Here is a 359,956-nt window from a genome sequence, read left to right on the forward strand (position 1 = left end):
TCTGGGACACTCTATCTATAGAGCTTGGGCATATCGTATATTTCCTATTAAGGGTGAAACAAAATATCGTTTCTTTAATTCTACATCTCGTTTCCGTCGTCCTTTTAATGAAGATGGCAGTGTCAATGTACAGAATGAACCCAATGCAGCCGCTCACTGGCTCATTACTCCAGAGTTTGAGGTTACCAAAGAAAAACCATTTTTTGTATGGAAAGCCGGTTCTGAAAACGAAGTTTTAAAGGAGGGTTATAAGGTGTATATTGGAGATGCTTCTGCTACTTCTCCAGAGCTCTTCAAGGATGCTCCACTTTTGTTTGAGACACAAGGAGAGGATGTGATGGTTGAAGTTCCAGAGAGTGCCTATGAAGAAGCTCACTATAAGTTCCATCATAGAGCGGTAGATCTTAAAGCCTATATTGGTAAAAAGGTGCGTCTCGCTTTTGTAGATGATACAAAATATGGTTTCTCTTTGATGTTGGGTCAATTTAATGTTGCAGAGACAGAAAAAGAGATTGCTATTGAAGAAATTTTACCTTCCGATCTTTATACCTTACGTATGGAAGGTACTACCTTGTTGGCAGAAACTCAAGGAGAAAATCTTTACTTTGAGTTGTATGATATGACTGGGCAACGAGTAGCTATTGCAGAGAATAATCTTGTTTATACAGCTACAAAGGGAGTATATGTACTCAAAATCCAAGACTCCTTGAAGAGAACTCAAGTACGTAAGATTATAATCTAAGGTTGAGATTGGATAGAGAGAAAGCTCTTTAGAGCTTTGTTCGATTTATTACTATGGATAAGGCTATCCGCCGAAACGGATAGCCTTATCTTTTGTCTTTGCTTGTCTCTTTTACTATTCGATACTGGTGTCTCTTTCTACCCAGAAACTTCTGTGCTGGTAGAAGGATCTTTCAAAGGGTTAGCGCTTTCTTTCCGAACCTTCTGTGCAAACTCCTGAAACCTTTAATCTTTTTGGGGACAACCATTATACCTTTTGAGAAGAGGGAGGGCTACAGATAGTCAAGACAAATAAAAAAATGGAGTTTAAGGTTCGGACTCTCCTTATTTTTATCTTGGTATATAGATTTTCGTAAAGATTGCTTTCAGTTGTTAGGTTTGACCTTTTAGTTAATAATTATTACCTTTGGCTCTTAAGAGTAGGATAGTTATTCATATTCAGGAGATTTATAAAATGAAAATAAAAAGCCTTCTTTCGAACTTCTATAAAGGAGTTGTGGGTGGACTAAAGGTCTTCGTAGCTTTCTCTTCGGCGTGTCTTATTGTTGCTTGTGGCGTTAAGAAGAGAACTGGAAGAGAACCCGTAGAGCCTCAATTGCCTATGGAGAGCGAAGAGAAGGAGATGGAGAAGTCTCGACCTCCCAAAGAGAGGGAGGAGATAAGACCCGTCTTGATGTATGGCACTCCCTATGATACCTATCAATTACGCGAAAAGAAGCAACAAAATCGTCCCAACAAAGACCTTCAAAAAGAGAGTAAGAAGGAGGGACGGTAATCTTATTTCTATATAGAGTAGTACACACAATTAAACATACCAACACTATGAAAAAAGTTTATCGTAAGGTTTCTATTTTAGTCGCTTCTCTATTAGGTTCGCTCTTTGCTTGGTGGGGTACTTCTTCTTGTATCTCTATTGGTCCCAGAGTAGAGTATGGTACCCCTGAGGCTGAATTTGAGGTAAAAGCTACCGTTCTCTCGGATGATAATAGCCCCATCAAAGGTCTCCAAGTACAATTGTTGGACGAGAAAGGCAAGGTTGTAAAAGACACAGAATATACCAATCGTAGGGGAGAGGTAGAGTTGGAAGAGGAAATACACTTCTTGAACAATCAAGAGCGCAAGGTACGTGTAGTTGATGTCGATGGTGCTCAAAATGGTCTTTGGGAAAATAAAGAGATTACCGTGCGCGTGAAGGATAGTTACGTGAGTCAAGAAGGGCGTTGGCGAAAAAAAGCAGAACAGAAGGTAACTATTCGTATGACTCGCAAGAGATAGTTCTAAAAGCGTATAGCAAAATAGATTATGAGTGGTTCTAAGCTAACTTTTTCTCAGCGTATCGGTTTAGAACGGCATCGTATACTTCGTAAAAAACTTGCAGTAGAGCATCCGTTACGTACTCTCTTTTGGGAGTGTACGTTGCGGTGTAATTTGGCGTGTAAGCACTGTGGTAGCGATTGTCATGTATCTTCCGATTCTAAAGAACTTTCGAAGGAGGAATTTCTTTCGATTATAGATTCAATTACCCCCCACGTAGACCCTCATAAGGTTTTAATCATCTTTACGGGTGGTGAAGCTCTACTCCGTCCCGATTTGCCTGAGATAGGTAGGGAACTGTATCAAAGAGAGTACCCTTGGGGGATAGTAACCAACGGTATGCTACTCGATGAGGAGCGCTTGGCAATGCTTTTGAAAAGTGGATTACATACTCTAACTATAAGCTTAGATGGTTTTGAAGAGGCACATAATTACCTGAGGGGACACCCACAGAGTTATACTCGTGCCGAGCGTGCCGTACACCTTATGGCACAAACTTCAACGGTCAATTGGGATGTTGTAACTTGTGTTAATCCTATGAACTTTTCCACTCTCTCTACTTTTCGAGATCATCTTATCAATATTGGGCTCAAACAGTGGCGTCTTTTTACTATATTTCCTGTGGGGCGTGCGGCGCAAGACCCTAATTTGCAACTTTCTGACGAAGACTTTTATCGCCTGATGGAGTTTATCAGAGATACCAATAAAGAGGGAAGAATAGAGGTGTCGTACGGTTGTGAAGGCTTCTTAGGAGGCTTTGAAAAAGAGGTGCGAGACAACTATTATATATGTAGTGCAGGGCTTCAGGTAGCCTCCATCTTGTGCGATGGTACAATTAGCTCTTGCCCCAGCATACGTTTCGATTATAAGCAGGGCAATGCTTTACAAGAGGACTTTTGGAATGTGTGGCAAAAGAGGTTTTTGCCTTACCGAGATCGCTCTTGGGCTAAGAGGGGCGAATGTGTCCGATGTGAGCATTGGAGATACTGTGAGGGGAACGGAATGCACCTACACGATGATGATGGCAAACTTCTTGTATGTCATTATAAACGATTAGAGCAAGCTGAAAGGAAGCTCTTTACCTAAGAGGGGGCTTGCCATAATGGCTCTATAAACTCTTTGTCGTATGAATAAAAAATCGATTAATGCCTATATCATTTCGGGACGTATAGCGCAAGCTATAGAGTTACTACAGGCTGCGGTGATACGTCCCTCGCAATATGCCGTACAGACTCGTTTAGAACAGTTAAGAGATAATTATCTCTCAATGCTTACCTATCTGCGTCAGGGAGTCGAAGATAAAGAGCAGGAACGCATCATTCTTTATATGAAGCGAGAGTTGCTTGTAATTTCTGAAAAACTGTATAGAGAGGAGCAGAAGTATGTTTCCAGCCATAAATACTATCATACATTGAAAGTGCGCGAGGCGCAGAGTGCTATGTCTTTGGAGGCTCTCTTAGAGGAATTGCTCCAACCAGCTTTGAAAGAGCAGAATAGAAGTTCTTTCGATCATTTGGTTAATTTCCTTTTCGAGACTCTCTGGACTTCAGAGACTATTACGAACCAACAGATGGGGCTTTTGGCTCAATGCGATGAGTATGTACGTCTGACAGCAGTCTCGGCTCTTACGCTCGGATTGATGCAGTATTGGGACCTCTCGAAATTTTCTTTCCTCTGCCATGAGCTGGAGCGAGAAGATTGTAGTGTAGACTATCGTGTTCGACTGGTTTTTGCTCTATTTCTCTTCCTCAATCATTACAGAGAACGTTTATCCTTATATCGAGAAGAGTTATCTCCTTTGATAGATGGGGTAGTACAAACTCCTTACTTTAAGGAGACTTTTCTCTCTATATGGATGCGTTATATCTATGCAATGGATACGGCTCGGGTGGCAGATATAATTCAAAATAATCTTCCAGGACTACTCAAGAAAGTAGGACCTAAATTGCGAGATGTTATGGGAGATAAGGAAGAAATAGATTTAGCAGATTTGAGTGAGAGTGACGACCCTGAACTCCTCTCTTTGGAGGCTAAATTGAGAGACTTTGGTATGCTCGAAGAAGAGGGGGCGGATACAATGCATGTTTCCTTTAAGGATTTGAAGGGAGACTACTTTTTTAGTGATCTCTCTGCTTGGTTTCTGCCTTTTGATACAGAACATGGAAGGGTGCTTAGGGTATTGGAGCGTAATGAAGCTATGCGTACCATGTTACCTATCTTTTCACAGAAGTTGTGCGACTCAGATCTCTACTCTTTCATTACTACTATTGATAAAATGCCCATGGGAGGCAATTTAGTGGTGGGAGGAATGCCTATGGATGTCGCTAACGAAGCTCTGAAAGACCAGATCGAAGAGGCCAAGGGACGAGAGTTGGATTACGAGCGTTCTATCCTCTACGCCACGAAAAAGTATGTGGAGAATTACTATAGATTTTGCAAAATTCACCCTGATCGAGAGCAGTTTACAGACCCATTTGAGCGACATTATACCCCCGATATTTCCTTTCTTTATCCCCATATAAATATCAATCTACTCCTTTCAGAGGGGGCTCTTTTCTTGTACAAAAAGAGGCATTATAGAGATGCTTTATCTCTCTTTCAGGCTCTTTCTAAGCGAGAGACCGTAGATAGTACCCTCTTTGTACGTATGGCTTATTGCTATTATTTTGAAGGGGAGTATGCCAAAGCTATAATGGCTTTTGAACATGCTGATTTAATTCAAGATGTTTCTCTTACAGCTCGAAAAAAATGGGCGCGTTGCTATCGTCATTTAGGACAGACTGCTACAGCTGTAACTTTATATAGAGACCTTTTGGAGCGTTATCCAGAGCAAGAGGAACTTTTGCTCGAACTCTCTGCTCTTCTTATCGAAGAGGGAGCCTATGCAGATGCCTTGCCTCATTTGTATAAGTATGAATTTACCTCTTCAGAGCCTATTAAGGCGCAGCGTCCCATAGCTTGGTGTTTATTACTTAGTGGAGACTTGGAGCGAGCTTATAGGTATTATGAGGACATTGTACATCGAGAGGCTCCTTTGGCGAGTGATTTCTTAAATGCGGGCTATGTGGCTTGCGCTTTGAAAAAGAACTCTGAGGCACTTGTCTTATTTCAAAAAGCAGCACAGCAGTATCTTTCTCAAGAAAAACTCTTTGACGAAGTTACTGCAGACTTACCCCTGTTAGAAAGTCTTTTAGATAGGGAAAACCTCTTTGTCCTCCTCGATGGGGCTGTTGCGCTTACTAAGAAAGAGTAGTTGGGCAATGAGGCATCCCAACAAGTATTTATGATACATATTTAGTTAATGGCTATGAATATACAAGATTTCAATTTCTCTGGTAAGAGAACCTTTGTGCGTGTCGATTTTAATGTTCCGCTGAACGATGCAATGACTATTACCGATGATACTCGTATGCGTGCTGCTTTGCCCACGCTCCAAAAGGTAATTAAAGACGGAGGTCGCTTGGTTATTGCCTCTCATTTGGGACGGCCTAAAGGGGTAAGCGAGGCTTTGTCGATGCGTCATTTAGTTCCTCATTTGTCAGAATTGTTGGGAAAAGAGGTCGCTTTTGTTGCGGACTCTGTGGGAGAGGAGGTAGAGAGAGCAATTCATGCTCTCAAGAATGGAGATGTACTCCTTTTAGAAAATCTTCGTTTTTACGAAGAAGAAGAGGGTAAGCCACGAGGTTTGGCAGATGATATTTCCGAGGAAGAGAAGAAAGTAGCTAAGAAAGCTGTGAAGGAGCGTCAGAAGGTCTTTGCTCAACGCTTGGCATCAATGGTAGATTGTTATGTAAATGATGCTTTTGGTACTGCACATCGAGCACATGCCTCTACGGCACTAATTGCCGATTCTTTCGATAAAGAGCATAAGATGTTTGGTTTCTTAATGGAGCAAGAAGTAAAGGCTGTAGAACGAGTACTTAATAATATTCAACGTCCTTTTGTGGCTATAATGGGTGGCTCTAAGGTCTCTTCGAAGATTGATATTATAGAAAATCTTTTGGACAAAGTAGATACACTTATAATTACTGGAGGGATGAGCTTCACTTTTGCTAAGGCTTTTGGTGGCAAGATTGGCAATTCGCTCTGTGAAGACGATAAGTTGGAAGTAGCCCGTTCTGTAGTAGAGAGGGCAAAGTCTAAGGGGGTACGCCTTATTCTCCCAGTTGACTGTAAAATAGCCGATGCTTTTAGCAACGATGCACACACCCAATTTGCTTCTGTAGACCAAATACCCGACGGTTGGATGGGGTTAGATGTAGGCCCAGAAACGGCTAAACTTTATGAAGAGGCTATTCTTTCGGCTAAGACTATCCTATGGAATGGCCCTGCTGGGGTGTTTGAAATGAGCAATTTTAGAGAAGGATCTAAAGCTTTGGCGGAGTCTATTGCTAAGGCTACAGAGAAGGGAGCTTACTCTCTTGTAGGAGGTGGCGACAGCGTTGCTTGTGCTCATCTTTTTGAGGTAACGGACAGAGTTTCTTATGTCTCTACGGGAGGAGGAGCTTTGTTGGAAGCTATTGAGGGAAAAGTATTACCCGGTATAGCAGCCGTTAATCAATAAACACTTTTCTGTAATGGACTTTTCTTTTCGTCCTTATCGCACTACAGAGAAACATGTTTTATCTCAAGTTCGAACTCTGATGGAGGAAGCTTTTCCTCCATCGGAGCGAAGAGCTTGGAAAGATTTTGAGCAATTGCTTTCTTCGGAGCCTCGTTTTACCCTTTTTCTTTTATACAGGAAGGACTCTTTGTTGGGCTTTTTTACTCTTTGGGATTTAGATTCCTTTTTTTATGGGGAGCATTTTGCTCTTTTTCCGAGTCGTCGTGGAAGTGGAATGGGACAAGTTTTTTTAGAGAAGATTTGTGCTTATGCTCGAGAGCGACAAAAGCCTTTGGTTTTAGAGGTAGAGCGTCCCGAAGATGAGCTTACACGGAGGCGACTTGAGTTCTATTTGCGTAATTCTTTTTCTCTCTTATCAAGGGAGTATATTCAGCCATCGTATGCTTTGAACTCTCCTGAAGTACCTATGTATCTCTTGGGGACTTTGCCTGCTGATGAGGCTTCAATATCGACCTATGTTTTATGTATCAAGCAAGCCGTTTATACTCGTTTTTGAGGCTTTGGCTACTCATTTCATTTGGTTGTCTTACTCTTTTTTCTTCTTTTTCTGCAGAGGTAGAGGAGAGAAAATATATGCAGGCTGATTCGGTAACGTTTTCTAAACCTTATATCAATATCCCTCTTGCTGTTTTACCTTTTGGAGTGGGTACGCTTATTACACAGGAAATAGATCAAAAGGTATATGATATCCGCCACAACCATTTGCCCAAATTTCGTTACCATTATGATGATTACCTCCAGTTTGCACCCCTTGCCATACAATTCTCTATGGGACTTGCAGGTGTACAGGGAAGGAGTGAGAGCCAATTACAGCTCCTAACTGCCGATGCGCTGGCTGGAGCTTTTGCTGCGGCTTTGGTCAATGGAGTTAAGTACTCCGTAGGACGTTTGCGTCCCGATAATTCTGCGTACAATTCTTTCCCTTCAGGACACACGGCAACAGCCTTCTTAGGGGCAGAACTTTTTGATTTAGAGTACGGGGAGCGTTATCCCTATTTTTCTGCTCTAAACTATTCTATGGCTATTGCTACAGGTTTTAGCCGTGTGTTGAATAATAGACATTGGATATCAGATGTCTTTGCAGGAGCTGGAGTAGGCATCCTTTCGGCTCAGTTGGGCTATTGGGTTCGTGATTTAATATATCGAGACCCTTACTCCTCACTGAAAAATTATACGCCAGATTGGGAAGAGATAAAGCCTTTTTTACTTACCTATCGAGGAAGTTCTGGCACTCTTTTTACTCGCAAGAATAATCTCTTTAGTACACTTCGTTTGGGGCTTAACCTCTCCTATCTTTATGAAAGAGAATCTACCGTCTTAGGTTCTTTCGGTTTTACTACTGGGGTATTTTCCCACTCTATGAAACGAGCGACTCCTACTTGGTTTTGGGGGGTAGAAATGGAACGGGTTTATCCTATCAAGGGGCGATGGACTTGTGGTTTTTCTACCTATTGGAATTGGATTGACCACTGGGAGGATTTGCCCGAAGCTGATTTCTTTTCTGAATTGGGAGGGAGGATGTTTGTAGATTTCTATTTTCTTTCGCATCGTAGTATGCGATTATTTGGAGGTATAAGTGGTGGCTGGGGTATGCTATCCGATTGGCGAGATGGTGAAAAGAGCTATCGAGCCACACCTCATTATCTTATGTTAGAGTTGGGTGTAGCACTTCAACTACATCTTTTCTAATCTTGGAACATCTTTTTTCTTAGGGGAGTAGAAACTCTAACATCTTTCAAAGAAGTGCAAGAACATCGGGAGATGACAGTTGCCCTATATGGGCAAAGTGTAGAGAATAGTAGGTGAGTAGGTAGTTAAGAATACGCCTTCTCTCTGTTACCGAGAAGCGGTAGGCCTTCATATTGTCGTATGAAATGCGCATGAAGATGGATAGAAAACGCACTTCGTCAGGTGGAATACAGGGACTTAATGGGGCTTTTTCTACAAAACGTGCCTCTGCGAGGTCGAACCATACCTTAGATTGTCGAGAATAGCTGTAATCCGAAGGGGCTATGCCTACAAAGTGTAAGAGTTGGTAGAGGAACGCAAGATGAAAATTGGCTATACCCGAAGAGCTTTCTTCCAATACATCTAAAGAGCGAGTTATATAGGTAAAGAGCGGTTCTTCGCTTGGAATATCGCGCAAAATATGAGTTAGTACTTCGGAGAGGAATTGAACTATTGAGAGCTTAGTCGGATGACTAAGAAGATTAAGACGAATGGTGGCATACTCAGCTCCTTGATTTCCTGCAAACCTCTCCCCTCTCTATGATCTACGATGAGTTGTAATTCGCTCAAAGGGGCTATCAGTCGGCGTAGATGTTGTGCCTTTCCTTTTCTCCCTGCTGAGGCTAAAGGAATGCGATAAGATACCATACCCATTGTCTCTGTAAAGAGATGAGCAATGCAGAAACGATCGTTGTAGGCATGCTTGGAGAGCACTATGGCACGAGTAGAGAATAACATACGGAGTTAATAGCACCGCAAAGGTAAGCATCCCATATAGACTATCGCATAATGAGAAGTTTCTGCATGGATTTTTTTGAGAACCTTTCTAAAGATTTTGGTAACATAGAAAAGGCAGAAGATACTTTGTGAAGAGGTATCTTCTGCCATTACTTTTCTTTGAAGGGTTAGCTCCTATGCTTAGGAAGCTATAAATTTATTCAGCTTCGATAGTTACCTTGCTGTTATTTTTGAAGAGATTGCGCACGTGAGTCTCTTCGGCTCCTGCATCTACCATTACCTTTTCGAGTGCATTGTTGTTCTCTACGATAAAGTATTCTGCCTCTTCATTGTACCCTTTGTTTCGTAGATTGATGGTCTTCAACTTAGACATATTAATAGCTTCGAGAGAGGCTATTGCAGGATTCTTACTTAAATCTAATTGCTCCAAAGAACTATTAGAGATGAATAGTTGGAAGAGTTCTTGTTGATTCGAGAGATCCAAAGATTCCAAAGGATTATTGAATAGGAAAAGGAACATAATCTTATGTAATTCCGACAGGTCTATCTGTTTCAATTTGTTCCCATAGAGGTTGAGGCGCTCTAACTTGGGTAAATTTTTTAGCTCTACGTTGTCAATTTCATTGCTGTTGGCATGTAATTCTTTAAGTACAGGTAGGTTTTTTGCCTTTACTGTGGTAAGGTTGTTTTCTACCATATCGATACGCTCCAAAAGAGGTAAGTCCGAAAATATAATCTCTTTTAATCGTCCTTTATTAAGGAGTGCTTTCGTGAGTTTTTTTAGAGGTGTCAAATCAAGACGAGGTATAGAAACATTTTGTAGATAGAGCTGCTCTAACTCTACATTGTGAGATAGGTCTAACTGCTTGAGGTTTATATTACCATAGGCACGTAGGTCTTTCAACTGTTTCATCGAAGAGACATTAAGCTCGGCTATATCATTGTTTCCCAAGTGTAGGTAGACAAGATGCGTTAATCCGAACACGGGCGAAGCATTGGTCACAAACTGATTTTTGAGCCCTAAAGAGTCGAGATTGACGAAATACTCTAAGCCTTTTAGGCTTTTAATCTTATCTTTTTCGGCAATTTCCTCCTTGGTGGCAAATTCAAACATTAACGCTTTTACACCTTCGACCTCTTCTGGTGTTAACTCTCCATCTTTGTTTTTATCAATATCGTATCGCTCTAAGATGAGACGCTTCAGGTTAGCATCTTCAAAAGGTATGTAGCGAAGATTTCCTTTATTGACAATCACTTGGCAATTCAACTCTTGCACCTTACCACAGGGGCAGTCTACCCGTACTGTAACAACGGCATCTCCGACAGCTTTGGCGGTTACTTTTCCATTTTCTACACTGGCAATAGTAGGTTTGTTTACGGACCAAGAGAGTTTGTAGTCTTTACCAATGCCACGTACAGTAAGAGTTTTACTTTCGCCAACTGAGAGAGTAATGGTAGTTTCTGAAAGTTGAAGGTTAAGGGGTTCTTCTTTCTTAGGACCACAAGAAGAGATGAGTCCCATAACGAAAAGGATAGCTGGAAGCAGTATCCGTAGGCTAATCTGTTTCATGTTTTCTGAAATTAATTGGTTTGAAAATAATAGTTCTATTCACAAGGTATTGGCCTCCTCCAAGAGAAGTACTTCACCATCCCAAGTGATGTATTCCCCCATCTTATACCAATCTCCCATTACAACGAGCCTTTGCCCCGAGGGTAGTAGATAGTCGAATGGGAGATGGCGATGTCCGAAGAGAAAGAAATCTATTTGCGGGTGTTGTGAAGCCTCTCTTTTGGTCCACCCTACGAGCCACTCATCCTCCAATGAGAAGTAGGGGTTGTGGGTAGTATGTGCCACTTCTTTTGCTTTTTTCTTGAATCCTTTCCGACGGCTTTGTTGCGAGCAAGTGAGGGCAAAACCTACAGTCCATCGAGGGTGGATGGCCGAGAATATACTCCTGGCTACACGGTTTCTAAAGAGTCGGTACATTAGATTGTTGGTTTTGTTTTGATAGCGATACTCTTCATCGCCATGAGCCAAGCGAAAACGCTTGCCTTTAAGAGTAACTTCAAGGGCTTTATGATGGATGTGTACACCCAATTCCTCTTGGAAATATGTCTTCATCCATACATCATGATTGCCTGTAAGAAAATGTATTTCAATGCCTTTATCCGTTAGCTCTGCAATTTTACCTTGAAAGCGTACAAAGCCTTTAGGCACTACATAACGATACTCATACCAGAAGTCGAATATATCTCCTAAAAAGTAAATAGCCTCTGCGTTGGGGGCTATTTGGTCTAACCATGCCACCAGACGTTTCTCTGTGGCGCGAGGGTCTTCGTGATAGGGAGAACCTAAGTGAGCATCGCTGGTAAAGTAGATCATACAACTCCGTAGCTTTTTGTTTCGATTTTGGTTCTTGTTAGACAAAGATACGCTTTTATTCGGCTAATACATAGCTTTAGATATGTTTTATTCACTATAATGAGGTATGAGGTAAAGGGGAATACCCTAAAAATAGCGATTGCTCTGTTTAGGGGGCAACTCTACCTTTGCGATTGGAAAGTTAAGTACAGAAACAAATAAAACACAATGAAAAAAATCGGAATTTACTTCGGTTCGTCCACAGGGACAACCGCTGATGTTGCAAAAACTATTGCCAAACGTCTCAACGTTGCAGATGCAGATATTTTGGATGTAGCAAGCGCAGACGCTGCATCTATGGCTAACTATGAAGTATTACTTTTGGGTTCTTCTACTTGGGGTATGGGCGACCTCCAAGATGATTGGGAGGGATTTTTACCTAAAGCAAAGGGGCAAAATCTTGCTGGTAAGTGCGTAGGTCTTTTCGGTTGCGGAGACTCTTCTGCTTATAGCGATACATTCTGTGATGCTTTGGCAACTATCAAGGAAGAACTCGATGGTACAGGATGCTCTTTTATTGGTGAGTATGCTCCTACTGACTATGGTTATGATGCTACTCGCTGTGAGCAAGGAGGCAAACTTATCGGTCTTCTTATTGATGATATCAATGAGTCTGACAAAACTGCTGACCGCATTGATACTTGGGTGGCAGCCCTCCAACCTAACCTTTGATTAGATTATAATAGTTATCTCTTCAGATAGAGTATATGGAAACATTGTCGCTACATCACTTGGCACAAGATGCCGATATAAAAGTTTTCTCGCATCTTATTTACGAATTCGAGAAGGGTGTGCGTAATTTAGTTCTATATACTCTTGCTGAAGAATATATTTCTTTCGCCACACAGAAACTCTCCAATAGAGGAATTGATTATTTCTTACAACCAGTTCCAGATCGTACAAGTGTGAATATATTCTTTGGAAAAGAGGAGTGTCTTCGTACACTCAAAAAATTTCTTAGGCAACGTCCTTTGAATAATCTCTCGCCCGAAGAGGACTTTATCTTGGGAGCTTTATTGGGGTATGATTTGTGTAGACAGTGCGAGCGTTACTGTAAGAGGGTAGACCTCTCTGTTCAGAACGTGGAGCAGGGACAAGCTATTGCTGTGGATTTATTACAGTAGTAGCATTGTTTTTAGCAACTATACGCATCGTTCGAATATTTCAGAAGCCCCCAATTCCATAGGAGTTGGGGTGTTTTTATGTTTTGATAAAATTTCTTGACCAGCTCCTTCTCATCTTCTTGGAGATTGTTAGGTGCCAATGTATTTACTGTCTTATTATCTGCACTCCCCTTGGATTACACTTAAATCTACGCTCTTTTTATTCCCAATCTCAATGCCTTCTAAGGTAGAGTCCTGTAGCCTTGTATTGTTTTCTTAAGATCGCTAATAGAGCTCTTTTTGAGATAGCAAGTATTTCTCTGTTTTGAAAGCTCTCTAACCATCTGTATAAACGTTCAAAAGGTATGTAGGTTAGAGGCGAAAGGGTTAATGGTTTTGCCTCTAAAGATTATACCTATTGGTAGGCTTGTTGATTACTTTTTTCTTTCAAGGGGGAAAGAATTGCTCTATACCCTTTGCGGAGAGTCTCTATGACTCAAAAAGAGAGCATTATATAGCTGTACCAAAAGTCAACAAAGTCTCAAAATAAGATGTACCTTTGTCTGCGCTAACAAATCTGCAAGTTTCTAATGATGCAATTCGATTATATCGTCGTGGGAGGGGGGCTTGCAGGGCTTTATACCTCCTATAAATTATCTCGTTTGGGTCGCGTTGCTTTGGTGGCCAGAGCTTCTCTTGAAGATAGTAATTCCTTTTATGCCCAAGGGGGAGTAGCTGCCGTAACGGAAGAACAAGATACACCTACTGACCATCTCAAAGATACATTGATTGCTGGTCGAGGTCTCTGTATAGAGCATGCTGTAAAAGTTTTGACCGAAGAGGCTCCTCAACGCATAGAAGAACTCATCTCTTTGGGGATGAACTTCGATACGCAAGATGGTCATCTCGCCTTGGGACTTGAGGGTGGGCATCATCATAAACGTATCCTTCATGCAGGTGGGGATGCTACGGGGCGTATGCTCTCTACGTTTATGATTGCTAAGGTACAAGAGAACCCTTCGATAACTATTTTAGATCATCATCAAGCCATAAAACTTTCGTTAGAAGAGGGTGCTTGCCGAGGAGTTTGGGTCTACAACGAGTCTTCTCATCGTATTGAATTTTTAGGAGCAAGAGCTGTGATCCTTGCCATGGGAGGAGCGGCAGCTCTTTACCGTCCAACTACTAATCCTCCCACTGCTTTGGGTGATGGGTTGGCTATGGCATTAGAGGCAGGGGCAGAGCTTAGAGATATGGAGTTTATCCAGTTTCATCCTACGGCACTCTATGCGCCAGCGCATGGTTCTTTTTTGATAAGCGAGGCAGTGCGAGGCGAGGGAGCTTACCTTCTCAATGCCAGAGGAGAACGCTTTATGCTCGACAAACATCCCTTGGCAGAGTTAGCTCCGCGAGATACGGTAGCTTATGAGATATTTCATCAGATGCAACTGGAGGGTTCTAAGTATGTAACTCTATCGCTTAAGCATTTAGATGCCGAGCATATTCGTCGGCGCTTTCCGACTATTAGTCGTCACTGTGCCGAGATAGGGTTGGATTTTTCGAAAGAGATACCTGTGGCACCTGCCGCTCACTATACGGTAGGAGGCATTGTTACAGATCTTTATGGGCGCACCAGTATACCTAACCTCTTTGCCGTTGGAGAGATTGCTTCTACAGGAGTGATGGGAGCTAACCGTTTGGCTTCTAACTCTCTTATAGAGTGTTTGGTGTTTGGTAAGCGCATAGTTGATTTTATTGCCAGAGAAACTCCACCTTACGGGAGATTTAGCAGAGCCCTCTATGTCTGGAATAAAACTTTATGATAGCGAGAAAGAACGGATGTGGCAGAGTCTTAAGGGAACTAAGATTATGACTGCTTTAGGAGAGCTATTGATGCAGGAGGTGGGCATCATCCGCTCTCAATCTTCTTTGCAAAAGGCTTTGGTGCAAATAGAGGAGCTTTTACAGCAGATAGAGACCTCCGAAGAGTCCGATTCTTTACAGGCTTATATCCATCGCTTGCGTCTTCGCTTATCGTATAGAATAGTCCTTTCGGCGCAAACCAGAGAGGAGAGTAGGGGTGGGCATTATCGTTCTGATTATCCCGACACGCTCCGAGCCGAAGAGACGTACCACACTGTAATGTCAAAAGATTCAATAAAAAAAATATACATCAATCGATGAAAGATCTGTTTTTCTCCCGTCCCGAGGAGGTAGCCCGAGTGGCTCATCTTATAGACCTTGCTTTCGAAGAAGATATTGCCCAAGGAGATATTTCTACCCAATCTATATTCCCTGCTCAGGAGAGGGTTACGGCTCTTATTACCGCTAAGGAAGAAGGAGTCGTTTCCGGCATTGCTATAGCTCGAATGATTTTAGATAAAATGGGAGACTACTCTATGGAGACTTATGTGCAAGATGGAGACCTCCTGAAGAAAGGCGATAAAGTACTATCTATAACCGCTCCCTATACCACGCTTCTCTCTTGCGAACGTACTCTCCTCAACTTTATGCAAAGGATGTCGGGTATTGCCACTCAAACGCATAGGTATGTACTTGCCACAGAGGGTACAAAAACTCGTATTTTGGATACACGTAAAACAGTGCCAGGGCTTCGTCTGTTAGACAAAATGGCTGTGCGCCATGGTGGAGGGCACAATCATCGTATGGGGTTGTACGATATGGTAATGCTCAAAGACAACCATATAAAGGCGGTAGGCAGTATTACCGAGGCTGTAAAGATGGTACGCCAAACGTTGCCCCTCTCCATTAAAGTAGAGGTAGAGACTACCAACCTCCAAGAGGTAGAAGAGGCTTTACGAGCAGGAGCAGATATTATTATGTTGGATAATATGTCTAACGACCTTATGACACAGGCTATCTCTTTGATAGATGGGCGTGCTGCGGTGGAGGCTTCGGGCAATATGACCTTGGAGCGCATCCCCTCGGTAGCTTCTCTCGGGGTAGATTATATTAGTGTAGGAGCTTTGACCCACTCTGTAAAGGCATTGGATTTAAGCATGAATTTTGTGAAATAAGAAAGAGAACTCGTCAATAAGGATAAAGAGAGAAAATGATACCGACAATGATGAAAGAGGATTTCTCCGCTCTGTACGAAGAGATTGATGCCCTCAAAAAAGAGCATAACGCCATTGTTTTGGCACACTACTATGCTCGTCCCGAAGTACAGGCTGCTGCCGATTTCCTGGGAGATTCATTGGCTTTGTCTCAAAAAGCAGGAACCACAGATGCCGATATTATAGTCTTCTGCGGTGTGCACTTTATGGCAGAGACAGCTTCGATTATATCTCCTCAGAAGAAGGTCTTGATTCCTGCTCAAAATGCAGGGTGTACTTTAGCAGAGAGTGCCACTGCTGCAGGTTTAGCCACGTGGAAGAAGTATCATCCCGATGGCTTGGTTGTGAGCTATGTTAATACCTCTGCCGAAGTAAAGGCGGAGACTGATTACTGTGTAACCTCTTCCAATGCGCTCAAAGTGATAGAATCTTTGCCTAAAGATTGTCCGATACTTTTCGGTCCTGACCGCAATTTGGGAGCCTATATTATGCAGAAAACAGGGCGCACTATGGAGCTTTGGCAAGGCGATTGTTATGTTCATCGCCATATAACAACCGAGTTAATTCAATCTTTTCTGGAGCAATATCCCGATGCCGATGTGTTGATTCATCCCGAATCGGTGGCTTGCAACGATGATGCGATCTTGGCTCATCCTCGCTGTTTCGTAGGCTCTACGTCGGGTATCTTGGAGCATCCTCAAAGGAGTAACAAGAGCTTATTTGTCATTGCTACCGAAGCAGAGGCTATTGTGGAGTTGGCTCGTCGTTATCCTGACAGAACTTTTATCCCGATAGCCCCCGAGCATCGTTGCGAGTATATGAAGCTCACTACGCTGGAAGACCTTCGTGATGCTTTGAAGTATATGCGCTATGAGGTAACAGTACCCGAGGAAATACGTGCCAAGGCCTTACTCTCCATCCAACGTATGCTATCTATCCATTGATACAGAGAGAATTTTCAAATCTTATAATCGAAAGAGCTAACTCGTAAAGGGGGTTAGCTCTTTTTGTTTGTCGATGTACAACCATCTCTGTTTATAGAGCTTAATCTATGAGCAGTAATAACTAACTTTGTGCAAGTGCATAGAAAGGCAAAGTGATAATGGAAAGGGGAGCGTATAAACCTTTGGCAGAGCGGATGCGTCCTAAGCATTTGGACGAGTATGTGGGGCAACAACATCTAATCAATCCAGAGACACCTTTGGGGCGTATGATTCGTTCTGGTTCTATTCCTTCCCTTATCCTTTGGGGACCTCCTGGGGTGGGCAAGACTACCTTGGCGGAGTTATTGGCCCTTTCGATAGAGGCTCCTTTCTATAAACTAAGTGCCGTAGGGGCGGGAGTAGCTGAGGTTCGCAAGATATTGGAAGAGGCTACTCAAGCTACTTCTGGGCTTTTTGCCTCTAAGAGTAGACCTTTGCTTTTTATAGATGAGATACATCGTTTCTCGAAGAGTCAGCAAGACTCGTTACTCTCTGCCGTGGAGCGTGGTTTAGTTACTCTTGTCGGTGCCACTACGGAGAATCCCTCTTTTGAGGTAATACGTCCGTTGCTCTCTCGCTGTCAGGTTTTTGTGCTTAATCCTTTGGGTGAAGAAGAGCTTCGACTGCTGTTACAAAGAGCAATTACGACCGATGGAGTACTCAAAGCCCGTCGTATAGAGTTCCGAGAAGATAAGCGTCTTATAGCCTACTCAGGTGGAGATGCTCGTAAATTGCTCAATCTTTTGGAGATGCTGGTAACCTCCTCGGCCCAAACCCCTCTCATTATAGATAACGAGTTGGTAGAGGCTACAGTAATGCGACAGCCTGCCGCGTTTGACAAAGATGGAGAGCTCCATTACGATATAGCCTCTGCTTTTATTAAAAGTATTCGAGGAAGTAATCCTGATGCTGCACTCTATTGGATGGCGCGCTTGATAGAGGGTGGAGAAAACCCTCGTTTTGTAGCTCGGCGTATAGTTATATCTGCTGCCGAAGATATTGGCTTAGCTAATCCGAACGCTTTGGTCATAGCCAACGCGGCTGCTCAAGCGGTGGATTTTATTGGTTGGCCCGAGGGACGCATTCCCTTGGCAGAGGCTGTGATTTATTTGGCTGCGTCTCCTAAAAGTAATTCAGCTTACATGGCCATCAATAGTACATTGAAATATGTGCGAGAGACAGGTAATCTACCTGTACCGATGCATCTTAGAAATGCCCCAACCGAACTGATGGAAAAGTTGGGCTATGGTGCCGAGTATAAGTATCCGCACGACTATGACCGACACTACGTGGAGCAGGAGTATATGCCCGAGCAGGCCCGAGAGGCGAGGTTTTACTATCCGCAGACAACGGGCGCTTCGGAGCGACATCTGAAGGAGTATCTTGACTTCATAGAGCGAGACCCCTCTGCCGAAAAATAAGAACTAAAAAAGAGAAAGTTAGTATGAAAGGAATAGATTTATACAAGCCACTGATCTACTGTTTACTGGGAGTTTTGTTATCCAGTACTTTGTTGTATGCGTGTCGCACTGTCCCTATTTCGGGTCGTAGATCGCTGAGTTTGGTCAATGAGACAGAAATTATCGAGAGTAGCAAGGCGCAGTATGTGAGTTATGTAGCCCAAATGCCTCATAGTAATGACCCTATCAAGGTGAAGCGCGTAGAGAAGGTGTGTAGAGATATAGCTCAAGTGGCTACGCAATATCTTAATAATAATGGTATGGAGACTCTGGCGCGACAGATGGATTGGCAATTTACCGTTATTGCCGATCGACGAATCAATGCTTTTTGTATGCCTGGGGGGAAGATTGTTATCTATACAGGTATTCTCCCTCTGTGTGCTACCGATGCAGAGTTGGCTACTGTTGTTTCTCACGAAGTGAGTCATGCCATTGCTCAGCATAGTAATGAACGACTGAGCACGGAGATACTTCGTCGCATGGGAGGCCAGTTATTGGGGCAAGCAGTCGGCTCTTCTTCTGCACTGACGAAGACTGTTATTCAGCAGGCCTATGGCTTGGGGTCGCAGGTTTTGATTTCTCTGCCTTATAGTCGCACACAGGAGCATGAGGCCGATCAGATAGGGCTCGTATTCATGGCTATGGCAGGTTATAATCCCGAAGAGGCTGTTTCTTTTTGGAGGAAGATGTCTCAGCAGGGAGGCTCTTCTACACCTGAGTTGCTTAGTACGCATCCCAGCGATGAGAAGCGCATTCAGAAGATTCAGGAGTATATGCCCAAGGCATTGACCTATTACGAAACTTATAAAAAGAATAATCCCCCCAAGCGCACGCATGTAGAGGATAAGAAGAAAGAGTCTCAAAAAGGCTCGAAACCCATTGCCTCGAAGACTAAGAAAAAAGGCAAGAAGAGATAAATTGTTGCTAAGAAAGAGAGAACCGAATGAGACCCTACGAACTGTTAGAAAAACTTTTACCAGAGATTAATGCCTTTGAAGAGCTTTATGCCGAGAGAGAAAGTTGCTCGATGGAAGATTTTGCTGCCTTCCTTTCCGAGCGTGCCAAGACAGAGCGACATACTGAAGATTTACCCTTTACTGTCAATGCAAGAGGCTCTTCTATCGAAGCTATTATAGCGCAAGATTTGAGTTTCTTGTTTCGTTATATGAGAGGCTATTTCAAAAAGGCTCTAAGGGGGAGTGCTTTGCTCACAATGGAGGAGTACACCTACTTGGTATGCTTGTTATACTATCCGATGATGACTAAGACGGAGTTGAATAACATCAATGTAATGGAGAAAACCTCTGGAACGGAGGTCATCAACCGTTTGCTAAAAAATGGCTTAATCTCTCAGCGTGTCAACGAGACCGATAGACGGAGTTTTTATGTCTCCATTACCGACAAGGGGAGAGAAGAGCTTACGCACCTTTTCCCTCAGCTGCAACTTGCTGTAAAAGTACTCTTCCATCCACTCACAGAGGCACAAAAAAGTGTTTTGCACAGTATACACCATACCTTGGAGAAGCATAATAGGATGCTCTTTATGGAGTATCATGATGAGCCGCTGCCAGAGTTGTATGCACTCTTACCCAAGCAATAAGCCTCACCGATGGTTATATCTATAAGTTAAACGATTAATAATAAAGAACGATGCTAACAATCAATCAAAAGAAGAGTTTTGAAGTAACTGTTGCCGAGCAACACTCTGCCATAACTGTAGGTTCTGGAGATTTGCCCGTATTGGGTACTCCTGCTATGATAGCTCTTATGGAGCAAGCCTCTGTACAACTTGTAACCCCTCATTTGGAGGAGGGTACTTCAACGGTAGGTATTCATTTGGCTGTAGAACACCTCAAAGCAACGCCTATGGGGGGTAAAATTACCGTCTCTGCCGAACTTACTGCTATCGACGGGCGTAAGCTCTCCTTTGCTCTCAAAGCTGTAAACGAGGCGGGAGAAACTATTGGAGAGGGTACTTTAGACCGATTTATTATTGATAAAGAACGTTTTATGGCAAAGCTCTCCTAAGCGAGAGATCTCTATATGCCAGAGCCTTCTTCACGTTCTCAAAGACGAGGTACTGGCTTCTTTCCAGCAAAGGGCATTGGGAGGCATATTCGACCTCTCGATGCCTTTTTTCGTATCTCTTTCGTTGTTGCTGTCGAGGTTTCCCCATTCCCCCGGAGACAGTGGGTCCTTGTAACAGGAGCGATTAGTTTCCAATCTTTTTGAGCAGGTGATCTATGAGCGAGCGGTCGTTTTTTAGTCGAGGCACTTTGTGCTGTCCGCCCAGTTTCCCCTCCGAAGCGAGGTAGGCGTTGAATGTCCCTGCTGGGGCAACGTAGATTTTGAGCGGTAGGAGCGTCATATTGTTGTAGCTTTTGGCGTCGTAATCGGAGTTCTCCAATCGCAGTTGCTTATGCAGGCGCAGGGCAAACGCCTCTATATCTTCGGGCTCTTGCTCGAACTCTATTACCCAGTCGTGTCTGCCCTTGCCCTCTTCGTTAAGGAAGAGTGGAGCAGCGGTATAGTCTCGTACGGTAACTCCAAACTCGTGTGCTACCTTGGTAAGTGCCGCATCGGCATTGAATACCATTAACTCTTCGCCAAAGGCATTGATGTAAGAGGCGGTACGCCCTACAATCTTTATCTTGTAAGGGTGTGTGCTGGTAAATGTAACGGTGTCGCCAATCATGTAGCGGTAGAGTCCTCCAAGTGTACTGATAACAAGGGCATAGGTTATCCCTTTCTTGACCCCCTCCAAAGGAACGGCAGTAGGGTGCTCCTTGTCTAACTCTGCCAGTGGGATAAATTCATAGTAGATACCATAGTCTAGCATGAGTAGCATACTTGAATCGGAGGGGTCGTTCTGTATACCAAAGAAGCCTTCGGAGGCGTTGTATGTTTCACGATATTGCATACGTGGAGAGGAGATAAGTCGGCGATACTCCTCTCGATAGGGGAGGAAGCTGATACCTCCGTGGAAGAATACTTCTAATTGTGGCCATACTTCCGAGAGATCTTCTCTGCCCGTATGCTGCAAGACTCCTTTTATTAAGTGTAACATCCACGAAGGAACACCCGAAAGGCTTCCTACATTGGCATACGCTACTTCTCGGATTATTTGCTCCATTTTGGTGTTCCACTCATCCATGAGTAGCGTTTTTTTAGAAGGAACTCTTATCATATTGCCCAATGAGGGCATCTTCTCTATCAAGATGGAACTAAGGTCGCCTTGAGAAATCGTGTTGGTCAGCGATACAGGCTTTTGACTTCCCCCCAAGGTTAAACCCTTGGTGGCAAAAAAGCGACTATCAGGCGTGTGGAGAGGTAGAGCCATAGTGTATCGGAGGCACCTTTGAAGTGGCATGCTTGGAGGTGTAATCCATTGACAGGGAGTCGTTTGCTTCGTCCTGCCGAAGTACCGCTCGAAACGGCAAAACGGTCACAAAATCCTCTTACCAATATGTTGCGCTCCCCTGTGAGCATTCGATCGGTGTAGGGAGCGATGTGGTCATACGATACTATCGGAAGTGTACGTGCATAGTCTTTTTGGCTCTTTATGGTATGAGTGTTGTGCTGGCGTCCATAGTCAGTGGCTTGCAGACAGCGGAGTACACGTTTCAACTGTCGCTCTTGTAGTTGTAGGGCTTGTGTGTTGTAACTCTCGATGGCTCTTAGGCGCAAAGACATAGCCGTATAGATAAGGCGAGTAAAAGCATCCATAGTAAAAAGTCCGTTATTTAGTTGTGGGTGTGTATTAGGTCTACTCCGACTAAGCGGTCGTAGCGCCCTCCTTGAGGTCGGAAGTAAACGAAACAAGTGTATCGGTTCGTGGTAGGATAAAAGTTGCCCTCCGTATGTTCTCCTGAGAAAGAGACACCGTCGGAAGAGGAGAGATAGGTGTAGGAGACATACCCCCCCTTTAGAAGTACTTTGCCCATATAGACTCCTTCTTCTCTATTATAGGTTAGCTTTCTTTCTTCTAAGGGTAAAGCATCGAACGCCTCTCCAAAGAGGTAGAGATTCTCCCCTTCGGGCAGAGGAGGCATATAGTAAGAGAAAAGGGCTTCGTAGTAATTGGTATTTACCTTACTGGCTCCACCCGTTTCGATAGAGCGTATTACATACTCTCCATCGGCATCTGGATTGAGAAGGTAGGAAGTATTTTTGCGTTGACTCTGTGGGTGTAGGAGTAGTTGAGTCGTATTAGGTTCTGTGATAAGGCGATTAATTCCCATTCCAGGGATATTGTCATTGAGTATTTCGTAGGCGTAGTATTCATTACCTGCTTCGAACACAGCTCCTTGGCTATAATCGTATTGATAGAGAGAGCCACTCATACTGGAAGGTTGAGAGAGAATAACAGCATTGTCATGACGACAGTTCTGAGCCACTACTATGGCAAGTTCTTGAGAGGGATGGATTACTCGAAGTTGTTCCGCCTTTACAGAAAGGTTGACCTGTTGCGTGGTGGCATAGCTATCTTTTTGTGTAATAGGAGTAACCTCTGCATCCACCTGAACCAATGGCTCTAAGAGTGCAAAAGCTACCTCTATATAGGGCGTATCGGCACTTTCATCGGCACGATAGATGCGTAAGAGATAGTTCCCCGAAAGAAGCGGTTGCAATGGGGAAGAGCTGTCTAAGCGTAGTGTGTAATGTCGATAGGGTACTTTGGTGGCCTCGGAAAGTTGACTTTCTGTAATCTCTCCACTAAAGAAGCCTTTGATATATTCGGAGGGAGCTAAGTCACTCTCCTTCCACTCGGCTGTGTAGTGCTTTAGGGTGTACTGCATAGGGAGTAGTTCTCCTCCCAATATGTCGAATTCTATAATAAGAGCCTCTCCCTCTGAGGGGGTATAGTAGGGGAACGGACGCCATGATGCAACCCCTGAAATGGAAACAGTAAGCCCTGCTACCGAACCATTGAGAAATCGAGTCGGGAAAATTGGACTTGCCTCACTTTTTCCAAAGAGGGTAAAGAGAGCTATCCAGAGTGTTACTAACCAATGGTAATGCTGTTTCATTCGGCAAATATACTTAATTTCGACATGCAAAAGGACTCTAAATCTCTTGATAAACAGAGATTATTGGCTATAAACTTTGGTATTTTATGAACCATTCTTCTGAGATGACATACGAAAAGATACAGACCGTAATGGAGTTGGTTACAAGGTATGAGCATCTCTCTCCCGATAGAATTCTCTTAGGTAGTTCTTCTATTCCTCAGGAACTGCGTCCCGATGTGGTGCGACAGCTCTCGTATCGCTCCAAAATGCTTATTAAATATCCCTCATTTATGGAGAGGGGTATATATCTTCCCGCAGGTATTACTTACGAACAAGCTTCGAGCGAGGCAACAGCTCTCTACAAGCAGACTTATGTGAAAGAGGCAGAGAGGCTGACCGATGGAACGGGAGGGCTGGGGATAGACTTCGTAGCTATGGCGAGTAAGGCATTGTCTGCTACCTATATAGAGAGAGAGGAACTCTTTGTCGAGGCAGCTCGTTATAATTTACCCCATCTATTGCAGAAATATAAAGGGTTAACATTTTCAATACTTCGGGCTGATATGACCGATTGTTTAGAAATGATTATTGAAAGGGGAACGACACTCCTTTATTTTGACCCTGCCCGACGCTCTGAAGAGGGGCAGCGAACTTATGCCTTGGAAGATATAATTCCTAATCCTATGGAAATCTGCGCTCGCCTCAAAGAGTTGGATTATAAAGGACGAATATTAATAAAACTCTCGCCGATGATTGATATTACCAATACGCTACGCCAAATGCCAATGCTTTCGCATATAGAGATTGTTATGAGCCAAGGAGAGGTAAAAGAGTTATTGGGTATATAGAAGATCTCGAGGAGGAGAAGTCTGAAGAAAAGATACCCATAAAAGTAACTTCCTTGAGCATAGAGGGTAAATTACAACATACCTTTGCTGGCTCTCTTCGAGAGGAGAGAGCTTCTAAGCCCTCGCTCGCAGAAAAAGTAGGTCAGTATCTATACGTTCCTCATGCAGGAGCTTTTAAGAGTGGGCTTTATAATACTATTGCAGAGAGATGGAATGTGCAGGTTTTGCATCCGAATTCCCATCTTTACACGTCGGATAACTTGTGTCAAAATTTCCCTGGTAAGGTCTATCAAATCGCAGAGGTGTTACCTTTTAGTGCGGGAATGCTGAAACGATTACGAAAAAGTATCCCCAAAGCCAATTTCTCGGCACGTAATTTTCCGCTGAACCCAGAGCAGTTTTATGCCAAGAGTAGAATAAAATCGGGTGATGAGGTGAGGCTTTTTGGTACTACGATTTACGATGAGACGCTCATTATACTACGCGTCCTGCTCGTAGAACATTAGCCTCGGGTGCCTCGAACGTAAGGGAATGATGAAAGTGTCGGATGGCTTTCGTAAGTACTTGGTAAACAGAGTGTTTAGAACCTGTTTGAAGAAGCCAAAAATTCCGTATATACGCAACCAAAATTTCGTATATACAGAAATTTTTTTTCGTATATACAGAAAAAATTTTTCGTATATACAAAAATATTTTTCCGTACGTACGAAAATTTTCTTGTGTATATGTGGTGTTTTTTCGTCCCTTAAAAAAGGGAGAGAAAGTTTTTTAATTGAGCCGTTGCAGATGTTTCTATCTCTCGGTAGCTTCCCTCCCAATTTTTTACCCCTTTATGTAAGAAAAGGATATGCTCTCCAATGTTTTGTACGGAATTCATATCGTGGGTGTTGATAACAGTGGTAATTTCAAACTCTACAGTTAGGTCGTGGATGAGTTGGTCTATGGAACCTCCTGTTTTGGGATCCAATCCAGAGTTAGGTTCATCGCAGAAAAGATATTTGGGGTGATTAACAATAGCACGTGCCAGTGCCGCTCGCTTCATCATTCCTCCACTTACTTCGGAGGGAAATTTATTCGCCGCTTGCGCCAATCCAACCTTTTTAAGGTATTCCATTGCTTGACTCTTACGATAACTTAGAGGTTTGCGCACAAAAGCGTCTAACGGGAAACGCACATTCTCCAAAATAGTCATACTGTCAAATAGCGCAGAGCCTTGAAACATTACCCCCATACTTTGTCGAAGGATTTTGGCTTGCTCTTTGCTAAATTGGCAGATGTCTACATCGTCAAAAAGAATCCTTCCAGATGTGGGTTCGATGAGTCCGATTAGACTTTTGAGGAGGACTGTTTTACCTGCTCCACTTCTCCCTATGATGAGGTTGGTTGTAGAGGGTTTGAATACAGCGTCTACTCCGTTGAGTACGACCTTATCGTCGAAACTTTTGGTCAATTGTTCTACTACGATCATAAGTACAAATCAGATAAGTAATAAGTTGGTCAAAAGTACATCGGCGAGTAGTATCAATACACTACTTGTTACCACGGCATTGGTACTTGCGTGTCCTACAGCAAGTGCACCTCCTTTGACTGTATAGCCGAAATAGCTGGCTCCTGAGGTTATTATAAAGGCATATACCAAAGACTTGATAATTGAATAAACAATGTTATAAGCATTGAAGTAAAGTTGCATCCCATATTCAAAATCGCTTGCCGTCATACTGGGAGTAACGAATGTCGCCAAAAATCCTCCTCCGATAGCCGTAGCCATACTAATAATAGAGAGGATGGGAATGAAGAGTAAAAGTCCTACAATTTTGGGTAAGATAAGAAAGTTCGCAGAGTTAATACCCATAACTTCGAGGGCATCAATCTGTTCGGTAACTCGCATAGTGCCGAGTTCTGAGGCGATACTGGAGCCGATTTTGCCTGCTAAGATAAGACACATAATGGAGGAGGAAAACTCCAATAAGACAATCTCTCGGGTGGCGTAGCCTATCGTGAAGCGAGGAATGAAAGGAGAACTCATATTGATGGCCAACTGAATAGTAATTACCGAGCCAATAAAGAAGGAGATAATTACTACAATCCATATAGAGCCTAACCCCATTTCTAACATCTCTCGAATCAACTGTTTGAAGAATATACTCCATCGCACAGGGCGAGTAAACACCTGTTTCATGAGCATAGAATACTCTCCTACATCGGAAAAAGCTCTATAGAAAGGTTTGAGGATTTTTTTTGATTCCATTATTTCTCTATTTCTGTGTTTGTTTGGTGTGTCGAGAAACCTTTAGACATGGTCCAACCTTGTGCAACGAGAGGGATTGCAGTGCCATCTCTTGCAATGATATGACATCCTTCACTCGCTTCGGTTACATATCCGATGAGCGAAACTCCAGGGAAGTCTTGAATGTAATCGCTTGCTGCAATGGGGAGTGTGAACAGAAGTTCGTAGTCTTCTCCTCCATTCAAAGCTGCTGTAATAGGCGCAATGTGCATATCTTCGGCTGCAGCCATAGTTTCGTGATCTATGGGGATGCGCTCTTCATAGATTCGTATGCCTACTTTGCTTCTATGGGCAATATGAAGTAGTTCGCTGGAAAGCCCATCCGAAATATCCATCATAGCAGTGGGTAGGAGGTTGCGTTCGGTCAAAAGGCTAATAATATCTCCTCTTGCTTCGGGCTTTAGTTGCCGCTCTATAAGATACTCTCGACCCGAAAAGTCGGGTGTAAAAAATGGGGTAGGGTCAGCTTGGAAAACTTTTTTCTCTCGCTCTAAAAGTAGAAGCCCCATATAGGCTGCTCCTAAATTACCTGTAACACAAATTAAGTCTGTAGGCTGTGCGCCATGTCGATACACTACTTTTTCTGGCTGTGCATAGCCAATACAGGTTATGCTAATTACTAACCCATTGAGAGACGATGAAGTATCTCCCCCCACTACATCTACACCATAGCGTGAAGCTGCGAGGTAAATACCTTCATAAAGTTCGTCAATTTGCTCCACAGAAAACTTGGCAGATACTCCTATTGATACCGTAATCTGTTCAGGCTTTCCATTCATAGCAAAGATATCCGATAGATTTACCATTACAGCCTTATATCCCAAATGCTTAAGGGGTACATACATCAAATCGAAGTGTATGCCCTCTAATAATAGGTCTGTTGTTATTAGTTGTCGAGACCCATCGGGAGCAGATAGTACTGCAGCATCGTCTCCAACACCAAATAGGGTACTCTCGTTCTTTAACTTTTGTTGCTCAGTAAGGCGTTGGATGAGTGCAAACTCTCCAAGATCTGCTATTTTCGTTGCCATAAGGTTTATTAATGTGAGGAGGAGTTTCGGTTAACTTGTCGGATTGTTTTCTCTACAATCTTTTCGAGCTTCATAGCATCCTCTTGCGAGAAAACTGTTTCTATAGGGATATAGTATAACCTGTTTTTTAACGGATAAGGTAACTTCTCTCTACGGTCTATGAGGCGGACCGCATCTTTTTGCGTTACTACCAAGATTGCATTGGGATGTTCATGCAGTGCAGCAGAGAAGATGTCTATATCTCTCTCCGTAAAGTGATGGTGGTCGGGATAGTGTAATGTTTGAGCTATTGTAAAGCGTTTGTTTACTTCATCAAAAAAGTGCTGAGGATGTGCTATACCAGCGATGGCGATTGCTTCCTTGGGGAAATTTTCTTGCTTTAGGGGAATAGCTTCTTCAGTAAAGAGAGGCGTTAGCTCTCCACTGGAGGTTCGACTGAAGAGAAGTTCTTGATGAGGATAGAGAGAAAGAGTACGTTCCATAATACGTATCTCTATGGGAGAGGCTTCTTCGGGGCAGCGAGTTAGAATAATACAATCGGCTCTCAAGGCTCCATCGGCACTCTCCCGTAACTCTCCAACAGGAAGAAGTTTGTCTTTGATAAAGGGACGACTCCACTCCGTTAGCAGTATGCAGAGCGAGGGCAATACACGTCGGTGCTGAAAACCATCGTCTAAGAGAATTACTTCTGGTTGTTCCTCTTTGGGGAGCGAAAGTATATATTCGATAGCTCTACGTCTATTGCCGTCAAGTACCATCATAACTTCTGGAAAGTTGTAAAGTATTTGACGAGGTTCGTCTCCTATTTGATTGGCAGAATCGTCTTGATGGGCTACTACAAGTCCTTTACTACGCCTTTTGTAGCCTCTACTGACTACGGCAAGTCGATATTTAGCCTGCATTTGTCGTATTAAGTACTCTACCATAGGAGTTTTACCAGTACCTCCTACAGATAGATTGCCTATACAAATGATAGGAATAGGATAACTTTTGCTTTTCAGTATCTGCTTATTGTACAAATAATTTCGCAGGCGAATCCCCATTCCATATAAAAATGAAATAGGATACATACATCTGTATATACTGCGATTTTTCATAGAAAGGCAAAAGCATCGAAGAGGAGTGCTCTCGGCTAAGAGCGTTCCTCTTCGTGATAAGTTTTACATTTTTATGTTGTACATCAGGCGGGCCTGTATACCAGTATTCTCTCTATACAGGCGAGTCTCTTGCAGAGCCTCTATCTCTTCTTTTGTCAATATCCTGTTCAAGAAACTTTGAGATATAGTGTTAGATAGAGACGAGAAGATCTCTTCGAAACGATCTCTATATGTTTTTTCATAATCGACGGTGTAGGAAGTTACTTCTGCCAACTCTGCCGCTTTGGCGATAGCTTCGTCCAAACCTCCCAACTCGTCTACTAAGCCGTGAGTAAGGGCTTGTGACCCTGTCCATACACGACCCTGTCCTACGCTATCTACCTGTGTTTTTGTCAGCTTGCGACCATCTGCTACACGTGTAATGAATGTGTCGTAACCAGTTTCTATATAGCGTTGCATGATAGCTCTTTCATCCTCTCTCATAGGTCTGAACGTATTGCCAAAGTCGGCATATTTAGCGGTTTTAACTCCATCTTCTGTAATGGAAAGTTTTTTTGCTGTACCTGCAAAGTTGGGGAAGATGCCATAGATACCGATAGAGCCTGTAATGGTAGTAGGCTCGGCGAAGATGTAGCTGGATGCGCAAGAGATGTAGTATCCACCTGAAGCTGCATAGTCGCCCATAGAAATGACGATAGGTTTTTTGCTTTTTACAAAGCGTACAGCATCCCAAATCTGTTCTGATACGAAGCTACTTCCTCCAGGAGAGTTTACACGGAGTACTACGGCATCAATTTCATCCTCTTTGGCTATTTCAATCAATCTTCCAGCCAATTCTTCGGTAATAGTACCATGTTCTTTGCCTGCAGTAATAGTTCCCTCCGCAAAGATTACACCAATTTTATCGCTTCCCTTAGGAGTATATCCTTTGGTCTTGTTCATATTGGAGAGAGAGACAAGCTCCATATTGTCATCTATTTCTTCTCTTTCTTTTAAGAGTTCCATAACCTCACGTTTGAAGAGGAGTCCATCTACGAGTTTGTTATCTACATATTCCTGAGGAGGTAAGAAGATAGGTCCTCTGTCAGCTATAGCTTGGAGGGTAGCTATATCTAACTTGCGCTCTTGGGCAATGCCTTGCAACATATTTTCCCACAGTACGGAGCTAAAAGAGGCTATTTGCTCACGATTGGGTTCGCTTAAACGATCCAACATAAAGGGTTCTACAGCTCCCTTGTAAGTTCCCACCTTGAAAACTTGCATTTCTACTCCAAAGTTTTCAAGAGCTTGTTTGAAGAAAACGTTTGAGATATAAATACCGTTCATCTCAATCATCCCTTGGGGGTTGAGATATATTTGATCGGCTATCGAAGCCAAGTAATATCCCTTCTGGTTATAGATGTCACCATAGGCTACTATGAATTTGCCTGATGATTTGAACTCTTCCAATGCCCTGCGTACTTCTGTAATAGATGCCATTCCGCCAGAAGGAGTATTGGCTGTAAGAAGTATTCCCTCGATATTAGGATTGTCTTTTGCCTTGCGAATGGTGGCAATAATGTCGGTTAGAGACAAAGCCCCCTTTTCGGAAGGACCGAAAAGTTCGTCAAAAGGAGTTGTGGCAACCTTTTCTTGTAAGTCCTCAAAGTTTACCTCAAGTACAGAGCCACTCTTGATTTTTACGGCTGAACTTTGATTGGAGACCGAAGCAGAAGCAATGAAGCCAATCATCAAGATAACACTTAGGCAGGATACTATTATGGATCCTACAAAGAAGGCCAAGATAGCGGCCAAGAACATCTTAAGAAAATCTTTCATATTTTTTTATTTGCAAATACACCACAAAAATAAGAAAACCAACGTAATAATACTACTCTATATGCCGAAACAGCTTCTCAATTCATCCTTTTAGCCCCGTCTAATCCCCCAATCGCTTCTCCTCATACCATTAACCCCTGAGCGCAAAACCATTAATGTAAACTCTCGAAACGATTAGTCCTTTTGCTCCGAACCTTTATACCTTTGGAAGTATGCCTATCGCTTTATTGTTTTTGTCAGAGGATTAAAAAGAGTATCTTTACGTAAGTTGTATAATTAAAGAATTAGTAATGTATGAAAAGTAGTAGAGCATCTGGCATCGGAAAGATTGCCATTTTGGGTATTGTAGTATTGGGCTTATAATAGCTATAGGAGCCTATTTCGCCAAGTCGTATAACAAAATGGTGGCATTAGATGAAAAGGTACAAAATGCTTGGGGACAGGTAGAAAACGTTTATCAAAGACGTGCCGACCTAATACCTAATTTGGTAGCAACAGTAAAGGGGTATGCTACACATGAACAAGAGACACTAACACAAGTGATGGAGGCTCGTGCCAAGGCAACACAAACTACACTAAATGCAGACAACCTTACCCCCGAAGCATTGGAACGCTTTTCAAAAGTGCAAGGGGAGTTAAGTGGGGCTCTTACTCGTCTTATGGCTGTGTCAGAAAACTATCCTACGTTAAAGGCCAATGAGAATTTTATCATGCTGCAAACTCAGTTAGAGGGTACAGAAAATCGTATCTCTGTAGAGCGTAAACGATTTAATGATGTTGCCAAAGAGTATAATGGATTTATTCGTAGCTTTCCTACCAATATTGTAGCAGGCTTCTTCGATTTTGAGAAAAGAGCTTATTTCGAAGCCTCTGAAGAGGCTAAAACGGCTCCTAAAATAGAGTTCTAAAGCACATTTGCAATTCATGAAAAGAGCATGTTTGCTTCTTTTGCTCCTTTTTTCTCTCTTTGCATTCTCTGCTACAGGGACACCTCAGAAAAAGTATAGAGTGAAGGAGGTCCCCAATGTGCAGTTGAGAGATAGGGCCCAATTTGTAAGTGATCCTGATGAGTATTTGTCTCCCTTAGACAGAGAGCGTATTAATAAACGGCTTTACCATTTGCGTGCTACTTATGGGGCAGAGGTAGCTGTGGTTGTACTGCCCTATATTGATGATGCTGTTTATGCCTCGGCACGAGAGTTTGCTGTAGAGCTTTTTAATGATTGGAAGTTAGGGCGCAGAAGCGAAGATAATGGCTTACTAATTTTAGAAATCGTAGAGGGAAGAGAAATCATCTTTGAAACGGGCTATGGCTTAGAGGGTGTCTTGCCCGATGCTCTGACCAAAAGGATACAGCTACACTATATGGTACCCCTTCTCAAAGAGGGGCAGATTGGCGAGGCTCTCTACGCAGGGGTAGTAGAGGTAGAGAAAGTGCTTACGGGAGAGTCGACTCTCTCTCCGTTTCATATAGAGGGCTTGCCGAGAGAGCAGGTTATTCAGCAAGTCAATATACCTTGGCGAGAAATACTTTCTTTATGGGTTTTCTTGGGCTTAGGCTATTTTACCTATGTATTCTTTACCCTTCTCTCTCTTCGTCGTAAATCCGATTGGTACTCACATATGAAGGCTAAAGAGTTGTTTGTGCAGGCTTTTTGGGTCAATCTTATCTTCTTTATCTGGTTCCTTCCTATTTGGGGGCTTTTTTATCTCTTGGGCTACAGAGCTTTAATGCCTAAAGTACTTTGTTCCAGTTGTCACACTAAGGGGCAATTTATTCGTGTTTCTGCGCCTATTCGAGTGCGTTCTGTGTCGTACGATGATAAGGAAATGTTTCAAGCCTCCTATCGTTGTAAACAGTGTGGTAATGTGGAACGGGTAAAATACAACTATCAACTTTTCTTTTCTGCTCCTCCTTCTTCTCGTTTTGAGAGCTTTGGCAAGCACTTCTTTCCGAGGAGGAATGGGCGGGGGGCATGGAGGCTCTTCGGGAGGTTCCTGGGGTGGAGGCTCCAGCGGTGGTGGAGGTTCTAGTACACGCTATTAAAATCAGTGATAGATATTTTACGAAAAGGTTGCTTCCGAGGGTGAGGCAACCTTTTTAGAATCCCTCCCAATGATACAGCGGATGAGGCTCAGTGCGATGATTTTACATAGGTAAACAAAAGAAGTCTGTTGTTCAAGTTTCGCTTCTTTGCACTAATTTTGTCGGATATAACAAGTCTATATAACAAAGTACATTTATGGCTAAAGAGATTAAAGAGCTAACCCCTCGTAGTGAGAATTACTCGCAGTGGTACCAAGATTTGGTAACAAAAGCGGACTTGGCAGAGAGTTCTGCCGTGCGTGGTTGTATGGTAATCAAGCCTTACGGCTATGCGATTTGGGAAAAGATGCAACAAGAATTAGACCGCAGATTTAAGGAAACGGGTCATGTAAATGCCTATTTCCCGCTTTTTATACCAAAGAGTTATCTTAGTCGCGAGGCCGATCATGTGGAAGGCTTTGCCAAAGAGTGTGCTGTGGTTACACATTATAGGCTAAAGAATGCCCCCGATGGGAGCGGAGTTATTGTAGATCCTGAGGCTAAACTGGAGGAAGAACTCATCGTACGTCCTACCTCCGAAACGATCATCTGGAGCACTTATAAAGATTGGATACAGAGCTATAGAGACTTGCCTATCCTTTGTAATCAGTGGGCAAATGTAGTACGTTGGGAGATGCGCACACGTCTCTTCCTTCGTACCGCAGAATTTTTGTGGCAAGAGGGACACACCGCTCACGCTACCGAAGAGGAAGCCGTAGAAGAGGCTCGTAAGATGCTGGGGGTATATGCCGATTTTGCCGAAAATGTATTGGCTGTGCCTGTAGTTTGTGGCGTTAAGAGTGAGACAGAACGCTTTGCTGGAGCTATTGATACCTACACAATAGAGGCTTTGATGCAAGATGGTAAAGCGTTACAGTCGGGTACTTCCCACTTTTTGGGGCAAAACTTTGCCAAGGCCTTCGATGTACAATTCTTGAACAAAGAGGGCAAAAGAGAGTATGTATGGGCTACTTCATGGGGAGTTTCTACCCGACTTATGGGGGCGCTTATCATGTCTCATTCAGATGATAACGGATTGGTTCTTCCTCCCTCATTAGCTCCCTTACAAGTGGTGGTAGTACCCATTTATAAGACAGACGAAAACCTCAAAGAGATAACAGAGAAGGTAGTTCCTATTCTCGAAGAGTGTCGCAAGAGAGGTATCAGCATCAAATTTGATGATAATAATAACAAAAAGCCTGGTTGGAAGTTTGCCGAGTATGAACTCAAAGGTGTTCCCGTTCGCTTAGCTTTAGGAGCGAGAGATTTAGAGCAAGGTACGGTAGAGGTGGCACGCCGAGATACGCTGACCAAAGAAACAGTTTCTATAGAAGGTATCTGTGACCATATTGAACAGTTACTCAAAGATATTCAAAAGAACATCTACCAAAAAGCACTTGATTATCGTAAGGCTAATACGCGTACCGTAGAGACCTATGAAGAGTTCAAAACGGAAATTGAAAAGGGTGGATTTATCTTGGCACACTGATGGTACAGCAGAGACGGAAGCTCGTATCAAGGAAGAAACCAAGGCTACCATACGTTGCGTTCCTCTTGACGGAGATCTCACACCTGGAGTTTGTATGGTTACAGGCAAACCCTCTAAATGTAGAGTTCTTTTTGCTCGTGCCTACTAATCTGTAGAATGAATTGAAAAAACTCAGAGAGAAGAGGGGGGCTTCTATTGGAGAGAGTGTCTACCTATTTTTCTCTGAGTTGGTTTTTATCCATTTATATAAAAGAATGCAAGAAAATCTGCACAAGGGTCATAAAGATGGCTTAATCGTGCTATCGGGAGGACTCGATAGTACCACACTACTGTACGACTATAAGGAGGAAATTGCTCTTGCCCTTACTTTTGATTACGGTTCTAAGCATAATGCCTCTGAAATACCTTGTGCAGAGAAGCATTGCGAGCTACTCGCCATTCCTCACATTGTAGTTCCTTTAGATTTTATGGCTCGCTACTTCCAAAGTAACCTGCTTTTAAGTGGAGGAGCTATTCCGAAAGGGGCTTACAACGAGGAGAATATGAAGTCTACTATTGTACCTTTTCGCAATGGGATTATGCTAAGTATTGCGGCAGGTCTTGCCGAGAGTAGAGGACTCAGTCGTATATTCATAGCAAATCATTTTGGAGATCACGCTATCTATCCCGATTGTCGATTTGCTTTTATTGAGCCTATGATGCAAAGCATTCGAGAGGGGACGAGCAATCGTGTGGAACTCTGCGCCCCTTATACACATATCAACAAGGAACAGATTGTGGCTATCGGAAGTAGGCTAAGCATTGATTATGCTCTTACATGGAGTTGTTATGAGGGAGGTGCTATTCAGTGTGGTCGTTGTGCTACATGCTGTGAGCGTAAAGAGGCTTTCATCAAGGCTGGAGTAGAAGACCCTACTAAGTACCAACAATAAACCTTAAAACTGTTTCTTATGTCCGTTCCTAAAGTTATCACCATCCCAGACCCCGAAAACTTGGAGATGGTTTACTTGCTCCGTTTAATCCGAGAGACAGAGCGGAGTATTTTTTTGACAGGAAAAGCTGGAACTGGAAAAAGTACACTTCTAAAGCATGTAAGCCAGACGATTAAGAAGAAGCATGTCGTGTTGGCACCTACGGGAATATCTGCTCTTAACGCAGGAGGACAGACGTTGCATTCCTTTTTTAAATTACCTTTTGGCCCTCTCCCCCCAGGCGATAAGATTGTCAAGGAGACGCTCAAGAAGATTCGCAAAGAACAACGGACCCTGATACGCAACTTGGAGCTTATTATCATTGATGAGGTTTCTATGGTACGCTCCGATATTGTCGATGCCATAGACCTGATCCTACGTACTATCAGAGGGCGTATGTTTCTTCCGTTCGGGGGCGTGCAGATGCTTTTTGTGGGCGATCTTTTCCAATTAGAACCCGTTGTTACTGCCCAAGATGCTGAAATCTTACGTAATTTCTATCATACTTACTTTTTTTACGGTGCAAATGCCTTTATCGCTAACAAACCTATCATTGTGGAGCTTACCAAGGTGTATCGCCAAAAAGATCGGGCTTTTGTCGATATTTTAGACCAAATTCGTACAGGAAAGGCTTCTGACCAAGAGGTAAAAGCATTGAATGAACATACCTCTGCTCTGGATAAAAAAGATGCTCTGATACTTCCTGAAGATGATTTTAATATCACTCTTACGACCCGAAGAGACCGAGCTAAGAAGATTAACGAAGAGCATTTGGAACGATTGTCAGGAGACGAGTATAGCTTCAGAGGTGTTATTCAAGATGAATTTCCCGAAGGCTCTCTTCCGACCGAAGAGGTACTTGTTCTGAAAGAAGGGGCGCAAGTGATGTTTGTTGCCAATGATCCGCAACATCAGTGGGTTAATGGTTCGTTGGGACAATTTTTAGAGTTTGATTCAGAGACAGGTGCCATCGCTGTGCAACTTGAAAATGGAGCTATATGTCTCGTACAACAGTTTACTTGGGAAAATAAACGCTATATCCTGAACCCTGAGACTAACTCTATTGAGGAGGAGATTATTGGTAAGTTCACACAGATACCTCTCAAATTAGCTTGGGCTATAACAATACATAAGAGTCAGGGGCTTACGTTTGAACATGTGACAATAGATTTCTGTAATGGCACTTTTGCGGCAGGTCAGGCGTATGTGGCACTGAGTCGCTGTCGCTCTTTGGAGGGCATGACTCTTACACGACCATTTCGCAAGTACGATATTATCACGCGTCCCGAAATCGTAGATTACTACCAGCAGGCTGCTAATGAAGAAGTTTTTCAAGAAACGTTGGAAGAGAGTAGAGCAGTATCGTTGTACTTGCAATCTATTAGTGCGCTCAATGAGGGGGCTTTAAGGGAGGCTATTACAATGCTTTCCGAAGCCCTCCAAACTAAAAATATGCTTGATACACCTCGTTTTAGGCGTCTTTTTATCAGTAAACTCTATCAGATAGAGCGTATTATCGGTATGATAAAGCAGCAATCTTCTGAAGACAAGAAGTTGGAATCTACTCTCAATACTTTCGCCGAAGAGTACATTGAGATGGGAGACCAGTGTTTGGAAGAAATTGGAGGCACACAAGCAGCTTTACGCTCTTATGAAAAAGCTCTTTCTTTACTTCCAAAACATCCAAAAGCCTTGGCTCGTAAAGGGAAAATGCTCCGCTTATTAGGTAGCTATGAAGAGGCTTTGAGGCTACTATCCGAAGCCTACAAAGATTTTTTTCGTCACTTAGATGTCTCCATGGAGTTAGGGCTTACCTACATTGATATAAACAAACAGGAAAAAGCTTACGACATACTAAGTCGTTTGCAGACAGAACACCCTCATAACCTTCCCCTATTGGCGCAGTTGATAGAGCTGGCAGGAGTCTTAGGATATGAAAAAGAAAAAAAGAGGTACAAGACTTTGCTTACTAAAGAGCAGCGCAAACAACAATCTTAGTAGATTTTTTGCCGATTCCTTGAAGGGTTTATACTCCACTTTTGTATTATTTCCTGTTTTTACACCATATTACAAATACTCGTGCGGAAGGGTTTCTTTATTGGAGGTTACGATACAATTTAATTTATTGAGTTGTAGAGGATAAAAAAACTTAATAAACAGTTTGTTTAATCACTATGTAGGGGGAAAAGCCTATTTTTGTCCCTCAGAAAAAATCTGCAGTGAGGAGACCGAGAAATGTAATGGCTAAGAGAGAACGGAACTTTGGAAGATAAGAAGAAAAGCATCAAGAAACTCTACGGAGATTTTAAGACATATAGTCGCCGTCATCCCTCTAAAGTAATTATAGGGATTGGTTTTTTATTGGTTTTCTATTCTTTTCTTTTGGGAGATAATAATATGTTTGTGCGCCAAAAGTATGCACGACGTGTTAGAAATCTTGAAAGACAACTTTCGCAGGCAGAGTTGAAGTTCCGTAAAGATAGCACTCAGTTGAATTGGAACTTGGTGGACAAAACTGAGCTGGAGCATGTGGCTCGAACCAAATTCAACTTCAAAAAGCCTGAAGAGGTTGTCTTTTTCCTTGTAGACAGTACTTCCGTAACAGCTACAGAATGAAATGATATTTGACTATGTCTCCTAAGATGCACAACCTGCTTTATATGGCAAGTACGCTTTTGCTCCTTTTGGCTCTCCTTCTCATTATAATTTTTGAGATTACTTGGGGGCGCTATGTGTTGCTCGTGGGAGCTTTGGGATATTTGCTGGCGATGCTTTCATATGCTCCTTCACAGGGTTCTTTGCGTTTTAGAAGATTGGTTCGTATGGGACATTTCTCTGCAATGCTATGGATGGCAAGTGGAATTGCTCTTTTGTTAAACAGTTCCCTCTGGGCTATTTTTGCAGGTGTTGCGTGCCTGTTTATGATATATAGTAACATAATGATCACCTTCTCTAAGGAGAAAAGAAAAGAGTAGATGAAGAATAAATCTTTGGTGCGAAAAAGACGTCTGTTAATTGCTAAGTGGCAGTGCAATCAGCCGATAACTATTCTGGAAGCTATGGCTAAGTTGCTCCCAGAGAGTAGTCGTACGTCTCAAAAGCAATACCTCCGAGATCGTTGTGTTCGATTGAATGGAGAGGTTTGTACTTCTCCTCTTCAGAACGTGAGTGTTGGAGATTTTCTTGAGGTCTTTAATGTGGGTTTTTTACCTCCTATTTCTACGCCCGAAGTAAAGCTCCTTTGGGAAGATGATTACTTTGTATTAGTACAAAAAGAGGCTGGTTTACACACTATTTCTACCCGAGAAGGAGAGAAAAAGACCGTTTTTCGTATCGTTGCAGATTACTACAAATCGACCAATAGTTTGGAGAAAATCTTTCTTTTGAACCGTTTGGATAGAGAAACCCCGGGGTTAGTACTTTTTGCACGTAATAGAGAAGTACAACAAGAGGTTATAGAAAATTGGAGTAAATATATTTTGTCTCAAACTTTTACTGCTTTGGTGGAGGGTATTATCGCCGAAGAAGAAGGAGAAATGCTCCATATTTCGGACTCTTCAGTTAAGTCTCCTCGAGCCAATACATCAGGGAAGGAGAGAAATAAAGCTCAGTCAGAAGCTCCACGTCGTTCGCGTGTTTCTTACGAAGTGATGGAGAGAGGACAGTGGCGCACGTTGCTCAAGCTTACTTTGCACGGACGATATAATGGAATTAGAAGTCAGTTGAGCGAGAGAGGTAATCCAGTGATGGGCGAGAAGAACAAAGGATGTCTATTAAGAGGGGCTAAAGCACTCGCTATCACCCAAAACGAAATGCTGTTTTTGCATCCGATAACAGGAAAGAGGCATCATTTTGCTATGGAGATACCCGAAGCTATTTACAAACTTTTGAAAGGACGTCTTACCAGTAGTGAACGTGTAGCCATACGGGAAAAAGAAGAACCGATGCCAGAAAAAGCATTTAATTTAAGCTCTATAAAACCAATAAAAAGACCGTAATGAACAAGAGAATTATCTACCGATTAGGTTTCTTTTCTCTTCTTTTCACCCTGCTTTTGAGCCAAGGGGTCGAAATGAAGGCGCAGATGCACCTTGATGTACTTTCGTGGAAAGCAACTCTCGAAGACAAGGGAACAGCTGAAAAGAAAATCATTGTAACTGCCAAAATTAAGGATGGTTGGCACCTTTACGATCAAAACATGCCAGAAGATGGTCCTAACTCTACAGAGTTTACTTTCTATAAGTTAGAGGGTGCTCGCAGAGTGGGCGGTTTCGTTGCTAATCGTAAAGCCATCGAAGAGTATGACAAGCAATTCGAAATGACGCTTCGCTTCTTTGACAAGCAGGTCTCTTTTGTACAGAATATCGTTGTTACCGATCCTGAGAAGTTCTATATCGAGTTAGGGGTTACAGCACAGGCATGCGATGATCAGGCTTGCTTGCCTCCTGCCACCGAAGAGTTTACATTCAAACGTAGCGACCTTAAGTCTACCGCTGCCGATACCTCAGTACAAGAAGAGTCAACACAAACAGAAGCCGATTCAGCCATGTCTGCTATAACAGAAGGTGTTGGAGATGCTGCCGAAGGAGTTGCTACTCAAACTGCTCTGAATGAAGTTTCTTCAGATAAACTTTGGACTCCAGTAGTTGATACATTGAAAGCCTATGGGGATGAAACTTTGAACCAAACAGACTCTTCCTTGCTTGAATTACTCCTTTTCGGATTTCTTGGAGGTCTTGTAGCTCTTATCACGCCTTGTGTATGGCCTATGATTCCGATGACAGTAAGCTTCTTCTTGAAGAGAACTAAAGATCGCAAGAAAGCTATTAAGGATGCTGTCATTTATGGATTGGGGATTGTGGTTATTTATCTTGTATTGGGATTGTCGGTAACGTTGATTTTCGGTGCAAGTATGCTTAATAACTTAGCAACCAATGCCGTATTTAACTTAATCTTTTTTGCTGTTTTGGTTCTTTTTGCTATCTCGTTCTTTGGAGCATTTGAATTGGTACTCCCAGCTAAATGGACCAATAAGTTGGATAGCAAGTCCGACTCTACTACAGGTGTTTTGAGTCTCTTCTTTATGGCCTTTACACTTGTACTAGTCTCCTTTTCTTGTACAGGTCCTATTATCGGTACTTTGCTCGTGCAGGCTGCTTCTATGGGTGATATACTTGGTCCCGCAGTAGGTATGTTTGGCTTTGCTGTGGCTTTGGCCCTTCCTTTCTCTCTCTTTGCCATTTTCCCAAATATGTTGCAAAATATGCCAAAGAGTGGTGGCTGGTTGAACTCTGTAAAGGTTGTTATGGCTTTCTTGGAGTTGGCTCTTGCGCTCAAATTCCTTTCTATTGCCGACTTGGCATATGGGTGGGGTATCTTGGATAGAGAGACTTTCTTGGCACTCTGGATTGTGATCTTCACTTGCTTGGGATTATATCTTTTGGGCAAAATCACTTTCCCTCACGACACTCCATTAGAAAAGGTTGGGGTAGGACGTTTCTTTTTAGCTCTCATTTCTCTTTCATTTGCTGTTTATATGGTACCAGGGCTTTGGGGTGCTCCTCTCAAGGCGGTGAGTGCTTTTTCTCCTCCTTTGTCTACACAAGATTTCAATCTTTACGATGGACAGGTACATGCCAAGTTTGACAATTATGAAGAGGGTATGCGCTATGCAAAGGCTAATAACAAGCCTGTATTGGTGGATTTTTCAGGATTTGGTTGTGTTAATTGCCGTGAGATGGAGAACTCTGTGTGGATTAACCCACAAATCAAAACACTTTTGGAAGAAGACTATGTACTTATTACCTTGATGGTAGACGACAAAACACCTCTACCTGAAGTTATTGAAGTAGAAGAACTACTTGGTAACACTGTTAAGCGTACTAAGCTACGCACCATAGGTGATAAGTGGAGTTATTTGCAAAGAAGTAAGTTTGGTGCTAATGCCCAGCCCTTCTATATCCCTCTTGACCATGATGGAGTACCTGTGGGACCTTCTTATCAACATGATCTTGATGTGGATAAGTACCGCACTTATCTAAGTGATGGTATTAAGGAATTTAAGGCTCGTCAGGCAGGAAAACCTGCTCCTGTGGTACATACTCCTACTCAAAAAGAGGAAGTAGAAGTAACAGAATAATATAGACAACTAATGAGAGGCTGTTTTTTGTTGCTAACAACGAAAACAGCCTCTTTTTTTATTCTATCGAATGGAGGAACTGATCCCTCTATTGTATTATCTAAAAGAAATGAATGCAAAAACAGATAAAGTAGAGGCTTTTGCGCGCCTATTAGATGTTTTGGATACACTTCGTGTACAATGTCCGTGGGATAGAGAACAGACCAATGAAACATTGCGAGCCAACACGATAGAAGAGGTTTACGAGCTTTCAGAGGCTTTAATACAGAAGGATGTTTTCAACACCAAAAAAGAATTGGGTGATGTGTTATTACATATCCTGTTTTATGCTCGTATTGCTCAAGAGGGAGGGGCGTACGACATAGCTGATGTTTGTAATACGCTTTGCAATAAATTGATATTCCGTCATCCTCATGTATATGGAGAGAGTAATGTAAAGTCCGCTGATGCTGTAACACAACAGTGGGAGCAAATCAAACAAAAAGAGAAGGATGGCAATAAAACTGTTCTTTCGGGAGTTCCTAAAGCCTTACCTTCCATTGTAAAAGCCTATCGTATACAAGACAAAGCCCGGGCGGTAGGTTTCGATTGGGAAGAACCTTCGCAGGTATGGGATAAAGTTTGTGAAGAAATTCAAGAGGTACAAGAAGCAATACGTTCCGACAATCCCGTGGCTGTTGAAGAGGAGTTTGGCGATTTGCTCTTTGCTGTAATCAATGCTGCTCGTTTGTACAATGTCAATCCCGATAATGCTTTGGAGCAAACTAATCGGAAGTTTATCAATCGATTTGGGTACATCGAAAAGGTAGCCCGAGAGCGAGGCAAAGATATTAAGCAACTTACTCTTGAAGAGATGGAGATCCTTTGGTGTGAGGCCAAAAAGGAATAGTTCTAATCGTACCCTAACACATAGGAAGGTGCTATCTATGTATTGCCCGATATGTCAAAAAGAAGGTTCTCAACCGATAGGTGTTGCCAAAGATTATTTGGTAACCCACGAGAGATTTACCTTGGACCAATGCCCACACTGTGGCTTCATACGTACAGCTGATGCTCCGAAAGGAGAGTGTTTAGGCTTGTACTATAAAAGTGTGGACTATATCTCTCACAGCGACACGCAGAGAACTTTTTTTGATCGCCTCTATCACTGGATGCGCAGATGGATGCTTTCGATCAAAAGAAGACTCATTGGAAAGTATCTTCCTTCACAGACCTCTAAGGCCCATCCCCTCTCTTTGTTAGATATTGGCTGTGGTACAGGATATTTTGCTCGCTATATGCAGGAGCATGGTTACCATATTACAGCTATCGAGCAAGATAGTGATGCCCGTGCCTTTGTTCAGAAGCATCACGGCTTCACCCCACATAGCTCTCTTTTGGGAGCTCCCTTGCAGGAGCATCAGTTTGATGTGATTACTTTATGGCATGTATTGGAGCATATAGATACATTGGAGGAGCATTTTGATATTATCCGTCATAGTATCGCCAAAGAGGGACTTTTGGTAGTGGCTCTTCCTAACCCTTGTAGCTGGGATGCCGGTTACTATAAAACGGCGTGGGCTGCGTGGGATGTACCTCGCCACCTGTGGCATTTCTCGCCCGAAAATATAGCGCAATTGGCATCTCGATACGGCTTTCGTTTGAAAAAGGTCAAGCCGATGTTTTTAGATGTCTTCTATATAGCGTTGCTCACCGAACGTCAAAAAGGAAGGATGCCTATTGCTTCTGCTCTTAAGGCTTTTGCTGTGGGGGTGGTGGGCACGCTTCAAACTCTTTTTGCCCCTCGTAAAGCAAGTTCTCTTATTTATTTCTTCACACGAAAATGAAACAGGCTATAAGTTGGTTTCTCCTGCTCGTTTTGTCCCTTCCGCTTGGTGCGCAAACCGAAAAAAAAGGATGGAGTATAGCAATGGAGGCGGAGACCTTTTTTAGAAACAATGAATACTCTGCCCCCTATGGTACAGGGTACACGCTCCCTGGGTATAAACTTGCTGCCAAAGGGGCCTATGAGAAGAGATTTTCTTTTGGTATGGCTCGCTTGGAAGGAGGAGTGTATGCTATGGGGTACTTTGGTGCAAAGACTTATCCTAAGGGAACTTGGTTCGCAGAACTGCCTCACTGGACAGACCAATCGGAGGTGCAGAGAGGCACCCGATTACTGCCCCTTGTGGGCATTACTTATGTTCCGAATGAGCATTTAACGCTCCGTATGGGCTTGCTTGATAGAACATTGCATCACGGACTTATAGCCCCTCTGTACAATCCCGAACTTCGTTACACAGCAGACCCAGAACAGGGGGTGCAATTCGTTTGGAACTATCCCGCTTTTCGAGGCGATGTGTGGATTGATTGGCAGAGCTTTATTTTCCGTGCCGATAGACACCAAGAGGCTTTTACCGCAGGGCTTACTACCTCCTTTCCCCTCTGTACAACTGATGCGTATCGGATGGAAGGAAGTGTGCAGGCTATAGCTACCCATCGAGGGGGGGAGATTAATTGGCTTCGGTCAGATACAGTACATACCTATGCTGCTACTTCTTTGGGGGTAAAACAGACACTCTCACCCTTTGCCTCTTCGCCCGATAAAACCCTTTCTTTAGAAACCTATTTTTTACTCTCTTCGATGCGAACGGCAGAGCCTAACAATCCTATCGGCAAGGGGGTATATGCAGGTTTAGAGTTTGCGTCTCGTCGTTTGTCGGTAGCCACTTCTTATTGGCGTGGATGGCACTTTGTGACTCCTATGGGAGGTCCTTTTGTCAATAGTCGAGCTTTGTGGGAGGGGCCCTATGTGGCAGATGCTTCGCAGACATCGTACCTCTCCCTCAAGGGACACTATGCCTTTATCAAAGGGCGTTCTCTCTCTTTAGGACTTCAGGCACAGGCTTGGTATCATCTATTGCCTACCACATCAAAGAGCCGTTTGAGCCATGCCTTGGAGCTTTACCTCTCCTTTATGCCACAGTGGAAGTGGTAGTATCGTTCCCCCGATAACTATACCTTTTGGAGCTGTTGAGCCCCTCTTTTAGAGAGCCCTTGTAGGGCTCTTTTTTTATAAAAAATTGGAGATAAGCGAGAAATACATAGACCTCTAAAAGGAAGCACAAAAGCTCCCTCTTAAAAGGGGCTATGGTTTCAACAGTTTGCACGGAAGGTTTTGAGCCAAACCATCGTACCTTTTTGAGGCAACCCTTATACCTTTCGAAAACTTTGTATCGTCTCTTTTGGGAACTCCTTGATAACCTGTTTTTGAAAGTAGTGCAAGTCTCTCTAAAAAGTGACGTAAGATTTTGAAAAAGTGAGGACAGGTGTATATGAAAAGACCCTTTATACTAAAAAGTAAAAGGGTCTCCTTGTCTTGAGTTTAAAGATTAGGCTTGTATCTCGTCAATATTTACCAACTTGTTGACGATAGCATAGATGGTAAGACCGCTTGGACTATGGATTTTTAGCTTCTTTGCAATGTTGCGCCTATGGGTAATTACGGTGTGAATAGAAATAGAGAGCTTGGAAGCAATCTCTTTGTTTGTAAGTCCCTTGGCAACAAAGGCAACAACATCTTTCTCGCGAGGTGAAAGGAGACGTTCGTCTTCACTGTCCAATTCTTCCTCTTCTGGAAGGGCTATGGTAGAGAGTATCTGCTGTACAAAGGCCTCGGGTTGCTCTTCGATGCTTAATACAGCATCGTAGCCTGTCAGGTAGCCAGAGTACATACCATTTACGCATAAGGCTACCAGTTTGCTTCTATGGGTAGACTTCCACTGACCTTCCGCATGAAACCCAAAGATGATGGGATTAGCAAGAATAATATCTGGAGAGAAAAAGTTAATTGTGGTACTCAAACTCTCTACATCCATAGTATTGGTTAGCTGTACACGAAATCTATTATTCCGCTTTAGTATAGCCTCAATGCCTAATCTTATAAAAGGATTAGGTTCTACAATTAATAGCTTGTATACACTCTGTAGCATAGATTTATCTATTCGTCAAAATCTGTTTCTTTTCGGTCTGCCCAGCAAAAATATAAAGAGCTTGGCACTTAGGCATTATTTATCTCCATCTTTCTAATAAGCGGGACAAAGAGGTTATCTTCGATAAAGTTATGGGTTGCCAAATCTTCTTCGGTAGAAAAAATCTCATGCAATACTGCCGTTAGCCCATAGCCACTATCTCCAGGATAGTATTTAATGAGGATATTTTTGAGTTCGCTAATTTTAGCCTCTATTTTATCGTGTCTTTTACTAAAGATATCAATGTGGTAATTACTTAAATCCTCTGACTGATTGACCAATTTGGTTACGTAGGGGAATACAGTTTTGTCTTCATAGCCCATATGCTTGTGTACCTCATCAACATATTCGTCAAAGAAACGGTTGATGAGAAGCACGATATCTCGAGGTCCACCTTCGATAGCTTTGTGCAACTGCTCTCTGATGAGCGGAAGTCTATAATCTAAGAAATAGTGGTGAGAACGCTTCAAATAATCAATCAATGCCAGAGGGGAGAGTTGCTCTAAGTCGCTCTTCTCTACAGAAGTAACATGATTTGCTACGGCATTGATTACAGCCAACAGGGTAGGTGTGTGTACATTATGTTTGTCGCAAACCTCACGGATAGATTGCTCGCCACAACCTAAAGCTATGCCAAAACGAGTGATTACAAGTAGAAGGTCGTAGTGGTCACAAATGAGATCACTCATAAGTGTATCTGCTGTATATCGATAGACTTTATTCTTGTTCATAGGGTTATTGTTTTATCATTTTCGTGCAAAGGTACATAAGCATTAGCACTTTAACAATAAGAAACTATACCTATAACTAATGACCTTTTTCTCTTGCTTTTCTATGCTCTCTACTTCTTTTTCTTGTTCGTATCCCTTTTGGTATTACCTTTGTAAGCCAACGAGATTACAGACTATCGTAAGTAAGATTAAGGTGTACACCTTTTGAATTGATATAGATGTCGATCTTGTAGAGAGTAAAAAGTAAAGAGGGTGTTTCTGTACAAAGGGTAATTTTTTCATATCGGGCAAAAGAAATACCTTTACACGAAAGAGAGTTTTTATGAGGGGGCTTACCCCTCAATCTCACCTAATAGCATGTTGAAACAGTAAATTGTATGTGTGGCATAGTAGGATATATCGGTCATCAAGAAGCCTATCCGATACTCATTGGAGGATTAAAGCGTTTGGAGTATAGAGGATACGATAGCGCAGGTATTGCTCTACTCAGTAGTAGTGGAGCTTTGAATGTTTATAAAGAGAAGGGTAAGGTTGTTAATTTAGAGCAACGAGCGTCATCTTCTGACTTGACGGGGTCTTTAGGTATAGCCCATACTCGTTGGGCCACTCATGGGGAACCTTGTGAGCGCAATGCTCATCCTCATTACTCTTTTACAGAGGAACTGGCTATTGTGCATAATGGTATCATTGAGAATTATAGAGAGATAAAAAGTGACTTGGCAGAGAAAGGATACAAGTTTATCAGCGATACAGATACTGAAGTGCTGGTACAGTTAATCGAGTACACAAAGAAAACTTTCGATTTACCTCTCTTTGAGGCCATTCAAAAGGCATTGCAAAACGTTATTGGAGCTTATGCCATAGCTGTTATAGACAAGACTGTCCCTGAACGTCTTATAGCAGCACGAAAAAGTAGTCCTCTTGTGATAGGGGTTGGGGAGAATCAGAAGGAGTATTTTATAGCTTCAGACGCTTCTCCAATAGTTTCCTATACGCGTAACGTTATCTTTATAGAAGAGGAGGAAGTGGTCGAGTTGATGCCAGGGCGAGTTCCTCGTATAGAAACTATTGATAAGCAGGTTGTAGAGCATAACCCTCAAGAGGTAGGTTTCGATATTGGTATGATAGAGAAGGATGGCTATCCTCATTTCATGCTTAAAGAGATATTCGACCAGCCCCGATGTTTACAAGACTGTATGAAAGGGCGTGTCAACAGTGAGCTACAACAGATACTGCTCTCTTCAATGCTCGACCATAGAGCTAAACTTGTACAAGCTCGAAGAGTAATTATCTTAGGTTGTGGTACTTCGTGGCATGCAGGGCTTATTGGCAAACAGCTTATCGAAGGGCTTGCTCGTATCCCAGTGGAGGTTGAATATTCTTCAGAGTTTCGTTACAGAAACCCTGTAATAGAGAAAGATGATCTTGTTATAGCGATTTCTCAATCAGGAGAAACTGCCGATACTCTCGCTGCTATAAAGTTGGCAAAAGAGCAAGGAGCTTGTATTTACGGAGTGTGTAATGCTATCGGCTCCTCTATAGCAAGAGCTACAGACACGGGTACCTATATCCATGTTGGTCCAGAGATTGGTGTTGCTTCTACTAAGGCTTTTACGGGACAACTAACAGTCTTGGTAATGCTTGCTCTCTGTTTAGCAAAGGAGAGGGGAAGTATATCGGACGAAAAGTATAGGGCGTTGGTGCAAGAACTCACCATGATACCCGATAAAATTAGAAAGATATTCAATCAGAATGACCGCATCAAAGAGGTGTCTAAGATATTTACCTATGCTCATAACTTTATCTATTTGGGGCGAGGTCTTAACTATCCCGTTGCATTGGAAGGGGCTCTCAAGTTAAAGGAGATATCCTATATTCATGCAGAGGGTTATCCTGCTGCAGAGATGAAGCATGGTCCTATCGCCCTAATTGATGAGGAGATGCCCGTTGTTGTTATTGCCACAAAAGATGAAATTTATGATAAAGTGGTGAGTAATATACAAGAGATAAAGGCTCGCAAGGGACGCGTTTTGGCGATTGTATCTGAGGGGGATGAAGAAATTGCAAAGATTACCGACTATACGATAGAGGTGCCACGTACTTTACCCGAACTTGATCCTTTACTTTCAGTGATACCTTTACAGCTTCTCTCTTATTATATTGCAATCAACAAGGGTAAAGATGTAGATCAACCTCGTAACTTGGCAAAATCTGTTACTGTAGAGTAGTGAACTTTCTTTGTATTGTATAAAAAGGCATAGAAGTTGTATATGACTCTACGAGAGGATGACCTCTAACGCTATATAAATAGAAAGATTAAAACAAAAACAATATTTATCTATGAACAATTATTGGAACCAAAACAAGCAGACTCCACCCGCTTATGGAGCTTATGAGGTAGATGCTACAAGACCTCAGTATGTGGTTTCTACCGAAGATGTAAACAAACTTTTTCGCAATGTTTTTGTGTGGATGACGGCAGCTTTAGGGCTAACAGGAGTAACCAGCTACTTGGTAGCTTTTACACCTCTGTTCTACACTTTGATAACAACACCTTTCCTCTTTTGGGGGGTAGTTATAGCGGAGCTAGGATTGGTATTTTTTCTCTCTGCTCGTTTGCATAAAATCTCCTTTATTACTGCCAGCTTATGTATGACCATTTATTCTGTTCTTAATGGTCTTACGTTAAGTTTTATATTCGCAGCTTATACGGCATCTTCTATTATTTCGACTTTCTTTATCACTGCAGGTACTTTTGGGGCAATGGCTCTTATAGGTACTTTCACTAAGAAGGATCTCTCTTCTTGGAGTCGTTACCTCATAATGGGTGTTGTAGGATTGATTATTGCTTCGGTAGTGAATATGTTCCTTAAGTCATCGGGTTTCGAATGGGTTATCTCTATCGTTGGAGTGCTTATTTTTACTGTGCTAACAGCTGTTGACACCAATAAGATTAAGAATATGCTACGAGAGTATGATGGTGTATTGGATGGTGAAAGTTTGAGGAAAATAGCTCTTATGGGTTCTTTACAGCTTTATCTTGACTTTATAAATCTGTTCTTGTATCTCCTTCGCTTCTTGGGTAGAAGAAATTAATAGTCCTATATAATTTATCCTCCTCACAGAAGAGAGAGGTACAAGTCTGTGGCTATTACGCTTACTTGTGTAGACATATTTGCAAAAACAGAAAAGGGAGTTGTCCGTATGGCAACTCCCTTTTTGGAAAAAGAAACTAACTAAAAATGATGAATGAAAAAAGAAACGTTTGTTATGTCTGCAAGGGAGCAATAACGACTCAATACTTAGAACTTTTTTAGAGGAAGGCTCTAGGTATTTTTGCTCTCTCTGGGGAGTTTGTTAGTTGGCACGCTTTCCCTTTTTACCCTGTCCGCGATTAGGGGTTTCGGTAGCTTGCATGGCAGCTTCAATTTGTTTACGGGTAAAGTGTCCTATGAAGGATATAGCCACATACTCTTCGGGTTCATCAACCAGAAGGTATAGGTCGTGTGCTTCATTACCTTTCATCTTCGCTACAAAACGCATAGTACGTTGTCCTTCTTTGACGAAGAAGAGCTGTTCGTACTGCTTTTGTGAAGGTTTGAGTATCGGAGCAAACATAGAGCGAATTAAGGATATGTTTTGAGTATCCGAAGCTGTAAAAATATAGACAGAGCTAATGGATTGGATTAGACCCTGCAAAGAAGGAGAACCTCCATCTTTGCTCCCAATACGGAGAGTTGATTGCGATAGCATTGAAGGAGATAGATAAACCACTGTGATGCCATCCGTTTGCATTAAACGGTCAAAGTCTATATCCTTATTATCCTGTGCCAATAATTGATTGGAGGCAAACAGAGTTAGTAGTGTAGCCAATATAGAGGCTATGATTAAGCGCGGACTATTCATAATATCTATTTATCTCAATTTAATTCGTCGTTTGATATAGTTCTAATGTTTCCCATCCGTAGTTCATGTTCCATTAGAGGTTCTAATTGTTGATAAGAAGCCTCGATGGCTTCTGATGCGTCGTTTATGGCAGACTGGGCCTTAGTGTAGTTGGTATAACCAGACTCTAAACAATCATTGAGCAGAGAGAAAGCTCGTTCTGCATGTATATCTACTTCCTCTTGGGCGATATAGGTATTGTTTCTGAAGGAAAGCTCTTCCGAAGGGTTGCGTAGCAATCCAATTAATCCGAGAGTCAAGGCAAGAGGTAAAGCAGCCGCAATGGCATATTTCTTTATGGTAGAGCTACTGTACCATTTATTCTTTCTTTTTACAAGTAGCGTCTCTCTCTGTATCTGTTGTGCTCCGATGAAAAGCATTTCGACCACCTTTAGATCTGCTTGATAGATACTATTGGATGGTTCATCTAATAGATGAAGATATAACATAAGCTCCTCTTCGGGCGAGGTTTCTCCAGAGTAAAATTTCTCTAATAGCCGAGGGAGTTGTTCTTTTGTATTCATTATATTGAATCGATACGCTGTTTTCTAATTCTCTTTCTCGAATAGATTTCGAGCTTCTTTTCTCAATCGAGAGAGCGCACTACGCACGGTAGACTCTTGTAGTCCTAATTGCTCTGCTGTCTCTCCGTTGGAAAGCATCTCATAATGCCTAAGGCGAAAGATGCTTTTCTGTGGTTCTTTCAGTGAATTAACCCAATCTTTTAATCTCTCTTCGGAGCTTTTGCCTACCAGTTCTTCATAGGGGTTGGCAGAGGGGTCTATGCTGTTTTGGAGTGTCCACTCGGCTACTTCACGATTTTCTCGAAGCCTTTCGGATGCACTTTTGAGCTTGTCTAAACAGCGATTGCGTGCTAAGCGTATTACGTAGGCTTGAGGCGATACAATCTCGTCCAAAGAAGCTCTTTGCTCCCAGAGTTTGAGGTATATATCCTGTGTAGTGTCAGCAGCCATTTCTTGGTCAGAGAGTAGTGCTACACACACCGAAAGGATCACCTTTCGTAGAGGCAAATATGTGCTGTTAAATGTGGTAGCATCCATTGAAAGAAGGTGTTATTTTTGCTGTTCGGGTGTTACTTGAACATGACTTTTTATGCCAAAGAGTCCCTTTAGGCAAATAGCATTGTATTCATTATCTGCTGTGGATATGATGTAGAAAGCTCGATTTTTGTCTTCTTCGCTTCCGTGCGCATAGACACGTACTGTCTCTCCATCTTCCTTAACGAACGTTATTAACTCGCTTCCAACAAAAGAAGTTGTTTCAAAAAGCTTTTTAAGCAACTTTTGTTTTTTGGGCGGTAGTTGCTCCATAGATTCTACGGAAATGACAGACAGACTGCCCGATAGTTGAGCCGAAGGGTCTAAGGACTTCTGATCTCCTAATAGAGAGATGCCACTTAGAATCGAACTTTTCTCTTGTAAAAAACCTGTTTTGAAGAGTGTGTTGAAATCTTCTGGTGTTAGGTGTACCACATCTATCCCCTCTATCTGCGCACACTTTGCAAAAAGAGAGGGGAGGGAGAGCTCTTTTGTTCCTTGTGCATTGACTTGTACCAAGCCCACTACACTAATTAGGGTAAGTAGTAAAAGACGAATCATACATCAATTGTGCTAATTTGTATTTGTCGGTAATTGCTTAAGCTATATATCGTATAGCGGAGCAATTGGTCCTACACCTAATTAGACGATTGATTTTTTCTTTTGTTGCAAAGAAGAAATAATTTTCTCCGAAAGAGTGAAATATATTAGTTGGGAGCGAGGTCAGAGATGACGTTATAGATGGAAACCTTTGCATAATAAATCGTCTCTCCTCTCTTTTGATGCTTGAACTTGTTCATATACATGGGTATATTTTATTGTGTTTACGCTACCATTTTCTTTTTTTATCGTGTTCAATTCTTTATACTAAGATTGAGTATAAACACACCAAGGTTGAGTATGTATATATTCAATCTAAGTATATGTATATATAGATTGCGTATAGAGAATAGGAGGTGTGTAGAATGAAAACTGTGCACGTCTACCAATGAATCTGAACACGTCCGAATAGAAAAAGAAGTGCGGGAAACGAGCTATTATGCAAGGGTTTCAGATGGATGTTTGGTGTGAGACTCTGTCCTTTAATAGCGACTGTTACATAATGCTGTATTCGTTGGGTTATTATCGATATTCGGGCTCAGTCTCGTTCATTTTTACGTTCCCTTCGACTTTATCCCAAAGTCTTGCAGGATGTTCCTTAAAAATAGGTGTCTTGGAGTGCGTGCAATAACCTCTAATAATACAGGAGTGTGAGAAGCTGTTCGGGAACGAAAAGTTTGCGAGCCGTCTCTTGTATCATAGAGGCGGTTATAGTGTTAAGGCGCTCTTCTATGGTAGAGAGGCTGTCATACTTTCGGTAGAAGAGAAGGCTTTTACCCATAGAGAGGAAAGCTGTTTCTCGAATGTCGGCAGCAATGGCGAGTTGCCCCATTATTTGACGTTTGGCGGCTGCTAATTCTTTGTCTGATATAGGCTCTGCACAGAGACGATCCAACTCTTGAAAAACAAGAGCTTTGGCTGATTCTCTATCTTTATGAGCACAGCCAAAATAGATGGTGAAGACACCTGCATTGGAGTAGGGGGTATAGTTACTATCGACGGAATAGACGTAGCCTTTCTCTTCACGCAGACTCATGTTGAGACGAGAGTTCATACCCGGTCCTCCTAATATGTTGTTGAGAAGTGTGGTAACAAGTCGCTCCTCCTGATGCATAGAGTAAGCGTACCCTCCTATTATGCAGTGCGTTTGATAGGTGTTGAATTTGTGTGAAAGATAGGTCGTTTTTGGCAGATCTCCAACAGTGTGTAGCAGAGATGTGGTGCGTAAAGGCAAGGCTTTTTCTATGGAGTACGAAGAGAAGTAATCATCACAAAAGTCCAATATATACTCTATATCTACTTGTCCTCGGAGGCAGAGTACCATATTTTCAGGACGGTAATGTTGATGTATAAACTTTCGAGCCGATAGAGAACTTATACGCTTTACCGAAGCAACAGTACCCAAAATGTTGTGCCCCAGAGAGGAACCTCTGAAAAGAAGATCTTCAAATTCGTCGAATATTTGCTCGGAAGGAGAGTCTTTATAGCTGTTTATTTCTTCGATGATTACAGACTTTTCCCGTTCGAGTTCTTCCTCGGGGATACGGCTATGTAGTACTACATCTGTAAGTAAATGGAGCATACGATGCAAGTATTGCTCTTTGAAAGCAGCGTAAACGAAAGTCTCCTCTTTGGTAGTATAGGCGTTGATATCTGCTCCTACCTCTTCGGCTCTTTGTATAATATGCTTCGAGGAGCGGAGGCGAGTGCCTTTGAACATCATGTGTTCTACCAAATGCGCCATCCCAAAGTAGCGTTGTGGATCATTTTGAGCTCCAACGCGTACTATGTATCCTGCGTAGGTGATAGCACTTTTGTCAGGATAGTGGGCGATAGTGAGCCCCGAAGAGTGTTGATATAATTCGTAATGCTCTTGCATAGCAGTGAGGATGAATGAAATCTTTGTCAGAAAAGTTTTTTATCCTTATTTGAAAGAATTGAGGAGTACTCTCTTTAAGTTTCTTGTGGATATTTTTGACCATTCTCTAAGTGGCTACGGTTGGATCTTGTGGACGAACAGTGTCTTGTTTCAGATTCAAGTTCTGTTGCCTAATTGCGTAGGCATTCTATAATGCTCTTAAGGAGAAAGCAAAGTTCTATTTAATAGAAAAATCGCTACCCCTTCTGAAAAAGAAAAGGTAGCGACTTTTATTATTGGCATTTTAGCAGTTAGACATTCAGCTTTTCTTCGTAAAGAAAGTATGTCTATGCTACACTTTGTAGAGTGTTACTCTGCTTGTGGAGCTTCTGCTTCTGCTGTTTCTTGCGCTTCTTCTGCAGGAGTTTCGGTAGCTTCTTCTGCATTCAAAGCTGCTTCTTCTTCAGCTTTAGCCTTGGCTTCTGCAGCACGCTTTTCAGCTAATTCTGTTGCTTTAGCCTTGTTAATTTCTTGTTCTGCTGCAAGACGCGCCTTAGCCTCTTCACGTTTCTTCGCATCGCGAGATGCAACTACTTCGTTGATTTTGTCCATTTTGCTCTTGCGCCACTCTTCGAAACGACGATCTGCAGTTGCTTGATCGAAAGCACCCTTCTTAACACCTTCGTTGAGGTGCTTTTTGAGGAGTACTCCTTCGCGAGAGAGGAGGCTACGAACCGTGTCGGTAGGTATAGCACCTACGCCCAACCAATAAAGAGCTCTTTCGAAATTCAAATCTACTGAAGCAGGATTTGTGTTCGGATTATAAGAACCTATCCTTTCAATAAATCGTCCATCTCGTGGAGCCCTGCTGTCTGCGATAACGATCTTGTAGAAGGCGTAGCCTTTGTGACCGTGACGCTGCAATCTAATCTTAGTTGCCATTTGTTACGTTTGAATTAATAAAACTCTTTTCTTGTTTCTGCGTGCCCTTGCACACATTGGTTGCAAAGGTATATATTTTTTCTCGGATACCATTATACCTATTGACAAAAAGGTATAACCCTTTTGAGCAAAACCATCCGTGCAAACTCTTAGAAAGGGTTAATCCTTTTGGAAGAGCTGGATAATAGGGTTAAGATAGGAGGCTTCTTCTTACTCTTGTACTATTGGGCGAGAGAGGGGTTGTGGATTAGGTTTAGCGTGTATTCTAATACTGTATCCTTGCCTTCGTAATAGTTGCTCAAAGTCTGTTGTACGTAGTGATGAGGCGGAATGCCTTTTCCTTCAAGAGGGAAGCCTTTGGCTGAGTATTTCAAGGAACGGGTTGGAACTCTGAAAAACGTCTCCCTCTTTGTGGCGAAACTTGCAAAGAGGCAAAGTATTCTTCCAATACATCGTAGTAGTCATAGATGGAATTGATGTTTTGCACTCTCTTGGAGAACTTGTGGTAAAGCGCCTTTGGGTCTATCCCTTTTTCCTCAAAAAAAGGAAAAACATCGACTACTATTTCGTCGAAGTCTTTTATACATTTTTCCTTGTTGAAGATATGATCTGCGAGATAGCTCGGAGTGACTTCTGCATCTTTCTGGAGGATAGGTTCAACATAGCCCCAAAGAAGTACATATCTTCAGAGAAGGATCGCAAGTAGAATACCTGCGATTTTTAAGAATTTCTTCATTGTGTGAGAAAGTTGTTAATTGAGTGAAAGATTGTTGCTGGAGTTGGAATAGGGAGTTTATTTGCTGTTTTTGTACCCCCACTTTTGGAGTAATGGGAGGAGGGTATTGCGTTTGTCTCCTTGCAGAATGATAAGTCCCTCTTTGGCACTTCCGCCACATCCGAGAGATTGTTTAAGTCGAGTAGCCAATTCTTTAAGGTCTTCTTCTGTACCAACAAATCCTGAAATAACGGTTGCCTCCTTGCCTCCCCGTCCTGCTCGTTCGTAGCGGATGCGTAGGACTTGTTGCTCGGGGGCAAGAGTTTCTACCTCTTCCTCTTCTGGAATAGGTGTAAAATGGGGATCGGTGCTGTACACCAATCCCCCAAAGTCGTTGAATTGCTTCTTTTTGCTCATCAGTATCTGAAGCTGCTACCACCCAAAAATTCTCTTAGTAGAGAGGTCCCGGGCAATTTGTTTATCTGAATGTGGTTTATCATACGAAGAAAACGCAGTAGGCGTTGTGCCTCGCTGTACTCTGGTACCATAGGGGGGACTTCTAAGAGCAAGGGTTCGGCAAAACTTCTCAGAGCAGCCAATTCGTACACCATGGCACTATTGAACATAGCATCGGCATTTTCTTGGAAGGGGAACACCCACTTATCCTCTCCCTTGCGTACAGAACTCCAGCGTCGGAGCGTCTCTATGGCAGAGTAGCCTCTGTAGCGATAGTCTCGTACCATACGGCGTAAGAGTCGATTGTCCGTAGTAGGTACTCGGTTATGGGCATCGAGTCCGATGGTGGTTAGAGCACTTACGTAGACACGAAACAGTGCCTTTTGAGGGAATGAAGGGAGTAGATCAGGATTCAGAGCATGGATGCCCTCAATGAGAAGAACATCGCCCTCCTTCAACATGAGATGATTGCCCGAAAAAACACGTTGCCCCGTTTTGAAGTCGAAAGTAGGTGTTTCCACTTTCTTCCCCTCCAAGAGAGAAAGAAGGTCTTTATTGAAAAGCTCAAGATCTAAAGCATACAGAGACTCAAAATCATACTCTCCATTTTCATCCAATGGAGTTTTATCTCTGTCGACAAAGTAGTCGTCCATAGAGAGCATATGAGGTTTTAGATAACAGGTGCGTAGCTGGGTGCAGAGACGTTTTGTAAAGGTGGTCTTGCCTGAAGAGGAGGGCCCCGATATCATTATGACACGTACCCCGCTTGAGTATCGGTTAGCAATCTCTTGGGCTATTTTGGCAATCCCCTTTTCCTGCATTGCTTCGGACACGTGTATTATGTCTGCTATTTCGTTGCGTCTGATAGCTTTGTTCAAACTTCCGATGTGTTCGATGTTTAACATAGCTAAAAGTTGTTCCTGCTCTTTTATTACTTCACGCATTTTAGACTGTGTGGTAATGGGGGATAACTCTGAAGGATTTTTAGAGTTGGGAACTCGTAAGAGGAACCCTTCTAAGTGTCTTTCCAAACCATACAGATAAATGTAGCTTGTGGAAGGGGCGAGAGATCCGTAGTAGGTATCGGGATAGCCCTCTAATTCTAAGTAGGTGGTGTAGGGCAGACGCACTGTTTCGATTAAATCGGCTTTATCGTACTCCCCAATGGAGCGGAATAATTCAATGGCTCTTTCTGAGGGGATGGTTTGGGGAACGAAGGGGATGTCAGCCTTGATAATTTCGTCAATGCGATTTCGAAGAAGTGCTAACTCCTTATCCGTTACGGGGTCTTTTCTTTTTATAGAACAGTAGTAGCCGTTTGCTAAAGAGTGTTCGACGAAAAACTTACTCCCAGGTAGAGTGTCGGCAATGGCTTTACTTACAATGAAACTGAGGGTGCGTACGTAGGTGCGCATACCGCTCGCATCGGTAATGTCTACAAAGTGTAGCGTAGAGGGTTCGTAGATGCGATCCGTGAGGCTGAGGGTATTGTTGTTTACTCGGCAGTTTATGGGTCTAAAGCCGAGCTCTTTTTCGAGTCGTTCTGCTAATTCTAAGAGAGATATCCCCTGTGGTACCAGCTCTTCTCTGCCAAGGTTTGTATAGGTAACTAATATTGTATTCATAGGTTGTCTGAGCATTTTCAACTATATTTGTTCCCAAAAATAAGGAAAGAACAAAAGATAAACAAGACGTATGGAGTATGGTGTCTGGGATTTAATTAGGCTGATTGGATCGCTCGGTCTTTTCCTTTATGGGATGAAAGTTATGAGTGAAGGGCTGCAGAAAGTTGCTGGAGATAGGATGCGAAGCATACTTTCGGCGATGACCTCCAACCGATTCTTAGGAGTTTTTACGGGGATTCTCGTTACAGCTCTGGTTCAGTCTTCTTCTGCCACTACGTTGATGACCGTTAGCTTTGTGAATGCTGGATTGTTGAATTTAGCCCAGTCTATAAGCGTGATTATGGGAGCCAACATTGGTACTACAGTGACAGCTTGGATTATCTCTTTACTCGGTTTTAAGGTTGATATTAGTGCCTTTGCTATTCCCCTTTTTGCTGCAGCTATACCTCTTATTTTCTCCAAACGGACCAAGTGGAATTCTTGGGGAGAGTTCGTAATAGGCTTCTCTCTGCTCTTCTTGGGATTGCAGTTCTTAAAGAGTTCTATGCCCGATTTGCAGAGTAACCCAGATGCACTCGCCTTCCTTCAGAAATATACTAACATGGGCTTTATGTCTGTGTTGATATTCCTTTTTATCGGAGCTGTGATGACAGTTGTCGTACAGTCTTCCAGTGCAACAGTGGCTATAACCCTAATTATGTGTTCCAAGGGATGGATACCTTTCGAGATGGCTACTGCAATGATTTTAGGAGAGAATATAGGTACTACTATTACTGCCAATTTAGCAGCACTCAATGCCAACGTGGTAGCTAAACGTACAGCTTTCTCTCATTTTCTGTTTAATATCTTGGGGGTAACTTGGATACTTTGTATCTTTTTCCCTTTTACCAATTTTGTAGCCGACATTGTTGCCAAAAGTGGTACAGACCCTCGTTTGCTTTTTAGTTATATAGGAGAACTTTCCAACACTTACTCCCCATCTGATTTAGCCCTTATTACATCACATTCCTCTCTTGCTAATGCTAACCTACAGATGGCTCAAGAGCAACTTCTGAGCATGGCAGGGTCGATATCAGTTGGATTGGCCCTCTTCCATACCTTCTTCAACGTAGCAAACGTTTTGATCATGGTTTGGTTTGTAAATGTCTATGTGTATATTTGTGAGCGAGTTATACGTCCTCGTAAGTCTCAAACAGAAGAGAGACCTGAGACACATTTACAGTTCCTTTCTTCTCGTATGCTCTCTACTAGTGAGCTTTCTCTCTTGCAGGTGCATAAAGAGATTGCTTCTTATGGCCGTAGAACGTTAGACATGTTAGAGATGGATAAGACACTCATCGTAACGAAAGATAAAGAAGAGTTTGAGCAAGTCTTCAATCGTATAGAAAAGTTTGAGAATATATGTGACCGTGTGGAGGTAGAGATTGTTAACTATCTCAATAAGCTCTCGGATGGCGATTTGAGTAGTGAAACGAAAGAAGAGGTCCGTATTATGATGCGTGTGGCTACTGAGATAGAGAGTTTGGGTGATACGAGTTTTAATATAGCAAGGACTCTTAAAAAACAAGGTCTTAATGGATGTACTTTTAGCCCTCAGTTGGAGGAACAACTGCTCCAATTGCATGATATAGTGATGCGTTCGGCGAAACATATGGTAGAGGTGTTGGAAATATCTAATCCTACTGCCGATGCCGTACACAAAGCTATAATATAGAAAATGAAATAGACCACAAGAGAGATTTCTTGAAAGCAAAAAATATGCAAGATTTAGACAATCATGTGTATCCCTATCAAGAGTCTGTTTACTACCTTGATGTTATTGACGAATATGAGCATTTTGGAGATTATGCTCTCAATGTAGTGCAAGCGGTTGTGGAGAAAAAAGTGTGAATAAAAACTCATCTAACATATTATGTCTGTAGAAATACGAATGGTACAAAGCAGAGCAGACCTTAGAAAGTTTGTTCAGTTTGGAAATGATTTGTACAAGAAAAATCCTTATCAAATACCACTGTTGATAGAGGATGAGTTGAATACATTGGATAAGGCAAAAAATCCTGCATTTGAATTTTGTGAAGCAGTTTACTTCTTAGCATATAGGGATAAACAGATTGTGGGGCGTATAGCTGGTATTATAAACCATAAAGCCAATGAAACGTGGAACCAAAATCATGCTCGTTTTAGTTTCGTTGATTTTATCAATGATAATGCGGTGGTAGATGCCCTTTTTTCTGCCGTGGAAGCGTGGGCTCGTAGTCATAATATGGACATGCTACATGGACCAATGGGATTTACGGATTTGGATCGACAAGGTATGTTGGTGGAAGGGTTCGATCAGCTGGGGACACTTGCCACGAACTATAATTATGCTTACTATCCCAAACAATTGGAGCGATTGGGATTTATTAAAGATCAAGATTGGAAAGAATTCAAAATTCAGATTCCAGAATCTATCCCTGAAAAACATCTTCGCATTGCAGAGATTGTTAGAGAAAAGTATGGTTTAAGGGTAGTTAAGTTCAAGTCAAGAAAAGAGATTCCTCCCTACATAGCTCCAATCTTCGAAACACTCAATAAGGCTTATGCCAATCTTTATGGTTTTTCGGAGCTTAGTCCTGCTCAGATTGAGTATTATGCCAAGACATATATCCCATTGCTTCGCTTGGATTTCGTAACTGTTATTGAACGGATAGAAGATAGTAAAGTAATAGGGTTTGCCATAGCCTTGCCTAGTTTGAGTCATGCTCTGCAACGTGCCGATGGGAAGCTGTTCCCTCTTGGCTTTATGCACTTATTGAAGGCTTTGAAGGGCAGGGTGAAAGTTGTAGACTTGTACTTGGTAGGTGTCTTGCCTGAATATACTAATAAGGGAGTTAATGCTCTTCTGTTTAATGATTTAATTCCAATTTTCAAGAAGAATGGAGTAGTTTACGCTGAAAGCAATCCTGAATTAGAAACCAATATGGCAGTACAGTTGCAATGGAACTATTTTGAAAGAACTCATCATAAAACTCGTAGAGCTTATATAAAGCAATTATAATTCAGCTGCATGGAGTTAGAAGCCCCTAAAATAGGATACAACGAAGCCGATTTTACCACTCTTTCTTGGGATGAACATATTCGCCGTCGTCCTGGCATGTACATCGGTAAGCTGGGAGATGGTAGTCTCTCTGACGATGGTATCTATGTACTTCTTAAGGAAGTTATAGATAACTCGGTTGATGAGTTTGTCATGGGGCAAGGCAAAACCATAGAAATAACAATCGAAGAGGGGCGAGTAACTGTTCGAGACTATGGTCGAGGGATACCTCTGGGAAAGTTGGATGATGCTGTTGCTCGTATGAATACGGGAGCGAAAATAGATTCTCAAGCCTTTAAGAAGTCTGTTGGACTTAATGGAGTGGGATTAAAAGCTGTAAATGCTCTTTCTCAAGAGTTTACTGTACAAGCTTTTAGGGAGGGTTTTACCAAGAAAATATCCTATTCCTTAGCCAAGTTGCGAGAGGAGACACCAACGCTTGCTTCTGAAGAGCCTACGGGGACTCTCATTTCTTTTATTCCAGACTCGAAGTTATTCCGAAATTATGTCTATAGGAACGAAATAGTGCTTTCTATGGTGCGTAATTATACTTTCTTGAATGCAGGACTTACCATCATTTATAATGGGAAAAAGTACCAAAGCAAGAATGGGCTAAAGGATCTGCTCACGGAAGATTTGGCTGGAGATCCTCTGTATCCCATAATACATCTTCAAGGGGAAGACATAGAGGTGGCTATTACCCATGTAAATCAGTATGGAGAGGAGTTTTACAGTTTCGTAAATGGTCAGAATACAACGCAGGGAGGAACACATTTAAGTGCTTTTAGAGAGTCGGTGGCTCGTGTTATAAAAGAGTTTTTTTCTAAGAACTTTGACTATACAGACATTCGTTCAGGGATGGCTGCTGCTATTAGTTTGAAAGTTGTAGAGCCCACTTTTGAGAGTCAGACTAAGACGAAACTTGGCTCCAAGGATATGGTGCCAGATGAACCCCAGTATAAGAATGAGCCTCTAAGGGGGGTCAGTATCTTGAAATATGTGGGTGATTTCTTAAAAGAAAGGCTGGACGATTATTTACATATACATAGTGCTACCTCTGAAGTCTTGTTGAAGAAAGTACAAGATAGTGAGCGTGAGCGCAAGGCTATGAGTGGAGTTGCTAAATTGGCAAGAGAAAGGGCTAAGAAAGCAAATCTACATAACAAGAAACTTCGAGATTGTAGCGTGCATTTTAATGATGCTAAGGGCAAAGAACTTGACCGAACATCGATATTCATAACGGAGGGTAATTCAGCCAGTGGTTCTATTACAACAAGTAGAGATCCTAAATACCAAGCTGTGTTTAGTCTTAGAGGTAAACCGTTAAACTGTTTTGGTTTAACAAAGAAGATAGTTTACGAAAACGAGGAGTTTAATCTCTTACAAGCAGCTCTTAACATAGAAGACGGATTGGATGGATTGCGTTATAATCGCATCATTATAGCAACAGATGCCGATGATGATGGAATGCACATTCGTTTATTGATGCTTACTTTTTTCTTGCAGTTCTTTCCCGACTTGGTACGCAAGGGTCATGTTTTTGTATTGGAGACCCCTCTCTATAGGGTAACTCTCCCTTTGTCCGAGATTCAAGCTCGCAAGAAAAAGAAAAACTCTGCTTGGGAAGAATACACCTATTATTGCTACAGTGATCAAGAGCGAGATGAGGCTTTGGATAAACTCGGAAAAAAGGCTGAATTGACTCGCTTCAAAGGGTTGGGAGAGATATCTGCTGAAGAGTTTAAGAATCTTATTGTGGAGGAAAATATTAGACTCAAACAGGTAACTCTCCGTCGAGAAGACACTTACAAGCATTTGTTGGACTTCTATATGGGTAAGAATACACCTGAACGACAGGATTTTATTATAGGAAACTTACTTGTAGAGGAAGAGTAGGTTCAGAGTTACACTATGACAGAGAGAATTGCTGTTTTCGCTGGAACATTTGACCCTTTTACTATTGGGCATGCCGATATTGTTAGTAGGGGGTTGCTCTTATTCGATCGTATTATTATTGCCATTGGAATTAATCCCCAGAAAAAGACTTTTTTCTCTGTGAAAGAGCGATTTAGTCAGATAGAACGCTTCTATCTATCTAACGATAGGGTACAGGTTATAACCTATGAGGGGTTGACTGTCAACTTGGTAAAAGAAACACATGCAGTAGCACTTCTTAGAGGGATACGTTCCTCTATTGATTATGAATATGAGAAAGGATTAGCGGACTTGAATAGCCATTTAATGGGGGTTAATACTGTTTTTCTCCTTACAGCACAAGAGTTTTCTCATATTACCAGTAGTGCTGTTCGAGAGTTGCTTTCCTATGGACAAGATGTCTCTTCTTTCCTCCCAGAAGGCTTTGTTCTTTAATCTTTTTATTTACTGACAAGTCCTTGTTAATTAGTTAATTGTTCCTTCTTTCTTCTCTTTTTCTTGTAGAAAAGAAGGCCTTTTTATAGACATTTTTTTTGCTGTAAGACAACTTGTAAAAAAGTCTTTTTGACAGTTTAAAAGGCCTTTTTCTTGCTGTTTTTTATATTTAGTTGCTTATTCTAAAGAAAATGTTATCTTTGTGTAGTGATTGTAGTGTGAATTGATGTTTAAGAATTTTATAAGTAAACGCTAACAATGAATAGTAAAATGATGAAGGTAAAGTACTTATTGCTCTCTGTTATGGGAGCTACAGCACTCACAGTTAGTGCTCAGCAACCTACTACACCTGAGACTCAGACATTGCCTGCTCATAAGACGGCTTTTGACCGTTCTGCAGGACATTGGTTCTTGACTCTCCAAGGTGGAGTTAGTGCTCAATTTTTAGAAGAAAATGAAAGTCAAGAAATCTTGAATCGTCTTCATGTTATGCCTACAATCTCTTTAGGCAAGTGGCACAATCCTTATTTTGCAACTCGTTTGCAAGTGTTCGGAGGTCCTACTCCTACTTTCTATAAGAATGCTGCTGGTAAGGTGATGAAGGAAAATGCGGCTATGGCTGGGGCTCACTTTGACTTTATGTTTGATGTTGTGAACTACTTTGGTAAGTATAATCCAAAGAGAGTCTTTCATCTTGTGCCTTGGTTCGGTGTTGGATATGGCTTTAAATACCATAATGATTTCGCCGAAATGAGTGATATCATTAAGTTTAATGAGCCTTATCGCCATTCAGCAACAGCGAACGCAGGGTTGATGATGAGTTTCCGCTTAGCAAAACGTCTTGATTTAGTGCTTGAAGGACAGGCTATATATTCTAATTTGAATATTGTTAAGCAAGAAATTGATTATAAAGCTCCTTCTACTCCTTATTCTCCAAATTATAATGGGCTTTTGGGAGTTGTTACAGCAGGTCTTAACTTTAATCTTGGTCGTGTTGCTTGGGAGACTGTTACTCCTATGGATATGGATTTGATTAATGATCTTAATGGTCAAATCAATCGTTTGCGTTCTGAGAATACTGAGTTGAGAAAACGTCCTGTTTCTTGTCCTGAATGCCCCGAAGTTTCTAAAGAAACAACTGTAGTTACAGAGAATGTGTTGGGAGACAAAGCTATTGTTTTCAAATTTAATAGTGCAACTATCAGCAAAGATCAACATGTTGTTTTGCAAGACATTGCGGACTTTGTTAAGAATGGAAATAAGGGTGTTGCTGTGATAGGTTTCGCAGATGTAACAGGAGACTCCAATTACAATATGCAACTTTCTGAACGTCGTGCTAAGGCTGTTGCAGAAGCTCTTGTGAATCAATTCGGAGTTCCTTCTGATATGATTTCTGTTGAGTGGCAGGGTGAAACAGAGCTTTTTGAGGCTCGCGCATGGAATCGCGTTGTTATCGTTCGCTCTAAGTAATTATAGTACTAACTTTGAAAATAAGAAAAATCAATATGAAAGCAAAAGTATTAATGCTTGCTCTTATGGGTGCTTGTACTCTCTCTATGGGTGTACAGGCTCAGGAGACTGCCAAGAAGTCTGCTCATAAGACTATTTTTAATCGTGATAAAGGTTCAGACCATTGGTTTATAGATATACAAGGTGGTGTGGGTATGCTTCCTTTTGGAGAGGCTAATAATGCTGCTCAATTAATGGATCGTATATATCCAGTACCTACGCTTGCAGTTGGTAAGTGGCATGAGCCTTGGTTTGGAACGCGTGCTCAAGTAACAGCTTGGAATATGAGAGGCTTCCAATTGGAAGCAGGTTCGCCTGTAGCTTATGATAACTTGTTTGGAGTATTGCACTATGAGTTTTTGTTCGATGTTGTGAACTACTTCGCAAAGTACAACCCTAAACGAGTATTTCATCTTGTTCCTTTTGTAGGGGTTGGGGGAGCTTATAAGTATCATACTACTGATGCTAAGGGTGCTGTAGATAACAGTTTCTCTAAGCATGATCCTTCTTTCTCTGCAAACGCAGGTTTAATCTTTAAGTTCCGTCTTGGACGTCGTGTAGATCTTAATATCGAAGCTCAAATGCTAGCTTCTAAGATAAATCTTGCGGGTTCTCGAATTGTTAACAATGGAGCAGATTTGATGGCCTTTGCGACAGCAGGTTTAGGATTCAATCTTGGAAAACCAGAATGGACAGAAATCGTTCCTATGGATTGGGGATTGGTTAACGATCTTAATGGACAAATTAATAATCTTCGTGCAGAAAATGCAGAGTTGAGCAAGCGTCCTGTATCTTGTCCAGAATGTCCAGAACCAGTAGTTGAGACTGTTACTAAGACAGTTCTGCGTAATGTTGTTTACTTCCGTATTGGTAGTGCAAAGATTGACCAAAATCAGTATATCAACATCTACAATACTGCTCAGTATGCTAAGAACAACAATACTAAGATTTATCTTGTAGGTTACGCAGATGAAAAGACAGGAACCAGCGAGTTCAATATGTCTCTCTCTGAAAAGAGAGCTAATGCAGTAGCTAAGTTGCTTGTAGAAAAATACGGAGTTTCTGAAGATATGATCGTTGTAGACTATAAGGGTTCTTCTGAACAATTGTATGACGTTAACGAGTGGAATCGTATCGTTGTAATGACTGCAGCGGAGTAATTTTTAGATAACTCAATATAAAAAGAGGGGATGGTTTTCGCCATCCCCTTTTTTGTTTCTCGTATGTAGATACATGGATGAAGTGTTTAATTGAATTGCTTCTTGATTCGTTTCCCTTATTATCATAAAGTTAAAACCTCTAGGACTTATATACTTTTTCGGACACTACTGAATAGTATCACAGGATCTTGTTTTTTGAGAACCATATCATAGAATCTTTTCTTGCTTCTTGTGATCCTAAAAGAGCGTGAGATGCCTTCATACAAAGTATTTTTATAGACTGGAAGTTTAGCTCTCTGCCTAAAGAGAGGAAAATAGAAAACAAAAAAGTTTAAATCGTTTTGGAAAACAAATAGTGGTCTATCATCGGCAATAATAGAGATAAAATGATACTAATAAATCTCGACAAAACTTTTATAGGACATCAATAATTCTAAGTATATTTGCGATTGAGATGACTCTTCGAGGTCTCTGTCACTCTCTTCTTTTTGAAAGAAAGAAGTGCGAGTTGTTGGTAGAATACGGAGCTATCTGCTTACGTTCTTTCCCTCTTCCTGAAAAGAGAAGTTAAATAACTAAGGGGAAAAGAGTACTCTCCCATTAGAGGCGTTACTTAGAAAATAGAGAAGAGTCGTGAGAATAAGTACAAAAAATGCTAGTTGTGGTATGAATTTATTTTTGCATAGCCTTTGTGGACTCTTTTTTCTTTTGGGAACTTTTTTTATCTCCTATGGGCAGCAACATACCGAGGTTGATTTAGTCATTTCTCCTGACAACTATGAATTGAGCACTTCTGGGCGTACTCTTGTCCTTTGGAAAGGAAGGCAAGCCAAGATTAATATGGCGGCAGACCCTGTTTTGAGTAAATTGGATACTATTGGTCGATATGCTTTCCACTATTTGGATAGTTTAGGAAAGATGACACCAGATTATATGGTCGAGGAATTGGTATTGCTCCTACTCTTCGAGTGATAGAGGAGGGGGCTTTTTACTGTATATCGCTCCAGAAAATTTATCTGAATAGCCGTTTAGAACGTATTGAGCGCGCCGCCTTTATTGATTGTGCTTTGACAGAAATTTACCTTCCTGCCTCATTGCGATGGATAGAGATGCCGTTTGTTCGTTGCATGCGTTTAGATCGAATAGAGGTGTCTGATAAGTCTCCCTTTTTTGCTGTTGAGAAAGGTGCTTTGATAGATCTTACGACGAAAGAGTTGGTTTATTATCCCACTGGGCTAACCTATTCCCATCCTCTATTACCCGATGAGATTATTGCTGTAGCTCCTTTGGCTTTTGCTATAATCCCTACATTCAAAAACTCTCGCTCCCTAAAGGAGTACGTTATATAGCAGAGGAGGCTTTTGCAGATTGTCCCTCACTGACTACTATTGAGTTACCCTCTACTGTAGAACGTGTGGAGCAGAATGCTTGGAGATGTAGTCCTGTAGATACATTAGTCGTAAAAAGTGAATTCCCTCCTCAATTTGTGGGCGATACAAGGTTTTTAGTGGCCCGTCGTCCTGCTCATCTTTATGTTGTCACAACAGCTCTTTCCTTATATGCAGGTAATGATTTTTGGAAAAAGCACTTTGCAACTATTGAGACAATGGATGTCTTGGAGAGCTATTTTGCAATGGAAGAGGAAGAGGAGATTCCTTTTTACTTAATTGATAGAATGCTTTACTTAACCCTTCCCGAGGGAGCGCGAGAGGCACGACTATATGATAAAGAAGGGGTTTTGGTTAAGGTGCTAACTCATAGTGGTGCCCATCCTCTCTTACCAGGGACCTATCTACTTCGTATTGGACAGAAAACCTACAAGGTGATTTGTTCGAACAAGAGTTGAAGAAACCTAAGAGACTCCTATACAAAGGAGTTCCCTTTGTAGTTCCTCAACATACCTATAATGTAAAGCCATAAAAGTATTAATTCTTACAAGTGAAAGCATTATACCTTTCTGAAAGGTGATTGTAGGAAATACTTCACCAGTTTTCTGTATGTAGAGAGAGGTTTCTCTACGCCGTAGAATCCCATTCGAAAGAGTAAAAAAAGACCATGCTTCTTTACTGAAGCCATGGTCTTATAATTTACCAATAGTTTAAAAGATAATTAGCGAATACGTTTATAGCCATATACGGCACGCTCACCCAACTCTTCTTCGATACGAAGCAATTGGTTGTACTTGGCAATACGATCGGTACGACTCAAAGAACCTGTCTTAATCTGCCCAGAGTTCGTAGCTACTGCGATGTCTGCAATAGTGGTGTCTTCTGTCTCTCCTGAGCGGTGCGAAGTTACTGACGTATATCCATGACGGTGTGCCATATCAATAGCATCTAAAGTTTCGCTCAAAGTACCGATTTGATTTACCTTAATGAGGATAGAGTTGGCACAACCTTCTGCGATACCGCGTTGGAGGAATTCTACATTGGTTACGAAGAGGTCATCTCCCACCAATTGGCACTTAGAGCCGATAGCTTCGGTTAATTTCTTCCATCCGTCCCAATCGTTTTCTGACATGCCATCTTCAATAGAGTCTATAGGATATTTCTCAGTTAGTTCTTTGAGGTAAGCTACTTGCTCATCGATAGTACGCTTAGCTCCATGAGGACCTTCAAACTTAGAGTAGTCGTAGATTCCATCCTTAAAGAATTCACTGGATGCACAGTCCAAAGCTATGGTAACATCCTTTCCAGGCTCATAACCAGCAGTACGAATGGCTTCGATAATACTGTTAAGAGCATCTTCTGTTCCCTCGAGAGCGGGAGCAAAACCACCTTCATCACCTACGGCAGTGCTTAAACCACGGTTATGAAGTACTTTCTTCAATGCATGGAACACTTCAGCTCCCATTCGAAGACCTTCACGGAAACAACAAGCTCCTACAGGACGAATCATAAATTCTTGGAAGGCAATTGGTGCATCACTGTGCGAACCTCCATTAATGATGTTCATCATAGGAATAGGAAGTACATATGCATTGGTACCTCCGATGTAGCGATAGAGAGGTATATCTAATTCTGCCGCTGCTGCTTTAGCAACAGCCAAAGAAACGCCCAGCATAGCATTAGCCCCAAGGTTAGACTTGGTCTTAGTACCATCCAACTCAATAAGTTTTTGGTCAATGGCTCTTTGGTTTAAAGCAGACATCCCAAAAAGAGCTGGGGCAATGATTTCATTTACATTCTCAACGGCTTTAAGCACGCCCTTTCCAAGGTAACGTTTCTTATCACCGTCGCGCAATTCTATCGCTTCGTTTTCTCCTGTAGAAGCACCGCTGGGCACAGCTGCACGACCGATAAAACCGCTATCCAATACAACCTCTACCTCCACGGTAGGATTTCCACGTGAGTCCAGTATCTCACGACCTGTAATTTTCACAATCTCCATAATGATTGATGTTATTTATTCTCTTTACTTTTTGTTACCCACAAAGTTAGTCCTTATTTGTGAATAGAAGATATGATTATTCAAAAGAGAGGTTTACGACAACTCGAAAAAATGCCTCCTACTTACATTGCAGCAAGTAGGAGGAAAGAAGGTTTTAGTTAGTTTTCAAATGTAATTCTATTATCATCCGTCTTTTTTACCGTAATGAGTCGTCCCTGTTCGATAGTTCCGCTCAAGAGAGCTTTAGAGAGCTCGTTGAGCACTTCTCGTTGTAGCACTCGTTTTAAAGCTCTTGCTCCGAACTCTGGGCTATACCCCATTGTGGCAAGAAGGGCCAAAGCCTCTTCGGTATAGCGCAGCTCTATACCATTGGACTTGAGTTGGCGAGCAATACCCTCTAATTGGAGTTGTACAATAGTACGTATCTCCTCTCTGTTGAGGGGGTTGAATACAACTATTTCGTCAATACGATTAAGAAATTCGGGGCGCATGCTTTGTTTCAACAAAGAAAGTACCTCTCTGTGCATCTGCTCTACTACGTTGGAGTGGTTGGTATCGTTTATATCCCCCATATGTTCTCTGATGATATGGCTCCCCAAATTGGAGGTCATAATGATGATAGTGTTTTTAAAGTTTATCACATGACCTTTATTGTCGGTAAGCCTACCATCGTCCAAAACTTGGAGTAAGAGGTTGAAAACATCGGGATGAGCCTTCTCTACCTCGTCAAAAAGAACCACCGAATAGGGTTTACGACGGATGGCTTCTGTGAGTTGTCCTCCCTCATCGTAGCCAACATATCCAGGAGGAGCACCGATTAAGCGTGTAGCAGAAAACTTCTCTTGATACTCGCTCATATCAATACGGGTCATCATATTTTCGTCGTCGAAGAGGCACTCTGCCAAGGCTTTGGCAAGTTCTGTTTTACCTACCCCCGTAGTACCCAAGAATATAAAACTCCCAATTGGACGCTTAGGGTCTTGCAATCCAGCACGAGAACGGCGTATAGCATCCGAAATGGCACGTATAGCATTGTCCTGACCGACCACGCGTTTGTGTAACTCGTCTTCCAAAGTTAAGAGCTTCTCCCTTTCACTTCGGAGCATACGACTAATAGGTATACCTGTCCACTTTGCTACAATATCCGCAATATCATCTGCCGAAACAACTTCTTTGATCATCCCCTCCCCGTTGCGAAGAGCCTCTAAGCGAGTGTTTTCTTCCTCAATAGATCGGGTCAAGGCTTGGAGCTTACCATATCTAATCTCCGCTACCTTTCCATAATCGCCATCACGCTCGGCACGCTCAGCCTCCTGAGAGAGTTGCTCTATCTCTATTTTTTTTTGCTGAATAGTGTTAATGATCTCCTTCTCTGCCTTCCAGCGTTGCGAGAGCGACTCTTCCTGCTCTTTTAAAGTGGTTATATCGACAGAGAGTTGTTCCATCTTAGGTTGGTCATTTTCCTTCTTAATGGCTTCGCGTTCAATTTCTAATTGTTTTATGCGTCGGCTTATCTCGTCTAACTCTTCAGGCATTGAGTCAATTTGAATGCGTAAACGAGCAGCTGCTTCGTCTACTAAATCAATTGCCTTGTCGGGAAGGAAGCGATCGGTAATGTAGCGATGCGAGAGGTGTACGGCAGAGAGTATTGCCTCGTCCAAAATACGCACTTTATGATGGTTTTCGTAGCGCTCTTTAAGCCCTCGGAGTATGGAGACGGTAGCTAATTCGTCTGGCTCTTCTACCATAACCATCTGGAAACGACGTTCTAACGCTTTGTCTACCTCGAAGTACCTTCTATACTCATCTAACGTTGTCGCTCCGATAGCTCTCAGTTCTCCCCGAGCCAGAGCGGGCTTTAAGATATTGGCGGCATCGAGAGAGCTGGCTCCTCCGCCTGCACCAACAAGAGTATGAATTTCATCGATAAAGAGGATAATTTCACCTTGGCTATCGATAACTTCCTTGATAACACCTTTTAGACGCTCTTCGAACTCCCCTTGATACTTTGCTCCTGCTATTAGAGCCCCCATATCGAGAGAGAAGATTTTCTTTCCTTTTAAGTTCTCGGGTACATCTCCTCGTACTATACGATGCGCTAAGCCCTCCACGATAGCGGTTTTTCCCACTCCTGGTTCTCCAATTAGAATGGGATTATTCTTAGTTCTTCTCGAAAGGATTTGTAGCATTCTTCGGATTTCGTCGTCTCGTCCTATTACTGGGTCAAGCTTACTTTCTGAGGCTGCTTGACACAAATCACGTGCGTACTTGGTCAAAGCCTCTTGCTGATTGTTGGGTTGGTTGTTGTTCATAGTCATTATTGTTATTTGTTTACAAGTAGATATACAAGAGCAATACCCAACGTAACTTTTGTGTCAAAAATGCGTTAATTCGTGTCGTTTTTGGACTTTTTGTCAGATGATACATACAGGGAAGTCCCATATAAGCTCCTTGGAGAAATGTTTTTTGCTAAGAGAGAAAGAAAAACATCTCTCTTCGCCTAAGGCAAAAGAAGAGATGTAGAATAGGGGGTTAAGTGGATTTTCTAATGGGGAATTCTCTTAACGAAGATTTTTGCCCCACATAAGTTTGGTGCGCAAGGTCTCATAAAAAGAGTGTGTACCTAAACGAATCATAGGTACTCTGTGAGCAGCTTGACGAATTACAATCGGTACTCCCGAGGCAAAAACAGAGAAACGTCCATCAATAGCGATAGTAAAAGAGGAGCTTCTAGAGTAGACTTTTAGGTTTATGGTTGCATCATCGGGGATAACTACGGGGCGCATACTCAAACTATGTGGAGCTACTGGGGTAAGTAAGATAACAGGACACAGCGGAGCTATAATAGGACCATTGACACTCAACGAGTAGGCCGTAGAACCCGAAGGAGGGGCTACAATAAGCCCATCTGCGGCATAGTCTGCCAAATAATCTTCATTTATATGTGTCTCTACGGTAATCATCGAACCCGTTTCTCTTCTTTGAATAGCAACTTCATTAAAGGCATATCCTAAGAATTTTCCCTCTACTTCTACTGATAGGATACGTCGCTCTTCGATACTGTAATCATTCGTCAGCAATCTATCTATACAATTAAGTGCTTCCGAAGCATCAAACTCGGTCAAGAACCCCAAATGTCCCCCATTGATAGCCAATATAGGTGTAGTTAGATGCTCCACCTTATGCACCGTGCGCAAAAAGGTGCCATCTCCTCCAAACGATATGATATGTGTAGCTTCGGCAAGAGATTTTTCATCTAAGCGATATAATGTAAGATCCTGCAACATCTTTCTCTCTTCTAAAGAGACGAGAAATTCTTCTTCGACAGCGATATGTGCCCCTGATTCTAATAGCCGTGATAGAAAAAATAGAAAATCGGGCAAAGCCTCTGCTTTTGCAATGGTTCCAAAAAGAGCAATCCGTATCATTTTTCTTGCCTATGTTAACTCTCTACAAAGCTATACATACTATGTGATATATCTTCCATATCTTGGACATGAATAGATATTTGCTGAAGTTGGGAGAGAAAAGCGACAAAGAGAAGCTTCCTTCATCAGAATATATTCCACTCGGTTATTGATACAACCAAAAAACTTTGTACTTTTGTGTTGCTATGTTAGCTATTTAAAATACATTCAAGTATGGAAGTAAAGAAATCACCCAAAGCAAATTTGGAACGTGGAAAAACGCTCTCGCTTCTAATGGGGTTGGTACTCTCTCTCTCCATTGTGTTTGTCGCCCTTGAGTGGCACTCTTCAAACGCAACTGATGGAGGGGTAGTAGACAGACTTGATGTGGCAGACATGGAAGATGCACTCTTCATCCCTGACACACAAGAGCCTCCTCCACCAGAACCCGAGACGCCGGTACAACAAACAGTAGAAGTACAGCTCCCAGAGGAGTTTAAGGTCGTAGAAAACGAGAAAGAGGTTGTCAAAATTGCCCTCGTTTCGGCAGACGAAAAAAGACCTCTTCCTCCTCCTGCACCCGTAGTAACTGCACCTGCCCCTGTGGTGGAAGAAGAGGAGCAGATTTTTGAAATCGTAGAGGAAGAACCTGTACCTCCTGGTGGTAGTCAAGAAGCTCTTCTTAAATGGGTGGCTCGCTCTATCGTTTACCCAGAGATTGCAGCAGACAACGGTATTCAAGGACGTGTTATAGTACAGTTTGTTGTAGAGCGCGATGGTTCTATCAGCAAAGCAACCGTTGTGAGAGGAGTAGACCCCTCTCTTGACAAAGAGGCACTCCGAGTTGTGAATAAAATGGATAAATGGAAACCTGGTAAGCAAAGAGGAAAAGCCGTACGTGTGAAGTACACTCTGCCCATTCAGTTCAAACTCCAGTAATCCTAAGGACAACAACGGTGACGAATAAGACTGTTAAGAGGAGAAACATTTAATTGTAGTCTTATTCAGAAGTAATAAAGTAGAGGGAAAGTTCATTGTAAAAGAGCTTTCCCTCTACTTTTTACTTTCCATTTCTCTCTTTATCACCTTTTATTCTTCAAAAGATATTCCCTCCAAAGTTCGACACTTATGCATTCAGATATTACCACATTGACTCAGGTCACAGAGAAGTACTTGTTTGACTTTTTGTCCTCTTACAATGATCCTGATAAACTCTATGAGCCTATACGCTACACTTTAGAAGGAGGTGGTAAACGCCTTCGCCCCGTGCTTGCCCTACTGGGTAATAAAATGGTAGGAGGAACTATGGAAGAGGCTTTGCCTGCTGCCATTGCTTTAGAAATATTCCATAACTTTACTCTTTTGCATGATGATGTTATGGATCACTCCTCCTTACGTAGGGGTCGCCCTTCTATACCAGCGCAATACGGTGTTTCTTCTGCCATCCTTTCGGGCGATGCTATGTTTGCCTTAGCCTACAAAGCTCTAATGCAAACGCCTGAAAAATTTATTCCTCAGGTGGTCCGCTATTTTACCAATATATCCATTGGTATTATGGAAGGTCAGCAGTGGGATATGGAGTTTGAAGGTAGAGACCGAGTGGCAATGGAAGAATACATGCAGATGATACAAAACAAAACAGCTGTTCTTTTAGGTGGAGCATTACAAATAGGGAGCTACATTGGTGGAGCCTCTGTTAGCACTGTGGAAGCTCTGTATCAAGTGGGAATTGATATGGGTATTGCATTCCAATTAAAGGATGACTTCTTGGATGTGTATGGCGATGAAAAAGTATTCGGAAAACCTATTGGAGGGGATATCGAAGAGAATAAGAAGACTTGGCTACTCATAAAAGCCCAAGAAGAAGCTGTTGCACGCAACGAGGAGCATGCGCTACAAGAAGCCCTTGCTTGTATAGCATCAAGAGAGGAAAAGTACAAAGAAGTCCGAGCTATTTATGACCGCTATCAAATTGGTCAATTAGCTCAAAAAGAGATACTTTTTTATTCTGAAAGGGCGGAGAAAAGACTTTTATCTATCAATAACTTGGATCTAAAAGCAATGAAAATCCTTCAAGATTTTATTCGTAAAATGGCGGAACGCTCTCTTTAGTTTAGTTAAGAAAATAATGCTACGTATAGCTGACTCTCATACCCATATATTTGAAGAAGCCTTCAACGAAGATAGAGAAGAAATGATGCTTCGAGCATCGCTCTGTGGAGTTTGTAAGATGCTCCTACCTAACATTGACTTGACGTCGCTCTCTGCTCTGTTTGATACGCGTAGCCGTTTCCCCTCATTAACTGACATTGCTATCGGTATACATCCTACTTCTATTTCGCCCTCCTATCGGGAAGATATTGAATCCATCGTCCAGCTCGTGGCACAAAAGCCGGAGGGACTAGTCGCCATCGGAGAGATTGGACTCGACTATTATTGGAATAAAACCTATTATATAGAACAACAAGAAGCTTTACACGGCCAAATTGATTTAGCCTTATATTATCACCTCCCTATTGTTGTACACACAAGAGAGGCACACAGAGAGATGACGCAAATAATTGGTTCTTACAGAGAGACTGCTTTGAAAGGAGTCTTTCATAGTTTCACTGGAAGCGAAGAGGAACTACAAGAACTACTTACTTTTGACTCGTTCTATATCGGAATAAATGGGGTTATCACTTTCAAGAAATCTCCTTTGCGTAATTTTATTACTCAAATTCCCTTAGAAAGATTGCTGGTCGAAACAGATGCTCCCTATTTAGCTCCTACTCCTCATCGTGGAAAGAGAAATGAACCTTCCTACATCATTAATACATTGCACGAAATTGCTCAAGCCTATAACAAACCTATCGAAGAGATAGCTGAGGTAACTTACAGTAATTACTTCGACCTATTTGGAAGTGTATAATAATTTCAGATGAACTCTCAAACAATCTTCTGAAATCTACCTTTAGGCCCCGAGGAGAGTTGTGGAACTTCAAGCAAGAAAGAGTAAGCTACTTTTCTATGATGGGTTAATCCTAAAAGAGTTATGTGGAGAAATACTTCCTGTTAAGAACTTGCATCTAAGGTGATTTGCGAGAAAGAGTGTACATTTGCGTTACTTATGAAAGAGCAAAATAACTCCTTACTGTACCGTGTCTCCCAAGAGTTAGAGTATTTGGATAGTATCCAAGCTTCTCGATCTCTGGAACGACATTATGAGAGTTATGGAAAGTATTGTTCAGTCAAGGGACAATTACGCCTCAATTTATCGGGTAATGACTACTTAGGACTTGTAGAGAGAGAGGATTTACGCAGAGAGTTTCTATCGTTGTATCCTGTCTATGCTGTTCCTCACGGAAGTACCTCTTCTCGTTTATTGTTGGGAAATTACTCTTTGGCATCTCTTTTTGAGGAAGAGATCGCTCGTGCTTTACGAAAGGAATCTGCTCTTCTTTTTAATAGTGGGTACCATGCCAATACGGCTATTTTATCAGCCCTCTCTTCTTTAGGAGGAGTGCATATATTGGCCGATAAGTTGGTACACGCTAGTATAATAGATGGTATTAGGTTGTCGGAAGCCTCCTTTGAGCGTTTCCGTCATAACGATTGGGTGCATTTGGAGAGACTATTATCTCGTGTAGATGGGACTAAAACTCCTATTGTCGTGGTAGAAAGTCTTTACAGTATGGATGGAGATAAGACAGATCTCCGAACTCTGGTAGCTCTGAAAGAGAAATATCCACAGATGTTACTCTATGTAGATGAGGCGCACGCTATAGGAGCAGTGGGCAAGCACGGATATGGGGTGGCAGAGGAGCAAGATGTTTTGGAGGATATAGATATACTTATAGGTACTTTTGGAAAGGCTTTGAATAGCATGGGAGCTTATGTGGCTACTTGTACAGCGTTGAAACGCTGGCTTATCAATAAAGCTCGCTCCTTGATATTCTCTACCATGCTTCCCGAAGCTACAATAGCCTGGAGTCGTTTTCTTTTCAATCGTCTTCCTACATTTGTAGAAGAGCGGAAGAAACTCAATAGCATTGCTCAATCTGTACACACTTGGCTAAAAGAAATAGATTGCGCAACGATTGGGAATAGTTATATAGTGCCTCTTCTGATAGGAGGTAATGAGGAGTGTTGTCGTGTGGCTACTATTTTGCAAGAGGGTGGTTTTGAGGTGCGCCCTATTCGCTATCCAACAGTTCCTCAAGGCACAGCACGTATTCGTTTGTCGCTAACAGCTACTATGCGAGAGGAAGATTTACTTCCTTTGATAGATTTATTACGCCGTAGATAATTTCCTTTGTATGCGTGCCACATTATTTTCTCCTACTTCGGTAGCTTCGACTTCTCGATTGCTTCTTTTTTTCAATGGCTGGGCTATGACTCCTGCTTCGATAGAGCATATTGCTATACCCGAGGGATTTGACCTTTTGGTGATTGGGGATTATCGTAATGACGATTTTTCTTTTGATTTTTCTCCTTATCAAGAGGTCGTTCTCTTAGCTTGGTCTATGGGTGTATGGGCGGCACAACGCCTTGCTTTGCAACAAAAATTACCACCTTTAGTGAAGGCTATTGCGATTGCAGGCACACCATTGCAGAGAAGTGATGAGTATGGTATTCCTAATGCTATTTTTGATGCTACTCTTGCCAGCTTGAACGAGGAGAATAGAGAGCGTTTCAATCGCAGGATGTGCGGAGGAAAAAGGTTAGTTCATCTTTTTAATTCTCTTGCTCAACGTCCGACTGAAGAGATACGAGAAGAGTTGGAACGTGTACAACACGTGGGACAGACGGAAGATACTTCAGTCGTGGAGGTAACTTCTTTTTGGACTCGTGCTCATGTGCCTCTTAAAGATAGGATAGTGCCACCAGAACATCAGATAGCTTATTGGAATAGAGTTGGAGTAGAGGTAGAAATTCATCCTGAAGAGGATCATTATCTCTTCCATAAGATTAATTCATGGTCTGAATTGTCCTAACCGATAGAGAAAATGCAACCAAGAGATCGTGTTAATAGAGCTTTTAGTAGGGCAGCTTCGAGTTATGAGCAGTCCGCTGTCGTGCAAAAGGAGGTAGCCTCCCGATTAGTTTCTCTACTTCCTGACAGACTTGTTTTGGAGCAAGTGTATGAGTTTGGCTGTGGTACGGGTCTTTTGACTCGAGCTTTGGAGGAGCGTTGTCATATTACCCATTGGCATATCAATGATTTGAGCAGTGTTATGCTAGAGCAATTATCCCCTCTTGGAGATAAGAAGCCCTCTTTGTGGGTGGGCGATGCGGTAGAGGTAACGCCCTATCACTTGTTAAACTCTTTCGATCTCATAGCTTCTGCTTCTACTTTACAATGGTTTTCAGATCCTTTGGGGTACTTGTCTAAAATATTTCCCATGTTAAAGGATGTTGGAATGCTACTTTTTTCTACCTTTGGAGAAAGAAATCTTTACGAATTAAGAATGTTGACAGGTCGAGGATTGGATTATATTTCGATGGAGGAGATTGGAGATTTTATGCATAGGCATTTTTATGAAGTTACTCTTTTTGAGGAGCAGATTCCTCTTGCTTTTCCTAACTTATTGACCCTTTTTCGCCATTTGAAAGAAACTGGCGTAACGCAGCTTTTGAAAAACAATACTCCCTCTCTTCTTACTTCTCGTGAAGCGTTAGAACAGTTAGAAAGTCGTTACAGAGAGCTTTATTGGCATTCAGATGGGGGATTGTCGCTCACGTACCATCCGATATATGTAAAGGCTTCTCTACCGAAAAGATAAAGTAATCGTCATAACACATATACATAGCAAAATGAGAAAAATATCTATTCCTGCATTGCTACTTTTTGTAGTAGCCCTCTTTATAACTTCGTGCGGTAAAAAAAACATTATTAAAGCTACACTTCCGCAAGAACTTGTTGGCTCGGTAGCTTACATTTATGATGTACAGGACGACCAGAAAATAGATAGTCTTACCATCAAGAGTACCAATTTTGAGATGCCTTTTATTCCTCAAGAAAAGGCACGTTTACTACAATTTTTAGTAGGTAACCAGCAAACTTATTTTGTACCTGAAAAGGGAGAGTTACTCTATAATCATGATTTAGGTGTGATAACTGGAACAATTACCAATGAGGAGATAACCTCTTTTATACAAGGTATTCTCTCTTCATTGAAAAGTGGAGTAGAGCATAGAAAACTCTTCGAACAGTCCAAGGAGTTTTTCTTAGCTCATAAGGATACGCAAGTGGGAGGGATTGGCTTGGAATTTGCTCTCTCTTTTACCGAGGAAATGTCTCCTTTTCATGCCTTGTTGCAGGAGGCTTCGCCCGATATTTTGGCTTTGCCTCGTATGGCTCGTATTAAAAAGACATTAGATAATTTAGAAAATACACAGCCTGGAAAGAAGTTTATTAACTTTGAAGGTACCGATAAGGAGGGCAATAAAGTTATGATCGGAGACTATTTGGGGCAAGGACAGTATGTTTTGGTGGATTTTTGGGCCTCTTGGTGTGGCCCTTGTAGACGCGAGATGCCTTTCTTGAAAAAGGTGTACGATAAGTATCGAAATAAAGGGCTTGCTGTTTTGGGGATTAGCGTTTGGGAACGTAATCAAGAAGACCACTTCAAAGCTGTCGAAGAGTTGGGAATATCTTGGCCACAGCTTATAGATAGTCAAAATGTAGCTACTGAACTTTATGGTATAGCAGGTATCCCTCAAATTATGTTGGTTGCTCCTGATGGTACTATTGTGGCACGAGACCTTACCCATGAGGCTATTGAGGCTACCGTGGCTCCCCTTTATGAGAGGAAATAAAAACTCTCTTTTGGAAGAATGAATGTAGTGGAGTATGTAAAAACAGATTAGACTATAAACAGATTAGATAATAAATAGATTAAACGATGAAAGAAAAAAGCACGGCAACTCTTTTTGCCATCTTCTTGGGTTCTTTGGGAATACATAGGTTTTATTTGAATGATGTGGGTATGGGGGTATTGTACCTACTAACGGCAGGCTTATGCGGTATTGGTACCATAATTGATATTGTCCGTTTGGTGACGATGACAGAGGCAGAGTTTAATCAACGCTATAATAAGCCTATTCAGTATTAAAACAGGAGGAAGAAGTAAATAACTTTTTCATAGAGGTTGAAAAAGCTTTTTACGTATTAAGGGGCAGGCTTCGTGAGAGAAGTTGCCCCTCTATTTTTTTGAAACATTGCTCTAGGAGTTCTTAGTTATTGATTATATCTTTTGATAAATTAATGAGACGAAAATCGACCAAAAGCGAGAAGTTTTACTTGCTTTTTTATTATGAGATACAAAGTTTGTCCCTAAAAGCAGTCCTTTAGACCTCTCGCAGAAGTTGCTCTCAGAGCTACTTGTAAAGTACCTTTTGTTGAGGAGAGCTTTTTAGATGTGCTGACAACCTTTTTTAGATGTGTCCAAAAAGGACTTTCGAAACGTGTAGAATTCCTTCTTGACATGTATAGTCTATTCCCTGTCTAACTCTTACCCTTCAGCATATCTTGACCTGTAAGGAAATGAACATAGATGACGCTCTTTATATTATAGCTAAAGTGTTATCTTTGTGAAGGATGGAAAATTTTGACCTGCATATATTAGGTTGTGGCTCAGCCCTTCCTACCACAAGACATAATCCTACATCGCAAGCATTGCATCTTAGAGGTAAGATTTATCTTATAGATTGTGGTGAGGGGGCACAACTCTCGATCCGTCGAGCCCAACTCCAGTTTTCTAAAATCCATAGTATTTATATCTCTCATCTTCATGGCGATCATTGTTTTGGTTTGCCAGGTCTCCTCTCTACGATGGCTTTGTTGGGGCGTTTGGCTGCTCTACCCATATATGGTCCGTGGGGGATAAAAGATTATGTGCGTGAGATAGAACAGAGATTTTTGACCGATTGTCCGTTTACAATAGAGGTGCGAGAGTGTGACTGTCGTACGCATTCCTTAGTACACGAAGATGCTTCGGTTAAGGTCTATTCTATTCCTTTGAGTCATCGTATTCCTACGATAGGCTACCTTTTTGAAGAGAAATGTGCTGAGCGTCATTTGGATAAACCCTCTGCTGATTTCTATAAAGTTCCTATTGCTTACTATCAACATCTTTTGGCAGGCAAAGATTATATTACGGATCAGGGAGAGGTGATTTCTAATGCTTATTTAACTAAAATAGGTCCTCCCCCACGGCGCTATGCTTTCTGTTCCGATACCAAGTACTATCCCCCTATTATAGAGTTGGTACGAGGTGTCGATCTCTTGTATCATGAAACTACCTTTGGAGACGATTTGCTCCATAGAGCCGAAGCCACAGCACATAGTACGGCTCGTCAAGCCGCTACTATAGCTCGAGAAGCAGGGGTTAAAAAGTTGCTTATAGGACACTATTCAAGTAGATATGAATCATCGGATGCTCTTTTGCAAGAAGCAAGGGAAGAGTTTCCAAACACAGATGCTGCCTTTGAAGGACTCTGTATAAATCTGTAAATGGCTATGAATTCAGGTTGTCGAATTACTAAAGGTCGATACTCCCACTTATTGATGGTACTTCTTTTGGGAGCTATCTTTTCTCTTTCGAGCTGTCGTGTACAGCAGGCAAGAGCTACTCGTTCTACGTTGTCTTCCTACGATGATGCGGTGTACTCTTCTTCGGGACTCTATCTTCCCTCTCCTGACTGCAAAGCATATGCTTATCATAGTATTCCTCCCACGGGTTCTATTATAGATGATGCTATTGCTTTGGGTAAAAAGTTTTTGGGTAAACCTTATCGGTATAGAGGTCCTTCTTCATGGCCTATGGACTGTTCGGGATATGTGCGTTATATCTTCTCTTGCTTTGATATTCATATGTCAGGCTCGTCGAGTGATTTAGCACAAATAACTGAGAAAGTAAAGTCGCCTCGTCCTGGAGATTTACTTTTTTTTAAAGGGCGTAATAGGAAAAGTAATCGCGTGGGGCATGTGGCCCTCGTTATAGAGGTCGAAGGAGAGAGTATTACTATGATGCACAGTACCAATAGTAGAGGAGTGATTATTGAAAAGTTGGAGACCAGTCCTTATTTCTCCTCTCGCTTTCTCTTCGCAGGTCGTATTCCTCAACTGAGAAGTACCATAGAGGCTTTGGAAAGATTGAATGGGCGCTCTCCTTTTGATTTAATAGCCATAGCACCTATTTTTTCAGCGGAACACGAACTTCCCCGAGTTTTGAAAACTCCATTATTACCACCCACAGGACAAAAAGCTTCGAAAGAAAGTTGATTTGAGGGGTTTAGCAATGCGTTAAATAGGGTGCTTTTTCTCCGAGAGGTTTCTTGGTTTCGATAGGAAAAGTTACTTTTGCACTAGTAAATAGATAACTCACATTCTTAGTAGGGAATATAACAAGAGATTTACTTTTTAATACTCATAAATAATGGAGAACGAAAAATCTTATTCCGTTTTTGCAGGGACGCAGTCCAAGTATCTTGCAGAGAAAATATGTAAAAGCCTCGGATGTCCTTTGGGACGTATGACCACTCAGCACTTTGCTGACGGAGAGTTTGCCGTTTCTTATGAAGAGACTATTAGAGGTAAGGATATATTTTTGGTACAGTCTACTTTCCCTTCAGCGGATAATATAATGGAGCTTCTCCTTATGATAGATGCGGCCAAAAGAGCTTCTGCTCACTATATTACTGCTGTTATCCCTTATTTTGGTTGGGCGCGTCAAGATAGAAAAGATAAGCTCGTGTATCTATCGCAGCTAAACTTATGGCAGATTTGTTGAGTACAGCAGGCGTTACTCGTTTGATTACTATGGATCTCCATGCCGATCAGATACAGGGATTTTTTGATGTGCCTGTAGACCACCTCTACGCTTCTTCTGTCTTTATGGATCATATTAAATCTAATTTTGACCTTCAAAACTTGATAATTGCTACTCCAGACGTTGGAGGAACAAAGAGAGCCAGCAGTTATGCTCGCCATTTGGGGGTACCTATGGTTATTTGTCACAAGACTCGCTTAAAGGCTAATGAAGTGGCAGAGATGAGACTCATCGGTAAGGTAGATGGAAAGGATGTACTTCTAATTGATGATATAGTAGATACTGCTGGTACTATAACTAAGGCCGCAGACCTGATGATTAAGGAGGGGGCTCGTAGTGTACGTGCTTGGCGAGTCATGCAGTGATGAGTGACCCCGCTACTGAGAATATTGAGAAGTCTTCTCTCACAGAAATGATCTTCACAGATTCTATTCCTTATAATAAGAAGTCTTCTAAAGTGAAAGTACTCTCCGTAGCAGATCTTTTTGCTCTGGCCATTAAGAGAGTTTCCAGTCATGAGTCTATAAGCTCTCTCTATACTCTTTAATGAGGCTATCTTCTCGAAAGAGAAGGTCATGTCTTTATTGAATATTAGAATTCCCTCGATTGGGAAGAACAACACAAAGGAATTGTAGAGAGTTTTGTCCTCTGCAATTCCTTTTCTTTTTGGACTGAAAGTTTGTTCCCTGATACTTCTTTGCTTCTTTATCTTTTTGTAGAGTACTCTAAAATATTGAATTATGCGTTTGATCGGTATAAATATAAGACACTACTGGGGGACTCTTTTGTACACACTGATAGTACTGGTTCTTTGTTTGATACCTGCTTCAGAGATGAAAGTTGGTGTAACTATTTCTGATAAAGTAGCACACGTTTTGATGTTTTTAGGGCTTTCTTTGTTGCTTTGGGTTGAATATATTTTTCATTACACATATAGGCGAAGAGAGCATCCTATACGCTGGCAAGGACAACTTTTATACCCTCTTTTCATAGGAGCTGTGACCGAACTTTTGCAGCATTATGTAATTCCCTCACGAACGGGAGATATTTACGATTTTTTGGCAGATACTCTAGGAATCTTATTAGGCATGTTAGTGGGGTTTGTAGTCTGCCTTTACATTAAAAAGAACATACAAAATAAAGTGAATTGAGACATGAAAACTTTTCTACCTTTTCTTCAGAAACGCTATACAACTAAAGCCTATGACCCAACTATGCGGTTAGAAAAGGCTACCATAGACGAATTGTTGGAAATCTTACGTCTTTCTCCATCTTCGATTAATTCGCAACCTTGGCATTTTACAGTCGTGGAGTCTGCTTCGTTGAAACAACAGTTATCTGAAGTTTCTATGCATAATACCGAAAAAGTGCTTAATTGTAGCCATTTGATCGTTTTTTCTATTTATGATAAAGTAGCCGATTTTGAGTCGGAACGGGTAAATGGTCTTACCGTTGAGTCCTATTATAGAGAGCGATTAGCTCCCTTGGGTGATGAGGTCGTAAAGAACTGGATGGCTCGTCAGGCCTATATTGCCTTGGGGGTTTTATTGAGTGCTTGTGCCTATATGGAAATAGACTCTACTTCGATGGAAGGTATAGATAGAGAAGCCTACACTAAAATTTTGGGTGATGATAAGTTTAGTGTACTCTTTGCCGTAGCATTGGGAAGAAGAGATAAAAGCGACCAAAATCAATTAGAGTTCTCTCCTAAGAAGCGAAAAGAACTCTCTGAACTCTCCAATTTGCTATAAAGGATAGAATCTCATTGGCGAGAAAGAGGAATACACTCTAAAGGTTACAAATTATTATGATACGGATTTATGTAGCTCTCAATAAGCGTGATGTATTTATTATTTTAGGCTTTTTGCTACTCATGTTCGTTGGATACCTTTTTCTTAGGGGAGTAAATAATTCGAGTGACTTTGAAATCACGGACGAACTCGGAGGCAATCTTTTTCCCTCTTCGATTATATCACTTGCAACCTCGAACGAACTTATTATAGAGCCTTCTCATACGCCTTATTTGGGTAATCCGAAGTCTGGTATCGGGATTAGGATGGAGGCACGTAAACACAATTCGCATGTGCGTATCGAAATAGCCGAAACTCCTTTTTCCTATCATTCTGTTTCAGAATTTGTCCTCCCTCAAAAAGGACAAAGTTACACCGTTTACCCTGAAATTGTTTGGAAGTACGATGTCTTACGAGAGTCTCAACAGCCTACTCCTATGAGTATTGTGGCAACAGTTATCTCAGATAATTTAGCATCAACATTAAAGGTGCGCACCTTCTCGATGCGAAGTATTAACGAGTGTATGTACGGCTACTATAGGATAGATGAGAAGCAACGAAGACAGTTTGTCAATACACCTATCTTTTTTGCTGCTTATGTCAATGAAGATAGTCCGTTGATTGACAAAGTACTCAGAGAGGCTTTGAATACTCGTATTGTAAATCGTTTCTTAGGTTATCAGAGTGATTCAACGGCTGTTGTACGGCAGGTATATGCCTTTGGAATGTGCTTCAGAGACGTCAGTTTAAATATAGTTCAATCTCGAATAGTAGCTTGGGGAGTAATGTGGTTTATGCTCAAAGAGTTAGATCTTTGGAAGATGCTCTCTCTACTTCCCAAATTAATTGTGTAGATGGTTCTGTCCTATTTGCTTCTCTTTTGCGTGCTATCAATATTGACCCTATATTAGTACTGAAACCTGGGCATATGTTTGTAGGTTTCTACACGGATAAGCGTCATGAAAATAAACTCTTTTTGGAGACTTCTATGATTGGAAATATTGATTTTGATGATTACTTTCCCGATGAGGCAATAGACTCTCTTTTTACGGGTAAGTCGCAAAATGAGATGTCTCGTATCACTTTTCAAAAGTCCATAGAATATGCTTCTGATAAATATGTTGCAGATAGTTTGATGATAAGAGAAGAGCAACCAGGGTATATGTTCTTGGAACTTTCGGATAAGGTACGCAGCAAAATACAGTCTATAGGAAAGTAAAAAGAAGTTTGTTATAATCCACTTTTCTCTATAGTGTAGTCCTCAATCTATGCTCTTATATTCTTTGATGCACTTACTGCTTTATAAGAGGTATACGAGAAGCAATGAATGTTCCAGTTGACGTATCTACCACCCACTTTGTCTTCCTATCTTTTGGAGCAGATATTCCCAGATTGAGGTAACTTATTATCTATCCTAATAGTCCAATTATAGGGATGCACATAAAAAAGAGACGCCTCGACATTCATCGAGGCGTCTCTTTTTGTTAGAAAAAGTATTTCTCTTGCGAGAAATAGGGGTAGAATATTAGTCTAACGACAACTCAGTTCCTGGTTTGAACTTAACGCTTTTACGTGCAGGGATTGTAATAGGCTTCTTTGTTTGAGGATTGATACCTGTACGAGCTTGACGTTCTGTTACCGAAAATGTTCCGAAACCAAGGATTGCAACTTTCTCTCCCTTGAGCATTTGCTCTTTGATTACTTCAGTATAAGCTGCAACAACCTTCTGAGACTCTACCTTTGTGATACCTGCTTTTTCAGCAATAGCTGCAATAAATTCTGTCTTATTCATATTCCAAGTTTTTATATTTAAATAATTCTTCTTCGATGGGTTACATTCACCGCTACTCCTATCAAAATCACGTTTATGTATAGGAATAGGAAGGAGCACTACTCCTTACCCCAAAAGTAGTCATATTTCTAAAAATACCAACAATTATTTTGATATAAAACGTAAAAAGGTCAATAATTCTTAGATAAGTCTCCGCTTTAGTCGCTTTGAGAGTACTTATTCGATACTTTTAGTCCATTGGAGGGCGTTGCTTGGAGTTTAGATATGCTCTTTTTAATCTCTTTATATGAGGGGGAGCTTCGGGTATTGAATCTTTTTTTTGTGCAACTAAAAAGAAGAGAGTCTCAGAGGAACAGTAGGAAAGATTAATAGAAGAAACTCTCTGTAAAGATCCATCTCTCTTCTTACAATAAACATTATAGTCAATATATTTTTACAAGGTATCAACCTTATACTATTGCAGACGCGATAGTCTCTTGTACTTTTTGCACTGTGGCAAGCATACCTTTTGGAAAAGGTTCTTCTCGGTTGATTTCAACAGGGGGGTGGATGGTTAATTTTAGTCGTGTGGGGCGAACAAAAAAACTTCCTCGAGGGAGTGCTCGAAAAGCTCCGTTTATCGTTACAGGGATAATGGGGACATCTAATTCGTAAGCCATAACAAAGCCCCCTTTTTTGAAACGATGTATTTTGCCATCTTTGGTTCTGCTCCCTTCTGGGAATATAAATATTGAAGTGCCTTCAGATAAAACCTTCCGAGCAGAGTTCATTGTTTCCTTAATAGAGGAGGGGGTTTTCTCATCTACAAATATAAACCCAGCTACAGCGCAGGCCTTACCCATAAATGGAACGGAGCGAAGTTCCTGTTTCATAACCCATCGGAAGGGGATAGATAGGTAGCCATACATCATTAGAATGTCGAATGCTCCTTGATGATTAGCCATAACAACAAAAGGTCCTTCATTTTTAGGTACATTCTCCTTGCCCTCTACTTTGATGGGACAAAGGAATAGAGATAACCCAATGCGAGACCATAGAGTACCAGGCCAATAACCTGCCCATTTTTGAAAGCCTAAATAACAGGCTATAACGATAACTGAAGAAAGAATAATAGTACAGATAACAAAGAGAGGAACAGCTATTAGCCAATAATATATACCGTAGAGAAAACGAATCATAATCTCCTTTTCTTGAACTGAATGTATCTTTTCTTATCTGTAAATGTAGGTTTGTTGGGAGCTTTGGCTCTCTCTGTAAAAAGAAAGATAAGCAGTTGTTTTGCGAAACAACCTTGCCACTTGTTATATTTTAGTGATGCGTCCCTCTTTTTGTAGCTGCTTCAGGGCAGAGTCTAATACGCCATTTACAAACTTGCCACTATCGGAGGTAGAGTAGATTTTTGCTAACTCGATATATTCGTTTAGTGTTACTGTCGCGGGAATATTGGAGAATGTGAGTAGCTCTGCTAAAGCCATTTGTAGGATAATCATATCGACATCGGTAACACGGTCCATTTCCCAATTGTGGAGGTTCGTATCAATAATTTTTTTCAACTCATCTCCGTGTAACACTGTGGCTCTCATCAGGGAGAGAGGTAGAGTAGCATCTTCTTGATCTTTGTATAGAGGAAAAAGAGTCGCATCCATGGGCTTCTCTTCCGAAGCCTTACGCAAGGTTTTTACGGCAAACTCCTTTTCAATCTCTACTGGAGAGGTTGTGAGCCGGTTGGCTTTGTACATTTCACTGCCGAGCAACGAGTCTACCAAATTGTCTACCGTCTCTATATCGGGGCGCTCTTCGACTTCTATCTTTTCTACTGTTGCATAGGGGCTATCCCAGTAGATAGACATGGACTCTAAAAATTCGTCCAAGAGAGCATTTTTGAACGTATAGGTGTTCAGAGCCGATATCCAAAATCGAGCATCTGTTTGGAATGTGTCTTCTTCGTTTTTGCAATAGGTACGATAAAGCTCACTACCCTCTATTTCGTCTAAAAGAAGACCTAATAGGCGAGTATCTGTATTCCACAAATTGCCATTTTCTTGAATGTGTTTGCTCATCTCTTCACTCGCTGCAATATGAGAAGCCAGTCGGTTGTTTACCAGACGCATATTGGGAGTAGCTTCTTCCTTGCTTTTGAAAAACTTGTTTTTACGTCGCTCTACACGTTCTGCGTGAAGTCGCGTAAGTGCTGGAACTAAGTCTATGAGATAGAGATATAAGTCGTGAGTTTTGCGAATAGATAGGGTAAGTTGTACTTCGGCTTGTTGTAGCTTCTTTCCCTCTGTATGGTAGTAGGAAAAAAGCTCTTGTAGCACACGGATGCGAATGAGCGTACGATTGATCATCTTGGATATACTATAATCTTTACAAGGCTTCCCACCGGAGAACCTCGGGAATGCAAAGTTAATAGTTTTATTGTGATAAACTATTCTTTTTGCAGAGCTTATTATGCGTATAATAGAGGGTTTACTTTGAGAGAGGAGTTGTGTGTTGGGCAGAGGTTATACAACCTTTTTGATGAACATATATCTGACCTCTTCAACCATATAGGCTAATGTTCAAAAGGTATAATGCTTGGCAGAGTAACCTTTATACCTTTCCCTAAAAACCATTATAGCTTCAGAGTGAGGGGACAAAATCTTTTTTGAGGTCATTCTCTACTGCTATACTCGTTGCGTTATTGTGCAGTAGTCTTCTTCTATTGTATTATAGTCTTATAAAGGTTGGAACGATTTTTTGTATTGTCTATGAGAATAAAAATACCCTCAGAGACAATGTTAAGATCTCTGAGGGTGAGGGATATAGATTTTTGATTAATCGGTTAAACAGCTCTTACTACCACTTGTTGAAGTGTAGTAGCTGGCTTTTAGGTTTCCGCTTTTTGGAGCGGACAGGATCTAATGAATAGCCCAATACGATGTCTAAAAAGACTTTTTTATTTTTGGGGATACCAAGTACTTCAGACACTGCTCCTCCATTTAACCACCCGATGATACAACTACCAATACCCTCTGCAGCTGCTGCAAGGGTAAGATAAGCGGTAAATATGCCTAAATCATTTTGTACATAATCTACTCCTCGCACTTTACCACCAAACTTCGCTAATAGCGAGGGAGGGTCGGCTACAAGGAGGATATGTACAGGCGCCTGTTCGATGAATTTATTTTGCCCCAGCGAACCTTTACGTGCGGCTTGAGCTACCCTCTTTACAAGTTCGGGCTCTGTAACCACAACGGTTTGCCAAGGCTGTTCGTTGCATGCCGAGGGCGCCAGTAGAGAGTTGTCTAAAATACGTGTGAGAATCTCCTCGGGAATGGGGCGATTAGGATCGAAACGACGATCACTTTGTCGCTGGGAAAATAGTTGGTAAAGCTCCTGAGGCTGCATACTTTTAGTCGAAGTTCTTGAGTTTAGCTAAGTATTTACCGATGATATCAAACTCAAGGTTTACGACAGACCCCTCTTCTATACGGCAAAAGTTGGTATGCTCTAAGGTGTAAGGGATAATGGCAACTTCGAAGCTATTGTTGGTAGAGTTACACACGGTGAGACTTACCCCATTTACGCAGACAGAGCCTTTCTCTACTGTTGTGTAGCCCATGCGAGCCATGGAAGACTCAACATTATATTCAAACTTGAAATAACGGCTACCATCGGCATCTCTAAGAGCAACACATTGGGCGGTGCAGTCTACATGCCCCTGTACGATGTGTCCGTCCAAACGACCATCCATTTTCATGCTACGCTCTACATTGACTAAGTCTCCCACCTTTAAAACGCCGAGATTGGAACGGTCAAGCGTTTCCTGAATAGCTGTAACGACATATTCGTCTCCTTCTAATTCTACTACCGTTAGGCAAACTCCATTGTGAGCTACGCTTTGGTCAATTTTAAGTTCGTGAGTGAAAGGAGAGGTTAGTCTGATGTGGAGGTTACCTCCATCTTTTACGAGCCCAACTACACGGGCTGCAGCCTCTACAATACCTGAAAACATAGACTATATTATTTAATGTATTAGTTCTTTACCCCACAAAAATAGTAATTACCTTGTGGAATTAAAATTTTGAAGAGAGAGTGTACAAAGCAAGAGGAGTAAATAGGTTCTGAAGAAAGGGAAGATAACTTACAGGTAAATATCGTCAGGATAATGCACGTGGGCTAAAAATAGAGCCTCTCCACGAACGGATGCCCCCGCTTTACAGCGGTCTTTTTGTTCTAAGATCTCTAAGATGCTTTCGGGATGAAGATTGCTTTTGCCTATTTCTAAAAGTGTACCTACTATGGCACGTACCATATTGCGTAAAAAACGGTTGGCTTTAATAGAAAATTGCCATGTGCCAGGATAAGCAGATGGTTCCCAAAAAGCCTCTGTTACGGTGCATATATTGGTGTGAGTATCGGTATGCAGGCGACTAAAACTTGTGAAGTCGTGCGTTCCCAGAAGGTATCGTCCAGCCTCGTTCATCTTATCTATGTTGGGAAAAGGGCGTACGGGGATAATATATTCGCGATTAAATGGGTCTCGCTCCTCTGCAATGAAATAGAGGTAGTGTCGTTCTGTAGCAGAAAATCGAGCGTGGGCATCCCCCCTAACAGGTTTTATAGAGCGGATGAAAATATCGTGGGGGAGTATTCCATTGAGACTTTTTATCCATCGATAAGGATTGGCTTCGCAACCTTTAGGAAGGTCGAAATGAGCAGGTAGTGAGAAGGCATTTACCCCCGCATCAGTACGACCTGCTCCCACAATAGAGACTTCTTGTTTGAACAGTATTTGCAGTGCCTCTTCAATCTTTTGTTGCACAGATACCCCATTGGGTTGTCTTTGCCATCCACAATAGGAGGCTCCTTGGAAGGCGATATCCAAAAAAAAACGTTGAGGTTCCATCAATCAGTGCTCACGATTATGCTCTTTTGGCTGAAAATTACTTCTTAGATGTCGTTTTCTTCTTGGAGGTACTTTTCTTTGTTCCCTTTTTTGTAGTGTTGGAGCCTTGACTCTTGATAATTTCTAAACACTCTTCGTAGGTCAAGTTACCAGCTCGCTCTTTCTGCTCTTTGGTCAGTTTGTAGTTATTGCTCCCCTGTTTAATATAGGGCCCAAAGCGTCCATCTCGAACGGAGAGCGTGCTATCTTCAGCAAACTGTTTAAGTAGAGACTTTTGTTCATTTTCTCTTTTATTGATAATGATTTGGATAGCCTCTTCTAAAGTTATTTCCAGAGGATTAGACTCTTTGGGGATAGTGAAAAAAGCCCCTGCATGTTGGGCGTAAGGTCCGAACCGTCCTATTGCAACTTTGATAGGGTTGCCTTCAAACTCTCCTAATACTCGAGGTAGTTTGAAAAGGTCTAAGGCTTGATCTAATGTAATGGTAGAGAGCGATAAATTAGGAGATAGCGAGGCATATTGAGGTTTCTCTTCTCCTTCGTCTCCCTTGCCGATTTGTACGAGTGCCCCAAAGCGTCCGATGCGAACAAACACAGGCTTCCCTGTTGTGGGGTCATCGCCTAGATAGCGTTCCCCTCTGTCGCTGTTAGAGTGGGAGTCAAGGGCTTGCTCCACTAAGGGGTGAAAGAGCGAGTAGAAGTGTGCGAGAGCTTCTGTCCAGACCACCTTTCCCTCAGCAATAAGGTCGAACTGTTCCTCAATAAGAGCTGTGAAATTATAGTCGATGACCTTGGGAAAGTATTCTACCAAGTAGTCATTGACTACCTCTCCTATATCGGTGGGGATAAGTTTGCCCTTATTGCCTCCTGTCCTTTCTTGGCGTTTTTGAAGTCGAGGTTCTTCTGAAGGGCTTTCGTCTGCTATCCATATATAATCCTTATGGGTACGCTTCTCGCCTGTTTCGGTGCCCTTGATAACGTATTCTCTATTTTGAATGGTTTGTATAGTGGGGGCATAGGTAGAGGGGCGACCGATACCTAATTCCTCCATTTTGCGCACCAAAGCTGCTTCTGAATAGCGAGGAGGTGCATAGGAATAGTGTTCACTTGCTGTAAGAGAGACTAAGTCAAGTTGCTCCCCCTCCTTGAGTTGGGGAAGCTGATGACTCTTTTCTGTTTCATCTTCCTCAGTGTCGGAGACATAGTTATACAGGCGGAGAAAGCCATCGAAGGTAAGTACTTCGCCTTCTGCCGTGAAAGAGTCGCGTGTTTTATCAGCCTCAAGAGAGATTAGGGTGCGTTCGATAGAGGCATCTGCCATTTGAGAGGCTAAGGTGCGTTTACGAATAAGGGCGTATAGTTTCTCTTCCTGCGCTGTCCCTTGTATCGTCTCTCTCTCTAAATAGGTAGGGCGTATTGCTTCGTGCGCCTCCTGTGCCCCTTTGCTTTTTGTCTTATAGGTGCGGTATTGATGGTAGTTTTCGCCCCACTGCTCTTTTATGATTTTGGCGGCACTATTGAGTGCCAGAGAGGAGAGATTGACAGAGTCCGTTCTCATGTAAGTAATATGTCCCTCTTCGTAGAGTTTTTGAGCTACTCGCATCGTTACCGCTACCGAAAAACCCAATTTCCTCGCAGCTTCTTGTTGTAGAGTTGAGGTGGTAAAGGGTGCAGAGGGGGTGCGTTTGGCAGGCTTGCTCTCAATGCGTTGTACTACTATTTTGCTACCAGCATTCCGTTTGATAAAATCAATAGCCTCTATGCTATTCGCAAAGGTTTGCTTAGCATTTATGTCGAAGGTTTGCTGTGTGTTGCTTTGAACTACGTCAGCAGAGATTTTGTAAGAGGAAACACTCTGAAAAGAACGTATTTCTCGCTCTCTGTCTACGATTAGACGCACGGCTACAGACTGTACTCTACCTGCCGAAAGAGAAGGTTTAATACGTTTCCAAAGCAGAGGAGATAGCTCAAAACCCACCACACGGTCCAAAACACGCCGAGCCTGCTGAGCATCAACAAGATTAATATCTATATCTCTGGGGTTTTGAATGGCTTTTTTAATAGCTTGAGGGGTTATTTCGTGAAAAACGATGCGTTTAGTCGGCTTACCCGCTCTTTGCAACACTTCGTACAAGTGCCAAGCGATGGCCTCTCCCTCTCGGTCTTCATCGGATGCTAACCATACCATATCGGCACTGTCGGCTACTTTTTTGAGTTCTCGAACCACATCCTCCTTTCTTCCGAAACTTCGTAATCGGGGCGAAAATTGTTTTCAATATCCACACCGAAAGACTTCTTTTTTAGGTCTCGTATGTGTCCATAACTGGAGAGAACTTTGTACTCTTTACCGAGAAATTTTTCAATTGTTTTTGCCTTAGCAGGTGACTCTACGATCACCAAATTGGGAGTTTTCTGCATCGTTTTTGCATCTTTTTGTAGGTGCAAAGTTAAGAGAATAGTTTCCAAAAAAGAGCTTTTTCAATCATTAGCACCAATAGTATAGACTATTAGGACCTTAATTTAAGAGCTAACATTCGCCCTTTTAATAGACTCTGGAGTACTCTCTAAGCAGAGAGAAAAGCAAAGGAATAATAAAACTAAAAATAGGCATACTCATTAAACATTGCTCCAAAAGAGCTGTCCAACGTTTTGAATAATGGAAAATAAGTTGGAAATGAATAGAACAGAAATAACTCGAGTAGTTATTGTGGCAAGGTATTTTTTCATATCCTTGCTTCTTGTGCTTTTTTATAATTCAGGAGTGGGGTATGCTCAAAACTCTTTTGTCCTGCGAGGAAAGGTGCTTGATGAACACACAGGAGAGGCTTTGATAGGGGCAAACGTGCGCTTAACGAATGCTTCGGGAAGAGAGTTGGCAGGTAGCTCAACCGATATATATGGAGCTTTTACCTTGCTTCACCTCCCTGCTGGGAGTCATAGTCTACGCATTAGCTACATTGGCTATAAGGAGTATATAGGCTCTGTAAGCATACCTTCGGACCAAAAAGAAGTAGATATCCGTCTCTCGGAAGATAGTAAACAGCTCTCTACTGTAGTGATAGAATCTCGTAGTGCAGATATGACTATGAAAGGAGATACGCTCGTTTTCAATGCTAATGCCTATCGTATGGGTAGTGGAGCCTCGCTGGAAGACCTTATAAAGCGACTGCCAGGAGCCCAAATAGATGAGTCGGGAAGTATTGTAATCAATGGCAAAACGATTCAGAAAATAATGGTAGATGGTAAAGAGTTCCTTTTGGGAGATACCAAGGCTGCTACTAAAAATCTTCCAGCAGAGGTTATTGATAAGATTGAGATGCTTGACAGAAGCACAGATGCGGCTCGTATGTCGGGGTTTGATGATGGAGAGGAGGAAACTTTGCTAAACTTATCTTTCAAACCACAATATAAACAAGGACTTTTTGGCAATGCCTTTGTTGGCTATGGTACTCGTAATCGATTTGAGGCAAATGCTACACTAAATAACTTTTCAGGAGCCAATAGATTAACCCTAATAGCTGGAGGAAACAATACCAATAGTAAGGGAATGAGTGATATTGTCGCTGAAAGAGGGCGGAGTGGGCGCCCCAGAGGACGGACTCCACAAGGGGTTGCTACCTCCGCCACTACAGCTATAGATATAGCACGTGCATTGCATAAAAATGTAGAAGTGGAGGGTAATGCTCGCTATGGCTATTCGGACAAGGTGATTCAAGCTGAGAACGCGATAGAATACATCCGTCCTCGTGGAAACAACACTTTTGCTAAAGAAGGGGCAGATCATCGTACACAAGAGCATGGCATAGGAACTAATTTGCGTTTTACCTACAAGCCTGATAGCAAGACAGAGGTTCTTTTTCAACCGAATTTCTTCTGGGGTAATTCTGCAGAACAGGGTAATGAGGAAACGAAAACCTTCGATGCCCTTCATAAAGAGCTGAGTCAAGCTGAAGTAAATAGTTATGCAAAGGGTAATAGTCTTGAGGCAGGAGGTACTTTAGATGTAAGTCGTAAACTCTCAGAAGAGGGAAGGGTAGTGAGTTTGCAACTCCATACTAACTATACTCATACTGGTAGGGAAGGGACCTATACTTCTTCTTTTATCAATAATTTGGATGCTTCTCTTAATCGAATGTTACGGCTTCAGCAAAATGACTTGACACATCGTACAAACTATTCGATGCGCTTCTCTTATGTGGAGCCTTTGGGACGCAGTTTTTTCTTGAAAGGGGATGTGGCATGGAAGAATGACAGGCGTCAGGGTGTTCGAGAGGTGTACACACCAGACTCTGACGGTCAGTTTACACATTTTGAAGAGCAGTATGCTACCTCTTTCGTCAATACTTTATCGGGTTATAATGCTGGTCTGCATTTGCAAAAGCGAGCGAAGCTCTATGATATTACCATAGGGTTGGGGATAGAGCCTATAAAAATGAAAACAGACTTCCCTATGGGGAGACTTGCTTCGATTGAGAAGAAAGAGTTTAACCTCTCGCCTAAAGTTGCTTTAACCCTACGTCCTAATAAGCAGACAACATGGCGATTGAATTATCAAGCAGATACCGATATGCCCGATGTCTATAAGATGATGCCTGTTACAGATCCGACCAATCTTTTACAAATAACAGAGGGAAATAGCAATTTAGCTCCCTCTCTTACGCATAGAGTACGCTCTTCTTTTCGTACTTATAACCCTCAAACTAAAGTTGCTTTCAACCTCTTTACTCGAGCCTCTTATACTTTGAACGATGTAGCTTCCTCTGTGTCCTTTGATGCGACTTCGGGACAGCAGACAATACGCTTCCGTAACGTAGATGGTAATGCCTCGTGGCGGATGTTTATAATTAGTTCAATGCCTTTTTTCACTCCCCTTGTTACGCTTAATCTCGGAGGACGTGTTTCTTTTGCGCATCAAAAAGGATTTATTGAGGAGCGAGAAAATGTGGCTAATACCTGGACCTTTGCCCCTCTTATGCAGTTGTCTTATGCTCGTGGGGCTTTTTATGCTCGTTTCAACGCCTCCTCCGAATATATGGGTACTACGAACACTATCGATCAAAAGAAACGAAACACTTGGCGTTACCAAATGGGGGCAGATGCTTCTGTAGACTTAATTTGGGGAGCAAAATTGGAGTCGGACATCACTTTCCGTACACGTTCGGGCTATGAGGCTCTGTACAATCAGAATGAATGGCTTTGGAATACAGCACTTTCCTATACATTTCTCAATAAAAAAGCTACCCTTCGTCTCAAGGCTTACGACCTTTTGGGTAGTGAAACAGGTATTGCAAGATCTGCCACCGCTCTCAATGTCGTGGATAGTCGAACCAATGTATTAGGACGCTATGTAATGCTCCATTTCATATATAGGTTTAGCAACTTTAGCAAGGGTAGTTCGCAGAGTGATTTTCAATCTTTTGAAACAAGAGGTAGAGGACATTAATCTACAATCATAGGACTCTATGAAGGGCTTTTTCAAAGTAAATGTTTATTAGATGAGTATCTTGTCGTACCTTTGCGAAGAAAGATTTTAGTTAGAAAAATAAATCTACCTACTATGGCAAGAGTAATAATAATAGGTGCTGGAGGTGTGGGCACAGTAGTAGCCAAGAAAGTGGCTATGAATAACGACATCTTTACAGACATAATGTTGGCAAGTCGCACGAAATCTAAGTGCGATAAAATTGCAAAAGAGATAGAAGAGACCCTTGGGGTGAAGATTCAGACTGCCTCGGTAGATGCCGACAAAGTGCCAGAACTTGTAGCTCTTTTCAAAGAGTTCAAACCAGAGTTGGTAATAAACGTGGCACTTCCCTACCAAGACTTAACTATCATGGATGCCTGCTTGGAAACGGGGGTAAACTACCTTGACACTGCTAACTATGAGCCTATTGATGAGGCTAAATATCAGTATAGTTGGCAATGGGCATATCAGGAGCGTTTTAAGAAGGCTGGTTTAACTGCAATATTGGGGTGTGGATTTGACCCTGGAGTAACCAGTGTCTTTACAGCCTACGCTGCTAAGCATCACTTTGATGAGATTCATTATTTAGATATTGTGGATTGTAACGGAGGCGACCATCACAAGGCTTTTGCTACGAACTTTAACCCTGAAATCAATATTCGTGAGATAACCCAAAAGGGTAAATACTACGAAAATGGTGAATGGATCGAAACAGAGCCTCAAGAAATCCATCGCCCTCTCCACTACCCAGGTATCGGAGTTAGAGAGAGCTATCTACTGTACCATGAAGAACTCGAATCGTTGGTGAAGAATTTCCCTACTCTTAAGAGAGCTCGCTTCTGGATGACCTTCGGAGAGGAGTATCTGACCCACTTGAGAGTTATCCAAAACATCGGTATGGACAGTATAGAGCCTATCAATTACAATGGTATGCAAATTGTGCCCATCCAGTTCCTTAAAGCTGTATTGCCTAACCCTCAAGACTTGGGCAACGATTATACGGGAGAAACCTCAATAGGCTGTCGCATCCGAGGAATAAAAAATGGCGAGGAGCATACCTATTATATATGGAATAATTGTAGCCACCAAGCCGCTTTCCGTGAGACGGGTACACAGGGCGTGAGCTATACAACTGGAGTACCTGCTACCGTAGGAGCGATGATGTTTTTCAAAGGCTTGTGGCGCAAACCGGGAGTCTTTAACGTAGAGGAGTTCGATCCAGATCCATTCTTGGAAGAGTTGGGCAAGCAAGGTCTTCCATGGCATGAACATTTAGATGTAGATATTGAGTTTGAAAAATAACTCATAACACACCGATTTAATATGATTTCAATATCCCTCTGTCCGATTGAATGTTCAATGAAGGGCAGAGGGATGCCTTTTTATCCTTAATAGAATAGTATGAGTTATATTCGTTTAGACAATCTGAGAAAGCATTACTCACCACAGATACCCAAGGTGTTGGAGACTCTTCCCGCAGTAGAGATTGCTACCAATTATGCTCCTATAGAGGAGTCTGTTTCTGCCTTTTTTCCTGCTACGTTCGGATTGCCTCTTTTGGAGCTAAAGGAGCCTACCTCTTCTGAAGAGACACAAGAGCGTATACCTCTAACGGTCGGAGTGCTATTGTCGGGTGGACAAGCACCGGGAGGGCATAACGTAATAGCGGGTATTTTCGATGCTCTTAAAAGTTATCACCCTGCTTCGTCGCTTTATGGCTTCCTTATGGGTCCTGGAGGGTTACTCAAAAAACAGGTGCGAGAACTTACAGCCGATGTAATCAATGCTTATCGCAACTCAGGAGGATTCGATATGATAGGCTCTGACCGCACTAAGTTAGAGAAGAAAGAGGATTTTGCCACCGCCCTGAAAGTAGCACATAGCTTGGGTTTGGATGCCTTAGTTATCATCGGAGGAGATGACTCTAACACCAATGCCGCATTGCTGGCAGAGTATTGTCAAGCAGTGGGAGACCCTTTGGTCGTGGTGGGATGCCCCAAAACGATTGATGGCGACCTCAAAAATGCTTGGATAGAGACCTCTTTTGGGTTCGACACTTGCGCCAAGGTTTATGCAGAGTTGATTGGCAATATTCAGCGAGACTGTTATTCCTCTAAGAAGTATTGGCACTTTATCAAGCTGATGGGGCGCTCTGCTTCTCATCTTACTCTCGAATGTGCTTTGCTAACACAACCCAATGTGGCGATTATCAGTGAGGAGATTGCAGCACATAACCGTACTTTGAATGATATTGTTACGCAGTTGGCAGATGTTATTGTGATGCGTTCCGAGCGAGGAATGGACTTTGGTTCTGTACTGATACCTGAGGGGCTGGTTGAGTTTGTACCCCGAATGAAAGCTTTAATAGTCGAACTGAATAAAGTATTGGCGGAGAATGCCCATAAGTTGCATTTGGTAAAACGCTCTCAAATACTCAACTATTTGGCTGGTAAGCTCACCGAAGAGAGTGCCTCTTTCTTCCTATCACTGCCCAAAGAGATGGCGTACCAACTCTCTATGGAGCGAGACCCACACGGCAACGTACAAGTGTCTCGCATCGAAACAGAAGAACTTATCGTAACTATGCTCAAAAAGGAGTTGGACAAGCGTAAGGCTAAAGGCGAGTATAAGGGGAAATTTTCGGCATTGACCCACTTTTTTGGCTATGAGGGGCGCTGCTCGATGCCTTCTAATTTCGATGCTTCGTACTGCTATGCTTTAGGGCGCACGGCTACTTATTTAGCTGTGCACCGCCGTTCGGGCTACATGGCTTCGGTGCGCAATTTGGTCAATCACCCCTCCGAGTGGCAGCCTGCAGGTATCCCTCTCACTTTGATGATGCACTTAGAGGAGCGTAAGGGGATGCTCAAAGCTGTTATTAAGAAGTCGCTCGTGGATATCGAGGGAGCGCCTTTCCGTTACTTTCGCAAACATCGTCACGAATGGGCAGAGGGCATTGCTTACCACTATCCGGGACCTATACAGTATTTTGGACCATCGGCAGTGTGCGACAATACGACCCTAACCCTGCGATTGGAAAATCATCTTGAACCCGAAGATGAAACTTACGACGCCTCCTCTCTCTTCTAAAAGCTCCTACGCATAACCTCAGTAGGGATTTTTATCTCTTTCTTACAACAAAAAAGCTCCGATGCATAGAGATTTTCTCTGTTGCATCGGAGTTTCTATCTACCATCGGCTTATATACCTTCGCCCGTATCTTCGCCACTTGGGGGCGTGGGGGTTGATGGGCTGGGAGTATTGTCTTTCTTTGCAGAGGCATAGGGTACATCGAGTACACGCTCAGAACGCTCTAAGCGAACGCCTTTCAATGCTGTTTTTATCTTGATGCGAGGCGTATAGATGACCTTGGTTTTAGCTACTAAACTGACATCTACTTTATCGGCACTCTCTACCCCCGAACCGCTTTTGGTAACAATGCTGGGGCGAAATATCCCCAAATCTCCACAGTCAACACTTTTCCCATCTTGAAGCAAGCGGACAAGTACCTTAGCCGAACGGTCAAAAACCGCTTTAATATCAGCGGAAGAGACGGTCGTTTCGTCTGAAACTAACTCGATGAAATCTTCAAATTTTACATCTGAATGCAAGTGAATAGCAGGGTACCAAAGGGTTTTTGAGCTCTTCCCGAAGCCTGCTTTGCGTTCTACAGCTTTAATCTTAATCATAATCTTAGAGATAATTTATTGTAAAATATTGTTTGTTTGACTGCAAATGTATGAAAAGATTTGTATATATAAAAATATATGTTTCTTTATGCGCAGATAGATTTATATATATAAGTGGATAGATTTTTCTATATAAGTATAAAAATAGCTATATATACATAGCAAAATATATATATATACTTATGATTTTATTGCTATATACGTAAAAAAATACTTGTATGTAAGTAGAGCAAAATTCGTATATACGCAATAAAAATTTCATATATACAAAAAAATATTTCTGTATATACGCAATAAAAATTTCGTATATACAAAAATCTTCTTTTCTATATAGAAAAACCCCGCTATACATTTACGTACAGCGGGGTTTGTTTGGATTTAGCTAAAAGTTTCTAACCTATTCTTAGAAAGAAAGAGGGTTGAATCTAAATCCCTTTTCGAGAGTGTGAACTCAGATTGTTTGTAGGGATTGTGATTGAGGAGTTGTCCTCTTGAAAGTAAGGGTAATTTTATTTTAGTTGCCCTCCCTATAACTATGAGCTTATAAGCCAATAAGGCGATAGGAATATAACTCTAATGCAGTAATGGTTGTTTTTGAAGCATTATTGAATGTTTTTCTCAGACCATAGGTGTCGAGAATATAGTCGTCACAAATGACATAAGCCAGTCTTTCTCTTTTATCTAGTAATAATTCAAATCCTTCGTAACTTGGGTGAGAGGCTTTTTGGAAACGACCTTCATTGAGACCATAAAACTCTATTTCAATATTAGCAGGAAAAGAATCTTCTGTCCAGAGATCATCGGGAAGCCCCACGCTTACGGTAGATTTTTTTTGATTGGTCTTATTAAAGTTAAAAATAGATTTGTAGGAGCCAACTCGAATAATATCTACATCGTAGAATTTTTTTAGATATTGGGTGAGTATGCCTGTTTTTTTGATAAAATCTTCTTTGCTATGAGCATACCAGAATTTCGGATCTTTTTTATTGATAGGACGCAATCGAATTAAGTCTCTATAACGGGTAAGTAAGGTTACATATATAGGTCCAGGTTTTTTAAAATCTTCCGATGTAATATGAGTAGTTACCTGCCAAGGTAGTACGTACTTACCAATAGAAATATAAATTTTAGGTTCATAAAACTTAGTGCCAAAAGCCCTTTTTTCAATTCTCTTACGTAAGTTCTCTTCTCTAATGTATTGATGTATAGGATATAATCGGTTAAAACTCGTGAAGACATGAGTTGTTGGGTCCGAAAAAGAGGATAACCATGGGGAAAAATCGATTCTCTGTTCCAAGGCATTTTTAGCAGTGCTGAAACCTACAGATGCGTTTCTCCCTCCATAATAGCAATGGGACATCTCGATTGCACTAAAATGTTGTGACAATTTTTCGGTTCCACTTGTATTGAATTGTATACTTTTATCACCGCTGATTGTATTATCACCGCTGGTGAAACCAAAAGAAGCACTACAAAAATTTTCTAGAAAATATTGTCCATCCTCGGTTTCCTCTTTTTCTTGTGCCCGAAATAAAATGCTTGCTTTTCCTCCTGTGTAATAATCTGCAATAAAGTATTCACTATAATTTCGGAATAATTCTCTCATAGGTACATTGTATAGATTCGACAAAAAGAATGGATCTAAAAATCGAGTTCCAATATATTTTTGTGTTAAAGAAGATTCCTGTAGAGTGTGCCGTTTTTCCAAATGTTCTATTTCAGCAATTGCAAAAACTTCTTTAGATGAGTACATACTTGTTCTTTTGAAAACTTGTTTGAACCTATTTGTAGCTCCGATAGAGAAGATTTTAAAATTAAAATTCATCCCAACTTTATTCTCATTTTCCAATTTTATTTGTTTTTCATATGATTCCTCAGAATTAAAAGCCTTGGCATTAAACAGAGTGTGAGAACATAAAGTAGTGTAAATAGGACTAGGCGATGCTTTTTTTAGTGCTTCGGCATTAAGCATAGGAGCTCCCAAAAAACTATTTTCTCCTATTAATCCTTTGTCTGGACATATAGAACGTCCAATAAGATTGTATTGGGCTTCTGCATTTCTTAAAGTCTTAGAGTTGGGGCGATAGCCTTCTATAGGTTGGGAGAGAATTATGTTCGAATTCTCTGATCGATGGTGTAGATACTCGAGAGATGGTTCTTCTTGAATCTCAGGTTCATTTTGATTGATACATCCAACTATAAGAGGAAAGATGAAAAGGAATAAGAATTTTTTCATAACAAAATCTATCTAGACATAATGATACACTAATGTTGTATATCAACCTATTAGATTGATTAGAACTGTTTGGGCAGTAAAGATTATTTTGAATAGGGGGATAAAACCTAATAAAAAAGAAATTCCAGCAAAAAATATTTACTGGGATTTCTTTTTTATTAGAAATGTTCTTCGAGAGAACTTTTCAGTTTAGAACTTAGAACGTGCGGTTCAAAGGATTTAAGATGTTTATGTTTTTGCTTAAGTCTACAAGCTCACCTCTTTGTGTATTTTGTTTCCCAGCAATCTGCATCGTGTAGACATCTTTCATCATTTCGTTGCCATTTTGATCTCTAACTTTTTCTCTTTTTGCGTAAAGAAGAACCATATAGTCATCTTTGGAAGCAGATAGGGCTGGAGTGTTTTCCGCATCGTTAAGCGTCGTTTCCTCTATTTCGCTTTCAGCAAAACCATATTCCTTTAAAATCTCTTTTCCTGCACCTTGTGCCCAAGTTCCGTCGTCCATCATAATACGTTGGGCTATCATGAATTGCGGTCCCTTTGAAGGAGTATGGATGTAATTAACTTCAGTGAAAATCTTTCTAGCTCCTTGTTTCCCACGGAAAGAAAATAGAACTTTTTGATAATCACTGGGGAGTTGTGTTGTTACATCATCCCACTCACGAGTAAGCATAGCAGTCTCAATCTCCGCTTTTTTAGCCTTCATATTTCCATCGAAAACAGGAATATAAATATCCTTGCCTCCTAAGAAACGAGACTCGTCGATAGCGGGCTTACCTTTCACAGTCAAAGCAACCGTAGCAGTTTTATCGCCTGCTTTAACAGTAATGGTAGCATTACCTTCGTTCATAGCAGTTACAGTCTTACCTTCTACTTTAGCAACGTTTGCATCGCTTGACTCGAGAGTGTAAGATACAGAGTTGGGTACCAAAGTAACATTTACATCTGCACCTGTGAGGGCGAACTTAATCTTATCACCCTTGTAAAGTTCAAGAGAAGTAGGATTAACGGATAATTCTTTTACTTCTTCTTTTTTAGGTTCTTGGTTAGGACCAGGTTTTTCACAGCTTGGGGCAACCATAGCGAGAGTTGCCAAGCACCGAGTGCCAATAATAACTTTTTCATGCTTGATTAATTTATTAGTTTATAATAGTGTTGCTTTTTTATATGAGTTGATATGTTCACTCTCTCGTGGCAAAGATACGATAAAGAGTTGATTACACAATAGTTCTTTACACAGATGGAAAACAAGCTTGAACAAAAGCTCTAAGCCATCAATTCGACCAAAGCGAGGCAAGGTGTATCATCGTTTGCAGAGCTTTGTTCATTGTTGTTAGTGAGCAATATTCATACTTGCCATGAAAATTCATCCCTCCCGTGAAAAGATTAGGCAGGGAAGTCCCATATACGAAAGTCTTGAGCCATCCGTTCCCCCACGTATGGGCTTGATGATGGGTGTAACTCCTGCCATCTTCATAGCCTCTTGTGCTCGCGTTATGAGTTCGGGGTAGGGGATTACCTGCTCTTTCATATTGTAGTACTGGTCTTTGAGAGTGAGTGTAATGCACTCCTGACCCATTTTTTTGTTCATATACGAAATGGCAGAGGCGATAATCCCTTTTTTCTCTTCGAAGAGGGCTTTATCGTGATCTCTTATAATGTATGCCATCTCGGCTTGCTCTACACTGCCCGAAAGGTGCATGAGGTGAAAAAATCCTTCATAGTGTTCGGTCAGTTCGGGACGCATACCGACGGGAAGCATCTCGTGCAGGTCGCAGGCTACTTGGAGAGCATTTGTCATTTTCCCTTTGGCGGCTCCAGGATGTATATTACGTCCTTGTATCGAGAGCTTGGCAGAAGCAGCGTTAAAGTTTTCATACTCCAACTCACCTTCAAAGCCCCCATCCATCGTATAGGCAAACTGTGCCCCGAAAGCCTTTACATCAAAATGATCTACTCCACGACCAATCTCTTCGTCGGGCGTAAAGCCTATGCGGATTTTGCCATGGGCTATTTGAGGGTTGTTCATAAAGTACTCTGCCATGGTCATAATCTCTGCCACACCAGCCTTATCGTCTGCCCCCAAGAGGGTAGTACCATCTGTGGTAATCAACGTATGCCCTTTGTAGAACGAGAGTTCAGGAAAATCTTTGACATACATTGTAAGATCCTTATTGAGGGGTATATCTCTCCCATCGTAGTTTTCGATGATTTGAGGCTTTACATTGGCTCCGCTCATATCTGGGCTTGTATCTACGTGAGCGATAAATCCGATAACGGGCTTTTCTTCCATACCTGGAGTGGCGGGGATAGTACCCATTACATAACCGAAAGAGTCCATAGTAACCTCGGTAAGTCCTAAAGAAATCATCTCTTCTTTGAGAGCTTTCAGAAGCACGAGTTGCTTCTCTGTAGAGGGGTATGTGGTAGAGTTTTCGTCGCTCTGGGTATCAAAACTTACGTAGTGAAGAAATCTATCTTTGAGTTCCATATTTTTTACTGAGAGATAAAGTTATTTTTTGAGAGAGGAGCTTTTCATAGCATCCCAAATAAAGTAGAGTATAATGAGAAGATACATAGCCAACGATAGCCAGTGCGAAGCTATGGAGGCATACCACTCGGAGGCAAAGAAATTGATATTGTAGAATTTTAAGATGGCACTAACGACTCCCATAAGTGCTCCACCTGCGATGAAGCCTGATGCTATCAGTGTGCCTCGATCTCTACGTTGTTTATTGATTGTTTCATCTTTGCTTCTAGAGCCTACAAAGTGGCTGATAAGCCCCCAACCAACAGAGGTGTATTAAGTTGTAGAGGGATAAACATACCCAATGCAAAGGGGAGGGCAGGCACTTTGATAAAGTTGAGAATCAGTGCCAAGATAGCTCCAATAGCGTAGAGAATCCAAGGAGTTTCACCTCCCTCCATAAGAGGTTTGATAACGGCTGCCATCGCATTAGCTTGTGGAGCTACGAGCGAACCCTCGCCTTCAAAACCGTAGGTCTTGCTGAGTACAATCATCACTCCTGCTACGGTTAGTGCCGATACAAAAGTCCCTAAGAACTTCCAACGCTCTTGTACTTTCGGAGTTGTCCCCAACCAGTAACCAATTTTTAAGTCTGTAATAAATCCGCCAGCCATTGATAGAGCAGTACACACTACTCCTCCTATAATCATCGCTGCCATCATACCACGCTCTCCATCAATTCCTACACTGACAAGAACTACGGATGTAAGAATAAGTGTCATAAGTGTCATTCCCGATACGGGGTTGCTACCAACGATAGCGATAGCGTTAGCGGCAACTGTAGTGAAGAGAAAGGCGATAACGAAGACTATGAGCAGGGCTATCGTTGTTTGTCCCCAATGGTGGATAACACCGAATTGGAAGAAAACAAGCGTTGTAATAAGAGCTGCAATGATACCAACAAGGATGAACTTCATCGAAAGGTCTTGTTCGGTACGTACAGTCTCTCCTATTAAGCTGCGTTTATTGCCCAACTCTTGCGTTGCCAACTTAACAGCTCTGCCTATAATGCCCGATGATTTTATGATACCGATAATACCCGCCATTGCAATGCCTCCGATGCCTAAGGGGCGAGCATAGTGCGAGAAGATTTCTTCGGGAGACATTTGTCCGATTAGGGTCGTAACCCCTTCGCCTACACCTATTGTCATACCGGGCGCAAAGTATCCCACAAGAGGGATGATAACAAACCATACCAAGAAAGAACCTGCACAGATAATTGATACATAGGGTAATCCTATTATATATCCCAACCCTAAGACAGCAGCCCCTGTATTAATCTTAAAGAGCATTTTATATTTGTCTGAAAGGGCTACCCCCCAGTCTAACATACGAGTGGAGACTTCGTCGCGCCACCACCCAAAGGTACTTATGATGAAGTCGTATAGCCCTCCTATCAAACCACTCATCGCTAATAGTTTGGTTTGCTTTCCAGCACTCTCTCCTGTTACTAAAACTTCGGTTGTGGCAGTAGCTTCAGGAAAAGGATATTTACCATGCATCTCTTGTACAAAGTAGCGACGAAAAGGTATTAAAAGAAGTATCCCAAGGCATCCTCCCACGAAAGAAGAGAGGAATATTTGCCAAAAACCGGCTTCGAGATGTAGGATGTAAAGAGCGGGTAGAGTAAAGATTGCTCCTGCTACAATGACTCCAGAGGATGCCCCAATCGATTGGATAATTACGTTCTGACCGAGCATATTCTTTTTGCCTGCCAAAGAACCTATGCCGACAGCCAAGATGGCGATAGGGATAGCCGCCTCGAATACCTGTCCTACTTTAAGTCCGAGGTAGGCGGTGGCAGCAGAAAAAAGTATAGCCATAACAACCCCCATGATAATAGAGTAGGGAGTTATCTCTTTGGGCTTAGCACTCGCAGGCATAAGGGCTGATAGGTTTCCCCTGATTTGAGTTCCCGATAGGCATTTTCGGGTAGTTGAGGAGTCGTCTTTGAGTTGTTCATAACCTTTTATTTTGAAGATGTTGTTATCTCTTTTCAAGTGGGTAGTGTAGGAGTTATAGAAGCCCTTTCTCTATCCAATATTTCAAATTCGGAGTTGTTGCTTACATACTCGGGTATTAACCCTTTTAGATACTGTACACATGCTATCTTATTTACTTGCAGGGCACTCTCTCGTAATTGCTCTATAATAGGAAGGACTTCACTATATTCATACTCACGTACCTGTGCAATCTTTATTTTCTCTATCGGAGTGGGAAGATTATTTTCATCCTTCGAAAGTACTTCTTCGTAGATTTTTTCTCCAGGAAGCAATCCTGTGAAAGTGATTTTGATGTCTTTGTTAGGAATTAAGCCTGCCAAACGAATCATACGTTCCGCCAAATCGACAATAAGATGTTCCTCTCCCATATCGAATACGTAGATAAAGGTCCCATTACCCATAGCACTTGCTTGTAATACTAACGAACTTGCTTCTGGAATACTCATAAAAAAGCGACGGATATTGGGGTCTGTTACAGTTACAGGTCCCCCTTGGGCAATTTGGTCTCTAAAGGTATGGAAAACAGATCCTTGAGACCCCAATACGTTGCCAAATCGTGTGGTAATAAAGGTGGTTTTCCCCTTAACAAGCCCTTTTTCAATAGCTTTACCTAAGCTCTGGACATAGATTTCTGCTGTACGTTTACAGGCTCCCATCACATTGGTAGGATTGACAGCTTTGTCGGTAGAGACCATGACCATCTTTTCGATGTCGTACTTTAGACAGTGGTCTGCTATATTTTTTGTGCCTAAGATGTTGACTAATACGGATTCACAGGGATTAGCCTCCATAAGATGCACATGTTTGTAGGCAGCTGCGTGTAAGACGATTTGAGGATGATACTGTGCAAATATCATATTTACTCGTTGAGGTGATCGTACATCTCCAATAACAGATTTGAAAGAAAGTTGAGGAAACTTCTTTTTGAGTTCTAATTGTATGTTGTGCAGATTGGTCTCAGCGTTGTCGAAAAGGATTAATTCTCGTACTCCTAGTTGAGCTATTTGGCGTACTATCTCGCTCCCGATACTTCCTGCCGCTCCTGTCACGAGTACGATTTTGCCCTCGTACAGCTTTTTTACGGGACCGTTGTCCAGTTCGATGGGTTCTCTCATTAAGAGGTCTTCAATGCGTATATTACGTACACTCCTATCAGGGTGAGGAAGATGAGATGTTTTCTCTAAGGCAGGAGTTGTCCAAGTTTCTACCCCTATGGAGCGACACATTTCGATAAACTCTTGTAGACCACGTAATGAATCGTTTTTGTAGGGGAAGATGATGGCATCAACTTTATATTTAATAGCATATCTCTTAAGAGCTTCAAAGTTGGCAATGTAGGATATCTGCTTTCCCTGTATCATGTGGTTGGCATTTGGCCTGTCTGTAGTACAGAATCCTATTACGATGTAGTTGGGATTTTGCTCCAAAAGACTTACCAAAGAAGCCTCCTCTCCACGTACTCCGAATATGCTGACTCTTTTCCGTATTTTTCTCTCGTTATTATGGATAAGCGCCCACTGAGCAATATGATACAACGCTTTTCTATAGCCAATTTCGATGAGGATAAAAGGAAGAAAGAAAAAGAGAAAGAAAAGTATAGGTCTTGTTGTATCCAATGTTCCCAACACTTCTCGAACTACTAAGGCATAGAAAAATGAGATTAACAGGGCGTTGACAAAAACAAAGAGGAAAACTCTTAAGGTTAAACTTGTATAAGCAAAACGAAAAGACTCTCGGTAGGCTTTGAAGAAAGAATTGGTGATAAAAATAGATACAATCGAAATAATGACAATTAACACATACCCCTCGGGTAACATGGAGGTTAAGCCATACTTGGTACAAATAGCCTCACTGCCCCAAACGGCAAAGAGACAAGATATTGTTCCTACGAGAATATCAATCAGAAGAATGATCCAACGAGGTAGAAAGTTCTTTTTAAGAAGACCCTGTAGTAGTTCCTTTAGAGTATTAGACAATGAGTGTCTCTGTTGTAATTCCATTGTTGTTTTTGGTATTAAATGTGTGGAATAACCCTGATCATATTCCTAATTTATTGGCCTCCTACGGAAAAGTAGCGGAGTCCTTCTTGTGTAATGGACTCTTTATTGAAGATATTGCGGCCATCATATATTTCATTGCCTCGCATAAGTTCTTTTACAAGAGACCAGTTGGGGAGACGAAACTGTTTCCACTCTGTAAGTAGGAAGAGAGCATCTGCTTGATGTAGAGCTTCGTATTGGTCAGTGGCGTATGTGATGCGTGTTCCGAAGTTACATCGAGCCTCTTCTATTGCAATAGGGTCAAATACCGTTACTTGGCACCCCAACTGTAAGAGCTTTTCGATGGTTTTGATTGAAGGGGCATCTCGCATATCGTCCGTTTCAGGCTTAAAGGAGGTTCCCCAAATGGCAATCTTCTTACCTTCGAGAGATTCTTGTGGGTGGTTTCTCTGATATTTTTCTACCAAAATTATCTTTTGTCTCTCGTTGACTCTCTGAACGGCCTCAAGTATTTCCAATGTATATCCATGTTCTTGAGCGGTAGCAAGTAGGGCTTTTATGTCCTTAGGGAAGCAACTCCCTCCATAACCACAGCCGGGATACAGAAATTTAGAGCCGATGCGACTATCTGCTCCTATTCCTTTACGTACAGCAGTTACATCTGCCTGTACTTTTTCGCATAGGTTGGCGATGTCGTTCATAAAGCTTATGCGAGTGGCAAGCATAGCATTAGATGCATACTTAATCATTTCGGCAGAGTTTGGATCGGTAAAGAGAAAACGCTCATTAGAGACCATAAAGGGTTTGTATAGGGTAGTCATGAGTGCTTGTGCTCGCTCGCTATCGCATCCGATAACAATTCGATCGGGGTGCATAAAGTCATTCACAGCGTTACCTTCCTTTAGAAATTCGGGGTTAGAGACTACATCGAAAGGAATTGTAACTCCCCTTTTGCCAAGACGTTCCTCAATAATCTTTTTGACCGATAGAGTAGTGCCTACTGGAACCGTGCTTTTAGTAACAAAAACGATATATTGGTTGATGTTGTCTCCCACGATACGAGCTGTCTCAAGTACGGCAGAGGTGTCGGCACTGCCATCTGTTCTTGGAGGAGTACCCACGGCACTAAAAACAATGTCTGCTTGGGCAAGATAAGGCTTTATATCAGTTCCAAAGAGCAGGCGTCCTGCTTTCTTGTTACGAGCAACAATCTCTTGTAGTCCTGGTTCGTATATGGGTATTTTCCCAGCATTGAGGGCATCTATTTTAGTTTGATTTATATCTATGCAAGCCACTTGGACACCCATCTCGGCAAAGCAAGCTCCACTGACAAGACCCACATACCCGACACCAACAACTACTACATTCATAATATTTTAGACTTTTGTACTTTAATCTCTTAGACATAAGCACCCTGCAAAATTATAAAAATCTTCTGATGAAAAATGCTTATTAGCAGAGGATTTTCTTGCTTTTTCTATCTTCTTCTGATAACCTTTAAGAGGGTATTCTTTTTCCTCTGTTTGAGAACTCTTTAGAGAAGATTATACCTCTTCGGAAAAAGGATTAATGGTTCTCAAAGTTTACACGGAGGGTTAGGGGCAAAAGGATTAATGCTTTTGGTCAAAGGATTAATCCTTGGAAGGAATAATTCGGATAGTTGCTCCAAGTAGAGGCAAAAGGTTTGAGGCCGAAGCTTAATAGTCTTGTTTTTAGTTATTTATCTTTTAACTCAGAGGAATAAGGCATTTTTTCTTTCTTCTCTACCATAATTAACGAAAGTGTCTCAGTATTTTTTCGAAACCATTTTTGTCAAGACCTCTTGCGTATTACAAATAAAGTTGTACCTTTGCATCGCATTTGAGAAAAGACAAGGTTAAATCAGTAGTTTCTCTTTGTTTTAGTGCGACTCCGTAGCTCAGTTGGTAGAGCAACTGACTCTTAATCAGTGGGTCGAGAGTTCGAGCCTCTCCGGGGTCACAATAGAGATTAGAAATCCGTCCAAACATTCTTGGACGGATTTTTTGTGTCAGGAATATTTGAAAAGTTTTGTACTGTCATATAAACACCATATATCGGAGGCATTTGTATAATCTCATTTCTTTTTCTCTTTTAGTAGTAGTATAAAACGTTTGCTTCTGTTTAACTTTGCAAGGACTTTCAGCAGTAAGAAAAGTTATGATACAGATAGACGACAAGATTATAAGCCGAGACCTCTTTGAGCGTTGCTTCGTTTGTGATTACGAAGCTTGTCGAGGGGCTTGTTGCGTCGAGGGAGACAGTGGAGCTCCTTTATCGGGGCAGGAGCCTATGATTATGCGTCGTCTGTTGCCCCTTGTAACTCCGCTGTTGAGTGCAGAGGCACTTGCCATTATTCAGGAAAAGGGGATTAGTTATATCGATCAGTCGGGAGAGGAAGTAACTCAACTGGTCAATGGCAAAGATTGCATTTTTACTACCTATGACGAAGAGGGGCGCTGTCTGTGTGCCTACGAGAAGATATACAGAGAGGGCAATAGTTCCTTTCCCAAGCCCATTAGTTGCCATCTCTACCGATAAGGGTACATCGTTATAAGTATTCAATTGCATTGAACTATGATCAGTGGGATATTTGCCGACCTGCCCTCGCTTTAGGGAAAAAGTTAGGCACACCTCTTTATAAAGCATTAAAAGAACCCATTGTAAGAGCTTTTGGAGCTGAATTCTTTGCTGAGATGGAAGAAGCTGCGCGACTTTTAGAAGAGGCTCATAAAGAGCAAGGAGAGAGAAGATAGTTCGAGAGGAGATGACTCGGAGTGAAAGTATAAAATGAGGAGTATAGAGCAAGTTTTTTTTATCTTCCTTTTCTATGCTGTGGGCGAGCTTTTGAGCCTTTTGATAGGTCGTTTTCTCCCTGGTAGTGTACTGGGTATGCTTTTGCTTTTCATGGGATTGAAGTTTCGAGTTGTTCAGCCCTTTCAGGTTGATAAAATCTCCTCTTTTTTAACGACCAATATGGGAGTTTTTTTTGTTCCTGCAGGGGTGGGTCTTATCACTCAATTAGACCTCTTACGTCAGTATTGGTTGGCAATTACTATCTCCATGGTGCTAAGTACAATTTTGGTACTGGGAGTAGTAGCATGGTCGCAGCAGAAGATGAATCGCTATTCCGACAGACGTAAAAAAGTTTATGAAGATAATCGCTGAGGTTTTAACCAATCCCTATTTTGCTCTTCCCTTTACTTTGGGCATCTATATACTTGCCCAAAAGCTCTATCATAGGGTACATTTCCCTCTGTTTCAACCTCTGGTTGTTACAATTATTATTTTGATTTTTCTACTAAAATGGGCAGATATTCCGTACGAAGAGTATCGTGATGGGAGCAATCTGCTTGATTTCCTATTAGGTCCTTCGGTTGTGGCTGTGGGTTTTCTACTATTTGAGAAAAGCGAATATCTGAAGGGGCGTCTACTGACCATCTTAACTTCTGTTTTTATTGGGGCAGTAGTGGGGGTAATCAGTGTAATGGCTATTGCGGCACTTTTAGGAGCAGATAAGGCAATAGTATCCTCTATGGCTCCTAAATCGGTAACTACTCCAATTGCGATAGCCCTTTCAGAAGGCTCTGGGGGTATTCCTGCATTAACCGCTGTAGTAGTGGTTATAGCGGGTATCTTCGGAGGTTTGATAAGTCCTATTGTATTTCGTGTTTTGAAGATTGAGGACAAAGTTGCTAAAGGTTTAGCCTTAGGAGCTTCGGCACATGGTATGGGAACTCTTACGGCTATTCAGTTGGGGGCTGTAGAGGGTGCTTTAGGGGGGCTTGCTATAGGGATTATGGGGCTTTTCACTTCTATACTCATTCCTCTTGCAAAATATGTTTTAGATCTTCTATAGAAGATTTTGCTACTTTTATACACCTCAAGGAGAAAGAGAAAGGAAGAAAAATTTCATATTTAAAAGAGGGAGAACTTAAGCTCTGCACAACGAAACAATCAAGATCTCTCGAACGATGTTGAAAAAGAACAATAAGAATAATAGTAAATAAATATATGAGTATCAAAAAAACACGTGTACGCTTTGCTCCCAGTCCTACGGGACCTCTTCATATAGGAGGCGTACGTACAGCTCTTTATAACTACTTTTTTGCACGCCACTTTGGGGGACAAATGATTCTTCGCATAGAAGATACCGATAGTAAACGCTTCGTACCCGGAGCCGAGGAGTACATTATAGAATCTCTCAAATGGTTGGGTATAGAGATAGACGAGGGGGTAGGCTACGGTGGAGCGTATGGTCCCTATCGTCAGAGTGAGCGTAGGGATATTTATCGACGCTATGTGGAACAGTTGTTGGTAGAAGGTAAGGCTTACAAAGCGTATGATACGGCTGAGGAGTTAGAAGCTGTACGAGCTTCTGTACCTAACTTTCAGTACGATGCCTCTACACGTGGGAAGATGAAAAACACATTGTCGCTTTCTTCTGAGCAGGTCGCTGAGTTAGAAACACAAGGGGTACCTTTCGTTGTTCGTATCAAGATAGAACCGGGCGAAGAAATTGTTGTAAATGATTTGATTAGAGGAGAGATAACTATCAACTCTTCGATTATAGACGACAAAGTACTCTATAAAAGTAGCGATGACCTTCCTACCTATCACTTAGCTAATATTGTAGACGACCATTTGATGGAGATAACCCATGTTATCCGTGGCGAAGAATGGTTGCCCAGTGCGCCCTTACACAAATTGTTATACCGAGCGTTGGGTTGGGAAGATACGATGCCACAGTTTGCCCATTTGGCGTTACTCCTAAAACCCGAAGGTAACGGTAAGTTGAGTAAGCGAGATGGAGACCGATTGGGTTTTCCCGTCTTTCCTTTGGAGTGGAAAGACCCTGAGTCTGGCATGATCTCAATGGGTTATAGAGAGGAGGGATATTTGCCTATGGCAGTGGTAAACTTCCTTGCTTTGCTCGGCTGGAATCCTGGAGACAATAGAGAGGTAATGAGTAGAGAAGAGTTGATAGAGGCTTTTTCCTTAGAGAGATGTAGTAAGTCGGGGGCTAAGTTCGACTTTGAAAAGGGAAAATGGTTCAATCATCATTATCTACAAGAGGAGCCTTTGGAGACTTTGGCAGAGCAGTTCCGCCAAGACCTTAACCGTAGGGGAGTTTATCCTACCGATAAGTTGGCAGATATTATCGCTGTGGTGCGAGATAGAATACAACTCGTTTCGGAGCTTTGGGATGAGACTTTTTTCTTCTTTGTTGCTCCAGAAGAGTATGATGAAAAAACGGTAAAGAAACGTTGGAGGGAGTCTACCCCTCAGGAACTGAGAGAGGTTGCTATAATGTTAAAGGGGCTTGCCTCTTCTTTCGATAGTGCTACTATTGCTGAACAACTGAGTGCTTTTATCCAACAGAATGGTTACAATATGGGAGGAGTAATGAATGCCTTGCGTTTGGCTCTCGTAGGAGCACCTAAAGGTCCTCATATCAACGATATTATTTATCTGTTGGGATTGGAAGAAACCTTGCGACGTATCGAAAAAGCTATCGAACGATTGTCGTAGAGGATTCAGATAGAGATTTTTACAAGACCTCGTCAATAGCCTCTGTTAGATATAAAAAGAGCGGAGAATATGTATCCCATTCTCCGCTCTTTTTCTGTATGTGATGAGGCTTTGGTTTACAGCAACGCTCTTTAATAATTGATGCGAATACCCGAATTAAGAGAAAATCTTAGAGGATGTTCTTTATAGAAAGTGTGTAGACGGCTATTGTCATCGAAGTAGTAACCCAATCCCCCTTCAGCAAAGAGACTGAAGTGACGGGTAATTTGATAGGAAATACCTGCTCTTCCCTGTAGAGAAAATTGCCAAGCTTTTGTATCCAACTTCTCTTTTTCTATTTTGGCAAGTAGCATTTTATCTATTTGGACATTTGCAGCCGTATAGAATCGGAAGTTATTGACTTCTGCCAGTTTCAACTGTACTCCAATAGGTACTCCTAAATAATGTATGTGTTGGCGTACCTGTGGAATAGCCCCAAGATTGAGGACGTTAGAGCGGAGGTAGGTATAGGATATACCAGACTCTAAAGCGAGTACGGAGTTTAGAGCATAAGAGAAGCGAAAGCCTATGTTGAAAGGCTGTGCGTGGTGAAAAGTAGCTCTGTCGTAATTGTATTCACTGCTTTGAGCCGAAGCCAGTCTTCTCGCTTGGGAAGCTCGTAGTTGGGGCTGATTAGGAACGTAGTTTTTGCCCTTTTGAGAGGAAGGAGTTGTATTGGCATAGGCTTGAATAGACAAATCATTATCATAAGCCAATATATCCCTTGCTGAGGGGAAGTTGTCTTTTGGAGAGTTATTGCCTACGCTGGAAGGAGGTGGAGGGGTTACTCCTATTTCTCTACCTGTCTTTTCGTTTTTAAGCGAATACTCTTCAGTACTCTTGCTTTCTTCCTCGGTAGTTTTTATTGATACACTTGGGGAAGAGCGGTTAAACTTAGGTTCTGTAAACTCTTTTTCCTCTTCTGTAATAGATTCTATCGTTTGAGAGGTCAATTCTTGTACTGGACTCTTTGAAGCGGATATAGAGGAGTTACTATTCTTAATAATCGTTGGGTTGGATAATTCTCTATGTGGTGTCGAGGGGATTGAGGTGTGGCTATTGTCTGCTATCATCATAGGTTCTTTTTGTCCTTCCAATGGAGTTGCTTCGTTTTGATGCTTCCAAATAGTTATTCCTACACCAAGGGCTAAGAAGAAAACAGCTGCAATACTCCCCACCTTTCTAAGGAAAGGTTTAGAGAAAATGAACCTTGGACGTACAGGTATTTCTTGAGCAAGTCGGTCCCACCCCTCCTGAAGGTTCAAATCAGAGGAGGAAGGAGTTGCCTCTACCTTTTTCTTGACAGCTTTGAGCCAAGGCTCCAAATTGTTGGGTGTGCGTGTATCTAACTCATGTTATTTCGTTGAGGTGTGTTGTGTATGCCATTCTTTGATACTACGAGCAAGCATTTTTTTTGCTCTGGATAATTGAGAGGAGGAACTTTTTTCGTTAATACCTAAAAGTTCGGCAATCTCCCGATGAGATTTCTCTTCAAAAACGTAGAGATTGAATACTGTTCTGTAACCATCGGGGAGAGCTCGAATCATTTGGAGTAATACCTCTTCACTTATTGGTTGAATATCCTCTTCTTCGGGTATCGTATAGATATCCTCAATAGGATTGCCTTCGTGAAGACTATCCCTATTATCATCGATAGAGAAAGTTTGTATTCTATTGCTCTTACGTAGCCACATTAAACTTTCATTGATACATATACGAGTAAGCCAGGCCTTTAGAGAGCCCTCTTCTTGATAGGTGAAGAAATCAAACTTTTTGAATATGATTAGAAAGCAATCGTGTAGAAGGTCTTTAGAGCGCTCTACCTCTCCCAAGTAGCGTTGGATAGTAGTAAGTAAATAGGGAGCATACCGTTCATACAGAGTTTGAAAAGCGAGTTTACTCCCTTTCTTACAAGCTCTATACAACTCCCATTCGCTCATCTTTTGAAAAGTAGCCTAATCATAGGACCATTGTGAAAGAAAGAACTTTCAAATCTATGATTCTGCATTTCCGTCCATGCCTTATAGAAAGTGGTACCCGATGGATCTAAGAAGCTAACTAAATAAATAGAATAAGTTTCCCCCTTATATCTGAGTTGGAGTTCCTCTCCAACGAGTTTCTCATCGGTCGATATAGGACCGAATATCAGTACTGGTTTGAATTTTCCTAACTCTACTTCATCTAAAATTTGTAGGGTTGCTGCTCGGAAGGCAAGTGGCGGACGATCTTCTTCCCAAGTTTCTTTCAAAAGCGGGTAAGTCTCCCCTCTGAATGTCAAAGAACACTCTTTGTAAAAAGATTCTTCCAAGACCTCTCTTTTATCAACAATCGTTGTAGGAATATTTTGAGGCAGGATATAAAGAGTTACAGGTCTTGCCGTTTTTGATGCAAGCATCTTATTCCAAATAGGATTAGCTGTGGTTAAGGTTATGTTGAAAGGGGTGTTGGAAGAATTTTGGATATCATTTACCCAAACTTTAGTGTAAAATCTGCCATCTTCGGCAGTATGGGTAAATTTGATTTCATATTTTTCTCCTCCAGGAAGGTGTAGAGTAAAGGCTTCTAAGCGAGGATAATGGGGTTGAAACTCTCCGAATACAAGTCGGTACTCACCTTTTCTCGCCTCCACATAGAGAGCTTTGTAAAACTCTGGCATTGCTCTAAGCTCTCTTGCAGGTCTGTCTTGGCATTGATAAGTTTCGCCGTTGTAAGAGATTTTGATGCCTTGTAATAACTCGTACCCTTCTTGGGTTGTTGGGTTGATTAGTGATTGTCCCTTTGGAGATTTAATACTAATCTCAAAAGAAGTACTCCTATAATCCCAAATCCAACTTGGGTCGTTGGGTTCAGAGGGTCTTGACGAACAACCACTAATCACAATCACAAACAGAAGTAAGAACAAAGAATTAAAAAGTTTCATGTGTTGGTGTGTTGGGCTACTCATTGTATCTGCTTCCTAATTTTGTGCTGTTTATTAGGTAAATGCAGTAGTGGGTAAAATACTGCACGGGGTAAAGAAAAAAATCTTTACCCCTTTGCTCTTTTCTTTTTATTATTACTCGTAACTCGCTATTAGTATTATACTTACCTCTCCCATATGAGCAATAAAAGAAAGATGACAATCTTCTTATTCGTTATCTTGCTTCAAGGTTTTGAGTAATTCGTCGAAGTATTCTCCTCGGGTGATCACTCCATTTTTTACCATAACAGACTCCACACGCCCTATGGCTGCAGGTGAACCGTCGGGGAATAGAATGTATTGGTCAAAGATAAGTTTAACTCCCTCTTTGTGGCAGTTGAGAGCCGCAACGAATTTGTCCCCACTACGAAGAGGTTTTTTGTAGGTGATTTCTATTTTGCGTACGAAAGCATCCAACCCTTCTTCGTGCATTTTTCCGAAGTTGTCGCCCAAAGATTCTAAAAATTCGTGGCGTGTATGCTCCATATAGTGTTGATAATTCGCATTGTTTACCACACCTTGTAGGTCGCATTCGTAGTCTCTTACTTTGTCTTCTAAGGTGAATAAGTACTTCTTCTTCTCCATACAATCTCTGTTTATTTTAGAATGTTTCTTGAATATCTTTTCTTGTTTCGAACACGTAGACTTTGTCACCATTACGCACACGAGAGGGTACAGCAACGGAGACGCGCCATCCTTTTTCGCCCACCTCTACGGGGTTGAGGTCGTAACGTATTTCTTGTACTATGGTGCGCACTAATCCTGTTGTTGGTCCTGTTATAAGTAGTTCATCGCCCACTTTTATACTTCCCGCTTCTAACTCTAATTCTGCCACGCCCAACTTGCTGAAGTAGTTGGTTACCTTGGCTTTGTATACTTTCTGTTGGGTAGCGGCAGAGCCGTAGATAGGTGTCCACTCTCCCAAGCGTTTGCCCAAATAGTAGCCATCCCAGAAACCACGATTAAAGACTGTTGCTAAGCGTTCGTCCCACGTTTTGATGCGCTCTTCGTTGAAAGTCCCATCAAGTACCGCTTCGAGAGCCTCTCGATAGCAGCGCACCACGGTATCTACATACTCAGGACCTCGTGCGCGTCCTTCTATTTTGAAGACTCGTACTCCCGCATCGACCATTTTATTAAGGAAGTGAATTGTTTTCAAATCTTTGGGCGACATGATATTGGCGTTCTCGACCTCCAATTCGATGTTGCTCGTTGTGTCGAACACTTTGTAGGAGCGTCGGCATATCTGACTGCAAGAACCTCGATTGGCAGATTTGTTCAATTCATGCAGAGAGAGGTAGCATTTGCCCGATACCGCCATACAGAGAGCTCCGTGTACGAACATTTCGATGCGAATAGGAGAGCCTGCAGGACCTACGATGGGTTTCTCCTCAATGGCTCGATGTATGGCGTTGACTTGGTCCAAGTTGAGTTCTCGAGCGAGTACTACTACATCAGCAAACTGTGCGTAAAACTCCAAGGCTGCTGTGTTGGATATGTTGAGTTGCGTTGAGAGATGCACCTCTACACCCAAGGAGCGGGCATAGCTCATTGCTGCCACATCTGCTGCGATGATGGCAGATACTTTGGCTTCGGCAGCGGCTCTGATGAGCTGTTGCATGTACTCGATGTCGCCATCATAGATAATGGTATTGATGGTTAGATAGCTTTTTACGCCTCTTTCTCGGCATATTTCCGCTATTTGGAATAGGTCTTTTTCGGTGAAGTTGTAGGAAGATTTCGAGCGCATATTGAGCCCTTCTACCCCGAAATATATACTGTTAGCCCCTGCATTTATGCTGCCATGAGCGATTCGTACGAACCCGCAGGCGCCATTATCTCAAAGTCTTGAAGAGAGAGGTCTCTATTTCTTTTTATTTCCATACCGCAAAGGTAAGCTCTATTTACTAATCTTCTCTCGCTTTGTTGGTTATAGAATGTTACAGTAGCTTAGTATCTATAAAAAGAGAGCCGAGAAGGCTCTCTGATATTTTGTGTAATGGTTTCTTGCCGAAGGGATATACCTTTTGAAAGTTTGCACGGAGGGTTTCTAAAGTTTACACGGAGGGTTTTGAGCATTTGCACAGACCCTTTTGAACGTTCAGAATGCCATTCAAAAAAGCACCTAAGGTTTTTGGCAAAAGCTAAGGTGCTTCTCTCGAGAGCTTAGCTGCTTTTTAATGAATGGTTATATGTACCTATAGAGAGGAGCGGGGCGATGGGTTTTATTGTTCGGCAAGGAAGGCGCGGATGGCTCCTTTGACCTCCTCGACACATACATCGAGATGGTCATTCACGAAGGTGCGGTCAAACTTATCGGCAAAAGAGAGTTCATAGGCGGCACGCTCCAAACGACTGGCGATTAGTTCGGCTGTTTCGGTGCCCCGCTTCTCTAACCGCTCTTTCAAAGTCTCTATTGAGGGCGGTTGCAAGAAGATGGTGAGCACTTGTCCCTTATAAAGCTCTTTGACCTGTATGGCACCCTCTACATCAATGTCGAGCAGGAGGTTGCGCCCCAAGGCACCGACTCTGTTGAGTTCGCTCTTTAGCGTGCCGTAATATCTGCCTGGGTAGACCTCTACGTACTCGATGAAGAGACCTTGGGCAATGTTGTCGGTAAACTCTTGGTCGGAAAGAAAGTAGTACTCCACACCGTGCTTCTCTTGCCCCCTTGGAGCTCGGTTGGTGGCAGAGATGGAGAAGGAGAGATGCAGGCTATCGTCTTTCATAAGATGCTCTATGACGGTGCCTTTTCCCGTGCCCGAGGGGCCTGATATGATGATTATACGAGACATATAGTAAGCAAAGATTATTGGGTTAAAGCACGTTGAGTACCTGCTCTTTGATCTGTTCTAATTCATCTTTCATCTGTACCACCAACTTTTGCATATCGGCATTGTTGCTCTTAGAGCCGAGGGTGTTTATCTCTCGCCCTATTTCTTGAGCAATGAATCCGAGTTTCTTACCTACGCCTGTTTCGTTGCCTTCGTTCATAGTTTTTACAAAGTATTGTAGGTGGTTGGCAAGACGCGTTTTCTCTTCGTTGATGTCCAACTTCTCGATGTAGTAGATAATCTCCTGCTCAAGTCGGTTTTGGTCGATGGTTACGTTCTCTAATTTCGACAACTCTTCGGTTAATTTTTGACGGATGTTTTTGATACGCTCCTCTTCAAAGGGGGTGATTTGAGAGAGAAAATGAGAGATGTTATTGAGCTTTTCATTGAAAATCTGCTCTATCATGGCTCCTTCTTGGGTGCGGAATGCGTGTAGGCCTTCAATAGCTTTGAGCAGAGTGCTTTCTATTTGAACCCACTCAAACACTTCCTCAATTGAAGTAGCCTCTTGTGTGGGGGCGATAGAGCCTGGCAGAGAGAGCAGTCGATTTAGAATATCGTCGGGACAGGCTATTCCTAATTGATTGGCAATGTTCTTAACTTCTTCATAGTAGAGTGCTATGCGCTTATGGTCAAAAATGTTGTTCTCTGAAGCGAGAGCCATATCTCCACCTATCGGAGTAACAGTAATGGAAACTTCGGCTTTGCCTCGAACCAAGTGATTGGTAATTAACGTGCGCATGAGAGGTTCTACCTCCTTAAAAAGGGAAGGAAGACGGAGAGAGAGTTCGAGTTGCTTACTATTGAGTGTACGTATCGAAACGCTTACTTGATGCGATTGTATAATGGCTTCGCTTTTCCCGAAGCCTGTCATCGAGAGTAACATATACTATACTTTATATGAAAAGAATGTAGTGAAAAAAATAGCCCTCGTACTCCTTTGTAATTGTTGTGTGGGAGTACGAGGGAGTATTGTAGATTTAACCCTTAGAAGGCCTCTTTACCATGGCAATTCTTGTATTTTTTGCCACTCCCACAGGGGCAAGGGTCGTTGCGCCCTATCTTAGGATCTGCTCTAACAGGTTCTGGTTTTGACTCTTTTTGGTTTACAGAAGAGGCTACTTGACGTTGTACAGCTTGTTGCTCTTGTATATCGTCTTTCTGAGTTCTATAGCGACTCATATCTGTTTTTCGTTCGGGCATAGCTTGCTTCACTTCGACTCTCTTTTCCGAAGTGCCTTGATTTTCTTCTGGAGCTACGGGAATATGAGCACGCATTAGCACTGCTGCAGTCTTGCGATTCATATTGTCTACCATATTTTTGAATAGCTCAAAGCTCTCTAATTTATAGATAAGAAGAGGGTCTTTATTTTCATAACTGGCATTTTGAACCGAGTTGCGGAGCTCATCCATTTCACGAAGATGCTCTTTCCAAGCCTCGTCAATGGTGTAGAGGGTAATGCTTTTTTCAAATTCTTTCACGACGCTCTTTCCTTCGGTCGTGTCTGCTTCTGCAAGTTGCGTTACCACATTGTAGGTGCGACGACCATCTGTGATGGGTACTACAATACGTTCGAATTGTTCGCCATGCTGTTCGCGTACGTTGCGAATAACGGGATAAGCGATGTTGGCAATAGCTTCCGCTTTGCGTTTGAAGGTTTTGTAGACTTCGTCAAAGGTATCATCAATTAATGTTTGTAGTTTCTCCTTGCGGAAGGTTTCTCCATCCATAGGAGGCTCTACCGCCAAAGTGGAGATTAACTCATTCTTAAACTCTGCATAGTCTTCAATTTCCTTATTCTTACTTACGATAGAAGTTGTTACGTCGTACAGCGTGTTGAGTACATCCATTCCAATACGCTCGCCCATAAGAGCGTGTTTACGACGAGTATAAATAACTTCTCGTTGCGAATTCATCACATCATCGTACTCTAAGAGACGCTTGCGGATACCGAAATTATTCTCTTCAACTTTCTTTTGTGCCTTTTCTACCGAGTTGGAGAGCAGTTTATTTTCCAAAACTTCTCCTTCCTTAAAGCCCATACGATCCATCATAGCGGCAATACGATCGCTGGCAAAGAGGCGCATTAAGTGGTCTTCCAAAGAGATGAAGAAAACGGAAGAACCGGGGTCTCCCTGACGTCCCGAACGTCCTCTTAGCTGGCGGTCTACACGACGAGACTCATGACGTTCAGTACCAATAATGGCAAGTCCACCAGCCTCTTTAACTTCTGGCGTTAGCTTAATGTCGGTACCACGCCCCGCCATATTGGTAGCGATGGTTACAGTTCCTTTACGTCCTGCTTGGGCTACGATATCAGCTTCACGTTGGTGGAGTTTGGCGTTCAAAACGTTGTGCTCAATCTTACGCAAAGAGAGCATCCGACTCAAAAGTTCACTGATTTCAACAGAAGTTGTACCCACCAGAACGGGACGCCCTTGTGCCACCAAAGATTCGATTTCTTCGATTACGGCATTGTATTTTTCACGAGCTGTTTTGTAGATACGGTCGTTGAGGTCTTTGCGTTGGATAGGTTTATTTGTGGGGATAACTACCACGTCCAGTTTGTAGATGTCCCACAATTCGCCTGCTTCCGTCTCTGCTGTACCCGTCATTCCAGAGAGCTTATGGTACATACGGAAGTAGTTCTGTAAGGTAATGGTAGCAAACGTTTGGGTCGCCGCCTCTACCTTGACACGCTCTTTGGCTTCGATAGCTTGGTGCAATCCGTCCGAGTAGCGACGACCATCCATAATACGCCCCGTCTGCTCATCTACAATCATCACCTTGTTATCCATCACGACGTACTGATCATCTTTTTCAAAGAGAGTGAAGGCTTTCAATAGCTGATTGACAGTGTGTACTCGCTCACTTTTGATAGAGTAGTTGGTTACCATTTCGTCTCGCTTGGAAGTTCTTTCTTCGGCAGAGAGTCCCATAGCATCCAACTGAGCCAGCTCGCTTGCAATATCGGGCAATACAAAGAAAGAGGGGTCTCCCGTGCCTGTGTAAGCAGGTCGATACCTTTATCCGTTAGCTCTATACTGTGCATCTTTTCGTCAATAACGAAGTAGAGTGGGTCGGTGATTATATGCATCTGGCGCATATTCTCTTGCATATAAACCTCTTCAGTTTTAAGCATAGAAGCCTTTACTCCTGGTTCGCTGAGGAACTTGATCAGCGCCTTAGACTTAGGTAGTCCCTTGAATGTACGGAAGAGGATTACGTATCCTTCTTCCTGTTCCTTTTTATCTTCGCTTTTAATCTTTTGTTTTGCATCCAATAGGAGTTGTTGCAGAGCTTACGCTGAGCCTCTACTACCTTCTGTACATTGGGCAAATACTCTTCGAAGAGTTGGTCTTCTCCCTTGGGGGTAGGACCTGATATGATAAGAGGCGTACGAGCATCGTCAATAAGTACCGAGTCTACCTCATCGACAATAGCATAGTTATGCTTACGTTGTACGAGGTCGGAGGGCGACGTTGCCATGTTATCTCTCAAATAGTCAAAGCCGAATTCGTTATTCGTACCGAAGGTAATATCGGCATTGTAGGCATCTCTACGACCAATAGAGTTAGGTTTATGTTTGTCGATACAGTCTACCGTGAGACCGTGAAATTGGTACATGGGACCCATCCATTCGGAGTCACGTTTGGAGAGATAATCGTTTACGGTTACAACGTGTACACCATTGCCTGTAAGGGCATTGAGGAAAACGGGCAGAGTAGCCACGAGTGTTTTACCCTCTCCCGTTGCCATCTCGGCAATCTTTCCTTTGTGAAGCACAACACCTCCGATGAGTTGGACATCGTAGTGCACCATGTCCCAAGTAATCTCATTTCCTCCAGCTATCCAGTGATTTTGATAGATAGCTTTGTCATCCTCTATGCGTACAAAGTCTACCTTTGTCGCAAGGGTCTTATCCATTTCAGTAGCAGTTACTACAATCTCGCTATTCTCACGGAAGCGACGAGCCGTGTCCTTTATAATAGAGAAGGCTTCGGGTAGTATCTCATCCAATACCTCTTCGATTTTTTCGAGGATAACCTTCTCTAACTTGTCTACTTTGCCCCAAAGTTCCTCTCTCTGGTCCAAATCTAAACTCTCAATAGAGCTTTTCAAAGACTCTATTTCGGCTCTTTCCCCTTGAGTAGAGTCTTGTATCTTTTCTCTTAGTTTTTGAGTGCGAAGTCTTAATTCGTCATTAGACAATGCTTCGATAGAGGGATAAATCTCCTTAATCTTGGCGATGTAAGGCTGTACTTCCTTTAGATCTCGTTGAGATTTATTCCCAAACAATTTTGATAATATGTCGTTCAATCCCATATGACTGATTATTTATTTTAGATATTGCTTCTTTTATTTAGTCTCTCGGTGTCTCATTATTTGTAGCATCTCTTGTATAGGAGTTGCTACCGCATGAGTCGGAGGTCGTATGCGCAGTATATAAGAGAGGGTAGGTGCTACAGCTACCATGCGCACGGGGGAGAATATTTCTTGTCCTTTGCCTCCCAAACGAGTAGCTATGAGCCAAGCATTAGCTGGAGAGGTAGAGATAGAGTAGGGCGATAGTCGTTGCCCTCTTGAGTCTACAATCTCAGTTGCATAGTGCAATCCGATGAGTACATCAACGTTGGTCGAACGAGGCAATAGATGGTGTAAACGATGGGCAATCTCTTCGTCAATCTCTTCCTTAGTTACAAAAGTGGCATAGGTATAGTCGACCCCCTCAAACTCTTTTATGAAGAAAGCTACTTTGCGTTGCACCTCCTTTAGAGACAACCCTTTTTGCTCTATTAATGCTCGGTCTAAAAAGAGAGCATCGGAAGTACAGCGTTGTACCCACTCCGCCTTACCATAGAGGGCAGATAGGTAAAGATTGGTCAGAGCCAGGCAACGTTGAGAAGAGAAAGTATAAAGTTTTTTCTTAGGAGTATGGACCTCTGTACGCGGATATGTATTGGGTATGGTGGAGAGAATTACGTAGCATTGCTCCCTACCAAAAAGTTTTTCGAGAGAGCGAAGTAACTCTTCGATGGAGTGATTGGTGCGTACATAAGTATCAATACCTTCAGGCGAGTAGGGTGAGAAGGAAGAGTGTCCTCTGAAAGCATTGAGGTCATAGACTACGTTTACAATTGAGGGATAACCTTCTTTCTGATGTGATAAGTCGTGTAGAACTTTTTGAGTAAATCGGGTTATCTCTTCATTGACCAGTGGAGTCTTTTTGAAAGATTTGTAAAGATCTCTACCCGTAAAAGTGTAATTAAAGGAGTGCTCCTTGAGATCTCTTGAATAAGGCAGATAAAATCGAGTAGGAGCTTGTCCAGACCACTTCAATGCGTGGATACGTTCACGAAGAGACTCCTTGCCCGTATTGATTTGGGCGAAACTTTTTGGAAAATAAGTGTACCATGAAGAGGAGGCCCACAAGCCCTTTAGGTCGTCTATCCAGAAAGCCCCCGAAGCTCCAGTACCCGAAGAAATAAGGGCTTCTTGGGCATTTGCAGCGATTGTATACACTGCACTTTTGTTGTTGCTGAGCTCTAAAAGAACATTGCCTACTGTTTCGTAGGGCAAAAGTTCGGGCGACAATCTTTCGGAGGTATTTACCCCTCGTTGGTTTTTGCTGGAGAGAAGGGCCTTGCAGTCTGTTCCTAAGCCGATTTGGTGCTGAGACGGATAAGCTCCCGTCATAAGTGTCGCTAAGGCTTGGGTTGGATGGGTGATGGGAAACTCATAGTCTGCATTGCGAAAGAGAGTGCCCTCTTTGATAAGTCTATTGATGCCTTGCTCTCCGAAGTAGGTTGATAGCTCTCAAGTATATCAGTGTCGACTCCTGTTAAGTGGATATATAGCAGAAGTTTGGGTACCTCTTGAGCTTTTATCGGATGTGAAGAAAGTGCCGATAAAACGATGAGCGAGGAGAGTAACTGTGTAAGTCTATTCTTCTTATTCATGGCTCTTTACTTTGCGCTTACACAGTATGATATTAATGGATAGTAGTAGGGAAGTGAGTGCCACCACAATGAGTGCAGGATGAGAGGTTTGCAGCCCCACGATGCCTACAAGGATAAGGTAAAGAACTTGTCCTAATATATTGAACCATAGGATATAATCTGTAATTCTTTTTTGAGAAAAGAACAGCACAAAAGGCATTCCTATGAGAAGTTGTAAGGGATGTAACGACAGGAGATTCCAATTAGGAGATACTAATGGATGAAGGGATATGAAAGTGAGGAAGAATAGAATACAGCCAGTTACACCCTGTGCTAAAAAGAGCAGTGCCAATAGGTAGCGACTACTATGCCAATAAAGCTTTTGCTTCTTACGTATAAGGAGGAGGAAAAGAAGCATAATAACTGCCACAGCTGTAAACACAAAAGAGGGCGTCAGTACCATAGGTGTTGGCTCTAATGGATCGGGAGCTTGTAGATAACCTCCAAAGAGCGATTCGCCTTGGGGGTAGAAATTCTCTCCGCGTACTAAGGGCCTTTCCTTGCCGTCGGGCGATACAATTTGTGCACTGCGTAGCATTTCCATTAGGTAAAGAGGAAGAAATGCTTGCTCTTCTACCCCTATCTTTTGATCGGCTTGGCTCCCTAAAGTGAGGTCTGTACCCAATTTATACCAACCTCTCTTGCTATTGCATAAGTCCAACATCTCTCGTCGAGTGAGGGCGTTAGAGCATTCCTTTACCTTTAGATGTCCATCGATCACTTTTTTTAGTACTTCGAATGGACGAGTAGAGCAGTTGTCAAAAATGAAATTGTATCTATAATAGGCATTCTCGGGTTGGATGTTATGCTCCAAGAAGTCTTTCATCTTTTGTGCTTCATCTGCACTTAGATTGAGCTTTAGCTCGTACATACTCGCCTCAGAAAGATAGCTTTCTATGTAACTCATAGCATCAATTCTGTCGAGGCGATAATCGTCCATTTTACCCGTTACAAAGTTTAGGATAAAGTTGGGGGCATCAAAATCGAATACTCCATAGTTGTACACATAATCCTCTTTGCCAGCAAGCGTAACACGCACTCCAATATGCCCGTAAATCGAATACACCTCTCCTTCTATGGGAGTGTTGAACAAGAAACTAATATCTGGAGTTTCAGATACTTTAGGAATATCTGAATAAGCCTCTTTAAGTAGTTCTTGGGCACTGCCTTTGATAGAAAAAAGCAAAGAAAGAAACACTCCAATCCATAAAAAGTGGAGGGTCTCTTTCTTTGACAATAGTGTATTGATTTTCATCTATTATAAAGTAACAGAAAAACTATCTTGATAGCATCTCTCTGTATTTTCTATCAATCGTTTGACGATCTTCTTCTTTGGGGATAAACCCAGTTTTATCACTCATTTTGGAGACAAGGTCAAGTTCTTCTTTGGAGAGGTTTGTCGGGATGAAGACATTTACGTTAATGAGTAAGTCTCCATTGCCAAATCCTCGCACATTGGGTAGTCCCTTGTCTTTGAGGCGAAGTATTTTCCCTGGTTGTGTACCCGGTTCGATGGTTACTCGGGCTACTCCCTCGACGGTAGGTATCTCTACCTTACCTCCTTCGATAGCTGTTTTTATCGGGATGAGTAGGTTATAAATCAAATCATTTCCGTTACGGATGAGGTTAGGGTCTTCCACCTCGGTGAATTGGACATACAGATCTCCATTTTCCCCTCCGAAGGGAGCGGCATTTCCTTTGCCTCTTAGAGGGAGTTGTACGCCCTCGCTTACGCCAGCAGGGATGTTAAAGGATACAACCTCTTCGCCTCGCTCTATGCCTTTGCCGTGACATTGGTCGCAAGGTTTAGAGATGACACTACCTGTACCATTACAATTATGGCAAGTGGTTTGTGATCTCATTTGACCGAAAGGTGTACGCATAAGCTGAGTCACAACCCCACTACCGTGGCACACAGAGCAAGTAGACTTGCCATCCGAGGCTGTCGTTCCTTCACCATGGCACTTGGAGCAGTGTACCATCTTCTTAACTTTGATTTTCTTCTCTGTGCCCTTGGCTATTTCTTTGAGAGTAAGTTTAATATTAACTCTCATATCGGCTCCGCGAGGTGTAGTATCTTCCGTACCAAAGCCTCCGAACCCGCCAAAACCACCAAAGCCAGAGCCTCCAAATATGTCTCCAAAACGGCTGAATATGTCTTCCATACTCATGCCTCCAGCAGCATATCCTCCGCTACCCATATTGTCTACTCCAGCGTGTCCAAAGCGATCATAGCGAGCACGCTTGTCAGTATCGCTTAGTACATCATAGGCTTCGGCTACCTCCTTAAACTTTTCTTCAGCTTCTTTATCGCCCGGATTTTTGTCTGGGTGATATTTGATGGCCATTTTACGATAGGCCTTTTTTAATTCGTCTTCGGAAGCTCCTTTAGAAACTCCCAGTATTTCGTAGTAATCTCTCTTTGTTGCCATATATTATTCGCCCACCACGACGTCGGCAAAGCGCAATACCTTGCCGTTGAGTGTATAACCTGTTTTTACACAATCGATAACTTGTCCTTTCTGCTCTGGAGTGGGAGCTGGAATCATAGCTATAGCTTGTTGCTCTTCTTCATTGAATGGCGCTCCTATAGCCTCGATAGGTTTTACTCCGTGTCTTTGAAGGTAGTCTATAAACTTATTATAGATGAGTTCTACACCTTCTCGTAAAGAGTCTACATCACTTGCTGATTGGATGTTTTTAAGAGCAAGTTCCATATCATCAATTACAGGAAGAAGGTCTCCCAATGCTCTTTCTCCTCCATTGAGCAGGAGATCTGCTTTTTCTTTCATCGTACGCTTACGATAGTTGTCATACTCGGCAACCAAGCGGAGGTGCTTATCTTGTAGAATGGCTAATTCCTGTTCTGGAGTATTTTGGGCAATAGGTTCTTGGGTCTTAGAAGATTCGTTGGCAGAAGATTCCTTGCTCTCTTGAGCATTCATCGTAGTGTTTTCTTGCTCTACTTTAGCTTCCTCCTTGGAAGAACTCTCTTTGCTGTTGTTGTTTTTATTCGTTTTCATCGAATCTTGATATTGTTATATCTCTTTCTGTTTCCAATGGTTTGGGAAAAACCCTACATTGCTATGTACAAAAAACGTACCAGTTTAATGGGTGATTGCATAATAACACAGAGGCTACTGCACAGCAGAATTCATACAGAGTCTTTTGTCTCCCTGTAGTCTTCCCTCTCTTGTAAATCCAACATCTTTTATATTTTGATGTTACAAAAGGCTATACAAGAGGTCTTTTACACTTATTGGAGAACTTGCACAGTAGTCTCAAAATCTTCACAAAGATAGCCAAAATGGCTAAGTAGTTGTATAGATAACTAAGTGATTAGTATAGGAAACGTTAGGAAGCCGAGTCGAGACTCTGGAACAATACTACACCCATTGCGTTTTTGGCGACATTCAGATTGCGTTACCAACCATTATACGTTAATGCAAAAAGGTATAATGGTTTTACCCGAAAGGTTTAATGCTTTGAGATAAAACCATTATAGATTACTGGAAGTAAGTAACAAGTATCGAAAAAAATGAACGATTGTAGCTTGCAGAAACTTTTTTGTACGAGAATGAAAAGTTTATCGTTTCCAGAAAACAGGGTGCAGAAGACTTATTACAGTGAATACCTCCAATCTACCAGCCAGCATAATGACACTTAAGATACCCTTTTCAAAACCCGTTGCTTCGGCAAAATGAAGAGAGTATTTTCCAAAAGATGGACCTACGTTACTGATACAGGTAAATGTGGCAGAAGCGGCAGTAATGAAAGTATTGTCCGTTAGAGTAAGTGCTATAATACCCACTAAGATAACGACTAAGTAAAGAGAGATGAATGCCATAACTTGGACTACAAGGTCGCTCCCCAGGGCATGGCCATTGATACGCACAAGGGCTACCATATTTGGGTGTACTCTTTTCTTGAATTCATTATTTAAGTTTTTAACCAATACCATAAAGCGACTCATCTTAAGCCCCCCTGTGGTAGAGCCTGCACATCCACAGACAGCCATCATCATAATACCCAAGCAGAAGAAGAAAGGATGCCACTCGTTCATGTCGGCAGTGATGTATCCCGTACTGCTGGTTAAAGATACAACTTGGAAAATAGCATGGCGAAAATTACTCTCAACGGTATCATAGATACCCTGGCTATAAATCCATACTGAGGTTACAACCACAAAAACGGATACAAAGATTGCAAACCACTTGAATTCCTCATCTTTGAAAAGCTTCGTGGGCTTACCCGAAAAAGCGAAGTAAATAAGTGGCATATTAAGACTTCCGACAAACATAAAAAAGGTGATAACGTACTCTATGTAGGGAGAGTTGTAGGCTAATATCCCTTCATTACGAGTGGAATAACCGCCCGTAGAGACGCAAGTCAAGGAGTGACAGAGGGCTTCGAAGAAATTCATCTTGCCCAAGAGAAGAAGGATTGTAAGAGAAAAAGTTAGAATGATATAAACGAGGAATAGACGCTTGGCGACCTGTCCGATACGAGGGAGAAACCTTTCATGTTTAATGCCTGTGGTTTCTGCATTGTAAAGCAAACCACCACCTTTTCCCATTATAGGTAATAGAGCCAAACTAAATACTACAATACCAATCCCTCCCTGCCATTGAATGAGCTACGCCATAGTAAAATACCGTGAGGGAGTTGCTCGACGGAAGAGAATATCGTTGCTCCCGTTGTCGTATAGCCCGATACCGTCTCGAAGAAAGCATCGATAACGCTTTCTGTGTATCCTCCAAAGATAAAGGGCAGCATACCAATTACAGAGAGAGTTACCCATGTTGCCGTAACGGCAAGCATCCCTTCTCTCAGATTACCTCCCAATTTAGAACGTTGCTCTCGTCCATAATAAAGAAGACCTAAGCCACAGCAGAGCATAATGGCAGTTGTGTAGGCAAAGGGAAGTGTATCGCTCTCTTGGTAGAATAGGGAGAGAATGCAACAAATTAAAAGGAAAAATGTCTCTAATAGACACATATTCCCCACTACAAGAGCCACGAAAGGGAAGTTAATTAGAGGGCGTCTGTGAATATGTTGTAGGTGACTCAAAGACATATCTAAGGAGCTTTTTTTACTCTTCAAAAAGAGCTTTAATACGACTCATCGGGATGTTGTTACAGAAAACAACAACTAAATCGTAGGGTTCTATTACTGTATTTCCATCAATCATTTTGGGGACACCATTTCTCACCATACCCCCAAGGGTTATACCTTTCGGTAAATTGAGGTCTTTTACAGCTTTTCCTATGATGGGAGAGCACTTCGGGCAACAATTTCTGCCACATCGGCATTTGCTATTGTAAGGCATTTGAGAGTACTGGTATCCTTGCCCAACAACGCACGATAGATGTGTCCTGCTGCAATGAGCTTTTTGTTGATAATAGTACCGATATCCAAACGTTCGGCAAGAGGAATGTAATCTATATTTTCCTCCTTAGCAATGGTCTTGAAGACATTGTATCGCTTGGCAGCCAAGCAGGCTAAAACATTAGTTTCCGAGTTTTCCGTGAGAGCCACAAATACTTGAGCATTGTCCAACCCTGCCTCTACTAAAAGCGATGGGTCTCTACCATCTCCATGGAATATCTTTACATTTGAAGGCAGGTGGTCGCTTATTTCTGAAATACGTTTCTTCTCTCGTTCTATTATGGTAAACTTAATTTGTGGGGAGGATTTCTCCACAGTGCGCATAGCGATACTACTAGCTCCCATAATGACTACATTTTTGACCTCGACGTTCTCTTTGCCAGCTAACTGACGTATTTCATCAACATCGTTCCCCAAGGCTGTGAAAAATACGATATCACCGTGTTCAATGATGGTTTGTCCTGAGGGAATTAGCGTTTCCTCTCCTCTTTTTATGGCTACGATATGGAATCGTTTGTCTGTTTTCTGTGGTAATTCGACCAACTTTTTCCCTAAAATCGGTGCTCCATGACGTACCTTGACACCTACAAGAACAATGTTGCCATTGAAAAGCTCAATGTAAAGTCTTGCCCAAGGATTGTTAAGCGTCGTATTTATCTCTTCAGCAGCCAGCTCTTCAGGGTAAATGAGTGATTTTACTCCAAGAGTTTCCAAAAATCGAGCATACTCATTGCTGAAATAACGATGATTGTTAATGCGAGCAATGGTCTCTTTAGCGCCCAAAGAGGAGGCTAAAGAGCAGGCAAATATATTGGCGAGTTCGTCAGGCATAACGCTGATAAACAGGTCTGTTTCTGCGATTGATATAGACTTTAGATGTTGGGCATCTAATGGGTCTCCGGGTACGGTAAGTAGTTCGGCATGTGCAAATCGCTCCAGAAGTTTAGCATCTGGGTCGATAAGCGTTATGTCTTGCATATCTTCTCGGGAAAGTTTGAGGGCAAGATGAGTACCCACTTCCCCAGCTCCAGCGATGACAATCTTCATATTTATTCAATCATTTGAGCAAAGACCTTATAAATACTCTCTGCGTCCATCTGACAATATTTGTATTGCTCTTCAGGGGTTCCGTGAGGAATGAATTGATCGGGGATGCCAATGCGTTTGGTTCTGATAGCAAAAGCCTCTTCAGACATAAATTCTAATACTGCAGACCCCAATCCTCCATGAATACAACCATCCTCAACTGTGATGATGGCATCGTATTCTTTGCCAATACTTCTTAGTAGTTCAGTATCCAAAGGTTTGAGGAATACCATGTCGTAATGCGATGGAGTGGGTTTACCTTCCTCTTTCAAACGTTTGATTACAGCCTCGACTTCTTTAGCAATAGGACCAATACTGAGGATAGCAACTTTAGAGCCTTTGTGTAACAACTCTCCTTTACCAATGGGGAGCAGTTCGGGAGTATTTTGCCAGTCAGACAAAACCCCTTTACCTCTTGGGTAGCGAATGGTCATAGGTCCTTCTTGTCCTTTATAGGCTGTTAGCATAAGGTTGCGTAGTTGATGCTCATTACGAGGAGAGGCTACAATCATATTAGGGATACTACTTAGGTAAGCTAAGTCATACGCTCCCTGATGGGTAGCTCCATCTTCGCCCACCAAACCTGCACGGTCAAAGCAGAAGACTACATGGTAGCGAGGTAGGCACACGTCATGGATAATCTGATCATAAGCCCTTTGAGCAAAAGAGGAGTAGATGTTACAAAAAGGGATTAAACCCTCTCTCGCTAAACCTGCTGCAAAGGTAACAGCGTGCCCCTCTGCGATGCCTACATCGAAGCTACGTGTGGGGTGTGATGCCATCATATAAGTCATAGAACAGCCTGAAGGCATGGCGGGTGTGATTCCAACTATGCGTTCATCTTGATCGGCAAACTCTACCAAAGTCTTCCCGAAAACGTCTTGATACTTAGGAGGGTCGTTTTCTTTTCTTTTATCTAAGCGTTCACCTGTAACGATGTTGAAACGCCCTGGAGCATGCCAAACGGTTGGATCCTTTTCTGCCCAAGGATAGCCTTTACCTTTGGTAGTCCGTATATGAAGTAGTTTAGGTCCTCGTAAATTCTTTATCTTTTGGAGTATTTCGATGAGTCGAGGTAGATTATTACCATCAATAGGTCCGAAATAACGAAGACTAAGTCCGTCAAAAAAGTTACTCTGATTGTTTGAAACGAAGCTCTTAATACTATTGTTTATCCTTACTATGTTGCGCTTATTCGCTTCGTCTATGAGATGGAATTTCTTTAAACCCTTATAGACATTGTAGCGCACAGAGTTGTATGAAGGGCTTGTTGAGAGGTCTACAAAGTATTTGTTCAATCCACCTACGTTAGCATCAATAGACATATTATTGTCATTGAGTATTATAAGCAGATTATTGGGAAAGGAGGAGGCATTGTTTAACCCTTCAAATGCCAAACCTCCTGTCATAGAGCCATCTCCGATAACAGCCACCACATGACGAGGTTCTTTGTTAAGATGTGCAGCCACTGATATTCCCAAAGCAGCCGATATAGAGTTGGAGGCATGCCCTGCGGGGAAAGTGTCGTACTCGCTTTCGTCTGGAGAGGGAAACCCTGCCAATCCTCCCCATCGTCTTAAAGTATCGAAGCTATCTCTTCTGCCTGTCAGTATTTTGTGTGCATAGGCTTGGTGTCCTACGTCCCACACTATACGGTCATAGGGAGTACAAAAAACGTAATGAAGAGCCACAGAAAGTTCCACAGCCCCTAAGCTGGAGCCCAAATGTCCAGGATTTTGCGAGAGTATGTCTAGCTCGTAAGAGCGTAACTCTCGGCATACTTCGACTAATTGATCGGCAGAAAGAGCACGAAGATCACTTGGCTCATTGATACTATTTAGTAAAGGATAGGGTGTGGCCATTACGATTTCTACAGTAAATGTTACTAAAAGAAATTAGATAAAGCGGGCAAAAAGTTCTTCTTGAGAAGGAGAGATTGCTCACCTGTAAGCATATTTTTTAGAGTATAAGTTCCGCTTTTAATCTCTTCACTACCAGCCAAAACGACATAGGGTATTGAAAGATTGTCTGCATACGTCATTTGCTTTTTTATCTTAGCGTTGTCGGGGTAGAGTTCTACCGCAATGTTGTTTTTGCGCATTTGACGGATGAGAGGTTGTAGGAGAGATACCTCTTCCTCTCCAAAATTGATAAAGAGTATCTGGGTAGAAGAGGCAGTTTCTTCGGGAAAACGCTCTAATTGTTGTAGTACATCGTATATTCTGTCTGCTCCGAAAGAGATACCTACACCTGATGTGCCTTGTAACCCAAAAATGCCTGTCAAGTTGTCGTAACGTCCACCTCCGGTGATACTCCCTATCTCTACCTCTTTGGCTTTGACTTCCATAATGGCGCCTGTATAGTAGCTAATCCTCTCGCCAAAGAGGGGTCAAAGAGTATTTCACAGGAAAGTTGTTTAGTGTCGATATGACTCAATATGAAGCGCAATTCCTCTAATCCTTTCTTACCTACATCAGATGTCTCCAGAAGAGAGGCAAGGCTCGTGAGACGTTCTTCATTGCTACCCTCTAAGAGAATGAAAGGCTTAATTCGTTCAATAGAAGCCTCAGAAATACCTTTTTCTTCTAACTCTTTAAGGACACCATCCATACCGATTTTGTCGAATTTATCCATCGCTACGGTCAAGTCGGTAAGTTGATCTGAAACCCCCACTACTTCAGCGATACCTGCCAGGATTTTTCTATTGTTAATGTGGAGAGAGCAAGCTATGTTGAGGCGTTCAAAAACCTCATTGATGATCTCTATTAACTCTACCTCACAGAGCAAGGAATCTGTCCCAACTACGTCTGCATCGCACTGATAGAACTCTCTATATCGTCCCTTTTGAGGTCTGTCGGCTCGCCATACAGGTTGTATCTGAAACCTTTTGAATGGAAAGGTTATGTCGTTACGGTGTTGCACTACATAGCGAGCAAAGGGAACTGTTAGGTCATAACGCAGTCCTTTTTCGCACAACTTACTGGCAATGCGAGGTAAATTCTTCTCTTCAATATCTTGGTGAGAGATGTTAGATAGGAAATCTCCTGAGTCGAGTATCTTAAACAGGAGTCTATCTCCCTCCTCTCCATATTTACCCATAAGGTACTGAGAAGTTCCATGGATGGAGTTTCTATCTGCCTATACCCGTGTAGGCGGTAAACAGAGCGGATAGTGTCGAATATATAGTTGCGGCGTTGCATTTCTACAGCGCCAAAGTCTCGAGTTCCTTTAGGAATAGAAGGCTTGCTCATCGTTTATTTGTATTAAAAAAGTAGGGTATTCTATCGTAAATAGTCAATGTCGTGGCATAAATATTCTTTTCGTCTGCTTCAAAATGCTGACTTCTTATAGGACGCCACTCCGTAAAGTTGACGTCAGGAAAAAAGGTATCTGCCTCTCCGAAAGATGCCGACACGCGAGTGAAATAAAGTCTATCTGCAAAAGGTAGGGTAGCACGATAAAGTTGAGCACCTCCTATAACAAAAACCTCCTTTTCTTGAGCTACAGCTTCAAGAGCTTTTTCGACAGAAGGAAAGCACTCTGCCCCTGAAACCTCTTTGAGAGTAGTCGATATGATGATATTGCGCCGATTGGGCAAGGCTCCCTTGGGTAGGGAGTAAAATGTATTACGCCCCATAATCACCGTATGCCCCATGGTAGTCTCCTTAAAACGCTTCAAATCTGCTGGAAGATGCCAGAGTAAATCATTATTCTTGCCAATAGCATTATCGGCTGCAACGGCAACTATTATGGATAGTTTCATAAGGAAAAGAGTTTTTTATACAGAAACTTCTGCTTTAATATGTGGATGAGGATTATAATCCTCTAATTGAAAGTCTTCGTATTCAAAAGCGAAGAGGTCTTTTACTTTTTTGTTGAGTTGCATATGGGGAAGGGTTCTTGCTTCTCGGGTAAGTTGTAAACGAGCTTGCTCCAAATGGTTTTTATACAGGTGAGCATCTCCCAATGTGTGTATGAAATCTCCTGCTTTAAGTCCTGTTGCTTGGGCTACCATCTGTAATAATAGAGCGTAAGAAGCAATGTTAAATGGAACTCCTAAGAATACATCGGCAGAACGCTGATAAAGTTGGAGACTCAGGCAATCGTTAGCTACGTAGAATTGCATCAAACAGTGACAAGGGGGTAGTTTCATATTGTCTACTTGAGCCACATTCCAAGCACTTACCATTAAGCGGCGACTCGTTGGGTTTTCGATGATGTCTCGAACCACATTCTTTATTTGGTCAATATGCCCTCCATTATAGTCGGGCCACGAACGCCATTGAGCTCCATACACAGGTCCTAAATCTCCGTTTTCATCTGCCCACTCGTCCCAAATAGAGACACCATTATCTTGCAGATATTTTATATTCGTAGAACCCTTTAAGAACCAAAGCAATTCATAAATTATGCTGCGTAAATGTAGTTTTTTGGTTGTTAGTAAGGGAAACCCTTCTTCTAAATTAAAGCGCATTTGATGCCCGAAAACGCTGAGCGTGCCTGTTCCCGTGCGGTCAGAACGCTCTACCCCCTCGTCTAATATACGTTGTAAAAGGTCTAAGTACTGTTTCATTACGACTACCGACTTTGTCAGGACTATTTGTACACCAACTGTGCAACTGCTTGTACAAAGGTAATACTAAATACCAACAAAAAGATATATCAAACAGCTCCATTCTTACGATTGGAAAATAGATTTTTATCGCATGATGGACGCAAAAAAGTATAATGCTTTTGTGGGAAAGGGTTACACCTTTTGAGTCTAACCATTATAGATTTCAAGCCAAAGGATTAATCCTTTTGAAAAATGCTTATACTCCCTTAGTGGGGTGTTCTGCGAAAGGATGGAAAATTAGTCTCAGTTAAGCGAGGTAGCTACATCTGAGAAACTCGATTTTTTGAGGAGAAGCTAATTTTTCTACATTTTGAATCAAAGCCCTATATCTTGAGTTAGAAAGATGCGTAACACGTAAGTCAAAGTATAGCATGGAGCTTGTCTTTTTTTATCTATCTTATTGGAAAAGAGAGGAAAATAAAAGAGATAGTTTTTCTAAGAGTGAAGAATAGGTTGTTAAAGAAAGGTCTTTTCTACTGTGTCGATTAGACTTTCTCCACATGGGGACAGGGCGAATTTTTCGAGAGCCTTTGAGATTTGATGGTAGAGGATACGATTTAGGTATTAAATAAATGTGTATATTTGCAATCCGAAAACAAAAGAAAATCAACTAATTAAAGAATAGATAGGTAATGACAAAGGCGGATTTAGTAGTCGAGATTGCCAAGAAAACGGGTCTTGATAGGGACGAGGTTCTCCGTGTGATAGAATCTTTTATGGAAACAGTTAAAGAGGAAATGGCAAAAGGAGAGGGAAGCAACATATACCTAAGGGGCTTTGGCAGTTTTGTTGTGCGTGAGCGTGCTCAGAAAGTGGCTCGTAACATTTCAAAGAAAGAATCGATTATAATTCCGAAGCGTAGAGTGCCCAGCTTCAAACCCTCTAAGGTGTTTGTGGGTATGTTTGAGGAGAAATAATCTACCTTATTATATATAAATCTTTTCCCGATTAGTGATAGAAGTAAATATAGTTTAGACTTAAGTTTAACCCTTTAATTTGAGAGAATATGCCAAGCGGTAAAAAAAGAAAGAGACACAAGATGGCTACCCACAAGCGTAAAAAACGTTTAAAGAAGAATCGTCATAAGAAGAAATAATTTAGACGATACGTTTTTGGGTCGGAGATACAGACAAAAGATTTATATCTTGCGAGAAGACCACTTGTTACAATCTTCTTTTTCTCCGATAGTTTACCATTGGGAGGAGATGTTCGTCTTTAAGACCGAAAAGCTCCTCCCTGTGTTTAATAGAATTACTAATAATCTTCTTTTAAGATTGGATTGATAATGGAAAGCCAACTGGTTATAGATGTGCGTGCCGAAGAGGTGGCAATGTGTCTTTTAGAAGACCGTAAACTTGTTGAATTTCAAAGAGAAAAGCAGACTTTATCTTTCCTTGTAGGTGATATATACTTGGGGAAAGTCAAGAAGGTTATGCCTGGATTGAATGCCGCCTTTGTAGATGTCGGCTCTAAGAAAGATGCTTTTTTACATTATCATGATTTAGGTAAGGTTTTTGGTCCTACTCAAACACTCTTGGAGCGCATCTCTGCCAATAGGATGATTCCTCCTTTGACGGAGTTGCCTGCTGGAACAAAATTGCTTCGAGAGGGAAAGATTGAGGATGTGCTCAAGGCTGGTCAGAAGCTGCTCGTACAAGTTGTTAAGGAACCCATCTCTACCAAGGGGCCTCGACTGTCAGCGGAGCTTTCTGTGGCGGGACGTTCTATGGTTTTAGTCCCTTTTGGGAAAGGCGTTTCTGTGTCGCAAAAGATTAGTTCCAAAGAGGAGCGTAAACGTCTCAAGGAGATTGTTTCGCCAATGGTACCTGCAGGGTTTGGAGTTGTTATCCGTACTTCTGCACAGGGTAAAGGGGCTATAGAGCTTGATGAAGAGCTGGTAGACTTACAAAAGCGCTGGAATGATAGTCTTATAAAAATAGCCGATGCACCCCGTGTCCCTACACTATTGTACGCAGAGAGTAATAGAACTCTTAGTTTGCTTAGAGACTCGTTCAATGCCTCCTTCTCTGCCATAACCGTAAACGATAGGGATATGTATGAGGATATTCATCGTTATATCTCTGTTATAGCACCCGAATGTGTTGATATAGTTCAGTTTTACGATAAGGATAAACCTATATTTGACCATTTTGATATTACAAGGCAGCTCAAATCTCTTTTTGGAAAAACCGTAACCTATAAGGGAGGAGCCTATTTGGTAATAGAGCAAACGGAAGCGATGCACGTTATTGATGTTAATAGTGGCAATCGCTCGCGCAGATCGAATGCGCAGGAAGAAACGGCTCTAGATGTCAATCTCTCGGCAGCCGAAGAGATTGCCCGACAGATGCGCCTTAGAGATTTGGGGGGGATAATTGTGGTAGACTTTATTGATATGAACGATACGGAACATCGCCAGCAGTTGTACGAACATATGAGAAAGGTGATGCGAAACGATAGAGCTCGTCACAACATATTACCTCTGAGTAAATTTGGTTTGATGCAGATAACCCGTCAGCGTGTTCGTCAGGCTATTTCGGAAAAGACGGAGGAGGTATGTCCCACATGTAGAGGTAAGGGCAAAATGCAACCCTCTATTCTTTTCTCCGAACAGATAGAGCGTAGTGTAGCAGATGTGGTAGATAATCATAACATAAAAAAGTGTACTCTTAGGGTGCATCCCTACGTGGCTTCTTATTTGCAGAGAAGAACGTTGTTTACCTCTTCGATATTTGCAAAGTGGCGGAAGACTTATTCTAAAGGCCTTAAACTACAAGAGGACCAGAGTATGGCTTTCTTGGAGTACAAGTTTTTTGATGAAGAAAACGAGGAGCTGGATCTTACCGATTTTTGATAATGGAGACGAAGTACTCTTCAAGATGGCTTGAAAAAGCGGTAGATCAGTTATCTCTTTTGCCAGGCATAGGTAGGAAGACTGCACTTCGTCTTGCGCTGTATATTTTGCGCAAACCAGATTCTTTTGCTCAACAGTTAGGGAACTCTATCAAGGAGTTGAAAGAGAATATAATTTATTGTCGTAAGTGTCATAACATAAGTGACACGGAGTTGTGCCCGATATGTAGTAGCCCTCAGAGAGATTCGTCCATAGTTTGCGTGGTAGAGTCCATAAGAGATGTGATGGCCATTGAGCGCACAGCACAGTATAAGGGATTGTACCATGTATTGGGGGGGATAATCTCTCCAATAGATGGTATTAGCCCTAACGATTTAGAAATCAATTCTCTTGTGGAGCGCATTTCTGAAGAAAACATACAAGAGGTCATTTTGGCTATAAGCCTACTATGGAGGGAGATACAACTAACTTCTATATTTATCGTCGCTTAGCTCCTTTCAGTATTAAAATATCTCTACTCTCTCGTGGTGTAGCTATGGGCGATGAGTTGGAGTACACAGATGATGTTACCTTGCACGAGCCATCAGAGATAGGAGTGATTTTGCCCAAAGTTTTCAATCTTAGTGCCATTCCCAATGAGTTTGGATATTTTCTACGATGGAGAATTAGAGCTTAGACCCGTAGAGCCTGCGGATGCTTCGCTTCTTCATGTGTGGGAAAACAATCCAGATCTTGCTTCAAGCAATACTTTGATAGAGCCGATGGCTCGCTATCAAGCTCAGCAGTTGGCAGATTTGGGACAGTCTCATCTCGCTTCTAACGGATGTGTTCTTTTTATAGCCTCTATACGGCAGGGCGCAGAGCTCATCCCGATAGGTTATATAGAGCTTTACAATTACGATTTTTATCATCGCCGAGCGGCTGTTGGGCTTATGCTTTTACCTTCTTTTAGAGGTAGGGGCTATGCCCAAAGAATACTTCAAATGATTATTTCCTATGCCCAAGATCTTCGCTTAAACCAACTGTATGGAGAGGTGATGGCTGATAATCTTTTGGGTAGGTCTTTCTTTGACCGCTCATCCTTCGTTGCGGTAGCTACTCTCCCTCGATGGTTTTGGCATGGGGGTGATTATCAAGATTTAATTGTCTATCAACTATGTCTACTATAGAACAGACCATAAAAAAGCTCCGCCAAGAAATCGAGGAGCATAACTATCGCTATTACGTTCTTAATAAGCCCGATATTGAAGACATAGATTTCGATGCTTTAATGCATAAGTTGGAGCTTTTGGAGCAGGAGTATCCCGAGTTTCAAGACCCTTCTTCTCCCACACAACGAGTGGGGAGCGACCGCTCCGAGCGTTTTGTCTCCGTAGCGCACGTTTATCCTATGCTTTCATTGAGCAATAGTTATAATTACGATGATGTGCGTGTCTTTTGGAATCGTTTGACAGAGGCTTTCCCCGAAAAAGCACCCTCCGTACATTGTGAGCTAAAGTTTGACGGACTTTCTATATCTGTGATATATATAGGTGGCGTTTTGCATCAGGCTGTAACGAGAGGCGATGGCTTGGTCGGTGATGATGTAACCCAAAATATACGTACTATTCGCTCTATCCCCTTGCGTTTGAAAGCCTCAAATCCTCCCCATCGAGTAGAGGTGAGAGGCGAGGTTATTTTGCCTTTTGCCGAATTTGAACGATTGAATGGCAGACGAATAGAAACAGGTGAGGAGCCTTTTGCTAATCCTCGCAATGCCGCTTCGGGTACGTTGAAACTCTTAGATCCTAACATTGTATCGCAGAGAAAATTAGATTGTTACTTCTATCATCTGTATAGTGATGCCTCTTTGCCTGAAGGACACTATGAACGCCTAGAACTTTGTAAATCTTGGGGATTAAAAGTATCGACTCATAATCGTTTAGTTTCCTCTTTAGAGGAGGTGTATAGCTACTTAGAGTATTGGGATACCGCTCGAAAGGAGTTGCTCTGTGCAACGGATGGTATTGTCCTGAAATTGAACTCCGTTCGAGAGCAGGAGTTTTTGGGTACGACTAACAAGAGTCCTCGATGGGCTATTGCTTATAAATATCAGCCTGAGCGGGCTCGTACACTTTTGAAGGGAGTCTCTTTTCAAGTGGGGCGTACAGGGGTTATTGTCCCTGTTGCCGAGTTGGAGCCAATACTCCTTTCGGGTACTGTGGTACGTAGGGCTACGCTACATAATGCAGACTTTATTACCTCCTTGGATTTAAGAGAGGGAGACTATGTGTTTGTCGAAAAAGGAGGAGAGATTATTCCGAAAATCGTTTCGGTAGATAGGGATACTCGTGTGGAGTTAGCCCCTCGCATCGCTTTCCCTGACCGATGCCCCGATTGCGGGGCTCCTTTGGAAAACAAAGAGGGAGAGGTTGCTTTTTATTGTACTAATTCGCTCGAATGTCCTATGCAGATTAAAGGGCGTTTGGAGCACTTCTGTACGCGTAAAGCGGCAGATATAAATATCGGTTCTGAGACAATAGCCGTGCTTTATGACAAGGGATGGGTGCGAAGGGTGGAAGACTTCTATATGCTTACCGACCTTCAATTAATGCAGTTGGATGGTTTCAAAGAGCGGGCTACTCAAAAGCTTCTGCTTAGTATCGAGCAGTCTAAGCGACGACCCTATGCAGCGATGCTTTTCGCTTTAGGTATTCGATTAGTAGGCGAGACGGTGGCGAAGACCCTGACCAAACATTTCCCTTCTATCGATTTGTTGCAAGCAGCCTCTCAAGAGGAACTTACGGCAATTGGAGATATAGGTACGAAGATAGCGCAGAGCATCGTTTCTTTTTTTGCCGATTCTCGTAATATTGAAACCGTCAAGGCATTGCGCTCTTTTGGTATCTCTCTTGCCGAAGAAGAGCAGGGGCAGGAGACATCCTCCTTGCTTTTAGGGGGAAATTCGATTGTTATAAGTGGTACTTTTCAGTACCATTCGAGGGAGGAATATGCTTCTATAATAGAGCGTTTAGGAGGAAAGAGGCTTTCTTCGATTTCTTCAAAAACTACTTTTATTTTGGCTGGAACTGAAATGGGACCGAGTAAGAGAGAGAAAGCACTATCATTGGGTATTCCACTACTTTCGGAGGAAGAGTTTCTCGCAAAGATTGGCAAACTTGATGATTAGTGCAGAAGCGTTTTCTTTCTCTTTATGTAGCCATACTTTCAAAAGGTATAATGGTTGTCAATAAAAGGTATAATGGTTTTGGGGAGAAGGTATAATCCTTTTGAGTGATTTCACAGAGGGTTTCTAAGCGAGTTAGTTGTGAATGTCTTTTGCTGTTTGTGAAGAATGTACTATCTTTGCACAGATTTTCCTATATAAGGCTTGGTAAGAACTCTTTTAGTGTGGATAGAGGACGCCTTATGGGACTAAAAAATTTTAGTAATAAGAGACGTAGAAAATGTACGTAATTGTAGAAATTCAAGGACAACAATTTAAAGTTGAAAAAGGACGTAAATTGTTTGTTCACCACATTAAAGGTGCAGAGCTTGGTTCAGAAGTATCTTTCGATCGAGTAATGCTCGTAGACAATGATGGTGCTGTTAAGGTTGGAACTCCTTTTGTAGAAGGGGCTAAGGTGGTTTGTGAGGTAGTTTCTCCTCTTGTAAAGGGAGATAAGATTCTTATTTTCCACAAAAAGCGCAGAAAAGGCTATAGAAAGCTAAACGGTCATCGTCAGCAATTCTCTGAAGTGCTTGTAAAAGAAGTATTGGCATAACACTAACATAGCAAGAAAGAAAAATGGCACATAAAAAAGGTGTAGGTAGTTCGAAGAACGGACGCGAATCAGAAAGCAAACGCCTCGGAGTGAAAATCTATGGAGGTGAAATGGCTAAGGCAGGTAATATATTGGTGCGTCAACGTGGTACGCAACATCACCCTGGCACAAATGTAGGTATGGGCAAGGATCATACCCTTTATGCATTAGTAGATGGTAAAGTTGTTTTTACACGCAAAGGAGAAAATCGCTCTTTTGTTTCTATTGAAGCTGAAGCATAAAAGACTACTTGGGTTTGCCCTATTTTGTTAGAGTAGGGTAGATGCAAAAATTATCATATCCTTATTCCTATTCAATATTATAGGACGGATTGGTATTGATATCAAGAGATACAGTTTCTTGCCTTGGGGATGCTCCTCATTGTAGAAATTGTATCTCTTTGTTTTTTATTCTAACGAAATAAAGCTCCTCCTGCAAAACAAGAATCACTTTAGATGTAATTTAGAGAATATATGCTCACCATAAAGAATATAGTAGAAGCTCCCGAAGAGATTATAAAAAAGTTGGCGGTAAAGCATTTTGATGCCCAAGAGGTTATAAGTCAAGTTATGGCCTTAGATTTAGAGCGAAAGCGAGCCCAACAAGCTAAAGACACCTTGCTTAGTGAGCAGAAGCTCCGTGCCAAACAAATTGGAGACCTGATGAAAAAAGGTGAGAAAGAGCAAGCTGAAGCTCTACGCCTCGAAGTGGCTCAGTTGAAGGAACGTAGCAAAGAGGAGGAGGAAAAAGAGAAAGAGGTCGAATTCTCTTTGAGAGAATTATTATTGACAATACCGAATACGCCTCACGAGTCGGTTCCTGAGGGCAATGGTGCTGAGGATAATTTGTGTGTCAAAACAGGAGGAGGACTTCCCAACCTTAAGGAGGGCAATAAGTTGCCTCATTGGGATTTGGCACAGAAATATAACTTGATAGACTTCGAGTTGGGCGTGAAAATTACAGGAGCAGGTTTTCCTGTCTACAAGGGAAAAGGAGCTCGTTTGCAAAGAGCTCTCATCAACTTTTTCTTAGATAAAGCTATTGAAGCTGGTTTTGTAGAAGTAGAACCTCCTTATGTTGTAAATGAAGATTCTGGATGCGGTACAGGACAATTGCCTGATAAAGAGGGACAAATGTATTTTGCTCCAGCGGACAATCTTTATCTTATCCCCACGGCGGAAGTACCTGTAACCAATATGTATCGTGATGTAATTTTGGATGAGGCAGAGCTCCCCATCAAAAACGTGGCTTACTCGGCTTGTTTTCGTAGAGAGGCAGGTTCTTATGGTAAGGATGTTAGAGGACTCAACCGTCTGCATCAGTTCAATAAGGTAGAAATTGTTTGTATTGATACGCCAGAGCATTCCTATGAGATGCTACAAACGATGGTAGACTATGTAGAGAGCTTGGTTACAGCTTTAGGCTTACCATGGCGCATACTACGTTTGTGTGGGGGCGATATAAGCTTCACTTCGGCATTGACTTTCGATTTCGAAGTCTTTTCTGCGGCTCAAGAGCGTTGGTTAGAGGTAAGTTCGGTTTCTAATTTTGAGAGTTTCCAAGCTAACCGCCTTAAGTGTCGTTATAGAAAAGACAAAGGTACACAGCTATGCCACACGCTCAATGGTAGTGCTTTAGCATTACCTCGTATTGTGGCTACAATTTTAGAAAACTACCAAACTCCAGAGGGTATTGTGGTGCCAGAGGTGCTCCGTCCTTATACTGGGTTTGATATAATCTGTTGATACAATGGCTACAAAGAAGCAGAAATTAGAACGTAACGTTTCGATAAAAAACAGGAGGGCAACGTTCGATTACGAAATAATCGAGCGCTACACTTCGGGCTTAGTACTCGTTGGTTCGGAGATAAAATCTATCCGTTTGGGCAAGGCAGGCTTGGTAGATAGTTACTGCTTCTTTATAAATGATGAGCTTTGGATCAAAGGGATGTATATAGCAGAGTATTTTTATGCCACTTATAATAATCATAAGGAGCGTAGAGATCGCAAACTATTGCTTTCCAAGCGAGAACTCGGCAAACTAAAAAACGCTGTAAAAACTCCTGGGATAACCATCATTCCGATAAAGCTATTCATAAACGAAAGAGGCTATGCCAAATTAGAAATTGGTGTTGCCAGAGGGAAGAAGTTATTCGACAAACGGGCTTCTATCAAGGAGCGGGAAGACAAGCGTGCGATGGATAGAGCTTTCAAACGTTAGATTTCCATTCTACCCCAAGACCCTATACAAAGGTTTCTCGACAGAGATCCTTGTTTGCATTCAAATAGAAGGAGCCTTCGCTTAAGGATGAGGCTCCTTTCTTTTTTGCATCTCTTCTTTGAGTTGTAGAGACCTCCCCTTTATCTTCTTTCCGATGGAGGAGTATTCTCTTTTATATGAATGATGAAAAACTCTTTCGATGCTTCTTTGAAATCTTACGTAAGTTTTCAAAGATTCTTACGTGAGTTTTTCAAAATCTTACGTCACTTTTGAGAGAGGATTGTACTACTTTCCAAGGTAGCTATTAAGCGATGTCCCCAAAGAAACTCTACAAGCCTCTGTTACATTCGCTTATTTGATGTTTTTAGAGAGAGCAGAAGAGAGTTTACGATACCACTGAATCCCCTTTTTCTTACTCCTCAAAAGAGCAATAAAAAAGAGAGTCCCAGCATTATGTTGGAACTCTCTTTCAAAAGTACTTATAGTCTCTTTATGAAACTATGATGGTTATTGTTGCTCTTCTTCTTCCGTCCAAGCTGTACGCACTAAGCGTTGGTACGATTTGTAACGATATTGAGCTGCATCAAGAGAGGCATTAGCCACCTCTTCTGCCTCTTCGGGGAACTGCTTGTAAAGAGATGAGTAGCGTACCTCGTTCTTCAAGAAGTCTTTGAACTTATCCCATTCAGGAGCCTTGCTATCGAATACGAAAGGATTTTTACCTTGCTCTGCCAGTGTGGGATCATAATGCCACAAGTGCCAGTAACCACATTCAACAGCACGCTTTTCTTCCATCTGAGAGTTGCCCATACCGCCCTTAAGTCCGTGAGAGATACATGGAGAGTAGGCGATTACGAGCGAAGGGCCATCGTAGGCTTCTGCTTCTCGCAACACTTTGAGCGTTTGTGCTTGGTTAGCACCCATAGCTATTTGAGCTACGTACACATAACCATAAGTGGTTGCGATAAGTCCGAGGTCTTTTTTGCGTACACGCTTACCACCAGCCGCAAATTTGGCAATAGCTCCTACAGGTGTACTCTTAGAAGATTGACCTCCAGTGTTAGAGTAAACTTCTGTATCAAGTACGAGGATGTTTACATTCTTTCCTGATGCTAATACATGGTCGAGGCCTCCGAAGCCGATGTCGTATGCCCATCCATCACCACCAATAATCCATTGAGAGTGCTTGAGGAAGTAATCTTTTAGTTCGCGGAGAGGAGCTAAAAGATCTGATGAGTCAGCCTCAAGAATAGGGATTATAGCATCGGTTAGACGGCGAGTTTCTACTCCGTCTTGGTATTTTTCAATCCATTCGGTGAGTAGAGGACGTAGTTCTGCATTGAGATTGTTAGCTTCAAGTACTCGCTCTACTTCGTGCAATAAGCGTTCGCGAAGGGTGGAAGCTGCAATCTGCATACCGAGTCCGAACTCAGCATTGTCTTCGAAGAGAGAGTTTGCCCAAGCAGGACCATGTCCCTTAGCGTTTGTTGTGTAGGGTGTAGAGGGAGCCGAACCAGAATAGATAGAAGAACATCCCGTTGCATTGGCTACCATCTGGCGGTCTCCGAAGAGTTGAGTAATCAACTTCACATAAGGAGTTTCTCCACAACCTGCACACGCTCCAGAGAACTCGAATAGAGGTTGAGCGAACTGGGAGTTACGCACGTTGGCTAAAACATCTACGAGATGAGCCTTATTGGTTACCTGTTTAACCATTTTGTCCCAATTCTTTTGTTCATCGTATTGGGTTTCCAGAGGCAACATCTCAAGAGCTTTTCCATCCTTGTTGCCAGGACATACGTTGGCACAGTTCCCACAACCTAAACAGTCTAAAACATCTACTTGGATGCGGAATGTGATGCCAGCCTCTTTCATGCCTTTTCCTGTTGCAGGGAGTGTGTGTACGCCTGTTGTTTCACGTTCTTTTTCGTCAAGAAGGAAAGGACGGATAGTAGCGTGAGGGCATACATAGGCACATTGATTACACTGGATACAGTTTTCAGCTTTCCACTTGGGAACGAAGGTTGCTACACCGCGCTTTTCACTTGCAGCTGTACTGTTGTCCCAAGTACCATCTTCTCTACCGATAAATGCAGATACGGGGAGGTCGTCTCCAGCTTGCGCATTAATCTTACGTACTACATTGTGGATGAAGTCCGTATCATCTTCATGGCGAACAGCAGGTTCATCTTCGAGAGAGGCCCACTCAGGCTTAACGGGTATTTCGATAACATCAGCACCACGATCCACTGCTGCATAGTTCATATTTACGATGCTGTCGCCTTTCTTGGCATAGCTCTTAACGATGAATTTCTTCATTTGCTCTACGGCAAGTTCGTAGGGAATGACGTTGGCAATCTTGAAGAATGCAGATTGTAAGATTGTATTGGTACGGTTACCTAATCCTATTTCTTGCGCAATGCTTGTAGCATTGATTGTATAGAAGCGGATGTTATTCTTGGCAAGATAACGCTTAATCTTATTGGGAAGGTGACGTTCAATGTCTGAGGGATCCCAAATAGAGTTCAAAAGGAAAGTTCCATTCTTCTTGAGTCCCTTTAGTACATCGTACATGTGTAGATAGGCTGGAACGTGACAAGCTACGAAGTCTGGAGTTACTACAAGATAGGTAGAACGGATAGGTTTGTCTCCAAAACGAAGGTGAGAGGCGGTAAAGCCACCAGACTTTTTAGAGTCGTAGGCAAAGTAGGCTTGGCAATACTTATCTGTATTATCGCCGATAATCTTAACGGAGTTTTTATTTGCTCCGACAGTTCCATCTGCCCCCAATCCGTAGAATTTAGCTTCAAACGTTCCGTCATCGAAAATCAAATCTTCGTGTTGAGGTAGAGAGGTAAACGTAACATCGTCTACGATGCCGATAGTGAAGTGATTCTTGGGTAAAGCCTGCTTAAGATTGTCATATACAGAGGCAATTTGTGCGGGTGTAGTATCTTTTGAGGAAAGTCCGTAACGACCTCCTACGATGAGAGGTGCATTCTCTACCCCAAAGAATGCTGTGCGAACATCCATATATAGAGGCTCTCCTGCCGCACCCGGTTCTTTAGTACGATCCAAGACAGCAATCCTTTTAACTGTTTTAGGAAGAGCTCCGAGGAAGTGTTTGATGCTAAATGGGCGGTAGAGGTGGACGGAAAGAAGTCCAACCTTTTCTCCTTGTGCCTGTTTGTAATCAATAACTTCGCGAATAGCTTCTGTCACAGAACCCATTGCTATAATTACGTGCTCTGCATCTGGAGCTCCATAATAGTCAAACAAGTGATATTGACGTCCTGTAAGCTCAGCCATTTTGTCCATATATTCTTGTACCATATCGGGCACAGCCAAGTAGAATGGATTAGAGGCTTCACGACTTTGGAAGTAAATATCGCCATTTTGTGCTGTCCCTCGAGTTACAGGAGAGTTGGGGGTAAGAGCTCTTTTGCGGAATTCCAAGAGAGACTGCTGGTCAATGAGGGGACGAAGATCTTCTGTGTCTAATGCTTCAATCTTTTGGATTTCGTGAGAAGTACGGAATCCGTCGAAGAAGTGAATGAATGGAACACGAGATTTTAGTGAGGTCAAGTGAGCCACCGCTGCCAAGTCCATAACCTCCTGTACAGAACCTGTGCAGAGTTGAGCCAAACCTGTCATGCGTGCTGCCATTACGTCTTGGTGGTCTCCAAAGATTGAGAGTGCCTGAGCAGCAATAGCACGAGCCGATACATGGAAAACTCCAGGGAGAAGTTCTCCAGCTATCTTATACATATTGGGAAGCATCAAAAGAAGTCCTTGAGAAGCCGTAAAGGTAGTTGCCAAGGCCCCAGCTTGGAGCGCTCCGTGCATAGCAGCTACTGCTCCTCCTTCACTTTGCATCTCTTCTACTTTGACAATCTCTCCAAATATGTTTTTGCGTTTCTGAGCTGCCCATTCATCAACGAACTCAGCCATAGTTGAAGATGGGGTGATGGGTAGATAGCAGCTACTTCGCTAAACATATAAGCGATGTGAGCGGCGGCTTGGTTACCATCACACGTCATCATTTTCTTCTGTTTTGCCATAATGATATATTCTTTAATCTTTCAATTGTTGTAATCTTATTTGTTTGTCTTTTTGACTTTAGTAGAGGAAGCCAAAGAGCCATAAGGGGATGATATTCTTTGCACCTGTATTGATGTTATTAACAGCATACAATCTATCTAAACGATAGCGCGCATTAGTCTCTTTGTCGATTCGGAATTGGTACTTAGAGTCCACTATAAAGTTTACATGAGCCCGCACGGTAGCCTCTACTTTCAGGCATTTGCTTACTTGATTTAGGAAGAAAGTACGACAAATCTCAGTCTCAGATAGAGAGTCGGGAGCCAAAACGTAGCCTAAGTTCGTATTGTCTAAGTAGCTGATGAGGGAAGATTTTGCCTCTGTGGCTTCTGAACGATGTACCAATGAGATGAGTTCTGCTTCTTTGAGGAAGTTTACGTAATTAGTAACCGTTGCTCTGGAGGTCGATATACCTTTTGCTAACTGAGATACGTTCAATAAAGTAGGGGAGGAAAGGGAAATTAGGTACAAAAGAGTACGCAGTTTGGGCAATAAGCGCTGGTCTATGTTTCTAATATACATAACATCTACCTCGAGGGTCATATTGATGTTTTTCAAAAGACTTTCGGAGTAGGTGTTTTCTGCTAAAAAGAAAGGGTAATATCCATGATGTATATAATCATTGAACCAGCTATTAGGATTGGCTTGCTCTAAAATAGTTTTGCTGATTTCTACATGATTATTGATGATTTCTTCCCATTGAAATACAGGCAAGCCAAGCCCCGTTTGAGAGTTGATATACTCACGAAGAGAAAATCCAGGAAGTTTGTAAATTTTTCCTTTATAGGTTTGTTTGTCCAAGGTTTCCTCTATTAGAGGAGAGCCTGTGTACATAATCTTAAGAGTAGGATATTTTGTGTAGCACTCATTAAGCTCTGACTGCCAGTTGGGATACTTGAATATTTGATCCAGGAGGAGCATCTCTCCCCCTTGTATTACAAAAGCTCCAGCAAAGTCTACTAGCCTTGTCGTCGAGAAAAGGAAATGATTGAGGTTAACATACAAACATTTTCTGTTGAGGATGCCATATTTTTCGATGGCCCAATCCAGTAAAAATGTAGTTTTTCCAATGCCGCGAGAGCCAATGATACCCACCAAACGCTCGTTGGGGTCAATTTCGTCCATCAAAAATCTCCTAACAGAGTTGGGACGATGTCTAAGTAAGTGGTCGTGTGTCCTAAAAAGACTTTCCATCATATTACCAACTGTTTGCGAGCAAAGGTAATATTTCTTTTTGTTTTTGCAAACAGCTTGTGGCAAAAACGATGTCTATATGTAGAAATATCCAAATGAATTCATTATTTCTTGTTATTTTGCATCCCTTTTGGAGTAGTATTCTTTTTTAGTTTTGGGGGATGAGTTTTCTCTCTAAAAAATGGACTGGATTAAACTTTTCTTTGGATTTATTTAGTTTCAAGCTCCATAATGCTTTTGTAAACCTATAAAAATACTATCTTTGCGAGTTAGTGTGTGACGACGCTCTGCGCTTGGAAGATAGAAGCCTAAAGAGGAACTGGATGCCCTAATCTCTCTTTAACAACTTCTTTACAAAAGAGACTGTTCGGAGAAGTCGCAAGAAAAGGACAAGGTTTATACCTCTCCTTTTGTTACATACGAGGGAGAATAGTGAGGCTTTTTAAGGACTCGCTCTTAAAGATTTAGTGGGTCAAAGAGATTGTGATGAAAAAGAAAAGGTTATATAACGTTCTTATAGTTGTGGCTTCGGTAGCGTTGCTGGCAACTCTTCTTTTGCAGATAAAGTATATGCTTGAGATGAGAGATAGCTACAACGATCAGTTTTTCAAGTTGGCACAATCTGCTGCATCTAAGGCAAAAGATATTGTCGAAAAGGAGGCCATTTCTACTTTCATTATTGAAAATCTTCAGGAGCATTCCCCTCTCTTAGAAAAGAGTCAGTACACCTCTCCCTATTTGAACGATCCAAAACTCAATGAGATTGAAAAGTTAGCTAAGTGGGGGGCTTTAATTAGCTCTTCTCCTTTTTCCTCTTGTCCTCCTTGGATGCAGAACTACAACTCGGATACTTATTCGCATACATCGATTTCTTTGGATGCCCAGAAGAGGCTTACTGAGGCTTATTTTTTTCAGCATGAAGCTATTAGTGACATTATCTTGTCTTCGATTATCAATTTGGACAATGATATGCGCCCTATGTGTGAAAAGATTTCGCATATAACTCTTTTGAAGTCTTTGAAGCATAATCTTTTTTTGGTGGGCATCGAAGAGCCTTTTGTTTACAAAATACATGATCGTAAAGAGAAAGTTATATATGAAATGGGCCCTCCCTATGGGATTGTTGGTTCTGAGAAAAACTCTATTCGATTGCCCCTTTTTGATAAAATAGCGTTGGGAAATGCTTCTTCTGGATTCATTGAGGTGATTTTTTACGAGCACAACGACTATCAAAACGTCTTTTCTTATGCTATACCTTCTTTTATTTCCATAATAACGGTCTTTCTCCTTTTTGTTATTGCTGTGGTGCTTTACTCTCGACAACAGATATTCGAGAAAGATAGGCACAACTTTGTACACAATATGACACACGAGTTAAAGACGCCTGTAACGTCTATTAAGTTGGCCTCGAGCATGTTGAGTCAAGACTCTATAATAACTAATAAGGAGAGAAGTAAAAAGATACTCGAAGCTATGCAGAGCGAGGCAGAGCGTCTTTTTTTTCTTGCAGATAAGATTTTGCAGTTTACCTTAATCAATGAGGGCAAGGTGTGTTACCATTTTTCGTGGTTTGATTGTACCAATTTAGTTGAGCACGCACTTACTCTGTATCGCTTGCAATGCGAACGTTTAGGAGGCTCTATGGAGGGTTATTTTGAGGCTACGGATACTTATGTGAATGCCGATAAGATACATCTGCAGAACGTTATATTTAACCTCTTGGAGAATGCCATTAAATATAGGAAGCCCGATGAAGCTCCCATTCTCTCTATATCTATGACCAATCCCATGCCCAATGTTCTACGCATTGCTATAAAAGATAATGGTATAGGGATAGCCAAAGTAGATCAAAAAAATATTTTCCGTCAATATTTTAGAGTGGATACAGGTAACGTACATGATACAAAAGGCTTTGGATTGGGGCTTGCCTATGTGGCGAAAACAGTAAAAGATATGGGCGGAAAAGTGGGTGTTGAGAGTAAGTTGAACGTGGGTACAACTATGATTGTGGACTTACCCGCGGAAGAACTTATACAAAGATAGGAGAATAAAATAAACCTTTTACACGTTTATTTGTTATAATATATATATCTGTGGGGAGATATAGTGATAAAAAGAACGAGATGAAATATAATAATAGATGGCTATGGACGAAAAATTGAAAATCTTTTTCTGTGAAGACGACGAAAATTTGGGTATGTTGCTCAAAGAATTCTTAGATACAAAGGGGTTCGACACAGATCTTTTCCGTGATGGAGAAGAGGGGATACGTAATTTTGAAAAAACGCAATATGATCTTTGTATCTTAGATGTGATGATGCCTCTCAAGGATGGTTTTTCTGTTGCTCAAGAGATACGCTCTGTAAATAGCACAGTGCCTATCATCTTCTTGACGGCGAAAACTATGAAAGAGGATGTTCTTCATGGGTTTACTGTAGGGGGGGACGACTATGTTACCAAGCCTTTCAGTTTGGATGAATTATTAGCTCGTATTGAGGCTATTATGCGTCGTGTGAGAGGTGTAGATTCTCGCATTAGACCTTACTACCAATTGGGTAAGTTTGTTTTTGATACACAGAAGCAAACCTTGACTTTGGGTTCGCAGGTTACAAAATTAACTACCAAGGAGAGTCAGCTTTTAGCTCTGTTGTGTAGTTTTGCTAATGAAACCTTGGAACGTAATTATGCCCTCAAAACTATTTGGGAGAATGATAATTACTTTAATGCTCGTAGCATGGACGTTTACATTACCAAATTGCGTAAGATTTTGAAGGCAGATCCTTCTCTCGAAATCAAGAATGTGCATGGGCGTGGCTATCGTTTGAATACAACGGGTGTAAACATCCCCGAAGATAAGATAACGAAACTCTAAGACGTCGGCTGTACAAACCAAAATTGTAGAGATACCTAAGATTTCCTTTTGCAAAGGATTATCTTGGGTATCTTTTTTATGGAGGGTGTTTTAATTGCATTTTAGACACATTTCTCGTAAATGCGTTTCAAAGTACGTAAATTACAATGCGCTAAGAATGAAACTAAAAGGAAGTGTTTGGGAGTACGTAACTAAAGTCAGGGTTTACAAGTAAGGTAGTAATCTGTGTATTATGAACTCCGTCAAGCTATAGTGGTAAGTCATAAAACCTATATAAGTTTCGGGAGTTTGTATGGAGGGTTTCTTGAGTTAGGAATATACCTTTTGATAATGTCGTATGCCATCGCACTCGCTACGTTATTATTGATATTTAGGATTGATAATACCTATCTTTTTCTTGTCCTTTATCCAAGTCTTAGGTTCTTGTCTTGGCAGAGTACTACTTTTACTCTACTCTTATCTTTCGCAACCATTGTGATTACCGCATCCTATAGAGTCTTGAAAAATCTATACAAACTCTCTTTTGAGTGATTTGTGCAGTCCCCTTTGTTGATGCCGCTCTATACATCTTATCGTTTAGTATAGTATAAACGATTGATTTATAGTGATAAAGAAGATAGTTGGAAATGTTGAGGCAAGGGATTGATAAGATAGTAAAACAAAAAACTTGCCCATAGCATCGTTTCAAACCCTATTTATATATAGCTTTGTAGCTACTTATATTGGAAATCAAAAGAGTTGTATCTTTTTGCTTCTTGAAATTGTAGAAATTGAGAGTACCCGATAGATACGACTGAAAAAAAGAGAAGTATGAAGTTCGGATTGTGTTGTGACCATGCTGGTTACTTATTGAAAGAGCAAGTGAAAAAGTTATTAACCGAAAAGGGATATGAGTGTGTCGATTTCGGAACCTATTCAGAAGAAAGAGCGGACTATCCCGATTTTGCGCACCTGTTGGGAAAGGCAATTGATGCGCAAGAGCTCCCTATGGGCATTGCTATATGTGGTTCGGGCAATGGTATTTCTATGGCTTTGAATAAACATAGAGGAGTGCGTGCAGCACTCTGTTGGCAAGAAGAGTTAGCTGCTTTGGCAAGAGCGCATAATGATGCTAATGTACTCTCTCTTCCTGCGCGCTTTATTTCGTTCGAAGAGGCAGAGAAGATAGTAAACGCCTTTTTATCTACTGATTTCGAAGGAGGACGCCACGAAGCGAGAATAGCCAAGATACCCTTGTGTTAAATTGCGAAAGAGAGGGCGAAATCCTTTTTACTCCTTCTTTTATTAAGGTGTTTCAGAGTGCATAAAGTACAACACGCTAATAACTGAGACTATAAGGTGCATGCTGAATTGTGACTAAGACTAAAGTGCGTAAGTGACACCATATTAACGCATTGTGCCGCATCGTCCTTGTGGATAGCGCCACTGTTCAGCGTCATAAGCAGGCACAAATGGATACCACAACCTATACGATAAAATGTCAAAAGCGATAAACGAAAAAGATGTCGGGAATATAGAGATTCGAGGCAATCGGGTGAATAACCTGAAGAATATAAACGTGTCTATCCCTCGAGGCAAACTTACCGTAATCACGGGAGTTAGTGGCTCGGGAAAGAGTTCCTTGGCATTTGATACTCTTTATGCAGAGGGGCAACGTCGTTATGTGGAGAGTTTGTCAAGTTATGCGCGTCAGTTTTTGAATCGTATGCCCAAGCCTGATTGCGACTTTATTCGGTATATTCCTCCAGCTGTGGCTATCCAACAGCGGGTTATTAGTCGCAATCCTCGTAGTACTGTCGGTACCATTACAGAGATTTATGATTTTCTGAAGATGCTCTATGCCCGCTTTGGACATACTTACTCGCCCATATCGGGAGAGGAGGTAAAGAAGCATACTGTGCATGATGTAGTTGCTTTTACCAAAACTATGGAAGAGGGTACTCGATTTTACCTCTTGGCTCCTATACATTTATCCGGAGGGAATACGTTACGAACCCAACTTCAGCTCTATCAAAGTTCGGGCTTTGGTCGTGTAGCTATTAATCATACTGTTTATTATATCGATGAAGTTCAGGATACTCTATTGGAGCAAGGCGATTGTTTTTTGGTCATAGACAGACTGAGCGTGCGCCGAGAGGAAGCAGCCTATGAAACTCGATTGGCAGACTCTGCCGAAATAGCTTTTTATGAGGGGCATGGTTCTTGCTATATTGCGGAGGCATCTAAAGAGGGGTATCGTCAAATGTATGCTTTTAGCAATAGGTTTGAGGCGGATGGTCGACTTTTTGTAGAACCAGCTCCAGAGCTCTTTGATTTTAATAGTCCCACGGGGGCTTGTCCGAAGTGTGAGGGGTATGGGAAAACTATTGGTATCTCTACCCACTTAGTTATTCCACAAGAGGGGCTTTCGGTCTACGAAGGAGCTGTGGCTTGTTGGCATGGTCCCAAAAGTAGTGAGTGGAAAGAGATGTTTATGCGTGCTGCTTGTGCTTATGATTTCCCCATTCACAAACCCTATAATCAACTCTCCCAAGAAGAAAAAGATTTGTTATGGAAGGGAGTTGCTCAGCCTAAACAGGGGATGCCTGCGGTCTATGGTATTGATGCTTTCTTTGAAATGCTCCATAAAGATCGTTACAAAGTTCAAAATAGAGTACGGATTGCTCACTTTAGTGGAAAAACAGTTTGCCCTTTGTGTTATGGAAGACGCCTCAAAGAGGATGCTTTTTATGTGCTTTTTGAGGGGAAAAAGATTTATGAAATAACTTCTATGTCCATTGCAGATGCGAAGGATTTTTTCAATGGAGTCGTATTACCAGAACCTATGGCAGAGGCTGCTCAGCGACTGCTTTTTGAAATTCGTTCTCGCCTTTCTGTTCTTTGCGATGTAGGGTTGCAGTATCTTACGTTGGACCGCCCTTCTAATACGCTGTCAGGTGGAGAGAGCCAGCGTGTTACCTTGGCTACTCGTTTGGGGAGTAATTTGTATGGTGCAATGTATGTATTGGACGAACCAAGTATCGGATTGCATGAGCGAGATACGGAGCGTTTAATCTCTGTAATTGAGCGCTTGAGAGATGCTGGCAATACATTAGTTGTTGTAGAGCATGATGAGAATATGATGCGAGCGGCAGACTATCTCATAGACATAGGGCCTGATGCTGGTAGTTGGGGTGGAGAGATTGTTTTTGCTGGAACTCCTTCCCAAATCAATGACCAAACTCCAGGATACACAGCGGCTTTTCTTTCGCATAAGGCTTCAATACCTCTCCCTCTACAGAGACGCCGGTGGCACAAATACATTGAGGTGCATAATGCAGCGAAAAACAATCTTAAGAACTTAACGGTACGCATCCCTTTGGAAGTAATGACGGTTGTTACAGGGGTTAGCGGTTCGGGCAAAAGTACATTGGTGCGAGATGTTCTTTTTGAAGAATTGTCTCGTATATTGGATGAACCCTATCCTACACAATCGAAAAGTCAAATTATTTCGGGAGATATTGGCTGTCTTAAAGATGTTGAGTATGTCGACCAAAATAGCACGGGGCGTAATGCTCGTTCCAATCCTGTTACCTATATAGGAGCTTACGATGATATTCGTGCATTGTATGCCCAGCTACCCCTCTCCAAACAGATGGGATATACCCCTTCTATGTTTAGTTTTAACCGAGAGGGAGGTCGCTGTGAAGAGTGTAAAGGAGAGGGGACCATTACGGTAGAGATGCAGTTTATGGCAGACCTTACCCTTACCTGTGAGGTATGTGAGGGTAAACGATTTCGCCGTGAGATTTTAGATGTTCTTTATCATGATAAGAATATCTACGACTTGCTTAATATGACCATTAACCAAGCGGTAACTTTCTTTGAAGAATACCCCACTAAGGGATATACAGAGTCGATTATATCTCGTCTCTCTGTACTCCAAAAGGTTGGATTAGGGTATTTGAAAATGGGGCAAAATAGCTCTACACTGTCTGGTGGAGAGAGCCAGCGACTAAAGTTGGCTTTTCACTTAAGTAATCCTTCTTCCGAACCTTCCCTCTTTATCTTTGATGAACCTACTACGGGGCTACACTTTCAAGATATATCCGTTTTGATGAAAGCCTTTGATGCGCTTATTGATCAGGGGCATACGGTTTTGATTATAGAGCATAATCTTGATGTAGTGAAGTGTGCCGATTATGTAATTGATATGGGGCCCGAAGGAGGAATGAATGGGGGAAATGTGGTGGCGGTAGGTACTCCTGAAGATATCGTCTCCGTGGCAACCTCCTACACAGGAGCTTTTTTGAAGAAGAAGCTAAAAGTATAAATAGTAGCACTTATGTCAATGAAGAAGTATTATTCCTCATCGGAGGTAGCCACACTTTTGGGAATAGATGTGAGTACTTTGTACTACTGGGAGAAGACTTTTAATATACTTCCCGAGCGCACTGCTACACAAAGAAGGCGCTATACTCCCACTCAAGTAGAGCAGTTACGTACAGTATATTACTTGATTAAGGTAAAAGGTCTCAAAGGGGAAGGGGTTAAAAGAGTTTTGGAAGATGGTAAAGCTCTCTCGGTAGAGGAGCGAAAGGCAAAGGCGGTAGCAGGTCTCAAAAGGGCAGACAAAACGGTACGAGAGTTGCTAACACAGTTGAGGGCTTTTTATAAGGCTTCTCTGAAATAAGAGGCAAGCAGGATAGTTTATTTTTACTTTTGGCCTAACTCTTGATTAAATTGGTTAAGAATGGCTTTCCCGAGGGTTACAACCATCTCTCTTTTGAACCCTTTGTTTACGAAATTGTCAAATAGTTTCCATACCTCCTCGTCAAAGTTTTTTCCCTGGTCTTCGGATTCTTGGAGTTTTAGGAATAGTCTTTTTTCTAAAAGAGGTTTGAGTATTTCTTCCTCTCCTTCTTCCTCCATAACTTGTTGAGTTATTTGCTCCACTGGGTATTCAGGTAAGTTACGCATCAAAAGTTCTCTTCGGATTTTATAGTACCCCCAATGAGAAAAGCGGAGCTTATCGGAGGCAAAGGCACGGATAAAACGGTTTTCATCAATTAATCCTTCCTCTTGTAATTGCTCGATGAATGGCTTGCAATCGCTTCCTTCGATTTCTTTTTTTCGTAACCATACCTCTATATCCATGGGGCATCTTTCGGCACGATTACAGTAGCTACGCAATTGTTTGTATATCTTTTCCTTTTCCATCCTTTAGGCTATTATTGTTGCTGTAACAAAACGATTATGTCCGCTCAAATCTTGGCGTAGTTGTACATCTTGAAATAGGGAGTCAGCTTCGAAAAGTTGCTTGGTCTCTTCTCCCAGTAGAGCATTGATTTCTACATAAAGTCGAGCTTTAGGGGCAAGAGGTAGTACGTGACAGAGTCTTATGATGCCTTCGTAGAAGTATAAAGCATTTTCTTCGGGGGCAAAGAGTGCCATAGAGGGTTCACTGTTGAGTACATGCTGTGCCATATCTTTACTCTCTATGGGTTGTATATAGGGAGGGTTGCTCACTACTATATCTATGTTTGCAGTAACAGAGGTTAACCAATCAGAGGGAGAAAAAAGGTCTCCTTCGATGAGTTGTAGGGGAGAAATAGCCTTTTTTTCTTGGTAGTATTGAATGTTGCTATGGGCTATGGTTATTGCTTCGTCTGATTTTTCCAAAGCAAAACCTGTACTTTCGGGTAATCCATAGGCTAAAGAGAGGGCTATACATCCACTTCCTGTACCTATGTCTATATAGCCTAAGCCTTTTTTACCTCTCATTTCTTCAAGAATAAGGGCTACCATCTCTTCTGTTTCGGGGCGAGGAATTAGGACTCCCTTACCAACAGATAATTGGAGAGAACCAAATTCAACAGAACCTTGTATGTATTGAATAGGCTCTCCCGATTGTAGGCGAAAGATGGCTTGTTTTAGTTGTTCTTCTTTTTCGAGAGAGAGGAGACATTTGTCGTCTGCCAATAGCACTTGACTTCTTGATAAGGAGAGTAATGTACCCAATAGATCTAAGGCGATGAAACGACACTCCTGTGGAGAATAAAGATGCGCTATTGATCGTTGTATATGACTTCGAGCCTGTTCGATACTTAACATACCCACAAAGGTAAATCTTTTGTTTTCAAGAAGTGGAGGCATAAGAATGAGGCGATGACCTAAGAGGTAAGCATTCTATACTTCTTGAAGTCATTTCCTCATTCTATTCGATTTTATGTGAAGGATACTAAGACATTGATTCCAATAGAGACCATTCTCCAATATTATATGGTAAATCGAAAACACTCGTTACCTATCTTTATGAAATATATGCCATTTACAAGATAGCTTACATCTACTATGAGGATCTCTTTGGCTTTGCTTTGTGTTCTATATAGGAGCTGTCCATTGCTGGAATAAAGTAAGATGGGGGTTAATTCGTTTACCCCTTCTATTTGTAGTTGCTTCGTTGTAGAAGAAAGAACGATACGTATATGAGAGTCCTCTACATAATCTACAGCTGTGTCTTCACTACCTTCGTAAGGCTTGTCATTGGTATCAAATATACCCCAGTTTTTTTGGGTAGCTATGGCAACCTGCTTTTTAGTACATATGTTCTTTTCGCCAGCTCCTTCGTCTGGGTTTATGAGGTACATATACCCAGGAGCTTTTCCTGTTCGGTCGGCTAAGCTGGTTAGTAATTTGGTCATCTCCTCATCTTTTAATTGATTTACATCACACCTAAACCAAGAGATGAGTTTATTATTTGTTACATTCAGTGCTGTGAGTTTATTGTTGCCACAGTCAAACTCTTTTAATTCCGTATTGTTCGACAAGTCTATTGCTCTAAGTTGATTGGCATAACAAGATAGATCGGTAAGTTTTGGATTATGTGTAATGTCTAATATGGAGAGTTGATTGTCGCCACACCAAAGTTTTGTAAGGTCGGGCAGTTGGGTAACATCTAAGATTTTTATCTTGTTACCATAACACTCCAGACGAGTCAATTTGTTATTTTGGGTAACATCTAAAGCACTCAATTCATTCTTGTAGCAGAACAGTCCTGTTAAGAGTACATTCTTCGATACGTTGAGAGTTTGTAGGCTGTTAGAGAAACAGTTTAGTTCTGTAAGCTCTTTGTTCTTCGTGATGTCGAGAGTCGAAAGATTATTTTTATGACACCAAATTTCCTGTAATGAAGGGCATTTGGAGACATCAAGGTTAGTAAGTTTATTCTTTTCACACCAGAATATCGTTAAATCTCCATATAGGGTTAGGGTAGTAGCTTCTTTTAGAGTCAGCTTGTTGCTCTCATTGTACTTCGTAATTTCCTCTCCTACATCATAGCTTCCATTGGCATTCATATCAATCCAAACATTTTTGGGAGTGTCGGGAGCTACGTTTAATCTAAGGGAGATGCTCTCTCCTTTTTTCTTACTTGTTGTAAATGTAATGGAAGGGCCATCAGTGGGGGCTGCTACGAAGTCCTGTGCCGAGAGAGAATCGGGTTGAGCAATTAACAGGGTTAGCCCTGATAGTAGGAGTAATACTGGCTTTTTCATAGGCTTGTCTTATAATATTAAAGTGAAACTTATTCTTTTAGGAAATCCATAGAAGTGCTTTGCTCTTCTACGAAACGAAACTAAAGCAAAAGAGTTGTAATGTTTTTGTAAATGTAGTTATATCTAACTTATTTCGAAATAATTGGAGAGAAGATAGTTGAGATGATCTTCATTCCTATTAGTTTGTGAGTAGTTCCTTTCTTCCATTAGTTAAGTTATTCTTTGAATACTTTGTGCATATCTCCATCTTCCTTGAGATAGCATGGCTCTTCTTTGGAATATTTACCTTTGTGGGTGAGTTATGGGCAATATGCAAGATAATTAGCGTTGTTATAAGTAACTATTACTATCATTATGATTGCTTACCTTGAGGGAAAAATTGACCGACTAACCCCTACCAATGCTCTGATAGATTGTTCTGGAGTAGGATATGATGTGCAGATTACACTTACAGATTACACCTTTCTACAGGGCAAAGAGAAAGCACGTCTTTGGATAACGGAGATTATTCGAGAAGATGCTCATCTTCTTTTCGGTTTTGTTCGTGAGGAGGCTCGTTCTTTCTTTGATAAACTCTGCTCTGTATCAGGAGTTGGCCCCTCTACAGCTCGCTTGATTTTATCGTCTTATACTCCCATTGACTTGGCTACAATTATTCAAAATGGTTCTGTAGACCTTTTGAAAAATGTGAAAGGCATAGGGCTAAAAACGGCTCAGCGTATAGTAGTCGATTTGAAGGGAAAAATAGACCTCTCTTCTTTGGATGAAGGAGGAACTGTTACAGCTCTGCAAAAAGAAACCTCAGTAAATGTCCAAATCGTTGATGAGGCACAACGAGCATTGAAGATGTTGGGTTTTCAAGATGCACCTGTCCGTAGGGCGGTCAGATCGTTGATAGATGCAGAACCTACTCTTTCGGTAGAGGAGATTGTAAAACGAGCATTGAAGATGCTGTAAAAATCATCAATGCGTAGATAGAGAGACCTCCTAATTCGTATGTCGTACCGTTCTCATTTTCGCTTCTTCTACTCGCTGTTGTTTTTGCTGGTCTTTTCTATGGGAGCAGCTATGGGCAATCATCTCTTTTTTGAATCGACCGAAAGAGTTACCCCTGCTCGACCAAAAGTACAATCGACTACTCATAGGGTAGTAGGAGATTCGTTGCGCTATCCTGTACGTAAAACGACTCCTGAGAGCTATCTCGACTTGGAGCAGAAGCATCCTGCCGATTTGCGAAATCCGTCTCTTTTGAAAGAGGAATTTATCTATGATATAGATACGGGCAATTATCTTTACATAACCACCTTTAATGGACAGCGTATAGGGACTCCCATTGCTTATACTCCCAAACAGTATTGGGAGTACATAAAACGTAAAAAGGGAAATAGCTATTTCATTCAAAAGGACGAAGAGGAAGCTAAGGAGAGTGGAAAGAAACAATTCAACCCTTTTGATTTTGGCTTTGAGTTGGGGCCTGCTGAGAAAATTTTTGGTCCGGGAGGAGTCAAGTTGCGCACCCAAGGTTCTGCCGAAGTGCTTATGGGAGTTAAGAGTAGTGCAACGGAAAATCCTTCTCTTCCTCAGAATGCTCGCCGACATACGTTTTTTGATTTTGATCAAAAGATACAAGCCAATGTACAGGCTTCTGTGGGTACGAAACTCAATTTTAGCCTAAATTACAATACCGAGAGTACGTTCGACTTTGATTCCAAGAAGCTAAAACTCTCTTACGAGGGCGAAGAGGACGATATAATAAAGCTGATTGAAGCAGGCAATGTGTCGTTACAACCCAAAAATTCGCTGATACAAGGTGGAGCTTCTCTTTTTGGGTTACATACAAAGATGCAATTTGGGAAGCTCGATTTGAGTTTGGTGGTGAGCCAGCAGGAGGCGGAGACCAAGCGAATTAGTTCGGAGGGTGGGGCTCAAACCACTCCGTTCGAGTTCTCTGCTAATAACTACGACGAAAATCGCCACTTCTTTTTAGGGCACTATTTTCGAGACCATTACGATCAAGCCCTTTCGACCTTGCCCTTCATCTCTTCGGGCATTGTTATCAATCGTGTAGAACTCTGGGTAACCAACAAGCGTACTCGTTTTGAAGATGCACGTAACATTGTTGCCTTTACCGATTTGGGAGAGCCTAAACGTCTCTCTGCTAAGGGAGTATCTCCTTTAGGCCTTGAGATACCTGACAATAAAGCCAACACTCTTTATTCTTCTCTTTTAGCTCTTCCTGATTTAAGAAAAATAGATCGCGTGTCGCAGGTTCTGCAAGGACTCTATGAAGGGGGAAAGGATTATGAGAAGTTAGAGAGTGCCCGTCGACTTACCGAAAACGAATACACCTCAATAATAATTTGGGGTATATCTCTCTCAACGTGCGTTTGACTACAGATGAGGTGCTCGCTATTGCCTATGAATATACTTATAAGGGGCAGGTATATCAGGTCGGAGAGTTTAGTACAGACCGTAGTGATAGTAGTACAGACAATCTTTATGTCAAGCTTTTGAAAGGTTCGGCAATGACTACTTCTTCTCCCTACTGGTATTTTATGATGCGTAACGTGTACGCTTTGGGGACTAATGTTTCGGACTTGCAGGAGGAACGTTTTCGATTAGATATTCTTTACAAAGACGATAAACTCGGCACAGCTATTCCCTATTTGAATGAGGGTCCTACTAAGGGGCAACTTTTGATACGCACTTTAGACATGGATCGCTTGGATAGACGTAATGAAGCACATCCTGATGGTGTTTTTGACTTTGTACGTGGCTATACGGTCAATCCACAGAGAGGGCTTATTATCTTCTCTACAGTCGAACCCTTTGGTGCCACATTGCGCAGAAAAATAGGAGATCCAATTATAGCCGATAAATATGTTTATCAAGAGATATACGATACTACCTCTGTAGCTGCACGTCAGGTAACCGAGCGGGATAAATTTATATTGCGAGAGAGTATAAAGCCTCTTCGAGTGGTCAGATAAGTCTTGGAGCAGGAATTGCCAATGTTACTCCAGGTTCGGTACGAGTAACTGCTGGGGGAGTTATTCTTACGGAAAATGTAGATTATACCGTTAATTATGCCATGGGTACGGTAACTATTCTGAATGAATCTATTCTGAATAGTGGAACACGTGTAGATGTGTCGCTTGAGAATAGAGGACTCATGAATATGCAACGGAAAACTATGGTAGGGGTGGATATGAACTATCATTTTACCAAAGATTTAGTTTTAGGAGGTACTTTTATGCACCTCAGTGAAATGCCTCTGACCACCAAAACCCCTATTGGAAGCGAATCTATGCGAAATACCCTTTGGGGGCTTAATTTGAGTTATCGAACAGATTGGCAGGGTTTGACTAATTGGATTGATAAGCTCCCATTTCTCAACCTTACCCAACCGAGTGAGCTTCGCTTTAATGCTGAGTTTGCCCACTTAATACCTGGACATTATGAGGGTCGCTATGCTAAAGGCTACAGCTATATAGATGATTTTGAGACTTCTCAAAACTCTATTGATTTGATGAATCCTTACTCTTGGATGCTTTCCTCTACACCTTATCACGATGGCGGTAAGCCGCTTTTCCCCGAAGCAACGCTCTCCAACGATGTACGTTACGGAGAGCACCGAGCTCGGTTGGCATGGTTCTACATAGACCCTATGTTCAATAGAGCCAATTCTTCTCTGACTCCCTCCTATATCCGCAATAATTTGGATCTGCAGAGCAATCACTTTGTGCGAGAAATCAATATACAGGAGCTTTTCCCATATAGAGATTTTTCTCAGTCTCACTATAGCTATTTGCAAACTTTTAATCTTTCTTATTACCCTAAAGAGAGAGGCCCTTATAACTTGAACTATCAGGCTTTACTACCCGATGGCACCTTGGCCAATCCTGAAAAAAATTGGGGTGGGATTATGAGAAAGATAGATCAAAGCGACTTCGAGGCTGCCAATATTGAGTACTTGGAGTTTTGGTTAATGGATCCGTTCGTCTATAATAAGACGACTTCTGTAGGGGGTGATTTTTACATTAATCTTGGTGAAATTAACGAAGAGGTCTTGAGGGACGAGAAAAAGTTTTTTGAAAATGGAATGCCCCTCAATAACGATCCACAGGCTACGGTAGAAACTGTTTGGGGGAAAGTTCCTATCCGCCAAGGTACAGGATATGCCTTTGATAACTCGCCTGGGGCGAGAGCTAAGCAAGATGTCGGATTTAATGGGCTTACTGACCAAGAGGAACAAGTCTGGGCTTCGTATGTAAGTTATTTGAACGAAGTCAAAAACAAGGTTACTCCCGAAGTTCTTCAACGCTGGGCTTCCGATGCGGTAAGTCCTCTGAATGACCCCGCTGGAGATAACTTTCTGCACTATAGAAATGCTCGTTTTGACGAAATACAAGCTCCTATCTTAGACCGCTACAAATACTACAATGGGGTGCAGGGCAATAGTGCCGAGGCTACTGATAATAACGATATATATAGTATTGCCAGTCGTATAGTACCCGATGTAGAAGACATCAATCAAGATAATACCCTTAATGAGAATGAAAAATACTTCCAGTACAAGATAGCCTTGCGTCCTGATCAGATGGTAGTGGGTAAAAACTATATTGTCGATGTACGTCCTGCTGCAGTTACACTGCCCAATGGGAAACAAGAGACAGTAAGTTGGTATCAATTTAAGGTACCCGTTCGAGACTTTAGCCAAAAGGTGGGGGGCATAGCAGATTTCAAGAGTATACGTTTCATTCGTCTCTTCCTTACGGATTTTAAAGAGGAACTCTTCTTGCGCTTCGGTACATTCAAATTAGTACGAGGCGATTGGAGACAGTATGAAAGAGAACTACACGACCCCTCTTTACAGCCTATTTCTAAGGCAACTTTGGAGGTTAGTGCCGTCAATATAGAGGAGAACGGCGACCGTCAGCCTATCAACTATGTATTGCCTCCTGGTGTATTGCGAAGCTTAGACCCCTCTGCCTCTCAAACTACACAGCAGAACGAGCAATCTTTGAGTCTTAAAATCTCCAAGTTGGCCCCTGGAGATGCTCGTGCAGTTTATCGTAATACAGGCTTAGACCTCCGTCGTTATAAGCGTTTAGAGCTGTTTACTCATGCTGAACGTTTAGTGAGCGATGAGACCAATACTTCCAATGGCGATTTATCTGTTTTCATTCGTTTGGGTAGTGACTATCGAAATAACTACTACGAATACTCTGTACCGTTAAACATGACACCTTTTGGAGTGTATAGTACCGATATTGCCCAAGATCGCCGTACGGTTTGGCCAGAGGAGAATAAGTTAGATATTATGCTTGCAGCCCTTACAGAACTCAAAAGAGAACGTAATAGAGCTAAGAGCGAGGGTAGAGAAGAGGCTGATTTCTTCAAGCGTTATACCAAAGCAGACCCTAGTAATCCGAGGAATACAATATCGGTTATGGGTAACCCTTCGTTGTCTAATGTTAAGACTATAATGATAGGGGTACGCAATAATGCTCATGATGTAAAGAGTGCAGAGATCTGGGTCAATGAGATGCGATTGAGCGACTACTTGGAGCAAGGTGGCTGGGCTGCCAATGCCGATATGCAACTCAAAGTCAGTGATTGGGGAACTTTGGCTGTACGTGGTCAGATGCAGACAGCTGGTTTTGGTGCTCTGGACCAAACACTCTCACAACGTAGGCTTGAGGACTTGAGGCAAGTTAACCTTTCTGCAAACTTTGAAATGGGACGCTTCTTTCCTGAAAAAGCGAAGGTTACTATTCCTCTTTATTACACATTTACAGATGAACTTATTACACCACGTTATAATCCGTTAGACCAAGATGTACTTCTCTCGGATGCCATTAAATCTGTCGTAACTAAAGAGGAGCGAGACTCTATTGTCAGCCATGCAGTTACTCAGACACGTTCGCACGCTTTCTCTTTGAGCAATATGAGAGTTGGTATAAAGAGTAAAACCCCAATGCCGTATGACCCGATTAACTTCTCGGCTACTTACTCATATAGCCAAACAGATCATAATACGCCAGACTATGTATATGATCGCAAGAGAGATTGGCAAGCTGGATTAACTTATGACTACTCTCCCGTACTACCTCCGCTCAAACCTTTTTCTCGTATTAAGAGTAAGAATGCTGCCGTGCAAGTGCTGAAGTCTTACCAAATAAATTATTTGCCCTCTAAAGTAAGTTTCTCTACCTCTATGCTCCGTAACTATTCAGAGCAACAGGTACGCAACTTTATCCCTGGGGTGGGCGATGCTGCTCCCCTTCCCGCTACTTTCTTGCAAAACTTCCTTTGGGATAGAGCTGTGGCCCTTAATTGGAGCTTGACAACCAATTTGCAGTTTTCTTTCAAGTCGGGTACTAATGCACGTATCGAGGAGCCTTATGTTCAGGTAAATAGACAGTTAGAACCCGACAAATATAAGATTTGGAGAGACTCTGTTAATCGAAGTATTGCCGAGTTGGGTACTCCTATGAAGTATGATCAAACAGCCAATTTGACTTGGAAGTTACCCTTCTCTATAATCCCCTATATGAATTGGATTAACGGCTCTGTTACCTATACGGGAACTTATAATTGGGATTTAGGAGCACGTATGCCTAATGGCGATTTTATAGGTAACATAATCCGTAATGAGAGACGCATAGAGGGGGCTTTCTCGATGAATTTTACTCAACTTTATAAGCTCATCCCTTTCTTTGCCAGTATAGAAAAGTCGATCGGAAAGAGCTCTTTCGACACCCCCTCTCGGCAACGAATGTCCGAGAGACGAACAGAGAAGAAGCCCCTCCAACCCAAGAAATATACGCAAGATATAAAGCTACGAACCGATAGTACCACTATTATAAAACATAATTTAGGTTCTAAAAAATTAGATCTCAAAGCCACAACGAAAGAGGGGAGAAGCTATAAATTAAAAACCCGTATTGTTGATGCTAATTCGATAGAGATACGTAACCAAGATACCCTTTCGCTTAAAATTACGATAGCCGCTAAGGAGGAACGTTTTTTGGGCGATGATAGAGAGAGGACATCTTTTGTCAATCACATGCTCTACTCGCTCATGATGCTTAAGGATATTAATATAACATACAACCGCACCAATAACCTCAACTTGCCTGGGTTTATGCCTACTATACAGGCGGCAGGGGGGCAAAGTCGTACTCCTGTAGGATTGGCCCCGGGATTAGATTTTGCTTTTGGTTTTACAGACAATAGTTATGTAGAGAAAGCTGCAAACTATGGCTGGCTGACCCACGCTCAGGAAAATGTGAATCCTTCTGCTTACTCTCAAACAGATAATTTAGCAATACGTGTAACCTTGGAACCTATTAAGGACTTCCGCATCACGCTTACAGCCAATAGAGTTAATACAAAGAGAGAGGAAACTCAGTTCGTTTTTGCAGAGATGCCTCGAACTTATGGAGGTAACTTTACGATGACTACGATAGGTTTAAAGGGCTTTTTCTTTACTCCAATGGGGCAGATGGCTACTCATCTCCAGCTTTTAGTGACTTCTTAGCAGCTCGTTCCATCATTGCAGGTCGCTTTAGGGAGTTGTATGGAGCCTATTCTTCTTCGCAAAATGTCGTAGTTCGAGAAAATAGTACCGATGTGCTTATCCCTGCTTTTGTGGCAGCTTATAGCCAGAGAGATGCCCGCTCGGTCGATTTGAATCCTTTCCCTGCTCCAATGGCTCTTTTGCCTAACTGGAACATTACTTACACAGGGCTTTCCAAACTTCCGCTTTTTAAGAATTTATTCCGTAATATCGCACTTTCTCATGGCTATACTTCTACCTATTCGGTAGGGGCATATCAATCTTTATTGGGATGGAAACAGCTCTCTAATGATCCTTCTCTTCCTCTTGGATTTTTGAGAAATGCGCCTGCCAGTAATTTGTCTTCTCCTACAGGAGTGGTAGAGTCTTCGGGACAACAAATAGCATCACTACCTTTCAATATACCGTCGGTTACTTTGCAGGAAGGATTCAATCCCCTTGTCGGATTGGAGATTACTATGAAGAATGGTATGTCTCTCTCTTCTCGATGGAACAAACGTCGTACACTAAACTTGAATATTACCGCTTTTCAGTTGGTAGAGGCAGCTTCTGATGAACTTACAGCAGGGATAAGTTATAAAGTAGATAATTTCTTGACAATGATTGGGCTGAAAAAGAAGAAACGTTCTTCGGCAAAGGCTAAAGATGCTCTATTCTCTTCGGGAGGGGCCATGACACTGCGATTGGATTATTCGTACAATAGGTCTTCGATGCTTATCCGAAAAATTCAAGAAAACTTTACGCAGGCTACAAATGGTAATATTGCCCACAGCCTTAAATTTAGTGCAGACTATGCTTTGAGTAGAATGCTAACGCTTAGAGTCTACTATGATTGGAACATGAATCACCCTCTCGTAAGTACAGCCTCTTTCCCCACTCGTAATAGTAACTTTGGTGTCAGTTTGCGCATCAATCTAACCCAATAGTTTCTATACATTTAATTCCTTTCGATTATATACCTCGCAATACTTTTGTTGCGGGGTTTTGTTTTTGGTAGTTACTGATTGTATTATGTTATCCTCTTGGGCAAAAAGGGTCAATACTTTCTCTCCAAAGGATTAATGCTTCCGTCTAAAAGGGTCGAAGGTTTCGCTACAAAGGGTTAATGCTTTCATCTGGAGGAGTCTTTATGCCAACTCTCAAATAGGATGGAAACTTGTTTCTTTTAGGTAGACTTTGCAAGTCGAAGGTCGAAAAAGAGAAGTTACCTATGCCCAAAAGAAATCCCTTACCCTCTTCTCCTTTTACGAATCTTTGCCTTAGATTGCAAAAATGCACTATTTTTGTGCATATGGAGGAAATGGAGGTTCAGAAAAGAAAAAGTACAACCACTCGTACTAAAGATTTGCTCATAGAGGTTGCTCGACAGCTCTTTGCTCGCTTTGGAGTCGAAAAGACTACTATGAACGATATTGCAGAGGCCTCCAAGCGTGGTCGTCGTACAGTGTATATGTACTTTAAGAACAAAATGGATGTGTTTTATGCGGTGGTTAGTAAGGAACTTGATCTTCTTTATGACCGATTAGAAGCTGTTTCCCTCTCTGATTTACCTCCTCAGGAAAAGCTCTTGAAACTCATCTCCACTCATATGAAGAGTATTTACCAAGTAGTGATGCGTAATGGCTCACTCAAGGCAGATTTCTTCAACGATATCCGTAGGGTAGAGCGGGTGCGTTATAAGTTCGATACAGAGGAGCGCAAGATTATAGCTCGTGTTTTACAAGAAGGATGCGATAAGAGATGCTTCTCTATAGAAGATGTTAATTCTATGGCTCTTTTGATACAAGCTTCTATTAAAGGTTTAGAAGTACCTTACATCAATCGACAGACGCATCGCATAGAAGAAGAGGAGTTTGAAAAGCTCTACACCGCTATACAACAACTACTCTTTTCAGGATTGCAGGGGAAAACCTCTTGACAACAGGAAAGAGAGAATATAGTAGATAAATAAACTGAATAGGATTATGAAATTATTGACAGGAAAAACAGCTCTAATCACAGGTGCTGGACGTGGTATTGGTCGTGCAATTGCAGAAAAATTTGCCCAAGAGGGGGCTGATGTAGCAATAACCGATATAAAAATAGGGGCTGATGTAGAGGCTTTTATTGAAGAACTTACTGCTAAAGGAGTAAGGGCCAAGGCTTATGTCTCTAACGCTGCCGATTTCTCAGATGCCCACAAAGTAGTAGAAGAGGTAGTTGCCGACTTCGGTTCGATAGATGTATTAGTAAACAATGCAGGTATAACTCGAGATGGATTGCTACTTCGTATGACAGAAGAGCAGTGGGATATGGTTATCAATGTCAATTTGAAATCAGCCTTTAACTTGACCCACGCCGTAGCTCCTATTATGATGAAGCAACGTGCAGGAAGTATTATCAATATGGCTTCGGTAGTAGGAGTGAGTGGCAATGCGGGTCAGGCTAACTACGCTGCCTCTAAAGCGGGTATGATTGGTTTGGCTAAGAGTACTGCCAAGGAGTTAGGCTCCAGAGGTATTCGTGCCAATGCCATTGCCCCAGGTTTTATCATCACAGATATGACGGGTGCACTCTCCGAAGAGGTTAAGAAGCAGTGGGCGGCACAAATCCCTCTTCGCCGAGGTGGATTACCCGAAGATGTAGCAGGAGTAGCCGTTTTCTTGGCGAGTGATTTGTCTGCATACGTTTCGGGTCAAGTAATCCACTGTTGCGGTGGTATGAATTGTTGATGAAGATTCTTTACGAAGACAATCATCTCATCATTGTAAGTAAGTTGCCGGGCGAAATCGTTCATAGCGATAAGACCGGCGACACTTCTTTGGACGAGATGGTAGCTCAATACATAAAGGAAACCTATCAAAAACCAGGCAATGTATTCGTCGGGGTGGTGCATCGTTTAGATCGCCCCGTGGGTGGTTTGGTGATTTTTGCCAAAACGAGCAAGGCTTTGGCTCGTATGAATAAACTCTTTGCCGAGGGTAAGGTGCACAAAACTTACCGAGCCATCGTGCCACAGACTGCCTCACAAGAGCAGCAAGGGGAGTGTATAGATTGGCTTTTACGGAATCCCAAACAGAACAAAACCTATCGAGTGACTCCCAACACCCCGGGGGCAAAACAAGCTCACCTTCGTTGGCGTTTGATAGCTACGGCAGAGCGTTATCAGCTCTTGGAGATAGAGTTACTTACGGGTAGGCATCACCAAATAAGGGCGCAGCTGTCGGGTATGAATAGACCCATAAAGGGCGATTTGAAGTATGGTGCTCCTCGGAGCAATCCCGATGGTAGTATCTCTTTGCTCAGCTATTCGGTACGCTTTGAGCATCCCGTGAGTCATCAAGAGATTTATCTCGAAGCTCCTGTGCCGAAAGATAAGCTCTGGCAATTACTTATGGCACGAGCAGAAGAGAAGAAGTAGCAGGTCCGTTGCTCGCTCTTTCGAAAGAGCCATTGATAACTTCTTTTGATTTATGCAGGAACTATTAGTCACAACCGTAGATATAGCCCGACCCTATACCATTATAGGGCAAGTTTCTTGTTATGCTACATCTACTCTTTTTTCGCCCTATTCACTCAAGAAACTATTCAAGAAATATAAGAGTGAGTTGCAACCCATTTATGAGCAGCAACGGCATCTATTACCCGAGGCGACAGAAGAGGCTCTCTTTGCTGAGCAGATATGTACGCACAAAGGAGAGATGGCAGGTGTAGCCTATCCGCTCTTGCTTATGGAACTGCGTCAAAAGGCTCGTCGGATGGGTGCAGATGCTGTGGTTGGAGTTCGTTTTTCCCCTCAGCCAGAATCTCTAAGTTCCTATTCTCACTATTGTATATATGGTACAGCCGTCCTCTTTATAAAGGAATAAGTCCTACCTCTCTTTGCTTAACGAAATCGTCATAATGAGCGTAGAAAGCCTTTTTTGAGATATTGCACTCTCTTGCTCGTAAGTAAAAGGGAAGAGTCTGCTTAGGGAATAAAAAATCCGATAACCTTTTTATGGAAATAGACTTCCATAGGGTTATCGGATTATTTTTGTTAAAGTATTTTCCTTATTTGAGTAGCTCCTTTAGAAGCATACTTTGCCACACTTGTTGCAGTGCACTGAGTCTTTTCCGTCAAATCGTGCCGTGATAACATCTACAATAGATGCTCTCAGCGAGGGGAGCTCTACGAGTTGTACCACATCATCCGTAAAGGCTATACTTAGCATAGTACGAGCCTCTTTTTCAGAAATACCTCTTTGACGGAGGTAGAAGAGAGCTTCTTCACTAAGCTGTCCTGTAGTCATACCATGGCTACATTTGACATCATCGGCATAAATCTCTAATTGAGGTTTTGAGAATACACGCGCTTTGGGTGAGAGCAAAAGGTTGCGATTGCTTTGTTGAGCATCGGTCTTCTGTGCATGAGCAGCCACATAAATACGCCCTGCGAATGCTCCGACCGCTTCATCGTTCATAATGTATTTGAAGAGCTCTTGACTTTCACATTCTGGACGAAGGTGTCCAATGTGTGAGAAGTTATCAACGTGTTGTTGTTCGGTTCCTATTGCCAATCCTCCTAAGGTTAGTTTGGCTTTAGTTCCCAAGAAGCGAGTCCAAAAGTTGTTCCGTGTAACACCATTGTTGAGGGTTAGAGCATTGATTAGTACATTGCTCTCTTCTTTTTGACGAAGAACAGTGGTAGTCATCGAATAGGTCTTTTTGCTTGACTCTTCTAAGTCGTACAGTTTGAGTTCTCCTCTTTCGGCAACATCGATTTCGGTTACTTGGTTGATTAGAAAGCGATGTTTATCTAATGTGTGGTTACAAATTAAAACTTCCAAAGAGGCTTCTTCTTCTACGACAATCATAATACGTCGGAAGAGTAACATTGGAACATCTGAACGCACTAACTGTATTACTCGTACAGGGTCGGCTACCTTTACCCCTTTAGGCACATAGAATATAAGAGCTTCTTGCACAAACATTGTATTGAGAGAGACAAGAGCATCTATATCGACTTCGGCGTATCGTCCGTAGATTTTAGCAAGTTGTTCTTTCTTATCAGGATATTGCTCCAGAAAAGTACTTAAGTTACCAATAAAAACTTCTTTGGGTAGAAGTTCTAATCCTTTTGAAAGAGAGGCCTCGAAGTGTTCGTTGAGTACAGTTATTTGAGTGTGAGGCATATTCTCTAACCCACAGGAAAAACCTTTAGCATCTTTGATGGGGAAATGCACATTCTGTACGTTAATTCCGTAATCAAAATCAAAAGCTCCTTTTATATCTGTACGTGTGTAGTATTCCGAGGAAGTGGTCGGAAAACCGTGCTGTACAAACTCTTCACGAGCCAAAGAGCGCATCTCGTTGAGAAGTGCAGGAGAGTTGTTGTCGATAACCTCCTTGTTTGCGTCGTAAAGGTCTAAATATATTTTTTCTACAGGCTGCATAGTATGTTACTTATTGGCTTCTTTAATCCAATCGTATCCACGCTCTTCCAAATCGAGAGCCAATTCGGGACCTCCGCTTTTCACAATGCGTCCCTGGTAAAGTACGTGGACAAAGTGAGGTTTGATATACTCTAATAGCCTTTGATAGTGGGTAATAACAATAGAACTTGTAGTGGGAGATTGTAGCTGATTAACACCTTCGGCAACAATACGTAGAGCATCGATATCCAACCCGCTATCTGTTTCGTCAAGGATAGAGAGACGAGGCTCTAACATAGCCATCTGGAAGATTTCGTTACGCTTCTTTTCTCCCCCAGAAAAGCCTTCGTTAACGGAGCGACTGGCCAATTTGGAGTCCAATTGTACCACGTTGCGCTTCTCGGTCATTAGTTTGAGAAATTCCGCTGCGGGCATAGGAGGGAGTCCCTCAAACTTACGTCGCTCGTTGATGGCAGCGCGCATAAAGTTGGCCATACTTACCCCGGGTATCTCTACTGGGTATTGGAAACTTAAGAATAACCCTCTGTGAGCACGCTCTTCGGGAGAGAGCTCTAAGATGTTTTCTCCTCTGAAAATAGCTTCACCTGCTGTTACCTCAAAAGCAGGATGACCCACCAAAACAGAAGATAAGGTACTTTTCCCGCTTCCATTAGGTCCCATTATGGCATGGATTTCCCCTTCATTTACAGAGAGGTTTATCCCTCTTAAAATCTCTTTCCCATTGATAGAGGCATGGAGATTGTTTATTTCTAAAAGCTTTTTGCTCATATAATCTTTTGGGTGTAGTAGTTATATTTATAGTAATTCTTATCCAACAGAGCCTTCTAAGGTTACTGTTAGTAATTTTTGTGCTTCTACGGCAAACTCCATAGGGAGTTTGTTCATTACCTCTCGGGCATAGCCGTTGACAATAAGTCCCACTGCTTCTTCTGTGCTGATGCCACGTTGCTGACAGTAGAAGAGTTGGTCTTCATTGATTTTTGAAGTCGTAGCTTCGTGTTCAATTATGGCACTATCATTCATCACTTCTGCATAGGGAAATGTGTGAGCTCCACAGTGATCACTCAGCAAAAGACTATCGCATTGTGAGTGGTTACGGCTATTTTCTGCCGTTGGAGATATTTTCACTAAACCTCTATAACTATTGTGACTTGAACCTGCTGATATACCTTTTGAGACGATGGTACTGCGCGTATTTTTCCCCACATGAACCATTTTTGTACCCGTGTCGGCTTGTTGATAGTTGTTGGTTACAGCTACCGAATAAAATTCTCCTACAGAATTGTCGCCTACCAACAAACAACTGGGATATTTCCACGTAATAGCAGAGCCCGTCTCTACTTGGGTCCAAGAGATTTTAGAGAAGTCCCCACGGCATAGACCACGTTTGGTAACGAAATTGTATATACCTCCTTTACCATTCTTGTCGCCTGGGTACCAGTTTTGCACAGTAGAGTATTTTACCTCGCTCTTGTCTCTGCAATAATTTCTACTATGGCAGCATGAAGTTGGTTTTCGTCTCGCATCGGAGCGGTACAGCCCTCAAGATAACTTACATAGGCATCTTCATCCGCAACGATAAGTGTACGCTCAAACTGTCCCGTATTACGAGCATTGATTCTGAAATAGGTAGATAGCTCCATAGGACAACGTACTCCCTTGGGGATATAGGCAAAAGAGCCATCACTAAAGACTGCCGAGTTGAGGGCTGCGAAGTAATTATCTCGATAACTAACTACTTTTCCCAAATACTTTTTGACCAAATCTGGGTGTTCTTTAACTGCTTCGCTAAAAGAGCAGAAGACGATTCCCAAATCGGCAAGTTTCTCTCGGAAAGTTGTCTTTACAGATACGCTGTCCATAACGGCATCTACTGCCATATTGCCTGCTAAGGCTTGGCGTTCGTGCAGAGGGATACCCAATTTGTTGAAGGTCTCCAGCAGTTCTGGATCAATCTCTTCAGGAGTTTGTGGAGAGACCTTTTGCTTGGGAGCAGCATAGTAGATTATATCTTGGTAATCTATGGGAGGGATATGCAAATGCGCCCATTTAGGCTGTTCGAGAGTTAGCCAATGGCGGTAAGCTTTCAAACGGAAGTCTAAGAGCCACTCAGGTTCTCCTTTTTTCTCGGAGATTAGACGGACAGTCGCTTCGCTCAGACCTCTACCTATAGTATCAGTGTGGATGTCTGTTACAAAACCATATTTATAGTCTCCCTTGGTTACCTCTTGCAAGATATCATCTTGTTCAGTGGGGGAGGGAGGGACATTATTTGTTTTCATTTATAGTGTTGTCATTATTCTTTTCTATTATCTCTCTTTCTTTGTCTAACAAATAAGGAGCTATAAAGGTTGGCACGATGTTTTTAACTGGGTAATAAAAACGAGATTCTTGTCGTATGTCTATTGTGCTTTGCTCCTCTTTATCTCTTTCGAATAGGGAAAAGGTCGGGAAAACAATGCTATCAATAAATAAAAATAGGTAGCTTAAAATAGTAAGAGGAATAATTAATCCGAAGAAGAAACCTCCTAAGCGATTGAAAATGGCCAATGGAGTTCGAGAGATAGCCTTACCTACTAAGCGTCCTACCCAACTAACAAAAAGTAAGATGACAATAAAAGAGATAGCCATCCCTACAGAGTGAGCCGTTTTTAAGGATATATCTAAAAGAGAGATGAGCTTGCCCTCTAAAAAGGTGGTTAAGTAACTCGAGGCGAATATACCAACGTATATTCCTAAAAAGAAGGCCATTTGCTTGACTAATCCCTCTCGCAGTCCTTTTATGGCAGAGAGCCCAACTATGACTAATATGCTTATATCTATCCAACTCATAATCAAATAAGGCTACTGAATAGAGCCTAAATCTCAATTAGGTACTATCCAATAGCCTATATCTTAATCATTTTATCGTCAAGTTCTCTACAAACGTAAAGAACGGATTAGAGTTTCTTTTTGATTTCTATTTCTTGGTAAGCCTCAATCAAATCTCCCTCCTTAAGGTCGTTGAAGCCCTTGATATTAAGACCACAGTCGAGCCCCATAGCCACTTCTTTGACATCGTCTTTGAAGCGTTTGAGAGATTCTAATGCTCCTGTGTGAATAACAATACCATCTCGTATAATACGGACTTTATCCGTGCGATGTATTTTGCCCTCTTTTACCATACAACCTGCAATAGTTCCCACCTTGCCAATAGTAAAGGTTTGTTGTATCTCTAACAAAGCGGTAACCTGTTCCTTGATTTCTGGAGAGAGCATACCTTCCATTGCACTACGCACATCTTCGATAGCATCATAGATGATAGAGTAGGTGCGAATTTCGACCCCTGCTTGCTCGGCACTCTTACGCGCTCCTGCACTTGGACGTACTTGGAAGCCAATGATTATGGCCTGAGAGGCTTCGGCTAATACAACATCGGACTCGGATATTTGTCCTACACCTTTGTGGATTACTCTTACTACAATCTCTTCGGCAGAGAGTCTAATTAAAGAGTCTGAAAGAGCTTCAACAGAGCCATCCACGTCTCCCTTTATAATTAAGTTAAGCTCCTGGAAGTTGCCGATGGCTATACGACGACCAATATCATCGAGAGTAAGCATCTTTTGGGTACGTAATCCCTGTTCACGCTCCAACTGGGTGCGCTTGTTAGCAATATCTCGAGCTTCGTGTTCGGTTTCTAATACGTTGAAAGTATCACCTGCAGATGGAGGTCCATTGAACCCTAAGATAGTAGCTGGAATGGAAGGACCTGTCTCCTTGAGGGCTTGATTACGTTCGTTGGTCATTGCTTTGACACGACCATAATATTTTCCTGCCAAAATGACATCTCCTACTCTCAAAGTACCATTTTGCACCAGAATGTTAGATACATAACCACGTCCCTTATCCAAAGAAGACTCGATGATAAGTCCAGAAGCTCTTCTTTTTGGATTGGCTTTGAGTTCCAAAATATCAGCCTCTAAAAGGACTTTTTCTAACAGTTCGTTGACACCGATACCTTTCTTTGCAGAGATTTCTTGGCATTGGTATTTACCTCCCCAATCCTCCACTAAGTAGTTCATAGAGGCAAGTTGTTCTCTGATTTTGTTGGGGTCTGCCCCCGCCACATCAATCTTATTAAAGGCAAATACCATGGGGACTCCTGCGGCAGTAGCGTGGTTGATAGCCTCCACGGTCTGAGGCATTACTTTATCATCGCTTGCAATAATAATAATAGCAATATCGGTAGCTTTGGCACCTCGAGCACGCATGGCAGTAAACGCTTCGTGACCAGGAGTGTCTAAGAAGGTTATGTGGCGTCCAGAAGGCAATTTGACACTATAAGAACCAATGTGTTGCGTAATACCTCCCGCTTCTCCTGCGATAACATTTGTTTTTCGAATATTATCGAGAAGAGAGGTCTTACCATGGTCTACGTGTCCCATTACGGTGACAATAGGGGCACGATCAAGCAAATCTTCTTCACTATCTTCCTCCGTGCTTTCTTGGATAGCCGCTACCACATCGGAACTTACAAACTCTGTTTCAAACCCGAACTCTTCAGCCACCAACTTAATCGTTTCGGCATCTAAGCGCATATTGATGGATACCATCATGTCAATGCTCATACAGGTTGCAATAACCTCATTAACAGGTATATTCATCATATTCGCTAAATCGCTAACGGTTACATATTCCGTTAGTTTCAAAATGCGGCTTTCGCGTTCGTCTGCTTCGAAGGCATCTTCAGCTGCCTGTCTTGCAGCGTCACGTCTGTCTTTTCTAAAGCGAGCTTTTTTCTCAAAGACAGTTTTTTTACCTTGTAGGCGAGCAAGGTTTCTTTTACCTGCTTTTGTACATCTTCTTCTGTAATTTCAGGCTTGGGAGGTGTTACAGGACGATTGTTCTTCTTCTTATTTTTTCCTTCAGAAGAGGAGTTTTGTCCCTTGCCTCCATTAGGTTTAGATGCACCATGGTTTTGGTTTCGCTTTCCAGCTACGGGATCAATGCCCTTGGCTGCTTCTGTTTTAATGTCGACTGCCTGTGAGCCGATGCGTTTGCGTCGCTTATTTTTATTGCTACTATCGTTCTTTTTGGGAGGATTGATACTATCTAAGTCAATCTTTCTAACGACAGTAACTTGTATGGCCTTTGGGGTAGAGGGGCGATAAATCTCTTGCTGTTGGTCCGTAGACTCTGTTTCTGCAGCTGGCAAAACTTCTGCAGGGGTTTTCTCTTTGGCTATAGGCTCTTGTTCTTTTGCAATAGGTTTAGACTCTATTTGTACAGCTGGTGTAGGTACTTTCTCTACAACCTTTGCTGAAGTGTTTGGCTCTTCTTGTTGCTTTGAATTTACATTTACAGGGGTGGAAGTAGATGCTTTTTTTATTTTTTTGTCAGACGTTTTTCCCCCTTTTTGCGGTTGTGTTTGAGATAAGTCTATACGACCACGTACTTCTACCTTAGAGACAGTTTTAACCTCTTCCTTAACTTCCTTTTTTTCTTCAGGAGAGGCTGGTTGAGGAGCTTCTTTCTCTTTGACTTCTACCACTTTAGCTACTACCTCTTCTTTTTTTCTTTCGGATATGGGTGCTACCGGAGGTGGAGTAGCTGTTTCCATTTTCTTTTTGAAATCCTCTATGTTTTCGTTAGGGGAATATTCCTTTAGCACAATTGCTAGAGCCTTATCGTCTACAGGAGCATTGGGCGAGGGAACTTCGATATCCTTCTCCTTTAGATAATCCTTCAGGGTGTTGACCCCGACGTTTAGTGTTTTTGCCAATTCAATGTATTTTATCGCCTTTGCCGCCATACTTAGTTATTTATAATCCTTCTGTTGTAGCCTATTTCGTTCTCGTGTGAGGTATTCTTATCGCCTTGGTAGGTTATTCATATGAAGAATACATCTTAGTTTTCAGGTTCTTGGATGGAGGAGTTTTCTTCTTCTGTAGTTTCTTTTACTGAAATGGTATTGGAGGGGTTGTAACCTATTTCAGCCAGTTCGTCCTGTTCGAATTCCTCTGCAAGTATAGAGAGTACAGTATCGACCGTGCTTTCTTCCAAGTCAGTTTTGCTAATGAGCTCTGCTCTAGGAGTAGACAAAACGGTTTTTGCCGTAATCCACCCTGCATTTTTAAAGGTTTCGAGTATCCATTCTTCGATTTCGTCGTTGAATTCATCCAAGTATATATCTTCCTCACTAGCTTCTTCGATGTCTCTAAACACCTCGATTTGATAGCCTGTAAGTACGGATGCTAATTTGATATTTGAAGCATTTTTCCCGATAGCCATAGGTACCTCTTCGGGACGTAAATATACTTCTGCTTTCGAACCCTCTGGGATGATGTCTATTGAAGTTACTTTCGCTGGACTGAGTGCGCGTTGGATAAAGAGTACGGTATTTGTCGTATAGGTTGTTACGTCAATATTTTCGCCTCTTAGTTCACGTACAATACTGCGTATGCGACTACCATTCATACCCACACAAGCACCTACAGGATCTATGCGATCATCGTAAGACTCAACCGCCATTTTGGCACGCTCGCCAGGAATACGGGCTACTCTCTTTATAGTGATTAAACCATCTGCTATTTCGGGTACGTTGAGTTCAAATAGACGTTTGAGGAAATTGTCACTGGTGCGAGATACATATATCTTAACCTGATTGTTAAGCATCTCTACTCGGTCTATAACAGCCTGCACGGTATCTCCCTTGTGGAAGTAGTCTCCTGGGATTTGTTCCGATTTAGGAAGTAACAACTCGTTACCCTCATCGTCTACGAGAAGGGTCTCACGCTTCCACACTTGATATACCTCTGCCGAAATAAGATGACCTGTCTTTTCGAGGAACTTGTTATAGAGGGTTTCTTTTTCAAGCTCTTTGAGTTTACTCGAAACGATTTGTCCCAAGTTCAAAATCGCTCTGCGCCCGAAAGACAGAAAGTCTACTTCCTCATTGATTTCATCTCCCAAATCGGCATACTGATCTAATTCTTTCGCCTTGGAAAGACCTATTTCCAACGCAGGATTAGAAACCATACCATCTTCGACAATGTGGAGTGCTCTCCATATTTCCAAATCTCCAGTGTCTTCGTTGACAATCACCGTAAAGTTTTCAGAGGTGCCAAACATCTTTGCTAAGACACTCATAAAAGAATCTGTTAAAACGCTTACAAGAGTCGCTTTATCGATGTTTTTAAGCTCTTTGAACTCGGCAAGCGTTTCTGCCATTCGGAGGGGCGACTTTGATTGTTTCTGGGCCATAATATTTTTATGTATAGCGATATATGTTTTTGTTTACGACTATTTAATCAAACCTATAAGTAGTAGACTTTATCTCTTCGTACCGAAAGATGTGCTCTACATCTTGATAATGACGTTTGCGGTGTCTGCCATCTGGAGATTTCACCAATTCAGAACATACCACACAAAAAGAGTTTTCGTTGTATGACTTTAGTACACCATCGAAACGGACTCCCTCTTTCGTGATTACTCGCACAGGTTTACCAATGTGTTTTTGATACTGTCTTGGGTGCGAGAAAGGAGAGGTTAGGCATGCAGAACCTATTTGTAAAGAGAAATCCGTTTCGTCTCTGTTGAACGATTTCTCGAATTCTTTGCTTAGGGTTACGCAACGCTCTATTGTTATCCCTTTTTCACTATCGATTATGACATCAATGTCATTGGAAGGAGAGAGTGTAATCTTTACGATAAACTCTTCAGGAGAAAGAAGCTCCTGAATATACTTCTCTATTATTGCTGTATCTAAACTCATTTTTTCTTAGGAGTAGATAGCCGAGCTATCTGCTTTGAAATATCTTTCCGATATTCCATATAATAAAAAAGAGGAACCCGCTCTACGCATGGTTGCCTCTACCTACATACCGTATGTGATTAGGAATTAGAGACTGTTGCCTAACAGAGAAAACTCGCAATACGCTGTTCAGGGTGTTGGGTCTTCTCTTATGTTAAGAAACTTCTCCCTCCTCCGTTTCAACGTGCTGTGCTAACCCTATTCTTCAAAGTCACACAAAAAGGCTTTCTAAACTGCCTCTTCGAGAGCCCGTGCAACGGTCTCTGTCTAGTGTAAATTCCACCGGCGCAACGCAAAGATACAACAAAAAATAATATAAGAGAGCTTTTTATAAGATGAGGTTAAACAATAGTTGTCTACAACAAACCAATCTCCTTTGCACAGATGGTGTTGGTTGCATAACATCGCATTCGCAATAGTTAGCATTAGGGGCAGTGCTTGATAAAAGTTTTAGGAGTATAATTTAAGAGGGCTGCGACAAAATTCATCTTTTTGTGACAGCCCTCTTTTTGTTAGTAGTTTGAATTGTACAAGGTAGTTCAAGAAAAGGATAACGAGAGATTGCGCATAACACACTCACTTATCTTATTTTCTTCTTACAGAACTATGCGATTGTAACACTCTATGAAGTTTTTCTTACAAGAGTAGGTCGCAAGAGCGCTTCATAAAGAGGCTAAGGCGTTCGCCAGCAAGTAAACCACGGCTTAATAGAGCCAAGTCCCAGAGTTGGTCGAGTTGAGGCACAGATCCAATGAAGGCATTCATTTTTTCGGAAAGTTTTTTCTCTTCGCTCTCTATGGAAGCTGTAGTTTCGGCTCTTTTGGTCTTTAGCTCGTCGCTTAAATTATCTTCCGAGGTATCGCCAATCTCCTTCACAATAGAGGCTTGTTGTTCTTTCAGAGTTTTGATAGCTTCTTGAGTCTCTCTGAGTTCTTTGCCCTCTTTTTCGATTAATTGGTCAAAAATATTCTTGATAATTGGATGCTGGGTATTGACTACTAAATTAAAACTATCGGGCAGAGTGTCATAAAATGCCATACCTGATTGGAAGCGACTCATATCTTTCATTCGACGCATCCATTCGCCTTGTATCAGTTCGATAGGAGTGGAGGACTCTGTGTGTTCAATCTGTACGTGAAACATCTTACCCTCTTCTTGTGGTGCGGAGAGAGAAAAGAGCTGACGTAACAATTCCTCGTCCATAACATTCATTGAGGAGGTATTTTTTTGCTCCTTTTCGATGAGGCGCTCTATAGTGTCACTATCAACACGAGCGAAGTGCAGTTTCTCCTGTTTTTGCTCCAACATATTCATCAAAGGCAGACCTAAAGGTCCATCCATCAAAAGTACATTGTAGCCCTTATCGGTAGCTTGCTTGAGAGAGACATATTGTTCTTTCTTGTCTGTAGCATACAAAACAATTGTATTGCCATCTTTATTGGTTTGCTCGCTATCGATAAGTTGGCGATACTCTTCCATGGTGAAATATTTACCCTCCGTGTCTTTAAGAAGCATTGCGGGTAGAAGACGTTCGTAGGTTTTTTCGTCCGTCAGCATCCCATAATGCACAAATAGACCTATCGACTCCCATTTGGCCTCGTAATTAGGACGATCAGACTGGAAAAGCTCGGTTAATTTATCCGAAACTTTTTTACTAATGTGTCGAGCTATTTTCTGAGCATTGGTGTCGTTCTGTAGGTAAGAACGGCTTACATTGAGGGGAATGTCGGGTGAGTCGATAACTCCCTCTAAAAGAGTGAGCCACTCGGGTACAATGTCTTCCACATGATCTGTTACAAAGACCTGATTACAGAAGAGTTTTATGCGATTTTTTTGAAGCTCAACATTGGGCTTAATTTTAGGGAAGAAGAGTACTCCTTTTAGAGTAAAAGGATAGTCCACGTTAAGATGGATCCAGAAAAGAGGTTCATCCGAGTTGGGGTAGAGTTGTCTGTGAAACTCCTTGTAGTCTTCTTCTTTAAGGTCGCTGGGAGTTTTGACCCATAGAGGATGTGTTTCGTTGATTTGGTTTTCTTCTTCTGTATCGACCATTTTTCCATCTTTCCATTCCTGCTTCTTTCCGAAGATTACAGGTGTGGGCAGGAAGCGACAGTATTTGTCTAAGAGGGCTCCCAAACGTTCTCGTGAGAGGAACTCAGTACTCTCTTCGTCTATGTGGAGAGTTATCGTTGTGCCTCGCTCTTTTCGTTCCGAGGGGGTTAAGGTATATTCGGGTGAGCCATCACAAGACCAGTGAACAGCCTTTGCTCCCTCCTTGTAGGAGAGGGTGTCTATTTCCACCATCTTAGAAACCATAAATGCCGAGTAGAAGCCCAACCCAAAGTGTCCTATGATGGGGGTATTGCTTCCCTCATATTTTTTGAGGAAATCTTCTGCACCGCTGAAAGCAATTTGGTTGATGTAAGACTCTACCTCTTCTTGGGTCATTCCCACACCTTGGTCGGAGATAGTGATGGTTTTGGCTTCAGCATCGACTTCTACACGTACTACAGGAGTGCCTAACTCCCCAACACTTTGATCATTACGTGCTATGGTCTGTAGTTTGGTAGTGGCATCTACTGCATTGGAAACCAATTCACGAAGAAAGATATCGTGATCGCTGTAAAGAAACTTTTTGATTATGGGGAATATGTTCTCGCTTGTAACCCCAATCTTTCCTGTTATTGCCATAAATAAAGGATATTATTAAGAGTAACTAACTGTTCTTACTGTAATTGTTTTTCTTCTTTGGGTAATATTACGGGGACTTGCACCGATGCTTTTAGATGTTCTTCTTCGAGAGAGAAGTGTACTAAGCTACCTGATTTAACTTCTCCATCAAGAATAAGGTCGGCAAAACGATCTTCTATTTCTGTTTGGAGTAGACGTTTGAGAGGACGTACCCCGAATTTTGGGTCGAACCCTTTTCTTGCTAACCATTTACGCGCCTCTTCGGTGATAGAGAAAGAGTAGTGCTGACGGGCAAATCTTTTTTGTAACGTATCCAATTCGTTTGAAACGATGCGTAGCAAGTCTTCCTCACGAAGATGAGCAAAGTGAATCACAGCATCCAAACGGTTCAAGAACTCAGGGCTGAAAGTCCTTTGTAACTCCTTATCTATTATAGAGCGAGCCAAAGAATCCGCCTCTTGCACGGTATCTCTATCAGAGCGAAAACCTAATCCTGAGCCATACTCGCTTACACGACGGCTACCTACGTTGCCCGTCATAATAATGACCGTGTTCTTGAAATCGATTTTGCGACCGAAGCTATCGGTCAAAGCACCCTCGTCTAAGACAGTCAAGAGCATATTGAAGACTTCGGGGTGTGCTTTTTCTATTTCGTCCAAGAGAATTACCGAGTAGGGTTGGCGACGTACTTTTTCGGTGAGCTGTCCACCCTCTTCATAGCCTACATAGCCTGGAGGCGCTCCTATCAAGCGAGATACGGTAAACTTCTCTGAAAACTCGCTCATATCTACACGAATTAAGCATCTTCATCGCCAAAAAGTTGTTCTGCTAGCTTCTTAGCTAAGAAAGTCTTCCCAACTCCCGTAGAGCCTAAAAAGAGAAAACTGCCGATAGGTTTCTTCTCATTGCGCAACCCTAAACGGTTGCGTTGGATAGCCTTGCTAACCTTTTCAATGGCCTCATCTTGCCCAATGACAATTTCTTTTAGGGTTGGGCTCAAAGCCTTTAGACGGGCTGTTTCTGCCTTGGCGATACGCTCAACAGGTACGCCCGTCATTAAGGCGACTACTCGTGCTATATGTCCTTCGTTTACTTCTGCGTACGCTTCTTCTTGATTGAGGCGTTCTTCTGCCTCCTCAATCTCTTTGGTGATGCTACGTTCTTTGTCTCGCCATGCTGCTGCCAGTTCATAATTGGTAGAGAGTACAGCCGCCTTACGCTTTTCTCTATAATCTTCACGAAGAGCCTCCAGACGCTGCAGTTCTGCATTCTGCGCCTTTTCACCGATGTGCATCCGTGCCCCTGCCTCGTCCAGAGCATCTATTGCTTTGTCAGGGAAGAAGCGATCTGACACATATCTATCGGTCAAATCAACTGCCGCTTTAAGGGCTTCATCCGTATAGTTTACTTTATGGAAGTGTTCGTAGAAACTTTTTATGTTTTGTAAGATGTCCAAAGTCTCTTCGGTAGAGGTGGGGGGAACAATTACCTTTTGAAAACGACGCTCCAAAGCTCCGTCCTTTTCGATACTCTTGCTGTACTCTGAGAGTGTGGTAGCTCCGATACAACGGATCTCTCCTCGAGAGAGGGCTGGTTTGAGCATGTTAGCCATATCCATAGAACCTTCAGTCCCCCCTGTACCGATAATTGTATGTATTTCGTCGATAAATAGGAGGATGTTGGGATTCTTTTTCAACTCCTGTGTAACGGACTTTAGGCGTTCTTCAAATTGTCCACGATACTTAGTTCCTGCAACAAGAAGCCCCGTGTCGAGGCTCACAATACGTTTGCCAAAAAGGAAGCGAGGCGTTTTACGCTCTACAATACGCTGAGCTAACCCCTCTACAATAGCACTCTTTCCGACTCCTGGGTCTCCAATCAGTACAGGATTGTTTTTCTTGCGTCGACAGAGTATTTGTATCAGTCTCTCCAACTCTTTTTCTCTGCCTATCATAGGGTCTAATTTCCCCAATGAGGCCAACTGTGTGAGGTCTGTTCCAAAAGAGTCCAGAGCAGGATCTTCGCCATTTTTTCCTTTTCTCCTTCTCGTGAAACATTATCCTTAGAGGCTTCTTCTCTATCCTTGCCTTCAAGGTCTTCCTGCTCACCATCAGAGTCAAAGTCCTGATTGAGACCATTTGAAGTTTCCAAGGGAGATGAAGAGAAAATCACCTCTTCGTCTACCCAATCATATTCTTTGGGGAGAAAACTCCCTATTTTTTGTTTTTCCATATATGTTAATGCCTGTTGCGCTTTAGCGTACACCTTTTTATATTAAGGATTTACGAGATGCAACACGCTACGATGTTTTATACAATAAATGTGCCAATGTAGTTGCTCTGATCTCATACTAAAACCCTGTGATAGGTATAATGGTTTCTCTTAAACTCATTGATGGTTTTGAGGCAAAGGGTTAATCGTTTCAAGTATTTCCTATATACCTTTTTGAGATTACTCTTCCTTTAGTTTTTTGATCCCGTTTTTGTGGCACTCCCGATTAGGTATAGTCAAGGATTATCTGTAAGTTTGTTACCATACTAAAAGAGTTCGGCTATGAGAAGATATATTGTTATAATCGCCTTATTGTGCTACTCTGGAGTGTTTCTCTATGGACAAGGACATTTTGACAAAGAGGCCGCTAAGCGAGTTAAAATAGAACGTGTAGAGGGAAGTGAAGATTCTCTTTATTTTGCCATTTTGCCCGATATTACAGTAGAGCACCGCTTTCGATCTCGTTATGTGCCCTTGAGTTCGGAAGAAAAGACAGCTTATTGGAGACGTATACGTGATGTGAGAAAGGTGTACCCTTATGCCAATATGATTGCCCAAACCTTGATAGAAACCTATGAGTATATGGAGACCCTCCCGAATGACCGCGCTCGCAGTAGGCATCTTGATAGAGTGGAAGAAGATCTGATGAAGCAGTACAAGCCAATTATGAAAACACTTACCTTGCGCCAAGGAGAGCTACTTATGAAGCTGGTACATAGGCAAACTAAAAGTTCGAGCTATGAATTGATTAAGGCTTTTTATGGCGGTTTTAAGGCAGGGTGGTATAGTCTTTTTGCGAGCTTCTTTGGGGGTAATCTTAAGGTAAAGTATGACCCTCGCTACAATGCAGACGATGCTTTTACTGAGCGCGTTGTCTACCTTCACGAACATGATTTGTTGTAATGATCCAAAGTCATCAGATAGATTTTTAGTGGGGTAATATTTTGGCTACTCTGCCCAAATAGAGTAATTTCGCGAGAGTACGAACAAGCGGAGCTTCGCCTCCTCTTGGTAGTGTCAAGAAAGAATATAAGAATGACTAAAAAAGAATTATTCCCCGAGAGTGAAGGAACCATCCTATCACAGTTGAATGCCCATATAAAAGGTACATTGATGGGGAGTTTAGGAATAGAATATACAGCTGTTTCGGAAGAAAGGGTAGAGGCGTTAATGCCTGTGAATGAACACACTTGCCAGCCATTTGGCATACTACATGGTGGAGCTACTTTAGCTCTGGCAGAGACTGTGGCAGGGGTCGGTTCTAATGTACTTTGTCAAGATACTGAATGGTCAGTGGGTATCCAAGTTAGTGGTAATCATATAGCTTCGGCACGTTTGGGCGATAAAGTAAGAGCTGAGGGAGTGCTAATTCATAAGGGACGTCGAACGCATATTTGGCGAGTAGAGGTGATGAGTGTCTCTACGGGGCGATTGATTTCTTCTGTGCAAGTAACCAATGGTATTATTCCCAAGGAAGCATGATACAGGCATTGGAGAGTGTCAAAAGTCTTTGGAAGAGGGCTATCCCTTTTGCTCTTTATAGACTACCTAAAGAATCAAGAGCCGTACTTCTTGTTGGAGCAGAGTCTACGCTACGCTCTTATGATTCCGTTTCGGAGATAACCTTTGAAGAGAGTTTTGTTATAGCCCCTTTCAATGTAGATGAGAAGACACCAGTAGTAGCTTTTACTCCTTTGGAAGAATATCAAATACCTCTCAATAATGCAGAAACTACTGTAAATAACCTCTTTTCTGAACCCTCTTTTTCTGCTGTGGAAGCAAGTTATACGAATTTATTTAATGCTTATCATAGTGCCATACGAAGAGGAGAGGCGGAAAAGTTGGTTTTAGCTCGGCAACGCACACAGAAACTACCTGATTCATTTCCTCCTGTGGAGGCTTGGAAGAAGGCTACCGAGGCTTATCCTCATGCTTTTGTTTATCTCGCTTATACTGAACCTACGGGACTTTGGTTGGGGGCTTCTCCCGAAGTATTACTCTCAGGAGAGGGAGGTACATGGAGTACGACTGCCCTTGCGGGAACACAGCCTTTAGAAGAGGGTGCGCTCCCCACTTGCTGGACCGAAAAGAATAGGGCAGAGCAGGCATATGTGTCGACCTATATACGAGCTGTTTTAGCCCCTTTGGCTTCGCATCTGGAAGAGTCTACACCTTACACTATTCAAGCTGGGGCTATGGCGCATCTCAAGACCGATTTCTCCTTTCAACTTCACTCTTCTACAATTGTGCCTTTTCTCCTCAATGCATTGCACCCCACGCCTGCCGTGTGCGGATTACCCAAGCGAGAGGCATTGGAGTTCATCCTCCAGCATGAGCATGATAAGCGTAGCTATTACGCGGGCTTTTTAGGACGGATCTATCCAGAAGGAGCTACCCATATTTATGTAAATATCCGCTGTTTGCATTGGCAGAGAGGGCAAGTAACGTTTTATGCAGGAGGGGGGATTGTCTCCTCTTCGGAGCTTGAGGAGGAGTGGCTCGAGACGGAGCGCAAGATGGATACGATGGCGCGTTTAATAGCCGTAGACCCATCATGTTAATAGTATCCTGATAGGTTTGAGATAGGGCAGTAGAAAGATTCGGAAAAAGATTTGTATGTACACCAACAAAAAAAGTGTTCTTCAGTTAGTTGCTTTGCTCAAAGGACATGGTATTACGAAAGTGGTACTTTGCTCGGGTAGCCGCAATATACCTCTAATTCAAACCTTGGCATCGGTACCCTCTTTTAGTTGCTATCCGATGACCGATGAGCGCAGTGCTGGTTATTTTGCTTTGGGGCTCTCATTGAGTACAGCTCAGCCTGTTGTAGTATGTTGTACATCGGGTACAGCACTATTGAATTTGCATCCTGCCATTGCTGAAGCCTATTATCAGCAGGTGCCTTTGATTGTAATCTCTGCCGATAGACCCTCTGCGTGGATTGGGCAGATGGATGGACAAACCCTTCCTCAAGAGAATTTATTCGGAGGGTTGGTCAAGAAATCAGTGTCATTACCACAAGTTCACACAGAGGAAGATGAGTGGTATTGCAATCGTTTGATCAACGAGGCGTTGCTCGCTACCCACCATCATGGCAAGGGACCCGTCCATATCAATGTCCCCCTCTCGCTTCCTATATTTGACTTTTCAGAAACGCTACTGCCCGAGGAGCGAGTTATAGTGCGTTATGAAGGGCTAAATGTGTATGATAGAGATTATACAAGCCTCGTTGAACGCCTCAATGCGTATTCTAAGAAAATGGCGATAGCGGGGCAGATGAGCCTCATTTACCTATTTGATAAGCGAGCTTCGAAGCAGCTTTATAAGCACTTTGTTTGGTTTTCCGAGCATATAGCCAATCAAACCGTACCGGGCACACCGATAAAGAATTTCGACTTGGTTCTCCACTTCTTTACTGAACAGCAGAGGGCAGATTTAGCTCCTGACTTACTCATTACTTATGGGGGACATATCATTTCGAAAAATCTGAAGAACTATTTAAGAAACCACCCCCCGAAAGAGCATTGGCATATAGCAAGGATGGAGAGATTATAGATTTGTTTGGCTCTTTGACAACGGTTATAGAGATGGATCCTTTTGAGTTTTGGGAGAAGATTGCCGACCTTCTTACAACGCCTCCCTCGGACTATCCTCGTCGTTGGGAAGTTTATTGTAGGAGAGAGGAAGCTCCCCAATTTTCTTATTCATCTATGTCTGCCGTGGGAGCATTACTCTCTGCTTTGCCTCCAGCTTCGGCACTTCATTTGGCGAATAGCTCTGCCGTTCGCTATGCACAGCTCTATCCATTGCCTCCGACCGTAGAGGTTTGTTCCAATCGAGGAACGAATGGTATCGAGGGGTCGCTCTCTACCGCTTTGGGATACGCTTTCTATTCCGATAAGATAAACTATCTCATCATTGGAGATTTGAGTTTCTTTTACGATATGAATGCGCTGTGGTCTCAGCACGTGCGCTCGAATCTGCGTATCCTTTTACTCAACAACGGCGGAGGAGAGATATTCCATACATTGTCGGGACTTCAGATGTCTACCCAAGCTAAGCCCTACATTACTGCTCCGCACACAGCGTCTGCCCGAGCATGGGCAGAAGATTGCGGATTTACCTATATCCGAGTGGAGAACGATGAACAATTGTCGCAGGCAATAAATGTACTAACCGATAGTAACGAACAACGCTCTCCTCTTCTTGTCGAGGTCTTTACGAACCGAGAAGAAGATGCCGCACTACTCACTTCTTATTACAAACAATTATCTAAACAAAAATAAAGCTATGGCTATCAGAGAATGGACTATGATACGAGAGTATGAGGAGATACTCTTCGATTTCTATAATGGTATTGCTCGCATCACGATAAATAGAGAGCGTTACCGTAACGCCTTTACTCCCACTACAACGGCAGAGATGAGCGATGCCCTCCGTATATGTCGAGAGGAATCAGATATAAATGTAGTGGTAATAACAGGGGCAGGTGACAAGGCTTTTTGTGCTGGAGGCGACCAGAATGTAAAGGGGAGAGGTGGTTACATTGATAAAGAGGGGGTGCCTCGTCTGAGTGTACTTGATGTGCAAAAGCAGATACGCTCGTTACCCAAGCCCGTTATTGCAGCGGTGAATGGGTTCGCCATTGGGGGTGGACATGTATTGCACGTAGTTTGCGACCTTACCATTGCTTCTGAGAACGCTCGTTTCGGACAGACGGGACCTCGTGTAGGTAGCTTCGATGCTGGGTTCGGGTCTTCTTATTTAGCTCGTGTCGTGGGACAGAAGAAGGCTCGAGAGATTTGGTTTCTCTGTCGTCAATACGATGCACAAGAGGCTCTTGATATGGGCTTGGTTAATAAGGTGGTATCTCTTGAACAATTGGAAGACGAGTATGTGCAGTGGGCTGAGGAGATGATGCTTCTTAGTCCTTTGGCACTGCGCATGATTAAGGCAGGACTTAATGCAGAGTTGGATGGTCAGGCAGGTATACAAGAACTGGCGGGCGATGCCACAATGCTTTACTATATGACCGATGAAGCGCAAGAGGGCAAGAATGCTTTTTTGGAAAAGAGAAAACCTAATTTTAAGCAATACCCCAAGTTCCCTTAACGAGATTTCGTATAGATTCTTGAGACAATCATCTTGTCAAGGAGCGTTGCATAATGGCGTAGGTGTATGCTGTTATGCAACAATTCTTTTTTGGAAGGAGACTATTCAAAGGCTATAACATAAGTTTTCGCTCTGTTTAATGCTGTTGGGCAAAGGTTGTAATGTCGAAAAAGGCTATATCCAATTTCCCTTGTATGCTCTTTCTTTGTAGAGAAAGTATTGTTCTAGTGCCTCTAAAAATTAGAAAATATAATACCGCTCAGAAGTCGCTCTGGGAGCATTCTTTCGGATATCTCCGCATCGAGTGTTCAAATTGGACGTGTCGAGAGAGTGGCTTAGACATACGTAAAATTTTATTGGGAACTTGTGTAACCAATTTTTGTACGTGTGTAATTTGTTTGTTGAATGTGGTGATGAGGAAAATCTTTCACAGGGATTGCCTTTTACTGTTCACTCTCTTGATCCCATTACACTGTTGTTTTTCCTCTTTTTCATGATTTTGAAAAGCTATCGTTATGAGGTATATAAAGTAATATAGGGGTTAACGATATTTGCCCGATTGGATGAGAAGTTCTGTTTTCTGACGCACTTCATCGTTCGTGGTAATGAGAGCTTCTAACTCAAAAGGACGATTAGAAGCGAGCATTGTTGAGAGTATCTCTTCCAATACATAGCTCATTCCCCTAAAAGAGAGTCTTTTTTCAAGGAAGGCAGCAACGACTACCTCGTTGGCAGCATTAAGTATGCAAGGAGCTAAGCCCCCCATATCAAGTGTTTGATAGGCATAGGAGAGATTGGGAAATCGGGTCGTGTCGGGTCGTTCGAACGAAAGAGGAGTTTGTGTAAAGTCGTACCGAGGGTAAGTATTCGGTATTCGTTCTCCCAGTCCAAGTGCTAGGCTGATCGGAAGTCGCATATCAGGTTGTCCCATTTGTGCCTTTACACTACCATCAGAAAACTGTACCATAGAGTGTACTACACTTTGCGGGTGTACCAAAACTTCAATACTTCGTGCCGGCATATCAAACAACCAGTGAGCCTCAATCATTTCAAATCCCTTGTTCATGAGAGTTGCAGAGTCTATGCTCACCTTGGCTCCCATATCCCAAGTAGGATGTTTTAACGCTTGTTCGGGGGTTATAGTTTCTAATTGGTGTACAGAGTGTTTCAGAAAAGGTCCGCCCGAAGCAGTCAAAATTAATTTCTCAGGACGTGCTATCTCTCCCATTAGACATTGGTAAATAGCTGAATGTTCCGAATCTACAGGGTAGATAGTTACACCTTTTTGTTGCGCCTCCGCCATAATTAATTCTCCCGCAACAACCAAGGTTTCCTTATTTGCCAAGGCAATAGTTTTCTTTGCTCGAATGGCAGACAAAGTAGGTAGCACACCAGCATAGCCCACTAGGGCAGAGAGAACTATATCTATATCGGAGTGGGTAACGCTCTCTTCCAAAGCTTTCGCTCCAGCCGATACATTTATGGGGTAATTAGAGAGGCGCTCGCAGAGCAGAGTATAGAGTTTTTCGTTGGCTATTACCACCTCTCGAGGTTGGAATTCTTGCGCAAGCGTAGATAGTTGTTCTACGTGATTGTTGGCAGTTATAAGAACCACTTCGAAAAGGTCAGAATTACTCCTAATAATATCTAAGGCTTGCATCCCAATGGACCCCGTAGCACCGAGGATAGCTATTTTCTTTTTCATTGTTGGGTTAAATATTAGTCAAGAAGACCTTCGGGGATTTGTAGCGAGATAACTTGTTGCTCAATGTCTATATACTGAACTAATTCGTCTGCAATGGGTATCCATACTTCTTCTGTATTTTCTCGAAGTACCACAAATAGTGTATTCAGAGTGGAGTCATCCACCTCAACAATAGTTCCTATCTTACGCTCCTCTTGGTCTAATAGAGTGAATCCAACGAAGTGCGTGGCAGAAAATTCTGTCTCCTCATTCAAAAACTTGCTCTCAATAAGCAGTGGCGCATTGGTATATAGTTCAGCTTCCTCCTTACTATCTATGCCCTCGAATTTGAGCAGATACACATCCTCTCCCTTGGTGCGCCAACTCTCCAGCAAGAAAGGTACAGGAAGTGCATCAATCTCAATAAAAAGAAATAATTTCTGGCTCTCGGTATACTCCAAAATAGAGGGGAGATCAATAGTCAAGCGGGTATTTATCTCTCCGTGAATGCCATGAGCTCGCCCCAGTGTACCGATGGTAACTAAATTTAGCTCCTTGTTCATTTACTTATACGTGTAATATGTGCCCCCAAAGCATTGAGTCGAGTATCTATGTTTTGGTAACCTCGGTCTATTTGATCAATGCTACCGATTGTACTAGTTCCTTCTGCACTCATTGCCGCAATGAGTAGGGCAATTCCCGCTCTAATATCGGGGGAAACCATCGAGGCAGGCCGCAAGGGGACTCGACCACCTAACCCAATAACGGTGGCGCGGTGTGGGTCGCACAGTATTATCTGAGCTCCCATATCAATGAGCTTATCTACGAAGAATAATCGGCTCTCGAACATCTTTTGATGGATGAGTACACTCCCTCTTGCTTGGGTTGCTACCACCAAAAAGACACTCAATAGGTCTGGAGTTAGCCCAGGCCAAGGCGCATCGGCGATAGTTAGGATAGAACCATCCATAAATGTGTCTATTTCATATCCCTCCTGCTCTGGTATGTGGAGGTCGTCTCCTTGCTCCTCCACAGTAATACCCAAGCGACGGAACGCAGAGGGTATGATGCCCAAATCTGGAATACTGACGTCCTTGATTGTTAGTGAAGAATGGGTCATGGCTGCCATGCCGATAAAACTACCCACTTCAATCATATCAGGGAGTAATCTGTGCGTTGTTCCCTTTAGAGAGCTTACACCTTCTATACGAAGGAGATTCGAACCTACTCCAGAAATCTTTGCCCCCATTGAGTTGAGCATCTTGCACAGCTGTTGTAAGTAGGGTTCACAAGCAGCATTGAATATGGTCGTTTCTCCCGGAGTTAATACTGCTGTCATGATAACGTTAGCTGTTCCCGTAACAGAGGGCTCGTCTAAGAGCATATAGCTACCTTGGAGTTTGTCGGCAACAATTTCATAGAAAAACTTTTCACTGTTGTAAGAACACTTCGCTCCTAAAGCGGAAATTCCTACTAAGTGAGTATCAATGCGTCGTCTCCCAATCTTATCTCCACCGGGTTTAGGGAATATAGCGTAGCCAAAGCGTCCTACAAGAGGTCCAACTAACAGCACAGATCCTCTTAAAGCTCGGCTTTTAACGAGAAATTCCTCGCTACGAACATAATCTAAGTTGATGTTTGCGGCACAAAAAGAATATTCACCAGGAGCAATCATAGAGACTTTCACCCCCATACAGCGGATGAGGTCTATGAGATTGTTTACATCCAATATATTAGGAATATTGGTTATATGTACTTCTTGGTCTGTAAGAAGCGTTGCAGAGATAATTTGCAAGGCTTCGTTTTTAGCGCCTTGAGGGATTATACTTCCTGAAAGTTTGTGCCCTCCTTCAATAACAAATGATGCCATAGAGATAGTATTTTGAGGTGGAACTTCTGAAATAATCGCTATTTGTGTTTTTTGTTTTTAGGTCGAGAGGATTTATTGTGAGCTCCTTCTGTGATGTGTAGCTTGTGGTCTTGCTCATTCAAAATCAAAACACCCTCAGAGAGGTGGAAAAGATCCTTAAATATCTGATAGTCATCTACAAAGTCTTTATTCCAAGTGAGGTAAAGCGTCTTCATGTGATTGGCTATTTGCAAAGCCACGGCTTCTCGCTCTGGGGTATCGGGCATTTCGCAAGCTAAGTTGATACAAGACTGGATATTGTGTCCGTAGTGTCTATAGATAGCCTCTTTTTCTGCATAAGAAATAGGAAGAGGAGGGGTAGCTAAATGTTCCTTCTTAATAACCTCTATAGGATAATCTATGTCTAACTTGAAATCGGACATAATGGCTAAGTGATCCCATAGTATATGCTCTCCATCTGGAGTATTGCTTCTTTCGGGAAAAAGATTACGCATAATAGAAATAATTGTTTCTGCGCAAGCCTGTCGCTCATTACGGTCTTCAAGAGTTAGACAGAGGTTCACCATATTTTGAACATTACGCCCGTACTCTCTCATTACTATATCGGATCTCTTTTGATAGATTAGATTATCGTTGCCTTCCATTATTGTCTATGTTTGCTGTGTTTCTCTATTACAACTAATAGTGTTATTCTCTATATTCTGGCTTCCCTAAAAGAGTAAACATATTCTTTTTGTACTCTTCAACTCCAGGTTGGTCAAATGGATTGACCTCCAAAAGGTAACAGCTGAATGTAACTGCTATCTGAAAGAAATAAATCAAGGCTCCCAAAGAACGCTCGTTTATTTGGAGTATATTTATTCTTAGAACAGGAACTCCTCTATGTGCATGCGCCATAATGGTGCCTTCGATGGCTTGCTGATTAACCCAAGACACAGATTTATCAGAGAGATAGTTAAGCTGATCTATATCTTCTCTTTCGGAGGGGATAGAGAGTGTTTTAACCGATTCTTGAATATGAATTATTGTCTCAAAGAGGAGGGGATCTCCTTCTTGTATCCACTGTCCTAACGAGTGAAGATCAGTTGTGAAAAGGGCTGAATGGGGCAGAAGCCCTTGATTATTTTTGCCTTCGCTCTCTCCAAAAAGCTGTTTCCACCACTCCAACAAAGAGTGTAGGCGAGGTGTTTGTGCTACTAATAATTCAACCTTTTTCCCTCCTCTGTAGAGAGCATTTCGTAGGCATGCGTAATGTATAGCTATATTTTTCTCGATATCCACCTCCAGACCACTTGTTCCTCCATTAGCCGAGCTCCTGCAAGCAAATCTTCTATATCGTAGCCTGCAATCGCTATCGGCAGTAATCCTACGGGAGATAAAACAGAAAAACGACCTCCTACATCTTTCGGAATATGAAAGGTTGTGTATCCCTCTTTTTGGGCAAGTTTGAGAAGAGAGCCTTGTTTACTGTCTGTTACAGCTACAATTAGCTCGGAAGCCTTCTCTTTGCCTACATTTTTCTCTAAAAGTTGTTTAAGAAAGCGGAAAGCTATAGCCGGTTCTGTGGTGTTACCACTCTTAGATATATATACGATGCCGAAAGTAGTACCTTCGAGTAAATTAAGTAGTTGATAAAGATACTCTTCGTCTAAGTTGTGCCCTGCGTAAAGTAAAATAGGTGCTTTTCCTCCCTCTATGTTAGAGAATGGTGCATCCGAAAGGGCTTCTATGATAGCACGAGCTCCAATATAACTCCCCCCAATACCAACACACACGATATGCGAACAAGATGTCCGCAACTGCTGCGCAACTGCTTTTATTTGTTCAATAGTTTCTTTTGATTGATGGGGTAGATGTAACCATCCTAATAAATCTGCCCCTTCTATCTCTCTCTTTCTTATCTGAGTAAGGATTTGTTTCGCATGCTGGGTAGGAAGCTCTAATGTTCCTGCATAACTTGTATCCAAACTTATAATTTTTGACATATGCTATGGAGAGGGTTTCTATTTGAAGTGGTGGGAGAGTTTTAAAATAGTTTTTGCGGGATCCTTTTTCTCATAGAGTATATCGTACACAGCTTCGCAAATGGGTAAGTTCACTTGGTAGTACTTATTAATCTCACGAATACACTTAGTCCCAAAATAGCCTTCAGCAATCATTTCCATCTCTGATTGAGCTGCACGTACACTGTATCCACGCCCAATCATATTTCCAAATGTGCGATTACGACTAAACTGAGAATAGGCCGTCACAAGCAAATCTCCTAAATAGACAGAGTCTGTGATATCTCTTTTGATGAGATGCACTGCATTTATAAAGGTGTTCATCTCAGCAATAGCATTAGAGATAAGTACAGATTGGAAGTTATCTCCATACTGTAAACCATTGCATATACCTGCAGCAATAGCATATATGTTTTTTAGGACAGAGGCATATTGCACCCCTTCTATATCGTTAGAGGTTACACAACTTACGAAGTCGTTGCGCAATGTCTGGGCAAAAATTTCTGCTTTTTTGAGGTCGCTACAAGCCACAGTGAGATAGGAACGACGATGTCGAGCTACTTCTTCTGCATGGCAAGGACCGCCAATAACTCCTATATGGTCTCTGGGAACGTCAAATTCCTCTATCAGATATTGAGATACTAACACATTCTCTTCTGGTACAATGCCTTTTATTGCATTTACGATAAACTTATCTCGCATGCTTGACTTACGTACCTTCTTTAAGTATCCCTTTATATAAGGGGAAGGTGTGATTAAAACAACGGCATCACTACTTCGGAAAAATTTATTGATATCTGACTCGGAAAAGAAGGTTATCTTACTGGTGTCAAATTCGATAGCTTGAAGGTAAGTGGGGTTGTGCCAAGAGCCTTGAATGCCTCGATCTGTTCCGAACGACGTATGAACCAATTAATATGGGGTTGAGTGGTCAATATTATTTTGGCAATAGCAGTTGCCCAACTACCTCCTCCCAAAATTCCTATAACACCATTCTGTTGCATAGTATTTACTCTTTAGTCTCTTTTGGCAAACAAAGAGATATGTACTAATCTTTTTTAAGCCTCTGTCCAAGAGGTAACTTCGTCCAGTGAGGGCATTGAAAGCCTAATTTATATTTCTTGTTTATTTCGCTAATAGCTTGTACTATCTTGCCAGGTTTCTCTCCTTTGATGCTTTCAACTGTTAAATAACCAGCTTTATAAAGTATAGGTACAAACTCTTCATTAATTCCTAATGTGGTGAAGGCTTCTGCTTTGTCTCTCTTGGCTACTATCTCTGGTTTCATTTGAGGGAAGAGCAAAACCTCTTGGATACTTTCTTGACCTGTGAGCAACATCACTAAGCGATCCATGCCGATACCCATACCAGAAGTGGGAGGCATACCATACTCCAAAGCACGTATGAAATCTTGATCGATGAACATAGCTTCGTCATCTCCCTTTTCGGAGAGTTTGAGTTGCTCCTCGAAACGCTTCTTTTGGTCGATAGGGTCGTTTAGCTCACTATAGGCATTTGCCAGTTCTTTACCATTGACCATCAGTTCGAAACGCTCAGTAAGCTCAGGGTTATTCCGATGCTCTTTGGTTAGAGGAGACATCTCTTTCGGATAATCCATTATGAAAGTGGGTTGAATGTAGTGCTTTTCACACTTCTCACCAAAGATTTCATCGATGAGCTTCCCTTTGCCCATGCTTTCAGTAGTTTCTATGTCCAGTTGCTGGCATACGGCACGCAACTCACTTTCTCCCATACCGCTGATGTCTATACCTGTATGCTCCTTGATGGCATCAATCATCGTCACGCGGCGGAAAGGAGGCTTGAAGCTAATGGTTTTGTCTCCCACCTGCATTTCTGTAGTGCCTAATACATCTAAAGCGATGCGTTCGAGCATTTGTTCAGTAAAAGACATCATCCAATTGTAGTCCTTATATGCCACATATATTTCCATGGCTGTAAACTCTGGATTGTGCGTGCGATCCATACCTTCGTTGCGGAAGTTACGGCTGAACTCGTACACCCCATCAAATCCTCCCACGATAAGACGTTTTAGGTAAAGCTCGTTGGCAATACGCAGGTAGAGAGGAATATCTAAAGTATTGTGATGGGTAACAAAAGGACGAGCAGCAGCCCCCCCAGGAATAGATTGTAGTACGGGAGTGTCTACCTCTAAATAGCCGTGTTCATCAAAGTAGCGACGCATGGAGGAGAAAACTTTAGTCCTCTTAACGAATATATCTCGTACATGGTCGTTTACAATCAAATCGACATAGCGACGGCGGTAGCGCTGTTCGGGGTCGGTAAAGCCATCGAATACTTGTCCATCTTTCGATTTTACAATGGGTAGAGGACGAAGAGACTTGCTGAGTACCGTAAGGCTCTGAGCATGAATAGATACCTCCCCCGTTTGAGTTTCGAATACAAAGCCTTTAATGCCGATAAAATCACCAATGTCAAGGCATTTTTTGAATACCGTGGCATACAATTCTTTGTCCTCTCCTGGACATAAATCATCTCTTGTTATGTAGATTTGAATACGTCCCGTACAATCTGCTAACTCGACAAAAGAGGCTTTCCCCATAATGCGTCGGCTCATAATACGCCCAGCAACGCACACTTGACGAGGAGGAGTTAGCTCTTTGTTAAAGTTTTTGATAATCTCTTCTGCCCAAGCGTTTACAGGATATTCGTCTGCAGGATAGGGGTTTATACCTAATTCCTTTAGTTGTATGAGGCTATTGCGACGAGCCATTTCTTGGTCGCTAAGCTCTAATATATTCAAATCTATCATTCTCTCTATCTTATTTCGTGGCACTTGTTAGAGACAACAAGTGCTTATGTAAGCTCATGTATGTTGCTACAAAGATAACTCTTTATTGTGGCAATTCATAAATACTTAACAAAGAGTTTCATGCTATTTTGTAGACTGTTGCACGGACTTTATGAAGCTTGCGAAAAAGAATGGAGTAGGAAAACTTTAGAGAACCATGTGCAAGACATGCCATTATGGTAGAGATAAAGGGACTGAGTAATGGTAGGTAGTGTGCGTGCGCTGCGAATTTTTACAGAATTTGAATAGAGAGTATGGAAAGTGATAAGGCGATGAGTTTAAGATACCATCGTTCCTATCTTCAAAAAGGTATATACCTAACGTTCAAAACCTTCTGTGTGAAGGCGCGAAACCATTATACCTAACTCAATGCTTCGGTAAGGAGACTTTATACCAATATATAAGGGGCAAACCTCCCCCTTATAAGCCTTTATAATGGGTTCTTTACTTTGGTTTGTAATTTCTTTAGTTACTCTCAAGAGACATAGAAATAGGGATTGAAGAGTGTTACTTTTCCTTCTTTTCAATAGATGGGCGCATCCAAGACTCTTCACACAAACGAATACCATTAATGCCCTGCACGATGGTAATATTCTCTTCATTGATGAAATTTGTAACACTCATACGATTTCTTTTAATGGTTTGATTTTAATTTAGTTAGGGAATGGGTTTGGTGCATCGGAATGTAAGAATAGGACCATGATGCCTTATCTCTACGGCGTCTCCAAAAAGAGTATGTAACTTCTCCTGCGCCTCGTGCAGTGAGTAGTGAGGGGGTATAAAGAGTCCCTTTTTGTTCAAGATGGTACAGACTAACCCATCCGCAATGGCTCGTTGTCCTTTTATGTAGAAGCTCCCACAAAAGAGTCCTTTAGGTTTTAGTACTCGAAAAACTTCGGAAAAGGCTTTTTCTTTGTCGGGAAAGGTGTGGAAGCCATTCATCGAGAGTATACAATCGAAGCTATTATCCTCAAAAGGCAAATGCCCCACATCGCCCTGTATAAGCGTTAGATGGGACAATTTGTGTGCCTCCTTTCGTTGCTGGGCAAGGTTGAGCATCTCTTGAGAGTAGTCAACTCCAACAATGGAGGCTTGGCTAAGAAGAGCGTATTTCTCGCTTGTAAATACCGCAGTGCCCACTGGTACATCCAATATCTTGCCTTGTAGATTATTGGGTATCATGTTGAGTACTTCATCGGCTATTTTGTTGTCGTTCGTTCTCCAAATAAGGCGCATATATACCCAAGACCACCACTTGCGAGCGGTTAAAACATCGTCGTAGCGCTGGGTAATACGGGTGTATGCGTTTTTCTGCTGAGTCATGTTTTTACGGAACGGAGGTTAGAAGAAAAAGTATCTTGGAGTATTGTTCTTATAGCGAAGGTACTCCTCTCCATAAGTCTCTGTACAGTAACGCTCTTCTCCTAAAATGACGAAGTGAGTTAGTACGAAGAAGGGGATTATGATAAGTAATAACCATAGAGAGGCAGAACCGATACAAACGCCCAGCATACCTGTGTGGAAAGCAAGGTATATAGGATTGCGAGAGAAGCGATAGATGCCGTTCTTAATAGTCTTGTCGGGATGCGCTATCGCATAAGAATGGATAGCAGCGATGAAAACAAATAGGGAAATAGAGTATACAACAGTTCCTACTACGAACCACCATGTACCTATCTTTAGTGGAATAAAGAGGGAAATTATCAGTAAAATTATTTGTAGGAGTGTACTCCCATAGGAGTTTCGTCGGTCTGTCTCATTGTACCAAGAAGTGTCAACGGCCCGCTTTCCACCCTCTTTGTAGATAAACAAGTATAGAAGCTGTATTGCTATCATGCCGAAAGAGGGTATCCATGCGTTGAACCACCCAAATTCAAAGGTGGTAAAGAAAGCAAGAGTATCCATAAATCGAAATTTCTTTTTTACAAATCTGCTAATCTCTTTGAAAGATTAGGTTTCGATAGTTTCTGCAATGTTACTGCCTTTTACGTTTTTATACAATACCCAGAAGTAGGGGCTATTGAGGCGAAGGTGTACTGAGGTGAATAGACGGAAAGACTCTTTTATGCTTTCTCTGTAGAATTGATGCAATAGACACCTATTGATTGGTAAAGCAACATATTCTATTCGTAGTACTCATCTCAAAATAGTTTCATCTAAAAAGTGTTCTTTTTTTGCCTCATAGGTTGTATATTTGCTGTTGTTTTTACACAGTTCAGTTTTGGATCAAAATATTCTAATTAATGGATAAGCCTACTTGCTCAAAAACCTTTTTCTCGGGATTGGGAGTAGCTCTTGTTACCCCATTCCTTCAAGATGGTTCTTTAGACTTTCAAAGTTTGGAGACTTTGGTACGTCATACCATAAGAGGAGGGGTAGACTTCTTGGTGCTTTTTGGCACTACGGGAGAGTCTCCTACGGTCTCAATCGAAGAGCGTAAAGAGGCTCTGTATAGGGTGCACAAAGTTACAGAGGGGAGTGTGCCTATTGTTTTGGGCGTAGGAGGTAATGACACCAGACTGCTTGTGGAGCGATTGCACAACCTCCCCAACGAGCTTTTAGCAGGGATACTAAGTGTAACCCCTTACTACAATAAACCTTCTCAAGAGGGGCTTTACAGACACTTTGCTCTTGTGGCAGAAAATACTCCTTTGCCCGTGATACTTTACAATATTAAAGGTCGTACAGGAGTCGATTTGTGTCCCGAAACAGTACAGCGTTTGCGTCAGGATTATCCTCAAAAAATTGTAGCTATAAAAGAGGCTTCTGGAAGTTTAGAACGTGTTGTCGAGTTGATTCAAAGCAACGACGAAGATTTTACCATTCTCTCGGGAGACGATGGCCTTACTCACGAGTTTATGCGTGCTGGAGCAAAAGGAGCAATTTCAGTAGTGGCCAACATATATCCCCAGTGGCTAAGTCTATCATCGCCGATTATACCTCTCCTGAGGCACAATATAGAGATTTGGCTTTGGCTCAGTGCTACCAACAGTTATTTGCTGAGGGCAACCCGAGTGGTATTAAATCTTGGCTTCATTTGATGGGCTATATTTCAACTCCAACACTACGCTTACCTCTCGTAAATGTGTCAGATGCATTGTGTGAAGAGATGAAGAGTTCTATACAGCGTTTGCAGACGTTGGGAGCTTGTTAAGTTTTAGGCAGAACAGGCTAATGATACTTCGCCATATAGATCTTATTGCTTTTAAGAGCATCTCTGTTGCTTCTTGTGACTTAGCTCCCAAACTCAACTGTCTTTTAGGAGGTAATGGTATGGGTAAAACCAATTTTTTGGATGCTATTCATTACCTATCGATGAGTCGTAGTCATTTGAATACTATAGACAGAATGGCTGTACAACACGGAGCATCGGAGTCGATAATATCGGGTTGCTACTTTAATCCTCAGGATAATGCAGAAGATACTATAACATTACGTATCCGTCCTGATAGCCCCAAGGTTTTGAGTCGTAATGGTCGGCTTTATAAGCGACTTAGTGAACATATTGGACGCTATCCTTTGGTTACTATATCTCCACAAGATTATCGATTGATAAGAGGAGGGAGTGAGGAGCGAAGACATTTTCTGGATCGAATGATTGCTCAGCAAAATGCTACCTATCTAAATAACCTAATCCGATACGACCATCTTGTTTCCCAAAGAAACAATTTGTTGCGTGGTGAGCACACTGACGATATGCTTTTCTCTGTCGTGGAAGAGCAGATGGCTCTCATTGGACAGAGCATTGCAGAGGAGAGAAGGGCTTTTATAGCTTCTTTTACCCCGATATTCAATAAGTTTTATCAAGCCATAAGTAAAGAGGGAGAGCAGGTTTCTTTGCACTATAAAACCAAAACAGCACCCTCGGTGGAGGGTTATCTATTCGCTTTACAACAAAATCGCCCGATAGAACGTATGGCTGGTCATTCTATGTATGGGGTGCATAGGGATGATTTAGATATGTTTATCGACCAATATCTCATTCGCAAAATTGGCTCAGAGGGGCAAAATAAAACCTATTTGACAGCTCTGAAACTCTCGGAATATCAAATTGTAGCAGACAAATTAAGATGTCAGCCAATTCTTCTTTTGGATGATTTATTCGATAAGTTAGATGCCGATCGAGTGGAGCGTATCATAGAGATTGTTTCAGGAGAACTTTTTGGACAGATATTCATAACTGACACCAATCGAAAGTATTTGGATGCAATTATTCATGCCCAGGGAGAAAAGTATCATCTTTTTAAAGTAGATAGAGGTGTTATTACTCAACTGCCTAACTAAGCAATATGCAAAAGAGATACCCCGAGAAAATAGGAACTGTGCTAAAGGAATGGCTTGAAAAAGAAGCTGACTTTGCAGAGGGTGTTTATCAAGACAAGGCTTTGCAACTATTTCGAAAAAAGATGGCTCCCATTGCAGGACATATAAAAGAAAGTTCTTGCCGTCATAACACATTATACGTCCGTATGCGTTCTTCGGCTATGGCGCAGATGTTACGTGAAAATAAAGAGCAGATTATGCAGAGTATCAACGAAGACTTGAATTACATAGCCATCGAAGATATACGAATCTTTAATTGAGTTTTGGGAGATAGTATGAAAATTCCTAACTTTGTAGAGAATACGTCTGTAAGAAATTTTGGATGGGTAGACTCTCTAACAACATAGACACATTATTGGCTCTTCATGATTGTGTGATAATACCTTCTTTTGGAGCTATCATAAAAGAGCAGCAACCACCTTTTTATGATCGGGAGGTTGGGGTTTTGTACCCAGGAAAGACAACTTTGCATTTCAACAAGGAGTTGAGAGAGAGTGATGGTTTATTAGAAGATGTGTATGCTCAGAGTTATGGCTTAAGCAAACGAAGAGCTCGTTTATTGTTAGAACAAGATGTTGAAGAACTGATGACAGTACTGCATCGTACTGGTCGAGTTTCTCTTTCCTCTATTGGTAATTTCCTTTTAGTTGAAAATGGAGCCTTGGATTTCTTTCCAGAAACTCCAAAAACTCTTTTTTCTTCAGGGTATTCTTATGGACTTATTCCCTATCATCTTCCTGCATTGCAAAAAGTAGCTTCTTCTGCGAGCGTTTTTTCGCACAAGAACGAAAAAGAAACTGTAAAATCTGACTATATTTATTTTCGCTTGCACAAAAAAGCTACTGCTTGGATTGCAGCAGCCGTTGTATTGATTGTTTGTTTACTTCCTGTAACCTATCAACCTGTAGGCAACTACTTTAGTGCAGGTATTATGCCTTTGTCTCAGAGTTCTCTTGTAGAGAGGGAGAGAGTTTCAAAGCAGATTGTATCAGAAAAAGTTGTGGAGATAAAGGAGAATTCTTCAGTTAAATCAGAACAGGTTACTCTGCAGAAGAATCTGGAGGAAGGTGTCGGAGATTCGTGTGTTCTTCCGAAGAATTCAAAAGAGGGTTATTATGTAGTAATTGGTGCATTCCGAACTGAAGCAAAAGTTTTATCCTTTATGGAAAGCTGTCAAGAGGCATCCTTTGCCAACACTATGGGATACCTTCAGAAGGGTTCTCGAAAAGTTATTTATGCAGTGTGTAAAGAGACAGCTCAAGAAGCTCAAGAGTTCATTCGTTCTTTGGCAGAAACAGATCCTGCCTATAAGGAGGCTTGGGTGCTACACTATTCGGAGTAGTAACTACTGTTTATAGAGTTTTTTCTACAACAGATTTATCTCCCTCCTTTTAAAAGAGGTCATTTTTCATTTTTTACAGAGTGTCTTTCTCGTTCTTCGGCTCTTTTTCTCAGCAAAGCTGTAAACGCGTAATTTTTTAGTTTCCATTGAGGAGCAATAAGCAACTCGGGAGGTGTTTGAGAGACAAATCTATCTATTGTGATGAGGGGTGATAGAAGTTCGAGAAAGTCTAAACACAAATTGGCATACTCTTCGGGAGTAAAGAATTCAAAATGTTCAGGATGGTTGGCATACTCCATTGCCATAGGGGTATGAGCCACTATTTGTAGTTGATGCACTTTTAGAAGAGATAGAGGAAGCCTCGAAAGCTCCCGGGCGTGATTGAGCATCTGTTCGTAAGTTTCTCCTGGGAGTCCCAGTATAAGGTGCGCTCCTACCAAGATGCCTCTTCTTGCAGTTTCTTGAATTATATTCCTACTTTCTTCCCAAGTGTGTCCTCTTTTTACTCTTTCTAAAGAGGCATTACTGGTGCTTTCTACACCATATTCTACTAAAACAAAAACTTTTTTGCTTAATTCGGATAGGTAGTTCAAAAGTTCTTCGGGCATACAGTCGGGGCGAGTGCCTATTATAATGCCTACAATGAGTGGATGCTGTAAAGCTTCTTCATAGAGGGCAATTAGTTCTTCGACCGAGCGACCATAAGTAGATGTATAGGTTTGAAAGTAGGCTAAATAGCGCATGGAAGGGTATTTGTACCGAAAAAAATCAATCCCCTTCTTTATTTGTTCCGAAATAGAGGCTTGTGCATTGGCAAAAGCTGGGCTAAAAGCCTTGTTATTGCAATAAGTACATCCTCCTCTTCCCTTACTGCCATCTCTGTTAGGACATGTGCTGGCAATGTTAAGAGTTATTTTTTGGATTTTTTCTTCAGGAAAGAATTTTCGGATAAAGTGTCCGAAGTCAGAACTTTCCACTCTATCAACAAGCGATGCGAAACTCATTATGCTAAAATAAAGGTTACAAGATCGGTAAGTATCCCTTGTGATGTATAATCTCCCTCTTCCGCTCCTTTGAAGCGTGCCTCCGCCATGCGTAGTTCATGAATTATATCGAAAGTTTGTTTGGCAGTAAAGTAATTTTTGGCAGTAAGATAGTTTTGGGCAGCAAATTTGTTGCGAAGAGAAAGGAGGGCAGCAATACCTTCTGGAGATATGGAGGCTGGCTGATACAGTACCGCTAATAGATTGACGAAGAAAGGGTAGAGAACGGATAGTATCATAGGCAAAGGGTACTTCTTTTCATTTTCGCCCATATACAAAGCTATCTCATAGGCTCTTATACGCTTCTTATTGACGAGAGCATCTAATAATTCGTACACAGAATACTCTCGAGACTTGACAATGTAGTGAGATAGTAGCTGCTTAGGAATGGTCCTATTAGGTAGAGTGGAAGCTATAACTGATAGTTTTCTAAGTTCACTATTGAGCACAGTGCCATTGTATCCGACTAATTCTATTAGAGCATCTACTGCATCAGGTAAAAGAGACATTTCCTCTCGTTGACAGATATAGGAAATCAGTGTAGAAGCGTCTCTTTTATTTCTAAGTTTAGGTGATAGGAGAATGAAAGCTTGGGCTTTGGTAAACTTTTCTAAGAGGCTTTTATGTTGTTCAATATCTCCTGCATAGCACAGAACAAGGGTTGTTTCTTTGGGGATAAGGGCTGCATTTTCGGCAATTAATTCTAACTTCTTCATGCTTTGAGCTTCTCGTACTAAAAAGAGTCGCTCTCCACCCACTATTGAAATGGATTGTACAGCCAACAAAAGTTGTTCTACCGAAATGTCAGAGCCGTACAATATGTTTCTATTGAGATCCCACTCCTCTTTTTCGATAAAAGAGGAGGTAAATAGTTGATCAACCGCATTGATGTAGAATCTTTCTTCTCCTGCAATAAAGAGTAGGGAGGGGAGAGGTGTTTTTTTTGCTACGCTCTTCTCCAATTTTATAAGCAACTCTTTGGGAGATAGATGCTTTTCTTTTTGATTTTCTTTGCCCTTTTTACCGTACTCTTGAGTAGCCATATCTTTATATGTAGCGATATTACCAAGAAAAGCGGATACCTAAAAGAGAGGGGCGATCTTCTTGTAGTATTTTGAGTGTATCTATACCCAAGTCGAGATGCGTTAGGGCATAATTGGCTGTAACTTCTTTGTCGTTAGCTTCTGTTTTTATACCCTCTGGTGTCATTGGTCGGTCAGAAACCATAAGAATACCGCCAATAGGGATTCTGTTAACGTACCCTGTGGTAAAAAGAGTAGCTGTCTCCATGTCAATACCATCTGCATGAGTGGTGTTCAAGTACTCTCTAAATTTAGCATCGTGTTCCCAAACTCTTCTGTTGGTAGTATATATGGTGCCTGCTACGTATGATAGACCTCTGTCCTGAATGGCAGAAGAAGAGGCTCGAAGCATCTTGAAAGAGGGTAGAGATGGTACCTCTTGTGGAAGATAGTCATTGCTTGTTCCCTCTCCTCGAATAGCGGCAATGGGAAGAATAAAGTCTCCCAATGAGTAACGCTCTTTGAGAGCCCCGCACTTTCCCAAAAATATAACGGCTTTAGGCTCTATAGCAGAGAGAAGATCCATAATGGTAGCGGCATTGGGACTACCCATACCGAAATTGATGAGGGTTATTCCTTCGGCTTGGGTGTTGGGCATAGCAGAGTCTTTACCTACTATGGGCACATTATAACGCTCCGCAAATATATGTAGATAGTGATCGAAGTTGGTCAGTAGGATGTAGGGAGAAAACTCCTCACAAGGCCTCATTGTATAACGAGGTAACCAATTGGTTACAATTTCTTGCTTCGTTTCCATATCGTATTGCTATCTATTGTTTATCTTTGTCTATGCGTATGAAAGCCCATTTGCCTCCTGACTATCAGCCCTACAAAGGTAAAATTAATCTCCTTAATTTACCCTCTTATCCTGCACAAATAGAAGATATAGATGGCAAACTTTATATTTTCGATGATATTAGAGGAAAGATGGTACATCTAACTCCCGAGGAATGGGTTCGACAGCATTTTGTACACTATTTAATAGATTGTTTAGGTTATCCTCGCATGAGCATCAATAGTGAAAGGCAGTTGATGGATATGCCACGAGCCAGTCGTACCGACACCGTTGTCTTTGGCCGTGGGGGAGAACCTTGGGTGCTGATTGAATATAAGGCACCTTCGCTTATACTTACCAAAGAGATGTGGCAGCAGTTGAGTAATTACAATCTTGTCTATCGCTCTCCTTATCTCGTGCTAACGAATGGGCTTAAGCACATCGTTTGTAAAATAGATTATCAAGAAAAGAGATATCAATTTCTCTCGGAACTTCCTTCCTATAAACAACTTTGTGAGGAGCAACGAGAGTAGTAGGTGTCTTTTTTTTGTGTTTATAGAATTGCACTGTAAAAATAAATCAGATAAAAAATAAGAAGATGAATTTTCTCGAAGCACAGCATATCGTAAAACGATATTCTCGGCACTTAGCTTTAGATGATGTTTCCATAAGTGTACCCAAAGGATCTGTTTTTGGACTCCTTGGCCCCAATGGAGCTGGAAAGACCACATTAATACGTATTATCAATCGTATTACAGCTCCAGATCAAGGAGAAGTATTTTTTGATGGGAAACCTTTCTCCGAAGCAGATATTGCTCGTATAGGTTACTTGCCAGAAGAGAGAGGGCTTTACCGTAAAATGAAAGTTGGGGAACAGGCCATTTATTTAGCACGTTTGAAAGGAGTAGACAAAAGGACTGCCCACAAGAGGTTAACCCAATGGTTTGAAAAGTTTGAAATTATGCCTTGGTGGGATCGCAAGGTAGAGGAGCTAAGTAAGGGAATGCAGCAGAAGATACAGTTTGTGTGTACTGTAATTCACGAGCCCGAACTCTTGATTTTTGATGAGCCGTTTAGTGGATTTGACCCTGTTAATGCAGAGCTTTTGAAGAAGGAGATTTTAGCTTTGAGAGATAAAGGTTGTACGGTAATTTTTTCTACCCATAATATGCAGTCGGTAGAAGAGGTCTGTGATGAGTGTGCGCTTTTTAAATCTTCTCGTGTAGTACTTGCTGGCAATGTGCAAGAGGTGCGTCAGCGCTTTAGTCAAGGGGTGGTAGAGATTGAGTTAGATATACCGACTCCTTTGACAGAGAAAAGTCTCTCTTCATTTTCTATCTTAGAAAAATCTTTTTCTTCAGGACGTCAGATGTTGAGGGTTTTACGCCAGCAAGGACAATCTAATAGGGACTTACTACTCTCGCTCCCAGAGGAAGCTAATCTTGTTAGCTTTAGGAGGAAGTCCCCTCTATGCACGATATTTTTATCCAAACCATAACAGAAAACAAGCAATAAGAAATATGAGCAACAGTAAGATTGGCATCATCATAGGACGCGAATATGCTATGCGTGTCCGTAAGAAGTCTTTTTTTATCCTTACCATCTTAATGCCTTTTATTTTTATAGGAGCAATGTTTCTTCCTATGCTCATAGGGCGGTATAGTGTGGGCAAAGAAAAGGTGATGATTATAGACCATACGGGACAGTATGCAACTTTGTTGGAAAATACAGAAAATTACACCTTCCTCTCTGGCAATAAATCGACAGAGGAGTATAAACTTTTAGGAGAAGACAATGAAGAAGGGATAACTGCTGTATTAGAGATTAAGGAAGATTTACTTGAAAATCCCAAGGGTGTCGAGCTATATGGTTATAGGCAGATACCTTCAGGCTTACAGGCTTATATCGAAACAATCTTCTCGTCGTACCTGACAGAAAGAAATTTAGAGAAAAACTCCAGTGTTCCGAATATTAAGGAGATTGTTCGAGATAGTCAAGTCTCCCTATCGCTCTCTACGTATAAGTGGGATAAAGAGGGTAAAGAGGAGCGCTCCAGTGGAAATATTGCAGGCTTAATGGGATTGATACTATCTATTATTAGTTTCTTCTTCATTAGTACTTATGGTGCTTCAGTTATGGGACTGGTGCTTGAAGAGAAGAAAAACCGCATTATGGAAGTTATGGTATCGAGCGTACGTCCGTTCGATATGATGATGGGCAAAATTGTAGCTATGGGATTGGTAGGGATTACCCAAATCGTTCTTTGGGTAGTACTGACAGGTATTCTTTTCGCAGGCGGTTCTTTGGTAATGTTAGGTAATGTTTTAGACCTCTCCTCTATAAGTACTATGCAACAAGCCGATATTACGGGTATGGCTGCCAATGTATCGGTAGAGGAGTTTGCCTTTTTCCAAGAGGGGATTTCTGCGTTTATGAGTCTTAACTTTGTTCATATCGGATTGATGTTTCTCTTCTACTTTATTGGAGGTTTTCTACTTTATGCCTCTATTTTTGCTGCAGTAGGTTCTGCTATTTCGAGCGAAGAGGATAGTAATCAGTTTATTATGCCTGTTATGCTCCTGCTTATGGTAGCATTCTATACAGGCATTGGTAGTATGAACAATCCCGATGGCCCGTTGGCTTTTTGGTGTTCTCTTATTCCTTTTACATCTCCTATCGTTATGATGGTACGTTTACCCTATGGAGTGCCTGTATGGCAACAGATTGTGAGCGTAATACTTCTTTTCTTCACATTTGGAGGGTTTACTTGGCTTAGTGCTAAGATATACAGAGTTGGCATTCTTATGTATGGTAAAAAACCTTCTTTTAGGGAATTAGCACGTTGGATTACTTTCAAATAATAGTAACTAAATTAACATATTAATAGCATTAAAACAATGAAAAAGACACTCTTATTCCTTCTCTTTTGTGTCACTTCTGTTACTATGCTCTTGGCACAGAAGTTCAAGACAATTCAAAAGACAGATGGTAGAGGTTATCGCTACGAAGAGGTAACCAATGACCCAACTAAGGCCAGAGTTTACACGCTTTCTAATGGACTTACCGTCTATTTGAGCAAGAATGTAACCGCTCCTCGCATACAGACTTATATTCCTGTGCGAGCTGGTTCTAACAATGACCCTGCTGATAATACGGGGTTAGCGCACTATTTGGAACATATGCTCTTTAAGGGTACATCTCGTATGGGCTCTCTTAATTGGGAGAAAGAAAAGGTGGAGTTGCAAAAGATTTCGGATCTCTATGAGCGTCATAAGCTCTCGAAAGATAGCTTAGAGCGTCGTCGTCTGTATCATCAGATTGACTCGATCTCTCAAGTAGCTTCTAAGTATGTTTCTGCCAATGAGTATGATCGCCTAACCTCCTCTATAGGGGCAACTCGAGTAAATGCTCACACTTGGGTAGAAGAGACGGTTTATACCAACAATATCCCCTCGAATGAATTGGAGCGTTGGTTGAAGATTGAGAGCGAACGCTTTGATGAGCTCACCCTACGCCTTTTCCACACAGAGATAGAGGCTGTGTATGAAGAGTTCAATATGGGGCAGGATAATACATACCGCCGAGTAATGAAAGTGCAAAACGAATTGCTCTTCCCTACACATCCCTATGGACAGCAAACTACAATCGGTACTTCGGAGCACTTGAAGTCTCCCTCTCTCGAAGCTCTTCACCATTATTTCAACAAGTATTACATCCCCAATAACTATGCAATCGTTTTGGTGGGAGATTTGGACTATGACCAGACAATAGCTTGGGTGGATAAATACTTTGGTAAGAAGAAGGCGAAGAAGTTAGTTCATCCTACTTTCCCTCGTGAAGCTCCTATAACCTCTCCCCGAGTGGCTGATGTGTATAGTAAAGATGCCGAGTTTGTAGGTATCTCTTACCGTTTCGATGGTGGTACAGGTAGCGAAGATGAAGTTTATCTAACTCTCATCGACAGGATTTTCTCTAACGGTAAGGCTGGTTTGATAGACCTCAACCTCAACTTGGCACAAAAGGTATTGCAAGCCTCCTCTTATCCTATGGTGTATAAGGAGTATTCTGTACACAATTTCTATGCCAACCCTAACCCTGGGCAAACATTGGAGCAAGCCAGAGACCTCCTCTTCTCTCAAATAGAAAAGGTTAAGGCTGGCGATTTTCCTGACTGGTTGTTAACGGCAGTTATTAACGAGATTGAGCTGGACCATACCAAGGGTTCTATCAATGCCAATCAGGTGGCTACCTATATGTACAATGCTTTCATTCATCAGCAAAAGTGGGCAGACCGTCTTTCTTTTACCGAGAAGTTGCGTAAGGTAAAGAAAGCAGATATTGTAGCATTTGCTAAAAAGCATTACAACAATAACTACGTACTTATCAATAAGCGTCAAGGCGACAATCCTAACCTAATACGTGTAGAAAACCCTGGCATCACACCTATCAACATTGATCGCAATGCTATGTCAGAGTTTGGTAAAAACTTACTTGCCGAAGAGGCTCCTCGTTTGAAACCTCTCTTTGTAGATTTCAAGAAGGACATAAAGAAGACTAAGGCTGGAGCTTTGGATGTCGAATATATCCTCAATACCGAAAATGACCTCTTCGAACTTACCTACCATTTCGACTTCGGTAGTTTTGGTATGAAGGGCATCCAAAATGCCGCAGATTACTTCTCTTATCTTGGTACAGACAAATTGACTGCTACACAGGTACAGCAGGAGTTTTATAAGTTGGGGATTAGCTTCAATATATCGGTTCAAAACAAGAATACGTATATAACCCTCTCGGGCTTGAAACAGAACTTCGAGGCAGGAGTACGCCTTTTTGAAGAGGTGCTTAAGAATATAAAGCCCGATGACGAAGCTCTTAAGAACTATGTAGAGCAGGTTATAAAGGGTCGTATGAACGAACGTAGCAATAAGGAGCAGATTTTCGATGCTGCTGTTATGTATGGTAAATATGGTAAAAACTCTCCTCTATTGGATATTACTTCTGTCGAGTACCTCAAAGGTCTCAAAGGAAAAGACCTTACCGATATGCTCAAAAGCCTAATGACCTACAAGCATAAAATCTTCTATTATGGTAATGATATAGAAAATGCTCGCAAGGTATTGGCTAAGTATCATAAGGCGGGTACACGTCCTGTTCCTGCCAACAAGGAGTACAAGCAGCTACCCACAGGTGGTAAAGTGTACTATACCAACTACGATATGGTGCAGACACAGATGATGATATTCCGCCGTGTGGATAAGTTTAACGCTAAAGATTTGGCTTGCGAACGTCTCTTTAATAGCTACTTCGGTGGAGGTATGGGATCTATCGTATTCCAAGAAATCCGTGAGTCTAAGAGCTTGGCATACTCTGCCTATGCTTACTATGGCGGAGCTAACAACTTGCAAGACTACAATTACCTCACTGCCTTTATCGGCACACAGGCGAACAAATTGCCCGAAGCTTTGAAGGCTATGGAAGAGCTTATTACCAATATGCCAGAGTCTGAAAAGAGTTTCGAAACAGCCAAAGAATTGGTATTGCGCACTATCGAGGCAGAGCGTATCGTTCGCTCCAGTATTTATTGGAGGGCAGAGGGATTGCGCAAAGTAGGTATCTATCACGATCATCGTCGTGAAATCTACGAAGAGGTCAAAAAACTCTCGTTGCAAGACTTGGTTCGCTTCTTCAACGAAAAGATAAAGGGTGGAGACTATACTTTCGTACTCATTGGTAGAGAGAGCGATCTCCCCTTAGATATGATGAAGAATTACGGCGAGGTACAAAAATTGGAGTTGGATGATATCTTCTCTCCTATAGAGTAATCTCTTGAACTCTCTACGGAGAGGTTCTCTTAAAACTTGTGGGGCTGTGGCAAAATTTTTTGTCGCAGCCCCTTGTCATAGGAGGAATAAAAAATGAGACTGAACCAAAATTCAATTTTGGCTCAGCCTCATTCTCTGTTAGGGTTTGTTATAGAAAGAGAGGATTTGTGATGGGAGTAAAAGGAAACTCACAGCCTTTATCTCCAAAGGTTGTGAGTTTTGCTGTTTTTGTCCGTTGCAAAGCAAGCGCGAAACACTTCCGAACGAAGTGTATAAAGAGGGCTATGCTGGTTTAGATAGCGTGCATCTTTCGGTATGATGCTATATCCTCAATGGTGAGGATAGGCATATTGTGCTTGGCACTGAACACTTCGATCTGGGGCATACGAGCCATAGTGCCATCTTCATTGGTCAATTCACAGAGTACGGCAGTATCTCCCAAGCCTGCAATAGAGACGATGTCGATGCTCCCCTCGGTGTGTCCGCGACGCTCAAGTACACCACCATTTCTGGCTCTTAGGGGAAAGACGTGCCCAGGGTGCACCAAATCTTCTGCTTTGGCTCCTTGTTTGGCAGCAGTTTGTATGGTACAGAGACGGTCTGCAGCCGATACTCCCGTTGTAACTCCTTCTTTTGCTTCGATAGATATTGTAAAGGCGGTTTGATTCTTACAGGTGTTATTCTGTACCATAGGGGGGAGGTTCAGCTCTTCACACTTATAGTCCTTTAGACAAAGGCATATAATACCGCTACACTCTCTAATCATCAAAGCGATATTTTGAGTAGTTAGGTTGGAGGTAGGATATATAATATCTCCCTCATTTTCTCGATTTTCATCGTCCACCAAAAGAATACCTCTGCCTTCTCTTAGGGCAGTAATTGCTTTTTGAATACGCTCTTCCAATTGTGTTGTTGGAGTTTGTGTTGCCATTATTCTATCCAATTGATTATTATATATCTCTACAAACAAGACGTTTACAGAAAAGCACACACGAATAAGATAGACGGCAGTACGCAAAATTCCCCAAGAAAAAAGGGGATAGAAAACGAAAAGCCGATTCATATCTCATCCGGACTATACCGTCGGTTAAGGAATTACACCTTATCAATCTCTGTACTATAGAGAGTTGTGGACTATAACCACCGGTAGGGACTTACACCCTGCCTCTATAAATCGCTACACAAAAGTAACCATATCTTTCATATAATCACTAAAGAAGATATGAAAAGATACTTAAAAGAATCAGTGCAAGGAGGTTTAACGCATCTTTATGTCAGGTGTATTTAAGAGAGGAAACGCTAAGAGAGTGTAAGTGATGAGAAAGCAAGAGCTTAGGAAATAAAGCAACGTGCCACTACAATGGCTGTTGCTACAGCTACATTGAGCGACTCGGCATGATGACCATCTGGTGTTTGCGCAGGTATGGTTACCGAGTGGGTAATGTACTTTGCGATCTGATTGCTTATTCCATTACCCTCATTGCCCATAACCCAAAGAGAGGGAGTGGTGGGTAGGGGGAGGGGAGCATGGGATTTCAAAAGATTTATCCCCTTCAAAAAAGTACCCCATACGGGTACTTTTTCTCTCTCAAGCTTCTGCATAAAAGTGTCAATGTCGACCACGTAAGAGACCTTAACACGAGCCAAACCTCCCATTGTAGCTTGTACACCTTTGGGGAAAATATGTCTGCCGTACCCATCGTTACGAAGATTTGGCGGATGCCGAACCAGTCGCATGTACGTAGGATAGAGCCTACATTGCCGGGGTCTTGTACATTGTCGAGCAAAAGCGACATTCTTTCGATGGGAGGCTCCTCTTCTTGGGGGGCGGGAAGTTCGAAAAGGGCAATCATCGAACGAGGATTTTGTAGAGAGCTAATAGCTGAAAAATCATACGACTCGGGGAGCAAAATCACCTTAGCAATAGTAGGAGATTGAGAAAAAGACTGCCACATCGAAGGAGTCGTAATGAGGAGTCGACAGCGAAAGGCTTCCGAAAGTTCTTCTATCAGTTTGGGTCCCTCTGCCACGAACAATTGATGCTCCCGCCTCCCTTTAGCTCGGTGTAGGCTAAGGATCAACTTCCGTTCTTGATGTGATAAAGAGGTCTGTTCCTGTATCATAAAAAGGTAATTTTCTCTCCGACTAAGCTGTTCTTTTTCTTACCGCAAAGGTAGGCGAAAAAAACATCTGTGTAAACGGCGAAAACCCTCCGTGCAAACTCTTGAAACCATCCGTGTAAACTCTCAAAAGGGTTAACCCTTTTTTATATTCAGATGAGTGATGCGATAAGAGGGTATATTTTGAGGACAGATAGTAGAGTGTATTACCATAAATTTTTCTTCTATGGTTATAGCTCTTTTTATACTACCTTTGTGCCATGGAGGTGTGTCATAATGCGCAGGTTACTGCGTTGCATGCGGCTTGTGGCTTTGGTTATATACTTCGGTACGCTCCTTTTAGCCTCGGTCTTAGTGCCTTGTTTTTATACACTTTGACACACCTCAACGAGGGATGTGTCTAAAATGAATTTTGAACACCCCATACTTTAACCGTATTCACTACAAGGTAAATAACGAATGGGACGAATACTAAAAACAAGAGGACTGCTCTTACTACTCTATATTCTTTTGATTTTTTCTTCGAAAGCAGAGGCCTCTTTTTTGCATCAAAATCCTCCTTATAAAGTACATGTCGTAGAAGCACAAGAGACTGTTTACTCGATAGCTCGTAGAAATGGTGTTTCGGAAGAGGATATATATCAACTAAATCCTGGCTCAGAGTTGGGCATTCGCATTGGGCAGGAGTTACGTATCCCCACAAAGAAGAGTGCGCCTAAAGCTCAATTTCCACACTCCAATAAAGAGGGGTTTCATACCGTACAATCAGGAGAAACACTCTATTCTATAGCTAAACAATATGGTATTACTGTAGCTATACTTTTGCAATACAACCCCGATATTGTTCCCGAACATTTACAAGCTGGTACGGAGTTGCGTGTTGCTCTCACAAGTGGTGATAGTGAGTCTTCTTCTAACAAAATACTTGTGGTCTCGCCAGATGGAACAAATAAAGTGAATGTAGCTCTTTTGCTTCCCGTAGGGGCTAATGGTCCCTCTCGATATATTCAGTTCTATGAGGGGTTTCTTCTTGGGCTTTATCAACTTAAAAAGAATGGTATATCTGTAGTCCTAAATGTACATCAGGCTCAAAATGAGAGTGAATTGAAAAACCTTATAGCCGATAGAAAGTTGTACTCGTCTAACCTTATTGTTGGGGGGCACACGGAAAAAACGGTAAATATGCTCTCTCAATACTCTGCCCAAGAAGGTATTCCTTATGTATCTCCTTTCATTGCACAGAATAGAGTGAGTGTATCTTCGCGTTCCATCTTTCGCATTAATACTCCACAGCAGGAGTTATATCCTTATGTAGCTCAAAACTTTGCTCATCGCTATTCAAATTCTGATGTGCTTTTTATAGAGGATGAGCAGGGCAATCATAAAACATTGGTCTCAATACTTAAGAAACAACTGAAATCAATAAGGCATAGATACCGAACCTGTAGCTATCAAGAGTTTATTGCAGGAACGGCAACGTATCTGCTTTCACACAACACTGTATTAGTGCCGAATCATAGTACTCAAAACTATTTACAAGGCATCTTGTCTGCACTCAAAGAGCATTATGCTATGGCTCGCGGGATTACTCTTTTTGGTTATCCCGAGTGGCAGTCGTATAGTAGAGAGACTCTTTCGGCTCTGGGAGGGTATCATGGTACTATTTACTCCTCTTTCTTTTTTGACCGCACTATGAAGGAGAGTACCAGCTTTTTGAAGAATTATAATCTATGGTTTAGTCGCAAGAATACAGAAAACTTCCCTAAATACAATGTGTTGGGGTACGATATAGCTCGCTACTTTGTACGAGCATTGGCCATATATGGAGCTTCTTTTTCCGACTCTTTTTCACAACTCCCCTCCGATGGTTTGCAGATGAATTTTGTATTCAAACGCCTTGAAGGCGATGAGCATTATACAAGCATAGGGCTTTTCTTTATTACTTACGATGCCACAGGTAAGGCTACTCGACAGGAAGTAACTTTTTAAGAGAGTGTAAGATGTAAAATAAAACTCTATACACTATGCTGTACAAGAAAGTCATCCTGTGTTTACTTCTATGTTTGCCCTCTCTTCTTTGGGGGCAACGTAGTGAGCGTACCCCCACATTGACACATCCAACGCTTTATGTAGGAGCTTCCGCTGGAGCTTCCGCCTCTCAACTTCTCTTTATGCCGTCAGTATCACAAACGTTGCTACAAGGTATTCGTGTGGGTTTTATGGCTACTCTTGCCAATAGTGAGTACACTGATTTTACTTTTGAGGTAGCGTACAATCAAAGAGGCTGGCAAGAGTCAAGGGCGCAGGGAACGGATAAAGAACGTTTCTATCTAAGAAAGATGAACTTTATAGATTTTCCCATTCTGTGCCACTTGTATTATCCTATAAGGAGAGCAAAAGTGGGGATAAAGATGGGACCTCAGATAGGTCTTTTTTTAGGAGAAACTATAACCTCAAAAGGCACTTCTTTTACTCCTCAAGAGCGTGTTAGGCAATCATTAAAGGTAGTCAATACATTTGCTTGGGGGTTGATGGGAGGACCCTCCATTAGCTATAGTTGGGGAAGGCATCGTATAGAAATGGATATTCTCGTTTATTACGGGTTTAACGATATATTCTCTACTACAATACGAGACCCTTATAGTAAGTCCAGCGAGTTATTTGGAATGCTCAAATTGAATTACCTCTTCCGTCTTCTTTAAGACAAACTCTACATACTTGCAATGTTCAACATTAAAAGTGTCTACAACAACTATCATTATGCAAATTCGTCACACATCCGATATCATAAATCTACTGCAAACAAAGTATCAGAATAATAAGATTATCAAACAGCTCAACCCTGAAACAAGGCAATGGGAAAATCTTACAGGTGAAGCCGTAGCAGCCAACTGTATTGCAGCAGCTAAAGGTTTGGCACAGTTGGGTATTGCTCCAGGAGAGCGCATTGGGGTTTATTCTCCTAACAAAAGCGAATTTTTATATATCGAGATGGGTATGTTTGCTATGAGGGCTGTATCTGTGCCCTTGTATGCGACCTCTTCGCCAGACCAAGTATTCCAAATAGCAAAGAATGCTTCTGTTTCGATAATATTTGTGGGAGAGCAGTATCAATATAACAATGCTTTTCAGGTGCAAAAAGAGTTGGGGCAGATAAAGCAGATTATCATTTTCGATAGAGCAGTAGTACGTCAGTTTGATGATCACACCTCTATATATTATGATGAATTTGTACGGATGGGAGACTCTATGTCTTGCGAAACCACTGTAAAGGTACGTATGGGTGAGACTCAACCAGAAGATTTGGCTACTCTTATATATACGAGTGGTACTACAGGGCAACCTAAAGGGGTACAAGTATTACATAAAGCTATCGCGATACAAATAGATAAGCATAGCAAGGTCTATGCCTCCATTGGTACGAGCGATACATCGGTTAATTTCTTGCCCCTGAGCCATATTTTTGAAAAGGTGTGGTCTTACTTCTGTTTGTCTCGAGGAGTACGCATTGCTATAGTAACCAATCCGAAGAGGATTCAAGAGCTAATGCCCCAGATAAAACCTACCTTGATGTGCAATGTGCCACGCTATTGGGAGAAGGTATATCAGGGGGTAGAGATGCACATTAGCCAATCTCCTAAATTTTTGGCTAAAATCTATCGCCATGCTATTAAGGTGGGGCATCGCTACCGTTTGGACTATTGGAATAAGTTCAAGAAGCCTCCACTATTTCTTTCTTTGGGTTATTGGTTTTATTCCAATACAATCTTCTTTATGTTGCGTAGGGCTATCGGTTTGCAGTATGGGCGTTTCTTTCCTACGGCAGGCTCTCTTTTAAGTGATGAAATCAATGTATTTTTGCAGTCTGTTGGTATCCCTATTATTGTAGGGTATGGACTCTCGGAGAGTTGTGCTACGGTATCAGCCTATATGGAAAGAGGTTTTACCATATCTTCCATAGGGGAGGTATTTCCCGGGGTAGAGGTACGCATAGATCCAGAGACTAATGAAATCCAGCTCAGAGGTGAGACTATTACCCTTGGGTATTACCAAAACGAAGAGGCTAATAGAGAGGCTTTTACAGCAGACGGATGGTTTAGAACGGGAGATGCGGGTAGATTGGAGGGTAATACACTTTATTTTAAAGAGAGGATAAAGGATTTATTCAAAACTGCCAATGGAAAATACATTGCTCCTCAGCAGATAGAAAATCTTCTCAGCTCTAATCCTCTTTTTGAGCAAGTAGCCGTAATAGCGGACGAACGCAAGTTCGTTTCGGCTCTCATTTATCCTAACTGGGAGCTTTTAACTCATCTGTGCAGGGAGAGAGGAGTACTAAAGAGTTCTTCTTCCAAAGAGGATATGAAGAATGACTCTACTGTACAAAACATCGTAATGGCAACGATAGAGCAATTACAGTCGAGCCTTGCGACCTTTGAAAAGATAAAACGTATTACACTCATAACAGAACCCTTCTCTGCCGATAAGAAAGAGCTAACGCCTACTCTTAAGTTGAGGCGCAAAGTAATCCAAGCCAACTATGCAGAGGAGATTGAGAAAATGTATGTTTGATAGGTATTGATCGCAATATCTATTGCCCATATAATAGAGAGATAATAAACAGGAAATAAAATGATTACAACAGACCAACTTAACAACTTGTTGGAGCGCACCGAAGCGCTGAGGGGGTATCTTTGACGTCGATAACAGACGTATTCAATTAGAAGAAGAGGAGCTAAAGACTCAAGCTCCAGACTTTTGGGAGGATAATAAAAGAGCGGAAGCTCAAATGCGCAAGGTCAAAGAGATACGCCGGTGGATAGAAGCCTACGAGGCAGTCTCTTCTGCCGTGGAAGAACTCCGCCTCTCATTTGAGTTTTTCAAAGAGGGGGTTGCCGAAGAGAGCGAAGTAGAGCAGGCATACACTACTGCCCTTGCACTGATAGAAGACACGGAGCTACGCAATATGCTTAGAGCCGAAGAGGACCATTTAGGAGCTGTACTCAAAGTCAATGCTGGAGCTGGAGGTACAGAGAGCCAAGATTGGGCTTCTATGCTGGTACGCCTCTACCAACGTTGGGGAGAGAAGCATGATTATAAGGTAACAATTACCAACTGGCAAGATGGAGACGAAGCAGGTATCAAAACTGTAACTATGCAGCTAGAGGGAGACCTCGCCTACGGTTTTCTCAAGAGTGAAAATGGCGTTCACCGTTTGGTGCGTGTCTCTCCCTACAATGCTCAAGGTAAGCGTATGACCTCTTTTGCTTCTGTCTTTGTAGTACCCCTTGTAGATGACTCTATCGAAATAGAAGTGAACCCTGCTAATTTGAGCTGGGATACTTTTCGTTCGAGTGGAGCTGGAGGGCAGAATGTGAATAAGGTAGAGACAGGGGTACGACTCCATTACCTATTTAAAGATCCTGATACAGGAGAAGAGCGAGAAATTGTTATCGAGAATACTGAAAGCCGTTCACAGTTGGATAACCGAGAGAATGCCTTACGCCTATTACGCTCACAGCTCTATGATATAGAGTTAGAGAAGCGTAGAGCAGCACAAGCCAAAGTAGAGGCAGGTAAGAAAAAGATAGAGTGGGGGTCTCAAATACGCAGTTATGTATTTGATGACCGGCGTGTCAAAGACCACCGAACTAACTACCAGACTTCTAATGTAAACGCTGTTATGGATGGCGATATAGATGAGTTCATCAAGGCTTATCTGATGGAGTTTGGTGGAGAAACTGTGTGATAGCGTTAATCTTCTATGATTGTTTGTATTGCAGAAAAACCCTCTGTCGCGCGTGAGATAGCACGTGTATTAGGGGCTACTACACAGCGACAGGGGTATATAGAGGGCAATGGATATTGTGTAACATGGACTTTGGGACATCTCTGTACCCTAAAAGAGCCTGACGACTACACCCCTCTTTGGAAAAGGTGGAGCTTGGGAGAGCTTCCCCTTATTCCTCCTCGTTTTGGCATCAAACTCATAGATGATCCCGGTTATCAGCGTCAATTCGAAACTATTAAACAACTTGTAGAGAAGGCTTCTATGGTTATCAATTGTGGTGATGCTGGGCAGGAGGGAGAACTTATACAGCAGTGGGTTCTCTCCAAGGCTTTATGCAAGTGTCCCATAAAGCGATTGTGGGTCTCTTCTCTAACAGATGAAGCTCTGAAAGAGGGATTTGAATCTCTCAAAAGTAATGATGATATGCGTCCGCTTTATGAAGCAGGATTGGCTCGAGCTATTGGAGATTGGCTCTTAGGAATCAATGGTACACGGCTCTATACCTTACGTTATGGGCAGCGTGGACAGGTACTTTCTATTGGACGAGTACAGACTCCCACGTTGGCTCTTTTGGTCGAACGGCAAGAGCAGATAGAGAATTTTGAGTCGACTACCAGCTTTGAAATACAAGCCCTCTATCGAGGGCTTACTTTTCGACAAGTAGATGATAGTTTTCCTGACCGAGAGAAAGCTGAGCGAGTCCTTGCCCAGATCCAAAGTGTTCCATTGACAATTATCGATATTAGCAAAGTAGCAGGTAAGGAATTACCCCCTCGACTCTTTGACTTGACCAGTTTACAGGTAGAGGCCAATAAGAGATTTGGTATGACAGCAGAGGCTACTTTGCAAGTTATACAGTCTCTGTATGAAAAGAAAGTAACCTCCTATCCACGTGTAGATACGACTTATCTACCCGATGATATTTACCCTAAGGTGCCCAAAATCTTGTCCAATTTGAAAGACTATGCTCATTTGACAGCTCCTCTTTTAGTGGGGACACCATTGAAAAAAAGTAAGAAGGTCTTTGATAATAAGAAGATAACAGACCACCATGCTATAATCCCCACGGGAGCCCCTTGCCCACAGCTCACCGAGTCAGAGAAGAGGATTTTTGATCTCATCGTGCGTCGTTTTATTGCAGCCTTCTATCCTGATGCCAAGACTTCTACTACTACGGTGCTTGCACAGATAAAGGATATGGAGTTTAAGACCTCTGAAAAGAGTCTCGTCGAGGCTGGTTGGCGTATTGTTGTGCATCCGCCTAAAGAGGAAGCTTCTGAGAGCGAGACTAAAAAAAACGAATTTGGAGAGCCCTCTCCCTCCGAAGAGGAGAAAAAAGCTATTCTACTCAGCTTGAAAAAAGGCGAACAGGGCTCTCATGAACCTTCTATACGAGAGAAAACGACAGAACCTCCCAAGTATTTTACCGAGGCTACTCTTCTTCGAGCTATGGAAACGGCGGGTAAGTTTGTCGAAGATGAAAATTTACGTGAAGCTTTAAAGCAGAATGGTATAGGACGCCCCTCAACGAGGGCTGCCATTATAGAAACTCTTTTCAAGCGCAACTATATTCGCCGAGAGAAAAATTCACTTAGAGCTACAGAGACGGGAGTACAGCTCATACGAACCATAGAAAATCCTTTGCTAAAGAGTGCTGAATTGACAGGTATTTGGGAGAACAAATTGAGGCAAATAGAGCGAAAAGAATACGAAGCAGCTACTTTTTTGGAGGAATTGAAAGAGCAGGTCAAGGAGTTGGTCGTTTCGGTACGTTCTTATCGTCCTGCCTCCTCTCCTCCTGCTCATAATTAGTTATCCCTTGAAGACAACTATTATTATAGAGTACGCCTCTTGCTTTTTTACATCGGTTCAAAAGGAGGCTCGCACAAGAGAGAGACGAGGTAACCTAAGCTCTACACACTGGAAATAGGTGTTGCAGTAATGTAAAGAGTATTCAACTTGTCAAATGTCTACAAAATATGCCTCTAGTCCTCTCGGAAACGATTTTATATAGGACTGAGGTGTTAGAGTCGCTACAAAAAGTGCTATCTTTGCGAGAGTTTCAATCAAATTATTCGAATTAACAAGAACAATGGTGGATGATTCTTTACCTCCGAGTAGGTACCAGAGTGTGTTGATGAGAGAGCGCAAGACTTTTTCTCTCGGCGTCAATACTTGGGGGTGTGGTTTCCCTTTGTATTGTAGTGCGTAGAGGCTCTTATTGCCTTGTGGCTTCTCTCCCTTTATGAACTAAAGAGACAGCCCTGTCTGTCGGAAAGAAGCAAGTTATGCGCAGATTTATTTATCCCGAAAAGGTTTTATAGAGAGTGATAGAGTGGAGGCTGGGTGTTGGATAAAGGTAGTTTGTCCCACCACGGAAGACTTGGACTTCCTTGTAGACGATATTGCCATTCCTGACTCCTTTTTGGCCGATATTGCCGATACGGACGAACGCCCTCGTATTGAGGAGGAAGATGGATGGGAATTGACCATTATACGTATCCCCGTAGCTGTTTCGGATTCTCCTACGCCTTACACGACCATTCCCGTAGGGGTGATTTATTCTCCAGAGCGTCATATAACCGTAACGGTTTGTTACAGAAGAACGCAGTTGATGCCTGACTTCATAGATCATTGTAAAAGAAAGAAGGTGTCTGTAACCAATGAGGTAGACTTTATCTTTCGTTTGGTACATAGTTCGGCTGTGTGGTTTCTTAAATACCTCAAACAGATTAGCTCTTTGATAATGGAAGCAGAGGAGGCTCTTGAGAGTAGCATCCGTAACGAAGACCTTTTGCAGCTCATGAAATTGCAGAAGTGTTTTGTTTATTTTAGTACCTCTATTCGAGGCAACGAGGCGGTTATCAATAAATTGCAAGCTATCCGACGCTCTATACCCTATGATGAAGACCTTGCTGAAGACGTAAGAATTGAGTTAAGTCAGGCTTACAATACGGTAACAATTCACAGTGAAATCCTTACAGGTACAATGGATGCTTTTGCGAGCGTTATTTCTAACAATGTGAACACCATTATGAAACGTATGACGAGTATATCCATTATTTTGATGTTGCCCACATTAATAGCAAGTATGTATGGAATGAATGTACCCAATGGTTGGGAGACAAAGGCTTGGGCGTTTTGGCTCATCTTTGTGGTTGCCATAGGTCTCTCGGCAGGCGCCTTTGTTTTGTTGAAACGGATTAAATGGTTTTAGAGAGATACTTTATTTGAAAATAGATATATGATAGCAATCAATGACCTTTGCATTCAGTTTGGCAAGCGGGTACTTTTTCAGGATGTAAACCTCAAGTTTACTCCAGGCAACTGTTATGGTATTATTGGAGCTAATGGAGCGGGTAAGTCTACTCTGCTGCGTGCCATTAGTGGCGAGATAGACCCTACAAGAGGAACAATCTCTTTAGGACCCGGAGAACGCCTTTCGGTACTTAGTCAGGATCACTTTGCTTTTGATGAGTTCACGGTGCTCAATACTGTGCTTATGGGGCATACTACTCTTTGGAGTATAATGGAAGAGAAAAATGCCATTTATGCCAAAGAGGATTTTTCTGATGAAGATGGTAATCGTGTGGCAGAATTGGAAGAGCAGTTTGCCAACTTGGATGGCTGGAATGCAGAGAGCGATGCTGCAACACTCCTCAGTGGATTAGGTATTAAAGAAGACCTCCACTATCAGCTTATGAAGGATATTAGCGGTAAACAAAAGGTGCGTGTGCTTTTAGCAAGGGCTCTCTTTGGTAAGCCCGATAACCTCCTGCTCGATGAACCTACCAACGACCTTGACTTGGACACTGTTTCTTGGCTCGAAGATTATTTGGCAGAAACCGAAAGTACCGTTTTGGTGGTAAGTCACGACCGACACTTTCTTGATGCTGTTTCTACCCATACTATAGATATTGACTTTGGTAAAGTACGTCAGTTTGCAGGTAACTATTCTTTCTGGTACGAATCAAGTCAATTGGCTCTTCGTCAGCAACAACAGCAGAACAAGAAGAATGAAGAGAAACGTAAAGAGTTGGAAGAGTTCATCCGTCGTTTTAGTGCCAACGTGGCTAAGAGTAAGCAGACCACCAGTCGCAAGAAGATGCTTGAAAAACTCAATATTGATGAAATCGTAGCTTCGTCTCGTCGTTATCCTGGCATTATCTTCCAACCGAACGTGAGCCTGGAAATCGCATTCTCGAAGTAAAAGGACTTACAGCTTCAGTTGAGGGGCAAGTACTTTTCCAAGATTTGAACTTCAATGTAGAGCAGGGAGATAAGATTGTCTTCATCAGTCGCGACCCAAGAGCCATGACGGCCCTATTCGAAATTATAAACGAAAAGCGTAAAGCAGATGCTGGTACTTTTGAGTGGGGACAGACTATCACCAAAGCTTATCTTCCATTGGACAATACAGAGTATTTCAATACAGATATGACTCTAATAGAGTGGTTAAGTCAGTTTGCCCAAGACACCAATGATGTCTATATCAAAGGATTTTTGGGGCGTATGCTCTTTAGTGGAGAGGAGGTAAATAAAAGTGCCTCTGTACTCTCGGGAGGAGAGAAGATGCGCTGTATGATATCTAAGATGATGCTACCTCCTGGCGCCAATCTTTTGGTTTTGGACACTCCTACTAACCACCTTGATTTGGAGTCTATTCAGGCATTCAACAATACGCTCATAGGTTTTAAGGGCAATGTGTTGTTCAGTAGCCATGACCATGAGTTTATCCGTACGGTAGCCAATCGAGTTATTGAGTTGGGGCCTAAGGGAGTTGTTGACAAGATTATAAATTACGATGACTATATCAGCGATGCTTCGCTCATTGACCGTCGCAATGCTATTTATGAATAAAGTGTATGAAGAAGACTTTTTTATCTCTATTATTGGCAGTTCCCTATCTTTTGGGGATGCCTCATTTAGCAACTGCACAGAAGAATAGTTCGGCTATGTTACAGCAAGAAAAACAACAACTGACACCAGAGCTACTTCTTACTATGGCTCGGGTAGGGGATTTCTCTCTCTCTCCTGATGGCAAACGGGTCGTGTATGCTGTTAGTTTTCCTGATATAAAAGAAAACAAGGCTAAAAGTAAAATTTTTACTGTTGGTAGTGATGGTAAAGATCGTAGGGAGATTGGAGAGGGATATGCTCCTAAGTGGCTCGAAAAAAGTGGGCGCATTGCTTTATGAGTGCCAAAGAGGGCGAGATGCAGCTCTATACGATGACTTCAGAAGGAAAAGATGTAAAGACCATAACTTCTATCCCAGGTGGAATTACAGGATATCTTTACTCGCCCGATGAACAGCAACTGCTCTACACAGCAGATATTGCTATTCAATCAGAGAGAGCTAAACGTCATCCTGATTTAGATAAGGCTACAGGGGTAATTATAACTGATTTAATGTATAAGCACTGGGATGAGTGGGTAACTACTATGCCACATCCTTTTATTGCTTCAATAGAAAGTACTCCTATTACTCAGGGGAAAGATTTACTTGAAGGGGAACCCTTTGAAGCCCCTATGAAGCCTCACAGCGATGTCTCTGATATTGCTTTTACGCCCGATGGTAAGGGTATCGCCTATGCTTGTCGTAAAAAAACAGGTTTGGAGTATAGTATTTCTACTAACTCCGATATCTACTACTACGATATTGCCTCTGGGGCTACTCGTAACTTGACAGAGGGCATGATGGGGTATGATACGCATCCTACTTTTTCTCCCGATGGAAATTACGTAGCTTGGGTAAGTATGGAGCGTGATGGATATGAGTCCGACCTGAAGCGTCTTTTTGTTATGGAAATGAAAACAGGCAAGAAGATCTATTTGACAGATGGATTTGAGTGCGATGTTGAGACTCCTACTTGGGCATCAGATAGCCGTTCTCTTTACTTCGTTTCTTGCGTAAAAGCAGAGACTCATCTGTTTGAGATTCCTCTCAAAAGCAAGAAGATTCGTCGCATAACCGAAGGGCAGGTAGACTACAAGGCTTTTGATATAAAGAAGGGTACGCTTGTTGCTGCCCGTCAGTCGATGCTTGTACCTACGGATTTGTATAATGTAGACCTTAAAAAAGGAAAAGTAGTAGCCATTACATCGGAAAATAAGTCTCTCTTGGATAAGTTAGGGGATATTCGTTGTGAGAAGCGTTGGATGACAACTACTTCTAATGAACAGATGTTGGTTTGGGTTCTTTATCCTGCTAATTTTGACCCTGCTAAGCAGTATCCTTCTATTCTTTATTGTCAGGGAGGTCCTCAAAGTACCATTAGTCAATTTTGGTCATATCGATGGAATCCTCGTATTATGGCAGAGCATGGTTATGTTGTAATACTGCCCAACCGACATGGTGTGCCTAGCTTTGGTAAGGCATGGAACGAGCAAATAAGCAAAGATTATGGTGGTCAAAATATGAGAGACTATTTGACTGCTGCAGATGAGATGAAGAAAGAGCCTTTTATAGATCCAGATGGTATGGGATGCGTGGGGGCAAGTTATGGTGGTTTTTCTGTGTATTGGTTAGCTGGTCACCATGAAAAGCGATTCAACTGTTTCATAGCTCACGCAGGTATATTTAACATGGAATCTCAGTATTTCGAAACTGAAGAAAAATGGTTTGCCAATTGGGATATGGGAGGAGCACCATGGGAAAAAGACAATGTCATAGCACAACGTACATTCGCTAACTCTCCTCATAAGTTTGTTGATAAGTGGGATACTCCTATTTTGGTTATCCATGGGGAGTACGACTTTAGAATTCTTGCTTCACAAGGTATGATGGCATTCGATGCTGCTCGTATGAGAGGTGTTCCAACAGAGATGTTGCTCTATCCTGATGAGACACATTGGGTGGTAAAGCCACAAAATGCTGTTCTTTGGCAGAGAACTTTCTTTTCTTGGTTAGACCGATGGTTGAAGAAATAAAACTTATGCTAGTGTGTTAGGGGATTTCTCTGACACACTATTTTTTGTTCAATTTTTTAGATCATTATTATTGGGAATGATAAAGGATATAGTATTTGATTTTGGAGGTGTTCTCGTAGATCTTGCCCCCGACGAGGCTATTCGTCGGTTGATTTCCTTAGGAATAAGGGATGCTAATACATTGTTGGATCCCTATTTACAACGTGGAGTCTTTAAATTGCTGGAAGATGGTACGCTAACAACAGAGGAGTTTGAACAAGAGCTTCGAGATACCTATAAAAAGGAGTTTACACACGAACAACTTCTGTGGGCTATAGGAGGCTTTATAAAAGGAATTCCCTTGTATAAGTTTGAGACTCTTCGAAAACTCCAAAAAGAGTTTCGGGTAAGTGTGCTTAGTAATACGAATCCTTATATTTTGGAGATGGTAGATACTCCTTCTTTTCTGAATAATACTCCTCTCTCTCAATGGGTTGATAAAATCTATGCCTCATGTCAGATGCGCTTGCTTAAGCCAGACCCAGAGATTTATAGAGAGATGTTAAAGCAAGGCGATATGGAGCCGAGTACAACTCTTTTTTTAGATGATGGATGGGCGAATGTTGAGGCTGCAAAAAGTGTAGGAATACGAGCCTTACATGTGCTGAATGGGGAAGATTGGAGAGAGAAGGTAAATAAAATTATTTTGGGTTAGCTCTCTTGTTTTTTTGTAAGTTGTTGAATTTTATGTTGTTGTGATGTTTTTGATGTTACTTGGAAAAGAAAGAGAAGAGAGATGTATTTTCAGATATAGAATTTTATACTAACTTTGTCAGCGTTTTTGAAAGAGAGGACTTTCTCTTTTGTCCTTAGCATTAGCTGGTATAGATAGTAAGAACAAGATATTAACTATAAAAGTATTTTTATTATGATGAAAAAGTTTTTTGGAATCGCCGTTCTTTCAGTGGCGCTTTTCTCTTGTAATGCAGAGAAGTCTAACGAAACAACAACAGAAGAGGCTGCAGTAGAGGCTACAGTTGCTGCTGAAGAAGCTACAGTTGCTGCTGAAGAGGCTGCCGTTGCCGCTGAAGAAGCTGCTACTTCTGCTGAAGAGGCTGCTGTTGCTACTGAAGAAGCTACAGTTGCTGCTGAAGAAGCTCCTGCAAACTAATAAGGTTTTTCCTTAGCAGGTAATACACTACAAATCACAAGGAAGGGAAAATGTCGTAAGACAATTTTCCCTTCTTTCGTTTTTGGAAGAGAAAACTTTTGAAGAATGATTGAACAAGTTGAACTATGAATCAAAAGAAATACTTGGGAGGACTGCAAAAATTGTTGTAACGAATATCTTACGAGACTTTGAAGCATGTTTGTAATCGCAACGCTTCCACAAGTTGAAAGTGGAATAGTGTTGTAGTGTTTGATGGATGCTTCTTTTGATTCTTATTTTCTCCAGAAGAGTTTTTTACTTGGTTATTCTTTGTAGGATTCTGCTAAAAATACTTTGTCGCGTATTTATCATAAAATAATTATCTTTGAGCAAGTATTGAATAGAGTTTAGTTCAATTAGTTGTATTAACAGATTAAAAAAAAGATTAGATTGTTATGAAAAAGTATTTTGGAATATTGTTGTTGAGCTCTTTCTTCGTAGCTTGTACTTCTTCTTCTAATGAAGGAACAACAGAAGGTACTGAAAATCTTCCAGTAGTGGAAATGCAGGCCGAGAATGTAGCTCCTGCTACTCCAGCCTTGGGTGAGTGGAAAGGTTTAGTACCTTTGGCTAGTTCCGATGAAAAGGGACAAACAGAATCTGAATTTTCTCTCATCTTGAAAGAAAACAATCAATGTGATTTGATTGGTTTGGGCGAAGATCGTAAGGATGTGCCTTATACCTTTGAAAATGGAAAGCTTATGGTGGGCGAATCTGTTTTTGAATATGCTGATGGCAAGCTATATTTGCTCAATGCAGAGGGTAAGCGTTATGAAATGGAAAATTGCTACATCTTAGAATTGGCTCCTGTAGCTAATCTTGAGAAGTAAAATACTTAGAGCTATAAATGTAAAAAGAGGTTCTTTTTCGAGAACCTCTTTTTTTGTATTAGCTTTTGTTCTAAAAAGGGTAATTCCTTTTGAGATTGTTACATGTCATCACACTTATCGTGCTATTTTTAATTTTTAAGTTCGGTTACGTAGTTATATTTGTTTCTGACTTAGTAGATTGAATAACTCTTTTCGCTCATAGATTCGGCATCTGCATAAAGGTACATCCAAGGGCATAGGGCTGATAGATAATTTGCTGGATATGCCTTAGCCTCAGGCATAAGGTTTACAATGTTGCCTATAATGAAGCGACTCTTACCTCCAAAAGCGTAGAAAGCAACTGTTTTTGATACTTCCAGCATGGAAAAAGTGGTTGTTACAACGCTGTCTTCACTATTGGGAATCGTATTGGCGATATAAAATTCTTCTGACCAAAATAGTTCTTCTTGTCCAGGATGTATACCTACGGTGTGTCCGTTTTCTCCCATTTCGATAAGAGCAAAATCGAACCGAGGTTTTCCGTCTACTTTTGGCAAAAGCACTAATTCTTCATTCAAATAACGTCTTACTTCCTTTTCGGAATCGGTATTAGGCATTATTCGATGAATGTTTTTTTCAGGGATATTGATTTTATTGAAGAGGTGTCCTTGTGCCAATGTGTAATTGAACCCAGCCTTTCCTCCCTGTACAAATTCATAGGTAAAGTAGATGTGTACTTTTTCCCATTCTATTGGGGCAATAGTTAGAGCTTTGTAGATAGGCACTGCATCTATACCTCCAGAGAGAGCCAAATGGTATACTTCTGATTTTTGTACTTCTTGTGTAATTCTTTCTGCCAGTTTTAGGGCTGTTTCTTCGGTTGTACTATAGCTTATATTGTTCATGTTGATTTTTATTTAGTTCTAACATTCTTATGAGAGAACAGCTACTGATGGGGGTTTTGTTCGTTTGTAGAGAGTTTTTCTAACTCTCTTGTAACGCCTTGTTCAAAAAAATATCTGTCGCATTGTCTAGTATAATCTCGTTAAATAATTTGCATGGTAGGTTTTGAAAGTTTGCACAGATGTCTTTTATGATTTACACAGATGGTTTTGTGGATAACCATTATAGCTTTTGAAATTCTATCCTTATCTCCAGTCTCGATGTCTTGCTATTACTTCTTCCGAAGTTTTGGAAAAGGTCCGTTGAAAATAAACTTTTGGAAGGATATGACAAAGTGTGTAAACTGTAAGACCCTAAGATTGAGTATGAAAAGAGCTTTTCGTAATGTCTGGGTAAATCTGAAGTTTGCAAGTAACTCTCTAAATTGCACATTATGACATGCTGTCTTATTGAGGATTTATGTGGAAGCCTTTAATTGCAAATGCCCTATATATTCACTAATTTTGGAATGGTTTTTGGCATATATGCCCTTTATCAATAAGATTTTAGAAGAGAATGAACTACGATATAAATGCCACAAGAGCAGACTTTCCGATACTGACTCATAAGGAGTCTAATCGTCCTTGGATTTATTTGGACAACGCTGCCACCACTCAAAAACCTCAATGTGTTATAGATCGTATCAATGAGGTTTATAAGACTTGCAATGCCAATGTACATCGAGGTGTCTACAGAATGAGCCGAGAGGCAACTGAACATCATGAGTCGGCTCGCCGTCGGATAGCCCAATTTATTGGGGCTTCCCCCGAAGAGTTAATTTTTACAAGAGGTACAACCGAGAGTATTAATTTGGTAGCAAGTACCTATGGAGCCTCTTTCGTACAAGAGGACGATGAGATTGTCATTTCTGCTATGGAGCATCACTCTAATTTAGTTCCTTGGCAACAGTTGGCACTACGCAATAAGGCTAAACTTCGGATTGTTCCACTTAAAGAGGATGGCTCTTTGGATGTAGAGGCTTATAAAACTCTTCTCAATGAGCGAACTCGCTTGGTTGCCATCGCCCATATTAGTAATGTGTTGGGTACTATAAACCCGATAAAGTTGCTTATCGAAGAGGCGCATCGAGTCGGAGCAAAGGTGCTTATTGATGGAGCCCAAGCCATAGCTCATAGTCGAGTTAATGTGCAGGAGATAGATGCCGATTTTTATGTTTTTTCGGGGCATAAAATGTATGCTCCTACGGGAATTGGTGTTCTTTATGGCAAAAAGTCTCTTTTGGATGCTATGCCTCCCTATCATTTTGGAGGAGAGATGATTGAGAAGGTTACTTTTGAGTCTACTACATTCAATACATTACCCCATAAATTCGAAGCAGGAACTCCCGATTATGTAGGCTCTGTTGCTTTAGCTACAGCAGTAGATTATATAGACAGAATTGGCGTGGAAAACATTGCCAATTACGAAAATCACTTGCTCACACATGCTGTTGAGCAACTCTCTTTCATAGAGGGTGTGCGCTTTATTGGTACAGCTAAGGAGAAAAGTGCCGTGATTTCATTCGTAGTAGAGCAGGCACACCCATACGATGTTTGCTTGCTGTTGGATGAGTTGGGATTTGCGCTACGTTCGGGGCATCATTGCGCCGAACCTCTATTAGATTTGTTAGGACTTACCTCCACTCTTCGTGCCTCGTTTGCGCTCTACAACACGATTGAAGAGATAGACCTCTTTGCCGAGGCCTTACGTAAAGTATTGCGCTTCTTTTAGAAAAACTTGTTATGGAAGTTACTACTTCTTTGGCTCTTCGTTTTGGGGCAGACTCGTTGTTAGAGTGCGGTTGTGACGAAGCAGGACGAGGTCCTCTTGCTGGAGATGTTTTTGCTGCTGCAGTGATTTTACCAGAAGATTTCTATTTGGAGGGACTCAACGATTCAAAAAAGATTTCTGAGCGTAAGCGTCTACACTTGCGCCCTTTTATTGAGCAGAAAGCTTTAGCGTGGGGTATAGGTCGTGTGTCGGTGCAGGAGATTGATGAGCTTAACATCCTTCATGCCTCTTTTTTGGCTATGCATCGTGCCATAGAGGCTATGTCTATGAGACCTGAACGATTACTTATAGATGGTAATCGCTTTGATCCTTACGAAGATATTCCGCATCATTGTATCGTAGGGGGAGATGCTAAAATGGCCTCCATTGCAGCTGCTTCTATTTTGGCAAAAACTTACAGAGATGATTATATGCTGGCAGCAGCACGCCGTTACCCTGGATATGGTTGGGAGCAAAACAAAGGTTATCCTACATCTCAGCACCGCAATGCTATAAAACAGTTGGGTTTGACGCCTTTACACCGCTTGTCTTTTACGATAAAATAATCTTGATTTCGTTATGCTAACACAGGACGAACTTTATATGCAGAGGTGCCTCGATATAGCTCGATGGGCAGAGGGAGATACCTCTCCTAATCCTATGGTAGGAGCTATTTTGGTACACAATCAGCGCATAATAGGAGAGGGATGGCATCAAAGGCTGGAGCGCCTCATGCCGAGGTGAATTGTTTTGCTTCGGTACGACAGGAGGACGAACCGCTCCTATCTCAGAGTACCCTCTACGTGAGTTTGGAGCCTTGCTCGCATTTTGGCAAAACACCTCCCTGTGTAGACCTCATTTTGGAGAAAGGGGTTCGTAGGGTAGTAGTGGCAATGAAAGACCCTTTCCCCAAGGTAGCAGGTAGGGGCATAAGGAAATTACGAGAGGCAGGGATTGAAGTGCTTTGTGGTGTTTTGGAGAGAGAGGCAGAGCATATGAATCGCTTTTTCCTTACTTCGATACGGCAGGGGCGTCCCTATGTTACGCTCAAATGGGCAGAAAGTCAGGATGGATATATAGATGCTGTGCGTACATCGCCCAAGGACTCTCCTGTTGTCTTTAGCAATGCTATCCGTCAGAGAGAGGTACATCGTCTAAGAGCCATACACGATGCTATATTGGTAGGGCGTAATACGGTCGTTTGGGATAATCCCCGTCTTACCAATCGTTTGTGGAGGGGTAAGTCTCCTATACGCATTGTTTTGGATAGACATCTCTCTCTCCTCCAAGAGGGGCGTTATCATCTTTTTGAAGATACAGGTGTACCCACTTGGGTGGTTGTTTCGCCCCAAACGGATACAACTCTACTACCTACGCATATAAAGTTGATTTATTGGGACACGGAGCGAGGCGATCTTTCAGAACTTCTGTCTGAGTTGCATACCTTGGGTATACAATCTCTCTTGGTGGAGGGTGGAGCACATACGTTGCAGGCTTTTATAGATCAAAAGATGTACAACGCTGTCGATAGAGAAGTTGCACAGATAGTCTTACACAAGGGAGTAAAAGCTCCTATTTGGTAGAGAGGTATATACTCCGAAAAGAGAACCTATAAATGAAAGAGGATTGCGAAAGTGTTTTATAGTAATACACTTAAGGCTTATCTTAATTATAGGAGGAATAAATTGTATCTTTGTTCCAAACAATATAAACAATGAATGTAGGAGATAAAGTACCAGAGATTTTGGGCTTGGATCAAGAGGGAAATTTGCTAAAGAGTAGCGACTTTTTAGGTGCCCCTTGGATTCTATATTTTTATCCCAAAGACAATACATCTGGCTGTACAGCAGAGGCTTGCTCTCTGAGAGATAATATAGAGTTGCTTGCAGAAAGAGGGTATAGGGTAGTGGGCGTGAGCAGAGATTCTGCTCGCTCTCATCAGAAATTTATTTATGAGCACCAACTTCCCTTTCCGCTGATTGCAGATGTAGAACATACATTACAAGAGCAGATGGGTGTATGGATTAAAAAATCAATGTACGGCAGAGAGTATATGGGTACCGAGCGTACTACCTTTATTATAGATAGTAAGGGTGTGATTGTTTTTATCTTCCGAGGTAAAGAGATAAAAACGAAAGAACATGCCCTACAAATACTAAAAGCATTATAAATTATGAGTGTTGACAATATCAATTCTGAGGTTAAACCTGTGGAAAAAACAAAACCAGAAATAGATAAAAATAAATTGGAAGCCCTTAAAGCTACTATGGAGCGCATAGAAAAGAGCTTTGGTAAGGGCGCTATTATGAATCTTGCCAATGGTCAGGCGGAGAATATTAGTGTAATACCTTCGGGTAGTCTTTCTGTCGATTTGGCTTTAGGAGTAGGAGGGTATCCACGGGGGCGTATCATAGAGATATTTGGTCCAGAGTCTTCTGGTAAAACAACATTGGCTATACATGCTATTGCCGAGGCGCAGAAGTTGGGCGGTTTGGCGGCTATTGTCGATGCCGAGCATGCTTTTGACCCTGCTTATGCTGCCAATTTGGGGGTGGATGTAGAACGTTTGTGGATATCTCAACCAGATAATGGCGAACAGGCTTTGGAAATTGCCGAGCAGTTGATTCGTTCCTCTGCCGTAGATATTGTTGTGATAGACTCTGTGGCAGCCTTAACTCCTAAGGCTGAAATAGAGGGCGATATGGGCGATAAAAATGTTGGACTTCAGGCCCGCTTGATGTCTCAGGCTTTGCGCAAGATGACAGGTGCTGTGAGTAAATCTAATGCTGTATGTATCTTTATCAATCAGTTACGCGATAAAATAGGGGTTACCTATGGCAATCCAGAGACGACTACAGGGGGTAATGCTTTGAAGTTTTACTCTTCCATTCGCATTGATATTCGAAAAAAAGGGTCTGGAGCTTTGAAAAATGGAGAAGATATCTATGGGTATGAGACCAGAGTTAAAGTTGTTAAAAACAAGGTAGCTCCACCTTTCAGAACTGCAGACTTCGAAATTATATTCGGAGAAGGGATATCTTTAGAGAGCGAAATTATTAATATTGCTACTGAACTTGATATTCTCAAAAAGAGTGGCTCTTGGTATAGTTACGAGGGCACTAAATTGGGACAAGGTAAAGAGGCTATACGTACACTCTTGAAGGATAACCCCGAGTTGAAAGAAGAATTGAGAGAAAAAGTGCTTCAAGCCATAAAAGAATCTCATAAATAATGAGGTCATATAGACTTTAGAAGTAGATAATTTTAGAGAGCAAGCGGTAACTTTTGCTTGCTGGGGATGTTTTGAATGCCCGACATAGAGGTCATTTTAGATAGGAAACGTTACGAAGAGTTTGTCTTGGAGAATATCGAGACAACCTCTTTGTACTATACGCCATGGTGGTTAGATGCTATGGTGGGGCAAGCGAATTGGAGTCCTTATGTAATAACTTCCTCTACGAAAGAAGCTATAATACCTCTTTTTGAGCCTGTGCCAAATTGGATTATAGCACCTCCTTTCTGTCAGTCTGGAGGAATTGTTTACTGCTCTTCTTTGTGTGGTGATAATCGTAATAATCGCAAGGCACTGGTCAGAAGAAGACAGCTTTTGGAGTCTTTTTTAGAGTCTTATTCCGATAAGCGATTTTTCAAACTTCCTTTTTCTACTGATTTCTCCGATTGGTTGCCCTTTTATTGGAGGGGGTATAGCTCCTCTGTGCGTTATACGTATCAATTATCTCTATGTGGAGAGAAAGAGTTATTGAGTCGAGAAAGCAGTCATATTCGACAGAAAGTAGCGATAGCCATTAAGAGAGGGTGGAGCTATTCGGAAGAGGTTGCTCCGCAGGACTTTTTTGAACTCTTAAAGGTGCTCTATGAGAAGCGAAAAATTGCTACTAATTTAATCCCTTCTTTAGAGAGAGGGGTGTCGCAAGCACTATTGCTTCAAAAAGGGTTTGTGGCTGGAGTAACATCGGCAGAAGGACAGCTTTTAGCTACTGCTTTTATAGTTTACTCAGGAGGAGTAGGCTATTTGATTGCCACGGCCACTCATACCTGTGTTGTAGATAGTGCCCCTACGGCCTATCTTTTGCATCGTGTTTTGCTCTCATTGTATGCACAGGGATTTACTACATTTGATTTCGAGGGTTCTATGCTAAAAGGGGTAGAGTTTCTTTTCCGATCTTTTTCTCCCCAACAAGTGCCCTTGATAGAGATTTCCAAGGGTAAGATGAGTATTGCTCAAAGAATCAGGTTGCGATGTTACTATTCAAAAGCTAACTCTTGAAATGAATACCGAAAAAATAGTCCGATATATTCTATCTTTTCTATTGCGAGAGTCCTCTTTAGAAGGTACTCTTTCCAAATGGGTGGGCTATACATCAAAGAAGAGAGAATGGGGAGATTATAAGATTGTTATAGTTCCCTCTCGATTTTTTGAGATTGGTTTTTACGGTACGCAAGAGGCTTATCCTCAACTCCCTTTACAAGAATGGGAGGGGACTCCGCTTCTTTACGGCTTACCTCGAGTAGAACGTTGTAGCGAAACGGGGGCGGTTGTTGTTTATGCTGATATAGTTGCTTCGACTTATTTTCTCATTTCTCGCTATGAGGAGATGTATAGACGTTCTGAGAGAGACGACTATGGTCGCTTTTTAGGCAAGTGGTCGCTACCAGCCAAAGCTGGTTTTATTCATCGTCCTATTGTGGAGGAGTATGGAGAGCATCTTCGCACCTTACTCCAGAGAGAGGGAGTAGAGCTACCCTCTTATGATAAGAAGTTTAGCTACATACATCTCACGCATGATATTGATACCCCTTATGAGTATCATGGTGTTAGAAGTTTCTTTCGAGCTTTTCTCAAGGAACAGAAGTCGCTCAAAGAAGCTTATCGACTGGCTTTCCAACCTCTTCTGAAAGACCGTTTCTTTACTTTCGATCGTTTCTTGGAGTGGAATAGAGAGGTAGAGCGACGTATCCCAAATAAATGCTCTTCTATATTCTTTTATAAAACGCCAGGTAGTGAGCTTGAAGACCGACCCAATTACTCTCCTTTGAGAGGTGTTGCTCACAAAGTACATTGCTATGCAAAGAAATACGGGGTAGAGGAGGAGATTCATCTTCCTCTCGAGTGTTCTAAACACCCTGGGCGCATTGCCGCGCACACCAATCGTTTAAGGCATGACTTGAAGAAGAGTATAACCAAGTCTCGCTATCACTACTTGGCTTGTAGAGAACCTGAGGATTTCTTATTTCTATCAGATGCAGGTATTTGGGAGGACTTTTCTATGGGGTATCCAGATATGGCTGGTTTTCGATTAGGAACTTGCCGTCCAGTACACTTTATTCTTCCCTCTACGGGCAGTATTACTAACCTGCTCCTTCATCCACTCACAGTCATGGATTGCTCTTTAGACAGGTCCCAATATATGGGACTTAATGCGATAGACTCCCTTCGGTATGCTCATGGCTTGCTACTCCAGACTGCCAAATTTGGAGGCGAACTTAATCTATTGTTCCATAATAATCTTTTGGCAAAAGAGGTACACCCATTTCATTCAAGGCTTTATCGAGAGCTTTTGCGTACAATACTCCGCATCGAAGAGAACGCTCTCACCAATGTTGCTTTAGAAACGATTGCTCCATGTCTCGAAGAGTTTTAATCTTGGCAGATTTATATCCTCCTCATTTTGCCCCTCGTGTCTATTTTATGGCGAAGCGATGGCATGAAATGGGGTGGTATGTAGAGTTGGCCACCGAGCATATTACTGAGTGGAGTCAGGCTTCTCATGGTCTTGTTTTTCAGGAGGTTGTTGATTGTTTTGCAGTACATAGGATACCACTTAGAGAGAAGTACAATTTGTTAGAATCTTTGCAGGAGCTATTCTTTTTCTCTAAGAGTAGAAAGTTTGAATACGAGGTCGAGAAGAGAGTTGATATAGCCTCTTTTGATGTGTTGGTGGGATTTTCTTATCGTACTTTTCCGCTTCCTTCGGTCGCTCGACTGGCACAGAAGTATAAAAAGCCCTGTATTATGGATTGTCGAGATATTGTAGAGCAATATCCTCGCTACAAGTTTTTGCCTGTTTCTAAGGATAATCCTTCTTTTGTGTATAGAAGGTTGTTAGATGTTTTGCGGAGACTATTTATTGTTCAGAGAAATCGGGCTCTATCGAAAGCAACAGCTATAACTACCGTTTCTACATGGCATTGCGATAGGTTGAGAGGGTATTTCACAAATCACCCTATACAGCTCTTTTACAATGGATTCGATGGCTCGCTTTTCTCCCCTCGACATCCTAAGACTAACCTCTTTAGAATTGTCTTTACAGGGCGGATATTGTCAGTGGAGCATGGAGACCCTTTAGCGTTCTTCAAGATATTGAATTTGCCAGAACTTTTTCCTCTTCTAAAGTCGGGAAATTTGGAGGTAAGTTGGTATGTAGATGCCCATTCGGAAAAGATATTGCGAAGTCTTTTGAGGCATCTCCCAGAAAGTGTGCGTCAAGTACAACGTTTTTACACAATGATACCCTTTCGACAAGTACCCGATGTGTTAGCTAATGCTTCGATTGTGCTACTTTTAGCACAACCCAAAGGGGCAAAAGGAATTGTCTCTACAAAGATATTTGAAGCTATGGCTATGGAAAAACCTATCTTAATGGTACAGAGTGATAGAGCTATCCGAAGTGCAATTCTTAAGAAAGCGCAGGCGGGTTGTGCCGTAGAGGAGCAACGGGATGCCATTGAGTTTATCCATAAATATTATGCTTATTGGAAAGAAAATGGGTATACTTGTGCCAGAAATCAGAATAAAAGCTATGTAGCAGAGTTTTCTCGCTCAAATATTGGCACGAAATATGCAATGTTTGTAGAGCAGATTATATTTGCAGATAGATACAGAGTTATAAAGAATAATGAGGCAACAAAATAATTTGAACTCATCTACTATAAAGTTGATAGCAGGTCCTTGTAGTGCCGAGAGCTATGAGCAGGTATATGCTACGGCTCAGGGCTTAAAGCCCCTGGCTATTTCCCTATTTCGAGCTGGGCTTTGGAAACCTCGGACACAACCAGGATGCTTTGAAGGAGTGGGAAAAAAGGGCTTACCTTGGTTGCAAAGTATACAGAAAGATTTTGGATATAAGGTGGCTACAGAAGTGTGCTTGCCCGAACATGCTCGTTTGGCCCTAGAGGCAGGGATAGATGTTTTGTGGTTAGGAGCTCGTACAGTTTCCAATCCTTACGCTGTACAGAGCATTGCAGAAGTGTTGCGTGCCTCTCAAATACCCGTATTGGTAAAGAATCCTATTAGTCCCGACCTTTCTCTTTGGGTAGGAGCTATAGAGCGATTACAAGCTGTAGGTATTTCCAATATCAGTGCTGTCTTTAGAGGTTTTTCTTCGTATCCAACAGAGAGGTCTTTGTATAGAAATGTTCCCTATTGGAGCATTGTTTTTGAACTTAAACGTATTTTCCCTGATATTCCTATAATCTGTGATCCCAGTCACATTACTGGTCAGCGTACAGCTGTTGGAGCTATGTGTCAGCGGGCGATAGATTTGGGCTTCGATACCTTAATGGTGGAATGTCATGTAGAGCCAGAGAAAGCTCTGAGTGATGCAAGACAACAAATAACTCCCCTTGAGTTGTGCGATATAATGACTCATATTACCCCTCGAAATATATCAGTTTCGGAAGATGAGTACTTGAACCGTTTTCGTATACTTCTTTCAGAGGTAGACGAGCATCTTTTTTCAGTATTGGCTCGTAGGATGGCTATCTCTCGAGAGATTGGTCTCTACAAACAGTCGGCTCAAATCCCTATCTTGCAAGCAGAGCAATTTGCCTCTATCTTACAAGAACGGGCTTCTTGGGGAGAAAACTTAGGCCTTCAAAGGCAGTTTGTGGAGCATATTATGTCTATCGTACATGAAGAGTCTGTACGTATACAATCAGAAGAAAACAATAAAAATTCATTTAAGATATAAATGACAAATAAAGCGATTATAAGCATTGGGAGCAATTATGAGCGTACGCAAAATATACAAGCGGCCATTCAACGCTTACAGGCAGATTATCCCGATACGAGATTTTCGACACCCGAGATTACAGATCCTATAGATTTGCCCGAGGGTGCTAAACCCTTTCTTAATCTTGTTGCTGTTATTAAAACAGAGTATTCTCAAGAGATGTTTATCCAATATCTGAAAATGGTAGAGGAGGAAATGGGTAGAGAAGAACAAGATGAAGAAGAGGGTATTGTGGTCATAGACATTGATTTGATTGAGTGGAATGACGAAGTAATTAAACCTCACGATTTGGTACGCCCTTATGTAGTAGCAGGTCTTGAAGAACTTGATGAGTTTTAAGAGTTAGAGGCGAATATACAATGGCAGACCTTTTCCTAAAAGAACAACCAGAAGCAGCGGTAGATTACTTTTCTGAAGAGGAGAAGAAGCGTCTTTTAGAAGTGTACCGACGCCTCAAATTTTGTGGGCATTTGGAGTACAACTATAAAGCCTATCGTTCTCTTCTTACCGAGTTACTGCTTAAAGGGTGTTGGAGTAGGGATGAATTTGGCTATAATGGGTTACTACGTCATTTAGAGACAGCTCTAATAGCTGTCGAAGAGTTAGGGTTGAGTTCTATATCTGTTTCTGCCATTCTTTTTTATAGAGCCGTTCTTAAAGAGTTCTATTCTTTACAAGAGGTAGAATGCTTTACCTCGAAAAGTACAGCTGACTTGATTGGTAAGATGCTCCAAACGGAGAAGATTTATATGAGGCGCGCTTTTTTAGAGGGCGAACTATTTAGAGAACTTCTCCTGTCTGTAGCTGAAGATGCACGGGTTCTGCTTTTGATTATTGCCGATAGACTCTACCGAATGCGTACGGCAAAAGACTATCTCCCCCCTGAAAAGAGAAAAGAACAGGCTTTAGAGGTGGGAACTTATTTTCTCCCTCTTATCCACAAACTTGGTCTCTATGCTATTAAAGGAGAGTTGGAAGATTTATACCTTAAATACACCGATCCAGATGTATTTTACTGGATTAAAAATAAGTTGGGAGAGACCAAAAAGAACCGGGAAAAGTATCTTAATAACTTTTTATCTCTGCTGAAAAAACGTCTTGATGCTGGAAGAGCTTCTCGATGGAAATACACTATAAAAGCTCGTACTAAATCAATTTATTCCATACACAATAAAATAAAAACCAAAGGGGTAGACTTCGATGGTATTTTTGATTTGACGGCTATTCGTATTATTCTGAACGTGCCATTGAAGCATGAGTTAGAAGCCTGTTGGTATATTTATTCCTTAGTTACTGATGCTTTTGAACCTGATATCAAACGTTTGAGAGATTGGATAACTCACCCTAAAGATAATGGGTACGAGTCACTACAAATAACGGTTAAGGGACCAGAAGAGCGTTTCGTAGAGGTTCAGATTCGTACTGCCCGTATGGATGAAATAGCGGAGCGAGGTGTAGCTGCTCATTGGCGTTATAAAGGATTGAAAAGTGAGGGGCAGTTCGATAGCTCTCTAACCTCGGTACGTAAGTTCTTGGAAAAGTCTCCTAATGAATCTCGTATATCGGATGAAAAATATCGTATCAAAGCAACTGAATGGATCTTTGTTTTTACTCCTCTTGGGGAGTTGAAAAAACTTCCTGCCCAAGCCACAGTACTTGACTTTGCGTTCTCAATTCATGGGAATGTTGGTAGTAGGGCCGTTTCTGCTATTGTAAATGGTCGCAATGTTTCGTTACGAACCCAGTTACATAATGGAGACACGGTCAATATCATTACGAGTAAGAATCAATATCCTCGAGAAGACTGGTTGCAGTTTGTAGTTTCCTCTTCTGCTAAAGCTCACATTAGACGTAAGATAAGGGAACAAAAAGAAAAAGGTCTTGCAACGGCAAGAGAGATGTTAGATAGACGCTTTCGAAATAGAAAGTTGATTTACAATGAACGTATCTTCTTGCAATTAATCTACAGATGGAAGTACGCTTCTTCGAAGGAGTTTTTTATAGATCTCGGTGAAGGTAAGATAGATATAGCTACCTTTTTGAGCGAGTATGAAAAAGAGTATGAATTGCAACATAGTGCTTTAGAGAGCCAAGAGGAACAGAGACTTGACGCACCTCTAACTTATGAAGAGGTCAAAACTGGCGATGATGTAAACAAGGATAATACCATTACAGGGAAGGGAGATGGATCTGTGGTTATTGTCGATACTAACATTAAAGGTTTAGATTACATCTTGGCCAAATGCTGTAACCCTCAGTATGGAGACTCCATCGTAGCCTACCCAACTCGTAATGGGATACGCATCCATCGATGCTCTTGTCCCAATATGCCCAATCTTATTGAAAACAATCCCGAAAAAATATTACCAGCACAGTGGAATGGGTTAGGAGGCAATCCTACTAAAGCCCATATTCATATAGAGGGTATCAATAGTATGGAGTTGGTCTCTCGTATTATCTCTCTTTTCAATCATTCCATAGGAATACGCTTACTCTCTTATAATATAAAACCTAACGAAGCTCTGATGTATGGGGAGTTACTGTACAAGCCTTGCGACCTCATTTGAATGCTTTGCGCAATCGACTTAATGCCTTGTCAGGAATTCATAGTACCCGTATTGCTTAGTAAAAAACAATATGATGCCATTGTACAGATTTCAAAAGTCTGTTATAATGAATATTCTATAAGTCAAAAAAAGGGACTTCTCATAAAACAATCTATGGAGCTCGTTAGTGAGGCTCTTAGACTTGTATGTTGATCCTTATAGATTACGTCCAATCCACCAAATAATAATAAATAGTGTCATTAGAGCGATGCTTATTTTTGAGTTTATGAAAAGATAGCATTGCTCTGCCCATTTTTGTTTTTTTCGTATTCGGCCTATATAGAAAAGAAAGAATAGAAAGGGAAGAGAAACAAAGAGTACTGGATTGTAGTGCCATGCCAAGGTAAAGTTTCCCTGTAGTAAAGAGTGGGTAAATCGAAGAGAACCGCACCCCGGACATTTATAGCCTGTGACTAAAAGGAATGGGCATCGGGGATAAATGGGATACTGCTCTGGATTAAAAAAGAAGAGCAGTAGGAGGGCTATGATACCTACTCCGACTGCTCCATATTGTAACAATGTTTTTCTCATACTGAGTGAATTACCCTTTGGTAATGATACCCACAACAAGAGAGAAAACAGTTTATTTTTTTTCTCTTCTCATAGTGTCAAACCCTTCTCCATACACTCCGTGTACGATACCTTCGGAAACAAAGGCTTTGGGGTCAATTTCACGAACGATTTCCATAAGTTGTTTACGCATACTCTTACGAGCTACCACCATAAGTATTTTGGCGGGGTTTTTGCTGTATCCTCCTTGTGCTTCGATGATGGTACACCCTCTGTTCAACTTATTGATAATAGCATCGTTGATTTGTTCGTACTTAAGACTATTGATAAAGAATTGGATACTCTGCTTGTTGCTATTTAGGAAGAAGTCCATAGTTTGCGCCACAATGATGATTTCGACGAAAGAATAAGCCAACTTACCTAAAGCCATACCCCAGGGCATCCCTTTTGCGTAGTGGCTCACAAGGCATCCACTGACAACAATCACAGCATCTACCATTATCATAGCACGACCTAAAGAGATGTTTTTATACTTGTTGATGATGGCTACAATGACATCGGTACCTCCTGTAGAACCATTGACAGAGAAGACGAGACCCAAACCTAAACCGCAGAGCATAGAGCCTAATACGAGAGCTAAGAAAGGCTCTTCGGCGCTTAATAAAGGGCCTACGTTGGGAACTAATTCTTTGAGCCAGGGCCATATTTTGGCATAAACTTCAGAATCAGCAGGGGTAAAAAGTGCTTGACCTATGGGGAAGGTTACAAAAATCATTCCTACTCCGATAGCGGTGTGTACGGTAAATTTCCACCCCAAGAATACAAGAGCTAAGACCAAAAGCCCCACATTGATAATGTTGTAAGGGATAGTAGCTGGAATGTCTGTTGCAATCTGAATAATGGTAGTAATACCAGCTAAGCCTCCTGAGGTAATTTCTTGAGAAAGAATGAAGCGGTCCAGCCAAGGGTATAACAAAGAACGCCTAAAAACATTGTAAGAAGCTCTTTGGCTAATTCCAAAGATTTATTCTTACGAGGGGTAAGTTGCATAGTTGCTGCGTGTGACATACAATAAAATGCTTGTTATTAAAGTATTAAAGGATATTTCAAAAAACGATATTTACAATACGCCCTGGTACGACGATAATCTTCTTAGGAGTTTTATCTTCTAACCACTTTTCCGTATCAGGAGCTTCCAAAGCTATCTTTTCGACCTCTTCTTTGGAAGTGTCGGCTGGGAGAGTAAGGGTAAATCGTACTTTACCATTAAAGCTAACGGGGTATTTAACTGTGTTTTCTACAAGATATTTCTCTTCGAATTTGGGCCATTCTGCCGTAACGATAGAGCACTCTGCTTCGTGCATTTTTTGATATAAAAATTCGGTAAGATGCGGAGCAAAGGGAGAGAGCACAATCAAAAGTGGTTCTAAAATTTGCTTTGATGTGGTTTTTTGCTGTTGAAGCTCTCCTACACAGATCATAAAAGCCGACACAGAAGTATTGAAAGAGAATTGTTCTATATCTTGACCTACTTTGCGGATGAGTTTGTGCAGAGAGCGTAACTCTTCATTAGTAGGAGCAATGTCAGTAACTTTCCAAGTTTCATCTTGATAGAATAGACCGATTAACTTTTTTAGGAAGCGGTGTACGCCATCAATTCCCTTGGTATCCCATGGCTTGCTTTGCTCCAAGGGACCAAGGAACATTTCATATAGACGTAACGTATCTGCTCCATAGTTGCGCACGATGTCGTCTGGGTTTACCACGTTGAACATTGATTTGCTCATCTTTTCTACCGCCCAACCGCAAACGTAGGTACCATCCTCTTCCAGAACAAACTCTGCGGTGGCAAACTCAGGACGCCACTTTCGGAAGGCTTCTAAATCCAAAACATCGTTGTGTACGATGTTTACATCTACGTGAATTTCTGTTGTTTCGTATGCCTCCTTTTTCCCTAAAGTAACGAAGGTGTTGGTGTCTTTGATGCGATACACAAAGTTCGAACGTCCTTGTATCATACCCTGATTGACCAGCTTACGGAAAGGTTCGTCCTCACAGACAACCCCTAAGTCAAAGAGAAATTTGTTCCAAAAACGGCTGTATATCAAGTGCCCTGTAGCATGTTCTGTTCCTCCGATGTAGAGGTCTACCTGTCGCCAATACTCATTTTTCTCTTTACCCACTAAAGCATGCTCGTTGTGTGGGTCCATATAGCGGAGGTAGTAAGCACTACTACCCGCAAAGCCTGGCATAGTACTTAACTCATATGGGTAGCCCTCTTTAGTGTGCCAGTTGTTGGCTCTTCCTAAAGGAGGTTCACCACTTTCGGTAGGCAAGAAAGAGTCTATAGCAGGCAGTTGTAAAGGTAACTGCTCATCTGAAAGTAGGGTAGGAATTCCTTCTTTATAGTATATGGGGAAGGGTTCGCCCCAATAGCGTTGACGGCTAAAAGTAGCATCTCGGAGACGGAAGTTTACTTTGACGTCTCCTAAGCTCTGCTCCTTAATGTAATTGTTCATTTTGGCAATTGCTCCTTAACAGAAAGGTTGTTAATAAGAGGAGAGTTGATTAACTTACCTGCTTTGCTGGGTTTAGCCTCTTGCCAAGTAATTGGATTACTCGCCTCTTCTCCTTCGGGTACTACTACTTGTACAATGGGGAGGTTAAAGTGACGTGCAAAAGAAAAATCTCGTGTGTCATGTGCGGGAACAGCCATAATAGCACCCGTACCATACCCTGCCAAAACATAATCGCTGGTCCAGATAGGTATGAGCTCTTTCGTGATAGGGTGCTCTGCATAGGCACCTGTGAATACTCCTGTAACCTTACGCTCTGCCATACGCTCTCTTTCTGTTTTGCGTTTGGTAGCCATAAGATATTCGGCAACAGCTTCTTGCTGTTCAGACGTAACTACGCGTTCTAATAATTCACTCTCAGGAGCTAAAACAATGAAAGAGACCCCATAAATTGTATCAGGACGAGTGGTGAAGACGGTCAAATGCTCTTCGATAGAGGGGAGGAAAAAGTTAATCTCTGCTCCTTCTGACCGACCAATCCAATTGCGTTGAGTCTCTTTGAGAGACTCCGTCCATTCCAAAGTTTCTAAACTTTTCAATAGACGCTCGGCATAGGCAGAGATGCGCAAGCACCATTGTTTCATTTTGCGTTGCTCTACTGGGTGTCCGCCACGCAGGCTTAAACCTTCGCTCACCTCATCATTGGCAAGCACTGTACCTAAAGCAGGACACCAGTTTACAATAGATTCACCCAAGTAAGCCAAGCGATAGTGCATTAAAATATCACTCTTTTCATGCTCGGAGTAGCTTTTCCATTCTTGTGCTGTAAAAGAACATTCTTCTCCGCAAAAAGCAGATATACCTTTGCTACCATGCTCTTCGAAATGTGCCACAAGGGCTTCTATAGGACGTGCCTTTTGTAAAGAGATGTCGTAGAAACTTTCAAAAAGTCGGGCAAATACCCATTGCGTCCATTTATAGTAACTGGGGTCGCTGGTGCGGAACTCTCTGCTCCAATCGTAGCTAAAGCCAATTTTTTCAAGCTGTTCGCGATAACGCTTTATGTTGATATCGGTGGTAACCTCAGGGTGTTGTCCTGTTTGTATAGCATACTGCTCGGCAGGCAGTCCAAAGGCATCATACCCCATAGGGTGGAGCACTTCAAAACCTTTCAACCTTTTGTAGCGAGAGAAAATATCGGAGGCGATGTACCCTAAAGGATGTCCCACATGAAGTCCCGCCCCAGAGGGGTAGGGAAACATATCTAAAACGTAGAAGGGTGGACGTCCGCTTTGTTCAGAAACTTTGTAAATCTCTTTTTCGCGCCAGAAAGATTGTATTTGGGCTTCTATATCAGAAAATTTATATTCCATAGGGGTGAACTCGTTAGCTTAGCTACAATGTTTTTTACTGTAATTTTTATTTACCCAATAGAAAAGGGTTGTCTCGACTTCTTGAGAAAGCTACGAGAGATCTCTTTTTTGGTGGCTTTGGATAATAGGGGATATCGAGATGTCGAGGTTGAGAATCGAAGAAATAACGGACAATATGTTGGTAACTTCAACTTTCAATAACGACAGAGCAAATAGCCTATTATGCAACAACCTAAATATAGGGTAGGTACGATTTTATACCAAAGAGGTGGAGTGAAAGTAAGCATTATAATTCCCTTATTTACAGAGGAGAGTGCTACCGCCCTCTCCTTACTTTCCTTGTCTCTTTGACTAAAATCTAAAATCCGACTGCAAAGGTACTCAAAAGAGAGCATTATTCAAGCTATATAGCTCTATATCTATCGGAAAGCATTCTATAGTATAGAGCTTTTTGTGGTATTAGGAATATTAAAGTTATGGCATCTACTCGGAGACCTTTACGTTAGTTTCTGCTTTTCTTCTTACTAATACACAGAGTTATTTTCTCTACCATAGTAGTTAAATTACTCTCTTTCGCAGTGCCCGAAAGGTATAATGGCTACTAGCAAAACCCTCTGTCATTTATGTTTCAACCATTAATCCTTAGCAGAGAAACCTATGTACCTTTTGAAATTGCTGCATATACCTACCTCCACTGGTCTATCTTACATTGTATGAAGTTCAAAAAGCAATATCCACCCTCTTACAGATAAAATAAAAAGAGAGCAACCCTATATCCTCCAAAGGAAATGGATTGCTCTCTATTGCTTTTGACTTTCGTTATAGTCTATCTAATAGCTTTATACTGGAATTTTTTAACGGCTTACAACCAATCGATGGCTTGTAACCTTGTTATTGCTATCCCTTACTCCCAGCAAGTAGTTGCCTTCAGGTAAGTCATTGACATTAACAGTAACTTCCTGCGCTTCTCCTCCTCTTTGGGAAAGAACGAGCTCTCCATTCATAGAGAAAATGTCTATCGAAGAGATAGGAGTTGCATTGCTTATATGGAGAGTTGTTGATGCAGGATTAGGATAAACAGCAAGTTGGACACTCTCGGTGGCTTCAATCGAATTTGTACTAACAATTTTTGTCGTCATCTGAGTTGTTCCAAAGAGGGGGAGCAGTTCGTCCGCAAATTGATTGTTCAATATACTCTTTAGGAAAATTGTAACCCTTTTTCCCTTCATCGATTCTAACTGATTGTTGCTTGTAAATTCGGGAGTATAAGAGATTTCCTTGCCCTTCTCTATGCTGCTGAGAGGATTATTGCAGACAGCAAGTACACGAGGATATCCTTGTATTTCTCCAACAATAAAAGCCATAACTCTGGGAGAATTAGCATTGGAAGAGAAGGTTGCTCCTCTATTTTCTACCTTGAAAGTAGGACCATCAAAGACACCATTGTATATGTTGATACTTGATGTGTTTTTTGTTGGAGTAAAAACAAGCGTTGTTTTTGTATAGTCTGCAGGTCTGACAATGCGTATCTTTTCTGCACATAAATGGGCATAAGAGGCATTAAAACGGCGGGTATGGTGCGCAAACTCATCATCGGCTTTGTTTTTATCTAACTGTGAATATTGAACAAAAAGATTGACCTCTTTCCCATCATACTCATTTAGAATAAACTCATCAAATGTGTGCATCACCGTTTGCTTAGCAGGGATACATACAACAGCCTCTGCTATCACAAGTTCTCTACCTGTAGGTATGAGGATAGAAGAAGTATTGACAGGAGTAGCAAGTACTTTAATAGGACCATAGTACTCGCGTTCCGACAGATTTTGTATACTAATGGTCAATTGGCTTGAAGAGAAGGCTTGAAAATTGGCAACAGCTTTGGTTTTGTCAAAAACAAGATTGTCCATGGCTACATTGTAGTTCCACTCTGCCAATTTTTTATCCTTTACAGTAAAGAACACTCTATCAGGTTCGTCAATATACATCGTCAATGGCTCATACTCGGATCTTGTTGTTTCTTTCCACTCCAAGAAGAGTTCGTAGGCTCCATCGTTGTAATCTTTCAACATAATAGGTTCTTCAAAGCTGGCTGACTCTCTGAAGTTCACAATCATTTTTTTCTCTGCAGAAAACTGGGTCGTTGCATTATCTTTATTTTTGACAGAAATACGAAGAGTCCCAATCATAGCATCCTCTGAGCGTTGGAGTAGGTTCCCACTTAGAAGGATAGCTGATTTATCTTGTGGTTCTTTTATACGTATAGAAGCTGCGGGAGCAAGTTTAGGTTCTGGTTGAGAATTCCCATTTTTGTCGGGAGTAAAGTTTACAATAATAGCTTGAGCCAAGCTATAGTCTCCCAACCCAGCACCAATACCTAAAGCAGAAGGTTTTAGAGCAGTTAGACGGAAGTAACCGTCTGCCATACCTCCCCAACCCCAGTTGAAGTGGTAAAGACCGTCTTGACTGTATCCATCGCAAACAAAGGCATGTCCTCCACCTTTTCCGTATCCAGTGTAAAAAACAGGACGTTGGGCTTGGAGTTCTTTTTGAATGAGTTCTTCCCATCCCTTTGCATGATAGTTATGACGAATTCTGAGTGATAGAGATTTGTCGTATTTGAAGTTCCTACGAAGCGTTTTTACCAAATCGTGTTCCCAAGCACCACTTGCTTGAGAAGAGTAGTTCATTTGTGCAGCGAACCCTATGTCTCTTAATAACGAACCTATTTCTCTTACATTCTCTTGGGTGTAAGTGCCATCTTTGGGATCATAATAATCACGCATTTTGTCCCAATTATACTTTTTCCCAAAAGATGCTGTCCTTTCAACCCTGGCGAATTCGTCTCTGTAAGTGTAAGATGCTCCTACACTCTGATCGGGCCATTTGTGGTAACGCATAACTTGAGCAGCTGCAGTTGCTACACATCCTGTAGGCATATTTTGTCCCGTATAATCAGTAGGGGTGGAAAAATTGTAAGGATAGTCTTGATTCCACTTTATACCACCTAATAGGGGTTGTATGGAGGGATAGTCTTTTTGCGATTTGAGGGAGGAGTTTTTTCCTAAAGAAAGGTCTGGCATCTTCAATAACTGCTCGATAGTACTATCATATTGACTCATCCAAGCCTTGATATGTTCGGGGGCATTTTGCATATCGAAATATCCTTGGTCGGCATAAGCCAATACCGAGTACATACGATCGTCTCCAGAGATAATTGCAAAGCCCTCTTTCTTACCACGATTGAAAATGTAGTAGTAGGCTTGTGCATCTCCTTCGCCTTGACGTAGTGTGTGCGGAGTATGGGTGTACGTTAACTCAATGGCTCCTCCTGATCTTAAGGAAGAACTACCGAGTGTCTGCTCGGCTATGACCTTCGCTTGCTGGGGCGAGACAGGACCAGCCGTAAGCAATAGATGAGTCCCAATGAGGGACGCAATAGTGGTTACGATTTTTTTCATAGATGGTCTTGATTGTTTGTATAGATAGTTTTTATTATGTATTTCTTTTTAGAGAAAGGATTTTGGTTGTTCTCGTTATGACAAAGATAAAAACTTTAGCCTCACAGGCAATAGCTCCTTTGTCTCAAAGGGGGCTTATTTTGTTTTTATAGGATTTACTGCTACCAATGTTAAGAAAAAACACTATTCACTATGGTGAGGGGTGAAATAAGGAATACCCCAATGATATTTAGCAGCCAATATACGGAGTATTACGATAGAAACAGCCGATACTCCTTGCGCCCAAAAGGCAGAAAAGTGCAAGTATAACATAGCGAGATAGATAAAACTACCTATGAGGCATGCAACAGCGTAAAAGTCTCTTCTAAAAATAAGGGGTACCTCATTGATGAGAATGTCTCGTATCATTCCTCCAAAAGATCCTGTTATTGTTCCCATAATAGGGGCTATCCACCAAGGAAAACCACTACCTAAAGATTTAGCAACTCCTACAGCAGTAAATAATCCCAACCCGACGGCATCGAAGAAGTAGACAGTGTTGTTAAGACGTACTAACCATTTCCGGAATAGAATGGTAACGACCAAAGCTAACGAGGTGATAAGTAAATAAGAGGGTTCTATTAGCCAAAAGACAGGTAAATCAAGCATTATATCGCGAAGAGTACCCCCTCCGACAGCGGTTACCAAGCCTACTACAAAAGCTCCAAACCAGTCAAAGCGATGCGCCGCTGCAAGCCTTATACCGCTTATAGCAAAGGCAAAAGTACCTAAATAATCGCACCAACGTATGAAATCGGCTATATTGCCTTCAGAAAAAAGGGTTCGCATGGGCTTAAAGATTATATTTTGATGACTCTCTTTACTATTTCTTCTTTTGGGAGAGGTAGGCCGAACTCATTCGGGAAGACTTTTTATAGGGAGCAATCTTTCTATGTGATTATGACGAGCTAATTCATAGCCAAGTTCCATAATGTCCTTGGCAGAACTAACATCAAACATTTTATATTGCATTATGGCATGGGTCTCTAAAGTCAGATCACATACAGCTTTATCTGCTCGGGTATTTTGGCGGAAAACCAAAGACCAGGAGCGTTCGGCCACGCCTCGTAAAGTCTTTTTACATTCCTTGGTTTGTTCGGGTCCCAAATTAACACCCAATACCTTAGCACACTCCTGACGTATCACAGTGACGGGATAATTTCTAAATAACCCCCCATCTACATATGAAATACCTTTAATAACCTTGGGTTGGAAGAGTACGGGAATACTGCATGAGGCTGTTATGATTTGAGATAGAGGGCCTGAAGTAAAAACATGCTCACAACCATTATCCAAATCTGTGGCTACAATGCGTACAGGAATAGGCAAATCTTCCAGCCGACGATGTCTGAGGTTGTCCTTCAAAAATTTAGTGAAATTACGAGTAGAAAACATCCCCCCCTTGTTTGGATAAAGTGATGTCATACCTTTGAACCCTATTGAAGAGAGGCGTTCGAATATTTCATCTGGAGAGTATCCGTCCGAATAAAAAGCCCCAACAATAGAACCAGAACTAGTCCCAGCAATAATATTGGGACGCAACCCGACTTCATCCATATACTTTAGTACGCCAATATGGGCAAAACCTTTAATACTCCCTCCACTAAGAGCTAAGCCTAATGGGTATTTAATCTTAGAGGTATCCATATCTATAAATCATTGATTTACTGTAGTCATGAGGGGCTGGAGTAGATTGGCTTAATGGCTGTTATATGAAAGCATGCTTGCTTTTTTTCATGCTTGATATAGCAACGATGTGCCTTTTGATACTGCTGTAGTATAGAGGCTAATACCTTTTTAAGAATGGCATCGGAGATATGTTCACTCTGTTTGTGTACTTTATCAAATCGAGACCAAGAAATGTCGAAAGTCGTACCATAACTATGAGAAGACTCTGATGCCGCATTTACATTTCTTTTAGAGAGTCTTTGTTGCTGTTGCTGAGTACGAGTCAGACTTGTAACAATAATACGGTAGGGGGGAATACCTCGTTCTTGAAGAGCTATAGTGAAGTCCTCTCCGATTTGGTCTAATAAGGTCTTTGCTTCGGGTATGAGATAGGGTATGGAGTGAGTAAGACGATCTACTCGATAGAAAGGATTGCTCTCAATTAGAGCAAGAGTCGAGAGTTCTTTTTCATTAAGCTCTCCCTTAAAAGGTGTGCTTTGTAAGGCTCTTGCAGCTGCCAAGTGTAGCAAATTATCATCTGCAAAAGCTCTTGAGTAAGAATCTCTAAAAACACATTGATAGTCGATGCAAAGTCGCTCTGCACCTACCTTTTCTTCTACCGATGTGGGTTTACAACGCCGTACAATAGATACTATAAGAAGAATGCAGATAAAGACAACAGAAGCTAAGACAATACGCCAATAGGGTAGTATAAGGAGCTTCACTTGACGAAAAAGCGTACTAAGATTAACCTGTTTGCGAACCATCGGAAACAATCTTTTGCTTCCTCTTTACCTACTATAGCTCAGATTAATAGTAAGCAAAGAGGAAGATTTTTGTACGAATTATATACCTAATTGATGAAATATTTGTTGAAGTCGCTCTTTAGCCTTAGCTTCGGCTTGCGATAGCTTTTCTGCTTTCTCAAGCATCTCTCTTACCCCCACATAATACTTAATCTTGGGTTCTGTTCCCGAAGGGCGGATAGAGAGTTTCGAGCCATCTTCTGCAATGTATTGGAGTACGTTACTTTGGGCTGGCATATCAATGTTGAAAGTTTCGCCTGTTTTAAGAGAACGTCCCTTGAGAGAAGCGTAGTCGATTATGGTAACTATTGGAGAGCCTCCAAGATCTTTAAGAGGAGTTTCGCGGTAAGCGGTCATCATCTGAGCAATTTCTTCAGCTCCCGTTCGCCCTGGTCGCACAATATAATGCCCCTTATCTAAGAAATATCCATAGGTAACATATATGTGGGTTAGTAACTCATCGATAGTAAGTCCCTTTTCTAAAGCCCAAACAGTCATTTCTGAAAAAAGGGCACACGCCGAAACAGAGCTCTTATCTCGGATAAAGTCTTCCCATAAATAGCCATAACTTTCTTCGCCTCCTCCGATGTAGTTCAATACTCCTTCATTGCGACGAATAATATCAGCAATCCATTTGAAGCCTGTATAGCAGTCATATAGCTTAACTCCTTCTTTTTCCGTGATAAACTTGATTAAGTCTGTTGTAACAATCGTTTTAATAACGTAATCTTTATTGGTCAATATACCCAATTCCTGACGACGTTTAATAGAGTAGTAAGTGAGTAAAGCACAAATTTGATTACCATTGATGAGTTGCATCTTACCCTCTTTGTTGCGAATAGCTACCCCTATACGGTCAGCGTCAGGATCTGAAGCTAAAACAAGTTGAGCTTGTGTCTTTTCTGCTTGCTCCAAAGCCATACTAAGGGCTGCAGGCTCCTCAGGATTAGGCGAAACTACTGTGGGAAAATCTCCGCTCACGACATCTTGCTCGGGTACATTTATGATGTTGGTAAAGCCGAAGGCTCTCAGAGCTTCGGGCACTATTCTTACCCCCGTACCATGTATAGGAGTGTAAACAATGGCAAGATTATGGTGCTTTTGAATAGCTTCAGGAGAGAGGGATAGAGATTTTACTCTTTCGATAAAAATACGATCAATCTCCAGACCTATTTCTTTTATAAGAGACGGATTGCCTTCCTGTACCACTGACTCCATAGAAGTAATTTTTGCAACTTCTTTTATCGTATTTACATCGTGAGGAGAAACCATTTGCGCTCCATCTGCCCAGTAGGCTTTGTAACCATTGTATATAGGAGGGTTGTGAGATGCTGTAACCATAACACCACTCTTACAGTTGAGATGTCGTATGGCAAACGATATCTCTGGAGTAGGGCGTAGAGATTCGAAAAGATAAACCTTAATGCCATTCCCTGAAAATACATTGGCTGTAATCTCTGAGAAGTAGCGGCTATTATGTCTACAATCATAACCTATTACAACAGCTATTTCTTCATCGGGATAAGTTCTTTTAAGATAATTCGCCAATCCCTGTGTAGCCATAGAAACGGTGTAACGATTCATTCTGTTAGTCCCGACTCCCATAATACCTCTCAGACCTCCTGTACCAAACTCGAGATTTTTGTAGAAAGCGTCTATTAGTTCTGCTTTATCGGGATTGTCCAATAGAGTTTGTACTTCATTTCTGGTTTCTTCATCGAAAGAGGGTGCTAACCATTTTTTTGCTGCCTCGGTTACTTTATGTAAGATGTCTTCGTTTGCACTCATACTAAAATTCTGTTTCCTTGTTTGACGATAGAGAGCTTTTTTCCATATTAAGGATAGAACTCCAAATCGTACTATCTGCAAAGTTACACTTTGTTAGAGGATTATTGGAGGTGTATTAAAATCCATTTTAAGCTCGTCCTTCGTTAATGTGTTTCAGAGGATATAAAGTATAATACATTAATAATGAGGCTAAAGGAAGTGTCGTCGAAATACGAGACCAAACCCAAATGTCGCAAGTAATATCTAATAAGTGTACTACAAACACTCTCGCCAAAAAGGTTGTAATAGCTAAACTTGAAGAGAAGATTCTTCGAGGGGTGTTTCTTTTGACTTTTCTTCGAGTTCCTGCTGACGAATTTTATACTTACGACAAAGTTCATGAATATCATTTTCAGAAATAGGGCGCTCGTTCGTCAAAAGGAGTTCTTTCATATCCAAAAAGTTGCCAAACTCGTTACAGAAAGAGGCGAAGTCTGTATAAAATCGTCGAGGTTCTATTCCGATGGGGAGGAGAAACTGAAACCTAAAATAATTTTCTCCTACGAGAATCTCCTCGACTTCTCCCTGTAGTTTTTTGACTGCTATAGGGAACTCTTCTTGCACCATATCTATTTGATACTTTTCAAGAGGAGTCCATTGAGGAGTATGAGCCAGTGCCATAATGCGTAGCAGTCCCTTTCTTCCTCCTAAACCAGTGGTGAATATAAAAGCCCTCTCTTGCTCTGCCAAACTACTATGTAGATGGATGCGAGCTTGAAACTCTGACAATAGAGTCCAATAATACATAGAGGGAGGAGCTATTTGGAGAAAATCTTGAATAATTCGATAGGCAGTAATTTTATTGGATATAGCCAACTTTACAAGCTGTATCTTATGTACTCTTCGGGGATGGATTTTAGATAAAGAGTTTGTTCAATGTCCGAAACCTCCTCCTCACTCAGCTTTGAGTTAGGGGCGGCTATCATAGTTCGAGAGAGGTTAAAGTATTCCTGCTGGATACCCAGTGGAACATAAGCATCTATTTGGAAGATAGCTGCATCTTGAATACCTTCTAAAAGTTCTTCTAAGAAATTTTCTTGCATGCCATTATTCGCCATTCAATGCCTCCTTTCTTTCTTTTATATGAGGTTGTATAAAGAAATCTGCCATCACGGGCAAGTGGTCACTTACACCGCCTATATACTGTGTACCTCCATACGTACGACGAGGAAAGTAGCGTCCGTCAGCACCTCTTCTCATCCAACGTTTTATCATTACAGAGCGAGCACTTCTCCATTTGTAGACCAGAGAACCTTGTTTGCTTTTATGATTGACCAAATTGCCACTCACTATGATACGGTCTATCTGTTCCCAAACACCACGAAACATATAACTCCCTGGGATAGCTCCTGGAGCTAAACGAGAGGTTACATCATACATTAGGTCTTTTCTGTAATTGTATTTCTTTGAAGTTAGAGGGTGGGCCCATCCTCGTGATATAGGATCCCGAGGCTCACTGTTAAAGTCGCCCATTACTATGATATTAGCTTCTGGGTCTGTATTGAAAATACTATCACATTTACTTTGTAAAAGTGAGATTACATTTTTTCGAAAAGGGTCTGTTCTTTTCTTTCCCTCTCTCCTTGAGGGGAGATGTACCATCATAAGGTGTAGATGTTGTTTATTAAAAAGCGTACCCGAAAGGTGTAGAATATTTCTCGATTTCTTATGAGGATGGTTAGGAAACAATACACTCCACTCATTCGTCTCTTTGAGATGGAATAAGTCGGGAAGGTAGAGCAGGGCTACATCAATACCTCTAATATCATCGCTCTCAGAGATAACATACTTATATCCCATACGCCCCAAAACGGTCCTCTGTAAGAGTGCATCCATGACATTTTTGTTTTCTACCTCTACTAAGCCAATAAAGAGAGGCCACTCCTTTTCGCCGACATCACTGATGATTTCTGCTAAGTTGTGTAGTTTCTTATTGAAGCGATGGTCGGTCCACTCCAAAGCACCCTCAGGAAGGAAGTCATAGTCCTCCTTGCCTTCGTCATGGAGAGTGTCGAAAAGGTTTTCGACGTTAAAAGTCATCAGCCTAATGTGCTTTTTCTGCGCCTTCATTGTAGAGGGAAAGAGTATGCTAAAAAGAAAAACAATTATGAAAAATAGAGTAGTAGGTCTTAAGTTCGATGAATAACACTCTGAGTATTGCATATTCTTTTGTCATGGAGACACTCTTTTTCTAAAGACTTGTTTATAACTATTGGGAGAGTTTTTAGAGAATCTCCCTGCACACAAAGATACCTCTATTTTAGTAATTTTTCTGTGGGCAGGGAGGCATCGTAAAAAAGAGAAAGAGGCTATTACACCTCTTCCTCTCTACAAGGTTGTCCTTTCGAGACTATGTAAGAGTCTTGAAGGGAGAGCTAATAGACGTAATGTCTACTTGCTCATGTAATATTTTCAAATAGCTTTAACGCTCCAAGGGAATAAGCGTATTTATCAGATCATCGTCTGCCAAGTAGGGCATAGTGATATGATAACCATCGGCATGCGTTTGGTTGAACTCAGCACTGGTCTCAATAGCATGCTCATTGCAAGCCCAAGCACGTCGAGCCACTCCCCCATAACGTCCCAAGTCATAGCAGAGCGCAATATATGGTCCACGCGTTCGCTACCATCCAACACCATACCGAAGCCTCCATTGATAGACTTACCAATGCCTACACCACCTCCGTTGTGAAGTGCTATAAGGCTCATACCACGGGCTGCATTCCCAGCGAAGCATTGTACTGCCATATCTGCCATTACATTACTTCCGTCACGTATATTAGCAGTCTCTCTGAATGGAGAGTCGGTACCACTTACATCGTGGTGATCACGCCCCAACATAATAGGACCTACCTCTCCGTTACGAACCATTTCGTTGAATCGGAGTGCAATAGCCAAACGACCAGCTGCATCTTGGTAGAGGATGCGAGCCTGTGTACCTACTACAAGTTGGTTCTTTTTGGCATCTCTAATCCATATATAGTTGTCTCTATCTTGCTCTCTGCGATCGGGGTTGATACATTCCATTGCCGCTTTATCGGTCTTTTCCAAGTCTTCGGGCTTATTGGATAGACACACCCAACGGAAAGGACCATATCCGTAGTCAAAGAGTTCGGGTCCCATAATGTCTTCTACATAACTGGGCCATATAAATCCATCCTTGTCATCAACACCATTGCGGAGAATCTCTTTGATGCCAGAGTCGTACACAGCTTTCATAAAAGAGTTGCCATAGTCGAAGAAATAGGTGCCTCTTGCGACCAATGTACGGATAGCCTCGAAGTGAAGTTTAAGTCCCTTATTTACCTCTTCTTCAAACTTGTTGCGATCTTCTTTGAGTAGTCGTGTGCGTTCTTCAAAAGAGAGTGTAACAGGGCAATAACCACCTTCATAAACAGCATGACAGCTGGTTTGGTCTGAAAGAAGGTCTATGTGAATATTGTGCTCAATACAGTAGGTAAGCAAGTCTACCACGTTGCCTTCATAGGCAATAGAGCAGGTCTCTCCTGTTTTGAGAGCATTAGATGCCAATATAAAGGTCTCTTCGAGAGAGCGACACACATGCTTTACCCAACCTTGGTCGTGGCGTGTTTTGATACGAGAGGGGTCTACTTCCGCTGTTATACTTACTGCTCCTGCAATATCTGCAGCTTTGGGTTGAGCTCCACTCATACCTCCCAATCCAGAAGAGATGAAGAGCTTCCCTGATAGATTCTTCCCTGTGGGGATATTCAATTGCTTACGACCTGCATTGAGAAGGGTGTTGAAAGTACCATGTACAATACCCTGAGGTCCGATATACATCCATCCTCCAGCTGTCATTTGTCCGTAGTTGGCAACTCCCATTTGGGCTGCAATCTCCCAATCTTTGATGTTGTCGTATATACCCACCATCATAGAGTTAGTAATGATAACACGAGGAGCATCGGGACGAGAAGCAAATAACCCTAAAGGATGTCCACTCTCAATAACCAAAGTTTGCTCTTCGGTCATCTCTTCGAGGTATTTCATAATAAGGCGGTACTGTAACCAGTTTTGGCATACTTGTCCCGTCTCTCCATAGGTAACCAACTCATAAGGATAGAGGGCTACATCAAAGCAGAGATTGTTTTGAATCATTACTTGAAAAGCCTTGCCTTCTAAGCAACGCCCCTTGTACTCATCAATAGATTTTGCTTTGAGGTCTCCCTGTGGTCTGTAACGATAGGCATATATTTTGCCACGAGTGTAGAGCTCTTCCAGAAACTCTGGTGCTAACTGTGCATGTAGTTCTTTAGGAACGTAGCGCAATGCATTGCGAAGTGCAGTGCGTGTCTGTGATGGGGTTAAGCGATAACCTCGGTCTGGAGCACGACGTATTCCCTCAATAAAAGAGGGGTACTCAGGTAGAGTGGCGTCCAATGTAAAAGATATATTCTGTTTTTCCATAATCCTTGTAAGATGTATATGGTGTTATAATCAATCTGTAATAACGTGATGCATGAGAAAATCCCATGTGTCATGAGGCAAGTGAGGCAAAAGTCGATAGCGGAAAGTTACTCCGATAAGAGTAGCCTGAGTTTGAGGTAAAAAGCGGTCATAGTAGCCTTTACCTCTGCCCATACGCACCCCGTTAGGAGTAAAAGCTACTCCAGGTATGATGATTAAATCTAACGTTTCGGGCAAAACCGCTAACTCTTTTTGAAAAGAGGGCTCGGCAATACCATAGGAGCCTATACTCAAACTCTTCTCCTCAAAATAGGGATAGAAAGCAATGTCTTCTGCATCCTCTACTTTGGGTAAGAAAAGTTGCTTACTGGTTGCATATTCCGAAAGCAGAGGGGTTAAGTCTGGCTCATCGGGTAGGGCGTGGTAGAGTGCTATCTTCTCAGCTTGCTCCCAGATGGGAAGTGTCTTTAGAGTGTGGCATATAGCCAAAGAAGCCTCTGCATAGTACGAAGAGGTTAAGCACTGCTTGTTGATTTGCCGTATGGCATTGCGAAGATTTTTCTTGTCTATGCTCATAGCTCTTCTTCGTTTTCTTGATGCGCTTTGTTCCCTCTATTTCTATCTAAAGTATAAGAAGATAGCGACTGTAGAGGAGGTCTCTCTTGAGGATAGAAATGTCGAATAGCTGCCAATATGGCCTCATCGCTCTCATTGAAAATCTGGTAAGCAGCCTCCATTCCTAAGGTATAGTTTACAATCTTCCCATAGAGAGCTTTTCGTAATAAATTACGTGATTCGTAGAGCATTCCCGAGCGCATCTGTATCCCTTTAGAGGAGGCAAAGTAAGCATAGTCGTAAATTAAGCCTTCTTGATAAGAGAGGTAACTGCCTAATTGCTTAGCATCGCTAAAAGAAGAGAGCTTCTTCCTATTTTTATCTACATAGCGGAAGGCATATTCGTCCATAGTGCCTGACTCCAACAAGCGGAGGTAGTAGGAGTTTACGCCAGCACTATCTACAGGGATAAATACTGAGGGTAAGATGCCAAATCCTCCGTAAACGATGTGCCCTGCATCTGTTTTGAATTGCTGAGCCCCCTTTAGTAGAAGGGAGTCGGTATGATACATCTCTCCAGACTCATAGCGCTTTACTAAGTCCATTTGGTAAGATTCTGTATCGCCCATAGTGTATTGTTTCTGTATGCAACGCCCCGATGGGGAGTAGTAGCGGGCTATAGTGAGTCGTAGCTGAGCACTGTCTTGTAGGTAAAAGGGACGTTGAATAAGCCCTTTACCAAAAGTTCTACGGCCAATGATGGTTGCTCTGTCGTGGTCTTGCATAGCTCCAGCGAATACCTCACTTGAACTGGCAGAAAATTCATTGACCAAAACGACCAAAGGAATATCTTGCATCAGTCCATTGCCCGTTGCTCTAAAGTCTTCTCTTTCGCAAGCTTTACCTTGAGTGTAGACGATAAGCTGTCCTTTTTTTAGAAATTCGTTGGCTAAACGTATGGCAGGCTCCAAGTATCCTCCTGAGTTATCTCGCAAATCTATAATCAAAGATTTAAGACCTTGGTTCTTTAGACGAGCATAAGCAGCTCTAAACTCTTCGGGAGTGTTGCGCCCCCACTGCACAATACGTATAAGTCCTGTCTCCTTATAAGGTATAAATGCTACATCTACACTGGGTACAGGCACATCGCTTCTTACTACTTGTACAGAGATAGGTTCATTGTTTCTTAGTAAATCTAATCGAACCACAGAGGCACATTCGCCCAAAAGTATTTGACGAACAGAATCTGCCAAGAATTTTTCTCCTGTTAGAGATTTTTGGTTGGCACGCAAGATGCGATCTCCTGCTCGCAACCCCGCATACTCAGCAGGACCACCAGGTATAATATCCACAACAACGGGAGTGTCAATAATCGTGTTGAACGTGATACCTATACCACAGAAAGAGCCATCGAGACGTTGATTTTCCCATTTACTCTCCTCTTGAGAAATGTAGGCAGAGTGAGGGTCCAATTTGGTAACGAGTAGAGGGAGTATCTTTTGTTGCAAATCGGACATATCTACAGAGTCTACATAGTAGTGTTCTATAAGCTCCAGAACCTGTTCTAACTCCGTTTTTGATCTCCTTGAGAGTTGAGTTGCCAAAAGCCAACTGATGATAGAGCCGACTAACAGCGTGATGGCAGATACAATGATTAGTGTTAGCGTAGAGTGGCGTTTCATGAAAGGGTGGTGTCTACTGTAAAGTAAGATGCTAATTAATCAATAGGTAAGTATATAACCTCTATGCCTGCTCTTCTAAGCAAATCGACACCATCAGTTAGGCGATACTCTTCACTATATACAACGCGGGCTATGTTACACTGGATAATGAGTTTAGAGCACTCTATACAAGGAGCGGCAGTAATGTATATGGTTGCTCCAGAGCTGTTGTTGGTAGAGGCAGCCACCTTGGTAATAGCATTCGCCTCGGCATGTAAAACGTAGGGTTTGGTAAGCCCTGTATCATCTTCGCACACATTTTCAAACCCAGAGGGGGTGCCATTGAACCCGTCTGAAATAATCATTTTGTCTTTTACAATCAAAGCCCCGACTTTACGTCGTACGCAGTAAGAGTTTTCCGCCCATATGCGTGCCATCCTGAGGTAGCGACGGTCAAGCTCTAATTGTTTCTCGTTGTTGAGTTCCATATATCAACAGATGCTACAAAAAAGTATAGCTATAATTCTTCACAAAAGTAGTAGTAATAAAGCAATTAGGCAAACGATTTTTTTGCGATGACAGAGTCGTTTACAAAAAAAACTTATAACACTGTAGACAATGTTTCTATGGTCTTGGTGCTTCGGTCTTTTTGCACTGATTTTGATTAGGTATAATCTTTGTTCAACAAAGCATTAAACCTTCTGGAGAAAAGTATCTGTGCAAACTCTCAAAACCATTAACCCTTTTGATTACAACCATTAACCCTTTGTATAAGACCGTCATTATGTACATACTCCCCCTTTGCTTCTTGTCTCCTTTTTCAATATACCTTGAGTGCATTACTTGAGGTCATAAAATTGGCTGTGACGAGCTTTTTGTAAGAACTTGTACTATGTTGTAGTTATAAGTCTTTGGCAACTAATCTAAAAGAGACGTACACAAGGGGCTTTTCTAAACTTGGGTATTGGTAATTACGCAATGAGTTCAGTAGTATGCAACAGTTATATCTTATTCTGAATAATCCAACCATTAAGCAACAAGCTTTTTATACCTTTGCAAAAATAATATCTTAAATTAGCGTACAATATAGCGTACAGAAAAGAATGGATAACGAAACAGTTTACAATCCCTCCTCGATAGAGAAAAAATGGTATCAATACTGGTTGGACCATAATCTCTTCTCTTCAACCCCCGACAATCGTCCTCCTTATACTATTGTAATACCTCCTCCTAACGTTACAGGGGTATTGCATATGGGGCATATGCTCAACAATACGATTCAAGATATTCTTGTACGTCGAGCTCGTCTATTGGGCTACAATGCTTGTTGGGTGCCTGGCACCGACCATGCTTCGATAGCTACGGAGGCAAAAGTGGTAGCCCGTTTGGCAGAGCAGGGTATCTCTAAAAATTCGCTTTCTCGCGAGGAATTTCTCGAACACGCTTGGCAGTGGACTCGCGAGCATGGAGGTATTATCTTAGAGCAGTTGAAACGTTTGGGAGCCTCTTGCGACTGGAAACGAACTGCTTTTACGTTGGACGAAGAGCGCTCTAAGGAAGTTGTCAAAGTATTCTGTGAGTTGTTCAATAGTGGTCTCATCTATCGTGGCATACGTATTGTCAATTGGGATCCCAAGGCCAAAACCGCTCTCTCGGACGAAGAGGTTATACATCAGGAAGCACAGAGCCATCTGTACTATTTGAAGTACAATATAGAGGGGAGCGAGCAATTTTTGACCATTGCTACCACTCGTCCAGAGACGATTATGGGAGACACGGCTATCTGTGTACATCCAGAGGATGAGCGTTACCAAGCGTTCATCGGCAAGAAAGCTATTATTCCTATTGTTGGCAGGGCTATCCCCATTATAGCCGACACGTATATAGATAAGGAGTTCGGAACGGGCTGTCTTAAAGTAACACCTGCGCATGATGTAAACGACTATTTATTGGGGCAGACACACCAATTAGAAACAATTGATATCCTTAACGACGATGGTACACTCAATGAGCTGGGAGGTATTTATGCAGGTATGGATCGCTTCGAGGTTCGCGAAAAGATAACCCAAGACTTGAAGGAAAAAGGTTTGTTGATTAAGGTTGAAGACTATGTCAATAAAGTAGGATACAGTGAACGTACCCACGTTCCCATCGAACCCAAACTCTCTATGCAATGGTTCCTTAAGATGGAAGACATTGCTCGTCCAGCCTTAGAAGCGGTAGAGAAAGATGAGATAGCCTTATCCCCTCCAAGTTTAAGAATACCTATCGTCATTGGATGGAGAATGTCAAAGATTGGTGCATCAGTAGACAACTTTGGTGGGGACATAGAATACCTGCCTACTATTTGCCCGATGGCTCTTTCGTCGTAGCACCCTCCGAAGAGGAAGCTCTCGAAAAAGCTCGCTCTTTGAGTGGCAATAGTCAGCTTCAAAAAGAAGATCTTAGGGCAGAAGAGGATTGTTTGGATACGTGGTTCTCCTCTTGGTTGTGGCCAATGAGTGTGTTTGGTGATATTACTGACTCCGACAATAAGGATTTGAACTACTATTACCCAACCAATACCTTGGTAACAGCACCCGATATTCTTTTCTTTTGGGTAGCTCGTATGATTATAGCGGGTTATCGCTATAGAGGAGAGCGTCCTTTCAAAGATGTATATCTAACAGGTATCGTGCGTGATGCCTTAGGGCGCAAGATGTCTAAAACGTTGGGTAACTCTCCCAATCCATTGGATTTAATAGACAATTATGGAGCTGATGGAGTGCGTGTCGGGCTTATGATGGCAACATCGGCAGGTAATGACCTGCTCTATGAAGAGGCACTTTTGGAGCAGGGACGTAATTTCTGTAACAAGATATGGAACTCTTTCCGTCTAATCAAAACTTGGCAAGTAGATGCTCAACACTCCTCTCCCGAAGAGAGTCGCATAGCTATAGATTGGTTTGCTCATCGCTTGAGTGAAGCTGTTGCCGAGATAGACGACCTGATGGAGAAATACCGCATCAGTGAGGCTGTAACAGTGGCTTACAAGTTATTCAGAGACGACTTCTCTGCTTTCTACTTAGAGGCTATCAAACCTGCTTATGGTGCTCCGATAGATGGTGTTACTTTGGAGAAGACGATTCTCTTCTTTGAAGACCTTTTGCGCATCCTTCATCCTTTCATGCCATTTATTACTGAAGAACTTTGGCATGAATTAAGAGAGCGTCCAGAGGGTAGTAGTATCATGTATTCTTCTTATCCTCAAAAGATAGAGCTTAATGCAAGTTTGTTGAAGACCGTGGCAATAGCAAGAGAGGTCATCACACAGGTGCGTAATATACGTACTATGCACAATATCCCTCGTCAAGAGCTATTGGACATCTACGTACAAGAGATAGAGCATAGTGAGGCAGACTCTCTCATTATGAAGTTGGCAAGAGCTTCGGTACAGAGAGCTAAGAGTGCGCCCGAAGGAGTATCTTCTGCCTCATTTATCGTGGGGACAGTTTCCTATGCCGTACCTATCGAAGCCTTTATAGACAAAGATGCCGTACGTCAGAAACTCGAAGCCGATTTGAAACATCAAGAGGGATTTTTGATGGGAGTACGCAAGAAACTTTCTAACGAGAAGTTTGTCAACAACGCCCCTCAAGATGTTGTCGCCATAGAGCGAAAGAAAGAGGCAGATGCCCTCTCTCGTATAGAGACCATTAAGAAGCAACTTAGCACTCTATAAGGAGTATAAAAGATATGGATAAGGATAAGATTCAGCACCTTCTGCGTAAGTTTTTTGTTCATGTAATTGATGCATGCTCAAAGAGTACGAAGACCTATTACGATTTGATGGTCTCTATCAACTTTGCAGAAGGGCGTATTGTTGTCTCTGACGATGACGACAAGGTCATAGGAGAGGAAGTAATTTTCGGATTCATAAGCAATGAAAATAATAAAGGTATAACCTCCGAAGAGGTTATACCCTTGCTTCGCAATCAATTGCATCTGCTTTATACAGACGGCCTCTTCAATGAAGACTTTATTGGAGAGCCTTTCTCCGTAACTTACGTGACGGACGAGGAGCCAGTAGAACTGCTTTTCGTTTACGAAGATCAATTGCTATTAGAAAGACCTCTTCTTGAGAATATGGGAGAAGAGTTGGATACTTTCTTCAACAATCTCTTCGCAGAATAAATTTTAATTAGTACCTTTGCAACCCGAAAGACAAGGGCTAAAGCTCTTTTACCTTCGTTCTTTCTTTGATTAGAGGTTTGCCGAAATAGCTCAGTTGGTAGAGCAACTCATTCGTAATGAGTAGGTCGCCGGTTCGAGTCCGGCTCTCGGCTCTCTCTGAATCTTTTGTAATCTATTTTGCGAAGCATACATGCCTTAGAGGCTAAAAGGAGAAGTAATAATCTTTTTCTTTTAGTCTTTCTTAGTTTTTATGCGAAACATAAAAGAACGTCTTGGCTAAGCAACAAACTTCAGAATCGAAGCAAACTATCACTGGGTAGTCTTTTAATAATACAAAAAAGAAGCTACTAACAGAATTAGCTCCTGTTAGTAGCTCATCAGCTCAGGTTTATTCTATTTCTATCGATTAGAACTTGTAGCCCAATGTGAAAATGGTTTTTAATGTGTTTTCACTCAAACGAATACTTTGAGGAGAGGTAAAATCTCCGATAGGGTTACCCTTGCTATCCGATAGAGTTGGAAAACTATAGACGTGATTGATAGTTTTTGAATTGACAAACGCTAAGTCGATGTAGAAAGAACGAGACATCCTATAACCAATCCCTCCTGTAAATGTCAAACTGCCCGTAGGTATCATATAGTGGGGGAGTGTACCTGCGGTTAGAATGGGAGTGGTGTTCTTGTCGAATGAGGTCAGGCCTTGTCCCTTTTTCATAGGAGAGGTAGTAATAACGCTTCCTAATCGTAAACTTAAGCGAGATATAGGCTTATATTCAGCTCCTATACGTATGGTTTGAGCTAATCCATAATGTTTTTCTATGGCTTGGTTGTCTACAGAGAAGTAAGACTCTCCTTGCATATCTCGCAAAGTCATAGTGTTATAGGGAGTAAGTTCGTAGTCTAAACTGATTAGCCCTTGACTGCCGAAAGTGTAGCCTAAGCCAACAACAAAACGACTAGGAGAAGAGAGACGGTAAGAGCTTGTAGCGTCTTTAGGGGTTTTTCCGTTAAGGATCCACTGATCCTTAGGAACTGGTTTGCCTTCGTTATCTAAGGCATGAGAATAGCGAGACTTAGCAGATGCAAAAAATCCATCTTGCAACACCATCCAAGTAGGAGAGAAGTAAGCCAATCCTACACGCAATCCGCCTACGGGACGAAGGATGGTTCCTAAGCTAACAGAGAAACCCCCTCCTCTTGTCCATAGTTCATTGCCCAAAATAAGATAGTCGCCATCCATAAAATCTTCTGCATAACTACTGGCAAGGGCATATTCTATGTCTGTATAACGTAGGGAGAAGCCGAAGTAGTAGCGGTCTCTATGGTTAAATCCAAAAGTAAAATCATAAGCCTCTACACTTCCTTTCTCTCTCCAATTTATATGAGCTTCGGAAGGTCCAAAGGGGACATAGTTCCCATTTCTATTAGGGTAGAAAAACTGTGTTTCGTAGGCTCCCTGCTTATTTTTTTGTGTCCAACCTGCTTCGTACGCCAATATAGATAGCCAAGAATAGTTACTTGATTTGTAAGGATCAAAGTTAGTTCTGGGGAGTAAATCTTCTGGTTTAGCCTGATCTGGAGTAATTAGGGCAGCATAATCTGCCAAAGAGAAATCGATAGGCTGTCCACTTGAAATCTTGAAGCTACGATTGTATCGAGCTAAATTCTGCCGATTAAAACCGAAGGTAAAACCATTGCCCGAATAGCGATCATAATAGGAACCTATTGCTGAGAAGTTGGGAGATCGAAAGTAGGATGTCTTATGCTTCGAGTTATTGTTGTACCAATTAGCACGATTCATCTGGCTCGTATTATCAAAAGATATTGATATTTCAGAGTTCCGATAAACCCCAATACCTGCAGGGTTTTGCGTTACGGAAGAGGGGTCTCCTCCCAGTGAAGCAAAGGCTCCACCCATAGCTTGAAAACGAGCTGTACCACCTAAGGGAGCAGTATGACTTAAACGAAAAGCATCGGTCTCACTTTGTGCTTTTGCCTGTTGCATTCCCCAACAAGCTGTCGCTAAAACAAGAGTTGCAATATACTTTCTCATGATTTTATATTGGTATGTTTCTGTTGTTATTGGTAATGTTATTTATTAAGTTAAGTTATGCTATCAACGTCCTCGACGACCTCCGCCAGAGCTATTTCCAGAAGAGGAGCTTCTACCACTGTCATAAGAACCTCGAGATGAAGAGGAGGAACTTCTACTTTCGTAAGAACTACCAGCCGAAGAGTTACTTCGCCTATTTTCATAAGAGTTGCTGGAGGAACGTCTGCTTGTAGCACCATTGTCGTAACTTCTACTATTATAGCGATTGTTATCGTTGCGCTCAATAGGTTTTACGGACGAATTGATACGTTGCTGGCTACCACCCCTGTCATAACTACCTCTATCGTAGTCATAGCTTCCTCTATTAGTACGCTCTACACGACGACTGGTAGAACGGTTGTTCGAATTGTCTCTTGGAGAAGTTTCTATACGTTGTGTTTCTCTTTCTGATGAAGGACGAGAGAGGTTTCTGCCCTCAGAATAATTGCCTCGGTTGCTTCTGTTGTAGACGGAGCTATTACCTCTGTAATCTCTTCTGTTAAAATTCTGGTCATTGTCAGTAACGCGGTTTGCTTCGTTGCTCCAATATGTACCTCGCTCATAATTGGAGGTGTTGTTTCTTCGTACTATGCTTACATTGTCATTGCTTCTTGCTGAGGAAGAAACATTTCTACTATTCTGGTTGCGACCTTCATTGTATTCTGCTCCGTAGGAGTCATTACTACGTCTACCTTGCTGATATTTATTGCTACGAGGCTTGTAATGACCTACGTAAGGGTCATAGTAGCTACCTCCATAACGACCTCCATAGCCGTAGTAACCATCTAAGTAACCTTGGTAGTAGCCGTCATACCAAATATCACGAGGTGTAGGGTAGTAGCCGAAACTATTCCATCTCCAATTCCACCCTCTATTATACCAATATCTATAACGATGATAGTAGGGAGAGTAGTAGCCATAGTAAGACCAAGGAGTCCAGTAATCCCACCACGAATCGTACCAAGGATAGAAACTATTCCATCCTCTGCTCCCGTAGTAAGAATTTGTTATTATATAGACATTGATATCTGTATCATCGTCATAGTAGTATCCATTGTCATAATTACTACCGTAGTACTCATCATCTACATATACTTCCACACGGTCAACCCCTTTGATAACTATTGTGGAAGGATCGTGAAAACGAGCTATACGATCGGAATAAATGCCTCGATATTTTCTCTGTTTTCTTTTTTTCAAAGCACGCTCTTTAACGATGCTCCGCTCCTTTTTTCGAGAGGTGTAGCGATCCTGTTTGCCCTTACCTTTATCTCTGCGATTGTAGGAGTCAATCTCATCATCGCTTATTTCATTGCCATCTGTATCGAAGTCCTCGTATTCGTAAGCATCTTCGTATCGCTCTCTTTCGAGACGCTGTGCATAGGCTCTTTCTCTTGCCATACGATTCTCTTCAATGGCCTTAGCTCTTGCCTTTTCAGCCTGCTCTGGAGAGATGTAGATAGCATCGTCAACATCTTCATTCTGTGCCCATCCGCTAACGGAAGTCAACATGCAAAATCCTAAGAGGACTATCAATTTGTTCCATTTCATAGCTGTACGTATTTAGTTGTGTTGGTTATTTACTTTTTGCTTTTCAGTTGTTAGACCTCTAAAGTAGGGCTATGGTTTAACGTTATCTATGGGGAGAAGAAACGCTCTTCTGATCCAAATATAATGATTTTTTAGTTCTGTGCAATACTAAGTTTCATAGCACTCCATTCCTCTTTTCTGAAAGTCTCTTGAGAAACAAAGCCTAAAGCGGTAAAGTGAGATTTTATTTGTTCTTCATCTTCTCGAAGAAAACCGCTTATAAAAAGGTTGCCATTCTCGTTCAACAAAGAGCGATACCTAATGGCATCATGTAGGATAATATTTCGGTGTATATTGGCACATATAACATCGAAACTGTGAGGAGGAAAATAGAATTCCTCCAGTATACCTGTGTAGACCTGATGTTCTTTGTCTGAAGAGATAGCATTCAATCCTATATTGTGTATTGTGTTGGCAGTAGCTTGCCTATCAATGTCTATGAAAATAGCCGTTTGAGCTCCTCTCAAGAGAGCCAGTATACCCAATAGTCCCGTACCGCACCCTACGTCTAAGACCTTTTTTCTCTCGAGGTTTTCGATCAAAAGTGAGTTCAACATAAGCCATGTTGTGGCATGCTCTCCTGTTCCAAAAGAGCAGGCTGGCTGTATAAAAATTTCTAACTCTACCTCTTTTCTGGAGGGGGGCTGGAGGGGAGTGCGAATAAATAGTTTAGTCCCTATCTCTATGGGGGTGAAAGACTCTTCTTCCCAACGTCTATTCCAATTCTTTTCAGGACAGAGAGAGGAAGTATATATGAAACTAACTTCGGGAAAAGAGAGTGTATAGATTCCTTTTTCGTCCATCTGTTCAAAGTTACGTTCGGGCAGATAGGCTATTAAAGAACTATTTGTTTGCTCTACAAAGCTATCGAACCCCAGCTCTGCCAGATCGTTACTTAAGAGCGGTAAGTACACATCTTCTGAAAGTTTCGTAGGGGAAAGCAATGTAAAAAGATACTCTTTGTACTGCATAGTATTAACTTGAATGAGACGTTGATAGAGTTTTTATTTTAGATTTAATGTAGGGGAGAGAGGCAATGGCGATGAGTCCTTTGAGCATAGAAGATAGAGAAATAGCCCACCAAACGGCGTTCAGTCCCCACCCCCAAGAGAGAAAAAGGAAGGCCATAGGTATGCGCAATAGGTTACCCACAATGCTGATAGAAGCTGGTATTATACTCCGTCCTGTACCATAGAAGAGTCCTTGAAGAGTAATTTCTACCATCATAAAAAGCTGAGAATATGCAGCGATACGTAGATAATTGCCTCCTTCGATATAGGCTTCTGGGTCGGGTACAATGAGGGCAAAGAATTCTTCGCCCCAGAAATAATATAGAAGTGTAGCAATTACTCCGAAAATGGAAGTAAAAAGGATACAAACTTTGAAAGCCTTAAAAATACGTTTGTACTGGCGAGCTGCATAGTTCTGCCCCACAAAGGCTGCGAGAGCTGTACCAAAGCCCTGCGAAGTATTCCACGTAATAGCTTCTAATTGACCACCTGTATTGATTGTGGCTACTCCGATATGTCCCCCTGCACGTGAGGCTATGCTACCCATAGTGAGTGTTATAAGAGCAAAAAGTGAGTTCAGAAGAGCTACAGGAAGTCCTAATGCCAAAATGTCTTTAGACTCTTTTCGATGAAGCCTTCCAATAAGAGCCCACTTGCCCAAAAGTTGTTCCTTTATCTTTATTCTGTAATAAAAGACCACGAAAACCAAAAATTCGGATAGGAAAGTAGCCCAAGCTGCCCCCTCTACTCCATAGTCAAATACAAATATAAAAAGAGGATCAAGCAGGATATTAGTTATAAGTCCTATGCTATTGATTATAAAGGGAATATTACTCCTTCCAGCAGCAGTATAGATACCTCCAAAAGAAAAGGAGAGAAAGAAAAAAGGAAAGCCTAACGATGTGATTCGTAAGTATTGCTCCGCCATAGCACTAATGTCGGGTTCTAAGGCATATAGGGCAATAATTTTGTGACCAAAGAGTTGACATAGAAGTAAAAGAATTACAGAAAAATACACTGCCAACGTAGTGTTGTGTCTCGCATAGCTACGTGCCAATGACGAATCGTGCATCCCAAGTCCTTGAGCTACACAAACTTCTGAACCCACTTTTACGATTGCTCCTATTGATCCTGTTAGCCATACTAAGACTGCCACAACCCCCACGGCGGCAATCTCTCTACTCCCAAGTCGCCCAATCCATGCCATATCTGTAAAAGAGTAGACTACATGGATGAAAGATGTCCCTATAATAGGGGCTGCCAAGGCTATAATTTGTTTACTAATCTTGCCTTGAGTCAAGTCTTTTATCTTGCTTTTTTCGAGAGTCATTTTTATTTGAAATAGGAGGCTGAGTGGTAGGAGTTTGGGTTAGTAGTGTAGTGTTGTTTCTGGAGTATCCTTGTAGAGAATAAATGTTTCCCTCTAAAACAAGGGATAGAAAGGTTTCTCTTTTCCAACACTTATGCAGAGAACCCTACAAGCTAAGGTGTAAATTCTCACAAATAGGGGTAGTATGAGATAGGTCTACTCTTCAAGAGCTTTACGTAGTTCATCTATGGAAATATTTTCGTGGATTTCTCCTCGATAGGCATACGATATAAACCCTCTCTCCTCACTCACTATAACCACTTTGGCATCGGTCTCCTGAGAGATGCCCAATGCCGATCGGTGACGCAAACCAAGATCTTTGTTCAAATCTTCCGAAGAAGATACTGGCAAGATGCAACCTGCTGCACAAATTTTTCCATCCATAATAATCATAGCACCATCATGCAGGGGACTATTTTTGAAGAAAATATTTTCGATAAGACGGGCATTTACCTCCGAACGAAACATTTCTCCCGTATGAATGTAGTTGGAGAGGTCCATTGATTGACTTATGACGATAATAGCTCCTGTCTTTTTCTTTGAAAGATTGAGCGTGGCCAACACTACAGGAGCGATGTATTTGCGGTCTTCCGTCTCCCCTTTGCGTACATCTTTGGAAAACCATCTGCGAACAAACCTCCACTTTCGAGTAGAACCCAAACCGACCAAAAACTTACGAATCTCATCTTGGAATATGATGATAATAAGTAGTGTCCCGACATTTACGAATTTGTCTAATATGGCTCCCATGAGCTTCATTTCGAGCAATTGAGATACCAATACCCATAGAATAAGGAAGGTGAATATGCCTAAGAATATAGCTTTTGAACCAGAACTTTTCAAAATCTGGTAGGTGTAAAATAGAAAGAGTGCAACCAATACAATGTCGATTACATCTTTGAATGAAAAAGGCATCCAGAGGGTAAACATATTGAAATTGGGGGTCTAATAATTGTACTGTATAACTTCGCGAGTCAATATAACCGCTTCTACGGCAGCCCGTACATCGTGTACTCGGAGGATGCTGACCCCTCCTTGCAGTAGAGCTATGGTATGTAGTATGGTGGTGCCGTTTAGCGCTTCTTCTGGGGTAATGTCCAGCGTTTTCCAAACCATTCTTTTACGAGATACCCCTACGAGTATAGGGAGCTGTAAGGAGGTTAAAGACTGATGGGCAAGGGCAAAAAGTCGAAAGTTGTCCGACATAGTTTTAGAAAATCCATATCCGGGGTCAAGGATAATATCTTTCACTCCTAATTTTCTGAGGCGATCTGTACGTTCTATAAAATAGTCCAACACCTCCGTTTCTACATTGGGGGTGTAGGTATGTTGGGCGTGCATATGTTCCAAACCTCCTTTTAGGTGCATCAAAATATAGGGTACTCTTAATTGAGCACTGTAGCAAACATGTTGGCATCTCCTTCACCGCCGCTTATATCATTTATGATAGAGACTCCGTACTCTTCTACTGCCATGCGAGCAATGGTACTGTGAAAGGTATCTACCGATACAATCAGGTCGGGATACTCATTTCGCAACAAACGCAGAGCTGGTATGAGTCGCTCTTTCTCCTCAAGCATAGAAGGCTGTTGGCTACCTGGTCGGGTAGAGCATCCTCCAATATCTATCATTGTAGCTCCTTCCGAAATAATTTGTTCTATGCGCTCACGCATAGCTTGCTCTCCTTGTACTCGGCTGTCGGAATAGAAAGAATCGGGTGTAACATTCATTATCCCCATTACTTGTGGGGTAGAAAGAGAGCAAATCTTTCCTTTTAGATTGAGAGTTTGTTGTTGCCTCATAAGCAGTTATTAGCTCTATTGTGTGAGATGGGGTTGTACCTCTGCTTTCTTGCACCTCAAAAGTACTTATTTCGTCCGATATTGCTTCGTTTTTAGATTTCGAATATAGGGGAGTACAAGAGTTTAGAAGAAAGAAAAGAGAAAACGAAAGCTGCCTTCGGAAAGGTATATAACGAACTTTCAAAACCCTCTGTGCAAACGTTTGAAACCTTCTGTGCAAACTCTCAAAAGGGTTATACCTTTTGATTTTTGGGTAAAGAGGCAACTTCTCTTCCGCTCTGGGAGGAATTTGCACAAGACAGAAGGGAAGAAAAATGTTGATGGATATTTTGGTGCATAAGAGGGCATAAAGTGGCTGATACAGAGAGATACAAAAGGGTACAAAGATGTGTGATAAGACACGACAGGTAGGAATGAGCTAACAGGTACCTTTTTAGAAAAGAGTCGTTACCGTTTTTCTCTATCAACAATATCTCCCTCTATCCGCCTTTTTTTCTTTATTCTTTTTGTTTTTCAGTGGTACAAGAGAGCATAAAATCTACTATCTTTGCTCTACTTAACTACAAACGAAGCAACATTGCGCTCCAGAGCGATTTATGGAAAAGATAGAAAGAAAAATAAAACGAGCACTTGTCTCCGTGTATCATAAGGAGGGCTTGGAGGAGATTATTCGTGCTCTTCATGCCCTTGATGTCGAACTGGTTTCTACAGGAGGTACGAAGGATTATATCGAATCGTTAGGTATCCCTGCTACTGCAGTGGAGGATTTGACACAATATCCCTCTATGTTAGGAGGTAGGGTAAAGACCCTGCACCCGGGGGTGTTCGGTGGTATTTTGGCTCGTCGCGAACACGAACAGGATTTAAAAGAAGTGGCAGAGTTCAATATCCGTCTGTTTGACTTGGTTATTGTAGACTTATACCCTTTTGCAGATACTGTAGCCTCTGGAGCGAGCCAAGAAGACATTATCGAAAAGATAGATATCGGTGGTATATCACTCATCAGAGGGGCTGCTAAAAACTTCCAAGATGTACTCATTATATCATCTGTGCACCAGTATCTATCCCTCTTGGATATTCTTAGAGAGCAAAAAGGTATCACTTCTTTGGAAGAGCGTAAACATTTTGCCAAACTTGCTTTTGCCGTTTCTTCGGGCTATGATACCGATATTTTTCGCTACTTCGACCAAGGAAATTTATCAGCCTTCCGTGTTGCAGAAGACCATCTTAACGTGCTGCGTTATGGAGAGAATCCTCATCAAAAGGGGTACTTTTTCGGCAATTTAGAACTCTATTTTGACAAATTGCAAGGCAAGGAGATTTCTTACAATAACCTACAAGACATCGCCGCAGCGTGCGATTTGATTGCAGAGTACAAGGCTCCCACTTTTGCCGTACTGAAGCACAATAATCCTTGTGGTATAGCAACTCGCGAAACTATTCAAGAGGCGTGGGTAGCAGCTTTGGCTTGCGACCCCGAGTCGGCATTCGGTGGCATTCTTGTAGCTAATCGTCCTATTGATGTAGCTACGGCTCAATCTATCGGAGATCTATTCTTTGAAGTGTTGATTGCTCCTGATTACGATAGTGAAGCCTTGGCGATTCTTACCCAAAAAAACAAGCGTATATTACTTTTACAAAAAGGTGAAATCCCTTCTAACTACAGTTTTAAGTCAGCCTTAGGAGGAGTATTGGTGCAAGAGGATGATAATTATAATGAAGATCCAAAGGCCTTTGAAGTGGTAACACAAAAATCTCCTTCCGAAGACGAAGTAGACGATTTCGTTTTTGCTCAAAAGGTCGTTAAGCATTGTAAGAGCAATGCAATAGCTCTCGCCAAAGATAGTTGTCTTTTAGCTGTAGGCATTGGACAGACCTCTCGAGTCTCTGCACTCAAGCAAGCTATAGAGAAAGCGCGTAACTTTGGATTTGACCTCCAAGGAGCTGTGTTGGCAAGCGATGCTTTCTTCCCATTCGACGATTGTGTCGCTTTGGCTGCGGAGGCTGGTATAACTGCGATAGTTCAGCCTGGAGGTTCTCTCCGAGACAAGGATAGTATAAAGAAAGCAGACGAACTTGGCATCGCTATGGTTATGACAGGAGTTCGTCACTTTAAGCATTGATTAACAAGTATAAGCATCTGTATAGAATAAGATTATCATATGGGACTCTTTTCTTTCAAACAGGAATTGGCAATAGACCTCGGTACCGCCAATACCGTAATCACTAAAGACGGAAAGATTGTGCTTGACGAGCCGTCGGTGGTGGCTTTTGACCTCCGTACCAACGAAGTGTTGGCTATAGGCCATGAAGCACGAGAGATGTACGAAAAAGGACATGCTTATATCCGCACAGTGCGTCCTTTAAGAGATGGAGTGATTGCAGACTTTAGTGCCGCAGAACAGATGATTAGAGGGATGATTAAGAGCCTAAATAAAAAGTCTCGTAGACTCTTTAATCCGTCTCTTCGTATGGTAGTTTGTATCCCATCGGGAAGTACACAGGTAGAGATAAGAGCTGTGCATGATTCTTGTGAACATGCAGGAGGTAGAGAGGTGTATATGCTTTTTGAACCTATGGCGGCTGCAATCGGAATTGGTATAGATGTCTTAGCTCCTCAAGGTAATATGATAGTGGATATAGGTGGGGGAACAACCGAAATAGCTGTTATCTCTTATGGAGGGATTGCTACTAAGCAATCTATTCGTACGGCAGGAGACGAGTTTACCAATGATATTATGAACCATATGCGCCAAAAGCACAATGTTCGTATTGGAGAGCGTACGGCAGAACAAATAAAGATAAATGTAGGAGCTGCTATTAGGGAGCTAGAGGATACGCCCCCCGATTTTGAGGTTTGTGGTGCAGACCAGATGGATACCTTGCCTCGTAAGATACTCGTTTCTTCGGCGGAAATAGCAGGATGTTTGGATGCTTCTATAGCCAAAATCGAAGCCGCAATACTTAAAACATTGGAAGAGACACCTCCTGAACTTTATGGAGATGTTATTAGCAATGGTATCAATCTAACGGGCGGTGGAGCTCTACTAAGAGGCTTAGACAAACGTCTTACCGATCGCTTCGGGATTAAGTTTATTGTACCCGAAGAACCCCTTCATGCAGTGGCCAAAGGTACAGGTATAGCTTTGAAAAATATTGAAACTTTCAACTTCCTAATTCAATAGTACTGTTTTGTGCCCTCTTGATTGAAGGCTTGATACAAAGTGCAAAAGATATTTGAGTTTATAACGAACAAAGCGCATTGGCTACTCCTCATACTTTTTGAGGTGGTAGCTTTTGCTTTGTTATTTAATGGCAATATCTATCATAGATTTATAAACTTAACCTACTCGAACTATATAGTGGGTTCCTTTCTCCAAGTATCTGGAGACCTTACAAGCTACATCAAGCTAAGACAGAAAAATGAGGCACTGCTCGAACAGAATGCTCGTTTAGAATCGAAATACTTGTCCTTAAAGCAACAGGTAGAGCATGCTGCGGCCGATACCATAATACCTTTTGCTTTTGTGACCGACTCTCTCATTGCTCCCACTCCTTTGGAATATATAACAGCTCGGGTTATTAGTTCTTCTATCAATAAAACTCATAACTTACTGGTAATAGACAAAGGAGAGCGATCTGGTGTACAAAAAGATATGGGGGTTATGTCGGCTCATGGAGTAGTGGGTATCGTCTCCTCCGTCTCTCAAAACTATTCGGTAATTGTACCCCTGATAAATCCGACAATAAAGTTGAGTTGTAAATTGCAAAACACGGGACACTTTGGTTACTTGTCTTGGAATGACCCTGGAAAAAGTATTACACGATTGACAGATTTGCCCAATCACGTCTCTTATAAGAGTGGAGATACTATTGTTACCAGTGGCTACTCATCGGTTTTCCCTCCTAACCTTTTTGTTGGCACAGTGGGAGCAGAGTCTCAAACAAGTGATGGTATTGCTCTATCGTCTTCTTATATACCTGTTGTTTTGGGTACAGATTTTGCCACGTTAGATTTCGTATATGTGATTAGTGGTGGGGTAGTATTGCCTCAAAGGGAATTAGATTCATTGCTAACACCGAGAGATTTATGACGATTCGATCTATAATTATCTTTTTGCAGGCTTTGGTAATCTTATTCTTGCAAGTATGGGTGTTTAATCCTCTCTATATATTTCGTTTGGCAACCCCTTTCCCCTATCTTTTGCTTTTGTTCCTTTTACCAATTGGATTTTCCAAGGCTTGGGTTACTTTTTTCAGTGCATTGTTTGGCTTTGTTTTAGACATCTTTTCGGGTACTCCAGGATTACACTTAGCAGCTTTTACTGCGACAGGTTTTTTGCGTAACTACTTAATCAAATTTTTCATAGATGCCGAGACTGATCCTCTTCTTTCTCCTGTGAAAGGGATACGAGGAGGGAGTATGGCTTTGTTGCTACTTATTATAGTATCGGTACATCATAGTATTCTTTTTGGATTAGATGCTTTTTCCGCCTTTCATATAGGTTATTTCTTAAAACGTTTGGGAAGTAGCCTTTTGACCACTTATTTGATAGTATTAGTCGCTATACTACTCATGGGACAACAGGCTAAAAAGCATGCTACCAACTATCAAGGATAAGCTCTTTATTTGTCTTATTAGGCATGAAAAAGGAGAAGGGAAGTGAGTTACAGAGGATAATGTTTTTATCTCTCATTGCTATACTCATTGTGATTGGGTATATAGTAAGGCTTTTCTATTTGCAGATATTAAGCCCTGAATATACAGAAAAAGCCGAAAGGAATGCTTTCTATTACCGAACGATATATCCCGAGCGAGGAGTTATATTTGACCGAGAGGGGCGTTTGTTGGTCTTTAATGAACCTGCTTATGATATATTGGTAGTCAATAAAGAGGTTAAAGATTTAGATACGTTAGAATTCTGCAAATTTCTCGGTGTAGATATAGAGTTAGTGCGCAACCGTTTTCAATTTATTAAGAATAGAACCTTAAATCCAGGGTATTCACCATATACTCCGCAAACATTACTTACTCAAATAAATGTACAGAATGCTGGGCGGTTTCAAGAACATCTCTATAAATTCCCTGGGTTCTTTGTACAGCATAGATCGGTGCGCAAGTATGATACCTCTGCTGCCGCCCATGTATTGGGCTATCTTTCTGAGTGTAATCAAAATGAAATAGCTAAGGATAGTACTTTGGCTTTGGGCGATTATATTGGCAAATCGGGAGTGGAACGATTTTACGATCTCTCTCTTCGGGGGCAAAAAGGCTACCAAATAATGCTTCGAGATGCTCGTGGGCGCATAAAAGGTCGTTACAATAACGGGGCTAATGATATCTCTGAAAAGCGAGGTAGTAATATTACTCTTAGTCTTGATATAGAACTACAAAAATTAGGAGAGGCTCTAATGCGAGGCAAACGAGGGGCTATTGTGATGATAGAGCCACAAACTGGCGAGGTGCTATGCCTTGTTACAAGCCCTAACTTTGATCCTTCTCTGCTTACAGGACGTGATTTTGGGAAAAACCATATTCTTTTGGAGCGAGAGAGAGGAAAACCTCTTTTTAACAGAGCTATACAAGGGGCTTATCCTCCAGGATCTACTTTCAAAACAACACAAGCGGCTATCTTTCTGAATGAAGGGATTATTACAGGTAACACCCAATTTACCTGCTATCATGTTATCCCCGTTTACGAGGAAAACCAGCCTGCCACTCTCATTACTCTCCGTTGGCAGTGGAGTATGCTTTAACCACATCGTGCAATGCTTTTTTCTGTTGGGGGCTTCACTATATGCTTGACGATCGTTCTCGTTATCCTTCTGTACAGCAGGCTTTTACTCAATGGAAAGATTATATGATTTCTTTCGGTTGCGGTTATCCAGTTGGCATTGACTTACCAGGGGAGAAAAGAGGCTTTATCCCTAATAGCGACTACTATGACAAGTGGTATCAAAAGCGATGGACTTCCTCCAGCATTATCTCTAACTCAATAGGGCAGGGCGAGGTGCTAATGACTCCTTTACAAATGGCTAATATGGCTGCTATAATAGCGAATAGAGGTTACTACTATCGTCCTCATATGGTACGAGAGATTGCTGGAAACGAGTTGGATACCGCTTATACCAAAAGCATATTACCGCTGTGCGAAAAGAACATTGGGAACTTATTGTAAGCGGGATGGCAGGGGCAGTTACAGCAGGTACCTGTCGAGCAGCCAACTTTGCTCCTGGAGAGATTGAGGTGTGTGGCAAAACAGGAACAGCAGAAAATAGACATGGTAAAGATCATTCTGCTTTTATCGGATTTGCTCCTCGTAATAATCCTCAAGTAGCCATAGCCGTATATGTAGAAAACGGAGGCTTTGGGGCTACCTTTGGAGTGCCTATTGGCCGTGTTATGATGGAATATTACCTTCGAGAGGGCAATCTATCAGCTTCCTCTTTGGGAATTGTAGAACAGATGAAACATCAATCGTTAGCTTATACGTATGAACCCTAATCAAGCAACTTCTTTTTTTAAACGATTAGATTGGTTTACGATAATTATTTACCTCCTACTTGTTGTTTCGGGGTGGGCTATGATTTGTGCCGCAAGTTACAGCTATGATACAGAGCATTTAGTAACTCCAGGGAGTAGACCAATGATGCAACTAATTTGGATGGGGTTAAGTCTTATACTTATTTTCATTCTTCTAACAGTTGATGTAGGCTGGCTTGAGAGCCTAACGCCTATTTTTTATATTGTTATGCTGGGGCTTCTATTTATCACGATATTTGTTGCCCCTGAGATAAAAGGCTCTCGTTCTTGGTTGGTCTTAGGCCCATTGCGGTTACAACCTGCTGAGTTTGCAAGATAACAACCTCTTTGATGCTCGCTTCGACTATAAATCGCTATGCTTCAAGCTCTCTTCTTGGCGCTCTTATGCCGAAGTGTTTGGAATAATTTTACTGCCAGTTTTTCTTATTTTTCTTGAAAAAGAGACAGGCTCTGCTCTGGTCTATACAGCCTTGTTTTTGGCACTTTATAGAGAGGGGCTATCGGGCATTATCATTGGGAGTGCTTTTCTTGCCGTTGTACTCTTTGTTGCCTCTCTATCGCTCAACGATGTATATTGGGGAGACACGCAGGCACAGATCTGGAGCCTTGCCACTATTATTATGCTTGCTGTTTTTGTGCTACTTCTACTACGCCCTGCCAAGAATAAAAGGCTTTTTCATTGGCTTATTGTTTCCGAATTGGCACTTTATGTTATTGCTTGGGGGGGGAGTTTTTTCTTTCCTATGAACTATGCCTATGTGGCTATCTTACAGCTCGGCTTGCTTCTTATCTATTGTTTTACTCAGGCATTTCGCTATTATGCCCGTCGTTATTTCTTAATATTATTTTTTGCCATTGCTTGCATTCTTTATACACTATCTGTCTCTTTCGTATTCGAAAAAGTATTGCAACCCCATCAACAGGTACGTATCTCGGTAGCTTTAGGACTCAAGGAAGACCCCAAAGGGGTAGGGTATAATGTAAATCAAGCTAAGATAGCTGTTGGCTCTGGAGGCCTTACAGGTAAAGGTTTCCTCCAAGGTACACAAACCAAACTTAACTACGTGCCCGAGCAAGATACAGACTTTATTTTTTGTACTGTCGGGGAGGAGATGGGATTTATTGGTTCCTCCGCCCTACTTATCGTCTACCTCATACTTATATTGCGTATATATTATCTTGCCGAGCGACAAACTACAGCTTTCGGTCGAGTATATGGTTACTGCGTAGGTTCTATATTCTTTTTTCACTTGTCGATAAATGTGGGAATGGTAATAGGTTTAGTACCCGTTATTGGTATTCCTCTTCCCTTTTTTAGCTATGGAGGGTCCTCTTTGTGGGGATTTACTATTCTCTTATTCCTTTTTTTACGGATAGATGCCTCTCGCAAACTGGAGAGTACCGCCTCTTCTCCAGCTCTAAGAGGGCTTGTCTAAATCTCTCACAACCCTTTTTCTATAAAGGCTATTAGTTTATGGTTATACAGCTTACTGTATGAGGGTACTGTGTAGAGTTCTAAAAGCTATAACCCTTTAGAATGTTTGTATAGATGGTTTTGAAAGTTTACACGGATGGTTTTTCCGCTTAGGTATATACCTTGGGAAGCTATGGATTATTTTAAAGAGAGATATGCGCCTTTGATAAGGCAGTAGGGCATATTTCATTGCTCGGGTATAATATTTTTGTACCTTTGTCCAACTCTTTTATACAGTTCTTTATATAAGATGCGACGACAAGATATTCCCAAGAAGAAAAAAGCGTTTCACACTCGCTTTATAGCGATTATCAGTATAGCACTCCCTTTATTTACTCTCGCATGGATTGGGGTAGTAGAGGCTTTTCAGAGAGGGGTAGACCGTGAGAGTCGAGAAAATCTTACATTCTCCATCACCTTGAATAAAGAACTTTCCGATAAACAGGGAAAGGAGTTTTTACAGTCGTTACAACAACAAACTTTTATCAAAGATGCTCGCTATATATCACCCGAGCAAGCAGCAAAGGAGTTAGAAGAGGAATTGGGGGAAAATCCAGAAAAGGTATTGGGCTACAACCCCTTGTTGCCATCAATTGAATTGCATCTGCATTCTGAATACACCCATCCAGATAGCTTAGTGAAGGTAGATGCTGTTATTTCTCAACTCTCCGGTGTCGATAAGTTTTCCTATCGCTCTGATATGTTCGATATTGTCTATGATAGGATGCAGAAGTCTTCTTACATTCTTTGGGCACTCTCTGCACTTCTTCTCATAATGGCTATAATTCAAATAAACAATACAACACATCTGATGATTTACTCCAAGAGGTTTTTGATTCGTTCAATGACTCTTTTGGGGGCAGATAGAGGGTTCATATGTCGCCCCTTTGTACTTTACAGTGTTGGTAATGGCTTTTGGGGAGGGGTACTCTCGGTAATCTTTTTTGCTGCTTCTGTGTCTGGGCTTAACTATTATATGCATCTGCCTATACTCCAATATATATCTTGGATTGAGTTAGGTATAATAGCAGGTATTATGATTGTAGTAGGTGTTCTGCTTTCTACCATATCATCTTTCTTTTCTACTTTGCATTACCTTCGTATGGATAGAGGTCGCATAACCCTCAGTTAATAGAAAAAAGTATAAAGAAATAGAGTAGAGATTTATATCCCCAACAGTAAATACTATGATTTTTGGAAGGAAAAACTATATCCTCATAATAGCTTCACTATTGTTAATCATCTTTGGGTTTATCTTAATGTCAGGAGGAGGATCTGTAGATGGAGTAACCTTTAACCCTGAGATATTTAGTGTTAGGCGTATTGTGATAGCCCCGATTGTTTCTCTGTTGGGCTTCTTGCTTATGGTAGTGGCAATAATGCTACCCAATAAGAATAAAAAAGGAAACTCACCTAAAGCCTAACTGCCACTAAAATGACTTTGTTACAAACGATAGTACTTGCTATCGTAGAGGGATTGACGGAGTTTCTCCCGATTTCCTCTACGGGGCATCTTATGCTCACACAAGCCTTTTTGGGGATGGAGTCTACCCCCTATGTCAGAGCTTTTACAGTATTTATTCAGTTAGGGGCTATTCTTTCTGTTGTAACCCTTTATTGGAAACGATTTTTTCTGCTTCCCAAAAGTCAGATGTTACAAACGGAAGAATCTTCAAGCAATAAACATCGCTGGCAAGCACTATTCTATTTTTATCTTAAGCTGGTTGTTGCTTGTTTGCCTGCCGCAATAGCAGGATTTTTTTTCGAAGAGCATATAGATGCCCTTCTCTCTAATGTTTATGTTTTCGCTACTATGCTTCTACTGGGAGGGGTATTGATGCTTTTTGTAGATAGAATATTTGCTACATCAAAGAGAGAGAAGGTTTCTTTTTCCAATGCTTTTATGATTGGACTTTATCAATGTATTGCTATGATTCCCGGTGTATCGCGCTCTATGGCAACTATTGTAGGAGGACAGCAACAGGGATTATCTCGCAAAAGTGCAGCCGAATTTTCTTTCTTCCTTGCTGTACCTGTAATGTTTGGTGCAACACTTTTAAAAGCCTATAAACTTTTCAAACAGTTTGGTGTAGATATATTTGTAGACAATGCTGTGTCTCTCATTGTAGGCAATGTGGTGGCTTTTGTTGTTGCCATATTTGCTATGCGCTTTTTTATCAATTTTTTGACCAAGTTTGGCTTCAAATACTTTGGCTATTATCGAATTGTTGTAGGGCTTCTTATCCTATGTCTTCTTTGGAGTGGCTTTCCTTTGGATCTTAAGTAATCGGATATATGATACACTCTAAGAAAGAAGAAAATCAACCTCTTTTGTTGCGTTCGGGAGCTATTATACCCATTGATAAACCATTAGATTGGACTTCTTTTGATGTGGTCAATCGATTTCGTATAGCTGTAAAACACACTTTAGGTCTCAAAAAAATAAAAGTGGGGCATACGGGGACATTAGATCCTAAAGCAACGGGATTACTTTTACTTTGTACAGGACGAGCTACCAAACGTATTGAGGAACTTATGCTCAACTCCAAAGAGTATGTAGCTACCCTAAAATTAGGAGCTACAACTCCCTCTTTCGATACGGAACACCCCGAAGATACCATCTATTCTTATGAACATATAACTCGAGACAAGATAGAGGAAGTATTACCTAAATTCCGAGGAGTTATAGAACAAGTACCCCCTATTTTCTCTGCTGTCTCGGTCAATGGAAAAAGGGCTTATGAATTGGCACGCAAGGGAAAAGATGCAGAGTTACCCTCCAAAAAAGTAATTATTCATTCCCTTGAAATAGAGAGCTTTCAACTTCCCTATCTATCCCTTCGTATAGTGTGTGGTAAGGGTACTTACATACGTTCTTTGGCAAGAGATTTAGGAGTAGCTCTGCAGAGCGGAGCCTATCTAACTGCACTAAGACGTACCCATTTAGGAGCTATTTCTGTAGAAGATGCCTATTCGATAGAAGAGCTCCCGAAAATGCTCTCCCAAGTTGCTTTGCAAGAAGAGGGCTTTCCCGATATTACCCCTCCCAATGGGAAGTAATGAACGAATCCTGATATTGGATTGTTTTCAATATATGTGCATATTTATAACTAAGAAAAATATACTTGATGAAACTTTCTGAGTTCGACTTTAAACTGCCTGAGCATCTTATAGCTTCGCATCCTACACAGCATCGAGATGAGTCTCGTTTAATGGTCCTTAATCGAAAAGATGGCTCTATTGAGCATCGGGTATTCAAGGATATTATCAACTATTTTGGCAAGGGAGATACATTCGTTTTTAATAATACCAAAGTTATCCCTGCTCGCTTTATGGAAAGAAGGAAAAAACTATGGCTCGAATAGAGGTTTTTCTCCTTCGAGAACTGAATAAAGATATCAAACTTTGGGATGTATTGGTAGACCCTGCTCGCAAGATAAGGATTGGTAATAAACTTTATTTTGGTCCCGATGATGCTCTTGTGGCAGAAGTTATAGATAATACTATCAATGGAGGACGTACTTTGCGTTTTCTCTATGACGGAACGCACGAAGAATTCAAGTCTTATCTCTATGCTTTGGGGGCAGCTCCCTTACCTAAGTATATGAATCGAGAGGCAGAGGAAGAAGATTTGGAGCGTTTTCAAACGATTTATGCTTCAGAGGAGGGAGCCGTTATTGCTCCTGCAGCAGGACTTCACTTTAGTAGAGAGTTGCTCAAAAGGCTTCAGATAGCTGACTGTAATTTTGCTTATTTGACCTTGCACAATGGATTAGGCAACTTCGAAAATCAAGACATAGAAGACCTTTCCAAACATCGTAAGAACAATGAACAGATGATTATTACCAAAGAGTGCTGTGATATTGCCAATAAAGGTAAAGAGGGCGGAGGGCAAATTGTTGCCGTAGGAACTTCTGTTCTCAGAGCCTTGGAAACGGCGGTCAGTACCGATGGACGTATAAAAGAGTTTGATGGATGGACTAACAAGTATATCTATCCACCCTACAACATAGCCTTTGCAACTTCTTTGATTACTAATTTTCATATGCCTTTGTCTTTGTTACTTATGATGGCAGCTTCAATGGGAGGCTATGAGCATGTAATGAATGCCTATGAGATGGCTATCAAAGAAGAGTATAGATTTGGTGCTTATGGAGATGCCATGTTGATTATCTAATCCTCTTTACTCTTTCTCTTTAACGCTATGGACAAGAGAAAAAAGTCAACCATCGTATACCTCGCTTTGGGAAGTAATCTTGGAGCGAGGCATGTTATATTGTCACAGGCTATAACACAACTCTCTGAAGAAGTGGGTAGTGTCCTTTCTATAGCTTCTTTTTATGAGACGACTCCTTGGGGGTTTTCTTCTGAATATCAGTTTCTCAATACAGTTATAGCCCTACGTACTGAATTTTCGGCGGAAGAACTACTGGCCGAAACACAAAGGATAGAACGTTCTTTGGGACGTACTTCGAAACATCTCGTAGGAGAGAATTATACAGATCGTACTATTGATATAGATATTCTATTCTATGGAGAAGAAGTTATCCATTTAGAAGATCGACTTATTATTCCGCATCCACTCCTACACGAACGCCTATTTGTATTGGAGCCTTTAGTGCAAATAGCCCCTAATTTAATACATCCCCAAAAGAAACAAACTATTCTTACTTTGTTCAAAGTAAGGAACTCCTTATAGATACTATGGCTGAAGACTTGTAAACGAAGCTAAGAGAAGAGGGGTATAGAGAAGAAGCGAGGGTATTCAAAGGGATATGAACTTTCTGTTTCTCATTTGTTACTACAAGGTTTAAGATCGACGGGGTTTACCCACTTTTTTAGGATGGTATTCACTTTTTTCGGACTCTACCGATAGTATCAAATAAAAACTTGAAAAACATTGAAAAAGATAAAGGGCTGACTTTCTATTTAGAGAGTCTGCCCTTTATCTTTTCCTTTTTACCCCTTCTAAATTAGCGTATCAGTTTAGACTTATATCCTTCAATAGCATAGTACAGCATATAGATTTCGCCTATAACAACCAAAATCCAAGTCCACTTCCAATTACCTACAAAGTCTGCTAATGCTCCTTGCAGGAAAGGCATAATAGCCCCTCCGATTACCCCCATAAGAAGAGCTCCTGAGGCTTGTGCAGTGTATTTACCCAATTTATCGATAGCTAAAGAGAAAATAGCCCCCCACATTAATGAATGTAACAACCCTACTGCAATCAGAATCCTTGGTTCTTTAAGTAGCATAGAGAGTGCTATTAATAGAGCGGCACATAGAGATGTTACCAGCAACTGTATATTGGCTCTAATCATCGTTAAGAAGCTACTTAGAAAACGTCCTATGAGCATAGAGAGCCAATACAAGCTACTCCAAGCTACAACCTCGGTATAAGACAATCCCAAATCCTGCTGCCCATAGTGGATGATATTACTACCAATACAGACCTCACAACCAACATACATAAAAATGGCTATAACCCCTAAACGGAGATGTCTAAACTTGTATACAGAGTGTTCTAAGGCTTCTGTTGTACTATCTGAGTCGGGAGTTAATTCTGGTAATCGGATATATTTTATCCCCACAAAAAGCACTCCTACGAAAAGAATAAATAGAAAAAGGGGAAGTACAATAGAGGTTACTTCTACATCTGCACCTTCTTTCCCTCTAAAGAGTACATAACCTACGAAAATGGGGCCTAACGTATTCATTAAAGAATTGGCTGTTCCAGCAATGTTTTGGCGAGTAACTCCGGTTGTTCTAGGTACTGAACAGACGATAATGTAAGGGTTAACAGAAGCTTGTAGATAAGTCAATCCTGTACCAGACACAAATGACCCAATTAAGAATATAAAGTAGCCTATGGGAAGGTATATTCCATTACTAAATGGTATTGCATTCCACCTCATAAGAGAGGTGTTTGAAGAGAACCATTGATGAGATAAGGCTGAAAGTTCAAAAATCGCCAAAGAAGCCATTACAATAGCGGTTCCAAAAAGAAGAGTCTTCTTATATCCATTCTTTTGAAGGTATTTTGCGCTTGTAGGCCCCATAACAAGGTAGGCTAAGAAAAAGGCAAAAGTCAAAAGTGTAGTCAAAGTATTTTCTAAAGAGCCTGCCTGAGCGAGAAAAGCAGCTTTTAGTGGAGCTTGAAACTGTTGATTGATACTCGTAATGAGACCAATCAAAGCCATTAAAACCACCATAAAGATGAAAGCGGGGAAATCGTTTCTTATTCCCCTGATTGCAGTAGTACTTGAAGTCATAATGTATTAATAACTCAGAAAATAGTTACTTGAATTGACGAAAAACCTCGGGTAGAGTTTTAATAATGTCAGAAGCGGTTAGAGAGAAGTGTGCATATTTACCTATGTAAAGATTACAAGCTAAGCCATAAAGGTGAGGGGCTATTATCGAAGCTGTAAAGGGGGAATAGTTCTGTGCTAAAAGGGATAGGACAATCCCCAATAAAACGTAATGCCCCCCCTGCACCTCCTTTTCATTAGTACCGCTTGTATTGAATATCACCTTACCATCAGGCATGCAAATAGCAGTTCTATAGCCTTGCAAGATTATATAAACCATTTTTCTCTTTGCAAAAGCACTTGCTTGTTCTACACGTTGCTCTTCCGTAGTACTTATTACTTTGAAGAGTCTATCAAAAGCACTTCCTGAGAGAATCAATATTGACTTCTCGGGAAGCACATCCAATAAATCATCGTCTTCGGTAAATATGCCAATGGCTTCTTCATCGAACACAAATTGCTTATCTGATAGGGAGAAAAAAAGATTCTCAAGGTATTGCTTTACTGTTGGATTTCGATCAAGCCCTCCGCCTAAACCTATAGCAGTATAAGAATGTAAAGCCGATATTTTTGAATGTATGGAATCTTTTTTGGTGGTAACTTGAGGAGAGGAGTCTTTGTATTCCAAAGGAAGAGAATCTATAACTTTGACCTCTGGAATAGCCATTTGTAACCAATATTTTTCTTCTTCTGTTGTTTGAATGGCTACATGAGAGACTCCTGTATGCAAGCAGCCTCTGGTTGACAAGATTAGAGAACCGATGCTCTCAGAACCTCCTCCAATGAGCAGAGCCTCTCCTTTTGTAGCTGGTAAAGCAGGAGAAAGTTTGTTTCGTTTTAACGAAAGTACTACATCATGATCAGTAGTTTCAAAGTAACGAGTGTCCAGCTGTTTTTCTACACGTTCGCTCAGTTTGAAGTCCAAAATTCTTAGTTCTCCATAAAACTCTCTGTTTTCTCCGAAAAACGAAGACAGTTTCGGGAAATCCAAACAAAAGGTATGAGTGGCTTGTATTGCACACCCAGGGTGTAAATCTTGGTTACTATCGGAAGATAAACCAGATGGAATATCTACAGATACTATATTTGGTCCTTCCGATTGATTGATGTATTTGATAAGTTTCCCAAATCCACTATCAGGTTTCAATGGAGATGGTAAATCCGTGCCAAAAAGGGCATCAATAATAATATGCCTATGCTCTATTTGAGGGGGAGTAAACTGATTGTCAATTTCATGTAGGAGAATATTGGGTAGCGTTAGCAACTGCTCTTTTAAGAGAGTTGCTTCTTTAGAAAGCCCTAAAGGAGGTTTGAATAGAAAAATTTCTATCTGATGTCCTGCTCTGATTTGTTCTGATAGAATTAATGCGATATTTAGCCCAATAGCACCATTATAACTTGGACCTGAGAAGATAATGAAAGGACGAGAAAGATAATCTTCATAACATACTCTTAGTTCTGAAACGAACTGAGAAGCATGAAAACTTATAAGTTCTTGAATGGTGCATATTCCTTCTTCTAAAGACTCAGAATATATCTTTTTAATGTTTGCTTCTGTGAAAATCTTTCTCATCTCTCTCTCTGCAAAAACTACAAGTTACTATCCTTCTTTATTCGAGATTGCTACGGACGATACCTCTCTCAGACTCCTTTATAAAATGAAGTATTAAGTCTCGCTCGGCAGAGGAGGGATAGTCTTGCTCTATTGCTCGTAGGGCATCTGTATTATTCAACCCTTTGAGGTAGAGCGTGCGGTAGATATCTCCAATCAAAAATATTTGTTCATTAGTAAAACCTCTACGACGTAAACCGACGATATTAATGCCACAATAAGCAATAGGATCTCTACCCACAATAACATAAGGAGGGATATCTTTAGTCACTTTAGATCCACCTTGTATCATCACGTGTTGAGATATATTGACAAACTGATGTACCAGAACTCCTCCACTTAGAATAGCAAAATCATCTACTTGTACTTCACCAGCTATTTGTGTAGCATTGCCTATTATAATGTTATTGTTGAGTATACAGTCATGTGCTACATGGCTATAGGCCATTAGAAGGCAGCGGTCCCCCACTTTAGTAAAACCTCTCGAGGCTGTTCCTCGATTTATTGTGGCATATTCTCGTATGGTTGTATCGTCTCCTATGATAGCCAGAGTTTCTTCATTCTTGAATTTAAGATCTTGTGGAATACCTCCTATTACAGCTCCTGGATGGATGTTGCAACGGTTACCGATACGGCTTCCATTACGAACAATAGAGTGGGGATGTAGGGTAGTATTGTCTCCTATCTCTGTATTTTCTTCTACTATAGCAAAAGCATCGATGTATACCCCCATCCCAATTTGAGCCCTAGGATGTATTAAGGCTTGGGGATGGATAAATGTTTCCTGTGTCATAAGGTGTGTTGTAAGTTATTGAGGATTATTTTTTATAATCTGCGCCATAAACTCTGCCTCGCAAACCAATTTATTGCCAACAAAGGCTAAGCCTCGCATATTAGCAACTCCTCGGCTTATTTCTGAAGTCATACGTAACTTAAAGAGCAATGTATCTCCAGGTACTACTTTCTGTCTAAACTTTACGTTATTTATTTTCAAAAAGTAGGTAGAGCATTTTTCATTTCCCATAGAGTTCAATACCAAAAGCCCCCCCGTTTGTGCCATAGCTTCTACAATTAGAACCCCTGGCATAACAGGTTCTTCTGGAAAGTGCCCTGGGAAAAAAGGCTCATTGCAAGAAACGCTTTTAACACCTACAATAGAATCTCGTTTAATTTCAATTACTTTGTCAACTAAAAGAAATGGAAATCTATGAGGTAAAAGTTCCTTGATACGATTTATATCTAACAATGGAGGAAGATTAGGATTGTACTGAGGTGCCTGTTCTTCCATTTGCTTAATGTCTTTACGGATCAAACGAGCCATCTGATTGTTAATACCATGCCCTGGACAGAAAGCGATTATATGCCCTTTTAAAAAACGACCACAAAGAGCCAAATCTCCAATGACATCCAACAACTTATGACGAGCTGGTTCATTAACCATCAACGGATTGGGGTTGATACTGCCCAAATGTTCTGGAATAGTATAACCCTCTCCTAAGTGAGTTTGCAGAGCTTTCTTCTTATCCTCATCAAGCTCTTCGTCATAAATTACGTGTGCATTGCTCAAATCTCCGCCCTTTATAAGACCTTTTTCTAAAAGAGGAAGAATCTCACGAACAAAAACAAAGCTACGAGCTGGTGCTATCTCTGAAGCAAAATCTGTATTGGCATCATAGGTGGCAAATTGATTAGAAAGAGCAGGAGATGGATAAGAAATATGCACATCTATAGAGAATTGATCATCAGGTAATGCAATAAGTTTAGCTCCCGTTTCAGGATCTGTTACTTCCATTCTTTGCTTTACATAGTAGTACTCACGATCTGCTTCTTGCTCTTTCAGTCCAACTTTTTGAATAGCTTCAATGTAAGGTAAAGCACTTCCGTCCAATATGGGACATTCTGGAGCATTTACTTCTATGATACAGTTATCTACTCCTAAAGAATACAAAGCACTCAATACATGCTCTACAGTACTTATGCTTAGTTCTCCTTTTTTTATAACTGTACTACGCTCAGTAGAGTTTACCAACTCTGCCAATAAAGAAAAAGTCTGTCCCTCTTTGTCTGCTCTACGTACCACATACCCTGTATTGGCTGGAGCAGGTAGTAGAGACATAGATATATCTAATCCTGTATGTAACCCTTTACCACTGAAGTGCAGTGGAGCGCTTAATGTTTGTTGTTGCATAACTCTGATTCTATTTGTGTTAGTTTTTTTTCTAAATCACTCAGACGAGTATATAATTCTGGCAATTTGGGGATGATTGTATAGGCACGTAATGCTTTGGATACATCCATCGCAGGAGAACCCAAAATGGTTCTACCTGATTTTATGTTTCCAAGCACTCCTGTCTGTCCTCCCATATTAACTCGATCTCCTATAGTTATATGACCAGCAATGCCAGCTTGCCCACCTACCTTACACCATGAACCTACATGAGAGGAGCCTGCCATACCTGTCTGAGAAGCCATTACAGTATGCTCGCCGATAGTACAGTTATGAGCCACTTGGATAAGGTTGTCCAACTTTGTACCCTGCCCAATGATAGTTGCTCCCATTACAGCTCTATCAACACATGTGTTGGCCCCAATTTCTACATAATCCTCGATTTTAACACTTCCCAATTGAGGTATTTTGTCATAGCCTGTCTCGGTAGGAGCAAAACCGAATCCATCAGCACCAATGACTGCTCCAGAGTGAACAATGCAATGCGAACCAATTGTACAAGTATGGTAAATCGAAACGTGAGGATAGATAATGGTATTCTCTCCAATCGTAACATCTTTTCCGATGTAACAATGAGGTATATAGAGCACCCTTCTCCTAGAACGACTCCTTCTTCAATATGTACAAAAGGTGCTATATAGCATCGCTTCGGAATCTTTACAGAGGGGTGTATAAAAGCCTCTTGAGCTATACCCTCTTTTTTAGGATTTAGCTCTTCGGCTACAAACTGCATTAACTTGGCCAGCGAGGCATAAGGATTTTCTACCCTTATAAGAGAAGGTTTATAAGGTTGTGCTGGCTCAAAATCTTTGCTAACCAATACTGCTGTAGCCTGTGAGGTATAGAGATATGACTCATACTTTGCATTGGCTATAAAAGAAAGTTCGCCCTCCTTGGCATCTTCGATTTTCCCGAAAGCGGATACCGTTGCTTCGGTATCACCTTCAACAATTCCTTCTATTAAAGAGGCAATTTCCTTTAAAGTGTACCTCATACTTTATCTGTTAAATAATCCCTTTATTAATGAGGGCTATTTCCATTTTTCGTTTTAGAGTTTCTGCTTCGTGAGCGGCAGAAGAGGCAAAATGCTCTGATGAATCAGCATAAATAATTCCTCGAGAGGAGTTAACGAGTAAACCACAATCATCATTCATCGCATCATGTACCAATTGGTCAAAATCTCCCCCTTGAGCACCAATACCAGGTACTAAGAGAAAATGGTTCGGCACGATAGTACGTACTGCTTTGAGATATTCTGTTTGTGTAGCACCCACTACATACATCATTTGTTTTTCATCACCCCAAGTAGTACTTTCCTCTAGGACCTTTTCAAACAAATACCTGCCATCTTCCATTTTTTGTAGTTGAAAATCATTCGCTCCGGGGTTAGAGGTTAGAGCTAATAATACAGCCCATTTATCGGAATACTCCAAAAATGGTTTTATACTATCTACTCCCATATAGGGGGCTAACGTAATAGCATCGGCTTTAAAATATTCAAAGAATGCCCTTGCATAGTGAGTGCCTGTATTACCGATGTCGCCTCGCTTAGCGTCTGCTATGATGAACTGATCGGGATACTTTTCTTTGATATAAGAAATAGTACTGCTTAAAGCTTGAATACCAAAAGCTCCCATTGATTCATAAAAAGCAACATTAGGCTTGTAAGCAACGCAATACTCAGCTGTAACATCTATTATAGCCTTATTAAAGGCAAGAATGGGATTCTCCTCTTGCATAAGACATTCGGGTATTTTACGAACATCTGTATCAAGTCCTATGCATAAAAATGAGCGTTTACGTTTGATATTATCAATGAGTTCTTGTCTTGTCATGTCTATCTTCTTTATTTTGATTTAAAGCAACGAAGCTTCGCTTAATCTTTCACTATTTTCTGCCATAGCAAGCGCCTCTAATACAGGCCCTATCTCTCCATCCATAATAGAAGAGAGATTGTACAAAGTAAGTCCTATTCTATGGTCTGTTAATCTCCCTTGAGGGAAGTTGTAGGTACGTATTTTAGCTGATCGATCCCCTGTCGAAACCATTGTTTTACGACGGGAAGCTACTTCGTCAATATATTTCTGATGCTCTTGATTGTATATTCTACTACGGAGTTCGATCAAAGCCTTTGCCTTGTTCTTGATCTGAGACTTTTGGTCCTGACATTGTACCATAATCCCAGTAGGAATATGCACTAATCGAACAGCTGAATAAGTAGTATTTACCGACTGCCCTCCAGCTCCACTTGAGCAGTATGTATCAACCCTGATATCAGACTCTTTTATCTCGACATCGAATTCATCAGCCTCAGGCAGTACTGCTACGGTTGCAGCAGAAGTATGTACACGTCCCTGAGTTTCTGTTTCTGGTACTCTTTGTACTCGATGTACTCCGGACTCATATTTCAAAATCCCATAAACAGACTCTCCAGAAACAGTAAAGATAATCTCTTTATATCCCCCAAGACTGCCCTCCGTGAAGGAACTTATCTCTACGCGCCACTTTCTACCTTCACAGTAACGAGAGTACATTTTGAATAAATCTCTTGCAAATAGAGCAGCTTCATCTCCCCCTGTCCCTGCACGAATTTCGACAATTGCATTTTTTGCATCCTCAGGGTCGTCGGGAAGTAGTAAGAGAGCTATGGCTCTCTGTCTTTCTGGAAGCGCTTCTTCTATTTGGGTCAACTCTTCTTTGGCCAAAGCTTTTAATTCCTCATCTTCTGAAGAGTGAAGTACCTCTTGCGCTTCTTTTCGAGTCTCGCATAAGGTAATATATCTTTTATGTGCCTCATGGAGTTCCTCTAACCTGCGATACTCTTTGCTAAGACGTATAAATCGCTTATCATCAGCTATAACAGAAGGATCCGTTATAAGTAAACGCACCTCTTCGAAGCGATCTTCTAAACTATTTAAGTGTTGTAATAGTTTTTCCTCGTTCATTAGTAGTAAAGTTGTCCGTATGGAGTATCTAACATAAGGCTATTTTTGCCTTCCCCTTCTTCCACATGGCCTATAATTTGGGCTTCTACTCCAAAGCTATTACTTATTTCTATAATACGTTGGGCATATTCCTCAGTAACATAAAACTCCATACGATGCCCCATATTAAAAACTTTGTATAGTTCTTTAGGATCTGCTCCACTCTCTGTAGCAATAAGTCTAAATAGAGGGGGAACAGGAAGCAGATTATCTTTTACAATATGTTTATTCTCAACGAAGTGGAGTACTTTTGTTTGGGCACCTCCTGTACAATGGACCATACCATGAATAGCAGAACGCATCTCCTTGAAAATAGTGCCTACAATGGGAGCATAGGTTCGTGTAGGAGAAAGAATCAACTGCCCTGCATTGAAAGAGGTTCCTTCAACAGTGTCTAATAATTTACAAGAACCGCTGTAAACCAAATCGGAGGGAATTGCTGAGTCAAAACTCTCGGGATACAATTTAGCAAGGTAGTTGTTCAATACATCGTGGCGTGCAGAAGTCAGTCCATTACTGCCCATACCTCCGTTATAGCAGTGTTCATAGGTTGCTTGACCATAAGAGGCGAGCCCCACAATAACATCTCCTGCTTGAATGCGGGCATTGTCTATTATATCGCTCCGTTTCATACGACAAGCTACTGTACTATCCACAATGATAGTACGTACCAAGTCTCCTACATCAGCAGTTTCGCCCCCCGAAGAAGTAATACCAATGCCTAAACTACGCAGCTCCTCTAATAACTCTTCTGTTCCATTAATTATAGCAGCAATAACTTCACCGGGAATTAATGCTTTGTTACGCCCGATTGTGGAAGAGACTAAAATATTGTCTGTTGCTCCTACACAAAGCAAGTCATCCAAATTCATTACCAAAGCATCTTGGGCAATCCCTTTCCAAACAGAGAGGTCTCCTGTTTCTTTCCAATATATATAAGCCAGAGAGGATTTGGTGCCAGCTCCATCGGCATGCATCAAGTTGCAATATTCTTTATCTCCTCCCAATAAGTCGGGTAAGACTTTACAAAATGCCTTAGGGTAAAGACCTTTGTCCACATGTTTTATTGCATTGTGTACATCTTCTTTTGCAGCAGAAACACCTCGCTGCATATAACGCTCTTGGGTCATACTATGTATTAACGTGTCTTTGGTTCTTATCGAGAGTTGCGTAGTAGGAGTACATCTCCCTCCTCTGGAACATAGGTTTCTGGATCTAATTGGTTTATTCGGTAAAGGTAATCTATACGTATACCATATTTTTGAGCTATGCTGTGCATGGACTCTCCTATATTCACCACATGATCGGGATATTCTTCTGTAGCTTGTTTATTCTTTTTTTGTAGATAAACCACATCGCCTTCCTGCAAAGGGAAGTCTAATGGAACATCGTTATACTCTGCTAAAGTTTTATGTTTGATATCCATTTCATTGGCTATAGAAGCATAAGAGTCTCCCTCTTGGGCTATTACATAAAGCAAACCATAGCTGATAAATCCTTCATGCTTTACAGTAGAAACCAATTTCTTATCTTTTTTGATCTTGTTATGTTTATGTTTTTGCGAAGAGGTCTCCTCCATCCAATAAGGATAAGACTCAGAGTCCAATTCATACAAACCATATAGCTCAATAAGGGAAATTAGTTTATTGGCATAACCTTTATCAGTAGCATATCCAGCTGTTTGAAGCCCTTTCGCCCATCCCATATAGTCTGTTTTTTTGAGGCTATACAATCTCTGATAGCGAGGTTGCTTTAAGAAATAAGAGTGATCTCTAAAAGAGTCTAAATCCTCTTCATAAGTGCGGAAGCATTCATTAGCTTCATCGTCATCTCTATAAGTACGTCCTCCTTGCCAAGAGCGGTGGCATTTGATACCAAAATGGTTGTTGTGTACAGCCGCAAGCGTACTGCGCCCGGCATTGGACTCCAATAATCCTTGTGCCATAGTGATGCTGGCGGGTATATCATGAGTCCGCATTTGCTGAATACATTCAAAAGCATATTTACGGATGTATTCCTTATAGGCCTCATTCATCTTTTGTGCGCTGGCAGAAGTTGCTACAAATAGCACAATGACTATGTTTATCAATAGTCTTTGTATTATAATGCTACCTATTTTATTCTTTACCTGCATCATTGACTCAAATAATTCTTCCAAAAGAATCTCTTGGTAAACACTACACCAAGAACCTCTTCACTGGATATATTCTTTGCAAATATACAACTATTATAGTAGAGTTTAGATGCAATAGAGATTGACCATCTTCATTTAGAAGTCTGTTAAATGAATCCGTCCAAATCGTTGTATAAAGTTTATAATCGCTATAGGAATATCTTCGACTAATTCATTCGTTGTTTTAGGAAGCGTGCTGTAGTTGTAAGAGACTTTTGTTTAATCATGTCTTCAGGGGTGCCTGCAAAAAGTATTTTACCTCCATTACGACCACCTTCGGGTCCCATATCTATAACATAATCAGCACTTTTTATTACATCAAGGTCATGCTCTATAATGAGGACAGTATTACCTTTATCAACCAATTGCTGAACTAAAGAGAGTAGTACTCTTATGTCTTCAAAGTGTAGTCCCGTGGTGGGTTCATCCAAAATATAGAGAGTGCGTCCAGTATCTTTTTTTGAGAGTTCTTCTGCTAACTTTACACGTTGACTCTCTCCTCCCGATAGCGTAGTAGAGGGTTGTCCCAGTTTGACGTATCCCAAACCGACTTTACGAATCATCTCTAAACGATTATGTAATTTAGGCATGTTTTCGAAGAATTCGGCAGCTTGGTTAAAGGTCATATCCAATACATCTGCAATAGACTTGCCCTTGTAACGCACCTCTAACGTCTCTCGCGAATAACGCTTACCGTGACACACTTCACAAGGAATGGTAACATCAGGTAAAAAGTTCATAGCTAAAGTACGATAGCCATTTCCTTTACACTCTTCACATCGTCCTCCCGATACATTAAAAGAGAAGCGACCCGCTTTATAGCCTCTTGCTTTACTCTCGGGTAGGGAGACAAAAAGTTGACGAATTTCTGTGAAAAGTCCTGTGTAGGTAGCAGGGTTACTGCGTGGAGTACGTCCCAAGGGAGATTGATCTACAACAGCTAACTTGTCTATATGCTCTAATCCTTCTATCTTTTTATAAAGCAAAGGAGTAGCTAAAGAACCATACAAAGATTTAGCTATGGCAGGAACGAGAGTTCCGTTGATAAGAGATGATTTACCACTACCAGAGACCCCAGTAACACATATAAAAGTTCCCAAAGGAAGAGAGAGTTTGACATTTTTGAGATTATTGCCCACAGCACCCGAAAGAGTTAGAAAATTGCCATTGCCTTGACGTCTTTTGTTGGGTATGATGATATTTCTAATACCATTGAGATAGTCCGCTGTTATGGTATGGGTTGAAGGCAACTCTTTTGGTGCCCCTGCAAAAACGACCTTCCCGCCCAAACGACCTGCACCAGGCCCCATATCTATAATATAGTCAGCAGATAGCATCATATCTTGGTCGTGTTCTACTACAACAATGGTGTTTTCTCCATCTCTTAGCTTCTGCAATGAGGCAATAAGTTTATTATTATCACTTGGATGCAATCCTATTCCTGGCTCATCAAGTAGATAGAGCACCTCTACAAGTCCAGTTCCTATCTGTGTCGCTAAACGAATTCTCTGACTTTCTCCTCCAGATAGAGTGGAGGAGGCCCTTGACAGACTTAAATAGTAGAGACCCACATCAAGTAAAAATTGTAAGCGTGTTTTAATTTCCTTGATAATCTCAGCTCCTACAGGTCGTAAGTGAGGAGAGAGAGAGTTTTCTATTTCGGGCAATGTTCTATAAAGTTGCTCTAAATCGAGAGCTGCCAGTTCATGAATGCGCCACTTATCGATGAGATAGCTCTGTGCAATTTTATTCAGTCGAATTCCATTACAAGTTGGACAGATTTGTTCGGTGTGTAAATCTTGAAGCCACTCTTTGGTTTCTTCGTCCAAAAAACCCATAAAGTTATCAATGTCCAAGTAATACATTATTCCTTTGAAACCCTCTGAATCTTCTCCGTCCAGAACCCCATAAAGAATGGTGTTTAGGACTTTTTCTGAAAGTAATCCTACGGGTGTGTCGGGAGTGTATCCATACCCTTCTAACAATTGTTTAATGTCGTCATAAATAGCTCCTTTACACCACTTCCCCAGCAGTTTCAATCCTCCCTTCCGTAAAGAGAGTTTGGGATGTGTAATGAGCTTGTCTATGTTAATTCTATTGACAACACCCATTCCCCTGCAGTGCGGACAATACCCTTGAGGAGAATTAAATGAAAATGTAGAGGGAGAGACTTCTGGATAAGCTAATCCATTCTCAGCATCCATTAGCTTAGAAGAGAGGTGCCGTAGTTTACTATCGTTTCGTTTTCGTACATCCAGCATACCGTCGCCATAGTGAAGAGCAAGAGTTATGCTCTGTTGGAGACGTTCTTTCATTTCGTCCTTTACAATCAATTTGTCTATGACAACAGCAATGTAGTGTTTTACATACCTATCGACCATCAACCCCGGACGTAACTCCTCGATAGTTCCATCTATGTAAACAGAGGTAAAGCCTTTTTTGCGCAAAGTCTCAAAAAGTTCTCTGTAGTGTCCTTTTCTATCTCGAATAACAGGAGCTAATAGCTCTATGCCTTGCAGATTATAATCTCGCTCTATCAGTTCGAATAGCTCTTGTTCGGTATATTTACGCATCTCTTTTCCCGTGATATAGGAGTGAGGAACCCCGACACGAGCATAGAGAAGCCGCAAGAAGTCGTAAATCTCTGTTACTGTTCCTACGGTAGAACGAGTATTGTTAGATGCTGTTTTCTGTTCGATAGCCACAACGGGACTAAGTCCCTCTATCGACTCTACATCGGGACGAGTATTATTGCCGATAAAGCTCCTTGCATAGGTAGAAAAGGTTTCGATATAACGTCGCTGTCCTTCTGCCAACAGCACATCGAAGACCAGAGAGGATTTCCCACTACCACTTAGACCTGTTACAACGGTCAATTTGTGTCGAGGAATAGATACATCTATATTCTTAAGGTTGTGTACCTTGGCTCCACGCACCTCTATGGCTCCTGAAGAGAAGAGATTTCTTTCTTCAGACTGTTTTTCTTGTACTATTTCTTTTTTATTCATAGGGCTATATTCGGGCATTCAAAATTAGAGATAGTTGTAGTGTGTGGGGGAGAGTGGATGGATAGAGTCTGTTGGAAATCTCTTTTGTGCCACAAGACACTTTTCTTTTCTCTTCAAAATCAACTTCTGAGAATCCCTATCTTTTTAAGTCTCATGAAAACTTACCCAACTTTTCAATAGCTTCCACAACTACGTCGGTCGGGTAAAAGTACAATATTTTCTTCATCCTACTTTCAGACTTATGCCATAAAATCTATTTGAAATCCTTGCATGATAGCTCGTTTACTGCGCTTCTTTCGTGACTTGGACGTGTTCATATACATTCATAGACGTGCACAGTTTTCACTCCATACGCCTCCAGTTCTTTATATTCAATCTGCGTGTAATTATATTCAATCTACGTATGGATATATTTAATCTTGGTGTAATTATATTCAATCTACGTATAAAGAATTCTACACTATGAAAAAAGAAAGTAGTGGCGTACAAACAGTAAAATATACTCGTGTGTACGAACAAATTAGAGCCTCAAAAGGAAGGCGAGAGGAGCTATTATGTGAAGGGTTCTATCTGTCTTTTTCCAAAAGGCTTCAGAATAGATTCGTGTAGGAGAATAAAAAACACCTCCTGATTCAATACTACTCAGGAGGTGTTGGCTATGGGATAGTGTTGTATACTACCTAATTCGATGCATCATTTTCGGCATTCAGCCTCAGTCATATCTTTAATTGTATGCTTCCTTCATTTTTCATCTCAATGCCCTCTGATTCATAATTGCTTGCCTCTGCGTAGCCTGTAAACTTGCTCTGCTTTCGTCCTATGTAATCACTATGATTACAGCATGCTGCAAGGCCTCATGAAAAACTGGGCAATGGTGTCTTTTGTAAAGAATGAAGTGTACTATTTAATAACCCGCTTTATTAGTTTTTTATGATCTGCTGTTTGTATGTGGAATATGTAAGAGCCAGAGGGGAGATTAGAAACATCTATAGTTTCATGGTTATTCAGCCCTTGGAATATGTACTCTTGTAACCGAACCCCTTTTATGCTCCATACTTCGATAGCATAGATTTTGCTCAATGCTTGAATTTCAACTCTATCTGCTATCGGGTTAGGGTATATGCTAATCTCATTGGCAGAAGTTGTAGGAGTTTCAATGCCAGTAGTATGGTCGGTGTAGTAAGAAACCTTGGTCAGAGGAGTTCCAAACAAGGGTTCACGTTTATCTGCATAGCCCACAGGAACTCCCTCTTGTGTTACATAGAGAGTTCTTAGCTTAACTATTCCATCCTTACCTGTTGCTTGCTTGAAACGAGGGTTAAAAGGACCTGTGCTGAATATAGGTCTGAACTCAACCTTAGTATTAGAAGCAATGGGGTCAGAGTAGTATTCTGAAGAAACAGCCACCAAGCGATCTGTTCCTCCATCTGACGCATAGGCTACACCAACTATACCTATTACAATACCATTAGGGAGCATTGCGCTAAATCGAGTGCCCTTGTTTTCAATTTGAAATTTGGGACCTTTTACATTGTCATTAGCCAAGTTCATACGTATATCTTCTTCCAAAGGGCTAATGAGAAGTACAGGATCGGTATAAGCAGTAGGTGTTTTTACTTTTTGAAGCATAGCTACAGAGTTAGCCCATGACACAGTACTACGATCAGATAGATAGATAAAATCTTCTGTGGGTACTTTCAAATCAATATCGGCAAAACGGATGTAAAGATTCATCTTTGTGCCTTCTTTTTCATTGATGAAAAAATTATCGAAAGTAAGGGTCGTCTCTTCATTGGGCTTCAGGACGGCTATCTTAGACTCTGCTATGGGGTCTGCATCTCGAGGCACAAAGGCTGCATTACCCTGATACTTATCTCTTAGACAGTAGAGATAGGCAGGTCCATAGTACTCTCTTGTACTATTGTTTTTGACCTTGAAAGATACTTTGCTACGCGCATAGGCAAAGAGGTCGCATGTCGTGCTATTCTTTATAATCTCTATTTTACCAGCACCTATGTCATATGAAACAGAGGTGAATTTTCCATTCTTAACAGTGAAGTAGAGTTCGGAGGGTTCGTCATAAAATAGTAAGCATTTTTCAAAAGAGCTTGCTCCGTTGTGTTTCCATTCAAATCTACCGACATAGTCTCCATCTTCCAACTGTATGCCTTGGCTGGTTACATTCTTGAAATCGCCCTTAAGACTCATCGGATTCCCTCTCGTTAGTTTAAGGTCAAGAGCCTCTACACCAGAAGCAAGTTGATTGTTTTTGTAGAAGGCAAAGCGCACCTTGCCAAAAGCCTCATAGATAAAGCGTTGATAGAGATAACCATGTAGTTTAATGGTCGTTTTGTCTTCTGAAATGACCCCTCTTATAGTCGAGGTTGGTTGCTCCAAGGCTGGAGCTAATCCCGGATTATTATCCCTATCGGGAATGATGTTAATGATTATAGATTGACCATAATTATAACCTCCGAGTCCCGCACCTGTACCCAATTGAGCTGGGTCTAAAGCTGTGATGCGAAAGTACCCATTAGCTATACCAGACCACCCCCAGTTAATATGGAAAAAGCCCTCTTTATTGTAACCATCGCAAACGAAGGCATGACCTCCTCCTTCTCCATACCCCGAGAGAAGCACTGGGCGTTCGGCATCTAACTCTTCACGAATCAAGTTTTCCCATTCCGTTGCCGTATAGTTATATCGGAAAAGGGTCGTCACGCTCTTTTTGTACTTAAAATGTTCCCTAAGTGCTCGCACCACACCTGTTTCAAACGCTCCGCTACCCGAGGCTCCATAAGACATATCAACCCCAAAACCAACATCTTTCATAAAGCGAGATAGCTCTTTGGCATGCTTTTCGGCATCGGGATGCGTTTTAGAAAATGTGCCTGGCATATCTGCCCAATTATACTCATGCCCGTATTGCACTGAACGAGATATGCCGTTATCTGTATAGCTGTGAGAACCGACAGCAGCATTTGGCCACTCGTGAAAACGAAGTATTTGTGCCATTGCAGTAGCTACACAACCTGTTGGGCATTGGATATTACCTTCAAAGGGGCATTGTAGATTGTAAGGATACTCTTGGTCCCACAAAATCTTCTTTTTATCCAAAAGGGGAAGTACCTCTTTAGTTCCTCTTGAAGGAGAAGCTCCGATGGGAACTATTTCAGGTTGGGATAGCATTTGAAGAATACTCTGCTCGTAACCAGCCATCCAATAGCGGATTTGTTCGGGAGCATTCTCCAAATCAAAATAACCACTATCTGAGTAAGCTAACAGAGGATATAAGCGATCGTCTCCTGCAACAATGGCAAACCCTTCTCGTTCGCCTCTGTTGAAGATATAGTAGCCTACAAGATTGTTCTCTTGTAAAGCTCCATTTCTGAGTCTATTTTCACCTTTTAGGTAGTGGGTGTAAGTCAAACGAATGGGAAGATTGCTTCTCAAACCATTTTGAGAAAAATAAATCTTCGCAATTGCTTCCGCCTCAAGAGGCGTAATGGGGGCGGCATTACCTGTTGTTATCCAACCCATAAGAAGCAATAGAATAGAAAATAAAAGTCTTTTCATATACATTTTCTCCCTATATTTTTTTTGTTTTATTGGTACGATTTTGTTTTTGTTTTGTGTGAATATAAGATGACTATGTACAAAGATAAGGATATTAGATGTATATATCAACTACTTCCAAGATAGCATATCTTGTATTTCTTTTCTGTAGATATAGGTGTTAAGAAAGGAGTATGAAAGTAAATTGGTTTGTATTTCATTTAGATATACTTTTTTAGTACAGATTATAACAAATAAAATTGTTAAAAATAGAAGTGGGGTATCCTCTCCAACTAATAACTATTTTCAGTATATGTCAAAGGTATAATGGGTAGATTCAAAAGGTCTATAGGTTTCATTCAAAACCATTAATCGTTTTCCTGAAAACCATTATACCTTTGCTTCTATTGCGTAAGGGGTTATATCATAAGTTTAAGTGATAAACATTAGTAAAGTAGTAGTATCTTTGCACAGCTATGAGTTCACAAAAGGGTAGACATCCCTCCTCACAAGGAGGTAAAAGAGTTAGAACCTCTCCTACGACTAAAGGAAATATGGATGCAAAAAGGGGGAAAAAGGAAGTTAAGAAGTCTCTTTTTGCCTCTTTTTCTACAAGTAAGTATGCACCTCTTTATCGCTTTTTAGGAGGGCTTGTGCTACTTTTTGTTACACTTTTCTTACTGATTTCTTCCTTCTCCTACCTGCTCACAGCCTCAAAAGACCAAAGTGTCCTTTCTAATCATGAAACATTTTTTTCCGCTATAAGAGAGACCAATAAAATCAGTAATATCGGAGGATTGCTTGGAGCTTACGTTTCGGATTGGCTTGTTAATCGCTTTTTGGGAATAGGAAGCATCGTTTTACTTTTCTTCCCTTTATGCTATGCTCTTCGTGTTTTTAACCTGCCCAAGAGTTATAAAATATCTGTGGTGAAAATCTTTTTTATCACCGCTTTTTCTTCTATTTGGTTAGCTATTTTATCTACCTACGTCACCATTCTTTTCGATATAACTTTACCATTTCAAATAGGAGGTAGTCAAGGGGTACATTTAACTCTCTTTTTGCTTACCCATTTGGGGCATGCGGGCATTGTCTCATCGATACTCTTTGCTCTCATTGTGATTGTCGTTTCTGTTAGCCAACAGTCTGCTCTTTGGCTACAAAACTTTCTCTCTTTTTCCTGGCTGAATATACGTATTAAACGTAAAGCTTTTCCTTCTGATAGGGAAGTTGCAATGGAAGAAGTGGCACAAGTATCAGTGGGAGAGGATAGGGTAGAGCAAGCCATGGAGGAGGAAGCTAAAACAAACTTACAAGAGGAGAGGCAAGAAACTGTTGTTGAGCTGGGACACTCTATGCCTCATGCTCAGATTGCAACAAAGCCAGAAGAAGAGCAGCAAGACTCTATGACGGCAACTGCTACCTCTTCTCTCATTATAGAGATTCCTCAAGAGGAAGAACAGCAGGAGTATGCCCCTCAATCAGCAACCTCCTCACGAGGTGATTTAGAACTACCTAACTATGTTTTTCCCTCTTTAGATTTGTTGGAGATTTATGAAAGGGGTGATAATACTCCCGACTACGAGGAAATTGCCAGCAATGAGCGCCAAATCATTGAAACTCTTGAGAGTTTCAAGATAAAGGCTCGTCCTACAAAAGCAACTGTCGGACCTACGGTAACACTTTATGAGATAGAACCCGATGCCGGCATAAAAATATCTCGTATCCGTAATTTGGATGATGATATTGCTCTTAGCTTAAAGTCAGAAGGAGGAATACGTATTATAGCTCCTATACCAGGCAAGGGTACTATAGGCATAGAGGTTCCTAACAAGCGCCCACAAATAGTTTCATTCCACTCGTTGCTCTCTTCTCGCAAATTTGCAGAGAACAAAATGGAGCTACCCATTGCTATAGGTAAGACCATTACTAATGAGGTTTTCATGTTTGATCTTACCAAGATGCCACACCTTCTTATTGCAGGTGCTACGGGGCAAGGAAAGAGTGTGGGACTGAATGTTATGATATCCTCTCTGCTATATAGCAAACATCCTTCGGAGTTGAAGTTTGTGATGATAGACCCCAAAATGTTGGAGTTTTCTGTCTACGAAATGCTGGAAAGACACTATTTAGCTAAACTGCCCGAAGAGGATAAGTGTATCATTACGGATATGTCTAAGGTAGTACCCACTCTCAATTCTCTTTGTGTAGAGATGGACAATAGATATCGGCTACTTACTGAGGCTCGTGTACGTAATATTGCCGAATATAATAAACGTGTTCAGAGCGGGGAGCTTGCCTTTTCAGAACATCATAAGTTCTTGCCTTACATCGTATTGATTATTGATGAGTTTGCCGATCTTATTATGACTTCGGGAAAAGAGGTTGAACGTCCTATAACACGTATTGCGCAAAAAGCACGTGCTGCGGGTATTCATATGGTGTTGGCCACGCAGCGCCCCACAACGGATATTATAACGGGAACTATTAAAGCCAACTTTCCTGCTCGTATCGCTTTCAAGGTCTTTTCAGCAACCGATTCTCGTACCATTTTGGATGGTCCTGGGGCAAACCACTTGGTGGGACGTGGAGATATGCTTTTCTATCAGGGTAAGGATATGCTCCGCCTACAATGTGCATTGATAGATACCCCAGAAACCCAACGAATAGTGGATACTATATCGAGCCAAGCCTCTTTTACGACTCCTTATAATCTTCCCGAGGCTCCTGTAGAAGAGACAGATGAGGGGCGTGTAGTTTCTCTTGATCGTAAAGATGCCCTTTTTGAAGAGGTGGCTCGTATGGTGGTAGAAACTCAACAAGGCTCTACATCTAAAATTCAAAGGCATTTTGAAATTGGATTCAATAGAGCAGGACGCATAATGGACCAATTGGAAGCTGCTGGTATTGTGGCTGCTCAACAAGGGAGTAAGTCTCGAGAAGTTTTAATTCCTGACCTCTATGCTTTACAAAATCTATTGGACTCTCTGAAATGAAAAAGTTTTTTCTTCACTCGTTAGCCCTTATTTTTCTCTTCGTTAGTTTCCCCCCAATCTATGCCCAGAGAAGTCTTGGCTCTCAACAAATGCTCAGTCTTAAAAAGAGATTAGAGCAAGGGGCAGAGATTACTTTTAGCTCCAAAACTTATGCTGCTTCGGGGGAGTTGCTTTCGGATGATAGAGGGCAGCTACTTACCCATCAGGATAAGTTTAGGTTGACTTATTCTATATTTACGTCTACCTACAATGGAAATCTTTTCTCCTACTATAACAAGGCTGAGAAAACATTTACCGTTATGCATCCAACTAAAGAAGACTTGGCAACCCTTAATCCTTTAGCTTATCTTTCCACATCACAAGAAATGTATACAGTGAGAGAGCTCCCCGAAAGTAAAAAAGGTAAAGTCTTTGTGTTCACTCCCAAAAAGAATTCGATGAATATACAGCATATAGAACTCTGCTTTAGTAGAAAAACAGAGCTCCCCACAGAGCTTATGACTCTTTTTAGCGATGGTACACGTGTGGTAATGTATATAGAATCGTTGATCTCTAAGAAAAATATTTCGAGTCATCTCTTCTCTCAAAAGCACACAGATTATCCTGGTAGCGAGTTGGTGGACTTACGATGAAATACGAATCAAGGAAACAAAAAAAGAAAAAGAGAATATGTTAGTACAGGTACTAAAGTCTAAACTACACTGTGTACATGTTACCGAGGCCAATCTAAACTATGTAGGCAGCGTAACCATAGATAAAACTTTGATGGAGCTGTAAACATACTGCCAGGAGAGAGAGTACAAATTGTAAACAATAATAATGGCGAACGTTTCGAGACTTACGTTATAGAGGGCCCTGCAGATACTGGTGTGATTTGTCTCAATGGGGCTGCTGCTCGCTTATGTCAGCAGGGTGATGTGGTGATTATTATGGCTTATGCTTGGATGGACATGGAAGAGGCACGTACTTTTCGCCCCGCTCTCGCTTTTCCTGACCAAAACAATAGAATTACGAAAGAATAATATCAATAACAAAGACTCTTGAACACTATACAATATGTTTGAAAATCTTAGTGAACGCTTAGAACGCTCTTTTAAAAAGCTAAAAGGCGAAGGGCAAATAACCGACATAAACGTCGCAGAGACCCTAAAAGATGTGCGCCGAGCCCTTATAGAGGCAGACGTAAACTATAATGTAGCGAAGAAGTTTACTGACAATGTTAAAGAAATAGCACTTGGCCGTAATGTATTAACGGCGGTACGCCCCAGCGAGATGATGGTTAAAATCGTACACGACGAGTTAGCCAAGTTAATGGGGAGCGAAGCTGTAGACCTAAATCTTAAAGGAGAGCCGACTATAATTTTGATGTCCGGTCTTCAGGGGTCGGGTAAAACGACTTTTTCTGGGAAACTGGCAAATCTTCTTAAAAACAAACGCTCTAAAAATCCTCTATTGGTAGCCTGTGACGTGTATCGTCCTGCAGCTATAGATCAGCTTAAGGTATTGGGAGAGCAATTATCTATTCCTGTTTATGCAGAGTTAGGGAGCAAGAATCCTGTGGAAATAGCTCTCCACGCTATCGAAGAAGCTAAGGCAAAGAATCACGATGTGATTATTGTAGATACCGCTGGTCGCCTTGCTATTGATGAGGAAATGATGAATGAGATAGCTGCTATTAAGCAAGCTATTAAACCTCACGAAATCCTTTTCGTAGTTGATGCTATGACGGGGCAAGATGCTGTTAATACAGCTAAAGAGTTCAATGAACGGCTTGATTTCGACGGAGTTATCCTAACCAAATTGGATGGAGATACTCGAGGTGGAGCTGCACTTTCTATCCGAACGGTGGTAGACAAGCCTATAAAGTTTGTTGGTACGGGCGAAGGGATGGAGGCTTTGGATGTTTTCCATCCTGAGCGTATGGCAGATCGCATCTTGGGGATGGGAGATATTGTTTCTCTCGTAGAGCGTGCTCAACAGCAGTATGATGAGCGAGAAGCACGTCGTTTGGAAGAGCGTATTGCTAAGAATCAGTTCGACTTTAATGACTTCCTGAAACAGATTCACCAAATCAAAAAGATGGGAAATATCAAAGACCTTATAGGAATGATTCCAGGTGTAGGCAAAGCCATTAAAGATATGGATATTGATGATGATGCTTTCAAGGGGATAGAAGCTATAATATATTCTATGACACCTGAAGAGCGTTCTCATCCCGGTCTTCTGAATGGTTCGCGTCGTAAGAGAATTGCGGATGGTAGCGGTACCTCTGTACAAGAGGTAAATCGCCTTATTCAGCAGTTCGATCAAGCACGCAAGATGATGAAAACAATACAAACTATGGGTAAGAACCCTAAAAAAATGGCTCGTTTGCGCCACAAATAATATAGCAATATGGAATACAAAATATTAGATGGAAAGAAAATTTCCGAAGAGATAAAGAAAGAAATTGCTTCGGAAGTAGAAAATATAGTTCGCAATGGAGGTAAGCGCCCTCATTTGGCTGCTATTTTGGTAGGACATGACGGAGGGAGCGAAACCTATGTAGCTTCTAAAGTAAAGTCTTGTGAAGAGGTAGGCTTTGCCTCTTCTTTGATACGTTTTGAGAGCGATGTTACAGAAGAACAATTATTGTCAGCTATTGATAAACTTAATAAAGATCCAGAGGTAGATGGATTTATTGTACAACTTCCTTTGCCTAAACATATCGATGAGCAAAAGATTATCGAAAGAGTGGATTACAGAAAAGATGTCGATGGTTTTCATCCTATCAACGTCGGGCGTATGAGTATTGGGCTTCCCTGTTTCATATCGGCTACTCCTCAGGGCATTGTGGAGCTTCTTCGTCGTTATGAAATACCGACCTCTGGCAAACATTGTGTTGTTTTAGGGCGGAGCAATATTGTGGGCAAGCCTATCGCACAATTAATGTCTCACAAAACCTATCCAGGCGACTGTACCGTAACTATTTGTCATAGCCGTACGCAAGGCTTAAAAGAGATTTGTCAGACGGCTGATATTATTATAGCAGCTTTAGGAAGTCCTGAGTTTCTCACCAAAGATATGGTTAAAGAGGGAGCTGTTGTTGTAGATGTTGGTACTACCAGAGTACCAGATACTACCCGTAAGAGTGGATTTCGCCTAACGGGAGATGTTAAGTTTGAGGAGGTTGCCCCTCTCTGTTCTTACATCACGCCTGTGCCTGGAGGGGTAGGGCCTATGACGATTGTCTCTCTTATGATGAATACATTGAAAGCTGGACAGAAGAATTTGTTCAACGATTAAAATTTTAATCCCTTTGCCCTTTCCGTTGTCGAAAGGTCAGAGGGGTTTGTAGATGCTTTCGGAGATAATTGATGGGTAGTTTATACTAAAGAGTAAAGTCTATGGCGAACGTTCTTATTGTTCAACCAGCATCTCTTGGGGATATTTGTTTGTCTCTCCGTTTGGTTTATTCTGTAGCAACAAGTTCCCCTCAACACCAATTTACCTATCTCCTTAAACCCTCTATTACGGGTATAGCGGTAACACCTCCTTCTAACTTGGAGCCTATGACAATAGACCTCAAGAAAAAAGATGGGACACTAAGAGGATTATTGGCACTTGGTCGTAAACTTCTTTATGAAAGATTTGACTATGTCTTTGATTTGTACAATAGCCGTCATACAAATTTTTTAGGGAACTACCTTCGTCTCTTTGGTGGGACAAAATATTATTCAGTACCGAAAAGATATTCTGTTCGCTCCTCTTTTTTCGAAGATCATATCCCCTATACCAAGGGGGAAGAGTATCTAAGGGTTTATAAAGAGCTTTTCATCAAGGGAGGATTAGGACCGAATAAACCGTTGTCAGAAATAGGTATCAATCTAAAAAGTATAATCTCTTTTCCTTCGAAGGCCGTAGGATTTTCACCTCAGACTAAACGAGATGAGTTTTTGTCGTGGGAGGATTTGTATCGTTCTGCTAATTATATCATTGACCTCTTTTCAAAACCCGTGCTTATTTTTGGCTGTAATAGGAAGGATGCTACAATACCACCAGAGGAGCTGAGGGCTAAGCATAAAAACGTATACTTTGTATCCAATCTTTCTTTCTCTCAAGAGCTATCTGTATTAGCTTCTTTAGAACTGTTTATTGGGGTAGATTGTTCCTCTATCAGAATGGCAGAATTAATGAATATACCGATATTTTATCTTGAAGACTTCTCCAGTATGGAAGACAAGATATTTTCAGCAAAAGAGCAATTAATAGAGATTATAACTCAGCAATAGAATACACTCCATGAACATGAGAATTAACAAACTTCTAAGTGAGACAGGATTAGGGTCTCGAAGAGAAGTTGAGCAATTAATAATAGAAGGTCGAGTAACCGTAAACGGAGTTTTGGCGGAGCTCACAGACATTATTGAAGAGGAAGATGTTGTAACCCTTGATGCGAAGAATTGCCTGTACGAGACTTAATTAGAGAGTTTGCTGCTGAGCAAAAAATGCTTTTGGCTCAAAAGGCATCTGTTCGTATAGGGACAGAATATATCGATTGGGAGGATGACCAAACTCCTCGTCGTAAAAATACTTCTGGACGAAGTAATAAACAATCCTCCAAAGAGAGCAAGGGGGGACGATCTAAACCATCAAATAATAAACCCTCAAAGTTCAGAAAACACTGGAGGATGATGAGCAAGAGCAACCCTCTTTTAAGAGACACTTTTCCAATAGTAAACCCATACCAAGAAATAACAGACAGGAAAAGTCATTCAATCCTTCTAAAAAAAAGGGTAGATTCTAATGAATACTTTTGCTAATTGTACATTAGGGACTTGTCTCAAAAAGAAGTTTTAACCTCCTATGAAAGTCAGTTTAATACGTCATACATCAGTCCTTTTAAACGGTAACGAGTTTTGTTATGGAGTTACGGATGTAGATGTTATTCCAGAAAATTTTGAGCGTGAAGCACAAATGGCGAAAAGGGAAATAATAGAACTTTCTCCCGATGCTGTATTTACCAGTCCCCTGCAAAGAGCTGTAAGGCTGGCTTCCTACTGTGGCTATCCCCAAGCGCAAAGAGACGATCGACTCAAAGAAATGAACTTTGGAGACTGGGAGGGAAAACCGTGGGCTGAAATTCTTACTACGGAAGATATCCCTAACTTCTTCTCTTACTATATTAATAACCCTACTCCTAATGGAGAGTCTTTGCAAGATCAACTCAATCGAGTACAACACTTTTTTGAGGAGAAGAAGAGAGAAAACTATCGTCATATATTGTTGTTTTGTCATGGAGGAGTTATAAACTGTGCTCGTACTATTGTAGGGCAAGCAACCATAGAAACTGCTTTTGCCTCTCTCCCTGGTTTTGCTTCTCACACTTTATTAGAGTTTTGAAGAGAAGAGAATTATTAGTCTTAAAAGAGTTATACTAAAAACACGACTTTCATTTCCACTATGGGAAGGATATTAGCTATTGATTATGGAGTAAAGCGGACAGGGCTGGCAGTTACAGACCCTTTGAGGATTGTGCCAGGAGGACTCTCTACTGTGCCAACAGCGCAACTGCTTACCTTTCTTTCGGAATATATAGCTTCGGAAAAAGTAGACCTAATCGTTGTTGGGCATCCTACCCAAATGAATGCGGAAGAGAGCCAGACGATGCAAAAAATACGCCCCTTAGTAACGCAAATAGAAAAGAAATTCCCAGATATCAAGGTGGTTCTGTACGACGAACGTTTTACTTCCAAATTGGCTCAAAGAGCTATCTTGGAGAGTGGTATGGGGAAAATGAAAAGAAGAAATAAAGCACTGGTCGATGAGGTTAGTGCCATTATCATACTTCAGTCCTATATGGACTCTCTTGAGTATCAACAGTTAAATCAATAAATAATATGTTACCAGTATACTTATATGGTCACCCTGTTTTAAGAGAGATGGCCCAAGATATAACTCCAGAATATCCTGGACTTAAGGAACTTATAGAGTCTATGTGGGTTTCTATGTATGAGTCCGATGGAATAGGTTTAGCAGCTCCCCAGATAGGAAAGTCTATTCGTCTTTTGGTGATTGATGCAACTCCTATGGGTGATGTTTTCCCAGAATGTAAAGATTTCAAGACAGTGATGATTAATGCTCACATAACGGAGCGTAGTGAAGATACCTTGTCTGAAGAGGAGGGATGTCTCAGTTTACCTGGTATACATGAGAAAGTAATTCGTCCCAAGAGTATCACTATTGAATATGTAGATGAGAACTTTGAACCCCGAACTCAAACATTCTCGGGTTTTGCTGCACGAGTTATACAACACGAATATGACCACTTAGATGGAGTCCTTTTTACCGATCATATTAGTCCACTGCGCAAGAGGCTGATTAAGAATAAACTTTCTAACATAGAGAGTGGACGTATTCGCCCTCACTATCCTGTGGTTGTAGCTCCTCCTAAGAAGAAAAGCATAAGATAGTACTCTTATTTCTGTTTTAATGAAAGCTATTCTCTCTTTTTGCATGGCTCTATTGTTGTCGTTATCTGCAAGTCTTGCGCAGATTGACGTAAATAGGGTAATGACTATTGGGCAGAATGCTCTCTTTTTCAATGATTATTTAGTCTCAATAGGCTATTTTAATCAAGTTATAGAGCTTCGACCTTGGATGGCGGAACCTTATTACTTCAGAGCTTTGTCTAAGTTTATGTTGGAAGATTATAAGGGGGCTGAAGAAGATGCAAGATTAGCTATCGAACGCAATGCATTTATAGCTAAAGCTTACTTTCTTCAGGGGTTGGCACAACGAGCTCTGAAAAGTAATAAAGAAGCTGTGCTTAACCTAAAAAAAGCATCTGAATTCCTTCCAGACGATACTGAGGTTACCCTAAGTCTTGCCGAGGCGCAATTTAGTAACAAGCACTACAAAGAGAGTCGAGAGACTATCGAAAAACTATTACAAAAGGATAAAAAGAATAAGTATGCTTATTGGCTAAAAGGAGATATATTGTTGCAGGAGAGAGATACCTTGGCTGCGATAAAAGCTCTAAACCAGTCTCTTACAATAGATTCTACTCAGGCACAAGTCTATGCTTCTCTTTCCTACCTCTCTATTCAAAAGAAAGAGTACAAAGAGGCTTTGGCTCTTCTTGATAAAGCCATTCAATACGAGTCTAACGAAAAAGCTTTTTTCATTAATCGTGGGTTAGTAAAATACCATTCTAATGATTATGAGGGAGCCATTGATGATTATTCCCAAGCCATTCTTATAGCCCCTAACGACATAACTGCTCTTTACAATAGAGCTCTGTTGCGAGCCTCTTTGGGAGATGCTAATAACGCTTTAGAAGATTTCAACAAGGTCCTCAAATTACACCCCAATAATTATATGGCTCTTTATAACCAAGGATTATTGAGTATGGATATTGGCGATTATAAAACAGCTCTTAAGAGTTTGGATAGAGTTTTGAAACGCTATCCCTCCTTTCAATTGGGACTTTTGGCAAGGGCAGAAACGAAACGAGCTCTCGGGGATCTTGCAGGGGCAGATAGAGATCTTTGGCAAGCAGAGCGCCAACAAAAGCAGAAAAGGGGAAGGAAGAAAACTTCTACTTCAAATACTAACAAAGAGACACGAAAAGAAGAAGATGAGAGTATAGACTCATATAACCAATTGATTGAAACCTCGGCATCCTCTCTTACTGAAACATCGGTACATTTACCACAGTCATTGCGAGGGAAAATACAGAATAGAGAAATCGTTGTAGAGGCTTTAGATTTCTTTGTTTTAAGCTATTTTCCATCGATTTCTAAAGCAGGACTTACTCCTCGTCTTTATTATAGTCCTATTGCAGAGGAGATGAATAACAAGTACAATCTACCCAAACGCCTCTCTTTTGTGCCCTCGGGACAGATTATAGATACCTTAGATATTGTTTTTCTGCAAGAGGAACTTAGGTTTCTTAATGCTATTAGTAACAAAAAAGAGGAAGATTTTTTCCGATTGGGAATAGCTTCTTTTCTTTTGCAGGACTTGGAATTAGCAGAATATTCCTTATCTGAAGCCATTAAACAAAATAACCAACAGCCCCTATTCTATTTATTGCGTGCCGTGGTGCGCAAACGTAGCTTAGAACTTATAAAAGGGGAGTCTTATAAGGAAGCTCCTTTCGAAGAACGTACTAATAGAATTATGGGGTATTCCTCTCTATCTAACCCACTTTCTCCTAAAAGTAAGGATTCGCCGCTGAGCTACGAACGTATTCGTATGGACTTAGACAAAGCTCTATCAATAGCTCCTAAACTCTATTACGCTTACTACAATAGGGCGATAATTTGGGAGAAGATGGGGCAAAAAGCTCTTGCTTTGGAGGATTATAATCATGCCTTAGAGGGATTAGAACACCCTGAAATCTATTTTAACAGAGGACTGTTACTCCTTTCTTTAGGAAAAAAAGAAGAGGCGATTAATGATTTGAGCAAGGCTGGAGAAGGAGGTATATATCAAGCATATAGTATCATCAAAAAGACTCGACAATGATTGCTGTCAATCATCTTACTGTAGACTTTGGAAAGCAACTACTCTTCAACGATGTAACATTTGTAATTTCTACTAAAGAGCGTGTAGCTCTTGTTGGAAAAAATGGTGCAGGAAAGTCGACACTACTAAAACTAATCGCAGGCAAAGAGGAACCTTCCAGTGGTTCCATAGCTCGTCAAAAAGACTTGACCATTGGCTATCTTCCTCAGGTAATGTCTTTGGTAGACGGATGTACGGTGCTGGAAGAAGCTGAAAAAGTATTTGCCTCCATACAACATTTGCGCAAAGAGGTGGAGCGTTTGAGCTTAGAGATGGAGCAGCGTACAGATTACGATACAACAGGATACAAGGAGTTGATAGAGCATTTCTCCCATCAGAGCGAAAAACTACACCTCTTGGAGCAGGGAAACTATAAGGCAGAAGTAGAGCGAACGCTTTTAGGTTTGGGCTTTGAGCGTTCTGATTTCGAAAGACCCACCCGAGAATTTAGCGGAGGGTGGCGTATGCGTATTGAATTAGCAAAGATTTTACTCCAAAAGCCAGATCTCCTTTTGTTAGATGAACCTACTAATCATCTTGATATTGAGTCTATTGAATGGCTGGAGCAATTTATCAAAACCTCCGGAGTTACTTTGCTTTTAGTTTCTCATGACCGTGCCTTTTTGGACGCCACTACCACACGAACCATAGAAATAGAGTTAGGGCGTATCTACGATTACAAAACACATTATTCCCACTATGTAACCTTACGACAGGAACGCTTAGAACAACAGCGTAGAGCCTATGAAAATCAATCTAAGATGATTGAAGAGACAGAAGCCTTCATTGAGCGTTTTCGTTATAAGGCGACCAAATCTGTTCAGGTACAGAGTCGTATAAAACAACTCGAGAAGGTGGAGCGTATCGAGCTTGATACTATGGATCAGAGTGCTATGCATTTTTGCTTTCCCCCTGCCGAACGCTCAGGAGATTTTCCCCTAATTATAGAAGACTTGTCTAAGAGTTATGGTGAACAAGAAGTTTTTTCTAAGGTTGAAATGACACTTCGTCGAGGTGATAAGGTGGCTTTTGTTGGTAAAAATGGAGCAGGAAAATCTACTTTGGTCAAATGTATTATGCACCAGATAGAGGATTATACGGGACACCTCAAATTGGGGCATAATATCCGTGTAGCCTATTTCTCCCAAAACCGAGCGCAAGAGTTAAACCCGCATCTTTCCATACGAGACACTGTAGATAGAGTGGCTCGAGGTCCTGTGAGAGAACAAATAAATAATTTATTAGGAGCTTTTATGTTTGGGGGAGAGATAGCTGATAAACCGTTTCCGTGCTTAGTGGGGGCGAGCGAGCTCGATTGGCTATTTTGATACTGCTACTCGAACCAGCTAATTTGCTGATTTTAGATGAGCCGACCAATCACTTAGATATGCGCTCGAAGGATGTTTTGAAAGAGGCAATTCGAAACTTTGAAGGTACTGTTATTGTGGTTTCTCATGATAGAGACTTTCTTGATGGCTTGGTAACTCAAGTCTTTGAATTTTCTCATGGAAGGGTAGCTCCACATTTAGGAGGTATTTATGACTACTTGCAAAAACGTCGCATAGAGACGCTTGCCCAGTTAGAAGAAAAATCATCCCAACCTCCCACAATAGACAAAGAAGTCAATAACGTACAGCGAGAGAACTATCAAGCCCAAAAAGAGAAGGCACGCCAACAAAGAAATATAGAGCGAGCTATCGAGAAAGCAGAGGCTAAAATTGCCGATTTGGAGAATACATTAAAGGCGATTGAGGAGGCTATCGCTAAAGGGGATGGAACTTCTGACCCTAAACTTTTCTCTCGTTACGAGGCTGTACAAAAAGAGTTACACCAGACTATGCAAGAGTGGGAAAAAACAATGCTCCAATTAGAATAGAGAGTGTATAGTAGCCCCCTCTTCGATATGTTGGAAAGAGAGGTAGAGTTTCTATAAATCTCTCAACAAGAATTTGGAAGTTCTTTCTTCAAAACACTTTGCCTTCTTATGAAGTTTCTATTTATCTCTCTTTTGTACAATGTTTTGCTGAAAAAGGTGTGATAAAGTACGAAGACAGACTTTTTTCACTACCTTAGTGTTGGATTAACCAACATAATACAGATTGTTATGAAAAAAACATTTACACTTTTATTGACCCTTGTTGCAAGTTATTGCTTAGGTACAGCGCAACACACAAAAAATACGCCCCGAGAGGCAACAGAGAAGTATTTCTTAACCTCTATTGTCAGTTCGGACAACTTCGAAGACTTCCATTTTCGTTATGACGAAAATAATCAATTTTTTGCGAGAGATCGCTTCTTGAATGGTCAGAGAAATACGACCGATTCTCTATTCTACAATGATAAAGGACAATTGGTTCGTATGGATCGTTGGGCTAGCTTTGGTTCTACAGCAGGTGAACCTATTTTTGAAATTCGCTTTCAATACGAATACGATCAAGATGGAAGGCTCAGTAAACGTACTCTCTTTATGAGACCTACATTTCAAACCCCTACGACCATCACAACCTTTCACTACAGACCAGATGGTAAGCTTGATTATTCCAATGAGATATCGGAAATAATCGGATTAGACTCAAAAACAGTTTACTCCTACAATGAGAATGGAACAATCAGCAAATCTTCTTTGCAAGAAAAAAGTGGAGATGCTTATGTAGAAAAAGCTTTTACCCAATTTGACTATCCCGAAGGTAAACTACTTCCTTCTGAAATTCTTTATTCTGTTATTAGTGCGAGTACTGGAAAATTTAAGATACTTAAGATAGATAAGTATACCTACTTGGGTAACTCGACTCTCTCTTACATAGCAGTTAATGGAGTTGATACAAAAGTATATCGTATTGATTATAACCTCAAAAATACGGAGGAGGAGAATAGAGATATTGTTGCTCCACTAACTCCAGAAGACGACTATACTTTCTATCGCCATGGATTTGATGGAGATCGCATCTCGGAAAAGTATAGTTCCTATCAAGGAGACGCTACTACTTATATAAGAGATAAGACATATACTTACGAAAAAAAGGTACTTGCTATAGAAACTCCAGAGTCTGTAAAGACCTCTATAAAAGTATATCCCAATCCAGCTACTGAAGGAGTATTTATTGAGGGGGTAGACCTTAAACAAATCTCTCTCTTCAATGCTAAGGGTGAAATGGTTAGAAATCTCTTTGTCGAGGCGGATTTGGTAAATATGGGGGTTGCATCTTTACCACGAGGAACTTATTTTGTACAAGTGAAAAGTGCCTCTGGAGTGGCGTCTTATCCTGTGCTACTGCGCTAAGAAAATATTATGAAACAAGAAGAGTACAAATAAATCGATATCTTGTTTGAAAGCATTGAAGCGCACCCCAAAAGTTGTGTAATCGACTTTTGGGGTGCGCTTTATTATCTGTTCAAATGAGTTTTTTAGCAGAGAGAGTAGAGTCTTTCCTTTTTGGGTATCTTGTGCTGTTTATGTCATAATCGCATTAATAATCTGGCGACTATCTGGGCAAATAGGAGCAGATTTGTTCAAGAATTGTCTCTTGAGGTAAAGTAGCATCCAAGAAAATAGGGGTAAAACCTCTGCGTTTCATTCCTCTGAACCATGTCATTTGACGTTTGGCGAACTGACGAATAGCAATCTCTAACTCTGAAATCATTGTATCTAAGTCGAGTTTCCCCAATAAGTAGTAGGTTATGTATTTATACTCCAAACCATACTGAATGAGAATTTCGGCAGATACTCCCTCATTAAGTAAAGCTCGCACTTCTTCTATCATACCCTCGTCAAGCCGACTGCGGAGACGTTTCCCAATACGCTCCCATCGCTCTGGGGCTTCCATGGAAAGGGTGAATAGGTAGTGAGGAATTGACATCTCATTTTTTTGAGATATTGCTATGGGTAGTTTGTCTGTATAGCGTTCGTAGTAGGAAGCTATTTCGATGGCGCGAATTGTACGGCGCACCGAAGAAGTGTCAGTTTGTGGTATTCCCTTAAAGCGCCGCAAGACTTCTAAAAGATCCCTATGAGAAAGATGAGAGAGCTCATTTCGCAAAGCGATATTTTTAGGAGCTTCTGTCAGAGAGCGTCCCCCCAGAGCTGTTTCCACATACAAGCCCGAACCGCCCACCAAAATAGGAGTATTATCCCTTTCTTGAATAGCAAGAAGGGCTTTATTAAAAGATTTTTGCCACTGATAAAGGTCGTATACCTCTCCAGGCTCTACAATATCAATCAAATGATAGGGGATAGTAGTACCATCGGGGAGAGTATATTCATTTAAATCCTTACCTGTACCGATATTCATTCGACGGTACACCTGACGGCTGTCAGCACTTAAAATCTCTCCTGATACAAGAGAGGCAAGACGTACCCCAAGGGAAGTCTTGCCTGATGCGGTTGGACCAACAATCGCTATTAGAGGACGGTCATTAGTCATTTAGAAATATCTCTCGATAAAATGGAAAAAAGGTAGATTAGTTGTGCTCCTTCAATATTACATCATGAGCTCCTCCCTCAACAATACTAGTAGCAGAGACGAGTGTTATCTTGGCATTGTTACGTAGTTCGTTCAAATTAGCAGTACCACAACTAGACATAGTAGCTTTTATTTTCATCAGAGTCTGATCTAAATTGTCCTTCATTGGACCTGCATACGTTACATAGCTATCTACCCCTTCTTCGAACTTCATACCTTTAGGGTCAGCATCTCCACTATCATAGCGTTGCCAATTTTGGGCGCGATTTGAACCCTCGCCCCAGTATTCTTTTACGATATTAGGACCTATTTTGAGCTTACGTGTAGGCGACTCGTCGAAACGAGCAAAGTAGCGGCCCATCATAAGGAAGTCCGCACCCATAGCTAAGGCCAAGACCATATGATAATCATGTACGATACCACCATCACTACAGATAGGGATGTAAATACCCGTCTCTTTGTAGTACAAATCACGCTCACGGGCTACATCAATAACTGCAGTTGCTTGACCTCGACCGATACCTTTTTGTTCTCGCGTGATACATATAGAACCACCTCCAATACCAACTTTTACAAAATCGGCACCTGCTTCGACCAAGTAGCGGAAACCTTCTCCGTCTACAACATTACCAGCTCCAACCACAATGCGGTCACCATACTGTTGTTTAATCCACTGCAAGGTCTCTGCTTGCCAGATGGAGTAGCCATCTGAAGAGTCTATACACAAAGCATCTGCACCAGCTTCAATAAGTGCAGGAACACGTTCCTTATAGTCACGAGAGTTTATACCTGCTCCGACCAATAAAGTTTTGCTTACAGGGTCTAAAAGTTCATAAGGGTTTTCTTTGTGGCTATCATAGTCTTTTCTGAAAACAAAAGAGAGTAAGCGTCCCTCTTCATCAATGATAGGGAGCGTGTTGAGTTTGTATTTCCAGATAAGGTCATTCGCTTCACTGAGCGTTAAGCCTTAGTGCCTACGTGAAGTTTCTCTAAAGGAGTCATGAACTCCGATATTTTTCTATCCAAAGGTCGGTACTCAAACGATAGTCTCTTCCTGTAACAATCCCCTTTAAAAAGCCATTAGGACTACCATCATGAGTAATACCTATTGTAGAGTGCCCTGTCTTTTTGGTCAATGCTATAACATCGCTAAGAGTCTGATCTGGGTTCAGATTAGAGTCGCTGGTAACGAACCCAGCTTTAAATTTCTTAACTCGGCGCACCATTTCAGCCTCTTCTTCAATAGGTTGGGAACCATAGATAAAAGAGAGTCCTCCATTGCGAGCCAACTCTATAGCCAGCGTGTCGTTAGAAACAGACTGCATGATGGCAGAGACAAAGGGAATGTTAAGACTAATCTTTGGCTGTTCTCCACGCTTGAAGCGAGAAAGTGGTGTACGCAATACTATTTTGTCTGGGGTGGTTGCGTGGGTTGTTAAGCCTGGTACAAGAAGATATTCACCAAACGTATGCGAGGTTTCTTTTAGAAAAATAGCCATAGATATGAGAATGCTTTTTAATAGTCAAATAGTGTAAGAAAAACTAACGCAAAGAGAGCTTCATAACATGATAATACTCCTTTTAGCGGATGCGATTACTGATACGTACCAAGATATAATCTTTGCGAATGCCTTGATACGCCAAGAAAAGCAGAATGGGGGTTATAATTGGAAGGGCAATAGCGAACTTAAAGCTAAATGAAGCCTCTAAACTGCTTACAAAGCCAAAGGCTAAAAACGCTGCATAACCGATAAACCCAATAGAAAGAAGCAGGGTAAACATACAAACTCTCATTTGCAACTTTCTGTTTTTGAAGAGGAAAATAGTCAGAAAAGAGAAAACGACAATCAATACGTCCAGGGCAAACAATCCCCAAAGTATTGTCTCTTTTTGCCCTGTAAAGATGTTACGAAGCCATATACTGGTCATCTCAAAGTTTTCACTTCCGATAAGCCCACTTTTGGTAAATAGTGCCATTGGATATACGAGTACCAATGTCATAGCAACCCCTGCGAGGAGTAGCCAAAGAGTCTGTATTCTCTGCCACATAAACTCTCTAAATTTAAATTAAAGGAAAATCCGATGAATTATTTCTCTTTACGCTCTTCTTGCAAGCGATGGTAAATCTCGCCCTGATCATACTCATAGGTGGCAACAAGGGTAGGCTTAGGTAAGCGTTCGTAGTAACTGGAGAGTTCTATTTGTTCCTTATTTTCTTGTCTTTCCTCAAGATTATCCACACCTACACTCACTTCTTCCAATTTAGCCTTTAGCTCTTCTTGTTGCTCTCGAGCTATTTGGTTGGCTCGCTTGGCAATAACTACAACTGTTTCGTATAGGTTGCCTGTAGCTTCTGACATCTGAGAAGTAGAACGTGTTATAGCCTCCGTAGGAATGGCATTTTTCTTCTTGCTATTCATGTATATGTATAATCTTAGTTTTAATCAATTGGAATGTAGGGATAGGGCCGGGGCAAGCGTGTAATTATTTATGTTTACAAGTCGTTATTTATTAAACTTGAAACCTTTTGGTAAATCTGCTCTGCCTCTTTTTTATACTTTCCCTCGGGGAACTCGTTGATATAAGTAAAGTATCTATCTGACACATTACGTAAGCGAGCTTGCATACGAGACTCAACACTATTCAGAGCCTCCTTGTAAGAAGCTCTTAATATCAATATTTGTAAGTCTTCTCTGTATTTGGTGTAGGGAAAGTCTTTCAACGCATTGTTGGCTGTAACAATGGCGGACTGATAGTTATTGCCCAAGTACATCCCCATATCGTAATAGAGTTTTGCAGCGAGGTATTCCTTGTAAGAGAGTTTGTCTTGAAGATCAAAGAGCATAACCTCTACCTCCTTACGAAACTTGCTATTGGGGTAGTATTCGATAAAGTTTTGTAGCTCTTGAATAGCCACATAGGTGGCGTTTTGGTCAAGCTTTGCTTCGGGAGAAATGTTGTACATAGCTACTCCAGCTTTATAGCGAGCCTCTTCTGCTTGAGGTCCTTTGGGGTAAGTGTTGTAATAACGACGAAAACACTCGGCAGCCGTCTCTCCTTGATTTTGTTTTAGAGAGGCATCTCCTAACATAAAAAGAGCCTGCGCCCCTTCATTAGTACCATCATAAGCCGATACTACATCGACTAAAAGGTCTGCAGCACGAGACCACTTCTTTTGGTTGTAGTATTTCTTAGCGTAGTCGTATTTTAGGGCTGTATTGGTAGATTTCTGCACTCGGGTAAACTCTCCACAACTTGGAAGAGAAAGCATCATCAGAGGAAGCAACACTCCGAGGCACAATTTATTAAGTCTTTTCATACTTCGTACATTAATTTCCCAAAACGGACTTCCGCCCAGTATTGGTTTACAAAGGTAGGGAAATTTAGATAAATAGTAACAGCCCCTCTCTGCAAGCAGTATCTATTCTGTAAAAAGGGCCTTGTATGTATGCTTCGAAAAATTACGACAGAGCTTCTATCCCCCATACCTATATCCCTTTTCAGAAAAAGCATTATAGGTTTTCTTGCAGAGCACTATACCTTTTGAAACGAACCTATATAGTGCACATTTATCCTCTCATTAATACACTTATTCAAAGTAAGCTCCTTCGGAAATGGGGGAGCCATTCAAGAAAGCAGAAATGGGTAATCTCTTTTTGCCAGGAGCTTGTAGGGAGAGTATTGAAAGGGCACCTTCGCCCGTTGCAATATACAAATGTCCTTTGGGAGCAGGAAGAATAGTGCCCGGACGAGGCGTTTTTTTGAAAGTAGAGAAGTTATAGTCCTTAACGACCTCTGTCTCAAAAATCTTGTATACAGAGGGTGGAGTAGAGGCATTCCTTTCAATCAGCGTAGTCCAAGCGGTAGGTATTGGCGATAGCCCTCGCACCAAATTGTGAATTGCTGTAGCAGATTTGTTCCATAGGACGCGAGTATTTTCTTTGGTGAGTTTATGCGCATAGAGAGGTTCTCCCTCCACCAACTGCTGTGTCCCCTTGGGCAAGCTCCCCTTTGATACGGTTTCTTCCAGTACCTCTTTAAGCAAAAAGACTCCTTCGTGAGCCAAAAGGTCGTGCGTCTCTCCGAAGCAAGCCGTCTCGGATAAGGCAATGGAGCGCATACCTATGACGTCTCCTTCATCTAAGCACTCGGTAAGAGAGAATAGAGAGACTCCCGTTTTAGTATCTCCAGCCATCAAAGCATGATTGATAGGGGCAGCTCCCCTCCAGCGAGGAAGGAGAGATCCATGCACATTCACAGTTCCCATAGTGGGAAGTTGCCATACTTGCTTGGGGAGCATACGAAAAGCAATCACAATACCCAAAGTCGGATTTAATGCTCTAATTGATTCTAAAAACAATTCATCTCGGAGCTTTTCGGGCTGAAAAATAGGAATACCTAAATCTATGGCAAACTCTTTAACGGGAGACCCTTTCAACTTATGTCCTCTTCCTGCAGGCTTGTCGGGTGTTGTAACAATGCCTACCACGTGATAAGCCTCCTCTACTAAGAAACGGAGATGTTCAACGGCAAAAGATGTAGTACCTAAAAAAAGTATTCGTAAATCCTCTTTCTTCATATCAATCTGTGTTTAATCTCCCTGAGAGAGCTGTGTGAGTACTTCTCTGTAGGTGTTGAAAATTTTCGACTTAGAAACGAAGCCTAAGTAGCATCCATTCTCGTCTATAACAGGCAAGTTCCACGCTTTGGTCTCATCGAATAGTTGCATAATAACATCCATAGTCATAGTAGAAACTATTTTTCCAGGAGGAGAGACCATAAATTTAGAAACATGCATCCGGTCGTACAGTTCGGGACGGAACATGATGTTCCTAATATTGTCCAAAAGTACAATACCTTGAAGGACATTATTAGTATCCACGACAGGGAAAACATTGCGCTTACTATTGCCTATTACTTGAACGACATCTCCTAAGCTCATTTCAGGGTTTACGGTTCTAAACTCCGTCTCTATAACACTATCTAAATTCATAAGCGTTAAAACTGCTTTGTCCTTTTGGTGTGTTACCAACTTACCCTGCTCGGCAAGGCGGAGAGAGTAGATACTATGAGGCATAAAGATGCGAATTGTAAGATAGGAACTTAGAGAGACGAGCATAAAGGGTAAAAAGAGATTATACCCTCCTGTCAGTTCGGCTATGAGAAATACCCCTGTTAGAGGAGCGTGCATGACGGCGGACATCATACCTGCCATACCCATAAGCGTGAAATTCTTTTGAGGAAGATATTCTTTGATGAAAGAAAAGTAGTTGAGTACATACGAAAAGACAAATCCGCTCAACGCCCCAACAAAGAGGGTAGGAGCAAAGAGCCCGCCACATCCTCCTCCTGAGTTAGTCGCCACAGAGGCAAATACTTTGAATAGAAGAATAAGAGCAAGAAAGGCAAAGACTGCCCAATAAGAATCGCTCCAAGAAGAGAAGAAGCTACCATCCAATATAGCTGGATATTGCCCAGAGAGAAGAGAGTTAATTGTATTATAACCCTCTCCATAGAGAGGGGGAAAAAGAACAATTAAAAGACTTAATATAATGGCGGACACCAAGAATCGATAGCCGTATAATTTGACCTGTTTTAGGCGTCGCTCAAGATAAAACATGAGCTTGGAAAAGTAGAGAGCTATTAATCCACAAAAGATACCCAAAAGGATAGCATAAGGTATACGAGAAGATACGAAAGGATCACTCTGGTAAAAGCTAAACATTGCTTTGGAACCTGTCATGATATACGCCAATGAAGCAGATGTAACAGAGGCTGTAAGCAGAGGTAATACACTGGTTAGTGTTAAGTCTAAAAGTAGTACTTCGACAACGAACACCAGCCCTGTAATAGGAGCTTTGAAAATACCAGCAATGGCTCCGGCAGCACCACAGCCAATTAAAAGCATTAGATTGCGTTGTTCCAAACGAAACAATCTTCCCAAATTGGAACCTATTGCTGCCCCTGTAAGTACGATAGGAGACTCCGCTCCGACTGACCCCCCTAGCCCAATAGTAATAGAACTGGAGAGAATAGAAGACCACATATTATGGGGCTTGATACGACTCTTTCGTTGAGATATAGCTATCAATATTTTAGTAACTCCATGACTAATATCGTCACGCACCACATAGCGCACAATCATAGCTGTAACCAAAATCCCGATAGGAGGGAATATGAGATAGAGATAGTTGCGCTCAATGGCCGCGTTTGTTACTTGATGCTGTAAGAAGTGTACTAACTCTTTGAGTAGGGTAGCGGCAAGAGCTGTGGCAACTCCTACTATGAAACTAACTATAAGAACAAAGTAACGCTCTTTTATGGTGCGTTCTCTCCAAAAAATAAAACGCATCAACAAAGAAGAGAGCTGTTGCATAATCTTCTTTTTCTTCATTTACCCGCTCCTTTTAGTAAAACACTTATTGTGTAAAAAAGTACCGTTAAGTCCATTTTTAACGACATATTTCCATAGTATAACCAATCGTATCTAAGTCTCTCGGTCATCTCATCTAAATTAGAGGCATACCCATAGCGTACCATCCCCCATGAAGTAATCCCCGGGAGTACATTGTGCAGCAGATAGTAATAGGGGGCTTTATCTACTAATAAATCAATATAAAATTGCCGTTCTGGCCGAGGTCCTACAAAGCTCATATCCCCTTTTAGGACATTAAAAAGTTGAGGCAACTCGTCCAAACGATATTTTCTCAGCACACGTCCAATGGGGGTAATGCGTCTATCTCCATCATAACTTAACTGAGGTCCATTCTTTTCGCTATCTACATACATAGTACGAAACTTATAAATCTTAAAAGGCTTACCTCTCTTGCCAATGCGTTCTTGAGCAAAGAATACAGGTCCTTTAGAAGACTTACGTACAAGAATGGAAAGAAATAGAAACAATGGACTTAGTACCATTAAAAGAAGGAAAGAGACCACTCGATCCCAACACCATTTTATATTTTTTGCCCCCTCGCTCATTTTGGTTTCCGTAACATCTACGAGAGGGATGCCTTGCAAAAAAGTAGTTTCGATAAAAGGCAAAGGCATCATACCTTCTGCTGTAATCTTAATAGGGGTGCGATAGGGATAGAGTTTGTAAAGAAGATGTCCTACATTGGAACTTTCTTCTTGGGTAGAAGCTAAGTATATTTCGGAGGGTGGGGCACTCTTGAAGATTAAGGCAACAGCTTTGTCAATTTCCTCTAAGGACAATGTTTTCCCATCTTCTCGGTAATAATCTTCAAAGAAGAGCTGTTGCTGGACAATAAAACGCATTTCGTGCGAGGCTTCAGCCACTTTTTCTACCTGCTCTCTCGTTCCTACGAGGAGTACTTTAGGCCAAAATTCTTTTCTCCCTCTCTGGTGGATGGCGTAACGTGTTACCCCAAAACGAAAGAGGTACACTAAAAAGAATGTACTAAGTAAGAGTAGAAGGTAGAGTTGTAGATAGACTCGGGTATCGTGTACCTGATCGTCTACTACCAGAAGCAAAAATTCGACTCCTGTACCTAAAAGTACTGTTGAAAAAGTTGTCCACACATCTTCGATACGACTCTTATTTAGAGGCTTGTTATAGTAGCCTGATAGAGTGAATAGGAGTAGCCAAAAAAGCCAAAGGGAAAAATATACGAGGTAACTTTTTGTATTAAACAGGTAACTTCCCAAGGTCGCCCAAACACCATTAGGATCTTCCCAATAGAATCGAATCATATTGAGAAGTAGGGTACCTATCAGTATAGAAAAGGTATCTGCTATAAGATAAAAAAGCCGAAACTTGCTTTTACGAGTCATGAACGAATGATTTTAACTTCGCCATGTATGCCTAAGGCAATTATTTCACTCGCCTTGGCAGGTTCTGTTTCCTGCTGACGTATAGGTACGACGTAATCTACAGCCTCCTTTATTTCGTCCGAAATCTCAGAAAAAGTAGTAGGAGAGGGATCGCCTGAAATGTTAGCAGAGGTAGAAACTAAGGGAACTCGTATAGCCTTACAGAGAGCTTGTGAAAAAGTTTCTTGTGTGATACGAATACCTATTGTACGCTCCTCTGGGAGCAAAGAGGGTGCTACGTTGCGCCCTTTGGGATAGATAATAGTCAGAGGTTTGATGGCTGCATCTATGAGGTCGTAAGCTATAAAAGGCACCTCCTCCATTAAGCCTGGAAGTTTTGCATCGGTATCAATCAAAATTAGCATTGATTTACTCTCTGCTCGCTTTTTTATCTGATAAATTCTCTGTACAGCTTGCTCGTTAGTAGCATCACAACCTAAGCCCCAAATTGTGTCGGTAGGTAGAGAATTACACCTCCTTTTTTTATAATCTCGGCAGCCTTTCGCACCGCATCTTTGTAATCTTTGGGTAAAGATTCCATCTCTTTTTAGCTAATTAGAAAATCTATGTGTACAAAAATACTCTTTTTATAAACTATAATAAATAGGTCGTGTGTACCTATTAGAACTAGAACTCCGAATAATATCTGTGTCCAACTTTATTCCCAACCCAATCTTCTTTGCATTGATAAAAACTTTGTGGGATTTCCTATCATGTAATAGGGAGGGGGTAAATCATAAAAAGAGGCTTTTTGTTAGAACTGAAGAATCCTCTCTCTTATTTATTATTAAACATAATACTCATTATAGATATGTGTGCATAGAAATACTCATAAGGAGGTTTTATCTCATGTTTTGGTTAGGAGGTCTCAAGAGCTCCGATAAGTTGGTCAATAGAATTTATATGGTGCCTATTCATATAAGTCTTTAGTTCGTGTACCAAAGCTCCTGATATAGATGGATCAATAAAATTGTAGCAACCTACTTGTACAGCCGAAGCTCCAGCTAAAAGAAACTCTACAACATCAGATATAGTCGCAATACCACCCATACCCACCACAGGTACTTTAACTTTTTGAGCCACTTGCCAAACCATACGCAGAGCTATTGGCTTGACACATGGACCCGATAAACCTCCCGTTATAGTAGAGAGAATAGGACGCCTGGTCTCGGCATCAATAGCCATCCCCAATAATGTATTAATGAGGGAGATACTATCAGCTCCAGCCTCTTCAACAGCAAGGGCAATCTCTGTTATGTCTGTAACATTGGGAGAAAGCTTTACCATCAAGTGCTTAGAGTAAACTTCTCGCACATTTTTTACTACTTCGTACGCTCCTTTGGCAGTAACACCAAAAGCCATCCCTCCCTCTTTGACATTGGGACAAGATATATTGAGTTCTATCCCAGGAATTGATTCTAAAGCATCTATTTTGTGCGCTGTCTCTCTGTAATCTTCTATTTGAGAACCACTTACGTTAACTAAAACGGCTGTTTTATAATCTTTTATCCGAGGATAGATATGTGATACAAAATAGTCAACGCCTTTGTTTTGAAGTCCTACGGCATTGAGCATTCCTGACGGAGTTTCTGCCATACGAGGATAAGGATTACCCTCTCTGGGTAAAAGCGTTGTACCCTTTACGACAATCCCGCCTAACTCATTAATATCTAAAAAGTCGGCATACTCTTCTCCATAACCAAAAGTACCCGAAGCAGTCATTATGGGATTATTGAGGTATAATCCCTTACCTAAATTAACAGATGTCTTTAGTTCCATAATAACTTTTCTCTATTGAATACAGGTCCTTCTGTACAAGCGCATAGATGCCCTTCTGTGGTCTTTTCTACACAGCACAGACAAGCTCCTATACCACAAGCCATTCTATTTTCCAAAGAGACTTCACAAGGATAATCATCTTTCTTAGCAAGTGCAACTACAGCCTTCATCATAGGTAGTGGACCACAGGTGAAAATAGATGAATGTTTACATTGCCAAACAGAGTGATTGGTAACAAAACCTCGCTCTCCCTTGGAACCATCTTCTGTTGTATAGAAAAGACGACCATATTGGGCAAACTCTTCTTCCAATACAATCAAATCGCTTGTTCGCGCCCCCAATAGTATATTGGGAGTTATCCCCTGCTGAGAAAGTCGTTTAGAGAGATACAATAAAGGGGCTATCCCAACACCACCTCCCACCAATAAAGGAGAAGTGCCTACCCATCCAGACTCCAAAGTAAAACCTTTACCTAAGGGGGCAATCAAATCTATTGATGCGCCCTGCCCGTAATCTGCCCATTGATGAGTAGCAATACCGACTTTTTGCACAAGGAGGTCTAAGAGTCCTTTATGCTCGTTAAAGTCACATACTGATATCGGTCTCCGTAGAAAAGCCCCCGATACATCTGCCTCCACCTGTACAAATTGCCCAGGCAAGGGTAAAAAGCCCTGTTTTAATACCTCTGGGGCAATAACGACTCTAAGAAGATAGTAACTATCATTGAGAGATCTATTCTCTACGACGGTTCCCTTTAGGATAAACTTTTTCATCTGAAATACAAATTCCCTTTTCGTGTACTACAAAGGTACAATAAGGTTTCCGTTAGGGTTATTCTTTCCTAACAAAAGATTCAAAACTTCCGTCTGTATAGAAAATTTTTATTTCTTCTATCTTCCGTTGATTCTCTTCTGTGGTAGCTTTGAGAGTATCCCTTACAAGGAGGGAGAGTTGTTCCGAAGTTACTAAAGAGTACTCTTCTTTGGGAAACATCTTGTGCGATCGGTTTACTTCGCCACTGAATTGAGAGCTTAAAGAAGTGTCTGTCGTATCAAAGGAGTCGGAAGAGAATAAACTATCTGAAAAATCGTTTTTTGGGGATGAAGAGTTTATTTCACCAAAAAAAAGCCAAATTCGGTCGTATTCGGGAAAAGCTACAGAGATACGGTTCAATATCTCTAAAGAGGGCTTCACTTTACCTGAGAGTATCTGGCTCAATGTGCTTCGCTGAATATTTGCCTTATCCGCAAAGGTTGCAGGGGTAATATCTAACTTTTCAATCATTGTCTTTATTCGAAGAGTAATCTCATCAAATTGAGTAATAAAATCTGCCATAATGTCATTCTCTAAAAAGCCTTTTTTCTAATTGCAAATATACAATTTGTAATCATGAATGAAAATAGTAGAGATGAAAATATATAAAGGAGGAATAGTAGAAAAACTGAATTTAGACTCTCGAAATATTGTAGTTTTCTCGCAAATAATTCTTTAGCGAATTCTTTGTTTGTAGCATAAGTTTTTGTTTATTAGTGTATTGTACCTAATAGTATAATTTGCTTATATCTTTTTGGATACAAATGCCCTACCCTATCCTCTATATCTATATTTTTCTTTTGTATTTATATGTAATTGTTTGTATTTCAAGGTTATTGTTGAAACTAATAGTGTTGATTGTATTTTCGTTTGTTATTTGTGAAAATATTTATTCGTAATTGCGAATGAGAAATTCTACACCTTCATTGTGATAAATAAAATTGAATTTTCAAGAGGATTGATTACGATTTGTGAATCTAAATGGTGTGTGATATAGTAAAATGACCACTTTTTGTTTGTGAATTCAAATAGCCGTTTTGGGAATAAATATTTGTAATTGGTAATTCTGTCACACATTATCTCAAGAGCATACATCCCACTACTAAAAAGTAATAAGAAGACCTTTTTACAAGACTTGGCAAAGCTCTCATCAAGCATCGCTCTCTATTACGGGCAGGAAGTCTCTCCCTATTCCTCAAAACCATTAATGCTTTTTTCTCTATTCATTAACCCTTTGGGACAAAAGCATTAGTCCTTTATGGGCAAACCATTGACCCTTTTAGAAGCTAAAGAGGAGAGGATTAACTCTTCCCTTTCTCGAAGAAATTGCCCTCCTCTCCTATATAAGTAGAATCTATACGTGTGAAAACTGCTATCTTTGCTCTAGTAAGAAGTAGAGGTTAGTAAACAATAATGAAACCCATATTTAACACGTTAGATCGCTATATTATTAAGCAATTTCTGGGAACTTTCTTTTTTTCGATTTTACTAATTCTCTCTATTGCAGTAGTATTTGACATCAATGAAAAGATTTCTCATTTTCTAAAACCTGACTGTACGCTGTACGAAATCATTTTTCACTACTACATCAACTTTGTACCCTATTACGCCAATTTATTTAGCTCACTTTTTGTATTCTTGGCAGTAATCTTTTTTACGACCAAACTGGCAGAAAAGACAGAGATTATTGCTATGCTTTCGAGTGGAGTGAGTTTTAATCGACTACTGCGCCCCTATATGTTTTCGGCTGCTGTGATAGCTGTTTTCTCTTTTCTTCTTAGTAGTTTCATTATCCCCCCTGGTAATGCTGTACGTACTAAGTTTCAAGACAAATACATTAAAAACAAATTGGTAAAAGAGGCTTCAAGCATCCAACTCGAAGTAGAACCTGACATTTATGCCTATATCCATTACTATAATAGTGATCGTAAGAAGGGCAATAATCTCGTATTGGATTACTTTCAAGACAATACCCTACAAAGCCGACTCACAGCCAAGGAAATTGAATACGATACTCTCTACCAATGGCGTTTGAGTGATTATACGATAACGCATTATGGTAGAGTACGTGACTCTTTAGAGAGAGGCTCTTCTCTTGACACCTTGATACATCTGCAACCGAGAGACTTTCTAATCTCTTCTATTGGAGCAGAGACTTACACAACTCCCGAACTTCATAGTCACATTAAAGAACTAAAACAGCGAGGGGCCTCCAACATCAAGTTGTTAGAAATAGAGCTTCACAAACGCTATGCCTCCATTCCCGCAGCCTTTATATTGACCCTAATAGGCGTGTCGCTTTCTTCACGCAAACGCAGAGGAGGCATGGGGCTCTCTTTGGCTTTGGGTATAGCCTTAAGTGTCTCTTACATATTGTTTATGACTATTGCCTCGACTTTCTCTGCATCAGGCTCTCTTTCCCCTATTGTTGCGGCTCAATTGCCCAATGCGATTTATGCCTTAATAGCTCTCTACTTGTATACAAAAGCTCCAAGGTGATTCGTTTCTTAAGGTAAGAAGATTTATACCATATATAATAGGAATACCTATCTCCACAAAATATTTATCACAAACATTTATGAAGTACCGCGAATTAAAAGAAGTCAGCAGTTTTCTTGCAGAGTATGCCGCCTGTTTATTAGGCTCTGGGGTACATACCTCTCGTACAGAGCGTAATACTAAACGTATAGGACTCTCTTTGGGGACAGATGTTCACCTCAATCTATCAATGAAAACGATGACTCTCACCGTGCGCAATATAGAAACAGGAGAGTCTATAACCGAAGTTATAGATGTACCCCATAAACCAATCAAGTTCTTTCTGAACTCAGAGTTAAGTGCCCTTAGTTGGGAAGTACATGACCGCTCTTTGAACATAGATGAGACCAAACAGCGTTACGACGAGATACTCCTTCGCTCTAATCGACAACCTTTTTGGGTGGCTTGGTTGCTTATATCTCTTTCGAATGCGTGTTTTTGTAGACTCTTTGAGGGAGATTATCTTTCTATGTTAATTGTGGCTATTGCTACGGCCATGGGTTTCTATACTCGTCACTTTGTCGTGAAAAAGCAAATCAACCTTTACATAGCTATTACACTTGCTGCCACGGTCTCTTCGGGGATGGCAGTCTTGGGAGGACATATCTTGCCTACTTTGACAAGTGCTACAGCGGTGGCAACCTCAGTGCTTTACCTTATCCCGGGGGTACCTCTTATCAATGGGATTATTGATATTGTAGAGGGGCACACACTATCGGGAGTTTCTCGTCTCATACAAGGGGGACTTATCGTGTTAAGTATCTCTTCAGGTATGGCTATAACGTTACTATTAACTACTGGTTCCGTTTCTTAACATCTTTACCCTTAGCAAGTACAACTATGGATACTTTAATAGGATTTCTCTCTGATGCTTTCTTTGCAGGCATGGCAGCCGTAGGATTTGCGGCGGTCTCGGTGCCTCCACGTCGAGCTTTTCCCCCGATTGTTGTTTTGGCAGCATTGGGGCACGCTATCCGTTGGTATATGATGCACCATCTTCATACTGATATTGTTGGAGCCTCTCTTATAGCGGCTATTTTGATAGGCTTTGGTAGCTATATCTTTGGTCGATGGTGGGTACATTGTCCGATGACAGTACTCTACATTCCCGCTCTACTTCCGATGATTCCTGGAATGTATGCCTACAATGCAGTGCTTAGCTTAGTACGCTTTGTCATTCATCATAAAGACCCTATCCTCTCGGTACAGTATATGCAAGACTATCTTACCAACTTTACAATCGCAATTACTGTTCTATTGGTTTTGGGTATCGGGTCTATACTTCCTGTCTTTCTCTTGCACAAATCCTCCTACACGCTTTCTCGAAGAAAGAAGTATTAAAGAACGATTGTGTACGTCTCCCAAAAAGGTAATATTGAACCTCTTTTGGGAGACTTTACGAAATAGGCTAAAGTATTCAGAATATACCTTCTATCACATAGAACTTCACTACAAAAACATTCTCTTAAGCACTCTATACAGATGAAAAATTGGACTAAAACAGTTATTATAGTTACCCTCTCCGTACTCTGGAGTAAAGGATATAGCAGTGCGCAGCTAACCTTTGAGGGTGCAGCTTCTACTAAGGTAGAAGTAGTCGCTCCTGGTGCTGGGATAAACGTCTATATGGTCTATCCTCAAGATGGCTCTTTTACCCTCCGTATAGAGGGCAAGAGTACTGATGTTATTAAAAGTTATAAGCAACAAGCCGACGAATATGAGGCAGTAATGGGTGCAACCTTCAGTAATGGAGTGTGGAATATACCTAATGCTCCCTTGGATAGAGGCTACATTGTAGAGCGTACTACCCCATCGGAAGTCTTTTACTTTTGGTTGGTAGACTATCGACGCTACCCTATTCCCACAGAGGGATTATCAATTTTCTATGCTCCAGAGGCACCCTGTCAGCAAGTACAAATTACGGCTTCTACCCCTTTTCAAGATTTTTATTGCTTCTCTCCTAAGGGTGATTTGATACCTATAAAGCGCAAATTCATAGTTCATTTCGATGATTTACTCTACGATGCTACAGAGAAGAAGTTCATACCGAAAGAAACCACGCTTCAAGTAGAACAAAAAGAGGGAGGACTTTCTTTTATCTCTTCTCTAAAAAACACTACGTATAGCGTTAAAGGAGATGACTATACAGAGCTACTGGGAATACAGCAGAAAGTGGTTACGACTCCAACTCTTGCTCCCAATCGACTGGAGATACACCCTCATTATAAGTTAAATGGAAAAGAAGTAGAGGGCTGGGGCAAAGAACTTTCTGCCCCTGTTGAACTTCAGATGGAAGCTATTGTTAATGCGCCTTCTTCGACTTTAGTATCTTGGCGTATTGTGCAGGGCAATCAGGTGAGCAAAGATGCTCCTATTGTTATGCAGTATAATGGGCTTAGCACAGTGCATCGATTTGAGCAAGCTGGGGGATATACGGTGATTCTCGAAGCCTCTTCACAAACGGCTACCTGCCAAGTCGCTGCAGAGCCTGTAACACTTTATATACAAACCTCTCAGCTGGAAGTTCCTAATGCGTTTAGTCCTAATTCTTCTCCTGGAGTAAACGATATTTTTCGAGTTGTACACAAGTCAATCGTTAAGTTCGAGGCGAGTATCTTCACCGAATGGGGCAATCTTCTCTACCGATGGAACGACCCAAATGAGGGCTGGGATGGCACTTATAATGGGCGTTGGGTAGAAGGTGGCGTTTACTACTATATAATTCGAGCCGAGGGAGCAGATGGAAAAAAGTATGACTTGAAAGGTCATATCAATATCTTACAAACTGATTTGCAGCAGCAAATGCCTACACTTTGATGGAAAAACATAGGAACTGCGAGTTAGTATCTGAAAATGAGTGCAAGATTAGTTCTTTCTTTTTTGGGGACACTACCGAATACTTTGACTTTTACATATAAAACTCATTCCTCTGTCGATGAAAAAAGACCGCTACACGAGTTGCTCTGTTCTTTAGAGCTTGTGTAACGGTCTTCAGTCTACTTCTTTCCTCTCAAGCAATGTATTATAAACGCTTTTGAAGTTGTGGTATCATAGAGGTTTTCCATTGGGTAAATTGCCCTTTTTTGATGGCTTCTCGAGCCTCTGCCATTAACTTGATATAAAAAGAGACATTGTGTATTGAAGCGAGTGTTAGCCCTGTTATCTCCTCTGCTTTGAAAAGGTGGTGCAAATAAGCAAGCGTATAACGCTCATCAATAGAAGAGGCACCTCCCAACTCTATCGGTTCAAAGCAATCTTTCCATTTAGCATTCTTGATATTTATAATCCCATTGCGGGTAAACAGTTGACCATTACGACCATTGCGGGTAGGCATAATACAATCGAACATATCTACCCCTCGTTCTATAGCCTCTAATAGATTGACGGGAGTTCCTACTCCCATCAAGTAACGGGGTTTATCTTCGGGAAGTATCTCGTTGGTAACTTCTATCATTTCGTACATTTTCTCTGTTGGTTCTCCTACTGCCAAGCCTCCAATAGCATTGCCATCCGCTCCCAAACAAGCTATATTTTCTGCAGCTCTTCGACGCAAGTCTGGATAAACACAGCCCTGTACGATAGGGAAGAGAGATTGTTGATAGCCATACAGAGGCTCACTATGAGAGAAGGCCTCCCAGCATCGATTTAGCCATCGTTCCGTAATATTCAAAGAGTTTAGAGCATATTGGTACGAAGCATCGCCTGGGCAACATTCGTCAAATGCCATTACAATATCTGCCCCGATGATGCGCTCGATTTCCATAACTCTCTCTGGTGTAAAGAGATGACGAGAGCCGTCTATGTGCGAAGCAAATGTTACCCCCTCTTCCGTAATCTTACGACGATGTGCCAACGAATAGACCTGAAAACCGCCACTATCGGTAAGAATAGGTTTCTTCCAAGTGCCGAATTGATGTAATCCCCCTGCTTGGCGTAAAATATCCAAACCAGGGCGAAGGTATAAGTGATAGGTATTGCCTAATATGATTTGTGCTTGGGTAGCTTCTACCTGTTCCATAGTCAGAGCCTTCACGGCTCCAGCTGTGCCAACGGGCATAAATATGGGTGTTTCTATTGTGCCATGCTCTGTAGTAATAAGACCCGTTCGTGCCGAAGATAGAGGGTCTTTGGCTAATATCTCGTATTTCATGAGCGCAAAGTTACCCTTTTTTGCAGGAAATAGAGATAGAACTATACAGAGACAAATTAGGGTTTCCTCCGTTGCTTATAAATAGGCACGAAGACCAAAATGCCCGATACGATAATTGAAAAGATAGTAAAGAAATTAAGTTGGGCATAGAAAAGTACCATTAGTACGAGGATAACCCAACAGAAAGTGAGGGCTACAATTTGAGAGGTGGAGAGCTTTTTTCGAGGAGAACGCATACAAAAAAGAGCTATCAAATAGATACTTTAGGCAACATATGCTTTTTGACCTCTTCAAAAAGTTCAGGACGAGGTAACCAATAGCGCAAATCTCTGCCTGCTAACAACGCTTCTCTTATTTTAGTAGAAGAGACTTCTATAAAAGGGGCATCTATGGCATAAACAACTTTTGAGGAAAGGGAAGCATCAAAACCAAAGCCATGGCGTGGGTAAACAACCACGGGTAGCAGATCTAATAATGCCTCCCAACGATACCACTTATCAAAGCAAGCCCAGTTGTCCGCTCCGACAAGAAGAGTAAATCTGTGGTCGGGATACTGCTTTTGAAGAGCCAAAATAGTGTGAATAGTATAGTAAGGAGCTGGTAACGTCTCCTCTATAGGACAGCAACGAAAGCGAGTATCTCCCTTGATTGTGGCTTGTATCAATCGACATCGAGCATCGAAATCCAATAAAGAGTGATGTGCTTTCAACGGATTTTGCATAGCTGGTACGAACCAAAGTTCATCGAATCCGAAATCTTCGGTTAATAGATAGTTAGCCAATGCTGTGTGTCCGATATGAATAGGGTCGAATGTACCTGCAAAAACGGCTACTGAAGTAAGATTTTCTTGAGCATACATTCCTCTTGTAGAGGCTCTATTTATAGAATGAACTCCCATTCTGTCAATCCTTCGTATTAATGTCCAATGTACGACAAGCTAAATCTATCTCACTACCCTCTCCTGTATACTTTCCCTTGGCATCGCTAAGTTTAACACACTGTCTCCAAGGCTCTTTTTCGGTCATCTTACAGCGCCATAGTTTCATAACGATATTAGAAGGTTCCGCACCCGTATCATTCGTTAAATTAGTCCCTATTCCAAACGAACAACGAATACGGTCTGCACAATAGTTCTTGATTTCAACCGCTCTATCGACATTAAGTCCATCCGAAAAGATTATATACTTAATCTTAGGGTCTACCCTTAGTTCTTTGTAGCGAGCAATAGCTTTTTCAACAAACTGAAAAGGATCTCCACTATCGTGCCGTAAACTAGTATATAAGAGTGCGTGTTTTTTACTAAAGTTGCTCAGAAAAACATCGGTCGTATAGGTGTCGGTCAGAACTGTTCCCAAATCTCCATCATATACGTTAATCCAATTTTCCATTGCCATGTAATTGGCCATTTTATACCCATAAGTCGCACCGTGAAACTGTATCCATTCATGAGGATGGGTCCCCGATACATTCAACCCATACTTATGAGCAAAATGGACATTACTTGTGCCAAAAAAATGATTGGGGGCATACTCTTTCATGATACGGGTAACTTCGTCTTCAACTTCATAACTAAAGCGACGACGCATACCAAAAAGCGAGAAATCCAAATGTTCTACTTCCAATTTCTTTGCTTTTTCAATAGCTCTATTTCGAGTTTCGGTATCAGGCTCTATGCCCAACTGCTCATAATACAGCTGGCTAACTAAAGCGAGAATTGGAGTTTCCCAAAGCGTTACTCTGTAAAGAGGACCAATGGCATCTATCTCCAAATGTCCCTCTTTGTCCAACCTAATTGACAATTCTTCCGCATTAAAGCGAAATCCTCGTAGCATATCAATGTGAGTGGGTGGTATATAGGGCATACGAGAAGAGATAAAGGTAGCCTCTTCTTCCGATAAAACAATTTGAGACATAGCCTCTACTTCTCGACGCAATAGGCTATCAAACCCCTTGGGATAAACACGATTGTTACGATCTATAAACTTAAAATGCCCAAAAGCATAAGGGAATAACTTGGCATAAGCATATCCCGTTGTAAACTTATAGAGATCCGTATCAAGAAGGCTATTAATAATGGGCATGGTTGTAGATAGATTTAGAAATATAATCGTTTTTCAATCCACATTGTATGTATAGAATTGAGAGACGAAGAGGTGTTTACAATTTCTTCTTCTAATGCACACAAATCTTCCATTTTAGTCTTTTCTGCAATCAAGAGTACAATAGTCGTACTTGCTTCTTTCTGTAACAAAGCCACTTTATCAGAAGGTACGATAAACAGAGAGATGACTTCTTTCGCCTTTTCTTCAGCTAAGAGAGACACATCCTGTACAAAAGCATCAGACATTAAATATCCTGTTCTTAACATTATAGTGTGGCTGTTAGGATAAGTCTTTGTACTGTCTGAATTTTGTAATTCTATAACGCGCACTGTTCGTTCTGTTGATTGGAAGGCTTCTACAATTTTTTCAATCCAATAGTTTGCCTCCTTGGTTGGGGTAGGAGTGGTCAAAATAATACTTTTATTGGGTAATCGGTACTCCTCTAAAGAAGACGTTTTTAATTTGAAGTCTTCATTAATGCGATACAAAAGAGTATCTATGGTCGAGTCTGTACAAGCTCCTCCCTTAGATGTAAAGGAGAGAGGCATGGTCTTTTTCCAGAACTTTGAAAGCTGAGTTTTTTCCAGTATAGTATTTCGATAGCTCCATATTAAGTATATAATTCCTATTGGAATTACAATGGCGAGAAGTAGTAGTATTAGTTTTACATAAAAATTTCCCGGAGGAGCTGGTTGTATCATAGGAGGGTCGGTAACCTCTATCATACGCTCATACATAGCAATTCCTTGATTGGCAATATTTTGAGCCAAATATTCTTCAAATATTTTTTTCTGTTCTCTCTTGACTTCTGGAGAAAGAGAGGTCGTAAAGGGAGAAGCAATTGAATCAATGGAAGCCTGTAAAAGTTGATGTTCTTTGGTTAAATCTTCCATGATATGACGACGTACTACCTCGTTGCACTCTTCCAACATAGCTGATAATACTTGATAAGAGCGACGTTGAGAGCCCGATGTTTTAATTTTTAGGGTAAATACGGTACCATGATGCAAGGAGAGGTTCATATCCCAGTCATACTTAGCCCTTATATCAATTCCTCTTAGGCGATGTACATTAATTGTTTGAGCTAAGTTAAGAGGTGTTCTATCGTACTCGTCACTACCAGGATTATCTGCCATAAGCACGCGACCAAAAGGGGTATCAGCGATTTGTCCAACCCCCTCTATTGTACACTCATGCGCAATATTTATTTCTTGCCCCCTGAAGGTTCCTCTAAAGTTGGACAATTTAGCCTTTCCCTCAGAAAGAAGAAGGTCTAAGGAAAAAGTATCCATATCCTTGGCATCGAGGAAGAAAAGGCGAATAGGCATATTGTTATACACGTCAAATCTCCCCCAAAAATTCTTTTGTGAATATTCGACATCGAACCCCTCTTTCAATCCTGAACGATATATGATATCTGCCGATACCAACCAGCCATATATTTGAGAAGGAGTATAGGCGGGTTTCATACGCCAAAGCAACAGAGCTGATTCTTTTCTGTCAAGATTTTATCTTCCGAAGCCTCGGAAAAGCGAACCATCAAACCAACCTTATACTCCGAGTTTCCAATAACAGTTCTCTTTCCTAAAACGAATATAACTCCTAAAAAGAAGATTATAGAACATAAAAACAGAGGCCATCTATGGAGCATTAGTCTCACAAAAGCCAATAAAGATATCTGTGGGGGGTATTTCTTTTCATCTATTTTCCTTTTAGAAAGTAACGTTGGTTATGAATCTATTATTGTTGTTTTTTGGTCATTATATCTAAAACGAGTCGATCTGTTTCGTTCATTCCTACTCTTCCAATCCCTGTAAGGTTCTCAATGGTACGGTCTACATCGTCATCAACAATCCCCTCATTACTGGTTACCACCTTATGCTCCATTGCTAATAATGCAGAAAACATAGCTGTAGAAACACCACTGGAGACCTTCATACTACAACTTGGTTTGGCTCCATCACAAAGCATCCCTGTAATGTTACCCACCATATTCTTTATTGCAAAACCCACTTGCTCACGAGTGCCACCCATTAAATAGGTAAGTCCACAGCTCGAACCTGTTGCCGCTACCACGCATCCACAAAGAGCGGATAGACGTCCTAACTTTTGCTTTACATAGATAACCATTAAGTTGCTTAAAACCAGTGCTCGAACAGTTTCTTCGTGCGATTTATTCTCCTTACGAGCAAAGGTCAAAACAGGAAGAGTAGCTGTAATACCTTGATTTCCACTACCAGAATTACTCATAACGGTTACAGGCGCTCCATCCATACGAGCATCGCACGCTGCACTTGTATAGGTGAGCATTTCGGTAAGGGAAGAAGTGCCGAGGTAACGCTTACCAAGCTCTCCTTGTATCATTCTGCCCACAGCATGTCCATACTCGCTTTTTAGAGAGTATTCGCTTGCAGCCTGATTGAGGCGAGCAGCCTCCATAATGAACTCTATCTTCTCTAAAGGCGTTTTTGTGGCAAAGTCGTAAACAATACCAAAGGAGAGTTGCAATTCTTCTTTGTTGGACTCTTCTTTGTTAGATGCAGAAAGTAGCGTGGCTCTCTCTCCGAAAAGAGTTTTGTTATCCCTCTCCACAAAGATGATGTTCCTGTGGTTGGAAAGGATTATTACGGAAGAAGAGTGTTGCGCTCCCTTCAGATTGACTTCTATATAGAGCTTGTCTACCTCGCCCTCTTTGAGTTTAATAGCAATAATTTTCTTCTCTACCAAACGTTTAGCTGCCTCAAGTTGTTCTTTAGAGAAATCTTCCAAAACGGTCAACTCCTTTTCAGGTTCAGCAATTATAATGCCGAGAGCTATGGCAATAGGAAGCCCAATCATTCCCGTACCAGGGATGCCTACTCCCATCGCATTCTTTAGCATATTGGCACTAAGAAGCACCTCTATTTCTTTGGGCTCTTCTCCCAGTACTGCAGAGGCTTTAGCGGTGGCTAAGGCTACGGCAACGGGTTCAGTACATCCTGTTGCAGGTATAACTTCGCTCTTTATTAAGTCGATACACTGTTGTTCTATTGATATATCCATTGCTTTATTTCTCAAAAAAGATCTTTTTTCTAACGTCAATTAAGGTTTTGTTATTGTTGCTTTGTACCAGTTGTATAGGAGTGGTATGCCATCCTCTAAGCGAGTCTTGTAAGACCAACCCAAACTATCGAGTCTACTTGTATCGACACTTTTCCTTAAAGTACCATCGGGATGGATACCATCAAAGAGGATAGACCCTTTGAAACCTATTGTTTCGGCTATGATATGGGCAATATCTCTAATAGAATACTCCACTCCTGTAGCCACATTGATATGACAGTTGCGAACAGGTTCGGAGACATCTTTTGGGACAAGGTCTTTGAAAGAAACCTCATTCATTACAAATAGAGAAACCTCGGCTAAGTCATCGCTCCACATAAAGTCTCTAAGTGCTTGCCCCGTGCCCCATAGCTCTACCCTATTAGGCGCAATTCCAAAAGGAGAAAGTAGTTGTACACAATCTTCGATAGAGGTTTTTGGCGTTACCTTAAAGTCCGAAACGGGTCTATAGGTTAAGTCTTTTCTCAAAGTATCTATTTCTCCATTATGTAGAAGATGTGCCAAGTATATTTTGCGCATAATAGCAGGAAGAACATGGCTATTCTCTAAATGGAAGTTGTCTCCCTCTCCATAGAGATTAGTAGGCATAACAGCTATATAGTTACACCCATATTGGAGATTAAAACTCTCACACATTTTTAGCCCTGCTATTTTGGCAATAGCATAGGGTTCATTGGTGTACTCTAAGCTGTCTGTCAATAAATATTCTTCTTTGATTGGTTGAGGGGATTCTTTCGGATAAATGCAGGTACTTCCCAAGAAAAGGAGCTTTTTCACACCATGACGAAAGCTTTCTCCAATTACATTCTGTTGTATTCCTAAATTATTATAGATAAAATCCGCACGATAGCGACTATTGGCACCAATACCACCCACAAAGGCAGCTGCTAAAAAGACATATTCGGGACGCTCTCGCTCAAAGAAGCAACGTACCGCTACACTATCCAACAAATCTAACTCTTTATGCGATCGGGTGATGAGGTGTGTATACCCTTTCTTTTTAAGAAGCCTGTATATAGCACTGCCTACAAGCCCCGTATGACCTGCTATATATATGCGTGCATCTTGCTCCATTGCCATAGCTCCAAAACCTTTACTCAAAGAAGTTACATATTTTGAAACCTCCCTGCTGGAGGTAAGATTCTCGTTTCATTAATTGGATATCGTGCGCCATCATATCGGCAACAATATCTTCCAAAGTATATTCTGGCTTCCATAAAAGTTTCTCTTTTGCCTTAGTAGCATCTCCGAGCAGGAGTTCTACCTCAGTGGGTCTAAAGTAAGCAGGGTCTACAAAAACCAATGCTTTGCCTAATAGAGAGTGTACTATCGAAAGATACTCCATACCCACTCGTTCTATAAAAAGGGTGTCATTGCAAGCGATAAGTATGCCTTGTTCTTCTAATCCCTTACCTCGAAACTCGATGGTCAACCCTATTTCGGCAAACGAAAGACGTACAAACTCACGCACTTCAGTTGTTTTTCCTGTGGCTATAACATAGTCATCAGGCTGCTCTTGCTGGAGGATTAAGTGCATTGATCGCACATAATCTTTAGCATGTCCCCAATCTCTCTGTGCCGAAAGATTGCCCAAAAAGAGTTTGTCTTGAAGCCCCGTAACGATACGACTCACAGAGCGTGTAATCTTGCGAGTAACGAAGGTCTCGCCTCGCATAGGAGACTCATGGTTGAAGAGAATGCCGTTACTCGCGTGTATTCCATATGCTTCACGATAATTGACCGTAATCCAGTAAGCAAATAGTTTTGCACAAGCATAAGGACTACGTGGATAAAAGGGAGTCGTTTCCTTTTGAGGTATTTCCTGCACCAAGCCGTATAATTCGCTGGTAGAGGCTTGATAGTAACGCACCTCCTTTTCCAACCCTAACAGGTGAATAGCTTCCAGCAAACGCAAGGCACCTAATCCAACTACATCTGCTGTATACTCGGGCAGTTCAAAGCTAACTTTTACATGACTTTGGGCACCCAGATTATAAATTTCCTGCGGTCTAATCTGATCTATCAAACGAACCAAACAGGAAGAATCGGTAAGGTCGGCATAGTGTAGATAGTAGTTTTGTTGCTCTACATGAGGGTCTTGGTAAAGATGATCTATGCGCTCGGTATTGAAAAGTGAAGAGCGACGCTTAAGACCATGTACCTCATATCCTTTTTTGAGAAGATATTCACTTAAATAGGCTCCATCTTGCCCTGTAACTCCTGTAATAAGAGCTTTTTTTCGCAAACCATTCATCTCTTTGCAATACTATTTTTGATAGTAGATTATAGAGGTCGCTCCAAGGGTTATAACATCTCCACTTACCAAAGTGTAGCGCTCTCCAGGATCCAATTCTCGGGTATTAACAAAGGTACCCGTCATACTATCATCATCCATAATAATCGCTTCTGTACCCTCTGGTGTGAGGGTTACTGTGATGAGCGTATGATTACGATCCATACTGGGGTCTGAAGAGCGGATAGCTACCTCCAAATCGGTATGCTTATCATTGTATCTGCCCACCCTATTTAAGCCCTCAAAGAGGGGGTAAACAGCGGCATAGCCAAATATATTTTCGACCACGCGTAGCTCGGCTAAAACTTCCTGAGATGAAAGTTCACCCTCTTTTTCTGTCTTTGTCTCCTCTAATGCTTTGCCTTGTGCAGAAGGTAGAGAAAAAGCCAAACGCCTTTTGCATCCAGGACAGGGCATTTCGACATGCCCCCTTTTGTCCATAGCTGCACGAATCAGCCTAATTCTACCCTTTTCTTACAATAGGGACAAACTATATACTTTGCCAATTGAAAATCTCCTCCTCTTATAGTTCAAAATATGTAGAAACTCTTACAGCATATCAAAAGTAGCTATTTTGGACGACATACCCTTACAGAAGCTATATTTAGCTGTATCCTTGCTCGAAAAGAGTATTAAGGCTTTCCAATAGGTTACGTATTTGAGGCAGGAGCGGAGAGCAAGCCGAGTTGTTCACCTTAAATAGGGGGATAGATTGTTCTTTGGGAGAGATGCCCTCTTGCGCTTTTATGCGTTGTACAATCTCCTCTTCGGTGGCTTTATCGCGTAGAGCGATACGCTTTATACGTTCTTCTAAAGGAGCCTCAATCCACACTACGGCATTGCAAAAAACATCCAATCCACTGGGAAAAAGTATAGCACTCTCCAATCCTATCCATCTCTTTTGCTGCCTCTCTCGAAATAGTTCAAAACGTTTCTTAACAAGAGGATGTATAAAACTCTCGACTAAAGCACGAGCCTCGGGTCGAGAAAATATAAGTTGTGCAAACGCTTTGCGATTGAGAGAGCCATCTGAGGTGGCATAAAACTCTGTGCCAAAGTGTGTACTGACAAAATCCTTTACCTCTCCTTCCCCATATAATAACTTAGCTTCTCGGTCAGAGTCGAAAACGGGGATGTCGAAAAAGGACAATAGGCGAGAGAAGACCGATTTGCCACTACCAATACCTCCACTTATCCCCAACACTTGAGGAGTAGTTGTTCTTTGCCCTTCTTTCATTTCGCCTCTTTTTCTAATATATATTGTACCCGAGCTGGTGTTACAGCATATCTAGTAAGTCCTATGGGGGGCTCTTCTATAGAGATAGGCAATAATTGCTCTTGGGTGTTACCATTGCTATTTTGTAGCTGATTATAGTCTACGAAAAGCCTAAAATCTGCTTCCGAAATGGAAGTGTAAAGCGATTTAGGCAATGTAATACGAAGATTCGCTTTGGAGGGGAGCAAACGCAAACGATAGCCCGATGGAAGGTTTTTAACATTGATTGTCAGATCAAAATGCTTTTCTGTAAGCTCTTCAAAAGTAACATTGGTTTTAATCTGATGGGTAGAAAATCGGATATTGGGTATATCTACCAACCCCACGATCGCTTCTACACTGTTTTTTCCCTCTAATTGTTTTATCTCTATTTTTTGAGTTAAGACAGAGGTAATGCTATCGACACCTTGTTTGCTACCATATACTTTTACCATAGAAGGTTCTAATAGTACTTTGGTTATCAGAAATCCATTTTGAGGAGCAATCTCTAAAGCAGATTTTATGGGTACTTCTTTGGTATGCAATCTTGCAAGCTCTACGGATATTTCTCTGGGGTATATAGTTTGTATCTTGGTACCCTGCTCTAATTGTTTCTGCACCCACTGTTCCAATGTGGCATACGACACATAAAAGCGATTTTTAGAGCCTCGTAAAGAGGGAGAAACCACCTTTATATCTATGGGTTGTATAGGGCGAAATGTATAGTCAAAAAGAAGTTCAAACCCCGTTCCCTCAATCTGTACATCAATAGCTTCGGGCAATACTCCCTGCACAGAAAACTCGTTTAGAGATGTGTAGTTTAGAGGTATTTTCAGACTTTTTGTATATGTCATCTGCAAGCTTGTTATGGACCACCAAATAGAAGAAATCAATAAAAAGAATAGGAAAGTCACAAATTTCTTACCCCTGGTTGTTTGTGGTTTTAGAGAAAAGGGGGTATTCTCTTTCTTTCTTTTTATCGTAGTCTTTTGGGTAAATAACTGTAGTTTCATAGCAGATGCCTCTTATACTGGTGATATACTAACAAAAAAGAGTCTAAAATACTACAATGTACCTTAGACTCCTCTTTTTCTATAGTTGGTTATTACTGCTTGGCTACATCTTCAATAGCAGCGTAAACCGATGTCTTTTCTACTCGAATGCGCACATCTTTCGCTATTTCTATAAGAAAATCACGCTCGTTTACTTCGCTAATCTTTCCATGTATTCCTCCTGCGGTAACCACCTTATCGCCAGGTTGCATAGCCTCACGCTTTTTTTGAAGCTCTTTTTGGCGCTTACTCTGAGGACGAATAAAGAACAACCAAAAGATAACAATAAGGACTACCATCATAATGATGGTACCGATGGAACCTCCAAACAAACCTCCCTGTGGAGTTCCTGCAGCTGCAGCGTCTAAGAAAAATAAATTCATCTTCTAAGTAATTAATAATTTCTTTTGCAAACTTACGGAAAAAGTACAAGATAACATCGGATGTTTTGCAGAAAAATGGAGACTATGTGCTATACTCCATATTAAGCTGCAAACATTCCTTTCATTGCCTTTTCCTCTTGACGGATGCGTACAATCAGCAGGGCAATATATATAGGAAGACCCACACAGAGCGTAATCCAAGCATTACAAAGCAAGGCAACACCGATAAGTTCGGGGATAATGTTTAGGTAATAGTTCGGATGACGTACAGTTCTAAAGAGGAAACTCGTCTCTATACGCTGATTGGGTACGATATAGACCTTAAGGGTCCATACATCTCTCAACTTATAGATAACGTAGAATAGCATCACATAGGCAAAGCCCATAAGAGCCGTCCCCCATAGAGAGAAAGAGTTGAACTCTTTGCCCAAAGCATACGCCTCATACAGAGCACTGAAATAAAAGGCAATATGTGCCAATGCCAGGAAGAGGGAGTTTAACTTGCCGTGCTGAACGGCTCCCTTTTTCTGAATATGTTTTTCGTTGCGGATAGAGAACCCAAGAGATGCCAAACGCAAGGCGAAGAAGATAAAAAATGTGATTGTAATGAATTGCATATTAGTTATTGGGTTAGGTTATTCTTGTGTTGTAGCCAAGTAAAAAGCAAGGAGCTTTCCCTTGCTTGGTGCAGGTTATGCAAATGCAAAATAAATGAATTCTCTAAAAATAGAGACCCTCCTTTCGCAATCTCCTAAAGAATAGAGCAACAAAATTGTACTCTGTACCTTCTCTCGAGCCATCCGAACAAACTCTTCTAACCCTCCGTGCTAACTCTTAAAAGGCTTAATCGTTTTGCGCAAAAGGTACGATGGTTGAGCTTGTGCTCTTCACTCTTCATAAACTTTGATTGTTAGGATGGTTATATCTGTTCTTGTACTATCTGATTTGTATCTTCGTACTCCACCAATCTCTTAAGCGTTCTAAAAGCATTCGTAATCAAAAATTCAAAAGGTACCACAGTCACATAAAAAAACAACTTGCCCTATACTAATAAAGCAAGTTGTTTTTCCTTTTTCGTTGATGCGTTACCTCTATCTCAACAACTATTTAAGGGGCGACTAAGTAGGCTTGTAGTTCTTCGGCTGTAATGGAGGCAGGCACTTGGAGGTAAAAATCCGTTTTCTTGAACCATGTTATTTGCTTACGGGCATAGATGCGTGTGTTGCGTGCTATTTGATGTATGGCTTCGTCCAATGAGCAGCGTCCTCCAATATAGTTAAATAGCTCTTTATACCCGATGGTATTAAGGGCATTCAAATGACGATACGGATAGAGAGCCTCTGCCTCTGCCAACCAGCCCGCCTCTAACATTTGGACTACTCGGCGGTTAATGCGCTCGTAAAGCTCCTCACGGGGGCGTGTGAGCTCAAAACAGATTATATCAAAGGGGCGCTCCTTAATCTGATGGGTGTGAAACGAAGAGAAAGGTTGCCCCGAAGAGAGGAAAACCTCCAAACCATGGATAACGCGCTTATAATTTTTCTTGTCTACCCTATCGTAGTAGTCTGGATCTGCCACTTTCAACTCTTCCAATAGAGGTTCTAAACCTTCGTCCGCCCAACGCTGGTAAAGGGTTTGACGGACATCTTCTGCAACATCGGGCACATTGTCAATTCCTTTTACAATGGCATCTATGTAAAGCATAGAACCGCCTACCAAAAGCACGTAGGGATGCTGTTCTAAAAGACTTTCGATAAGGGGGATAACTTCGGCTTCGTAACGTGCAGCACTATAATGTTCAGAGATAGAGGCTATCCCCACCATATAGTGTGGTACTCGCTTCTGCTCCTCCTCGGTAGGGGCAGCCGTACCAATCGGTAGCTCTCGATACAATTGGCGAGAATCTGCCGAAATAATCGGAGCATCGAGTACCTCTGCCAAAGAGAGTGAAAGCTCGGTTTTTCCTATCCCCGTAGGGCCTACGAGGACAAGCAGTGTACCTTTTTTTGCCATACTACTCCATCTTAATTAAAACTCTGTGTACAAAAAAGAAGTCCTTTCTCACTATCCCTTCAAAAGAATAAGTAAGAAAAAACTTCTTTGATTTTAATAGTTCGGAAGAGATAAAGAGCAATTAATAGCCAAAGTCTTCATCTCCTTCAAAAGAAGGGTATTCGATATCTTCGTCGAAGTTTTCATCCTCGAGAAAAGCATCTTCGTTCATCTCAAAAGGAGTGCTTTCTTCCAGCAAGAAGGATTCGATCTCTTCGTTGGTCAATTGAGGAGAGGGAGCCTCACCCTTTTTCCGTATTAATAGAGCCTCCTTAATAGCAGTATTGTTTGTCTCCACCATTTTTACATAGAGGCAACGCTCCAATAGAGTATCGAAAACGTATAGTAGGTCTCTCTCTTCATCTTCAAAGGCAGAGGCTACTGTTATTTGACGTTCACGAGCCTCCTCTAAAGTAATCTCCTCCTGTACATTGAAACAAGCATCAGAGTAGATAAAAGAAGTAAAGAGGTCTTGAGGATACTCCAGCAATTTGAGGATAGAATAGTGCAAATCTTCCAATGTAGCTTGGGCGTCTATATCAAATACACACTCAAAATCTTCCTTTTCGGGAGAGAGCAAAATGAGACGATAGGTCATAGTACTACGGATTGAGAGATGGTTAATAACGGCGGATACCGATGAGGTTCATAAACTCTTCGCGTGTAGAAGCTTCTTCAAAGGCTCCCGTAAAATCGCTCGTTGTAGTTAGCGAGTTTTGCTTCTCTACCCCTCGCATCTGCATACACATATGTTGCGCTTCAATAACTACAATAGTACCCAACGGATTAAGAGTTTGCTGGATGCAATCTTTAATTTGAGTGGTAAGTCTCTCTTGCACTTGCAATCTTCGAGCAAACACATCTACCACTCTGGGTATTTTACTTAGCCCTGTAATGTATTTATTGGAATATAACCAATGTGAGCCTTGCCGAAGAAAGGCAACATATGGTGCTCACAGAGAGAGAAAAAGTCGATATCCTTGACAATAACCATCTGCCGATACTCCTCACGAAACATGGCAGAGCGAAGGATTTCTTCGGGATCTTCTCTATAGCCTTTGGTAAGGAAGCGGAGCGATTTGGTTACTCGTTCGGGAGTTTTTACAAGTCCTTCTCGAGCAGGATCTTCTCCCAATAATTCTATTATGCGACGATTTAAGTCTATCATCTCTCTCATTTCTTCTGGAGAGAGCTGAGGGTCAAAGGTAGATTGCTTATTCATTTAGTATAAAGCACGTATTTTATCTCGAACAATATATAACTCCCCCGCTATTTGGGGTAGTAAACGTTTCATCTCGTGTAGCGAAGTCTGCGCCTCCTCGTATGTACGAAAGTCTCCCACTACTAAGCGCCAAAAAGGAGCTTTATAACTGACATAACAGGTTATATCAGGAAAAGTTTTATTTACCGTTTGAGCTCGGCGATAAGCTCCTGTTTGGACGAAGTTAGGTTGCCATTGAACACCTGAATACGGAAGCCCTGAACAATCGTTGCCGAAAGTTCCCCTTCGTCTACGAAAGCTCTCCTCTGAGAGGGACGAGCTACTTGTTTTTTGATGATATCGGGTTGATGGACAATAACCGTACCTAAGCCATTTTTTGAGAGTGAGAGTACCTCAAAAATATCATTCGAAGCACTTATGGGACGGTCTATAGTTTGCTGGGCATAAAGAGGATGCCAACCCAGCATCGCCAAGCAAAGCGTTAAACTCAAGTATAAGAGACGGCAAGTCATAAAACAATGGTGATAAAACGATTACTAAGGGTCTCTTCTCCTGTAATAGTGGAGTGTATAGTTACTCTGCAAAAGCTTCTATAATGGGAAGGAATTTCGCTACTTCCAAAGATGCACCTCCAATTAATCCTCCATCGACATCGGGATTTGCAAAGAGTTCTTTAGCATTAGAAGCATTGCAACTACCACCATAAAGAATAGAACAATTATCGGCGACCTCAGTGCCATACTTATTGGCAATAGTTTGGCGGATATGAGCATGCATAGCTTGTGCTTGCTGAGGAGTTGCCGTGCGTCCAGTACCAATAGCCCATACAGGTTCATAGGCGATGATAATACGTCCGAACTCTTCAGCAGAGAGAGAAAGTACAGATTGTTTCAACTGCTCCTCAACTATTTCGAAATGGCGCTCTTTATCTCTATCTTCCAATTGCTCTCCCACACAGAAGATAGGGGTCAAACCATGCGCCATGGCCATTTTTACTTTTTTAGCCAAAAGAGCTCCATCTTCATGGTAGTAAGCCCTGCGTTCAGAGTGTCCCAAAATTACGTGACTAACACCAGCCGAAGCCAACATTGCCGCCGAAACTTCTCCCGTATAAGCTCCACTCTCCTGATCGGCACAGTTCTGAGCTCCAAGAGCCACAGTTCCCTTATTCAATACCGATGCTACAGAAGCCAAGTGTAGATAAGAAGGAGCTACGATAACTTTACAAAAGAGTTTCTTCCCCTCCAAAGCCTCTTGTAGTTCTTTACATAGGGCGACTCCCTCTGCGAGAGTCTTGTTCATTTTCCAGTTTCCAGCAACAATTTTTGTTCTCATAGTAATGTTTATTTCTCTTCTAATTTAGTTTCCCGTTCAGTAGAACATTGTATCGCACTCTTTCTATTGGTAAACAAGATCAACGATATAATGGTATAGATAAACCAAACAACCAAGGGAAGAAGGCGCAATAGATAAGGCTCTTTGCGCAATCCTTGGGCGTAAATGCTATCTACTTGATCTCTTAGAGATTCTTCTCCCTGTTTGAGGTCTCTTGCATTCAGCTTGGCAGCGATGACCCCATCTTTAATAAAGAGAACAGAGGGAATAGCCCTTGCAATAGTTTTGATTGTTGTAGCATCCAAGAAAATCAAAGGGTACTCTGTATTGGTACTATTACGCCATCTACCCTCTTCAGATTTTGTAGAGCTAGATATACCATACAGTAATATGCCTTGGTTCTGTGCCACCGAATAAAGAGTATTCAAAGAGGGGGCAAAAGACTTGTTAACCTCTTCCCAATTAGGAGTTAGAATCCAAATCATCAACCCCGGAGTTTCAAGTATCTCCTTGGTTACATCAGATGTAGCTACAAAGAGAGAAAAGTCCGTAATAGGGGGCGTATAGCCCTTGGAAACCAACTTTTCGTATCGCTCTACATAAGTCCACGTTTCATCAGGGAGATTGTTCATGTCGAACGTTTTTCTCTCTCCATTTCGCTCATATACAAACTCATAGGTATATTGATCACTTGGAGCCCCTTCTGGAGTCAAAATCAATTCTGGGAGAGAACTCCCGACCTTATAAGGACGAAAATCCAACATAGGCAAATGCCTATAGTTCATATAAGCGAAGAAAAGGAATCCTCCAATGGAAACGAAAAATGGTATAGAGGCTTGGGGGCAAGAAAAGGCAGAATTTGCTTTTCTCCTATTTATCAGAAAGATATAAGAAAGAATAATCAGAAAGACATTCTTGTAGAAAGACTCCCAATTGGTTAGCTTAACAGCTTCTCCAAAGCAACCACAATCGGAGATGGCGTTATACAAGGCCAAATAAAGAGTCAATGAAGTCATAAAGAGCATCGTGACGAATGTGAACCAAGCTGTCATCTTTCGCCAAAAGCCCATTAGTAACAGAGCTCCTAAAGAGAACTCAAAAGTTGCCATGGCAATAGCCAAAATCATAGATAGGAAGCTATCCACGGGCAACTGAAAAGTGTGAAGATACTCAGCCATTTTCAACCCTGCACCTACAGGGTCCACAGCTTTTATTCCACCAGAAAAAATAAAAACAGCGGAAAGAATAAAGCGAGAGGCCTCTACTAATATTCCACGAAAAGATGGTTTCATTCTGAGAGTCTTATGAGTGCGAAGATAGCATAATTTACCATATCCATATAATTAGCCTCTACACCTTCAGATACGATAGTTGCTCCTCTCTGACTTTCTATGTTCTTGGTACGTAAAACTTTCGTGAGAATTAAGTCCGTAAAAGAAGAAATTCTCATGCCTCGCCAAACCTCGTCATAATCATGATTTTTATCCATCATTAATCGGAAAGTCTTTTCGGCTATGGCATCATAGTGCGCTAAAGCCTGCTCGGCGGATATATCTACAATGTCAGAAAAGCCTAAAGCTAACTGTATTTGACCTATTATTGCGTAGTTAACGATACCAACAAATTCGGGCTGTATCCCCTCTTGTACACGAGCAGCACCTTTTGTCTCTAAGTTGCGAATACGCATTGCCTTGATATATATCTGATCTGTAAGAGACTCTGGACGTAAAATGCGCCATGCAGCACCATAATCGGACAGTTTCATCTCAAAGAGGGAACGACACTGGGTTATTACCTCTTTATATTGCATGGTAGTTAAATCCTTATCGTATTCCATAGCATTCTTAGGAGTTATTTGATTTGCCTATAAATCTTACTTGTTTGCCAAAACCTCTTTAGGTAAAAGAGCCAATTCAAGCACCTCACTAACATCTTTCACATAATGAAAAGTGAGACCTTTCCTGTAGAGTTCATTTATCTCCTCAACATCTTTCTTATTTTCTTCTGAAAGGATAATCTCTTTAATCCCCGACCGCTTGGCAGCTAATATTTTTTCTTTAATTCCTCCTACAGGTAGCACACGCCCTCTAAGCGTAATCTCTCCCGTCATAGCGATGCCCAGCTTTACCTTTCTTTTGGTAAAAGCAGAAACAAAAGAGGTAAGCATCGTAATACCAGCCGAAGGTCCATCCTTAGGGATAGCTCCTTCTGGAACGTGCAAATGCAAGTCTTGTTCAGCTAATTGCTCGGGTTCTATCCCTAAGTCTTGAGCATGAGCTTTTATGTAGTTTAGGGCTATGGTCGCAGACTCTTTCATAACATCGCCCAGGTTACCGGTCAGCGTAAGTCGGCAATCTTTCCCTTTATGTAGGCTAGATTCAATAAAGAGTATTTCGCCCCCTACACTGGTCCAAGCGAGACCTGTTACGACTCCGTAGTAGTCATTACCCTGATAGAGGTCTCGGGTATAAGTGGGTACTCCTAAGAAGTCCTTTAAGTCAGAAGGCTTAAGAGTTTGAGAATAAGTAGAGCTATTCTCTATGCGACGAGCAAACTTTCGCATTATACGAGCAATCTGCTTTTCTAAGCCACGCACTCCACTCTCTCGGGTATAAGACTCAATGATAATCTCCATTACAGCCTTAGGTATTTTTAGAGTATAATCTTTTTGGTCTATACCATGCTCTTTCGATTGTTTGGGTACTAAGTGTTTGCGAGCAATTTCTAACTTCTCTTCCGTGATATATCCACTCACAGGGATAAGTTCCATACGATCTAGCAGAGGTCGAGAGATTGTACTTAATGAATTGGCTGTGGCAATAAACATCACGTTGCTCAAGTCATAGTCTATGTCTATATAATTGTCATGGAAACTTTTGTTCTGCTCGGGGTCTAAGACCTCTAATAGGGCAGCAGAGGGGTCTCCTTTGTGACTTGCATCTATCTTGTCAATCTCATCAAGAACAATTACAGGATTAGATGTTCCTGCCTTTTTGATAGCTTGAATAATACGCCCAGGCATAGCCCCTATATAGGTGCGTCTGTGACTCTTATTTCAGCCTCGTCGTGCAAACCTCCCAAGGAGATGCGTATGTATTTGCGTCCTAAGCTATCAGCAATGCTTTTTCCCAAAGAAGTTTTTCCTACTCCTGGAGACCCCCACAAACAGAGTATAGGGGATTTCATATCTTGTCGGAGACGTATAACAGCCATGTGCTCCAGGATACGCTCTTTTACTTTATCAAGTCCAAAGTGATCCTTATCTAAAACCTTTTCGGCATGAGAAAGACTGAAGTTATCCTTAGAGTAGACACCCCATGGCAATTCGAGTAAAGTTTCTAAATATTGGAATTGTACAGCAAAGTCTGGGCTATGAGGGTTCAGATTATCTAAACGTCTAAGCTCTTTATTGAACGTTTCTGCTACCGATTGAGGCCATAGCTTTGCAAGTGCCTTTTCTCGTAGTTCATCACTGGGTAGCTCCATTCCTCCACCTCCAAGCTCCTCTTGCATTACTCGTATTTGTTGTTGCAGGAAGTATTCTTTTTGTTGCTTATCCATATCCTCACGAGCCTGCGAACGTATCTCATCTCGCATTGTAATTAGCTCTTGCTCTTGATATAGATAGCTCAATACCTCGGTAACTCTTTCCGATAATGTGTTAATCTCCAAAAGTTTTTGTTGTAAAGGAGTTTTTAGGGCACAGCAAACCGCAGCAAAATTGGTTACATAAGTAGTATCTTCACAACCCTTGATAGAGGAAAAAACCTCATTCGGTACACGATCGTAACGTCTGGATAGATTCTTTACGAGAAGCTCTTTGACCTCTGCAATTTTTAGAGCCAATTCTGCAGAAATTCCTTTCTCTTTGCGTCGTGTCTCTTTCTTTTCTTCTCGTGGTACAATTGTAACTTCTGGATAGATTCCATCCATTGTCGTCTTGGAGATAGCAACACGCAACACGCCTATAACGAGAGCGGAAGACAAATCTTCCTCTACAGAAATAACCCTTGCCACTTGACAAAGTACAGCTACACGACCTTCTAAGTACTGTGTCAATTCAAAGCCCTCTAAATGAGAGGGGGTGTAAACTGCTACAAAATAAGCACCATCGTCCTGTACCCTTTTAAGCAAAGCTTTCTCCTCAGAAGTGGTAAAATCCATAGGAAGAGCAACCTTCGGAAAGGTAACTCGGTCTCTTAGAAGCAACAATGGCAATCTTTGCTCCAGAGCATCAGGGATATTTGTATTTTCCACATACTCATCGACTATAACCGAGGGGAGTGGAAAAGGTACTGTTATATTAGCCGAAAGGTCAAAGTAATTAGACCACAGGTTATTTTTATTGTCACTCATTTTATGTTTCATCTCCTGTTTATTGAAAGAGCACTTATTTCTGAATATCGATAAAAAGCACTCCAACTTTTTATTCTATTTCCTCCTATTTACAAACACTTACAACTCAAAAATGGTTCAGGATAATAGAACGTTTGTGTAGTATAATAAAAAGCAAAGACCTACCTGCATAATAACAAGTAGGTTAATTCTGTGCAAAGTTACTATTTGTACACGAAAGATATGCCACCCTACTCTATTCGTAGACTTCTCTTATTTACAAGTAACGGACTCGAGTGAGAGTTGTGTAATATTCAGTAAATCAAAGTTTCAAAGTCTCCTTGCCTCGACAAATCAATATTCGACTTCTTGCTCTCGGTTGGATAGTTCCTTTACTTCGATTGATAGATTGATAGAAGACGACTCTGAAAGAGGAGAAAAATTATCTTTTAGATTAGGAAACATGTTGCTACCCAGCCAGGAGAGTTTTTTCACCCTGATTGTATACTGATTATTTCGCACCAAACCATAACGACCAAAAGAATCATTTTTAGGAGCTTTACTATCATCAAAATGCCTCAATGGCCATGCATAGAAATTCAAAGATTTCCAATAAAAGTCAATCCCTTCTAACGAAAAAGGTTGATCCATTTTAGTGAGCAATTCATTTTCTTTTATTTTCCGAACAGCTATTGCAAACTCTTCTGGCATTCCCTCGGGGAGAGGAGGATTGGTATTTGCTCTTACCCCTGCAACATAATTCACAAAATCCTCTTCGGTTAAATATTTTCCCTCAAAAGCAATCCAACCTTTTCCTTGATTAACTTTCAACTCGGAAGGATATATTGGATAAGCAACAATAATATGAGGAATAAATGCTGTAAGGTAATGTTGTGGGTCGATAGTTGTCTCTTTACAGTACAATGAAGACTTCTTTAGATCCTGTTCGACAGAAGGGTCTGCCTCTATTGAATACTTCAAAAAATTATTAGCTGTAGAGTAAAAAGAACGATATTTCTCTATTAATTCGTGGTACTTCTCTTTTCCTGTTTCCTTTGCAATCAATTCATATCCAGGGGAGTAGGCATATTCTTCTTCATGCTGTTGGGGAGCTGATTTATCCGATTGCGAAAGTTTTATTTTACGTAGCCAATAAATTTCCTTGGAAAGACCTGTTATCAAATATCTTGGATGAACCCCTTCTTGCATCTTTAGAGAACTGTTCTCTATTTGTGGAAGAGAGGCATTCAATAAAACTCGGGCAGCAATTGATTCTAATATTAGACGTACAGGACGACTCTTTTTTTGTTCTGTTTCGTTTTTAAAATAATTGCTTTCATTTATGGGAACAAGCCCTTCTGCATTAGTCATCATAATAGCCCCTTTAAGCTCCTCAGAAGAGGGTTCTCTACTCATTCTTCTAGTTAATATGGGGAACTCTTTGTGAAGAAAGACTTCTGCTTTGCATCCTTTTCGTATAAGTTGCTTTACCTCTTTGGAGGCATTCGCAATACAAAGGAGGTAATACTCCTCTTTTTGAGGTAATTTCACACAAATACCTTCGCTTGTATTGATGAACTCATTTATCTCTCTTATCTCTACCAATTGACTATCAGAAGAATTCCCATCGAAGAAAAGCATAGAAAGCGATTCAATGCTCCGCATAGGGTCGTCCATACTTTTCTCTCGCATGGTTTGTTGAAGAATAGGGATCTCTACTTGGATGTATACTTCTTCCGAAGAACTAGGTAAAAACTGGGATTCTTTTTTCTTACAGCTCCCCAGAAACGAAATAAATAGTAGAATCGATATAAACCGATAAGCCAAAGATAAATTCATATACTCGTACTTGATTTAGTTTTTAATGTGTGGCAAAATTACAGAGAAAATAGAGCAAGGCAAAATTTAAGCTTTGGAGTATCTCTTGTAGATTGCGGTATCAAGTGCGAAGTTGTTACATAGTCGTCCCCTAAAAAGCCCTAATAAGCGAGATGCCATGGATGGATGACTTCCCGCTTATTAGGG

265 protein-coding genes, 2 tRNA genes, 43 pseudogenes and 1 riboswitch (1 of these 311 only partly in view) are annotated in these 359,956 nt (G+C 41.5%); of the genes and pseudogenes, 154 read left to right on the plus strand and 156 right to left on the minus strand.

Going from position 1 to position 359,956, the window contains the following annotated elements; all coding sequences use genetic code 11:
* The 8 genes from JCM15907_RS00465 to JCM15907_RS11900 all read left to right on the plus strand — a co-directional run.
* Window positions 1–742, plus strand: the final stretch of a protein-coding gene (locus JCM15907_RS00465) for a T9SS-dependent choice-of-anchor J family protein (protein WP_025842271.1). Its footprint begins 1,427 nt before the window's first position; the window shows 742 of its 2,169 coding nt (coding positions 1,428–2,169); its start codon lies off the left edge, out of view; the stop codon is at window positions 740–742.
* A 453-nt stretch (window positions 743–1,195) separates the two neighbouring features.
* Complete coding sequence (locus JCM15907_RS00470; protein ID WP_025842272.1) at window positions 1,196–1,516, plus strand: hypothetical protein; 321 nt, start codon at window positions 1,196–1,198, stop codon at window positions 1,514–1,516.
* A gap of 47 nt (window positions 1,517–1,563) precedes the next feature.
* The gene (locus JCM15907_RS00475; RefSeq protein WP_025842273.1) at window positions 1,564–2,016 is read left to right on the plus strand and encodes a radical SAM-associated putative lipoprotein; all 453 of its coding nucleotides are present in this window, start codon (window positions 1,564–1,566) and stop codon (window positions 2,014–2,016) included.
* 27 nt (window positions 2,017–2,043) lie between these two features.
* Complete coding sequence (locus JCM15907_RS00480; RefSeq protein WP_025842274.1) at window positions 2,044–3,141, plus strand: TIGR04133 family radical SAM/SPASM protein; 1,098 nt, start codon at window positions 2,044–2,046, stop codon at window positions 3,139–3,141.
* Between the two features lie 40 nt (window positions 3,142–3,181).
* Window positions 3,182–5,308, plus strand: a complete 2,127-nt coding sequence (locus tag JCM15907_RS00485; RefSeq protein WP_025842275.1) for a tetratricopeptide repeat protein — start codon at window positions 3,182–3,184, stop codon at window positions 5,306–5,308.
* A gap of 54 nt (window positions 5,309–5,362) precedes the next feature.
* Window positions 5,363–6,619, plus strand: a complete 1,257-nt coding sequence (locus tag JCM15907_RS00490) for a phosphoglycerate kinase (RefSeq protein WP_025842276.1) — start codon at window positions 5,363–5,365, stop codon at window positions 6,617–6,619.
* A gap of 79 nt (window positions 6,620–6,698) precedes the next feature.
* Window positions 6,699–7,175 carry a GNAT family N-acetyltransferase gene (locus tag JCM15907_RS09885; protein WP_159099880.1) on the plus strand — a complete coding sequence of 159 codons (477 nt, stop codon included), beginning with the start codon at window positions 6,699–6,701 and terminating at the stop codon, window positions 7,173–7,175.
* Between the two features lie 77 nt (window positions 7,176–7,252).
* Window positions 7,253–8,368 carry a phosphatase PAP2 family protein gene (locus tag JCM15907_RS11900; protein WP_159099881.1) on the plus strand — a complete coding sequence of 372 codons (1,116 nt, stop codon included), beginning with the start codon at window positions 7,253–7,255 and terminating at the stop codon, window positions 8,366–8,368.
* A gap of 46 nt (window positions 8,369–8,414) precedes the next feature.
* Here JCM15907_RS11900 and recO read toward each other — a convergent pair whose 3' ends face one another.
* The 4 genes from recO to JCM15907_RS00520 all read right to left on the minus strand — a co-directional run bounded on the left by recO (window position 8,415) and on the right by JCM15907_RS00520 (window position 11,528).
* Window positions 8,415–8,825, minus strand: a complete 411-nt coding sequence (gene recO, locus JCM15907_RS11905; RefSeq protein WP_051522302.1) for a DNA repair protein RecO — start codon at window positions 8,823–8,825, stop codon at window positions 8,415–8,417.
* Between the two features lie 32 nt (window positions 8,826–8,857).
* On the minus strand, window positions 8,858–9,145 hold the full coding sequence (locus JCM15907_RS11910; protein WP_051522303.1) for a recombination protein O N-terminal domain-containing protein: 288 nt from the start codon (window positions 9,143–9,145) through the stop codon (window positions 8,858–8,860).
* Window positions 9,146–9,341: 196 nt separating this feature from the next.
* On the minus strand, window positions 9,342–10,715 hold the full coding sequence (locus tag JCM15907_RS00515) for an Ig-like domain-containing protein (RefSeq protein ID WP_025842279.1): 1,374 nt from the start codon (window positions 10,713–10,715) through the stop codon (window positions 9,342–9,344).
* A gap of 39 nt (window positions 10,716–10,754) precedes the next feature.
* Window positions 10,755–11,528 (minus strand): UDP-2,3-diacylglucosamine diphosphatase, encoded by a 774-nt coding sequence (locus JCM15907_RS00520; RefSeq protein WP_025842280.1) that lies wholly within the window; start codon window positions 11,526–11,528, stop codon window positions 10,755–10,757.
* A gap of 207 nt (window positions 11,529–11,735) precedes the next feature.
* On the opposite strand from JCM15907_RS00520, the gene JCM15907_RS00525 reads away from it, so the two are divergent.
* The 10 genes from JCM15907_RS00525 to JCM15907_RS00570 all read left to right on the plus strand — a co-directional run bounded on the left by JCM15907_RS00525 (window position 11,736) and on the right by JCM15907_RS00570 (window position 20,218).
* Entirely contained in the window at window positions 11,736–12,239 is a 504-nt protein-coding gene (locus JCM15907_RS00525; protein WP_025842281.1) for a flavodoxin, read from the plus strand.
* A 35-nt stretch (window positions 12,240–12,274) separates the two neighbouring features.
* Window positions 12,275–12,691 carry a DUF2023 family protein gene (locus tag JCM15907_RS00530; RefSeq protein WP_051522304.1) on the plus strand — a complete coding sequence of 139 codons (417 nt, stop codon included), beginning with the start codon at window positions 12,275–12,277 and terminating at the stop codon, window positions 12,689–12,691.
* Window positions 12,692–13,260: 569 nt separating this feature from the next.
* The gene (nadB, locus tag JCM15907_RS09900) at window positions 13,261–14,493 is read left to right on the plus strand and encodes an L-aspartate oxidase (protein WP_242396737.1); all 1,233 of its coding nucleotides are present in this window, start codon (window positions 13,261–13,263) and stop codon (window positions 14,491–14,493) included.
* Entirely contained in the window at window positions 14,471–14,854 is a 384-nt protein-coding gene (locus JCM15907_RS13225; protein ID WP_242396738.1) for a hypothetical protein, read from the plus strand. The genes nadB and JCM15907_RS13225 overlap by 23 nt, the downstream gene beginning before the upstream one ends.
* Complete coding sequence (nadC, locus tag JCM15907_RS00540; RefSeq protein WP_025842283.1) at window positions 14,851–15,708, plus strand: carboxylating nicotinate-nucleotide diphosphorylase; 858 nt, start codon at window positions 14,851–14,853, stop codon at window positions 15,706–15,708. Before JCM15907_RS13225 ends, nadC begins: the two co-directional genes overlap by 4 nt.
* 47 nt (window positions 15,709–15,755) lie before the next feature.
* Window positions 15,756–16,691, plus strand: coding sequence for a quinolinate synthase NadA (nadA, locus tag JCM15907_RS00545; RefSeq protein ID WP_025842284.1), 936 nt, complete (start codon window positions 15,756–15,758; stop codon window positions 16,689–16,691).
* Between the two features lie 158 nt (window positions 16,692–16,849).
* Complete coding sequence (locus JCM15907_RS00555) at window positions 16,850–18,151, plus strand: replication-associated recombination protein A (RefSeq protein ID WP_051522305.1); 1,302 nt, start codon at window positions 16,850–16,852, stop codon at window positions 18,149–18,151.
* Between the two features lie 23 nt (window positions 18,152–18,174).
* The gene (locus JCM15907_RS00560) at window positions 18,175–19,107 is read left to right on the plus strand and encodes a M48 family metallopeptidase (RefSeq protein ID WP_025842286.1); all 933 of its coding nucleotides are present in this window, start codon (window positions 18,175–18,177) and stop codon (window positions 19,105–19,107) included.
* Between the two features lie 26 nt (window positions 19,108–19,133).
* The gene (locus JCM15907_RS00565) at window positions 19,134–19,790 is read left to right on the plus strand and encodes a MarR family winged helix-turn-helix transcriptional regulator (RefSeq protein ID WP_025842287.1); all 657 of its coding nucleotides are present in this window, start codon (window positions 19,134–19,136) and stop codon (window positions 19,788–19,790) included.
* A 50-nt stretch (window positions 19,791–19,840) separates the two neighbouring features.
* Window positions 19,841–20,218 (plus strand): thioesterase family protein, encoded by a 378-nt coding sequence (locus JCM15907_RS00570; RefSeq protein WP_025842288.1) that lies wholly within the window; start codon window positions 19,841–19,843, stop codon window positions 20,216–20,218.
* Window positions 20,219–20,402: 184 nt separating this feature from the next.
* Here JCM15907_RS00570 and JCM15907_RS09905 read toward each other — a convergent pair.
* Both JCM15907_RS09905 and JCM15907_RS00585 read right to left on the minus strand, forming a co-directional pair.
* Window positions 20,403–21,916: pseudogene (locus tag JCM15907_RS09905) on the minus strand (GH3 auxin-responsive promoter family protein).
* A 17-nt stretch (window positions 21,917–21,933) separates the two neighbouring features.
* Entirely contained in the window at window positions 21,934–23,220 is a 1,287-nt protein-coding gene (locus JCM15907_RS00585; protein ID WP_025842290.1) for a type IX secretion system plug protein, read from the minus strand.
* Between the two features lie 86 nt (window positions 23,221–23,306).
* On the opposite strand from JCM15907_RS00585, the gene JCM15907_RS00595 reads away from it, so the two are divergent.
* Both JCM15907_RS00595 and JCM15907_RS00600 read left to right on the plus strand, forming a co-directional pair.
* On the plus strand, window positions 23,307–24,050 hold the full coding sequence (locus tag JCM15907_RS00595) for a hypothetical protein (RefSeq protein WP_025842291.1): 744 nt from the start codon (window positions 23,307–23,309) through the stop codon (window positions 24,048–24,050).
* A gap of 53 nt (window positions 24,051–24,103) precedes the next feature.
* Window positions 24,104–24,556 (plus strand): THUMP-like domain-containing protein, encoded by a 453-nt coding sequence (locus JCM15907_RS00600; RefSeq protein ID WP_025842292.1) that lies wholly within the window; start codon window positions 24,104–24,106, stop codon window positions 24,554–24,556.
* Window positions 24,557–24,795: 239 nt separating this feature from the next.
* Here JCM15907_RS00600 and JCM15907_RS00605 read toward each other — a convergent pair whose 3' ends face one another.
* The 5 genes from JCM15907_RS00605 to sppA all read right to left on the minus strand — a co-directional run bounded on the left by JCM15907_RS00605 (window position 24,796) and on the right by sppA (window position 30,283).
* Window positions 24,796–25,518: an ABC transporter ATP-binding protein gene (locus JCM15907_RS00605; protein WP_025842293.1), complete on the minus strand. Its 723-nt coding sequence runs from the start codon at window positions 25,516–25,518 to the stop codon at window positions 24,796–24,798.
* 9 nt (window positions 25,519–25,527) lie between these two features.
* On the minus strand, window positions 25,528–26,298 hold the full coding sequence (locus JCM15907_RS00610; RefSeq protein WP_051522306.1) for an MlaE family ABC transporter permease: 771 nt from the start codon (window positions 26,296–26,298) through the stop codon (window positions 25,528–25,530).
* Window positions 26,298–27,368, minus strand: a complete 1,071-nt coding sequence (thiL, locus tag JCM15907_RS00615; RefSeq protein WP_025842295.1) for a thiamine-phosphate kinase — start codon at window positions 27,366–27,368, stop codon at window positions 26,298–26,300. Before thiL ends, JCM15907_RS00610 begins: the two co-directional genes overlap by 1 nt.
* 8 nt (window positions 27,369–27,376) lie before the next feature.
* Window positions 27,377–28,465 carry a tetraacyldisaccharide 4'-kinase gene (gene lpxK / locus JCM15907_RS00620; protein WP_025842296.1) on the minus strand — a complete coding sequence of 363 codons (1,089 nt, stop codon included), beginning with the start codon at window positions 28,463–28,465 and terminating at the stop codon, window positions 27,377–27,379.
* A gap of 63 nt (window positions 28,466–28,528) precedes the next feature.
* Window positions 28,529–30,283, minus strand: coding sequence for a signal peptide peptidase SppA (gene sppA, locus JCM15907_RS00625; protein ID WP_025842297.1), 1,755 nt, complete (start codon window positions 30,281–30,283; stop codon window positions 28,529–28,531).
* A gap of 401 nt (window positions 30,284–30,684) precedes the next feature.
* Here sppA and JCM15907_RS00630 point away from each other — a divergent pair, with 401 nt between their 5' ends.
* From JCM15907_RS00630 to JCM15907_RS00685, 12 genes and pseudogenes are all read left to right on the plus strand, one after another.
* Entirely contained in the window at window positions 30,685–31,191 is a 507-nt protein-coding gene (locus JCM15907_RS00630) for a LemA family protein (protein WP_025842298.1), read from the plus strand.
* A 16-nt stretch (window positions 31,192–31,207) separates the two neighbouring features.
* The gene (locus tag JCM15907_RS11915) at window positions 31,208–32,317 is read left to right on the plus strand and encodes a TPM domain-containing protein (RefSeq protein WP_025842299.1); all 1,110 of its coding nucleotides are present in this window, start codon (window positions 31,208–31,210) and stop codon (window positions 32,315–32,317) included.
* 209 nt (window positions 32,318–32,526) lie between these two features.
* A pseudogene (proS, locus tag JCM15907_RS09915) lies at window positions 32,527–34,006 on the plus strand (proline--tRNA ligase).
* A 106-nt stretch (window positions 34,007–34,112) separates the two neighbouring features.
* A complete protein-coding gene (gene queC, locus JCM15907_RS00645; RefSeq protein ID WP_036884085.1) occupies window positions 34,113–34,790 on the plus strand; it encodes a 7-cyano-7-deazaguanine synthase QueC in 678 nt (225 codons plus the stop codon).
* Between the two features lie 18 nt (window positions 34,791–34,808).
* Entirely contained in the window at window positions 34,809–36,827 is a 2,019-nt protein-coding gene (locus JCM15907_RS00650; RefSeq protein ID WP_025842301.1) for an AAA family ATPase, read from the plus strand.
* Window positions 36,828–37,091: 264 nt separating this feature from the next.
* Window positions 37,092–37,445 (plus strand): FtsB family cell division protein, encoded by a 354-nt coding sequence (locus JCM15907_RS00655; protein WP_025842302.1) that lies wholly within the window; start codon window positions 37,092–37,094, stop codon window positions 37,443–37,445.
* A gap of 14 nt (window positions 37,446–37,459) precedes the next feature.
* A complete protein-coding gene (locus tag JCM15907_RS00660) occupies window positions 37,460–37,804 on the plus strand; it encodes a hypothetical protein (protein ID WP_025842303.1) in 345 nt (114 codons plus the stop codon).
* A complete protein-coding gene (locus tag JCM15907_RS00665; RefSeq protein ID WP_025842304.1) occupies window positions 37,805–38,827 on the plus strand; it encodes an RluA family pseudouridine synthase in 1,023 nt (340 codons plus the stop codon).
* The gene (locus tag JCM15907_RS00670; protein ID WP_025842305.1) at window positions 38,827–40,968 is read left to right on the plus strand and encodes a protein-disulfide reductase DsbD family protein; all 2,142 of its coding nucleotides are present in this window, start codon (window positions 38,827–38,829) and stop codon (window positions 40,966–40,968) included. Before JCM15907_RS00665 ends, JCM15907_RS00670 begins: the two co-directional genes overlap by 1 nt.
* A gap of 109 nt (window positions 40,969–41,077) precedes the next feature.
* Entirely contained in the window at window positions 41,078–41,857 is a 780-nt protein-coding gene (gene mazG, locus JCM15907_RS09920) for a nucleoside triphosphate pyrophosphohydrolase (protein ID WP_036885348.1), read from the plus strand.
* 37 nt (window positions 41,858–41,894) lie between these two features.
* Window positions 41,895–42,794, plus strand: a complete 900-nt coding sequence (locus JCM15907_RS00680; RefSeq protein WP_036885287.1) for a class I SAM-dependent methyltransferase — start codon at window positions 41,895–41,897, stop codon at window positions 42,792–42,794.
* Window positions 42,791–43,945 (plus strand): lipid A deacylase, encoded by a 1,155-nt coding sequence (locus JCM15907_RS00685; RefSeq protein WP_025842307.1) that lies wholly within the window; start codon window positions 42,791–42,793, stop codon window positions 43,943–43,945. Before JCM15907_RS00680 ends, JCM15907_RS00685 begins: the two co-directional genes overlap by 4 nt.
* 394 nt (window positions 43,946–44,339) lie before the next feature.
* On the opposite strand, the gene JCM15907_RS00695 is transcribed toward JCM15907_RS00685, so the two are convergent.
* Window positions 44,340–44,939 (minus strand): response regulator transcription factor, encoded by a 600-nt coding sequence (locus tag JCM15907_RS00695; protein ID WP_025842309.1) that lies wholly within the window; start codon window positions 44,937–44,939, stop codon window positions 44,340–44,342.
* Between the two features lie 68 nt (window positions 44,940–45,007).
* Window positions 45,008–45,709, minus strand: coding sequence for a hemerythrin domain-containing protein (locus JCM15907_RS00700; RefSeq protein ID WP_025842310.1), 702 nt, complete (start codon window positions 45,707–45,709; stop codon window positions 45,008–45,010).
* 377 nt (window positions 45,710–46,086) lie between these two features.
* Here JCM15907_RS00700 and glmS point away from each other — a divergent pair, with 377 nt between their 5' ends.
* Complete coding sequence (gene glmS, locus JCM15907_RS00710; RefSeq protein WP_025842311.1) at window positions 46,087–47,937, plus strand: glutamine--fructose-6-phosphate transaminase (isomerizing); 1,851 nt, start codon at window positions 46,087–46,089, stop codon at window positions 47,935–47,937.
* A 112-nt stretch (window positions 47,938–48,049) separates the two neighbouring features.
* On the plus strand, window positions 48,050–48,805 hold the full coding sequence (locus JCM15907_RS00715; RefSeq protein WP_025842312.1) for a Bax inhibitor-1/YccA family protein: 756 nt from the start codon (window positions 48,050–48,052) through the stop codon (window positions 48,803–48,805).
* A gap of 261 nt (window positions 48,806–49,066) precedes the next feature.
* Here the strand turns inward: JCM15907_RS00715 and JCM15907_RS00725 are convergent, their stop codons facing one another.
* From JCM15907_RS00725 to JCM15907_RS00775, 9 genes are all read right to left on the minus strand, one after another.
* Window positions 49,067–49,615, minus strand: coding sequence for a DUF4252 domain-containing protein (locus JCM15907_RS00725; protein ID WP_025842313.1), 549 nt, complete (start codon window positions 49,613–49,615; stop codon window positions 49,067–49,069).
* A 14-nt stretch (window positions 49,616–49,629) separates the two neighbouring features.
* Entirely contained in the window at window positions 49,630–50,178 is a 549-nt protein-coding gene (locus tag JCM15907_RS00730) for a hypothetical protein (protein WP_025842314.1), read from the minus strand.
* Between the two features lie 24 nt (window positions 50,179–50,202).
* A complete protein-coding gene (locus JCM15907_RS00735; protein ID WP_025842315.1) occupies window positions 50,203–50,715 on the minus strand; it encodes an RNA polymerase sigma factor in 513 nt (170 codons plus the stop codon).
* A 12-nt stretch (window positions 50,716–50,727) separates the two neighbouring features.
* Window positions 50,728–51,273 carry a DUF4252 domain-containing protein gene (locus tag JCM15907_RS00740; RefSeq protein WP_025842316.1) on the minus strand — a complete coding sequence of 182 codons (546 nt, stop codon included), beginning with the start codon at window positions 51,271–51,273 and terminating at the stop codon, window positions 50,728–50,730.
* Window positions 51,274–51,946: 673 nt separating this feature from the next.
* On the minus strand, window positions 51,947–53,191 hold the full coding sequence (locus tag JCM15907_RS00750) for a M16 family metallopeptidase (protein ID WP_025842317.1): 1,245 nt from the start codon (window positions 53,189–53,191) through the stop codon (window positions 51,947–51,949).
* Window positions 53,192–53,539: 348 nt separating this feature from the next.
* Window positions 53,540–54,112, minus strand: a complete 573-nt coding sequence (locus JCM15907_RS00755; RefSeq protein ID WP_025842318.1) for a 30S ribosomal protein S16 — start codon at window positions 54,110–54,112, stop codon at window positions 53,540–53,542.
* A 370-nt stretch (window positions 54,113–54,482) separates the two neighbouring features.
* A complete protein-coding gene (locus tag JCM15907_RS14015) occupies window positions 54,483–54,764 on the minus strand; it encodes a hypothetical protein (RefSeq protein ID WP_441828646.1) in 282 nt (93 codons plus the stop codon).
* Window positions 54,765–54,905: 141 nt separating this feature from the next.
* Complete coding sequence (locus JCM15907_RS00770) at window positions 54,906–55,244, minus strand: translation initiation factor (RefSeq protein WP_025842320.1); 339 nt, start codon at window positions 55,242–55,244, stop codon at window positions 54,906–54,908.
* Window positions 55,244–56,908: a nucleoside kinase gene (locus JCM15907_RS00775; protein WP_025842321.1), complete on the minus strand. Its 1,665-nt coding sequence runs from the start codon at window positions 56,906–56,908 to the stop codon at window positions 55,244–55,246. The genes JCM15907_RS00770 and JCM15907_RS00775 overlap by 1 nt, the downstream gene beginning before the upstream one ends.
* A 70-nt stretch (window positions 56,909–56,978) precedes the next feature.
* Here JCM15907_RS00775 and JCM15907_RS09925 point away from each other — a divergent pair.
* The 10 genes and pseudogenes from JCM15907_RS09925 (at window position 56,979) to JCM15907_RS00820 (ending at window position 66,872) form a co-directional block, all read left to right on the plus strand.
* Window positions 56,979–58,798: pseudogene (locus JCM15907_RS09925) on the plus strand (Na/Pi cotransporter family protein).
* A 22-nt stretch (window positions 58,799–58,820) separates the two neighbouring features.
* Window positions 58,821–59,948 (plus strand): hypothetical protein, encoded by a 1,128-nt coding sequence (locus tag JCM15907_RS00785; protein WP_025842322.1) that lies wholly within the window; start codon window positions 58,821–58,823, stop codon window positions 59,946–59,948.
* A gap of 9 nt (window positions 59,949–59,957) precedes the next feature.
* Window positions 59,958–61,883: a DNA topoisomerase IV subunit B gene (locus JCM15907_RS00790; protein ID WP_025842323.1), complete on the plus strand. Its 1,926-nt coding sequence runs from the start codon at window positions 59,958–59,960 to the stop codon at window positions 61,881–61,883.
* Window positions 61,884–61,898: 15 nt separating this feature from the next.
* Entirely contained in the window at window positions 61,899–62,357 is a 459-nt protein-coding gene (gene coaD / locus JCM15907_RS00795; RefSeq protein ID WP_025842324.1) for a pantetheine-phosphate adenylyltransferase, read from the plus strand.
* 258 nt (window positions 62,358–62,615) lie between these two features.
* Window positions 62,616–63,827 carry an OmpA family protein gene (locus JCM15907_RS00800; protein ID WP_306305451.1) on the plus strand — a complete coding sequence of 404 codons (1,212 nt, stop codon included), beginning with the start codon at window positions 62,616–62,618 and terminating at the stop codon, window positions 63,825–63,827.
* A gap of 35 nt (window positions 63,828–63,862) precedes the next feature.
* Entirely contained in the window at window positions 63,863–65,026 is a 1,164-nt protein-coding gene (locus JCM15907_RS00805; protein ID WP_025842326.1) for an OmpA family protein, read from the plus strand.
* 666 nt (window positions 65,027–65,692) lie between these two features.
* Window positions 65,693–65,998: a hypothetical protein gene (locus JCM15907_RS00810; RefSeq protein ID WP_025842327.1), complete on the plus strand. Its 306-nt coding sequence runs from the start codon at window positions 65,693–65,695 to the stop codon at window positions 65,996–65,998.
* Entirely contained in the window at window positions 65,995–66,375 is a 381-nt protein-coding gene (locus JCM15907_RS00815; protein ID WP_025842328.1) for a leucine-rich repeat protein, read from the plus strand. Before JCM15907_RS00810 ends, JCM15907_RS00815 begins: the two co-directional genes overlap by 4 nt.
* Window positions 66,372–66,428 (plus strand): annotated as a pseudogene (locus tag JCM15907_RS13900) (hypothetical protein); the annotation flags it as partial. The gene JCM15907_RS00815 and the pseudogene JCM15907_RS13900, both read left to right, overlap by 4 nt.
* A gap of 12 nt (window positions 66,429–66,440) precedes the next feature.
* On the plus strand, window positions 66,441–66,872 hold the full coding sequence (locus JCM15907_RS00820; RefSeq protein WP_025842329.1) for a hypothetical protein: 432 nt from the start codon (window positions 66,441–66,443) through the stop codon (window positions 66,870–66,872).
* A 263-nt stretch (window positions 66,873–67,135) separates the two neighbouring features.
* On the opposite strand, the gene eno is transcribed toward JCM15907_RS00820, so the two are convergent.
* The 3 genes from eno to JCM15907_RS00840 form a co-directional block, all read right to left on the minus strand.
* Window positions 67,136–68,416, minus strand: a complete 1,281-nt coding sequence (eno, locus tag JCM15907_RS00825; protein WP_025842330.1) for a phosphopyruvate hydratase — start codon at window positions 68,414–68,416, stop codon at window positions 67,136–67,138.
* Between the two features lie 158 nt (window positions 68,417–68,574).
* On the minus strand, window positions 68,575–70,734 hold the full coding sequence (locus JCM15907_RS00835; RefSeq protein WP_025842331.1) for an ATP-dependent Clp protease ATP-binding subunit: 2,160 nt from the start codon (window positions 70,732–70,734) through the stop codon (window positions 68,575–68,577).
* 243 nt (window positions 70,735–70,977) lie between these two features.
* Entirely contained in the window at window positions 70,978–71,844 is an 867-nt protein-coding gene (locus JCM15907_RS00840) for an NAD kinase (protein WP_025842332.1), read from the minus strand.
* A gap of 213 nt (window positions 71,845–72,057) precedes the next feature.
* On the opposite strand from JCM15907_RS00840, the gene JCM15907_RS00845 reads away from it, so the two are divergent.
* The 14 genes and pseudogenes from JCM15907_RS00845 to JCM15907_RS09945 all read left to right on the plus strand — a co-directional run bounded on the left by JCM15907_RS00845 (window position 72,058) and on the right by JCM15907_RS09945 (window position 84,647).
* Window positions 72,058–72,762, plus strand: coding sequence for an energy transducer TonB (locus JCM15907_RS00845; protein WP_025842333.1), 705 nt, complete (start codon window positions 72,058–72,060; stop codon window positions 72,760–72,762).
* A 189-nt stretch (window positions 72,763–72,951) separates the two neighbouring features.
* A complete protein-coding gene (locus tag JCM15907_RS00850; RefSeq protein WP_025842334.1) occupies window positions 72,952–73,935 on the plus strand; it encodes a polyprenyl synthetase family protein in 984 nt (327 codons plus the stop codon).
* A gap of 16 nt (window positions 73,936–73,951) precedes the next feature.
* Window positions 73,952–74,734 (plus strand): TatD family hydrolase, encoded by a 783-nt coding sequence (locus JCM15907_RS00855; protein WP_036885288.1) that lies wholly within the window; start codon window positions 73,952–73,954, stop codon window positions 74,732–74,734.
* A gap of 198 nt (window positions 74,735–74,932) precedes the next feature.
* Window positions 74,933–76,111: an aminotransferase class I/II-fold pyridoxal phosphate-dependent enzyme gene (locus JCM15907_RS00860; protein WP_025842336.1), complete on the plus strand. Its 1,179-nt coding sequence runs from the start codon at window positions 74,933–74,935 to the stop codon at window positions 76,109–76,111.
* Window positions 76,112–76,121: 10 nt separating this feature from the next.
* A complete protein-coding gene (locus JCM15907_RS00865) occupies window positions 76,122–76,799 on the plus strand; it encodes a DUF452 family protein (RefSeq protein ID WP_025842337.1) in 678 nt (225 codons plus the stop codon).
* Between the two features lie 12 nt (window positions 76,800–76,811).
* The gene (gene bioC, locus JCM15907_RS00870) at window positions 76,812–77,588 is read left to right on the plus strand and encodes a malonyl-ACP O-methyltransferase BioC (protein ID WP_025842338.1); all 777 of its coding nucleotides are present in this window, start codon (window positions 76,812–76,814) and stop codon (window positions 77,586–77,588) included.
* A gap of 31 nt (window positions 77,589–77,619) precedes the next feature.
* Window positions 77,620–78,624 (plus strand): TlpA family protein disulfide reductase, encoded by a 1,005-nt coding sequence (locus JCM15907_RS11920; RefSeq protein ID WP_025842339.1) that lies wholly within the window; start codon window positions 77,620–77,622, stop codon window positions 78,622–78,624.
* Between the two features lie 86 nt (window positions 78,625–78,710).
* On the plus strand, window positions 78,711–78,920 hold the full coding sequence (locus JCM15907_RS00880) for a TM2 domain-containing protein (RefSeq protein ID WP_025842340.1): 210 nt from the start codon (window positions 78,711–78,713) through the stop codon (window positions 78,918–78,920).
* Between the two features lie 485 nt (window positions 78,921–79,405).
* A complete protein-coding gene (locus JCM15907_RS00885) occupies window positions 79,406–80,320 on the plus strand; it encodes a ribonuclease Z (RefSeq protein WP_025842341.1) in 915 nt (304 codons plus the stop codon).
* A 6-nt stretch (window positions 80,321–80,326) separates the two neighbouring features.
* Window positions 80,327–81,091: a C40 family peptidase gene (locus JCM15907_RS09935; protein WP_242396739.1), complete on the plus strand. Its 765-nt coding sequence runs from the start codon at window positions 80,327–80,329 to the stop codon at window positions 81,089–81,091.
* Between the two features lie 154 nt (window positions 81,092–81,245).
* Window positions 81,246–82,185 (plus strand): annotated as a pseudogene (locus JCM15907_RS09940) (ribose-phosphate pyrophosphokinase).
* 286 nt (window positions 82,186–82,471) lie between these two features.
* Complete coding sequence (locus tag JCM15907_RS00900; RefSeq protein WP_159099883.1) at window positions 82,472–82,789, plus strand: VanZ family protein; 318 nt, start codon at window positions 82,472–82,474, stop codon at window positions 82,787–82,789.
* Window positions 82,790–82,792: 3 nt separating this feature from the next.
* Entirely contained in the window at window positions 82,793–83,389 is a 597-nt protein-coding gene (locus JCM15907_RS00905) for an NAD(P)H-dependent oxidoreductase (RefSeq protein ID WP_025842344.1), read from the plus strand.
* A 56-nt stretch (window positions 83,390–83,445) separates the two neighbouring features.
* Window positions 83,446–84,647: pseudogene (locus JCM15907_RS09945) on the plus strand (hypothetical protein).
* A 306-nt stretch (window positions 84,648–84,953) separates the two neighbouring features.
* Here JCM15907_RS09945 and JCM15907_RS00915 read toward each other — a convergent pair.
* The 7 genes and pseudogenes from JCM15907_RS00915 to topA form a co-directional block, all read right to left on the minus strand.
* Window positions 84,954–85,235: an HU family DNA-binding protein gene (locus JCM15907_RS00915; protein ID WP_262498458.1), complete on the minus strand. Its 282-nt coding sequence runs from the start codon at window positions 85,233–85,235 to the stop codon at window positions 84,954–84,956.
* 434 nt (window positions 85,236–85,669) lie between these two features.
* Window positions 85,670–86,398: a lysophospholipid acyltransferase family protein gene (locus JCM15907_RS00920; RefSeq protein ID WP_051522308.1), complete on the minus strand. Its 729-nt coding sequence runs from the start codon at window positions 86,396–86,398 to the stop codon at window positions 85,670–85,672.
* A 123-nt stretch (window positions 86,399–86,521) separates the two neighbouring features.
* Entirely contained in the window at window positions 86,522–87,568 is a 1,047-nt protein-coding gene (gene nusB / locus JCM15907_RS00925; RefSeq protein WP_025842347.1) for a transcription antitermination factor NusB, read from the minus strand.
* Window positions 87,569–88,058: 490 nt separating this feature from the next.
* On the minus strand, window positions 88,059–88,610 hold the full coding sequence (locus tag JCM15907_RS00930) for a nitroreductase family protein (protein WP_025842348.1): 552 nt from the start codon (window positions 88,608–88,610) through the stop codon (window positions 88,059–88,061).
* 4 nt (window positions 88,611–88,614) lie between these two features.
* Window positions 88,615–89,217, minus strand: a complete 603-nt coding sequence (locus JCM15907_RS00935) for a riboflavin synthase (RefSeq protein WP_025842349.1) — start codon at window positions 89,215–89,217, stop codon at window positions 88,615–88,617.
* A 129-nt stretch (window positions 89,218–89,346) separates the two neighbouring features.
* Complete coding sequence (gene truA / locus JCM15907_RS00940) at window positions 89,347–90,111, minus strand: tRNA pseudouridine(38-40) synthase TruA (protein ID WP_025842350.1); 765 nt, start codon at window positions 90,109–90,111, stop codon at window positions 89,347–89,349.
* A gap of 37 nt (window positions 90,112–90,148) precedes the next feature.
* Window positions 90,149–92,529 (minus strand): annotated as a pseudogene (topA, locus tag JCM15907_RS09950) (type I DNA topoisomerase).
* A 256-nt stretch (window positions 92,530–92,785) separates the two neighbouring features.
* On the opposite strand from topA, the gene JCM15907_RS00950 reads away from it, so the two are divergent.
* The 3 genes from JCM15907_RS00950 to JCM15907_RS00960 all read left to right on the plus strand — a co-directional run bounded on the left by JCM15907_RS00950 (window position 92,786) and on the right by JCM15907_RS00960 (window position 98,665).
* Window positions 92,786–95,554, plus strand: coding sequence for a TonB-dependent receptor (locus JCM15907_RS00950; protein WP_159099884.1), 2,769 nt, complete (start codon window positions 92,786–92,788; stop codon window positions 95,552–95,554).
* 114 nt (window positions 95,555–95,668) lie between these two features.
* Window positions 95,669–96,877, plus strand: a complete 1,209-nt coding sequence (locus JCM15907_RS00955; protein ID WP_025842352.1) for a saccharopine dehydrogenase family protein — start codon at window positions 95,669–95,671, stop codon at window positions 96,875–96,877.
* Window positions 96,878–96,976: 99 nt separating this feature from the next.
* On the plus strand, window positions 96,977–98,665 hold the full coding sequence (locus JCM15907_RS00960) for a diphosphate--fructose-6-phosphate 1-phosphotransferase (RefSeq protein ID WP_025842353.1): 1,689 nt from the start codon (window positions 96,977–96,979) through the stop codon (window positions 98,663–98,665).
* Between the two features lie 110 nt (window positions 98,666–98,775).
* Here JCM15907_RS00960 and JCM15907_RS00965 read toward each other — a convergent pair whose 3' ends face one another.
* From JCM15907_RS00965 to JCM15907_RS01000, 7 genes and pseudogenes are all read right to left on the minus strand, one after another.
* Complete coding sequence (locus JCM15907_RS00965) at window positions 98,776–99,264, minus strand: HU family DNA-binding protein (protein ID WP_025842354.1); 489 nt, start codon at window positions 99,262–99,264, stop codon at window positions 98,776–98,778.
* 541 nt (window positions 99,265–99,805) lie between these two features.
* Window positions 99,806–101,500, minus strand: coding sequence for an MAC/perforin domain-containing protein (locus JCM15907_RS00975; protein WP_025842356.1), 1,695 nt, complete (start codon window positions 101,498–101,500; stop codon window positions 99,806–99,808).
* Between the two features lie 196 nt (window positions 101,501–101,696).
* Window positions 101,697–102,581, minus strand: coding sequence for an Ig-like domain-containing protein (locus tag JCM15907_RS00980; RefSeq protein WP_148297409.1), 885 nt, complete (start codon window positions 102,579–102,581; stop codon window positions 101,697–101,699).
* Window positions 102,582–102,774: 193 nt separating this feature from the next.
* Window positions 102,775–103,991 (minus strand): annotated as a pseudogene (gene pepT / locus JCM15907_RS09955) (peptidase T).
* 21 nt (window positions 103,992–104,012) lie between these two features.
* Window positions 104,013–105,990: pseudogene (locus JCM15907_RS09960) on the minus strand (OPT family oligopeptide transporter).
* 33 nt (window positions 105,991–106,023) lie between these two features.
* Complete coding sequence (locus JCM15907_RS00995) at window positions 106,024–108,030, minus strand: polysaccharide biosynthesis protein (RefSeq protein WP_025842358.1); 2,007 nt, start codon at window positions 108,028–108,030, stop codon at window positions 106,024–106,026.
* 50 nt (window positions 108,031–108,080) lie between these two features.
* Window positions 108,081–109,400 (minus strand): UDP-glucose dehydrogenase family protein, encoded by a 1,320-nt coding sequence (locus JCM15907_RS01000; protein WP_025842359.1) that lies wholly within the window; start codon window positions 109,398–109,400, stop codon window positions 108,081–108,083.
* Between the two features lie 537 nt (window positions 109,401–109,937).
* Between JCM15907_RS01000 and JCM15907_RS01005 the strand changes: the two genes are divergently transcribed.
* The 5 genes and pseudogenes from JCM15907_RS01005 (at window position 109,938) to gltX (ending at window position 113,580) form a co-directional block, all read left to right on the plus strand.
* Window positions 109,938–110,010, plus strand: a tRNA-Lys gene (locus tag JCM15907_RS01005).
* A gap of 198 nt (window positions 110,011–110,208) precedes the next feature.
* Window positions 110,209–110,804, plus strand: a pseudogene (locus JCM15907_RS09965) (DUF3109 family protein).
* Window positions 110,805–110,838: 34 nt separating this feature from the next.
* Window positions 110,839–111,216 (plus strand): CidA/LrgA family protein, encoded by a 378-nt coding sequence (locus JCM15907_RS01015; protein WP_036885290.1) that lies wholly within the window; start codon window positions 110,839–110,841, stop codon window positions 111,214–111,216.
* Window positions 111,200–111,907, plus strand: a complete 708-nt coding sequence (locus JCM15907_RS01020) for an LrgB family protein (RefSeq protein ID WP_051522309.1) — start codon at window positions 111,200–111,202, stop codon at window positions 111,905–111,907. Before JCM15907_RS01015 ends, JCM15907_RS01020 begins: the two co-directional genes overlap by 17 nt.
* Window positions 111,908–112,062: 155 nt before the next feature.
* On the plus strand, window positions 112,063–113,580 hold the full coding sequence (gene gltX / locus JCM15907_RS01025) for a glutamate--tRNA ligase (protein ID WP_025842362.1): 1,518 nt from the start codon (window positions 112,063–112,065) through the stop codon (window positions 113,578–113,580).
* Window positions 113,581–113,711: 131 nt separating this feature from the next.
* Here the strand turns inward: gltX and JCM15907_RS01030 are convergent, their stop codons facing one another.
* The 19 genes and pseudogenes from JCM15907_RS01030 to JCM15907_RS01120 form a co-directional block, all read right to left on the minus strand.
* Window positions 113,712–114,944 (minus strand): putative outer membrane beta-barrel protein, encoded by a 1,233-nt coding sequence (locus JCM15907_RS01030; protein ID WP_025842363.1) that lies wholly within the window; start codon window positions 114,942–114,944, stop codon window positions 113,712–113,714.
* A gap of 30 nt (window positions 114,945–114,974) precedes the next feature.
* Window positions 114,975–115,559 carry an RNA polymerase sigma factor gene (locus JCM15907_RS01035; RefSeq protein WP_025842364.1) on the minus strand — a complete coding sequence of 195 codons (585 nt, stop codon included), beginning with the start codon at window positions 115,557–115,559 and terminating at the stop codon, window positions 114,975–114,977.
* Window positions 115,556–116,563, minus strand: coding sequence for a hypothetical protein (locus JCM15907_RS01040; RefSeq protein WP_148297410.1), 1,008 nt, complete (start codon window positions 116,561–116,563; stop codon window positions 115,556–115,558). The genes JCM15907_RS01035 and JCM15907_RS01040 overlap by 4 nt, the downstream gene beginning before the upstream one ends.
* Window positions 116,564–116,746: 183 nt before the next feature.
* Window positions 116,747–117,163 (minus strand): acyl-CoA thioesterase, encoded by a 417-nt coding sequence (locus JCM15907_RS01045; RefSeq protein WP_025842366.1) that lies wholly within the window; start codon window positions 117,161–117,163, stop codon window positions 116,747–116,749.
* Window positions 117,164–117,179: 16 nt separating this feature from the next.
* A pseudogene (locus JCM15907_RS09970) lies at window positions 117,180–118,462 on the minus strand (peptidase U32 family protein).
* Window positions 118,463–118,803: 341 nt separating this feature from the next.
* Complete coding sequence (gene gmk, locus JCM15907_RS01055; RefSeq protein WP_025842367.1) at window positions 118,804–119,373, minus strand: guanylate kinase; 570 nt, start codon at window positions 119,371–119,373, stop codon at window positions 118,804–118,806.
* A gap of 22 nt (window positions 119,374–119,395) precedes the next feature.
* On the minus strand, window positions 119,396–120,298 hold the full coding sequence (locus tag JCM15907_RS01060; RefSeq protein ID WP_025842368.1) for a YicC/YloC family endoribonuclease: 903 nt from the start codon (window positions 120,296–120,298) through the stop codon (window positions 119,396–119,398).
* Between the two features lie 101 nt (window positions 120,299–120,399).
* Window positions 120,400–123,739 (minus strand): annotated as a pseudogene (secA, locus tag JCM15907_RS09975) (preprotein translocase subunit SecA).
* Between the two features lie 33 nt (window positions 123,740–123,772).
* Window positions 123,773–125,200 carry an alkaline phosphatase family protein gene (locus JCM15907_RS01070; RefSeq protein ID WP_148297411.1) on the minus strand — a complete coding sequence of 476 codons (1,428 nt, stop codon included), beginning with the start codon at window positions 125,198–125,200 and terminating at the stop codon, window positions 123,773–123,775.
* On the minus strand, window positions 125,119–125,373 hold the full coding sequence (locus JCM15907_RS01075) for a hypothetical protein (RefSeq protein WP_025842370.1): 255 nt from the start codon (window positions 125,371–125,373) through the stop codon (window positions 125,119–125,121). The genes JCM15907_RS01070 and JCM15907_RS01075 overlap by 82 nt, the downstream gene beginning before the upstream one ends.
* Window positions 125,366–126,667: a lipoprotein N-acyltransferase Lnb domain-containing protein gene (locus JCM15907_RS01080; RefSeq protein ID WP_025842371.1), complete on the minus strand. Its 1,302-nt coding sequence runs from the start codon at window positions 126,665–126,667 to the stop codon at window positions 125,366–125,368. The genes JCM15907_RS01075 and JCM15907_RS01080 overlap by 8 nt, the downstream gene beginning before the upstream one ends.
* Window positions 126,668–126,689: 22 nt before the next feature.
* A complete protein-coding gene (gene dnaJ, locus JCM15907_RS01085; protein WP_025842372.1) occupies window positions 126,690–127,844 on the minus strand; it encodes a molecular chaperone DnaJ in 1,155 nt (384 codons plus the stop codon).
* A 3-nt stretch (window positions 127,845–127,847) separates the two neighbouring features.
* A complete protein-coding gene (locus JCM15907_RS01090) occupies window positions 127,848–128,435 on the minus strand; it encodes a nucleotide exchange factor GrpE (protein WP_025842373.1) in 588 nt (195 codons plus the stop codon).
* A gap of 563 nt (window positions 128,436–128,998) precedes the next feature.
* Window positions 128,999–130,488, minus strand: a pseudogene (locus JCM15907_RS09980) (TrkH family potassium uptake protein).
* A 16-nt stretch (window positions 130,489–130,504) separates the two neighbouring features.
* Window positions 130,505–131,847 (minus strand): annotated as a pseudogene (gene trkA, locus JCM15907_RS09985) (Trk system potassium transporter TrkA).
* Between the two features lie 2 nt (window positions 131,848–131,849).
* Window positions 131,850–133,748 carry a 1-deoxy-D-xylulose-5-phosphate synthase gene (gene dxs / locus JCM15907_RS01105; RefSeq protein WP_025842374.1) on the minus strand — a complete coding sequence of 633 codons (1,899 nt, stop codon included), beginning with the start codon at window positions 133,746–133,748 and terminating at the stop codon, window positions 131,850–131,852.
* A gap of 23 nt (window positions 133,749–133,771) precedes the next feature.
* Window positions 133,772–135,137: pseudogene (gene hisS / locus JCM15907_RS09990) on the minus strand (histidine--tRNA ligase).
* Window positions 135,134–135,649, minus strand: a complete 516-nt coding sequence (locus JCM15907_RS01115; protein WP_025842375.1) for a dihydrofolate reductase — start codon at window positions 135,647–135,649, stop codon at window positions 135,134–135,136. The pseudogene hisS and the gene JCM15907_RS01115 overlap by 4 nt, the downstream one beginning before the upstream one ends.
* Window positions 135,650–135,664: 15 nt before the next feature.
* Window positions 135,665–136,459, minus strand: a complete 795-nt coding sequence (locus JCM15907_RS01120) for a thymidylate synthase (RefSeq protein ID WP_025842376.1) — start codon at window positions 136,457–136,459, stop codon at window positions 135,665–135,667.
* 674 nt (window positions 136,460–137,133) lie between these two features.
* Between JCM15907_RS01120 and JCM15907_RS01125 the strand changes: the two genes are divergently transcribed.
* The 9 genes and pseudogenes from JCM15907_RS01125 to smpB all read left to right on the plus strand — a co-directional run bounded on the left by JCM15907_RS01125 (window position 137,134) and on the right by smpB (window position 145,378).
* Window positions 137,134–137,418 (plus strand): HU family DNA-binding protein, encoded by a 285-nt coding sequence (locus JCM15907_RS01125; protein ID WP_025842377.1) that lies wholly within the window; start codon window positions 137,134–137,136, stop codon window positions 137,416–137,418.
* A 368-nt stretch (window positions 137,419–137,786) separates the two neighbouring features.
* The gene (locus JCM15907_RS01130) at window positions 137,787–139,355 is read left to right on the plus strand and encodes an Rne/Rng family ribonuclease (protein ID WP_025842378.1); all 1,569 of its coding nucleotides are present in this window, start codon (window positions 137,787–137,789) and stop codon (window positions 139,353–139,355) included.
* 2 nt (window positions 139,356–139,357) lie between these two features.
* Window positions 139,358–139,979: pseudogene (gene recR / locus JCM15907_RS09995) on the plus strand (recombination mediator RecR).
* A gap of 17 nt (window positions 139,980–139,996) precedes the next feature.
* A complete protein-coding gene (locus tag JCM15907_RS11925; RefSeq protein ID WP_159099885.1) occupies window positions 139,997–140,524 on the plus strand; it encodes a GNAT family N-acetyltransferase in 528 nt (175 codons plus the stop codon).
* Window positions 140,512–142,524, plus strand: a complete 2,013-nt coding sequence (ligA, locus tag JCM15907_RS01145) for an NAD-dependent DNA ligase LigA (protein WP_036885293.1) — start codon at window positions 140,512–140,514, stop codon at window positions 142,522–142,524. The genes JCM15907_RS11925 and ligA overlap by 13 nt, the downstream gene beginning before the upstream one ends.
* A 277-nt stretch (window positions 142,525–142,801) precedes the next feature.
* Complete coding sequence (gene rplU / locus JCM15907_RS01150) at window positions 142,802–143,119, plus strand: 50S ribosomal protein L21 (RefSeq protein WP_025842381.1); 318 nt, start codon at window positions 142,802–142,804, stop codon at window positions 143,117–143,119.
* 23 nt (window positions 143,120–143,142) lie between these two features.
* Entirely contained in the window at window positions 143,143–143,400 is a 258-nt protein-coding gene (rpmA, locus tag JCM15907_RS01155) for a 50S ribosomal protein L27 (protein ID WP_025842382.1), read from the plus strand.
* Between the two features lie 231 nt (window positions 143,401–143,631).
* Window positions 143,632–144,903, plus strand: a complete 1,272-nt coding sequence (gene serS / locus JCM15907_RS01160) for a serine--tRNA ligase (RefSeq protein WP_025842383.1) — start codon at window positions 143,632–143,634, stop codon at window positions 144,901–144,903.
* A 4-nt stretch (window positions 144,904–144,907) separates the two neighbouring features.
* Complete coding sequence (gene smpB / locus JCM15907_RS01165; RefSeq protein WP_025842384.1) at window positions 144,908–145,378, plus strand: SsrA-binding protein SmpB; 471 nt, start codon at window positions 144,908–144,910, stop codon at window positions 145,376–145,378.
* Window positions 145,379–145,885: 507 nt separating this feature from the next.
* Here the strand turns inward: smpB and nifJ are convergent.
* Genes nifJ through JCM15907_RS01175 form a run of 3 tightly spaced genes read right to left on the minus strand, consistent with a single transcriptional unit; the run spans window position 145,886 to window position 150,676 of the window.
* Complete coding sequence (gene nifJ / locus JCM15907_RS10005; protein ID WP_370664399.1) at window positions 145,886–149,329, minus strand: pyruvate:ferredoxin (flavodoxin) oxidoreductase; 3,444 nt, start codon at window positions 149,327–149,329, stop codon at window positions 145,886–145,888.
* Window positions 149,260–149,439: a hypothetical protein gene (locus tag JCM15907_RS13905; RefSeq protein WP_370664400.1), complete on the minus strand. Its 180-nt coding sequence runs from the start codon at window positions 149,437–149,439 to the stop codon at window positions 149,260–149,262. The genes nifJ and JCM15907_RS13905 overlap by 70 nt, the downstream gene beginning before the upstream one ends.
* A 58-nt stretch (window positions 149,440–149,497) precedes the next feature.
* Window positions 149,498–150,676 carry an AAA family ATPase gene (locus tag JCM15907_RS01175; RefSeq protein ID WP_242396742.1) on the minus strand — a complete coding sequence of 393 codons (1,179 nt, stop codon included), beginning with the start codon at window positions 150,674–150,676 and terminating at the stop codon, window positions 149,498–149,500.
* Window positions 150,677–151,159: 483 nt separating this feature from the next.
* Between JCM15907_RS01175 and JCM15907_RS01180 the strand changes: the two genes are divergently transcribed.
* The 5 genes from JCM15907_RS01180 (at window position 151,160) to JCM15907_RS11930 (ending at window position 158,217) form a co-directional block, all read left to right on the plus strand.
* On the plus strand, window positions 151,160–152,716 hold the full coding sequence (locus JCM15907_RS01180) for a sensor histidine kinase (RefSeq protein ID WP_025842386.1): 1,557 nt from the start codon (window positions 151,160–151,162) through the stop codon (window positions 152,714–152,716).
* A 103-nt stretch (window positions 152,717–152,819) separates the two neighbouring features.
* Complete coding sequence (gene rprY / locus JCM15907_RS01185) at window positions 152,820–153,545, plus strand: response regulator transcription factor RprY (RefSeq protein WP_025842387.1); 726 nt, start codon at window positions 152,820–152,822, stop codon at window positions 153,543–153,545.
* A gap of 810 nt (window positions 153,546–154,355) precedes the next feature.
* The gene (gene rpiB / locus JCM15907_RS01190; protein WP_025842388.1) at window positions 154,356–154,787 is read left to right on the plus strand and encodes a ribose 5-phosphate isomerase B; all 432 of its coding nucleotides are present in this window, start codon (window positions 154,356–154,358) and stop codon (window positions 154,785–154,787) included.
* Between the two features lie 235 nt (window positions 154,788–155,022).
* Window positions 155,023–157,857 carry an excinuclease ABC subunit UvrA gene (gene uvrA / locus JCM15907_RS01195; protein ID WP_025842389.1) on the plus strand — a complete coding sequence of 945 codons (2,835 nt, stop codon included), beginning with the start codon at window positions 155,023–155,025 and terminating at the stop codon, window positions 157,855–157,857.
* 18 nt (window positions 157,858–157,875) lie between these two features.
* Window positions 157,876–158,217, plus strand: coding sequence for a MerR family transcriptional regulator (locus tag JCM15907_RS11930; RefSeq protein WP_025842390.1), 342 nt, complete (start codon window positions 157,876–157,878; stop codon window positions 158,215–158,217).
* Window positions 158,218–158,240: 23 nt separating this feature from the next.
* Here JCM15907_RS11930 and JCM15907_RS01205 read toward each other — a convergent pair whose 3' ends face one another.
* The 3 genes from JCM15907_RS01205 to JCM15907_RS11935 form a co-directional block, all read right to left on the minus strand.
* Window positions 158,241–158,744: a regulatory protein RecX gene (locus JCM15907_RS01205; RefSeq protein WP_025842391.1), complete on the minus strand. Its 504-nt coding sequence runs from the start codon at window positions 158,742–158,744 to the stop codon at window positions 158,241–158,243.
* A 3-nt stretch (window positions 158,745–158,747) separates the two neighbouring features.
* Complete coding sequence (gene prmC / locus JCM15907_RS01210) at window positions 158,748–159,680, minus strand: peptide chain release factor N(5)-glutamine methyltransferase (protein ID WP_051522310.1); 933 nt, start codon at window positions 159,678–159,680, stop codon at window positions 158,748–158,750.
* 122 nt (window positions 159,681–159,802) lie between these two features.
* Complete coding sequence (locus JCM15907_RS11935; RefSeq protein WP_025842393.1) at window positions 159,803–161,080, minus strand: leucine-rich repeat domain-containing protein; 1,278 nt, start codon at window positions 161,078–161,080, stop codon at window positions 159,803–159,805.
* Window positions 161,081–161,434: 354 nt separating this feature from the next.
* On the opposite strand from JCM15907_RS11935, the gene ruvA reads away from it, so the two are divergent.
* From ruvA to JCM15907_RS01245, 6 genes and pseudogenes are all read left to right on the plus strand, one after another.
* A complete protein-coding gene (gene ruvA, locus JCM15907_RS01220; RefSeq protein ID WP_025842394.1) occupies window positions 161,435–162,037 on the plus strand; it encodes a Holliday junction branch migration protein RuvA in 603 nt (200 codons plus the stop codon).
* Between the two features lie 111 nt (window positions 162,038–162,148).
* Window positions 162,149–169,591, plus strand: a pseudogene (sov, locus tag JCM15907_RS10020) (T9SS outer membrane translocon Sov/SprA).
* A 365-nt stretch (window positions 169,592–169,956) separates the two neighbouring features.
* Window positions 169,957–170,583 (plus strand): TetR/AcrR family transcriptional regulator, encoded by a 627-nt coding sequence (locus JCM15907_RS01230; RefSeq protein ID WP_159099886.1) that lies wholly within the window; start codon window positions 169,957–169,959, stop codon window positions 170,581–170,583.
* 46 nt (window positions 170,584–170,629) lie between these two features.
* Window positions 170,630–171,376, plus strand: coding sequence for a 3-oxoacyl-[acyl-carrier-protein] reductase (fabG, locus tag JCM15907_RS01235; RefSeq protein WP_025842396.1), 747 nt, complete (start codon window positions 170,630–170,632; stop codon window positions 171,374–171,376).
* Entirely contained in the window at window positions 171,376–172,065 is a 690-nt protein-coding gene (locus JCM15907_RS01240; protein WP_025842397.1) for an RluA family pseudouridine synthase, read from the plus strand. The genes fabG and JCM15907_RS01240 overlap by 1 nt, the downstream gene beginning before the upstream one ends.
* A gap of 52 nt (window positions 172,066–172,117) precedes the next feature.
* Window positions 172,118–172,513, plus strand: a complete 396-nt coding sequence (locus tag JCM15907_RS01245; RefSeq protein WP_025842398.1) for a heavy metal-binding domain-containing protein — start codon at window positions 172,118–172,120, stop codon at window positions 172,511–172,513.
* Window positions 172,514–172,714: 201 nt separating this feature from the next.
* Here JCM15907_RS01245 and sufD read toward each other — a convergent pair whose 3' ends face one another.
* From sufD to JCM15907_RS12540, 9 genes and pseudogenes are all read right to left on the minus strand, one after another.
* Complete coding sequence (gene sufD, locus JCM15907_RS01250; protein ID WP_025842399.1) at window positions 172,715–174,079, minus strand: Fe-S cluster assembly protein SufD; 1,365 nt, start codon at window positions 174,077–174,079, stop codon at window positions 172,715–172,717.
* Between the two features lie 6 nt (window positions 174,080–174,085).
* Complete coding sequence (gene sufC / locus JCM15907_RS01255; RefSeq protein ID WP_025842400.1) at window positions 174,086–174,847, minus strand: Fe-S cluster assembly ATPase SufC; 762 nt, start codon at window positions 174,845–174,847, stop codon at window positions 174,086–174,088.
* A 39-nt stretch (window positions 174,848–174,886) separates the two neighbouring features.
* Window positions 174,887–176,361, minus strand: a pseudogene (gene sufB, locus JCM15907_RS10025) (Fe-S cluster assembly protein SufB).
* Window positions 176,348–176,911, minus strand: coding sequence for a CvpA family protein (locus JCM15907_RS01265; protein WP_025842401.1), 564 nt, complete (start codon window positions 176,909–176,911; stop codon window positions 176,348–176,350). The pseudogene sufB and the gene JCM15907_RS01265 overlap by 14 nt, the downstream one beginning before the upstream one ends.
* 107 nt (window positions 176,912–177,018) lie before the next feature.
* Window positions 177,019–179,621, minus strand: a pseudogene (gene infB, locus JCM15907_RS10030) (translation initiation factor IF-2); the annotation flags it as partial.
* Between the two features lie 344 nt (window positions 179,622–179,965).
* The gene (nusA, locus tag JCM15907_RS01275; RefSeq protein ID WP_025842402.1) at window positions 179,966–181,321 is read right to left on the minus strand and encodes a transcription termination factor NusA; all 1,356 of its coding nucleotides are present in this window, start codon (window positions 181,319–181,321) and stop codon (window positions 179,966–179,968) included.
* A 43-nt stretch (window positions 181,322–181,364) separates the two neighbouring features.
* Window positions 181,365–181,832: a ribosome assembly cofactor RimP gene (gene rimP / locus JCM15907_RS01280; RefSeq protein WP_025842403.1), complete on the minus strand. Its 468-nt coding sequence runs from the start codon at window positions 181,830–181,832 to the stop codon at window positions 181,365–181,367.
* Between the two features lie 675 nt (window positions 181,833–182,507).
* Window positions 182,508–184,562, minus strand: coding sequence for a molecular chaperone HtpG (htpG, locus tag JCM15907_RS01285; RefSeq protein WP_025842404.1), 2,055 nt, complete (start codon window positions 184,560–184,562; stop codon window positions 182,508–182,510).
* Window positions 184,563–184,597: 35 nt separating this feature from the next.
* Window positions 184,598–186,794, minus strand: a pseudogene (locus JCM15907_RS12540) (ATP-dependent Clp protease ATP-binding subunit).
* Between the two features lie 321 nt (window positions 186,795–187,115).
* Here JCM15907_RS12540 and JCM15907_RS01295 point away from each other — a divergent pair.
* The 5 genes and pseudogenes from JCM15907_RS01295 to menB all read left to right on the plus strand — a co-directional run bounded on the left by JCM15907_RS01295 (window position 187,116) and on the right by menB (window position 191,945).
* On the plus strand, window positions 187,116–187,736 hold the full coding sequence (locus tag JCM15907_RS01295) for a DUF4294 domain-containing protein (RefSeq protein WP_025842405.1): 621 nt from the start codon (window positions 187,116–187,118) through the stop codon (window positions 187,734–187,736).
* 174 nt (window positions 187,737–187,910) lie between these two features.
* A pseudogene (locus JCM15907_RS01300) lies at window positions 187,911–188,315 on the plus strand (PaaI family thioesterase); the annotation flags it as partial.
* Entirely contained in the window at window positions 188,312–189,394 is a 1,083-nt protein-coding gene (locus tag JCM15907_RS01305) for an isochorismate synthase (RefSeq protein WP_025842407.1), read from the plus strand. The pseudogene JCM15907_RS01300 and the gene JCM15907_RS01305, both read left to right, overlap by 4 nt.
* 55 nt (window positions 189,395–189,449) lie before the next feature.
* Window positions 189,450–191,119: pseudogene (gene menD, locus JCM15907_RS10045) on the plus strand (2-succinyl-5-enolpyruvyl-6-hydroxy-3-cyclohexene-1-carboxylic-acid synthase).
* Window positions 191,120–191,123: 4 nt separating this feature from the next.
* Window positions 191,124–191,945: a 1,4-dihydroxy-2-naphthoyl-CoA synthase gene (gene menB / locus JCM15907_RS01315; protein ID WP_025842408.1), complete on the plus strand. Its 822-nt coding sequence runs from the start codon at window positions 191,124–191,126 to the stop codon at window positions 191,943–191,945.
* A 541-nt stretch (window positions 191,946–192,486) separates the two neighbouring features.
* Here menB and dxr read toward each other — a convergent pair.
* From dxr to JCM15907_RS01370, 10 genes and pseudogenes are all read right to left on the minus strand, one after another.
* A complete protein-coding gene (gene dxr, locus JCM15907_RS01320; protein ID WP_025842409.1) occupies window positions 192,487–193,650 on the minus strand; it encodes a 1-deoxy-D-xylulose-5-phosphate reductoisomerase in 1,164 nt (387 codons plus the stop codon).
* Between the two features lie 14 nt (window positions 193,651–193,664).
* On the minus strand, window positions 193,665–194,192 hold the full coding sequence (gene rimM / locus JCM15907_RS01325; protein ID WP_025842410.1) for a ribosome maturation factor RimM: 528 nt from the start codon (window positions 194,190–194,192) through the stop codon (window positions 193,665–193,667).
* Window positions 194,189–195,499 (minus strand): UDP-N-acetylglucosamine 1-carboxyvinyltransferase, encoded by a 1,311-nt coding sequence (murA, locus tag JCM15907_RS01330; protein ID WP_025842411.1) that lies wholly within the window; start codon window positions 195,497–195,499, stop codon window positions 194,189–194,191. The genes rimM and murA overlap by 4 nt, the downstream gene beginning before the upstream one ends.
* 38 nt (window positions 195,500–195,537) lie before the next feature.
* A complete protein-coding gene (locus JCM15907_RS01335) occupies window positions 195,538–196,143 on the minus strand; it encodes a DUF4290 domain-containing protein (protein WP_051522313.1) in 606 nt (201 codons plus the stop codon).
* 43 nt (window positions 196,144–196,186) lie between these two features.
* A complete protein-coding gene (locus tag JCM15907_RS13105; protein WP_051522314.1) occupies window positions 196,187–196,780 on the minus strand; it encodes a glucose-6-phosphate isomerase in 594 nt (197 codons plus the stop codon).
* Window positions 196,759–197,466, minus strand: coding sequence for a phosphoglucose isomerase-related protein (locus JCM15907_RS13110; protein ID WP_199897218.1), 708 nt, complete (start codon window positions 197,464–197,466; stop codon window positions 196,759–196,761). The genes JCM15907_RS13105 and JCM15907_RS13110 overlap by 22 nt, the downstream gene beginning before the upstream one ends.
* A gap of 36 nt (window positions 197,467–197,502) precedes the next feature.
* Window positions 197,503–198,506, minus strand: a pseudogene (locus JCM15907_RS10055) (NAD(P)H-dependent glycerol-3-phosphate dehydrogenase).
* A 54-nt stretch (window positions 198,507–198,560) separates the two neighbouring features.
* Window positions 198,561–200,284: pseudogene (lysS, locus tag JCM15907_RS01350) on the minus strand (lysine--tRNA ligase).
* A gap of 705 nt (window positions 200,285–200,989) precedes the next feature.
* A complete protein-coding gene (locus JCM15907_RS01365; RefSeq protein WP_025842414.1) occupies window positions 200,990–201,655 on the minus strand; it encodes a class I SAM-dependent methyltransferase in 666 nt (221 codons plus the stop codon).
* An 18-nt stretch (window positions 201,656–201,673) separates the two neighbouring features.
* A complete protein-coding gene (locus JCM15907_RS01370) occupies window positions 201,674–202,237 on the minus strand; it encodes a methyltransferase family protein (protein ID WP_025842415.1) in 564 nt (187 codons plus the stop codon).
* Window positions 202,238–202,575: 338 nt separating this feature from the next.
* Here JCM15907_RS01370 and dapA point away from each other — a divergent pair, with 338 nt between their 5' ends.
* The 5 genes from dapA (at window position 202,576) to JCM15907_RS01390 (ending at window position 205,997) form a co-directional block, all read left to right on the plus strand.
* On the plus strand, window positions 202,576–203,373 hold the full coding sequence (gene dapA, locus JCM15907_RS10060; protein ID WP_051522316.1) for a 4-hydroxy-tetrahydrodipicolinate synthase: 798 nt from the start codon (window positions 202,576–202,578) through the stop codon (window positions 203,371–203,373).
* Window positions 203,304–203,486, plus strand: coding sequence for a dihydrodipicolinate synthase family protein (locus JCM15907_RS13910; RefSeq protein ID WP_159099887.1), 183 nt, complete (start codon window positions 203,304–203,306; stop codon window positions 203,484–203,486). The genes dapA and JCM15907_RS13910 overlap by 70 nt, the downstream gene beginning before the upstream one ends.
* 20 nt (window positions 203,487–203,506) lie before the next feature.
* Window positions 203,507–204,616 carry a DNA replication/repair protein RecF gene (recF, locus tag JCM15907_RS01380; protein ID WP_025842416.1) on the plus strand — a complete coding sequence of 370 codons (1,110 nt, stop codon included), beginning with the start codon at window positions 203,507–203,509 and terminating at the stop codon, window positions 204,614–204,616.
* Window positions 204,617–204,621: 5 nt separating this feature from the next.
* Window positions 204,622–204,915 (plus strand): DciA family protein, encoded by a 294-nt coding sequence (locus JCM15907_RS01385; RefSeq protein WP_025842417.1) that lies wholly within the window; start codon window positions 204,622–204,624, stop codon window positions 204,913–204,915.
* Between the two features lie 62 nt (window positions 204,916–204,977).
* The gene (locus JCM15907_RS01390) at window positions 204,978–205,997 is read left to right on the plus strand and encodes an HU domain-containing protein (RefSeq protein WP_025842418.1); all 1,020 of its coding nucleotides are present in this window, start codon (window positions 204,978–204,980) and stop codon (window positions 205,995–205,997) included.
* Between the two features lie 59 nt (window positions 205,998–206,056).
* Here the strand turns inward: JCM15907_RS01390 and mnmL are convergent, their stop codons facing one another.
* The 3 genes from mnmL to JCM15907_RS01405 are packed head-to-tail and all read right to left on the minus strand — an operon-like array spanning window position 206,057 to window position 208,879.
* Window positions 206,057–207,001 (minus strand): tRNA modification radical SAM protein MnmL/YtqA, encoded by a 945-nt coding sequence (gene mnmL / locus JCM15907_RS01395; RefSeq protein ID WP_051522317.1) that lies wholly within the window; start codon window positions 206,999–207,001, stop codon window positions 206,057–206,059.
* Complete coding sequence (gene holA / locus JCM15907_RS01400; protein WP_025842420.1) at window positions 207,001–208,083, minus strand: DNA polymerase III subunit delta; 1,083 nt, start codon at window positions 208,081–208,083, stop codon at window positions 207,001–207,003. Before holA ends, mnmL begins: the two co-directional genes overlap by 1 nt.
* Window positions 208,084–208,102: 19 nt before the next feature.
* Window positions 208,103–208,879: an AMP nucleosidase gene (locus tag JCM15907_RS01405; RefSeq protein WP_025842421.1), complete on the minus strand. Its 777-nt coding sequence runs from the start codon at window positions 208,877–208,879 to the stop codon at window positions 208,103–208,105.
* Between the two features lie 32 nt (window positions 208,880–208,911).
* Here JCM15907_RS01405 and JCM15907_RS01410 point away from each other — a divergent pair, with 32 nt between their 5' ends.
* The 4 genes from JCM15907_RS01410 to JCM15907_RS01425 all read left to right on the plus strand — a co-directional run bounded on the left by JCM15907_RS01410 (window position 208,912) and on the right by JCM15907_RS01425 (window position 214,719).
* Entirely contained in the window at window positions 208,912–209,430 is a 519-nt protein-coding gene (locus JCM15907_RS01410; RefSeq protein ID WP_242396743.1) for a type I restriction enzyme HsdR N-terminal domain-containing protein, read from the plus strand.
* A gap of 65 nt (window positions 209,431–209,495) precedes the next feature.
* A complete protein-coding gene (locus JCM15907_RS10065) occupies window positions 209,496–210,395 on the plus strand; it encodes an ABC transporter ATP-binding protein (protein WP_370664401.1) in 900 nt (299 codons plus the stop codon).
* Between the two features lie 22 nt (window positions 210,396–210,417).
* Complete coding sequence (locus JCM15907_RS01420) at window positions 210,418–211,758, plus strand: ABC transporter permease (protein WP_025842423.1); 1,341 nt, start codon at window positions 210,418–210,420, stop codon at window positions 211,756–211,758.
* A gap of 36 nt (window positions 211,759–211,794) precedes the next feature.
* A complete protein-coding gene (locus tag JCM15907_RS01425) occupies window positions 211,795–214,719 on the plus strand; it encodes a M16 family metallopeptidase (protein ID WP_025842424.1) in 2,925 nt (974 codons plus the stop codon).
* A gap of 292 nt (window positions 214,720–215,011) precedes the next feature.
* On the opposite strand, the gene ribB is transcribed toward JCM15907_RS01425, so the two are convergent.
* Window positions 215,012–215,650 (minus strand): 3,4-dihydroxy-2-butanone-4-phosphate synthase, encoded by a 639-nt coding sequence (ribB, locus tag JCM15907_RS01430; protein ID WP_025842425.1) that lies wholly within the window; start codon window positions 215,648–215,650, stop codon window positions 215,012–215,014.
* A 123-nt stretch (window positions 215,651–215,773) separates the two neighbouring features.
* A riboswitch (FMN riboswitch) is annotated at window positions 215,774–215,897 on the minus strand.
* Window positions 215,898–216,051: 154 nt separating this feature from the next.
* Window positions 216,052–216,842, minus strand: a pseudogene (locus JCM15907_RS12935) (TrmH family RNA methyltransferase).
* A 456-nt stretch (window positions 216,843–217,298) separates the two neighbouring features.
* Between JCM15907_RS12935 and JCM15907_RS01440 the strand changes: the two are divergent.
* From JCM15907_RS01440 to JCM15907_RS01490, 11 genes and pseudogenes are all read left to right on the plus strand, one after another.
* A complete protein-coding gene (locus JCM15907_RS01440; protein ID WP_025842426.1) occupies window positions 217,299–218,828 on the plus strand; it encodes a LysM peptidoglycan-binding domain-containing protein in 1,530 nt (509 codons plus the stop codon).
* A 35-nt stretch (window positions 218,829–218,863) separates the two neighbouring features.
* Entirely contained in the window at window positions 218,864–219,541 is a 678-nt protein-coding gene (locus JCM15907_RS01445; protein WP_036883581.1) for a porin family protein, read from the plus strand.
* A gap of 58 nt (window positions 219,542–219,599) precedes the next feature.
* Complete coding sequence (locus JCM15907_RS01450) at window positions 219,600–221,411, plus strand: AMP-dependent synthetase/ligase (RefSeq protein WP_025842428.1); 1,812 nt, start codon at window positions 219,600–219,602, stop codon at window positions 221,409–221,411.
* A 60-nt stretch (window positions 221,412–221,471) separates the two neighbouring features.
* Window positions 221,472–222,588 (plus strand): peptide chain release factor 2 gene (gene prfB / locus JCM15907_RS01455; RefSeq protein WP_148297414.1). Its coding sequence is split into 2 segments (ribosomal slippage): window positions 221,472–221,534 and window positions 221,536–222,588, totalling 1,116 coding nucleotides; the frame shifts between segments, so codons are not numbered across the junction.
* Between the two features lie 15 nt (window positions 222,589–222,603).
* Window positions 222,604–224,442, plus strand: coding sequence for a DNA topoisomerase 3 (locus tag JCM15907_RS01460; protein WP_025842430.1), 1,839 nt, complete (start codon window positions 222,604–222,606; stop codon window positions 224,440–224,442).
* A 476-nt stretch (window positions 224,443–224,918) separates the two neighbouring features.
* A pseudogene (locus JCM15907_RS01465) lies at window positions 224,919–225,847 on the plus strand (magnesium transporter CorA family protein).
* Window positions 225,848–225,874: 27 nt separating this feature from the next.
* Window positions 225,875–227,490, plus strand: a pseudogene (locus JCM15907_RS10075) (ABC-F family ATP-binding cassette domain-containing protein).
* A gap of 95 nt (window positions 227,491–227,585) precedes the next feature.
* Window positions 227,586–229,561: pseudogene (dpp5, locus tag JCM15907_RS10080) on the plus strand (dipeptidyl-peptidase Dpp5).
* Between the two features lie 76 nt (window positions 229,562–229,637).
* The gene (locus JCM15907_RS01480; protein WP_025842432.1) at window positions 229,638–230,255 is read left to right on the plus strand and encodes an HAD family hydrolase; all 618 of its coding nucleotides are present in this window, start codon (window positions 229,638–229,640) and stop codon (window positions 230,253–230,255) included.
* 213 nt (window positions 230,256–230,468) lie between these two features.
* A complete protein-coding gene (locus JCM15907_RS01485) occupies window positions 230,469–230,711 on the plus strand; it encodes a hypothetical protein (protein WP_148297415.1) in 243 nt (80 codons plus the stop codon).
* 434 nt (window positions 230,712–231,145) lie between these two features.
* Window positions 231,146–231,580, plus strand: a complete 435-nt coding sequence (locus JCM15907_RS01490) for a hypothetical protein (RefSeq protein WP_025842434.1) — start codon at window positions 231,146–231,148, stop codon at window positions 231,578–231,580.
* A 170-nt stretch (window positions 231,581–231,750) separates the two neighbouring features.
* Here the strand turns inward: JCM15907_RS01490 and JCM15907_RS01495 are convergent, their stop codons facing one another.
* A complete protein-coding gene (locus JCM15907_RS01495) occupies window positions 231,751–232,464 on the minus strand; it encodes a 6-phosphogluconolactonase (protein ID WP_025842435.1) in 714 nt (237 codons plus the stop codon).
* A 553-nt stretch (window positions 232,465–233,017) separates the two neighbouring features.
* Between JCM15907_RS01495 and JCM15907_RS01500 the strand changes: the two genes are divergently transcribed.
* From JCM15907_RS01500 to JCM15907_RS10090, 11 genes and pseudogenes are all read left to right on the plus strand, one after another.
* The gene (locus tag JCM15907_RS01500) at window positions 233,018–234,232 is read left to right on the plus strand and encodes an aminotransferase class V-fold PLP-dependent enzyme (RefSeq protein ID WP_025842436.1); all 1,215 of its coding nucleotides are present in this window, start codon (window positions 233,018–233,020) and stop codon (window positions 234,230–234,232) included.
* 11 nt (window positions 234,233–234,243) lie between these two features.
* Window positions 234,244–234,837 carry a ribonuclease HII gene (gene rnhB, locus JCM15907_RS01505; RefSeq protein ID WP_051522319.1) on the plus strand — a complete coding sequence of 198 codons (594 nt, stop codon included), beginning with the start codon at window positions 234,244–234,246 and terminating at the stop codon, window positions 234,835–234,837.
* A 37-nt stretch (window positions 234,838–234,874) separates the two neighbouring features.
* A pseudogene (gene ribD, locus JCM15907_RS10085) lies at window positions 234,875–235,854 on the plus strand (bifunctional diaminohydroxyphosphoribosylaminopyrimidine deaminase/5-amino-6-(5-phosphoribosylamino)uracil reductase RibD).
* Window positions 235,855–235,985: 131 nt separating this feature from the next.
* The gene (locus tag JCM15907_RS01515; protein WP_025842438.1) at window positions 235,986–236,441 is read left to right on the plus strand and encodes a peroxiredoxin; all 456 of its coding nucleotides are present in this window, start codon (window positions 235,986–235,988) and stop codon (window positions 236,439–236,441) included.
* Between the two features lie 3 nt (window positions 236,442–236,444).
* Window positions 236,445–237,503, plus strand: a complete 1,059-nt coding sequence (recA, locus tag JCM15907_RS01520; protein WP_025842439.1) for a recombinase RecA — start codon at window positions 236,445–236,447, stop codon at window positions 237,501–237,503.
* A 75-nt stretch (window positions 237,504–237,578) separates the two neighbouring features.
* Window positions 237,579–238,559: a GNAT family protein gene (locus tag JCM15907_RS01525; RefSeq protein WP_025842440.1), complete on the plus strand. Its 981-nt coding sequence runs from the start codon at window positions 237,579–237,581 to the stop codon at window positions 238,557–238,559.
* 1 nt (window position 238,560) lies between these two features.
* Window positions 238,561–239,934, plus strand: coding sequence for a UDP-2,3-diacetamido-2,3-dideoxy-alpha-D-glucuronate deacetylase VimE (gene vimE, locus JCM15907_RS01530; protein WP_025842441.1), 1,374 nt, complete (start codon window positions 238,561–238,563; stop codon window positions 239,932–239,934).
* Window positions 239,916–241,205 carry a glycosyltransferase family protein gene (locus tag JCM15907_RS01535; protein WP_025842442.1) on the plus strand — a complete coding sequence of 430 codons (1,290 nt, stop codon included), beginning with the start codon at window positions 239,916–239,918 and terminating at the stop codon, window positions 241,203–241,205. Before vimE ends, JCM15907_RS01535 begins: the two co-directional genes overlap by 19 nt.
* 1 nt (window position 241,206) lies before the next feature.
* Complete coding sequence (locus JCM15907_RS01540) at window positions 241,207–242,262, plus strand: chorismate mutase (RefSeq protein WP_242396747.1); 1,056 nt, start codon at window positions 241,207–241,209, stop codon at window positions 242,260–242,262.
* Entirely contained in the window at window positions 242,263–242,643 is a 381-nt protein-coding gene (locus JCM15907_RS01545; protein ID WP_025842444.1) for a 2-amino-4-hydroxy-6-hydroxymethyldihydropteridine diphosphokinase, read from the plus strand.
* Between the two features lie 20 nt (window positions 242,644–242,663).
* On the plus strand, window positions 242,664–244,871 hold the full coding sequence (locus JCM15907_RS10090) for a RelA/SpoT family protein (RefSeq protein ID WP_081773765.1): 2,208 nt from the start codon (window positions 242,664–242,666) through the stop codon (window positions 244,869–244,871).
* A 195-nt stretch (window positions 244,872–245,066) separates the two neighbouring features.
* Here the strand turns inward: JCM15907_RS10090 and JCM15907_RS12550 are convergent, their stop codons facing one another.
* The 15 genes and pseudogenes from JCM15907_RS12550 to JCM15907_RS01640 all read right to left on the minus strand — a co-directional run bounded on the left by JCM15907_RS12550 (window position 245,067) and on the right by JCM15907_RS01640 (window position 264,242).
* Entirely contained in the window at window positions 245,067–245,441 is a 375-nt protein-coding gene (locus JCM15907_RS12550; RefSeq protein ID WP_025842445.1) for a DUF2752 domain-containing protein, read from the minus strand.
* A 52-nt stretch (window positions 245,442–245,493) separates the two neighbouring features.
* Window positions 245,494–246,396, minus strand: a complete 903-nt coding sequence (locus JCM15907_RS10100) for a YitT family protein (RefSeq protein ID WP_242396749.1) — start codon at window positions 246,394–246,396, stop codon at window positions 245,494–245,496.
* A gap of 130 nt (window positions 246,397–246,526) precedes the next feature.
* Window positions 246,527–249,309 (minus strand): annotated as a pseudogene (gene leuS / locus JCM15907_RS10105) (leucine--tRNA ligase).
* Window positions 249,310–250,163: 854 nt separating this feature from the next.
* Window positions 250,164–252,770 (minus strand): T9SS type A sorting domain-containing protein, encoded by a 2,607-nt coding sequence (locus tag JCM15907_RS11960; protein ID WP_025842447.1) that lies wholly within the window; start codon window positions 252,768–252,770, stop codon window positions 250,164–250,166.
* A 183-nt stretch (window positions 252,771–252,953) separates the two neighbouring features.
* Window positions 252,954–253,598: a trimeric intracellular cation channel family protein gene (locus tag JCM15907_RS01585; RefSeq protein WP_235266300.1), complete on the minus strand. Its 645-nt coding sequence runs from the start codon at window positions 253,596–253,598 to the stop codon at window positions 252,954–252,956.
* Window positions 253,599–253,664: 66 nt separating this feature from the next.
* Entirely contained in the window at window positions 253,665–254,456 is a 792-nt protein-coding gene (locus tag JCM15907_RS01590; protein WP_025842449.1) for a patatin-like phospholipase family protein, read from the minus strand.
* A gap of 26 nt (window positions 254,457–254,482) precedes the next feature.
* Window positions 254,483–255,244 (minus strand): DUF5715 family protein, encoded by a 762-nt coding sequence (locus JCM15907_RS01595; RefSeq protein WP_025842450.1) that lies wholly within the window; start codon window positions 255,242–255,244, stop codon window positions 254,483–254,485.
* Window positions 255,245–255,322: 78 nt separating this feature from the next.
* On the minus strand, window positions 255,323–257,071 hold the full coding sequence (locus tag JCM15907_RS01600) for a phospho-sugar mutase (protein ID WP_025842451.1): 1,749 nt from the start codon (window positions 257,069–257,071) through the stop codon (window positions 255,323–255,325).
* Window positions 257,072–257,359: 288 nt separating this feature from the next.
* Complete coding sequence (locus JCM15907_RS01605; RefSeq protein WP_025842452.1) at window positions 257,360–257,926, minus strand: hypothetical protein; 567 nt, start codon at window positions 257,924–257,926, stop codon at window positions 257,360–257,362.
* A 2-nt stretch (window positions 257,927–257,928) separates the two neighbouring features.
* Window positions 257,929–258,168 (minus strand): hypothetical protein, encoded by a 240-nt coding sequence (locus JCM15907_RS01610; RefSeq protein WP_025842453.1) that lies wholly within the window; start codon window positions 258,166–258,168, stop codon window positions 257,929–257,931.
* On the minus strand, window positions 258,158–259,180 hold the full coding sequence (locus tag JCM15907_RS01615; RefSeq protein WP_148297416.1) for an endonuclease/exonuclease/phosphatase family protein: 1,023 nt from the start codon (window positions 259,178–259,180) through the stop codon (window positions 258,158–258,160). Before JCM15907_RS01615 ends, JCM15907_RS01610 begins: the two co-directional genes overlap by 11 nt.
* Before the next feature lie 352 nt (window positions 259,181–259,532).
* Window positions 259,533–261,538: pseudogene (hutU, locus tag JCM15907_RS10115) on the minus strand (urocanate hydratase).
* A 30-nt stretch (window positions 261,539–261,568) separates the two neighbouring features.
* A complete protein-coding gene (locus tag JCM15907_RS01630; protein WP_081773766.1) occupies window positions 261,569–262,114 on the minus strand; it encodes a 5-formyltetrahydrofolate cyclo-ligase in 546 nt (181 codons plus the stop codon).
* On the minus strand, window positions 262,111–263,775 hold the full coding sequence (locus JCM15907_RS01635; RefSeq protein WP_025842457.1) for a S41 family peptidase: 1,665 nt from the start codon (window positions 263,773–263,775) through the stop codon (window positions 262,111–262,113). Before JCM15907_RS01635 ends, JCM15907_RS01630 begins: the two co-directional genes overlap by 4 nt.
* Before the next feature lie 35 nt (window positions 263,776–263,810).
* A complete protein-coding gene (locus JCM15907_RS01640) occupies window positions 263,811–264,242 on the minus strand; it encodes a dCMP deaminase family protein (RefSeq protein WP_025842458.1) in 432 nt (143 codons plus the stop codon).
* A gap of 615 nt (window positions 264,243–264,857) precedes the next feature.
* On the opposite strand from JCM15907_RS01640, the pseudogene JCM15907_RS10120 reads away from it, so the two are divergent.
* The 3 genes and pseudogenes from JCM15907_RS10120 (at window position 264,858) to JCM15907_RS01655 (ending at window position 268,079) form a co-directional block, all read left to right on the plus strand.
* A pseudogene (locus JCM15907_RS10120) lies at window positions 264,858–267,475 on the plus strand (valine--tRNA ligase).
* 14 nt (window positions 267,476–267,489) lie between these two features.
* A complete protein-coding gene (locus tag JCM15907_RS01650; protein ID WP_025842459.1) occupies window positions 267,490–267,927 on the plus strand; it encodes a hypothetical protein in 438 nt (145 codons plus the stop codon).
* 79 nt (window positions 267,928–268,006) lie between these two features.
* Window positions 268,007–268,079: transfer RNA gene (locus JCM15907_RS01655), tRNA-Thr, on the plus strand.
* Window positions 268,080–268,333: 254 nt separating this feature from the next.
* Here the strand turns inward: JCM15907_RS01655 and JCM15907_RS01660 are convergent.
* From JCM15907_RS01660 to folP, 6 genes and pseudogenes are all read right to left on the minus strand, one after another.
* Entirely contained in the window at window positions 268,334–269,980 is a 1,647-nt protein-coding gene (locus JCM15907_RS01660) for a hypothetical protein (protein ID WP_025842460.1), read from the minus strand.
* Window positions 269,981–270,043: 63 nt separating this feature from the next.
* Entirely contained in the window at window positions 270,044–271,570 is a 1,527-nt protein-coding gene (locus JCM15907_RS01665; RefSeq protein ID WP_148297417.1) for a hypothetical protein, read from the minus strand.
* A 131-nt stretch (window positions 271,571–271,701) separates the two neighbouring features.
* Window positions 271,702–272,580: a 50S ribosomal protein L11 methyltransferase gene (gene prmA / locus JCM15907_RS01670; protein ID WP_025842462.1), complete on the minus strand. Its 879-nt coding sequence runs from the start codon at window positions 272,578–272,580 to the stop codon at window positions 271,702–271,704.
* Between the two features lie 4 nt (window positions 272,581–272,584).
* The gene (locus JCM15907_RS01675; protein WP_025842463.1) at window positions 272,585–273,949 is read right to left on the minus strand and encodes an MATE family efflux transporter; all 1,365 of its coding nucleotides are present in this window, start codon (window positions 273,947–273,949) and stop codon (window positions 272,585–272,587) included.
* A gap of 195 nt (window positions 273,950–274,144) precedes the next feature.
* Window positions 274,145–274,918, minus strand: coding sequence for a diadenylate cyclase CdaA (cdaA, locus tag JCM15907_RS01680; protein WP_235266299.1), 774 nt, complete (start codon window positions 274,916–274,918; stop codon window positions 274,145–274,147).
* 15 nt (window positions 274,919–274,933) lie between these two features.
* A pseudogene (gene folP / locus JCM15907_RS10125) lies at window positions 274,934–275,790 on the minus strand (dihydropteroate synthase).
* A gap of 596 nt (window positions 275,791–276,386) precedes the next feature.
* On the opposite strand from folP, the gene purH reads away from it, so the two are divergent.
* From purH to folK, 12 genes and pseudogenes are all read left to right on the plus strand, one after another.
* Window positions 276,387–277,913, plus strand: a complete 1,527-nt coding sequence (purH, locus tag JCM15907_RS01695; protein WP_025842465.1) for a bifunctional phosphoribosylaminoimidazolecarboxamide formyltransferase/IMP cyclohydrolase — start codon at window positions 276,387–276,389, stop codon at window positions 277,911–277,913.
* A gap of 39 nt (window positions 277,914–277,952) precedes the next feature.
* Window positions 277,953–278,975 carry a rod shape-determining protein gene (locus JCM15907_RS01700; protein ID WP_025842466.1) on the plus strand — a complete coding sequence of 341 codons (1,023 nt, stop codon included), beginning with the start codon at window positions 277,953–277,955 and terminating at the stop codon, window positions 278,973–278,975.
* 39 nt (window positions 278,976–279,014) lie between these two features.
* Window positions 279,015–279,884, plus strand: a complete 870-nt coding sequence (gene mreC, locus JCM15907_RS01705; RefSeq protein WP_025842467.1) for a rod shape-determining protein MreC — start codon at window positions 279,015–279,017, stop codon at window positions 279,882–279,884.
* The gene (locus tag JCM15907_RS01710; RefSeq protein ID WP_036883530.1) at window positions 279,881–280,411 is read left to right on the plus strand and encodes a hypothetical protein; all 531 of its coding nucleotides are present in this window, start codon (window positions 279,881–279,883) and stop codon (window positions 280,409–280,411) included. Before mreC ends, JCM15907_RS01710 begins: the two co-directional genes overlap by 4 nt.
* Before the next feature lie 23 nt (window positions 280,412–280,434).
* Window positions 280,435–282,295, plus strand: a pseudogene (gene mrdA / locus JCM15907_RS10130) (penicillin-binding protein 2).
* Window positions 282,285–283,770, plus strand: a pseudogene (gene rodA / locus JCM15907_RS10135) (rod shape-determining protein RodA). Before mrdA ends, rodA begins: the two co-directional pseudogenes overlap by 11 nt.
* 288 nt (window positions 283,771–284,058) lie before the next feature.
* Window positions 284,059–284,940 carry a cell division protein FtsX gene (locus JCM15907_RS01725; RefSeq protein WP_051522321.1) on the plus strand — a complete coding sequence of 294 codons (882 nt, stop codon included), beginning with the start codon at window positions 284,059–284,061 and terminating at the stop codon, window positions 284,938–284,940.
* Window positions 284,941–284,995: 55 nt separating this feature from the next.
* A complete protein-coding gene (locus JCM15907_RS01730; protein ID WP_025842470.1) occupies window positions 284,996–285,232 on the plus strand; it encodes a DUF3098 domain-containing protein in 237 nt (78 codons plus the stop codon).
* Between the two features lie 11 nt (window positions 285,233–285,243).
* Window positions 285,244–286,095, plus strand: a complete 852-nt coding sequence (uppP, locus tag JCM15907_RS01735; protein WP_025842471.1) for an undecaprenyl-diphosphatase UppP — start codon at window positions 285,244–285,246, stop codon at window positions 286,093–286,095.
* Between the two features lie 8 nt (window positions 286,096–286,103).
* Window positions 286,104–286,868 carry a tRNA pseudouridine(55) synthase TruB gene (gene truB, locus JCM15907_RS01740; protein WP_025842472.1) on the plus strand — a complete coding sequence of 255 codons (765 nt, stop codon included), beginning with the start codon at window positions 286,104–286,106 and terminating at the stop codon, window positions 286,866–286,868.
* Between the two features lie 68 nt (window positions 286,869–286,936).
* Window positions 286,937–287,985 (plus strand): annotated as a pseudogene (gene queA, locus JCM15907_RS10140) (tRNA preQ1(34) S-adenosylmethionine ribosyltransferase-isomerase QueA).
* 27 nt (window positions 287,986–288,012) lie between these two features.
* Window positions 288,013–288,507, plus strand: a complete 495-nt coding sequence (folK, locus tag JCM15907_RS01750; protein WP_036885301.1) for a 2-amino-4-hydroxy-6-hydroxymethyldihydropteridine diphosphokinase — start codon at window positions 288,013–288,015, stop codon at window positions 288,505–288,507.
* A 274-nt stretch (window positions 288,508–288,781) separates the two neighbouring features.
* Here the strand turns inward: folK and JCM15907_RS01755 are convergent, their stop codons facing one another.
* From JCM15907_RS01755 to JCM15907_RS11970, 11 genes and pseudogenes are all read right to left on the minus strand, one after another.
* The gene (locus JCM15907_RS01755; RefSeq protein WP_025842474.1) at window positions 288,782–290,083 is read right to left on the minus strand and encodes an MFS transporter; all 1,302 of its coding nucleotides are present in this window, start codon (window positions 290,081–290,083) and stop codon (window positions 288,782–288,784) included.
* A gap of 25 nt (window positions 290,084–290,108) precedes the next feature.
* Entirely contained in the window at window positions 290,109–291,695 is a 1,587-nt protein-coding gene (locus JCM15907_RS11965; RefSeq protein ID WP_025842475.1) for a bifunctional ADP-dependent NAD(P)H-hydrate dehydratase/NAD(P)H-hydrate epimerase, read from the minus strand.
* 37 nt (window positions 291,696–291,732) lie between these two features.
* On the minus strand, window positions 291,733–292,527 hold the full coding sequence (gene lpxA, locus JCM15907_RS01765) for an acyl-ACP--UDP-N-acetylglucosamine O-acyltransferase (RefSeq protein ID WP_025842476.1): 795 nt from the start codon (window positions 292,525–292,527) through the stop codon (window positions 291,733–291,735).
* Window positions 292,528–292,542: 15 nt separating this feature from the next.
* Entirely contained in the window at window positions 292,543–293,922 is a 1,380-nt protein-coding gene (locus JCM15907_RS01770) for a bifunctional UDP-3-O-[3-hydroxymyristoyl] N-acetylglucosamine deacetylase/3-hydroxyacyl-ACP dehydratase (RefSeq protein WP_025842477.1), read from the minus strand.
* A pseudogene (gene lpxD, locus JCM15907_RS10150) lies at window positions 293,904–294,955 on the minus strand (UDP-3-O-(3-hydroxymyristoyl)glucosamine N-acyltransferase). The gene JCM15907_RS01770 and the pseudogene lpxD overlap by 19 nt, the downstream one beginning before the upstream one ends.
* Window positions 294,956–294,965: 10 nt before the next feature.
* Window positions 294,966–295,796 (minus strand): orotidine-5'-phosphate decarboxylase, encoded by an 831-nt coding sequence (gene pyrF / locus JCM15907_RS01780; protein ID WP_025842478.1) that lies wholly within the window; start codon window positions 295,794–295,796, stop codon window positions 294,966–294,968.
* A gap of 21 nt (window positions 295,797–295,817) precedes the next feature.
* Window positions 295,818–296,906, minus strand: coding sequence for a peptide chain release factor 1 (gene prfA, locus JCM15907_RS01785; protein ID WP_025842479.1), 1,089 nt, complete (start codon window positions 296,904–296,906; stop codon window positions 295,818–295,820).
* Window positions 296,906–298,075, minus strand: a complete 1,170-nt coding sequence (locus tag JCM15907_RS01790) for an AIR synthase related protein (protein WP_025842480.1) — start codon at window positions 298,073–298,075, stop codon at window positions 296,906–296,908. Before JCM15907_RS01790 ends, prfA begins: the two co-directional genes overlap by 1 nt.
* 26 nt (window positions 298,076–298,101) lie before the next feature.
* Entirely contained in the window at window positions 298,102–299,079 is a 978-nt protein-coding gene (locus tag JCM15907_RS01795; RefSeq protein WP_051522328.1) for a glucosaminidase domain-containing protein, read from the minus strand.
* Between the two features lie 206 nt (window positions 299,080–299,285).
* On the minus strand, window positions 299,286–302,126 hold the full coding sequence (gene uvrA, locus JCM15907_RS01800; protein WP_081773771.1) for an excinuclease ABC subunit UvrA: 2,841 nt from the start codon (window positions 302,124–302,126) through the stop codon (window positions 299,286–299,288).
* 900 nt (window positions 302,127–303,026) lie between these two features.
* On the minus strand, window positions 303,027–305,702 hold the full coding sequence (locus JCM15907_RS11970) for a C10 family peptidase (RefSeq protein ID WP_159099890.1): 2,676 nt from the start codon (window positions 305,700–305,702) through the stop codon (window positions 303,027–303,029).
* A 455-nt stretch (window positions 305,703–306,157) separates the two neighbouring features.
* Between JCM15907_RS11970 and JCM15907_RS01810 the strand changes: the two genes are divergently transcribed.
* From JCM15907_RS01810 to JCM15907_RS01875, 13 genes and pseudogenes are all read left to right on the plus strand, one after another.
* Window positions 306,158–308,677, plus strand: a complete 2,520-nt coding sequence (locus JCM15907_RS01810) for an FtsK/SpoIIIE family DNA translocase (protein WP_081773767.1) — start codon at window positions 306,158–306,160, stop codon at window positions 308,675–308,677.
* Complete coding sequence (locus JCM15907_RS01815) at window positions 308,674–309,309, plus strand: LolA family protein (protein ID WP_025842485.1); 636 nt, start codon at window positions 308,674–308,676, stop codon at window positions 309,307–309,309. Before JCM15907_RS01810 ends, JCM15907_RS01815 begins: the two co-directional genes overlap by 4 nt.
* 37 nt (window positions 309,310–309,346) lie before the next feature.
* Window positions 309,347–309,699 (plus strand): annotated as a pseudogene (panD, locus tag JCM15907_RS10160) (aspartate 1-decarboxylase).
* A gap of 34 nt (window positions 309,700–309,733) precedes the next feature.
* Window positions 309,734–311,062 (plus strand): signal recognition particle protein, encoded by a 1,329-nt coding sequence (gene ffh, locus JCM15907_RS01825; protein WP_025842486.1) that lies wholly within the window; start codon window positions 309,734–309,736, stop codon window positions 311,060–311,062.
* A gap of 9 nt (window positions 311,063–311,071) precedes the next feature.
* Window positions 311,072–311,962 carry a bifunctional methylenetetrahydrofolate dehydrogenase/methenyltetrahydrofolate cyclohydrolase FolD gene (gene folD, locus JCM15907_RS01830; RefSeq protein ID WP_025842487.1) on the plus strand — a complete coding sequence of 297 codons (891 nt, stop codon included), beginning with the start codon at window positions 311,072–311,074 and terminating at the stop codon, window positions 311,960–311,962.
* A 101-nt stretch (window positions 311,963–312,063) separates the two neighbouring features.
* On the plus strand, window positions 312,064–312,948 hold the full coding sequence (locus JCM15907_RS01835) for a glycosyltransferase family 9 protein (RefSeq protein ID WP_025842488.1): 885 nt from the start codon (window positions 312,064–312,066) through the stop codon (window positions 312,946–312,948).
* Window positions 312,949–312,964: 16 nt separating this feature from the next.
* Window positions 312,965–313,138, plus strand: coding sequence for a S4 domain-containing protein (locus JCM15907_RS13235; protein WP_148297420.1), 174 nt, complete (start codon window positions 312,965–312,967; stop codon window positions 313,136–313,138).
* A gap of 384 nt (window positions 313,139–313,522) precedes the next feature.
* Entirely contained in the window at window positions 313,523–314,059 is a 537-nt protein-coding gene (locus JCM15907_RS01850; protein ID WP_025842491.1) for a histidine phosphatase family protein, read from the plus strand.
* A 60-nt stretch (window positions 314,060–314,119) separates the two neighbouring features.
* The gene (ruvX, locus tag JCM15907_RS01855) at window positions 314,120–314,551 is read left to right on the plus strand and encodes a Holliday junction resolvase RuvX (RefSeq protein WP_025842492.1); all 432 of its coding nucleotides are present in this window, start codon (window positions 314,120–314,122) and stop codon (window positions 314,549–314,551) included.
* Window positions 314,552–314,556: 5 nt separating this feature from the next.
* Window positions 314,557–315,129, plus strand: a complete 573-nt coding sequence (def, locus tag JCM15907_RS01860; RefSeq protein WP_025842493.1) for a peptide deformylase — start codon at window positions 314,557–314,559, stop codon at window positions 315,127–315,129.
* 100 nt (window positions 315,130–315,229) lie between these two features.
* The gene (locus tag JCM15907_RS01865; RefSeq protein WP_159099891.1) at window positions 315,230–317,188 is read left to right on the plus strand and encodes a tetratricopeptide repeat protein; all 1,959 of its coding nucleotides are present in this window, start codon (window positions 315,230–315,232) and stop codon (window positions 317,186–317,188) included.
* Window positions 317,185–319,103: pseudogene (locus tag JCM15907_RS10170) on the plus strand (ABC-F family ATP-binding cassette domain-containing protein). Before JCM15907_RS01865 ends, JCM15907_RS10170 begins: the two are co-directional and overlap by 4 nt.
* A gap of 228 nt (window positions 319,104–319,331) precedes the next feature.
* Window positions 319,332–320,507: a T9SS type A sorting domain-containing protein gene (locus JCM15907_RS01875; protein WP_025842495.1), complete on the plus strand. Its 1,176-nt coding sequence runs from the start codon at window positions 319,332–319,334 to the stop codon at window positions 320,505–320,507.
* Window positions 320,508–320,709: 202 nt separating this feature from the next.
* On the opposite strand, the gene miaA (JCM15907_RS01880) is transcribed toward JCM15907_RS01875, so the two are convergent.
* The 12 genes and pseudogenes from miaA (JCM15907_RS01880) to JCM15907_RS01940 form a co-directional block, all read right to left on the minus strand.
* Window positions 320,710–321,648: a tRNA (adenosine(37)-N6)-dimethylallyltransferase MiaA gene (gene miaA / locus JCM15907_RS01880; protein ID WP_025842496.1), complete on the minus strand. Its 939-nt coding sequence runs from the start codon at window positions 321,646–321,648 to the stop codon at window positions 320,710–320,712.
* 37 nt (window positions 321,649–321,685) lie between these two features.
* Window positions 321,686–323,186 (minus strand): annotated as a pseudogene (locus JCM15907_RS10175) (IMP dehydrogenase).
* Window positions 323,187–323,268: 82 nt separating this feature from the next.
* The gene (locus JCM15907_RS01890; protein ID WP_025842497.1) at window positions 323,269–323,736 is read right to left on the minus strand and encodes a DUF4293 domain-containing protein; all 468 of its coding nucleotides are present in this window, start codon (window positions 323,734–323,736) and stop codon (window positions 323,269–323,271) included.
* A gap of 38 nt (window positions 323,737–323,774) precedes the next feature.
* Window positions 323,775–324,107 (minus strand): DNA-directed RNA polymerase subunit omega, encoded by a 333-nt coding sequence (locus JCM15907_RS01895; protein WP_025842498.1) that lies wholly within the window; start codon window positions 324,105–324,107, stop codon window positions 323,775–323,777.
* Between the two features lie 74 nt (window positions 324,108–324,181).
* The gene (locus JCM15907_RS01900) at window positions 324,182–325,006 is read right to left on the minus strand and encodes an outer membrane protein assembly factor BamD (protein ID WP_025842499.1); all 825 of its coding nucleotides are present in this window, start codon (window positions 325,004–325,006) and stop codon (window positions 324,182–324,184) included.
* A 270-nt stretch (window positions 325,007–325,276) separates the two neighbouring features.
* A complete protein-coding gene (gene fmt, locus JCM15907_RS01910) occupies window positions 325,277–326,266 on the minus strand; it encodes a methionyl-tRNA formyltransferase (protein WP_025842501.1) in 990 nt (329 codons plus the stop codon).
* 12 nt (window positions 326,267–326,278) lie between these two features.
* Complete coding sequence (locus JCM15907_RS01915) at window positions 326,279–328,081, minus strand: chloride channel protein (protein WP_025842502.1); 1,803 nt, start codon at window positions 328,079–328,081, stop codon at window positions 326,279–326,281.
* Window positions 328,078–329,400 carry a sugar transferase gene (locus JCM15907_RS01920; RefSeq protein WP_242396752.1) on the minus strand — a complete coding sequence of 441 codons (1,323 nt, stop codon included), beginning with the start codon at window positions 329,398–329,400 and terminating at the stop codon, window positions 328,078–328,080. Before JCM15907_RS01920 ends, JCM15907_RS01915 begins: the two co-directional genes overlap by 4 nt.
* Before the next feature lie 77 nt (window positions 329,401–329,477).
* A pseudogene (locus JCM15907_RS10180) lies at window positions 329,478–330,061 on the minus strand (L-threonylcarbamoyladenylate synthase).
* Window positions 330,062–330,378: 317 nt separating this feature from the next.
* Entirely contained in the window at window positions 330,379–331,299 is a 921-nt protein-coding gene (locus JCM15907_RS01930) for a dihydroorotate dehydrogenase (RefSeq protein WP_025842504.1), read from the minus strand.
* Window positions 331,290–332,072, minus strand: a complete 783-nt coding sequence (locus JCM15907_RS01935) for a dihydroorotate dehydrogenase electron transfer subunit (RefSeq protein ID WP_025842505.1) — start codon at window positions 332,070–332,072, stop codon at window positions 331,290–331,292. Before JCM15907_RS01935 ends, JCM15907_RS01930 begins: the two co-directional genes overlap by 10 nt.
* Window positions 332,073–332,130: 58 nt before the next feature.
* A complete protein-coding gene (locus tag JCM15907_RS01940) occupies window positions 332,131–332,634 on the minus strand; it encodes a helix-turn-helix domain-containing protein (protein ID WP_025842506.1) in 504 nt (167 codons plus the stop codon).
* Window positions 332,635–333,525: 891 nt separating this feature from the next.
* Here JCM15907_RS01940 and JCM15907_RS01955 point away from each other — a divergent pair.
* The 4 genes from JCM15907_RS01955 (at window position 333,526) to JCM15907_RS01970 (ending at window position 337,467) form a co-directional block, all read left to right on the plus strand.
* A complete protein-coding gene (locus JCM15907_RS01955; protein WP_025842508.1) occupies window positions 333,526–334,611 on the plus strand; it encodes an LptF/LptG family permease in 1,086 nt (361 codons plus the stop codon).
* Window positions 334,612–334,690: 79 nt separating this feature from the next.
* A complete protein-coding gene (locus JCM15907_RS01960; RefSeq protein ID WP_025842509.1) occupies window positions 334,691–335,464 on the plus strand; it encodes a threonine/serine exporter family protein in 774 nt (257 codons plus the stop codon).
* A gap of 26 nt (window positions 335,465–335,490) precedes the next feature.
* Window positions 335,491–335,991, plus strand: coding sequence for a threonine/serine exporter family protein (locus JCM15907_RS01965; RefSeq protein ID WP_025842510.1), 501 nt, complete (start codon window positions 335,491–335,493; stop codon window positions 335,989–335,991).
* 141 nt (window positions 335,992–336,132) lie between these two features.
* Complete coding sequence (locus JCM15907_RS01970) at window positions 336,133–337,467, plus strand: T9SS C-terminal target domain-containing protein (RefSeq protein ID WP_025842511.1); 1,335 nt, start codon at window positions 336,133–336,135, stop codon at window positions 337,465–337,467.
* A gap of 205 nt (window positions 337,468–337,672) precedes the next feature.
* On the opposite strand, the gene tgt is transcribed toward JCM15907_RS01970, so the two are convergent.
* From tgt to JCM15907_RS02095, 23 genes and pseudogenes are all read right to left on the minus strand, one after another.
* A complete protein-coding gene (gene tgt / locus JCM15907_RS01975) occupies window positions 337,673–338,800 on the minus strand; it encodes a tRNA guanosine(34) transglycosylase Tgt (protein WP_025842512.1) in 1,128 nt (375 codons plus the stop codon).
* Between the two features lie 56 nt (window positions 338,801–338,856).
* Window positions 338,857–339,036, minus strand: a complete 180-nt coding sequence (locus tag JCM15907_RS01980) for a hypothetical protein (RefSeq protein ID WP_036883959.1) — start codon at window positions 339,034–339,036, stop codon at window positions 338,857–338,859.
* Between the two features lie 14 nt (window positions 339,037–339,050).
* Window positions 339,051–339,698 carry a nicotinate (nicotinamide) nucleotide adenylyltransferase gene (gene nadD, locus JCM15907_RS01985; protein ID WP_242396753.1) on the minus strand — a complete coding sequence of 216 codons (648 nt, stop codon included), beginning with the start codon at window positions 339,696–339,698 and terminating at the stop codon, window positions 339,051–339,053.
* 4 nt (window positions 339,699–339,702) lie between these two features.
* Entirely contained in the window at window positions 339,703–340,881 is a 1,179-nt protein-coding gene (gene pncB, locus JCM15907_RS01990) for a nicotinate phosphoribosyltransferase (protein WP_025842515.1), read from the minus strand.
* Between the two features lie 14 nt (window positions 340,882–340,895).
* Window positions 340,896–342,371 carry a hypothetical protein gene (locus JCM15907_RS01995; protein WP_025842516.1) on the minus strand — a complete coding sequence of 492 codons (1,476 nt, stop codon included), beginning with the start codon at window positions 342,369–342,371 and terminating at the stop codon, window positions 340,896–340,898.
* A gap of 271 nt (window positions 342,372–342,642) precedes the next feature.
* A complete protein-coding gene (locus JCM15907_RS02005) occupies window positions 342,643–343,944 on the minus strand; it encodes an L-cysteine desulfidase family protein (protein WP_025842518.1) in 1,302 nt (433 codons plus the stop codon).
* 39 nt (window positions 343,945–343,983) lie between these two features.
* On the minus strand, window positions 343,984–345,078 hold the full coding sequence (locus JCM15907_RS02010) for a GDP-L-fucose synthase family protein (RefSeq protein ID WP_025842519.1): 1,095 nt from the start codon (window positions 345,076–345,078) through the stop codon (window positions 343,984–343,986).
* 19 nt (window positions 345,079–345,097) lie between these two features.
* Window positions 345,098–346,249: a GDP-mannose 4,6-dehydratase gene (gmd, locus tag JCM15907_RS02015; protein ID WP_025842530.1), complete on the minus strand. Its 1,152-nt coding sequence runs from the start codon at window positions 346,247–346,249 to the stop codon at window positions 345,098–345,100.
* Window positions 346,250–346,270: 21 nt separating this feature from the next.
* Window positions 346,271–346,738: an FHA domain-containing protein gene (locus JCM15907_RS10185; protein WP_051522322.1), complete on the minus strand. Its 468-nt coding sequence runs from the start codon at window positions 346,736–346,738 to the stop codon at window positions 346,271–346,273.
* A gap of 163 nt (window positions 346,739–346,901) precedes the next feature.
* The gene (coaE, locus tag JCM15907_RS02025; protein WP_025842520.1) at window positions 346,902–347,534 is read right to left on the minus strand and encodes a dephospho-CoA kinase; all 633 of its coding nucleotides are present in this window, start codon (window positions 347,532–347,534) and stop codon (window positions 346,902–346,904) included.
* Entirely contained in the window at window positions 347,531–348,406 is an 876-nt protein-coding gene (locus JCM15907_RS02030; protein ID WP_148297422.1) for a CdaR family protein, read from the minus strand. The genes coaE and JCM15907_RS02030 overlap by 4 nt, the downstream gene beginning before the upstream one ends.
* A gap of 251 nt (window positions 348,407–348,657) precedes the next feature.
* Complete coding sequence (gene yajC, locus JCM15907_RS02035; protein ID WP_025842522.1) at window positions 348,658–348,987, minus strand: preprotein translocase subunit YajC; 330 nt, start codon at window positions 348,985–348,987, stop codon at window positions 348,658–348,660.
* 101 nt (window positions 348,988–349,088) lie between these two features.
* Window positions 349,089–349,604 (minus strand): isoprenylcysteine carboxyl methyltransferase family protein, encoded by a 516-nt coding sequence (locus JCM15907_RS02040; RefSeq protein WP_025842523.1) that lies wholly within the window; start codon window positions 349,602–349,604, stop codon window positions 349,089–349,091.
* Window positions 349,605–350,094: 490 nt separating this feature from the next.
* Window positions 350,095–351,000, minus strand: coding sequence for a tRNA (adenosine(37)-N6)-dimethylallyltransferase MiaA (miaA, locus tag JCM15907_RS02055; protein WP_025842524.1), 906 nt, complete (start codon window positions 350,998–351,000; stop codon window positions 350,095–350,097).
* 121 nt (window positions 351,001–351,121) lie between these two features.
* Window positions 351,122–351,637, minus strand: coding sequence for a hypothetical protein (locus tag JCM15907_RS02060; RefSeq protein ID WP_025842525.1), 516 nt, complete (start codon window positions 351,635–351,637; stop codon window positions 351,122–351,124).
* Between the two features lie 22 nt (window positions 351,638–351,659).
* Window positions 351,660–352,216: pseudogene (folE, locus tag JCM15907_RS10190) on the minus strand (GTP cyclohydrolase I FolE).
* A gap of 45 nt (window positions 352,217–352,261) precedes the next feature.
* On the minus strand, window positions 352,262–352,426 hold the full coding sequence (locus tag JCM15907_RS13915) for a hypothetical protein (RefSeq protein ID WP_148297428.1): 165 nt from the start codon (window positions 352,424–352,426) through the stop codon (window positions 352,262–352,264).
* Window positions 352,427–352,443: 17 nt separating this feature from the next.
* Window positions 352,444–352,773: a hypothetical protein gene (locus JCM15907_RS11980; RefSeq protein WP_051522323.1), complete on the minus strand. Its 330-nt coding sequence runs from the start codon at window positions 352,771–352,773 to the stop codon at window positions 352,444–352,446.
* Window positions 352,774–352,834: 61 nt separating this feature from the next.
* Window positions 352,835–353,596: a triose-phosphate isomerase gene (tpiA, locus tag JCM15907_RS02075; protein WP_025842526.1), complete on the minus strand. Its 762-nt coding sequence runs from the start codon at window positions 353,594–353,596 to the stop codon at window positions 352,835–352,837.
* Window positions 353,597–353,604: 8 nt separating this feature from the next.
* Complete coding sequence (locus tag JCM15907_RS02080) at window positions 353,605–354,888, minus strand: BT_3928 family protein (protein WP_025842527.1); 1,284 nt, start codon at window positions 354,886–354,888, stop codon at window positions 353,605–353,607.
* Entirely contained in the window at window positions 354,885–355,433 is a 549-nt protein-coding gene (locus tag JCM15907_RS02085) for a DUF1599 domain-containing protein (RefSeq protein ID WP_025842528.1), read from the minus strand. Before JCM15907_RS02085 ends, JCM15907_RS02080 begins: the two co-directional genes overlap by 4 nt.
* Before the next feature lie 36 nt (window positions 355,434–355,469).
* Window positions 355,470–357,952: pseudogene (lon, locus tag JCM15907_RS14020) on the minus strand (endopeptidase La).
* Between the two features lie 333 nt (window positions 357,953–358,285).
* Entirely contained in the window at window positions 358,286–359,608 is a 1,323-nt protein-coding gene (locus JCM15907_RS02095; RefSeq protein ID WP_159099892.1) for an Mfa1 fimbrilin C-terminal domain-containing protein, read from the minus strand.
* Window positions 359,609–359,956: the final 348 nt, after the last annotated feature.

This window comes from Porphyromonas gingivicanis JCM 15907 (assembly GCF_000614585.1).
GTDB lineage: Bacteria > Bacteroidota > Bacteroidia > Bacteroidales > Porphyromonadaceae > Porphyromonas > Porphyromonas gingivicanis.

Coding starts and splice junctions, on each gene's coding strand:
- JCM15907_RS00470 (WP_025842272.1), top strand. CDS start 1,196: ATGAAAATAAAAAGCCTTCTTTCGAACTTCTATAAAGGAGTTGTGGGT.
- JCM15907_RS00475 (WP_025842273.1), top strand. CDS start 1,564: ATGAAAAAAGTTTATCGTAAGGTTTCTATTTTAGTCGCTTCTCTATTA.
- JCM15907_RS00480 (WP_025842274.1), top strand. CDS start 2,044: ATGAGTGGTTCTAAGCTAACTTTTTCTCAGCGTATCGGTTTAGAACGG.
- JCM15907_RS00485 (WP_025842275.1), top strand. CDS start 3,182: ATGAATAAAAAATCGATTAATGCCTATATCATTTCGGGACGTATAGCG.
- JCM15907_RS00490 (WP_025842276.1), top strand. CDS start 5,363: ATGAATATACAAGATTTCAATTTCTCTGGTAAGAGAACCTTTGTGCGT.
- JCM15907_RS09885 (WP_159099880.1), top strand. CDS start 6,699: ATGGAGGAAGCTTTTCCTCCATCGGAGCGAAGAGCTTGGAAAGATTTT.
- JCM15907_RS11900 (WP_159099881.1), top strand. CDS start 7,253: ATGCAGGCTGATTCGGTAACGTTTTCTAAACCTTATATCAATATCCCT.
- JCM15907_RS11910 (WP_051522303.1), bottom strand. CDS start 9,145: ATGTTATTCTCTACTCGTGCCATAGTGCTCTCCAAGCATGCCTACAAC.
- JCM15907_RS00515 (WP_025842279.1), bottom strand. CDS start 10,715: ATGAAACAGATTAGCCTACGGATACTGCTTCCAGCTATCCTTTTCGTT.
- JCM15907_RS00520 (WP_025842280.1), bottom strand. CDS start 11,528: ATGATCTACTTTACCAGCGATGCTCACTTAGGTTCTCCCTATCACGAA.
- JCM15907_RS00525 (WP_025842281.1), top strand. CDS start 11,736: ATGAAAAAAATCGGAATTTACTTCGGTTCGTCCACAGGGACAACCGCT.
- JCM15907_RS00530 (WP_051522304.1), top strand. CDS start 12,275: ATGGAAACATTGTCGCTACATCACTTGGCACAAGATGCCGATATAAAA.
- nadB (WP_242396737.1), top strand. CDS start 13,261: ATGATGCAATTCGATTATATCGTCGTGGGAGGGGGGCTTGCAGGGCTT.
- JCM15907_RS13225 (WP_242396738.1), top strand. CDS start 14,471: ATGTCTGGAATAAAACTTTATGATAGCGAGAAAGAACGGATGTGGCAG.
- nadC (WP_025842283.1), top strand. CDS start 14,851: ATGAAAGATCTGTTTTTCTCCCGTCCCGAGGAGGTAGCCCGAGTGGCT.
- nadA (WP_025842284.1), top strand. CDS start 15,756: ATGATGAAAGAGGATTTCTCCGCTCTGTACGAAGAGATTGATGCCCTC.
- JCM15907_RS00555 (WP_051522305.1), top strand. CDS start 16,850: ATGGAAAGGGGAGCGTATAAACCTTTGGCAGAGCGGATGCGTCCTAAG.
- JCM15907_RS00560 (WP_025842286.1), top strand. CDS start 18,175: ATGAAAGGAATAGATTTATACAAGCCACTGATCTACTGTTTACTGGGA.
- JCM15907_RS00565 (WP_025842287.1), top strand. CDS start 19,134: ATGAGACCCTACGAACTGTTAGAAAAACTTTTACCAGAGATTAATGCC.
- JCM15907_RS00570 (WP_025842288.1), top strand. CDS start 19,841: ATGCTAACAATCAATCAAAAGAAGAGTTTTGAAGTAACTGTTGCCGAG.
- JCM15907_RS00585 (WP_025842290.1), bottom strand. CDS start 23,220: ATGAAACAGCATTACCATTGGTTAGTAACACTCTGGATAGCTCTCTTT.
- JCM15907_RS00595 (WP_025842291.1), top strand. CDS start 23,307: ATGAACCATTCTTCTGAGATGACATACGAAAAGATACAGACCGTAATG.
- JCM15907_RS00605 (WP_025842293.1), bottom strand. CDS start 25,518: ATGATCGTAGTAGAACAATTGACCAAAAGTTTCGACGATAAGGTCGTA.
- JCM15907_RS00610 (WP_051522306.1), bottom strand. CDS start 26,298: ATGGAATCAAAAAAAATCCTCAAACCTTTCTATAGAGCTTTTTCCGAT.
- thiL (WP_025842295.1), bottom strand. CDS start 27,368: ATGGCAACGAAAATAGCAGATCTTGGAGAGTTTGCACTCATCCAACGC.
- lpxK (WP_025842296.1), bottom strand. CDS start 28,465: ATGAAAAATCGCAGTATATACAGATGTATGTATCCTATTTCATTTTTA.
- sppA (WP_025842297.1), bottom strand. CDS start 30,283: ATGAAAGATTTTCTTAAGATGTTCTTGGCCGCTATCTTGGCCTTCTTT.
- JCM15907_RS00630 (WP_025842298.1), top strand. CDS start 30,685: ATGGTGGCATTAGATGAAAAGGTACAAAATGCTTGGGGACAGGTAGAA.
- JCM15907_RS11915 (WP_025842299.1), top strand. CDS start 31,208: ATGAAAAGAGCATGTTTGCTTCTTTTGCTCCTTTTTTCTCTCTTTGCA.
- queC (WP_036884085.1), top strand. CDS start 34,113: ATGCAAGAAAATCTGCACAAGGGTCATAAAGATGGCTTAATCGTGCTA.
- JCM15907_RS00650 (WP_025842301.1), top strand. CDS start 34,809: ATGTCCGTTCCTAAAGTTATCACCATCCCAGACCCCGAAAACTTGGAG.
- JCM15907_RS00660 (WP_025842303.1), top strand. CDS start 37,460: ATGTCTCCTAAGATGCACAACCTGCTTTATATGGCAAGTACGCTTTTG.
- JCM15907_RS00665 (WP_025842304.1), top strand. CDS start 37,805: ATGAAGAATAAATCTTTGGTGCGAAAAAGACGTCTGTTAATTGCTAAG.
- JCM15907_RS00670 (WP_025842305.1), top strand. CDS start 38,827: ATGAACAAGAGAATTATCTACCGATTAGGTTTCTTTTCTCTTCTTTTC.
- mazG (WP_036885348.1), top strand. CDS start 41,078: ATGAATGCAAAAACAGATAAAGTAGAGGCTTTTGCGCGCCTATTAGAT.
- JCM15907_RS00680 (WP_036885287.1), top strand. CDS start 41,895: ATGTATTGCCCGATATGTCAAAAAGAAGGTTCTCAACCGATAGGTGTT.
- JCM15907_RS00685 (WP_025842307.1), top strand. CDS start 42,791: ATGAAACAGGCTATAAGTTGGTTTCTCCTGCTCGTTTTGTCCCTTCCG.
- JCM15907_RS00695 (WP_025842309.1), bottom strand. CDS start 44,939: ATGCTACAGAGTGTATACAAGCTATTAATTGTAGAACCTAATCCTTTT.
- JCM15907_RS00700 (WP_025842310.1), bottom strand. CDS start 45,709: ATGAACAAGAATAAAGTCTATCGATATACAGCAGATACACTTATGAGT.
- glmS (WP_025842311.1), top strand. CDS start 46,087: ATGTGTGGCATAGTAGGATATATCGGTCATCAAGAAGCCTATCCGATA.
- JCM15907_RS00715 (WP_025842312.1), top strand. CDS start 48,050: ATGAACAATTATTGGAACCAAAACAAGCAGACTCCACCCGCTTATGGA.
- JCM15907_RS00725 (WP_025842313.1), bottom strand. CDS start 49,615: ATGAATAGTCCGCGCTTAATCATAGCCTCTATATTGGCTACACTACTA.
- JCM15907_RS00730 (WP_025842314.1), bottom strand. CDS start 50,178: ATGAATACAAAAGAACAACTCCCTCGGCTATTAGAGAAATTTTACTCT.
- JCM15907_RS00735 (WP_025842315.1), bottom strand. CDS start 50,715: ATGGATGCTACCACATTTAACAGCACATATTTGCCTCTACGAAAGGTG.
- JCM15907_RS00740 (WP_025842316.1), bottom strand. CDS start 51,273: ATGATTCGTCTTTTACTACTTACCCTAATTAGTGTAGTGGGCTTGGTA.
- JCM15907_RS00750 (WP_025842317.1), bottom strand. CDS start 53,191: ATGCAAGAGCATTACGAATTATATCAACACTCTTCGGGGCTCACTATC.
- JCM15907_RS00755 (WP_025842318.1), bottom strand. CDS start 54,112: ATGGCAACTAAGATTAGATTGCAGCGTCACGGTCACAAAGGCTACGCC.
- JCM15907_RS00770 (WP_025842320.1), bottom strand. CDS start 55,244: ATGAGCAAAAAGAAGCAATTCAACGACTTTGGGGGATTGGTGTACAGC.
- JCM15907_RS00775 (WP_025842321.1), bottom strand. CDS start 56,908: ATGAATACAATATTAGTTACCTATACAAACCTTGGCAGAGAAGAGCTG.
- JCM15907_RS00785 (WP_025842322.1), top strand. CDS start 58,821: ATGTCTGTAGAAATACGAATGGTACAAAGCAGAGCAGACCTTAGAAAG.
- JCM15907_RS00790 (WP_025842323.1), top strand. CDS start 59,958: ATGGAGTTAGAAGCCCCTAAAATAGGATACAACGAAGCCGATTTTACC.
- coaD (WP_025842324.1), top strand. CDS start 61,899: ATGACAGAGAGAATTGCTGTTTTCGCTGGAACATTTGACCCTTTTACT.
- JCM15907_RS00800 (WP_306305451.1), top strand. CDS start 62,616: ATGAATAGTAAAATGATGAAGGTAAAGTACTTATTGCTCTCTGTTATG.
- JCM15907_RS00805 (WP_025842326.1), top strand. CDS start 63,863: ATGAAAGCAAAAGTATTAATGCTTGCTCTTATGGGTGCTTGTACTCTC.
- JCM15907_RS00810 (WP_025842327.1), top strand. CDS start 65,693: ATGAATTTATTTTTGCATAGCCTTTGTGGACTCTTTTTTCTTTTGGGA.
- eno (WP_025842330.1), bottom strand. CDS start 68,416: ATGGAGATTGTGAAAATTACAGGTCGTGAGATACTGGACTCACGTGGA.
- JCM15907_RS00835 (WP_025842331.1), bottom strand. CDS start 70,734: ATGACTATGAACAACAACCAACCCAACAATCAGCAAGAGGCTTTGACC.
- JCM15907_RS00840 (WP_025842332.1), bottom strand. CDS start 71,844: ATGATACGGATTGCTCTTTTTGGAACCATTGCAAAAGCAGAGGCTTTG.
- JCM15907_RS00845 (WP_025842333.1), top strand. CDS start 72,058: ATGGAAGTAAAGAAATCACCCAAAGCAAATTTGGAACGTGGAAAAACG.
- JCM15907_RS00850 (WP_025842334.1), top strand. CDS start 72,952: ATGCATTCAGATATTACCACATTGACTCAGGTCACAGAGAAGTACTTG.
- JCM15907_RS00855 (WP_036885288.1), top strand. CDS start 73,952: ATGCTACGTATAGCTGACTCTCATACCCATATATTTGAAGAAGCCTTC.
- JCM15907_RS00860 (WP_025842336.1), top strand. CDS start 74,933: ATGAAAGAGCAAAATAACTCCTTACTGTACCGTGTCTCCCAAGAGTTA.
- JCM15907_RS00865 (WP_025842337.1), top strand. CDS start 76,122: ATGCGTGCCACATTATTTTCTCCTACTTCGGTAGCTTCGACTTCTCGA.
- bioC (WP_025842338.1), top strand. CDS start 76,812: ATGCAACCAAGAGATCGTGTTAATAGAGCTTTTAGTAGGGCAGCTTCG.
- JCM15907_RS11920 (WP_025842339.1), top strand. CDS start 77,620: ATGAGAAAAATATCTATTCCTGCATTGCTACTTTTTGTAGTAGCCCTC.
- JCM15907_RS00880 (WP_025842340.1), top strand. CDS start 78,711: ATGAAAGAAAAAAGCACGGCAACTCTTTTTGCCATCTTCTTGGGTTCT.
- JCM15907_RS00885 (WP_025842341.1), top strand. CDS start 79,406: ATGGAAAATTTTGACCTGCATATATTAGGTTGTGGCTCAGCCCTTCCT.
- JCM15907_RS09935 (WP_242396739.1), top strand. CDS start 80,327: ATGAATTCAGGTTGTCGAATTACTAAAGGTCGATACTCCCACTTATTG.
- JCM15907_RS00900 (WP_159099883.1), top strand. CDS start 82,472: ATGAAAGTTGGTGTAACTATTTCTGATAAAGTAGCACACGTTTTGATG.
- JCM15907_RS00905 (WP_025842344.1), top strand. CDS start 82,793: ATGAAAACTTTTCTACCTTTTCTTCAGAAACGCTATACAACTAAAGCC.
- JCM15907_RS00920 (WP_051522308.1), bottom strand. CDS start 86,398: ATGATTCGTTTTCTCTACGGTATATATTATTGGCTAATAGCTGTTCCT.
- nusB (WP_025842347.1), bottom strand. CDS start 87,568: ATGATCAATCGTACGCTCATTCGCATCCGTGTGCTACAAGAGCTTTTT.
- JCM15907_RS00930 (WP_025842348.1), bottom strand. CDS start 88,610: ATGCAGCCTCAGGAGCTTTACCAACTATTTTCCCAGCGACAAAGTGAT.
- JCM15907_RS00935 (WP_025842349.1), bottom strand. CDS start 89,217: ATGTTTTCAGGTATTGTAGAGGCTGCAGCCCGTGTAGTTGGGCTCGTA.
- truA (WP_025842350.1), bottom strand. CDS start 90,111: ATGGAACCTCAACGTTTTTTTTTGGATATCGCCTTCCAAGGAGCCTCC.
- JCM15907_RS00950 (WP_159099884.1), top strand. CDS start 92,786: ATGAATAGAACAGAAATAACTCGAGTAGTTATTGTGGCAAGGTATTTT.
- JCM15907_RS00955 (WP_025842352.1), top strand. CDS start 95,669: ATGGCAAGAGTAATAATAATAGGTGCTGGAGGTGTGGGCACAGTAGTA.
- JCM15907_RS00960 (WP_025842353.1), top strand. CDS start 96,977: ATGAGTTATATTCGTTTAGACAATCTGAGAAAGCATTACTCACCACAG.
- JCM15907_RS00965 (WP_025842354.1), bottom strand. CDS start 99,264: ATGATTAAGATTAAAGCTGTAGAACGCAAAGCAGGCTTCGGGAAGAGC.
- JCM15907_RS00975 (WP_025842356.1), bottom strand. CDS start 101,500: ATGAAAAAATTCTTATTCCTTTTCATCTTTCCTCTTATAGTTGGATGT.
- JCM15907_RS00980 (WP_148297409.1), bottom strand. CDS start 102,581: ATGGTTGCCCCAAGCTGTGAAAAACCTGGTCCTAACCAAGAACCTAAA.
- JCM15907_RS00995 (WP_025842358.1), bottom strand. CDS start 108,030: ATGGAATTACAACAGAGACACTCATTGTCTAATACTCTAAAGGAACTA.
- JCM15907_RS01000 (WP_025842359.1), bottom strand. CDS start 109,400: ATGAATGTAGTAGTTGTTGGTGTCGGGTATGTGGGTCTTGTCAGTGGA.
- JCM15907_RS01015 (WP_036885290.1), top strand. CDS start 110,839: ATGAGGAGTATAGAGCAAGTTTTTTTTATCTTCCTTTTCTATGCTGTG.
- JCM15907_RS01020 (WP_051522309.1), top strand. CDS start 111,200: ATGAAGATAATCGCTGAGGTTTTAACCAATCCCTATTTTGCTCTTCCC.
- gltX (WP_025842362.1), top strand. CDS start 112,063: ATGAGTATCAAAAAAACACGTGTACGCTTTGCTCCCAGTCCTACGGGA.
- JCM15907_RS01035 (WP_025842364.1), bottom strand. CDS start 115,559: ATGAGCGAATGGGAGTTGTATAGAGCTTGTAAGAAAGGGAGTAAACTC.
- JCM15907_RS01040 (WP_148297410.1), bottom strand. CDS start 116,563: ATGAGTAGCCCAACACACCAACACATGAAACTTTTTAATTCTTTGTTC.
- JCM15907_RS01045 (WP_025842366.1), bottom strand. CDS start 117,163: ATGGAGAAGAAGAAGTACTTATTCACCTTAGAAGACAAAGTAAGAGAC.
- gmk (WP_025842367.1), bottom strand. CDS start 119,373: ATGTCTCGTATAATCATCATATCAGGCCCCTCGGGCACGGGAAAAGGC.
- JCM15907_RS01060 (WP_025842368.1), bottom strand. CDS start 120,298: ATGTTACTCTCGATGACAGGCTTCGGGAAAAGCGAAGCCATTATACAA.
- JCM15907_RS01075 (WP_025842370.1), bottom strand. CDS start 125,373: ATGAATAAGAAGAATAGACTTACACAGTTACTCTCCTCGCTCATCGTT.
- JCM15907_RS01080 (WP_025842371.1), bottom strand. CDS start 126,667: ATGAAAATCAATACACTATTGTCAAAGAAAGAGACCCTCCACTTTTTA.
- dnaJ (WP_025842372.1), bottom strand. CDS start 127,844: ATGGCAACAAAGAGAGATTACTACGAAATACTGGGAGTTTCTAAAGGA.
- JCM15907_RS01090 (WP_025842373.1), bottom strand. CDS start 128,435: ATGAAAACGAATAAAAACAACAACAGCAAAGAGAGTTCTTCCAAGGAG.
- dxs (WP_025842374.1), bottom strand. CDS start 133,748: ATGGCCACACCCTATCCTTTACTAAATAGTATCAATGAGCCAAGTGAT.
- JCM15907_RS01115 (WP_025842375.1), bottom strand. CDS start 135,649: ATGAAACTATCCATAATAGTTGCCGTTGCAGCCGATAATGCTATTGGC.
- JCM15907_RS01120 (WP_025842376.1), bottom strand. CDS start 136,459: ATGAAACAGTACTTAGACCTTTTACAACGTATATTAGACGAGGGGGTA.
- JCM15907_RS01125 (WP_025842377.1), top strand. CDS start 137,134: ATGACAAAGGCGGATTTAGTAGTCGAGATTGCCAAGAAAACGGGTCTT.
- JCM15907_RS01130 (WP_025842378.1), top strand. CDS start 137,787: ATGGAAAGCCAACTGGTTATAGATGTGCGTGCCGAAGAGGTGGCAATG.
- ligA (WP_036885293.1), top strand. CDS start 140,512: ATGTCTACTATAGAACAGACCATAAAAAAGCTCCGCCAAGAAATCGAG.
- rplU (WP_025842381.1), top strand. CDS start 142,802: ATGTACGTAATTGTAGAAATTCAAGGACAACAATTTAAAGTTGAAAAA.
- rpmA (WP_025842382.1), top strand. CDS start 143,143: ATGGCACATAAAAAAGGTGTAGGTAGTTCGAAGAACGGACGCGAATCA.
- serS (WP_025842383.1), top strand. CDS start 143,632: ATGCTCACCATAAAGAATATAGTAGAAGCTCCCGAAGAGATTATAAAA.
- smpB (WP_025842384.1), top strand. CDS start 144,908: ATGGCTACAAAGAAGCAGAAATTAGAACGTAACGTTTCGATAAAAAAC.
- nifJ (WP_370664399.1), bottom strand. CDS start 149,329: ATGGCTGAGTTCGTTGATGAATGGGCAGCTCAGAAACGCAAAAACATA.
- JCM15907_RS13905 (WP_370664400.1), bottom strand. CDS start 149,439: ATGGCAAAACAGAAGAAAATGATGACGTGTGATGGTAACCAAGCCGCC.
- JCM15907_RS01175 (WP_242396742.1), bottom strand. CDS start 150,676: ATGATGGAAAGTCTTTTTAGGACACACGACCACTTACTTAGACATCGT.
- JCM15907_RS01180 (WP_025842386.1), top strand. CDS start 151,160: ATGAAAAAGAAAAGGTTATATAACGTTCTTATAGTTGTGGCTTCGGTA.
- rprY (WP_025842387.1), top strand. CDS start 152,820: ATGGACGAAAAATTGAAAATCTTTTTCTGTGAAGACGACGAAAATTTG.
- rpiB (WP_025842388.1), top strand. CDS start 154,356: ATGAAGTTCGGATTGTGTTGTGACCATGCTGGTTACTTATTGAAAGAG.
- uvrA (WP_025842389.1), top strand. CDS start 155,023: ATGTCAAAAGCGATAAACGAAAAAGATGTCGGGAATATAGAGATTCGA.
- JCM15907_RS11930 (WP_025842390.1), top strand. CDS start 157,876: ATGAAGAAGTATTATTCCTCATCGGAGGTAGCCACACTTTTGGGAATA.
- JCM15907_RS01205 (WP_025842391.1), bottom strand. CDS start 158,744: ATGGAAAAGGAAAAGATATACAAACAATTGCGTAGCTACTGTAATCGT.
- prmC (WP_051522310.1), bottom strand. CDS start 159,680: ATGCCTCCACTTCTTGAAAACAAAAGATTTACCTTTGTGGGTATGTTA.
- JCM15907_RS11935 (WP_025842393.1), bottom strand. CDS start 161,080: ATGAAAAAGCCAGTATTACTCCTACTATCAGGGCTAACCCTGTTAATT.
- ruvA (WP_025842394.1), top strand. CDS start 161,435: ATGATTGCTTACCTTGAGGGAAAAATTGACCGACTAACCCCTACCAAT.
- JCM15907_RS01230 (WP_159099886.1), top strand. CDS start 169,957: ATGGAGGAAATGGAGGTTCAGAAAAGAAAAAGTACAACCACTCGTACT.
- fabG (WP_025842396.1), top strand. CDS start 170,630: ATGAAATTATTGACAGGAAAAACAGCTCTAATCACAGGTGCTGGACGT.
- JCM15907_RS01240 (WP_025842397.1), top strand. CDS start 171,376: ATGAAGATTCTTTACGAAGACAATCATCTCATCATTGTAAGTAAGTTG.
- JCM15907_RS01245 (WP_025842398.1), top strand. CDS start 172,118: ATGCAGGAACTATTAGTCACAACCGTAGATATAGCCCGACCCTATACC.
- sufD (WP_025842399.1), bottom strand. CDS start 174,079: ATGCAGCCTGTAGAAAAAATATATTTAGACCTTTACGACGCAAACAAG.
- sufC (WP_025842400.1), bottom strand. CDS start 174,847: ATGAGCAAAAAGCTTTTAGAAATAAACAATCTCCATGCCTCTATCAAT.
- JCM15907_RS01265 (WP_025842401.1), bottom strand. CDS start 176,911: ATGAGTTGGATAGATATAAGCATATTAGTCATAGTTGGGCTCTCTGCC.
- nusA (WP_025842402.1), bottom strand. CDS start 181,321: ATGGCCCAGAAACAATCAAAGTCGCCCCTCCGAATGGCAGAAACGCTT.
- rimP (WP_025842403.1), bottom strand. CDS start 181,832: ATGAGTTTAGATACAGCAATAATAGAGAAGTATATTCAGGAGCTTCTT.
- htpG (WP_025842404.1), bottom strand. CDS start 184,562: ATGGCAATAACAGGAAAGATTGGGGTTACAAGCGAGAACATATTCCCC.
- JCM15907_RS01295 (WP_025842405.1), top strand. CDS start 187,116: ATGAGAAGATATATTGTTATAATCGCCTTATTGTGCTACTCTGGAGTG.
- JCM15907_RS01305 (WP_025842407.1), top strand. CDS start 188,312: ATGATACAGGCATTGGAGAGTGTCAAAAGTCTTTGGAAGAGGGCTATC.
- menB (WP_025842408.1), top strand. CDS start 191,124: ATGGCTATCAGAGAATGGACTATGATACGAGAGTATGAGGAGATACTC.
- dxr (WP_025842409.1), bottom strand. CDS start 193,650: ATGAAAAAGAAAATAGCTATCCTCGGTGCTACGGGGTCCATTGGGATG.
- rimM (WP_025842410.1), bottom strand. CDS start 194,192: ATGAACAAGGAGCTAAATTTAGTTACCATCGGTACACTGGGGCGAGCT.
- murA (WP_025842411.1), bottom strand. CDS start 195,499: ATGGCATCATTTGTTATTGAAGGAGGGCACAAACTTTCAGGAAGTATA.
- JCM15907_RS01335 (WP_051522313.1), bottom strand. CDS start 196,143: ATGGAAGGCAACGATAATCTAATCTATCAAAAGAGATCCGATATAGTA.
- JCM15907_RS01365 (WP_025842414.1), bottom strand. CDS start 201,655: ATGACTCAGCAGAAAAACGCATACACCCGTATTACCCAGCGCTACGAC.
- JCM15907_RS01370 (WP_025842415.1), bottom strand. CDS start 202,237: ATGGATACTCTTGCTTTCTTTACCACCTTTGAATTTGGGTGGTTCAAC.
- dapA (WP_051522316.1), top strand. CDS start 202,576: ATGGATAAGCCTACTTGCTCAAAAACCTTTTTCTCGGGATTGGGAGTA.
- recF (WP_025842416.1), top strand. CDS start 203,507: ATGATACTTCGCCATATAGATCTTATTGCTTTTAAGAGCATCTCTGTT.
- JCM15907_RS01385 (WP_025842417.1), top strand. CDS start 204,622: ATGCAAAAGAGATACCCCGAGAAAATAGGAACTGTGCTAAAGGAATGG.
- JCM15907_RS01390 (WP_025842418.1), top strand. CDS start 204,978: ATGGGTAGACTCTCTAACAACATAGACACATTATTGGCTCTTCATGAT.
- mnmL (WP_051522317.1), bottom strand. CDS start 207,001: ATGAGTTTCGCATCGCTTGTTGATAGAGTGGAAAGTTCTGACTTCGGA.
- holA (WP_025842420.1), bottom strand. CDS start 208,083: ATGGCTACTCAAGAGTACGGTAAAAAGGGCAAAGAAAATCAAAAAGAA.
- JCM15907_RS01405 (WP_025842421.1), bottom strand. CDS start 208,879: ATGGAAACGAAGCAAGAAATTGTAACCAATTGGTTACCTCGTTATACA.
- JCM15907_RS01410 (WP_242396743.1), top strand. CDS start 208,912: ATGCGTATGAAAGCCCATTTGCCTCCTGACTATCAGCCCTACAAAGGT.
- JCM15907_RS10065 (WP_370664401.1), top strand. CDS start 209,496: ATGAATTTTCTCGAAGCACAGCATATCGTAAAACGATATTCTCGGCAC.
- JCM15907_RS01420 (WP_025842423.1), top strand. CDS start 210,418: ATGAGCAACAGTAAGATTGGCATCATCATAGGACGCGAATATGCTATG.
- JCM15907_RS01425 (WP_025842424.1), top strand. CDS start 211,795: ATGAAAAAGACACTCTTATTCCTTCTCTTTTGTGTCACTTCTGTTACT.
- ribB (WP_025842425.1), bottom strand. CDS start 215,650: ATGGCAACACAAACTCCAACAACACAATTGGAAGAGCGTATTCAAAAA.
- JCM15907_RS01440 (WP_025842426.1), top strand. CDS start 217,299: ATGGGACGAATACTAAAAACAAGAGGACTGCTCTTACTACTCTATATT.
- JCM15907_RS01445 (WP_036883581.1), top strand. CDS start 218,864: ATGCTGTACAAGAAAGTCATCCTGTGTTTACTTCTATGTTTGCCCTCT.
- JCM15907_RS01450 (WP_025842428.1), top strand. CDS start 219,600: ATGCAAATTCGTCACACATCCGATATCATAAATCTACTGCAAACAAAG.
- JCM15907_RS01460 (WP_025842430.1), top strand. CDS start 222,604: ATGATTGTTTGTATTGCAGAAAAACCCTCTGTCGCGCGTGAGATAGCA.
- JCM15907_RS01480 (WP_025842432.1), top strand. CDS start 229,638: ATGATAAAGGATATAGTATTTGATTTTGGAGGTGTTCTCGTAGATCTT.
- JCM15907_RS01485 (WP_148297415.1), top strand. CDS start 230,469: ATGATGAAAAAGTTTTTTGGAATCGCCGTTCTTTCAGTGGCGCTTTTC.
- JCM15907_RS01490 (WP_025842434.1), top strand. CDS start 231,146: ATGAAAAAGTATTTTGGAATATTGTTGTTGAGCTCTTTCTTCGTAGCT.
- JCM15907_RS01495 (WP_025842435.1), bottom strand. CDS start 232,464: ATGAACAATATAAGCTATAGTACAACCGAAGAAACAGCCCTAAAACTG.
- JCM15907_RS01500 (WP_025842436.1), top strand. CDS start 233,018: ATGAACTACGATATAAATGCCACAAGAGCAGACTTTCCGATACTGACT.
- rnhB (WP_051522319.1), top strand. CDS start 234,244: ATGGAAGTTACTACTTCTTTGGCTCTTCGTTTTGGGGCAGACTCGTTG.
- JCM15907_RS01515 (WP_025842438.1), top strand. CDS start 235,986: ATGAATGTAGGAGATAAAGTACCAGAGATTTTGGGCTTGGATCAAGAG.
- recA (WP_025842439.1), top strand. CDS start 236,445: ATGAGTGTTGACAATATCAATTCTGAGGTTAAACCTGTGGAAAAAACA.
- JCM15907_RS01525 (WP_025842440.1), top strand. CDS start 237,579: ATGCCCGACATAGAGGTCATTTTAGATAGGAAACGTTACGAAGAGTTT.
- vimE (WP_025842441.1), top strand. CDS start 238,561: ATGAATACCGAAAAAATAGTCCGATATATTCTATCTTTTCTATTGCGA.
- JCM15907_RS01535 (WP_025842442.1), top strand. CDS start 239,916: ATGTCTCGAAGAGTTTTAATCTTGGCAGATTTATATCCTCCTCATTTT.
- JCM15907_RS01545 (WP_025842444.1), top strand. CDS start 242,263: ATGACAAATAAAGCGATTATAAGCATTGGGAGCAATTATGAGCGTACG.
- JCM15907_RS10090 (WP_081773765.1), top strand. CDS start 242,664: ATGGCAGACCTTTTCCTAAAAGAACAACCAGAAGCAGCGGTAGATTAC.
- JCM15907_RS12550 (WP_025842445.1), bottom strand. CDS start 245,441: ATGAGAAAAACATTGTTACAATATGGAGCAGTCGGAGTAGGTATCATA.
- JCM15907_RS11960 (WP_025842447.1), bottom strand. CDS start 252,770: ATGAAAAAAATCGTAACCACTATTGCGTCCCTCATTGGGACTCATCTA.
- JCM15907_RS01585 (WP_235266300.1), bottom strand. CDS start 253,598: ATGCGAACCCTTTTTTCTGAAGGCAATATAGCCGATTTCATACGTTGG.
- JCM15907_RS01590 (WP_025842449.1), bottom strand. CDS start 254,456: ATGGATACCTCTAAGATTAAATACCCATTAGGCTTAGCTCTTAGTGGA.
- JCM15907_RS01595 (WP_025842450.1), bottom strand. CDS start 255,244: ATGGTTCGCAAACAGGTTAATCTTAGTACGCTTTTTCGTCAAGTGAAG.
- JCM15907_RS01600 (WP_025842451.1), bottom strand. CDS start 257,071: ATGAGTGCAAACGAAGACATCTTACATAAAGTAACCGAGGCAGCAAAA.
- JCM15907_RS01610 (WP_025842453.1), bottom strand. CDS start 258,168: ATGGCGAATAATGGCATGCAAGAAAATTTCTTAGAAGAACTTTTAGAA.
- JCM15907_RS01615 (WP_148297416.1), bottom strand. CDS start 259,180: ATGAAGGCGCAGAAAAAGCACATTAGGCTGATGACTTTTAACGTCGAA.
- JCM15907_RS01630 (WP_081773766.1), bottom strand. CDS start 262,114: ATGAGCATAGACAAGAAAAATCTTCGCAATGCCATACGGCAAATCAAC.
- JCM15907_RS01635 (WP_025842457.1), bottom strand. CDS start 263,775: ATGAAACGCCACTCTACGCTAACACTAATCATTGTATCTGCCATCACG.
- JCM15907_RS01640 (WP_025842458.1), bottom strand. CDS start 264,242: ATGGAACTCAACAACGAGAAACAATTAGAGCTTGACCGTCGCTACCTC.
- JCM15907_RS01650 (WP_025842459.1), top strand. CDS start 267,490: ATGGATAAGGATAAGATTCAGCACCTTCTGCGTAAGTTTTTTGTTCAT.
- JCM15907_RS01660 (WP_025842460.1), bottom strand. CDS start 269,980: ATGAGAAAGTATATTGCAACTCTTGTTTTAGCGACAGCTTGTTGGGGA.
- JCM15907_RS01665 (WP_148297417.1), bottom strand. CDS start 271,570: ATGAAATGGAACAAATTGATAGTCCTCTTAGGATTTTGCATGTTGACT.
- prmA (WP_025842462.1), bottom strand. CDS start 272,580: ATGCAGTACAAAGAGTATCTTTTTACATTGCTTTCCCCTACGAAACTT.
- JCM15907_RS01675 (WP_025842463.1), bottom strand. CDS start 273,949: ATGACTCTCGAAAAAAGCAAGATAAAAGACTTGACTCAAGGCAAGATT.
- cdaA (WP_235266299.1), bottom strand. CDS start 274,918: ATGTTTACCCTCTGGATGCCTTTTTCATTCAAAGATGTAATCGACATT.
- purH (WP_025842465.1), top strand. CDS start 276,387: ATGGAAAAGATAGAAAGAAAAATAAAACGAGCACTTGTCTCCGTGTAT.
- JCM15907_RS01700 (WP_025842466.1), top strand. CDS start 277,953: ATGGGACTCTTTTCTTTCAAACAGGAATTGGCAATAGACCTCGGTACC.
- JCM15907_RS01710 (WP_036883530.1), top strand. CDS start 279,881: ATGACGATTCGATCTATAATTATCTTTTTGCAGGCTTTGGTAATCTTA.
- JCM15907_RS01725 (WP_051522321.1), top strand. CDS start 284,059: ATGCGACGACAAGATATTCCCAAGAAGAAAAAAGCGTTTCACACTCGC.
- JCM15907_RS01730 (WP_025842470.1), top strand. CDS start 284,996: ATGATTTTTGGAAGGAAAAACTATATCCTCATAATAGCTTCACTATTG.
- uppP (WP_025842471.1), top strand. CDS start 285,244: ATGACTTTGTTACAAACGATAGTACTTGCTATCGTAGAGGGATTGACG.
- truB (WP_025842472.1), top strand. CDS start 286,104: ATGATACACTCTAAGAAAGAAGAAAATCAACCTCTTTTGTTGCGTTCG.
- folK (WP_036885301.1), top strand. CDS start 288,013: ATGGACAAGAGAAAAAAGTCAACCATCGTATACCTCGCTTTGGGAAGT.
- JCM15907_RS01755 (WP_025842474.1), bottom strand. CDS start 290,083: ATGACTTCAAGTACTACTGCAATCAGGGGAATAAGAAACGATTTCCCC.
- JCM15907_RS11965 (WP_025842475.1), bottom strand. CDS start 291,695: ATGAGAAAGATTTTCACAGAAGCAAACATTAAAAAGATATATTCTGAG.
- lpxA (WP_025842476.1), bottom strand. CDS start 292,527: ATGACACAGGAAACATTTATCCATCCCCAAGCCTTAATACATCCTAGG.
- JCM15907_RS01770 (WP_025842477.1), bottom strand. CDS start 293,922: ATGCAACAACAAACATTAAGCGCTCCACTGCACTTCAGTGGTAAAGGG.
- pyrF (WP_025842478.1), bottom strand. CDS start 295,796: ATGACAAGACAAGAACTCATTGATAATATCAAACGTAAACGCTCATTT.
- prfA (WP_025842479.1), bottom strand. CDS start 296,906: ATGAACGAGGAAAAACTATTACAACACTTAAATAGTTTAGAAGATCGC.
- JCM15907_RS01790 (WP_025842480.1), bottom strand. CDS start 298,075: ATGACCCAAGAGCGTTATATGCAGCGAGGTGTTTCTGCTGCAAAAGAA.
- JCM15907_RS01795 (WP_051522328.1), bottom strand. CDS start 299,079: ATGCAGGTAAAGAATAAAATAGGTAGCATTATAATACAAAGACTATTG.
- uvrA (WP_081773771.1), bottom strand. CDS start 302,126: ATGAATAAAAAAGAAATAGTACAAGAAAAACAGTCTGAAGAAAGAAAT.
- JCM15907_RS11970 (WP_159099890.1), bottom strand. CDS start 305,702: ATGAAAAGACTTTTATTTTCTATTCTATTGCTTCTTATGGGTTGGATA.
- JCM15907_RS01810 (WP_081773767.1), top strand. CDS start 306,158: ATGAGTTCACAAAAGGGTAGACATCCCTCCTCACAAGGAGGTAAAAGA.
- JCM15907_RS01815 (WP_025842485.1), top strand. CDS start 308,674: ATGAAAAAGTTTTTTCTTCACTCGTTAGCCCTTATTTTTCTCTTCGTT.
- ffh (WP_025842486.1), top strand. CDS start 309,734: ATGTTTGAAAATCTTAGTGAACGCTTAGAACGCTCTTTTAAAAAGCTA.
- folD (WP_025842487.1), top strand. CDS start 311,072: ATGGAATACAAAATATTAGATGGAAAGAAAATTTCCGAAGAGATAAAG.
- JCM15907_RS01835 (WP_025842488.1), top strand. CDS start 312,064: ATGGCGAACGTTCTTATTGTTCAACCAGCATCTCTTGGGGATATTTGT.
- JCM15907_RS13235 (WP_148297420.1), top strand. CDS start 312,965: ATGAGAATTAACAAACTTCTAAGTGAGACAGGATTAGGGTCTCGAAGA.
- JCM15907_RS01850 (WP_025842491.1), top strand. CDS start 313,523: ATGAAAGTCAGTTTAATACGTCATACATCAGTCCTTTTAAACGGTAAC.
- ruvX (WP_025842492.1), top strand. CDS start 314,120: ATGGGAAGGATATTAGCTATTGATTATGGAGTAAAGCGGACAGGGCTG.
- def (WP_025842493.1), top strand. CDS start 314,557: ATGTTACCAGTATACTTATATGGTCACCCTGTTTTAAGAGAGATGGCC.
- JCM15907_RS01865 (WP_159099891.1), top strand. CDS start 315,230: ATGACTATTGGGCAGAATGCTCTCTTTTTCAATGATTATTTAGTCTCA.
- JCM15907_RS01875 (WP_025842495.1), top strand. CDS start 319,332: ATGAAAAAAACATTTACACTTTTATTGACCCTTGTTGCAAGTTATTGC.
- miaA (WP_025842496.1), bottom strand. CDS start 321,648: ATGACTAATGACCGTCCTCTAATAGCGATTGTTGGTCCAACCGCATCA.
- JCM15907_RS01890 (WP_025842497.1), bottom strand. CDS start 323,736: ATGTGGCAGAGAATACAGACTCTTTGGCTACTCCTCGCAGGGGTTGCT.
- JCM15907_RS01895 (WP_025842498.1), bottom strand. CDS start 324,107: ATGAATAGCAAGAAGAAAAATGCCATTCCTACGGAGGCTATAACACGT.
- JCM15907_RS01900 (WP_025842499.1), bottom strand. CDS start 325,006: ATGAAAAGACTTAATAAATTGTGCCTCGGAGTGTTGCTTCCTCTGATG.
- fmt (WP_025842501.1), bottom strand. CDS start 326,266: ATGAAGAAAGAGGATTTACGAATACTTTTTTTAGGTACTACATCTTTT.
- JCM15907_RS01915 (WP_025842502.1), bottom strand. CDS start 328,081: ATGAAGAAAAAGAAGATTATGCAACAGCTCTCTTCTTTGTTGATGCGT.
- JCM15907_RS01920 (WP_242396752.1), bottom strand. CDS start 329,400: ATGATTCGATTCTATTGGGAAGATCCTAATGGTGTTTGGGCGACCTTG.
- JCM15907_RS01930 (WP_025842504.1), bottom strand. CDS start 331,299: ATGGAACTAAAGACATCTGTTAATTTAGGTAAGGGATTATACCTCAAT.
- JCM15907_RS01935 (WP_025842505.1), bottom strand. CDS start 332,072: ATGAAAAAGTTTATCCTAAAGGGAACCGTCGTAGAGAATAGATCTCTC.
- JCM15907_RS01940 (WP_025842506.1), bottom strand. CDS start 332,634: ATGGCAGATTTTATTACTCAATTTGATGAGATTACTCTTCGAATAAAG.
- JCM15907_RS01955 (WP_025842508.1), top strand. CDS start 333,526: ATGAAACCCATATTTAACACGTTAGATCGCTATATTATTAAGCAATTT.
- JCM15907_RS01960 (WP_025842509.1), top strand. CDS start 334,691: ATGAAGTACCGCGAATTAAAAGAAGTCAGCAGTTTTCTTGCAGAGTAT.
- JCM15907_RS01965 (WP_025842510.1), top strand. CDS start 335,491: ATGGATACTTTAATAGGATTTCTCTCTGATGCTTTCTTTGCAGGCATG.
- JCM15907_RS01970 (WP_025842511.1), top strand. CDS start 336,133: ATGAAAAATTGGACTAAAACAGTTATTATAGTTACCCTCTCCGTACTC.
- tgt (WP_025842512.1), bottom strand. CDS start 338,800: ATGAAATACGAGATATTAGCCAAAGACCCTCTATCTTCGGCACGAACG.
- JCM15907_RS01980 (WP_036883959.1), bottom strand. CDS start 339,036: ATGCGTTCTCCTCGAAAAAAGCTCTCCACCTCTCAAATTGTAGCCCTC.
- nadD (WP_242396753.1), bottom strand. CDS start 339,698: ATGGGAGTTCATTCTATAAATAGAGCCTCTACAAGAGGAATGTATGCT.
- pncB (WP_025842515.1), bottom strand. CDS start 340,881: ATGCCCATTATTAATAGCCTTCTTGATACGGATCTCTATAAGTTTACA.
- JCM15907_RS01995 (WP_025842516.1), bottom strand. CDS start 342,371: ATGAAACCCGCCTATACTCCTTCTCAAATATATGGCTGGTTGGTATCG.
- JCM15907_RS02005 (WP_025842518.1), bottom strand. CDS start 343,944: ATGGATATATCAATAGAACAACAGTGTATCGACTTAATAAAGAGCGAA.
- JCM15907_RS02010 (WP_025842519.1), bottom strand. CDS start 345,078: ATGGAGCAAGATGCACGCATATATATAGCAGGTCATACGGGGCTTGTA.
- JCM15907_RS10185 (WP_051522322.1), bottom strand. CDS start 346,738: ATGGACAAAAGGGGGCATGTCGAAATGCCCTGTCCTGGATGCAAAAGG.
- coaE (WP_025842520.1), bottom strand. CDS start 347,534: ATGAAAGAAGGGCAAAGAACAACTACTCCTCAAGTGTTGGGGATAAGT.
- JCM15907_RS02030 (WP_148297422.1), bottom strand. CDS start 348,406: ATGACATATACAAAAAGTCTGAAAATACCTCTAAACTACACATCTCTA.
- yajC (WP_025842522.1), bottom strand. CDS start 348,987: ATGAATTTATTTTTCTTAGACGCTGCAGCTGCAGGAACTCCACAGGGA.
- JCM15907_RS02040 (WP_025842523.1), bottom strand. CDS start 349,604: ATGCAATTCATTACAATCACATTTTTTATCTTCTTCGCCTTGCGTTTG.
- miaA (WP_025842524.1), bottom strand. CDS start 351,000: ATGGCAAAAAAAGGTACACTGCTTGTCCTCGTAGGCCCTACGGGGATA.
- JCM15907_RS02060 (WP_025842525.1), bottom strand. CDS start 351,637: ATGACCTATCGTCTCATTTTGCTCTCTCCCGAAAAGGAAGATTTTGAG.
- JCM15907_RS11980 (WP_051522323.1), bottom strand. CDS start 352,773: ATGACTTGCCGTCTCTTATACTTGAGTTTAACGCTTTGCTTGGCGATG.
- tpiA (WP_025842526.1), bottom strand. CDS start 353,596: ATGAGAACAAAAATTGTTGCTGGAAACTGGAAAATGAACAAGACTCTC.
- JCM15907_RS02080 (WP_025842527.1), bottom strand. CDS start 354,888: ATGAAACCATCTTTTCGTGGAATATTAGTAGAGGCCTCTCGCTTTATT.
- JCM15907_RS02085 (WP_025842528.1), bottom strand. CDS start 355,433: ATGGAATACGATAAGGATTTAACTACCATGCAATATAAAGAGGTAATA.
- JCM15907_RS02095 (WP_159099892.1), bottom strand. CDS start 359,608: ATGGACGACCCTATGCGGAGCATTGAATCGCTTTCTATGCTTTTCTTC.